General features: G+C 67.2%; 470 protein-coding genes, 6 tRNA genes and 1 pseudogene (2 of these 477 cut by a window edge). 182 read left to right on the forward strand and 295 right to left on the reverse strand.

Features of this window, described 5'->3' with window-relative positions; all coding sequences use genetic code 11:
• Both pdxS and MJO54_RS13365 read right to left on the reverse strand, forming a co-directional pair.
• Nucleotides 1–262, reverse strand: partial view of a pyridoxal 5'-phosphate synthase lyase subunit PdxS gene (gene pdxS / locus MJO54_RS13360; RefSeq protein ID WP_046283662.1) — the start only. 656 nt of this gene lie to the left of the window's left edge; only the first 262 of its 918 coding nucleotides appear in the window; its start codon is at nucleotides 260–262; the stop codon falls past the left edge of the window.
• A 78-nt stretch (nucleotides 263–340) separates the two neighbouring features.
• Complete coding sequence (locus MJO54_RS13365) at nucleotides 341–997, reverse strand: TetR/AcrR family transcriptional regulator (protein ID WP_065152435.1); 657 nt, start codon at nucleotides 995–997, stop codon at nucleotides 341–343.
• A 77-nt stretch (nucleotides 998–1,074) separates the two neighbouring features.
• Between MJO54_RS13365 and MJO54_RS13370 the strand changes: the two genes are divergently transcribed.
• Nucleotides 1,075–1,857, forward strand: a complete 783-nt coding sequence (locus MJO54_RS13370) for a Coq4 family protein (RefSeq protein WP_064891271.1) — start codon at nucleotides 1,075–1,077, stop codon at nucleotides 1,855–1,857.
• Between the two features lie 86 nt (nucleotides 1,858–1,943).
• Here the strand turns inward: MJO54_RS13370 and MJO54_RS13375 are convergent, their stop codons facing one another.
• From MJO54_RS13375 to thrS, 7 genes are all read right to left on the reverse strand, one after another.
• On the reverse strand, nucleotides 1,944–2,957 hold the full coding sequence (locus MJO54_RS13375) for an alcohol dehydrogenase catalytic domain-containing protein (protein ID WP_240175023.1): 1,014 nt from the start codon (nucleotides 2,955–2,957) through the stop codon (nucleotides 1,944–1,946).
• A gap of 61 nt (nucleotides 2,958–3,018) precedes the next feature.
• Nucleotides 3,019–4,068: an NUDIX hydrolase gene (locus MJO54_RS13380; RefSeq protein ID WP_240175024.1), complete on the reverse strand. Its 1,050-nt coding sequence runs from the start codon at nucleotides 4,066–4,068 to the stop codon at nucleotides 3,019–3,021.
• Complete coding sequence (locus MJO54_RS13385; RefSeq protein ID WP_046283657.1) at nucleotides 4,068–5,201, reverse strand: glycosyltransferase family 4 protein; 1,134 nt, start codon at nucleotides 5,199–5,201, stop codon at nucleotides 4,068–4,070. Before MJO54_RS13385 ends, MJO54_RS13380 begins: the two co-directional genes overlap by 1 nt.
• The gene (locus tag MJO54_RS13390) at nucleotides 5,201–6,145 is read right to left on the reverse strand and encodes a phosphatidylinositol mannoside acyltransferase (protein ID WP_064891268.1); all 945 of its coding nucleotides are present in this window, start codon (nucleotides 6,143–6,145) and stop codon (nucleotides 5,201–5,203) included. Before MJO54_RS13390 ends, MJO54_RS13385 begins: the two co-directional genes overlap by 1 nt.
• Nucleotides 6,142–6,825, reverse strand: a complete 684-nt coding sequence (gene pgsA / locus MJO54_RS13395; protein ID WP_240175025.1) for a phosphatidylinositol phosphate synthase — start codon at nucleotides 6,823–6,825, stop codon at nucleotides 6,142–6,144. The genes MJO54_RS13390 and pgsA (MJO54_RS13395) overlap by 4 nt, the downstream gene beginning before the upstream one ends.
• A complete protein-coding gene (locus MJO54_RS13400; RefSeq protein ID WP_046283654.1) occupies nucleotides 6,825–7,394 on the reverse strand; it encodes an ATP adenylyltransferase in 570 nt (189 codons plus the stop codon). The genes pgsA (MJO54_RS13395) and MJO54_RS13400 overlap by 1 nt, the downstream gene beginning before the upstream one ends.
• Complete coding sequence (gene thrS, locus MJO54_RS13405; protein ID WP_046283653.1) at nucleotides 7,391–9,469, reverse strand: threonine--tRNA ligase; 2,079 nt, start codon at nucleotides 9,467–9,469, stop codon at nucleotides 7,391–7,393. Before thrS ends, MJO54_RS13400 begins: the two co-directional genes overlap by 4 nt.
• 130 nt (nucleotides 9,470–9,599) lie before the next feature.
• Between thrS and MJO54_RS13410 the strand changes: the two genes are divergently transcribed.
• Entirely contained in the window at nucleotides 9,600–10,355 is a 756-nt protein-coding gene (locus MJO54_RS13410) for an SseB family protein (RefSeq protein ID WP_046283652.1), read from the forward strand.
• A gap of 5 nt (nucleotides 10,356–10,360) precedes the next feature.
• Here MJO54_RS13410 and MJO54_RS13415 read toward each other — a convergent pair whose 3' ends face one another.
• Entirely contained in the window at nucleotides 10,361–10,975 is a 615-nt protein-coding gene (locus tag MJO54_RS13415; protein ID WP_046283651.1) for a PaaI family thioesterase, read from the reverse strand.
• 64 nt (nucleotides 10,976–11,039) lie between these two features.
• On the opposite strand from MJO54_RS13415, the gene MJO54_RS13420 reads away from it, so the two are divergent.
• Nucleotides 11,040–11,543, forward strand: a complete 504-nt coding sequence (locus tag MJO54_RS13420; RefSeq protein ID WP_065152434.1) for a DUF1990 domain-containing protein — start codon at nucleotides 11,040–11,042, stop codon at nucleotides 11,541–11,543.
• A gap of 4 nt (nucleotides 11,544–11,547) precedes the next feature.
• On the opposite strand, the gene MJO54_RS13425 is transcribed toward MJO54_RS13420, so the two are convergent.
• The 5 genes from MJO54_RS13425 to fdxA all read right to left on the reverse strand — a co-directional run bounded on the left by MJO54_RS13425 (nucleotide 11,548) and on the right by fdxA (nucleotide 14,369).
• The gene (locus MJO54_RS13425; protein ID WP_065152442.1) at nucleotides 11,548–12,438 is read right to left on the reverse strand and encodes an NAD(P)H-dependent flavin oxidoreductase; all 891 of its coding nucleotides are present in this window, start codon (nucleotides 12,436–12,438) and stop codon (nucleotides 11,548–11,550) included.
• Between the two features lie 65 nt (nucleotides 12,439–12,503).
• Nucleotides 12,504–12,842, reverse strand: coding sequence for a cupin domain-containing protein (locus MJO54_RS13430; RefSeq protein ID WP_046283649.1), 339 nt, complete (start codon nucleotides 12,840–12,842; stop codon nucleotides 12,504–12,506).
• A gap of 29 nt (nucleotides 12,843–12,871) precedes the next feature.
• Nucleotides 12,872–13,297 carry a hypothetical protein gene (locus MJO54_RS13435; RefSeq protein WP_065152433.1) on the reverse strand — a complete coding sequence of 142 codons (426 nt, stop codon included), beginning with the start codon at nucleotides 13,295–13,297 and terminating at the stop codon, nucleotides 12,872–12,874.
• Nucleotides 13,294–14,028 carry a helix-turn-helix transcriptional regulator gene (locus MJO54_RS13440; RefSeq protein ID WP_046283647.1) on the reverse strand — a complete coding sequence of 245 codons (735 nt, stop codon included), beginning with the start codon at nucleotides 14,026–14,028 and terminating at the stop codon, nucleotides 13,294–13,296. The genes MJO54_RS13435 and MJO54_RS13440 overlap by 4 nt, the downstream gene beginning before the upstream one ends.
• A complete protein-coding gene (fdxA, locus tag MJO54_RS13445) occupies nucleotides 14,025–14,369 on the reverse strand; it encodes a ferredoxin (protein ID WP_046283646.1) in 345 nt (114 codons plus the stop codon). Before fdxA ends, MJO54_RS13440 begins: the two co-directional genes overlap by 4 nt.
• 232 nt (nucleotides 14,370–14,601) lie before the next feature.
• Here fdxA and MJO54_RS13450 point away from each other — a divergent pair, with 232 nt between their 5' ends.
• Nucleotides 14,602–15,408 carry an enoyl-CoA hydratase/isomerase family protein gene (locus MJO54_RS13450; RefSeq protein ID WP_046283672.1) on the forward strand — a complete coding sequence of 269 codons (807 nt, stop codon included), beginning with the start codon at nucleotides 14,602–14,604 and terminating at the stop codon, nucleotides 15,406–15,408.
• Nucleotides 15,409–15,431: 23 nt separating this feature from the next.
• Here MJO54_RS13450 and MJO54_RS13455 read toward each other — a convergent pair whose 3' ends face one another.
• Nucleotides 15,432–17,099, reverse strand: a complete 1,668-nt coding sequence (locus tag MJO54_RS13455; RefSeq protein WP_105295792.1) for an acyl-CoA synthetase — start codon at nucleotides 17,097–17,099, stop codon at nucleotides 15,432–15,434.
• Between the two features lie 112 nt (nucleotides 17,100–17,211).
• On the opposite strand from MJO54_RS13455, the gene MJO54_RS13460 reads away from it, so the two are divergent.
• Both MJO54_RS13460 and MJO54_RS13465 read left to right on the forward strand, forming a co-directional pair.
• Nucleotides 17,212–17,868: a DedA family protein gene (locus MJO54_RS13460; RefSeq protein WP_046283671.1), complete on the forward strand. Its 657-nt coding sequence runs from the start codon at nucleotides 17,212–17,214 to the stop codon at nucleotides 17,866–17,868.
• Between the two features lie 108 nt (nucleotides 17,869–17,976).
• Complete coding sequence (locus MJO54_RS13465) at nucleotides 17,977–18,597, forward strand: hypothetical protein (protein WP_046283644.1); 621 nt, start codon at nucleotides 17,977–17,979, stop codon at nucleotides 18,595–18,597.
• A 23-nt stretch (nucleotides 18,598–18,620) separates the two neighbouring features.
• Here MJO54_RS13465 and MJO54_RS13470 read toward each other — a convergent pair whose 3' ends face one another.
• Nucleotides 18,621–20,123: a carotenoid oxygenase family protein gene (locus tag MJO54_RS13470; protein WP_105295793.1), complete on the reverse strand. Its 1,503-nt coding sequence runs from the start codon at nucleotides 20,121–20,123 to the stop codon at nucleotides 18,621–18,623.
• Nucleotides 20,124–20,244: 121 nt separating this feature from the next.
• On the opposite strand from MJO54_RS13470, the gene MJO54_RS13475 reads away from it, so the two are divergent.
• Entirely contained in the window at nucleotides 20,245–20,805 is a 561-nt protein-coding gene (locus MJO54_RS13475) for a TetR/AcrR family transcriptional regulator (protein WP_105295801.1), read from the forward strand.
• A 27-nt stretch (nucleotides 20,806–20,832) separates the two neighbouring features.
• Nucleotides 20,833–21,714: a metal-dependent hydrolase gene (locus tag MJO54_RS13480; protein ID WP_105295794.1), complete on the forward strand. Its 882-nt coding sequence runs from the start codon at nucleotides 20,833–20,835 to the stop codon at nucleotides 21,712–21,714.
• A gap of 18 nt (nucleotides 21,715–21,732) precedes the next feature.
• Here MJO54_RS13480 and MJO54_RS13485 read toward each other — a convergent pair whose 3' ends face one another.
• The 12 genes from MJO54_RS13485 to MJO54_RS13540 all read right to left on the reverse strand — a co-directional run bounded on the left by MJO54_RS13485 (nucleotide 21,733) and on the right by MJO54_RS13540 (nucleotide 32,101).
• Entirely contained in the window at nucleotides 21,733–22,146 is a 414-nt protein-coding gene (locus MJO54_RS13485) for a hypothetical protein (protein ID WP_065152430.1), read from the reverse strand.
• Nucleotides 22,147–22,185: 39 nt separating this feature from the next.
• Nucleotides 22,186–25,092 (reverse strand): AAA family ATPase, encoded by a 2,907-nt coding sequence (locus MJO54_RS13490; protein ID WP_259602740.1) that lies wholly within the window; start codon nucleotides 25,090–25,092, stop codon nucleotides 22,186–22,188.
• Nucleotides 25,093–25,301: 209 nt separating this feature from the next.
• Nucleotides 25,302–25,949 (reverse strand): hypothetical protein, encoded by a 648-nt coding sequence (locus MJO54_RS13495; RefSeq protein ID WP_240175027.1) that lies wholly within the window; start codon nucleotides 25,947–25,949, stop codon nucleotides 25,302–25,304.
• A 65-nt stretch (nucleotides 25,950–26,014) separates the two neighbouring features.
• The gene (locus MJO54_RS13500; protein ID WP_240175028.1) at nucleotides 26,015–26,452 is read right to left on the reverse strand and encodes a hypothetical protein; all 438 of its coding nucleotides are present in this window, start codon (nucleotides 26,450–26,452) and stop codon (nucleotides 26,015–26,017) included.
• Nucleotides 26,449–26,859, reverse strand: a complete 411-nt coding sequence (locus MJO54_RS13505; RefSeq protein WP_240175029.1) for a hypothetical protein — start codon at nucleotides 26,857–26,859, stop codon at nucleotides 26,449–26,451. The genes MJO54_RS13500 and MJO54_RS13505 overlap by 4 nt, the downstream gene beginning before the upstream one ends.
• A gap of 25 nt (nucleotides 26,860–26,884) precedes the next feature.
• Entirely contained in the window at nucleotides 26,885–27,019 is a 135-nt protein-coding gene (locus MJO54_RS13510; RefSeq protein ID WP_259602741.1) for a hypothetical protein, read from the reverse strand.
• Between the two features lie 357 nt (nucleotides 27,020–27,376).
• On the reverse strand, nucleotides 27,377–27,760 hold the full coding sequence (locus MJO54_RS13515; protein ID WP_240175030.1) for a hypothetical protein: 384 nt from the start codon (nucleotides 27,758–27,760) through the stop codon (nucleotides 27,377–27,379).
• Entirely contained in the window at nucleotides 27,761–28,189 is a 429-nt protein-coding gene (locus MJO54_RS13520) for a hypothetical protein (protein ID WP_240175031.1), read from the reverse strand.
• 196 nt (nucleotides 28,190–28,385) lie between these two features.
• Entirely contained in the window at nucleotides 28,386–28,727 is a 342-nt protein-coding gene (locus tag MJO54_RS13525; protein WP_240175032.1) for a hypothetical protein, read from the reverse strand.
• A gap of 9 nt (nucleotides 28,728–28,736) precedes the next feature.
• A complete protein-coding gene (locus tag MJO54_RS13530; RefSeq protein ID WP_240175033.1) occupies nucleotides 28,737–30,698 on the reverse strand; it encodes a helicase HerA domain-containing protein in 1,962 nt (653 codons plus the stop codon).
• A 2-nt stretch (nucleotides 30,699–30,700) separates the two neighbouring features.
• Complete coding sequence (locus MJO54_RS13535; protein ID WP_240175034.1) at nucleotides 30,701–31,654, reverse strand: hypothetical protein; 954 nt, start codon at nucleotides 31,652–31,654, stop codon at nucleotides 30,701–30,703.
• Between the two features lie 177 nt (nucleotides 31,655–31,831).
• Nucleotides 31,832–32,101 carry a hypothetical protein gene (locus tag MJO54_RS13540; protein WP_259602742.1) on the reverse strand — a complete coding sequence of 90 codons (270 nt, stop codon included), beginning with the start codon at nucleotides 32,099–32,101 and terminating at the stop codon, nucleotides 31,832–31,834.
• Nucleotides 32,102–32,107: 6 nt separating this feature from the next.
• On the opposite strand from MJO54_RS13540, the gene MJO54_RS23765 reads away from it, so the two are divergent.
• The 7 genes from MJO54_RS23765 to MJO54_RS13570 all read left to right on the forward strand — a co-directional run bounded on the left by MJO54_RS23765 (nucleotide 32,108) and on the right by MJO54_RS13570 (nucleotide 37,723).
• The gene (locus tag MJO54_RS23765) at nucleotides 32,108–32,236 is read left to right on the forward strand and encodes a helix-turn-helix domain-containing protein (protein WP_350355702.1); all 129 of its coding nucleotides are present in this window, start codon (nucleotides 32,108–32,110) and stop codon (nucleotides 32,234–32,236) included.
• Complete coding sequence (locus MJO54_RS13545) at nucleotides 32,233–32,466, forward strand: hypothetical protein (protein WP_240175036.1); 234 nt, start codon at nucleotides 32,233–32,235, stop codon at nucleotides 32,464–32,466. The genes MJO54_RS23765 and MJO54_RS13545 overlap by 4 nt, the downstream gene beginning before the upstream one ends.
• A complete protein-coding gene (locus MJO54_RS13550; protein ID WP_240175037.1) occupies nucleotides 32,463–33,083 on the forward strand; it encodes a hypothetical protein in 621 nt (206 codons plus the stop codon). Before MJO54_RS13545 ends, MJO54_RS13550 begins: the two co-directional genes overlap by 4 nt.
• Nucleotides 33,080–33,877 (forward strand): DUF2637 domain-containing protein, encoded by a 798-nt coding sequence (locus tag MJO54_RS13555; protein WP_240175038.1) that lies wholly within the window; start codon nucleotides 33,080–33,082, stop codon nucleotides 33,875–33,877. Before MJO54_RS13550 ends, MJO54_RS13555 begins: the two co-directional genes overlap by 4 nt.
• Before the next feature lie 451 nt (nucleotides 33,878–34,328).
• Entirely contained in the window at nucleotides 34,329–34,544 is a 216-nt protein-coding gene (locus tag MJO54_RS13560) for a helix-turn-helix domain-containing protein (protein ID WP_240175039.1), read from the forward strand.
• A gap of 207 nt (nucleotides 34,545–34,751) precedes the next feature.
• Nucleotides 34,752–34,898, forward strand: a complete 147-nt coding sequence (locus MJO54_RS13565; RefSeq protein ID WP_259602743.1) for a hypothetical protein — start codon at nucleotides 34,752–34,754, stop codon at nucleotides 34,896–34,898.
• Entirely contained in the window at nucleotides 34,895–37,723 is a 2,829-nt protein-coding gene (locus MJO54_RS13570; RefSeq protein WP_240175040.1) for a DUF3987 domain-containing protein, read from the forward strand. The genes MJO54_RS13565 and MJO54_RS13570 overlap by 4 nt, the downstream gene beginning before the upstream one ends.
• 536 nt (nucleotides 37,724–38,259) lie before the next feature.
• Here the strand turns inward: MJO54_RS13570 and MJO54_RS13575 are convergent.
• The 3 genes from MJO54_RS13575 to MJO54_RS13585 form a co-directional block, all read right to left on the reverse strand.
• On the reverse strand, nucleotides 38,260–38,838 hold the full coding sequence (locus MJO54_RS13575; protein ID WP_240175041.1) for a hypothetical protein: 579 nt from the start codon (nucleotides 38,836–38,838) through the stop codon (nucleotides 38,260–38,262).
• Entirely contained in the window at nucleotides 38,828–39,004 is a 177-nt protein-coding gene (locus tag MJO54_RS13580; RefSeq protein ID WP_240175042.1) for a hypothetical protein, read from the reverse strand. The genes MJO54_RS13575 and MJO54_RS13580 overlap by 11 nt, the downstream gene beginning before the upstream one ends.
• A gap of 115 nt (nucleotides 39,005–39,119) precedes the next feature.
• Entirely contained in the window at nucleotides 39,120–39,686 is a 567-nt protein-coding gene (locus MJO54_RS13585; RefSeq protein ID WP_240175043.1) for a hypothetical protein, read from the reverse strand.
• A 303-nt stretch (nucleotides 39,687–39,989) separates the two neighbouring features.
• Here MJO54_RS13585 and MJO54_RS13590 point away from each other — a divergent pair, with 303 nt between their 5' ends.
• Together MJO54_RS13590 and MJO54_RS13595 are read left to right on the forward strand one after the other, a co-directional pair.
• Nucleotides 39,990–40,535, forward strand: coding sequence for a hypothetical protein (locus MJO54_RS13590; RefSeq protein ID WP_240175044.1), 546 nt, complete (start codon nucleotides 39,990–39,992; stop codon nucleotides 40,533–40,535).
• Between the two features lie 52 nt (nucleotides 40,536–40,587).
• Nucleotides 40,588–41,208, forward strand: coding sequence for a hypothetical protein (locus MJO54_RS13595; RefSeq protein ID WP_240175045.1), 621 nt, complete (start codon nucleotides 40,588–40,590; stop codon nucleotides 41,206–41,208).
• On the opposite strand, the gene MJO54_RS13600 is transcribed toward MJO54_RS13595, so the two are convergent.
• The 7 genes from MJO54_RS13600 to leuA all read right to left on the reverse strand — a co-directional run bounded on the left by MJO54_RS13600 (nucleotide 41,205) and on the right by leuA (nucleotide 49,161).
• Complete coding sequence (locus tag MJO54_RS13600) at nucleotides 41,205–41,792, reverse strand: hypothetical protein (RefSeq protein ID WP_240175046.1); 588 nt, start codon at nucleotides 41,790–41,792, stop codon at nucleotides 41,205–41,207. The genes MJO54_RS13595 and MJO54_RS13600 overlap by 4 nt on opposite strands.
• A gap of 80 nt (nucleotides 41,793–41,872) precedes the next feature.
• Entirely contained in the window at nucleotides 41,873–42,625 is a 753-nt protein-coding gene (locus MJO54_RS13605) for an abortive infection family protein (RefSeq protein ID WP_240175047.1), read from the reverse strand.
• A complete protein-coding gene (locus MJO54_RS13610) occupies nucleotides 42,622–43,587 on the reverse strand; it encodes a hypothetical protein (RefSeq protein WP_240175048.1) in 966 nt (321 codons plus the stop codon). The genes MJO54_RS13605 and MJO54_RS13610 overlap by 4 nt, the downstream gene beginning before the upstream one ends.
• A 114-nt stretch (nucleotides 43,588–43,701) precedes the next feature.
• Complete coding sequence (locus tag MJO54_RS13615) at nucleotides 43,702–44,865, reverse strand: hypothetical protein (RefSeq protein ID WP_240175049.1); 1,164 nt, start codon at nucleotides 44,863–44,865, stop codon at nucleotides 43,702–43,704.
• Nucleotides 44,862–45,350, reverse strand: a complete 489-nt coding sequence (locus MJO54_RS13620) for a DUF4365 domain-containing protein (protein WP_240175050.1) — start codon at nucleotides 45,348–45,350, stop codon at nucleotides 44,862–44,864. Before MJO54_RS13620 ends, MJO54_RS13615 begins: the two co-directional genes overlap by 4 nt.
• A gap of 28 nt (nucleotides 45,351–45,378) precedes the next feature.
• Complete coding sequence (locus MJO54_RS13625; RefSeq protein WP_240175051.1) at nucleotides 45,379–47,124, reverse strand: DNA methyltransferase; 1,746 nt, start codon at nucleotides 47,122–47,124, stop codon at nucleotides 45,379–45,381.
• Nucleotides 47,125–47,337: 213 nt separating this feature from the next.
• Entirely contained in the window at nucleotides 47,338–49,161 is a 1,824-nt protein-coding gene (gene leuA / locus MJO54_RS13630; RefSeq protein WP_240175052.1) for a 2-isopropylmalate synthase, read from the reverse strand.
• Nucleotides 49,162–49,326: 165 nt separating this feature from the next.
• Here leuA and MJO54_RS13635 point away from each other — a divergent pair, with 165 nt between their 5' ends.
• From MJO54_RS13635 to MJO54_RS13650, 4 genes are read left to right on the forward strand one after another with little or no spacing between them, the layout of a single operon-like run.
• Nucleotides 49,327–49,593 carry a hypothetical protein gene (locus tag MJO54_RS13635; RefSeq protein ID WP_240175053.1) on the forward strand — a complete coding sequence of 89 codons (267 nt, stop codon included), beginning with the start codon at nucleotides 49,327–49,329 and terminating at the stop codon, nucleotides 49,591–49,593.
• Nucleotides 49,594–49,619: 26 nt separating this feature from the next.
• Complete coding sequence (locus tag MJO54_RS13640) at nucleotides 49,620–50,720, forward strand: UDP-N-acetylmuramate dehydrogenase (RefSeq protein ID WP_240175054.1); 1,101 nt, start codon at nucleotides 49,620–49,622, stop codon at nucleotides 50,718–50,720.
• Nucleotides 50,721–50,730: 10 nt separating this feature from the next.
• Nucleotides 50,731–51,651 (forward strand): helix-turn-helix domain-containing protein, encoded by a 921-nt coding sequence (locus MJO54_RS13645; protein WP_240175055.1) that lies wholly within the window; start codon nucleotides 50,731–50,733, stop codon nucleotides 51,649–51,651.
• Between the two features lie 25 nt (nucleotides 51,652–51,676).
• On the forward strand, nucleotides 51,677–51,937 hold the full coding sequence (locus MJO54_RS13650; protein ID WP_240175056.1) for a hypothetical protein: 261 nt from the start codon (nucleotides 51,677–51,679) through the stop codon (nucleotides 51,935–51,937).
• A gap of 131 nt (nucleotides 51,938–52,068) precedes the next feature.
• On the opposite strand, the gene MJO54_RS13655 is transcribed toward MJO54_RS13650, so the two are convergent.
• The 3 genes from MJO54_RS13655 to MJO54_RS13665 form a co-directional block, all read right to left on the reverse strand.
• Entirely contained in the window at nucleotides 52,069–52,530 is a 462-nt protein-coding gene (locus MJO54_RS13655) for a hypothetical protein (protein WP_240175057.1), read from the reverse strand.
• A gap of 121 nt (nucleotides 52,531–52,651) precedes the next feature.
• Entirely contained in the window at nucleotides 52,652–53,128 is a 477-nt protein-coding gene (locus MJO54_RS13660; RefSeq protein WP_240175058.1) for a hypothetical protein, read from the reverse strand.
• Nucleotides 53,125–53,697, reverse strand: a complete 573-nt coding sequence (locus MJO54_RS13665) for a recombinase family protein (RefSeq protein ID WP_240175059.1) — start codon at nucleotides 53,695–53,697, stop codon at nucleotides 53,125–53,127. Before MJO54_RS13665 ends, MJO54_RS13660 begins: the two co-directional genes overlap by 4 nt.
• Nucleotides 53,698–54,022: 325 nt before the next feature.
• On the opposite strand from MJO54_RS13665, the gene MJO54_RS13670 reads away from it, so the two are divergent.
• Nucleotides 54,023–54,925, forward strand: coding sequence for a DUF3800 domain-containing protein (locus tag MJO54_RS13670; protein WP_240175060.1), 903 nt, complete (start codon nucleotides 54,023–54,025; stop codon nucleotides 54,923–54,925).
• A 23-nt stretch (nucleotides 54,926–54,948) separates the two neighbouring features.
• Here MJO54_RS13670 and MJO54_RS13675 read toward each other — a convergent pair whose 3' ends face one another.
• The 3 genes from MJO54_RS13675 to MJO54_RS13685 all read right to left on the reverse strand — a co-directional run bounded on the left by MJO54_RS13675 (nucleotide 54,949) and on the right by MJO54_RS13685 (nucleotide 57,080).
• Entirely contained in the window at nucleotides 54,949–55,413 is a 465-nt protein-coding gene (locus MJO54_RS13675) for a hypothetical protein (protein WP_240175061.1), read from the reverse strand.
• Nucleotides 55,414–55,496: 83 nt separating this feature from the next.
• Nucleotides 55,497–56,738 carry a C40 family peptidase gene (locus MJO54_RS13680; RefSeq protein ID WP_240175062.1) on the reverse strand — a complete coding sequence of 414 codons (1,242 nt, stop codon included), beginning with the start codon at nucleotides 56,736–56,738 and terminating at the stop codon, nucleotides 55,497–55,499.
• Nucleotides 56,739–56,741: 3 nt separating this feature from the next.
• Nucleotides 56,742–57,080, reverse strand: a complete 339-nt coding sequence (locus tag MJO54_RS13685; protein WP_240175063.1) for a WXG100 family type VII secretion target — start codon at nucleotides 57,078–57,080, stop codon at nucleotides 56,742–56,744.
• A gap of 495 nt (nucleotides 57,081–57,575) precedes the next feature.
• Here MJO54_RS13685 and MJO54_RS13690 point away from each other — a divergent pair, with 495 nt between their 5' ends.
• From MJO54_RS13690 to MJO54_RS13700, 3 genes are all read left to right on the forward strand, one after another.
• On the forward strand, nucleotides 57,576–57,788 hold the full coding sequence (locus MJO54_RS13690) for a hypothetical protein (RefSeq protein WP_240175064.1): 213 nt from the start codon (nucleotides 57,576–57,578) through the stop codon (nucleotides 57,786–57,788).
• Between the two features lie 70 nt (nucleotides 57,789–57,858).
• The gene (locus MJO54_RS13695) at nucleotides 57,859–58,032 is read left to right on the forward strand and encodes a hypothetical protein (RefSeq protein ID WP_240175065.1); all 174 of its coding nucleotides are present in this window, start codon (nucleotides 57,859–57,861) and stop codon (nucleotides 58,030–58,032) included.
• Between the two features lie 172 nt (nucleotides 58,033–58,204).
• The gene (locus MJO54_RS13700) at nucleotides 58,205–58,477 is read left to right on the forward strand and encodes a hypothetical protein (RefSeq protein WP_240175066.1); all 273 of its coding nucleotides are present in this window, start codon (nucleotides 58,205–58,207) and stop codon (nucleotides 58,475–58,477) included.
• Between the two features lie 32 nt (nucleotides 58,478–58,509).
• Here the strand turns inward: MJO54_RS13700 and MJO54_RS13705 are convergent, their stop codons facing one another.
• Nucleotides 58,510–59,004, reverse strand: coding sequence for a GIY-YIG nuclease family protein (locus MJO54_RS13705; RefSeq protein ID WP_240175067.1), 495 nt, complete (start codon nucleotides 59,002–59,004; stop codon nucleotides 58,510–58,512).
• A gap of 124 nt (nucleotides 59,005–59,128) precedes the next feature.
• On the opposite strand from MJO54_RS13705, the gene MJO54_RS13710 reads away from it, so the two are divergent.
• Nucleotides 59,129–59,464, forward strand: coding sequence for a hypothetical protein (locus MJO54_RS13710; RefSeq protein ID WP_240175068.1), 336 nt, complete (start codon nucleotides 59,129–59,131; stop codon nucleotides 59,462–59,464).
• Here MJO54_RS13710 and MJO54_RS13715 read toward each other — a convergent pair.
• The 8 genes from MJO54_RS13715 to MJO54_RS13750 all read right to left on the reverse strand — a co-directional run bounded on the left by MJO54_RS13715 (nucleotide 59,461) and on the right by MJO54_RS13750 (nucleotide 65,294).
• On the reverse strand, nucleotides 59,461–60,519 hold the full coding sequence (locus tag MJO54_RS13715) for a hypothetical protein (RefSeq protein WP_240175069.1): 1,059 nt from the start codon (nucleotides 60,517–60,519) through the stop codon (nucleotides 59,461–59,463). The two genes, MJO54_RS13710 and MJO54_RS13715, sit on opposite strands and share 4 nt — an antisense overlap.
• Nucleotides 60,520–60,750: 231 nt before the next feature.
• The gene (locus tag MJO54_RS13720; protein WP_240175070.1) at nucleotides 60,751–61,602 is read right to left on the reverse strand and encodes a chymotrypsin family serine protease; all 852 of its coding nucleotides are present in this window, start codon (nucleotides 61,600–61,602) and stop codon (nucleotides 60,751–60,753) included.
• A gap of 17 nt (nucleotides 61,603–61,619) precedes the next feature.
• The gene (locus MJO54_RS13725) at nucleotides 61,620–61,964 is read right to left on the reverse strand and encodes a hypothetical protein (protein ID WP_240175071.1); all 345 of its coding nucleotides are present in this window, start codon (nucleotides 61,962–61,964) and stop codon (nucleotides 61,620–61,622) included.
• Between the two features lies 1 nt (nucleotide 61,965).
• Nucleotides 61,966–62,262, reverse strand: a complete 297-nt coding sequence (locus tag MJO54_RS13730; RefSeq protein WP_240175072.1) for a hypothetical protein — start codon at nucleotides 62,260–62,262, stop codon at nucleotides 61,966–61,968.
• A 20-nt stretch (nucleotides 62,263–62,282) separates the two neighbouring features.
• Nucleotides 62,283–62,606, reverse strand: a complete 324-nt coding sequence (locus MJO54_RS13735; RefSeq protein WP_240175073.1) for a hypothetical protein — start codon at nucleotides 62,604–62,606, stop codon at nucleotides 62,283–62,285.
• Nucleotides 62,606–62,986: a hypothetical protein gene (locus MJO54_RS13740; RefSeq protein WP_240175074.1), complete on the reverse strand. Its 381-nt coding sequence runs from the start codon at nucleotides 62,984–62,986 to the stop codon at nucleotides 62,606–62,608. The genes MJO54_RS13735 and MJO54_RS13740 overlap by 1 nt, the downstream gene beginning before the upstream one ends.
• On the reverse strand, nucleotides 62,986–65,094 hold the full coding sequence (locus MJO54_RS13745) for a hypothetical protein (protein WP_240175075.1): 2,109 nt from the start codon (nucleotides 65,092–65,094) through the stop codon (nucleotides 62,986–62,988). The genes MJO54_RS13740 and MJO54_RS13745 overlap by 1 nt, the downstream gene beginning before the upstream one ends.
• On the reverse strand, nucleotides 65,091–65,294 hold the full coding sequence (locus MJO54_RS13750; protein WP_240175076.1) for a helix-turn-helix domain-containing protein: 204 nt from the start codon (nucleotides 65,292–65,294) through the stop codon (nucleotides 65,091–65,093). The genes MJO54_RS13745 and MJO54_RS13750 overlap by 4 nt, the downstream gene beginning before the upstream one ends.
• 300 nt (nucleotides 65,295–65,594) lie before the next feature.
• Here MJO54_RS13750 and MJO54_RS13755 point away from each other — a divergent pair, with 300 nt between their 5' ends.
• The 4 genes from MJO54_RS13755 (at nucleotide 65,595) to MJO54_RS13770 (ending at nucleotide 67,637) form a co-directional block, all read left to right on the forward strand.
• Nucleotides 65,595–65,798, forward strand: a complete 204-nt coding sequence (locus MJO54_RS13755) for a hypothetical protein (RefSeq protein ID WP_240175077.1) — start codon at nucleotides 65,595–65,597, stop codon at nucleotides 65,796–65,798.
• A gap of 99 nt (nucleotides 65,799–65,897) precedes the next feature.
• On the forward strand, nucleotides 65,898–66,437 hold the full coding sequence (locus MJO54_RS13760) for a hypothetical protein (protein ID WP_240175078.1): 540 nt from the start codon (nucleotides 65,898–65,900) through the stop codon (nucleotides 66,435–66,437).
• The gene (locus MJO54_RS13765) at nucleotides 66,434–66,862 is read left to right on the forward strand and encodes a hypothetical protein (RefSeq protein ID WP_240175079.1); all 429 of its coding nucleotides are present in this window, start codon (nucleotides 66,434–66,436) and stop codon (nucleotides 66,860–66,862) included. Before MJO54_RS13760 ends, MJO54_RS13765 begins: the two co-directional genes overlap by 4 nt.
• A gap of 64 nt (nucleotides 66,863–66,926) precedes the next feature.
• Nucleotides 66,927–67,637 (forward strand): hypothetical protein, encoded by a 711-nt coding sequence (locus MJO54_RS13770; RefSeq protein ID WP_240175080.1) that lies wholly within the window; start codon nucleotides 66,927–66,929, stop codon nucleotides 67,635–67,637.
• Between the two features lie 32 nt (nucleotides 67,638–67,669).
• Here MJO54_RS13770 and MJO54_RS13775 read toward each other — a convergent pair whose 3' ends face one another.
• The gene (locus tag MJO54_RS13775) at nucleotides 67,670–67,945 is read right to left on the reverse strand and encodes a helix-turn-helix domain-containing protein (RefSeq protein WP_240175081.1); all 276 of its coding nucleotides are present in this window, start codon (nucleotides 67,943–67,945) and stop codon (nucleotides 67,670–67,672) included.
• Between the two features lie 180 nt (nucleotides 67,946–68,125).
• Here MJO54_RS13775 and MJO54_RS13780 point away from each other — a divergent pair, with 180 nt between their 5' ends.
• Nucleotides 68,126–69,265, forward strand: coding sequence for a tyrosine-type recombinase/integrase (locus MJO54_RS13780; RefSeq protein WP_434085445.1), 1,140 nt, complete (start codon nucleotides 68,126–68,128; stop codon nucleotides 69,263–69,265).
• Nucleotides 69,266–69,456: 191 nt separating this feature from the next.
• On the opposite strand, the gene MJO54_RS13785 is transcribed toward MJO54_RS13780, so the two are convergent.
• A tRNA-Val gene (locus tag MJO54_RS13785) sits at nucleotides 69,457–69,528 on the reverse strand.
• A 158-nt stretch (nucleotides 69,529–69,686) separates the two neighbouring features.
• Here MJO54_RS13785 and MJO54_RS13790 point away from each other — a divergent pair.
• From MJO54_RS13790 to MJO54_RS13830, 9 genes are all read left to right on the forward strand, one after another.
• A tRNA-Gly gene (locus tag MJO54_RS13790) sits at nucleotides 69,687–69,759 on the forward strand.
• A 30-nt stretch (nucleotides 69,760–69,789) separates the two neighbouring features.
• Nucleotides 69,790–69,860: transfer RNA gene (locus tag MJO54_RS13795), tRNA-Cys, on the forward strand.
• A 17-nt stretch (nucleotides 69,861–69,877) separates the two neighbouring features.
• Nucleotides 69,878–69,952, forward strand: a tRNA-Val gene (locus tag MJO54_RS13800).
• A gap of 118 nt (nucleotides 69,953–70,070) precedes the next feature.
• Nucleotides 70,071–70,466, forward strand: coding sequence for a hypothetical protein (locus tag MJO54_RS13805; protein ID WP_240175083.1), 396 nt, complete (start codon nucleotides 70,071–70,073; stop codon nucleotides 70,464–70,466).
• Nucleotides 70,463–70,732, forward strand: coding sequence for a hypothetical protein (locus MJO54_RS13810; RefSeq protein WP_240175084.1), 270 nt, complete (start codon nucleotides 70,463–70,465; stop codon nucleotides 70,730–70,732). The genes MJO54_RS13805 and MJO54_RS13810 overlap by 4 nt, the downstream gene beginning before the upstream one ends.
• Nucleotides 70,729–70,929: a hypothetical protein gene (locus MJO54_RS13815; RefSeq protein ID WP_240175085.1), complete on the forward strand. Its 201-nt coding sequence runs from the start codon at nucleotides 70,729–70,731 to the stop codon at nucleotides 70,927–70,929. The genes MJO54_RS13810 and MJO54_RS13815 overlap by 4 nt, the downstream gene beginning before the upstream one ends.
• A gap of 347 nt (nucleotides 70,930–71,276) precedes the next feature.
• Nucleotides 71,277–71,666 (forward strand): helix-turn-helix domain-containing protein, encoded by a 390-nt coding sequence (locus MJO54_RS13820; protein ID WP_240175983.1) that lies wholly within the window; start codon nucleotides 71,277–71,279, stop codon nucleotides 71,664–71,666.
• Between the two features lie 22 nt (nucleotides 71,667–71,688).
• The gene (locus tag MJO54_RS13825) at nucleotides 71,689–71,958 is read left to right on the forward strand and encodes a ribbon-helix-helix domain-containing protein (protein ID WP_240175086.1); all 270 of its coding nucleotides are present in this window, start codon (nucleotides 71,689–71,691) and stop codon (nucleotides 71,956–71,958) included.
• A gap of 98 nt (nucleotides 71,959–72,056) precedes the next feature.
• Nucleotides 72,057–72,341, forward strand: coding sequence for a type II toxin-antitoxin system prevent-host-death family antitoxin (locus MJO54_RS13830; protein WP_240175087.1), 285 nt, complete (start codon nucleotides 72,057–72,059; stop codon nucleotides 72,339–72,341).
• On the opposite strand, the gene MJO54_RS13835 is transcribed toward MJO54_RS13830, so the two are convergent.
• From MJO54_RS13835 to MJO54_RS13875, 10 genes are all read right to left on the reverse strand, one after another.
• The gene (locus MJO54_RS13835) at nucleotides 72,310–77,001 is read right to left on the reverse strand and encodes a phage tail protein (RefSeq protein WP_240175088.1); all 4,692 of its coding nucleotides are present in this window, start codon (nucleotides 76,999–77,001) and stop codon (nucleotides 72,310–72,312) included. The genes MJO54_RS13830 and MJO54_RS13835 overlap by 32 nt on opposite strands.
• Nucleotides 77,002–77,333: 332 nt before the next feature.
• Entirely contained in the window at nucleotides 77,334–77,672 is a 339-nt protein-coding gene (locus MJO54_RS13840) for a hypothetical protein (RefSeq protein ID WP_240175089.1), read from the reverse strand.
• 495 nt (nucleotides 77,673–78,167) lie between these two features.
• Nucleotides 78,168–79,079: a hypothetical protein gene (locus MJO54_RS13845; protein WP_240175090.1), complete on the reverse strand. Its 912-nt coding sequence runs from the start codon at nucleotides 79,077–79,079 to the stop codon at nucleotides 78,168–78,170.
• A 138-nt stretch (nucleotides 79,080–79,217) separates the two neighbouring features.
• Nucleotides 79,218–79,577, reverse strand: coding sequence for a hypothetical protein (locus MJO54_RS13850; protein WP_240175091.1), 360 nt, complete (start codon nucleotides 79,575–79,577; stop codon nucleotides 79,218–79,220).
• Nucleotides 79,574–79,990 (reverse strand): hypothetical protein, encoded by a 417-nt coding sequence (locus MJO54_RS13855; RefSeq protein ID WP_240175092.1) that lies wholly within the window; start codon nucleotides 79,988–79,990, stop codon nucleotides 79,574–79,576. The genes MJO54_RS13850 and MJO54_RS13855 overlap by 4 nt, the downstream gene beginning before the upstream one ends.
• The gene (locus MJO54_RS13860) at nucleotides 79,987–80,460 is read right to left on the reverse strand and encodes a hypothetical protein (RefSeq protein WP_240175093.1); all 474 of its coding nucleotides are present in this window, start codon (nucleotides 80,458–80,460) and stop codon (nucleotides 79,987–79,989) included. The genes MJO54_RS13855 and MJO54_RS13860 overlap by 4 nt, the downstream gene beginning before the upstream one ends.
• Nucleotides 80,453–81,643: an AAA family ATPase gene (locus tag MJO54_RS13865; protein ID WP_240175094.1), complete on the reverse strand. Its 1,191-nt coding sequence runs from the start codon at nucleotides 81,641–81,643 to the stop codon at nucleotides 80,453–80,455. Before MJO54_RS13865 ends, MJO54_RS13860 begins: the two co-directional genes overlap by 8 nt.
• Nucleotides 81,640–81,834, reverse strand: coding sequence for a DUF6011 domain-containing protein (locus MJO54_RS23770; protein ID WP_350355690.1), 195 nt, complete (start codon nucleotides 81,832–81,834; stop codon nucleotides 81,640–81,642). The genes MJO54_RS13865 and MJO54_RS23770 overlap by 4 nt, the downstream gene beginning before the upstream one ends.
• 419 nt (nucleotides 81,835–82,253) lie before the next feature.
• A complete protein-coding gene (locus MJO54_RS13870; RefSeq protein ID WP_240175984.1) occupies nucleotides 82,254–82,448 on the reverse strand; it encodes a helix-turn-helix transcriptional regulator in 195 nt (64 codons plus the stop codon).
• 270 nt (nucleotides 82,449–82,718) lie between these two features.
• A complete protein-coding gene (locus MJO54_RS13875) occupies nucleotides 82,719–83,846 on the reverse strand; it encodes a tyrosine-type recombinase/integrase (protein ID WP_240175095.1) in 1,128 nt (375 codons plus the stop codon).
• A gap of 488 nt (nucleotides 83,847–84,334) precedes the next feature.
• Here MJO54_RS13875 and MJO54_RS13880 point away from each other — a divergent pair, with 488 nt between their 5' ends.
• The 3 genes from MJO54_RS13880 (at nucleotide 84,335) to MJO54_RS13890 (ending at nucleotide 86,343) form a co-directional block, all read left to right on the forward strand.
• Nucleotides 84,335–84,922 carry a DUF4352 domain-containing protein gene (locus tag MJO54_RS13880; protein WP_240175096.1) on the forward strand — a complete coding sequence of 196 codons (588 nt, stop codon included), beginning with the start codon at nucleotides 84,335–84,337 and terminating at the stop codon, nucleotides 84,920–84,922.
• Nucleotides 84,923–84,962: 40 nt separating this feature from the next.
• A complete protein-coding gene (locus MJO54_RS13885) occupies nucleotides 84,963–85,709 on the forward strand; it encodes a Clp protease N-terminal domain-containing protein (protein WP_240175097.1) in 747 nt (248 codons plus the stop codon).
• 97 nt (nucleotides 85,710–85,806) lie between these two features.
• Entirely contained in the window at nucleotides 85,807–86,343 is a 537-nt protein-coding gene (locus MJO54_RS13890; RefSeq protein WP_064891277.1) for a hypothetical protein, read from the forward strand.
• A 150-nt stretch (nucleotides 86,344–86,493) separates the two neighbouring features.
• Here MJO54_RS13890 and zapE read toward each other — a convergent pair whose 3' ends face one another.
• Nucleotides 86,494–87,585 carry a cell division protein ZapE gene (gene zapE, locus MJO54_RS13895; protein WP_046283638.1) on the reverse strand — a complete coding sequence of 364 codons (1,092 nt, stop codon included), beginning with the start codon at nucleotides 87,583–87,585 and terminating at the stop codon, nucleotides 86,494–86,496.
• On the opposite strand from zapE, the gene MJO54_RS13900 reads away from it, so the two are divergent.
• From MJO54_RS13900 to msrB, 4 genes are all read left to right on the forward strand, one after another.
• Nucleotides 87,584–88,366 carry a pyrimidine reductase family protein gene (locus MJO54_RS13900; RefSeq protein ID WP_064891248.1) on the forward strand — a complete coding sequence of 261 codons (783 nt, stop codon included), beginning with the start codon at nucleotides 87,584–87,586 and terminating at the stop codon, nucleotides 88,364–88,366. The genes zapE and MJO54_RS13900 overlap by 2 nt on opposite strands.
• Before the next feature lie 10 nt (nucleotides 88,367–88,376).
• Nucleotides 88,377–89,960, forward strand: coding sequence for an alpha/beta hydrolase (locus MJO54_RS13905; RefSeq protein WP_240175098.1), 1,584 nt, complete (start codon nucleotides 88,377–88,379; stop codon nucleotides 89,958–89,960).
• Between the two features lie 69 nt (nucleotides 89,961–90,029).
• Entirely contained in the window at nucleotides 90,030–91,304 is a 1,275-nt protein-coding gene (gene aftC / locus MJO54_RS13910) for an arabinofuranan 3-O-arabinosyltransferase (protein WP_065152440.1), read from the forward strand.
• Nucleotides 91,301–91,711 (forward strand): peptide-methionine (R)-S-oxide reductase MsrB, encoded by a 411-nt coding sequence (gene msrB, locus MJO54_RS13915; RefSeq protein WP_046283636.1) that lies wholly within the window; start codon nucleotides 91,301–91,303, stop codon nucleotides 91,709–91,711. Before aftC ends, msrB begins: the two co-directional genes overlap by 4 nt.
• Before the next feature lie 91 nt (nucleotides 91,712–91,802).
• Here the strand turns inward: msrB and hemQ are convergent, their stop codons facing one another.
• The 3 genes from hemQ to hemE are packed head-to-tail and all read right to left on the reverse strand — an operon-like array spanning nucleotide 91,803 to nucleotide 94,947.
• Complete coding sequence (hemQ, locus tag MJO54_RS13920) at nucleotides 91,803–92,504, reverse strand: hydrogen peroxide-dependent heme synthase (RefSeq protein ID WP_046283635.1); 702 nt, start codon at nucleotides 92,502–92,504, stop codon at nucleotides 91,803–91,805.
• Between the two features lie 35 nt (nucleotides 92,505–92,539).
• Nucleotides 92,540–93,904, reverse strand: a complete 1,365-nt coding sequence (locus MJO54_RS13925) for a protoporphyrinogen oxidase (RefSeq protein ID WP_105295798.1) — start codon at nucleotides 93,902–93,904, stop codon at nucleotides 92,540–92,542.
• Entirely contained in the window at nucleotides 93,898–94,947 is a 1,050-nt protein-coding gene (gene hemE, locus MJO54_RS13930; protein WP_240175099.1) for a uroporphyrinogen decarboxylase, read from the reverse strand. Before hemE ends, MJO54_RS13925 begins: the two co-directional genes overlap by 7 nt.
• A 295-nt stretch (nucleotides 94,948–95,242) precedes the next feature.
• Between hemE and MJO54_RS13935 the strand changes: the two are divergent.
• From MJO54_RS13935 to MJO54_RS13945, 3 genes and pseudogenes are all read left to right on the forward strand, one after another.
• Nucleotides 95,243–95,877: pseudogene (locus tag MJO54_RS13935) on the forward strand (DUF3000 domain-containing protein).
• A gap of 1 nt (nucleotide 95,878) precedes the next feature.
• The gene (locus tag MJO54_RS13940; protein WP_065152423.1) at nucleotides 95,879–97,132 is read left to right on the forward strand and encodes a ribonuclease D; all 1,254 of its coding nucleotides are present in this window, start codon (nucleotides 95,879–95,881) and stop codon (nucleotides 97,130–97,132) included.
• Nucleotides 97,133–97,291: 159 nt separating this feature from the next.
• Complete coding sequence (locus tag MJO54_RS13945) at nucleotides 97,292–97,708, forward strand: PACE efflux transporter (RefSeq protein WP_046283630.1); 417 nt, start codon at nucleotides 97,292–97,294, stop codon at nucleotides 97,706–97,708.
• Here the strand turns inward: MJO54_RS13945 and dxs are convergent.
• Nucleotides 97,705–99,618, reverse strand: a complete 1,914-nt coding sequence (dxs, locus tag MJO54_RS13950; RefSeq protein ID WP_064891244.1) for a 1-deoxy-D-xylulose-5-phosphate synthase — start codon at nucleotides 99,616–99,618, stop codon at nucleotides 97,705–97,707. The genes MJO54_RS13945 and dxs overlap by 4 nt on opposite strands.
• Nucleotides 99,619–99,665: 47 nt before the next feature.
• On the opposite strand from dxs, the gene MJO54_RS13955 reads away from it, so the two are divergent.
• Complete coding sequence (locus MJO54_RS13955; protein ID WP_046286875.1) at nucleotides 99,666–100,109, forward strand: CBS domain-containing protein; 444 nt, start codon at nucleotides 99,666–99,668, stop codon at nucleotides 100,107–100,109.
• A gap of 7 nt (nucleotides 100,110–100,116) precedes the next feature.
• Nucleotides 100,117–101,406 (forward strand): ArsB/NhaD family transporter, encoded by a 1,290-nt coding sequence (locus MJO54_RS13960; protein WP_046286876.1) that lies wholly within the window; start codon nucleotides 100,117–100,119, stop codon nucleotides 101,404–101,406.
• 21 nt (nucleotides 101,407–101,427) lie between these two features.
• On the opposite strand, the gene MJO54_RS13965 is transcribed toward MJO54_RS13960, so the two are convergent.
• The 3 genes from MJO54_RS13965 to MJO54_RS13975 are packed head-to-tail and all read right to left on the reverse strand — an operon-like array spanning nucleotide 101,428 to nucleotide 103,747.
• Nucleotides 101,428–102,171 (reverse strand): Rv2686c family ABC transporter permease subunit, encoded by a 744-nt coding sequence (locus tag MJO54_RS13965; RefSeq protein WP_082977526.1) that lies wholly within the window; start codon nucleotides 102,169–102,171, stop codon nucleotides 101,428–101,430.
• Nucleotides 102,168–102,866, reverse strand: coding sequence for a fluoroquinolone export ABC transporter permease subunit (locus MJO54_RS13970; RefSeq protein WP_046286877.1), 699 nt, complete (start codon nucleotides 102,864–102,866; stop codon nucleotides 102,168–102,170). Before MJO54_RS13970 ends, MJO54_RS13965 begins: the two co-directional genes overlap by 4 nt.
• Nucleotides 102,863–103,747: an ABC transporter ATP-binding protein gene (locus MJO54_RS13975; RefSeq protein ID WP_240175100.1), complete on the reverse strand. Its 885-nt coding sequence runs from the start codon at nucleotides 103,745–103,747 to the stop codon at nucleotides 102,863–102,865. The genes MJO54_RS13970 and MJO54_RS13975 overlap by 4 nt, the downstream gene beginning before the upstream one ends.
• 50 nt (nucleotides 103,748–103,797) lie before the next feature.
• Here MJO54_RS13975 and MJO54_RS13980 point away from each other — a divergent pair, with 50 nt between their 5' ends.
• On the forward strand, nucleotides 103,798–104,250 hold the full coding sequence (locus MJO54_RS13980) for a GbsR/MarR family transcriptional regulator (protein WP_259602744.1): 453 nt from the start codon (nucleotides 103,798–103,800) through the stop codon (nucleotides 104,248–104,250).
• Here the strand turns inward: MJO54_RS13980 and MJO54_RS13985 are convergent.
• Together MJO54_RS13985 and MJO54_RS13990 are read right to left on the reverse strand one after the other, a co-directional pair.
• The gene (locus MJO54_RS13985; protein ID WP_240175101.1) at nucleotides 104,239–105,414 is read right to left on the reverse strand and encodes a class I SAM-dependent RNA methyltransferase; all 1,176 of its coding nucleotides are present in this window, start codon (nucleotides 105,412–105,414) and stop codon (nucleotides 104,239–104,241) included. The genes MJO54_RS13980 and MJO54_RS13985 overlap by 12 nt on opposite strands.
• Nucleotides 105,411–107,408 carry an APC family permease gene (locus tag MJO54_RS13990; protein ID WP_046285825.1) on the reverse strand — a complete coding sequence of 666 codons (1,998 nt, stop codon included), beginning with the start codon at nucleotides 107,406–107,408 and terminating at the stop codon, nucleotides 105,411–105,413. The genes MJO54_RS13985 and MJO54_RS13990 overlap by 4 nt, the downstream gene beginning before the upstream one ends.
• Nucleotides 107,409–107,522: 114 nt before the next feature.
• On the opposite strand from MJO54_RS13990, the gene MJO54_RS13995 reads away from it, so the two are divergent.
• Both MJO54_RS13995 and MJO54_RS14000 read left to right on the forward strand, forming a co-directional pair.
• The gene (locus MJO54_RS13995) at nucleotides 107,523–108,194 is read left to right on the forward strand and encodes a potassium channel family protein (RefSeq protein WP_024441570.1); all 672 of its coding nucleotides are present in this window, start codon (nucleotides 107,523–107,525) and stop codon (nucleotides 108,192–108,194) included.
• Entirely contained in the window at nucleotides 108,191–108,853 is a 663-nt protein-coding gene (locus MJO54_RS14000; protein ID WP_046285826.1) for a potassium channel family protein, read from the forward strand. The genes MJO54_RS13995 and MJO54_RS14000 overlap by 4 nt, the downstream gene beginning before the upstream one ends.
• On the opposite strand, the gene MJO54_RS14005 is transcribed toward MJO54_RS14000, so the two are convergent.
• On the reverse strand, nucleotides 108,839–109,513 hold the full coding sequence (locus MJO54_RS14005; protein ID WP_046285827.1) for a DUF3159 domain-containing protein: 675 nt from the start codon (nucleotides 109,511–109,513) through the stop codon (nucleotides 108,839–108,841). The genes MJO54_RS14000 and MJO54_RS14005 overlap by 15 nt on opposite strands.
• A 28-nt stretch (nucleotides 109,514–109,541) precedes the next feature.
• Nucleotides 109,542–109,913, reverse strand: coding sequence for an OB-fold nucleic acid binding domain-containing protein (locus MJO54_RS14010; RefSeq protein ID WP_024441567.1), 372 nt, complete (start codon nucleotides 109,911–109,913; stop codon nucleotides 109,542–109,544).
• Between the two features lie 111 nt (nucleotides 109,914–110,024).
• Between MJO54_RS14010 and MJO54_RS14015 the strand changes: the two genes are divergently transcribed.
• On the forward strand, nucleotides 110,025–110,726 hold the full coding sequence (locus MJO54_RS14015; RefSeq protein ID WP_240175102.1) for an alpha/beta fold hydrolase: 702 nt from the start codon (nucleotides 110,025–110,027) through the stop codon (nucleotides 110,724–110,726).
• Between the two features lie 181 nt (nucleotides 110,727–110,907).
• Here MJO54_RS14015 and MJO54_RS14020 read toward each other — a convergent pair whose 3' ends face one another.
• Nucleotides 110,908–111,720 (reverse strand): DUF3710 domain-containing protein, encoded by an 813-nt coding sequence (locus MJO54_RS14020; RefSeq protein WP_046285829.1) that lies wholly within the window; start codon nucleotides 111,718–111,720, stop codon nucleotides 110,908–110,910.
• Nucleotides 111,721–111,759: 39 nt separating this feature from the next.
• Nucleotides 111,760–112,224 (reverse strand): dUTP diphosphatase, encoded by a 465-nt coding sequence (dut, locus tag MJO54_RS14025; protein ID WP_046285830.1) that lies wholly within the window; start codon nucleotides 112,222–112,224, stop codon nucleotides 111,760–111,762.
• A 25-nt stretch (nucleotides 112,225–112,249) separates the two neighbouring features.
• Between dut and MJO54_RS14030 the strand changes: the two genes are divergently transcribed.
• A complete protein-coding gene (locus MJO54_RS14030; protein WP_046285831.1) occupies nucleotides 112,250–112,735 on the forward strand; it encodes a DUF3093 domain-containing protein in 486 nt (161 codons plus the stop codon).
• Nucleotides 112,736–112,861: 126 nt separating this feature from the next.
• On the opposite strand, the gene MJO54_RS14035 is transcribed toward MJO54_RS14030, so the two are convergent.
• Nucleotides 112,862–113,164, reverse strand: a complete 303-nt coding sequence (locus MJO54_RS14035; protein WP_013829371.1) for a DUF4193 domain-containing protein — start codon at nucleotides 113,162–113,164, stop codon at nucleotides 112,862–112,864.
• A 170-nt stretch (nucleotides 113,165–113,334) separates the two neighbouring features.
• On the opposite strand from MJO54_RS14035, the gene cei reads away from it, so the two are divergent.
• The 5 genes from cei to MJO54_RS14060 all read left to right on the forward strand — a co-directional run bounded on the left by cei (nucleotide 113,335) and on the right by MJO54_RS14060 (nucleotide 117,900).
• The gene (cei, locus tag MJO54_RS14040) at nucleotides 113,335–113,985 is read left to right on the forward strand and encodes an envelope integrity protein Cei (RefSeq protein WP_240175103.1); all 651 of its coding nucleotides are present in this window, start codon (nucleotides 113,335–113,337) and stop codon (nucleotides 113,983–113,985) included.
• Between the two features lie 26 nt (nucleotides 113,986–114,011).
• Nucleotides 114,012–114,824, forward strand: coding sequence for a polyphosphate--glucose phosphotransferase (gene ppgK / locus MJO54_RS14045; protein ID WP_046285833.1), 813 nt, complete (start codon nucleotides 114,012–114,014; stop codon nucleotides 114,822–114,824).
• Between the two features lie 186 nt (nucleotides 114,825–115,010).
• On the forward strand, nucleotides 115,011–116,486 hold the full coding sequence (locus MJO54_RS14050; protein WP_046285840.1) for an RNA polymerase sigma factor: 1,476 nt from the start codon (nucleotides 115,011–115,013) through the stop codon (nucleotides 116,484–116,486).
• Nucleotides 116,487–116,497: 11 nt separating this feature from the next.
• Entirely contained in the window at nucleotides 116,498–117,574 is a 1,077-nt protein-coding gene (locus MJO54_RS14055; RefSeq protein ID WP_105294928.1) for a methyltransferase, read from the forward strand.
• Nucleotides 117,575–117,612: 38 nt separating this feature from the next.
• A complete protein-coding gene (locus tag MJO54_RS14060) occupies nucleotides 117,613–117,900 on the forward strand; it encodes a hypothetical protein (RefSeq protein WP_046285835.1) in 288 nt (95 codons plus the stop codon).
• On the opposite strand, the gene MJO54_RS14065 is transcribed toward MJO54_RS14060, so the two are convergent.
• Entirely contained in the window at nucleotides 117,851–118,216 is a 366-nt protein-coding gene (locus MJO54_RS14065; protein WP_046285836.1) for a DUF952 domain-containing protein, read from the reverse strand. The genes MJO54_RS14060 and MJO54_RS14065 overlap by 50 nt on opposite strands.
• Nucleotides 118,217–118,335: 119 nt before the next feature.
• On the opposite strand from MJO54_RS14065, the gene MJO54_RS14070 reads away from it, so the two are divergent.
• Together MJO54_RS14070 and MJO54_RS14075 are read left to right on the forward strand one after the other, a co-directional pair.
• Nucleotides 118,336–118,530, forward strand: coding sequence for a DUF7455 domain-containing protein (locus MJO54_RS14070; protein WP_046285837.1), 195 nt, complete (start codon nucleotides 118,336–118,338; stop codon nucleotides 118,528–118,530).
• A gap of 74 nt (nucleotides 118,531–118,604) precedes the next feature.
• Entirely contained in the window at nucleotides 118,605–119,561 is a 957-nt protein-coding gene (locus tag MJO54_RS14075) for a YihY/virulence factor BrkB family protein (RefSeq protein WP_046285838.1), read from the forward strand.
• On the opposite strand, the gene MJO54_RS14080 is transcribed toward MJO54_RS14075, so the two are convergent.
• Nucleotides 119,548–119,787: a DUF3039 domain-containing protein gene (locus MJO54_RS14080; RefSeq protein ID WP_036458716.1), complete on the reverse strand. Its 240-nt coding sequence runs from the start codon at nucleotides 119,785–119,787 to the stop codon at nucleotides 119,548–119,550. The two genes, MJO54_RS14075 and MJO54_RS14080, sit on opposite strands and share 14 nt — an antisense overlap.
• Before the next feature lie 65 nt (nucleotides 119,788–119,852).
• On the opposite strand from MJO54_RS14080, the gene MJO54_RS14085 reads away from it, so the two are divergent.
• The 3 genes from MJO54_RS14085 (at nucleotide 119,853) to MJO54_RS14095 (ending at nucleotide 122,215) form a co-directional block, all read left to right on the forward strand.
• Nucleotides 119,853–120,278 (forward strand): DUF3099 domain-containing protein, encoded by a 426-nt coding sequence (locus tag MJO54_RS14085; RefSeq protein ID WP_046285839.1) that lies wholly within the window; start codon nucleotides 119,853–119,855, stop codon nucleotides 120,276–120,278.
• Between the two features lie 128 nt (nucleotides 120,279–120,406).
• On the forward strand, nucleotides 120,407–121,372 hold the full coding sequence (locus MJO54_RS14090; RefSeq protein WP_036458705.1) for a sigma-70 family RNA polymerase sigma factor: 966 nt from the start codon (nucleotides 120,407–120,409) through the stop codon (nucleotides 121,370–121,372).
• Between the two features lie 150 nt (nucleotides 121,373–121,522).
• Nucleotides 121,523–122,215, forward strand: a complete 693-nt coding sequence (locus MJO54_RS14095) for an iron-dependent transcriptional repressor DtxR (RefSeq protein WP_065152416.1) — start codon at nucleotides 121,523–121,525, stop codon at nucleotides 122,213–122,215.
• A gap of 80 nt (nucleotides 122,216–122,295) precedes the next feature.
• Here the strand turns inward: MJO54_RS14095 and MJO54_RS14100 are convergent, their stop codons facing one another.
• On the reverse strand, nucleotides 122,296–123,351 hold the full coding sequence (locus MJO54_RS14100; RefSeq protein WP_046285674.1) for a DUF4192 domain-containing protein: 1,056 nt from the start codon (nucleotides 123,349–123,351) through the stop codon (nucleotides 122,296–122,298).
• Between the two features lie 141 nt (nucleotides 123,352–123,492).
• Here MJO54_RS14100 and sthA point away from each other — a divergent pair, with 141 nt between their 5' ends.
• Both sthA and MJO54_RS14110 read left to right on the forward strand, forming a co-directional pair.
• Nucleotides 123,493–124,908 carry a Si-specific NAD(P)(+) transhydrogenase gene (gene sthA, locus MJO54_RS14105; RefSeq protein ID WP_046285675.1) on the forward strand — a complete coding sequence of 472 codons (1,416 nt, stop codon included), beginning with the start codon at nucleotides 123,493–123,495 and terminating at the stop codon, nucleotides 124,906–124,908.
• Between the two features lie 173 nt (nucleotides 124,909–125,081).
• Nucleotides 125,082–126,059, forward strand: a complete 978-nt coding sequence (locus tag MJO54_RS14110; protein WP_046285685.1) for a proteasome assembly chaperone family protein — start codon at nucleotides 125,082–125,084, stop codon at nucleotides 126,057–126,059.
• A gap of 8 nt (nucleotides 126,060–126,067) precedes the next feature.
• On the opposite strand, the gene MJO54_RS14115 is transcribed toward MJO54_RS14110, so the two are convergent.
• The 3 genes from MJO54_RS14115 to MJO54_RS14125 form a co-directional block, all read right to left on the reverse strand.
• Nucleotides 126,068–126,553: a peroxynitrite isomerase gene (locus MJO54_RS14115; protein WP_046285676.1), complete on the reverse strand. Its 486-nt coding sequence runs from the start codon at nucleotides 126,551–126,553 to the stop codon at nucleotides 126,068–126,070.
• A gap of 35 nt (nucleotides 126,554–126,588) precedes the next feature.
• Complete coding sequence (gene nrdR / locus MJO54_RS14120) at nucleotides 126,589–127,053, reverse strand: transcriptional regulator NrdR (protein ID WP_046285677.1); 465 nt, start codon at nucleotides 127,051–127,053, stop codon at nucleotides 126,589–126,591.
• A gap of 145 nt (nucleotides 127,054–127,198) precedes the next feature.
• Nucleotides 127,199–127,699 carry a LysM peptidoglycan-binding domain-containing protein gene (locus MJO54_RS14125; protein WP_105294927.1) on the reverse strand — a complete coding sequence of 167 codons (501 nt, stop codon included), beginning with the start codon at nucleotides 127,697–127,699 and terminating at the stop codon, nucleotides 127,199–127,201.
• Between the two features lie 213 nt (nucleotides 127,700–127,912).
• Here MJO54_RS14125 and lexA point away from each other — a divergent pair, with 213 nt between their 5' ends.
• Nucleotides 127,913–128,599 (forward strand): transcriptional repressor LexA, encoded by a 687-nt coding sequence (lexA, locus tag MJO54_RS14130; RefSeq protein ID WP_046285678.1) that lies wholly within the window; start codon nucleotides 127,913–127,915, stop codon nucleotides 128,597–128,599.
• 2 nt (nucleotides 128,600–128,601) lie between these two features.
• On the forward strand, nucleotides 128,602–129,054 hold the full coding sequence (locus MJO54_RS14135) for a nuclear transport factor 2 family protein (protein ID WP_065152414.1): 453 nt from the start codon (nucleotides 128,602–128,604) through the stop codon (nucleotides 129,052–129,054).
• On the opposite strand, the gene MJO54_RS14140 is transcribed toward MJO54_RS14135, so the two are convergent.
• The 9 genes from MJO54_RS14140 to MJO54_RS14180 all read right to left on the reverse strand — a co-directional run bounded on the left by MJO54_RS14140 (nucleotide 129,055) and on the right by MJO54_RS14180 (nucleotide 139,873).
• The gene (locus tag MJO54_RS14140; protein ID WP_234821511.1) at nucleotides 129,055–131,052 is read right to left on the reverse strand and encodes an LGFP repeat-containing protein; all 1,998 of its coding nucleotides are present in this window, start codon (nucleotides 131,050–131,052) and stop codon (nucleotides 129,055–129,057) included.
• A 238-nt stretch (nucleotides 131,053–131,290) separates the two neighbouring features.
• Nucleotides 131,291–132,451, reverse strand: a complete 1,161-nt coding sequence (locus tag MJO54_RS14145) for an acyl-CoA dehydrogenase family protein (protein WP_046285680.1) — start codon at nucleotides 132,449–132,451, stop codon at nucleotides 131,291–131,293.
• A gap of 81 nt (nucleotides 132,452–132,532) precedes the next feature.
• Nucleotides 132,533–133,903, reverse strand: a complete 1,371-nt coding sequence (locus MJO54_RS14150) for a DEAD/DEAH box helicase (protein ID WP_240175104.1) — start codon at nucleotides 133,901–133,903, stop codon at nucleotides 132,533–132,535.
• Between the two features lie 212 nt (nucleotides 133,904–134,115).
• Nucleotides 134,116–135,537, reverse strand: coding sequence for a GTPase HflX (gene hflX, locus MJO54_RS14155; protein ID WP_064888312.1), 1,422 nt, complete (start codon nucleotides 135,535–135,537; stop codon nucleotides 134,116–134,118).
• A complete protein-coding gene (gene dapF / locus MJO54_RS14160; RefSeq protein WP_046285689.1) occupies nucleotides 135,534–136,412 on the reverse strand; it encodes a diaminopimelate epimerase in 879 nt (292 codons plus the stop codon). The genes hflX and dapF overlap by 4 nt, the downstream gene beginning before the upstream one ends.
• Nucleotides 136,413–136,416: 4 nt before the next feature.
• Nucleotides 136,417–137,322: a tRNA (adenosine(37)-N6)-dimethylallyltransferase MiaA gene (gene miaA, locus MJO54_RS14165; RefSeq protein ID WP_046285682.1), complete on the reverse strand. Its 906-nt coding sequence runs from the start codon at nucleotides 137,320–137,322 to the stop codon at nucleotides 136,417–136,419.
• On the reverse strand, nucleotides 137,319–137,987 hold the full coding sequence (locus tag MJO54_RS14170) for a class III extradiol ring-cleavage dioxygenase family protein (RefSeq protein WP_046285690.1): 669 nt from the start codon (nucleotides 137,985–137,987) through the stop codon (nucleotides 137,319–137,321). Before MJO54_RS14170 ends, miaA begins: the two co-directional genes overlap by 4 nt.
• Nucleotides 137,988–137,997: 10 nt before the next feature.
• Nucleotides 137,998–138,915, reverse strand: a complete 918-nt coding sequence (locus tag MJO54_RS14175) for a DMT family transporter (RefSeq protein ID WP_046285683.1) — start codon at nucleotides 138,913–138,915, stop codon at nucleotides 137,998–138,000.
• A 76-nt stretch (nucleotides 138,916–138,991) separates the two neighbouring features.
• Nucleotides 138,992–139,873 (reverse strand): DMT family transporter, encoded by an 882-nt coding sequence (locus tag MJO54_RS14180; protein WP_105295286.1) that lies wholly within the window; start codon nucleotides 139,871–139,873, stop codon nucleotides 138,992–138,994.
• A 473-nt stretch (nucleotides 139,874–140,346) separates the two neighbouring features.
• On the opposite strand from MJO54_RS14180, the gene MJO54_RS14185 reads away from it, so the two are divergent.
• From MJO54_RS14185 to MJO54_RS14195, 3 genes are all read left to right on the forward strand, one after another.
• A complete protein-coding gene (locus MJO54_RS14185; RefSeq protein ID WP_105295285.1) occupies nucleotides 140,347–141,690 on the forward strand; it encodes a DUF349 domain-containing protein in 1,344 nt (447 codons plus the stop codon).
• Between the two features lie 80 nt (nucleotides 141,691–141,770).
• Entirely contained in the window at nucleotides 141,771–142,226 is a 456-nt protein-coding gene (locus tag MJO54_RS14190) for an SRPBCC family protein (RefSeq protein ID WP_046283543.1), read from the forward strand.
• Nucleotides 142,223–142,936 carry a phosphodiesterase gene (locus MJO54_RS14195; RefSeq protein WP_105295284.1) on the forward strand — a complete coding sequence of 238 codons (714 nt, stop codon included), beginning with the start codon at nucleotides 142,223–142,225 and terminating at the stop codon, nucleotides 142,934–142,936. Before MJO54_RS14190 ends, MJO54_RS14195 begins: the two co-directional genes overlap by 4 nt.
• Here MJO54_RS14195 and MJO54_RS14200 read toward each other — a convergent pair.
• Nucleotides 142,902–143,498, reverse strand: coding sequence for an Rv2732c family membrane protein (locus tag MJO54_RS14200; RefSeq protein ID WP_046283545.1), 597 nt, complete (start codon nucleotides 143,496–143,498; stop codon nucleotides 142,902–142,904). The two genes, MJO54_RS14195 and MJO54_RS14200, sit on opposite strands and share 35 nt — an antisense overlap.
• The gene (gene miaB, locus MJO54_RS14205) at nucleotides 143,495–144,934 is read right to left on the reverse strand and encodes a tRNA (N6-isopentenyl adenosine(37)-C2)-methylthiotransferase MiaB (RefSeq protein WP_046283580.1); all 1,440 of its coding nucleotides are present in this window, start codon (nucleotides 144,932–144,934) and stop codon (nucleotides 143,495–143,497) included. The genes MJO54_RS14200 and miaB overlap by 4 nt, the downstream gene beginning before the upstream one ends.
• Before the next feature lie 116 nt (nucleotides 144,935–145,050).
• Between miaB and MJO54_RS14210 the strand changes: the two genes are divergently transcribed.
• The 6 genes from MJO54_RS14210 (at nucleotide 145,051) to MJO54_RS14235 (ending at nucleotide 148,872) form a co-directional block, all read left to right on the forward strand.
• Nucleotides 145,051–145,809, forward strand: coding sequence for an amino acid ABC transporter ATP-binding protein (locus MJO54_RS14210; RefSeq protein WP_046283546.1), 759 nt, complete (start codon nucleotides 145,051–145,053; stop codon nucleotides 145,807–145,809).
• Nucleotides 145,809–146,630, forward strand: a complete 822-nt coding sequence (locus MJO54_RS14215) for a glutamate ABC transporter substrate-binding protein (protein WP_105295282.1) — start codon at nucleotides 145,809–145,811, stop codon at nucleotides 146,628–146,630. The genes MJO54_RS14210 and MJO54_RS14215 overlap by 1 nt, the downstream gene beginning before the upstream one ends.
• Nucleotides 146,627–147,304 (forward strand): amino acid ABC transporter permease, encoded by a 678-nt coding sequence (locus MJO54_RS14220; RefSeq protein WP_105295281.1) that lies wholly within the window; start codon nucleotides 146,627–146,629, stop codon nucleotides 147,302–147,304. Before MJO54_RS14215 ends, MJO54_RS14220 begins: the two co-directional genes overlap by 4 nt.
• Complete coding sequence (locus MJO54_RS14225; protein WP_046283549.1) at nucleotides 147,301–148,185, forward strand: amino acid ABC transporter permease; 885 nt, start codon at nucleotides 147,301–147,303, stop codon at nucleotides 148,183–148,185. Before MJO54_RS14220 ends, MJO54_RS14225 begins: the two co-directional genes overlap by 4 nt.
• A 63-nt stretch (nucleotides 148,186–148,248) precedes the next feature.
• Nucleotides 148,249–148,479: an Rv1893 family protein gene (locus MJO54_RS14230; protein ID WP_046283550.1), complete on the forward strand. Its 231-nt coding sequence runs from the start codon at nucleotides 148,249–148,251 to the stop codon at nucleotides 148,477–148,479.
• A gap of 66 nt (nucleotides 148,480–148,545) precedes the next feature.
• On the forward strand, nucleotides 148,546–148,872 hold the full coding sequence (locus tag MJO54_RS14235) for a hypothetical protein (RefSeq protein WP_105295280.1): 327 nt from the start codon (nucleotides 148,546–148,548) through the stop codon (nucleotides 148,870–148,872).
• A 39-nt stretch (nucleotides 148,873–148,911) separates the two neighbouring features.
• On the opposite strand, the gene recX is transcribed toward MJO54_RS14235, so the two are convergent.
• From recX to MJO54_RS14250, 3 genes are all read right to left on the reverse strand, one after another.
• Complete coding sequence (gene recX / locus MJO54_RS14240; RefSeq protein WP_046283552.1) at nucleotides 148,912–149,445, reverse strand: recombination regulator RecX; 534 nt, start codon at nucleotides 149,443–149,445, stop codon at nucleotides 148,912–148,914.
• A complete protein-coding gene (gene recA, locus MJO54_RS14245) occupies nucleotides 149,417–150,469 on the reverse strand; it encodes a recombinase RecA (protein ID WP_174549742.1) in 1,053 nt (350 codons plus the stop codon). Before recA ends, recX begins: the two co-directional genes overlap by 29 nt.
• Nucleotides 150,470–150,665: 196 nt before the next feature.
• Complete coding sequence (locus MJO54_RS14250; RefSeq protein ID WP_105295279.1) at nucleotides 150,666–151,892, reverse strand: oxygenase MpaB family protein; 1,227 nt, start codon at nucleotides 151,890–151,892, stop codon at nucleotides 150,666–150,668.
• Between the two features lie 71 nt (nucleotides 151,893–151,963).
• On the opposite strand from MJO54_RS14250, the gene MJO54_RS14255 reads away from it, so the two are divergent.
• Complete coding sequence (locus MJO54_RS14255; protein WP_046283554.1) at nucleotides 151,964–152,614, forward strand: TetR/AcrR family transcriptional regulator; 651 nt, start codon at nucleotides 151,964–151,966, stop codon at nucleotides 152,612–152,614.
• Here the strand turns inward: MJO54_RS14255 and MJO54_RS14260 are convergent.
• The gene (locus MJO54_RS14260; RefSeq protein WP_046283555.1) at nucleotides 152,605–152,799 is read right to left on the reverse strand and encodes a DUF3046 domain-containing protein; all 195 of its coding nucleotides are present in this window, start codon (nucleotides 152,797–152,799) and stop codon (nucleotides 152,605–152,607) included. The genes MJO54_RS14255 and MJO54_RS14260 overlap by 10 nt on opposite strands.
• Before the next feature lie 9 nt (nucleotides 152,800–152,808).
• Nucleotides 152,809–153,981 carry a glycosyltransferase gene (locus tag MJO54_RS14265; RefSeq protein WP_105295289.1) on the reverse strand — a complete coding sequence of 391 codons (1,173 nt, stop codon included), beginning with the start codon at nucleotides 153,979–153,981 and terminating at the stop codon, nucleotides 152,809–152,811.
• Between the two features lie 42 nt (nucleotides 153,982–154,023).
• Between MJO54_RS14265 and MJO54_RS14270 the strand changes: the two genes are divergently transcribed.
• On the forward strand, nucleotides 154,024–154,470 hold the full coding sequence (locus MJO54_RS14270) for a limonene-1,2-epoxide hydrolase family protein (RefSeq protein WP_046283582.1): 447 nt from the start codon (nucleotides 154,024–154,026) through the stop codon (nucleotides 154,468–154,470).
• Between the two features lie 10 nt (nucleotides 154,471–154,480).
• Entirely contained in the window at nucleotides 154,481–154,903 is a 423-nt protein-coding gene (locus tag MJO54_RS14275) for a DUF5313 domain-containing protein (RefSeq protein WP_046283556.1), read from the forward strand.
• On the opposite strand, the gene pspM is transcribed toward MJO54_RS14275, so the two are convergent.
• From pspM to pgsA (MJO54_RS14295), 4 genes are all read right to left on the reverse strand, one after another.
• Nucleotides 154,900–155,736, reverse strand: a complete 837-nt coding sequence (pspM, locus tag MJO54_RS14280; protein WP_046283557.1) for a phage shock envelope stress response protein PspM — start codon at nucleotides 155,734–155,736, stop codon at nucleotides 154,900–154,902. The genes MJO54_RS14275 and pspM overlap by 4 nt on opposite strands.
• A 4-nt stretch (nucleotides 155,737–155,740) precedes the next feature.
• On the reverse strand, nucleotides 155,741–156,565 hold the full coding sequence (gene pspA, locus MJO54_RS14285; RefSeq protein ID WP_046283558.1) for a phage shock protein PspA: 825 nt from the start codon (nucleotides 156,563–156,565) through the stop codon (nucleotides 155,741–155,743).
• A 106-nt stretch (nucleotides 156,566–156,671) separates the two neighbouring features.
• A complete protein-coding gene (clgR, locus tag MJO54_RS14290) occupies nucleotides 156,672–157,022 on the reverse strand; it encodes a transcriptional regulator ClgR (protein WP_046283559.1) in 351 nt (116 codons plus the stop codon).
• Nucleotides 157,023–157,268: 246 nt separating this feature from the next.
• Nucleotides 157,269–157,865 (reverse strand): CDP-diacylglycerol--glycerol-3-phosphate 3-phosphatidyltransferase, encoded by a 597-nt coding sequence (gene pgsA, locus MJO54_RS14295; protein ID WP_046283560.1) that lies wholly within the window; start codon nucleotides 157,863–157,865, stop codon nucleotides 157,269–157,271.
• Nucleotides 157,866–157,895: 30 nt separating this feature from the next.
• On the opposite strand from pgsA (MJO54_RS14295), the gene MJO54_RS14300 reads away from it, so the two are divergent.
• Entirely contained in the window at nucleotides 157,896–158,444 is a 549-nt protein-coding gene (locus tag MJO54_RS14300) for an amino-acid N-acetyltransferase (protein WP_046283561.1), read from the forward strand.
• A 5-nt stretch (nucleotides 158,445–158,449) separates the two neighbouring features.
• Here the strand turns inward: MJO54_RS14300 and MJO54_RS14305 are convergent, their stop codons facing one another.
• Nucleotides 158,450–158,959, reverse strand: coding sequence for a DUF421 domain-containing protein (locus MJO54_RS14305; RefSeq protein WP_046283562.1), 510 nt, complete (start codon nucleotides 158,957–158,959; stop codon nucleotides 158,450–158,452).
• A gap of 172 nt (nucleotides 158,960–159,131) precedes the next feature.
• Here MJO54_RS14305 and MJO54_RS14310 point away from each other — a divergent pair, with 172 nt between their 5' ends.
• Nucleotides 159,132–160,481 carry a wax ester/triacylglycerol synthase family O-acyltransferase gene (locus tag MJO54_RS14310; protein ID WP_234821518.1) on the forward strand — a complete coding sequence of 450 codons (1,350 nt, stop codon included), beginning with the start codon at nucleotides 159,132–159,134 and terminating at the stop codon, nucleotides 160,479–160,481.
• A gap of 12 nt (nucleotides 160,482–160,493) precedes the next feature.
• Here the strand turns inward: MJO54_RS14310 and MJO54_RS14315 are convergent, their stop codons facing one another.
• Entirely contained in the window at nucleotides 160,494–163,088 is a 2,595-nt protein-coding gene (locus MJO54_RS14315; RefSeq protein WP_082108136.1) for a DNA translocase FtsK, read from the reverse strand.
• Between the two features lie 134 nt (nucleotides 163,089–163,222).
• Between MJO54_RS14315 and MJO54_RS14320 the strand changes: the two genes are divergently transcribed.
• From MJO54_RS14320 to MJO54_RS14330, 3 genes are read left to right on the forward strand one after another with little or no spacing between them, the layout of a single operon-like run.
• Nucleotides 163,223–163,549 carry a putative quinol monooxygenase gene (locus MJO54_RS14320; protein WP_105294993.1) on the forward strand — a complete coding sequence of 109 codons (327 nt, stop codon included), beginning with the start codon at nucleotides 163,223–163,225 and terminating at the stop codon, nucleotides 163,547–163,549.
• A complete protein-coding gene (locus MJO54_RS14325; protein ID WP_064889042.1) occupies nucleotides 163,546–164,379 on the forward strand; it encodes a mycofactocin-coupled SDR family oxidoreductase in 834 nt (277 codons plus the stop codon). Before MJO54_RS14320 ends, MJO54_RS14325 begins: the two co-directional genes overlap by 4 nt.
• Before the next feature lie 4 nt (nucleotides 164,380–164,383).
• Nucleotides 164,384–165,262 carry an SAM-dependent methyltransferase gene (locus tag MJO54_RS14330; protein WP_105294994.1) on the forward strand — a complete coding sequence of 293 codons (879 nt, stop codon included), beginning with the start codon at nucleotides 164,384–164,386 and terminating at the stop codon, nucleotides 165,260–165,262.
• Nucleotides 165,263–165,272: 10 nt separating this feature from the next.
• Here the strand turns inward: MJO54_RS14330 and MJO54_RS14335 are convergent, their stop codons facing one another.
• The 5 genes from MJO54_RS14335 to MJO54_RS14355 are packed head-to-tail and all read right to left on the reverse strand — an operon-like array spanning nucleotide 165,273 to nucleotide 170,386.
• Nucleotides 165,273–166,949 (reverse strand): ribonuclease J, encoded by a 1,677-nt coding sequence (locus MJO54_RS14335; RefSeq protein ID WP_105295001.1) that lies wholly within the window; start codon nucleotides 166,947–166,949, stop codon nucleotides 165,273–165,275.
• 7 nt (nucleotides 166,950–166,956) lie between these two features.
• Nucleotides 166,957–167,859, reverse strand: coding sequence for a 4-hydroxy-tetrahydrodipicolinate synthase (gene dapA, locus MJO54_RS14340; protein ID WP_046283566.1), 903 nt, complete (start codon nucleotides 167,857–167,859; stop codon nucleotides 166,957–166,959).
• A gap of 31 nt (nucleotides 167,860–167,890) precedes the next feature.
• Nucleotides 167,891–168,643 (reverse strand): FAD-dependent thymidylate synthase, encoded by a 753-nt coding sequence (thyX, locus tag MJO54_RS14345; protein ID WP_046283586.1) that lies wholly within the window; start codon nucleotides 168,641–168,643, stop codon nucleotides 167,891–167,893.
• A 31-nt stretch (nucleotides 168,644–168,674) separates the two neighbouring features.
• Entirely contained in the window at nucleotides 168,675–169,724 is a 1,050-nt protein-coding gene (locus tag MJO54_RS14350) for a polyprenyl synthetase family protein (protein WP_064889058.1), read from the reverse strand.
• A complete protein-coding gene (locus tag MJO54_RS14355; RefSeq protein WP_105294995.1) occupies nucleotides 169,721–170,386 on the reverse strand; it encodes a hypothetical protein in 666 nt (221 codons plus the stop codon). Before MJO54_RS14355 ends, MJO54_RS14350 begins: the two co-directional genes overlap by 4 nt.
• A gap of 132 nt (nucleotides 170,387–170,518) precedes the next feature.
• Between MJO54_RS14355 and MJO54_RS14360 the strand changes: the two genes are divergently transcribed.
• The 4 genes from MJO54_RS14360 to MJO54_RS14375 are packed head-to-tail and all read left to right on the forward strand — an operon-like array spanning nucleotide 170,519 to nucleotide 177,661.
• The gene (locus tag MJO54_RS14360) at nucleotides 170,519–171,901 is read left to right on the forward strand and encodes a hypothetical protein (protein WP_133164983.1); all 1,383 of its coding nucleotides are present in this window, start codon (nucleotides 170,519–170,521) and stop codon (nucleotides 171,899–171,901) included.
• Entirely contained in the window at nucleotides 171,898–172,407 is a 510-nt protein-coding gene (locus MJO54_RS14365; protein ID WP_065152399.1) for a hypothetical protein, read from the forward strand. Before MJO54_RS14360 ends, MJO54_RS14365 begins: the two co-directional genes overlap by 4 nt.
• 2 nt (nucleotides 172,408–172,409) lie before the next feature.
• Nucleotides 172,410–175,586 carry an ATP-binding protein gene (locus MJO54_RS14370; RefSeq protein ID WP_240175105.1) on the forward strand — a complete coding sequence of 1,059 codons (3,177 nt, stop codon included), beginning with the start codon at nucleotides 172,410–172,412 and terminating at the stop codon, nucleotides 175,584–175,586.
• Complete coding sequence (locus MJO54_RS14375) at nucleotides 175,583–177,661, forward strand: FAD-dependent oxidoreductase (protein ID WP_259602745.1); 2,079 nt, start codon at nucleotides 175,583–175,585, stop codon at nucleotides 177,659–177,661. The genes MJO54_RS14370 and MJO54_RS14375 overlap by 4 nt, the downstream gene beginning before the upstream one ends.
• A gap of 3 nt (nucleotides 177,662–177,664) precedes the next feature.
• Here the strand turns inward: MJO54_RS14375 and MJO54_RS14380 are convergent, their stop codons facing one another.
• A complete protein-coding gene (locus MJO54_RS14380; protein WP_046283573.1) occupies nucleotides 177,665–178,363 on the reverse strand; it encodes a sensor domain-containing protein in 699 nt (232 codons plus the stop codon).
• A gap of 223 nt (nucleotides 178,364–178,586) precedes the next feature.
• Here MJO54_RS14380 and MJO54_RS14385 point away from each other — a divergent pair, with 223 nt between their 5' ends.
• Nucleotides 178,587–179,312: a DoxX family protein gene (locus MJO54_RS14385; RefSeq protein ID WP_240175106.1), complete on the forward strand. Its 726-nt coding sequence runs from the start codon at nucleotides 178,587–178,589 to the stop codon at nucleotides 179,310–179,312.
• 4 nt (nucleotides 179,313–179,316) lie between these two features.
• On the opposite strand, the gene MJO54_RS14390 is transcribed toward MJO54_RS14385, so the two are convergent.
• The 3 genes from MJO54_RS14390 to MJO54_RS14400 are packed head-to-tail and all read right to left on the reverse strand — an operon-like array spanning nucleotide 179,317 to nucleotide 181,825.
• Nucleotides 179,317–180,546 carry a winged helix-turn-helix domain-containing protein gene (locus tag MJO54_RS14390; protein ID WP_240175107.1) on the reverse strand — a complete coding sequence of 410 codons (1,230 nt, stop codon included), beginning with the start codon at nucleotides 180,544–180,546 and terminating at the stop codon, nucleotides 179,317–179,319.
• Nucleotides 180,546–181,028 (reverse strand): dihydrofolate reductase, encoded by a 483-nt coding sequence (locus tag MJO54_RS14395; RefSeq protein WP_240175108.1) that lies wholly within the window; start codon nucleotides 181,026–181,028, stop codon nucleotides 180,546–180,548. Before MJO54_RS14395 ends, MJO54_RS14390 begins: the two co-directional genes overlap by 1 nt.
• Nucleotides 181,025–181,825 (reverse strand): thymidylate synthase, encoded by an 801-nt coding sequence (locus tag MJO54_RS14400; RefSeq protein ID WP_046283587.1) that lies wholly within the window; start codon nucleotides 181,823–181,825, stop codon nucleotides 181,025–181,027. Before MJO54_RS14400 ends, MJO54_RS14395 begins: the two co-directional genes overlap by 4 nt.
• Before the next feature lie 43 nt (nucleotides 181,826–181,868).
• Here MJO54_RS14400 and MJO54_RS14405 point away from each other — a divergent pair, with 43 nt between their 5' ends.
• Nucleotides 181,869–182,612, forward strand: coding sequence for an alpha/beta fold hydrolase (locus MJO54_RS14405; protein ID WP_064889048.1), 744 nt, complete (start codon nucleotides 181,869–181,871; stop codon nucleotides 182,610–182,612).
• Here MJO54_RS14405 and MJO54_RS14410 read toward each other — a convergent pair.
• Genes MJO54_RS14410 through MJO54_RS14455 form a run of 10 tightly spaced genes read right to left on the reverse strand, consistent with a single transcriptional unit; the run spans nucleotide 182,609 to nucleotide 192,308 of the window.
• The gene (locus MJO54_RS14410) at nucleotides 182,609–183,979 is read right to left on the reverse strand and encodes an MFS transporter (RefSeq protein WP_240175109.1); all 1,371 of its coding nucleotides are present in this window, start codon (nucleotides 183,977–183,979) and stop codon (nucleotides 182,609–182,611) included. The two genes, MJO54_RS14405 and MJO54_RS14410, sit on opposite strands and share 4 nt — an antisense overlap.
• Before the next feature lies 1 nt (nucleotide 183,980).
• A complete protein-coding gene (locus MJO54_RS14415) occupies nucleotides 183,981–185,009 on the reverse strand; it encodes a phosphotransferase family protein (RefSeq protein WP_233428589.1) in 1,029 nt (342 codons plus the stop codon).
• The gene (locus MJO54_RS14420) at nucleotides 185,002–185,787 is read right to left on the reverse strand and encodes an SDR family oxidoreductase (RefSeq protein WP_064889050.1); all 786 of its coding nucleotides are present in this window, start codon (nucleotides 185,785–185,787) and stop codon (nucleotides 185,002–185,004) included. The genes MJO54_RS14415 and MJO54_RS14420 overlap by 8 nt, the downstream gene beginning before the upstream one ends.
• The gene (locus MJO54_RS14425; protein ID WP_240175110.1) at nucleotides 185,784–187,004 is read right to left on the reverse strand and encodes an acyl-CoA dehydrogenase family protein; all 1,221 of its coding nucleotides are present in this window, start codon (nucleotides 187,002–187,004) and stop codon (nucleotides 185,784–185,786) included. The genes MJO54_RS14420 and MJO54_RS14425 overlap by 4 nt, the downstream gene beginning before the upstream one ends.
• Before the next feature lie 13 nt (nucleotides 187,005–187,017).
• Complete coding sequence (locus MJO54_RS14430) at nucleotides 187,018–187,839, reverse strand: SDR family oxidoreductase (protein ID WP_064889051.1); 822 nt, start codon at nucleotides 187,837–187,839, stop codon at nucleotides 187,018–187,020.
• 50 nt (nucleotides 187,840–187,889) lie between these two features.
• Nucleotides 187,890–188,546, reverse strand: coding sequence for a TetR/AcrR family transcriptional regulator (locus MJO54_RS14435; protein ID WP_064889052.1), 657 nt, complete (start codon nucleotides 188,544–188,546; stop codon nucleotides 187,890–187,892).
• Nucleotides 188,547–188,555: 9 nt separating this feature from the next.
• Nucleotides 188,556–189,803: a DNA recombination protein RmuC gene (locus MJO54_RS14440; RefSeq protein ID WP_240175111.1), complete on the reverse strand. Its 1,248-nt coding sequence runs from the start codon at nucleotides 189,801–189,803 to the stop codon at nucleotides 188,556–188,558.
• Between the two features lie 37 nt (nucleotides 189,804–189,840).
• Nucleotides 189,841–191,373 (reverse strand): class I adenylate-forming enzyme family protein, encoded by a 1,533-nt coding sequence (locus MJO54_RS14445; RefSeq protein WP_240175112.1) that lies wholly within the window; start codon nucleotides 191,371–191,373, stop codon nucleotides 189,841–189,843.
• A gap of 10 nt (nucleotides 191,374–191,383) precedes the next feature.
• Nucleotides 191,384–191,833, reverse strand: a complete 450-nt coding sequence (locus MJO54_RS14450) for a hypothetical protein (protein ID WP_240175113.1) — start codon at nucleotides 191,831–191,833, stop codon at nucleotides 191,384–191,386.
• Nucleotides 191,834–191,879: 46 nt separating this feature from the next.
• A complete protein-coding gene (locus MJO54_RS14455; protein ID WP_240175114.1) occupies nucleotides 191,880–192,308 on the reverse strand; it encodes a VOC family protein in 429 nt (142 codons plus the stop codon).
• A gap of 58 nt (nucleotides 192,309–192,366) precedes the next feature.
• Between MJO54_RS14455 and MJO54_RS14460 the strand changes: the two genes are divergently transcribed.
• Nucleotides 192,367–193,842 (forward strand): HNH endonuclease signature motif containing protein, encoded by a 1,476-nt coding sequence (locus tag MJO54_RS14460; protein ID WP_240175115.1) that lies wholly within the window; start codon nucleotides 192,367–192,369, stop codon nucleotides 193,840–193,842.
• A gap of 13 nt (nucleotides 193,843–193,855) precedes the next feature.
• Here MJO54_RS14460 and MJO54_RS14465 read toward each other — a convergent pair whose 3' ends face one another.
• A complete protein-coding gene (locus MJO54_RS14465) occupies nucleotides 193,856–194,077 on the reverse strand; it encodes a hypothetical protein (protein WP_064888606.1) in 222 nt (73 codons plus the stop codon).
• Between the two features lie 123 nt (nucleotides 194,078–194,200).
• Here MJO54_RS14465 and MJO54_RS14470 point away from each other — a divergent pair, with 123 nt between their 5' ends.
• The gene (locus MJO54_RS14470) at nucleotides 194,201–194,506 is read left to right on the forward strand and encodes a CDGP domain-containing protein (RefSeq protein ID WP_046286169.1); all 306 of its coding nucleotides are present in this window, start codon (nucleotides 194,201–194,203) and stop codon (nucleotides 194,504–194,506) included.
• A gap of 6 nt (nucleotides 194,507–194,512) precedes the next feature.
• Here MJO54_RS14470 and MJO54_RS14475 read toward each other — a convergent pair whose 3' ends face one another.
• The 7 genes from MJO54_RS14475 to MJO54_RS14505 are packed head-to-tail and all read right to left on the reverse strand — an operon-like array spanning nucleotide 194,513 to nucleotide 200,200.
• Nucleotides 194,513–194,914 carry a flavodoxin family protein gene (locus MJO54_RS14475; protein WP_192830638.1) on the reverse strand — a complete coding sequence of 134 codons (402 nt, stop codon included), beginning with the start codon at nucleotides 194,912–194,914 and terminating at the stop codon, nucleotides 194,513–194,515.
• Nucleotides 194,915–194,964: 50 nt separating this feature from the next.
• Nucleotides 194,965–195,426, reverse strand: coding sequence for a tetratricopeptide repeat protein (locus MJO54_RS14480; RefSeq protein WP_396879172.1), 462 nt, complete (start codon nucleotides 195,424–195,426; stop codon nucleotides 194,965–194,967).
• 5 nt (nucleotides 195,427–195,431) lie between these two features.
• Entirely contained in the window at nucleotides 195,432–196,169 is a 738-nt protein-coding gene (gene dapB / locus MJO54_RS14485; protein WP_046286167.1) for a 4-hydroxy-tetrahydrodipicolinate reductase, read from the reverse strand.
• Between the two features lie 14 nt (nucleotides 196,170–196,183).
• Nucleotides 196,184–197,188 (reverse strand): alpha/beta hydrolase, encoded by a 1,005-nt coding sequence (locus MJO54_RS14490; protein WP_240175116.1) that lies wholly within the window; start codon nucleotides 197,186–197,188, stop codon nucleotides 196,184–196,186.
• Nucleotides 197,189–197,221: 33 nt separating this feature from the next.
• Nucleotides 197,222–198,307 (reverse strand): PDR/VanB family oxidoreductase, encoded by a 1,086-nt coding sequence (locus tag MJO54_RS14495; RefSeq protein ID WP_065153171.1) that lies wholly within the window; start codon nucleotides 198,305–198,307, stop codon nucleotides 197,222–197,224.
• A gap of 1 nt (nucleotide 198,308) precedes the next feature.
• Nucleotides 198,309–199,256: an alpha/beta fold hydrolase gene (locus MJO54_RS14500; protein WP_046286164.1), complete on the reverse strand. Its 948-nt coding sequence runs from the start codon at nucleotides 199,254–199,256 to the stop codon at nucleotides 198,309–198,311.
• Nucleotides 199,257–199,291: 35 nt separating this feature from the next.
• Entirely contained in the window at nucleotides 199,292–200,200 is a 909-nt protein-coding gene (locus MJO54_RS14505; RefSeq protein WP_046286163.1) for a metal-dependent hydrolase, read from the reverse strand.
• A gap of 357 nt (nucleotides 200,201–200,557) precedes the next feature.
• On the opposite strand from MJO54_RS14505, the gene MJO54_RS14510 reads away from it, so the two are divergent.
• A complete protein-coding gene (locus tag MJO54_RS14510) occupies nucleotides 200,558–200,857 on the forward strand; it encodes a PE family protein (protein ID WP_046286162.1) in 300 nt (99 codons plus the stop codon).
• Nucleotides 200,858–200,873: 16 nt separating this feature from the next.
• A complete protein-coding gene (locus MJO54_RS14515; protein ID WP_082108400.1) occupies nucleotides 200,874–202,040 on the forward strand; it encodes a PPE family protein in 1,167 nt (388 codons plus the stop codon).
• A 33-nt stretch (nucleotides 202,041–202,073) separates the two neighbouring features.
• On the opposite strand, the gene MJO54_RS14520 is transcribed toward MJO54_RS14515, so the two are convergent.
• The 5 genes from MJO54_RS14520 to MJO54_RS14540 form a co-directional block, all read right to left on the reverse strand.
• On the reverse strand, nucleotides 202,074–203,099 hold the full coding sequence (locus MJO54_RS14520; protein WP_046286161.1) for a nitronate monooxygenase: 1,026 nt from the start codon (nucleotides 203,097–203,099) through the stop codon (nucleotides 202,074–202,076).
• 15 nt (nucleotides 203,100–203,114) lie between these two features.
• A complete protein-coding gene (locus MJO54_RS14525; protein WP_046286160.1) occupies nucleotides 203,115–204,437 on the reverse strand; it encodes a M16 family metallopeptidase in 1,323 nt (440 codons plus the stop codon).
• Nucleotides 204,415–206,685 (reverse strand): polyribonucleotide nucleotidyltransferase, encoded by a 2,271-nt coding sequence (locus MJO54_RS14530; protein WP_064888613.1) that lies wholly within the window; start codon nucleotides 206,683–206,685, stop codon nucleotides 204,415–204,417. Before MJO54_RS14530 ends, MJO54_RS14525 begins: the two co-directional genes overlap by 23 nt.
• A gap of 306 nt (nucleotides 206,686–206,991) precedes the next feature.
• On the reverse strand, nucleotides 206,992–207,261 hold the full coding sequence (rpsO, locus tag MJO54_RS14535; RefSeq protein WP_046189295.1) for a 30S ribosomal protein S15: 270 nt from the start codon (nucleotides 207,259–207,261) through the stop codon (nucleotides 206,992–206,994).
• 127 nt (nucleotides 207,262–207,388) lie between these two features.
• On the reverse strand, nucleotides 207,389–208,366 hold the full coding sequence (locus MJO54_RS14540; protein ID WP_046284703.1) for a bifunctional riboflavin kinase/FAD synthetase: 978 nt from the start codon (nucleotides 208,364–208,366) through the stop codon (nucleotides 207,389–207,391).
• Between the two features lie 24 nt (nucleotides 208,367–208,390).
• On the opposite strand from MJO54_RS14540, the gene mntR reads away from it, so the two are divergent.
• Nucleotides 208,391–209,080 (forward strand): manganese-binding transcriptional regulator MntR, encoded by a 690-nt coding sequence (gene mntR / locus MJO54_RS14545; RefSeq protein ID WP_046284704.1) that lies wholly within the window; start codon nucleotides 208,391–208,393, stop codon nucleotides 209,078–209,080.
• Between the two features lie 3 nt (nucleotides 209,081–209,083).
• Here mntR and MJO54_RS14550 read toward each other — a convergent pair whose 3' ends face one another.
• Together MJO54_RS14550 and MJO54_RS14555 are read right to left on the reverse strand one after the other, a co-directional pair.
• On the reverse strand, nucleotides 209,084–209,968 hold the full coding sequence (locus MJO54_RS14550; RefSeq protein ID WP_240175117.1) for a metal-dependent hydrolase: 885 nt from the start codon (nucleotides 209,966–209,968) through the stop codon (nucleotides 209,084–209,086).
• 80 nt (nucleotides 209,969–210,048) lie between these two features.
• Nucleotides 210,049–211,086, reverse strand: coding sequence for an AraC family transcriptional regulator (locus MJO54_RS14555; protein ID WP_240175118.1), 1,038 nt, complete (start codon nucleotides 211,084–211,086; stop codon nucleotides 210,049–210,051).
• Nucleotides 211,087–211,142: 56 nt separating this feature from the next.
• On the opposite strand from MJO54_RS14555, the gene MJO54_RS14560 reads away from it, so the two are divergent.
• On the forward strand, nucleotides 211,143–211,574 hold the full coding sequence (locus tag MJO54_RS14560) for a type II toxin-antitoxin system Rv0910 family toxin (protein WP_046284728.1): 432 nt from the start codon (nucleotides 211,143–211,145) through the stop codon (nucleotides 211,572–211,574).
• A 37-nt stretch (nucleotides 211,575–211,611) separates the two neighbouring features.
• On the opposite strand, the gene MJO54_RS14565 is transcribed toward MJO54_RS14560, so the two are convergent.
• The 10 genes from MJO54_RS14565 to pptH form a co-directional block, all read right to left on the reverse strand.
• A complete protein-coding gene (locus MJO54_RS14565) occupies nucleotides 211,612–212,865 on the reverse strand; it encodes an acyl-CoA dehydrogenase family protein (protein ID WP_046284705.1) in 1,254 nt (417 codons plus the stop codon).
• Nucleotides 212,866–212,915: 50 nt separating this feature from the next.
• Nucleotides 212,916–213,782 carry an SDR family oxidoreductase gene (locus tag MJO54_RS14570; protein WP_165797891.1) on the reverse strand — a complete coding sequence of 289 codons (867 nt, stop codon included), beginning with the start codon at nucleotides 213,780–213,782 and terminating at the stop codon, nucleotides 212,916–212,918.
• An 18-nt stretch (nucleotides 213,783–213,800) separates the two neighbouring features.
• Nucleotides 213,801–214,667: a MaoC/PaaZ C-terminal domain-containing protein gene (locus MJO54_RS14575; protein ID WP_240175119.1), complete on the reverse strand. Its 867-nt coding sequence runs from the start codon at nucleotides 214,665–214,667 to the stop codon at nucleotides 213,801–213,803.
• An 11-nt stretch (nucleotides 214,668–214,678) separates the two neighbouring features.
• Nucleotides 214,679–215,131 carry a type II toxin-antitoxin system Rv0910 family toxin gene (locus tag MJO54_RS14580; RefSeq protein ID WP_240175120.1) on the reverse strand — a complete coding sequence of 151 codons (453 nt, stop codon included), beginning with the start codon at nucleotides 215,129–215,131 and terminating at the stop codon, nucleotides 214,679–214,681.
• Nucleotides 215,132–215,158: 27 nt separating this feature from the next.
• Entirely contained in the window at nucleotides 215,159–216,364 is a 1,206-nt protein-coding gene (locus MJO54_RS14585; protein ID WP_240175121.1) for a lipid-transfer protein, read from the reverse strand.
• 116 nt (nucleotides 216,365–216,480) lie between these two features.
• Complete coding sequence (locus MJO54_RS14590; RefSeq protein ID WP_240175122.1) at nucleotides 216,481–217,116, reverse strand: TetR/AcrR family transcriptional regulator; 636 nt, start codon at nucleotides 217,114–217,116, stop codon at nucleotides 216,481–216,483.
• 105 nt (nucleotides 217,117–217,221) lie between these two features.
• Entirely contained in the window at nucleotides 217,222–218,199 is a 978-nt protein-coding gene (locus MJO54_RS14595; protein WP_240175123.1) for a DUF2804 domain-containing protein, read from the reverse strand.
• 7 nt (nucleotides 218,200–218,206) lie between these two features.
• Nucleotides 218,207–219,097, reverse strand: coding sequence for a tRNA pseudouridine(55) synthase TruB (truB, locus tag MJO54_RS14600; protein WP_065153163.1), 891 nt, complete (start codon nucleotides 219,095–219,097; stop codon nucleotides 218,207–218,209).
• Nucleotides 219,094–219,765 (reverse strand): 4'-phosphopantetheinyl transferase PptT, encoded by a 672-nt coding sequence (gene pptT / locus MJO54_RS14605; protein ID WP_046284713.1) that lies wholly within the window; start codon nucleotides 219,763–219,765, stop codon nucleotides 219,094–219,096. Before pptT ends, truB begins: the two co-directional genes overlap by 4 nt.
• Entirely contained in the window at nucleotides 219,762–220,727 is a 966-nt protein-coding gene (gene pptH, locus MJO54_RS14610) for an ACP phosphodiesterase PptH (RefSeq protein ID WP_064888621.1), read from the reverse strand. Before pptH ends, pptT begins: the two co-directional genes overlap by 4 nt.
• A gap of 444 nt (nucleotides 220,728–221,171) precedes the next feature.
• Here pptH and MJO54_RS14615 point away from each other — a divergent pair, with 444 nt between their 5' ends.
• Both MJO54_RS14615 and MJO54_RS14620 read left to right on the forward strand, forming a co-directional pair.
• Entirely contained in the window at nucleotides 221,172–221,756 is a 585-nt protein-coding gene (locus MJO54_RS14615; RefSeq protein ID WP_046284715.1) for a DUF3558 domain-containing protein, read from the forward strand.
• Between the two features lie 4 nt (nucleotides 221,757–221,760).
• Nucleotides 221,761–223,389 carry a CocE/NonD family hydrolase gene (locus MJO54_RS14620; protein ID WP_240175124.1) on the forward strand — a complete coding sequence of 543 codons (1,629 nt, stop codon included), beginning with the start codon at nucleotides 221,761–221,763 and terminating at the stop codon, nucleotides 223,387–223,389.
• On the opposite strand, the gene MJO54_RS14625 is transcribed toward MJO54_RS14620, so the two are convergent.
• Nucleotides 223,360–224,097 carry a DUF5642 family protein gene (locus MJO54_RS14625; RefSeq protein ID WP_240175125.1) on the reverse strand — a complete coding sequence of 246 codons (738 nt, stop codon included), beginning with the start codon at nucleotides 224,095–224,097 and terminating at the stop codon, nucleotides 223,360–223,362. The two genes, MJO54_RS14620 and MJO54_RS14625, sit on opposite strands and share 30 nt — an antisense overlap.
• Before the next feature lie 14 nt (nucleotides 224,098–224,111).
• On the reverse strand, nucleotides 224,112–224,435 hold the full coding sequence (locus tag MJO54_RS14630) for a hypothetical protein (protein WP_240175126.1): 324 nt from the start codon (nucleotides 224,433–224,435) through the stop codon (nucleotides 224,112–224,114).
• Nucleotides 224,436–225,049: 614 nt separating this feature from the next.
• Here MJO54_RS14630 and MJO54_RS14635 point away from each other — a divergent pair.
• On the forward strand, nucleotides 225,050–225,358 hold the full coding sequence (locus MJO54_RS14635; RefSeq protein WP_046284730.1) for a hypothetical protein: 309 nt from the start codon (nucleotides 225,050–225,052) through the stop codon (nucleotides 225,356–225,358).
• 20 nt (nucleotides 225,359–225,378) lie between these two features.
• Here the strand turns inward: MJO54_RS14635 and MJO54_RS14640 are convergent, their stop codons facing one another.
• Nucleotides 225,379–225,930, reverse strand: a complete 552-nt coding sequence (locus MJO54_RS14640) for a DUF1802 family protein (RefSeq protein WP_046284718.1) — start codon at nucleotides 225,928–225,930, stop codon at nucleotides 225,379–225,381.
• Between the two features lie 33 nt (nucleotides 225,931–225,963).
• Here MJO54_RS14640 and MJO54_RS14645 point away from each other — a divergent pair, with 33 nt between their 5' ends.
• The gene (locus tag MJO54_RS14645; protein ID WP_240175127.1) at nucleotides 225,964–226,719 is read left to right on the forward strand and encodes an enoyl-CoA hydratase; all 756 of its coding nucleotides are present in this window, start codon (nucleotides 225,964–225,966) and stop codon (nucleotides 226,717–226,719) included.
• Nucleotides 226,720–226,779: 60 nt separating this feature from the next.
• On the opposite strand, the gene MJO54_RS14650 is transcribed toward MJO54_RS14645, so the two are convergent.
• Nucleotides 226,780–228,504 (reverse strand): hypothetical protein, encoded by a 1,725-nt coding sequence (locus tag MJO54_RS14650; RefSeq protein WP_165607696.1) that lies wholly within the window; start codon nucleotides 228,502–228,504, stop codon nucleotides 226,780–226,782.
• A gap of 214 nt (nucleotides 228,505–228,718) precedes the next feature.
• On the opposite strand from MJO54_RS14650, the gene MJO54_RS14655 reads away from it, so the two are divergent.
• On the forward strand, nucleotides 228,719–229,105 hold the full coding sequence (locus tag MJO54_RS14655) for a hypothetical protein (protein WP_240175128.1): 387 nt from the start codon (nucleotides 228,719–228,721) through the stop codon (nucleotides 229,103–229,105).
• A gap of 10 nt (nucleotides 229,106–229,115) precedes the next feature.
• Here MJO54_RS14655 and MJO54_RS14660 read toward each other — a convergent pair whose 3' ends face one another.
• From MJO54_RS14660 to rimP, 8 genes are all read right to left on the reverse strand, one after another.
• The gene (locus MJO54_RS14660) at nucleotides 229,116–229,676 is read right to left on the reverse strand and encodes a sugar O-acetyltransferase (protein WP_109403043.1); all 561 of its coding nucleotides are present in this window, start codon (nucleotides 229,674–229,676) and stop codon (nucleotides 229,116–229,118) included.
• Between the two features lie 11 nt (nucleotides 229,677–229,687).
• The gene (locus tag MJO54_RS14665) at nucleotides 229,688–231,004 is read right to left on the reverse strand and encodes an MATE family efflux transporter (RefSeq protein WP_240175129.1); all 1,317 of its coding nucleotides are present in this window, start codon (nucleotides 231,002–231,004) and stop codon (nucleotides 229,688–229,690) included.
• Complete coding sequence (locus tag MJO54_RS14670; protein WP_434085409.1) at nucleotides 230,997–231,989, reverse strand: DHH family phosphoesterase; 993 nt, start codon at nucleotides 231,987–231,989, stop codon at nucleotides 230,997–230,999. The genes MJO54_RS14665 and MJO54_RS14670 overlap by 8 nt, the downstream gene beginning before the upstream one ends.
• Nucleotides 231,970–232,449, reverse strand: a complete 480-nt coding sequence (rbfA, locus tag MJO54_RS14675; RefSeq protein WP_064888629.1) for a 30S ribosome-binding factor RbfA — start codon at nucleotides 232,447–232,449, stop codon at nucleotides 231,970–231,972. The genes MJO54_RS14670 and rbfA overlap by 20 nt, the downstream gene beginning before the upstream one ends.
• The gene (infB, locus tag MJO54_RS14680; protein WP_065153160.1) at nucleotides 232,449–235,235 is read right to left on the reverse strand and encodes a translation initiation factor IF-2; all 2,787 of its coding nucleotides are present in this window, start codon (nucleotides 235,233–235,235) and stop codon (nucleotides 232,449–232,451) included. Before infB ends, rbfA begins: the two co-directional genes overlap by 1 nt.
• 66 nt (nucleotides 235,236–235,301) lie before the next feature.
• Nucleotides 235,302–235,592, reverse strand: a complete 291-nt coding sequence (locus tag MJO54_RS14685) for a YlxR family protein (RefSeq protein WP_316252213.1) — start codon at nucleotides 235,590–235,592, stop codon at nucleotides 235,302–235,304.
• 262 nt (nucleotides 235,593–235,854) lie between these two features.
• The gene (gene nusA / locus MJO54_RS14690) at nucleotides 235,855–236,898 is read right to left on the reverse strand and encodes a transcription termination factor NusA (protein ID WP_046285935.1); all 1,044 of its coding nucleotides are present in this window, start codon (nucleotides 236,896–236,898) and stop codon (nucleotides 235,855–235,857) included.
• Nucleotides 236,899–236,944: 46 nt separating this feature from the next.
• Nucleotides 236,945–237,478, reverse strand: a complete 534-nt coding sequence (gene rimP / locus MJO54_RS14695) for a ribosome maturation factor RimP (protein ID WP_240175131.1) — start codon at nucleotides 237,476–237,478, stop codon at nucleotides 236,945–236,947.
• 228 nt (nucleotides 237,479–237,706) lie between these two features.
• Between rimP and MJO54_RS14700 the strand changes: the two genes are divergently transcribed.
• Genes MJO54_RS14700 through MJO54_RS14710 form a run of 3 tightly spaced genes read left to right on the forward strand, consistent with a single transcriptional unit; the run spans nucleotide 237,707 to nucleotide 238,994 of the window.
• Nucleotides 237,707–238,180: a hypothetical protein gene (locus tag MJO54_RS14700; RefSeq protein WP_434085446.1), complete on the forward strand. Its 474-nt coding sequence runs from the start codon at nucleotides 237,707–237,709 to the stop codon at nucleotides 238,178–238,180.
• Nucleotides 238,177–238,635 (forward strand): ferritin-like domain-containing protein, encoded by a 459-nt coding sequence (locus MJO54_RS14705; RefSeq protein WP_240175133.1) that lies wholly within the window; start codon nucleotides 238,177–238,179, stop codon nucleotides 238,633–238,635. Before MJO54_RS14700 ends, MJO54_RS14705 begins: the two co-directional genes overlap by 4 nt.
• A gap of 38 nt (nucleotides 238,636–238,673) precedes the next feature.
• Nucleotides 238,674–238,994 carry a DUF732 domain-containing protein gene (locus MJO54_RS14710; protein ID WP_064888631.1) on the forward strand — a complete coding sequence of 107 codons (321 nt, stop codon included), beginning with the start codon at nucleotides 238,674–238,676 and terminating at the stop codon, nucleotides 238,992–238,994.
• A 13-nt stretch (nucleotides 238,995–239,007) separates the two neighbouring features.
• Here the strand turns inward: MJO54_RS14710 and MJO54_RS14715 are convergent, their stop codons facing one another.
• The 5 genes from MJO54_RS14715 to mqo all read right to left on the reverse strand — a co-directional run bounded on the left by MJO54_RS14715 (nucleotide 239,008) and on the right by mqo (nucleotide 246,764).
• A complete protein-coding gene (locus tag MJO54_RS14715) occupies nucleotides 239,008–240,762 on the reverse strand; it encodes a proline--tRNA ligase (RefSeq protein ID WP_065153159.1) in 1,755 nt (584 codons plus the stop codon).
• Between the two features lie 52 nt (nucleotides 240,763–240,814).
• On the reverse strand, nucleotides 240,815–242,308 hold the full coding sequence (locus tag MJO54_RS14720) for an MFS transporter (protein WP_240175134.1): 1,494 nt from the start codon (nucleotides 242,306–242,308) through the stop codon (nucleotides 240,815–240,817).
• Between the two features lie 52 nt (nucleotides 242,309–242,360).
• Nucleotides 242,361–243,764: an MFS transporter gene (locus tag MJO54_RS14725; protein WP_396879175.1), complete on the reverse strand. Its 1,404-nt coding sequence runs from the start codon at nucleotides 243,762–243,764 to the stop codon at nucleotides 242,361–242,363.
• Nucleotides 243,765–243,968: 204 nt separating this feature from the next.
• Nucleotides 243,969–245,186, reverse strand: a complete 1,218-nt coding sequence (gene cobA, locus MJO54_RS14730) for a uroporphyrinogen-III C-methyltransferase (protein ID WP_064888634.1) — start codon at nucleotides 245,184–245,186, stop codon at nucleotides 243,969–243,971.
• A 132-nt stretch (nucleotides 245,187–245,318) separates the two neighbouring features.
• On the reverse strand, nucleotides 245,319–246,764 hold the full coding sequence (mqo, locus tag MJO54_RS14735; RefSeq protein ID WP_240175986.1) for a malate dehydrogenase (quinone): 1,446 nt from the start codon (nucleotides 246,762–246,764) through the stop codon (nucleotides 245,319–245,321).
• A 228-nt stretch (nucleotides 246,765–246,992) separates the two neighbouring features.
• On the opposite strand from mqo, the gene mtr reads away from it, so the two are divergent.
• Together mtr and MJO54_RS14750 are read left to right on the forward strand one after the other, a co-directional pair.
• Nucleotides 246,993–248,372: a mycothione reductase gene (mtr, locus tag MJO54_RS14745; protein WP_240175135.1), complete on the forward strand. Its 1,380-nt coding sequence runs from the start codon at nucleotides 246,993–246,995 to the stop codon at nucleotides 248,370–248,372.
• Nucleotides 248,373–248,383: 11 nt separating this feature from the next.
• Nucleotides 248,384–250,180 (forward strand): acyl-CoA dehydrogenase family protein, encoded by a 1,797-nt coding sequence (locus MJO54_RS14750; protein ID WP_046285937.1) that lies wholly within the window; start codon nucleotides 248,384–248,386, stop codon nucleotides 250,178–250,180.
• A 4-nt stretch (nucleotides 250,181–250,184) separates the two neighbouring features.
• Here MJO54_RS14750 and MJO54_RS14755 read toward each other — a convergent pair whose 3' ends face one another.
• The gene (locus MJO54_RS14755) at nucleotides 250,185–250,751 is read right to left on the reverse strand and encodes a TetR/AcrR family transcriptional regulator C-terminal domain-containing protein (RefSeq protein ID WP_240175136.1); all 567 of its coding nucleotides are present in this window, start codon (nucleotides 250,749–250,751) and stop codon (nucleotides 250,185–250,187) included.
• A 115-nt stretch (nucleotides 250,752–250,866) separates the two neighbouring features.
• On the opposite strand from MJO54_RS14755, the gene MJO54_RS14760 reads away from it, so the two are divergent.
• Complete coding sequence (locus MJO54_RS14760) at nucleotides 250,867–251,595, forward strand: class I SAM-dependent methyltransferase (RefSeq protein WP_105295567.1); 729 nt, start codon at nucleotides 250,867–250,869, stop codon at nucleotides 251,593–251,595.
• A 96-nt stretch (nucleotides 251,596–251,691) separates the two neighbouring features.
• On the forward strand, nucleotides 251,692–253,068 hold the full coding sequence (locus tag MJO54_RS14765; protein ID WP_240175137.1) for an HNH endonuclease signature motif containing protein: 1,377 nt from the start codon (nucleotides 251,692–251,694) through the stop codon (nucleotides 253,066–253,068).
• A gap of 20 nt (nucleotides 253,069–253,088) precedes the next feature.
• On the opposite strand, the gene MJO54_RS14770 is transcribed toward MJO54_RS14765, so the two are convergent.
• From MJO54_RS14770 to MJO54_RS14840, 15 genes are all read right to left on the reverse strand, one after another.
• Nucleotides 253,089–253,865, reverse strand: a complete 777-nt coding sequence (locus MJO54_RS14770) for a 3-oxoacyl-ACP reductase (RefSeq protein ID WP_046287003.1) — start codon at nucleotides 253,863–253,865, stop codon at nucleotides 253,089–253,091.
• On the reverse strand, nucleotides 253,862–255,226 hold the full coding sequence (locus tag MJO54_RS14775; RefSeq protein WP_065152495.1) for an aldehyde dehydrogenase family protein: 1,365 nt from the start codon (nucleotides 255,224–255,226) through the stop codon (nucleotides 253,862–253,864). The genes MJO54_RS14770 and MJO54_RS14775 overlap by 4 nt, the downstream gene beginning before the upstream one ends.
• A gap of 49 nt (nucleotides 255,227–255,275) precedes the next feature.
• On the reverse strand, nucleotides 255,276–256,196 hold the full coding sequence (locus tag MJO54_RS14780; RefSeq protein WP_396878791.1) for a gamma-glutamyl-gamma-aminobutyrate hydrolase family protein: 921 nt from the start codon (nucleotides 256,194–256,196) through the stop codon (nucleotides 255,276–255,278).
• 97 nt (nucleotides 256,197–256,293) lie between these two features.
• A complete protein-coding gene (locus tag MJO54_RS14785; RefSeq protein WP_046284455.1) occupies nucleotides 256,294–257,658 on the reverse strand; it encodes a glutamine synthetase family protein in 1,365 nt (454 codons plus the stop codon).
• A 64-nt stretch (nucleotides 257,659–257,722) separates the two neighbouring features.
• Entirely contained in the window at nucleotides 257,723–259,465 is a 1,743-nt protein-coding gene (locus MJO54_RS14790) for an AMP-binding protein (protein WP_046284454.1), read from the reverse strand.
• Between the two features lie 91 nt (nucleotides 259,466–259,556).
• Nucleotides 259,557–260,120 carry an alpha/beta fold hydrolase gene (locus tag MJO54_RS14795; RefSeq protein WP_046284457.1) on the reverse strand — a complete coding sequence of 188 codons (564 nt, stop codon included), beginning with the start codon at nucleotides 260,118–260,120 and terminating at the stop codon, nucleotides 259,557–259,559.
• A gap of 81 nt (nucleotides 260,121–260,201) precedes the next feature.
• Nucleotides 260,202–261,059 (reverse strand): type I methionyl aminopeptidase, encoded by an 858-nt coding sequence (gene map / locus MJO54_RS14800; RefSeq protein ID WP_065152493.1) that lies wholly within the window; start codon nucleotides 261,057–261,059, stop codon nucleotides 260,202–260,204.
• A gap of 77 nt (nucleotides 261,060–261,136) precedes the next feature.
• Complete coding sequence (locus MJO54_RS14805) at nucleotides 261,137–261,721, reverse strand: DUF1707 SHOCT-like domain-containing protein (RefSeq protein WP_046284452.1); 585 nt, start codon at nucleotides 261,719–261,721, stop codon at nucleotides 261,137–261,139.
• Nucleotides 261,722–261,740: 19 nt separating this feature from the next.
• Nucleotides 261,741–263,561, reverse strand: a complete 1,821-nt coding sequence (locus MJO54_RS14810) for a penicillin-binding transpeptidase domain-containing protein (RefSeq protein ID WP_046284451.1) — start codon at nucleotides 263,559–263,561, stop codon at nucleotides 261,741–261,743.
• Between the two features lie 177 nt (nucleotides 263,562–263,738).
• A complete protein-coding gene (locus MJO54_RS14815; protein ID WP_046284450.1) occupies nucleotides 263,739–264,590 on the reverse strand; it encodes a GNAT family N-acetyltransferase in 852 nt (283 codons plus the stop codon).
• Nucleotides 264,591–264,645: 55 nt separating this feature from the next.
• Nucleotides 264,646–265,797 carry a flavodoxin-dependent (E)-4-hydroxy-3-methylbut-2-enyl-diphosphate synthase gene (ispG, locus tag MJO54_RS14820; RefSeq protein ID WP_046284449.1) on the reverse strand — a complete coding sequence of 384 codons (1,152 nt, stop codon included), beginning with the start codon at nucleotides 265,795–265,797 and terminating at the stop codon, nucleotides 264,646–264,648.
• Nucleotides 265,798–265,810: 13 nt separating this feature from the next.
• Nucleotides 265,811–267,028, reverse strand: a complete 1,218-nt coding sequence (locus MJO54_RS14825; protein WP_046284448.1) for a M50 family metallopeptidase — start codon at nucleotides 267,026–267,028, stop codon at nucleotides 265,811–265,813.
• The gene (dxr, locus tag MJO54_RS14830; protein ID WP_064889466.1) at nucleotides 267,025–268,221 is read right to left on the reverse strand and encodes a 1-deoxy-D-xylulose-5-phosphate reductoisomerase; all 1,197 of its coding nucleotides are present in this window, start codon (nucleotides 268,219–268,221) and stop codon (nucleotides 267,025–267,027) included. The genes MJO54_RS14825 and dxr overlap by 4 nt, the downstream gene beginning before the upstream one ends.
• A complete protein-coding gene (locus tag MJO54_RS14835; protein ID WP_064889465.1) occupies nucleotides 268,205–268,600 on the reverse strand; it encodes a VOC family protein in 396 nt (131 codons plus the stop codon). Before MJO54_RS14835 ends, dxr begins: the two co-directional genes overlap by 17 nt.
• A complete protein-coding gene (locus MJO54_RS14840) occupies nucleotides 268,554–269,393 on the reverse strand; it encodes a helix-turn-helix domain-containing protein (RefSeq protein WP_046284456.1) in 840 nt (279 codons plus the stop codon). Before MJO54_RS14840 ends, MJO54_RS14835 begins: the two co-directional genes overlap by 47 nt.
• A gap of 250 nt (nucleotides 269,394–269,643) precedes the next feature.
• On the opposite strand from MJO54_RS14840, the gene MJO54_RS14845 reads away from it, so the two are divergent.
• From MJO54_RS14845 to MJO54_RS14860, 4 genes are all read left to right on the forward strand, one after another.
• Nucleotides 269,644–270,729, forward strand: coding sequence for an oxygenase MpaB family protein (locus MJO54_RS14845; RefSeq protein WP_064889464.1), 1,086 nt, complete (start codon nucleotides 269,644–269,646; stop codon nucleotides 270,727–270,729).
• Nucleotides 270,726–270,962, forward strand: a complete 237-nt coding sequence (locus MJO54_RS14850) for a hypothetical protein (RefSeq protein WP_046284444.1) — start codon at nucleotides 270,726–270,728, stop codon at nucleotides 270,960–270,962. The genes MJO54_RS14845 and MJO54_RS14850 overlap by 4 nt, the downstream gene beginning before the upstream one ends.
• Nucleotides 270,963–270,966: 4 nt before the next feature.
• On the forward strand, nucleotides 270,967–271,581 hold the full coding sequence (locus tag MJO54_RS14855) for a TetR/AcrR family transcriptional regulator (RefSeq protein ID WP_065152492.1): 615 nt from the start codon (nucleotides 270,967–270,969) through the stop codon (nucleotides 271,579–271,581).
• Between the two features lie 97 nt (nucleotides 271,582–271,678).
• A complete protein-coding gene (locus MJO54_RS14860) occupies nucleotides 271,679–271,933 on the forward strand; it encodes a DUF2631 domain-containing protein (protein ID WP_046284442.1) in 255 nt (84 codons plus the stop codon).
• Between the two features lie 97 nt (nucleotides 271,934–272,030).
• On the opposite strand, the gene rlmN is transcribed toward MJO54_RS14860, so the two are convergent.
• From rlmN to pyrH, 4 genes are all read right to left on the reverse strand, one after another.
• Nucleotides 272,031–273,125: a dual-specificity RNA methyltransferase RlmN gene (gene rlmN / locus MJO54_RS14865; protein WP_046284441.1), complete on the reverse strand. Its 1,095-nt coding sequence runs from the start codon at nucleotides 273,123–273,125 to the stop codon at nucleotides 272,031–272,033.
• Between the two features lie 24 nt (nucleotides 273,126–273,149).
• Nucleotides 273,150–274,016, reverse strand: coding sequence for a phosphatidate cytidylyltransferase (locus MJO54_RS14870; RefSeq protein ID WP_046284440.1), 867 nt, complete (start codon nucleotides 274,014–274,016; stop codon nucleotides 273,150–273,152).
• 22 nt (nucleotides 274,017–274,038) lie between these two features.
• The gene (frr, locus tag MJO54_RS14875) at nucleotides 274,039–274,596 is read right to left on the reverse strand and encodes a ribosome recycling factor (RefSeq protein WP_046284439.1); all 558 of its coding nucleotides are present in this window, start codon (nucleotides 274,594–274,596) and stop codon (nucleotides 274,039–274,041) included.
• Between the two features lie 70 nt (nucleotides 274,597–274,666).
• Nucleotides 274,667–275,416, reverse strand: coding sequence for a UMP kinase (pyrH, locus tag MJO54_RS14880; protein ID WP_046284438.1), 750 nt, complete (start codon nucleotides 275,414–275,416; stop codon nucleotides 274,667–274,669).
• 165 nt (nucleotides 275,417–275,581) lie between these two features.
• Here pyrH and MJO54_RS14885 point away from each other — a divergent pair, with 165 nt between their 5' ends.
• Genes MJO54_RS14885 through MJO54_RS14920 form a run of 8 tightly spaced genes read left to right on the forward strand, consistent with a single transcriptional unit; the run spans nucleotide 275,582 to nucleotide 283,366 of the window.
• Entirely contained in the window at nucleotides 275,582–275,923 is a 342-nt protein-coding gene (locus MJO54_RS14885) for an ArsR/SmtB family transcription factor (protein ID WP_046284437.1), read from the forward strand.
• A complete protein-coding gene (locus MJO54_RS14890; protein ID WP_046284436.1) occupies nucleotides 275,920–276,399 on the forward strand; it encodes an NADH-quinone oxidoreductase subunit B family protein in 480 nt (159 codons plus the stop codon). The genes MJO54_RS14885 and MJO54_RS14890 overlap by 4 nt, the downstream gene beginning before the upstream one ends.
• Nucleotides 276,396–278,351 (forward strand): proton-conducting transporter transmembrane domain-containing protein, encoded by a 1,956-nt coding sequence (locus MJO54_RS14895; protein WP_082977536.1) that lies wholly within the window; start codon nucleotides 276,396–276,398, stop codon nucleotides 278,349–278,351. The genes MJO54_RS14890 and MJO54_RS14895 overlap by 4 nt, the downstream gene beginning before the upstream one ends.
• A 5-nt stretch (nucleotides 278,352–278,356) precedes the next feature.
• Entirely contained in the window at nucleotides 278,357–279,310 is a 954-nt protein-coding gene (locus tag MJO54_RS14900; RefSeq protein ID WP_109403122.1) for a respiratory chain complex I subunit 1 family protein, read from the forward strand.
• Nucleotides 279,307–279,963 carry a hypothetical protein gene (locus MJO54_RS14905; RefSeq protein ID WP_046284433.1) on the forward strand — a complete coding sequence of 219 codons (657 nt, stop codon included), beginning with the start codon at nucleotides 279,307–279,309 and terminating at the stop codon, nucleotides 279,961–279,963. The genes MJO54_RS14900 and MJO54_RS14905 overlap by 4 nt, the downstream gene beginning before the upstream one ends.
• The gene (locus MJO54_RS14910) at nucleotides 279,963–281,429 is read left to right on the forward strand and encodes a proton-conducting transporter transmembrane domain-containing protein (RefSeq protein ID WP_240175139.1); all 1,467 of its coding nucleotides are present in this window, start codon (nucleotides 279,963–279,965) and stop codon (nucleotides 281,427–281,429) included. Before MJO54_RS14905 ends, MJO54_RS14910 begins: the two co-directional genes overlap by 1 nt.
• Nucleotides 281,429–282,907, forward strand: coding sequence for a hydrogenase large subunit (locus MJO54_RS14915; RefSeq protein ID WP_065152490.1), 1,479 nt, complete (start codon nucleotides 281,429–281,431; stop codon nucleotides 282,905–282,907). Before MJO54_RS14910 ends, MJO54_RS14915 begins: the two co-directional genes overlap by 1 nt.
• A gap of 39 nt (nucleotides 282,908–282,946) precedes the next feature.
• Nucleotides 282,947–283,366: a MarR family winged helix-turn-helix transcriptional regulator gene (locus MJO54_RS14920; protein ID WP_046284430.1), complete on the forward strand. Its 420-nt coding sequence runs from the start codon at nucleotides 282,947–282,949 to the stop codon at nucleotides 283,364–283,366.
• Here MJO54_RS14920 and MJO54_RS14925 read toward each other — a convergent pair whose 3' ends face one another.
• From MJO54_RS14925 to rpsB, 3 genes are all read right to left on the reverse strand, one after another.
• Nucleotides 283,367–284,794 (reverse strand): amidase, encoded by a 1,428-nt coding sequence (locus MJO54_RS14925; protein WP_065152489.1) that lies wholly within the window; start codon nucleotides 284,792–284,794, stop codon nucleotides 283,367–283,369.
• A gap of 105 nt (nucleotides 284,795–284,899) precedes the next feature.
• Entirely contained in the window at nucleotides 284,900–285,715 is an 816-nt protein-coding gene (gene tsf / locus MJO54_RS14930) for a translation elongation factor Ts (RefSeq protein ID WP_065152488.1), read from the reverse strand.
• 15 nt (nucleotides 285,716–285,730) lie between these two features.
• A complete protein-coding gene (gene rpsB / locus MJO54_RS14935; RefSeq protein WP_046284427.1) occupies nucleotides 285,731–286,567 on the reverse strand; it encodes a 30S ribosomal protein S2 in 837 nt (278 codons plus the stop codon).
• Between the two features lie 291 nt (nucleotides 286,568–286,858).
• Here rpsB and MJO54_RS14940 point away from each other — a divergent pair, with 291 nt between their 5' ends.
• Entirely contained in the window at nucleotides 286,859–287,389 is a 531-nt protein-coding gene (locus MJO54_RS14940; protein WP_105295535.1) for a M23 family metallopeptidase, read from the forward strand.
• Here the strand turns inward: MJO54_RS14940 and MJO54_RS14945 are convergent.
• From MJO54_RS14945 to MJO54_RS15015, 15 genes are all read right to left on the reverse strand, one after another.
• Nucleotides 287,352–288,221 carry an alpha/beta fold hydrolase gene (locus MJO54_RS14945; RefSeq protein ID WP_240175140.1) on the reverse strand — a complete coding sequence of 290 codons (870 nt, stop codon included), beginning with the start codon at nucleotides 288,219–288,221 and terminating at the stop codon, nucleotides 287,352–287,354. The two genes, MJO54_RS14940 and MJO54_RS14945, sit on opposite strands and share 38 nt — an antisense overlap.
• Before the next feature lie 2 nt (nucleotides 288,222–288,223).
• A complete protein-coding gene (locus MJO54_RS14950) occupies nucleotides 288,224–289,123 on the reverse strand; it encodes a tyrosine recombinase XerC (protein ID WP_065152487.1) in 900 nt (299 codons plus the stop codon).
• A gap of 34 nt (nucleotides 289,124–289,157) precedes the next feature.
• On the reverse strand, nucleotides 289,158–290,318 hold the full coding sequence (locus tag MJO54_RS14955; RefSeq protein ID WP_046284423.1) for an alpha-hydroxy-acid oxidizing protein: 1,161 nt from the start codon (nucleotides 290,316–290,318) through the stop codon (nucleotides 289,158–289,160).
• A gap of 4 nt (nucleotides 290,319–290,322) precedes the next feature.
• Nucleotides 290,323–291,180 (reverse strand): siderophore-interacting protein, encoded by an 858-nt coding sequence (locus tag MJO54_RS14960; RefSeq protein WP_064889457.1) that lies wholly within the window; start codon nucleotides 291,178–291,180, stop codon nucleotides 290,323–290,325.
• Nucleotides 291,181–291,220: 40 nt separating this feature from the next.
• On the reverse strand, nucleotides 291,221–292,360 hold the full coding sequence (dprA, locus tag MJO54_RS14965) for a DNA-processing protein DprA (RefSeq protein ID WP_046286390.1): 1,140 nt from the start codon (nucleotides 292,358–292,360) through the stop codon (nucleotides 291,221–291,223).
• On the reverse strand, nucleotides 292,357–293,868 hold the full coding sequence (locus MJO54_RS14970; RefSeq protein WP_046286389.1) for a YifB family Mg chelatase-like AAA ATPase: 1,512 nt from the start codon (nucleotides 293,866–293,868) through the stop codon (nucleotides 292,357–292,359). The genes dprA and MJO54_RS14970 overlap by 4 nt, the downstream gene beginning before the upstream one ends.
• Entirely contained in the window at nucleotides 293,869–294,237 is a 369-nt protein-coding gene (locus MJO54_RS14975) for a YraN family protein (protein WP_046286388.1), read from the reverse strand.
• Between the two features lie 122 nt (nucleotides 294,238–294,359).
• Nucleotides 294,360–296,081 (reverse strand): aa3-type cytochrome oxidase subunit I, encoded by a 1,722-nt coding sequence (ctaD, locus tag MJO54_RS14980; protein ID WP_240175141.1) that lies wholly within the window; start codon nucleotides 296,079–296,081, stop codon nucleotides 294,360–294,362.
• Between the two features lie 129 nt (nucleotides 296,082–296,210).
• Entirely contained in the window at nucleotides 296,211–296,876 is a 666-nt protein-coding gene (locus MJO54_RS14985) for a GNAT family N-acetyltransferase (RefSeq protein WP_046286386.1), read from the reverse strand.
• Between the two features lie 56 nt (nucleotides 296,877–296,932).
• Nucleotides 296,933–298,444, reverse strand: a complete 1,512-nt coding sequence (locus MJO54_RS14990; RefSeq protein WP_240175142.1) for an acyl-CoA synthetase — start codon at nucleotides 298,442–298,444, stop codon at nucleotides 296,933–296,935.
• Nucleotides 298,441–299,820: a WS/DGAT/MGAT family O-acyltransferase gene (locus tag MJO54_RS14995; protein ID WP_109403121.1), complete on the reverse strand. Its 1,380-nt coding sequence runs from the start codon at nucleotides 299,818–299,820 to the stop codon at nucleotides 298,441–298,443. Before MJO54_RS14995 ends, MJO54_RS14990 begins: the two co-directional genes overlap by 4 nt.
• 5 nt (nucleotides 299,821–299,825) lie before the next feature.
• Nucleotides 299,826–301,238: a WS/DGAT/MGAT family O-acyltransferase gene (locus MJO54_RS15000; protein WP_064889452.1), complete on the reverse strand. Its 1,413-nt coding sequence runs from the start codon at nucleotides 301,236–301,238 to the stop codon at nucleotides 299,826–299,828.
• Entirely contained in the window at nucleotides 301,238–302,458 is a 1,221-nt protein-coding gene (locus tag MJO54_RS15005; protein ID WP_064889451.1) for an alpha/beta hydrolase, read from the reverse strand. Before MJO54_RS15005 ends, MJO54_RS15000 begins: the two co-directional genes overlap by 1 nt.
• A 25-nt stretch (nucleotides 302,459–302,483) precedes the next feature.
• Nucleotides 302,484–303,638, reverse strand: a complete 1,155-nt coding sequence (locus MJO54_RS15010; RefSeq protein WP_240175143.1) for an acyl-CoA dehydrogenase — start codon at nucleotides 303,636–303,638, stop codon at nucleotides 302,484–302,486.
• On the reverse strand, nucleotides 303,635–304,579 hold the full coding sequence (locus MJO54_RS15015) for an SDR family NAD(P)-dependent oxidoreductase (RefSeq protein ID WP_240175144.1): 945 nt from the start codon (nucleotides 304,577–304,579) through the stop codon (nucleotides 303,635–303,637). The genes MJO54_RS15010 and MJO54_RS15015 overlap by 4 nt, the downstream gene beginning before the upstream one ends.
• Before the next feature lie 94 nt (nucleotides 304,580–304,673).
• Between MJO54_RS15015 and MJO54_RS15020 the strand changes: the two genes are divergently transcribed.
• On the forward strand, nucleotides 304,674–305,681 hold the full coding sequence (locus tag MJO54_RS15020) for an AraC family transcriptional regulator (RefSeq protein WP_046286908.1): 1,008 nt from the start codon (nucleotides 304,674–304,676) through the stop codon (nucleotides 305,679–305,681).
• A gap of 12 nt (nucleotides 305,682–305,693) precedes the next feature.
• Here the strand turns inward: MJO54_RS15020 and MJO54_RS15025 are convergent, their stop codons facing one another.
• The 4 genes from MJO54_RS15025 to rplS form a co-directional block, all read right to left on the reverse strand.
• Nucleotides 305,694–305,999, reverse strand: a complete 306-nt coding sequence (locus MJO54_RS15025; RefSeq protein ID WP_012393608.1) for a DUF2469 domain-containing protein — start codon at nucleotides 305,997–305,999, stop codon at nucleotides 305,694–305,696.
• Nucleotides 305,996–306,718, reverse strand: a complete 723-nt coding sequence (locus tag MJO54_RS15030; protein ID WP_082108475.1) for a ribonuclease HII — start codon at nucleotides 306,716–306,718, stop codon at nucleotides 305,996–305,998. Before MJO54_RS15030 ends, MJO54_RS15025 begins: the two co-directional genes overlap by 4 nt.
• A gap of 2 nt (nucleotides 306,719–306,720) precedes the next feature.
• Nucleotides 306,721–307,548 carry a signal peptidase I gene (gene lepB / locus MJO54_RS15035; protein WP_046286905.1) on the reverse strand — a complete coding sequence of 276 codons (828 nt, stop codon included), beginning with the start codon at nucleotides 307,546–307,548 and terminating at the stop codon, nucleotides 306,721–306,723.
• 67 nt (nucleotides 307,549–307,615) lie between these two features.
• Nucleotides 307,616–307,957: a 50S ribosomal protein L19 gene (gene rplS, locus MJO54_RS15040; protein ID WP_024443224.1), complete on the reverse strand. Its 342-nt coding sequence runs from the start codon at nucleotides 307,955–307,957 to the stop codon at nucleotides 307,616–307,618.
• Nucleotides 307,958–308,375: 418 nt separating this feature from the next.
• On the opposite strand from rplS, the gene MJO54_RS15045 reads away from it, so the two are divergent.
• Nucleotides 308,376–309,251 carry a serine hydrolase gene (locus MJO54_RS15045; protein WP_233428770.1) on the forward strand — a complete coding sequence of 292 codons (876 nt, stop codon included), beginning with the start codon at nucleotides 308,376–308,378 and terminating at the stop codon, nucleotides 309,249–309,251.
• 124 nt (nucleotides 309,252–309,375) lie between these two features.
• Here the strand turns inward: MJO54_RS15045 and trmD are convergent, their stop codons facing one another.
• The 5 genes from trmD to MJO54_RS15070 form a co-directional block, all read right to left on the reverse strand.
• Nucleotides 309,376–310,071: a tRNA (guanosine(37)-N1)-methyltransferase TrmD gene (gene trmD, locus MJO54_RS15050; protein ID WP_046286229.1), complete on the reverse strand. Its 696-nt coding sequence runs from the start codon at nucleotides 310,069–310,071 to the stop codon at nucleotides 309,376–309,378.
• 8 nt (nucleotides 310,072–310,079) lie between these two features.
• Nucleotides 310,080–310,601 (reverse strand): ribosome maturation factor RimM, encoded by a 522-nt coding sequence (rimM, locus tag MJO54_RS15055; protein ID WP_046286228.1) that lies wholly within the window; start codon nucleotides 310,599–310,601, stop codon nucleotides 310,080–310,082.
• A gap of 11 nt (nucleotides 310,602–310,612) precedes the next feature.
• Nucleotides 310,613–310,855, reverse strand: a complete 243-nt coding sequence (locus tag MJO54_RS15060) for an RNA-binding protein (protein WP_019736217.1) — start codon at nucleotides 310,853–310,855, stop codon at nucleotides 310,613–310,615.
• Between the two features lie 8 nt (nucleotides 310,856–310,863).
• Nucleotides 310,864–311,343, reverse strand: coding sequence for a 30S ribosomal protein S16 (gene rpsP, locus MJO54_RS15065; RefSeq protein WP_046286227.1), 480 nt, complete (start codon nucleotides 311,341–311,343; stop codon nucleotides 310,864–310,866).
• Between the two features lie 169 nt (nucleotides 311,344–311,512).
• Nucleotides 311,513–311,932 (reverse strand): nuclear transport factor 2 family protein, encoded by a 420-nt coding sequence (locus tag MJO54_RS15070; RefSeq protein WP_046286226.1) that lies wholly within the window; start codon nucleotides 311,930–311,932, stop codon nucleotides 311,513–311,515.
• Nucleotides 311,933–311,979: 47 nt separating this feature from the next.
• Here MJO54_RS15070 and MJO54_RS15075 point away from each other — a divergent pair, with 47 nt between their 5' ends.
• On the forward strand, nucleotides 311,980–312,849 hold the full coding sequence (locus MJO54_RS15075; protein WP_046286225.1) for a D-alanyl-D-alanine carboxypeptidase family protein: 870 nt from the start codon (nucleotides 311,980–311,982) through the stop codon (nucleotides 312,847–312,849).
• 84 nt (nucleotides 312,850–312,933) lie between these two features.
• On the opposite strand, the gene MJO54_RS15080 is transcribed toward MJO54_RS15075, so the two are convergent.
• Together MJO54_RS15080 and ffh are read right to left on the reverse strand one after the other, a co-directional pair.
• Complete coding sequence (locus tag MJO54_RS15080) at nucleotides 312,934–314,001, reverse strand: amidohydrolase family protein (RefSeq protein ID WP_046286224.1); 1,068 nt, start codon at nucleotides 313,999–314,001, stop codon at nucleotides 312,934–312,936.
• 1 nt (nucleotide 314,002) lies between these two features.
• Nucleotides 314,003–315,562 carry a signal recognition particle protein gene (ffh, locus tag MJO54_RS15085; protein ID WP_065153467.1) on the reverse strand — a complete coding sequence of 520 codons (1,560 nt, stop codon included), beginning with the start codon at nucleotides 315,560–315,562 and terminating at the stop codon, nucleotides 314,003–314,005.
• Nucleotides 315,563–315,901: 339 nt separating this feature from the next.
• Here ffh and MJO54_RS15090 point away from each other — a divergent pair, with 339 nt between their 5' ends.
• On the forward strand, nucleotides 315,902–316,720 hold the full coding sequence (locus tag MJO54_RS15090; protein ID WP_046286222.1) for a PE family protein: 819 nt from the start codon (nucleotides 315,902–315,904) through the stop codon (nucleotides 316,718–316,720).
• Between the two features lie 35 nt (nucleotides 316,721–316,755).
• Nucleotides 316,756–317,940, forward strand: coding sequence for a PPE family protein (locus tag MJO54_RS15095; protein WP_105295878.1), 1,185 nt, complete (start codon nucleotides 316,756–316,758; stop codon nucleotides 317,938–317,940).
• A 744-nt stretch (nucleotides 317,941–318,684) separates the two neighbouring features.
• Here MJO54_RS15095 and MJO54_RS15100 read toward each other — a convergent pair.
• From MJO54_RS15100 to MJO54_RS15120, 5 genes are all read right to left on the reverse strand, one after another.
• The gene (locus MJO54_RS15100) at nucleotides 318,685–319,497 is read right to left on the reverse strand and encodes a [protein-PII] uridylyltransferase family protein (RefSeq protein WP_434085410.1); all 813 of its coding nucleotides are present in this window, start codon (nucleotides 319,495–319,497) and stop codon (nucleotides 318,685–318,687) included.
• Nucleotides 319,498–319,675: 178 nt separating this feature from the next.
• Nucleotides 319,676–320,014 (reverse strand): P-II family nitrogen regulator, encoded by a 339-nt coding sequence (locus tag MJO54_RS15105; RefSeq protein WP_046286220.1) that lies wholly within the window; start codon nucleotides 320,012–320,014, stop codon nucleotides 319,676–319,678.
• Nucleotides 319,920–321,401, reverse strand: a complete 1,482-nt coding sequence (locus tag MJO54_RS15110) for an ammonium transporter (RefSeq protein WP_065153465.1) — start codon at nucleotides 321,399–321,401, stop codon at nucleotides 319,920–319,922. Before MJO54_RS15110 ends, MJO54_RS15105 begins: the two co-directional genes overlap by 95 nt.
• A gap of 220 nt (nucleotides 321,402–321,621) precedes the next feature.
• Complete coding sequence (locus MJO54_RS15115) at nucleotides 321,622–323,100, reverse strand: hypothetical protein (protein WP_131810472.1); 1,479 nt, start codon at nucleotides 323,098–323,100, stop codon at nucleotides 321,622–321,624.
• 106 nt (nucleotides 323,101–323,206) lie between these two features.
• Complete coding sequence (locus MJO54_RS15120; protein ID WP_234783402.1) at nucleotides 323,207–324,556, reverse strand: PE-PPE domain-containing protein; 1,350 nt, start codon at nucleotides 324,554–324,556, stop codon at nucleotides 323,207–323,209.
• Nucleotides 324,557–324,759: 203 nt separating this feature from the next.
• On the opposite strand from MJO54_RS15120, the gene MJO54_RS15125 reads away from it, so the two are divergent.
• On the forward strand, nucleotides 324,760–325,536 hold the full coding sequence (locus MJO54_RS15125; protein WP_046286919.1) for an SDR family NAD(P)-dependent oxidoreductase: 777 nt from the start codon (nucleotides 324,760–324,762) through the stop codon (nucleotides 325,534–325,536).
• A 74-nt stretch (nucleotides 325,537–325,610) separates the two neighbouring features.
• On the opposite strand, the gene MJO54_RS15130 is transcribed toward MJO54_RS15125, so the two are convergent.
• Genes MJO54_RS15130 through MJO54_RS15145 form a run of 4 tightly spaced genes read right to left on the reverse strand, consistent with a single transcriptional unit; the run spans nucleotide 325,611 to nucleotide 327,880 of the window.
• Entirely contained in the window at nucleotides 325,611–326,018 is a 408-nt protein-coding gene (locus MJO54_RS15130) for a DUF4267 domain-containing protein (protein ID WP_046286914.1), read from the reverse strand.
• Between the two features lie 36 nt (nucleotides 326,019–326,054).
• Entirely contained in the window at nucleotides 326,055–326,774 is a 720-nt protein-coding gene (locus tag MJO54_RS15135; RefSeq protein ID WP_046286920.1) for an NUDIX hydrolase, read from the reverse strand.
• Between the two features lie 56 nt (nucleotides 326,775–326,830).
• A complete protein-coding gene (locus tag MJO54_RS15140; protein WP_046286915.1) occupies nucleotides 326,831–327,199 on the reverse strand; it encodes a SpoIIAA family protein in 369 nt (122 codons plus the stop codon).
• A 51-nt stretch (nucleotides 327,200–327,250) separates the two neighbouring features.
• The gene (locus MJO54_RS15145) at nucleotides 327,251–327,880 is read right to left on the reverse strand and encodes a GntR family transcriptional regulator (protein WP_046286916.1); all 630 of its coding nucleotides are present in this window, start codon (nucleotides 327,878–327,880) and stop codon (nucleotides 327,251–327,253) included.
• 137 nt (nucleotides 327,881–328,017) lie between these two features.
• Between MJO54_RS15145 and MJO54_RS15150 the strand changes: the two genes are divergently transcribed.
• Nucleotides 328,018–329,061: a class I SAM-dependent methyltransferase gene (locus MJO54_RS15150; RefSeq protein WP_064890533.1), complete on the forward strand. Its 1,044-nt coding sequence runs from the start codon at nucleotides 328,018–328,020 to the stop codon at nucleotides 329,059–329,061.
• A 10-nt stretch (nucleotides 329,062–329,071) separates the two neighbouring features.
• Here the strand turns inward: MJO54_RS15150 and MJO54_RS15155 are convergent, their stop codons facing one another.
• From MJO54_RS15155 to MJO54_RS15185, 6 genes are all read right to left on the reverse strand, one after another.
• The gene (locus tag MJO54_RS15155) at nucleotides 329,072–330,043 is read right to left on the reverse strand and encodes a glycoside hydrolase family 6 protein (RefSeq protein WP_046286897.1); all 972 of its coding nucleotides are present in this window, start codon (nucleotides 330,041–330,043) and stop codon (nucleotides 329,072–329,074) included.
• 63 nt (nucleotides 330,044–330,106) lie between these two features.
• Nucleotides 330,107–331,378, reverse strand: a complete 1,272-nt coding sequence (ftsY, locus tag MJO54_RS15160; RefSeq protein WP_234821649.1) for a signal recognition particle-docking protein FtsY — start codon at nucleotides 331,376–331,378, stop codon at nucleotides 330,107–330,109.
• A 57-nt stretch (nucleotides 331,379–331,435) separates the two neighbouring features.
• Nucleotides 331,436–335,026 carry a chromosome segregation protein SMC gene (gene smc, locus MJO54_RS15165; RefSeq protein WP_240175146.1) on the reverse strand — a complete coding sequence of 1,197 codons (3,591 nt, stop codon included), beginning with the start codon at nucleotides 335,024–335,026 and terminating at the stop codon, nucleotides 331,436–331,438.
• 19 nt (nucleotides 335,027–335,045) lie between these two features.
• Complete coding sequence (locus tag MJO54_RS15170) at nucleotides 335,046–335,327, reverse strand: acylphosphatase (protein ID WP_046284808.1); 282 nt, start codon at nucleotides 335,325–335,327, stop codon at nucleotides 335,046–335,048.
• Nucleotides 335,314–335,730 carry an OsmC family protein gene (locus MJO54_RS15175; RefSeq protein ID WP_046284807.1) on the reverse strand — a complete coding sequence of 139 codons (417 nt, stop codon included), beginning with the start codon at nucleotides 335,728–335,730 and terminating at the stop codon, nucleotides 335,314–335,316. The genes MJO54_RS15170 and MJO54_RS15175 overlap by 14 nt, the downstream gene beginning before the upstream one ends.
• 204 nt (nucleotides 335,731–335,934) lie before the next feature.
• Nucleotides 335,935–336,327 (reverse strand): nuclear transport factor 2 family protein, encoded by a 393-nt coding sequence (locus MJO54_RS15185; protein ID WP_046284806.1) that lies wholly within the window; start codon nucleotides 336,325–336,327, stop codon nucleotides 335,935–335,937.
• Nucleotides 336,328–336,610: 283 nt separating this feature from the next.
• On the opposite strand from MJO54_RS15185, the gene MJO54_RS15190 reads away from it, so the two are divergent.
• The 3 genes from MJO54_RS15190 to MJO54_RS15200 all read left to right on the forward strand — a co-directional run bounded on the left by MJO54_RS15190 (nucleotide 336,611) and on the right by MJO54_RS15200 (nucleotide 339,238).
• Entirely contained in the window at nucleotides 336,611–337,714 is a 1,104-nt protein-coding gene (locus MJO54_RS15190) for a helix-turn-helix transcriptional regulator (RefSeq protein ID WP_046284813.1), read from the forward strand.
• Between the two features lie 87 nt (nucleotides 337,715–337,801).
• A complete protein-coding gene (locus MJO54_RS15195; protein ID WP_046284805.1) occupies nucleotides 337,802–338,431 on the forward strand; it encodes a DJ-1/PfpI family protein in 630 nt (209 codons plus the stop codon).
• A 33-nt stretch (nucleotides 338,432–338,464) separates the two neighbouring features.
• Entirely contained in the window at nucleotides 338,465–339,238 is a 774-nt protein-coding gene (locus MJO54_RS15200; protein WP_064890543.1) for a PIG-L deacetylase family protein, read from the forward strand.
• Between the two features lie 20 nt (nucleotides 339,239–339,258).
• On the opposite strand, the gene mutM is transcribed toward MJO54_RS15200, so the two are convergent.
• Genes mutM through sepIVA form a run of 4 tightly spaced genes read right to left on the reverse strand, consistent with a single transcriptional unit; the run spans nucleotide 339,259 to nucleotide 342,217 of the window.
• On the reverse strand, nucleotides 339,259–340,104 hold the full coding sequence (gene mutM / locus MJO54_RS15205) for a DNA-formamidopyrimidine glycosylase (protein ID WP_065153457.1): 846 nt from the start codon (nucleotides 340,102–340,104) through the stop codon (nucleotides 339,259–339,261).
• 2 nt (nucleotides 340,105–340,106) lie between these two features.
• The gene (gene rnc / locus MJO54_RS15210) at nucleotides 340,107–340,835 is read right to left on the reverse strand and encodes a ribonuclease III (protein WP_046284802.1); all 729 of its coding nucleotides are present in this window, start codon (nucleotides 340,833–340,835) and stop codon (nucleotides 340,107–340,109) included.
• Complete coding sequence (locus MJO54_RS15215; protein ID WP_082108286.1) at nucleotides 340,832–341,440, reverse strand: YceD family protein; 609 nt, start codon at nucleotides 341,438–341,440, stop codon at nucleotides 340,832–340,834. Before MJO54_RS15215 ends, rnc begins: the two co-directional genes overlap by 4 nt.
• Before the next feature lie 39 nt (nucleotides 341,441–341,479).
• Entirely contained in the window at nucleotides 341,480–342,217 is a 738-nt protein-coding gene (sepIVA, locus tag MJO54_RS15220; protein ID WP_046284800.1) for a cell division protein SepIVA, read from the reverse strand.
• A 144-nt stretch (nucleotides 342,218–342,361) separates the two neighbouring features.
• Here sepIVA and purU point away from each other — a divergent pair, with 144 nt between their 5' ends.
• Entirely contained in the window at nucleotides 342,362–343,303 is a 942-nt protein-coding gene (gene purU / locus MJO54_RS15225; RefSeq protein WP_233428767.1) for a formyltetrahydrofolate deformylase, read from the forward strand.
• Nucleotides 343,304–343,343: 40 nt separating this feature from the next.
• Complete coding sequence (locus MJO54_RS15230; protein ID WP_046284811.1) at nucleotides 343,344–343,898, forward strand: DUF4334 domain-containing protein; 555 nt, start codon at nucleotides 343,344–343,346, stop codon at nucleotides 343,896–343,898.
• Here the strand turns inward: MJO54_RS15230 and MJO54_RS15235 are convergent.
• From MJO54_RS15235 to MJO54_RS15245, 3 genes are read right to left on the reverse strand one after another with little or no spacing between them, the layout of a single operon-like run.
• Nucleotides 343,895–345,880: a 5-oxoprolinase/urea amidolyase family protein gene (locus tag MJO54_RS15235; protein WP_105295269.1), complete on the reverse strand. Its 1,986-nt coding sequence runs from the start codon at nucleotides 345,878–345,880 to the stop codon at nucleotides 343,895–343,897. The two genes, MJO54_RS15230 and MJO54_RS15235, sit on opposite strands and share 4 nt — an antisense overlap.
• Complete coding sequence (locus MJO54_RS15240; RefSeq protein WP_046284798.1) at nucleotides 345,877–346,503, reverse strand: urea amidolyase associated protein UAAP2; 627 nt, start codon at nucleotides 346,501–346,503, stop codon at nucleotides 345,877–345,879. Before MJO54_RS15240 ends, MJO54_RS15235 begins: the two co-directional genes overlap by 4 nt.
• Complete coding sequence (locus tag MJO54_RS15245) at nucleotides 346,500–347,258, reverse strand: DUF1989 domain-containing protein (protein WP_046284797.1); 759 nt, start codon at nucleotides 347,256–347,258, stop codon at nucleotides 346,500–346,502. Before MJO54_RS15245 ends, MJO54_RS15240 begins: the two co-directional genes overlap by 4 nt.
• 112 nt (nucleotides 347,259–347,370) lie before the next feature.
• Here MJO54_RS15245 and MJO54_RS15250 point away from each other — a divergent pair, with 112 nt between their 5' ends.
• Nucleotides 347,371–347,997 carry a TetR/AcrR family transcriptional regulator gene (locus tag MJO54_RS15250; RefSeq protein WP_275451976.1) on the forward strand — a complete coding sequence of 209 codons (627 nt, stop codon included), beginning with the start codon at nucleotides 347,371–347,373 and terminating at the stop codon, nucleotides 347,995–347,997.
• 11 nt (nucleotides 347,998–348,008) lie between these two features.
• Here MJO54_RS15250 and coaD read toward each other — a convergent pair whose 3' ends face one another.
• The 6 genes from coaD to MJO54_RS15280 form a co-directional block, all read right to left on the reverse strand.
• Complete coding sequence (coaD, locus tag MJO54_RS15255) at nucleotides 348,009–348,488, reverse strand: pantetheine-phosphate adenylyltransferase (RefSeq protein ID WP_046284795.1); 480 nt, start codon at nucleotides 348,486–348,488, stop codon at nucleotides 348,009–348,011.
• A 78-nt stretch (nucleotides 348,489–348,566) separates the two neighbouring features.
• On the reverse strand, nucleotides 348,567–349,121 hold the full coding sequence (rsmD, locus tag MJO54_RS15260) for a 16S rRNA (guanine(966)-N(2))-methyltransferase RsmD (RefSeq protein ID WP_082108285.1): 555 nt from the start codon (nucleotides 349,119–349,121) through the stop codon (nucleotides 348,567–348,569).
• Nucleotides 349,118–352,501, reverse strand: a complete 3,384-nt coding sequence (locus MJO54_RS15265) for a pyruvate carboxylase (protein WP_105295270.1) — start codon at nucleotides 352,499–352,501, stop codon at nucleotides 349,118–349,120. The genes rsmD and MJO54_RS15265 overlap by 4 nt, the downstream gene beginning before the upstream one ends.
• A gap of 9 nt (nucleotides 352,502–352,510) precedes the next feature.
• Nucleotides 352,511–353,116 (reverse strand): vitamin K epoxide reductase family protein, encoded by a 606-nt coding sequence (locus MJO54_RS15270; RefSeq protein WP_233428774.1) that lies wholly within the window; start codon nucleotides 353,114–353,116, stop codon nucleotides 352,511–352,513.
• Nucleotides 353,117–353,118: 2 nt separating this feature from the next.
• Complete coding sequence (locus MJO54_RS15275; protein WP_046284791.1) at nucleotides 353,119–353,874, reverse strand: DsbA family protein; 756 nt, start codon at nucleotides 353,872–353,874, stop codon at nucleotides 353,119–353,121.
• Between the two features lie 65 nt (nucleotides 353,875–353,939).
• Nucleotides 353,940–355,043, reverse strand: a complete 1,104-nt coding sequence (locus MJO54_RS15280) for an alpha/beta hydrolase (protein WP_046284790.1) — start codon at nucleotides 355,041–355,043, stop codon at nucleotides 353,940–353,942.
• On the opposite strand from MJO54_RS15280, the gene MJO54_RS15285 reads away from it, so the two are divergent.
• Nucleotides 355,042–355,887 (forward strand): aldo/keto reductase, encoded by an 846-nt coding sequence (locus tag MJO54_RS15285; RefSeq protein ID WP_046284789.1) that lies wholly within the window; start codon nucleotides 355,042–355,044, stop codon nucleotides 355,885–355,887. The two genes, MJO54_RS15280 and MJO54_RS15285, sit on opposite strands and share 2 nt — an antisense overlap.
• A gap of 1 nt (nucleotide 355,888) precedes the next feature.
• Nucleotides 355,889–356,728 carry an aldo/keto reductase gene (locus tag MJO54_RS15290; RefSeq protein ID WP_046284788.1) on the forward strand — a complete coding sequence of 280 codons (840 nt, stop codon included), beginning with the start codon at nucleotides 355,889–355,891 and terminating at the stop codon, nucleotides 356,726–356,728.
• 24 nt (nucleotides 356,729–356,752) lie between these two features.
• Here the strand turns inward: MJO54_RS15290 and MJO54_RS15295 are convergent, their stop codons facing one another.
• The 4 genes from MJO54_RS15295 to MJO54_RS15310 are packed head-to-tail and all read right to left on the reverse strand — an operon-like array spanning nucleotide 356,753 to nucleotide 361,957.
• Complete coding sequence (locus MJO54_RS15295; protein WP_046284787.1) at nucleotides 356,753–357,349, reverse strand: GNAT family N-acetyltransferase; 597 nt, start codon at nucleotides 357,347–357,349, stop codon at nucleotides 356,753–356,755.
• 8 nt (nucleotides 357,350–357,357) lie between these two features.
• Nucleotides 357,358–358,071 (reverse strand): HNH endonuclease family protein, encoded by a 714-nt coding sequence (locus MJO54_RS15300; RefSeq protein ID WP_046284786.1) that lies wholly within the window; start codon nucleotides 358,069–358,071, stop codon nucleotides 357,358–357,360.
• Complete coding sequence (gene recG, locus MJO54_RS15305) at nucleotides 358,068–360,296, reverse strand: ATP-dependent DNA helicase RecG (RefSeq protein WP_105295271.1); 2,229 nt, start codon at nucleotides 360,294–360,296, stop codon at nucleotides 358,068–358,070. The genes MJO54_RS15300 and recG overlap by 4 nt, the downstream gene beginning before the upstream one ends.
• A gap of 2 nt (nucleotides 360,297–360,298) precedes the next feature.
• On the reverse strand, nucleotides 360,299–361,957 hold the full coding sequence (locus MJO54_RS15310) for a fatty acid kinase ATP-binding subunit FakA (protein ID WP_046284810.1): 1,659 nt from the start codon (nucleotides 361,955–361,957) through the stop codon (nucleotides 360,299–360,301).
• Between the two features lie 193 nt (nucleotides 361,958–362,150).
• On the opposite strand from MJO54_RS15310, the gene rpmB reads away from it, so the two are divergent.
• The gene (gene rpmB / locus MJO54_RS15315) at nucleotides 362,151–362,342 is read left to right on the forward strand and encodes a 50S ribosomal protein L28 (protein WP_024443272.1); all 192 of its coding nucleotides are present in this window, start codon (nucleotides 362,151–362,153) and stop codon (nucleotides 362,340–362,342) included.
• A 71-nt stretch (nucleotides 362,343–362,413) separates the two neighbouring features.
• Here rpmB and MJO54_RS15320 read toward each other — a convergent pair whose 3' ends face one another.
• A complete protein-coding gene (locus tag MJO54_RS15320) occupies nucleotides 362,414–363,094 on the reverse strand; it encodes a uracil-DNA glycosylase (RefSeq protein WP_105295272.1) in 681 nt (226 codons plus the stop codon).
• Nucleotides 363,095–363,100: 6 nt separating this feature from the next.
• Complete coding sequence (locus MJO54_RS15325; protein WP_275564461.1) at nucleotides 363,101–364,078, reverse strand: thiamine-phosphate kinase; 978 nt, start codon at nucleotides 364,076–364,078, stop codon at nucleotides 363,101–363,103.
• A gap of 39 nt (nucleotides 364,079–364,117) precedes the next feature.
• Between MJO54_RS15325 and MJO54_RS15330 the strand changes: the two genes are divergently transcribed.
• On the forward strand, nucleotides 364,118–364,660 hold the full coding sequence (locus MJO54_RS15330) for a DUF3515 domain-containing protein (protein WP_052741375.1): 543 nt from the start codon (nucleotides 364,118–364,120) through the stop codon (nucleotides 364,658–364,660).
• A gap of 84 nt (nucleotides 364,661–364,744) precedes the next feature.
• Here MJO54_RS15330 and MJO54_RS15335 read toward each other — a convergent pair whose 3' ends face one another.
• Nucleotides 364,745–365,857 carry a D-alanine--D-alanine ligase family protein gene (locus MJO54_RS15335; protein WP_046286932.1) on the reverse strand — a complete coding sequence of 371 codons (1,113 nt, stop codon included), beginning with the start codon at nucleotides 365,855–365,857 and terminating at the stop codon, nucleotides 364,745–364,747.
• A gap of 35 nt (nucleotides 365,858–365,892) precedes the next feature.
• Nucleotides 365,893–366,921 carry an NAD(P)H-dependent glycerol-3-phosphate dehydrogenase gene (locus MJO54_RS15340; RefSeq protein WP_046286931.1) on the reverse strand — a complete coding sequence of 343 codons (1,029 nt, stop codon included), beginning with the start codon at nucleotides 366,919–366,921 and terminating at the stop codon, nucleotides 365,893–365,895.
• A 241-nt stretch (nucleotides 366,922–367,162) separates the two neighbouring features.
• On the opposite strand from MJO54_RS15340, the gene cofC reads away from it, so the two are divergent.
• Genes cofC through mutT1 form a run of 3 tightly spaced genes read left to right on the forward strand, consistent with a single transcriptional unit; the run spans nucleotide 367,163 to nucleotide 371,022 of the window.
• The gene (gene cofC / locus MJO54_RS15350) at nucleotides 367,163–367,843 is read left to right on the forward strand and encodes a 2-phospho-L-lactate guanylyltransferase (RefSeq protein WP_064890566.1); all 681 of its coding nucleotides are present in this window, start codon (nucleotides 367,163–367,165) and stop codon (nucleotides 367,841–367,843) included.
• A complete protein-coding gene (locus MJO54_RS15355; RefSeq protein ID WP_105295274.1) occupies nucleotides 367,833–370,040 on the forward strand; it encodes an RNA degradosome polyphosphate kinase in 2,208 nt (735 codons plus the stop codon). The genes cofC and MJO54_RS15355 overlap by 11 nt, the downstream gene beginning before the upstream one ends.
• Before the next feature lie 49 nt (nucleotides 370,041–370,089).
• Entirely contained in the window at nucleotides 370,090–371,022 is a 933-nt protein-coding gene (mutT1, locus tag MJO54_RS15360) for an 8-oxo-(d)GTP phosphatase MutT1 (protein WP_046286964.1), read from the forward strand.
• Between the two features lie 49 nt (nucleotides 371,023–371,071).
• Here the strand turns inward: mutT1 and MJO54_RS15365 are convergent, their stop codons facing one another.
• The 3 genes from MJO54_RS15365 to leuC all read right to left on the reverse strand — a co-directional run bounded on the left by MJO54_RS15365 (nucleotide 371,072) and on the right by leuC (nucleotide 374,006).
• Nucleotides 371,072–371,764, reverse strand: a complete 693-nt coding sequence (locus tag MJO54_RS15365; RefSeq protein ID WP_064890568.1) for an HU family DNA-binding protein — start codon at nucleotides 371,762–371,764, stop codon at nucleotides 371,072–371,074.
• A 188-nt stretch (nucleotides 371,765–371,952) separates the two neighbouring features.
• Nucleotides 371,953–372,549, reverse strand: coding sequence for a 3-isopropylmalate dehydratase small subunit (gene leuD, locus MJO54_RS15370; RefSeq protein ID WP_046286784.1), 597 nt, complete (start codon nucleotides 372,547–372,549; stop codon nucleotides 371,953–371,955).
• A gap of 38 nt (nucleotides 372,550–372,587) precedes the next feature.
• Nucleotides 372,588–374,006 (reverse strand): 3-isopropylmalate dehydratase large subunit, encoded by a 1,419-nt coding sequence (gene leuC, locus MJO54_RS15375; protein ID WP_105295277.1) that lies wholly within the window; start codon nucleotides 374,004–374,006, stop codon nucleotides 372,588–372,590.
• Between the two features lie 55 nt (nucleotides 374,007–374,061).
• On the opposite strand from leuC, the gene MJO54_RS15380 reads away from it, so the two are divergent.
• The 3 genes from MJO54_RS15380 to MJO54_RS15390 all read left to right on the forward strand — a co-directional run bounded on the left by MJO54_RS15380 (nucleotide 374,062) and on the right by MJO54_RS15390 (nucleotide 376,644).
• Nucleotides 374,062–374,763: an IclR family transcriptional regulator gene (locus MJO54_RS15380; protein WP_105295275.1), complete on the forward strand. Its 702-nt coding sequence runs from the start codon at nucleotides 374,062–374,064 to the stop codon at nucleotides 374,761–374,763.
• Between the two features lie 41 nt (nucleotides 374,764–374,804).
• On the forward strand, nucleotides 374,805–375,305 hold the full coding sequence (locus MJO54_RS15385) for a pyridoxamine 5'-phosphate oxidase family protein (protein ID WP_046286782.1): 501 nt from the start codon (nucleotides 374,805–374,807) through the stop codon (nucleotides 375,303–375,305).
• Between the two features lie 148 nt (nucleotides 375,306–375,453).
• Nucleotides 375,454–376,644, forward strand: coding sequence for an IS481 family transposase (locus tag MJO54_RS15390; RefSeq protein WP_240175147.1), 1,191 nt, complete (start codon nucleotides 375,454–375,456; stop codon nucleotides 376,642–376,644).
• A 42-nt stretch (nucleotides 376,645–376,686) separates the two neighbouring features.
• Here MJO54_RS15390 and MJO54_RS15395 read toward each other — a convergent pair.
• From MJO54_RS15395 to MJO54_RS15410, 4 genes are all read right to left on the reverse strand, one after another.
• Nucleotides 376,687–376,759 (reverse strand) — tRNA-Glu (locus tag MJO54_RS15395).
• Between the two features lie 73 nt (nucleotides 376,760–376,832).
• Nucleotides 376,833–376,904: transfer RNA gene (locus MJO54_RS15400), tRNA-Gln, on the reverse strand.
• A gap of 110 nt (nucleotides 376,905–377,014) precedes the next feature.
• Complete coding sequence (gene gltX, locus MJO54_RS15405) at nucleotides 377,015–378,487, reverse strand: glutamate--tRNA ligase (protein ID WP_046286781.1); 1,473 nt, start codon at nucleotides 378,485–378,487, stop codon at nucleotides 377,015–377,017.
• Nucleotides 378,484–379,272, reverse strand: coding sequence for a fumarylacetoacetate hydrolase family protein (locus MJO54_RS15410; RefSeq protein ID WP_046286780.1), 789 nt, complete (start codon nucleotides 379,270–379,272; stop codon nucleotides 378,484–378,486). The genes gltX and MJO54_RS15410 overlap by 4 nt, the downstream gene beginning before the upstream one ends.
• 321 nt (nucleotides 379,273–379,593) lie before the next feature.
• On the opposite strand from MJO54_RS15410, the gene MJO54_RS15415 reads away from it, so the two are divergent.
• The 6 genes from MJO54_RS15415 (at nucleotide 379,594) to MJO54_RS15440 (ending at nucleotide 384,674) form a co-directional block, all read left to right on the forward strand.
• Nucleotides 379,594–380,850: an MFS transporter gene (locus MJO54_RS15415; RefSeq protein ID WP_046284670.1), complete on the forward strand. Its 1,257-nt coding sequence runs from the start codon at nucleotides 379,594–379,596 to the stop codon at nucleotides 380,848–380,850.
• A 26-nt stretch (nucleotides 380,851–380,876) separates the two neighbouring features.
• Nucleotides 380,877–381,386, forward strand: coding sequence for a diaminobutyrate acetyltransferase (gene ectA, locus MJO54_RS15420; RefSeq protein WP_046284671.1), 510 nt, complete (start codon nucleotides 380,877–380,879; stop codon nucleotides 381,384–381,386).
• A 188-nt stretch (nucleotides 381,387–381,574) separates the two neighbouring features.
• Nucleotides 381,575–382,852, forward strand: coding sequence for a diaminobutyrate--2-oxoglutarate transaminase (gene ectB / locus MJO54_RS15425; RefSeq protein WP_046284672.1), 1,278 nt, complete (start codon nucleotides 381,575–381,577; stop codon nucleotides 382,850–382,852).
• The gene (locus tag MJO54_RS15430; protein ID WP_046284673.1) at nucleotides 382,849–383,256 is read left to right on the forward strand and encodes an ectoine synthase; all 408 of its coding nucleotides are present in this window, start codon (nucleotides 382,849–382,851) and stop codon (nucleotides 383,254–383,256) included. Before ectB ends, MJO54_RS15430 begins: the two co-directional genes overlap by 4 nt.
• 8 nt (nucleotides 383,257–383,264) lie before the next feature.
• Nucleotides 383,265–384,155 (forward strand): ectoine hydroxylase, encoded by an 891-nt coding sequence (gene thpD / locus MJO54_RS15435; RefSeq protein WP_046284696.1) that lies wholly within the window; start codon nucleotides 383,265–383,267, stop codon nucleotides 384,153–384,155.
• A 27-nt stretch (nucleotides 384,156–384,182) separates the two neighbouring features.
• Entirely contained in the window at nucleotides 384,183–384,674 is a 492-nt protein-coding gene (locus tag MJO54_RS15440; protein ID WP_046284674.1) for a DUF3830 family protein, read from the forward strand.
• Nucleotides 384,675–384,693: 19 nt separating this feature from the next.
• Here MJO54_RS15440 and MJO54_RS15445 read toward each other — a convergent pair whose 3' ends face one another.
• Both MJO54_RS15445 and MJO54_RS15450 read right to left on the reverse strand, forming a co-directional pair.
• Nucleotides 384,694–386,064 carry an amidase gene (locus tag MJO54_RS15445; protein ID WP_046284697.1) on the reverse strand — a complete coding sequence of 457 codons (1,371 nt, stop codon included), beginning with the start codon at nucleotides 386,062–386,064 and terminating at the stop codon, nucleotides 384,694–384,696.
• Nucleotides 386,065–386,074: 10 nt separating this feature from the next.
• The gene (locus tag MJO54_RS15450; RefSeq protein WP_046284675.1) at nucleotides 386,075–387,043 is read right to left on the reverse strand and encodes a D-2-hydroxyacid dehydrogenase; all 969 of its coding nucleotides are present in this window, start codon (nucleotides 387,041–387,043) and stop codon (nucleotides 386,075–386,077) included.
• Between the two features lie 81 nt (nucleotides 387,044–387,124).
• Here MJO54_RS15450 and MJO54_RS15455 point away from each other — a divergent pair, with 81 nt between their 5' ends.
• The 3 genes from MJO54_RS15455 to MJO54_RS15465 are packed head-to-tail and all read left to right on the forward strand — an operon-like array spanning nucleotide 387,125 to nucleotide 389,300.
• Nucleotides 387,125–387,892 (forward strand): maleate cis-trans isomerase family protein, encoded by a 768-nt coding sequence (locus MJO54_RS15455; RefSeq protein ID WP_046284698.1) that lies wholly within the window; start codon nucleotides 387,125–387,127, stop codon nucleotides 387,890–387,892.
• On the forward strand, nucleotides 387,889–388,611 hold the full coding sequence (locus tag MJO54_RS15460; protein WP_046284676.1) for a maleate cis-trans isomerase family protein: 723 nt from the start codon (nucleotides 387,889–387,891) through the stop codon (nucleotides 388,609–388,611). The genes MJO54_RS15455 and MJO54_RS15460 overlap by 4 nt, the downstream gene beginning before the upstream one ends.
• Nucleotides 388,608–389,300 (forward strand): GntR family transcriptional regulator, encoded by a 693-nt coding sequence (locus MJO54_RS15465; protein ID WP_046284677.1) that lies wholly within the window; start codon nucleotides 388,608–388,610, stop codon nucleotides 389,298–389,300. Before MJO54_RS15460 ends, MJO54_RS15465 begins: the two co-directional genes overlap by 4 nt.
• A gap of 3 nt (nucleotides 389,301–389,303) precedes the next feature.
• Here the strand turns inward: MJO54_RS15465 and MJO54_RS15470 are convergent, their stop codons facing one another.
• Nucleotides 389,304–390,110, reverse strand: a complete 807-nt coding sequence (locus MJO54_RS15470; protein ID WP_046284678.1) for an IclR family transcriptional regulator — start codon at nucleotides 390,108–390,110, stop codon at nucleotides 389,304–389,306.
• A gap of 118 nt (nucleotides 390,111–390,228) precedes the next feature.
• On the opposite strand from MJO54_RS15470, the gene MJO54_RS15475 reads away from it, so the two are divergent.
• From MJO54_RS15475 to MJO54_RS15525, 11 genes are read left to right on the forward strand one after another with little or no spacing between them, the layout of a single operon-like run.
• Nucleotides 390,229–391,668 carry an aromatic ring-hydroxylating dioxygenase subunit alpha gene (locus MJO54_RS15475; RefSeq protein ID WP_046284679.1) on the forward strand — a complete coding sequence of 480 codons (1,440 nt, stop codon included), beginning with the start codon at nucleotides 390,229–390,231 and terminating at the stop codon, nucleotides 391,666–391,668.
• Nucleotides 391,665–392,291 carry a 3-phenylpropionate/cinnamic acid dioxygenase subunit beta gene (locus tag MJO54_RS15480; protein WP_082108276.1) on the forward strand — a complete coding sequence of 209 codons (627 nt, stop codon included), beginning with the start codon at nucleotides 391,665–391,667 and terminating at the stop codon, nucleotides 392,289–392,291. The genes MJO54_RS15475 and MJO54_RS15480 overlap by 4 nt, the downstream gene beginning before the upstream one ends.
• Before the next feature lie 17 nt (nucleotides 392,292–392,308).
• Nucleotides 392,309–392,548, forward strand: a complete 240-nt coding sequence (locus MJO54_RS15485) for a hypothetical protein (RefSeq protein WP_046284700.1) — start codon at nucleotides 392,309–392,311, stop codon at nucleotides 392,546–392,548.
• Nucleotides 392,545–393,345, forward strand: coding sequence for a 3-(cis-5,6-dihydroxycyclohexa-1,3-dien-1-yl)propanoate dehydrogenase (gene hcaB / locus MJO54_RS15490; RefSeq protein ID WP_046284680.1), 801 nt, complete (start codon nucleotides 392,545–392,547; stop codon nucleotides 393,343–393,345). Before MJO54_RS15485 ends, hcaB begins: the two co-directional genes overlap by 4 nt.
• Entirely contained in the window at nucleotides 393,342–394,070 is a 729-nt protein-coding gene (gene phtC, locus MJO54_RS15495) for a 3,4-dihydroxyphthalate decarboxylase (protein ID WP_046284681.1), read from the forward strand. Before hcaB ends, phtC begins: the two co-directional genes overlap by 4 nt.
• Complete coding sequence (gene pcaH, locus MJO54_RS15500) at nucleotides 394,067–394,816, forward strand: protocatechuate 3,4-dioxygenase subunit beta (protein WP_046284682.1); 750 nt, start codon at nucleotides 394,067–394,069, stop codon at nucleotides 394,814–394,816. Before phtC ends, pcaH begins: the two co-directional genes overlap by 4 nt.
• Nucleotides 394,809–395,357: a protocatechuate 3,4-dioxygenase subunit alpha gene (gene pcaG / locus MJO54_RS15505; protein WP_046284683.1), complete on the forward strand. Its 549-nt coding sequence runs from the start codon at nucleotides 394,809–394,811 to the stop codon at nucleotides 395,355–395,357. The genes pcaH and pcaG overlap by 8 nt, the downstream gene beginning before the upstream one ends.
• Nucleotides 395,354–396,553 (forward strand): 3-carboxy-cis,cis-muconate cycloisomerase, encoded by a 1,200-nt coding sequence (gene pcaB / locus MJO54_RS15510; protein ID WP_046284684.1) that lies wholly within the window; start codon nucleotides 395,354–395,356, stop codon nucleotides 396,551–396,553. The genes pcaG and pcaB overlap by 4 nt, the downstream gene beginning before the upstream one ends.
• Entirely contained in the window at nucleotides 396,550–397,707 is a 1,158-nt protein-coding gene (pcaDC, locus tag MJO54_RS15515; protein ID WP_046284685.1) for a bifunctional 3-oxoadipate enol-lactonase/4-carboxymuconolactone decarboxylase PcaDC, read from the forward strand. The genes pcaB and pcaDC overlap by 4 nt, the downstream gene beginning before the upstream one ends.
• Nucleotides 397,704–398,372 (forward strand): 3-oxoacid CoA-transferase subunit A, encoded by a 669-nt coding sequence (locus tag MJO54_RS15520; protein WP_046284686.1) that lies wholly within the window; start codon nucleotides 397,704–397,706, stop codon nucleotides 398,370–398,372. The genes pcaDC and MJO54_RS15520 overlap by 4 nt, the downstream gene beginning before the upstream one ends.
• On the forward strand, nucleotides 398,369–399,043 hold the full coding sequence (locus MJO54_RS15525) for a 3-oxoacid CoA-transferase subunit B (RefSeq protein ID WP_046284687.1): 675 nt from the start codon (nucleotides 398,369–398,371) through the stop codon (nucleotides 399,041–399,043). The genes MJO54_RS15520 and MJO54_RS15525 overlap by 4 nt, the downstream gene beginning before the upstream one ends.
• A gap of 61 nt (nucleotides 399,044–399,104) precedes the next feature.
• On the opposite strand, the gene MJO54_RS15530 is transcribed toward MJO54_RS15525, so the two are convergent.
• A complete protein-coding gene (locus tag MJO54_RS15530) occupies nucleotides 399,105–400,121 on the reverse strand; it encodes a 3-isopropylmalate dehydrogenase (protein WP_046284688.1) in 1,017 nt (338 codons plus the stop codon).
• Nucleotides 400,118–401,704 (reverse strand): phosphoglycerate dehydrogenase, encoded by a 1,587-nt coding sequence (gene serA, locus MJO54_RS15535; RefSeq protein ID WP_046284689.1) that lies wholly within the window; start codon nucleotides 401,702–401,704, stop codon nucleotides 400,118–400,120. The genes MJO54_RS15530 and serA overlap by 4 nt, the downstream gene beginning before the upstream one ends.
• Before the next feature lie 272 nt (nucleotides 401,705–401,976).
• Here serA and MJO54_RS15540 point away from each other — a divergent pair, with 272 nt between their 5' ends.
• From MJO54_RS15540 to MJO54_RS15550, 3 genes are all read left to right on the forward strand, one after another.
• Nucleotides 401,977–402,447 (forward strand): DUF4262 domain-containing protein, encoded by a 471-nt coding sequence (locus tag MJO54_RS15540; protein WP_046284690.1) that lies wholly within the window; start codon nucleotides 401,977–401,979, stop codon nucleotides 402,445–402,447.
• Nucleotides 402,448–402,473: 26 nt separating this feature from the next.
• Nucleotides 402,474–403,907, forward strand: coding sequence for a phytoene desaturase family protein (locus MJO54_RS15545; RefSeq protein ID WP_105295276.1), 1,434 nt, complete (start codon nucleotides 402,474–402,476; stop codon nucleotides 403,905–403,907).
• Between the two features lie 181 nt (nucleotides 403,908–404,088).
• Complete coding sequence (locus tag MJO54_RS15550; RefSeq protein WP_131810412.1) at nucleotides 404,089–404,709, forward strand: hypothetical protein; 621 nt, start codon at nucleotides 404,089–404,091, stop codon at nucleotides 404,707–404,709.
• A gap of 117 nt (nucleotides 404,710–404,826) precedes the next feature.
• On the opposite strand, the gene ilvC is transcribed toward MJO54_RS15550, so the two are convergent.
• The 5 genes from ilvC to MJO54_RS15575 form a co-directional block, all read right to left on the reverse strand.
• Nucleotides 404,827–405,828 carry a ketol-acid reductoisomerase gene (gene ilvC / locus MJO54_RS15555; RefSeq protein WP_192830591.1) on the reverse strand — a complete coding sequence of 334 codons (1,002 nt, stop codon included), beginning with the start codon at nucleotides 405,826–405,828 and terminating at the stop codon, nucleotides 404,827–404,829.
• A gap of 54 nt (nucleotides 405,829–405,882) precedes the next feature.
• Nucleotides 405,883–406,395 carry an acetolactate synthase small subunit gene (gene ilvN / locus MJO54_RS15560; RefSeq protein ID WP_046284693.1) on the reverse strand — a complete coding sequence of 171 codons (513 nt, stop codon included), beginning with the start codon at nucleotides 406,393–406,395 and terminating at the stop codon, nucleotides 405,883–405,885.
• Nucleotides 406,395–408,281, reverse strand: a complete 1,887-nt coding sequence (locus tag MJO54_RS15565; RefSeq protein ID WP_046284694.1) for an acetolactate synthase large subunit — start codon at nucleotides 408,279–408,281, stop codon at nucleotides 406,395–406,397. Before MJO54_RS15565 ends, ilvN begins: the two co-directional genes overlap by 1 nt.
• Nucleotides 408,282–408,482: 201 nt before the next feature.
• Nucleotides 408,483–409,337, reverse strand: coding sequence for a metal-dependent hydrolase (locus MJO54_RS15570; RefSeq protein ID WP_064889124.1), 855 nt, complete (start codon nucleotides 409,335–409,337; stop codon nucleotides 408,483–408,485).
• Entirely contained in the window at nucleotides 409,334–409,984 is a 651-nt protein-coding gene (locus MJO54_RS15575; protein WP_064889123.1) for a TetR/AcrR family transcriptional regulator, read from the reverse strand. The genes MJO54_RS15570 and MJO54_RS15575 overlap by 4 nt, the downstream gene beginning before the upstream one ends.
• Nucleotides 409,985–410,141: 157 nt before the next feature.
• Here MJO54_RS15575 and MJO54_RS15580 point away from each other — a divergent pair, with 157 nt between their 5' ends.
• Entirely contained in the window at nucleotides 410,142–410,480 is a 339-nt protein-coding gene (locus MJO54_RS15580) for a PH domain-containing protein (protein WP_064889137.1), read from the forward strand.
• Between the two features lie 33 nt (nucleotides 410,481–410,513).
• Here the strand turns inward: MJO54_RS15580 and MJO54_RS15585 are convergent, their stop codons facing one another.
• On the reverse strand, nucleotides 410,514–411,329 hold the full coding sequence (locus MJO54_RS15585) for a DoxX family membrane protein (RefSeq protein WP_046286967.1): 816 nt from the start codon (nucleotides 411,327–411,329) through the stop codon (nucleotides 410,514–410,516).
• A 133-nt stretch (nucleotides 411,330–411,462) separates the two neighbouring features.
• On the opposite strand from MJO54_RS15585, the gene MJO54_RS15590 reads away from it, so the two are divergent.
• Complete coding sequence (locus MJO54_RS15590) at nucleotides 411,463–412,584, forward strand: PQQ-dependent sugar dehydrogenase (RefSeq protein WP_024443383.1); 1,122 nt, start codon at nucleotides 411,463–411,465, stop codon at nucleotides 412,582–412,584.
• A 337-nt stretch (nucleotides 412,585–412,921) separates the two neighbouring features.
• Entirely contained in the window at nucleotides 412,922–413,956 is a 1,035-nt protein-coding gene (gene gjpA / locus MJO54_RS15595) for an outer membrane porin GjpA (RefSeq protein WP_052741379.1), read from the forward strand.
• A gap of 65 nt (nucleotides 413,957–414,021) precedes the next feature.
• On the opposite strand, the gene MJO54_RS15600 is transcribed toward gjpA, so the two are convergent.
• Nucleotides 414,022–415,221: an IS30 family transposase gene (locus MJO54_RS15600; protein ID WP_165604537.1), complete on the reverse strand. Its 1,200-nt coding sequence runs from the start codon at nucleotides 415,219–415,221 to the stop codon at nucleotides 414,022–414,024.
• 447 nt (nucleotides 415,222–415,668) lie between these two features.
• Entirely contained in the window at nucleotides 415,669–417,333 is a 1,665-nt protein-coding gene (locus MJO54_RS15605; protein WP_105295695.1) for a TIGR03767 family metallophosphoesterase, read from the reverse strand.
• 640 nt (nucleotides 417,334–417,973) lie between these two features.
• Between MJO54_RS15605 and MJO54_RS23835 the strand changes: the two genes are divergently transcribed.
• Complete coding sequence (locus MJO54_RS23835) at nucleotides 417,974–418,687, forward strand: hypothetical protein (RefSeq protein ID WP_205843462.1); 714 nt, start codon at nucleotides 417,974–417,976, stop codon at nucleotides 418,685–418,687.
• Between the two features lie 123 nt (nucleotides 418,688–418,810).
• Here MJO54_RS23835 and MJO54_RS15615 read toward each other — a convergent pair whose 3' ends face one another.
• Entirely contained in the window at nucleotides 418,811–419,554 is a 744-nt protein-coding gene (locus tag MJO54_RS15615) for a TetR/AcrR family transcriptional regulator (protein ID WP_046189997.1), read from the reverse strand.
• A 209-nt stretch (nucleotides 419,555–419,763) separates the two neighbouring features.
• Between MJO54_RS15615 and MJO54_RS15620 the strand changes: the two genes are divergently transcribed.
• From MJO54_RS15620 to MJO54_RS15630, 3 genes are all read left to right on the forward strand, one after another.
• Nucleotides 419,764–420,198 carry a DUF6188 family protein gene (locus tag MJO54_RS15620; RefSeq protein WP_046189984.1) on the forward strand — a complete coding sequence of 145 codons (435 nt, stop codon included), beginning with the start codon at nucleotides 419,764–419,766 and terminating at the stop codon, nucleotides 420,196–420,198.
• A 110-nt stretch (nucleotides 420,199–420,308) separates the two neighbouring features.
• On the forward strand, nucleotides 420,309–423,482 hold the full coding sequence (locus MJO54_RS15625; RefSeq protein WP_188108924.1) for an MMPL/RND family transporter: 3,174 nt from the start codon (nucleotides 420,309–420,311) through the stop codon (nucleotides 423,480–423,482).
• A 265-nt stretch (nucleotides 423,483–423,747) separates the two neighbouring features.
• Nucleotides 423,748–424,338 (forward strand): hypothetical protein, encoded by a 591-nt coding sequence (locus tag MJO54_RS15630; protein ID WP_105295693.1) that lies wholly within the window; start codon nucleotides 423,748–423,750, stop codon nucleotides 424,336–424,338.
• Nucleotides 424,339–424,745: 407 nt separating this feature from the next.
• Here MJO54_RS15630 and gatB read toward each other — a convergent pair whose 3' ends face one another.
• Both gatB and tenA read right to left on the reverse strand, forming a co-directional pair.
• On the reverse strand, nucleotides 424,746–426,251 hold the full coding sequence (gene gatB, locus MJO54_RS15635) for an Asp-tRNA(Asn)/Glu-tRNA(Gln) amidotransferase subunit GatB (protein WP_046286730.1): 1,506 nt from the start codon (nucleotides 426,249–426,251) through the stop codon (nucleotides 424,746–424,748).
• Nucleotides 426,252–426,288: 37 nt separating this feature from the next.
• Nucleotides 426,289–426,957 carry a thiaminase II gene (tenA, locus tag MJO54_RS15640; protein ID WP_105295692.1) on the reverse strand — a complete coding sequence of 223 codons (669 nt, stop codon included), beginning with the start codon at nucleotides 426,955–426,957 and terminating at the stop codon, nucleotides 426,289–426,291.
• A 37-nt stretch (nucleotides 426,958–426,994) separates the two neighbouring features.
• Between tenA and MJO54_RS15645 the strand changes: the two genes are divergently transcribed.
• On the forward strand, nucleotides 426,995–427,381 hold the full coding sequence (locus MJO54_RS15645; RefSeq protein WP_046286732.1) for a DUF2237 family protein: 387 nt from the start codon (nucleotides 426,995–426,997) through the stop codon (nucleotides 427,379–427,381).
• Nucleotides 427,382–427,404: 23 nt separating this feature from the next.
• Here MJO54_RS15645 and MJO54_RS15650 read toward each other — a convergent pair whose 3' ends face one another.
• The 4 genes from MJO54_RS15650 to gatC all read right to left on the reverse strand — a co-directional run bounded on the left by MJO54_RS15650 (nucleotide 427,405) and on the right by gatC (nucleotide 430,726).
• The gene (locus MJO54_RS15650; protein ID WP_233428806.1) at nucleotides 427,405–427,716 is read right to left on the reverse strand and encodes a hypothetical protein; all 312 of its coding nucleotides are present in this window, start codon (nucleotides 427,714–427,716) and stop codon (nucleotides 427,405–427,407) included.
• Between the two features lie 100 nt (nucleotides 427,717–427,816).
• Nucleotides 427,817–428,848, reverse strand: coding sequence for an ATP-dependent 6-phosphofructokinase (locus MJO54_RS15655; protein ID WP_105295691.1), 1,032 nt, complete (start codon nucleotides 428,846–428,848; stop codon nucleotides 427,817–427,819).
• Nucleotides 428,849–428,948: 100 nt separating this feature from the next.
• Nucleotides 428,949–430,430, reverse strand: a complete 1,482-nt coding sequence (gene gatA, locus MJO54_RS15660; protein WP_046286735.1) for an Asp-tRNA(Asn)/Glu-tRNA(Gln) amidotransferase subunit GatA — start codon at nucleotides 430,428–430,430, stop codon at nucleotides 428,949–428,951.
• Entirely contained in the window at nucleotides 430,427–430,726 is a 300-nt protein-coding gene (gene gatC, locus MJO54_RS15665) for an Asp-tRNA(Asn)/Glu-tRNA(Gln) amidotransferase subunit GatC (RefSeq protein WP_046286736.1), read from the reverse strand. The genes gatA and gatC overlap by 4 nt, the downstream gene beginning before the upstream one ends.
• 380 nt (nucleotides 430,727–431,106) lie before the next feature.
• Here gatC and MJO54_RS15670 point away from each other — a divergent pair, with 380 nt between their 5' ends.
• A complete protein-coding gene (locus MJO54_RS15670; RefSeq protein WP_064890058.1) occupies nucleotides 431,107–431,772 on the forward strand; it encodes an ACT domain-containing protein in 666 nt (221 codons plus the stop codon).
• Here the strand turns inward: MJO54_RS15670 and ligA are convergent.
• Complete coding sequence (gene ligA / locus MJO54_RS15675; protein ID WP_046286076.1) at nucleotides 431,769–433,883, reverse strand: NAD-dependent DNA ligase LigA; 2,115 nt, start codon at nucleotides 433,881–433,883, stop codon at nucleotides 431,769–431,771. The two genes, MJO54_RS15670 and ligA, sit on opposite strands and share 4 nt — an antisense overlap.
• Nucleotides 433,884–433,918: 35 nt before the next feature.
• Between ligA and MJO54_RS15680 the strand changes: the two genes are divergently transcribed.
• A complete protein-coding gene (locus MJO54_RS15680) occupies nucleotides 433,919–434,314 on the forward strand; it encodes an MmcQ/YjbR family DNA-binding protein (protein WP_046286075.1) in 396 nt (131 codons plus the stop codon).
• On the opposite strand, the gene MJO54_RS15685 is transcribed toward MJO54_RS15680, so the two are convergent.
• From MJO54_RS15685 to MJO54_RS15695, 3 genes are all read right to left on the reverse strand, one after another.
• Complete coding sequence (locus tag MJO54_RS15685; protein ID WP_240175148.1) at nucleotides 434,311–434,634, reverse strand: ArsR/SmtB family transcription factor; 324 nt, start codon at nucleotides 434,632–434,634, stop codon at nucleotides 434,311–434,313. The two genes, MJO54_RS15680 and MJO54_RS15685, sit on opposite strands and share 4 nt — an antisense overlap.
• On the reverse strand, nucleotides 434,631–435,116 hold the full coding sequence (locus MJO54_RS15690) for an SRPBCC family protein (protein WP_240175149.1): 486 nt from the start codon (nucleotides 435,114–435,116) through the stop codon (nucleotides 434,631–434,633). The genes MJO54_RS15685 and MJO54_RS15690 overlap by 4 nt, the downstream gene beginning before the upstream one ends.
• A 66-nt stretch (nucleotides 435,117–435,182) precedes the next feature.
• Nucleotides 435,183–436,196 (reverse strand): uroporphyrinogen decarboxylase/cobalamine-independent methonine synthase family protein, encoded by a 1,014-nt coding sequence (locus tag MJO54_RS15695; RefSeq protein ID WP_240175150.1) that lies wholly within the window; start codon nucleotides 436,194–436,196, stop codon nucleotides 435,183–435,185.
• A 52-nt stretch (nucleotides 436,197–436,248) separates the two neighbouring features.
• On the opposite strand from MJO54_RS15695, the gene MJO54_RS15700 reads away from it, so the two are divergent.
• Nucleotides 436,249–436,881, forward strand: coding sequence for a sensor domain-containing protein (locus tag MJO54_RS15700; protein ID WP_240175151.1), 633 nt, complete (start codon nucleotides 436,249–436,251; stop codon nucleotides 436,879–436,881).
• A gap of 90 nt (nucleotides 436,882–436,971) precedes the next feature.
• Here the strand turns inward: MJO54_RS15700 and mnmA are convergent, their stop codons facing one another.
• The 9 genes from mnmA to MJO54_RS15745 all read right to left on the reverse strand — a co-directional run.
• Nucleotides 436,972–438,048: a tRNA 2-thiouridine(34) synthase MnmA gene (gene mnmA, locus MJO54_RS15705; protein WP_240175152.1), complete on the reverse strand. Its 1,077-nt coding sequence runs from the start codon at nucleotides 438,046–438,048 to the stop codon at nucleotides 436,972–436,974.
• Entirely contained in the window at nucleotides 438,045–439,229 is a 1,185-nt protein-coding gene (locus MJO54_RS15710) for a cysteine desulfurase family protein (protein WP_046286079.1), read from the reverse strand. The genes mnmA and MJO54_RS15710 overlap by 4 nt, the downstream gene beginning before the upstream one ends.
• 62 nt (nucleotides 439,230–439,291) lie before the next feature.
• Nucleotides 439,292–440,110, reverse strand: coding sequence for a lysophospholipid acyltransferase family protein (locus MJO54_RS15715; RefSeq protein WP_240175153.1), 819 nt, complete (start codon nucleotides 440,108–440,110; stop codon nucleotides 439,292–439,294).
• Entirely contained in the window at nucleotides 440,107–440,982 is an 876-nt protein-coding gene (locus MJO54_RS15720) for a GNAT family N-acetyltransferase (RefSeq protein WP_240175154.1), read from the reverse strand. The genes MJO54_RS15715 and MJO54_RS15720 overlap by 4 nt, the downstream gene beginning before the upstream one ends.
• A gap of 192 nt (nucleotides 440,983–441,174) precedes the next feature.
• On the reverse strand, nucleotides 441,175–441,906 hold the full coding sequence (locus tag MJO54_RS15725) for an SDR family NAD(P)-dependent oxidoreductase (protein ID WP_064890046.1): 732 nt from the start codon (nucleotides 441,904–441,906) through the stop codon (nucleotides 441,175–441,177).
• Entirely contained in the window at nucleotides 441,903–442,646 is a 744-nt protein-coding gene (locus MJO54_RS15730; protein ID WP_046286067.1) for an SDR family oxidoreductase, read from the reverse strand. Before MJO54_RS15730 ends, MJO54_RS15725 begins: the two co-directional genes overlap by 4 nt.
• Nucleotides 442,647–442,768: 122 nt before the next feature.
• Nucleotides 442,769–445,516, reverse strand: coding sequence for an ATP-binding protein (locus MJO54_RS15735; protein ID WP_240175987.1), 2,748 nt, complete (start codon nucleotides 445,514–445,516; stop codon nucleotides 442,769–442,771).
• Nucleotides 445,517–445,562: 46 nt separating this feature from the next.
• Nucleotides 445,563–446,519, reverse strand: coding sequence for an electron transfer flavoprotein subunit alpha/FixB family protein (locus tag MJO54_RS15740; RefSeq protein ID WP_046286924.1), 957 nt, complete (start codon nucleotides 446,517–446,519; stop codon nucleotides 445,563–445,565).
• Nucleotides 446,520–446,557: 38 nt separating this feature from the next.
• Nucleotides 446,558–446,566: the 3' end of an electron transfer flavoprotein subunit beta/FixA family protein gene (locus tag MJO54_RS15745; RefSeq protein WP_046286923.1), read on the reverse strand. Its footprint extends 783 nt past the window's final position; 9 of the gene's 792 nt are visible here — the last part of the coding sequence; its start codon lies beyond the right edge, outside the window; its stop codon occupies nucleotides 446,558–446,560.

A 446,566-nucleotide genomic window follows, 5' to 3' on the forward strand; every position in this document is an offset into this window, starting at 1 on the left:
GGATGGTGACCGCGGCGATGATGCCCTCGATCATGTCCGGGTCGCTCATCCGCGAAACCCCGCCCTGGGCACGGATGTCGGCGGGCACCCGCTCCAGTGCCATCACCGCGACGGCGCCGGCGGCCTCAGCGATGCGGGCCTGGTCGGGGGTGACGACGTCCATGATGACGCCGCCCTTGAGCATCTCGGCCATGCCGCGCTTTACTCGCGCAGTACCCGTTTGTCCGTCGGGTGCCGATCCGTTCTGCGCCGCGCTGTCCACTGAATGCTTCTCCTTGCTGGCCTGCGATACCCGCTCAGTGTAGTGGGCCGACGTCAGCCGTTTTCCCGCTCATTACCGCTACACCGTGAACACCGGCCCCGCCGGCGGCGGATCGGCGAGCAGCGCGGGCAATACGAACACCCGCACATACCGGCGGACCTGGTCGGCATCCTGAACACCGGGGATGAGATCCAGCAACAGGCCGAGTGCGGTCGAGAGCACGAACCGGGCCGCGTCGCGCGAGCGCAGACCGGGCCGCAGCCGCGCGGCGGCTTGGCGGAATCCCAGCTCGTAGAGCCCGGCTAGCAATTCGCCCAGCGTCGCCGACCGCGCGATCAACGCGGCGACATTGCCCTCGTCGGTGTGCTCGGAAATAACCCGGAGCAGTGGATCCTGGCCGACTTCGGTGGCCACGATGACCAGGGACTCTGTCACCAGCGTGCCGGGGTCCGTCGCTGGGTGCAGCCGGGCAGTGATCTCGGCGATCTTGCGTCCGGCCACCCGCACCACCAATGCGTCCAGCAGTTCATCACGGGTGGCGAAGTGGCGGTAGATCACCGCGCGGGTGTAGCCGGCTTCCCGTGCGATCACCTGCATCGTCGAAGCGCGGTAGCCGCGACGGGCGAAGGAGCGCTCTGCGGCGTCCAGCAGCAGCTCTCGGGCGTGCTCGGGAGGGTTGCCACCGCCGGGCGGTCGACCCCGCCGACGCACTGTCACGTCTCGCCCGATCGTCATATATGGACATTCCTACGCATATGTCTATTATTAACCTCACTGCATCCCCCGCGCGTTTCCGACGAAAGGCTCGTCGCATGACGGCAACGGTTATCGGCGTTCCCGAGCAACGAGACTGGCGGGCCGTGTTCGGCTCCTGGCGTCTGCTGGCCAATCCGGGCCGCAACGGCGGAGCCGCGTTCGACCTGATCGTCGGGCTGGCAGCTCCGATCCTGGCCCGCAGCTATCACCAGCTACGGTCCCATCCCAACGGCCGGCGCCTGTTCGCCGAGAAGCCGGATCTGTTGGCGCTGCTGGGCGACGACGACTATCTGGCCTCGTTGCCGGCGGGCACGCTCGGCCACGCCTACCGGTCGTTTCTGCGCACCAATCGCTTGGATGCCGGGGTGTTCGACGTGGACACCGTGATCCGGCCGATCGCCGAGCGTCGCGGCTGGGACGACGACTTCTTCTACATGATGCGACGCGGCACCGCCCTGCACGACATGTTCCACACCCTGGGCGGCTATGGCCCGGACATGGGCGGAGAGTTCGGCAATCTGGGTTTTCACTGCGGCCAGATGGAGCCGTCCGGAGCCCTGAAGACGCTGACGCTTGGGCTGCTCGGACCCATCATCCCGGCCTCGCCGCGGCGCAAGATCCGGTACTTCCGTGAGGCGGTCCGACGCGGCCAGCGCGCCGACAATCTGATGGCAGCCCCCTACGAGGAGTTGCTGGACCAGCCGATCACCGAGGTGCGGGAAGCGTTGGGCGTCATGCCGACACGCAGCGCGCACCCGGGCGGCCACATGTTCATCGGCTGGATGCCGCCGGGCATGAAACCGCCGACCCGCTGGGATTACGACGCAGAGATTCCTTGAGCGAGACTCCTTGAGCGCGAGCAGACGCGAAAGCGCCCAAAAACACGCAAATTAAGGGACTTTCACGTCTGCTCGCCGGGGAGTAGTCAGATGGTCAAGACCATCCGGTAGCGCGCCCGCCCCTCGGCCATGGCGGCGTAGGCCTCGGCGGCCTGGGCCAGCGGACGCTCCTCGACATGGGCCCGAACCCCGGACAGCACCGCGAAGGCCATGGTCTCCTCGATATCGCGGGCGGTGCCCGACGGGTGGCCGGTGACGCTGAGCCCGGGGGTGATCAGCTGTACGGGGGCGATCGGCAGTGGCTCGCCGGTGACCCCGATGATCACCAGTTCCCCGCGCGGCGCCAGCCCGCCGAGAGTGTCGGCCATCGCTCGCGAATTGGCCGCCGTGGCCAGCACCACCGACGCACCGCCCAGCGCGGCCATCGCCGCAGCGACGTCGCCGGCGGTCGAGTCGATGTAGTGGTGGGCACCGAGCGCAAGCGCGTCGGCTTTCTTGGCTGCTCCACGTGCGATCGCGATGGTCTCGAAGCCCATCGCCCGGGCGAACTGCACGCCCAGGTGCCCCAAACCACCCAGGCCGAGCACCGCGACCCGGTCCCCCGGACGTGCCCGGGTAGACCGCAGCGCGTGGTAGGTGGTGACACCGGCGCAGCCCATGGGCGCGGCCTCGACGAAGGACAGCCCGTCGGGGATTCGGGCCAACGCGTTGGCCGGAACCGTCACCGATTCGGCGTAACCTCCCGGGTAGTGCCAGCTGGGCACCGAGGCGTTGACGCAGTGAATGAAATCGCCTTTGCGGCAAGGAATGCAGTGGCTGCAGTGTCCGCCGAACCAGCCGACCGCGACCCGTTCGCCGAGCTGCCAATCCGTCACGCCCGACCCCAACTCGACGATCGTGCCGGCGATCTCGTGGCCCAGGGTCAACGGCCAGGTCATGGCGGGAAAGCCGCCGCTGACGAAGACATGGTCAGTGCCGCAGACGCCGCAGGCTGCGACGGCGATACGAACCTGGCCGGGGCCCGGCGGCGAGGTGTCGACATCGACCAGAGTCAGCGGCGCGTCGACAGCCGCTACGTGAACGGCCCGATGTGTTGGCATGGCGGCTCCCTGGGTAGCGAGGATGATTCGCCCGAGGCGTGTTCAGCCTAAGCCGCGCACGTCAGGAAATCCGGCGAAGACTCCCATCGGCTCCGGCGCCGCCGTCGGCCGAGCGAGCCGCCTCAGCCAGACGATCGCCCAGTTGTAGCGGGTAGACCTTCTGGCCGCCGGCGGCCAGCGCCGCGATCTCCGCGGCATCGCACCAGCGATGGCCGTGCAGGTAGCGCTGTTCCAGCCCGGTCCGGCCGGCCCCGGATGGCTCGAACCGCGCAGTGCGGTAGGCGAAGAAGAACTCCTGGCTGTCGAGGCGCTCGCCGTTGAACTCGAACACGGCGTCGCGGCGCCAGATCGGCCCGACCAGCTCACCGGGTTCGACCCGCAGACCGGTCTCCTCGGCCAGTTCGCGGGCCGCCGCCTCGGCGAGCGGCTCGTCGGGCAACACCTGCCCGCCGACGGTGAACCACCACCGTGGCGCCGGCTTGGCCGCATCATCAGGCAGAGCCGGATCGTGACCGCACAGCAACAGCACCGATCCGCCTTCATCGAGCAGCACCACCCGCGCCGAGACGCGCGGATCCAGCACGCTGCGACCCCCATGGGCGACCACGTCTGCCCGCTCCACGATCTCGAAATACGTTGGCATCGGCGCTGTTCCACCCAGGTGCAGAACTCGGACCAAGGGCCGTTCACGCAGTGCCACCGTGTCACGGACCGCGTCGTTGTGGAACCGGCGGGCCAACAGCACGCGCGCTTCGGCGTCTGCCAACTCGGCGACCATCACATGCGGCAACGACTGGGCGTCGACCATCGCCAGCTCCGCCGACAGCGCGTTCTCCGCGGCCTCCCGCGCGTGGCGTGGCGCCCGCTCGGCGACATCGGCCACGGCAGCCAGTCGCCGACCGGCCACCTGGTCCCCGTAGGCGTCGATCGCGACGGCCCGGGCCACCACCGCGCGGCGCGCCAGCGCCCCGTCCAATGCCTGCCAGGACATGTCGCAGCGCACATGCAGCCGGTTAAGCCGGTTGGCGGTCTGGTATGCCCAGGCCACCGCGGCGGCCAGTACCGCCACCGCGACCAGCACCAGTACGGTCGCCACGATGGTCAGCTCCATCAGTCGCCCACCGTCACCTTGCTGCCGACCCCGGCGACCGTCTCGTAGACCCGGATGATCTGATCGGCGACCACCGGCCAGTCGAAGCGGCGCACCGCCTCGGCCCCGGCCGCCACATACGACGCCCGCAGCGCATCATCGTCGAGCACTTCGATCAAGGCGGCGGCCAGTGCGTCGGAGTCGTCGACCGGAACCAGCCGGCCCGCTTCGCCGTCGCCCAGCACCCGGCGAAAGGCGTCCAGGTCGCTGGCGACCACCGCAGTCCCGGCGGCCATCGCCTCGGCCAGCACGATCCCGAAGCTCTCCCCGCCGGTGTTGGGAGCGCAGTACACATCGGCGCTGCGCAGGGCTGAGGCCTTCTCTGCGTCGTCAACCTGACCCAAGAAGCGCAGGTGGCTCGCCAATTTTCCTGCGCTGCGGCGCAATTCGTCCTCATCGCCTCGCCCGACGATCAACACCTGCACGTCGGCGTGTCGCTCGACCAGCGCCGGCAGTGCCCCCAGCAGCACCGCCATCCCCTTGCGTGGTTCGTCGTAGCGGCCCAGAAACAAGACCGTACGGCTCGTGCGCCCCGCTCGCGGATAACCCGGCAGGGGCTGCGCCGTGGCGAACGCAGCCACGTCGACCCCGTTGGGGATCTCCACTGCGTCAGAGCCCAGGGCCTCCATCTGCCAACGCCGGGCCAGGTCGGAAACCGCGATGCGGCCGATGATCTTCTCGTGCATCGGCCGCAGCAGGCCCTGGACCACACTCAGCGTCAGCGATTTGGTCGTCGAGGTGTGAAAGGTCGCCACGATCGGGCCCTCGGCCACATTCAGCGCCAGCATCGACAGGCTGGGGGCGTTCGGCTCGTGCAAATGCAGCACATCGAAGTCGCCCTTGGCCAACCACTTCTTGACTTTCCGGTGCGCCGCGGGGCTGAACTGCAGCCGGGCCACCGAGCCGTTGTAGGGGATCGCGACGGCCTTGCCGGCCGACACCACGTAGTCGGGCAGCACGACATCCGGTGACGCCGGTGCCAGCACGCTGACGTGATGTCCGCGAGCGCGCAGCACCTCCGCCAGCTGCAGCACATGAGCCTGCACCCCGCCCGGTACATCGAACGAGTAGGGGCAGACCATGCCGATCCGCATCAGGTCTCCCCCAAGCGCGCCCGTCGCGATTCGGGAAGGTCGGCGATCCACTGCGGCTGCATCATGTGCCAGTCCTGCGGGTACTCCGCGATGCCCGCGGCGAACTTGTCGGCCAGCGCCTGGGTGATCAGGCCGACATCGCCGCTGCTGCAATCCAGCGGGGCTTGGATGTCGATGCCCCAGCCGGCACCGTCGAACCAGCAGTGCACCGGTAGCAGCGGTGCGCCGGTCTCGATCGCGAGTCTCGCCGATCCGGCGGGCATCCGCGTGACGTCGCCGAAGAAGTCGACCGCCACCCCGTTGCGGGTCAGGTCACGGTCAGCCATCAGGCACACCAGCCCGTTGCCGGTGAGGCGCTCGGCGAGGACCTCGAACGGCGGCCGGGCGCCACCGGACAACGGCAGCACCTCGAATCCCAGGCTCTCCCGGAATGCGAGGAACCGCCGGTAGAGCGATTCGGGTTTGAGCCGCTCGGCGACTGTGGTGAATCCGCCGTGGGTCTGGGCCAGCCATACCCCGGCCATGTCCCAATTGCCGCTGTGCGGCAACGCCAGCACCGCCCCGCGGCCGGCCGCCAACGCCGCGGTGACGTGGTCGCGACCCCGCACCGTTTCGTGCAGCTGCGCTGCCAGCGCCGCGTGGTCCATGGTGGGCAGGCGAAACGCCTCGCGCCAGTACCGGGCATAGGACGCCAGTGAGGCTCGCATCAGCTCCGCCGGCACTTCCTGTGGCGCCACCCCGACGACACGGGCCAGGTTCCTGCGCAGCTGCTCGGGTCCCCCACCGCGCGAGGCGAACAGGGCGCCTGCGTCGAACGCGTTGCGGGCGACGAATTCCGGCATCGCGCGCACCAGCATCCAGCCCGCCGCGAATCCGGCGTCGGTGGCCCAGGCATCCAGCTGACTGAGCCCGGGAACTCGCAGGCCGCTCGGGATGAATGTCACGGTCCCGTGGTTTCCTCACCGTCGGAGCCGTCGGGGCCGTCGGACCCCTGCGGCAACGGCTCCACTGCACCCGGCGAGGTCCGGACGGTGTGCAGCCGCTGAGCGCAGGTGATCAGGCTGGCCACCGCCAGCAACCACATCGCCACCGGCAACGCCCACGGCAGCGGGAAGACCGGCAGGCCGGACAATCCGGCACCCACCAACACGATGATCAGCCGTTCGGGCCGCTCGATGTAGCCGCCGTCGCCGCGCAGTCCGCTGGCCGCCGCGCGGGCCTTGATATAGGAGATCACCTGCGAGGTGACCAGGCAGATCAGGGTGGCCACCACCAGCGGCGGGTCGTCCAGACCGAACGCCGCCCACCAGGCCAGCCCGCAGAACACCGCGCCGTCACTGATCCGGTCGCAGGTCGCATCCAGGACGGCGCCGAACGCGCTACCGCCGCCGCTTTGCCGCGCCATGGCCCCATCGACCATGTCGAAATGCACGAAGAACCAGACGATCAGGGTGCCGGCGAACAGCTGACCTGTCGGGAACAGTGTCAGCGCCGCCAGCACCGCGCCGGCAGTGCCGATCATCGTGACGATGTCGGCGGTGAGTCCGGCTCGCAACAGCACGCGCGCCACTGGCGTGGTGATGCCGGCGAACGTCGCCCGCGACAGGAACGGCAATCTGCTCATTACTGTTTGGCCCACTCGTCGGCGAGCAGCCGGCGGGTGTCGCGCAGCAGTTGCGGGATCACTTTGGAGCCGCCGACGATCGTGATGAAGTTCGCGTCACCGCCCCAGCGCGGCACCACGTGTACGTGCAGGTGCTCGGCGAGCGACCCGCCGGCCGACTCGCCGAGGTTCATCCCGACATTGAATCCGTGTGGGCGTGACACGGCCTTGATGACGCGGATCGCCTTCTGGATGAACGCCATCAGCTCGCTGCCCTCGTCGTCGGTGAGGTCTTCGAACTCCGAGAACCGCCGGTAAGGCACCACCATCAGATGGCCCGGGTTGTACGGGTAGAGATTGAGCACCGCATACACGTGCTCACCGCGCGCCACCACCAGCCCGTCCTCATCGGAGAGCGTGGGGATGTCGGTGAACGGCTGGGTGGATCGCGCCGACCCGGAATCGTCGCGCTTCAGCGGCGCCTCGGCCAGATAGGTCATCCGATACGGCGTCCACAGTCGCTCCAGCCGGTCGGGATCACCGGCGCCGGTGTCGACGATCGCCTCCTCGCCGGCCTGGTCGCTGCTCACTGCGCCTCACTCGCTTCGGGACCCGACTCGAGGCCCGCCTTGACCGTCTCCGCGGTCGGCACCGTGTTGGCGCGTGCAGCGATCCAGCCGGTGATGGCCGCTACCGCCTCGTCGCGCGGCACCCCGTTGATCTGCGTGCGATCGGCGAACCGGAAGCTCACCGCGCCCGCCTCGACATCGCGGTCGCCGGCCAGCAGCATGAACGGCACCTTCTGGTTGGTGTGGTTGACGATCTTCTTGGGCATCCGGTCGTCGCTGGCGTCGACCTCGACCCGCACTCCGTGGCGGCGCAGTTGCGCGGCGAGGTCGTCCAGGTAGGCAACGTGCTGGTCGGCGACCGGGATGCCGACCACCTGGACCGGCGCCAGCCAAGCCGGGAAGGCACCGGCGTAGTGCTCGGTCAGGACACCGAAGAAGCGCTCGATCGAACCGAACAACGCCCGGTGGATGAGCACGGGTCGCTGGCGAGTCCCGTCAGAGGCGGTGTACTCCAACTCGAAGCGGTCGGGCATGTTGAAGTCGAGCTGGATGGTCGACATCTGCCAGCTGCGACCGAGCGCGTCTTTGACCTGCACCGAGATCTTCGGTCCGTAGAAGGCGGCACCGCCCGGGTCAGGCACCAGGGTCAGCCCGGACTCCTCGGCGACCTCGCGCAGCGTGGCGGTCGCCTCCTCCCACACCTCGTCGGAGCCGACGTACTTCTCCGGGTCCTTGGTGGACAGCTCCAGGAAGTAGTCGTCCAGACCGTAGTCGGCAAGTAGGTCCAACACGAAGCGCAGCAACGAGGTCAGCTCGTCACGCATGCTCTCGCGGGTGCAGTAGATGTGCGCGTCGTCCTGAGTCATCCCGCGCACCCGGGTCAGACCGTGCACCACGCCGGAACGCTCGTAGCGGTAGACGCTGCCGAACTCGAAGAGCCGCAACGGAAGTTCCCGGTAGGAGCGCCCACGCGACCGGAAGATCAGGTGGTGCATCGGGCAGTTCATCGGCTTGAGGTAGTAGTCCTGGCCCGGCTTACGCAGTGCGCCGTCCTCGGCGAACTCCGCGTCGATGTGCATCGCCGGGTACATGCCCTCCCGGTACCACTCCAGGTGTCCGGAGGTTTCGTAGAGTTCGGACTTTGTGATGTGAGGGGTGTTGACGAACTGGTAGCCGGCCTCGATGTGCTTGCGCCTCGAGTACTCCTCCAGCTCGCGGCGAATGATTCCACCCTTGGGGTGGAAAACCGGTAGCCCCGAACCGATTTCGTCGGGGAAGCTGAACAGGTCCAGCTCGACCCCGAGCTTGCGGTGATCGCGGCGCAGCGCCTCCTCGATCAGTTCGAGGTGACTGTCCAGTGCCTCCTGCGATTCCCATGCGGTGCCGTAGACGCGCTGCAGGCTGGCATTGTTCTGGTCACCGCGCCAGTAGGCGGCCGAGGACCGGGTGAGCTTGAACGCCGGGATGAACCGGGTGGTCGGGATGTGCGGGCCGCGACACAGGTCACCCCAAACCCGTTCCCGGGTACGGGGATTCAGGTTGTCGTAGGCGGTGAGTTCGTCGCCGCCGACTTCCATGATGTCGCTGTCACCAGACTTGTCGTCGACCAGCTCGAGCTTGTAGGGCTCGCCGGCCAGCTCGGCGCGAGCGGCGTCCTTGGACTCATAGACGCGCCGCGAGAACAGCTGCCCGTCCTTGATGATGGCGCGCATCCGCTTCTCCAGCTTGGCCAGATCCTCGGGGGTGAACGCCTCGGGCACGTCGAAGTCGTAGTAGAAGCCGTCGGTGATCGGCGGGCCGATACCGAGTTTGGCGGCCGGAAACAGGTCTTGGACCGCCTGGGCCAGCACGTGGGCGCACGAGTGCCGGATCACGCTGCGGCCGTCGTCGGTGTCGGCGGCCACCGGGGTCACCTCGGCGTCGACCTCGGGAGTCCAACTCAGGTCGCGCAGTCGGCCCTCGGCGTCGCGCACCACCACAATCGCGTTGGGGGCTCCCCGGTCGGGCAGGCCCGCCGCGCGCACCGCCGCGGCCGCGGTTGTCCCGGCAGCCACCCGGATCGGGCTTGCCGGGGCGGGGATGGCGGGCGCGGTCATGGGCTGGTCTCCAGTGGGGCTGTCGGGCGGTCGAACGGGTCGCGACCATGCTATCGGGGCGGTCTGCGGCCAGCGGTCCTGGCCGTTACGACCCGCCAGGATCTCATCTGCGGGACTAGCGTCGACGGTTATGCAACTCGTCGACAATGCCGTCGTACGGCAAGCGGTCGCCGAGTTCGCTGCCGCACCCGGGCAACGTCGTTCGCTCGACGTGCTGCGCGCCTGCATGTGGGGGGAACTGCTTTTCGACATCACCGGGTCCGACGCGTTCCCCGGCGACCAGCCGTTCCGGCAGGGCTCGACTCTGCAGATCCGCGGTGGAACCGGACCTGACCATCGCCCGGCGCTGTTCGCGTTCACCAGGCAGTCGGAGATCAACCGCCTCCATCCGCCCGGCACCAACGTCCAATCGCTGGTCACGCCGGCCATCGGCGCGCTCGAGCAGGCCCAGCGGCACGGCGACTCCTGGCTGTACCTGGATCCGGCCGGTCCGACGTGTGCCCTCTCGGCGGCCGAGATCGATTTCGCCCTGCGCAATCCGCGAAATGAGCCGCTCAAGGTGGCGCTCGCCGCCCTGGCCGCGGGCCGAACTCAGCGCGGCGAGGTGCTAGAGCTGCTCCGCGCCGACGGACCGCTGCTGGTCGGCGCCGACGAGTCGGGCCCGGACGGGCCGGTGATGCGGGTGATCCGACACGCCGATGGCTCGGCGACTCTCCTGGGTTTCACCAGCGCGCCCGAGGTGCTGGCATTCACCCCATCCGACGCGGCCGCGTCGATGAACACCGCGGAGGTGTTGGAGATGATTCGTCAGCGGGGCTTCCGGGGGCTGATCATCGATCCCTGCGGCCCCTCGGTCTCTTTCGCGGCGACCGAACTATTCGACTGAACGCCTCATGGTTGGCCGGGTTTGAGCACCACGAACAACGCCTCGCCGTCGGTCAGTACGGTGTCGCCGTCGCACAGTCTGGTCTCGACGAAGATCTTGCGACCCTCCGTCCGGCTGATCCACGCCTCAACCTGCAGTTCTTTGTCGATCGGGACGATCTGGCGGTAGTTGAGGTGCAGGTAGGCCGTGCGTTGATAGGGCCCTCCGGTCAGCAGCCAGGACGCAGTTCCCAGCACCGAGTCGAACAGCAGCCCGATGGCCCCGCCGTGCGCCGCGCCGTTGCGTCCCAGGTGGAATCGCCGGAACCGCGCCCAGCCGCGCAACCGCCCGTCGTCGTCCTTCTTGAGCTTCATCGGCACTGCCAGCAGGTTGCCGCGCATCGGCAGGTCCAGCCGTCGCCCGGATGGTGAGGACCATTCGTCGGTGTCGAACGGGGCCAGTAGCGCGCACACCTCCTCCAGAGTGTCGGCGGCGCGGCTGATCACCTCGGCGGGGGCGTCGGCGGCGCGGGCGTGGTCCTGCAGGGCGCGCACGTTCTCCAGGAACCGGCCATAGTCCGGCCCGCCCTTGTCGGTGGGTTCGGGCGGGTTGAAGCCGCCGCCGGCGTGTGGGGCACTCACCCCCCTATTTAACGTTCCGGCAATTGGGGTGCCGGCAGCGCTCCCGCGATGGCATGGTGGGGCCGTGGACTTGAGCACGCTGCGTGGGTTGCCGCTCACCTACCCCGAAGTGGGCGCTACCGCCGCAACGCTGCCCGCCGGGTATCACCACCTCGACCTGACCGCGCCGATCGGTACGGGGCGCCGGCGTTTCGAGGAGGCCGGCGCCGCCGTGCTGCGCTGGGGCATGCTGCGCGGCGCTGGGCTGGGTGTGCGGGTGCACGCCGACAGCGACGTCGCCACGGTGGACGCGGTGGCGCGAGTACGGCTGGGCGTGCTGAGCGCGCCGTGCCGGGTGGTCTACGTGGTGAACGAGCCCGACCGGCGCGGCTTCGCCTACGGCACGCTGGCCGGGCATCCGGAATCCGGTGAGGAACTGTTCGCGGTGCGCTACGACCCGACCGATGAGACGGTGTACGCGCAGGTGCGGGCGTTCTCCCGGCCCGCCACCTGGTGGATCAAGGCAGCCGGTCCGATCGGGCGGTTGGCGCAGCGCACGATCGCCAAACGCTATCTGCGGGCGGTGTGAAAGATCAGCTCCAGCGCGCCAGCAGCCGCTGCGCCCCCGTGCACAACTCGTCGAGGACCACGGCCACTGGGCGGCTGTCGGTGAGCATGCCCACGCCCTGACCCGCATCGACCGGGGCGATGCGCTGATCGTCGGCGGCAATCGCGGCGGCCAGTTCCGCGCCCGCCTCGCGGTCGCCGGCCAGGTCATCCTCGCGGCCGATCCAGCGGCCGGTGAACTCGTTGCGCAGCACGCGTGACGGGAACCGCGCCGGCCAGTCCAGCCGCTGCCCCACGTCGAAGACACGGGTGGTGATCGTGTCGGTGCCGGCTGCCGCGATCAGGGTGCGACGGGCAGCCTCGCCGGTCAGGGCCTCCGGGCACGCCGAGAAGACCGTGCCCAGCCACGCCCCCGCCGCACCGGCAGCCAATACGGCAGCCAGGCTGCGCGGCCCGGCGATCCCGCCCGCGGCCAGCACCGGAACCTCGACGGTGTCCAGGACCGCGTCGAGCAGCGGCAGGGTGGCCAGCCGGATCTCCCCGTGGCCGCCGCCCTCGGCTCCGCGCGCCACCAGCAGGTCCAGCCCAGCGTCCTGGGCACGTCGGGCACTGTCGGCGTCATAGACCTGTGTGGCAGCCAGGACCCCGGCCGCGTGGGCGCGCTGCACCCAGGACAGATCGGCTCCGAAGCTGACCGAGAGCAGCGTCGGGCGGGCAGCCAGTGCGGCATCCAGCAGGTCCGGCTGATCGCGGATCACCCAGTCCACCAAACCGATCCCGAACCGCGGTGCGGCTCCGAGCGCGGCCAACTCGGTGGCCAGCGACGCCGCCGTGGCGGTGCTGCCCATCCCGATCATGCCCAGCCCGCCGGCCGCGCTGACGGCGGCGGCCAACCGGCCACCGGCCACCCCGCCCATCGGGGCATTGAGGATGGGCAACCGCAGACCGGCCCCCTGCGACCAGGGTGTGCTCAGCGGCACGCTCAGTGCGAGGCGCTCTTGGCGACGGTCAGCAGCACCACGGAGTCTTCCAGCGACTCCAGCGCGTGGCGGGTGCGCGGCAGCGTGACCAGGTCGCCTGCCGACCCCTCCCAGCTGTCGTCGCCGGCCGTCAGCCGCACCCGGCCGCGCAGCACCTGCAGGGTCGATTCCCCCGGGCTGTCGTGCTCGGCCAGCGACTGGCCGGCCTGCAGTGCGACCAGGGTTTGGCGCAGGTGATGCACCGAACCGCCGTAGACGGTGTGGGCCGCCCGACCGCTGTGATGCTGGGTGGCCTCGGCGAGCTTCTCGTCGGCCAGCACATTAAGCGAGGTCGATTCCATCGATACTCCTTCACACTCGGTGGGACGGTTCAGCGAGACAACAGCAGGATGCCCAGCGGCACCAGCGCGGCGACCTTGACCAGCTCCAGCGCGACATAGGCGTAGTGCGCCCGCGAGCGGGGCGCTTCCAGCCCGGACAGCACCTGGTCGGCGCGTCGGCCCAGGGCCGGACGCACCGCGAGCACCTGAGCCGCCAGCATCGCCAAGGCGATCGCATAGGTGACAGCGATGCCGACCGTCGGCCGCTCGATCGCGAAGGTGACGGCGATAACCGCGGCCAGCAGGAACTCGGCGGAGTTGAGGGCCCGAAAGACCAACCGGCCGATGCCGAGGCAGATCGGGATGGTCGCGTTGGGCGCCCGAAACTTCAGCGGCGCCTCCATGAACGAAATCGCGGTCACCATCCCCAGCCAGACGAATGTCGCAGCGATCGCAACCGAGGCGCCGGCACTCACCCGGTGGTCCCTTCCACACGCACCGCGGCGGGGGGCGAGGGGTCGATCGGGGATCCGTTCAGGGTGGCCGACTTCAAGTGCGCCACGCACAGATCCGGCTTGGCGAACGGATCAAGTCGGTCGACGGTCATCGGCGCGTCCCATGCCTCCAGGGCTCCCTGCATCAGTCCCAGGTGGATGGGACAGACCACTTGGGTGGAGGTTTCGGCGAGCTCCAGGAACGGGCAGTGCCGCAGCCCCAGTTGCTCGTCTCCGGTGGCATCGGGTTGCAGGCGTTCGGGTTCGAAACCCAGCTCATCGAGCATCTCGAGCAGATGGCCGGTGGATTCCTCGGCGTCGACGGGCCCGGACGGTTGGTGCAGCGGCCGCAGCCGATGCCCCCACGCCCGGCCGGCGGCCAATGCCTTGCCGCTGGGGTCGGCGTCGGCGGCCAGCCCGATGGTGAGGATCTCGGCGAGCAATCGGAACCGGCGGGTTCCGCCCCGGTCCATCTGCCGGATGGCCCGAAACATCAGCGCCGGTCGTCCGCGTCCCTTGTGATCGGGTTCGGTGTGCTCGACGCGGCCTTCTTCAACCAGGGTGTCCAGGTGAAAACGCACCGTGTTGGGGTGCACCCCCAGCTCATCGGCGATCTGGGCGATGCTCAGCGGCTCGTCGGCGGCCTGTACCAGCCGCAGAACGTCGAGGCGACGTCCTCCAGGTGGTACAGGCGGCTTGGCGATGTCGGTCACTCCCCCTGGGGAGGAAAGCTGGCCACCAGCGGAGTGTCGATGCCGAGGGGGCCGATCTTGGCGGCGCCGCCGGGTGAGCCGAGTGCCTCATCGCGTCCGGGCAGGGCCTCGGCGAAGAACGCCGCATTGTCGGCCTGGTGCGGTTGGAGCTCCTCCGGGAGGTCATCTTCGTAGTAGATGGCCTCGACCGGGCACACCGGCTCGCAGGCTCCGCAGTCCACACACTCATCCGGGTGGATGTAAAGGGCTCGTCCGCCTTCGTAGATGCAGTCAACCGGGCACTCCTCCACGCAGGCCCGGTCCATCACGTCAACGCACGGCTTCCCGATCACATATGCCATGGGCAGAGAGTTTACACAAGGGATTTTGTAGAAACTAGAAAGGCAAACCTAAATCTGGGGGGCCGAATCCGGCACCGCAGCGCTCCCCGGCAGCGGTCGCCCCGCCGGCGGTAGAACCATTGCGCTCGTTGATGATTCACGCAAATCGACAGCTGGCGACGTGGCGGTTCCCCGAGCACGACAGCGCGAGGCCGCAGTGCCGCGGCGCGGGGCGGTCGAGTAGAAACGAATGATGACTGACGCCGCCCGTTACCGTGCCTCCGCCGACTTCCCGAGTCTTCGGTTCGAGCCCGGCGACAATGGCGTGCTGGAGCTGGTGCTCGACGCGCCGGGACTGAACTCGGTGGGCCCGCAGATGCACCGCGATCTCGCCGACGTGTGGCCGGTGATCGACCGCGACGACGACGTGCGCGCGGTGCTGGTGCGCGGTGCGGGCAAGGCCTTCTCCGCAGGCGGCAGCTTTGAGCTGATCGAGAAGATCGTCGGTGATCACGCCGGACGGATGCAGGTGCTGCGCGAGGCCCGCGATCTGGTGCTGAACATGGTCAACTTCTCCAAGCCGGTGATCTCGGCGATCAATGGGCCTGCCGTCGGCGCAGGCCTGGTGGTGGCGCTGCTCTCGGACATCTCGGTGGCCGGGCGCACCGCTCGGTTGATCGACGGCCACACCAAGCTCGGGGTTGCCGCCGGGGACCACGCGGCGATCTGTTGGCCGCTGCTGGTGGGCATGGCCAAGGCCAAGTACTACCTGCTGACCTGCGAGACGCTGCACGGCGAGGAAGCCGAGCGGATCGGTCTGGTCTCCAAGTGCGTCGATGACGACGAGGTGCTGGCCACCGCGACGCGCATCGCCGACGACCTGGCGCACGGCGCCCAAGACGCGATCCGCTTCACCAAGCACAGCCTCAACTATTGGTATCGGCAATTCGCGCCGGCCTTCGAGACCGCGTTGGGGCTGGAGTTTCTCGGGTTCTCCGGTCCCGACGTGCACGAGGGCCTGGCCGCGATCCGGGAGAAGCGCAAGCCGCAGTTCGGCTGAGCGAGCCGCCGCTCAGACCCCGCTCAAACCCGTTGTGCGGCGAGCGCCTGTTCTTTGGCCCAGCGATAGTCGGCCTTGCCAGACGGCGAGCGCTGCACCTGGGCGCAGAACACCACGTCCTTGGGCAGCTTGTAGCGCGCGATGTAGTTGGCGGCCTCGGCGACGATGTCCTGGGCACCGGCGTCGGCGCCCTGCGCCAACTGGACCACCGCGACAACCTCGTTGCCCCAGCGCTCGCTGGGCCGGCCCACCACCACAACGTCGTAGACGGCGGGATGATGAGCGATCGCGGCTTCGACCTCCTCGGCGAAGATCTTCTCGCCGCCGGAATTGATCGTCACCGAGTCGCGGCCCAGCAGCTCGATGCCGCCGTCGATGTCCCAACGAGCCCGGTCACCGGGGACCGAATGCCGGATGCCCTCAATGACCGGGAAGGTCCGCGCGGATTTCTCCGGGTCGCCGAGGTAGCCCAGCGGCACATATCCCTGCTGTGCCAGCCAGCCGATTTCGTCGTCGCCGGGCTGCAGGATGCGGGTCATGTCCGCACTGACCACGACCGCGCCCGGGTTCGGGGTGAAGCGGCCGGTGGAGGCCTGAGCTCGACTGGTGGTCTGTCCCATCTGCGCACCGGTCTCCGAGGAACCGCCGGCATCGAGGATCGACAGCTGCGGGAGCGAATCCAAGATCCGTTGCTTGATCGGAACGGTGAGCGGCGCGCCGCCGCTGGCCAGCACGAACAGTCCCGACAGCGCAGCTGCCAGCGTGGCGCCGCCGGCCTCCAGTGCGTCGGCCAGCGGGCGTGCGAAGGCATCGCCGACGATCGAAAGCGATATGACCCGCTCTTTGGCCGCCAGCTCCCAGGTCCCGACCGGGTCGAAGCGGTCGGTGGTCGCCGACATCACGAACGGCCGCCCGCCCAGCAACGTGATGAAGGCGGCCCACTGGGCTGCGCCGTGCATCAACGGCGCCACCGTCATCGAGCCGGCGGCCGCCGCCGTTCGGGCGCGTTCGACGATCTCCTCCAACGTGGTGGGCACGGCGCCGGTGCCGAACTCACGGCCGCCCATCGCGTTGATGAAGATGTCGTGCTGGCGCCACAACACGCCCTTGGGCATGCCGGTGGTGCCGCCGGTGTAGAGCAGGTACAGGTCGTCCGGGGACAGCGCCAGGCCCAACGGTTCGGCCGAGGTGGCGCCCAGCAGCTCCTCGTAGCGGACCGCACCGGGCAGCGGCGCATTGCCGGAGTCGTCGTCGACATGGATCAGCGGCATCTCGGGCAGCCGGTCACCGGCCTGCTGCAGCGCTTCGGCCAGCGTGGGCGCATACCGGGCGTGGTACATGATCGCCTCGGCGGAGGCGTTGGTCAGCAGGTAGACCAGTTCGTCGGCGACGTAGCGGTAGTTGACGTTGAACGGCGCGACCCGGGCGTTGTAGGCGCCGAGCATGCCTTCCAGATATTCGTTGCCATTGGCCAGGTACAGCGCGAGGTGGCTCTGGCCGGACTCATCGGGAGCCAGCTCGGACCGCTCGCGGCGCGCACCCAGGCCGCGCTCGTGCAGTGCCCGCGCCAGCCGCTGGGACCGGTCCTCAATCTGCTGATAGCTGAATCGCCGGTCGCCGAAGACGATGCAGTCCCGGTCGCCGATGGCCGCCGCCACTGCCGAGAACACTTGGGCGAGGTTGAATTCCACTGCCGCTCCTCGATTCGATCGCAACGCCTGGGCAACGCTACTAGGTGACGCATGACCAGCCGCCGACGGTCATGACGGGCTTTCCTGAGCAACGTCAGGCATGCTTGGCCGCATGTCGGTGGATGTCCTGCTGTATTCGATCCCGCCCGTCCTGGTCTATCTGCTCGTCGGCGCGGTGATCGGGATAGAGAGCCTGGGCGTCCCGTTGCCGGGCGAGCTCATGCTGGTCGGCGCGGCGCTGTTGTCATCGCGGCACGAGTTGGCGGTCGACCCGATCGGCGTTGCGGTGGCGGCAGTGATCGGCGCGGTGATCGGCGACTCGATCGGCTATTCGATCGGCCGCCGATTCGGTATGCCGCTCTTCGACCGCCTGGGCCGTCGATTTCCGAATCACTTCGGTCCCGGCCACGTCGCCTTCGCCGAACGGTCCTTCGGCCGTTGGGGCGCCAGCGCGGTGTTCTTCGGTCGATTCGTGGCGCTGCTGCGCATCCTGGCCGGCCCGCTGGCTGGGGCCTTGAAGATGCATTACCCGCACTTTCTGATCGCGAACGTGACGGGCGCGATTTTCTGGGCCGGTGGGACCACTGCCCTGGTGTATTACGCCGGCGTCGCGGCCGAACACTGGCTGTCCCGGTTCTCCTGGGTGGCGCTGCTGATCGCGCTGCTCGGCGGTCTGATCGCCGCCCTCGCGCTGAAGGGCCGCGTCGGCGCCAAGATAGCGGAACTAGACGCCCAACATCGAGCCCAGCGGGACCCCGTCACTGAATAGCCAGCGAATTGGGGGGCGAATAAGGGTTGTCCCCGCACGGCAGCCGGAGCATGGTGGAAGGGACCGGCGGCGCCGCCGCGGCGTCGCCCCGTCCAACCGGAGGCCGACATGTTCGCGCGCGCTACCTCGATACACGCCCATCCGTCCTTTCTCGATGAGGGGATCACCCACGTCCGCGGCGTGGTGATGCCAGCCCTGGCCGACACCGATGGCTGCGCAGGAATGTCGATGCTGGTCGACCGCGACGCCGGCCGGTGCATCATCACCTCGTCCTGGCTGGATGAGGACACCATGCGCGCGAGTGAGGCGAGTGCCGAACACTTGCGCGATCGCGCCACCGAGATCTTCCACGCCACCGCCGAGGTGAGCCGCTGGGAGATCGCTGCGGTTCGCCGTGATCACCGGTCTCGGCGGCACGCCGGTGTACGCGTCACCTGGCTGCGGACCGACCCGGCGGGCTGCGAGCGGATGATCGACACCTACAAGCTGGCGCTGATGCCTGAGCTGGAAGATCTCCACGGTTTCTGCAGCACCACTTTGCTGGTGGATCGGCATTCGGGACGCGCGGTGTCGTCGGTCAGCTTCGACGACCGAGCGGCACTGGTGGCCAGCCGCGGCGGCGAGCAGGCGATCTGGGCCCGGGCCGTCAACGACGCCGGTGCAGAAGTGCTCGAAGTCGCAGAGTTCGATTTGGCGATCGCCCATCTGAACGTGCCCGAGATGGCCTGAAGCCGCCGGAGCGCTCCCCCGGTCTAGCCGGGGCTGAAGTTGCCGTGAAACCCCTGCGGAATGTGGTGGGTCAGCTGGGCAGCGGCAACCGGGCCGCGGTGCAGATCACGCGCATCAAAGATCACTAGTCGTGACGTGTGCTGCGCGGCCTGGTATTCCACGGTGAGCAGCCAACCGTCGTCCTCGCCGGCGGCGTGGGGCCGCGGCGCGAAGACCGGCTCGCAGAAGCTGTTCCCGGGTCCCTGGGCGGTGTAGCTGGTCTCGGTGTGGTCGATCAGGTCGAGCTTGGTGATCGAGTCGTAGAACGATCCCAGGTGCCTGCGGCTACTGACGTAGGCGTATCGGTGCGGCCGCCCCTCGTAGCTACCGTGGTGGCGAGGAAACTCGCACGGTGTGTCGCTCAACGGCTCACGGGTGACACGGCCCGATGCGGTGATGCGGAATCGGGAGAACTCCGACCGCGCATCCTCCAGGGTGCTGGTGTGAAACCGTGCGATGCGCTCCAGCAGCCGCCCGTCGGCGTAAGTGATGGCATCGACGACCACATCGCTGCCGTCGTCATAGGCGTTGCTCAGATGGAACTGGAGCACGGCGTCGCACTCCACCCGGCGGATCTCACCGCCGTCGCGCGGGACCAGGATGAACGCACTGCCACGGTCGGGCCGATAGTGCATGGCATCGCCAAGCGGCTTGAGCCCCAGGGCGATCGGCACCGCGTCCGGAATGATCGGTGACACGAGGAACACCAGGTAACGCTCGGTGAGCGCGAAGTCGTGCACCATGGCGACGTAGGGCAGCCCCGCGGAGCGGAAGTGCGCCAAACGGCCACGCGCATCGGTGCGGTAGATGCGCAGGTGTGGCCGCGGGATGAATTCGACTCCGAAGTTGAACATCTCCCCGCTGCGGGGGCAGAAGCTCGGGTGCGCCGAGTAGGAACCCATCCAACGGAGGCGCCCGCCGAATCGGCGAACCCCCCGCGTTTCCAGGGTGACGGGGTCGATCTCGTGCGGCGGGCCGCCCTCCCACAGTGCGTACAGGTGCCCGGCATGCTCAACAATGTTGGTGTTGGCCAGGTTTGGCGGAATTCGTCCGATGTTGGTCCGCCAACCGCCGGCCGCGGCAGTGCCTAGGTGTCGTGTTCCGGTTTTGCCGAGGTAGTGGCGTGTGCGGACGTAGCGGTTGCGGTAGTGCACGTGGCCGTCGCGGATGGTGAAGGCCGAGACCATGCCGTCGCCGTCGAAGAGGTGGTGCAGCGGTCGCCCGGTGTGGTCCTCCCACCGGCCGGGGCCGTTGCGGTAGAGCGTCCCGGTCAAGTCGGCGGGCAGTGATCCCTCGATCTGCGCGACGCCGTAGTCGTGTTCGACCGGCTGCGGTTCGCTCACTCCCAGACTGCGGTAGTCGGCGTCGGCAAGGCCGGCAAGGCGTGCAGTCGCGCAGTGCCGTTCGCCGGGCCGCAACGACTCCAGGTAGCTGTCCAGGCCAGGATGCGCGGTGGTGGCGACGTTCGGCGGCGGACTGAAGGTCACGGGAACTCCTCACACAGCGGCGCTCATCAAAAACCCGGACTGAGACTGTTTTGCAGATTAGTCTCAGTTTGGATGCCGGTCAATGCACCGCGCCGGGGCGGGCCTGCGGTACAAATACCGGGTGGCCGCGACACGCTCGTCACAGATCCTGGTCCAGACCACGCTGCAGCTGATCGCTGAGAGCGGCGTCGATTCCCTGACCATCAGCCAGGTAGCCGCACGCGCCGGGGTGTCGCGGGCGACGGCCTATCGGGAGTTCGGCGACAAGGACAAGCTGCTCTCAGCGGTTGCCGCCCGCGAAGTTCAGCAGATGGTGGCCGAGACCATGTCCGGCGTTGACCCCACGGCCGATCTGGCCACGAATGTTCCAGCCGTCGTACTGGCCGCGCTGACGTACCTGCGTCAGCACGCCGCGTTTCGCTATGTCCGCGAACACGAACCGCACTGGTTGCTACAAGCCGTGCTCACCATCTCGCAGCAACGGATGAATCTGGTCCAGGTGGTGGCGGCCACCGTGGCGCCGATCATCGCGCCATCCGAGGCCAAACTGTGGCTGCCGGCCACCGAGGCCGCAGAGATCGTGGTTCGCACGGTGCTCTCGCACGCGCTCGTCGAGCAGAGTTCGCTGACCGACCGCCAGGTGGCCGAGGCGGTCCTGCGGGCGATCAGGCACGCGGGCTGACCCGCGAAACTGGCTACGCTCTGGCTCATGACACGCCAACGGCCACCGCGCTCGGCCGCGAGTTATCCGAAGACTCGGCGGATCCGTTTCCGTTTCGGCGACGGCTTCGACAACAACGATGGCTACGGCAAGTACTTCGCCGACGACGATATGGTGCTCAGCCACTTCCTGGCCGGATTGTCCGGTGGTTTTCCGGCGGGCGAGGAATCCTTCATTCGCTCGGTGCGCCGCGTTGCCGATCGCGTCACCGACCCGGTGCTGAGAAAGCAGGTGGCGGGGTTCATCGGCCAAGAGTCCACCCATGGCCAGGAGCACCGCCGGCTCAACGCCGTGCTCGCAGACAAGGGCTATCCGATCCGCTGGCAGGACTCGGATACCGTGCACCGCTGGCGAATCCGCGCCGAGGAACGCACCCCGGCCATGGTGCACCTAGCCCAGACCGCGGCACTGGAGCACTACACCGCAGTCCTGGCCGAGCGCATCCTCTCCACCGACGAGATTCAGGCCATACCGGGGACGCCCGAGGTGTGGAATCTGCTGAACTGGCATGCGGTGGAAGAACTTGAGCACAAGTCGGTGGCCTTTGACCTCTATCGCGCCGTCGGCGGCTCCGAGGCGGTCCGGATCATGGCGATGGCGGTGGTGATCGCCGCCACGGTTCCGCTCATCGCCCTCGGGTTGGTCGTCTCGCTGGCCCGTGACCCTGCGGCACGACGGCAACCGTGGCGGGCGTTGCGGGGAATCGCCGCGCTGTACCGCGGGCCATTCTTCCGCGGATTTCTGCGCGACGCGGCGGTGTACCTACGCCCGGGTTTCCACCCTGACGATGTGGATACCGTTGCCTTGCTTGACCATTGGCGCTCGCGTTTGTTCGGCACCGACGGCGCCCTCAACGACCATCTGCGCTGAACGCCGTTGCGCCAGAGGTCATCCGTAGTAGGCGAAGCTACACGTGGGGCGCGCTTCGGTTTTGAACGCCGCCAGCATGCCGTCCATGGTGATCGTGCAGCTGAGCGTCGCATCCCCGGCGTCGGCGGTCACCGAAGTCTCGACCTCGTCGTAGACCGGGTAGTTCTTCTCCCACGGCAGCGTCACGTTCGACTCGGTCTGCTGCGGGCCGCCGTTGATCCGATAGCTGATGCTGACCGGCCCGTCGGCAGACCCGAGGACCTTCATGGTCGCCGTGCCGACCGGAGATCCGGCCGGGGCCCGTCTGACCTGCTGAACGGCCGAAAACGCCGCCTGAGCGGTCACCGGCGAGCCGGTGGCGACCACGGCGCACAAGCCGAGCACCGTGGCGGCGATACGCAAAGACCTCAGAACCCCAGTCGGCATGGCCATCGTGGCAGCCTACGTCGGGACCCGAGCTCGATGTGGCGATCACGTCACATCGTTGGCATCAAGCGCCGCGGCCAGTCTGACCCGGGTGCGGATGCCGAGCTTGCGGTACACACTCGACAGCGTGCTCTCGATGGTCTTTTCGGCCAGAAACAGTTCGACGGCGATCTCGCGATTGGACATGCCGCGAGCCGCGAGAACGGCGGTGCGCCTTTCGGCGGGAGTCAGTCGCCGGCCATCGCCGCGGGTGCCACTCAGCCGAGTCAACTCCCGCCGTGCCCGCTCCGCCCACAGTGGCGTACCGAGCGCCTCGAAAGTGCTCAGCGCGGCGGCCAGGCTCGTGGTCGCGCTCCCCCGTTGACGCCGGCGACGTTGCAGCTGGCCCAACAGGAGTTGCGTACGCGCTTGCTCGAAAGGCATTGGGAGCCGCTGGTGGTGCGCCATCGCGCGCTCCAAGGCACGAAGTGCGGCGGCGAGGTCGCCACGAGCGGCTAGCACCGTGGCGCGCCCACGGGCTCCGACCGCCATCATCCAGGGTCGGTCACGGTCAGCGCCGTGCGTCTCGAGCGCATCGACGAGTGCTTCGGCCTCCTCGAGCTGATCGAGCGCACTGAGCGCTTCGATGGCATCAGGAAGATGCTCCCCACCCTCGATCTCCAGCTCGTGTGGGGGATCGAATTCGTCCAGCAGTGGCCGCAGCACGGCCAGCGCGGCAGCGTAGTCACCGAGCGATACCTCCAGGAAGGCAAGCACTCTGGACGGCTCCTTGACCTGCCGCCGCGCGCCCACCGCACGGGCCGCCGCTATCGCGGCACGGGCGTCGGCGCGTGCGTCGGTGGCGCGCCCGTGAAATGCCGCAACGGAGGCTCGCTTGGTCCATGCCGTGGCGCAGGAAAGCCGCCCGCCGAGTTGTTCGGCACGCTGCACAGCCGTGTGCGCGGCCCGGCCCGCCTGCTCGTATCGGCCCGCCCAGATCGCTACCGCCGCAATACGATTGTCCACCCAGACCAGATCGACTTCGCTGCCGTCGACGGTCATGTCGTGGCGAACCGCGTGAATCTGGGTGTCAGCGGTCTCAAGGTCGCCGATGTACGCCGAGATCACCGCTTGCACGGCTCGAGCACGCAGAAACGTGGTGGCACCGCCGCGAGGGTCCTCGAGTTGCACGGCCAGCTGCAGCGCACCACGGTCGACGCCGCCGCCCCAAATGAACGACGCTGTCACCCAAATAGCCAAGGCCTGACTGCGCAGACCGGGCGCGTCGAGTTCCTCGGCCAGCGCCGCCGCGCGCTGAGCATGCTCGATCGTCGCGCTCATCCGGTCAGCGATCGCCAGGGCGAGTGACAGCCGCAACAAGCACACCAGCCTGAGCGTCGGGACGTCAGCAGCCTCATCGGCAGCCGCCGACAGCGCTTCGATGGCGCCAGGCAAGTCGTCGTCATAGGCCTTCACCGCGCCCAGGTGCGCCAATGCCAGGGCACGCAATGCCCCGGGTGGCTGATCGGCGAGTACGCACTGCAGATGCACACGCGCCGGCGCTATCGACCCCGAGCGAAAGTGCAGTTCCGCGGAGCGAATTCGTCGCTGCGGGCTGTCCCCGCCGCGGTCCAGGGCCAAGTCGATCAGCTCGGCAGCGGCGGCCAGCGCACCGCGCGCCGCCAGAGCGTCGGCCGCCGCGTCCAGCTCAGCCAGAGTGGCTGCGTCGCTCGTCGACGCCGCCAAGGCCAGGTGACGCGCCCGTAAGGTGCGGTCCGCGACGACGCCGGCCAAGGCTCGGTGCGTGGCGCGACGGCGCTTCGCAGAAGCGCTGGCGGCCACGCCATTGGCGTACAGCGGGTGGGCGAATCGGACGCGGTGACCATCCAGGGTGGCCACGCCGAGCTTCTCGCAGGCTTCGATCGACTCCACCACACGTTGGGATGACAGCGTGGTGGCCCGGCTGAGCTCCTCGGTGGTCGGTGATGCAGAGCAGGCCGCGGCCAGCAGGACCGCAAACGCGTCATCGCCCAGACTTTGCACGCGACTGCTCACCAACGCGGCCAAACTGTCAGGCAGATCGGCCGCAGCGCCGGGTGCATCCAGCTCGGCCCGGGCCAACTCAAGTGCGAACATCGGATTGCCGCCCGAGATGCGATGCACCCGGTTGAGCGCCGGGCGGGGCAACGTACGGCCCCAGCGTGCGGCGATGAGGTCGTGCACGCCCTCCACGCTCAACGGGCCCATCCGAACCCGAGTGGCGATCGCGGGATTGCGAAAGGTCAGCCACTGCGCCAAATCGGCGAGATTGGACTGAGCGACGCGGACGGTGACAAGAAGCCCAACATTTTTCGAAAGACGCCGGGCGGTAAAGCCGAGCACCGCTCGACTGGACGGGTCAAGCCACTGCGCGTCGTCGACTGCCAGCAACACCGGCGATCTCGCACTGAGGCGCTCGACAGCCGCACCGAACGCCGCGGCGACGGCCCGTTCGTCGAGGTCCGGCCCAGCCGGGGCCAGTTGGTCTCGCGCCCGGTCCAGCGCACGGCGCTGCGGGCCGGGCAGTTCCCCCAGTACCGCGTGGTCGATCGCGTTGAGCAGGTCAGCGACCGCAGCGAAGGCATAATCGACTTCTGCCGCAGCCCCATGCGCCGACAGCACCAAGAATCCTTGAGCGCAAGCCATGTCCGCGGCGCTCAGCATCAACGTGGTCTTGCCGATGCCGGCTTCGCCCTCGATCACCAACGCCGCGGGCCCCGGCCGAGCGCGGGCCAGCAAATCCGACACAGCCCGCACCTCCGTGCGGGGCACCGTCGTTGACACGGTCTCATCCTCGCACTGCCGGGCAGTCCTGCTGGCCCCAAAAACGAGAAAAGCCACCTGCTTCCAGGTGGCTTTCTTGTGGTCCCGGCTGGGATCGAACCAGCGACCTTCCGCGTGTGAGGCGATCGGTACGGCGTTTCCCCAGAACATGCACGTTCGCCGGAGTCGCTCGACCTGCGGAAACGGTGTGGGTCGAGCAGGGTCGATCGCCGCTTATGTGTCACCTCTGTGTCATGTTGTGTCACTTTTCGAGATCGCTGACCGTCAGCCACCCCGTCCGGCGCGGCCCCGCACAACGAAACCGGCCCCGCACCTGGGTGAGGTGCAGGGCCGGTTGGGCGGTGGGGTGACGGTGGGGGTCACCGGGGCTTGTTACCGCAGACGCTGGAGCGCGACACCGACGGTGCCGTCTCCGGCACCGCTACGCCACCGGCCGGTACCGGCAACGGGATGGTGAAACCCGAGCAACGATCGGTGTCGAGGCGGATCGTGTCACCGACCCGGTAAGCGAAGAGATCACCGCCGATGATCGCCCGCTCCCACCGCATTGGCCGGTCCGTCACTGTCGGCGCCGGCGGGCCGCCCGGCAGCCGTTCGTTCGACGACGGCGCGTCGCAGGACCAGTACCGCGTGTCCAGTGTCAGGCCCACTTCGGTGACGGCGTCGGGCACGCCTACAACGGTGCCGGCGGGCAGCCGCAACATCACGCTGCAGCCAATCTCAGGTCGCGGGCTGAGGAAGGCAAACGCCTCCCCGCGCTCCTCCGCTTCGGCAGCGACCTCGCGATCCACTCCAGCGGGTAACGTGTCCACCTCGACGACGTGCCGCTGGCGGCGCTCCTCGTGACGCTCACCCGCTGCGTAGCCGGCCTCGTACTCGGCGGCGTACGCAGCGTCTTGCCGCGTGGCCTCAGCGACCCCGCTCGCGCGCCCCAATTCGAAGCTGTGGTCCTGCGCCCAGGCGACCGTCAGGCCGACCGCGGTCGCAGCCACCAGCACCCACACCATCCGCACCCACCGTGGTGCCTTCGCAAGTGCACGTCCGGGCGCCCGAAAAATACGTCGTAGCCGCTTCACCGTCCTCCTCCAGTCGGCAGCTTCTCGCTGGAGCCACCGTCACGGTCCGGCGGCAGCACCAGCTTGCCGCCGGTGCCGGGCCGCGGCATACATCCCCAGCCCATCCCGGATCCTTCGGTGATGTCGGTGTCCTGCTCCAGGATCTGAGGCACCTTCGCCAGCGCGACGGAGATCTCCGCGATCCTCCACGCCGTGCCGTCAGGCAGGCCGATCCAGGCGTGGCAAATCGGCTGATCAACCTCCTCGTACGGCGCCCTCCACACCACCGGGCGTCCGGACTCGGCGGCGATCCTCAGAGCGACCGGAGTCGACTCCGAGAACACGGCGCGCTCCGGCTCCGGACCGGAGACGGTTCCGAGCCCGAAACCGATCCCGCCGGCGACGGCGGCCGCGGCTGCGACCACCGCCCCTTTGACCCAGCCGCGGGCGTTCATGCCGCACCACCGAATCCGTCGTCAGCGGCGTAGCCGTAGCTGGTGTCAGCGGCGGGCTCGTCTGCTGGCTCCGGCGCGGGCTCGGTGACGGGCTCGGATTCGGCCGCCGGTGCCAGACCGAGCGACTGTTCCAACTGCGCCACATCGTGCAGCGCGACCAGCGCTGCCTTCGCGCTCTTCGTCGACGCCACCGCGGCCCGCGCAGCCGTGACCCAGGCACCGTCCACCAGCGCCTGAACGCGCTGGCCGATGCTGCCGGTTTGGCCTGCGTCGATCTCATTGACCAGCTGCTGGCACTGCTCGGCAAGTGGCACTGGAAGATTGCCGTCCCGCACAGCCCGTTCGAGGAACCGCGCGGCGCGGTCGGCGCTGAGGCGGATCGGCTTCGAAACTGTCTTGGTTGTCATGTGCTTTCTCCTTCTGGAAGTTGGGTTACTTGTCGCTGTTTCGGTTGGCGTATTCGCCGACCGGCGTGGCCACCATCGTGGCCAGGTCGAGGACCACCGTCTGTGCGTGGCGGGGACGATCCGCCTGCGCGGCGTCGCGGTCCGGGTCGGGGTCAGTCATCGTGCTTCTCCTTGCGGATTGAGGGTCTGATTCGGGTCGTGATTCGGGGTGTAGGTCGAGCAGCTCACGGTTCCGGCATCACCCCCTGCGCTATTTCGATCAGCACCGGATAGGCGAATCCCGCGGAGTTCGAAATTGCGAGATCGCACCGTGTAGGTAGGGCTGTAGCGGTGCTTGTATCGCCGGCTGTATCGCGGGTTTTATGGCTCCTAGATCCGACGAACCGCCGGAAAAGCCGGTTCTGGTCCCAAAAACGGCCTCTCACGGCCATGCAGGCGGTCCGGTCGCCGCCGGCGGACCAGACGCTGTATCGCGCCGGCCGTATCGGTCGGGTTATCGCGTGTGATCCGAAATAGCTCATTGCTCGATCACCCACTGCCCGGCCACATCCCGGCTCAGCGCCTGTCCCAGCAGCTGCGCGTCGGTGCCCACCAGCTGCGCGCTCAAGGTGCTCGGGGCGATGCCCATCAGTGCCGCGATTTCGCCGATCGGACCGCCACTGAGAACAGCCAGACCGAGCAGTCGGCGCTCGACCGTGGACATCGATTCCCGCGCGGAACGGAGCGCAACCACGGCGGCAGCAACAGCGTCCCAACGTGTCTCGCCGACAGCAGATTGCGCGATCATGTTGAGCGGCTGCAGCGCCTGCGCGTACGTGGTGACAAGGGTCCGCGCCACGGCCGGGACCGTCTCCGAGGCATACGAGACGTTGCTCGGTGTCGGGCTCGGGCGGCGTCCCATTTACAGCTCCTCGATCACGGTTGAACGCGGCGCCGACGGGGCGATGAAATACCCGCCGTCAGAGGATTTTTTAATGTCAGAGCGCCCGGCTGTTGCTATGCGGCGCGACTCCGAGAAGGCGCTGATTCGGGCAGCGATCGTCTGGGTGCGCGTGCGCATAACGGCGCCCAGAGCATGGGCTGACACGCCGCCCAGCCGGAGGCTCGCGTAGACCTTCGCCAGCGCCGCGTCGACCACATCCTCACCGCTGCGGTACGCGCGCAGAGCGTCCAGCACCTTCAGCGGGTCGCTCTCTCGCTGAGCGATCCACCGGAGGGCTTCCAGCCGGGCCTGCTCAGCCCGCACCAGCTCGGCTGCCGCCTCCCGCACAAACTGCCGGCTGGCGGCCGAACTCTTCCGATCCCGGGCGTGGATGATGCGCGGAGTCATCGGACCGCCCCTGTCCCAGTCGCACATTCACTGATCCGTGAGGCACATTCACTGGTCCGCGACGCACATTCCGTTGTCCCACAATCATTTGCACTGTCCGACGGGGTCACGTAGTCGGCGAAGATGAGGTCCGCGTGCTCACATTCCGAGGCCGGGCGGGGGCATACGCCCAGGTCAAGCCCCCGAGTCAGTGTCTTCACCGCTGCTCACCCCGCTCCGCGGCCGCAGTTCCGGCCAGTCGCCGGCCGAGAGTCTCGCGGCGCACGCCGGCAGCTGCGGCTGCTGCGGAGACGGATGCCCCGCCCAGCACCGCTACTCCCAACAGCTCCAGCAGGGCCTGCTCGATCGCTGCCTGACCGGAACGGAAACGGCTGACCGCGGCCAGAACTTCGTGGTAAGTCGCGTGGTCTGCTTCTGAGATCTGCTGCAGCGCAGAGACTGCGGCGACCAGCGCTTCGCCGACGGCTGCTGCCGCTTTCGGCGCTTGCGTTCGCGCACGGAAAACGTCGTCATGGGTGGGGTTGGGGATACGTGACATCAGGGACTCCTAGTCGTATGAGCTGAGGTGTTGGTGGGCGGTGGACAGCGGTTTCGACCCCGGCTTGTAGTGCTCACTAGTGGGGTCAAACACCACAGTTCCGAGGTCGCGGATCCCGTCCGGACCGTCGAGGTAAACCACTGGCAAAGAGTCGGAGCTGGGATCGGTTGCAGGGGTCCAGGTCTGCCACGTTCCGTCACCACCATCTGCGCCGGGAAGCGGAAACCGCCAAGCGAAACGGCGCAGTTTGGGGGCTTGCGCCACCGCTGCGTCGAACGCATCTGCATCCCTACCGGGCAGGTTGTAGAACCCCTGGAACAGCTGAACTTCACCGGTCTCGACATCGGCGGCGATCCCGCGTCCCTTCATCGCCTTGGTGATGGTTCCGCCGAGGATTCGGACCGCGTCCCCGGCCGCCCCGGCTGGGAACAGCGACTGGCGGTTGATCTCGCTCGGGGGGCCAAGAATGACCAGGGTCGAAGTGTTTACCTTCCAGTCACCGGCGAAGCCACTGACGTACGCGAACTGGCCCGCTGTGAGCACGAATACCCGCAGCTCGCGGGCCTGCGAGCAGAGGTAGGACAGGTTCGCAACGGCGGCCTGGGCGGCGTCTTTCACCGCCTTTGGCCGCGACGATTGGCTACGGTCGTGGATCCACGCCGGTGCCTCGTCGAACACCAAAAGCAAAGGAGTAGGACGGTACTCCACACCCCTCTGCGTCAGCCGCTCAGCCAGCGCCTGACGGCGCTCCAGTTCATCCCGGGCGTAGCGGATTGCGCGATGCAAGACTGCGTCGTTTCCGCCGCTGGCGGCGTTGTAGCTGACCACTCCGCGCAGACCCGCCAGTGCCAACTTGCGGAAGTCTTTGCCGTTCTTCGCATCCGCTAGAACCACTTCGGCTCCCTGCAGAACAGCCGCTTTGACAATGCTGCTCAGCAGCACGGTCTTGCCGGCACCGGTCCCTCCGAAGATTCCCATGTGCGGCGCCTGATCTTGATTGACCAGGATTGGACTGCCGTCATCGCGCACACCCAGAGGGAGCACGAAATCAGGTGCTGCAGCATGACGTTCCGCTTGCGTTCGAGGGCGGGTAAACCAGCTTGCCTTCAACGGGTTGACCTTCGGGAACTCCCGCACCAGCGACTTCTGATTCAGGTGGATAACCGGGTTCAGCCCGTCAATGGTGACGGTCAGTTCGGGCATCCCGAGGGCCTGTCGCAGTCCCGATTCCGCCGCCTGCACCTGCTTCGGGAGCATGCCCGGCGGGAGGGTCAGCGTGGCGCTTCCGCCGCGCTCATCGGAGCCGAACACACACTGCGGGTACTGCAGCGCACGGTCGGCTTTCTGCACCAGACCGACCAGATCCCAGACCCCGCGACGGTAGTCACCACCGAGGTAGAACGCCTTCGTCTTCGGCGATTCGCGCCACCCGAAAGTCGGGTCTTCGACGTTCCTTCGGGCCAGGGTGAAGGTACCTCCGGCACCGCTGAGGCGGGTGTACCGGCCGAGATTCCCTCTCCGCTCGGCCATTTCAATCAGCCGCTGCGCGATCGTCCCGGCTGCTGATGGGTTCTCGCAGCAGACGGTGACGAAGACCGCGTCTTTGACCGCTGTCGCGCTCACTCGGAAGGTTCCGAGGCCATCCAGGCCGCACGCAGTGACCGTTTCCCGATCCGCGACCAGCCGCATCCAGGCGTCGACGGCGTACGCGGTGCCGCTCAGCACCTCCGGCATCTCCACGCTTCCCCGCACCGGCTGAGCAGCTTGAATTGCAGGTAGCAGCTGAACGTATTCAGCGGCTGCAGCTTCCAGCCGGCGTTCCGATTCCTCGGCGGCAGCCGTGTCGATCACCGGCTCCGATGGCGCCTCCGTACGCGGCTCTGTCGCCGGTTCAGGCACGGGTTCGGGTGCGGGTCGACCCGCTCCACCGCCGAACTTCAGGCCCGCGAACGGGTTATCTGGCTCGGACACGATCAGCTCCAGTTCGGGTCGACGGGCAGGTCGGCATCAGCGGCCGGTGCAGCGGGCTTGCTGTTCGTCACGGTGAGGGTCAGAGTGCCGCCGGCAATGTCGCGGCCGACCTCTCCCGCACGCACTTTGAGGGCGCGGACCAGCGCGGGCAAAGCCTTCCGAAGGGTCTCTTCGGTGACGCTCGCGTGCGTCACCTGCAGCGTGATGACGGCGTCGCCGGCGTCAGTGGCCGTCACTCCGGTGACCTGCACCCACGACTCCCACCGCTGTCCGCCCTCGACGGGCACTGTCGTGGCCCAACCGAGATCACGGGCCACGCGGTCCACGGCGTACCACGCCGGCCCGATCGTGCCGTCTATGCTGGTCACAGCAGCGAGAGCAGAGCCGATCGGAGGCTTCCAGCCGCCCGTCTCCTCCTCGGCCAGGTACAGCAATCGAGCCTGCTCCAGCGTCAGATGCGGCTCGGGGACCGGCACCACCACCGGTGCTGGAGGCGCCGGCAAATCCACGCCGTAACCGCGCCATTCGGCATACGGATCTGGTGCCGCAATCGGGTTCTGAGCAGCCTGCTGCTGGTCGCGCCGCCACTGCTGCTCGGCAATCTGGTAACCGCCCATCGCCTCTTCAGCGGAGTCGCTGCTCTTGAAGCTAGCGGCCATCCAGATCCCGGCCGGGATGGCTACCAGCAGTGCGATTCCGCCGCCGGCCAGGCCCCACGCAAGCATGACCGCCGACGCTGCGAAGAGCGTCGCCGCGTACGACCGCCCCTGCTCATCTTCGGCGACGATCCGTCCCGCTGCGGGGCCTGCCGGGTCACGGCCGGCAGGCGCGGAGTCGCCACCGCCGACACTCAGAATCAGGCCGTAGATGAAGAAGAACGCCGCCGAGAGAAGCTGCCAACGGTCCCAGATCGTGGTGGTGTTGGCGGGGTCGCCGAGTGCGGTGAGTGCGCTCATTTGTCACGTCCTTTGGGGATATTGCCCTTTCGATGCTGCCCAGGCTAGCCTTCGGAATGCGGCCGGTCCGGTGTGGAATGTGGTGCAGGACAGTCAGTTTGGTTGTTTTCGTGTCGCACAGTGGCGCGGGATGGCGCAAGGTGGCGCAGCTTGGCGCGTGGCGTCACGTGACGCAGATCACAGAAATAGGTGGTGTTTGAGCGACTGCGTCGCGCCAATCGCGCCGCAGTCGGCGCGCAGCGGCGCAGTGTGGCGCAATTGTCGCAACCGCGTGAAACCATCACGCACAGAGCGAAAGAGGTCGATATGGCGATAGACGATCGTGCCGGCGCGGCACCAGAACCCGCCGATCGCGCGGAGCGACGAGCCGCCGCCCGGGGCGCGGATCTGCCCCAGCTGCGGTGGCTCAGCACCGCTGACATTGCGGCGCGAACCGGCCAGGGCCACCGCACAATCCAGCGGTGGATTGCCGAAGGGCGGCTGCCCGCGATCCGCCCCGGCGGGCGCAATTATCGGGTTCTGGAGAGCGACCTGAACGCGTTCATCGACGGCAGCCGGGTGACCGTCGGCGGCGCTGCATGAGCACCGACGTAGCTGAAATCCGCAAGGCAGCACGTGAACTGGCAGCCGAGCAGGGCTTCGGTGAGGGCGCTGTCATCGCGGCTGGCGAGGCTGCGCGTCTACGGCTGCTGGGTGAGCCGATGCACCCGGCGCGGCGAGAGCTGTACGCGGCATACGGCACAGCTCGTTGGCTGAATGAGCACTGGTCAGCGATCCTCGAACGTGCCGGAATCGCAGAGGATCCGCGATGAGCGACTACGAGATCCTCTCCTCCCCCGGCGTAGCGCAGGCCGATTCGGAAGCCGTCGGTGAAGCCGTTCAGACGTGGCTCACCGGCCGCGGCTGGACCGGGCCGGCGGTCAGCTACTGCGCTGGATATGCGCGTGCGCGGACCCGCGCAGCGCGCGGTACCGGGTCACGGTTGGCCGTGGTTCTGGAGCTGGCACGGGAGGAACCGACGTACCTTTCCGCAGACAATCAGGAGCATCTGAACGCGCAGGTAAACGACCATCTGACGGAAGTTTCAGCCCCTGCGATAGCTGCGCATCGGGTCCGGATCGCGCAGCTGGCAAGGCGCGCAGCGGTGGAGATGCTGCTGGTGCAGGAGCCGGAAGTGGGAGTGGCGCCGCTGGTTTGGGTGAGTGTCGCGGCGGAGGCGATGACGCTCGGTTGCAGCGCCAGTGAAGTGGCGATCGGGGATCCCGCAGCTGCGGCAGCACGGCGTGAAGTCGCGTGGTTCGTGACCAATCAGGGCGGGTGGAGCGAGGCCGACTACGGCGCGTGGCTGACCGAGGGGAAGCGGTATCGGGAGCTGGTGACGCGGGTGGAAATGATGCTGGTAGTGGAGAAGATCGGAGAAGCGGAATGAGCATGCGCAGGTGGCGGTACACCCTGGCAGTGGCGGTCGCGGCGTCAGTCGCCGGCAACGTGCGATACGCCTGGCTGACTGGGTCGGCCGAACTTGCGGCGGAGGCCGGTGCAGTCGCAGCTGCGGCCCCGCTGTTCCTGTTCTTCGTCACGCACAACCTCGCCGCCGAACCCGCTGGGATTACACGGGGTTGGCGCCAGAAGGCAGCACTGGCAGGAGCGTGGGCGATCACCGCTGCTGCGTTCGCCGCGTCGTACCAGCAGTTGCACGCCTACGTGCAGGTGCTGGGCCTGTCCAGCGCGTCGGCGTGGCTGACACCGTTGATCGTTGACGTCACCATCGCAGTCGCATCGGTGAAGGTGCTGGACCCCGCGTCCGTCGCTCCGGCCAGGGTGGCCACCGGCGACCATGCAGCAGCCACCAGCGACCATGCGGTGGCCGCCTCCCCGGCCGCCCCGGTCGCTGACCCGGCCACTGACCCTCCCGCTGCGGGTCACTCTGGCGCTGGCTTGCACCTGGTCGCCGGCCAGGGCGATCGGCACCTGACCAGCGCCGACCATGCAGCGGCCGGGGTGGACGGCATGCCCGCCGCCAGCCCCGACGCCCACCTGGGACGGGCAGAGGAGCTGGTGGCGGCCGGGGTGGTGAAGGCTCCGGTGCCCGCGGTCGCCACAGCACTGGCCGGGCTGGCCGACGGCGGCAGTCACCGGGCGGTGGCGGCGGCCACCGGGCTGCATCGGACTTCGATCGCTCGGCTGGCGACGGCCGCCGAGGAGGTGATGACGGCCGGGTGACGGCCCAGCGACGACCGGGTGACCGGTCGCTGGTCGGTGAGGGTGACGGCCCCTGACGCTTCTGCGTCGGGGCCGTTGCCGTTGTGGGAAAACATCAGACGCGCCACGCGGACAGAACGATTGACTATGATTTTTCCGGTTCGCGGCGAAATGGGCACGAAACCCGTGCTGACCTGCGGAGACGCTGCGACTGCGACGATCACGCTTGTCTCTGTTTTAGGGATTATGTTGTGTAGCAACCTGATTCACGGCGCGCCTCAGTAGCCGCGACTGTCCGCCTATGGCATGATCTGACCAGAACGACCGGCGAGGCACACGCCGGGTACGCCCCTCAAGGCGTACGGCCACAGCAGCAGGCTCTCAACCGCTGGCCCCGATCCCGCCCGGTGTGCCGGGGCGCTGTGCGATCGGGATTGCTACCAGCACCGAATTTGAGCTGCTGGAGCCTCCCATGACTACCACCTTCCCCACCGCCGTGGCGCCTCTCATCGTGCCGGAAATCGGCGGCGTACCAGTCCAAACCGTTGGCACTATGACCGCTGCTGCGATGGCCGGAGTAAGTGAGCGGACCATTCGCCGCTGGATCGCGGATGGCCTTCTCCCGGCGCGGAAACGCCCCACCGGCAAGCTGGCGATCCGCGTCGCGGACCTCGAAAAAGTGACTTAGAAACACGAAACCCCGGCGGTTCAGGCCGGGGCTCGCTGGAAGAAGAGAAACCAATTCTCGTCCACTGGAAGGACACTCATGACTATACCTGAACTTCACCGCGACCTCGCCGATGCGACTTACTACGCTCGCCTCCGGCGTGTCTGTTCCGGTCGCTCTAAAGGGCGGTGCGTCGACCGACTGCGTGACGCAATCGGCTGTAAACCCGTGCTTCTCGCACCGTGGGAAGTGACCGCTCTGACCGCGATCGATGAAGCCGCAGCCCGTGGCGAGCTGCCGGATCCAACCCTCTACGACCGCCGAACCGCGCGCGTCCTGCGCGAGTGGATCACCGCAGAGGCGGTGTCAGAATGAGCACCGAACACCGGGACCTTCTCGCCCGCATGACGGGCCTCGGCTCGCACCTGGTTGCCCTGGCCAGCACTGCTAAACGTCCCGTCAGCGACGGTTGGCCGCTGGCTCGGGCGCTGTCGGTCGAAGACGCCGAAACACACCTCGACCGCGGCGGGAACGTCGGCGTCAACCTCGCCGCTTCCGCCATGATCTGTCTTGATGCCGAGAATTTTGCCGCCACTGCTGCCGTTACCGGTGCCGGTTTCATCCATACCGTGATTCCGGCGAAGGCCCAGACGGAGCACGCCATCGATCCCGCGAAGGACAAGAGGGGCGGAACCCATACCTGGCTGCGGGTGCCCGACGGGATCGACCCGTGGGAGCTACGTTCCGACCGCACCGGGATCACCCTCCCCAACGGCGGCACGATCGACGTGCTGGCCGGCCACCGACAGGCTGTCGCCCCTCCGTCGCAGCTGGCTGAGGCGCCCGGCTACATGTACCAGCCGGCGCTCGGCGGGCCACTGGATCCCTCCTCCGGCGTTACCGACATCGCCATCGCGCCGATGTGGCTGTTCGACCCGCAGGTACCCGGCTGCCCGCCGGAGCTGGCTCCGCTCAACGGGGTTCTGGCGCCGAAGACGGCCTACGACCAGGTTGAGGCCGACGCCAAGAGCCAGGAACTGACCGACCAGATCGACGAAATCCCTTGGGAAACCTGGATTGCGGGTGACCGGCGGCTGCAGGAGACCGGGCAGCTCGACACCTGCGGCTGCGAGATCTACCACTGGCATACCTCCGAGAACGGCAAGAGCGTCACGCTGCACGACGGCTGCGACAAGGGCTACGGAGCCCACGTTTGGTCCGGCACCATGATCGGCGAACTCGGCCTCAACAACGATCACCTGTCGCGGCTCAACTTCGCCGCTCTGTTGCGAGGAGTGAAGCCGCGCGACGCCGCGGCGTCGGTGGGGATCCAACTCGGCGGGGGCAACGGCGAGGACTTGGCGCCGGTGCGGCCGGAACACTTCGAAGAGTCCGCTCGGGAAGCGCTGCAGCGCGGTGACGAGCGCGCGGCTGCGATGTACCGCAAGGCCGCCGCTGTGCTGCGCGGGCGTATGCCAGCCGACATCGACGCAGGCGAGATTGGGGAGAATTCACGCATCGCTGGCGGTGTGCCGACGCCACCGCAGCGGCCGAGCTTCACGTACGTGAAAGGCGGCGGTGAAGGTGGTGACGCACCCCGGCCGCCGGTGGCGGCAGTACCGCCGATCTTCACGGTCCTGACCTCGGCTCCGGTGGATGACGGCGACGACCCGGCGCCGCCGCCGATGCTGCTCGCAGGCGATCCGGGACCATTCCCGGTCTACGCCCTGCCGCCGGTGCTGCGAGAGCACTGCGCGTGGGTGATGGAGGCCAAAGCGGTTCCGGCCGCCATGGTGGCACCGATGTACCTACCCCTGTTGAGCGCAGCGTGCGGCCGCGCGATCATCGTTCCGCGGACGGGATGGACCGAGTTCGGGCCGATCTGGATCTGCGTTGTCGCGCCGCCGAGCTCGCGTAAATCACCGGTATTGAATGAGGTCAAAGCCCCTCTGCTCTCCGCTCAGCGCATCCTGCGCGACCGCACCGAGCGGGTCAGGATGGCCGCTGAAGCCCGCGCAGAGGCCACCGGCGAATCGCTGGAAGAGGCACGGGCGGAATACTCGAAGGCATGCAAAGAGCATCTTGAGTCGCTGCCGGCAGGGATGATCGCCGTCGCCGAACCGGAGCATATCCAGCAACTGCGTGATCGGATGGAGCAGCTACGTCAACTGGCGAACGCGGCGGCGGCAGAGGTACCGCCGAACGTCAAATTGTCGTTCGATGACGCCACGGACGCTGCGCTTGAGGAGCACCTGAAGCGCACCGGCGGCTACGCGTTCATGCTCGCGCCGGAAGGGTCACGGTGGTTCGATGCGCTTCTCGACCCGCGGAACTCTGCCACCACCAGCGGCGCGTACTTGGACCTATACGACGGCGGCACGAAACGCAGCGAACGGATCGGCCGCGGCGACACCGAGGTAGATAACTGCTATCTACCCATGCTGGTGATCATTCAGCCGGATCCACTGATTGCAGCGCTGAAGCCGGACCGGGATGGGCGCCGGCGGCTGATCGGCGACGGCACGGCGGCGCGGATGGGCATGTCGATCGTGCATTACGTCCAGCCCGACGACTTCGACCACCCCATCCCCGATGGCACCGGGCCGATCAACCGCTACGACGCGGCTGTGGAGAGGGAATTCCTGCGTTCCTACGGCCGCACGGAGCCGCTTCGGTTCGAACTCGACGCTGAGGCCCGGAAAGCGTTCGGCACGATCTATGACCGCATCGAGCGCATAAAGGTTGACGCTAACGCCCTTCGCGATGGCGGCGGGATGGCTGAGGCGTGGGGCAAGGCCGCGGGTCGGGCGTTGCGGATCGCGCGGGTGTTCACGCAGATTCAGATGACCGATGCGGAGCTCGCTACTCCTGGTCCGAAGCTCATCACGGCGGAGACGATCACGAACGCATGGGCGATCGCCGAGTGGCTCTTGGCCAGCGCCGCTCACGGCATGGGCGGAGCCACTCCAGCCAGTCCCGAACAGGTCCACGCGCGCTGCTTGACCTGGCTGCGGAAGCGTCTGGTGAAGGCGGGCGCCGCTGGGGTGGAGTTTCGCAAATTGCACGACAACGCGAGGCACCGGCCGCGGCTGCGGGCAGCGATCGACGAACTCGTCGCCGCTGGTGAGGTCACGGTGTCAGCCGGTCCGATCAGCAGCGCCACCGTCACCGCTACAACGACGCTGCAGCGCAGCGCTTGATCACGGCGTCAGATACCCCCGCTGAGAGCTTCTCGGCAGGGGTATCTGCTTGGGTACTCGTGGGTACATGGGTACAAATGGGTACTTTCATGGGTACATGCGTAATACGGGTTGTTTCCGCAGGTCAGAAGGTGTTTTCACAGCCGATGGGTACATGGGTACATCGATCTCGACGTACCCATGATGGGTACGGGGTGCGTAGAGACACCACAAATCGAACACATGTTCCAATATTCTCTGTTTCGGACCCTCCAGGCAGTGATTTTCAGAAATTCAGCACCGGATGTACCCATGTACCCATTTCAGCATCGCTGCAGGTCAGGGTCAGTCTCTGCAATGTACCCACGAAAGTACCCATTTGTACCCATGTACCCACCCGCCCCGCTGGCCCACCCAGCCGTGATCGCCACAAACGCCCCAGTCGGGACCGACACCCGACGGAACCCGCTGGCAGCAGCGCCTGGGTCAGGCTGCGGATGGTGCGGATGGAAGCTGCGGTGGAACTGAACAGTGACGTCGACGGTCGGTCATGCCTCTTAACCGCCGAAAGCCATGCATCCAAGCTCGTTGATAACCCTTCCGCCTACTTCAGCCAGTACCGCCAGACCCGCGAAAACCACGGCCAGCACCTGCGACCACAGCGCCCGGTCGCACAGCTTCACGCGGTCCTCATTCGATTTGCGGATCGCAAAAAGCTCGCGCGCATTCAGGCGCGCAACCGCATACAAGCTGTCCACCTCATGGTTGCGCCAGTACCTCTCTGTCATGAACTCCGCGATCGTGTCATTCGAGGTAACCGCGACGTGCCAGCGACCCGACTGTGCAAACGCGCCCAGAATCACCGCGGTGACAGCAGCGACAAGGCCAAGGCAGGCAAAGCCCGTGGTCAGCAGATTCACGTCCAACCCGAGGCCCGCGCCGAGAGCGAACGCCGCAAACGAAACACTGACAGTGAGGACCGCCAAGGTCGTCTTCACAATCGTCTCAGCGCGCGCGATCAGGCAGTCCTTCCACCGGTACTCGGTGGAAAGCTGGTCGTTGATGTGGTCGAAATAGACCTGCGGGGCGTCCGTCGCGCGGCTCCTCCCCTCGACATCGTTCGGGTTATTTCCCATCGCCGCGCTTGTCCCGGGTCTCCACTTCACGTTTGCGCTCTTCCATGCGTGTCACGTAGTCGGTTATTCCAAAGTCAATACGGGCCGGAAGCGGCCGCTGATCTGACTGAGTAGTCGATTCAGTGACAGGTGCAGGATCCTCGTTCTTCTCTTTATCGCTGCTCATACCGAACTCTCCTCAGCAGTTGATCCGATGATGACTTTTCCAGAAAATTTCACCTCGCTGCGCATTTCCATTCTGCAAATCGCAAATTTTGCGACTGACGGGACCTGCGCCGTGCTCAGTCAAGCTCCTTCTGCCCGGGTATCCCGCACTCCACCGGCCTCGACTTCGCGAAATCGATAGTGACCGACCGGTGGAGTGCCCACCCGCGCGTCCACCCTCGACCGGGAAGCCTTGGCCAGGTCGCCGTGACTGTCGGCTTCTCCTCCGACGCGTCGTTATGCATGACAACGTGCACGGTGACGGACTCACCAGCTGGGATAGCCGCGACGGTGTTGCTCCACACCGCGTGGCTGGCTTCCACCGGCTGCCCGAGCTGCGGAAGCTCCGCAGAGTCTCCTACCCACACTCGCGGCCGGCAGCGCTCACCGGTCAGCTTGATGTCGTGCGCGGTGCCATCGCCGTGGTTGGTCAGGAGCACCCATTTCAGCGGCTGCCATGTGATGGCAGTGTTGTCTGCCCTGTTCTCGCGCGTCAGCCTCTCCGCATCCTCCACGAGCAACGGTGACGGCGACAGCCGCAGGTCCGGACGCGGCCCCACAATGAACCTGTTCACGAGCACCGTCACAACCGCACCCGCCGCACCAGAGGTCAGGATGGTGGCCCACGTGGGCAACTGAGACATGCCGGGAGCCTATCGACGCGCTGCGACACCCTGGTCGAATCATCTGCGTGTCGCACCGCCCTCGCCGCGCGGCCGAGGCGCTGCTGCATGGCCGACTGCCCGGGCCTGCACCCGACGCCGACGCCTGAGGCCGGCCCGGCCCGGTAGCTGCGCCGGACCCGCTACCGTTGGCGCCCCTCCCCGGCGTTGCCGGAGCCTTTCCGGCCCGACCCTGTCACCCCTTCTCGTTACCCTCCGCGCCGTGACGATGACCATGCCCCCAGCAGTGCAACCCACCGCCACCGCCGCGTTCGGAAGCCGGACATGATCCCGGCGGCATATCCGGGTGAATCCGGCGGATCGCGGGCGATGACAATGCTCACCCATGCGCTGCCGTGGATGTTGGCCGTGGGCCTGGTGCTACGGATCGGTTCGTGGTTCGGCTTGCTGACGTCGATGGACCTAGCCGCCGCCGTGGTGATCCTGGCTTGCAGTTTCGCGACGCTGCTTCATCAGCGGTCATCGCATCTGTGCATGCGGTGCATGGCCGAGGTCCCCACGGACGCGCCGGTGCAAGCGCAGCGCCGCAAGAGATTCCTATGGTTCTCGCACCTGATGACCACCGGCAGCGGGTTGAGATGGTTGTTGGTGCCCGCCGTCGTGATCGGGCTTATCGGCAGCCACGTCGGAAGCCCGGCGATACAGCATCTGGCCCGGATTCCACTGGACGCCATCCTCTTCGCCACGCTGTACAGCACCTGGTTGCACCACCGGCTGCGTCCGTGGTGTCCGTACTGCCGCGGCTGGGACGAAGGGGGCGATTCTGAACCGTCGCCGGACCCTTGGGAATTCAAGACGAGAACCGGGTAGCGGTGCGCTTCGCCGCCGTGCCTCTGTCGTACCCCGCTGTAATTATTCGCCCGTGTTGTTGCCCATCGCCCGCAGCGCCTACGCGCACGACGTCGACCTATGGGTCGCCGGCGGCGATCAGACGGCGTTCACGTCAGCGTTGGCCATGCACGAGACCGATTCGTGGGCTGGTCGGCACACGGGTGACGTCGACGAATCCGTGGCAACCTTCGACGAGCAGGAGTGGTGGATCGCCCGCCTTCTCGCCCGCCAGGGGCACAACGTGATCGCTCTTCCGACGCGGCACCTCGCCGGTCTGCGCTCACCCGACGCCGCTGTCAGCGGTCTGCTGACCGAGTTCAAGACCTACACCGGCGCGAACCCGCGGCAACTCCTGTCCCGGGTGTCGAAGGCATGGCCGCAGGCCGATCGCGTGGTGGTCGGTGTCGACGCAGCTTGGGATCTGCCGCTGATGCGTAGCGTGTTTCATGCGGCCATCAAGTCGGCCCGACACCGCGGAATGCGCGCCGTGATGTTCATCGGCGACGGTTTCCAGCTCGAATGGGGCGACTGGAACGGGCGCCTCCTGTCGTCCGCTGCGGCTGAGCTGAGCATCCCCGCTGCGGCGGAAGGTGCTGGCTACAGCGGACCCGACGCCGCGCGGTGCCTGGGGCAGGCTGCGGGTGGCAGCTAAGGCAAGTCGATTCGCTGCGTCCAAGCTTCACCGCTGTGGTCGGATGTTGGGTGCCAATTCACCGTCACCGAACGGTCCGCCGTCTGCATGGCTACGAACAGGCCCAGCCTTACGGTCTGGTTCCCGTCGACCACGTCAAAGCTGTTGTCTCCCCCACCTCCCGGGATGAACACGTCGCGGGGCCGGACTGTGGGCTCGCCGGTAACGACCACCGCATATTTGCGAGTGTTGGTGAGGTTGGTCAGCCGGAAATCCATCGCATTACCGACGCGGTCGATCCGCCACGGGCTCCGCTCCTGCGCCTCAGCTGCGTCTTGAAGGAGCACGTTGTGCGCCTCCTGCGCAGTTGCCAACCGCTCAGCAGCATCAGCTGACCGACCCGCCGCGGCGGCCGCGTCCTCAGCGGCCTTGGTGGCTCGGGATTCAGCTGCCTGCGCAGCAGCCTTCGCGGTCTCCGAGCGACGAGACGAACGCCACGACTGGACTCCGAAAAATGCGGCTACGAGAACCGCCAGCCAAGCCGGGACGACGTCGCCCCAATGCTGCGACAGCCAGTCGAGGAATGAATGAACCCAGCACGGCACGAACAGCAGGCTAACTGCCGACGGTCCTTCCGCCGCGGCTTTCGCGATGGTGTCGCCGCATGGGCCACGGCTAAAGCCGCCTACCCTCTCCCGCCGAGCTTTGCATCGAGGAAAGCGAAGATCGTTCGCGCGGCGTTGATCGCCAGGCCCGCCTCGGGTTCGTCGAGCAAATCCTCGTTCGGATGTGCGACGCTCGCGTTGTTTCGGATCGGGTTGAGGGAGTCGAGGACGGTGGCCATCGCCCCGAGCACTCGTGAGATGTCCTCGGCACGCGGTCCGCTTGCCTCTAGAGCGGGGTGATTCTGCCGCAGCAGCTTGAGCGCCCTGGTCAACGTTGTCTCGCGGTCGACATCGGTACCCTTTGCCTGGCACAGGGCCAGCACGTGACCGTGCAATGCGGTGTGGATCCGATCAACCGCACTCGTCGCGCCGTTGCTACGGATCAGTTGGTCGGCGTCAGCGAGTGCACGCGCAACGACGTCTCTGGTGTGCGCGGGGACGTCCAAAGCGACCGCCGGCGCACTCTCTAGTCGGGCGATCCACCCTTCAAGTTCCGGGCGGAGCTCGGAGCGGCTCGGGTGGTCAGGGTCGTCACCGAATCGCTCGGTCAGACCTCGCAGAATCTTCGCCTGGTCCCGCGCCGACCGCGTCGACAGGATTTCGATAAAGCGCTCCCGTGTTGTCCCGACATACGTTTCCGGATCGACGTCAAGGTCGCAATACTCGGGGTAGAACTCCGCATGCGTCCGATAGGTGAAATCGCCCAGGTAGCCACCGCTCACGCCGATGAAGCGATTGACGACCTTCATCACCTCCTGCTGCGTGAGGCTCACCCCGGCTCGCCTGAGGACTGCGAATCTGAACCTCCGTCACCGTCTTCCGACTCCTCCTCAGCGGCAGGAGGGTCTCCGATCGGCTCCGCCGCATCCCACCATTCCTCCACGATCGCGCGGACCTGATCGGCGACCTGACCCGAGAGCGGCGCCAGGGTCGTGGGCTTCCGTCCTACCCCGTTCAGTGAGCAGCCGAGGGTGTAGACATTGGTCTCCCCGACGATGTACCGGTCATGCAACAGCTTGGGATCGGCGACCCGCATCTGGATGTTGAGGTCGGGCGAAGCCAGGCACACTCGCCACGCGACTAGGTCGCCTTCCTTCGCCGGTCGCCGCATGATCACGCGGCTTGTTCTCGTGAACTGAGCTAGGACAAGCAAGTGGTCCAGCTTCAGATACGGGTCGACGATCATGCATTCACCCACCTCCGCGATGGTGCCGACCAGGCTCCCCCATGCCAGCGGGTCATCGCCGCCCAGGACGGTGATCTCCGCCGTGGTGGTGAGGTCTGCATCTGCGCGCAGCAATGCGCTGCCCAACTCAGTTAGCAGCAGACCAGCGCCAGTAGCCGAGCACTTGACCCAGCGGAACCGCAGCATCTGCTCGACTAGTGTCTCGTCCGGTTCCCGTTCCTCGATCACGCGCGCTTCGCCCGACCAGGGACTGACCAAGCCGGCGATCTGCTTCATCAATGGACTCATAGCATCGGCAATCTGGCGACGGGCCATCTCGGTCATCGCCTCGCTCAGTTCGAATTTCATCGTCCCAGCGATCGCATTGGCGACCTCTGAGGAGAACGGCAGCGACGGCTTTTCTACGCGGCGCCTCGTCACCTTGCCTGGCTTGAGGTCAGGTCGTTGAACCCACTCGCTCACCTCATCGCGCGTCGGCGAATAGCCGCCGTGGTTGGCCGCTTGTACGAACGTCAGAAGCCTCCGCTGGGCCTCGGTGAGGACGGTCATGCGACGGAGCCTATCGACGGTGCGCGACACATTTCCGCTACAGCCGATGAGCAATCGCGGCGTCGTAGCCCGCAGGTACGGTGCGGCTGAGGACGCGGCCGCGGTGCGGGCAGATCAACTGTCGCATTCCGTCTGACTCGGAAGGTGGACGAGCGCCGCGACGTTGGCCTTTGGTATGTGAAGACCGTGGCTGCCACGCTGCACCGCCCCCTGAAGCTGGATCGTTGTCCCGTCACGCATCCACTGTGTGACCTCTGCTATCGGGGTCGCCGTCACAGCTTCGATGCGGCAGATTCGACCTCCGCGGACAGTGCGGATGGCGAATGCGGTCGTGCGCTCTTCTGGTTCGTGGGACAGGCGAACCACCGGACCGGTGAACACCTCCACCCGTGGCACCTTGCCCGAGCGGAGCTCCACGCTGGCCCGACGAATCTTGTCTTTCGCTTCGGACGGGATCACAACTGTTTCTCGGACGTCCCGCGGCGCCGGCTGCGCCTGCGCCCACCGAAATGTAGTGTCCAGCCGAGAAACCGAGCTGTGGTCGAGTACCCGTGCTACGGCATCGACGAACTCGGCTGTCACCCCCTGCGATACCAGCCGCAAGAGTGCGTCGCCCTTCGGCAGCCGCTCCTGCTCAACGATTTCTTCATGCACTGCAGCCATTGCTTGCGCGAATGTCCGCGTCATGCGGCGCTCCAACGACTCGACTGTCGCTGCACTCTCCCAACCCGAGATGGGATCTTGACCTGCATCCGCCTTAGCCTTCTCATCTTCGGTCGGTTCGGCGTCTCCCACGCGCACCTCGACCGGGATGATGTACGACCCCTTGATCGTGTGCCCCATCCGCACGGTGTCCGCAACCCGATCGCCGATGACGGAGTATCCGCCCTTGATCACCGGGCGCAGCCGCAACGCCGCGGAAGCGGCTGAACGGAACATCAGGCGGGCCGACTCCGTCATGGTGGCACCAGCGTTAAGCGGGATCGTGTCTACGATGATCTCGTCGTTCGCAGCTCGCATGTAGGTGACGTCAATGCTCCAAAACTGGAGTTCCCTGCGGATGTCGAGGGCCTCACGCCCGTGCGCATCGGCGAGCCGGCTGACGAGGCCGTCTTGCGCTTGCTCGTCGACGTCAAGATTCCGGACAACTCCGACCTCGCGGCCCCGCGCCTTGTTCAGCCACAACCACCCGCCACGCCCTTCCGACACCTGATGCCAGCCGTTGGCGGCCAACCAGGCGTTCGTGTCATCAAGGCGCACAATGCCGTTTTCGCTCATGCTGCACCTCCCGCGAAGACATCGTTCAAGTGGGTCTCCCAGGTCGTAAGCGTCGACGCTTGGAAGCGTTGATTCTTCGGCAGGACGATGGATTTGGTGTGCGCTTTCGGGTCGAACCTCTCCCAGTACGCATGAGTCCGGTGCACCGTCTGCCCGTCACCCTGCTCGATCCACTCATCTTGTCCCGGGGGTACGACAACCAGCATCACGTAGACCGGAACCATCTTCGCTGACCAGCTGTCGACCCAGTGCTGTTTAAGCGGAATCCGGTAATCCCCCTTGCGCGTCCCCTTCGGGGAAGACGTGCACTTCAGCTGGACTAGCACCGAGGCGGCAGTCAGATCCACGGTCGTGTCGACAGCCCAGCAGTCCTCGTCTTGTCGGCCCTCCTGCAGCGTATGCCCCGACTGCGAGCAGATCGCCGAGAGGTACGCCTGGCTGTAGCGGGATTTCGCGCCGTCCAGGCCGAGTCCCAGCCGGCTCATTCGGATCGCCCCGGCAGCGCCGCAGTGGTCACCACAGGCTGTCCATCTCGGCGGCGACCTTTTGTCTCTTCGCCTCGATGTACGGCTTATACATGGTCGGCAACTTCGGGCGTCTGCCCTGCATCAGATCCTTGATCGTTACGTGTTGCAGCACAGGAAAAACCTCACCGTTGGCCGGATGTTTCCAGACACCGCCGTGGTTGATCGCGTCCGTGACACCCTTCGTGGGCGGAGCCAGCGTGATGAAGATTCCGAGTTGCGCGCCCTGCGCTTTCACGGTCCCAGCTAGGTCCCGGACCATGCCCGGGTTGATCGTCTTACCTCCTTTGACGGACACCAGGACCTTTCCGACTTCACCGCGGCCGAGGATGAACCGACCGACGCCGTCGACACCCTTGTCACCGACCTGCTTCTGGTTGGGCTGCGCGGCAACTAGTGACACGGCCCATCGCTCGAACTCGAAGGCGTCTTTGGTGAACATGGCGTGCGCAGCGGCGTAGTCCTGTGGGATTCCAGCAGTGACGAACGTCTGGGTGATGTCGTTGCCGTAGGTGTGCTGCAGCCGCTTGATGATCAGGTCCACCGAGATGTAGGTGATGTCGATACCAATCCATCGCCGACCGAGCTTCTGCGCCGCGTCGATCGTGGTGCCGCAGCCGCAGAACGGGTCGAGCACCACACCCTCTTCGGGACACGAAGACTTGAGGATTCGCTCCAGCAGACCCATCGGCTTCTGTGTGGGGTAGCCGAGCCGCTCCGGCGATGTCGGGCCGAGGTAAGCCACGTCGGAGTCGATGCTGTCGGCGGTGCCGGCGAGAACACCGGAGGTTCCGGGTTGATAGGCCCAGATGTCGCCCATCGGCGAGCCGCCTTCATCGTCGAGATAGCGCACCGGTTCAGGCCAGGCGCGGCCGGGAATGATCTCAATCAAGCCCTTCTGGTAAGCGGCTTCGAGCTTGTCCAAAACACCAAGCTGCTGTTCGTCGTCGGAGAGTTGCTCGTCGACGTAGCCCGGGATCGCCCAATGCCGGTTCTTCGACGTAGGGTCCACGCCACGCCATGGCATCCCCGACTCGCCTTCGCGGATGCCGGACCCGGTGAGGATGTTGCCGCCGGAGGTGAACTTCCACTGCCCGTCGGGTTGCTGGGTATACCGGGACTTGACGTGCTCCACGGTGTACGGCGTTTTCTGGGGGTTGAAGTAGAAGCCAGCCGTGCCTTGAGCCTTCGTGTAGAACAGGATCACGTCGTGGATCGGACCAAACTTGCGGCCAGGTGAATGCGCTCCCGTGCGACGCCAGATGATCTCGTTCTTGAACGACCGAACATCGAAAATTCCGTCGAGCAGAACCTTCAGGTAGTGGCTCATGGTCGGGTCGCAGTGCAAGTACAGCGAGCCGGTCGGTTTCAGCACACGGTGTAGCTCCACCAGCCGGGGCGCCATGTTCACCAGATACGCCATCGCGTCGTTTTCACCCAGCATCGTGCGGAAAGCGGTAAGTACATCGGCGACACTGCCGGCCGCCGTGGTGACAAATGCGTTGAACTCTGTCTCCGTGTCCGGGGTCCAATGCCACGTGTCCTCGAACGCCTCGATCTGCGCCGCGGCGTCGACCTCTCCGTGCTTGTTGAAGATCACCGAGTAATTGCGGTTCGAATTGAACGGCGGGTCCAGGTATACGAGGTCTACCGACTCGTCTGCGACGTACTTGCGCAGGACGTGGAGGTTGTCGCCGAAGTACAGCTGGTTCTTGTCCGCGTCTCCTGAGGCCACTCAAGCAGGGTAGACATGACCCGCGACGGTCCCCTGGCAACTCGCCGTCTTACCCGCCACACCACCAGTCCCCGCGGCTTCCGTTTCTAAGGGCCGGTTTCAGTAGGCGGCATCGACGCACGGCGACGCGTCGGCGTCGGCGTCATCCGCTGTAGTAAGTGGGCGGCATCGGGCATCGACCCGTTCAGCAGCTTCCCTACTCGCCCCGCCACCTCACCGCCCCGCCGCCCGGTTCACCGCGGAGACGACCGCCCGCAGCGACGCGGTGGTGATCGACGGTGCGATCCCCACGCCCCACACGGTCCGCTCGCCCACGGACGCCTCCACGTACGCCGCGGCCTGGGCTTCCTCGCCGGCACTCATCGCGTGCTCGGAGTAGTCCAGCACATGAACATGTACACCGACCTGGCACAGGGCATCGACGAACGCGGCCAGCGGGCCGTTGCCGGCCCCGGTGATCTCGGTCTCCACGCCGTCGACCTTCACCACGGCCTCGATGCGGTCGGCGCCGTCGTCGGTCTCGGCGGCCAGCAGCTTCTGGTGCATGCGCTCCAGCGGACGGATCGGGTTCAGGTACTCGTCGGCGAAGGCGTCCCACATCTCCTTCGGCGTGACCTCGCCGCCCTCCCCGTCGGTCAGCTGCTGGATCACACGGGAGAATTCGATCTGCAGCCGGCGCGGCAGCACCAGGCCGTGGTCGGTCTTCATCACATACGCCACGCCGCCCTTGCCGGACTGCGAGTTGACCCGGATCACCGCTTCGTAGGTACGGCCCACGTCGCGGGGGTCGATCGGCAGGTAGGGCACCTGCCAGAGCATGTCGTCGACGTCGGAGTCGGCGGCGTCGGCGTCGACCTTCATCTGGTCCAGGCCCTTGTTGATGGCGTCCTGGTGGCTTCCGGAGAACGCGGTGTAGACCAGGTCGCCGCCGTAGGGGTGACGCTCGGGCACGTTCAGCTGGTTGCAGTACTCGACGGTGCGGCGGATCTCGTCGATGTTGGAGAAGTCGATCTGCGGATCCACGCCACGCGAGAACAGGTTCAGCCCCAGCGTCACCAGGCAGACGTTGCCGGTGCGCTCGCCGTTGCCGAACAGGCAGCCCTCGATCCGGTCCGCCCCGGCCGCATAGCCCAGCTCCGCGGCGGCCACCGCGGTCCCGCGGTCGTTGTGCGGGTGCAGGCTCAGGATCACCGAGTCGCGACGCTTCAGGTTGCGGCTCATCCACTCGATCGAGTCGGCGTAGACGTTCGGTGTCGCCATCTCCACCGTCGCCGGCAGGTTGAAGATGATCGGGTTGTCCGGCGTCGGCTCGATGACATCGCCCACCGCGTCGCACACCGCCTTGGCGTAGGCCAGTTCGGTTCCGGTGTAGGACTCCGGCGAATACTGGTAACGCCAGCGGGTGCCGGGGTGCTTTGCCGCCTCGGACAGGCACTTTCGAGCTGCGTTGACGGCGATCTCCTGCACGGCGTCCTTGTCCGCGCGGAACACCACCCGGCGCTGCAGCACCGACGTCGAGCTGTAGAAGTGCACGATCACGCTCTTCGCGCCGGCGCACGCCTCGAAGGTGCGCTCGATCAGCGCATCCCGGCACTGCGTCATCACCTGCAGCGTCACGTCATCCGGCACCGCACCCTCGGTGATGATCTCGCGGACGAAGTCGAAGTCGGTCTGGCTCGCGGCGGGGAAGCCGACCTCGATCTCCTTGTAGCCCATCGCCACCAGCAGGTCGAACATCCGCCGCTTGCGGGCCGGACCCATGGGGTCGATCAGCGCCTGATTGCCGTCGCGCAGATCCACCGCACACCACAGCGGAGCGCGGTCGATGACACGGTCAGGCCAGGTGCGGTCGGGCAGCGTGATGTTCTCGACCTCGTCGGCGAAGCTGCGGTACCGGTGGACCGGCATTGCCGAGCCGCGCTGCGGGTTCCAGGTGGGCTGGCCGGGGTTGGGAGGCCCCGCGGGTGTGGTGATGGTGCGGGTGGACGTGAAGGCGTCCGAGGAAACGGAATCCGAGGTGGAAGAGAAAGTGGTCATGATGCGTGCTCCGGGTCTGTAAAAGGAATTCAGACCGGCGCGTCGTCGAAACCCGCGACGGGAAGCCGGTCCTGGTCAGACCCCGTCGCGGCGTTCGAGAAGGAGCACCCGCTGCATGGCGGCCACAGTAGCTCCCCTGTCGGCTCCCTGGCGCAGAATCGAACCGTGACCCCCACCCCCGCCCTCGTCGACACCATCCGAAACCTGGTCGCCGACGCCGCCTCCCCCGCCGAGCTGGCGGATTTCGACGCGGAGCTGTCCGCCGCCGGCACCGATATGCAAGCGGTGCTGGCCCGGTGGGCGGGCAGAGCGGCACTGCTGGCGGATCCGCTGACGCCGGCCGAGAAGGAGCAGCTGGAACGGTTCCGGCGGACCGGCGACGTCCGGGGGTTTTTGACCCGTGACGGTGACGGGCTGTGGATCCGGCTGTGACGGTAAGCGGCGGTAGCGTCGGCGGCATGCGCCGCGACCCAGCCGAGAGGACATCCACCGCTCCTACCTTCTCCACGCTGGCCACGATCGCCACCGGTGGTCGCATCGCCAGGTACCTCGCGATCACCTCGACGGACGTGCTGATCGACGCGGTGCGCGACGCCGACGCTGCGGGCCAGCCGATGCTGATCCTGGGCGGCGGCTCGAACCTGGTTGTCGCCGATGACGGGTTCGCCGGCACGGTCATCCATGTGCGCACCCGCGGTGTCGACGTCGACGGTGACCTGGTCACCGTGGAGGCCGGCGAGGAATGGGACGAGTTCGTGGCGGCCATGCTCGCCGCCGGCCGCGGGGGGCTTGTGCCGCTGTCCGGCATTCCCGGCACGGTCGGCGCCACCCCGATCCAGAACGTCGGCGCCTACGGGGCCACCACTGCGCAGTTCTTGACCGCGGTCACCGTTTACGACCGCGATGAGCGGCGCGTGCGCACGATCGTCGCTGCTGATTGCGCGTTCGGCAACCGCACCTCAATCTTCAAGCGCAACAGCCGCTTCGTCGTACTGCAGGTGACGTTCCGGCTCCCGGCCACCGACACCGTCACGGTGGCGTACGAAGGTCTGGCACAACAGCTGGATGTCGCGGTCGACACCGTGGTGCCGGCGGCCACCGTGCGCGAGGCGGTGCTGGATCTGCGGCGGTCTAAAGGGATGGTCATCGACCCGACGGATCCCGATACCCGCAGTGTCGGCTCCTTCTTCGTCAATCCGGTGCTGCCGGAGGTTCCCGCCGCCGCGGCCGGCGTCCCGGCCTACCCGGATGCGGCCGGGGTGAAACTGTCCGCGGCGTGGTTGATCGAGCAGGCCGGGTTCGCTCGCGGCTATGGTGCGGACTTCGGTTCCGGCCGGGTCCGGTTGTCCGGCAAACACACCCTGGCGATCACCAACCGCGCAGACGCCACCACCGCGGAGGTCATGGCCTTCGCCAGCCACATCCGCGACGGTGTGTGGGAGCGGTTCGGGGTGGAACTGCGGCCGGAGTGCGACTTCGTCGGGTGCGCACTGGAGCGGACACAGCTGCCGGTCGCCGCCGACCTCCGGAACGCTCTCGCTGTCACTCCCCCGGCGTAGCGTCGCAGCCATGACCACGCCGTTCACCGCTGAGGAACTGGTCACCGTGCACCGCCGCGCCGTCGAGCAGCTGGCCCGCACCGATCAGCGGCGGGCAGCGGCTGCGGCCGCTGAGGCAGGCAAGTCGCCGGCGCAGATCGCCGAGCAGCTCGGCGTCGACGAGCCGGCTGTCGAGCGCCTGCTGCGCGACGCGGCGTTCCTCGGCGTCGAGGTGACGCCGGAGGAGATGATCACCCGCGTGTGGCTCACCGGCTCACCGCGGGAGCAGCTGATCCAGGCGCTGATCGAGTTCCCGCACACGGCCGACGAGTTCGCACCGTACCCATTCGACGGGATGAAGCGGGGCAGTTGGTCCGACGTGGAGTACGGCTACCGCCTCGGCCGATTGACCGAATCCGAGTTCAACCGGATCAAGGCCGCCGTCGATCCGCCTCGACCGGACGACTCCTACCTCGTGCACCTCGTCCTCGACGGCGCCGCGAAGCGTCTGACGGCCGCGCTGACCCGCCGTGACGGACCGGATGCGGCAGCTGCCGTCTGCACGATCCGCGACCGGGTCCGCACTGCCAGCCAGACCAGCATCGCCGCGCAGAAGGCGCTGACGAAAGAACTGGCGGCGGAGCTGGCAGCGGAACGTCCGCCGCCACCGATCCGCCGGTTCTTGAACCGGCTCGACGTGTTGGCTGAAGCGGTTCGCGAAGGCCGCGAGAAGCTGAAACTGTCGCAGGCCCAGCTGGCACACAAAGCAGGTGTCGAGCAGCAGTTCGTCGCCGACGTGGAGGCGGGCCGACGCTGCGCGGCGACGGAACTGGAGCAGCTGCTTGACGTGCTGGAGACACTGGGGATCCACGCGACGGCGCTGCCGGCGCCGCGGGTGACGCGGACATTCGCGGACGTTGACCTGGACGACTACCTGCGCCGGCACAGGTGACCGCCCCACCGCCGAAGGACTCACCGTGAACCTGCTCCGCCACCGTCACGCCCGCCGGCTGACCGCTTGGGTGGCGGAAGCTCTGCAGCAGACGCCGCTGCCGGCCGGTGTGACGGTGCAGGTCAGGGGCCGTCACATCGCGGTGGTCGACGCTGCTGGCGCGACGGCTGTGGGTGGCTTCGTCTACACCCGCGGCGACGTCGAGACGCTGCTCACGATCGCCCGCGACGCGCTGGCTCACCGGCCGCGGACGGTGCGGGACGTGGAACTGCCGCCGACCCTTTAATCCGCCCGCGCGGGGCGCGGCTGCACCTGGCCCCGCTCAATCTGCTGATCTGCGATCTGCAGCAGCGCCAGCAGCTCGGGGGTCGGCTCCACCACGGGCACATCTGCGGTCACAGCCTCACGGGCCGCTGGTCATCGGGACCGGGGTGAATAGATGACCTTGAAGCATCTGGACGCGTCGACTTCGAAATCAGCCGATGCGTCAGGTGGAGTGCCGATCTTGACGATGGACGGCACGGTGGCGGGCGGAGCCACTGAAGGACCGTGCATCTGAATCTCTTTGTCCGACCGTGGATCCAGAGCGGCCAGGTGCTTCCGCTCCCACTCCTGCCGGTCAATGGCGGCAAGGGCACGCTGGCGAGCGGCAGCCATCTCCTCTGGGCTACCGTAGCAATGCGGCCCTTCGCGCAGCAGCTCGCTTTCGGTGTAGTCGCCAGCAGTCGGCTGAGGCGGCTTTTGAAAAGTCAGCCACAGCCCGATCACTACCCAGCCGATGACCAACGCGATTACGACCGCCCATAGTTCTCGTTCGAGCAAGTTGATCTTGGAACGCAGTTTGGCGACTTCAGTTTCGGCATTGTCATCGCGGTTCATCTAAACCCCTGTGCGTGAGAAGCGAGCGACACCGTGTCGCCTGTCAATCGCCATGGTGGCGCAACCTCCCCGCAGAGGCTGGCGGCAACACTCCAGGTGCCCGGGTATCTGCCCGGTTTGGTCAGAAATGGGTTGAATTCGATTCGCTGACAGCTCCCGCCGCCGCCCAGTCGAGCTCCGCAGTCGCGGCTGCGACCACCGCGCCGTGCGGGTCCAGTTCCAGGAACAGAACGCCGGTCCGCCCGCCGCCGTCGACCGCCATCACCGAACACCGGCCGCCGCCGCGGAGCGCTGCCGCCGCGGACGGGGTTGCGTCATCCAGCACGGTGAACACGCTGCCGCCGAACCTGATCCGGCTGCCTACCAGCCCCGCGGACGGGGCGGCCGGCGCCGACCGCAGCGGTGTGAGCCCGACGAACCAGCCGGCGCTGAACCCCATCACGGCGGCGACCCCGAGGCACGCCATGGCGATGAAGGCGACGGTGCTGTTGCCGGTGAAGTGGGAGATCCCGGCGGCGATCCCGCCAGCCCCGGCGATCACGGCGGCTTTCTCGGCACGGGTCAGCTCGGCGGCTTCGGTGGATTCGGTGGTGGTCATGAGTTTCCTTTCTTCGCAGCTTGGTAGTTGTAGACCGTCGCTCGTGACACCCCGAACTCGGCGGCCAACGCCGTCGCCGCCTCACCACCGGCCAACCGCCGCGCGACTTCAGCGGCTTGGTCGTCGGATAGTGCTGGCTTGCGGCCCTTGTAGACGCCCTTCGCCTTCGCGATCGCGATGCCCTCGCGCTGGCGCTCCAGGATCATCGACCGCTCAAATTCCGCCACCGCGCCGAGCATCGACAGCAGCAGCGTGCTCATCGGCGAGTCGTCTCCGGCGAACGTCAAGTTCTCCTTGGCGAACTGGACCCGGACACCGCGACCGGTGAGCTCGCGGACGATGCGGCGGAGATCTTCCAGATTGCGGGCAAGCCTGTCCATCGAGTGCACGACGAGGGTGTCGCCGTCGCGCACGTATTCGAGGGCGGCGGCGAGCTGCGGCCGATTGGTGTCTTTGCCACTGGCCTTATCGGTGAACACTTTGTCGAGCGCTAAGCCGTCGAGCTGACGCTCGGTGTTCTGGTCGAGGGTGGAAACGCGGACGTAGCCGACGGTCTGCCCGTTGCCCATCGCCACTCTCCTCTAACTAGGATCTTAGAAGATGATAGACACTCGTCTAACAATGCGTCAACCACCCTTGTTAGACAACATCACCCCAGGTCGCGCGTCTGCCACATCCGTCTAACACGGGTACACCCGTGCTAGACAGTCAAAGCGAGTCCGGTCGTGGCCCCCGACCCAGATCAGACTTGCCGCCGTGCACTTGATCGCCTACCCTCCCAATCAGTAGCTAGGGATGAAATAGTTCCCCGAGCGCTAATTCGAGAACCCCGCACCTGAAGAGGTGCGGGGTTCTACGCTTTCCGCGGCCAGTCAAGCTGAGATACTGACGTCCATGCTGCTCGCCTACATCGATGAGATCGGGGAGACAGGAGCGTTCGTCTCCCACGATCATCCGAGGTTCAGGACGAGTCCTGCATTTGGCTATGCCGGCTTTGTCATCCCTGCCGCTAACGCACGTCGTTTCGGTGCGGCCTTCACCGCGAACAAGCGGACTATGTTCAAGACCGAGATCGGCGACAGCGACCCATCGTGTTTCGAGCGAAAAGGCGCGGAAATCTTTCGGCCCGGGACATTGAAGCAGTTCCCTCACCAGGTTCGAGTGTTCAACAGCCTCGTTTCGCAGCTGCGCAGTCTTGATGGCGCACTGTTCTACTACGCAGATGAGAAGCCGCTCGGGACACCGAAACAGACCAATCTCGATACCGATGCGCGTGAGACAGCGGCGATGCGAGAAGCGCTGAATCGGCTCGCCCGGCATGCGCAGCGCAAGAGCGATACGAACATCCTCGTGATGATCGATCAGATCAACGAGAAGACCCGCATCGAGCGCCTGCAGCAGATGTACGGGCACATACTCGGCCGCGCATCCGACTATCAAGAGATGAAGTTGATCGTCGAACCACCGATGCACGTCGACAGCAAGCTGAGCGGCAACATCCAGTTCGCGGACTGGGTAGCGGCCTGCGTGACGCGGGCGATCGACTACCAGCTGATCGCCGCCTCGCGATATCTCTGGATCACCGACGACTCCGCCCTGAGCTCACTGCGGGGAGCCTTTACCTATGAGTCGAAGCTCCGCTTCTGGCACCGATCACTTGAGGACTTGCACCGCTCAGAGATCTTCAAGCGCCACCGGCCGGTGCACCCAGCTGCGAACGGACACCTCCTCGGCGAAGGACATTTCGACTATTTCCGTCGGATCAAAGCCGCTGCGGAGCGCGCACGGCGGCGATAGCCGCACGCACTTGATCCCCGCCGTCAGCTATTCACGGCTCCGCAGCCCGGCACCACGTGATCATCGCTGATGCTGTGCAGGTACCAGGTGTTGTCGACGTTGACCAGGCCGAGGGTGGCTTCTGATGCTCCCGGGGCACGCTGGGTGTCGGCGATGTTTTCGTACCACCAGTGGGTGTAGGTGTAGCAGACATTGAGCACGGCAGCGTGGTCGTGCGCTGACTGGACCTGCGCGTGGGCGACGGTCATCCCGTCGTTGCCGTGGGTGGTGCGAGCCTGCGGGTCGTACTCCCCCTGCCGGCCTAGTTGCCGTGCTGCGCTGCGGAGATCGGTGTAGGCAGCGCCGGTGTCCCCGGACCGGAGATTGGGGTCGATAACGGCGCGAAACTGCTCGGCGCCGGGACTCGATTGGGAGGGCTGCAGGTTGTACAAACTCACGGCCGGCCAGATGTCGTTGGTCAGACGGTTGATGATCTGTTGCTCGTTCACGCTGGGATCTGCTTTCGCTGGTTCGTTGGGAGAACTGCACGCCAAGACGGCGACGAAAGGAATGGCGAGCGCCACTGCAAGTCTCATGATGGCAACCTCAGGATGTTCGTATTTCCACGTCCAGTGCCGACCGAACCCACGCTTACCGGTGCACCTGACTCGGGAGCATGGATCATAAAGCCGTTGCCGACGTAGATGCCGGTGTGATGAGTTCCTGTTCCCGGGTATTCGCCCGATCCCCCGAAGACAAGTACGTCGCCGGCCTGCGCTTGAGCGGCGGCTTGACCGCTGCTCAGACCACCCCCGCCGTCCGGGTGGATGAAGGTTGAGTTGGTATCGATCGCGTTGGTGCCCATGCCCGTGTCGAAGCCGGCGCCCTGCTGCACCGAGTAGCGGACCAGGCCGCCGCAGTCGTAGCCAATGCGGTTCGTATCTCCGTATGCGTCAGCGTCGCCGCCGTCGGGAACACCGCGTGTGGGGCCGTCGACCGACTGGTTGCCGCCCCAGGCGTAGGTGGTGTTCTGCTGGCTCGCCGCGTGAGCCAGGGCGTCGATCGCCGGATCACCAGTCGGTGTGCGCGGGTCCGGCAGCGGGTCGCCCGGGTTGAAGTTCGCCAGTCGATCACGCCACTCCTGCGCCGATAATCCGGACAGCAGCGGTGAGGGGTGCAGGTTGTCGGCGAGATGGCGGCTCACGTCGGGCGAGGCGTTGTCACGCGTTCCGACAGTCGGCGAGGGAACTTGACCGTTCTTGGCCGGCAGCGGAAGCTGATCCGCCGGGGTCTCCTTGCCCTGCCCCTCGTCTTTCGGCATCGGCGGGCCGTAGATCGGGCGGCCGTCGGGGGTGAGTTTGGTGTCACCGACCACGGCGCGGATCGCGGTGGCCAGGTCGCGGTCGGTCTGGTCGGCCTCGCTCATGAGCTTCGTCAGCCGGCGCTGCAGGGCGTCGAAGGCGTCGCGGTTGCGTTCGGTGACCTGCCCGCTGAGTTGCCCGGTCGGGCTGATCGACCAGTTGTTGCTGGCCGCCGCAGATTTGATGGCGCCCCACTCGCTCTTGCACGCCGCGACCTCAGCTCGCGCGTAGGAGAACGCGTTGGCGATCGCGGTCGCCTCGACCTGCTGGTCGGTGATGTCGACGCGGTGCTTGCCGAGCTCTTGGCGGAAGGCGTCGCCGCCCTTGCCTTCCCAGTCTTTGAGCCCGTTGCCCGCCGCATCCAGTGTCGCGCCGAAGTCAGCTTTGCGCGCGGAGCGTTCCGTGGCGATCTCGAACACCGTGTCCAGGGTTCCCAGATTCCATTTCTCGATGCCGTCGGTGGTGATCGTCATCGGCTATTGCGCGCTGGGCGCCCGGGGAACCAGCACGGTGAATCGGTGGGCGTGCTGCTCTTCCATCTCCATGTAGAGCCGGCCGCCCTCGGACATCGCCGCGGAGAACGCGCTGATCCGCCCATGCAGCCGCGCGTCGGTCGTCTCCCAGTGCGCACCGAGCTCAGCTAGGGCTTCCGCGGAGCTCCCGGCCCAAGCCGCGACGCATTCGCCGACGTAGCCGGCGTGACGAGCGGCGAAGGTGCGCGACACCTCGGTGGCGTTGGCCACGTGGGTGGCGTGGCTGTCCAGCAGCGCCGGGCGAACCGCGAGTTTCGCGGGATCGATCGGGACTGAAGCCATGCCCAGAAAGTTAACAGCGCTTCTCGGCTGCCGCTAGTCACCTGCGGTCGACGAATCGGCATCGACCGGGGGACGCGCCCGCCGAGAAACGGTCAGCAACGGTCGGCAGCACATGGCAATCTGTCCATGGGTCGCGCGGGTAGTCGATCGATCGAAGGGCGCCATGGTGAGAAAGCGGCAGGCGAAGGGCAAGTGCCAAGTCTGCTACCAGCTCTTTCCCCTAAAACCTAAGGGCCAGACTATTCCCTGGCACAGGGTGGGCATCACTGGCGAGGGGTGCCCGGGCGTGGGCCGACCCCCAGTGCAAAAGCCCCAGAACGCCAAGAAGCCCCTACCTGACAGTCGTGACGATTTTGAAATCAGAATTACGGCACTCGGCCATCCGGGGACGGGTAAACGGCGGTAGGTTCCGCACCGCGCTCATCCCGCCCGCAGCCCACTTCCCCACCCGCGCTCCGCACCTGCTCCCCCGCCGACATCGTGCACGATCCCGGCATGGACGCACCGACCCGCGCGCAGATCCACCGCTTCGTCGTCACGCCACTGGCCCCGGCCGGTGCCACCGGTGAGCAGCTCGACGCCGCGACAGACGCGCTCCTGGAGCGGGCGCCGTTGGCGACGTGGTCGTGCGACGGCCATTGGTACAGCACCGATGAGGTGACGTTTGAGGAACTGCAGCGGATCGTGAACGAAGTGGTGGGCGGCTGATCACGCCTCCGCCGGCCGGTACCCCGGCCCGTACTCCAGCTTGTCACCAGTCGGTGACAGGATCACCGCCGTGCCCACCAACGCGATCGATTCCCTGCTCGCCGACGCCGTGACCGGCGCCGCCCACCCCGCCGTCGCCGAGGTGATCACCGATCCGTCCGGCCGCCCCGACGCCTGGACCAGGCTGACGGTGAAATTCGCCGACGGATCGGCCTGCTACATCAGCGCTGAGACCGTCCGATGACCCGCGACGGTCAGCCGGTACACCAGTGGTCCAAGCATCGAGGACCTAGAGATTGCGGTGGACGGCCAGCGCTACCGGCTGCGTGTTGTGCGGACGGCGGCGCCGACCCGCGCCAGCGGCTGACCGCGCCGCAGCACGCAGGGTGTCGGTGCGGCGGCGCAGACTGCGGAGCATGAAGCTGATCCACCACTGCGAAATCTGCCGCCGCGAAGAGATCCTCACGCCGGACGAGGCCTTCCAGCTTGGCTGGGATTACCCGCCACGAATGGGCGCGTTCGGCGTGATTTCACCGCGGACCTGCGGCAATTGCCTGATGAAAGACACCGTCTGGGCCGCGTTAATGATGCAGGGGAAGGCACCTGACCAGCTGACCGACCGGCAGCTGGCGACGATCGCCCGCATCCAGGCGGAGCCGGCGTCGATCACGGTCCCGAGCGAGAACTAATCTGCGTCTCGACCGTTCGTGAAAGCGCAGCGTCACTGTCGCCGGGCGGTACGGGCTGCGTCAGCGCAGCGCTTGCGCGCGGCTTTGATCATCAGCGCGTCCGGATTTTTCCAATGCGTGAGGTTCAGCGGCGGCCCGGCCATTGCGACCAGTTCGCGCTCAAGCGGTTTGGGATCCGCCGCGGGATGCACGGCCACGTCAAGGTGTCGGCGCATCCAGGCGCTGAGCCTTTCTTCGCCGGTCTCGTCGAACCGATAGTTGCGGTAGTTGGTTTCGCTGGTGCCGGCGCTTCTCGGTTCAGGTTGGAGACCAAGCTCATCGATCAGCAGCGCGCCCAGTGATCGACGCAGCGTGGAGAATCCGCTGCCGCCCGCACGGAAATGGGTTTCGAACTCCCGCTGAGCGAGATTCGACGACAGTCCGATGTAAAGACACTCTCCGGATCCGCACTGGAGCCCAGGAAGGGCACCGTCACGGATGAAGAACGCATACACGCCGGATGCTGCTGGGGCATCGAGCAGGTCCAAGCGAGATCGACGGTCCGACAACTGCGCTAGCACCAGTGTTGCGTCCATTCACTGAACCTAAACGAGGTGCACCCTGCCCGCGCCCCAGACGCGATCTGTCGGTCTCCCTGCGCAGACTGCAGGCATGAAGTGGATCCCTGAAACCGACACCATGGAACTCACGGCGCGCAACATCACCGCGCTTACAGACAAACTCTCGGATCCGCTCAGCGCCAGGACCCTGATCAGCCCTGACCCGCATCGCATCCCCGTGACAGCCGTCGAATCCGCCGGCGCGGCCGAGGCAGTCGCGACGCCCGGCACCGTCTTTCTCACCCGGGCGCAGCTGCAGACGCTGGCCACCGAGGGGGCGACGGTGCGGGTCGGCGGTGTGCGGGTCCGCGCGGTGGCAGACGCTGAGCACTACCGCGATCGGGCGGCGGGTGAGGTGTACATGCCGAGCAGCGGTGAGCGACGCTAGCTGGCTTTTGACTCCGGCGGTTCATCGCCTCTCAGGATCGTCCCGCCGGGGACGATTCCGTCGTCGTATGGCTCCGCCGCCTGCACGATCCGCGGCGCCTCACGGCCGGCACCTTTGCCGGCACCACCCATGCCTCCGCCCATCGGCGCCATCGGTGCGCCCATGCCCCCAGGCGCGGCCGCGGTGCCGGCGGCCTGCGCGGGCGCGGTGGAGGGCATGCCACCGGACAGGTTGACCTGCGGCGATGGGCGGCCGGTGACGTTGGTGCCCGTGACCAGGTCTTTCACGCTGTAGCCGGGGTTCGTGGCCCGCGGCGACAGCACCCCCACCGGGCTCGCGCCAGCACCGGCAGCACCGATGGCGCCGGCCAGGCCGGTGGGGGTGCTGTCGCCGCTGTCACGGCGTTTGTCAGCGGCCTTCGGTGTCGGTGTTCCGGTGGGGGCACCGCCAGCTGCTGCCTGCGGGTGCTGGCCCTGCTGCTGTTGGGGCTGGGCCTGGGGCTGTTGCTGACCCTGCGGGACCTGCGGCATCGTCGGCATCTCCGATTTCGACAGGTCGGTTCGGGGAGCTGTGCCGGCAGGGGTGGACGGCGCGGCACCAGCCGGAGTGCGTGGGGCAGCGGGGGTTCCGGGTGCGGGGGTGGATGGTGCCGAAAATGCTGGGGGCTTGAGGGATCCGATGCTGTTGGAGATTCCAGGCAAGCGAGGCCGCGTGCCATCGATCTTGCTATGACTGTTCGCCTGCCGCTGCTGCTCAACTTTGGTGGTCAATGTCGCCATGCCCGTCACGAAGGCCTCATCCGCTTCGGCGCGTTGCGCCCTCAACGTATTCGCGTACTGCAGCGCCGCTTTCGCCGCTGCCGCTGTAGATGCCTTTTGAGCGGGGGTTCCCAGTTCTTCCGCAGCTTGCATCGCACGTAGGGCTTGAGCCTTAGCGGCATCGGCAGCGTCGATGTCCGCGTCTTTGGGGGCCGAACCCTCCCAATGGGCTGCCAACTGTGCGGCTTCGTTCCCGGCTGCGCCGACCGCATAAGCCACCGCGGTCGTGCGGCCCACCTCCTGCCCACCCTGGTGAAGCGAGTCGACAGCGCGTGTGAGGCCGTCGCTGTCCCCCTCGGCTGCAATACCGTTCGCGCCGGATTGAAGGCCGCCCTCCACACCGCCGGTGCTCGTACCGACCTGACGCGCTTGTCCAACGTTTCGTACAGCGGTGAAGTCAGGATCCTGGAACTCGCTCATGCCCCTATTGTTCCAGCGGAACGCCCCGCAGCGGGTGTCCGGCGCGACTTATCGGGCGGTAATCGCCTCAGCGCCAAGGCGGTCCAGGGCTGGGGCTAGATACGTGGCAGTCGATGCCAGCCTGTGATCGTCGCTGCTGGCCATGATCCCTATCAACCACGCAGATCCATCGGCATCGACGACGAACGCTGCGGCACCGGAATCCCCGCCCTTAGCGGTGCGCGCGAAATGCACACCACCCGGATCTGTCGCGCTCAGCAGGGGTCCACACGCAATTCCCGTCACAGCTCCGTAGAAGCAGATCGGCGTCTTCATCGGAAGATCGCGCACCTCAGATGCCATCAACGTTCCAGCTACAGGCCAAGTTCCAGCAAGAATCGATGCGCGGGCTCCTGTCGGCGTCCAAATCACAGCCGAATCGTCTGCATAACCGGTGGCGGGATCAGGTATCCCATCGCTGTCGGCCGCATCGACAGCCACACCGAGGTCGTGTGCCGGCATACCATCAGGCCCGGTGAGCTGCTGAGGCCCGGTGGCATTCATCGCGCAGTGGCCTGCAGTCAGGAACCCCTGTCGGTCACCGGCGGTGATAGCAGGGCCAACTGTGCATCCAACGGTGCGTCCGTCGACAGTGTCGTGCGTGATAGTCGCTCCGGGACGGGGTGAGGAACTGTACTGGGTGCCCACCAGTGAATCGCGCGGCATCGACACGCCCTGACCGGTGACATCGACCCACACCCGCTGATCCGCAACCGGAGCAACATCTTCCAGGGCCGCGGCCTTCAGCTCGCTCGACGGCCGCGCCTCTCCCGCGACCGTCGCGCTGCAGCCAGCGGACAGCGCGGTTACCGCCGCTGCTGCGAGAGCGGCGGCAACAGAGACTGCCGCACGACTGATCATCTGTACATCATCCCACGTCAGCCAGCAGGCGTAGCCGAGATGTTTGCCGCCCTGGCATTTTGGATCGCTTCGAGACCGCCGTTCCAGGTACGCATGTCAAGCGTTGTCGACCGCAGATGTGCGTGCGCCGCATCTGCTGCATCGGCCGCCTCGGTCATCGCTCCGCTCACCGCCGTGAGGAACTCGGCGATCGCTCCAGCAACCGAGCCGGTCGCCCCAGCTGCACCGGCGGCGGCCTCCTCCCCGTGCCGTCGAGCCTCCGCAGCAGCGTCGGGCAGCGGTGCGTACGCCGCTTCGATGTCAGACAGTTTCCGATTGAACCGGCCGAAGTCCTTGACTTCGACTTTCTTCTCGCCGGTCATGTCAGCCCTCCTCCCCCGCCAGTTCCTCGGTCGGCAACGCCCACTCGTCGGGCAACGACTTACCCGGAACGAACGAGAGGTCGAATTCCACCAGCTCAACCAGATATTTGTGCAGCGCCGCGGCCAGCCGCTCGACGTGCTCCGCGGCTGCCTGGATCGTCTGCGCCCCGCCGGATGCGGCCACGGCGGCATTCGCTGCTCGCAGCCCGACGATCGCTTCCCACAGCTCGGCGGGTTTCGTACGTTGATCGCCGACGCCGATCTCCGGCGCCACCGCTGCTATTTGCTCCGCGCTCACTTTCTTTCTCATTCTCTCGGTTAGACGTTCTGAACTTCCTGCGCGCCAGTGCTATCGATGTCCTGCATCCCGTTCACCAGCATTTCCAACTCCGCGAGCACCGCCTGCACCGCAGCGGCAGCAGCATCTACATGCGTCCCGCACCCTTCGATGCAGTTGCCCAACGCCGTCAGCGTCGTCCCGTAGACCGGGGCGGCGCCGTCCTCTCCCGCGGCCGCCTCGGCGGTCGCAGCAGCGACCTTGCTCCCGGCATCGCGCCTAGCCGGGATCTGCTGCGCCAACCCATTGAGCTGGGCCAGCACGCCCCTAAACCCCTCCCAGCTATGCACTTCGATGTCACCCATCAGTTCCCTTTCTCCATCTCGGCTTGGGCGTCGACCACGATCGCGTTGACCATGGTCACGAACCCCGGTCCGGGGGTGTAGGTGCGGGCCACAGCGTCGTAAACCTCTCCTCGCTCGACGAGGATGCGGCCTGTCGTGGCCTGCGGCATCCGCTTCACCGGCGCCCGCAGCGCCCGCAGATATTTCTCCATGTCCGTCATCACCGCCGCCAACTTTTGAGCCACTACCTGCTTTTGAGCCAGCGGCGACGGCTGCCGTGGCGGGAGCTCCAGCTGCACCACCGTGCCTTGCCCGGCGCAAGCCAGGGCACTGCCGACCGCGTGCATAAATATCTGGTCATCGCGGGTTGCACCCGTGATCGGTGGAATCTTCTGAGCCATCACTTCACCACCTTCGCGTCCATCGCCGACGGTGCCGCCGACGGAACGGATTCCTTCAACCCGGTGTCAGTGGCGCCGGCGTTCGCCGGCCCGCCGCCGTTACCTTGCGCCGGCACACCCGGCGTCCCAGCGGACGTCACGCCGCTCGGGCTGGCATCGGCCGGCACCCCTGTCTGCGCGGTGCCGCCCGGCACCGGGTAGGACACGCTGGCGGGCGCCTGCCCGGAGACAGGACCAGTCGCAGCGCCGCCCTGCGCTGGATCTAACAAGTGGAAATAGCCTGCGCGCGAGCCCATGTCGCGCGGTAGCTGATCCGCCGAGACCACGGTGTACGCCTCGGTGTCGTAGAACTGGCCGTCGCCGAGCAGCAGATACCTGTGGTCGCCCGCCACCAGGATGTCTCCCGGCTTGGCATCTGACGGCGCCACCTGCTGGCCTGGGTCCTGTCCGGGTGTCGGCGGCACCAGCCCGGCCTGCGCAGCTGCGTCGGCCAGGCTCAGCGGGTGCGCCGGGTCAGCCGCGGCCAAGAGCTGCGCCAACTTTGCGGTTCGTGGGTCGGGGAATACCGACTTGTGGCCCTTGACGTCTACCTCGGTGTTCGGCTTCAGCTCCGCAGCAGCGGGTTTCGCGCCGGACTTGCCAGCAGCGGCGGGGCCGGTGGCATCCGCGGCGCCAGGAATCGGAGCGGCGGCCTTCTGCTGCACCGCGTCACCGCCGCTGAGTTTCGCTTTCTTCTCCGCCTTCTCGTCGTCGTCGACGAGCTTCTTACGATCTCCGTCGTCGACGAGCTTCTTGCCCTGCGGGGCGAGCGGGGACCCGCCACCCATCGGTGCGCCACCACCGTGGCCGAGCGGGGACCCGCCGCCCATCGGGGCGCCGCCCATGTGGGGAACGGTCGGCATCTGCGGCATCGCCTGCTTTCCCAGCTGCGACAGCAGCCTGTCGATGTCGCTTTGCTTCTCCGGCGTCTTGGCGGCTGGCGGCGCAGCAGGTGCGGCGGGAACCGTCGGCATCGCCGGCTTCGGCATCGGCACCGCGACTGGTTTGCGATTGCCGACCAACGCCGCCCCGCCCGGCGCCAGAGGCGGTACGGGACTGTGGCTGAACAGCTGCGAGAGCTTCTCGTTCGAGGCCTTCATCGTGGTGGTCACCTGCTTCATCGCCGACTCCAGACTGGTGGCCGCGCCAGGGTCGGTCACGGATCCGCCGGCCAGCTGCCGGCGGATGTTGCCGTTCGTTTTCGTGACCGCTTCGTACCCGTGCTCGGCGGCGTCCGACGCGGCTTTCAATTCCGCCATGATCTTCTCGGTCTGAGACGGCAACTTCGCCATCGCGGCGAAGTGGCTCTGCAGCTGACTGCGAGCGCGCAGCATGTAGGGTTCACCGCTGCCCTGCAGCTGGCGGTCCAGCTGCGCAAACGTGTCGGCGATGCCCTTCAGCCAGGCATCCGTCGCGGCTTTGACCTCAGCCGTGTCCAACCTCAGCGGATCCGGCGGGGTCTGGCCCCAGACGGTGCCGCTGGGGCCATCCTTGAAAGCGAAGACCTTCTTGTTGGCGTCGGCCAGGGCCGTGTCCGCGACCTTCGCAACCTCAGCGGCGGCAGCGGGCAGCATAAAAGTTTTCACGCCATCCGGTGGCTCCCACTCACCGCAGGTGGAGCTAGAACCGCCGTGGGTGGCATCCCAGGCGGTGCCGGCGGCCATCCCGACCCAGCCGATCGGCCCAGGGATGGTCCCGACGAGGTTGAGGGCGCCGCCGACGATGTTTCCGCGCTCAAAGTCCTTCACCGCCAGGCTTCCCGCGGCCACGCTGCCCACCACGGGCAGCGCCCGCATGCCGAATTTTGCTGCGGCACTGCCTAACAGAACCGGCGCTTTCTTCGAAGCGGCATCTGCCAGTTTGCCGCTGACCTGCCATTGGCTCTTGTACAGGCCCGGCACCTTTTTCACCCAGTCCGGCGCGGTGTACGGCGGCGGCGGCTTCGTGGCCGTGGCCTTCGCAGCACCGGCGGCGCCATTCACCCCGCCCTTGCCGCCGGCATCCTTCGGCAGCGGAACCTCTTCGGCGTCGATGATCCGCTCAGAATCGACATGCCTCGGCCCGCTCACCGTCCGACTCCTGCCTCGGCGAACTCGCCGGCGAACTCGAAGCTGTAACGCCTCACCGTGCTCGTGCTGATTCCCAACTCCGCCGCAATTTCGTCGATCGGCTCGCCAGCCTGTACGCGGCGGGCCACCGCCCGACGCCCATCGGTGTCGGGGATCCGATACGCGAAGAACCTGCCTGGGATACCTCGCTGCTTCTCCATGCGCACGGTGTAGCACCGATTTCCATGCGGCGTGGCACGCGGCGCGGTTTCGAAACACCCCCCTCCGCGGCGCCACTGTGACCAGCATCACAGTGCAAGTTTCGGACGGCATCCCCGCCCTGCACCGCGCCCGGCAACCGCGCCGGCATCGGCACCCGATTCGCCGCCCCGCCACGGCGGGCGCACCCGGCACGGCATCCGGCACGGACAGCACCCGTTGCCGGATCGGTGCCACGCCGCGTGGCACGGGGGCGTTGACCGTGCTTGCGGCGCAACAGATTCGGGCGCATCCTCAGCGGCATGACTGCAACTGCTGAGTACATGGAAATCAGAGACCGGATCGAGACCGTGGCGGCATTGGCAACAGCAGCGGTAAGAGGGGTCGAGGTGCTCGACCTCGACGACGCGGATTCGCTGTCAGATGAGGTGAAGACCGCGGCTGCCGACGCCGTGTGGAGCGGCCTCTGCGCCGGCATCCAGTCACTGGATCGGCTCGACCGCTGACCCACCCCCACCGAGCAGCCCCGGCCGCAGTTGAAAGCGGCTGGGGCTGTTGCGGTGAATGCAGCTGCGAGTGTCGGTGGCGGCGGGGAGGATGAGCAGGTGAGCGAATTCTCTTGTAGCTGCCCGGAGCCTGAGCTGCTTCCCGGCGACCGCTTCCCTTTCATCACCGTCGACGGGCTGCATGCGCTGACCGACACCGAGCACTGGCCGCCAACGCGGCCGGTGATGATCCGCATCGGCACTGGCGCACCGCGGCTTGCGTACGTGGCCAGCCAGATCGAAACGGTCGAGTTGCACGGCTCCCCGCAGCGCGTCTTGCTGATCTCCGACACCGATCCCGCCCTCGTCTCCGGCGACCTGCCCGATCAGCCGCCAACGACGGTCGGCGAACTCATCGCAGCACTGCAGGAAATGGGCCCTGATCGCCCCGTGGTGACCCGGGCGCCACATGGAGGGTACGGAACGGTGCGGATCGGCACAGCGACGCTCCAGGAGCGGCGTGGGCACCCGCGCGGTGAAGGGATCTATGTGTCGGCCGGAACCAGGGTCGTCGATACGCCGGTCGGCTCGCCGGTCGAAGCGGTGACTTTGTCTTGGGAGGACGATCAGGCGATCGCGGCGCGGGAGGAGACGCGGTGAGTGACAACGCCAAACACCGCATCGTTGATACCGCCGACATCGCGGGCAAGCTGATCTGGTTCCGCTGCCTCATCCCGGGCGACGAAAGCGGGGAAAGCGAGTACTCCACCGAGATCCCCACCGGCCCCGTGAAGACCGTAGGTGAGCTGTTGGAAAGGCTGCAGTACATCCCGCCGGAGACACCGCTGCTCACCAGCGGCTACGAAGGCGGCCTGACCACCGCTGGGCTGAGCCTCATCGAGGTCCAGCAGCTCGACCGCCACGGCGATCAGGAATGGCTGGGTGATCTCGACACCGTGGCTGAAGCGCAGCGGCAGGCGGCGCTGTCCCCCGGCGACTTCGAATTGGCGATCGCCAGCCTGCAGCCGCCGACGCTGGTGGGTCAGCCGTTTTTCGCTGTGCATCTGTACCGCCCGGGGCGGTGATGGTCGGCGCCGGCTGTTCTGCCCTAGTCGTGGAGCTATCTGTTACGGCTGACAGGCTCAGTGAATGACCAATGCCGACCAACCGATTGTGGAGCTCTCAGGTATCCGCGTTCATCCAGCTGACTCCACCGGAAACAACCTCATTGAGTTCCAGGGGGTTCCTGAGACAACAAAGGCAGTCCGCGTTCCCGAGGACCTCGCGAAGCGCCTTACTGACCTGGCGCTCCACCGAATTGACCTGTCGGCGGCGTGGGAGTTCCTCGACGAGTTGGATCGCCACCGTCCTGCAACATCCGACGCACCGCCGACGTCCACGGCCACGGCCATCTGGCATTCGGCGCTCAACACGGCGATGAAGTGTTTCTTGTCCAGCAATGCCCGCCAGAAACTAAGCCCGGACAGTATCTTCGGCGGTACCGGACCCGAACGCGAGACGTTCGATTGGCTTCGGCACCTTCGCAACAAGAACATCGCGCACGACGACAATGACTGGATGCAGGCCCACCCGATCGCATTTATCGCGCAACTCGGATGCGAGCCGAAGGTCATCGACGTTCGTTGCGCGGTCCTGCAGATGGCTACTACGTGTGACGAAAACACCGCGAAACTTCGAATGGTGATAGACCGCTCGCTGGTCTGGATCAACGCCGAATACGACCTAGAACACCACGCCGTAATCGGTGCACTGCAGTCACGCGATCATCAGTCGCTGCTTGCGCTCCCGGAGTTCAGCGGTGCGTGGCCGAACAACGAGAGTATTGGGCGCACACGCTGACGCATCGACTGTTGGCCTGAAGGGCAACGCGGTTACACCGCCCGCAAACGCGAATCGGCGCCGTCACCGCCGCTGGCTAGGAACCGCTGCACTTCGGTGAGTGAGATCAGCCGCCGCCGACCGACTTTCACTCCAGCCAGCTTCCCGTCGCGCAACAGCCCGTAAACCAGCGACCGTGATACCCGCATCGCCGACGCCGCTTCATCCACCGTCAGCATGACTGGCAGGTCCGCGGCGGGCGGCGTGGCCGGTGCCTGCGATGCGCGCAGCAGCTGCGCCAGCGCGGCGGCCAAGGCGTCGGTGTCCATGCGGCTACGGTCGCCGTCGCCGGGACCCGGGTCCAGCGAGAACGCGCGACACGCCGAAGTACGGCGTGTTTCACGCACTTCCCCGCCCAGCTGTCGCCTGCGGGTGACACGCTGATGCACGTGGCGCGCATCCCCGATTACGTGACTGTGCTGGACCTGCCCAGCGGGCGGCGCTATGAGGTGCGCGTCGAGACCACCGGCGCTGATGGCAAACGCAAGCAGTCGCGTCGCCGGTTCCGCAACCTCAAGCAAGCGGTGGACTACCACTCCGGCATCACCGCCGACCGCAGTCGCGGCACGCACGTTGCGCCCGCCGACTTGACGGTGCAGCAGGCCGTCGAGGTGTGGCTCGACGGCCAGCGAATCCGGCCGAAAACGATGAGCGCCTACATCACCGCGCTCCGTCCCGTAGTCGACCACCTCGGCGACCGGACTGTGCAGAGCATCACCAAAGCCGACATCGAGGCGGTGGTGAAGGCGCTACAGGCCGGGAAATCGCCGCTGGGCACGTGGCGTGGCGCGACGAAGCTGACCAAGGGCAGGAAGAAGATTCGCGCCGCCTGGTCAGCGAACAGCGTCAACCCGATGCTCGCCCGGCTCCGATCGATCTTCGAAGACCTTGTGAATCAGGGAATCTTGGTCCGGAACGTCGCCGCCTTGGTCAAGCCGATCCCCACAAAACGTCCAGCCCTGAACACGCTCTCCGCCGAGCAGGTGAAGCAGCTGCTGGAGGCCACCGCTGACGACCCGTTCTGGATCGCGTGGGAGCTCGCCTGCTACGGACTGCGGCGGGGCGAGATTCTGGCACTCGACTGGCCCGCGGTGAACTTCAAAACAAACACGCTCGGCATCACAGCCGCCAGGCTCGCCACCGAAGGCGGATCCAGCACCGGCTCTCCGAAGACGGAGAGCAGCATCCGCACCCTCCCCATGCCTCCCGACCTCGCTGCGGCGCTACGTCGTGAACGCACCCGGCAGAAGGCGCTGCGACTGCAGCTCGGGTCAGCTTGGCCGGGCAGCGGAATGGTGGTGGTCGACGGCGTCGGTTCTCCCCCGCACCCCGACACGGTGACGCACGCGTGGCGTGACGCTCTGGCCGGCGCAAAACTCCCCCACGTTCGACTGCACGACGCGCGGCATAGCTGCGCGACCCTGATGCACCTGAACGGAGTTCCGGCGGCCGTGATCGCGGCCTGGCTCGGCCACACCGATGCCCGGTTCACCTTGTCCGTCTATGCGCACTCGAATGACGACGCTCTGGCGTCTGCCGCGACCACCATCGGCGGCATCGTCTCCGGCCGCGGCAACACCGCGAAATAGCCACCGCCTGAACGGAAGGGTGCCACGAACCGTGTCACCTCCGCTGCAGGTGGATAACCACCCGACCGATCAAGCTGGCCAGCTCCGGCTCAGATGGATTACAAAGCTGATGTGTCACATTGTGTCAACTTTCGACACGTGGCATGCGCCCAGAAACGAGAAAAACCACCCGTCACCAGGTGGCTTTCTTGTGGTCCCGGCTGGGATCGAACCAGCGACCTTCCGCGTGTGAGGCGGACGCTCTCCCCCTGAGCTACGAGACCGGATGAACGAGGACGAACACTAGCACGCCGGACCCGCTAAGTATCAATGCGCAGGCCGCCTTTCAGGCGAATCGCCGTGCTGACATGCGGAGTTGTGCTGTCTCACATGTCTCCGCTAATGTTCTGCAGGCACCGGGCGACGATCTCGCCCGAGGCACGCGGATGTAGCGCAGTTGGTAGCGCATCACCTTGCCAAGGTGAGGGTCGCGGGTTCGAATCCCGTCATCCGCTCGAGGGTGTCAAGTGGCATCAACCCCTTGCGGTGGAGTGGCCGAGTGGTGAGGCAACGGCCTGCAAAGCCGTGCACACGGGTTCGATTCCCGTCTCCACCTCCGTCCCAAGGCTCTAAGCGCGGTTAGCTCAGCGGGAGAGCGCTTCCCTGACACGGAAGAGGTCGCTGGTTCAATCCCAGTACCGCGCACCAGGATCGACGCAGGTCGGAAGATGGTTCCGGCCTCGCAATCGCCCGACATGGGCTACACGTGGGTTAACGGGTTCTGATCGGTATGGCTGGCTCCGAGAATCGGAGGAACCCCCACGCCATGACCACCACCGCCACCATCACCTCTGAAGCGGGATTCGAAAGCTTGTCAGACGGCAGTGCCACGCTGCCGGCCATGACGAACACACAGATCGCCGACACTGACCCAATCCAGACTCCAGCGGGTGCGATCCGCGTCGACGGCTGGGATATGGGTAGCCGAGGGTTCTACGGCGCCACCTCGGTGACCATCGCCGCGTCAGGTTGGTTGAACAACGACGTGTGCATCTACACGGGCGGCGTACAGCACGACGACGGCACCTGCACCGAGTGGGTGATCATGGCCGGCGAGGTCCACCCGGACATGCCTCTCAACGCGGCTCAGGCAAGGCAGATCGGCGAAGCGCTGATTGCGGCAGCCGACGAGCTGGACGCGATTGCCGAGGCCGCGAAGTGACGCTCGCGACAGTTCCGCAGCTACCTGTGGGAGCCACCTCCGCCAGCCCCTTCGATCCCGAAGATGGCAAACGAATGGTCCTTGCAGATCTCGGCTGCGGGGTCGTGCTGTACGCCGAGGAAGAACGCGACGGGCGGCTGACTAGCATCGGCGCCCTGTTGGATCAGCACGACAGCGAAAGCGGCTATTCGGCTGCACAGCTCCGTGCACTGATTCCCGCCCTCGCACGCGCGGCCGAGCTCGCCGACCAGTGGGCGAGACAGTGACCACCACGGAAGCCGACGTGTTCGACTTCATCCACCGCGAACTCGATTCGGTACCGCCAGAGACCTGGACAGAGGATGAGGCGTGGCAGGTTCTGGCGGTGCTGGTCGACATCAGGCGCGCACGCAACGCGCTAGCGCGGCCTTGCGTTCCTGCCGGCGAGATAGTCGACCTGGACGGCCCACCCGAGAGGAACTGACATGGCCACCTACACCTGCCCCCGCTGCGGTTACGAATCGCACTGCTCGCACGGAACCTGGTACGACCGCCATCCCGCGGCCGCCGCCGCGCTGGGGATGTTCTCGGTGATGTTCGGCTTCGCGGTCGTCGTCGGGCACCCGTGGCTGCTGCTCGTCGCGGCGCTCGGTGCCGCGGCGTACGTCGTCGATCGTGAGCACCGGCGGCGACGAGCGCTGGCCGCTCGAGCAGACTGGGAGCATCGGGCGCTCATGGGGGCGTCGGCACCGAAACTGCCGGAGTTATCACGGGTGACCGTGAAAAGGGTGCCGGACGTCGTTCGGCGGTCGAGAATGGGTGTCCGTGGCGATGGACACCCCCGGACACCCGGCGGCGGATCCGGTTCAGCTGCACGTCGCGGGCACGACGCCGATCACTGGTCGATCACCGAGCCGATCCGGAGGACCATTGAAGACTTACAGCCTGGCCGAGGTCGCGGCGCTGGTCCTTCCGGAGGAGTGGTCCGACGGTGAACGCTGGCTCGCGCGCCGGCTGAACCGCGGCGAGATACGCGGATACCGGGTCGGGCGCACCTGGCGGATGACCGAAGGCCACGTGCAAGAGTTCATCGAATCCTGCAGCAATACCCTGCGCGCAACGACAGAGCCGGCGGCCGAACCCGTGCGCCCGGTATCGGTGATCAATGGCCTGTCGCCGCGCGGCCGGGCGCGGGTCCGGCGATCGGACGCGGACACTTAAATGCGAGAGGCAGGAGTGAACCATGGGCAAGCGACTTGAACAGGCGCTCGCCGAGGCCGACGACATCGAACGCGCCGAAGCTGACGCCGACCCGAACGCTCCGATTCCTGCTCACGTCAAGGTGAGCCGGCCAGGCCGGGCCCGCAGCAAGGTGCTGCAGGTGCGCCTTAACCCCGACGAGTTCGACGCGCTCGAAGAGATCGCCGAGCGGCGTGGGCTGCCGGTGTCGACTGTTGCGCGTGAGCAGTTGCTCCGGCTGATCGCAGCGGACGAGGCCGCGCAGCCGAGATGAACCCCCCTTTGACCTGTGGATTTAGCAGTCCAGCGGTATGGTGGGCACCGCAGGTTGAGCGCGATTCGCGAAGGTGCTCACCTCAGAGAGGTATACCGATGACCGACCGCCGCGTGCCCATCGCCGAGGCCCGGGCGCGCCTGTCGGCGGTGATCAAGTCGGCCGCCGACGGTGACATCATCCTCATGAGTCACGGTCGGCCCGCCGCGGTGCTGATGTCGCCCGAGCACTACCGCTCGCTGCTGGATGAGCTTGATGACCTGCAGGACCGCTTGGGGGTGCTCGAAAGCCGAGACGCGCCAGCGGTGCCGTTCGATCAGGCGATGGCCGAGCTGGGCATTACTGACGAGGTCAGAAGTTCACCGCCGCGACAGCGCCGTTAAGCGATCCCGAATTGATCATCCACATCGACTCATTCATCATTTCGCCCGGCGACTGGCCCGGGCCCGCGTAGATGGTGAGCTGTCCAACGCCCGGCGTGACCGTGTTGACGGAAGGCTTGTCGTAGAAGCGCATCCACGTCGGAACGTCGCCCGTCCGCTTGTCCAGGGGGTTCTGCTCGCTGTAGCTCGACATCGTGTCGTTGTTGGTGTTGAGCAGGAAGCGGATATCACCCATCAGGTCGCCCTGGCCGAATCCGACCAGACTGCTCATGAAGCGGCCGACGTAGGAACCGACGATGTGATAGATCTGTATGCCCAGCGTGATCGCCTGGTTGACGCCCTGGATCGCGCCCGACACGATCGACGCGATCTCGGAGACGCCGCGCGCCGCCTCGCCGACCTGACCGCCGAACTCCTCTGGCGCCATGCTCGCGAAGTCGCCGACGGTGTTGGCGACATCGGCGACGGTGGTGGCGATGTTCGAGGCGAACGTGAGCCACTTCTGGGAGTTCTCAATGATCTTGACGACGTCTTCGCCGTTGCGCAGGCCATAGACCAGGCGATCGGCGGTATCCTGCGTCGCCCCAATCGCATCGACGCCTGACTTGATGTTGGCGAATACGTCGTTGACGATCTTGCCGATATTGCCGGCGCCCTGCTGGATCTGCTGCAGCGGGTTCTGCTGCGTGAAGCCATGCTCCTGCGAGATCGAGTTCTGCACCCGGGTCAGCGCCGCGATCTGGTCGGCGTTGCCATTCTCGTCCGTGGCCTTCAGCTGGGCGATGTTGCGCGAGATGTCGTTCAGGGTCGATCCGACCACTTCATCGGACGCACCGGGCGCCTGGGCGGCCGCAATCCGGTTTGCCAGCTCGGGGTCGCTGATGCCGTTCGGGTAGTTGGCCAGCATCGGGTTCTGGGCGCCGAGCGGGTACTGGCCGCGGTTGCCTGACCCGGGCGACGTTGTGCCGTAGCCGAAGTTGGGCAGTCCGCCAGGAGGCAAGGGCACGCCGGCCGGGATGACGAACAGGCCGGTTCCCGTCATCTGATTGTCAAATCCGGTGAACGCGTGAACGTGATCTTCGTGGCGAGTGGTAGGCCCGTTGCCAGTGCCGGCGATCGGCGTGTAGGACCGAGCTTGCTCCCCGGCGTTCTGGATCGTGTCATTCCAAATCGACCAGCTCAGGCCGAAAGCCTTCGCGTTGTCCTGCACGAACTTGTTGATCCGGTTTCCGAGCTCGACACCCTCGGGTGTCTGCTTGCCGATCACGTCGGTCATGATGTCCAGCGCGCCACCCGAGCTGTGCTCATGTGAACCCGAGTCGTTCGCGCGGTACCCGCCGATCGTCAGGCCGCGGGCGCGCAGCTCGTCACCGAATACCGCAGTGACGGCGTTGTCGAGCAATTTGGCGTTCGGGGTGAGCTTGTCGCGATTCTGCGCCATGCCGGCCGGAAGCTTGCGGGCATCGATCAGACCCCTGGGCGCCCCGACGTCGAACTGCGGCACTACGACGGTGTTCGGGAGCACGTTCGGCAGCGCGCGCGTCGGCATTGGGATATTGCCCGGGCCGGGGGTGGTGTCGGTCGGCGTCGGGAGGCCGATGATGGGCGGCGTTGCGCCGGGGAGCACGTCAGCCCACGGCGGGGCCTGTCCTGCGGATTGCATCGCCGCGACAACGCGCTGCACGTAATCCGCCGGCTGGGCGTTGCCCTGCCAGTCGCTCGACAAACCGGCCTGCCCAACGACCTTGGCGATCCATTGGGCCAACTCCAGATCAGTGCCTCCCGCAGGGAAGGCTCCCGCGACGCTCTCTCGATCCTTGAACTGCTTAAGCAACGCGTCGACATGCGACTGCAGATCGGATGCGCCGCCGAGCTGCGCATCGGTGAAACCGAGAGTTGGATTGCCCGACGGGTTGTTGCCCTCGACCTGACTGAAGCCCTGAATGAGCCGAATCTGCTCTGGGCTAACTCCCCGCCGCTTCAGTTCATCCACCAGCCCGGAGTCCGTGCCGGGGATCGACCGTGGCAAGTTCCCTGCGCCCGGCCCGAGAAGGTCTGCCCATGGGTCGCTCTTGCCGATGCCGGTGCTCTTCCGGCGCGCCAGCTCCTCGTCGGAGATGGTCTTGTGCCAGACGGGGGTTACCAGGTCGCCACGGAAGCCGAGCAATCCCATAGCCAGGCTTGAGAATTGGCTAGCGAGGTCGCTCAGGCCCTGGCCGATGTCCCCGAACTGGCCGAAGCTCTTGGCAAAGCCCTTGAGGCCGCGGTTCTCGTCGAACTGGTGGTTGAGGTAGGCGCTCAGGATGGAGTTGTCGGCGCCGGCGATGCGGTCGGGCAGCAGCGCGCCGCCCAGGGCGCTCGCGCCGCCTGCCGCCGGTGCGCCGGCGAATGCCCCTGCAGCTCCCGACATCACCGACGCCGCCGCGCCCGAGACCGATCCGGCGGCCGCGGTCATGCCCGCGGCCATGTCGGTGATCATCTTGCGGCCGACAGTCCCGGTGTAGCCGTCGCCGGAGAACGGGCCCTTCTTGGCCGGCGAGTGCTGGAAGAAGTCGGAGATCCCGTGCATGATGCGCTTGGTCTGGTCAATAACGGCGCTGAGTCCAGTCGCGTCCATAAGGCCCTGCTTGAGGCCTTCGAGCAGCGCCTTGCCGCCATCCTCGCCGAGGCGCTTCAGCCCAGGCTTGACCGCGTCGCCGAGCTTAGTCAGCAAGCTGGTGAAGAAGTCCGTGATGCCGGTGCTGCCGTTGATCAGGCCGGTGATCACCGTGACGAAATCGCGGACGAATCCAATGATGATCGGCCAGTAAGGCTGCGTGGAGATCAGGAAGTCCGTGATCGAACCGAACAGCTTCGGCAACTGCGGACCAACGGAATTCACCAGCTCCAGGAACGCCTGGGTGAGCGGCTGCAGTTGCGGCAGCAGCGCAACGAACGAATCCGACATCCCCTTAAAGAGCTGCGGCAACTGCGGGCCGACCGACGCCATCAGTTGTGAGAACGCCGACGACAGCCCGATCAGGAACTGGTTGAGCGCCGGCGCCATGCCGGTAATGGCCGGCTCCAACTGGCCCATCGTCGCCGCGAAGGTGTTGAAGAACGTCTGCCAGCCCGGCGCGATCGCAATGCCCAGCTGGGTGAACGCGGTTGCCAGCGACACCAAGCCTTCCAGGATCGGCTGTAGCATCGGCGTGAACGCGTCAGTCGCCTCGCGCAGCACAGTGAAGAAGTCGATGAGCTTGCTCTGACCCTGCTCCGACTGCGTCCAGCCGTTGAGCTGCGCGGTGATCTTGTCCAGCCAGCCCAGCAGTCCCCCGCCGCCGAACCGATCGGCGATATCCATGATGTGGTTGAACGCGGCGCCGACCGAATAGACGATGTTGATCAGGTGGCTGATTCCGTCGATGCCCGACTGAATCCAGCGCTGCAAGGAGCCGGACTGCGCGGCCTTGTCGATGACGTCGGAGAAGAATCCGAGCATCTGCGAGATGCGGCCGCCGATCTGCTCAAAGAAGCTCGACCCGATGACGGTCAACTGCGTGAAGATCTTCAGTAGCGGGGCCATGGCCGGCGCCATCGCCTGCAGTCCCTTGGAGATGTTCTCGATGAACAGCTGGAAGCCCTGCATGATCTGCGGTTGCATCAGCAGGCCGGCGAATTGGTGCGCCATCTGCCCGTACACGCCGGCCACTTGCGACATACCCTTGCCGAGGGCGGGCATCCACGTCTGGATCAACGGCTGAATGTCGTTGATGACCTGCTTGAAGAATGAGTCCTGAATCGCCGCGGCGCCCAGCTTGAACTGGTTGCGGAACTGCGCGATCTGCAGCATGGCCTGGCCCGCGACCGGCCCCATGTTCTTGATGTCCTCAAGGAACTTCTTCGGGTCGTCGGCCATCATGTCTTTGAGCGCGTCCCCGACGCCGTGGAACGCGATCTTCAGGGTGCCCATCGAGAATCCAACGCCGGCGGCCGCGGCCGGCAGTAGGGCAAGGGCGCCGGTCAGCTGACGTACAGCGCCGGCCACCTGGGTCACACCCATCAGCCCGGCCGCGCCACCCAACCCCGCCAGGCCGCCGAGTGACGCGCCACCCAGCGCAAGTCCGCTGATCTTGCCGACGCTCATCTCAAAACTGGCGATGTGCTTGACGGCATTGCGCAAGTGCTGGTTGGTCTTTGCGGCGGCCTCACCGACGCCATCGAGGCCGAACTTGAACTTCTCGAGGGCGAGCGCGCCGGCCCGTGCCTCGGGGCCGAAGAAGCTCGCGGCGAGGGTTAGGCCGCGCAAAGCCTCGTGAAGCCGCTCTGCGGAATCGCCCGCAGCATCGGCGCCCTCGGCGAATCTGCCCATGTCGTCACGGGACTGGCGATGCGAATGGTGCAGGCGGACATGCGCCCGGTCCACGTCGTCGATGCGGCGCTCGTAGTGCTCTGCCGAATCGCCGGTGCGGTCGAACTCGCGTTCGGTGTCACGCAGGCTGCGTTGGGTTTTCGTCAGCGACGAGTCGAGGTTCTCTGAGGATGCCGCAGTGCGATCGAGATCGCGCGCAGCCTTCTGCGCGCCCGAGCTGTTGTACTCGATCTCGATCTTGCCGTGGGCGCGGCCGAGGCTGTAATCAGTCAACGGAGGACCTCCCTGATGCCGCGGTGCCTGAGTCACCCAGCTCGTCAACGGCACGGCCGGGATAGGCGAATCGGGCTGTGGAAGGCCGCACCGTGTCATCGACCTCAACGACGACGGCGGCGACGTCCGGCCGTGTCCATGGCAGTCCCCACTTGGACGCCGGCAGCGGCACCACAACGGGCCTGCCCTGCTCCAGCGCATCAAGCAGGCGCCGCGATCGCCGAAATTTCTCCGCAGGCTCCTCACCGCGGCAAGCCGCCGGTGTGTACCGCCAACGCGGGTCGTGGCGTCGGCACGCCTCGCGTTCGTCGTCCAACAACGACGCGTACAGGCCCGGTGCGCGAAACCCGCGTACCCCGCCGAGAGCCCTAATTCGCGGCATTGCGCGCCCACCTCGTATTCGCGGCACGCTGGGCCTTCACTGATGTCAGCGACGGGGCCGCCGGCAGGTCCGTGTGCACCCGCCTCAGCATCCGGTCCACCGCCGTCTCCAGCAGACGAATCTCGCCCGCCAGCTTTACCCGGATCTTGTCGTCGTCGGTGGCACGGTAGCTGCCATAGAGGTCAGCTCTCCGGTCGATGGCGGCAGCGATCATCTCCAAAGTGGCCAGCTCGACCGCCGACCATTCCAGCGGCTGATCGGGCGGCAACCCCATCGCGTCCGACTTCTGGGCCAGCTCGGTGTTGAGCGCCTGGAGCAGCGCCATCGCGTCCGGCCCATGGGCATGCGGCCCGTGCTTGAAACCGGCAGCCGATCGCGACCGTGCCGTTTCTGTAACGCCCTGAGCGTTACGGTTGTCACATCGGCGGCCGCGGTGCGCGCGCTGCCTGCAGGCAGCGGAACAGTATTGAGCCCGCGCACGACCGATGAACTTGTCGCCGCAGGTCACGCACGTTCGCTTAGCACCAGTCATGACCACCATCCCGGCGCCGGGAAACTGGCTGGTCGGGGTGAAAATGGCCCCAAAACGGGGGTTGCATCCGTAATGCGAACCCTACGAAAATGCGTGCGCAGACAATGAGACACAGAACGCTCAGGCTGTGACTGCTGGGGCGGGAGGGGCTACCCCCCATACCCCGCGTAGCGCAGGCGGCGGCCGGCGCAGGTACAAGCTGGGGGCCGTGAGTTGTCCCCGTCGTGGCAAGTCCTTGCCCTGATGCAGACCAAGGGTTGGGTTTGACGCCATGGCCGCCGCCTAGTCTCATCCGAGCGGTACCCCCAGAAATCTCCCTCTCGACTTCGGTGTGCGGTTCAGCAGCGGCCCGGGCTGATTTGACGGCTTCGGGTTCGGATTGCGTCGCCGGCGGCGCTCCTCATGCAGCTCAGCCAGCTGTTTACGGGTTGGAATCCACGGTTGCGCTTCGGAAGTCACGAGCCACGCCAATAGCTCGACTGGATCGGTCGGCCACGGCTCGTAGCGATGCGGCTGGCCGTCGAGACGCGTCACGCGCTTCGTACCTTGGCCAGGGTTGCGCCAATCGGGCCACAGCTCGTCGATGTTGCGTAGGTAGGCGGTGCTGGCGGGGGCTTCTCTTCCTCCCCAGGAACCAGCGCTGCGCCAAGCCTGGGACGCGCATTGCGTCATCACGAGCTCCTGCCCCGCGCGCAAGAGCTCGTAGTCACCGCTGAGCTTCGTCAGGGCTTTCCAGGCTGGCGCGACATCGGCCTCGATCGCCTGCCCTGCCGTGCGTACGGGGCCGAGCTTGTCAACGATCCGAGCCGCGTCTGCGAGCTGATTCTCAAGTTCGCAATTGAGGGCCGCGAGAACGTCGTCGATCTTGGTGACGATGATAGTTTCGGCCCGCATCTGTGCTTCATGCATCAGATCTCGCAACGTCGTCTGGCGCTGCTCACGGCGTGCCAACTCTGCGCTGCGACGAAGACGGGCGTCGATCCACTCCTCCTCGACCTTGCCGGTCAGAAACGGATCAAGTTCGACAGGGCACTCTGCTACAGGTGGCAGGGTGTTCAACACCGCCGCCTGCGCGGTGTCAACGAGGGCCATGGCATCCAGCCAGCCGTCGAGTTGCTCAACTGCAGCCTGCACAAAGCGATTCGAATTGACGTCGTGGACTGTCAGCCGCGACGCGAGTAGCACCTCGGACGACAACATCAGCGAGCTCCGTTCCGCTGCTCAGCCCTTCGTCGGGCTTCTGCACGACCGCCATCGCCCGACGCCGCGGGCTGCCGTACGCGGGCGACGAGCGCGTTCCAGTCGCCGTCGTCGAGGTCGGCGAGTTGCTGCTCGACCTCATTCCCGAGATCCGCCATCTGCGAGCCCTTCTCTGTACTGGTCGACCTTCGACTTGCTGAAAATCCAGCGGCCGGTGATCATCTCGCCGTCGAGGTCCGCGGCCAGGCGTTGCACCTTTCGGGTGCTCCATCCGAGAACTGCCGCGGCTTCAGCGACGCCGATCAGATCCTGATGCTTTGATTGTCTTCCGTCACTTGCTGATTCGTGTCGCGTGCGCGACATACGCACCTCAGCATCGAGGCGGTTGAAGAGCGCCCGAACGGGTGGCGGCACCTCATGGTTGTGCAGCTCGCGGCCACGAATCACGGCGGCCACGCAGAAGTACGCGGCGCGGATGTCGGTGGCGTTGAGTATCATCCGCCCTCCGTGTGGCAGACCGCATCCAAAACCCCGGGCGCCGAGACGATCACCGACCAGGCCGACCCGCTCGGAAACCGGAAGTGGTCCACCGCCGCGTGGGGCTGATTCTCGTGATGCGCGGGGTCTGGGTGCCACACGTGCCGGTGATACGTCGGCGGTTCCAAGTCTGCGATTGACGTGACGCGACGGCCGTCAGAGTAGGCCTCATGGTCGAGTCCTGCAGGGGAGAAAGGAACGGCCGACTGCTGCAGGATGTGACGCACGTGCTGGACGAGATGCCGCAGTTCCGTCAGCTCGGCCAAACCGGATTCGGCCGCGATGGCATCCAGTCGAGCGGCCACCGCTTGTAGACGGTCATCGCTCGCCGCGGCCATGTACAGCAGATAGTCACGCGGATCTGGTGCGTTCATGATTTCTGTCCCTTGATGATTCGGAATTGCCGGCGCGGAACTGCTTCAGCGAAGCCCTGTTCGGCCAGCAGTTCGGACACCATGTCGACGGGGCATGTGCCCAGGTATCCGCCGCCGAGGTAGGCGGGTCGCCAGTCTGTGTCGACGTAGTGCTGACGTTGCGCGGGGAGATCGGCGACTTCGCAGGCGATGACGACGGGATGCTCGTCATAGAGATAGCCATACTCGTCGACGATCTCCCCGTCACCGTCAGCCCACGACTCCACGATCTCAGTGACCGAATTGTCCTCGTAGAGCACGCCAGGGCACTTGTCGATTGCGTACACGTCGACGCTAAGAATCGGGTCGTACGTCCAGATGCGGACGTTCACCCATCCTGGCGGCAGGGATTCAATACCGGCGGGGCGCCACATGTGGGGTGCCGGCCTCCGGTAGATGATCGGGTACAGGGGCGGCGTTTCATCAGTCATGGACGTTGCCTTTCGCCCCGGATGGCTGGTTCTGCGTGTCTGTTTCACCTGTTACGAGCGTTACGGATTGCCCGTTTTCGCTGGCCCGCCTAGGTTCCGGTGGCGTAACAGTTGCTGTGGTGTTGGAAGGTGTTACGCCGGCGGCCGATTCACCACCTTCATTTCCGCAGTTCGCAGGGGGCGTAACAGTCGTAACGGTCGTAACACTGGTGTACGCACCAACACCCACCTTGCTGATACGGTCCGCCTTGGCCAGCCGGTTGAGGTAGACCCGTGCCTGGTCGTTGTCGAGGCCGAGGGCTTCCGCCACGTCGGCAGCGGTGGTGTGGTTGGCCGGCGCACGCCTGTTGACGACAGCGACGACTTCCATTGCACGTTCGCCGTACCGCTTGCTGTCGCGACGCTTCTGCGCTTCCGCAGCAGCCTCGGACAGCTCATTTCCGGCCAGCCGCCACATGCCCTCGGTAACCGTGAATGCATACTCCCCTTCAGGTGCGTCACGGCCGGTGACTTGCAGGGTGGCCTCGGTGCTGTTGCGCTGACGCCGTAACACCAGCACGTAGTCCGCGGCACCGGCCAGCCCGAGCGTGCCCGACAGGTCATCCACGAAGTCATCTGAGGATGCCTTTCGGGTGTGGTGCACACCGAGCAGTGCACTGCCCGGGAACGCATCAACGATGTTTTTGAGCGAAACACCCGCTTGATAGTCCGCAAGATACGCATCGTCGCCGCGGTTACGCTGCTGCCGCGCACGCCCCAGGGTGTCGAGAATGACCAAGCCGCGAGGGTGGCTCACCAGCCATGCGCTGATCGTCGGAATCAGCAGCCGCGGCCCAACCTTGGTCAGGATATGCAGCCGATGCGGCGGGATCCCGTCGCCCCAGACTGCCTGAATGCGACCCTGGAGCCTCCGTGGTGAATCTTCCAGTGCGAGTAGTAGAACGTCACGCTGCTCTACTGACACCTTGCCGAATGCGCTGCCGCCTGCGGCGATCGCCAAAGCTACACACAAAGTCCACCAGGACTTACCAAGCTTCGGCGGGCCGGCCACGATGCCAAAACCCTCAGTGATGAGGCCGTGTACGAACTGCACCAGCTCGGCAAATTCCTGATGGTGTAGCTCAGCGGCGGTGATCACTTCGGCTAATAGTGAATCCGCTTCCTGGGTCTCGGGCGCAGTCACACGATCACCCCTATGCGAGAGCGACAAACGGGGCCACGTCGGTGGATGACACTCAGTTCGGCCGTGAGGGGCCGCCGGCAGTCCAGGCACCGACAGGTGGTCGCCTCAGCAGTGTTTAGGTCTTGGTCGCATTTCAGATGCAACCCTTCGACACCGGCGGCCAGCACGGCGGCGGCGATTGAGGTCGTCATGCGATCACCCCGCCGCACTCACGGTGCAGACGCTCAGCAAGAGCACGCTCTGCGCCACCGCGACGCCACCAGGCCCGCCGGACTTCCAGCGGAACCAGCGGAGTCTGGCCGCGGTCGAGGAGGTATTCAGCAGCGGACCGGAAGCTGTCAAGCAACTGGTCCGGCAACGGCGGTTCAGTGCAGCGGCACACGAGTGGGTCGCGGCAGCCGCAGTCAAGCGGCACGGACCGATCGGCAGCGTCGCGGCGGCGGTGGTGCTGCGAACGCATATCCATCGCCGCTGCCGGCGGCGCGCACTGCACCCAACCCGGGCGATTTCGGCTAGACTCAGATTCAGCGGAAGTGGTTGCGGGAACTCGGTCCTTGGCGGGGGCCGAGTTTTCTGTTTCCGGCGGACCTCCCGTCTGCGGAGTGCTCATTCAGGCACCACCGCCGAACGGCTGCATCAAGGCGTCGATTTCATTCAGGTCAACCCGAATGAACCGCTTGCCGCCGCGATAGCCGGTCAGTCGGCCGTCGGAGATCATCTGGCGGATCGTGCGATCGGTGACGCCGATATAGTCGGCGGCTTCGCGCAGGGTTACGTAACGACGTTGAACGGCATTGGTACTCAAAGGAATCAACTCCGCAGGGCGCGCCTGAGAAGCCGACCGCTGGAATTGATAGCAAAGCGCGAACAAGTCCAGCAGAAGCCTCAGCAGGCTTTCCGGCGCTCAGTCCCCATATCGGCGACCGCCTGCCATTGGGCAGGCCCTGGACTCCTCGGTCTCCCCGAGTCCCCACACTGTCAGGTCCTCGTTTAGAGCAAGCTAATTAGACCATGATTCCGCATGGAGTAGAAGCAAGCGCAAGCAAAAGGCTTCGTCGTGTCGCATCTTCTCCCGCTACCCGTTCTCGGCGAGCTTGCTTAGCAGCGCAGCGATCTCGCGCCCGCGCTGCTTCGACGCGTGCTGATACCTCATGGCCGCCGCCGGTGTGCTGTGGCCTAGTCGGTCCATCAGCTCGGCCAGTGTGGCCCCGGTCGCCGCCGCCAGAACCGCGCCGGAGTGCCGCAAATCGTGGAAGCGCAGATCAGGACGCCCGGCCGCAGCACGTGCCTGGTAGTACCAACGGTTCATGGTGCCTGGCGCTAGGTGCCCGCCGTTGATCGCAGGGAATAGCAGCGAATCCTGTCCTGAATCAACGTATTTCGACAGGTGATCCTCAATAGCTGGGAGCAGATGCGGAGGTATTGACACGTCGCGGATACCAGCATTGGACTTCGGCGTGGTGACCTTGAATTTGCCGCCGTCAACCCGCACGACGCCGCGCTCTATCCGAACAATCTCGTCGTCGAGATCGACATCCCTACGGCGCAGTTCGGCCAGCTCGCCGTACCGCAACGCACACCAGGCCCCGAGCAGAATCATCAGCCGGTAAGCCTCGGGCATGCTGGCGGTGATCGTCTCCAGCTGCGGCAGCGTTGCCGGCCGAATCTTGTGGACACGGTGGGCGGTTCCGGCTCCTCGAATGACGCACGGGTTGGTATTGATCTTGCCGTCGGATGCGGCAGTGCCCATGATCGTTCGCATCAGCCCGTAGGCATGGGCGCGCAGCGTCGGCGTGCCCGTTCCCATCGCCGTATGCCACGCGCGTACGTCATCAGGCGTAATAGACGTCAACGGCAGTGCGCCGAACGTCGGCAGCAGGTGGTTGGTCAACAGCTTGTTGTAGTGCTGCTCGGTTCGCTCCTTCAGGTCACGCTGCTGCAGCCATGTCTCGGCATATCCGCCGAATGTGACCGGGTTGCGCGTGGGCGCCTGCGCGTCAGGTGGCTCCCATGCCCTTCGGATGATCTCGGCTTGTCGCAGCGCCAACCAACCGCGGGCATCCTGCTTGGTCAGAAACAGCGTCGGCGCGGTGTAGCGCCGACCATCGGGGCCCCGGTAGCGCGCGCGGTGGCGTCCACTAGGGAGGGTTTCCACAGTGCCGAACGTGCCAGGTGCGCGCTTCTTGCGTGTCGTTGCCGCCATGTCGTCATCTCCCCCGCGGTGAATGGCTGAGCAGTAGCGTGGGCCAGCGTGGGCCAAACTTGGGCTAACAAAACTGTAGTCACTTCTGCTTGCTTCTGCTTGCTTCTGGCGGTACTGTCCGAGGTTAGCGCAGGTAAATCGCCGAATGCGCTGGTCAAGTAAACAGAGTCAGCAAACTGATTGGACTGGTTCAATCCCAGTACCGCGCACCAGACTCGACATTGCGAAAACCCCTGCCGCCACCGCGTGACGACGGGGGTTTTTCCGTCTCTGAGTATTAGGCCTTCTTCGCCTTGAGCGCCTTGCCGACGAAGACGCGACTGATGGACCCCCCATTGGGCTGCGCCGACCGACAGCCGTAACGAAGATCACACCTTAAGGCGCATTTGCCGAATCGCGCCCAATTCCCGAGTCGGACCGAGGGTCACCAGCCGGTAAGCACCACAATCGTTAACAATGCACGAAGGGGAATTACGAAAGGTGGCCCAATGAATCGACCCATCGTCGCGCTGTCGGTGTTCGCCTTGACTGTCGCCATGTCCGCGGCATGTTCAAGCCACACCGACTCGACGAGCGCGCCACCCGCGGCCGACACCTCTAACGGAGCCAGCCCGGCCACCCCGAAACCCGCCGGGCACACCGGCGACACCCTGAACCTCACCCGAGCCGACGGCAGCACTGTCACCGTCACCTTGGACAAGGTGATCAACCCCGCGACCGTCACGCCCGGCGCCAGCGACCCGGGCATCACCTATATCGCTACGCAGTTCACGATCGCGAACCCAGGCACCGCGGCCATGAACGGCGACATCAACACCAACGTCTGGGCTTTCGGTTCCGACGGGCAGCGCTACGCGCCGAACCTCAAAGATGTCGGCGAGTGCACGAACTTCGACGCCGGCATGTTCCACATCGCCCCGGGCGAGTCCGCGACCGGCTGCGTGGTGTTCGCCCTGCCGGCCGGGGTCAGCCCGGCGAAAGTCAGGTATGCCCCGTCGTCCGGGTTCGCCGATGGCTTCGGGGAATGGCTATTTCCCTCCCCCAGCCGCGCCACACCGCCCCCCAGCGTCAACTAACGGTTGACGATCACCATGCCGTCAACCTAGAGTTGACGGCATGGCTGATCCCACCCCGCTCACGCAGTCCATCCGCCTGGACGACCTGATCAACGCCATCACCGGCGTGCACGATAACCCCCTGGAACAGTTGACCGATGCCGTCTTGGCCGCCGAGCACCTCGGCGAGGTCGCCGACCATCTGATCGGGCACTTCGTCGACCAGGCGCGCCGATCGGGAGCGTCGTGGACCGATATCGGCAAGTGCATGGGCGTCACCAAGCAGGCGGCGCAGAAGAAGTTCGTTCCGCGCCCTGAGTCCGCCACGCTCGATCCCGAGCAGGGCTTCGCCCGGTTCACCCCGCGGGCGCGCAGTGCCGTGGTGGCGGCCCAGAACGCCGCGCACCGGGCACGCAACGCCGAGATCACCCCCGATCACCTGGTCCTGGGACTGCTGCACGATCCCGGCGCGCTGGCCACCGCGTTGCTCACCGCGCAGCAGGTCGACCCGGAAGCCGTTGTTGCCGCCGTCGCCCTTGAGCCCGGCGACGCCGAGCCGCCCGCCCTGATCCCGTTCAACGGCCCGGCACGCAAAGCGCTGGAGTTGACCTTCCGCACCGCACTTCGACTCGGCCACAACTACATCGGCACCGAGCACCTGCTGCTGGCGTTGCTGGAAGCCGAGGACGGCAGCGGCCCTCTGCATCGCGCCGGAGTCGACCGGCAGCGCGCCGAAACCGATCTGGCTCGCGCGCTGGAGGCGATCACCGAGAAGCTGGCTGCCCCCGATTCAGAAACCACGAACTGATCGCCGAAACCAACCATCTGCGGACGTGGCGGGCCAAGGCGGCTGCACCCGCGATGCCGATGTGCCATCATGCCCAGAAGCAAACGAAGAGGACATGATGCATCGCTGGATTCTGGCCCTGGTCACTTCCGTCGTCACCGCGTTGGCAGCTTTGGTAGCGCCGGCCGCTGGAAACGCCACGCCGACCACCACCCCGGAAGCGCCGATCGGTCGCCTCGGCGACACGCTGCGCATCTCCTACCACGATGAGGCATTCGGGCCGATCGTCGCCGACGTCACCGTGCACGACGTGGTGCCCAGCGAGATCCCCCCGGGCTGGGGCGCCAACGGCACGCCGCGCTGGCGAAACCAGGGCGGTCCGTGGCGGGCGAACGTAACCGTCCACCCGATCTCGGTGCCCAACCCCTACATCATGGCGGCCTCGGTCACCTTCGACGGTGTCACGCCCGGCGGCGACGCCTACGTGTCCAAGCACACCGACGACCCGACCACCCTGGACGCGGTGCTCACCAACGCTCCGGCGGGCTCCACCGTCGACGGTGGCGTCTACTGGGATGTCTACCGCGGCTTGGTAACCCACGTGGTGATGCTGTCGCGCAACACCGGCCTGCGTCTGGCGCAGTGGAATCTCTGAGCCAACCCCCAGGTTGATGCGGCGGTCCAGCTTCGGCTCTCCTTCGTCGAGCCTCGCTAACCCCCGGGTTTGATGCGGCGGTCCAGCTTCGGCTCTCCTTCGTCGAGCCTCGCTAACCCCCGGGTTTGATGCGGCGGTCCAGCTTCGGCTCTAACCCCCGCTGCTGAGCGCGAGCAGTCGCGAGGTGGCCCGCAGGTACTTCTTGCGATAACCACCGGCCAGCATCTCGGCGCTGAAGATCTGGTCGAGTTTGGCGCCGGAAGCCACCACCGGAATGCCGGCGTCATACAGGCGATCGGTGAGGGCGACCAATCGCAGCGCCACATTCTGGTCGTCGATCGGGTGCGCGCCGGTGAGAAACACCGCGGTGACGCCCTCGATCAGGGTCAGGTAGCGCGACGGGTGCATAGTGGCCAGGTGGACACACAGCCCGTCGAAGTCGTCCAATGTCGCTCCGGGCCGCGCCGCTGCGCGCTGCGTGACCTGTTGAGCTGAGGGCGGTTCGGGCGCCGGTGGCAGGTCCCGGTGCCGATAGTCGGGGCCGTCAACGCGCACCGGGGTGAAAATGCTTGCCAGCGCACTGATCTCACGTAGAAAGTCCTGCACAGCGAAGCGGCCTTCGCCGAGCTGCTCGGGCAGCGTGTTCGATGTCGCGGCGATAGAGACCCCACGCGCCACCAATTCGGACAACAGCCGCGACACCAAGGTGGTGTTGCCCGGATCGTCGAGTTCGAATTCGTCGATGCACACCACGGTGTAGCCGCCGAGCAGCTCGATGCACTCGGTGAAGCCGAACACCCCGGCCAACTGGGTCAGCTCCATGAACGTCGCGAACGCCGTGCCAGGCGCCTGGGCAGCGCCAAGGCTGCTGCCGGTGTCGGTGATCGTGTGGTAGATCGAGGCCAGCAGGTGCGTCTTGCCGACACCGAAACCGCCGTCGAGGTAGATGCCCACGCCCGGCAACACCTCGCGCTTGCCCAGCAGCTTGCGCCGCCCGGCACGCCGGGTCAGCGCCTGCGCGCAGAACGCGGTGCACGCCGTCACGGCGGCCGCCTGGCTGGGTTGCGCCGGGTCTGGTCGGTAGCTGGCGAAGCTGGCGCCGGCGAACGTCGGGGGCGGCTTGAGCTGCGCGATCAACCGTTCCGGCGACACCGCCGGATGCCGGTCTACCAGGTGGTCGATCGACTCAGCGGCTGGATTGGGCACGCACGAACTGTAGTCACATGGTGCAATCGAGGCCATGTCCGACCTCAGCGCAGACCCGGGATTCACCCTGCTGGGCTCCACGGCGCCCATCGACGACGGCGAACTGGGCCGGTTGTACGCCTACCCCGAAACCGATATTCCGCGCGTGTGGGTGCGGGCCAATTTCATCGGGAGCATCGACGGTGGCGCCACGGTGGCCGGCACCTCCGGCGGGTTGGCCGGGTCCGGCGATCGGTCCCTGTTCATGCTGCTGCGAGCGCTGGCCGACATCGTGCTGGTGGGTGCGGGCACGGTCCGAGTCGAGAATTACGGCGGAGCGCGGCTCGGGGTTGCGCAACGCCAGGGCCGCCGCGACCGCGGACAGTCCGAACTGCCCCGGTTGGCGATCGTGACCCAGTCCGGGCAACTGGACCGCGACCTGCGGGTCTTCAACGACACGGAGCTGGCGCCGCTGGTGTTGACCTGCTCCGCGGTCGCCGACGACACCCGGCGGCGACTGGCCGGGTACGCCGAAGTGCTGGACTGCTCGGGCGATGACCCCGGGCGGGTCGACGAGGCCGTGGTGCTGGCCGCGTTGGCGCAGCGCGAACAGTTCCGGGTCCTCACCGAAGGCGGACCGACCTTGCTGGGATCGTTCATCGAGCGCGAGCTGCTCGACGAGCTCTGCCTGACCATGGCCCCCTATCTGGTCGGTGGCCTGGCCCGCCGCATCGCCACCGGTCCGGGCGAGCTGACGACGCCGATGCGCTGTGCGCATCTGCTCGCCGACGAATCCGGCTACCTCTACGGCCGCTACGTCAAAAGCGCGCGCCTATAAGGTGACAGGCATGACCAGCTATTCGAGGTTCGCCCGGGTCGCGGTGGTGACGGCTGCCGCCGTACTGGCCGGGTCCGCGCCCCTGCTGGCCGGTTGCGCGCCCGGACTGGCCGCCGACCCGCGTTTCGCAACCAACTCCGGCGCAGGCCCCCAGGGGCAACCAGAGTCCACCGCGGACAAGGCTGGACCGCCCGCGATCGAGGTGCCCAAAAACGACCTGCCGTGGCATGACTGCACCGCCCGGGTCTTCGGCGACGCGGCGCTGCCCGCCACGCCCGGGGTGCGGCTGGACTGCGCCAGCTACGACGCCGACGTCGACCCCCTCGGCGGCGGCTCCGGGGCGATCAGCATCGGGGTGGTGCGTGCCCGGTCCGTGCAGACCCCCGGCGATGCCGGCCCCGTGGTGTTCACCACCGGCTGGGATCTGCCGTCGTCGCTGCAGCTGCCGATCTGGCTGGCACGGGCCGGCGCGGACGTGCTCAAGAGCCACCCGATCGTCGCCGTCGACCGGCGCGGCACCGGGATGTCGACTCCGGTGGACTGCCGCGATCGCAGCCAGCGCGACGAAATGTGGAACCAGGCGCAATTCGCCACCGGCGACGACCCCGTGGCCAGCCTGGGCACGGTCACGATGGAAGCCACCACCGACTGCACCGACTCCATCTCGCCGGGCGAGTCCTCCTACGACAACACCCATGCCGCCACCGATCTCGAACGGCTGCGCAGCATCTGGGACATCCCCGCGCTGTCGCTGATCGGTATCGGCAATGGCGCTCAGATCGCCCTGGCCTACGCCGGCTCTCACCCGGGGAAGGTGGCCCGGTTGGCACTGGACTCCCCCATTCCGCTCGGAGCCGCCGCCGAATCCGCCGCCGAGGAACGAGTGAAGGGCCAGCAGGCGGCCTTTGAGGCGTTCGCCGCGCAGTGCGTCGCGGTGAGCTGCGCGCTGGGCCCGGACCCGAAGGGCGCTGTCAACGCGGTGCTGGACGCCGCTCGCTCCGGGCATGGTCCGGGCGGCGCCTCGGTGGCCGCGGTGACCAACGCGATCGTCACGGCCCTGGGCTATCCCACCGGCGATCGCGTCAACACCACCAACGAGTTGGCCAGGGCGCTGGCCTCGGCCAACTCCGGCGACGCCAATCTGTTGAACAACCTGATCAACAGGGCCCAAGGCACCACCGGCAGTGACGGCCGCTTCGTCAACTCATGCGCCGACGCGCTCAATCGGCCTACGCCAGACCGGGTCCGGGAGCTGGTGGTCGCCTGGGGCAAGGAATACCCGCAGTTCGGCACGGTCGGCGCGCTGGACATGGCGCAATGCCTGAGCTGGCCCAGCAGCAGCACCCCGGACCTGCCGAAGGAACTCAAGATCGATGTCCTGCTGCTGGGAGTGCAAAACGATCCGATTGTCGGGGAGGAGGGCGTGGCGGCTACCGCCGCGGCCGTCATCAACGCCGGGTCGGCCAGCAAGCGGGTGATGTGGCAGGGCATCGGGCATGGCGCCGCGGTCTATTCGTCGTGCACGTTGCCGCCGCTGATCGGCTACCTCGACAGCGGCAAGTTGCCCGACACCGACGTCTACTGCCCGGCCTGACCCAGCCTGATCCGGACTCCTAGGACCGGTCCGGGGTACGGTTCGCTGGTGACGGCAGCCGACTCCTTGATGCACCGGGCGGGCACCGCCCTACAGGCCGCGTTCCGGCCCCCCACGTCCCCGCCGAGCACCGCGACCGTACTGCGTTCGGTGCTGTGGCCGGTGGCCATCATGTCGTTGATCCATCGCGCCATCGTGCTGCCGCTCAACGGCAACATCACCGATGACTTCAAACCGGTCTACCGGGCGGTGCTGAACTTCCGGCACGGCCTGGACATTTACAACGAGCACTTCGACTACGTCGATCCGCACTACCTGTACTCCCCCGGCGGCACCCTGCTGATGTCGCCGTTCGGATATCTGCCGGAGACCCTGTCGCGGTACACGTTCATCGCGACCAACACGATCGCGATCGTGCTCGCCGCTTACCTGCTGCTGCGGATGTTCGGATTCGGGCTGAGCTCGGTCGCGGCGCCGGCCCTGTTGGCGGCGATGTTCCTCACCGAAAGCGTGAGCAGCACACTGGTGTTCACCAACATCAACGGTGTGATTCTGCTGGCCGAGGTGTTGTTCTTGCGCTGGCTGCTCGACGGCCGGGCGAGCCGCCAGTGGTGGGCCGGTGTCGCCATCGGCTTGACCATTGTGGTCAAGCCGGTGCTGATACCGCTGCTGCTGCTGCCGCTGCTGAGCCGGCAGTGGCGGCCGTTCGTCGGAGCGATCGCGGTGCCCGTGCTGTTCAACGTGGTGGCGTTCCCGCTGGCCAGCGATCCGAACAGCTACTTCACCCACACGGTGCCGTACATCATGGGCACCCGCGACTACTTCAACTCCTCGATCCTGGGCAACGGCGTGTTCTTCGGGCTGCCCGCGGGCCTCATCCTGTTCATGCGGGTGCTGTTCACCGTGTTGGCTGCCGTCAGCCTGTGGCTGCTCTACCGCTACTACCGCACCCGCGACCCCCGGTTCTGGATGCTGACCTCCTCCGGCGTGCTGCTGACGACGTCGTTCTTGGTGCTGTCGCTGGGCCAGGGCTACTACTCGATCGTGCTGTTCCCGTTCCTGATGACCGTGGTGCTGCCGAACTCGGTGCTGCGCAACTGGCCGGCGTGGCTGGGGATCTACGGGTTCATGACCCTGGACAAGTGGCTGATCTTCCGGTGGATGAACATCGGGCGGCCACTGGACTACCTCAAGATCACCTACGGTTGGTCGCTGCTGCTGATCGTGATCTGCACGGTGCTGTGCTATCGCTACCTGGATGCCAAGGAGCAGGGCCGCCTGGACGACGGGATCGATCCGGCCTGGCTGACGGCCGAGCCGAAGCGGATTAACGTGGACGCATGACCTCTCCCAAGGTGTCGCTCACCGACGACGAGTGGCGCGCGAAACTGACCCCCGAAGAGTTCGCGGTGCTGCGCCGCGCCGGTACCGAGCCGCCGAACACCGGCGAATACACCGACACCACCACCGAAGGTGTCTACGAGTGCCGGGCGTGCGGTGCCGAGTTGTTCCGCAGCGCAGAGAAATTCCACTCTCACTGCGGTTGGCCGTCGTTCTTCGACCCGGCCGACTCCGACGCGGTGATACTGCGCTCGGATGACTCGCTGGGGATGCGGCGCACCGAGGTGCTGTGCGCGTCCTGCCATAGCCATTTGGGCCACGTATTCACCGGCGAGGGCTACCCCACCCCCACCGACCAGCGCTACTGCATAAACTCGATTTGTCTGCGGCTGGTGCCGGCGTCGTCCTGAGCGCCGCGCCTGGGGCCACCTCCCGCTTGCGGGAGAGAGTTACCGAGGTCCCATTCGCAGTTCCCCACGCTCACTACGGCCTCGACGACCGCTACGGCAGCGACGCCACTAACTGCTCCACCTCGACCCGGGGGCCGGTGAAGAACGGGGTTTCCTCCCGAGCGTGCAAGCGCGCCTCGGTGTTGCGCAGGTCGCGCATCAGGTCGACGATCCGGTCGAGTTCGGGCGCCTCGAACGCCAGGATCCACTCGTAGTCGCCGAGCGCGAACGCGGGCACGGTGTTGGCCCGCACATCCTTGTACTCCCGGGCCGCCATGCCGTGCTCGGCCAGCATCCTGCGACGGTCCTCTTCGGGCAGGACGTACCACTCGAGCGACCGCACGAAGGGATACACGCAGACGTAGGCGCCTGCCGGTTCACCGGCGATGAACGCCGGAACATGACTGCGATTGAACTCGGCCGGCCGGTGCAATGCCACGCTGCTCCACACCGGCTCGCAGGCCCGGCCCAGTGCGGTGCGACGGAAACCGGCGTAGGTGGCCTGCAGGTCTTCGATGCGCTCGGCGTGGGTCCAGATCATGAAGTCGGCGTCGGCGCGCAGGCCGGCGACGTCGTACACCCCGCGGACCACCACGCCCCGCTCTTCCTGCTGCTTCAAGAAGGTGGCGACCTGGTCGGCGATCTCCTCTCGGGTCTGCGAACCCGCGTCGAGTCCACCCGGATTCACCGAGAACACCGAGAACATCACGTAGCGGAGAGTGGAGTTCAACTTGTCGTAGTCGAGGTGCGCCATGGCCCATATGCTGCCACGATGCGCTGTGAAGTTCGCTAGGGCGCCGGGGTGGCGCTGATCACGGCCGCCACAGCCCGGTCGGCCGCGGCGATGCAGGCCGGCACTCCGATGCCGTCGAGATAGTTTCCGGCGACCGCCACCGTCGGTGGCAGCGCCGCGCGCAGCCCGGTGACCAGGGCGGCGTGACCGGACCGATATTGCGGCATCGCCGCAGGCCAGCGCTGCACGCGCACGTCGATGGGGTCCACCGAGAGACCGAAGACGGCCTCCAGGTCCTGCACCGACCACGCCACCAGCTCCGCGTCGGCGGCGCTGGTACGGGGGTCGCCGAACCGACCGAACGACAACCGCAACACCTCGACCCGGCCGCCGTACCCCCGGTCGCCCCATTTCCGCGACGTCAGGGTGATCGCCTTGGCGTGCAGCCGTTCCCCGGTGGCAACCAGTACCCCGGAGTTGTTCGGGAAGGCCGCGCCGGCGGGAACCGCCATCGCCACCACCACCGAGGATGCGTTGCCGATCCGGCTGGCCGCTGCCGCGGCACGCGGGGCGAACCCGGTGGCCAGCCGGGCCAGCACGGGGGCGGGCACCGCGACCACTACCCGGTCGGCGCGATGATGGCCGCCACTGGCGTCTCGTAACAGCCATCCGTCGCCGGCCGGGTCGATCTGGGTCACCGCCGACTGCACCCAGCGCAGCCGGGCGCTGCGCACCAGTGCGTTGACCAGCACCTGATACCCGCCGGTGATCGCGCCGAACACCGGCACGCCGGTGGTGGTGGGCAGTGCCCGCCGCACGGCCTCGGTCAGGCTGGACGCACCCTCATCGAGCACGGTGGCCAACCCTGGGACCGCCGAGCGCAGGCCGACGGTTGCCGCCGAACCCGCGTACACCCCGCCGATCAGCGGATCCACCGAGCAGGCGACCACTTGGTCCCCGAAACGGTCGGCTACCAGTGCCCCCAGCGCCGGATCGCTGCCCGGTTCGAACGCCAACGGGCGGCTGGGTTCGCCGGCGATCCGGGCGAGGGTTTCGTTGTCGACCAGCCCGGCCATCGACTCCGGTGAGGACGGAATCCCGCTGAGGGTGTCCGGCGGCAGCCGATGCAGCAGCCGGCGGCTGTAGAGCAACGGCCGCACTCCGGTGGTACCGCGCTGCCGGTCGGCCAAACCCAGCTCGGCCAACAGGGCCGGGACCTCGGGCCGCCGGGCGATGAACGCCTCAGCACCCACGTCCACCCCGATCCCGCCCAGGGTCTCGGTCCGCAACAACCCGCCGAGCCGATCGGCCGGATCGAAGATGGTGATGTCGACTGCGTCGCCGAGTGTCGCCCGCAGGCGGTGGGCGGCGGCCAGACCGGAGATTCCGCCCCCGACGACGCAGTACGACGTGGTCACAATGAATGAACCAGCGATACCAGGTCGGTCAGCACCCCGGGGTCGGTCTCCGGCAGTACGCCGTGTCCGAGGTTAAAAACGTGCCCCGACGCTCCGGCGGCAACAGCGGCACGGCCATCGGCGACGACGGCCTTGGCGGCACGCTCCACGGCCGGCCACCCCGCCAGCAGCACCGCCGGGTCCAGGTTGCCCTGCAAGGCCCGTCCGGCGCCCACCCGGGCGGCGGCGTCGGTCAGTGAGGTACGCCAGTCCACCCCGACGACCGTGGCCCCGGTAGCCGCCATCTCACCCAACAGCTCGCCGGTCTGCACGCCGAAGTGCGTCATCGGCACGTCCCGGTCGGCGAGCGTGGCGAACACCCGGGCGCTGTGCGGTGCCACGAAACACCGGTAGTCGGCCAGGCACAGCGTTCCGGCCCAGGAGTCGAACAACTGAATGGCGTCCACGCCGTGGTCGAGTTGCACCGTCAGAAATGCGATGGTCAGGTCGGTAAGCCGCGTCATCAACTCATGCCAGGTGTCCGGATCGGCCAGCATCATCGCCTTGGTGCGGGCGTGGGTCCGGCTGGGCCCGCCCTCGACCAGGTAGGAGGCCATGGTGAACGGCGCGCCGGCGAAGCCGATCAGCGGCACCGTTCCGAGTGCGTCCACCAGCAGCGATACCGCCGCCGCGACGGCCGTCACCTGCTGCGGGTCCAACGGCCGCAGGGCAGCGACATCACTCGCGCTGCGCACCGGGTCGGCGATCACCGGCCCGACATCGGGGACGATGTCCAGATCCACCCCGGCGCCACGCAGCGGCACCACGATGTCGGAGAACAGGATCGCCGCGTCGACATCATGTCGGCGCACCGGCTGCAGCGTGATCTCGCAGACCAGTTCGGGATCAAAACAGGCCGCCAGCATGCTGTGCTGTGCGCGCAGCTCACGGTATTCCGGCAGGGATCGACCGGCCTGGCGCATGAACCAGACCGGCATCCGGTTGGGTTGCCGGCCGGCAGCGGCGGCCAGGTACGGGGAATCAGGCAGTTCACGACGGGCACTCATCGAGCTCAATGCTGCCACGCCGGGTTGCCGCAGGCCGAACCGTGCCGTTTCCTGCGGCGGTCCCGGCTTCCCCTCGCCTCCGTCGCCCCTCCGGGCCACCTCCGCCGAGCCTCGCCGAACCCTGCCGTTTCCTGCGGCGGTCCCGGCTTCCCCTCGCCTCCGCCGCCCCTCCGGGCCACCTCCGCCGAGCCTCGCCGAACCGCCCTATTCGGCGCGCCTGTCTGCGCCGACCGGCGCCGGGGGTTAGCGTGAGAATCGGTGACCCGCGTCGCGGCGGTGCGCAACAGAACCTTGTGTGCCGGCCGCTGGCGACGTGGCGCACAGCAAATCAGTTAAGGAGCGGCACCAGTGACATCAGCCGAGCCTGCCCCCTTTCGGGAAGCGGTGGCAACGATGCACGCCGCAACCGTGCGGTCGGAAATCGAATTGGGCCCGATCCGGCCACCACAGCGCCTGGCGCCCTACAGCTACGCGCTGGGCGCCGAGGTTAAGCATCCCGAAACCGACTTCATCCCCGAAGACTCCGACGGCGATGCCTTCGGCCGGTTGATCCTGCTGTATGACCCCGACGGCACCGACGCCTGGGACGGCACCATGCGGATGGTGGCCTTCATTCAGGCCGACCTGGACCCGCACGAGGCGATCGACCCGCTGCTGCCCGAGGTCGCCTGGAGTTGGCTCGTCGACGCGCTGGGCGCTCGCACCGAACACGTCACCGCATTGGGTGGGACCGTCACGGCCACCACGTCAGTTCGGTACGGCGACATCTCCGGCCCGCCGCGGGGTCACCAGTTGGAGCTGCGCGCGTCGTGGACCGCGACCACCCCGGAGCTGGGCACACATGTCCAGGCCTTCTGTGAGGTGCTGGAACACGCCGCGGGCCTACCGCCGGTCGGGATCACCGATCTGAGCTCGCGAACCCGCGTCTGAGATGTCCGAGCAGACCACCGAACCGGCCGTCACCGAAGAGCCCGAGCCGACACCGCTGCCGCACCCTGCCGATGGGGTGCCGGAGGTATCGGTCACCCGCACCCAGATCGGTGCCGCCGCAGACCTGCTGGCAGGCGGTCACGGACCGTTCGCCGTGGATGCCGAGCGGGCGTCGGGCTTCCGCTACTCCAACCGTGCCTACCTCATCCAGATCCGTCGAGCGGGTGCCGGGACGGTGCTGATCGATCCGGTCGGCGCCGGCGAGGATCCGGCTGCCCTGCTGCGCCCAGTCGCCGAAGTACTCGACGACGACGAGTGGATTCTGCACGCCGCCGACCAGGACCTGGCCTGCCTGGCCGAGGTCGGCATGTGGCCCAAGGCGCTGTACGACACCGAACTGGCCGGGCGGCTGGCCGGCTTCGACAGGGTCAACCTGGCCGCGATGGTGCAGCGACTGTTGGGACTGGGTCTTGCCAAGGGACACGGCGCCGCTGACTGGTCAAAGCGACCGCTGCCTGCCGATTGGCTCAACTATGCGGCACTCGACGTCGAGGTGCTCATCGAACTGCGCCAGGCGGTCGCTGAAGTGCTGGCCGAGCAGGGCAAAACCGATTGGGCGGCACAGGAGTTCAATCACGTCCGGGTGACCGACTTCACCACCACGACGCGCCGGGACCGCTGGCGGCGTACGTCGGGCATTCACAAGGTGCGCGATCGACGCGGCCTGGCCGCCGTCCGAGAGCTCTGGACGGTCCGCGACCAGATCGCCGCGCGCCGGGACATCGCGCCCGGACGCGTCCTGCCCGACTCGGCGATCATCGCTGCGGCCGTCGCCAACCCCACCACCGTCGCAGAGCTGCTCGCCCTACCGGTCTTCGGCGGACCCAAACAACGTCGCAGCGCGTCGACCTGGTTGGCAGCGCTGGCCGCAGCACGCGACAACCCCGAGCCGCTGGAAGCCGGCGAATCCGCCAGCGGGCCGCCGCCGCCATCGCGCTGGGCACGGCGCAAGCCCGAGGCCGCCGCACGACTGGAGGCCGCCCGCGCCGCGCTGGGCGCAGTATCCGAGCTGGTGCACGTGCCGACCGAGAACCTGATCACCCCGGAGCTGGTGCGCAGGCTGTGCTGGGATTGGAAACCTGCGGCATCGGACGCAGCGGTGGCGATCGAGGAGTTCTTGGTCGCCGGCGGCGCACGCCCCTGGCAGCGTGAGCTGACGGTGCCGGTGCTGGCGCAGGCTCTCGGCCGCGCCTAGTCAGCCTAGGTCCGCGGCAGCAGGGTGCTCGGCACGGCTGTTGCTAGACTGTCTAGGGAGCAGCCGTATTCAGTGTTCGGCCAGTGCTTCTCACGTCACGCTAACCGTGGACGCGAACCGTCAAGGACTTCCCATGGTTGATTTTTCTGGGAGGACCTCGTGTCGCCAGCTTTTCGTCGCATCATCTACGTCATCAGCTACGAGCTTGTCGCCGTTGCGCTGACCACTGTCGGACTGACCGTGCTGGGGTTCGGCGGCGGCAGTTCAGGGGCCGTGGCAGTCGCAGCATCAACAGTCGCGGTGATCTGGAACTACGTCTGGACCACCGTGTTCGAGGCATGGGAGCGCCGGCAGGACTCCACAACCCGCACGGTGGGCCGCCGGATCGTGCACGCGATCGGCTTCGAAGGTGGCCTGGTGGTGCTGCTGTTGCCGATCGTGGCCGCGCTGTTGAAGGTGTCGCTCGCACAGGCCTTCGGTCTCGAGATCGGCCTGCTGGCGTTCTTCCTGGTCTACACGTTCGTGTTCGCGTGGGTGTTCGACGCGGTGTGGCCGCCGATCTCCGACGTGAACTAGTCCAGCCGCTCGCTGACCTCGTCGACGCAGTTGGCGGCGCCCATCGCCGCCACCCAACCGGTGATCTGGCGGGCCACGTCCTGGGCGGTCAGGCCGACCTCGGCCAGCAGCTCGCCGCGCGAGGCGTGGTCGTAGAAACGCTGCGGCAGAGCGACGTCGCGGCAGGGCAGGTCGATCTCGGCACTGCGCAGCGCAGCCGACACAGCCCAGCCGATACCCCCGGCCACGCCGTTGTCCTCGCAGGTGACCACCAGCTTGTGCGCGCGGGCCATCTCGATGAGTACCGCTGGCACCGGAAGCACCCAACGCGGGTCGATCACCGTCACCCCGATGCCCTGGTTGTGCAGCCGGTCGGCCACGGCCAATGCCATGGGCGCGAACGCGCCGACCGCGACCAGCAGGACGTCTTGGGGCAACCCGTCGGCCGGGACCGCCAGCACGTCCACCCCAGCTCGCCGCTCGATGGCGGGAATGTCTTCGCCCACATCCCCTTTGGGGAATCGCAATGCGGTGGGCCCGTCGTGGATGTCGAGCGCTTCGCCGAGCTCTTCGCGCAGCCGGATGCCGTCGCGAGGTGCCGCCACCCGGATTCCGGGCACGATCCCCAGCACCGACAGATCCCACATGCCGTTGTGACTGGCGCCGTCGGGTCCGGTGATCCCGGACCGGTCCAGCACCAGCGTCACCGGCAGCTTGTGCAGCGCGACGTCCATCACGAGCTGATCGAAGGCGCGGTTGAGGAACGTCGAATACACCGCCACCACCGGGTGCAGACCACCCATCGCCAGGCCGGCCGCGGACGTCATCGCGTGTTGCTCGGCGATTCCCACGTCGAACATCCGATCCGGAAAACGCTGTCCGAACGGCGCGAGCCCCGTGGGGCCCGGCATCGCGGCGGTGATGGCGACGACATCGCGGCGCTTGGTGCCGTACTCGATGAGCGCGTCGGAGAACACCGCCGTCCAGCCGCGCCCGGCGGTTTCGGTTGCGTTGCCGGTCAGCGGATCGATCACCCCGCAGGCGTGCATCTGCTCGGCCTCGTCGTTCTCGGCCGGGCCGTAGCCCTTGCCCTTTTGGGTGACCACGTGCACGATCACCGGCCCGCCGAAGCCCCGTGCGCGGCGCAGCGCGGATTCCACCGCAGCCTCGTCATGACCGTCGATCGGGCCCAGGTATTTCAGGCCGAGGTCGGTGAAGAGCGCCTGCGGTGCCAGCGCATCTTTGAGCCCCGCCTTAAAGCTGTGGATCACCTGGTAGCCGAGTTCCCCGACGACCGGCACCCCGCGGATCGCGGTGCGGCCCCGCTCCAGCAGGCGCTCGTAGGCCGGCTGCAGCCGCAGTGCAGCCAGGTGGTCGGCGAAGCCACCGATGGTGGGCGCGTAGCTGCGGCCGTTGTCGTTGACCACGACCACCACCGGGCGGTTACCCGCCGCGATGTTGTTGAGCGCCTCCCAGCACATCCCGCCGGTCAGGGCGCCGTCACCGACGACGGCCACCACGTGCCGGTTGCGGTGCCCGGTGAGCTCGAAGGCTTTGGCCAGGCCGTCGGCGTAGGACAGCGCCGAGCTGGCGTGGCTGGACTCCACCCAGTCGTGCTCGCTCTCGGCGCGCGACGGGTAACCCGACAGCCCGCCCTTCTTGCGCAGGGTGTCGAAGTCGCGGCTGCGCCCGGTCAGCATCTTGTGCACGTAGGCCTGATGTCCGGTGTCGAAGATGATCGGGTCGTGTGGGGAATCGAACACCCGGTGCAGCGCCAAGGTCAGCTCCACCACACCCAGGTTGGGGCCCAGATGCCCGCCGGTCGCGGCGACCTTGTGGATCAGGAACTCGCGGATTTCCGCCGCCAGATCGGTCAGCTGAGCCTGCGAGAGGTGCTGCAGATCGGCGGGGCCGCGGATCCCTTCAAGCATCCGGCCAGTTTACGCATGGCCGCGGGCACCCACCGTATCGTCATCGTGTGCAGGCCGAACAGATCGCCGAAGAATTCCCGGTGGTGACTATCGACTCCGACGCACTGGCCGCCGCGAGATTATTGGCGGAACACCGGTTGCCCGGCATCGTCGTCACCGACGCGGCCGGCAAGCCGTACGCGGTGCTGCCGGCCTCCCAGGTGGTGCGCTTCATCGTGCCGGGCTACGTCCAGGACGACCCATCGCTGGCGGGCGTACTGAGCGAGACCGTGGCGGACCGCTCGGCCGAGAAGCTTCGCGGCAAAACGGTCCGCGACGTGCTGCCCGAACACCTACGAGACGTGCCGGCCGCCGACGCCGACGCCACCGTGATCGAAGTGGCCGCCATGATGGCCCGCCTGCACAGCCCCTTGATTGCCGTCGTCAAGGACGGTGAACTGCACGGGGTCATCACCGCGTCGCGGTTGCTTGCCGCGGCGCTGAGAGTCTGACCCGCTGATGGCCTTCATTGCGGTCGCGGTGTTTCTGACCGCATACGCGTTCATCGCCGCCGATCGCGTCAACAAAACAGTTGTAGCGCTGGCCGGCGCGGCGGCAGTCGTCATCCTGCCGGTCATATCGTCCGATGACATCTTCTATTCCCGCGCGACCGGTATCGACTGGGACGTCATCTTCCTGCTGCTGGGCATGATGATCATCGTCAGCGTGCTGCGCCAGACCGGCGTCTTCGAGTACATCGCCATTTGGGCCGCCAAGCGCGCCAAGGGTTCCCCGCTGCGGATCATGATCCTGCTGGTGCTGGTGACCGCGGTGGCCTCAGCGTTGCTGGACAACGTCACCACCGTGCTGCTGATCGCCCCGGTCACGCTGCTGGTCTGTGACCGTCTGGACATCAGCGCCGCACCGTTTCTGATGGCCGAGGTGTTCGCATCCAACATCGGCGGCGCCGCAACCCTGGTCGGTGATCCACCCAACATCATCATCGCCAGCCGAGGAGGATTGTCGTTCAATTCCTTCCTGCTGAACCTGGCGCCTATCGTCGCGATCGTCATCGCCGCGTTCATCCTCATGTTGCCCCGCCTGTTTCCCGGGTCGTTCGCCGTCGACGCCGAGCGAGTCGCCGACGTGATGGCACTGGAGGAGGGTGAAGCAATCCGCGATCGCGGCCTGCTGATCAAGTGCGGACTGGTGCTCGCCGCGGTGTTCGCCGCATTCATCGGGCATTCGGCGCTACACCTCGAGCCATCGGTGGTCGCCCTGCTCGGTGCGGGGATCTTGATCCTCACCTCCGGTCTGGAGCGCCCGGAGTATCTGTCCGGGGTCGAATGGGAAACGCTGTTGTTCTTCGCCGGACTCTTCGTGATGGTCGGCGCCCTGGTGGATACCGGTGTGATCGCCGCCCTCGCCAAAGCTGCCACCGCGGTTACCGACGGCAATGCGCTGTTGACCACAATGGGCATCTTGGGGGTGTCCGCTCCGGTGTCCGGGATCATCGACAACATCCCCTACGTGGCAACCATGACGCCGATCGTGGCCGAGCTGAGCACCACCCTGCCCACCAACGTGCACCCCGACGCGCTGTGGTGGGCGCTGGCACTGGGTGCTGACTTCGGTGGCAACCTGACCGCCGTCGGAGCCAGCGCCAACGTGGTGATGCTCGGAATCGCCCGCCGGTCAGACAATCCCATCTCATTCTGGGAATTCACCCGCAAGGGCATTGTGGTCACCGCCGTCTCGGTCACGCTGACGGCGGTGTATCTGTGGTTGCGCTACTTCGTATTTGGCTGACGTTCAACCCACGCATTGCCCTCAGGTGTTCTTGGCGACGAAGCGGCGATACAGCGGCATCGCGACCGCCAGGTTGTAGACGACCCCGCCGACCAGATACGGCCACCACACCCCGTGGTCACCGGCCACCCAGAATGCCTTGACCGCCCAGTACGGCGGCAACACCCCGAACGCCAGATTCCAGCTCGAGTCGATGAACCACGGCAGGCACGGCAACCCGGCGATCAGCATGCCCAGGCCGCGCAAAGCGGCCAGGCCCTGAATCTTGTTGCTGGCCATGGCCAGAATCAACAGCAGCGTCACCACCGCGGTCAGGCCGGCCAGCAGCCCGATCGGGATCAGCGACGGCAGCAGGCCCGGTTGCAGAATCCCGCTGAACGACAGGGTGGCAATCACGTAAGCGGTCGTCACCACCATCACGGTGGCCACCCGGTAGCCGAAGAACACCGACAGCCGAACCGGGGTGACTCGCAGCGCGGTCAGCGTGCCGGCGTCGACTTCGTCGAGCACCAGAAACGCGGCCAGGCCACCGGTGATGATGATGGATGTCAGCAACAGAAATGCGGTGAGCACCAACGGGTAGTAGGGCACCAGGTCGAACGCGTAGCGCTCGGCGAGCATGGCGGTGACCCGCGGCGTCAGCACCGCTACCCCGGTGGTCCAGATCACCGGCGCCAGCACGATCATCACCAGCAGCGGGTCGCGATAGGTGCCACGCAGATCATTGCGGCCGAACGCGGCCACTGCGCGCCAGCCCACCATCATGACCGCTCGATGATGTAGTGGGCGAACAGTTTCCGGCCCGCCAAGTACAACCCGGCGATACACAGTGTGGGATAGATCAGCGCGTACGCGATCTGCCATGGCGCCAGGGTGAGCTGATCGAATGCGGCGCCGAACAGCAGCAGCGGCCCCTGACTCGGAATCAGGTAGCACAGCGGCGACGGCCACACCCCGGAGTAGTGCAGCATCGGCAGTGACATCACCGCCAGTGGGATCGTCGCGGTCAGGAACCAGTCACTGATCGACGCGAACGGCAGGGATGTGGTGAATCCGACCAGCAGCATCACCAGAGTCGCCAGCAGCACCCCCGTCAGCAATGGAATCGGGTGGTAGCCGACGCGATCCACGCCGGCCACCACCACAGCCACCGCCAGTGAGATCCCGGCCAGCGGAGTGAGTTTCGCCGTCAGGTACTCGCCGAATCGCAGCGGTGTGGCGACGATCGCCGACAGGGTTCGATCCTGCTTGTCGAAGAACACCGTGCCGGCGATGAAGAAGAAACCGATGATGGCCGTATCGCCCATCAGCACATACGGTTCGGCGGCCGTGCGCAGACGCGCCGGCATCGGCAACAGCACAGCCAGCCAGATCAGACCCGAGAACACCGCGGCGTGCAGAAACTTCTGCCGGACCTGCAGCATCAGCTCCAGACGTAGCGCGGCCACCAGCCGGCTCATGTCAGCTGCCTGCCGGTGACCTCGACGAAAACGTCATCGAGGCTGGCCTCGCGGCTGTGGATCGTCTCGATCTGTCGTTCGCGCAGCACCGCGTGAAACCCCGGGTCGTCGGCCAGGGTGTCCATGGCGAAGTCCGCGTTCGCCAGGCCACCCTGCTCGGAACGGTAGGTCACCCGGACCACGCGCTGGCTGCGGGCGATCTTCAGCTCGGCGGGCTTGTCCAGCGCGACGATTCGGCCGTCAACGACGAACGCCACCCGGTCGCACAGCTCGTCGGCGGTCTCCATGTCGTGCGTGGTCAGGAAAACGGTGCGGCCGCGCGCCTTGAGATCGCGCACCATGTCTTTGACCTTGTTGGCATTGACCGGGTCCAGACCGGACGTGGGCTCGTCGAGAAAGATCAGCTCCGGATCGTGGATCAGCGATCGGATGAAGGTCAGCCGCATCTGCATGCCCTTGGAGTAGTCACCCACCCGGGTGTCGGCGTATTCGGTCAGGCCGACGGCGTCCAGCAGGACCATCGGGTCGACGGTCCTGCCGGCGTACAGCGATGCGAAGAACTGCAGGTTCTCCAGTCCGGTGAGCTTCTGGTAGTGGTTGGGCAATTCGAAGGACACCCCGATGCGCTGGTAGTAGTCGGGCCCCCAGGCGACCGGGTCGCGGCCCCAGACCTGGGCCTGGCCGCCGTGGCCGCGCAGCAGGCCGATGAGCAGCTTCTGGGTCGTGGACTTGCCGGCGCCGCTGGGACCCAGGAACCCGAAGATCTCGCCGCGGTCGACCGAGAAGTCCATGCCGCGAACGGCGGGCTGCTCGGCCTTCGGATAGGTGTAGGTGAGTCCGCGCACCCGGATCACTTCGGTCGCATCGCCGTCGATCAACACCCGCACGAGTATACTGACATTTCAGAAATTACTGAACATTAGGAGCTTCGGTGGCAGATGATGTCGATATCGCCGAACAACTCGCGCTGACGTTGACCGGTCTCGGACTGCAGCGCATGACCGCCCGGGTCCTGGCCACCTTGCTGTTCACCGAACAGTCGACGATGACGATGGGCGAGCTGGCCGAGAAGCTGCGGGCCAGTGCGGGCGCGATCTCCGGGGCGATGAAGATGCTCACCGCGGTCGGGTTGGCCGAGCGGGTTCCGGTTCCGGCCAGCCGCCGCGAGCATTATCGACTGCGCGACGATGCATGGGCGGTGTTGTTCACCAACCAGAATGTGACGATCTCAGCGATGCAGGACGCCGCGGCAGCCGGGATCGCGGCCATCGGCGCCGACCATCCGGCCCACCATCGGCTCACCCAGATGCGGGACTTCTACACGTTTCTGCTCGCCGAGATACCTGCGCTGCTGGACCGCTGGCGCGAGCGGTCAGCGAGTTAGCAGCGCGACGCACTCCACGTGGTGGGTCAGCGGGAACGCGTCGAATACGCGGATCTGCTCCACGGCATATCCCTGGGCACGGTACAAACCGATGTCGCGGGCGAAAGACGCTGCCTCGCAACCGATGTGCACAATGCGTGGTACACCTGCGGCGGCCAGCGCCTCGATCACCTCCCGCCCGGCGCCGGCGCGCGGCGGGTCCAGCACCGCCACGTCGGCGCCGGAGGGCGCATCGCTCAACACGCGCCGCACCGAATCGGTGCGCACCGATACCTGCGGCAGGTCGGCCAGCGCAGCGCGCGCGGCCCCGGTCGCGGCCCGCGACGTGTCGGCACTGATCACCCGGCCCGACTCCCCCACTGTCTCCGCCAGCGCCGCTGCGAAGATCCCGGCCCCGCCGTAAAGATCCCAGGCGGTCATCCCGGTGTCGGCCTGCGCCCACTGGCCGACCAGCGCGCTGTAGAGCGCGGCCGCCCGGCGATGCGCCTGCCAGAACGACGTGACCGGTATCTGCCAACGCCGCCGGCCCACCCACTGGGTGGCGTGATAGTCACCCTCCATGACCTGCGGGCGGTGATCGCGCCCGGTGCTCACCACATGCCGGACACCGTCGTCGTCGGCCACCACGTGCAGGTGATCGCCGGGCCGCCAGGACTGTTCGGCCAGTCCCTTGATCATTCCGGCCGGCAGCTGCCCGCACTGCAGGTCGGTGACCAGCTCATCACTGTGATACCGGTGGAATCCGGCGCGGCCGTCGGAACCGACGTCCAAGCGGACTCGGGTGCGCCAACCGGTTGGGGCGTCGTCTCCGACCGGTTCGGCGGCACCCTCCCACTCGTGGCCGCCGAGCCTTGCCAGCTGATTGGACACCACCGCACCCTTGAGCTCGCGCGCCAGGGCCGGATCGGCGAACGCCAGGTCGCAGCAACCGGCGCCGTCGACCCCGGCGATCGGGCAGAGCGATGGCACCCGGCCGGCCGCTGGTTCGAGCACCTCAACACATTCACCGTGCCAATACGAGCCCCGCTCGGCGGTGATCCGCACTCGTACCTGCTCACCTGGCAGCGCATAGCGCACGAAAACGACCCTCCCGTCGTGGCGCGCCACACAGCTGCCGCCGTTCGCCGGTGCCCCGGTCGTCAAGACCAATTCCTGGTCGATCACTCTAAAAAGCCTCTCCGGGTGTCGCCGGGAGCATGGTGCGGCTCCAAGACTTTGCGCCGCTCCGAGGAGTTCAGCTGCCAGGGCACCGAGGTGACCATGACCTGCGGCATGAACAACAGCCGGGTCTTGAGCCGCAGCGCGCTCTGGTTGTGGAGCAACTGCTCCCACCAGTGACCCACCACGTATTCGGGGATGTAGACGGTCACCACGGTGCGCGGCGACTCCTTGCTGATGCGTTTGACGTAATCGAGCACCGGTCGAGTGACCTCGCGGTACGGGGATGCAATCACCTTGAGCGGGACGGTGATATCGCTATCCTCCCACTCGCGCACCAGGGCGCGGGTTTCGGTGTCATCGACGTTGACCGTGATCGCCTCCAGGGCGTCAGGGCGTGTCGCTCGCGCGTAGGCCAGCGCGCGGCGGGTCGGCAGATGCAGCTTGGACACCAGCACCAGGGCATGGTTGCGACTGGGCAGCACCGCCTGGTCATCCAGCGCGGCCGACTGCTCGGCCAACTCCTGGCTGACGGTGTCGTAATGCCGGCGGATCATCTTCATCAACACGAACAGCACCGACATCGCGACGATCGCAATCCACGCGCCGGCCACGAACTTGGTGGCGATCACCACGATCAACACCGCTCCGGTAGCCACGAATCCGATGGTGTTGACGACCCGGGAACGCATCATCTTGACCCGCGCTGCACGGTCGGTTTCGTTACGCAGCAACCGGTTCCAGTGCCGCACCATGCCGATCTGACTCAGTGTGAAGGAAACGAACACCCCAACGATGTAGAGCTGGATCAGCGCCGTCACCTCCGCGCCGAACGCCACGATGAAGGCGATGGCCACCACCGCGAGGAACACGATGCCGTTGGAGAACGCCAGCCGGTCGCCGCGGGTGTGCAGCTGGCGCGGCAGGTAGCGGTCCTGCGCCAAGATCGAACCCAGCACCGGGAAACCGTTGAACGCGGTGTTGGCGGCGAGCGCCAGGATCAGCGCCGTCACTCCGGCAATGATCCACAGACCGGGCGGAAAACCCCGGAACACCGTCTCGGCCAGCTGAGCCAGCAGGGTCTTCTGGTCGTAGTCCGCCGGCGCCCCGATGAGCTGTTCATGCGGGCGAGCGGCGATCTTCACCCCGGTCTCGCGGGCCAGCACGATGATGCCCATCATCAGTGTCACCGCGATCACACCCAGCATCAGCAGCGTGGTGGCCGCGTTGCGCGACTTCGGTTTGCGGAAGGCCGGCACCCCGTTGCTGATCGCCTCCACCCCGGTCAGCGCCGCACATCCCGACGAGAACGATTTCGCCACCAGGAACACCAGGGCCACCCCGACCATCTCGCCCTGGGTGGAGTGGATTTTGAACTCGGCCGACTCGGCCTGCAATGGATTGCCCATCACAAAGATCTGGAACAGCCCCCACCCCAGCATGGCGAAGACCCCGATCATGAACGCATAGGTCGGGATGGCGAACGCGGTGCCCGATTCTCGGATGCCCCGCAGATTGGCCGCCGCCACCACGATCACAGTCCCGACCGCGAACGCCACCTTGTGGTCGGCGATGAACGGTATCGCCGAGCCGATATTGGCGATCCCCGATGAGATCGAGACCGCAACCGTCAGAACGTAATCCACCATCAACGCGCTGGCCACGGTCAGGCCCGCGGTGGCACCCAGGTTGGTGGTGACCACCTCGTAGTCGCCGCCGCCGGAAGGATAGGCGTGCACATTCTGGCGGTAAGAGGCCACCACCGTGATGAACACGAAGGCGACGGCCAGGCCCACCCACAGCGTCATCCGATAGGCCGCCAGACCCGCCACCGACAACACCAGAAAGACTTCTTCGGGTCCGTAGGCAACCGACGACAGCGCGTCGGACGCGAATACCGGCAGGGCGATGCGCTTGGGCAGCAGCGTGTGGCTTAGCCGATCGCTGCGAAAGGGCCGGCCTAGAACCAGGCGCCGCGCAGCGGTGGAAATCTTCGACACGAGAGCCAAGGGTAAGCCAGGCGGGCACTGGCGGTAGCGTTCACCGAATACAGGCACTATCGCAGTCGATAACCAGCCGAAAGTCGGCCCAGAGGGCCTGAAAGGACACAGCACGTGCGGGTAGTTGTGATGGGTTGCGGCCGGGTGGGAGCCTCGCTCGCCGACGGGCTGTCCCGGATCGGCCACGAGGTCGCCATCATCGACCGAGACAGCACCGCGTTCAACCGGCTCAGCCCGGAGTTCAACGGCGAACGAGTGCTCGGTATGGGCTTCGACCGCGACGTCCTGCTGCGAGCCGGCATCGAGGAAGCCGCCGCGTTCGCCGCGGTGTCCTCCGGCGATAACTCCAACATCATCGCGGCCCGGCTGGCCCGGGAGACGTTCGGCGTCTCGCGGGTGGTCGCCCGTATCTATGACGCCAAGCGGGCCGCGGTCTACGAGCGCCTGGGCATCCCGACCATCGCCACCGTGCCGTGGACCACCGATCGGCTGCTCGACGCGCTGACCCGGGAAAGCGAGACCACCAAGTGGCGTGACCCCACCGGCACCGTCGCCGTCGCCGAGGTCGTCCTGCACGAGGACTGGATCGGTCGCCCCGTCACCGACCTGGAAGCCGCCACCAACGCCCGAGTGGCGTTCTTGATCCGATTCGGAACCGGCATCCTGCCCGAGCCCAAGACGGTGATTCAGGCCAGCGACCAGGTGTACATCGTGGCGGTGTCGGGCCGGGTCGCCGAAGCGATCGCCATCGCCGCGTTGCCGCCCAGCGAGGACCTGGACAAATGAAAGTAGTCGTAGCCGGCGCCGGCGCGGTCGGACGATCGATTGCGCGCGAGCTGCTCGACAGCGATCACCAGGTGACATTGATCGAGCGCAACCCCGATCACGTCGACACCGAGGACATCGCCGACGCGCAGTGGCACCTCGGCGACGCCTGCGAGCTCAGTCTGCTGGAGTCGGTGCACCTGGAGTCCTTCGATGTGGTGATCGCCGCGACCGGCGACGACAAAGCCAACGTGGTGCTGTCCTTGCTCGCCAAGACCGAGTTCGCGGTACCGCGGGTGGTGGCCCGCGTCAACGATCCCCGCAACGAGTGGCTGTTCACCGACGCCTGGGGCGTGGACGTCGCAGTGTCCACGCCGCGCATGCTGGCCTCGCTGGTCGAGGAGGCCGTCGCGGTCGGAGACCTGGTGCGGCTCATGGAGTTCCGCAAGGGGCAGGCCAACCTGCTGGAGATCACGCTGCCCGACGACACCCCGTGGGGTGGCAAGCCGGTGCGCAAACTGGCACTACCGCGTGACGCCGCGCTGGTGACGATCCTGCGCGGGACACGGGTGATCGTGCCGCAGGACGACGAGCCGCTCGAGGGCGGCGACGAGCTGCTCTTCGTCGCATCCAGCGGCGTCGAGACCGAACTGCGCGCGCTGCTGCTACCGGCCCACTGAGCGCGGTTCGGGCTCGGCCTCACCCGCGGTGGGCCGCTCATCCAGCGCGCGCTGCACGTATTTGACCGCCAGGTAGGTGACCACCGCCGCCACCGCGGTCAGCGGCCAACCCATGGCGATGCGCGTCACGCCCAGCCAGCCGGTCTGATCGGCGTTGTAGAGCAGTCGCTGGACCACGAAGCGGGAGCCGAACACCAGCGCCCAGGTCAGCGTCGCAAGATCGTAGGCGTAGACCGCCGACCGCAGCTCACGCCAGGTCTGGGGCTGGCCGCTGGCCCACGACCAGATGTAGCCGACAACCGGGCGGCGGATCACCATCGATGCGGCAAACACCACCGCCCACACCAGCGACGTCCAGATTCCGAGCAGGAAATAGCCCTTGGAGTCACCCATCAGATACGCGATCAGGGCGCAGACGGCGACCCCGAAGAAGCCGGAGATGGCCGGTTGACTGGACTGCTTGCGGATCAGGCGCCACACCAGCACCGCCGCCGCCACGCCCAACGCCGATAGGACCGCGACGCGCAGTCCAAAGAGATTGGAGGCCGGCACGAACACCACGATCGGCAGCGAGGAGTAGATGACTCCGGCCAACCCGCCGATCTGCTCCAGGAGCCGCTGCGGCCCCTGAGCGCCCTCGACGCTGTATTCCTCGCTCATCGCTGCACCGGCCCGGAGGGAGGCGCGATCACTGCTGGATTTCGTAGTGGGGGTTGTAGATGGCCTTGCAGCCGCTTTCGAGTTTGCCCAGCCGGCCGTGCACCCGCAGGGTGCGGCCGGAGTCGATGCCGGGGATGCGTCGCTGCCCCAGCCATACCAGCGTCACCGTGTCGGTGCCGTCGAAGAGCTCGGCGCGGACGCCGCCCACGCAGCCCTTGGCGTTGGCTTCGACGCTGCGCAGTACCCCGACCATGGTGACCTCTTGGCCGCGTTGGCAGTCGATCGCGCGCTGCGCGCCGGTGTTGAGCGCCTCATCGGACAACTCTTCGACGTCACGCAGCTCGGGATCTTCCGTCAATCGCCGAGTCAGCCGGCGCAGGTACCCTTTCGGAGCAGCCATTGCCCTCTCCCTCAATCGTGTGCGCACGCTACGGTAGACCTGTTGAATATCTAATGCCACATGACCTGCCTACGGGGTGGCTGACAACACCCAACATGATCAAGAGGTGGCATGTTTCTGCGCGGCGTGACGGCCGTCCTGCTGCCGGGGACCGGATCCGACGACGACTACATTCGCCGGGCCTTCTGCGCTCCGTTGCAGCAGGTGGGTGCCGAATTGGTCACTCATCGCCCGCAGCCCGGCCGCCTCATCGAGGGCTATCTGGAGGCGCTGGAGGCGGCGGCCATCCGGTCCGGCCCGATCCTCGCCGGCGGGGTCTCGATCGGCGCGGCGGTGGCCACGGCGTGGGCACTGCGCCATCCCGAGCGAGTGGTCGGAGTGCTGGCCGCGCTGCCGGCCTGGACCGGCTCCCCTGATGACGCCCCGGCAGCCCACGCCGCGCGCTACAGCGCCGGGCAGTTGCGCAAGGACGGTCTGGCAGCGGTCGTGGCCCAGATGCGGGCATCGAGCCCGACCTGGCTCGGCGACGAGCTGACCCGGTCGTGGACCGCGCAGTGGCCGCAGCTGCCCGACGCCCTGGAAGAGGCGGCGGCCTATGTTGCGCCGACAGAGGCCGAGCTGGCGACTCTGACCGTGCCGATGGGCGTGACCGCGGCCGTCGACGACGCGGTTCATCCACTGCAGACGGCCACCGAATGGGCCGCCACCGCCCCGCGCGCGGCGCTGTGCACCGTCACCCTGGACCAGATCGGCGCCGACCCGACCGCCTTGGGCACCGCCTGCGTGAACGCGTTGAGGATCGCTGCGGGCTAACTGCCTCTAGCGGCTAACCGCCGGGCTTAACTCGGCGGTCCAGCTTCGCCTCTCCTGCGTCGAGGCTCGCTAACCGCCGGGGTAATTCGGCGATCCAGCTTCGCCTCTCCTGCGTCGAGGCTCGCTAACCGCCCGGGCTTAACTCGGCGGTCCAGCTTCGCCTCTCCTGCGTCGAGGCTCGCTAACCGCCGGTGATAGTGCGCAACTGCTGCATCGCGGATCCCTCCACGCTGCGGCGTGCGGCCGGCGCGGGCGGTACGTCGCCGCCTCCACCGAACATGGCGGACTGCTGCAGCGCGGCCGCCTGCTGGGCTGCGGCCTGCTCGGCCGCTGCCTGCTGCGCCGCTGCCTGCTGCGCCGCGGCAGCGCGTAACTGCTCGGCCATCGGCTCGGGCAGCCGCACCGGCAACGGGGTGCGCACCGGCAGTGGAGTGTCGCCGCGCCGGACGACCGTGTCCGCCAGCGCCTCTCGCGCCTGCTGGGCGAGCACGTCCATGGTCTCTGGCCGGCCGTTGATCACGCAGCGCACCATCCAGCGGTAACCGTCGACACCGATGAACCGCACGGCGCCGGTCGCCGAACCGAGCACCTCCCGGCCCCACGGCCCATCGACGATGCTGACCATCGCGTTGTCCCTGCGCAGCGCCTCGGCCAGCTCACCGGCCACCTCGCGCCACAGACCCGGGGACTTGGGCGCCGCGTAGGCAGCGATGTTGAACCGGCCGTTGGGCGTCACCAGCCACACCGCACTGGGGACGCCCGCCTCGCTCAGCTCGACCTGGACCTGAGCACCCGCGGGCATCGGCACCAGCACCGAACCCAGGTCGAGTCGGGCCGTCGTCGCCGCTGCCGGGTCGTCGAAATCTTCGATGTCGAAGGGGCCCTCCAGCTCCTCCGAATCGGATACGAACTCGTCCGCTGCTCCGGAGGCTTCCGGCCCGGCGCTCGTCGGCTCGTCCGCCTCGCCCTTGCCTTTACCCCTACCGAATGCCATCACAGCCGCCCATCTTCATCGCTTCGTCGTCGCAAGCCATCACAGGCTCGCGTGCCCACCGGAGGACCCGTGTCCACCGGAACCACGGGTCGTCGGTTCCAGCCCGGCCTCGTCGAACGAGGTCACCTCGATCAGTTCCGGAAGCTCGACCCGCTGCACCAGCAGCTGGGCGATCCGGTCGCCGCGGTGGATCACGATCGGCGTCGCCGGGTCCAGGTTGATCAACGAGACCTTTATCTCACCACGATAGCCCGCGTCGACGGTGCCGGGACTGTTGACGATCGAAAGACCTACCCGCGCAGCCAAACCCGACCGGGGGTGGATGAGACCGACCATGCCGAAGGGAATTGCCACCGCGATCCCGGTAGGTACCAGGGCACGTTGACCTGGACCCAACTCGACATCGACCGCGCTGTAGAGGTCGACGCCGGCATCGCCGGCGTGAGCACGGCTCGGCAGTGGAAGATCCGGATCCAGGCGAACAACCGCAAGACTGGGTGACACGAGGCGCAAGACTACTCTTAGCCGGATGTCGGGATCGCGCCTGAACCATCGGGCATCGCAAACAGTGCGCTACAGCGAACAGCTGTGGGTGCCGTGGTGGTGGTGGCCACTGGGGTTCTTGGGTAACGGCCTGATGGCCTACGAAGTCCGCTTGGGCCTGCGCACTCTGCCCGGCTGGCTGCCGTTCGCGGTGTTCTTCGCGATCACCGTCGGCGCCCTGCTGTGGCTGGGACGCATCAAGGTGCGAGTCGTCGAAAGCGGCGGGGAAACGCAGCTGTGGGCCGGCGACGCGCACCTGCCCGCAACGGCGATCGCACGCTGCGCCGAGGTCCCGCGATCGGCCAAGTCTGCAGCGCTAGGCCGTCAGCTCGATCCGGCGGCATATGTCGTCCACCGTGGCTGGGTGGGGCCCATGGTCTTGGTCGTGCTCGACGATCCCGACGACCCGACACCGTACTGGCTGGTCAGCTGCCGCAATCCGCAGCGGGTACTGGCGGCGTTGCAGGCCTAGCGACGTATCCCCAGCGCGACCGAGTCGGCCACTGGGGACACGTCGTTTCTACGGTGTGGGCCCACCCCCTTGCGGGGAACGGGCCGTCGCCATCGGACTAAGCAGGATTGAGCGGGACGGGCCCGGTCAGGCCGCGCAGTCGGTGCAGATCATCACACCGTTCTTCTCGCTGGCCAGACGGCTGCGGTGCTGAACCAGGAAACAGCTCGAGCAGGTGAACTCGTCGGCCTGCTTCGGCACGACACGCACCGACAGCTCTTCACCGGACAGGTCGGCGCCCGGCAGCTCGAACGACTCGGCCGATTCGGACTCGTCGACGTCGACCACAGCGGACTGCGCCTCGTTACGCCGCGCCTTGAGTTCCTCCAACGAATCCTCGGAAACGTCGTCGGTCTCGGTGCGCCGCGGGGCGTCGTAATCGGTAGCCATGGTCTTCTCCCCTCAAGTCCCCTCGAAACCCTGCGCGAGCTTTGTACCAGCGTCGAACGCATCCACCAAATGATTCGTGCCCGGAACGCCGCCAGATCAACTGTGATTTACGTCACATTACATTCCTGACCACGGTGATCGTCGGTGCGAGCGCCCTCTAGAGTGCGTACGTGGTCGCGCAAATCACTACCGGTTCCGAGTTCGACAAACACGGTCGGCCGTTCCGGCGACGCAACAACCGACCGGCCGCCTACGCCTTGGCCGCTCTGGCATTACTGACCGCCGTGGCATGGGGCGTAGCACTCACCCGGCCGGCCGACGTCCATGAAGTCGCGGTGTGCAATGCCCCGCCGGCGCCGACCGAGCCCGCCCAGCCGCGGCTGGGCACTCAGGTGCCGCGTGCCGCGATGATCAGCACCACCCCGGCCAAACTGGCCGACATCAAAGCCCGCGTCCTCAACGCCAGCGGCCGAGCCGGACAGGCCGCCGATGTCGCCGACGCACTGCGCGACGACGGCTTCGCGCAGCCGACCGCCGCCAACGACCCCATCTACGCCGAGGACCGGCTGGACTGCCAGGGCCAGATCCGCTTCGGCCCGGCGGGCCAAGCCGCGGCGGCAGCACTGTGGTTGGTGGCGCCGTGCACGGAACTGTTCCGCGACGACCGCCCCGACGACTCGGTGGATCTGGCGGTCGGCAGCGACTTCGTCAGCCTCTCCCACAGCGATGACATCGAGGCCGCGCTGGCCGGACTGCGTCCAGACGCCACCGGATTGCCCGACCCCGCACTGCTGACCAAGATTCATTCCGGCACCTGCTGACGACCGATCGCCGAAGAGGAGATCCGATGACCGGCACCGACCCTGTCCCCTCCCCGATCGAGGACCGTCCGATCGCCGGTGCACGGCGGCAGCGACGGGGCTTCGGCGTCGACGTGGGCGGCAGCGGCATCAAGGGCGGCGTCGTCGATCTGGACACCGGCGCGCTGATCGGTGAGCGGTTCAAGCTGCCCACGCCCAGCCCCGCCACACCGGTCTTGGTCGCCCAGACCGTCGCCGCGGTGGTCCGGGACTTCGGATGGACCGGCCCACTGGGGGTCACCTATCCAGGCGTGGTGGTCAACGGTGTTGTGCAGACTGCCGCCAACGTCGACAAGTCCTGGATCGGGCTGAACGCGCAGGAGACGATCGCCGCCGAACTCGACGGCCAGGAGATCGTCATCCTCAACGACGCCGACGCCGCCGGGCTGGCCGAGGAGCGGTTCGGCGCAGGCAAGAACAACAGCGGCGTGGTCGTGTTGCTCACCTTCGGAACCGGGATCGGCTCGGCGGTGATCCACAACGGAAAGCTGCTGCCCAACACCGAACTCGGGCATATCGAGGTGGGCGGCAAAGAAGCCGAACACCGGGCCGCCGCGTCGGTCAAGGAGCGCAAAAACTGGTCCATGGAGAAATGGGCCAAGCAGGTGACCATGGTGCTGATGGCGATCGAGGACGCGCTCTGCCCGGACCTGATCATCGTCGGGGGCGGAATCAGCCGTAAAGCCGACCGGTGGGTGCCACTGCTGGGCAACCGGACCCCGGTGGTCGCCGCGACACTGCAGAACACCGCGGGGATTGTCGGGGCCGCGATGGCGTCATCGGCCGACGTGACCCGCTGAATAACGCCCGCTCGGCGATTACCGCCTCACCCTGTCGTTACAATGGTCGACGGCGGCCGCCTAACCGATAGCGGCGACTATCCCAGTTGATCACCAACTGAAATAGAGCCGACATTCGACATACCCGACACTTTCGGTTGCGCACGACGCTGCAACCCGAAAGTCAGTCCGACCGAAGGGGTGGACGTGGCAGCGAGCAAGGCACAGCCGGCGACTGAGGAGCCCAAGAAGGGCAGTGCCGCCAAGGCACCCGCCAAAGCCGCCGTGAAGTCGCCTGCGAAGGCTCCCGCCAAGCGGACCGCGGCCAAGGCCACCAAGGCAGCGCCCGCCAAGAAGGCCACCAAGTCCACGGCGCGTGGCGCCGCCGCAGACGGCGCAGCCAAGCCCGCGGCCCGGTCGACCCGGGGCCCGGCGAAGAAGGCCGCCAAGGCCACCAAGGCCGGCGCGAAGAACACCGACGCCGACTTGGCACCCGAGGATCTCGACACCGATGTAGAGCTGGACGGCGAGCCCGGTGACGAGGACATCGACGACGCCGACGTGGCCATCGACGATCTCGAGGATGGCGACGGCGACGACGCCGCACCGGGTCCCGCCGCCGTCGCCGCCGGTAGTGCGGGCGACGAAGAAGACGACGAGATCGCCGAGCCCAGCGAGAAGGACAAGGCGTCCGGCGACTTCGTCTGGGACGAAGAGGAATCCGAGGCGCTGCGGCAGGCCCGTAAGGACGCCGAACTCACCGCCTCGGCCGACTCGGTGCGGGCCTACCTCAAGCAGATCGGCAAGGTCGCGCTGCTCAACGCCGAAGAGGAAGTCGAGCTGGCCAAGCGGATCGAGGCCGGTCTGTTCGCCACCCAGAAGATGGCCGAGCACACCGAAAAGGGCGAGAAGCTCGCGGTCGCCTACCGGCGTGACATGGCGTGGATCTGTCGCGACGGCGACCGCGCCAAGAACCACCTGCTCGAGGCCAACCTGCGACTGGTGGTGTCGCTGGCCAAGCGTTACACCGGCCGCGGGATGGCGTTCCTGGACCTGATCCAGGAGGGCAACCTCGGCCTGATCCGCGCCGTGGAGAAGTTCGACTACACCAAGGGCTACAAGTTCTCCACCTACGCCACCTGGTGGATCCGCCAGGCCATCACCCGCGCCATGGCCGACCAGGCACGCACCATCCGTATCCCGGTGCACATGGTCGAGGTGATCAACAAGCTCGGCCGCATCCAGCGTGAGCTGCTGCAGGACCTGGGTCGCGAGCCCACCCCCGAGGAACTGGCCCGGGAGATGGACATCACCCCGGAGAAGGTGCTGGAGATCCAGCAGTACGCCCGCGAGCCCATCTCGCTGGACCAGACCATCGGCGACGAGGGCGACTCCCAGCTCGGCGACTTCATCGAGGACAGTGAAGCCGTCGTAGCCGTCGATGCCGTGTCGTTCACCTTGCTGCAAGACCAGCTGCAGTCGGTGCTCGAGACGCTCTCCGAGCGTGAGGCCGGCGTGGTGCGGCTGCGGTTCGGCCTCACCGACGGCCAGCCGCGCACCCTCGACGAGATCGGCCAGGTCTACGGCGTCACCCGCGAACGCATTCGTCAGATCGAGTCGAAGACGATGTCGAAACTCCGGCACCCCAGCCGGTCCCAAGTCCTGCGCGACTACCTCGACTAGCGCGCAGCGATATGGCCAGAACTCCCCCGGCGGCGGTACTCAGTGCCATCAACGCGTTTCGCGGTGGCCTGCAGTGGCTGCGCCAGGCCACCGTCCCCGCCCCCGTGGCCATCATGGAGCTCGGGTTCGGCGGCTGGCTCACCCAGGCGCTCAGTGCCGCGGTGCGCTTGGGAATCGCCGACGCGCTCAGTGCCGGTCCGCTGACCGCCGACGAGGTCGCCAACCGAGTGGGCACCGACCCGCGCGCCACCTATCGGCTCATGCGCGCCCTCGCCAGCCACTCGGTGCTCAAGTTGCGCCGCGATGGCCGCTTCGCCTTGACCCGTACCGGACGAGCACTGGTCTCCGACAACCCGGCCGGCGTCGGCCCGATGCTCGCGTTCATCGGCCACCCGGCGCACCGGGAACACTGGTCGAACCTGGAGCACTCCGTACGGACGGGTGAAACCGCCGTCAGCAAGGTTCGCGGAATGTCGTTCTTTTCCTACACCGACACCAACCCTGAGCTGGCGCGGGTCTTCAACGATGCCATGACCGGCGCTTCCGCTATGGCAATCGAAAGCGCTGTTCCCGCATATGATTTCAGCGCCAGTAAGCTGATCGTGGATGTGGGCGGCGGCCACGGCGCACTACTGGCCGCGGTGCTGCGTCAGACGCCGGATGCTCGCGGCGTGCTGTTCGACCTGCCGCAGGTGGTCGCTGGCGCGGGCGCGACGGTGGCGGACGTAGCGTCACGCTGTGATCTGCACGGTGGGTCCTTCTTCGAGTCAGTCCCCGCCGGCGGCGACACCTATCTACTCAAGACCGTCATCCACGACTGGGACGACGAGCAGTCGTTGGCGATTCTGCGCAATGTCCGGGCCGCCATCGCGCCCGGCGGCAAGGTGCTGCTGTTCGAAATGGTGTTGCCCGAGGGCGCGCCTGCCCACCTCGGGCTGGTTCTCGACCTGGAGATGCTGGTTGCCGCCGGTGGACAGGAACGCACGCGGCGCGAGTACTCCGAGTTGCTGTCCCAGACGGGATTCGAGTTGCAGCGCGTGATTCCGACCACCAGCCCCCTGGCGATCATCGAGGCCCGAGCGGTCTAGGGCGCCGACGTCTTCGCCGCGGCGTAGGATCGCCCAGCATGCCGACCGATGACGCGTCGCAGGTGACTTTCGCCGCGTTGTTGAAGCGTGCCGCCACCCACGGCCATCGGGTGCCGCCCGAGGCCGATCTGAATCCTGCTGTGTGCGACGCGATCAACGCGGTCGCCGCCGCCTGGCCACGAGTGCCCGCGATTTTGATCAACAAGGCGCAAACCGCGTTCGCTCGTAGCGAACTCACCCGGGCGTCGGCAGCCAAGCCGACGACCCCGTTCAACCTCAATCGGCCGGAGCGAACACACCGTCCGGGCCCGGCCGATAATCACTGACACCGATCACCGCCTCAACGGGCAACGGCCCGTACAGGTGCGGGAACAGCATGGCCGCCGGATCGCTCGGTACGCCCGGCTCCCAGCGCACCGGCGCGCCGACCCTAGCCGGATCCACCTGCAGCAACACCAGATCCGTGCAGCCCCGATACAGCCGGTTCGCGGGCAGGTGCACCTGTTGCGGGGTTGACATGTGCACGAATCCCACGGTGTCCAACGACTCCGGACGCAGCTCCCCGGACGCCTGCGCGCGCGCCCAGTCGCCGGCACTGCACAGGTGCACCAGCGCGTCGGACGGGATCGGCGATCGTGTCATGGCACCGATCCTGCCGCACCGGCTGCCGGGGTGAGACACGACACAGCCGAACGGGGGAACAACGCCGAACGCGCAAGCGTCTGACACACTTGAGAACAACCGCGAGAACGGAGGAGCCCATGAACGCGACTCTGACCAGTCCTGAACTCACTCGGGCTGATCGATGCGACCGGTGCGGAGCCGCCGCACGGGTACGAGCCACGCTGCCCTCCGGTGCCGAACTTCTTTTCTGCCAGCACCACGCCAACGAGCACGAAGCCAAGCTGATCGAGCTGGCCGCCGTGATTCAGGTCAGCGCGGCGACTGAGGCGTAACCGGAGCCGGCACGCAACACGCCCGTCTGCGCGATTGTGCAATAGCAGCACCCGTCAGGAATGCTGGGCTGGTCATGACTGACCAGATCCCCAAACCTTCCCGTCATCACCTGCTCCGCATTGCACGTCGCACGCTGGTCAAGAGCTGGGACGATTCGATCTTCGCCGAATCGGCACAGGCGGGATTCTGGTCGGTGTTGTCCCTGCCGCCGTTGCTGCTGGGGATGCTGGGAAGCCTGTCCTACGTGGCGCCGCTGTTCGGGCCGGACACGCTGGCCACCATCCAGGACCGGCTGATCGGCATGGCCAGCAGCTTCTTCTCGAAGAACGTCGTGGTGGAGATCATCGAGCCGACCGTGCGGGACATCGTGGCCAATGCCCGCGGCGAGGTGGTCTCGCTGGGATTCGTGATCTCGTTGTGGGCCGGCTCCTCGGCGATCTCGGCGTTCGTCGACTCGGTGGTCGAGGCGCACGATCAGACTCCGCTGCGGCATCCGGTGCGGCAACGCTTCTTCGCGTTGGGTCTCTACGTCGCGATGTTGGTGATCGCGGTGGCCACCGCGCCGTTGGCCGCACTCGGGCCGCACGCGGTCGCCGAGCACCTCCCGGCCCGGTGGACCGACGTGCTGCGGTTCGGCTATTACCCAGCCTTGGTGCTGGGCCTACTACTGGCGGTGACGGTGCTCTACCGGGTGTCGCTGCCCAAACCCCTACCCTCACATCGGCTGGTGTTCGGCGCACTGCTGGCCACCACGGTGTTCGTCGTGGCGACGATGGGCCTGCGGATCTACCTGCGCTACATCACCAGCACCGGCTACACCTACGGGGCGTTGGCGACGCCGATCGCCTTCCTGCTGTTCGCGTTCCTGCTGGGCTTCGCCATCATGCTGGGCGCAGAGCTGAACGCCGCGGTCCAAGAGGAGTGGCCCGCGCAGGCCACTCACCTGCACCAGCTGCGTAGGTGGGTGGTGTCACGGGCCGGCCAGCCGGCCCAGACCCGCAATGACACCGAGCCGGTCAAGCCTGCTTGAGAGTGGCGTAGATCTTCTTGCAGTCCGGGCAGACCGGGGAGCCCGGCTTGGCCGACTTGGTCACCGGAAAGACCTCGCCGCACAGCGCCACCACGTGGGTTCCCATGACCGCGCTCTCGGCGATCTTGTCCTTCTTGACGTAATGGAAGTATTTCGGGGTGTCGCCGTCGGTCCCGTCATCGACGCGTTCCTCGGAATCGGTGCGCTCGAGGGTGTCGGTCTGTATGCCCATCTCCCCATTGTGCCCAGAACTGGAGTTGATCCAAAACCCCTGGTGCCACCGAATCGCTCGTGTGGGACAGTGGAGTAATGAAGCACGGCCCCGAGCTGGGTTTCGACGACGACGGCCGACCGGTCCTGATCACCGCGGCTGCCCCGTCCTTCGAGCAGCAGCACCGCGAACGGGTACGCAAGTACCTGACCTTGATGGCGTTCCGGGTGCCTGCCCTGATCCTGGCCGCGATCGCCTACGGAATATGGCACAACGGCCTGATCTCCGTGCTGATTCTGGTGGCGTCGATCCCGCTTCCGTGGATGGCTGTACTTATTGCCAACGATCGGCCTCCCCGGACCGCGGAGGAGCCCCGCCGCTATGAGGCGGCACCCACTCACACTCCGCTGTTCCCCACCGGCACCCGTCCGGCCCTGGAGCGGCCGAAGCGCCCGGAATCGGGCGGCAGTACCGCCGGCGAAGCGCCGTACGGTACCGGTTCTTAGCACATTCTCAAAGTCATTGCCGTATTTCCGCACGTCAAGTGGTGTGGAAAAGCGATCGGCCGGGAACTCTGCACGCATGTCGGGCGTTGACACGTGTGACAGCAGAAGCCGATCAACGGGAGGCCGCAATGGCAAAGGCAGATGCCACCACCAGTCGGATCGACGGCGATCTGGACGCGCAGAGCCCAGCCGCAGATCTAGTGCGGGTGTACCTCAACGGGATCGGCAAGACAGCGTTGCTCAATGCCGCCGATGAGGTAGAGCTTGCCAAACGGATCGAGGCCGGACTGTACGCCCAGCACCTGCTCGACACCCGCAAGCGTTTCGGCGAGAAGCGCAAGCGCGAGCTCGCCGCGGTGGTACGAGACGGCGAAGCCGCCCGCCGGCACCTGCTGGAAGCCAACCTGCGCCTGGTGGTCTCACTGGCCAAGCGCTACACCGGCCGGGGCATGCCACTTCTGGACCTGATCCAGGAAGGCAACTTGGGGTTGATCCGCGCCATGGAGAAGTTCGACTACGCAAAGGGTTTCAAGTTCTCCACCTATGCGACCTGGTGGATCCGCCAGGCCATCACCCGCGGGATGGCGGATCAGAGCCGCACCATCCGGCTGCCGGTCCACTTGGTGGAGCAGGTCAACAAGCTGGCCCGGATCAAGCGGGAAATGCACCAGCAGCTGGGCCGCGAGGCCACTGATGAGGAGCTCGCCGCCGAGTCCGGCATCCCAGCGGAGAAGATCAACGACCTGCTCGAGCACAGCCGCGACCCGGTCAGCCTCGATATGCCGGTCGGCTCCGACGAGGAGGCTCCGCTGGGCGACTTCATCGAGGACTCCGAGGCGATGTCGGCGGAGAACGCGGTGATCTCCGAGCTGCTGCACACCGACATCCGCAGTGTGCTGGCCACCCTCGACGAACGCGAGCACCAGGTGATCCGGCTGCGGTTCGGCCTCGACGACGGCCAGCCCCGCACGCTGGACCAGATCGGCAAGCTGTTCGGGCTGTCGCGCGAGCGGGTCCGCCAGATCGAGCGCGAGGTGATGGCCAAGCTGCGCCACGGCGAGCGCGCCGACCGCCTGCGCTCATACGCCAGCTGACAGCGGGCTCGGGCCCGCCTGTCCCCCGCTCCGGCGGGCCGCCGATCTCGGTGGCCCGCCGGACGTGGTTTGTCGCCGAAGCGCCGAACGTCGCTCGCTAACCGTCTCCTTGGCTGCCGAAGTAGACTCGGCTGCGACGGAAGGTGCCGAATGAATGACCTGGTTGATACCACCGAGATGTACCTCAGGACGATCTACGACCTTGAGGAAGAGGGTGTCACCCCGCTGCGTGCGCGGATAGCCGAGCGACTGGAGCAAAGTGGTCCGACCGTCAGCCAGACGGTGTCCCGGATGGAGCGCGACGGCTTGCTCAAAGTGGCCGGCGACCGTCACCTCGAACTGACCGAGAAGGGCCGCACCCTGGCTGTGTCGGTGATGCGCAAGCACCGGCTGGCTGAACGCCTGCTCGTCGACATCATCGGGCTGCCGCTGGAAGAGGTGCATGCCGAGGCTTGTCGCTGGGAACACGTGATGAGCGAGGACGTCGAGCGACGCCTGGTTCAGGTCCTCGACAACCCGACCACCTCGCCGTTCGGCAACCCCATCCCCGGCCTGCCGGACCTCGGCTTCGGAGCGGACGCCGCCGGTTGGGATTCCGACCTGGTGCGACTGACCGAGTTGCCGGCCGGTTCCCCGGTGGCCGTGGTGGTGCGCCAGCTCACCGAGCATGTCCAGGGCGACATCGACCTGATCACTCGGCTCAAGGAGGCCGGTGTGGTGCCCAACGCCAGGGTGACCGTGCAGGCCGATGGCGACGACGGCGTGACCATCGTGATCCCCGGCCACACCGACGTCAGCCTGCCCTACGAGATGGCGCATGCCGTGAAGGTGCAGAAGGTCTGAGCGCCCCGCGAGCCAGCTGGGGCTCATGCGGCGGTCCCGGCTTCGCCTCTCCTCCGTCGAACCTCGCTGGACCGCCGGCCTCAGCCGGCTTGCTGACCGAAGCCCTGCCGCTGCGGCAGCTGCACCCCGATCTGCTGGGCCAGCCGGTAACCGGTGTCCGCCAGTCCGCGGATGCGTTCGGGCCGCAGACCGGACTGCAAAGCGGTGTCGAGCAGGCCCGCCATCCGATGCGCGGGCTTGCCACGCAGAGCGGCTTCCAGTGATACCCCGGCCAGCGGGCCATCGCCACGCGCGTAGGCGCTGAACGCCAGCAGGACCAAGGCCTCGGCCCGCCACGGCTCGGGCAAGACCCGGGCCAACGCTGACCAAAGCCGCTCGGCTTCATCTGCGCGCTCGCCGATTGCCAACGCACACAGGGTGTCCCGGACAAGGACGTCGGTGAGCGGGCACCCGAGCCGGGCCAACTCCGCAACGGTGGGCTCCCGGCCCCCCGCCAGCGCTACGACGGCAGCCAGCACCTGCTCAACGTCGCGGCGAGCCCGATCCCGGGCATCGCCCTCCCCCACCGCCCACTGCGCCGCACAGTCGTCGATCGCCGCGGCCACCGCCGCACAGCGGGCCGCGTCATCTGGGGTGATGACCGCCTGCAGATCGGCTCGCCGGGCGTACAGCCGCCTACCCTCCAGCACCGCGGCGGCTGCCAGCGGCGACGCCTCCGGGTCGTCGACCGGGCCTCCGACGCCGCACCCGTCGACGCAGTGCCACCGCCCACCGTGGGCCACCTGGTCCACGACGTGCGCGCCGAGCAGCACGATGTCGTGGCCCGACAACTCCTCGCCCAGCGCGGTGATCAGCCGGCGGTGCTGGTCGTTACAGACCGGGCAGCGCGCCCCCGCAGCGTCGACGATGACCGCGATGGCTGCGGCCGGGGCAGCGGCCGCGGCCACGTCGGCGAGCCGGCCCACGGTGTCAACGAGTGCGTCGGACAGATCGACCCGCAGCACCGAGCCCAGTTCGCCCCCGTCGAGCGCCACCAGGATCAGGGATCTCTCGGGCACGAAGCCCAAGATGGCAGGCAGCGCAGCGATGAGGGCTCCGGGCCGATTCAGCGTGAATTCCGGTTGCTTGGTTGTCATGGGAACAACGGTGACGACCGTCACCGTCATCGAGGGCGCACCGGCTCCGCGCAGGCCCTCGCTTTGTGGATAGACCCGCAACTGTGCATCGATGCGCCTTCGAGATGCAGGACAAGCCGAAAGCGCGTAAGTGTCTGTGTCATGGATTCAAAGAGGGAATACGACGTCATCGTGATCGGTTCGGGCCCAGGCGGACAGAAGGCCGCCATCGCGTCGGCCAAACTCGGCAAATCTGTCGCCTTGGTCGAACGCGGTCGCATGATCGGTGGGGTCTGTGTCAACACCGGCACCATTCCGTCGAAGACCCTGCGCGAGGCCGTGATCTATCTGACCGGGATGAATCAGCGCGACCTGTACGGCGCCAGCTACCGGGTGAAGGACAAGATCACCCCCACCGATCTGCTCGCACGCACCCAGCATGTGATCAGCAGAGAAGTGGAGGTGGTGCGTAGTCAACTGATGCGCAACCGAGTCGACTTGTTGGTCGGCCACGGACGTTTCATCGACCCCCACACAATCCTCATCGAGGGACAGAACGGCAACGAAACGACAACCGTCACAGCCGACTACGTCGTCATCGCTACCGGAACCAAACCGGTCCGCCCCGCCGGCGTCACATTCGATGAGGAGCGCGTCCTCGACTCCGACGGGATCCTCGACCTGCGATTCATCCCGGCCTCGATGGTGGTCGTCGGCGCCGGTGTGATCGGCATCGAGTACGCCTCGATGTTCGCCGCGCTGGGCACCCGGGTGACGGTGGTGGAGAAACGAGACTCGATGCTGGAGTTCTGCGACCCGGAGGTCGTCGAAGCCCTGCGTTTTCACCTGCGCGACCTGGCCGTCACCTTCCGGTTCGGCGAAGAGGTGACCGCTGTCGACGTCAGCTCCAGCGGCACCGTCACCACGTTGGCCAGCGGCAAGCGGATCCCCGCCGAGACGGTGATGTATTCGGCCGGCCGCCAAGGCCACACCGCCCACCTCGACTTGGCCAAGGCCGGCCTGGCCACCGACGAGCGGGGCCGCATCGTCGTCGACGATATGTTCCAGACCTCGGTCGAGCACATCTATGCCGTCGGTGATGTGATCGGTTTCCCGGCCCTGGCGGCGACGTCGATGGAACAGGGCCGACTGGCCGCCTATCACGCGTTCGGCGAGCCGACCGATGGGATCACTGACCTGCAGCCGATCGGGATCTATTCGATCCCGGAGGTCTCCTATGTGGGGGCGACCGAATTGGAACTGACCCGCAGCGCGATCCCCTACGAGGTAGGGGTGGCCCGGTATCGGGAGCTGGCCCGCGGCCAGATCGCCGGGGACTCCTACGGCATGCTCAAGCTGCTGGTATCCACCACCGACCTGACGCTGCTCGGCGTGCACATCTTCGGCACCAACGCGACCGAGATGGTGCACATCGGCCAGGCCGTCATGGGATGCGGCGGCACGGTGGAATACCTGGTGGACGCGGTGTTCAACTACCCGACGTTCTCCGAGGCATACAAGAACGCCGCATTGGACGTGATGAATAAAATGCGGGCCCTACAGCAATTCCGCAGCTGAGGCGCCGCCGGAGACATTTTCCTCGCTCAGCGAACGCCACGGCGCCGCGGAATTCCGACCGTGCCCCCGTACGTTGTGCAGCACATGCGCGCACCGTTTTCGGCGTGCGGCCCCGGTGGGGGAAAATGGACGGTGCGATCCATTGCGATCTGCACAACGAGGAGGCGAAGGCGATGGCCGACTACCCGGACAACGGTCCCGACCGGGACCGGCACTATCAGGTCGAGCAGAGCGGCATGTACGAGCTGGAGGTGCCGGCGCCGCAGCTGATGTCGGCGGACGGCGAGGGACCGGTCCTGATCCACGCCCTGGAGGGCTTCTCCGACGCCGGCCACGCGATCCGGCTGGCCGCCAAGCACCTCAAGAGCAAGCTGGACAGTGAGTTGGTGGCGTCGTTCGCGATCGATGACCTGCTCGACTACCGCTCACGGCGGCCGCTGATGACGTTCAAATCCGACCATTTCACCCACTACACCGAACCCGAGCTGAGCCTGCACGCGTTGCGGGACACTGCGGGCACGCCGTTTCTGCTGTTGGCGGGCATGGAGCCCGACCTGAAGTGGGAGCGGTTCATCACCGCGGTGCGACTGTTGGCCGAGCAGCTCGGGGTGCGCCGGACCATCGGCTTGGGCACCATCCCGATGGCGGTCCCCCACACCCGGCCGGTGACGCTGACCGCACATTCCAACAATCGCGACCTGATCAGCGAATTCACCCCGTGGATCACCGAGGTTCAGGTTCCCGGCAGCGCGTCCAACCTGCTGGAGTACCGGATGGCTCAGCACGGCCATGAGGTCGTCGGCTTCACGGTGCATGTGCCGCATTACGTGGCCCAGACCGACTACCCCGAGGCTGCCGAGGCGCTGCTGAAGCAGGCCGCCCAGACCGGCGCGCTGGAGCTGCCGCTGAGCGACCTCCGTGACTCCGCGGCCGAGATCCGGGCCAAGATCGACCAGCAGGTCGAAGCGAGCGCCGAAGTGGCCCAAGTGGTGACGGCCCTGGAACGCCAGTACGACGCATTCATCACCGCCCAGGAGAATCGCTCGCTGCTGTCCCGCGACGAGGAGCTGCCCAGCGCCGACGAGCTCGGTGCCGAGTTCGAGCGATTCCTGGCACAGGAAGCGAAGAAGAACCTCGACGGCGACGACTGAGATCCGGGCTACCCGGTTCGACGAAGCGTGGCGGTGAGGTGGTTCTGGGCGGGTTGGCCGACTGCGCCCATGTCCAGCGTGTAGGACAACTCATCGCCGTCGAGGCGATAACGGCGGCTCAGGACGGTCACTTCCTTGGCCGTCGGTGCCAGCCCGATCGTCGGTGCGGACATCTGCAGGTCCACGCCGTTGGCGGTGACCGTGTAGCTGCCTACCTCGATTTCGGTGATGCCACTGGGGTGCGCCAGCACCCACTCGATCTGCCCAGGCTGCGGCACCCGCAGGTAGCCGGTCTCGGCATGCAGGGGCAGGCCCTCGGCGGGCGACTTGGTCTTCTGGCCGTACACCAGGAACGGCTTGCCGACGTGTGAGAACACCACCTCTTCGAGGTAGTCGAATGACGCGATCGTGGGATACACCCCGGATCCCCGGCCTGACCAGGTGCCCAACAGTGGGGCCAGCTCCACAAGGTTCGGATGCAACTCGGGTGCCATGCCGCCAGAGTAGTGCGCGGTGACGCCCGCACGGCTCAACTGGTGCTGGGCATCTCGCGGTGTTCGCGCAGGGCCTCGATCTCCCGCTCGAAGTCGGCGGCCGACGAAAAGGACCGGTACACCGAGGCGAATCGCAAGTAGGCCACCTCGTCAAGCTCGCGCAGCGGGCCCAGGATCGCCAGCCCCACCTCGTGGCTGGGAATCTCCGGCGAACCTGCCGCTCGCACAGCGTCTTCCACCTGCTGAGCCAGCAGATTCAGCGCATCGTCATCGACCTGGCGGCCCTGGCAGGCCCGGCGCACGCCGCGCATGACCTTCTCCCGGCTGAACGGCTCGGTGACGCCGCTGCGTTTGACCACGGCCAACACTGCGGTCTCCACCGTGGAGAAACGGCGCCCGCATTCCGGGCAGGACCGACGGCGGCGAATCGCCTGGCCTTCATCGGCTTCGCGGGAATCCACCACCCGGGAGTCTGGATGGCGACAAAACGGGCAGTGCATTGCCGCTCCTTCGCCGTGCCGGGAACCCGCACCCTCAGACAACTGGGACACCGCGGGCCATTGGGACAACTGCGAGCGTACCTGCGCGGGTTGTCGGCGGCGCTGCGCAGTGGCCGCAAGCGGCGGCCGAACCGACACGGCGACCTCAGCCCAGCGGGGCGATCAGCGTCTGGCCGGCGTCCAGGGCCACCGACTCCAGGCTGTTGAGCTCGCGGATGCGCTCGATGACCTGTCCGGCCGGCGCGTCCGGTGCGACGCGGGCCGCCAGGTGCGCCAAGCTCTCGCCGCTCTGGACACGCACCACGCCGAGCTGGTCGGGCACCGCGGAGGCACCGCCGGCTGCTGCCGCGCCGAACTGAGCGATCAGTCCGAGCCACACGGTGATCCCGGCGGCGACCAGAGCCAGCACGACGGTGGTCGCCGGAGTGATGGCCTTGACGGGCTTCGGCCGGTGCGGCGCACGGGACATCAGCACCCCGGAACCGCGGTGCCGCAGCGCAGCGCCGCCCGGCCGCGGCCGGACCAGCCGCGCCGGCTGAGTGCGGATCGGGTAAGCCCGCCCTGAGGTCCGCGGACCGCGATGCAGCTGGACCCGCTCGTTGCGGTCCGGCTCGAACGTCGGGGCGATCGTCTCGATGAGCATCATGTGCGGTTCTCCCTCACTCGGCGTCGGCGACCCTGTTCGCTCGACTGTTCGAATACTAATCGATTGTATGTTCGATGTCCGAACACGTGATCGAATCGTTGTCGAAAACATTAGCGAAGGGGTCCGACAAGTCGCCGGCGCTTTCGAACGCCCGCGCGACACACCTCGAACACATGTTTGATTAATCGCAGCTATGCGACTAGATTCGCCTCCATGAGTGACAGCAGCAGTAACCCGGCTGGTCCGGACTCAGCGCTGACCGCCAGGCAGCGCACGATCCTGAACGTCATCCGCGCTTCGGTGAACGAGCGGGGTTACCCGCCGAGCATCCGCGAGATCGGCGACGCCGTCGGGCTGACCTCGACCTCCTCGGTTGCTCACCAGCTGCGTACGCTCGAACGCAAGGGCTATCTGCGCCGTGACCCCAACCGTCCCCGCGCGGTCGACGTCCGTGGCCAGGACGACATCACCGGCGCCGTCGAGGCCGCGCAACGCACCGAGTTCGCCGGTTCGGATGCGCTTCCCGAGCCCGCTTTCATTCCGGTTCTGGGCCGGATTGCGGCCGGCGGACCGATCTTGGCCGAGGAAGCCGTCGAGGATGTCTTCCCGCTCCCCCGCGAGCTGGTCGGTGAAGGCGAGCTGTTCTTGCTCAAGGTGGTCGGCGAATCGATGGTGGACGCCGCGATCTGCGACGGCGACTGGGTTGTGGTGCGCCAGCAGAACGTCGCCGACAACGGCGACATCGTGGCCGCCATGATCGATGGCGAGGCGACCGTCAAGACGTTCAAACGCACCGGCGGTCAGGTTTGGCTGATGCCGCACAACCCCATTTTCGATCCCATACCCGGCAACGATGCGGTGGTGCTGGGCAAGGTCGTCACCGTCATCCGCAAGGTCTGATCATGTTCGCGCCGTGCCCACCGTTCGATACGGAGTCGGCGCGACACAAGGTGCAGGCCGCCGAGGACGCCTGGAACACCCGGGATCCCGCACGGGTGGCGCTGGCCTACACCGAGGACTCGGTGTGGCGTAATCGGGACGAATTCCTCACCGGGCGCGCGGAAATCGAAGCATTTCTGCGACGCAAGTGGGCGGCCGAACGCGATTACGCGCTACGCAAAGAGCTGTGGTGCTACCAGGACAACCGAATCGCGGTGCGCTATCAGTACGAATGCTGCGACAAGGACGGCCAGTGGTGGCGCAGCTACGGCAACGAGCTGTGGGAGTTCGCCGCCGACGGCCGAATGAGCCGCCGCGAGTCCAGCATCAACGACATCCCGATCACCGCGGCGCAGCGGCGCCTCTTCGGCCCGCGCCCGCAGGGCGAACGCGACCTGCCGCTGCCGCTGCGGTGATCAGCCGGCCCTGGTGAAACCGTTGAGCCGCGCCGCATCCTCGGTGGCGAACCAGATCTCGGCGAGAGTGTCGTCATACAGCGCGTTCTGCGGGGTGTAGTAGAGCCCCGAGCCGATGTTCGCCTTGATTGGGTAGCCGTTCGGCTGCTGGTACGGGTCGTCCAGCGGCAGGTGCATCACCGGGTGCACCGATTCGTCGATGCCGAAGTTGCGCGGTTCGCCGCCACCTCCGAAGGTGCGGGTGTCCGTGCCACCGCCGAACCTGCGGGGTTCTGCGACAGCGCCGAACCCGCGTGGGTCCGCCCCGGTACCGCCGTGCCCCACGGCATGCCGGCCGGTGCCGAACTCTTCTTCGGTCACCACCCGGGTGGGGGCGGTGTCGGTGTCGTCATCGTCGTCGACCTCCGCCTCGCTCTCGTGCTCGCCGTAGTGCAGCCACGGCGCATCCGGAATCGAAGAGACGGGCAGTTCAGGCTCGGACGCGTACGGCGAAGTGGAGGCGCCGTAGCGACTCGGCAGCCGGACGGTGCCCTCATTCTCGCGGTGATCTTCGCGGTGGTCGTGGTGGGCCCACTGCTCGTCATCGTCGTCGTAGTCGTCGGCGACCGGGGCCGGCACGGCCACCGGTGAACCCGGCAGCACAGCGGCCGGCCGACGCCGCTGCCACCACATCGCAGCCCCGGCGAGGGCGCCCAGCACCGCCAGCACCACAACCGGGATCAGCACCCACATCCAGTTCCAGTGTGTTTCCTTGGCTGCGCCAGTCGCTGTCGACTTGCTGCCGTCGGGCAGGTTCGTCCCGGGAATCTGCAGGCCCGACAACGCTTGCGCCAACTCGGCGGGTTCGCTGCTGTAGGTGTTGCTCGCCTGATTCCAGGCGATCGATCCGCCGGTGAACTTCTGCGACACCACGTCACCTTCGACGGTCTGATCACCCACCGGGGCGCCCAGCTTTCCGGAAGCCCCGTCGAGCTTGTCCCAGGCCGACTTCATCGCCCCGCGCACCACGAAGGCGCCGTTGTCGGGGCTGAAGAAGATCACCGGCTCGTCGTCGGCGGCGAACGAATTGAACTTGCTGCCCGAGATCGCTCCGTCAACCGTGCCGGTGATCGGGAAACCCAGGTCGCTACCGGCCGGGCCGCCCAGCGAGTCGTACTTGGCCAGCACGTCGCCTAGAACCGCATTGGCTCCGGTCACCGGGCTGAAAAAGACCTTGCCGTGGGCGAAGTCCTGTCCCACGCCGCCGGCGTCGCCGACGGCGTATTGGTCGCCCTGCTTGGCCCCCAGGGCCCCGGCGGGTCCGCCGGCGCTGCGCCAGGCCTGATCGATGGCCGCGGTAGCGTCGACCTGGGCCTGCACGTCGGCCAGCTGCGCCGCCAGCTCCGGTGGAACCGTGGTGAACGTCCTGGTCGCACTGTCAAAGGACAGCGTCCCGGCGCTGAACTTCTGGGTGACGACAGCGCCGTCGTAGCTCTCGTCCTCGACCGGGACCCCGAGCGCTCCGGTGGAGCTGCCCAGCTTGTCCCAGCCGGCGTTGATGGGCCCGCGCACCACATGAGCGCCGTGCTCAGGCGTCCAGAAGATCACCGGGTTGTCGGCGCCGGACAGGATGGCCACCCGGCTGTCGGGGACCAGCCCAGGAACCTCGTCACTGCTGGGGAAGCCGAGGCCGTTGTCAGCCGCACCGCCCAGTGCCTCGTACTTGTCCAGGATCGCGCCGTAGAGCGCCTTAGCGCCGGTCTCCGGGGTGAAGAAGATGGTGCCGCCGGCGAAGTCCTGGGCGAATCCGACACCGGCCGGGTGCACGTCCCCCTTGGGGGCACCCAGCGGCGATCCGTCGCCGCCAGCCGCCTGCCATGCCGCCGTGATGGCGTCGTGGGCATCGCTGTCGGGCGTCGCCGCAGCGGTCTGCACCGACAAGAGCACGGTGACCGTCGCCGCCAGGCCGAGCGCCATGCGCACCGCCGTCTTGCCGAACCGATCTTTCCGACTAGTCACCAGCCCTCCCAGGCATCTTTATCGACGTTATCGACGCAAATGTTTCCGGCATAGACTTTCCCGCAATCGGCCCGAGTTTCGAAGCCAAGTCATCGATATTGCGGAAACAGATACCCAGCCGATGCGGAAATGATGCAGAAGCCCCTGCCCTCAACGGAACGAGGGGCGCTACCAAACATGCAGGTAGCGCCCCTGGCAGCGCCCCGCTAGGGCGCCAGATCGTTCCCGATTGCCTCGGCTAGACGCCGAGGCTGCGGCCGATGATCTCTTTCATGATCTCGGTCGTGCCGCCGTAAATGGTCTGAACGCGGGCATCCAGATAAGCCCGCGCGACCGGGTATTCGCGCATGTAGCCGTATCCACCGTGCAGCTGCAGGCAGCGATCGATCAGGTGCACCTGCTTCTCGGTCGAGTACCACTTGGCCATCGCGGCTTGCTCGACGGTCAGCTTCTTGTCCAGGTGCAGCTTCACGAACTCGTCGACCATCATCCGCACCACGGTGGCCTCGGTGGCCAGCTCGGCCAGCAGGAACCGGCTGTTCTGGAAACTGCCGATCGGCTTGCCGAACGCCTTGCGCTCCTTGGTGTACTGGATCGTCTGCTCCAGTACCGCCTCCATCGCCCCGGCGGCCATGATCGCGATCGAGATCCGCTCCTGCGGCAGGTTCTGCATCAGATAGATGAAGCCCTTGCCCTCCTCGCCGAGCAGGTTCTCCACCGGGACGTGCACGTCGGTGAAGGACAGCTCGGCGGTGTCCTGGGCGTCCAAACCGATCTTGTCCAGGTGGCGGCCGCGCTCGAAGCCCTCCATCCCGCGCTCCACGACCAGCAGCGAGAAGCCCTGCGCGCCCTTGTCCGGGTCGGTCTGGGCGACGACGATCACCAGGTCGGAGTGGATGCCGTTGGTGATGAACGTCTTGGAACCGTTGAGCACATAGTGGTCACCTTGACGGACCGCGCGGGTCTTGATGCCCTGCAGGTCGCTGCCGGTACCCGGCTCGGTCATGGCGATCGCGGTGATCAGCTCACCGGTGCAGAACTTCGGCAGCCAGCGCTGCTTCTGCTCCTCGTTGCACAGCTCCAGCAGATACGGCGCGCAGACGTCGTTGTGCAGGCTGAAACCCAACCCGCTGTAGCGGCCCGCGGTGACTTCCTCGGTGATGATCGTGTTGTACCGGAAGTCCGGGTTGCCGCCGCCGCCGTACTCCTCGGGCACCGCCATGCCCAAGAAACCCTGTTTGCCGGCCTCCAGCCACACCGAGCGGTCGACGATCTTGGCCTTCTCCCACTCCTCCTGGTAAGGCGCGGCGTGGCGGTCCAGGAAGGCGCGGAACGACTCCCGGAACAGCTCGTGTTCGGCCTCGAACAGGGTTCGCTGGTACTTGATTGCGGCACTCATTGCCTGACCTCCGGTCGACTGATCTTTCCGACGAGAATAGACCAACCGGATGGTTGGGCGACGCGGTGGTGGGTGTCGGCGTTAGCGCGCGACCCCACCCTGTCGACGCGATGCGGCACCGCCCCGCTGCCGGCGCCTGCCATCGGCCTGCGGAGCCGGCTGCGCAGCGCCGCCGCCGCCACGACGGCGCCGCGGGCGGCCGGACTGGCCCGGCGAAGTCTGGCCCGGCGATGTCTTGGCGCGTGCCGGCGGGGCGGCCTTGGGGGCCACCGGGGCGGGCGCCCGCAGCGGCGCCACCTCCCCCACCAACTCGAGCACCAACGCGGAATCGGCGGCCACCTGCTGTGGCGCGACGCTGATTCCCGCGCGACGCAGCAGCACCTGGGTCTCTCTGCGCTGCTCGGGCAGGACGACGGTGACGACGTCGCCGGCGCTGCCGGCGCGTGCCGTACGCCCGGAACGGTGCAGATAAGCCTTGTGCTCGGCGGGCGGGTCCACGTGGACCACCAGCTCTACCTCATCGACGTGGACGCCGCGGGCGGCGATGTCGGTGGCCACCAGAACCCGAACGTCTCCGCCGGCGAACGCCGCGAGATTGCGCTCGCGGGCGGGCTGGGAAAGGTTGCCGTGCAGATCGACCGACGGCACACCTGACTCGGTGAGCTGACGGGCCAATTTCCGGGCCTGATGTTTCGTCCGCAAGAACAGGATTCGCCGCCCAGTGCCCGACGCGAGCAGCTGCACGAGGTCCTTCTTGTCCTGCAGCCCGGAGACGTGGAACACGTGATGGGTCATCGCCGGAGGCGGCGCGTCGAGTTCATCGACGGAGTGCGACACCGGATTGCGCAGGAAACGCCGAACCAGCTTGTCGACTCCATTATCCAGTGTTGCCGAAAACAGCAGTCGCTGACCGGTTTCGGCGGTCGCGGCCAGAATGCGGGTGACTCCGGGCAGGAAGCCGAGGTCGGCCATGTGGTCGGCTTCGTCCAGCACGCTGACGCGTACCGCGTCCAGCGTGATCAGCCGCTGCTTCATCAGGTCCTCGAGCCGGCCCGGGCAGGCCACCACGATGTCGGCGCCTGCGTTGAGTGCGGCCACCTGACGGTTCTGCGACACGCCGCCGAAGATGGTGGTCACCTTCAACCCACTGGCGGCCGCCAACGGTTCCAGCGTCGCGGCGATCTGGGTGGCCAGCTCCCGGGTGGGTGCCAGCACCAGGCCGGTCGGCCGGGCCGGGCGCCGCTTCTCGCCGGCCAGCCGAACCACCAGCGGCAGCGAGAAGGCCAGCGTCTTGCCGCTGCCGGTCTTGCCCCGGCCGAGCACATCACGGCCGGCCAGACTGTCCGGCAGGGTCGCGACCTGAATCGGGAAGGGAGCAGCAATACCGCGGTCGGCGAGCACACTGACAAGTGCAGCGGGCACGCCTAGTTCGGCGAATGAATTGGTGGTCATGACATGCCTTTCCGGCATCGGCTGTGCCACAGCGGCCGTCAAGGCGGACCGATCTGTCTGCAACACAGAGTTGGCGAGATTGCCTGTTGGCAATAGCGATCGCCGCGAGAAGAGCTTCACACGCCAGCTGAATCGGCATCAGGGGCCGGACGACGGTGAGTAAGCGTTCCACGACGCGTGAGCACCAGCCTATCGCACCGGTGCGGCAATGCCTAAAATGCGGCGAACTCCCGCAGACTGGCTGCCAATGCCGCGGGAACCCGCGCGCGGATGCGGGTTCCGCCCTCGCCGTGCTCGGCCTGCTGCACCCGACCGTGCTCATGCACTCGCGCCACCAAATCGCCACGACCGTAAGGGATGACGACATCGACCGCGGTGTCGACCGGCGCCACCAACTGCGCCATCCGTTGGCGCAGCGCGTCGATGCCCTCACCGGTGTGCGCCGAGACGAACACCGCTTCGGGCAAGGCGCGTCGCAACTGGGCCAACGCGAGATCGCCAGCGGCGTCAATCTTGTTGACCACCAACAGTTCCGGAGCACGCTGACCACCCGGGCCAGAATCGTGTTCGGTGATGACCTCCGAGATCACCTCACGCACCGCGCTGATCTGCGCCAGTGGCGCCGGATCGGATCCGTCGACCACATGCACCAGCAGATCGGCGTCGGCGACTTCCTCCAGCGTGGAACGGAACGCCTCCACCAATTGGGTGGGCAGATGCCGCACGAAACCGACTGTGTCGGTCAACACAAAAGGGCGGTCATCATCGAATTGCCCACGGCGCGTGGTGGGTTCCAATGTGGCGAACAGCGCATCCTGAACCAGGACTCCCGCGCCGGTCAGCGCGTTGAGCAAGCTGGATTTGCCGGCGTTGGTGTAGCCGACGATCGCCACCGAAGGGACGTCACTGTGCCGACGGCGGCTGCGCTGGGTGTCACGCACCTGCTTCATCGCCTTGATCTCGCGGCGCAGCTTGGACATCCGTTCCCGGATCCGGCGCCGGTCGGTCTCAATCTTGGTCTCACCGGGACCGCGGGTTCCCACCCCACCGCCGGCGCCGCCGGCCCGCCCACCGGCCTGCCGTGACATCGACTCACCCCAGCCGCGCAGCCGCGGCAGCATGTACTGCATCTGCGCGAGCGCCACCTGCGCCTTGCCTTCGGCGCTGGTGGCGTGCTGGGCGAAGATGTCGAGGATCAGCGCGGTGCGGTCAATCACCTTGACCTTGACCGCCTTTTCCAGCGCGTTCAACTGCGCCGGGGACAACTCGCCATCGCAGATGACGGTGTCGGCGCCGGTCGCCAGCACCATCTCCCGCAACTCTTGGGCCTTGCCCGAACCGATGTAGGTGGACGGATCGGGCCGGTCACGACGTTGGATCAGACCCTCGAGCACTTCCGAGCCGGCGGTTTCGGCCAGCGCCGCAAGTTCCACCATGCTGGCGTCGGCCTCGGCCGAAGTGCCCTCGGTCCATACCCCGACCAGCACCACCCGTTCCAAGCGCAGTTGGCGGTATTCGACCTCGGAGATGTCGGCGAGTTCGGTGGAGAGCCCGGCAACACGGCGCAGCGCTGCGCGGTCGTCGAGGTTCAGCTCACCGGTGCTGGGCTGCGGCCTCGAATCGGGATAGCTCACTGCGCCGCCCACCACCGAGGTGCGATGTCGCCACGGGCCACCAGTTCCGACGGGCCGCGCAGGTAACTGCCGGCCTCGGTGACGGTGACGCTGACCTGTCCGCCGGGGATGTCGACGCGCAGCGTGCCGGTCGAAGCGCCGGTGTGCGCCAGGGCCGCCACGACGGCGGCCACCGTGCCGGTGCCGCATGAGCGGGTCTCACCGACACCGCGCTCATGCACCCGCATCGCGACCGCGCCGTCACGCGGAGCGGTCAGAATCTCCACGTTCACCCCGTTCGGGAACTGGGCGGTGTCGAACGTCACTGGCGCACCGACATCAAGGGCGGCCAGATCGGCCTCGGACAGTCCCGCATCCACACAGGCCAGGTGTGGGTTGCCCACGTCGACGCCCAGGCCCGCGAAGCGCCGCCCCCCGACCAGTGCCTCGAATGCCGGTCCGGAGCTCCCGAGCAGGTTCGGCTTGCCCATGTCGACGGTGACCTCGGCGTGCACGTCGTCAGCGTGGTGCACGATCACCGGTCGCGGCCCGGCCAGTGAGCCGACGACGAATTCGTCGGCCGATTCCAGGCCCGCGGCGCGCAGATAGTGCGCGAATACCCGGACTCCGTTGCCGCACATCTCGGCCACCGAGCCATCGGCGTTGCGGTAGTCCATGAACCAGTCGCCGGGCGCGACTCCCTCGGGCAGCTGGTCGAGCACCCCGGCGCTCGCCGCCGCACCGGCGGTGGTCACCCGCAACAGACCGTCGGCGCCCAGGCCGCGGCGGCGGTCGCACAGCGCGGCCACCGCGGCCGGGGTCAACTCCAGTGCCGCGTCCAGGTCCGGCAGCAACACGAAGTCGTTCTGGGTGCCGTGGCCCTTGGCGAAAAGCATGTGCTCAGGATACGTGCCGCACCGCGGCCAGTGCCGCGTCGAGCAGACCGCCGCCGGCAGCATCGAGCCATTGGGTGCGATGATCGCGACGGAACCAGGATCGCTGCCGACGCACGTAGCGGCGGGTTCCGATGAACGTCGGTTCCTGGGCGCCGGCACCGTCGCCTCCGGCATCGAGCTCGGCGATCACCTGGGCGTAGCCCAGCGCTCTGGCGGCGGTGACCCCGTCCCGCAGCCCCGCCTGAAGCAGTCCCTGAACTTCGGCGACCAGCCCCTGGGCAAACATCGTGTCGGTGCGGACGGCCAGTCGCTCATCGAGAATGGCTGTGTCGCAGTCTAATCCGAGGATCACCGTGTCCCAGCGCGGCGCTCCGATGGTGGGCGCAGACGCGGCGAACGGTTGCCCGGTCAGTTCCACCACTTCCAGGGCCCGCACGATCCGCCTGCCGTCGCTGGGCAGGATCGCCGCGGCGGCGGCAGGGTCGGCGCCGGCCAGTTCGGCATGCATGGCGGCCACCCCGACCTCAGCCAGCCGCTGCTCATAGCGGGCCCGCACCGCTGGATCGGTGGCCGGGAACGACCAGTCGTCGAGCAGGGCCTGCAGGTAGAGCATCGAGCCGCCCACGATGATCGGCACCGCGCCGCGGTCCATGATCGCCTCGACGTCCGCCGCAGCGGCCTGCTGATAGCGGGCCACCGTCGCGGTCTGGACGACATCGAGCACGTCGAGTTGGTGATGCGGAATGCCGCCACGCTCCCCCGGGGGCAGTTTGGCGGTGCCAATGTCCATGCCGCGGTAGAGCTGCATGGCGTCGGCGTTCACGATCTCGCCGCCCAGCCGTGCGGCCAGGTCCAGCGCCAGTTGTGATTTGCCCGTCCCGGTGGGCCCGACGACCGCGATCGGCCTCACGGCTGCCAGACCCCCACGAAGTAGCCGACTCCATACGGTGCGTCGCGGTAGAGCTCGGTGACCTCGCGCGGTGCGGTCCCAACCAGCCCGGCCAGAGCCGCGAACCCCGCCCGGCCGATGACCCGCGGCGGCAATCCGGTCAGTGCGGCGACATCGCCGCCGGCCAGCGCATCGTCGAGGACGCGCTGGCACTCGACGTCGTCCGGCTGGTATCCGCCTGGGGCGGTCGGGCTCAAGGTGTTGGCGCCGTCGGCCACCAGCAACACCCCGGTGAGCTCGCCGCCTTCGTCGATCGCGGCGCGCACGCGCCTGCCGGTGGCCAGCGCCGCGTCCGGGTCGGCGCAGCAGTGCACCACCACCTCGGCATCGGGTGCGACCTGACCGCGCACCCAGCCGGCGACCAACGCGGTCAACGGCAGATCGACGGGTTGCTGGGCGTCCCGTGACAGCCGCACCGCGACATCGGCGCCGAATCCGGCGAAGGTGCCGGTGCTCTCGGTCCCGTACACCGCATCCGGCCCGGCCCCGAGGACCACCCAGCGCGCCGGCAGCGCCCGGGCCGCGGTCAGCGCGGCGGCCCGCAATTCGGCGGCTTCGGCGGCGGTGCCGGCCAGCTCGGGCACCAGCACCGGCGCCGACGGCATGATCGCTATCGGTCCCAGCACGGCACCCAAGCTAGCTGGTGGTTGGCGCCGCCACCGGCTCGGCCAGGTCCGCGCCGGCATCGGCGACGATGGTGGCGGCCTCGCCGCGGGCCAGTGCCGCCGTGGCGATCACGATCAGCACCACCCCGATGATCACCGCGACGTCCTCTGTCCCGCCGGCCTGGATGGTCTCGTTGAGCAGCAGTACGCCCAGCGCACTGGCCACCAGCGGTTTGGCCACGGTCATCGTCGGCATGGAGGCGGTCAGCGCACCCGCGCGAAACGCCGACTGCTGAAAGATCATCCCGGCCAGCGTCGCCACCAGCCACGGCGCCAGGGCGGGTGCCCGCAGCACCGCGCCGATGCCGTCGGCTTTGAGCACCTCGACCAGAACCTTCGTCAGCAAGGCGAATACCGCCAGCGAGGTACCGGCCACCACCGCCAGCAGCACCGCCGCCGCGGGTCGGCCCTTGTAGATCCGGGCGGCCAGCACGCAGCCCACCAGCACCGCCGCCAGCACCGCCGACACGATGATCCAGGTGGCCGCCGGCGCGTGTTGTTTACCTTCGGTCGGATCCCCCACCACGACCACCACTGCCAGCGCCGCAGCCAACAGGATGGCCCACATCCACTCCCAGTTGGTCACCCGGCGATGAGTCAGCCAGGCATACATCGGCAGCGCGAACAGCAGCGCGGTCACCTGCAAGCCGGTCACCAGCATCACCGAGCCGACCGCGAGCGCCACCGCCTGCAGGGCGTAGTTGGCCACCGCCGCTGCACCGCCGCCCCACCAGCGCGGGTCGCGCAACGACAGCCAGAACAGCTCCAGGTGGCCAACCTGCTGGTCAGTGATCTCCTGGGCCGACCGCTGCCGGATCACGTCGCCGATCGCGGACGCCAATGCGGCGCACAGCGCGAGCAACGCCGCGAGGAAATTCCCTGTCGACATGGCCCCCTCCTCAATCGGGCAACGATACCCGTTGTTCACCTTCTGGCCCGGGAGCGAGGCCATCGGCGGCGCTCAGTCAGGCCACCGCAACGGCCGGCTCGCCCGCGGTGGCCGCCTGATCCCGCGACAGCGCCGCGACCGCGGCGACCAGCGTCGCCACCGCCAGCACCAGGGTGAACGCCGCATCGCGACCGGGGTTGAGCACCTCGCCGAGCAGGACCATGCCCAGCGTCGCGGCCACGATGGGCTCGAGCACCGTGATCGTGGGCAACGAGGCCGTCAGGGCGCCAGCCCTAAATGACGACTGCTGATATACCGCGCCGGTGAGCGCGACCGCTGCCCAGGCGTACAGCTCCGGTGCGGTGAACATTGCGCGCGGACCGTGGCCGATCAGATCGACCATGCCCTTGGTCAACACCGCGAAAATGCCCCACGAAATCGCGGACACCGCAGCCAGCAACACGGCCGCCGCCGGCCGACCCGCGTAGGCTCGCGCCCCGACCAGACACAGCAACACCGTCGGCGCCAGCACCGCGACCACCCAGACCCAGGCCTCCAGCGAGGCCCTCGCCTGCCCGGCGGTGGGATGGCCGACGGTGATGATGATGGTCTCGGCGGCAACCAGCAACGCCGACCACAACCACACCGAACGCCGCAGCCGATGACCGGATTGGCGGGCCCCCAGCGGCAAGGCGAACAGCAGTGACGTGACCAGCAACGACTCCACCAGCAGCACCGACCCGAGGCCCAGCGCCACGGCCTGCAGGCTCAAAGCCACCAGGCCCGACGCCGTGCCCACCCACCACTGCCGGTCAGTCAACAGCCGGGCGAACAGTGCGGCGGCCCCGATCCCCTGGTCACCGAACCGGTGGGCACTGCGCTGCTGAATCACGTCGCTGATCGCGCCGAACAGCGCCGCACCGAGCGCAAACAGCACGGCGATGGTCTCTTTCGCCAATGCCGGCCTCCTACAGGTCTGCGGATGCCGCGGGGAACTCCAGTGGCGATCGGACAGGCTACCGCCCGGGTCACCAGCCGGCCCCAGCTTCGCCTCTCCTCCGTCGAACCTCGCTGAACCGCCCGGCCCAACGGCGGCCCCAGCTTCGCCTCTCCTCCGTCGAACCTCGCTGAACCGCCCGGCCCAACGGCGGCCCCAGCTTCGCCTCTCCTCCGTCGAACCTCGCTGAACCGCCCGGGTCACCAGCCGGCCCCAGCTTCGCCTCTCCTCCGTCGAACCTCGCTGAACCGCCCGGCCCAACGGCGGCCCCAGCTTCGCCTCTCCTCCGTCGAACCTCGCTGAACCGCCGAGTTGGCGGCACAGCGTGGCGGGTAACTGCTTGAATACTCTTGAATGCTTCTAGGCAGATCGAAGGCGCCGCGGCGCGCGGCAGATGCGCGGGTTATCCCGCGAAGGGTTAGGTGACGACAGCGATGACCACTGACAGCGGTTCGTCCGCCCCCACCCCACGGCCGGGGCCCCGTCCCGGTCCCAGGCCTGGTGCCCACGTGGGGCCCAAGCCGGGTGCCCGGCCTGCCCCGGCCATTATCGGGCCGCCATCCGGTGACCCGCACCGCTTCGGGCGGGTCGACGACGACGGCACGGTGTGGCTGGTCACGCCTACCGGTGAGCGACAGATCGGCTCCTGGCAGGCCGGTGACCGCGAGGCCGCGTTCGCCCATTTCGGCCGCCGCTACGACGACCTGAGCACCGAGGTGACCCTGCTCGAGGAGCGGTTGTCGTCCGGCAGCGGCGACGCCCGCAAGATCAAGGCATCCGCGGCAGCGCTGGCCGAGCAGTTACCGACGGCCAGCGTCCTCGGGGACATCGAGGCGCTGGCGGCGCGGATCGCGGCGGTCACCGAGCATGCCGATAGCGTCGCCGCAGCCGGCCGTGCGCAGCGCGATGAGCATCGGGCGGCCGCCACCGCACGCAAGGAGGCGCTGGCCGCCGAAGCCGAGGAGTTGGCCGCGACTTCGACGCAGTGGAAGGCCACCGGAGACCGGCTGCGCGCCATTCTCGACGAATGGCGCACCATCACCGGCCTGGACCGCAAGGTCGACGACGCGTTGTGGAAGCGCTACGCCGCGGCCCGCGACGGCTTCAACCGACGGCGCGGCTCGCACTTCGCCGACCTCGACCGCGGGCGAGCCGGGGCGCGCGAGGAGAAGGAACGGCTGTGCAAGCGGGCCGAGGAGCTGTCTGGGTCCACCGACTGGGCATCCACCAGTGCCACGTTCCGTCAGCTGTTGGCCACCTGGAAGACAACTGGGCGGGCCTCCAAGGAAGTCGATGAGGCGTTGTGGCAGCGGTTCAAGGCCGCCCAGGACACGTTCTTCTCCGCCCGGAATGCCGCGAACGCCGAACGCGACGCCGAGCTGGAGGCCAATGCCACCGCCAAGGAGGCCTTGCTGGTCGAGGCGGAGCGGATCGACCCGACCAACCAGAACGCCGCGCGCGCCGCGCTGCGCTCAATCGTCAACAAATGGGATGCCCTGGGCAAGGCGCCCCGAGAGCGTTCCGCGGAGTTGGAACGGCGACTGCGGGCGGTGGAGAAGAAGGTGCGCGACGCCGGTGCCGCCGCCGAGGCGGCCGTGGTGGATCCCGAAGCCGAAGCCCGGGCCGCCCAGTTCCGCACTCGCGCCGAACAGTTCGAACGTCAGGCACTGAAGGCCCAGGCCGCGGGTCGGGACAAGGAGGCCGCCGAGGCCACCGCCAACGCCGAGCAGTGGCGGCAATGGGCCCAGGCCGCCGAACAGGCGCTCAACCGGCGCTGACGTCCGGCCGATGTTTGAGCATCGGCACTGCCGGGCTACCACCCCCAGTGAGGCAACAACCAACTCACTGGAGGTGACCCATGAGCAATATCACCGCGGCACTCGACGTCAAGCGCCCGATCCGGACGGTCTACAACCAATGGACCCAGTTCGAGTCTTTCCCGAAGTTCATGGAGGGCGTCGAACAGGTGCAGCAACGCGACGCCACCCACCTGCACTGGAAGATCAAGGTGGGCCCGGCGTCGCGTGAGTTCGACGCGACCATCACCGAGCAACACCCGGAAGAACGGGTGGCGTGGCGTTCCGACAGCGGCCCGCACCACGGCGGTGTGGTCACCTTCCACAAGATCGACGATGGCACCACCCGAGTGACCACCCAGATGGACATCGACCCCGACGGTGTTCTGGAAAACGTCGCCGACAAGCTCAACATCCTCGACCACCGGGTCCATGCGGATCTCAAGCGGTTCAAGGACTTCATCGAGAACCAGCCCGCCGAAACCGGTGCCTGGCGAGGAGACGTACCGCGACGATGATCGACCCGACCGGGTGGGTGTTTCGCTGGGGTGCCGCGCTGCGCCATCGCCGGTTCTTCCACCCCGACGGTGTGCTGACGACGGGCTTTCTCGAACGAGACGCACCGGCAGACGAGGGTCTGCCGGTGCCGTCAGCCACCGTGGTTGCCCGTATCTCCAAGGCCACCGGCACCCCTGGCCGGCTGCCCGACGCCGTTGGGCTGGCGCTACAGATACCGACGTCGCAGGCCGACCACAGCTGCTGGGACATCTTGCTGGTCTCGGCGGGTTCCGGGGTGATCGGTCGGGCACTGGGCGTCCGGCCCGTGGTGTCGTGGTCGGGCCTGCAGATGACCACGCTGATGCCGCTGCACTACCGAGAGCGGCTGTGGTGGCTGCGGGCTCGGCTGACGACGCCAATCGGTGGCTACGGATTGGCGCTCAACAGCATCCGCAAGCAGCTCCACGGCGGCCAGATCCGTTTCGAACTCGCCCAGGCCAGCGGCGCAGGCGAATTTCGCCCGCTGGCCCACCTGGTTCTGCATGACCATGAAGCGACCGACGAGGCGGGCCACGACGTTTCGTTCGACCCGATCGTGCACACCGCACCGGGGGTCCAACTGCGTCCCGGATGGCTCGCCGAGCTGCGAGCCCACGCCTATCGCGGAAGCCGGAAAGGCCGCGCCGCGACCGGGCCTACTCGCCCGCTGGCGGGTCCTCGGGACGGCTGAGATCGTCCAACAGGTTTCGTGACTGCAGCTGCGCAGTGCTCTGCCGGCGCTCAGCCTCAGCGGCTAGCTGTACGGCGGTGCGTGACCACACCACGCGGGCCCAGTGAAAGGTCAGCACGATCAGCGTGATCCACCCCAGGATCAGCCCGATGCCCGGGCCCGGGTCGCCCAGCACCGCAGTCTGCCGAGACCACACTGCTAAGAGTCCAACGGCGGCGGCCACCGCCGAGCCTGCCAGTGCCGCCCAGGCCACCGTCCACCGCCGAGTCACCAAGGCCAGCAGCGAGAACCCCACCCCGAATACCAACGCCAGCCACATGAACAGCTGTGACGGCAGCGTCACCAGGGCCTCGTTGGTGCCCTCGCCGGGGAACAGGACATCCCAGCCGCGGACGGAACCGGTGTGCGGCAACAGGAACGACCCGAGCAGCACAAAGACGCAGATCGCGACGACCAGCCCCCGGCCGCCGGGGTCGATTTCCCCGGCAACGCGCCGCTCGGCGGCCTCGATGTCGGCGCGGTAGGCCTCGAAGTTGTGCTGGTTGTCCCCGCTGGCGCTCATCGCGTCACCCCCGGCATCTTCGGCATGCCCAGTCCGACACCGGGCGCTGGTTCGGCATGGCTGTCACCGGCCCTGGTACGCCGGTGGCTCAGCAGCGCGCCGTCGGCCAGCAGGTGGTGCGGCGCTGCACCGGTGACCGTCGTGGTCACCACGTCACCGGGGCGCACCTGCGCGGTCCCGGGAGCGAAGTGCACCAGCCGGCCATCGCGCGCTCGGCCGCTCATCCGCGCCGTCTGGGCGTCCTTGCGGCCCTCCCCGACTGCCACCAGCAGTTCGACGGTGCGCCCGATCTGGGCCTTGTTCTCGTCCCAGGAGATTTGTTCCTGCAGCTCGATCAGCCGGTCGTAGCGTTGCTGGACAACCTCTTTGGGCAGTTGATCGGGAAGTTCGGCGGCCGGTGTCCCGGGCCGCTTGGAGTACTGGAAGGTGAATGCGGCGGAGAATCTCGCGGCCGCCACTACCTCAAGGGTCTCGTCGAAGTCCTGCTCGGTCTCCCCGGGGAACCCGACGATCAGGTCGGTGGTGATGGCTGCGTCTGGAATGGCGGCCCGAACCCGGTCAAGGATGCCCAGATAGCGCTCGGAGCGGTAGGAGCGACGCATCGCCCGCAGAACCCTGTCCGAACCGGACTGCAGCGGCATGTGCAGCGTGGGACACACGTTGGGGGTCTGCGCCATCGCCTCGATGACGTCGTCGGTGAATTCGGCCGGATGCGGTGAGGTGAAGCGGACCCGCTCCAGACCGTCGACGTCCCCGCAGGCCCGCAGCAGCGACGCGAATGCACCGCGGTCGCGCGGCAGTTCCGGGTCGGCGAAGGAGACACCGTAGGCGTTGACGTTCTGGCCCAGCAGGGTCACCTCGAGAACGCCTTCGGCGGCCAGCGCCCGCACCTCGGCGAGGATGTCCTCAGGGCTGCGGTCCACTTCGCGGCCACGCAACGACGGCACGATGCAGAAGGTGCAGCTGTTGTTACAGCCGACGGAGATGGACACCCAGGCCGAATAGGCCGAGTCCCGCGCGGCGGGCAGCGACGACGGGAACTCGCGCAGCGATTCGACGATCTCCACCTGGGCGCTGCGGTTGTGCCGGGCACGCTCCAACAGCGCCGGCAACGATCCCAGGTTGTGAGTGCCGAAGACGACATCTACCCAGGGCGCGCGGCTCAGCACGCTGTCTTTGTCCTTTTGCGCCAGGCAGCCGCCGACGGCGATCTGCATGTCGGGGTTGCTGCGCTTGTTGGGGGCCAGGTGGCTCAGGTTGCCGTAGAGCTTGTTGTCGGCGTTCTCCCGAACCGCGCAGGTGTTGAACACCACCAGGTCGGCGTCGGCGTCGTCGGGTGCCCGCCGGTAACCGGCCTGCTCGAGCATGCCGGCAATGCGTTCGGAGTCGTGAACATTCATCTGACAGCCGTAGGTACGCACCTCGTAGGTGCGCATCTGTTCGGAAATCACCGGCAAACTCACCCGGTCTATGGTACGGCGGCTGAGTCCATCGGAGTGACCAGGCCGATAGCGGCGCCCGCGCGAAGCCTTCCTGGGTAGGGTCAGATCCCATGACCAGCGGCGGGCCGGATCTGGTGCCGATGATCGCCATCCACCACGTCAACAAGTACTTCGGTGGCCTGCATGTGCTCAAAGACGTAAACCTCGAGGTCGCTCGCGGCGAGGTGGTGGCGATCCTGGGCCCGTCGGGCTCGGGTAAGTCCACCCTGTGCCGCACCATCAACCGGCTTGAAGTCATCGACTCCGGTGCGATAGCCGTCGACGGCCAGCCGCTGCCGGCCGAAGGCGCGGCGCTGGCCCGGCTGCGGGCCCAGGTCGGCATGGTGTTCCAGTCGTTCAACCTGTTTCCACACAAGACCATCCTGGACAACGTCACACTGGCACCGATGAAGGTGCACAAGATGCCCCGAACGCAGGCGCAGCGCCAGGCGATGGCACTGCTGGAGCGGGTCGGCGTGGCCGATCAGGCCCACAAACATCCCGCACAATTGTCCGGCGGTCAGCAGCAGCGGGTGGCGATCGCTCGGTCCCTGGCGATGAACCCGAAGGTGATGCTGTTCGACGAGCCGACCAGTGCCTTGGACCCGGAGATGATCAGCGAGGTACTCGATGTGATGACCACGCTGGCCGACGACGGGATGACCATGGTGGTGGTCACCCACGAGATGGGCTTCGCCCGCCGCGCCGCCGACCGGGTGGTGTTCATGGCCGACGGCGCCATCGTCGAGGAATCCGCTCCCGCAGATTTCTTCGGGGCGCCGAAATCTGCACGGGCCCAGGACTTTCTCGCGAAGGTCCTCGACCACTGATGCGAACGGCGCGAACCCTGCAGGTGCTGGCGCGGTCCTGGGCGGTCCTGGCGGCGGCGTTCGCAATGACTGCGCTCTGCACGGCGTGTAGCGCTCACGACAGCGGCAAGATCACGATCGGTGTCAAGTTCGACCAACCCGGCTTGAGCGTCAAGAAGCCCGACGGCACGCTCGGCGGATTCGATGTCGACGTGGCCCGCTATGTGGCGGCCCGGCTGGGCTACGGGCCCGACCGCATCGCCTGGATCGAGGCCCCGTCCGGTCAGCGCGAGATGCTGCTGCGCAACGGCCAGGTCGATTACCTGGTGGCCACCTATTCGATCACCGACTCCCGGCGCCAGAAGGTGGATTTCGCCGGACCCTACCTGCTGACCGGGCAGTCGCTGTTGGTCCGCGCCGACAACACCGACATCACCGGCACCGCTTCGCTGCAGCGACACAAGAAGCTGTGTTCGGTCTCGGGCTCCACTCCAGCCCAACGGATCAAGGACCGCTATCCGGGCGTGCAACTGCAGCGCTACGACACCTATTCGGCGTGTGTGGAGGCGCTGCGCAACGGTGCGATCGACGCGGTGACCACCGACGACGTCATTCTGGCCGGCTACTCCGCCCAGAACCCCGGCGCCTTCAAACTGGTCGGCGAACGATTCTCGCAAGAGCTCTACGGAATAGGTGTGCGAAAGGGCAACGACGGCTTGCGCCAGCGGATCAACGACGCCCTCGAGGAGATGGAACGCGACGGATCGTGGCGAGCCGCGTTCGTGGACAACTTCGGTCCCGCGGGGTTCGCGGTGCCCGAACCGCCGCCGATCGAACGATGATGTTCGCCGAGTACCGGGGCCAGATCCTCCAATCCTTCACCGTCACCGTCGAGTTGGCAGTGTTGTCCGGCATACTCGCGCTGATCTGGGGCACCGGGCTGGCCGCGATGCGGCTGGCCCCGGTGCCGGTGCTGCGTTGGCTCGGCGGTGGCTATGTCCATCTGGTGCGCAACACCCCGCTGACGCTGCTGCTGTTGCTGTGCTCGTTCGGCCTGGCCCAGACGCTGGGAGTCTCGCTGACCGATCCACAGTCGCCAACGTCGGTCGACGACAGCAACTTTCGTCTTGCCGTATTGGGCTTGAGTGTGTACACAGCGTCGTTCGTCTGCGAGGCGGTGCGCTCAGGAGTCAACACCGTGGGCATCGGCCAGGCCGAGGCCGCTCGCTCGCTGGGACTGAGCTTCACCCAGAATCTTCGGATCATCTTGCTTCCCCAGGCTTTTCGGGCCGTGATCATTCCGCTGGGCTCGGTGCTGATCGCACTGACGAAAAACACCACCTTGGCCTCAGCGATCGGAGTCGCCGAAGCGGCGCTGCTGATGAAGTCGATGACCGAGAACACCGCGGCGCTGCTCGGGGTGGGCGCGGTGTTCGCCGCAGGCTTCGTTGTGCTTACTCTGCCGCTGGGTTTGTTCTTCGGATATCTGGACCGGCGCTGGGCGGTGTCGCGATGAGGTCCGCGCCGCGTGCGACCGTGCTGTTCGACACCCCTGGGCCCCGGGCCCGCGCCCGCTACCACGCAATGTCAGTGGCGACGGTGTTGGTTGCCGGACTGCTGGGATGGGTGATCTATTCGCGACTGTCGGCCAAGGGCCAGCTCACCGCGGAAAAGTGGACACCGTTTCTGACCGCGGATCTGTGGCGCACCTACGTGCTGCCCGGTGTGATGGGCACGTTGACCGCGGCAGCTTGGTCCATCGGACTCGCGCTGATTCTGGGGGTATCGCTCGGGGTCGGCCGGCTGTCGCAGATCAAGCCGGTGCGCTGGAGTTGCGCGGTGACCGTGGAGTTCTTCCGGGCGATTCCGGTGCTGATCATGATGATCTTCGCCTATTTCATCTACGGGCTACTCAACGTCTTCCCGCCGCAACAGATCGCGCTGGCCGGAGTGGTCACCGGGCTGACCCTCTACAACGGGGCCGTGATCGCCGAGATCGTGCGGGCGGGCGTAAAAGCCCTGCCCGGCGGGCAATCCGAGGCGGCTGCCGCGTTGGGGCTGGGCTGGGGCTCCTCAATGCGGCTGGTCCTGCTTCCGCAGGCGGTCACTGCGATGCTGCCGGTGCTGGTGTCACAACTGGTGGTGGTGCTCAAGGACACCGCAATCGGCTACCAGATCACGTTCGTGGAGATGGTGCGCCAAGGCACCGTCGTCGGGTCCCAGTACAGCAACTACCTTCCCGCACTGCTCGTGATCGCGGCGCTGATGATCACCGGAAATCTGGTGCTCTCGGCCGGGGCAATCAGACTGGAGCGGCGTCTGCGTCGGGCCCGCCACTCCCCCTTGGGGGCCGCCACAATTGAGCCGGAGGGCACCCCGGGCACCCGGGTCGTTTAGGGACTGCGCGCACGGTGTCCGCCGTCTAGAGTCGGACTCGACAGCTAACGACAGGAGACTCGGATGGCCATCACCCCCAAGGACGCATTCAACGCTGCACGCGACATCGCCGCACATGCCGTCGAGAAGGCCTCGGACATCGTCGAGGACGCCGGCGACATCATTCGCGGAGACATCTCCGGCGGCGTCAGCGCCATCGTCCAGGATTCCATCGAGATCGCCACTCACGCCGTCGAACGGACCAAGGAAGTCTTCACCAGCACGGACGAGGTCGAGGATTCCGAAGAGGTCTGAGCCTGGTCTGAGCTGGTTGCCCCTGTCCCGGTGGCCGGTTCGCCAACCGAGATAGGGGCAACCAGTATGACGAACCGTGGCGGTAGCTCGGCTGATACAACCAGTTGCGAGCAGTGGCCACACATCACCCGGCAGGATGTCTACAACATCCAGATGGCCCTGCTACGCAACCACGGCTACGGCGCCCGTCGGGTGGATGCCGGTCCGGACAAGGACCCGATGATTCACGTGGTCGACAACGCCGACCGAACGGTACTCGCCATGAGGGTCTCCCCCGACGGGCTCAACTGGGTGCTCTGCGCCGACGGCGGGAAGCCTTTCGTTCTGCCACTCGCCGTCAGATGTGCTGACCTCGCGGACCGCGTTGTCGCAGAGGCGCGGAAGCCGCAGTAGCGGCGACTCCGATCCGTCAGGGTCGGGGCAGACGATCCCTCACACCCGCCGACGTTCTCGTTCGGCGGCCAATTCGGTGCTGACCACGTCATAGGCCATCGACGGGTTGTAGCCGCGCCGGGCGAGCATCGCCACCAGCCGACGGGTGACCTTCACGTCGTCGTCGCCGAGCGTCTCCCGGCGCAGCTTCGCGTGTACCAGCTGTTCGGCGCGGTCGCGCTCGGCGGCGGCGTCGATACCCTCCAGCGCTCCGGCGATCACGTCCTCGTCGACACCTTTGGTGCGCAACTCGGCGGCCAGCGCCTTGCGTCCCTTGCCCGCGTGTTCGCGTCGGGATCGCACCCACTGTTCAGCGAAGTCGGTGTCGTCGATCAATCCGGCGGTGGCCAGTCGGTCCAGCACCCGGTCACTGACGTCGTCGGGGTAGCCGCGTTTGGCCAACTGGCCGGCGAGCTCGGCGCGGGTGCGGGCCCGGGCGGTGAGCAGGCGAAGGCACACTGTCTTCGCCTGCTCCTCGCGTTTGGGCTCTGCTGCCTCGACCGACTCAGAAGTCGACGGGGGCGGGCAGAACATCATCGGCCAGCTCATCGGTCAGCACGGCGCCGATACCGAGCTTCTCCTTGATCTTCTTCTCGATCTCGTTGGCCACGTCGACGTTGGTCAGCAGGTAGTTGCGGGCGTTCTCCTTGCCCTGCCCCAGCTGTTCGCCGTCGTAGGTGAACCAGGAACCGGACTTGCGGATGAAGCCCTGGTCCACGCCCATGTCGATCAGCGAACCCTCACGGCTGATGCCCCGGCCGTAGAGGATGTCGAACTCGGCCTGCTTGAACGGCGGCGACACTTTGTTCTTGACCACCTTGACCCGGGTGCGGTTGCCGACCGCGTCGGTGCCGTCCTTGAGGGTCTCGATCCGCCGAACGTCCAGGCGTACCGAGGCGTAGAACTTCAAAGCCTTTCCACCCGTGGTGGTTTCGGGGCTGCCGAACATCACCCCGATCTTCTCCCGCAGCTGGTTGATGAAGATGGCGGTGGTACCCGAATTGTTCAGCGCGCCGGTCATCTTCCGCAGCGCCTGGCTCATCAGCCGGGCTTGCAGGCCGACGTGACTGTCTCCCATCTCGCCCTCGATCTCCGCGCGCGGCACCAGGGCTGCCACCGAGTCGATGACCAGGATGTCCAGCGCGCCGGAGCGGATCAGCGTGTCGGCGATCTCCAACGCCTGCTCCCCGGTGTCGGGCTGGGACACCAGCAGCGAATCGGTGTCCACGCCAAGCTTCTTGGCGTATTCGGGGTCCAGTGCGTGCTCGGCGTCGATGAACGCCGCGATCCCCCCGGCGGCCTGAGCGTTGGCCACCGCGTGCAGCGCCACGGTGGTCTTACCGGAGGACTCGGGGCCGTAGATCTCGACGACCCGACCCCGGGGCAGGCCGCCGATGCCCAGCGCCACATCCAGGGCGATCGAGCCGGTCGGGATGACCGAGATCGGCTGACGCACCTCGTCCCCGAGGCGCATCACCGAGCCCTTGCCGAAGTTCTTGTCGATCTGGGCCATTGCCAGTTCGAGTGCTTTTTCGCGATCGGGCGCTTGCGCCATGATGCCTCTCCTGTGGTTCGGTAGTTCGGTGACCGGTTCTCGGTCGGTTGGCCGTGACGCTAGCGACGGGGTCTGACAGACCCGTCAGGCCGAACGAACTGCCTCCACAGTAGGCGAACGAATGTTCGAATCAAGTCCGACACGCGGCGTGTCGGCGTGTCGGACTTTGACACGCTGCTGGATCCACGGCGACGACCCGCTAAGCCACCGCCATGACGTGCGCGGACGCCCCGATCGTGGCGTCGCCGGCACCCATCATGGTGCGCATGAACGCCTCTTGCTCGCGCCGCCCGCGCCGCGCCGCGCGCTCCAGGCCACCGGGCAGGGCAAGGGCCGCCGCACTGCGGACCAGGTTCACCGGCATCCGCAGCAGCGGGTACCAGGGCAGTACGAAGACCGGCAGGCCCAGCTTTCGCATCGTGCGCGGCCCGAGAAAGCTGCTGGTCAGCGAGAGATGCTGGGCGCGTGCGATACGGCGCCGCACACCGGACATGGCAGTGAACTGCCATTCCAGCGGATCATCGGCCATCGGAGCGGCCAACTGCTTGGTGGTCTCGTCGGGCGCCGAAAGCGCGCCGAGGGTCTGATAGAGGATGCGAATGCCGTCCCGGAAGCTGCCCGGCAGCCAGTCGTCGCGGACCCCCATCAGCCAGCCGACATAGCGGGTCAGGTGCGCGATGTCCTCCAGTTCGGCCGGAGACATCACGATGCCCAGCGCCAGCCCGCCGGCCGGTGGGGCGATCAGTGCTCCCACCAGGGTGGCGGCCATGTCGGTCTGATTGACCGGCAGACCCCATTCGTCGCCGCGCCAGTCCGGCAGCGCGGCCACATGCCGGCGAACGTACTCATGGATCAGCCGGACCCGGATGGTGGCCTGATAGCCGACGCCGAGTGGCTCCAGTCCCCCTTCGGCGCTGACGTCCAGCGCCCACTGCAGGGTCTCGGCGAAGCGCTTGTTCGAGCCCTTTTCCAGCACACCGGTGCGCAACAGCGTCTTGTTGAACGAGGAGAACTGATAGCCGCCGAGGAACGACACGTCCCGAGCGATGTAGGTGCCATCGGCACCGCCACGGCGCAGCGCTCGCTGGCCGCGCCGCACCCGAGCCAGGTCAACCCAGTCCGGGATCGGCTCGAACTCGCCGAAGAACTCCCGCAGCGGCGCAGGCGCTTCCGGCACGCTGGCCAGGCCGTGGGCCAAGATCTGTTCGAAGATCGGCCGCGTCTCGGCGGCTCCGGTATTCGACATCCACTCGACCAGTCGCTGCATCGGCTCGTCGCCGACCGTCAGGTCTTCGCCGATCTGGCGCCACCGCTCGGGCGTGGGTTTGGCGATCGCCAACACCGTCGCCAGCGCTCGAATGCTGACCGGAACGGCGCCCGGTCCAGCCGGGTGACGAGCGGGGACGGTCAGTGCGGGCGCGTCCATCGGGCCACCTCCAGCGACAATTTGGATAACGTACGTATTCCGAATCTACGGTCGCTAGTAGGGTGATGTCAATGAAACGCCCTGAGGTGGTGCGTGATTACGGCGGAATCAGCGCGGTGGACCGCCGCGCCGAGCGCCGTAGCAAGTTGCTGGCCGCCGGCCGCCAGATCTGGGGCGAATCGGGCATCGGCGAGGTCACCGTCCGCGGCGTCTGTACGGCTGCCGGCCTCACCCCGCGCTATTTCTACGAGCAGTTTCCCAACCGCGACGCGCTGTTCTTCGCGGTCTCCGACGACGTCCGCGACCAGCTGCTCGAAGCGATGGTCACCGCCGGCATCGGCGATCCCGGCACGCTGTCGGACAAGCTCCGATCCGCGCTGACCGCGTTTCTCGACCTGATCGCCGCCGACCCCTGCATCCACCGCATCGCCACCAGCGACCTCTCGGCGATTCCCGGACTCAACGAGCACCGCGCAGGCATTCTCGACCTGATCACCGACGCGGTCGTCGAACATGCCCCGGGCGTTCTCGACGGTCAGGACCTCGCGCCCGAAGAACTACGCCGCGGCGCGCTGTTCATCGTCGGCGGGGTCAACCAGATCATCGAAACTTGGCTCGCCAATCCGGTCGAGAGCACCACCGAACTGGCCGCGATCTGCTCAGACCTTTCCGTCGCCCTGGTGCGCAGCATCGTGGCGCGCAGCGATCAGCCTCACCACTGATCGCGCGGCACGTCGAAGTCCGAGCACAGCGCCCACCACACGTCACGCGGCTCCACACCGTCCTCGATGGCCTGCGCCGCGGTCCGCCCACCCACCGCGGCCAGCACGTGGTCTGCCAGCACCGAGGCGCCATAAGCGGCACCGAAACGCATCGCGACCCGTTCGTGGAATTCGGTCAGGCGCACCCACCCAACCTACCCAGTGCCGGACAGCGCCTCGTGGCACACCCGTACCGGATCGGCGACGCCGGAGGCGGTGCCGGCGGCCCGCCGCGCCGCATCGCGATAGCTCGGCGACGCCAATACGGCGCCCACCGCGTCGGCCAATGCCGGCCCGCTCAACGGCCGGATCAGTCGCCCACTGCCTTGGCGCACCACGCGATTGGCGATCTCCCACTGATCGCCACCGCCGGGCACCACCACCAATGGCACCCCGCCCAGCAGTGTCTTGGCCACCATGCCGTGTCCGCCGCCGCAGACCACCACGTCGGCGTGCGTCAACAGTTCGTCCTGGCGCCCCAACCCGGCGACGGCCCACGCCGGCAGCTCCAGGGGCGCACCGCCCAGCCGCGACACCGCCAGCCGGGCACCGTCGGGCAGTCCGGCCCCGGGCACCAGATGCTCCAGGGCAAGCTCGGCCAGACCGGCGGCTCCGGTGGCGGCGGTCGACGGTGCCACCACCACCAGCGGGCCCGAGCCCGGCGGTACGGCCAGCACCTGCTCGGTCGGCTCAAAGTGCAGCGGCCCGACGACGACGGCCTCGGCGGGCCAGTCCGGCCGCGGCACCTCGAGTGCGGGCAGCGTGGCGATCAGGCGCCGCAGCGGCCCGGGATCGTCGGCCGGCAGACCGATCCCTACCCGCGCTTCGGCGCGCTGGCGCAGGCCGCCGCGTACCGACCGTGCGCTCAGCGAGCGCATCACCGCGTCCCGCAGCCGGCCGCGTACCCCGGTACCCGGCGCCAGCCCACTGCCGATCGGCGGCAGTCCCGTCGACGGCAGGTACAGCGGGTGCGGACTGAGTTCGACCCACTCGATGCCGAGCAGCTCGGCGGCCATTCCCCCACAGGCCGTGATGACGTCGGAGACCACCAGATCCGGCGCCAGAGCCCGCAACTGATCACGGTTCTCCACCGCCATCCGCGCCGCGCGGTGGTGCAGCTTGGCCCCGTCGTCGGCGTCGTCGTCGGCGGCGGTGGGATCGAGTCCCAGCAGCTCCGCGGCGTCCACGCCGGCGGCACGCGCGGTGTCGAGCCACTGCACCCCGGTCAGCAGCGTCGGGGTGTCTCCGGCCGCCGCGAAGCGCTTGCACAAGGCGATCGCCGGGAACGCGTGACCGGGGTCTGGGCCGGCAACCACTACGACTCGCATCGGCCTACCGTGCCACAGCCCCACAGGCTTAGGGTGGCAGGCATGACCGAACTGACTGGCCAGCCGAGTGCTGTCGAGGCCGCCGCCAACATCCGCACCGTAGAGACCTTCCTCGACGCCCTGCGCGACGAGGACCTCGACACCGCGGCGGCGGCACTCGCCGAGGACGTGGTGTATCAGAACGTCGGCCTGCCTACCATCTACGGCCGCAGTGCCACCATCGGGGTGTTTGGGCGGATGGCCGGCCGGGCAGGCTTCGATGTGAAGATCCACCGCATCGCCGCCGAGGGCTCGTCGGTCCTGACCGAGCGCACCGACGCGCTGACGCTGGGGCCGTTGCGGCTGCAGTTCTGGGTGTGCGGAGTCTTCGAGGTGCACAACGGCCGTATCACGTTGTGGCGCGACTACTTCGACTTCCTGGACATGTTCAAGGCGACGCTGCGGGCGGTGGCGGCCACCGTGTTCCCGGCGCTGCGCCCGACGTTCTAGGGTCAGCTCTGTGCGTCAAAGTCCCAAGCCTCAGCGCCCAAGCCCGATCCAATACCTCCGGTACTGCTACGGACGCCCGCTGCCCCCAGAACTGCTGGACTGGGTCCGCAACGACCTGGCCGGCCCGGGTGCCACCGTCCGGATGATCCTGCGTGCCGCCGTGCCGACGACGCTGATCCTGATCCCGTTCTGGCTGTTCCCGACGGACTTCATGACGCGGTTCAGCATGACGTTTCCGATCTGGTTCATGGTGATCCTGTTCGCCCACGCGCTCAACAAGGTGTGGCGCACCCACATGCTCCGGATGCACGGCCTGAACCCGGAGCTCGCCAACGCACGTAAACGCGAGCGCGACGCCCACATTCACCGGTCCTACGAGGAACGCTACGGTCCGCGGCCGGAATCGGTCGATCAGCGCAGCGACGACATCTAGACGACCCGGGGCAACTCGGCCAGTTCGTCGAATGCCTGCGCCCAGCCCAGCATCCGGTCGGTGGCGCCGACCAGCTCCTCGCGGTAGCGCCGCTGCGACATCGGGGAATTCGTCGGATCGCCGGCCGATGTCATCGAGCCGTCATTGGCTGAGGCCACCAGTTGCGCTGCGGCGGTGACCATCTCGTTGTACTGGCGAACACCGGCACTGAGTTGCGCGGTGAACGCGTTGATCGTCGGCACCAGGTACTGACGTGACTGGGCGCTGTGCTGCACGGCGCGCTCCATGGACACCACCTCAGCCGCGGTGGCCGCCATGGTGGACGCGGCGCGGTTGACCGCGGCCGTCAGTTCGGCAATCTCATCGGCGGGCAACAGCCGGCCCCGCTCGAGCACGCCGAGCAGCGAGACCATGCCCCGCTCGGAGGCGCCCAGCGCGTACATCGCCGGCCGTGCCGCCGATCCGGGCGGCGGCAGGCGCCGCCCCGCGGCGGGGCGCGCGGCGGGCAGTGGCGCCGCGCGCAGCCAGCGATAGCGCAGCAGCAACAGCGTCGCCGGGGCGGCCGCGCCCGCGGCCACCAGTCCGGTGATCAGCAGCACCCATACCGGCGTCGACCACGACGCCAGCACGGCCGTCACCAAGGTCCAGAATCCGCATGTGGCAGTGAAGAACAGGCCCAGCCGCAGCGCCCACCGGCGCTTGCGCAGCATCCTGGCCCTCGGGTCGGCGATCGCACCCAGCTTGTCGGCAAGCAGGTCGGCAGCCTCACTGGCTCGGTCCACAGCACGCTGCAGCAGTGGGTGCCGTGCGCTGCTTCCCAGTGTCGCGGCCACCTGACTACCGTCCCAGCGGGTTCTCGGGGGTGGGGTTGGCGCCAGACTGCGGGGTTGCCGGGGTGGCCTGGCCGGATGCGGTGGCAGAACCGCCCGCGGGCAGCGACTCGCCCCGCATGGACGCCCGGATCTGCTCCAGCCGGGAGTGGCCGGCCATCTGCACACCGGCCTGCTCGACCTCGAGCATCCGGCCCTGCACCGAACCCTGCGCCAACTCGGCGGCCCCGATCGCATTGGCGTAGCGCCGTTCGATCTTGTCGCGCACTTCGTCGAGACTGGGAGTGGTTCCGGGGGCGGCGATCTCGCTCATCGAGCGCAGCGACGCGCTGACCTGCTCCTGCATCTTGGCCTGCTCAAGCTGGCTGAGCAGCTTGGTGCGCTCGGCGATCTTCTGCTGCAACACCATGGCGTTCTGCTCGACGGCCTTCTTGGCCTGCATCGCCGCCGACAGCGCCTGGTCGTGCAGCGCCTTGAGGTCTTCCACGCTCTGTTCGGCGGTGACCAGCTGAGCCGCGAATGCCTCCGCGGCATTGTTGTACTCGGTGGCCTTCGCGCCGTCCCCGGCGGACGTGGCCTGGTCAGCCAGGGTCAGGGCCTGGCGAACGTTGACTTGAAGCTTCTCGATGTCGGCCAGTTGGCGGTTGAGGCGCATCTCCAACTGCCGCTGGTTACCGATCACCTGCGCGGCCTGCTGGGTCAGGGCCTGGTGCTGACGCTGCGCCTCTTCGATCGCCTGCTGGATCTGCACCTTGGGATCGGCGTGCTCGTCGATCTTCGAGTTGAACAGCGCCATCAAGTACTTCCACGCCTTGACGAACGGGTTGGCCATCAGTCAGCTCCGTCTGCTTGTTTTCCAGTGTTGTCGCTCTACCGCCGGTACCGGTGATCAATTTATCGGGTCGGCGGTTATCGGGTGAGTGTTCAGCCCGGGCGCGTCACGCCGAGGCTACCGATGCCAGCGTCCGAATCGGCGGGATGACGACCTTGGTGCCGGCGTCGATGCGGGTCACTGCGCCGCCGCGGGCGTTGCGCACTGCCAGTTCGGCCCGCTCGGCCTGCTCCAGCCGGGTTCCGGCGTCGAAGAGCACCGTCGACAACGGGATCCGCAGCGCCGCGCAGATCGCGTTGAGCAGCTCACTGGACGCTTCCTTGCGGCCCCGCTCGACCTCGGAGAGGTAGCCGAGGCTCACCCGCGCCGCGTCCGACACCTCACGCAGCGTCCGGCCCTGGGCGGTCCGAGCTTGACGCAGCACCTCGCCGACCGACTCCCGCAGCAATGTCGTCATCTGCACTCCCCCTCACGGGTCAACCTTGGAAAACCGACAGTCATCAAGTCAACGCGCGCGACTCCCGAAAGGGTTCCCGGATTCGACAGATTCATGCGGCGGTCCCAGCTTCGCCTCTCCTCCGTCGAGCCTCGCTGAACCGACAGATTCATGCGGCGGTCCCAGCTTCGCCTCTCCTCCGTCGAGCCTCGCTGAACCGCCGGGCTCATGCGCCGGTCCCAGAGCCCCACCGTCGGGCTCGTCGGGTCAGCTCCTGACTGGCCCGCCGCGCAGGTCGGTCACCGCCGAAACGACATAGTCCAGGCCGGTCAGTACCGTCAGGACCACCGCCGCGGTCATCACCGTCCAGGCCGTCACCAGCCAGGGGCCTGCCAGCGGCAAGATGAGCAGCCCGATACCGACGGCCTGCACCAGGGTCTTGAGTTTGCCGCCGCGGCTGGCCGGGATCACGCCGCGGTGCAGCACTGCGAACCTGAGCAGGGTGATACCGATCTCGCGAACGAGGATCAGCACCGTCACCCACCACCACAGGTCGCCCAGCATCGACAGACCGATCAGCGCCGCGCCGATCAGCGCCTTATCGGCAATCGGGTCGGCCAGCGTGCCGAACTCAGTCACCATGCCGTAATTGCGCGCCAGGGTGCCGTCCAGCCGATCGGTGATGATGGCAATGGCAAAGATGACGAACGCCGCAATGCGGGTCTTCGGATCGTGGCCGTTCTCGGCGAACAGTGCCAGCAAAAAGACCGGGACCAGCCCCATCCGCATCACGGTCAACGCGTTCGCAAGATTGACCACCGGGACATGCGTCACCGCTGGACCGGTTTTTGGCTGACCCGACACGGGGTCAGAATATCTGTTGCCCAGCCCGAAATGAGAAACCGATACTGTGCAGCTGTGAATCTTGCGGCGGATCGACCCGCGGGACGGCCCGTGGTCCGGCGTGCGCGCACCTCCGACGTCCCGGCAATCAAGCAGCTGGTGGACGTCTATGCCGGCAAGATCCTGCTGGAAAAGAACCTGGTGACGCTGTATGAGGCGGTTCAGGAATTCTGGGTCGCCGAGGACGCCGATCAGCACGTGGTGGGCTGCGGCGCCCTGCATGTGTTGTGGTCGGACCTCGGCGAGGTACGCACCATCGCGGTGGACCCCACCCTGACCGGTCGCGGTATCGGACACGCGATCGTCGACCGTCTGCTGCAGGTCGCCCGCGAGCTGCAGTTGCAGCGACTGTTCGTGCTGACCTTCGAAACCGAGTTCTTCGCCCGGCACGGCTTCACCGAGATCGACGGCACGCCGGTGACCGCCGAGGTATTCGCGGAGATGCAACGCTCCTACGACGTCGGTGTGGCCGAATTCCTGGACCTGAGCTACGTCAAGCCAAACACCCTGGGCAACACCCGGATGTTGCTGATTCTCTAATCTCCCTAATCGATGACCAGATCGCGTTCCCGGCGCGTGGCGCCGATGAGAAAGCTGAACTGCCCGTCGGATTCCATCCGGCCCTCACGGACTACCGATAGGTCAGCGATTCCCTGTTTGCGGGCCTGCTCGCGGACCTGTTCCTCGGTGATCATCTCTTTGCGCATGTTGGCGTAGAGGAATGCACCGTCGTAGATCACCAAGAGCGGTCCCGGCCGCAGCAGCCTCGCCACCGAAGGCCAGCGGTGCGCCATCCAGTTCAGCAGGTATGACCAGCCGATGATCACCCCGACGAGCAGGATGCCGTCGCTGATCGATCGGTAGCCGCCGGCCATCCCGTTCTGCGCCGCGTCGGCGATCAACACCACGACAATGAGGTCGGTGATGCCGTTGGTGCCCGCCTCGCGTTTCAATACCACCCGAAGCAACGCGTAAATCGCGATGTAGATGACGGTTCCACGGATGAAGATCTCCGAGGGCGGGGTATCGAAAGCGAAAAGTCGTGCCCAATCCACGTGGCGAGATTACGCGCCCTCGCGTCCTTGGAAAACTGTCGGTGTCCGGTCCGTGTCCGGTCCGTGTCTGGTGCGTGTCACGACGTCCCGAACCCGAGGACTTCCGGCCCTGCCGCGCGCCGCCAGGACACGAGATAGTGGTACTGACAGTTGCAGACAACTGGAGGTAGCCGTGGCCGAGCACCTGACCCCCCTGAACGCCGGCTTTCTGGGCGTCGAGGATTCCGACCACAACGTCAGCATGGCCACCGGGACGCTGGCCGTCCTCGACGGTCCGGTTCCCGACCATGCCTCGCTACAGGCAACGCTGGCCGAACGCCTGCGCGGGTGCCCGCGGTTCGGGCAGCGGCTGGTACGCCATGCCTTGGATCTGAGCGCGCCCGAATGGGTGGACGACCCCCACTTCGACCTCGCCCATCACATCGGCCGGGTCGCGGCGCCCTCCCCCGGCGGAGACGCCGAACTGCACGCGGTGGTTGCCGACGTGATGTCCTGGCGGTTGGACCGCAACCGTCCGCTGTGGGAGATCTGGGTGATCAGCGGGCTCAGCGGTGACCGGTGGGCCCTGCTGATGAAGGTGCACCACTGCATCGCCGACGGCACTGCGGCCGCACACATGCTGACCGGCTTGTCCGACAACGGATTCGCCCATTTGGCAGCCCACGCCGCCGCAGCGACGACGCCACAGGGACGCCCGGTGCTGGACCTCAACCCGGTGCATTGGATGTACAACCTGCGTGGCGTCGTGGAGTTCGCGACCAGCTTGCTGCAACAGAGTGCGTCGTCGCTGAACGGTCCGATCACCAGCCGCCGTCGCTACAGCGCGGCACGTGTTCGGATCGACGACATCGAGCAGGTCTGTCGAGTCTTCGACGTGACCGTCAACGATGTGGTGTTGGCGGCCCTGACCGAGAGCTACCGCGACTTCATGATCCGTCGCGGCCAAGTGCCCCAACCCGATTCGCTCCGCACTCTGGTGCCGGTATCGAGCACCTCCCGGAACGGGCCGGGCAACCTCGACAGCAGGGTTTCATTGCTGTTGCCGCGTCTGCCGATCGAGGAGTCAAACCCGGTGAAGCGGTTGCTGGCCGTGCGCTCGCGCCTGGCGCAGGCCAAAGCCGGCGGGCAGCGCCACGCCGGACGCGCGGTCATGTCGGCCGCGGGCCTGCTGCCCGTCGCGTGGTCGGCCTGGGCGGCGCGGTTGCTCGGACAGGTCCACCAGCGCGGCGTGGTGGCGTTGGCGACCAACGTCCCCGGCCCGTCGGAGCCGTTGCAGATCATGGGTTGCGATGTGATCGCGGTGCTGCCGGTGCCGCCGATCGCGATGCAGCTTCGCACAGGTGTGGCGGTCCTGAGCTACGCCGGGGAACTGTTCGTCGGGGTACTGGCCGACTTCGAGTTCGCTGCGGTCGACGAACTGACCCGCGGGTTGGAGGCCGCGGTGGCCCGGCTGGTGGCACGCAGCAAGCGACGCAAACCGTTGCGCGACTGGCATGGTCTGGCCCTGGTGCACAGCGCGTGACCACGTCGGTACCTAGAACTCGTCGTCGTCGCCGTCGTCGTCGGGGGCGCTACCGCCACGGATCAGCATCAGCGTCGCGGCAAGCTCATCGGGTTTGACCAGCACCTGCCGGGCCTTGGAGCCCTCGGAGGGGCCGACGATGTCGCGGGTCTCCATCAGGTCCATCAACCGGCCGGCCTTGGCGAAGCCGACCCGCAGCTTGCGCTGCAGCATCGAGGTGGAACCGAATTGGCTGGACACCACCAGTTCGACGGCCTGCAGGAAGACGTCCATGTCGTCGCCGATGTCGGGGTCGACGTCAGCACGGTCCCCACTGGCCTTCACGGCGGTGACGCCCTCGGTGTACTCGGGTTCGGCCTGGTCCTTACAGGCGCTGACGACGGCCTGGATCTCCTCGTCGGAGATGAACGCGCCCTGCAGCCGGATCGGCTTGTTGGCGCCCATCGGCAGGAACAACCCGTCGCCCATGCCGATCAGCTTCTCGGCGCCCGGCTGGTCCAGGATGACCCGGGAATCGGTCAGCGACGACGTGGCGAACGCCAACCGGGACGGCACGTTGGTCTTGATCAGACCGGTGACGACGTCCACCGATGGCCGCTGGGTGGCCAGCACCAGGTGGATGCCGGCGGCGCGGGCCTTCTGGGTGATCCGCACGATCGCGTCCTCGACGTCGCGCGGCGCGGTCATCATCAGGTCGGCGAGCTCGTCGACGACCGCGAGGATGTAGGGGTAGGGCCGGTAGACCCGTTCGCTGCCCAGTGGCGTGGTGATCTCCCCGGAGCGGACCTTGTCGTTGAAGTCGTTGATGTGGCGCACCCGCGACGACTTCATGTCCTGGTAGCGCTGCTCCATCTCCTCCACCAGCCAGGCCAGCGCTGCGGCGGCCTTCTTGGGTTCGGTGATGATCGGGGTGATCAGATGCGGAATACCTTCGTAGGGCGTGAGTTCCACCATCTTCGGGTCGATCAGGATCATCCTGACCTCTTCGGGGGTGGCGCGCGCCAACAGTGACACCAGCATCGAGTTGACGAAGCTGGACTTGCCCGAGCCGGTGGAACCGGCCACCAGCAGGTGCGGCATCTTGGCCAGGTTGGCGCAGATGAAGTCGCCTTCGATGTCCTTGCCCAGTCCGATCACCAGCGGGTGGTGGTCGCCGCGGGTGGACGGCGCGGTCAGCACGTCGGCCAGTCGCACCAGTTCGCGGTCGGTGTTGGGCACCTCGATACCGACGGCGGACTTGCCCGGGATCGGGGCGAGCATCCGCACACTCTCGGTGGCCACCGCGTAGGCGATGTTGCGTTGCAGGGCGGTGATCTTCTCGACCTTCACGCCGGGTCCCAGCTCCACCTCGTAGCGGGTGACGGTGGGACCGCGGGTGCACCCGGTGACCGCGGCGTCCACCTTGAACTGCTCCAGCACCGAGGTGATCGCGTCGGCCATCTGGTCGTTGGCGGCGGTGCGCATCTTCGGCGGGTCCCCGGCGACCAGCAGGCTCAGCGCGGGCAGCGTGTAGGGGCCCTCTACCACCCGGTCGAGGACGACGGTTTTGTCGGCGGGTTTGGCCGCCTTGGGTTCCTTCGGGGGCTTGCGGCGCACCGTTTTGACCGGGGGCGGCGGCGCGGCGGGCTCTTCATCGAGCGGGTAGTTGTCCAGCGGTGTGCGCGACTGCCAGTCCGGGGTGTCGTCGACTCCGGTGTCGGAATCGAGGGCGCCGAACCGGCTGGTTCCGCCCGCCTGGGTGCCGATGCCGGTGTCGTAGGCGGCGTCGTCATCGTCGCCATCGGCACCGTCGAAGTCTTGGTCGTAGTCCTGGTCGTCGTAGTCGTCGTAATCGTCGTAGTAGTCGTCATCGTCGTAGTCGCCGCGGAACATCGTGCGCAAGGTCTCGGGTGCCTCACGCAGGGTTGTCCCGGTCAGCAACAACACGCCGAACAGCACACCGATGCACAACAACGGCGCGGCGATCCACGCCGTAAGTCCGTCGGCGAGCGGGCCGCCGATCGCGAAGCCCACAAAGCCGGCGCCATGCAGACGGCCGTCGGGGCTCTGCGGCGAGCCCGACCACAGGTGCCACAGGCCCAGGATCGGCAGCCCGATCATGGTCGATCCGAGGATCAGCCGAGGCCGGTTCTCCGGGTCGGGTTCGGTGCGCATCAGCAGCACGGCGCCGGCGGCGGCCAGCAGCGGAAGTAGCACCACCGCTCCGCCGATCACGGTGCGCAGACCGGTGTCGATCCACGCCCCGACCGGCCGGGCGGCGTCCAGCCAGCAGCTGGCAGCGGTTACCACGGCAAATCCCAGCAGTGCCAGGGCGATGCCGTCGCGGCGATGGCCGGGATCGATGTCGTGGGCGCGCCCCACCGAGCGCGCCGCGCTACCGGCTCCCTTGGCGACCATCAGCCAGGTGGCACGGGCGAGGCGTCCGCAGGCCATCCCGAGCGCCACCGGACCCGAATGCTGCTTGGCGGCGCGGCGCGGCTTGGCTGCCGGGCGGGACCGAGCGGCCCGCGAACCGCCCTTGGATGCGGCCTTGGAACCGGCTTTTGCCCTGGTCGTTCGGGTACCGGAACGCGCGGGAGCCCTACTAGCAGCGGTCTTACTAGCCATATCGGCAAGCCTAGTCGCAATTACCCCATCTGCACCATAAGCCACACTGGCCCCGACGGATCGGTTCACCGTGCATCTGGCCGGAGGCTGGGTATGGTGACCGTGAATCCCCCCATCAGCCAAGGAGCCGCAATATGCCCGTGGTCTCGCCAGTAGTGGTCGTCGCCACCTTCACCGCCAAGCCGGAATCGGTCGAGGCCGTCCGCGAGATCTGCACCAAGGCGGTGGCACAGGTGCACGAGGAGCCGGGCTGCCAGCTGTACTCCCTGCACGAAGCCGACGGTGCCTTTGTGTTCATCGAGCAGTGGGCCGACGCTGACGCGTTGAAGGCCCACTCGACGGCACCTGCGGTCGGTGAGCTGTTCGGCAACCTCACCGAGCACCTGGCCGGCGCACCCGACATCAAGATGCTGCAACCAGTTCCGGCTGGCGACGCGGGCAAAGGCCAGTTGCGTCCGTGACAGCGCATCCGTCGAGCGGCAGTCTGCAGGGCAAGGTCGCGCTGATCACCGGCGCGGCCCGCGGCCAGGGCCGCGCCCATGCCCTGCGGCTGGCCGCCGACGGAGCCGACATCATCGCTGTCGACTTGTGCGAGCAGATCGCCAGCGTGCCCTATCCGCTGGCGGACGCCGAGGACTTGGCGGCCACGGTCAAGCTGGTCGAAGACACCGGTGCGCGCATCGTGGCCCGGCAGGCCGATGTGCGTGACCAGGTGGCGTTGGGCGCCGCACTGCAAGCCGGCCTCGACGAGCTGGGCCGGGTGGACATCGTGGTGGCCAACGCCGGTATCGCCCCGATGGCCGCGGCCGATGGCTGGCACGACGTCATCGACGTCAATCTGACCGGCGTCTACCACACCATCGAGGCCGCGATTCCGACGATGATCGGCCAAGGCGACGGCGGGTCGATCGTGCTGATCAGTTCGGCCGCAGGCCTGGCCGGCATCGGCAGCCACGATGCCGGGGCCATCGGTTACACCGCGGCCAAGCACGGGCTGGTCGGACTGATGCGGGTCTACGCGAACCTGCTGGCGCAGCACAGTATTCGGGTGAACTCGGTGCACCCGGCCGGTGTCGACACCCCGATGATCAACAACGACTACGTCCGGGGTTGGCTGGCCGAGCTCACCGCCGCGACAGGTACGCCACCGGACATGGGCAATGCGCTGCCGGTACAAGTGCTGGAACCGGAGGACATCGCCAATGCGGTGGCCTGGCTGGTGTCCGATGCGGCCCGCTACATCACCGGCATCACCTTGCCCGTCGACGCCGGGTTCATCAACAAGAGGTAGCGCGTTGGCACGCAACCCGGTAGCTCAGACGGCCTACGGCCCGATGGTGCTGGCAGCCATCGAGCACCATGAGCCGCCCGGACAACGCCTGGTCGACGATGACCTGGCGGTACCGTTCTTACCGGCCGGCATGCGCTGGCTGGTGGCGGCGTTGCGGCCCGCGCCGCTGCGCCGGTGGCTCATCGCCGCGATGGACCGCTCCGGGCCGGGTCTGTGGGTCAACCTGGCCTGCCGCAAGCGTTTCATCGCCGACCGCGTCGACGAGGCGATCGGCGAGCACGTCGCGAGAATCCAGGCCGTGGTGATCCTCGGCGCCGGCCTGGACACCCTCGCCTACCGACTCGCCCGGCGAACCCCCATTCCGGTGTTCGAGGTGGATCAGCCGATCAACATCGCCCGCAAGTCCGCCACCGTGCGCCGGGTGTTGGGTGGACCGCCACTGTCGGTTCGGCTGGTGGCGCTGGACTTCGAGCGTGACGATGTGCTGACCACGCTGGTCGAGCACGGTTATCGCACCGCGTTCCGCACATTCTTCGTCGCCGAAGGCGTGACCCAGTACCTGACCGAGAGCGCCGTCCGCCGCACCCTTGAGGGGCTGCGCCCGGCGGCATCGGGTAGCCGGTTGGTGTTCACCTACGTCCGGCGTGACTTCATCGACGGTACGAACCTGTACGGCTCGCCGACGTTGTACCGCAGGGTAGTCAACAAGCTGTGGCATTTCGGCCTGCAGCCAGACGAAGTGGCAGATTTTCTTGCCGAATACGGCTGGCGCCTGATCGAGCAGGCCGGACCCGAACAGTTCCTCCAGCGCTATGTCGAGCCCACCGGCCGACATCTGGGCGCGAGCGACCTGGAGTGGTCGGTGTACGCCGAAAAGCTCTGAGCCGGCCGGCTCAGACCTCGATCACCGTCGGCACGATCATCGGCTGACGCCGGTAAACCTCGCCCACCCATTTGCCCACCGTGCGGCGCACCGCTTGCGCGATCCGGACCGGATCGGTGACCTGCTCTGCGGCAAGGGATTCCAGCTCCGCCTCGACCTTGCGAGCCGCCGGCTCCAGGGCTTTGGGGTCTTCGGAGAAGCCTCGCGAGTGCAGGTGCGGCGGGGCCACCGGCTTGCCGGTCCCACGACGCACCACCACCGTGACCGCGACGAATCCGCTGGACAGGATCAACCGTTCCCCCAGCGTCGCATCGCCGACATCGCCGTCGACGAGCCCGTCGACGAACATCTTGCCGGTCGGCACCGCCCCTGCGATGCGGGCCTGCCCGGCGACCAGATCCACACTGACCCCGTTCTCGGCCAACAGGATCGATTCCTCCGGCACCCCGGTACGGACGGCCAGCGCGGCGTTAGCGCGCATCATCCGCCAGGTGCCGTGTACCGGCATCACGTTGCGGGGCCGAATTCCGTTGTAGAGGAACAGCAGTTCGCCGGAGTAGGCGTGCCCGGAAACATGAACGCGCGCCTGGGCATTGGTGACCACCCGGGCACCGATCTTGGCCAGTGCGTCCATCACGCCGTAGACGGCTTCCTCGTTGCCGGGAATCAGCGACGACGACAGCACCACCAGATCGCCGGCGGTCAGCGTGATGGACCGGTGCTCGCCGCGCGACATCCGCGACAGCGCCGACAGCGGTTCGCCCTGAGTACCGGTGGTGACCAGCACCACCTTCTCCGGCGGCATCATCTCAGCGGCGCCGATGTCGACCAGGTCCGAGTCCGCCACCCGCAGGAAGCCCAGGTCCTTGGCAATGCCCATGTTGCGGACCATCGAGCGGCCGACGAACGCGACCCGCCGGCCCAGTGCGACCGCGGCGTCGACGATCTGCTGGACCCGATCCACGTTCGAGGCGAAGCAGGCCACGATCACCCGGCCCTCGGCGCCACGGATCAGCCGGTGCAGGGTGGGACCGACTTCGCTCTCGCTCGGGCCGACACCGGGAATCTCGGCATTGGTCGAGTCGCACAGGAACAGGTCCACACCCTTGTCGCCCAGGCGTGACATCCCGGGCAGGTCGGTGGGCCGCCCGTCCGGGGGCAGTTGGTCGAGCTTGATATCGCCGGTGTGCAGCACGGTGCCCGCGCCGGTGTGCACCGCGATCGCCAGCGCATCCGGGATCGAGTGATTCACCGCGAAGTACTCGCATTCGAACACCCCGTGAGTGCTGCGCTGACCTTCGGCCACCTGGACGAAGATCGGCTTGATGCGGTGTTCACGGCACTTGGCGGCCACCAGGGCCAAGGTGAACTTCGAACCGACCACCGGAATGTCGGCCCGCAGTTTGAGCAGGAACGGGATGGCGCCGATGTGGTCCTCGTGGGCGTGGGTCAGCACCAGCGCCTCGACGTCGTCGAGCCGGTCTTGGATGTGCCGGATGTCCGGCAGGATCAGGTCGACGCCGGGCTCGTCGTGGCCCGGGAACAGCACCCCGCAGTCGATGATCAGCAGCCGACCGAGGTGCTCGAAAACGGTCATGTTGCGGCCGATTTCGCTGATACCGCCGAGCGCGGTGACGCGCAGCCCGCCTTCGGTCAGCGGACCCGGCGGACAGAGATCTTCAGTCACCCGCACCTCACCCGAGAACGGACGCCGCGCGCATGTCGATGGCGAGTTCGTCGACCTCGGCAGCGGTTGCCGGCACCATCGGCAACCGGGGGTCGCCGGCCTCGAAACCCTGCAGTCGCAGGCCGGCCTTGACGAAGGTCACCCCGCCGACGCGCCCCATCGCGTTGGACAGCGAGGCGATCGAGACGTTGATCTTGCGGGCGGTCTCGACGTCGCCGGCCTCGAAGGCAGCCAGCATGTCGCGCAACTGACCGGCCGCGAAGTGCGAGATCACGCTGACGAATCCGGTGGCGCCCATGGCCAGCCAGGGCAGGTTGAGGGCGTCATCGCCGGAGTAGTAGGCCAATCCGGTCTCGGCCATGATCTGCGCTCCGGCGTGCAGGTCCCCCTTGGCGTCCTTGATCGCGACGATGTTGGGGTGTTCGGCCAATTCGAAGATAGTGTCCGGCGCGATCGGCACCACCGAACGGGCCGGGATGTCGTAGAGCATCACCGGTAGCGCGCTGGCGTCGGCGACGGCGGTGAAGTGCGCCAACAGGCCGGCCTGCGACGGACGCGAGTAGTACGGCGTCACCACCAGCAGGCCGTGCGCGCCGACCCCGGCGCAAGCCTCGGCCAGGCGCACGCTGTGCTCGGTGTCGTTGCTGCCGGCGCCGGCGATGATGCGGGCCCGGTCACCGACCGCCTCGACCACCGCACGCAGCAGCGTGAGCTTCTCGTAGTCCGCGGTGGTCGGCGACTCGCCAGTGGTGCCCGAGATCACCAAACCATCGCAACCGGCGTCGATGAGGCGATTGGCCAGGCGCACGGCGGCGTCGGTGTCCACCGAGCCGTCCGCGCCGAAGGGGGTCACCATGGCGGTCAGCACGGTGCCGAACTGCGCCTTGGCGTCGAATCCGCTGCTGCTCACGGCCCCAAGATTACCTGGCCCCCGGAGTTGCTCAGACCTCGGTGGCGAGCGGACTGGTCGCGACTTCGGTGCCGTCGGCCAGCGTGCTGATCTGGAAGTCCCCGAACGCCGCGGGAGCCACGTCGGTGAGCTGCCGCAGGCACTCGACCGCCAGCCGGCGAATCTCGACATCGGCGTGCTCACTGGCCCGCATCGCGATGAAGTGCCGCCATGCCCGGTAATTGCCCGTCACCACGATCCGGGTCTCGGTGGCGTTGGGTAGCACGGCACGAGCGGCTTGGCGGGCCTGCTTGCGCCGCAGCACCGCATTGGGCTGGTCTGCGAATTTGGCTTCTAGCCGGGCCAGCAGCTCAACGTAGGCGGCGCGACTGGCATCTGCGGCGTCGGTCAGGATCTGCTGCAGTTCCGGGTCGTCCTCCATCCCGGGCGGCACCACGACCCGTGAGTCCGGTTCGGGCACGTAACGCTGGGACAGCTGGGAGAACGAGAAGTGCCGGTGCCGGATGAGCTCGTGGGTGGCCGACCGGGAGATGCCGGTGATGTAGAAGGTCACCGAGGCGTGCTCCAGCACCGAGAAGTGCCCGACGTCGATGATGTGCTTCAGGTAGGTGGCGTTGGTCGCGGTGCGCGGGTTGGGTTTCGACCAGCTCTGGTAGCAGGCCCGTCCGGCGAACTCCACCAATGCCGACCCGCCGTCGGCGTCGGTGCTCCACGGCACGTCCGGCGGCGGACTGAACTCGGTCTTGGCAATCAGTTGCACGCGCAGCGGCGCCGTCTCGGCCACGGCACTCACCTTAAGGCGTGCTCGGCCGGTCTCAGCGCCACCGCGCCCACACGTAGGGCACCAGCGCCCGCAGGAACTCCAGATCCGGGCCGGGGCGGGCGTCGGCGAACGCCCACTCGAAGTACTCCTGGGCCGCCAGCAGAATGCCCTCGGCGTATTGGCGGGTGAACGCGATGCTGCCGTAGTCGTCCATCAGGTTGCGCACCTGCTGCACCAGCGCCGCCGAGCGCTGCGGTCGACTGCGGCGCAGGTAGTCCGCCAGCAGGTCTCGGTCGGGCGCCCGCGCCACGGACAACAAGTGGACCAGCGGCAGCGTTCGCTTCCCTTCGTAGAGATCACCCAGGATCTCCTTGCCGTAGATCCGTTCGTCGCCGACCAGGTTCAGCAGGTCATCCCGGATCTGAAACGCGGCGCCGAAATGAAAGCCGAATCGCACCAGCGGCCCCAGTTCGGCGGTGCCATGCGATCCCACCATCGCCCCCACCCGCAGCGGATGGATGGTGGTGTACCAGCAGGTCTTGTGCAGGATCAGGTTCAGGTAGTCCTCTGGCCGCAGGTCCTCGACGTTGTCGGCCTGCCAGCCCACCTCGATCGCCTGCCCCTCCAGCGTCCGCAGCGCCATGGTGTCGAACTCGGCCCACACCAATTCAGCCAGATCCCGGTCCAGCTGCCGGGTCGCCCGCCGCAGGACCTGGCCGGCGACCAATGCCAACGCATCGCCGGCGTTGATCGCCGTCGCCATGCCGTACATGGCACCCAAAGTCGGTCTGCCCCGGCGCATTTCACTGCCATCCGCGATGTCGTCGTGTACCAGGAAGGCGTTATGCAGCAACTCGATCGCCACGGCGATACCCAGTAACGCGTCGGTGTCCGCGCCGAAGGCCCGGCCGGCCGCCAGGCACAGTGCGGGCCGCAGTGCCTTGCCGGGCCGCTGGGGGTACGCCCGCAGGGGTGCGTACAGCCACTTGGCGGGCTCACCGTCGGGCAGCGCGTCGAGCATCGAGCGGCGGACGATCCTGGCGACCTCGCTCAAGCGCTCATCGACCGCGACCACCGATTCGCGGTCGGCGATGTCGGTCACGGTTCGGACGCCGCGACGGTGAGCACCACCGGCAGCCACAGGTCGGGATAGCCGACCGCCAGGACGGTGCCGCGATAAGTGCCCGGGCAGACCTGGGGGCCGACATCGACGGTGATCTGCACGCCGCGGCTGGACCGACGCGGCATCGGAGCCGCGGCGGGCTCGACCCGCACGGCGTCAGCCTGGATCACCTGGCCGCCATGACCGAACAGTTCGCTGCAGCGCAGCCGGACCTCCGCACGGTCGGCGCTCTCCCGGTTGTGCAACCACACCTCGCCGGTGGCCGAGCCGGAGCCGGTTATGCACAGCGCCAAGGCGTCCTTGGACGCCGGATTGTTGACGTCCAGCGCGACGGACCCGCCCTCGCCGGGCGGCCGCGTCGGCAGCGACCGAAGCAGGAACTGTCCGGCCGTCGACCACCAGGCTCGCGTCAGCTGTTCCCATTCCGACAGCCCGGTTGGATCGGCACCGTTGCCGCCGTTGACCGGGCTGCGATCGGGCGAGATCTCGGCCGCTTGGGCGAAACGATCGATGATTCGGCGAGCCGCTCGGAAGCCTTCGGCCTGGATGGCACTGAGGGCGCGCGCATTCGCCGCGGGATCGAAAATTGACGCCCACGGTAAATCGTCGATAGTGCCGTCGCCGAACGTTTTGTCAGCCACCGATTCCCTCCTTAAGGAAATCAGCCTTACTCTGCCAAAAAATACGCTTTGCCAAGCTTGCCGATAAACGACCCGAACGCCGTATACTACCTGCTTATTCGGGAGATCGGAGGCCCAATGGTGGCGACCGATATGGCAACTGCGTCTCAATCTCTGTTGGCGCTTTACGGCGCGCTCGATCAAGCGGTCACCAACACCGGAAACCCGGAAATCGACGCCGTCGTCGAGCGTTATCTTCCGGGCAGCACCGGGGTGAATGCCGGGTGGTACGAAGAATTGCTCGGGTTCCTGGCCAGTCTGGATCACCGAGAGGTGGGTGCGCCCGCAGTTCCCGATCTGGGCCTGGCGTTGACGATCCTGCAAACCGGAGACGGATCTGCGACAGACGCACAGTCACAGCCGCTGACCGCGGTGCAGATGTCGCGCTTGGTCTTCGCGATCGGGGCCCTGAGCCACCTGCCGCAGTACTACCCGCCCGACCGATGGGATGAACAGTTCGCCGCGACCCTGACCGGCGTTGGTGCCGCGCACGGTAGCGATCTGCTCAGCCTGCTACGACGCGCCTTCCACGAGCGCTCCGACTGGCCGGACGTCATGCACATCGCTGTCAGTGCGGGCTTGATCCGCACCGATGTCGCCGCGGTGCCGCTGTGCCAAGCCAAACCCAAGATCGTCCGCGGCCGACTGTGCGTTGTGTACAACACCCAATTCACTAGCACCGCAGTGTCACTCGATGAGTTGAAGAACGTCGTCGACCCACTCAACTGGCATCACTGCCTGCCGTTCTTCTGCTACATGCAGGGCTGGCCAGCCCGCCCGGATGGTTGGAGCCGGGTACTTGAACATTGCAGCACCACCTGTCCGATCGCCGGGACACCGCAGCTGGTGACCCCGCTGAAGTACTGGAAGAGTGCCGGCGTCGAGGGCCAGCCATCGGAGCCGACCGCGTGCGTGGATTTCGCACTCGACGACGATCCGGCAACGGGTGAGCACGGCGACGGCCGGATGGTGATCGACGAGGGCTTCATCAGGATGACCGCAACCGACGGTGATTCGGCCAGCCCCGGCGTGCGGGTGCGCACCAGAAAGGTCGCCGGCTTCCGGGACCTCGGTTGGGTTCCGGCGGCGATCTTCGGCTGCGTGATGGGATACGGCGATCAGGGCGTGGAGCTGTTGCTCGGTGGTGTGGCCAAGCGCGCCCAAGCCGGCGGAAAGGGCTGGACGGATTGGGAGCCGTCGGCGCCGGACCAGATCGCCGGGGTCGCGGCGGCCCGGACTTCGCCGGGAACGAGTGACGACACCGCCCAGCACGCCGTGAAGCTGGCCGTCGAGATGGCCAACCAGTGCATTGATGACATGTCCGGCAGGAGCGCGGCCCTGGCCGCCAAGTGGGCTACCGGTGCGATGCCCCTCGAAGAATCGCTAACCTTCGCCACCGACCTGGCGGCCCGGCTTGCCCGCGACCCCTGGCGTTATCTGGAGCGCCTGCGCGCCGACCTAGGAGGCGGAAGATGACCGACGCCGCCAACTGGATCACCCAGTACGCCACTGCCTCACGGCGCCTGGTGAACGAGACGGGTGAGCTCATGCAGCAGGTCGACCACCAGATCCGCAACGGCACGTACGGTTCCGAACACGTCGCCAAGACGGCCAACCAGCTTCTCAACCTGGGGATAGCCGCAAGCCTCGATTGGTCTCAGGCACTGTTCTCGTTCTGGAGCCCGCCGTCAACCGATGCGGTGGAACTCTCCGAGTTCATCGAAGTCGAACCCGACAGCGACTACGAGCGAGTGCTGTCGGTCGCCGAAACCTTCCGCCGGCTTGGTGCTGAATCCGATGTGATCGGCGCGCAGTCACTGGTGTTCGTGCCGGGGATCTTGCGTGTCCACGCGGCCCGTTTCCGAATCGGTGTCAAAGGGCAGAACTATTACAGCGGCACGTATCGGGGCAGCGTCCAGCTCACCAGTGTGCGGGACGGGGTTTCGCGGCGCCACGAGATGGACGTCACCGTCGACCTGTGACCATGTCCGAGCCCCCGAACACGATCGACGAATTGCTTGATCACGCAGTGCAAGCAATCAACACCGGCGACCGTATGACCGCCAGTGCGCTGGCCGAGCAGGTGCTCACCATCGACGGGGACAATCAAGACGCCGAAGACCTGCTCGCCTCACCGGCGGTAGGCGGTGACGTACTTCGGCGGATGACAATACTTTTCGCCGATGTCGTGGATTCGACGGCGCTGTCCACCCGGATCGAGCCGGAAACCTACCGCACAGTGATCGGCCGCTACCGCCAGCAGGTCAACGCTGTTATCGACCGCTACGAGGGCCACGTATCCTCCACCAAGGGTGACGGGCTGCTCGCGGTGTTCGGACATCCCAAAGCGCACGAGAACGACGTGCGGCGCGCGGTGCAGGCCGGTCTGGACATCACCCGGGACGTGGCCGCGCTCAGCGAGCGAGTGCGATCGCGGTTCGGCTTCGACATCTCGGTCCGGGTGGGCGTGCACCGAGGTCTGGTCTATCTCGACGTAGCCCAAGACGACGTTTACGGGCTGGGCGCCAATCTGGCCGCCCGGGTCGCCGGTTTGGCTCCGCCGGGTTGCGTCGTGGTGTCCGCGGCGATCGCACCGCTGGTGGCCGGGCACTTCGAGCTCGATGCTCAGGCAGCCCAACCGGTCAAAGGCATCGACGAGCCGGTCGAACATTATCGCGTTATCGAGGAGCGCATCGGCCGGACTCGCACCCCGCTGCGTCCTCTGGTCGGCCGCGACCTCGAACTGGCACGCCTGCAGGATGCCTGGAATCAGGCCAAACAAGGCACGCTGACCGTTCCCGGGGTCTGCTTCAGTGGTGAGGCCGGCATGGGCAAGAGCCGGTTGGCTACCGCCGCAGCGGATCTGGCCGAGCAGGCCGGCAGACCGGCCCTCGCCCTGATCGGATCACCGTTTCAGGCCGACGCAGGTCTCTACCCGATCCGCGCCTTGCTGGAGCAACGGTGCGGGATCGAGCGGACCACCGCCCCGGCCGCCCGGATGCGACTACTCGAAGATGAGTTGCAGGCGCGGGGTTTTGAGCCGGCTGCCGCCGTCCCGCTATTGGCGCCGGTGTTGGGCATCGCGGCCGAGCACGGTTATCAACCAGTGCAGGCCGAGGGCACCAAGCTCTACCAGCAGATCATCGAGGCCATCGTCGGGTACCTGCATGCCTGTGCCGGTTCGGGTCCGGCGGTGGTACTGGCCGAGGACCTGCAGTGGTTCGATGCGTCGACACTCGACGTCATCGCGGCGCTACTCGGGGCCAACACCGGCAGGCTGCTCGTGGTTCTCACCGCGCGCGAGACGCGCCCGCTTCCCACCATAGCGGCGCACATCGAGGTGTTCGACCTCGCTCCGTTGACCCCGCAAGAGACCGACCAGCTGATCGCTACGTTGGATCCGGCATTGTCCGGTGACGAGCGGGCCGAGGTGAAGCGCCGCTGCGACGGTGTACCGCTATACATCGAGGAAGTGGTTGCCAAGTTCCACGAGCAGCCCACCGACGCAGCCGGGTGGGCGCGGGCGCCCGACGCGCTCTACGAGCCGCTGTTCTCACGGCTTCGGGCCAGCGACACCACCATTCAGGTCGTCGAGGCCGCCGCCACCATCGGCCGCGAATTTGACCGCGCCATCCTGGCCAGTGTCGTCGAGATGACCGAGACCGGCCTCGACGAAGCCATCCAGGCCTTGGCGGGCGCGCGCGTCTTCCTCCCGGCGGCCAAGGACCGCTGGCGCTTTCGTCACGAGTTGCTCCGTGAAGTCGCCTACGAGCTGCCACCTCCCAGCGTGCGCCGCACCCTGCACGGCCGGGCCGCTGACGCGATCGTCGCCACGTCGGACAACCCCGACTGGCACCTGGTGGCGCTGCACTATGAACACGCGCAACGCTTTGACGCAGCTGCCGACGCCCACCGACGGGCAGCATCCGATGCCCGGCTTCGAGGCGCCATCAACGAGGCCCGCGCTAACCTGACCCGCGCCATCAGCCAGATCGAACGGGCGACACCCGCCCCGGTCCGTGACGGATGCGAGACCAACCTTCGCCTGGAACGTGCGTTTCTCACCACGGCGGTGAACGGACCCCTGTATCCCGAGGTCTCTGCAGATCTCGAGCGTTGCCTGCAGCTTGCCAACACCAGCCTGCGCGAGGAGGACCGTTCGGCAACCCTGGCCACCCTCTGGGCCTACTACCTGACGCGAGGCGACCTCCGCCGATGCCTGCAACTCGCCAAGTCGAGCCGATTGGCCGGACAGAGCTGGTTTCGGTCCGCGTACGGCACCGCCGCATTGTTCGGCGGAGATTTCAACAACGCACGCTCGGCTCTGGAACTGGTCGCAGGCGTGCTCGCCGCCACCAACATCGACTATGAATCGGTGTATTACATCCCCTGTGACCCGATCACCTCGGTGCATACACATCTGGCGCTGACCCGCTTCGTCCAGGGTGATCTCGCCGGCGCCGAAGACCAGCTGGCTGCGACGGTGCGTCGGGTGGCCCGTCTCGGTTTCCCGCAGGGCCCTTTCAGCCTTGGCTACCAACGGTTCTACCAGATCTGGATGGCCATCGAGACCGGGCAACTGGACCTCGCCACCGACATCGCCGACGAATCCGCGGTGCAGGTGGAGCGTCATGGCTTCGAGTACGCGGCGATGTTGGTAGCCATCCAACGGGCCACCATCCGCGCCGTGTCGGCGCTATCTGTCTGCGGAGGCCATCCGGGCGCGTTACAGCCTCACATCGACGCAATGTCAAGGATCGTCGAACAATTCGGCGAAACCGAATGGAACATCTTCGCCAGCTTCTACCACGCGGTCCTCGCGCGGCTGTTGATCGCCGCGGGCCGGACACAACCGGCACGCGAAAGCCTCACCGCGGCGCTGCAAGCGGCTGACGACACCGGCGTGAACTTCTACCGCGCGGAGCTGTTTCGGTTACGCGCGCAGACTCTCGACGATGCCGATGCGCACGAGGCTGACCTGTGCGAGGCAATCTCGACGGCGCGTGCGCAGGGCGCGACGATCTTCGAATTACGTGCCGCGATGGACGACGTCGAAATGCGCGGCGAAACCGCAACTGGAGCACTGCAAGACGCGATCAACCGGCTTCCGGTCGACAGTGCCTGGCCGGAGCTCAGCCGGGCGCGGGCGCTGATCAGGTGAGCCGAACCGGAGGCGGCGTCGCCATCCTGGGCGGCGGCATGGCCGGATTGAGCGCCGCGTGGCGGCTGAGTGAACCCGGTTGGCGTGACCGCTTCGACTCCATCACCGTCTACCAGCGCGGCTGGCGACTTGGCGGCAAGGCCGCGTCCAGCCGAGGCCCGCACGGACGTGTGGAGGAGCACGGACTGCATGTTTGGCTGGGCTGCTACCAGAACGCCTTCCGGCTGCTTCGCGAGTGTTACGCCGAACTCGACCGGGCCACAACCGATCCGATGGCGCCGTTGGCCACCTGGGACCAGGCGTTGATTCCGGCGGACAACGTCGGGGTCGCCGATAAGTTCGGCGACGACTGGCTGACCTGGCTGGCCACCTTCACCGCCAACGACGGTCTGCCTGGCGAGCCGGGCAGTACCGGGCGCGAGATGACGGTGATCGAGTTCACCCGCCGGGCAGTCCAACTGGTATGTGACTTCGCCCAGTCGCAGCGCGCGACCGCATCGACCGGATTAACGTTGTCCACCTCCCCCGATCCGCCGCGGAACGCGAGATTGAGCGAGACGATCGTTGACGCCGCCCTCGCTGTCGTGGCCGTACTGGCCGAACCTCGGGCGACGCATCTCACGGTTCCCCAACTGATCGACGATGCCCTGCTGGCCGTGCGAGCGGCACTCGACTACGACCATCGGCCCGACCACAGGCGTTACTGGCTCCTGCTGTCGATGATGACCGCCGTGATCCGCGGCGTCCTGGCCGACAATCTGGTCACCGACCCCCGGGGTTTCCGGTCGATCAACGACGAAGACTTCATCGCCTGGCTGCTGCGGCACGGGGCACATCCCGACGTCGGTGATTTCGCGCTGGTCCGGGGCCTGTACGACCTTGTCTTCGGCTATGCGGACGCGGATCCGCAGCGGCCGGCGTTCGGGGCGGGTCTCGCCGTCCTCATGACCGGTTCGGCGCTCTTCAGTCACCAGGGCGCGATCTTCTGGAAGATGACCGCCGGGATGGGCGATGTCGTCATAGCTCCGCTGTATCAGGCGTTGCGGCAACGCGGTGTCGAGTTCGAGTTCTTCCACCGCCTCGATGCGCTGCACCTCGACGACCGGCGGCAGGCGGTCGATGCGGTCACGCTGGCCCGGCAGGTGTGCCTCGCAGACGACCGCACCCACTATGAGCCGCTGACCACGGTGCGCGGACTGCCGGTGTTTCCCAGCAGCCCGCTGACCGACCAACTGTCCGCACCCGATCAGATCCCAACCGGCGGTTGGCATGCGCTGGAAACGCATTGGTCGGACCACACCGACGTCGAGCCCCGGGTGCTGCGCCGCGGCGTCGACTTCGAACACGTCGTCCTGGCCGTATCCCTGGGCATGCTGTCGGAGGTCGCCGCAGAACTGATCCAAGACCGGCCGGAGTGGGGGCGAATGACCGCGCAGGTGCGCACCGTCGCCACCCAGGCCTTCCAGATCTGGTTGCGCCCGGACGAACCGACCCTGGGCTGGCACGATCCAGGCGTGACGCTCAGTGCCTACGTCCCCCCATTCGAGACGTGGGCCTCCATGCCACAGACGCTGTGGGCCGAGGACTGGCCCGAACACGACCGCCCCGGCACAGTGGCCTACTTCTGCGGCACCCTGGACGCGGCATGGCCCACCGACGAGTCCGGCCCCGGTTATCTGCACCGCCATCAGCAGCGGGTACGGCGGCAGGCCGTCGACCACCTCGACCATCACCTGTATCGGTTCTTTCCCAACGCCGTCAGCGAAGCGGGGTTCGACTGGCACCTGCTCAGTGGAGTCAACGGCGAACGCGGCGGTGCGGCGCTGAACACCCAACACGTCAGCGTCAACGTCGATCCCTCCGACCGGTACGTGCAGTCCATTCCCGGCACCGACCGTTACCGACTGCGCGCCGACGAAAGCGGTTACGACAACCTGGTTCTGGCCGGCGATTGGACCGATTCAGGAATCAACGCCGGGTGTATCGAGGCGGCTGTCATGTCAGGGCTGCAGGCCGCGAACGCCGTCGCGGGTCGCCACCGCTTTCACCGCATCGGCGGTTGGTATCTGCCCTGAATGTCAGCCGTTGGGCACTTTCGCAGCGATCTGACCAGCGATGACCACCGCGGTGTCCTTGGGATCCGCACTGCAGGTGTTGACGTCGATCACGACGTTGTTGGCCACGGTCAGCGCCCGCCCGCAGGCCCAGCTCACGTCGTTGCCCGCATTTTCTTGGGTCGCGACGGTACTCAGCATGCCGTCGACGTTGACGATCGGACCGGCGGTCCAGATGGTGCCGCTCTGCAGATGGCTGTACTCGTGGCAGGCCGGCCATTGCCGGGCGGCAGTGGCGAAGAACGCGGCGGCCTGCTTGGCCGACGGGAACGCGACGACGGCCTGTTCGGCGAAGTGCTCGAAATCGTCGCCCTCGCTGAGCGCCTGTTCGCGCACGCCGGAGTAGCCGCTGCCGGCGTATACCGGCTCCTGAGCCGCGCCGTCGATGGCCAGACACTCTTGAGGTTGCATGGTGGCGCTGTCGTCCGAGAGGGCGAAGTGGGTGCGGGTGACGGCCATATCGGTCGCCTCCATGATCGAGTTGACCTGCTCGGGGGCGAGTAACAGAGCGCGCAGACCGTCCTCGGCGATAGGCGCGGCCGTCATGGTGGTGGCGGGCACCGTCGAGGTGGGGTTCGGCAGGACCTTGAGTTCGTGACTCCCACAGCCGGCAGACACCGCAGCGCCCGCGGCAACAAGCACCCATGCAGCAGAAACCCGCATACGATCACCCCGACATCCCCGACCCGGATCGGTACGCCAGTCATCAGCGCTGCCGATCAGCTCCCGGTCGCCACCCTAGCGCCGTCCGGGAAGCTTCGCCGGTGGCGCCGGTTCGTTGGCTCTCGACGTTTACGCCGTAAGCCCCGACGGGTATGCCGCACCAAGGCCGCTGCGCAGGAGCCACGCGAGCGCGCCAGTGATCCCACCAGCGATAGGGGGCCCAGTGTTGCTACGGAAGATCGCGCGTCCACTGCTCGCGGCAGCGTTTATCGGTCAAGGCGTGGAGGCCCTGCGCCGGCCGCAGCAAGCCGGGCAGGCGGCCCGTCCAGCGCTCGACGGACTCAAGCAGTTGCCCGGCGAGATAGCGGCCAAGGTGCCGTCCGACGTCGAAGCATTCGCCAAGGCCAACGCGCTGGCGCAGGTCGGCGGCGGCGTCTTGCTGGCAACCGGCAAGCTGCCACGCATTTCCGCCGCAGTACTGGCGTGCACGGTCATCCCGGGCAGCGCCGGAGCGCACATGTTCTGGACGGAGCCCGACCCGCAACGCAGGGCTGAACAACGCAAAGCGTTCTTGACCGACGTCAGCCTGATCGGCGGGTTGATGATCGCGGCCGCCGACACCGGGGGAAGACCTTCACTGGGCTGGCGGGCCCGGCGCGCGTATCGTCGAGCAGCCGACGCCTTGCCCACCACCTCCGGCGACGCCGCGCTGGAGACGGTCGGCGAAAAGGTCAGCGCGGGCTTGCAGGCCGGCGTGGAACACGGTCGCGAACTCGCCGAGCTGGTGGGCGAAAAGGCCGGACCGTTACTGGAGTCGGCCGGCGAACGGGGAGCTCAGCTCGCGGAAGTCGCCGCCGACCGCGGAACCGAACTGGCGCAGGCGGCCCGCGAAGGCGCGACCACACTCGCGGACAGCGCCCGCCGCCGTATTCGCTCGCACCACTGGTAGGCCGTCACGCGGGGCCGGCTAGCACCCGCCGGCGCAGCTCGGCCACCAGATCCCCGCGCTCCCCTATTCTGACCCGACTCAATCCGAGCCAGGACGCCATCGACCACAGTTCGGTGGCCAGTGCCTGCGCCACCCGTTCGCGCGACTGTCCCACTTCGGCGAACGCCCCGACGACGTGCAGTGCACCCTGTTGCCGATCGGCCTTGAGGTCCACCCGGCCGACCAGTTGCCCGTCCAGCAGGAATGGCCACACGTAGTAGCCGTACTGGCGTTTCGGCGCCGGGGTATAGATCTCGATGCGATAAAAGAAGTCGAACAACCGCTGCACCCGCGGCCGGAAGAAGATCAGCGGATCGAACGGGCACAGCAATGCGGTGCCGCGATCGGTTCGCGGAATCGACTGCCCGGCACGCAGATAGGCCGGGGCATCCCAGCCGTCGACGGCGACCGGTTCCAAGTCGCCGGCGGCAACCAACTTCGCGATCGCCGGTTTGACCTGGGCGGCCGACAGCCGGAAGTAGTCCCGCAGGTCGGCCTCGGTGGCAACACCCAGGGCGCCGGCGGCGCGGCGGACCAGCTCGCGGATCGCCTCGTCGTCATCGACCTCGACAGCCAGCACCTGTGGTGGCAGCACGTTCTCGACCAGGTCGTAATGCCGGGCGAACCCGACCCGGGTGGCCGTGGTCAGCACCCCCGAGGCGAACAGCGCCTCGGCCACCCATTTGGTGTCACTGCGGTTCCACCATGTTCCTTTGCCGCGCTTGGGCCCGGCGGCCAGATATGACTCGATCTGCCCGGCGGTGGCCGGCCCGAGCTCAGCGACGGCGGCGGCGATGTCGTCGGCCAGCCGGGGATTGGGTGCAACGTTGCCCCACCGACCGTGGGAATACTGCCGCATTCGCCAGCGCAACAGCGGCCAGTCCTCGACGGCCATCAGCGCCGCCTCGTGCGCCCAGTACTCGACCAACAACCGCGGCGAGCGGGCGCTGTGGCTCCACGCGGCTCGATCCAGCACGGTGCGGTCATAGGGCCCGAGCCGGCTGAACACCGGCGCGTAGTGGGCGCGGACCGCCACCGACACCGAATCGAGCTGCAGTACTTGGATGCGGGAGATCAGCCGTTTCAGGTGCGCCCTGGTGACTGCGGCAGAGGGTTTGGGATCCGTGAATCCCTGTGCGGCAACGGCGATCCGGCGCGCCTGCAAAGCCGTGAGTCCAGCGCCGGACACAGCCATCAACGACGGTAGCTGTGGAACCGGTACCGCAGGCCGCTGTCGCTGGACAACCACGGCCCCGACGTGCCATGCCATGACTCGTCCAGTACCGGCGCCACGGCGTCCGCGTCCTGTCGCGGCAGGTCGACGTCGACCTCGGTCACTTCGCACCGGGTGGCCAGCGGCAGCGCCAGCGTATAGATCTGACCGCCGCCGATCACCCAGGTTTCGGCATTCGTCAAGGCAGCGTCGAGCGTGGCAACCACCTCGGCACCCGCGGCCTGGTAGTCCGGGTCGCGAGTCACCACCAGGTTGGTGCGCCCCGGCAGCGGCCGCACGCTGGCCGGCAGGGATTCCCAGGTCAGCCGGCCCATCACCACCCGGTGGCCCAGGGTGAGTTTCTTGAAGTGGGCTTGGTCTTCCGGCAGCCGCCACGGAATCCCGCCGGCACGCCCGATAACACCGCTGGTGGACTGCGCCCAGATCAGAGCAAGCGAGCTCATACCGCGACGGGCGCCTTGATCGCCGGGTGCGGGTCGTAGCCGCGGATCTCGACGTCCTCGTAGGTGTAGTCGAAGATCGAGTCACGCGGCGCCAGAACCAATTGCGGATACGGGCGCGGATCGCGACTCAGTTGTTCGGTGACCTGATCGACGTGATTGTCATAGATGTGGCAGTCGCCGCCGGTCCAGATGAACTCCCCGACGCCCAGCCCAGCCTGCGCGGCCATCATGTGGGTCAGCAGCGCATAGCTGGCGATGTTGAATGGCACGCCGAGGAACAGGTCGGCACTGCGCTGATAGAGCTGGCAGGACAGCTTGCCGTCGGCGACATAGAACTGGAACAGCGCGTGACAGGGGGCCAGCGCCATCTCGCCGATCTCGCCGACGTTCCATGCCGAGACGATGATCCGGCGCGAATCCGGGTCGGTGCGCAGCAAGTGCAGCGCAGCAGAGATCTGATCTACGTGCTCACCCGCCGGCGTCGGCCACGACCGCCACTGCACTCCGTAGACCGGACCGAGATCTCCTGTCTCAGAAGCCCATTCATCCCAGATCGTGACACCGTGTTCGTTGAGCCAAGCGATGTTGGAGTCACCGCGCAGAAACCACAGCAGCTCGTAGATCACCGACTTGAGGTGCACCTTCTTGGTGGTGATCAGCGGGAATCCGGCGGCCAGGTCATAGCGCAACTGGTGGCCGAACAGGCTGCGGGTGCCGGTGCCGGTACGGTCCGCCTTCGGGGTTCCCTCGGCCAAAACCAGCCGCAACAGGTCCTCGTAGGGCGTGGGAATCGGCACGCCGCCCAGCTTACGACGCGGATAGCGGAGTACAACGGAGGCCATGCCCACGATCACCGACACCATCACCACGCCCGACGGGGACTGCCCCGTTCGCCTGTTCACTCCGGAGGGCTCCGGGCCCTGGCCCGGCGTGGTCATGTATCCCGACGCCGGCGGAGTCCGGGCGGCCTTCGACGAGATGGCCGCTGAACTGGCCGGCTACGGCTACGCCGTGCTGCTTCCCGATGTGTACTACCGGCACCCCGGCTGGGCGCCGTTCGATATGGCGACGGTGTTCGCAGACGCCAAGGAGCGCGGCCGGTTGTTCTCGATGATCGGCGACGTGACCCCGGACCGGATGACCACTGACGCGCGGGCGTTCTTCGACTATCTGGCCGGCCGGCCCGAAGTCCGTGGAGAGAAGTTCGGCGTGTGCGGCTACTGCATGGGTGGACGTACGTCGGTCGTCGTCGCCGGACGCGTGCCCGACCGGGTGGCGGCGGCGGCGTCGTTCCACGGCGGCGGTCTGGTCACCGACTCCGCGGACAGCCCCCACCTGCTGGCCGATCAGATGACGGCCGCCGTCTATGTGGCCGGCGCCGAGAACGACGCGTCGTTCACGAAGGCGCACGCCGCAACCCTGGACGAGGCGCTCAGCGCCGCGGGCGTCGCACACACCGTCGAGTTCTATCCGGCCGCGCACGGTTTCGCGGTGCCCGACAACGCGCCCTATGACGCCGACGCCGCAGCCCGGCACTGGGCGGCGATGCGCGACGTGTTCGGCGGCACACTCCAAGCCGGTTAGACGTCCACGAGTTCGGCGTCCTTGGTCTCCTGCATCGCCAGCAGCGCCATGAAGGAGCACGCGGCCGCAATGGACAGATAGCCGCCCACCCAGGCGACGCCGTAGCTGGTGGCCAGCCAGGTGGTGATGAACGGCGCCACCGCCGCCCCGAGAATGCTCGCCGCGTTGTAGGCGACACCCGAACCGGTGTAGCGGACATTGGTCGGGAACAGCTCAGGTAGCACCGCACTCATCGGCCCGAACGCCAAGCCCATCAAGGTCATCCCGATGATCAGGAAAGCCAGCGTCACGCCGACGGAGGCAGTCGGCTTCAGGAATACGCCGAAGGTGGTTCCGTACACCATGATTCCGGCGGTGAAGAACAATAGCAGCGGGCGTCGGCCGAAGTGGTCGGCGAGCCTGCCGACGATCGGCAGCACCGCCACGAAGAACAGCACGGCAATCAATTGCAGTCCGAGGAATTCGGCGTAGCCGTAGCCCAGCCCGACGCCCTCGGGCGGACGCTTCGCCGTGCCGTAGCTCAGGCTCCAGGTCGTCACGGTGTAGAAGAGCGTGTAGGGCACCACCATCACCAGCGTGCCGATGACCAGCCGGCGCCAGCTGCCCCGCAATAGCGCCGCGATCGGGGCGTTCACCGGCGCACGGGCGGCCTTCGCCTGGGCGAAGACCGGGGTTTCGGTAAGGCGCAGCCGGACATACAGTCCGACGGCCACCATCACGGCACTCAGCAGGAACGGAATGCGCCAGCCCCAGGTGAGAAATGGCCCGGTCCCGTCCGCGCCGGCAGTGGACTGTCCCAACCACGTGAACAGGATCAGGAAGATCGTGGTGGCCAGCAGGTAGCCCAGGGGCGCACCCAGTTGCGGCCAGATTCCCGCCGTCGCCCGGCGGCCCGGTTTGGCGGTTTCGGTGGCCAGCAGCGCAGCACCGCTCCATTCGCCGCCGAGCGCCAAGCCCTGGCAGAACCGCAGGGCGGCCAGCAGCACCGGGGCGAGCAGACCGATGTGGTGGTAGGTGGGCAGCACGCCGATCAGGAACGTGGCGACACCCATGAGCAGCAGGGAGGCCACCAGGGTGGATTTGCGGCCCAGCCGATCACCGAAGTGGCCGAACAGGATCGACCCCACGGGTCGGGCCACGAAAGCCAGGCCGAAGGTCGCCAACGAGGCCAGCAGCGCCGCAGTGGGATTGCCCTTCGGGAAGAACAGATGCGGGAAGACGGTGACCGCGGCGGCCGCATAGACGTAGAAGTCATAGAACTCGATCGTGGTCCCGACCATTGCCGCCACCGCGATCCTGCGACGCGGGACACCGCCGACAAGGTCGGCCCCGCCGGCGGCGACGCCGGCGCGATACGACGTGCTCATCTCAGATCCCCGCCTCGTCGGCGACCTCACGCGCCTTGTCCACCAAGGCGTCGATCCACGCGGTGATCGGGGTGCCGGCGGCGGCCTTGTTCGCCGGGTTATCCAGCACCCGCCGCACGATGCCCTCGGCGATGATGGCGACCTTCCACAGCCCGAGCGCATGCCAGTACTGCAGTGTCGCCGCGTCGCGCCCGGTCTCTTCCAGATAGACCCGGGCCAGCTCTGCCCGGTCCGGGAAGCCCTCCAGGGTGCTGATGACGAATTCCCCGGCGATGTGCTCTTCGCCGACCTGCGGCCAGTACGCCAGCAGGCTGCCCATGTCGGCCAACGGGTCGCCGAGCGTGGACAACTCCCAATCCAGCACCGCGATCACGTCGCCACTGTCGGGTGAGGTGATCACGTTGCGTAGGTGAAAGTCCCCGTGCACCAGGGTCAACTCCTGCTGTGGCGGGACGGCGGCAGTCAGGCGCTGAGTCAGGTCATCGAGTGCGGGCAGTTCTCGCGTCTTGGACTTCTCCCACTGCCCGGCCCAGCGTTTGAGCTGACGCTCGGCATACGGCTTGTGGCTGGCCAGATCACCGAGACCCACCGCGGTGATGTCGACCGCGTGAATCTTTGCCAGGGTCTTGGGCATCGACAGGCCGATCCGCCTGCGTCGCTCGGGAGACAGGGACTGCGCCACCGACATCCGGTCCGCCACCACCCCATCGACGAACTCCATCAGCAGCAGCGGCGTGCCTTCTGGATCTCGAGTCAGTCCGTACACCCGCGGGGTGGGGACGTCGGTGTCACCCAGCGCCGCAAGAATCCGCGCTTCCCGGGCCACATCATGGGCCGAGGCGAGCAGTTTTCCCAGCGGCGGTCGGCGCAGCACCCAACTGTGACCGGCGTCGTCGGACACCCGGTAAGTCAGGTTGGACTGTCCGATTCCGATCCGTTCGAAGCTCAGCGGCCCGCTCGCCGGCAGGCCCAGTTCGGTGATCCAGGCTGTCGCAGCCGCCGGGTCGATCCCCAGTGGCTCGTCAGCCACCGAGACCTCCCCGGAATCCGGTTGCGTCACCCAGGATCTGGCCACCATCCATGACCAGAGTCTGCCCGGTGATCCAGCTCGCCGCATCAGATGCCAGGAACAACACCGCGTCGGCCACGTCCACCGGTTCACCGATCCGGCCCAGCGGGATCGCGCCCGACAGGCCCTGCTCGTGTTCCTTCCACAGCACCTCGGCCAGCTTGGTGCGCACCACGCCCGGACAGATCGCGTTGACCCGGATGCCCGGAGACAGTTCCAGCGCAAGCTGTTTGGTGACGTGGATCAACGCGGCCTTGGTGGCGTTGTAGAGGCCCATCAGCGGCGCGAAACTCATCCCGCCGATCGAGGCCGTGTTCACCACCACACCGCTGTGCCCGTCTCGTTCCCCCAGCCCGGCCTTTACCGCGCAGGACGTCCACAGCAGCGGCCCCCACAGGTTGATGTCGAAGATCTTGGCGAACCGGGCGTGGTCCTGGTCGATCAGGGGCCCGAACGCCGGATTGGTGCCGGCGTTGTTGACCAGGATGTCGATGCTGCCGAACCGTTCCAGGGTGGCGTCGACACAGCGTTGGGCGGCGTCGTCGTCGGCGACGTGGGCGGCCACGCCCAGTGCGTTGCCGTTGACCTGGGCCGCCGCCGCGTCGGCACTCTCCTGGTCGCGTGAGGTCAGGACCACGTTGGCGCCTGCTTCGGCCAGCCGTTGCCCGATCGCCAGCCCGATCCCTCGCGACCCGCCGGTGATGATCGCGGTGCGCCCCGCGAAATCTTGTGTCGTCATCGGGCGTCCTCGCGGTACTTGCGCAGCTCCTGGCGGGCGATGGCACGCTTGTGCACCTCGTCGGGGCCGTCGGCGAGCCGCAGGGTGCGCAGGTGGGCCCAGAAGCCGGCCAGCGGGAAGTCCTCGGTTACTCCGCCGGCGCCGTGCACCTGGATGGCCCGGTCGACGATCTTGAGTGCGATGTTGGGCGCTGCGACCTTAATCGCCGCGATCTCGACCTGCGCCGCCTTGTTGCCGACGGTGTCCATCAAGTACGCGGTCTTGAGCGTCAGCAGCCGGATCATCTCGATGTCGATGCGCGCCTCGGCGATCCAGTCGCGGATGTTGGCGTTGTCTGAGACCGGCCGGCCGAAGGCGATCCGGGACTGTGCCCGCTTGCACAGCAGCTCCAGGGCCCGCTCGGCCATGCCGATGGCCCGCATGCAGTGATGGATGCGGCCGGGGCCGAGCCGGGCCTGGGCGATCGCAAACCCCTCACCCTCGCCCTTGAGCACGTCCTTGGCCGGTACCCGGACGTCCTTGAAGTCGATCTCGGCGTGGCCCTCGCGGTCCTGGTAACCGAAGACCGGCAGCCCGCGCATGACGGTGACGCCCGGGGCGTCAATGGGGACCACCATCATCGACTGCTGCCGGTGGGTGGCGGTGTTCGGGTCGGTCTTGCCCATCACGATCATCACCTTGCAGTTCTGGTGCAAGGCGTTGGAGGCGAACCACTTCCGGCCGTTCAGCACATAGCCGTCACCGTCGCGCACCATCGACAGCTGGACGTTGGTGGCATCCGAGCTGGCCACCTGCGGTTCGGTCATCGCGAAGGCCGACCGAATGGTGCCTTCCAGCAGTGGTTTGAGGTATTTCTCCTTGTGTTCGTCACTGCCGAACAGCGTGAACACCTCCATGTTGCCGGTGTCGGGGGCGTTACAGTTGGTCGCTTCCGGAGCCAGATGCGGAACGCGGCCCATGATCTCGGCCAGCGGCGCGTATTCGAGGTTGGTCAGGCCGGGCCCCCATTCCGGATGGGGATGAAACAGGTTCCACAGGCCGCGTTTACGCGCCTCTGCCTTGAGCTCCTCCAGGACCGGGGGCTGAAAGTGCGGGTTGCCGGATTCGGCCATCTGCGTCTCGTACACAGCCTCGGCCGGATAGACGCACTCGTCCATGAATTCCAGCAGATCGGTCTGGTATTTCTTTGCGCGATCGGATATTTCAAACAGGGACATACAGGCTCCTCACCTAGGACACTTCGGAGTCGAGCAGGCCGCGCTGATAGCGGCGCATGCCGCGCAGCCAGCGGTCGTAGTCGCCTGCCTTGTGCCGGAACATCTCCAGCACCACCGGGTGCGGCAGGATCAGGAATCGCTCGTCATCGATGGCGGCGAGCACCTCGGCGGCGACGTCGGCGGGCTCCAGCACCGCACCGGCGGTGGTGACCGCGCGGGTGGCCAGATCGCCCAGCGGGTCGCCGGATTGTTCACCGGCATAGAGCAACTTGGTGTTAACGCCCATCGGGCACAGGCAGCTGACCCGCACGCCCTGATCGCCGTAGGTGATGTTGAGCCATTCGGCGAATCCCACGGCCGCGTGCTTGGTGACCGAGTAGGTGGCAGCGCCGAGTTGGGTGAGCAGTCCGGCGGCGGATGCGGTGGAGACGAAATATCCTTCGCCGCGCCGCACCCAGTCGGGGATCAGCAGCTGCGCGGCGCGGATGTGCGAGCGCAGATTGACGTCGATGGCCTGGTCCCAGTCGGCTTCGCCGGGCAAGCCGGGGGCGCCGGTGATCCCGGCGTTGGCGAAGTAGAAGTCGACGGGGCCGTAGCGCTCCTGAGCCAACGCGATCAGTTCTCGGATGGTCTCGGTGTCCGAGACGTCGCCGCCGCGACCGACCGCGGCGCCGGCATGCACGGCGTTGATCTGATCGGCGACCGCCGCCGCGGCGTCCGCGTCGAGGTCGGCCACCACCACTTTGGCTCCCGCCTCCGCCAGCGCCGCGGCCAGCGCTCCACCGATGCCTCCACCGCCACCGGTGACGATCGCGACCCGCTCGGCAACCTTCATCAGCAACGTCCCCGTTCTTCAGTGCGCAATGACATTAGTTGAATCCGATCTCATGTTCGATTATTGACAGTGCGGAATTGCAGGGCGTTCGCCCACAACCGGGTGACCGTGGCGACCAGAGTCTCGAAGTCGGCGCCTGAGCCGTGCTCGGCCTCCTCGCCGACGAAGGTGCCGTAGGCGAGCCTGCTGACCATTCCCGACAGCGCCCGCGACGCCAGCAGCGGATCGACGTCGGCGCCGGCGATCCCCCGCGCCTGCAGATCGGCGATGCCGGCAGCATTGCGCTGCACAAACGCGTCGGCTCGTCGCGCACGGAAGGCGCGGAACTTCGGGTCGATCTGGGCCACCTGTTCGAGCAGCCCCATCAACTGGGCATTGCGCCGATACGCCTCCAAGTAGGCGCGATTGCTCGCCTCCAGCACCGCATACGGGTCGTCGGAGTCGCTCACCCGCCCCATGCCCGGGTGCATCATGTCCTGCTGGGCCTGTTCGAGAACCGCGGCGAAGATCTCCTCTTTGTTCGCGAAGTAGGTATAGAACGACCCGGTCGCACACCCGGCGGCCTTGGTGATGTCGGTCAGCTTGGCGTCGAGGTAACCATCGCGCTCGAAGACCTTGCGAGCCGCGGCAACCAGGCCCGCCCGCGTGCGCGCCCCGCGCACCGTCGCCGGCAACTGGCGGGCCGGGGCGGCCCGGACGGCATCCATCCGGGCAGCCTAACTGAATTCGATGTCAACTTCACTGACTTCTTCGGCGCCGGCGCCGAGTTCGCCGAGCATTGCTTCGGCCTCAGATTCGGGCAGCGATTCCACCCCGCGCAGCTTGCGTTCGATGGCGCGGGTGCGGACGCCGGCGGTGTCGATGGTGTTGCGGGCGGTGTCGAGTTGCTTGCGGGTCTTCTCCAGCACCGCCGCGAACTTTCCGAACTCGGTCTTGACCGCCCCAAGCACCTGCCAGACCTCGCTGCTGCGCTGTTCGATCGCGAGAGTGCGAAAACCCATGCGCAGGCTGTTGAGCAGCGCGGCCAGCGTGGTCGGGCCGGCCAGGGTGACGTTGTACTTGGCCTGAATCTGCTCGAACAACCCGGGTTGGCGCAGCACCTCGGCGTACAGACTCTCGGTGGCCAGGAACAGGATCGCGAAGTCTGTGGTGTGCGGCGGTTCGAGGTACTTGTCGTGGATATCGCAGGCCTCGGCTTCGATCCGACGGATCAGCGCCTGGCGCGCGGCGGCCTCCCCGACGCTGTCGGCGTGTTCCTGCGCGTCGAGCAGGCGCTCGAAGTCCTCACGCGGGAATTTGGCGTCGATCGGCAGCAGCACCTCGCGGGCGCCGGTGGCGCCGGGCAAGCGGACCGCGAATTCGACCCGGGCGTTGGAACCCGGCACCGTGATGACGTTGGTGGCGTACTGCTCGGGCGTCAGCGTCTCGGCCAGCAAGGCGGCCAACTGGGTCTCGCCGAAGATGCCACGGGTTTTGACGTTGGTCAGCACCCGCTTGAGATCACCCACCCCGGTGGCCAGCGTCTGCATTTCACCCAGGCCGCGCTGCACGGCTTCCAGGCGCTCGGAGATCTGCGTGAACGATTGCGCCAGGCGGGTTTCCAGGGTGGCCTGCAGCTTTTCATCCACCGTAGCGCGCATCTTCTCCAGTTGCGCGGTGTTCTCGGTCTGCAGGCTACGCAGCTGCCGATCCAGCGTGGCTCCAAGTTTGTCCTGGGCGCCCTGCAGGGTCGATCCGAAGCGGTGCAGGGTCAGCTGCCACTGGTGAAACGCCTGGGCGAGTTCGGCCCTCCCGGCATGCTGCTCTTCGCGCAGGGTTCGCTCCACGCGTTCACTGTCGCCGCGCAGCGCGGCGAGCTGCGCAGGCGAGATCGCCCCGCCGGCGGGGCGCACGAGCACCAGCACCTGGAGGATCACCGCCAGCAGCGCCAGTGAGGTGAGGAGGATCAGCAGTGCTGTGTCCATGCCGGCAAGGTAACGCGCCGCACCGACAACTCCGGAGTTACCGCAGCGGCGCGCCCCACCGCACCTGTTCGCGCAGCTGCGCCTTGAGCAGTTTGCCGCTGGCGGTGCGTGGCAGCGCCTCGGTCACCACGGTGATGTACTGCGGCACCTTGAAGTCCGCCAATTGGCCGCGGCAGTACTCCAGAACCGCGGCCAGGTCGATCTTGCGCTGGTCGCCGAGCAGTACCGCGCCGACCTTCTCCCCCATCACCTCGTCGGGCACTGCGAGCACACACGCGTCGGCCACCCCGGGAGCCGACAGCAGCGCGGCTTCCACCTCGACGCTGGAGACGTTCTCGCCGCCGCGGTTGATGATGTCCTTGAGCCGATCGATGATGTGGACCCGGCCGGCGTCGTCGACACGCACCACATCGCCGGTGTGCAGCCAGCCGTCGATGATCGTGGCGGCGGTCGCCTCGGGCCGGTTCCAGTAGCCCCGCATCACATTCGCGCCACGCACCACCAGCTCGCCGGTGCCCGGATCGTCACCGAGTGGAACCACACCGAGGTCTCCCGACGGCACGGCGTAGCCGACCGAGTCCGCGTGCGCCACCGCATCGGAGTCCGGGAGCACCGTCATGAGCGAGGCGGTCTCGGTCATGCCGTAGCCGTTGAACACCGTTGCCGCACCGAACGCCTCGCGCAGTGAGCGCACCAGCGCAGGTGCCGTCGGCGCACCGCCGTAGCCGACCCACCGCACCCCGCTCACGTCGACCGCGGCGAAGGCCGGATCCCGCAGCAGCAGCGAATAGATCGCCGGCACCGTCACCATCGATGAGATTCGTTGCGCGGGAAGCGTTGCGATCAGCTCGGGCAGGTTCAGCGACGGCATGATGATCGCCGTGCCGCCGGCGTAGGCGGCGACCAGCAGTTGGGAGTTGCAGCCGGTCACGTGGAACAGCGGGACCGAGATCAGCGTGCGATATTCCTCGCCCAATTCCCGGGTCCGGCCCAAGGTGCGCATCATGTTCTCGGCGTTGGTCACAAACGCCTCGTGGGTGGTGGGCACCCCTTTGGGGCTGCCGGTGGTGCCCGAGGTATAAAACAGCGCGGCGGTGTCGGCTGCTTCGAGGCCATCCACCACATACGGTTGGCCATCGGGCAGCGCGGTACCGGGCGCCAGGTCCACCCGAACGCCGGCGTCGGCCAGCACGAAGTCGACTTCCGGTGCGGCCGAACGGGTATTGACAGCAACCGGTATTCCACCGGCCATCAGCGTGCCCCAGAACCCCAGCACCCAGTCCAGTCCCGCCGGGTAGCGCAATGCGACCCGGTCACCGCGCGCCAGACCGTCGGCCCGCAGCCCGCCGGCCACCCGTGCGGCCCGCTGCCACAGCTGCCGGTAGGTCAGACGGTCGCTTCCGAGTTCCACCACGGCTTCACTGTCGGGCCGCTGCTCGACCTGCTCGGCCAACACATCGAGCAGCGTCGCCGGCAGATGCTCATAGTGCGCAACGCCGTCACGGTCGCGGATCACCCCGGCTGCTGAAAAAGGGTTGTGGTGCCGTGCTATTTCGGCGACGTGTGTCATGAGCAGCCCGTCATCGCCGGCGTCGCAGGCTGTGCGTCACCACCCGGAACGTCCCGCGCAGCGCGTAGACCGCGGACACGATGCACGCGAGGATCAGCACGGTGAACATCGGCAGCCAATTGCCCCGGTCATGGTTGATGTGCCACCAGACATAGGTGAACAGCACCGAGGAGACGAAGAAGACCACATCGCGCCAGTTGCCCTTATAGGACAGCGCCGCCTCGCGCAGCGCTCTGGTGCGATCGGAGGCCGCGACCAAGTCGTCGATGCGCTCGTCGATGGTGCGCTGCAGATCCGCTCGCCGCTGCGTCTGCTCGGCGGGCAGCCGATCGATCAGGTCGAGGTCCTGTTTGATCAGCGCGCGGACATCCGGGCCTTTGAGCTGCCCGGCCGCCGCCGTCAGCAGGGCTCCGCCGAAGATGGGTGCCGCGCCCAGCGCCGCACTCAGCAGTGAGGGCATCGTGGTGGGTGTTCCTTTCCCGTTACTTCCCGGCCACCCTACGACGTCAGCCGAGATTTACCGTGCCATCGGGCGCGATCCGCCAGCCGGGGTTGTGGGCGATCTCCCAGATCAGTCCGTTGGGGTCTTGGACGTGGGCGTGGAACACGCCACCGAATTGGCCGGGTTGCGGCGCCTTGATCACGACGCCGCCCGCGGCGGCCATGGCGTCGGCCAGCGCGACGACGGCGTCGGGGCTGCCGACGTTGTGCGCCATGGTGACCCCGGAGACCCGGGAATGATCGCCGGGCAGCGCCAGGTCCTGATTGAACTTGTCGGCGTCAAAGAACCCCAGTACCTGGCCCGGCGCCGTCTGATAGAAGACGATCTCGCCCTCGACATCCAGCAGGGGCTGCCAGCCCAGCGCGCCGTAGAAGTTCCTGGTCGCGCCCAGATCGGTGGCTGCGACGGTGACGAAGTGCACCTGTTGCTCCATGCGGCCGAGCCTAGAACGGCGCAGCATTGTGTCAGACCCCCTCGCTAGAATCGCACGTATGTTTGAATTGGACGGGCTGGAGCCGGAGTCGTTGGCAGAGGCCGACGACAAGGCCCTGGTGACGGCCATCTCGGAGTGGGCCCGGGTGGAGGCCGCCGCCGCTGCGCGCCGCCTGGCCGCGATCGGCGAATTGGTGGCACGGCGTACCCGCGGGGTCGATGCGGTGAACCGGTCGCGGTGGTCATGTGACTACTGGGATGCCGCAGCGTCCGAGGTCGGCGCTGCCGAGCAGATCAGCCACGGGATGGCGTCGTCGCAGATGTATCTGGCCACGGCGCTGCGGGAACGGCTGCCGAAGGTGGCCGCACTGTTTCTCGAGGGGGTGATCAGCAGCCGGCTGGTCACCACGATCGTCTGGCGCACCACGTTGATCACCAACCCGTACCTGCTGAACGCCGTCGACACCGAGCTCGCCTCGATCGCCACCGGTCTGGGGCCCCTGTCGGCGGCGAAGACCGCGGCGGCCATCGACGCCCTGATCGACCGGTACGACCCCGAAGCCGTCCGGCGCCAAGAGCGCGACGCCCGCGGCCGCGAAATTGTCGTCGACACCCGCAACAGCGAAAACGGCACCACCGGGCTGTGGGGCCGGCTGTTTGCCACCGATGCCACCGCGCTCGACCGGCGCCTGACCCAGTTGGCCCATACCGTCTGCGACGACGATCCCCGCACGCTCGCCCAACGACGCGCCGACGCACTCGGGGCCCTGGCCACCGGCGCCGACACCCTGGCTTGCGCCTGCGGCAACTCCGAATGTCCTGCCGCCGGTGCAGACTCCCGCGCGACGAACGTCACCGTCTACGTTCTCGCCGAACAAGCCGCCCTGAACACCTCGACCGATTCGCGTTTCGGCGACGGCGAAGGACCACCGGCTCCGACATCCCAGACGCGTCCAGCAGCCTCCGGGCACATCATCGGCGGGGGCACCGTACACCCCCAGCTACTGGCGCACCTGGTCAACCGGGGCGCCACCGTCAAACCCCTCCGGCACCCGTCTGATCTGCCCGCTGAGCCGCAGTACCGTCCCTCACGTGCGCTGGCCGCCTTCATTCGCGCCCGCGACCTCACCTGCCGTTTCCCGGGCTGCGACCGGCCTGCTACCTACTGCGACATTGACCACGCCGTGGCCCACCCGCGTGGGGCCACCCACCCAGCCAACCTGCGCTGCCTTTGCCGAAAACACCACTTACTCAAGACATTTTGGACCGGCGCCCGCGGCTGGAGCGATATCCAGTATCCGGACGGCACGGTGGAATGGACCAGCCCCACCGGCCACAGCTACACCACCCGGCCTGGCAGCACACTGCTATTCCCCGCCCTGTGCCGAGCCACCGCCGCACCAGCGGTAACACCGGCACCACCGACATCGACGGCCGATCGCGGTCTGATGATGCCTGCGCGCAAGTGCACCCGAATACAAGACCGCGCCCACCGCATCAACAGCGAACGCGCTCTCAACAAGGCACCACCCTGACGAGGGTGGGCAGCTAGCTCTTGAAGGGCAGGATCTTGTTGAGCTGGTCGAGTTGCTTACGCAGGTCGTGGATCAGCGCGGTGCCCCTCGCGGTCTGGGCCACGGCGTAGATGCCGTCCTGTTGTTGTGCCAGCTCCGCGATGTTCTCGTAGGCGACGCGCGCCGACTCCAGCGTGCGCGCAAGCAGGTCCGTGGTGGACTCCGTCGTGGACGCGGTGTCTTTTGCATGGGTCACGGCATCGCAGCCTATCGCCTCACGATAGGAACTGCGAGAGAACCGCGGGCATAATCTGCGACAAACATCGGCCGCGTCCGGCATAGTCACTCGACAGCACGACGCGATGAGGAGGGGTCGACCGTGAAGCGCTACCTCACCGGGGGCCTGACCACCGCGCTGGCGGCTACCGGGCTGGCGGCCGGGTGGCTGATCGCTTCGGCGCCGGCGGCCCAGGCGGGCTGTCAGGACAACCCGCTGCTGTTCTTCTCCACCGCCCAGAAGTGCGATGGTCCGATTCAGCCCGACGGCAGCTGGCAGCGCTGCGTCATCTACTACTACGAGCCGCCGAAATCACCGCCGTCGCAGCAGGACTGCCATTCGATGGGGCCCGGCCGGGATTACCCGCTGCACTCGTTCTACATGCCGGAAACCCACATCGATCCCTAGCGCGGTTCAGTCCATGAGCTGCGCGGCCACCGTCGCGCCGAGCTCCCAGCACGCTTCCAGGTCAGACTTGCCCGGCTTGCCCGACACCACCACGTAGTCGGCCGCTTTGACCCATCCCAGCCCCGTCGTGATGGAGTCGACGGCCCGTTCGGCGCCCTCGGTTCCCTCGTTGCCGTGCAGGTAGAGGCCGAACGGCCGGCCGCGGGTCGAATCCAGGATCGGGTAGTAGCAGACGTCGAAGGCGTGCTTGAGCGCGCCGCTGATATAGCCGAGGTTGGCCGGGCTGCCCAGCAGGTAGCCGTCGGCGGCCAGCATGTCGGACGGCGACACCTCCAGCGCGGCGCGGCGCACCACCTCGACGCCCTCGATCTGCGGGTCCGTCGCCCCCGACAGCACCGCCTCGAACATGGCCTGGCAGAACGGCGAGGGTGTGTGGTGCACCACCAGCAGCGTCTTACTCACTGCTGCGCCTGCAGCGCGACCGCGGTCTTCATCGCCTCCCGCGCGCGACGACGGTCCCCGGCGAACTCGTAGGCCCGAGCCAGCCGATACCAGCGCCGCCAGTTGTCCGGGTCGGCATCGAGTTCGGCACGAACCGTGTGGAACAGGGCATCGGCGGCGTCGCGTTCGAACCGTCCAGAAGGCCGTCGCGGCAAGGCGCTGGCATCGAGTTCCATGCCGTCCTCGGCGATCAGCCGCGACAGGCGCTGGTGGGCGAATCCGTCGCGCAGGGTGGCGATCATCGCCCACAGTCCGAGGAACGGCATGATCAGCAGCGCGAGCCCCATCCCGATCGCCGCCACCGAACCGGAGGTGATCAGCAGCACCGCTATGCGGCCCAGAAACGCCAGATACATCAGCAGCGCCAGGCACATGAAGGCGATGAGAACCTTCACCCGCGTGGCCGGCGACACCTTCATCACGGCTACTTCAGGTCGAGGAGGGGTTCGATGCCGATCGTGAGCCCGGGGAATTCGGCAACCCGGCGCACCGCAAGCAGCACCCCGGGAACGAATGAGGTCCGGTCGATGCTGTCGTGGCGGATGGTCAGCGTCTCCCCCATGGTCCCGAACAGCACCTCTTGGTGGGCGACCAGCCCGGCCAGCCGGATCGAATGCACCGGCACCCCATCCACGTCCGCGCCGCGGGCTCCGGGCAGACCGGTGCTGGTGGCATCGGGGTTGGGCGGCAGTCCCTTTCGCGCTTCGGCGATCAGCGCGGCGGTACGGGCGGCCGTGCCCGACGGCGCATCGGCCTTCTGCGGGTGGTGCAGCTCGATAACTTCTACCGATTCGAAGTACTTTGCGGCCTGGGTCGCGAAATGCATCGACAGCACCGCACCGATGGCGAAGTTGGGCGCGATCAGCACCGCCGAACCGGGCTTGGCCTCGATCCACGAACGCACCTGGTCCAGGCGCTCCTGGGTGAACCCGGTGGTGCCCACGACCGCATGGATCCCGTTGTCGATCAAGAACTTCAGGTTGTCCATCACGACGGCGGGGTGGGTGAAGTCGATCACCACCTCGGTGCCGCTGTCGGTCAGCAGGCTCAGTTCGTCACCGGCGTCGACCTCGGCGGACAGGGTCAGATCTTCCGCGGCTTGCACTGCCGCAACCATCGTCGCGCCGACTTTGCCCTTGGCGCCCAATACTGCTACCCGCATAGCTGCCACCCTACTTACGACACTTCCCGGCGAGTCTCGCCGGGCCGGTCGGCATCCCCCAGGCGTTCGGCGACGAAACGGACCATCAGGTCAAACGCCGCCCGGCTGTCCGGCAGAAAGGGGAACAGTGCCGGGAACGCGTGCACCTGGTGGTCCCACAGTTCGAGCCGGCTGGACCGGCCGTGATCCAGCAGCGCGGCGTGCAGCCGTTCGTTGTCGCAGCGCAGGATCTCCGACTCGGCCGCGATCAGCAGTGCCGGCGGCATGCTCTCCAGCCGGCCGTTGATCGGCGACAGGTCGTGACGCATCGGCGGCGACGGGCACACATGCTCGACGAGGTCCGGCAGCGCGTCCGCGATGCCGAAGGCGTCGGTGCCCATGTTCGAGTGAGTACTACGGGCCGTTCCCTCGAGCTCCAGCAACGCGGAGATCCCGATGACTCCGGCGGGTGCGCGCAACCCTTCCTGCTGGGCGCGCAGCGCGGTGGCGAACGTGAGAAAACCCCCTGCGGAGTCGCCGGCGATCACCGTCTTGGCCGGGTCGGCCCCCTGCTCGAGCAGCCAGCGGTAGGCACCGACGCAGTCTTCCACCGAGCCGTCCACGCTCACGTCAGGGAACTGCCGATAGTCGACGTGCACGACCGGCAGCCGGGTGCGCCGGGCCAAGGTCGCTACGACGTGCAGGTGGGTGTCGAGACCGCCGGTGAAGAACCCCCCGCCGTGAAAGTACAAGATGGCGCCATCGCTCAGCGGGGCGATGCAATCTGCCCTGCGAACGATCTCGACGGGAACCCCCGTCGCGAGATCGCGGGTGAAGCGGATCCGGAAATACGGTCGCAGCCGTTGCAGGCGGGCGACGGTGTTGGTGCGGCGGCCCAACTGCGCCAACATTCCGGGCATGGCCTCGGGGCCGCCACGGCGGCTGATCCACCGCACCATCCGCGGCATTACCGCCGCGAACACGGCGTAGATGATTCTGGCCCGCAAACTTCCACGATGTATCTCAGCAACACCAGACATCCGAGCATCCTATCTGCACCGATACGGCTCGGCTCAGGCGTCGATGACGATGCGCCCCTCGTTGGCCCGCGAAACGCAGACCAGCATCTCGTCGCCGCCCTCCGCGGTGCGTCCACGCCGGTCGACGTCCCCCGAGACCACCTTGACCTTGCAGGTGCCGCAGAATCCCTGCCGGCACGAGTATGCGGTTGTCGAATCGGCGTCGAGCATCACGTCCAGCGCCGAGCGGTCCGCGGGGATCGCCAGTACCCGCCGCGATCGGGCGAGCTCCAGCTCGAACGGCGCCCCGTCGACCACCGGCGGCGGGCTGAACCGCTCATAGTGCAGCGGAGCTTTGCTATTCGAGGCGTGTTGGTCACGGCTGACACGCACCGCTTCGAGCATCGCGCTGGGGCCGCACACGTACACCGCGGTGCGCGGCCCGGCACCGGCCAACAGCTCCTCGGTGCCCGCGAAACGGCCGTGCTCGTCGTCGGCCCACACCGTGACCCGCTCGGGATCGGTGGCCAGCACCTCGTCGAGCAACGGCATGTCAGCCCGGCTGCGGCCGGCATAGACAGCGCGCCAATCGATTCCGCGCTGGGTGGCCTCGCGCAGCATCGGCAGCATCGGGGTCACGCCGATTCCGCCGATCACGAACAGCACTTCGCTCTCACCGGTGCCCAGATGGAACGCGTTGCGGGGACCTTCGAACAGCAACGTGTCGCCCTCGGCGTAGGCCTGGTGCATCTCGACCGAGCCGCCACCCCCGTCGTCGAGCCGACGTACCGCGATGCGGTACTCGGTGCGACGTCCCGGCACACCGCACAGCGAGTACTGCCTGCGGCGACCCGAGGGCAGCTGCACGTCGATGTGACCGCCTGGCGTCCAGGACGGCAACAGTCCGCCATCGGGGTCCGCGAGGGTTAGCGCCACCACGTCGCTGGTCAGCATCTCCCGCTTGGTGACGACGGCCGCGATCGTGCGTGACACCGGAACCACTCGCGACGGCTTCCACCGCGAAAGCGCTGCCATTCCACCGAATACGGTGATCGCGCCCCAGAGCGCGTTGAACAGCCGGTCATGCTTTCGCCGGCCGTACAGGTCGGCGGGGCGCGACTTCCAGATCTGCGCTGTCATGTCAGGCGTGCCGAATGTCATTGCCCGACGCCCCGGCACCGCCGGCCACGCTGTGCTGCACCCACTCGTCGGTGAGCCGGGCGATAACCTCGGGGCGATCGGTCACCACCCAGTGGCCGCCGTCGATGTCGAGCACCCGGTGGTTGGCCGGGATGGATCCGGTGTAGCGCTGCAGGGCCGGGCTGACGAAGACATCCAAGCGAGGCGCGAGCACCTGCACCGCGACATCGGTGGCCGGCAGCGGCCGCGACGGCTTCAGAAACGGCCCCGGCATGTTCGCGCGGTAGAGGTTGAGCCCGTTGACGTAGTCGTTCTCACCCCGGGGCATGGCCGTCTGCGGGTTGCCGGAGCGACCGATGCGGTCAAGCCAGCCCAGCACTCGGACGCCCAGCCCGGACCGGAAGGCCGCCTCGGGAACCCGCGGGGTCAGGAACAGCCAGATGTAACTCGACTCCAGCAGCTGCCTGACGACATCGCCGAGCGTCCGCAGATTGCGCGCCGACCGCAGGAATCGGCCGGCGTAATCCAGGTGAGGGCCCGAAATCGAGGTGTAGGAAACGACTTTGGCCGCCACGTCGGGGTCGGTGATGGCGGCCCAGCCCTGGATCGAACCCCAGTCGTGCCCGAGAAGGTGAACCTTGTCCAGCCCCAGCCGGCCCAGGTGCTCGAGCACCGCGGCGACGTCGGCGATCAGGTGCGGGAAACGGTAGCCGGACCTCTCCGCCGGCGCCGAGGACGCCCCCGCACCGCGTACGTCGTAGGCGACGACGTTGTAGCGGCCCGGGTTTCGCTCGATGAGCTCACGAGCCACCCCGTCCCAGACATGGTGGTTGTCCGGGTAGCCGTGGATCGCCAGGATGGTCGCCCGTTGCGGGTCCAGGTCCGTGTACGCATGCACGGCGAGGGCCACACCGTCGGCCGACGTCACTGTGGTGGTGGTAGGGGTCATTGACTGCACTCCTCGTTGGTTGACCAAAGTTCGGGTCAGTGCGTGGCGCGGGCAGCGGGCGACACGGCCAGGTAGTTGACCGCCTTCTCCACCCCGCCGAGTTGCGACGGGTGGAAGCCCGGGCGGTAGTAGGAGGCAATAGCGGGCAGGAATTCGAACGGTGAGGGCACCAGCCCGCGGCGCGCCGCGATGAACCAGTCCCGCCAGCGCGGCTTGGTTCCGGCCGGCAATTGCGGGTCCACCTTGTACATGAACCGCAGTCCGCGCACCCACAACAGCAGCATCAGGGGCGTGACGGCCAACTGGGTGCGGACCTGCCGGAAGAAACCGGCCCGCAGGTGCTTCATGACGTCGAATGCGACAGCCTTGTGCTCGACCTCTTCGGCACCATGCCAGCGCAACATGTCCAGCATCGCCGGGTGGGTGCCGACCTCGTCCAGCGCGGGGCTCTCCAGCACCCACTCCCCGAGTATCGCTGTGTAGTGCTCGACGGCGGACACCAAAGCCACCCGCTCGAGCAGCCAGCGCTGCTGGCGGCGCTCACTCCAGGTCGGCCGGTCACCGAGCAGCTTGTCGAACAGCCACTTGATCTGGCTGGTGAACGGTGACATGTCGACGCCGCGAGCCGCCAGGTGGTCGACAACTCCGGTGTGCGCCTGGGAGTGGGTGGCCTCCTGACCGATGAATCCCTGAACGTCGAGCCGCAGCTGGTCGTCCTTGATCAGCGGTAGTGCCTGCTTGAACACCTCGACGAAGAACTCCTCGCCGGCCGGCAGCAATAGATGCAGAACATTGCAGAAGTGGGTGACAAAGGGCTCGCCGGGAACGTAATGCACCGGCAGATCCGACCAGTCGAACCCGACGTCACGGGCCTGCAGGACGATGCGCTCGTGATCGAGTGACCCGTCGTGCGGACCGGCGGCGCTGTCATCCACCTTGAGCATGACGAACCTCCCACCGGGTTTACAAAACCCCATTAATTGTCTTCGCAATGGACAGATAGCCCGATAGGGTACAACGATACCACCGGTACCGCCTAAATTGGATTGTGACCGTCACCACTCCCCGTCGGGCTCGCCGACCGCGGCGCCGCAGTGCGCAGCGCCCCCAAAACGGCCAATTCCGCACCGTTGTGTAAACGTTGTGCGGCGAACGTTAAGAGGCTGTTAACCAGCTTGGATACCGGCAGGGCTGTCAGGAAATCTGGAGGATGTTCCCAGCAAAGATGTCGAGCAACCAGGGTCCGACTCCGCAAGAAGCCGGCCCTTTTTGTTGCCGCCGTAAATTTCAAGGAGAGGCCTTTGTCGTTCGTCAACGCACATCCCGAGACCCTGACCACCGCTGCCGACAGCCTGTCGAGCACTGGCTTTGCGCTCGCTTCCCAAAACGAGGCCGCGCACATCGTGACCACCGGAGTGGTCCCCCCGTCCGCCGACGAAGTGTCGGCCATACTTGCCGCCCGATTCGCCGTTCAGGCGCAGCTGTACCACCAGGTCAGCACCCAGGCGAGTGCCATTCACGAGATGTTCGTCGCCACCCTCAACGCCAGTGCGAACACATACGCGGCCGCCGAGGCTGCCAACGTGATCGCGGCCGGATAAGAGAGGAGGCACAGCAATGGATTTCGCAGCACTACCACCGGAGGTCAACTCCGGACGCATGTACGCCGGCCCTGGTGCAGGGTCGCTGTTGGCCGCCTCTGCCGCCTGGGATGAGCTGGCTGTCGACCTTCATTCCGCGGCGGCGAGCTACCGCGCGGTCGTCCAAGAGCTGACCAGTGGCCCGTGGTTGGGCGTGTCATCAACGAAGATGGCGGCGGCGGCCGCACCGTATGCCACCTGGCTCACCGCCACGGCCGAGCAGGCGGAACTGACCGGCACTCAGGCCAAGGCCGCAGCCACCGCCCATTCGAGCGCATTCGCCATGACCGTTCCACCGCCCTTGATCGCTGCCAACCGGGCACAGTTGGCCACGCTGGTCGCAACGAACTTCTTCGGGCAGAACGCCCCGGCCATCGCGGCCACCGAAGCCCAATACTTCGAGATGTGGGCCCAGGACGCAGCCGCGATGTACTCCTACAGTGTTGCCGCGCAGGCCGCTGCACAGATGGTGCCCTTCACCACGCCGCCGCAGACGGCCAACCCCGGCGGCATAGCAGCGCAGCAGGCTGCGACCGCCGAGGTGACTGCGGCCGCAGCCGGCCAGGCTGCCACCAACCTGGCGATGGAGACGTTGCCGGGTGCGCTGGCGGGCGCAGCCGAAGCGGGGTCGCTCAACCTTCCGCCCATCTTCGGCGACCTGGCGACGTTGGGTGCGGCTCCGGTGTCAACCATGATGAGCACCGCCATCATTGCCGCGTTCATACCCGAATACCTCATTGCCGGAGCGGCGCTCCCGTCGCCGTTCGGCCTGGAGGCGGCGGCGCCCGCTGCCATCGCGGCGGGTCTGCCATTGGGCCTGACGCCGACGCTGGGAAGTGCCGGCCTGGCTTCGGCGACATCGGCAGCATCGGCCGGGGTTGGCAATGCGGCCTCGGTCAGCGGCTTGTCGGTGCCGAAGGCATGGGCCACCGCAGCCCCGGAAATGCGCTTGGCCGCCGCCGAATTCGCGGCGCCCGCGCTGGCCACCGCAGGCACGCCGATGATGGGTGGCTCGCCGCTGCTGTGCGCTCCGCCGCTGATGGGAATGGGTCCGCGGGGCAGCGCTGCGGTGCGGGCCAAAGACGACCAGAACGAAGAGGCCAAGCGAAAGGCCGCCAAGGGGCGACGGTCGTCTATGTGGTGAGTCGGCTCCGGCCGCCGACGATCCCCACCGGGGTCACCCCGACGCCAGGTCGGCGATGATGTCGGCGGCTGGCGCCGACCGGGCGGCCCGGTAGGCGGTCCCGGCCCACAGGCTCGTCCCGTGCGGGTCGTCCAGGGCCACGGCCGCCGCCCGGATCGGGGTGGTCATGTGATTGATCTCCGGGTATCCCACCGGAGCCACGTCCTCGAAGGCGCGGGTGAAGTCGTTCTCCAGGCCGCGTGCGTAGCGGCCGGAGAACGCACACGTCACTGTGGTGTTGGTGAATTCCGGATTGGTCAGTGCCGCACGGTGTGTCGGATTGGTCCCGGCCTCGTGGGCCAGCAGCAGCGCGGTACCGACCTGAGCCGCGACCACGCCACCGCCGAGCACACCGGCCACGTCGGCCGCGGTGCCGAGCCCACCCGCCGCTACCAACGGGACATGGCCGTGGGCGTGGGCGATCTCCGCCAGCACATGCTCCAGCGAGTCGGTGCCCGGGTGAACGTCCGGTGCAAAAGTGCCCCGATGTCCGCCCGCCTTGGGGCCCTGAACCACCAGCGCCTCGGCGCCGTGTCCGAGGGCGACTCCGGCTTCGTAGGCCGACGTCACCGTGACCACCGTCAGGATGCGCAACGCCCGCAGCGTCTCCATCTCGTCGGGCGACGGCGTCCCGAAGGTAAACGACACCACCGTGGGCCGCAGATCGGCGATCGCCTCGAGCTTCTCCGGCCAGCAGTCGTCGTCGCCGAAGCGGGGCCGGCCTAGCTCAACGCCGTAATGCTCGGCCAGCGGATCCAGGAGATCGGCGTATTCGTCGAGCAACACCACATCAGCGCCGCTGGGTTGGGGCACAAACAGATTGACACCGATGGGTCCGCTGGTCGCCGCGCGGGCGGCGGTGATCTCGTCGGCCAGCTGTTGGGCGGTGCGATAACCCCCGGCTATGAACCCCAGCCCGCCGGCCTCCGACACCGCGGCCGCCAGAGCCGGTGTGCTGGGACCGCCGGCCATCGGCGCGCCGATCAATGGGACTGTGAGTTCGGAGAAGCTGAACGCCATTCCCCTAGCCTGCCATCAACCGACAAGCGCCCGCAGACGGGTTGGCAGCGCCCCTTTCGAGCGGTACGGACCTAGAACCGCGACGCCATAGGGCTGGCGCAACAGCTGGCGGGCCACGGCGTTGACCTCGTCGACGGTGACCGCGGACAGTTCCCGCAGGGTGCGTGCGATGGGCCGATGCCGGCCGTAGTTCAACTCGGTACGGCCCAGCCGGTTCATCCGGGAACCGGAATCCTCCAGGCCCAGCACCAATCCCCCGCGCAACGATCCCTTGGCGATTCGACACTCGTCGGCGGTGATCCCGTCGCGCGCCACCGATTGGAGTACCTCGGCGGTCACGGCTGCCACCTCGGCGAACCGGTCCGGCTGGCATGCGGTGTACACCGACAGTGCGCCGGCGTCGGCGAAGGTGTCCACCGACGAGTAGATCGAGTAGGCCAGGCCACGGGTTTCCCGAACCTGTTGGAACAGCCGGGAACTCAGACCACCGCCCAGAGCGGTGTTGAGCACCGCCAGCGCCTGACGATGTTGCCAATAGCGTCCGGGTGCACGTACCCCCAGAGACATGTGCGTCTGATCGGCGTCGCGGTTGACCACGGTCAGCCCGGGCTTGCCCGGCACCCGGGCAGTGCCGCGCCGCGGCTCGGCGGGCTTCTCGCCTCGAATCAGGCGATGCCCGAAGTGTTCTCGCACCAGCGCCACCACCGTGTCATGGTCGATGTTGCCGGCAACGGCGACCACCATCCGCTCCGGGGTGTAGCGGCGCTGGTGGAACGACCGCAGCTGTGCGCGAGTCATCGACGACACCGACTCGACGTTGCCGATCACCGGCCGGCCGATCGGGTGATCGCCGAACAGCGTCGACAAGAACACATCGCCCAGCGCGTCCTCGGGATCGTCATCGCGCATCGCGAGTTCTTCCAGTACCACGTCGCGTTCGAGGTCGACGTCGGCAGCCGCGCAGGATCCGTTGAGTACCACATCGCTCACCAGCGCGACGGCCAGCTCCAGATCGGTGTCGAGCACATGGGCGTAATAGCAGGTGTGCTCTTTGCCGGTGAAGGCGTTGAGCTCACCACCGACCGCATCCATCGCCTGAGCTATACCGGCCGCCGTGCGGGTCGGGGTCGCCTTGAACAGCAGGTGCTCCAGGAAGTGCGCCGCCCCGGCGACCGTGGCGCCCTCGTCGCGCGATCCGACGCCGACCCAGACGCCCACCGACGCCGAACGAACCGCAGGCAGGTACTCAGTGACTACCCGCAGTCCGCCCGGCAGGGTGGTGCGTCGCAGTGTGGCGCGCGGTGGCGCCCCGATGTCAGCTTTCGGCAGTCGCGGCATCGGCAGACTCAGCGGACCCCTGTGCTGAGTCGGTCGACTCGGCCGAGTCCTCTACGGGAACCAGCGAGATCTTGCCGCGGTTGTCGATGTCGGCGATCTCCACGCGCAGCTTGTCGCCGACCTTCACCACGTCTTCGACCTTGGCGACCCGCTTGCCCTTGCCGAGCTTGGAGATGTGCACCAAGCCGTCCCGGCCCGGCAGCAGCGACACGAAGGCGCCGAAGTCGGTGGTCTTGACCACGGTGCCCAGGAACCGCTCGCCGATCTTCGGCAGCTGCGGGTTGGCGATCGCGTTGATCTTGTCGATCGCGGCCTGCGCCGACGGACCATCGGTGGCGCCGACGAACACGGTGCCGTCGTCCTCGATCGAGATCTGAGCGCCGGTCTCCTCGGTGATCGAGTTGATCATCTTGCCCTTGGGCCCGATAACCTCGCCGATCTTGTCCACCGGAACCTTGATGGTGGTGACCCGCGGCGCGTACGGGCTCATCTCGTCGGGGGCGTCGATGGCCTCGGCCATCACCTCGAGGATGGTCAGACGGGCGTCCTTGGCCTGCGCAAGAGCACCCGCGAGCACCTGCGACGGAATGCCGTCGAGCTTGGTGTCGAGCTGCAGCGCGGTGACGAAGTCCTTGGTGCCGGCGACCTTGAAGTCCATGTCTCCGAACGCGTCCTCGGCACCCAGGATGTCGGTGAGCGCGACGAAGCGGCGCTCGGTCTTGCCGTCAACTTCTACGTCATCGGAGACCAGGCCCATCGCGATACCGGCGACCGGAGCCTTCAGCGGCACACCGGCGTTGAGCAGCGCCAGCGTGGACGCACAGACCGAACCCATCGAGGTGGATCCGTTGGAGCCCAGCGCTTCCGACACCTGCCGGATGGCGTAGGGGAACTCCTCGACGCTGGGCAGCACCGGAACCAGGGCCCGCTCGGCCAGGGCGCCGTGGCCGATCTCGCGACGCTTGGGCGAACCGACCCGGCCGGTCTCACCGGTCGAGTACGGCGGGAAGTTGTAGTGGTGCATGTAGCGCTTGGACGTCTCCGGCCCCAGCGAGTCGATCTGCTGCGCCATCTTCATCATGTCCAGCGTGGTCACGCCCATGATCTGGGTCTCGCCACGCTCGAACAGCGCGCTGCCGTGCGCCCGCGGGATCACCGCGACCTCGGCCGACAGCGCCCGGATGTCGGTGATGCCACGGCCGTCGATGCGGAAGTGGTCGGTCAGGATGCGCTGACGCACCAGCTTCTTGGTCAGGCTGCGGTAGGCCGCGCTGATCTCCTTCTCGCGACCCTCGTAGGTCCCAGAAGATCCAGTGAGGCGCTCCAGTACTTCAGCCTTGATCTCGTCGGTGCGCTCGTCACGCTCGGCCTTGCCGGCGATGGTCAGTGCCTTCGCCAGCTCGTCGGTCGCGATGGAGGCCACCGAGTAGTAGACGTCGTCACCGTAGGGCGGGAACAGCGGGTAGTCGGCGGTCGGACGAGCGGCCGCGTCGGCCAGCTCCTGCTGGGCCTTGCACAGCGCCGCGATGAACGGCTTGGCCGCCTCCAGGCCCTCGGCCACCACGGTCTCGGTCGGCGCCTGCGCCCCGGCCTCGATCAGCTCGATGACGTTCTCGGTGGCCTCGGCCTCGACCATCATGATCGCGACGTCACCATCTTCGAGGGTGCGTCCGGCCAGCACCATATCGAACGCCGCGCGCTCGAGCTGCTCGACGGTGGGGAACGCCACCCAGGTGCCGTCGATCAGAGCCACCCGCGCGGCACCGACGGGGCCAGAGAACGGCAGGCCGGCGAGCTGGGTGGAGGCCGACGCGGCATTGATCGCCACCACGTCGTACAGGTCGTTCGGGTTCAGGCTCAGCACCGTCACCACGACCTGGACCTCGTTGCGCAGGCCGTCGACGAACGACGGGCGCAGCGGGCGGTCGGTGAGGCGGCAGGTCAGGATCGCGTCGGTGGACGGCCGACCCTCGCGGCGGAAGAACGAGCCGGGGATACGCCCGGCGGCGTACATCCGCTCCTCGACGTCGACGGTGAGCGGGAAGAAGTCGAAGTGGTCCTTGGGAGCCTTGCTGGCGGTGGTCGCCGACAGCAGCATGGTCTCGTCGTCGAGGTAGGCGACCACGCTGCCGGCGGCCTGCTGGGCCAGCCGGCCGGTCTCGAAGCGGATGGTGCGCTTGCCGAAGCTGCCGTTGTCGATGACAGCGGTGGTCTCGAATACGCCTTCTTCAATTTCAATTGCAGACATAAAAGCCCGTACGGCCTTTCCTGGTTTGTTCAGCTGTTTCGCAACGTCGGACGTGCGTCAGCGATGGACCTAGATGCGGCTACGGTCGTCGATCGAAGCGGCCGGATCTTTTCAGACGTGCTTTCAGACCCGGCTGCCACTACCGAAGACCGCCCGACTCAGGTCTGGCTGATCGCAGGAACGTGTCCCGTCGTGACGTGCCGGAGTGGCACACGCGGATGCGGGGGCCACACCGATGCCCGGGCCTGGGCGGCCCGGGACGGCATCACTCTACACGGAGGCGGCTGACGCCGGCCCGGATCGTCGTCAGCGACGCAGGCCGAGACGCTCGATCAGCGAGCGGTAGCGCGCCACGTCGGTCGCGGTCAGGTACTTGAGCAGACGACGCCGGCGGCCGACCAGCAGCAGCAGGCCGCGCCGGGAGTGGTGGTCGTGCTTGTGCTTCTTGAGGTGCTCGGTGAGGTCGACGATCCGCTTGGTCAGCAGGGCGACCTGAGCTTCGGGCGAGCCGGTGTCCGTCTCGTGCAGGCCGTAGTTGGCCAGGATCTCTTTTTTCTGCTCGACGGTCAGCGCCACGACAAATCTCCATCAATCGGTCCCGCGAATATCAAGTCGGCGGCCACCGCGGACTGCAGCACGCCGAGGGAGGAGTCTAGCAGCGCCTGGGCGGCTGAACCCAATCCAGGACCGACAGTGCGGACGGTCAATCTCCGGTGAGCAGGCCGCGGGTCTTCTCGACGTCGGTGTTCATCACCGCCACCAGGTCCGCCACCGAGTCGAACTTCTCCTGGCCTCGGATCCGGCTGACGAAGTCGACGGCGACCCGCTGCCCATAGAGGTCGGCGGTTTCGTCGATCACGAACGCCTCCACGGTGCGGGCCCGCCCGGAGAACGTCGGGTTGGTGCCCACCGACACCGCGGCGCGGCAGCGTTGACCGGCGACGACGGTGCCGGGCACCTGGCCGTGCCCCAACACGGTGAACCATGCCGCGTACACCCCGTCGGCCGGAATCGCCGCGAAGGCCGACGGCGCCACGTTGGCGGTTGGGAAGCCCAGACCGCGTCCACGGCCGTCGCCGCGCACCACCAGTCCTTCGACTCGGTGCGGCCGGCCCAGCGCCTCGGCTGCCGCCAACACATCGCCGGCGTCCACACAGGACCGGATGTAGGTCGAGGAGAAGGTGACCGATTGGGCGGCGTCGGCGCGCTCGGCCACCAGCGACACCGATTCGACCCCGAAGCCGAACTGCTCGCCCGCGCGGCGCAGGGTCTCGACGTTGCCGGCCGCCTTACGGCCGAAGGTGAAGTTCTCCCCCACCACCACTTCCACCACGTGCAGGTGCTCGACCAGCAGCTGGTGGATGTAGCGGTCCGGGGTGAGCTTCATGAACTCGGGCGTGAACGGGATCACCAGGAACACGTCGATGCCGAACTGCTCGACCAGCTCGGCGCGGCGCGCCAGTGTGGTCAGCTGCGCCGGATGGTTGCCCGGATAGACGACCTCCATCGGATGCGGATCGAAGGTCATCAGCACCGTCGGTACGCCGCGCGCCTTGCCGGCCTTCACCGCATGGGTGATCAGTTCCGCATGTCCTCGATGCACACCGTCGAACACGCCGATGGTGAGCACGCACCTGCCCCAGTCTGTGGGGATCTCATCCTGCCCCCGCCACCGCTGCACCAGGACAGCCTAAACTGTCCCGTTGTGAGCCCTTGGGAGCAGTCGGATGGGCTGAGTAGCGTGGCCCAGGACTATCTGAAAGTCATCTGGACCGCCCAGGAATGGTCACCCGACAAGGTCAGCACAAAGATGCTGGCGGAGAAGATCGGTGTGTCCGCCAGCACCGCCTCGGAGTCGATCCGCAAACTCGCCGACGCGGGCCTGGTCGATCACGAGAAGTACGGTGCGGTGAGTCTGACCGAGGACGGGCGGCGGGCCGCGCTGGCGATGGTGCGCCGGCACCGCCTGATCGAGACGTTCCTGGTGTGCGAACTGGGCTACGGGTGGGACGAGGTGCACGACGAGGCCGAGGTGCTCGAGCACGCTATGTCCGATCTGATGATCTCGCGTATCGACGCCAAGCTGGGGTTCCCGCAGCGCGATCCGCACGGCGACCCGATTCCGGCCGCCGACGGACAGGTGCCGACTCCTCCGGCGCGTCAACTGTGGGAATGCGCCGACGGCGAGACCGGAACGGTGGCCCGCATCTCCGACGACGACCCGGAGATGCTGCGCTATTTCGCCCAGGTGGGCATCAGCCTGGATGCCCGAGTGCGGGTGCTGACCCGCCGGGAGTTCGCCGGGATCATCTCGGTGGGCGTCGAGGGATCCGATGGCGAGCAGATCACGATCGATCTGGGAAGTCCTGCAGCCCAGGCGATCTGGGTGGTCTGACCGCTACTTCACGTGGTCGGCCAACTGCCCTTCGGTTCCGAAGAGTTCTTGCTGCCAGCGCGCGACGAGTTCGGTGGTGTCGATCTGATCGGGGTGAAAGTCCTGCCTCTTGAACGGCCGCATGTCGGAGTAGAAGCCCTTCCACATCGGGTTACGCAGCATCTGCACCGTCTCCTTGAGGATCCGCAACGGTTGACGGCGGCCCTCGACATCCGTGGTGGCGATCGAGAGCCAGGAGAAGAACACCAGAATCGGGATTCCGCAGTTCTGCGCGAAACGCATCCAACGGATGCGCGTCGACTCCGGAACACCGACCGCGCGGTAGACGTCGAACGCGACCGACTTGTGCTCCAGCTCTTCGAGCGCATGCCAGTTCAGCAGATTGCGGATCTCGGGGTCATACATCATCGCCTGGACCGCCGGGCGTTTGAGGATGTTCTCCGCCCACACCGCGGTGAAATGCTCTGCGGCTACCGTGAATCCGAGGAAGAAGTGGCGAAGACGCGGCAGCCGGGCCGGGCTGGGGTACTGCTTGTCGAGGAACTTCTCCATGCGCTCGGTGCTCTGCAGTAGGTATTCGAACCATGCGGTCGGATACCCCATGGCGGCGAGTTGCTCATTGAGCTCACGATGCTGCAGGCCGTGCGTTTTCTCCTGGCCGATGAATCCGGCCACGCGCTTCTTCAGTTCGGGGTCGGCGAGCTGGTCGGAGTAGCGGCGCACCGAGCGCACAAAGATGTCTTCGCCCGGCGGGAAGATCGCCGACAAGATGGCCACCAGATGGCTGAACACGATGCTGCCGTCGGCGAAATACCGGTTGCCGTCGGGCTGTTCACCGAATCCGAAATTCAGTCGTCGCACGGCGGGGTAAGTCATCACGTTCGTCATATCAACGACGCTAGGTCCGCCGACCGGGCGAGCGGAATGAGCGGGCCGGACAAGGATTTGATGTTTTCGGACAGCCGCTGTCAGGGCCTGCGGCCCCGGTGTTTACTGGGCGGGCTACCGGTCCACCGAAAAAAGGCACGACTGAAGGCGGCCGTCTCCGAATATCCCAATTGACAGGCCGTTTCCTCCACGGTGAGGCCCGATTCGAGCATGGCTACGGCCAGGGTCACCCGCACCTCGTCTACCAAGGCGCGGTAGCTGGTGTGTTCGGCCATCAGGCGGCGATGCAGAGTGCGTTCGGTGATGCAGAGTTCGTCGGCGATCACCGCCATCGACGGCAACACGCCCGGCTCCCGGACCAGACGGGAACGCACCTGTGCGGCAATTCCGCGACGCCGACGACGCGTTTGCAAGAGCTCTTCGCACTCCTTCGCACACGCCTCGGCCGCAGCAGTATCGGCCGCCGGCATCGGAAGCGTCAGCAGGTCGCACGGCAGGGTGATCGCGCTGCGCGTCGCGTACACGTCGAGTTCAACTGTCACCCCGGGGAACTCGAGACGTCCTGCGGGAAAGTCGATGCCGGGCAGTTCGACCTTGATCGGAGTGTCAGAGCTCAGCTGACCGATCAACAACGGCACCATGCTGGTCAGCGCGAACAGATCCCGTTCCATCATGAAACCGCGAACGTCAGCGGGCACGGCGCTGTCGTCGAACACGAGAACGGCGCCATCGGGGGTATCGTGGCGACTCAGCCGTAGAAACGTCGACGACAACGTCGCGTACCGACAGGCCAGGTTGACCGCATCGCCCAATGTCGGGCTCGCCAACAGCGCATAGCCGAGCACGCCGGTGTTGGCGAAGTTGTACTGCAGACCGACGTCGCGCGCGAACTCATGTGGATCGCGTACGCGGCCAAGGATGTTTCGCAGGATCGCCAGCTCCTGGCGTGCTTGAACCTCGGTCGCGCTGTCCTCGATGTCGGCGGGTGTGACACCGGTATCTGCTAGGCAATCCGCCGCATCGATGCCATGCAGGCGGGCGGCCTCCAGAAGATGCCGACAAGTCGCCACCGGCCGCGGAATGTCCCAATCCGCCTGCGCGGCACCGCCGATCGACACATGTCCGAATGTATCAAAATTGTGTCGGCAGGTGCCGTCCGCTCTACGATCTGCAGATGGCAAAGCTTGAGCTCTCTCGTGAACTGTCGCTGCCTCCCGACGAGGCCTGGGCCCACGCGTCGAATCTGGCCGAGTTGGGCGACTGGCTGTCCCTGCACCAGGGGTGGCGCTGCGAGATCCCGGCCGAGCTCACCGCCGGAACCACGTTGGTCGGGGTGGCGGGAGCCAAGGGCATGCGAAACCGGGTCACCTGGACGGTCCGCAAATTCAACCCACCCGCACTGCTGGAACTGACCGGCGACGGCGTGGGCGGCACCAAGTACGCACTGACCTTGGCGATCAGCCCCGCCGCAATGGGATCGAAGTTCGTCCTGCGGATGGACTTGGGCGGGCGGCCGCTGTTCGGGCCGATCGGGGCGGCCGCCGCCCGCGCCGTCAAGGGTGACATCGAGGGATCGATCAAGCGATTCGAGCAGCTCTACAGCTGAGACTCCGGCCGGCGTATCAGAGCAGCCGAAGCAGCGCTCAGCCGCTGAGCAATCCCTTGGCGATGTGGGTGACCTGGACTTCGTTGCTGCCGGCATAGATCATCAGCGATTTGGCGTCGCGCGCCAGCTGCTCCACCCGGTACTCGGTCATGTAGCCGTTGCCGCCGAACAATTGCACCGCCTCCATCGCGACCTCGGTGGCCGCCTCCGAGGAGTACAGCTTGATCGCCGACGCCTCGGCCAGCGTTGGGATCTTGCCGCGCTTGGCCTTCTCCAGCGTCTGGAACACCATGTTCTGCACGTTGATCCGGGCCACCTCCATCTTGGCCAGCTTGAGTTGGATCAGCTGGAACTGCCCAATGTTCTGGCCCCACAGGGTGCGGCTCTTGGCGTAGTCGACGCAGAGCCGATGGCACTCGTTGATGATTCCCAGCGCCAGGGCGGCCACCCCGACCCGTTCGGCGACGAAGTTGGCCCGGGCACTGTCACGCCCGTCCCCGCCGGTGTGCTGTTCGGTCTCGCCCAGCAGCCGGTCGCGCCCCAAGCGCACGTCGTCGAAGAACAACTCACCGGTCGGCGAGGAGTGCATGCCCATCTTCTTGAACGGCTTGCCCTGGGTCAGGCCCGGCATACCGGCGTCGAGGACGAAGGTGAGCACCTTGCGGGTGCGCGGATCGGCGCCGTCCTGTTCGTCCAGCTTGGCGTAGACGATGAGAGTGTCAGCGTAGGGACCGTTGGTGATGAACGTCTTCTGGCCGTTGAGGATGTAGTCGTCACCGTCACGCCGGACATAAGTCTTCATCCCGCCGAACGCGTCGGAGCCCGCATCCGGCTCGGTGATCGCCCAGGCGGCGATCTTTTCCAAGGTGACCAGCTCGGGCAACCAACGCTCCTGCTGCGCCAGGGTGCCGCGCGACATGATCGTCGCGGCTCCCAGGCCGAGGCTGACGCCGACCGCGGCGACCAATCCCAAGCTGACGCCGGCGAGTTCGCTGACGAGGATCAACCCCATCGAGGCCTGCGCACCCAGATCGCCGAAACCGCCCTCGGACGAACCGGCAGGCTTGCTCGCGCCTTCGGAGGTCTGTCGCGCGTGCGCCTTTTCCAGTCGGCTCTTGATGGCTTCGGCCGCCATCACATCGATCCCGAAGTCGGCGAACAGCTTCCGCAGGATCGGATACGGCGGCAGTTCGCCGCTCTCCAGCGCATCGAGGTTCGGCCGGACCTCCCGGTCGATGAATTCCCGGACGCTTTGCCGGACCAATTCGTCGGTATCGGACCATTCGATCATCTTCTACTCCGTCTCCTCAGCATCACTTCGTTCTGCATCGTCGCCGGTGGCTATGGCAACCTCGCCGCGATGTCGTCGATCTGCCAGATACCGTCGGTCTCAATGGTGTCGGTGTCGTGCCAGCCGGACAGCCGCGAGATGGCACCACCCTGCACCGCATACACCGCGCCGGTGATCGGACATTTCTCGGTGGCCAGATAGGCCACCAGCGGCGAGATGTTGGCCGGGCTGAACAGGTCCAACTCTCCGTCCTCCGGCTCGGCCATCAGTGCGCCCATGCCGGGAGTCGCCAGCGTGAGTCGTGTGCGGGCGATGGGGGCGATGGCGTTGACCCGCACCCCATAGCGGTCCAGCTCCTCGGCGGCAATCAGGGTCAATGCGGCGATCCCGGCCTTGGCCGCGCCGTAGTTCGCCTGACCGGCGTTGGGCAGCGTGACCCCGGACCCCGAGGCGGTGTTGATCACCGCGGCGTTGGGCTGCTCCCCTGCCTTGGACTGCGACTTCCAATACGCCGCGGCGTGGTGCAGCATCGCGAAGTGCCCCTTGAGATGTACCGCGACCACGGCATCCCACTGCGCCTCTTCCATGCCGGGGATGAAGGCGTCCCGCAGGATTCCGGCGTTGTTGACCAACACATCCAACCGGCCGAACTCGTCGATGGCCTGCTGGACAAGGCTTTTCGCGCACGACCAATCGGAGACGCTGTCGGTGTTGGCCACCGCGCGCCCGCCGGCGGCCACGATCTGATCGACGACCTGCTGCGCGGTGGTGCTGTCGGAGCCCTCGCCGGCGTTGCTTCCACCCAGGTCGTTGACCACCACCGCAGCCCCTTCGGCCGCGAACAGCAGGGCGTGTTCGCGCCCGATACCGCGTCCGGCGCCGGTGATCACCGCGACCCGGCCATCCAATACACCCATGTATGACTCCTTGATGTCTTAGTCGGCGATGACGGCCAAGCCGTCCGTGATCGCCATTTCACCGGCGCCTACGCGCGCAGTCTCGAATGCGTACGTCGTGGCGCCGTCGCCGCGACCGCTGGTCCAGATCCGGGTCTCCAGGTCGTCGCCGGGCAGCACCATCTTGGAGAACCGCACCGCCAATCGCCGTAGCCGGCTGACATCTGAGCCGGCCACCTCGGTGAGCACCGCCCAAGACGTGAACGCCATGGTGCACAGGCCGTGCGCGATGATCCCTGGCAGTCCGGCGTCGCGGGCGACTTCCTCGTCCAGGTGGATCGGCATCGGATCACCCGCGGCCGGCCCGTAGCGGAACGTCTGGTCGTGGTCGACGTGTTGGACGACCTTGGCCACCGGCGCCTGCTCGCGCAGTGCGTCGTCGAACTTGTGTCCGGGGCTGAGCTCGCCGATTCTTTTGCCCGCATTGTGTCCGCGGAAGAAGCAGGTCACGTACTGCTCGTTGACCAGTTCGCCTTCCTCGGTGCGGCATTCGAGCAGAATCGCCGCGCGGGTGCCCTTCTCCAGTCCTTCGTAGCCGATCATCTTGCCGCGGGAGACCAGCTTGTCTCCCGGTCGGATGGGCCGGTGGAACCAGAAATCCTGCTCGCCGTGTACCACCCGCGGGATCAGCTCGACCGGTGCCACCTCCACGGCTGGGACCAGTAGTGACTCGAACACCGGCACAATCCCAAACACCGGCGGCGCGAGGTCGCCACTGCGGTGCGCGGCGATCGGGTCGTTGGTCGCCTCGGCGTACTCGACGATCCGTTCCCGGGTGACGTCGAAGTGGTCCTCGTCGCTCCACTTGTCCAGCCCGGCGTCGTCGAATGCCAGATCGTCGTCCATCTCAGGCCGCCTCAGACCGCCGACGCGGCCAGCGCCTCGAGCTGGGCGAGGGTTTTGTCGAGTTGCTTGGCGCCGTCCTTCTCGACCGCCTTGCCCAGCGCACCCTTGATCAGCGCGCCCTCGAAGTCGCCGGCCACGCTGAATTGGGAACCGTCACCGTCGGGCGTGACCGTGAAGTCGAAGCGGCACTTCACCCCCGCCATGCCGGTGCCCGACAGCGTCAGACTGCGTGGGTACCCGTCCTTATCAATGACCTTCTCGACGGTCCATTCGATCTTGTTCGCCATCCCGAGCATGACGATCTTGGCCGTCAACGTCGAACCCGGCGCCAAGGCCGCAGGCGGCTCGGTGAGCCACTTTTCGTGGATGGTGAACCACTTGTCCCAGCTGGACAGGTCGCTGATGGTGTCCCACAACGCGTTCGGGCTGACGGCAAGGCTTTTGGTGGCTTCGATGTGTCCCATGGGATGTTCTCCTCGGTTGTCGATGGTTTAGCGCTCGGCGCGCTGGTAGGCGGTGACCACGGCGGCGCCGCCGAGGCCGATGTTGTGTTGCAGCGCGGCGGTGACACCGGTGACCTGACGCTTGTCGGCGTCACCACGGAGCTGCCAGGTCAGTTCGGAGCACTGCGCCAGGCCGGTGGCCCCCAGCGGGTGTCCCTTCGAGATCAGGCCGCCGGACGGGTTGACGACCCAGCGACCGCCGTAGGTGGTGTCGCCGTCGTCGATCAGCCTGGGCGCGTCACCCTCGGCGCAGAGCCCCAGCGCTTCGTAGAGCAGCAGCTCGTTGGCGGAGAAGCAGTCGTGCAGTTCGATCACCTGGAAGTCTTCCGGCCCCAGGCCGGACTGCTGGTAGACACGTTGCGCGGCTTGCACATTCATGTCGTAGCCGATCAAGTTCTTGGCGGAGCCGTCGAAGGTGGAGCCGAAGTCGGTGGTCATCGCCTGCCCGACGATTTCGACAGCCCGCCCGGACAGGCCGTGCTTGTCGACGAACGCCTCGCTGGCCAGGATCGCCGCCCCGGAGCCGTCCGAGGTCGGCGAGCACTGGAGCTTGGTGAGCGGGTCGTAGATCATCCGCGAGCCCAGGATGTCGTCGAGGCTGTATTCGTCCTGGAACTGGGCGTAGGGGTTGTTGACCGAATGCTTGTGGTTCTTGTAGCCGATCTTGGCGAAATGCTCGGCGGTGGAGCCGTGTTGCTTGATGTGCTCGCGGCCGGCGGCGCCGAACATCCACGGCGCCACCGGGAACAACACCTCAGAAATCTCGGCCAGCGCGAGCACATGCTTTTCCATCGGCTGGGCGCGGTCGTCGTAGGTAGACCCCAGCGAGCCGGGCTTCATCTTCTCGAAGCCCAGCGCGATGGTGCAGTCGGCCAGCCCGCCCCGGATCGCCTGTGCAGCAAGGTAGAGCGCGGTCGAGCCGGTGGAACAGTTGTTGTTGACGTTGACGACCGGGATCCCGGTCAAGCCCAACTCGTACAGCGCTCGCTGCCCGGAAGTGGACTCGCCGTAGACATAGCCGACGTAGCCCTGTTCCACCTCGCGGTAGTCGATCCCGGCATCGGCCAGCGCCTTGGTGCCGGATTCCCGGGCCATGTCGGGGTAGTCCCAGGCCGATCCGTCGTCGTTCTGTCGTCGGCCCGGCTTCTCGAACTTCGTCATCCCGACGCCGATCACATACACCTTGTTCGCCATGGTTTCCTTTCGCCTCCGACCAGTGACTGGAAACATACAGGCCTGATTGCATCTATACAAGGGTGCGCAGAGAGGCGCCAGAGCACGACAGTGCGGTGTGTTGTCGACCTGCGAAATCAGTCGGATTGCGGCAAGACGCCGGCCGCCACCTGACGCAGGTGCACGCAGGCCCGCTCCCAACGCCGGCGGGCGCGCTGGGGATCATCGTCGACGAAATTCGACACCAGGATGCCGCGCAGCACATCCATCGCGGTGTAGACGACGTTGCGGATCTCCTTCTGCGCCGGATGCCCGGGCATCAACTGGGCGATCGCGGCAACCAGGGTCCCGTTGACGACACCCTCGACTCGCTCGATGTGTTGCGCCAGGACCCGGTCGGTGCGGGCGGCGACCCAAAGTTCCACGGTGGCAATGAACATCGGCCCCTGGTGGGCTTCCCAGAGGAAATCCAGGGCGGTTGCCACCGGGTCCGGAATGGATCGGACCTGACCGAGCTCCCGAATGGCGGCCTGGGTGCGCTGCTGGGCCAGATGTTCGATGGCGGCGACGACGAGGTCTTCTTTCGACCGGAAGTGATGGATCTGGGCGCCCCGGGTGACGCCGGCCAGTTCGGCGATACGCGGCGTGGTGGTGCCGGAGTAGCCGTAGGTCACCAGGCTTTCGATGGTGGCGTCGAGCAGGCGGGTGCGCATCGCGGCGCTGCGCTCGGCCTGGGTGCGTCGCACCGCGGGTGCACTACTGCTCGCAGCCATCCCTCCACCTCCACCGGTTTCCAACCACAACTCGCGCGTCAGCATAACTTCGCCGGGACACGTTTACATACGTTCTCGTTGGCATGTAACTATCCCAGGTAGTGCTCACCAGAGCATGTGCACCTGTTCGGCCCAGCCGAGCAGACTGCCCACGACCACACTCGCGCCATCGTCGGTGCGGATCCGCCCGTCGTAGTGCCCGAAGCACTGATGGGTCCCCGGCAACGGTGACCGGTGATGGAACGGGGTGAACGTCAGCTCCACCTGGTCGGAGTCGGGGGTGCGGATCGTCCACGGCCCGCTGTATTCCGGGTAGTGCCAGTCCAGTTCGGCGCCGATCTTGCTCAGTCGGCCGTCGACGCAGAGCGCGTTCTCGGTGCTGGGGGTGCCGACCGTCCACTTGCCGCCCAGCTGCAGGCCCACCGTGTGGCCGTCGGTGTGTCCGGAGGCCGCCCCCCAGTTCCACACGGTGTTGGCCGGCCAGCGCCCGCGGCCGTGGTCGAGCACACCCCACCCACCGGCGAAGTCGTAGGTGTCGCCACCGATCCGCACAACACCCGACGCCGGCCGCGCGGTGTGCTTGGCGGTGTACTGGAACCGCCGCTCGCTCCACGGCACCACGACCGCCAGCGTCTCGTGTCCGGTTGGCAGCGCGACAAACAGGTCGCCGGTCATCGGGCCGGCAGAGGTCTTGCAGGAGAACCGGATCCGGGTTCCTTCGTGCTCGGCGGCGAGGTCGATCGCGACCAGGCCACGAGCCGAGGCCGGTCCGTCGCCGAGGCTCGAAGGCAGCGTTATCCCCCACCCGCCCGGGTGCAGACAGCTGCGGCTCACCTCACGCCCGGAATAGTCCAGGAAGAAGACGTTGCTCACCCCCAGGTAGTCGAGGTCGGCGACGGTGATCGCGATCAGGTGGGTGGGCGTTGTCACACACCAGTACTCCCACCGCTTGGTGCGGCCCCAGCCACGCAGGTTGCAGCGGTGCAGCGGTGTCCGGGTCCATCCGACGGCGGCTGGGTTCAGCAATCCGGACGCATCGCACAGTTCTACCGGCTCGGTGATCTCGCGTTCCGCGGTGGCCATCGGCGGACTATAGCGTCGCCGGCCGGATGACGACCACTGATTTGGTCCGCCTTCCCGAGTCCTCCAGCAGTGCGATCACCTGGCCGTCGGCGTCGGTTGCCGCGTAGATCCCGTCGATGCCTACCGGGGCCAACGGCCGGCCGTGGCTGACGTCGACTGCCTCGTCGACGCTCAGGTCCCGGCGCGGAAAAGTCTGCAGGCACGCCTCATCCAGGCTGTAGCTCAGCCGTGGGCTCTCCCCCAGTTCGTCGAGGGTGCGGGCCTGATCCAGCCCGAAGCTGCCGGCCCGGGTGCGCCGCAGCGCGGTCAGGTGTCCGCCCACCCCCAGCTCGTTGCCCACGTCTCGGGCCAGCGCCCGGATGTAGGTTCCCGCCGAGCAGTCCACCTCGACGTCCAGATCGACGAACGGCTCGTCGCGCCGCACCGCCAACAGCTCGAAGCGCTCGATACGCACCGGCCGGGCTGGCAGTTCGACGGCGTGACCTTCGCGGGCCAACTGATAGGACCGCTTGCCGGCGACCTTGATGGCGCTGACCGCCGAGGGCACCTGCGCGATATCGCCGCGCAGTCCGGCGATCGCCGCGGCGATCTGATCGTCGGTGATGTGCGTCGCCGAAGTCGTCTCCAGCACCTCGCCTTCGGCATCCTCGGTCGAGGTGGTCTGCCCCAACCGGATGGAGGCGGCGTAAGACTTCTGCGACGCGGTCAACAACCCCAGAATCTTGGTAGCCCGTTCGATGCCGATCACCAGCACCCCGGTGGCCATCGGGTCCAAGGTGCCGGCGTGGCCGACCTTACGAGTCCCGAAGAACCTGCGACACCGGGAAACGACGTCGTGGCTGGTCATTCCGGCGGGCTTGTCGACGATCACCAGGCCGGCCGGCGGGGGCGTGCTCACAGCACGATCGCCGTCAGCACCAGGCCGCCCGCCACCGACCAGCGTCCGCGCAGCTCTGTCAGCGGAGGTCCGGACAGCGCCGCGGGATCGATCAGGATGCGAGAGACGAACGCACCGGACGTTTCGTCAGTAAGAGTGAAAGTGATGTGGGCGTCCTCGAAGCCCAACCACCGCCTGGTCAGCGGGAACCACACCTTGTAGGTGGCTTCTTTGGCGCAGAACAGAATTCGGTCCCAATGCCTGTCTTGCGGCAGTGCTGCGAGTTCGTCACGTTCGACAGGCAGGCTGACCGCCTTGAGAACGCCGTCGGGCAGCACGTCGTGCGGTTCGGCGTCGATACCCACCGATCGCACGTCGCCACTGCGACCCACCACCGCACCGCGGAAGCCCGCGCAATGCGTCAGACTGCCGACAACGCCGGCGGGCCACGTGGGCTCGCCCTTGTCCCCCTTGAGAATCGGGACCGGCGGGTGCCCCAGCTCTTCCAACGCCAGCCGAGCGCAGTAGCGTGCCGTGATGAATTCGTTGCGGCGCTTGGCAACCGAACGGGCAACCAGCGGCTCTTCCTCGGGCAGCGGAGCCAGCCCGGGCGGATCGTCGTAGCGTTCGGCCCAGGCCAGCGAACCCGTCGGCGCTCCTTCAAGCACCTTGTCCAGCAGCTTGCTCATCGCGCCTGCCGCTGACGTAGCCGTTCGGCGAACTTCGCACTGGCCTCGCGCATCTCGTCGGTGATGGCGAAGTGGCCGCCGAACTCGTTGAGGTAGCCGGGCGGGTAGTGCGGCTCGGGCAGGATCTGGCGCAGCCACCGGTGCGGCTGACGGCGGCGCCATTCCCGCGGGTAGCCCACCGAGACCTCTTCGAAGCGCACGCCGTCGTAGTAGGTGGTGCGCGGGATGTGCAGGTGGCCGTAGACCGAACAGGTCGCGTTGTAGCGCGTATGCCAGTCGGCGGTTTCGACGGTGCCGCACCACAGCGAGAACTCCGGATAAAACAGTGCGTCGCAGGGCTGGCGCACCATCGGGAAATGGTTGACCAGCACGGTCGGGGTCATCCAGTCGAGGTCTTCGAGCCGCTTACGGGTGGCCACCACCCGGTCGCGACACCATGCGTCGCGGGTGCCGTAGGGCTCGGGCGACAGCAGGAACTCATCGGTGGCGACCACGTTGTTCTGCCGCGCAATGGCCAGACCCTCGGCCTTGCTCGTCGCTCCGGCCGGCAGGAACGTGTAGTCGTAGAGCAGGAACATCGGCGCGATGGTGGCGGGTCCACCCTGCTCGGTCCAGACCGGAAAGGGGTGCTCGGGGGTGATGACGCCCATCTGGTCGCACATGTCGACCAGATAGTCGTAGCGGGAACGGCCGAATATCTGCATCGGGTCCTTGTTGGTGGTCCACAGCTCGTGGTTTCCGGGGACCCAGATCACCTTCGCGAACCGCTTGCGCAGCAGATCCAGCGCCCAACGAATCTCGTCGGTGCGCTCCGCAACATCCCCGGCGACGATCAGCCAGTCGTCACCGGTGACCGGATGCAGCGCCTCGGTGATCGGCTTGTTGCCCAGGTGGCCGGTGTGCAAGTCAGAGATCGCCCACAGAGTTGGGCCATCTGCGGCCCTGCGCTCGTGGGTGGTCACGGGGATTCAGCGTAGCGGCGATCGCGAGAGCGGCGGAGCCGGGCGAAGCGGGTCGCCGCCATTTAGCCGAGCGGCGATCGCGAGAGCGGCGGAGCCGGGCGAAGCGGGTCGCCGCCATTTAGCCGAGCGGCGATCGCGAGAGCGGCGGAGCCGGGCGAAGCGGGTCGCCGCCATTTAGCCGAGCGGCGATCGCGAGAGCGGCGGAGCCGGGCGAAGCGGGTCGCCGCCATTTAGCCGAGCGGCGATCGCGAGAGCGGCGGAGCCGGGCGAAGCGGGTCGCCGCCACCAGCACCGCGGCGATCGCGAGAGCGGCCGGGCGAAGCGGGTCGCCGCCATCGGCACAGTGGGCATACAGAATTAGAACGTGTTCTCGCCTTCGGGGCAGTGGGCGGCGCCACAACTTGTACACTCCCGGCAGAACACCGGGCGGAAGCGAGGAGTGTCATGCTCACCAAACTGCGTCTTATCACCGCGCTGGGGGCGCTGGTGATGGCCGTCGTGATGGTCTGGCAACAGACACCTCCGAACGACGACGTCGCCGGCGGGCCCGGGGTACAGCTGCGCTCCACGGCGATTCCGCTGGCACCCCCGACGTCCTCGAGTAAAGCGGTCAATCTGACCAACCCGCGGCCCTTCGACGCCTGCGAGGACATTCCCTATGACGTCATCGCACAGTTGGGGTTGGCGTTCACGCCGCCCAAGCCGGTCGAGGGCGTGCGCTGCGAATTCGACGCCGGCAACTACCAGATGGCCGTTGAGACGTTTGTGTGGCGCAGCTACGACGAGTCGATTCCGGCCGACGCGATCGAGATGGACATCAACGGGCACCGGGCGGCGCAGTTCTGGGTGATGAAGCCCACCGAGTGGAACAACCGGTGGTGGTTCTCCTGCATGGTGGCGTTCAAGACCAGCTACGGGTTGATCCAGCAGTCGCTGTACTACTCGCCGGTGTACTCCAACCCGGACGTGGACTGCCCCACCGAGAACCTGATGCGCGCCCACCAGCTGGCCCCGCACTACAAGTACTGATCGCGTGGCCGCCACCAGCTCGCCGCGTCTGGCCGATGTTGTGGTGAACCGGGCGCTGCGGCGGCTGCCGCCGCCCACCACCGGCTACACCGTGCGTCGGGAGCAGGTCCCGATGCGCGACGGGGTCCAGCTGCGTGCCGACCACTACCAGCCGACCGGCGACGTGGCCGGCACCCTGCTGGTGCGCTGCCCTTACGGCCGCAAATTCCCATTCTCGCTGGTGTTCGCCCGGATGTACGCCGCCCGCGGCTACCGGGTGATTCTGCAGAGTGTGCGCGGCACCTTCGGCTCTGCCGGCGTGTTCGAGCCGATGGTCAACGAGGCCGCCGACGGCGCCGACACGGTGGCCTGGATGCGTACCCAGCCGTGGTTCACCGGGTCGTTCGGCACCATCGGGTTGTCGTATCTGGGCTTCACGCAGTGGGCGTTGCTGTCCGCCCCTCCGCCCGAGCTGAGTGCGGCGGTCATCACCGTCGGGCCGCACGATCTGTACCAGTCGACCTGGGGTGTGGGGTCATTCGCGTTGAACGACTTTTTGGGCTGGAGCCACATGATGGCCCACCAGGAGGCCCGTCCGCGGATCCGTGCCGGGCTGCAGCAGCTGACTGCGCAACGCCGGGTCAAACGCGCCGCGGCCGCACTGCCGCTGGGCTCGGCCGGCCGGGCCCTACTGGGCGGCGGCTCGCCCTGGTACGAGTCCTGGGTCGAGCACCCTGATCGCGATGACCCGTTCTGGGACAGGATGCGTTACCCGGTGGCGCTGGAGCAGACCCAGGTGCCGGTGCTGCTGCTCAGTGGCTGGCAAGACCTGTTCTTGGATCAAGCGCTGGCCCAGTTCCGGACGTTGCGCGACCGAGGAGCCGAGGTGGCGCTGACCGTCGGCCCGTGGACCCACACCGAGATGCTGACCAAGGGACTGCGCACCGTCACGGCGGAATCCCTGGACTGGTTAGGCACTCACCTGGCCGGCGCCGAGCGGCCGTCGCGGACCAGCCCGGTGCGCGTCTGCGTCACCGGCTGCGGGGGCTGGCGTGAGTTTCCGGATTGGCCGCCCGAGCCGACGGACCGAAGCTGGTGGTTGCAGCCCGGCGGGCGCCTGGGCGACTCCCCCGTGGCCGACGGTACGACAGACTCGGCGAGCTTTCACTACGACCCGGCCGACCCCACGCCCACGGTGGGCGGTCGGCTGCTTGCCCCCGGTGGCGGTTATCAGCGCGACGACGTATTGGCGCGCCGTCGCGACGTGCTGACCTTCACCGGGCAGCCGCTGACCGAGGATGTCGACGTGCTCGGCAGCCCGGTGGTGGAACTGGCGCATTCCAGTGACAACCCAAACGTCGACGTGTTCGTCAGGGTCAGCGAGGTGGACTCCCGCGGACGCTCACGCAATGTCAGCGATGGCTATCGTCGGCTCAACCAGTCCTCCGGGGCGGTCCGTATCGACCTCGACCAGATCGCCCACCGATTCGCGGTCGGCTCCCGCATCCGGCTGCTGATCGCCGGCGGCTGTCATCCCCGGTTCGCACGCAACCTGGGCACCGACGAACCCGCGATCAGCGGCGCCGCTCAGCGACCGGCTACGCACACCGTCCAGCTGGCCGGCTCACGATTGCTGCTGCCCGCGGACCGCTGAAACGGCCTTGATCAGCAGGTCTGACATCAGTCTTTGCGGGTCCAGCTGCGCATCCGCACTGCCCATGACGACGACCGACGTTCGATCGTCGAGCGCCGCCGTGTACAGGTAGTCGGGATCCTCCTCGGGGCCCTCGACGCTCAGCTTCACCCCGGTCGTGGTGACGCCGGCGATGGCAGGGGCCGGGATACGCTCCACGGTCCCGGTCGCCTCCGGCGAACCGGCCAGCGAGATCCGATCACAACCCGCCGGTTCAGCCTCAACCGCAACGGGATTGGGTGATCGCAAAGCGACAACGTACATGTTGCCCTGATCTCCCTGCCCGATCACGCCGGCAGCTTCGGTGCCGACCGTCGGATCGACATTCGGCGGGATGACCACCGACCTGCACTGCGACGGATCCACCTGGGCGTCGGTGAACGCCGCTACCGCGGACCCGTCGATGTCGGACTGCCCCAGCGTCTTAGCTGGGTGCGCCTGCGCCGTGAAGCCTTGCGGAAAGTCGTCGGCGACGGCGCCGACTCGTGAGATGTCGTAGGGTGCCGGGCTGGGCTCGGCGGCGGGATTCTGGGACGCAACCGGACTCGCCGCGGGAGCGACTTCGGTGCTCGCGCCGCACCCGGCGAGGGTTGCCCCTACGCCGAGTGCGGCCGCAAGTACCAGTCCGGGTTTGACGCTAAGCCGCCTACCGCGGTCTAAACGTGGCATGACCGAAGCCCCGATCACCACCACCACCACCAGCGATGCCACAGGTGATGGTGGCGCCACCAGTGGTGGCCCCACCACTGCGGCATTGGTGCCATACGTAGGTCGGTGGCGAACACGGTGTCCGCCGGTGCGCGGTCGATACCGAGGCGGTTTCCTACCCCGGTCGGAAGGCCGACCTGGTTCCCGGCCACCTGGACGGTGGCAGGCGGTGGTGCCGCAACCTCCCCCGGGGAGGCCTGCGCCGGTCCCGCGGGGCCGACCAAAAGCTCGCCGGCGATTGTGCCGGCACTGATCGCTCCGGCTGCCACGCGTCGGCACGAATTCCGCGAAATCAACATGATTTCCTCTCCCTCGTCAAGATTCCCGAAATTATCTTGATATTCGCAGAGTAGCACCGGCGAAGGCCGCTGAACAACTGTCGGATTGACAATTTTTTTGCGCTCCGCATTTTTCATGCCGAACGCGCTACGCCTATCTCAGCACCACCTATCATCGCTGGTCAATAGCCATCTACTGATCTACTGAACCACTGATCTACGGATATCCGTATTTAATGTAATCATGACCGATCTACCGTATCTAACATTTCTCTAATCCTGCATTGATAATGCGGCAAACAATTGCCATCGACTGAATTTGCGCGAGTCCGATCTGGCAGCGGGCTGCAAGCGCGGCAACGTGCTGGCCGACGCCAAGGCCAGTCTGTGAAACCCGCAGCGGACGGCTGTACCGAAACGGGCTCATCGCCAATATCACCGGCTCGGGCATCGCCGTCGTCGCGCAGTGGTCCGGCGCACTCGCTGGCCAGCTGCGCAACGCCATCGCTGAAGCGAAGGCCCACTGAATTGCCACCGCGGAGCGCAGGCCACGACGGATGCCGGTCGCGACGGTTGACGGGTTACGCTGGCCTGAGTACCAGGGTGAGGTTCCACCGCAACCGAAGGTCTACACAATGAGCACTGCCAGCGATTCCCTCAATAACCGCGGTATCGGCGCCCCGGCCACCGGCTGGGCATCGACTCGCGACACGGGGATGAAGCCGACTGAGCCAATCCCGCTGCGTCAGACTCGAACCCGCCGCACGGTCGATCTCTCGCCGGCCCAACATCGCGGGCTCGACCTCTGGCAACGCGACGCCGCCGACCGGGTGGGATGTGCTCGCATTACCGGGCAGGAAGTCATGACGGCGCTGATCGACCAACTGCTCGCCGACCCGGAACTCTCGGCACAGATCATTCGGACCCTGCGGTCGCGGCGGTAGACCAGACCTCGTCGAGTTCTTCAGCCGACGGTGTCGCGGACCCGGGCGGTCACCGACTCGAGCTGTTCGGCGGTGAACACCGGGGCACCCAACTCCGGGTCGGCGATCGGTAGCTGCACCCAGCTGGCGCAGCCGGCATACTCGGGGCTGCGCGGCAGCCGCATCGGTGTCGCCAGCGGGAACACCTGGATCACCAGCGCCGTCAACCGATGTTTGGGCCGGAAATCCAGCCGATCGGCGCGCACCGATTCAGCGGTCCAGATGTGTAAGTCCGCAATGTCCTCCAGCGCCTCGGGCCGCTCGACGGGCAGCGTCGCAACGACTTTCGCAGCGGCTCGAACCACAATGTACTCAGCGGTGGAATCAGCGGCGGCCGGCGCGAGCAGATCGCGATGTTCGGGACGGACCCGCTCGGCGTGGCTGTGTACCGATGTCGGGAACAGCAGGAACTCGTCGGCGCTGACATCGAAGCGCTTCTCGTGAATGCCGCCTTTGCGCAGCAGGATTCGTTGCCGGCCGGCCAGCAGCGCAGCAACGACAGCGCTCCACTCCTTCAACGCCACACCGTGCATTCCGCCCAGCGTAGCCGGGGCTACGGTGAACCGGTGAGCGACGACATTCTGCTGGTTAAGACACAGGACCGCATCCGCACCCTTACCCTCAACCGCCCGCAGGCCCGCAATGCGCTGTCCGGCGCGTTGCGTGCGGCCATCTTCAGCGCGCTGGCCGATGCTGACACCGACACGGACGTCGACGTGCTGATCCTGACGGGTACCGATCCGGTGTTCTGCGCCGGGTTGGACCTCAAGGAGTTCGGCGAATCCACTGGACTGACAGACATTTCCCCACAGTGGCCAACGATGACCAAGCCGGTGATCGGTGCTATCAACGGTGCGGCAGTCACCGGCGGGCTGGAGTTGGCGCTGTACTGCGACGTCCTGATCGCCTCGGAGCAGGCCCGATTCGCCGACACCCACGCCCGCGTCGGATTGCTGCCATCGTGGGGACTCAGTGTCCGACTCCCCCAGAAGGTCGGCGTTGGCTTGGCCCGCCGAATGAGCCTGACCGGCGATTACCTGTCGGCGGCCGACGCGCTGCGGGCCGGGCTGGTCACCGAGGTGGTTCCCCACGTCGAGCTGCTGCCCGCGGCGCTGCGGGTGGCGGCGTCGATCGTCGGCAACAACCAGGCCGCGGTGCGTGCGCTGCTGGCCTCCTACCACCGCATCGACGAGTCGCAGACCGCCACCGGGCTGTGGATGGAGGCGATGGCAGCCAAGCAGTGGTTGCAGACCGTCACCGGAGCCGACGTCGCCGCCAACCGGGCGGCCGTGCTGGAGCGTGGCCGAGCCCAGGTGCAGTGACGAAACACGTCCCGGACGGCGCTTGCGCACCGCCCGGGACGTGTTTGTTGAGGCGAACTGCTAGAAGTCGAGCCCCAGGAAGGCAGCGCCCGGGTCCATCAAGGCCGAGGCGTCGAAGCCACCGAACAACCCGCTCAGGTCGAAGTCGCCGAACGGGGTGACGAACGTGTCGGTGATGGTGCTGTCAGCGCCGTCCAGCCCGGGAATGGCGGAGTAGACGTTGGCGAAACCGCCGCCGAGGTTCAAAACGCTGTACACCGAGCCGATCTCGGGCAGGTCCGCTGCGTCGCCGTCACCGGGCGTCACACCGTCGATGACAAACTCGGTGGTGGTCAGGCCCAACAACTGGGTGACGGTCTCCTGCGCATGCGCGGTGCCGAGCAGCTCGGTGCCGTCGTAGATGTTGAAGTCCTGCGACGTGATCGGGAGCGGGAAGTAGGTGCCCCCAAGGTCGACACCCGGGGTGCCGCCGCCGATGTTGAGGAACGGCAGCGCACCGACGGTCTGAAAGACCGGCGTGAACCCCGAGGCGGCGTCGGCTCCGGACCCGGTGAACGGGTCGAAAGTGGTGCCGCCGATGGTGAAGGCGTCCTCACCCACGGCACCGTTGCTCAGGGCACCGAATGCGGCTCCCGGGTCCATCGAGATCCCGGTGGCCATGCCGCTGAACAACCAGCTCAGGTCCATGCTGCCGAACGGGGTCACGAACGTGTCGGTGACGGTGCCGTCCTCGCCCGGGGTGGCGACGTAAACGTTCGCGAAACCGCCGCCGAAGTTGAACGCGTCGTAGATCGTCCCCGCGGCCGGCAGGCCGTCGCCGGTGTCCGAGCCGTCGGTGACGACGAGCTGGGTGTTGGTCATGCCCAACAGGTTGGTCACGTCCACCGCGGTGTTGATGGTGCCGATCTGAGTGGCGTCGTCGCCGGTACCGCTGTAAACGTGAAAGTCCTGGGAGGCCAGCCCATTGCCTTGGTGGCTCGGGTCACCCAACGATGCTCCGCCGATCGCCAACAGCGGCGCCGCGCCGCCGAGCGCAATGATCGGCGCAAAACCCTCCACCGCAGAGTCGCCCGCGCCGGTGAATGGGTCCAGCGTGAGGCCACCGATGGCGAAGGCGTCCTCGCCACCTCCCGACGCCCCAGCCTGCAGTGCGGCGAACGCGTCGCCCGGCTGCAGCGGGTCCGCCGCATTGAAGCCGGCGAACATCGAGCTCAGGTCCATGCTGCCCCAGGGCGTCACGAAGGTATCGGTGACTGTGCCGTCCTCACCGGGGGTGGCCACGTAGACGTTCGCAAAGCCACCGCCGAAGTTGAAGACGTCATAGACCGAACCCGTGACCGGCAGATCCGCCGCCGAACCACCGGATGCGGCGGTGACATCGGTGATGGTGAACTGCGTGTTGGACAGACCCGCCAGATTGGTCACGACCACGCTGGAATTGACGCTGCCCAGGCTGGTGCCGTCGGCACCGTACACCTCGAAATTCTGGGGAGCGGTGGGCAGCAGACCACCAGGGCTGCCGCCGCCCAAGGTCAGCAGAGGCGCGGAGCCGGTGAGCGGGTGAACCAGGGAGAACCCCTCCGCACCGGTGGCCTCGTTGAAGGGATCAAACGTGTAGCCGCCGATCGTGAAGGCGTCCGCACCGGTGGCACTCGGCGCGACGACATCGTCACCCGGGGCCGCTACGGCGACCGCCGCCTGCAAGAACGCCGCAGTAAGCAGCCCACCCCCGGTGGCCAGACCTGCGGCGATCAGTCGGTAATGCATCATTGTGCGCTTCCCCATCTCCGTCGATTTCCCAAGCCAATGGGTTACACCGCCAGTGCCAGGCGTGTGCAACTGGTAACAACGCGCAGAACGCTACCCGCGAGTAACCTAAATGTATAGATAGGCTGTGTAGGATTTTCCTGTCAATAAGCTGGACAAATGGAACGCCGCCGGGCGCTCGGGCACGGTTACCCTGAGACAGCAAACCGGACGGACCCAGGTGGACTCAGCCGTGACACAGAACTATCCGCCCCATCTCCCGTGGCCCTACGGCAACGTCGCGCCGCCGCGTCGGCGACCCGGCGAGGTCATCGCCGCAACGCTGCTGGCGGTGCTGCTGCTCCTGACGTGCGGGCTGGGTTTGATCTATTCAATGTTCGCCGGGATGGCGACCGACGTGTGCTCCAGTAGCCATCGTTGCGACTACAACCTGATCAACGGGGCATACCTGGTGGCCTGGGGCGGCATTGGCGCAGCCGTGCTCACCACCCTGGCGGGCATGGGCGTCGCCGCACGCCGAGGCAGCCGCATGGTCGTTTGGCCGGCAGTGGGCTGGCTGACCTTCGTGGTCACCTACGTGGCCGGCGGCTTCCTGTTGAACGCCGGAGTGAGCGGCTGAGACTCGTCGGCTAGCCGATCGGCCGGAGGATCCGGCACGGATTTCCGGCCGCGAGCACGCCGGCCGGCAAATCGCGGGTCACCACGCTGCCGGCCCCCACCACCGTGTCGGCTCCGATCGTCACGCCGGGGCACACGATCACCCCAGCCGCCAGCCACACGTTGTCGCCAAGGGTGATCGGAGCGGCCGATTCCCAGCCGGCCCGCCGTGCATCGACGTCATCGACGGGATGCAGCGCCGTCAGTAGCTGGGCGCGCGGTCCGATCGACACATGGTCCCCGATGGTGATGGGCGCGCAGTCCAGAAAGACCGCGTCGTAATTGATGAAACAGTTGGCGCCGATACTGATGTATATCCCGTAGTCACAAGAGAATCGGGGCAAAAGCTCTGAGTTCGCCCCGAAGGATCCGAGCAGTTCGCCCAGCAGCTCACGGCGGGTGTCATCGTCGTCTGGACCGGTGGCGTTGAACGCCGCCACCACTTGCTGACATGCCCGCCGGCCGGCGACCAGGTCCGGGTCGTCGGGCCGATACAGCGCCCCGTGCAGCATCCGCTCTCGCTGACCGCTCACGCCAGCCGATCCTACGGCCGTCCGGCTCGCACCCAGTGCCCAGACAATGCCCGCCACCCGACGAACAGCAATCGCAGCACCAGGGAAGCGGTCAGTCCCGACCAGATTCCGGCCAGCCCCCAGCCGAAGGCCAACGACAGCCACACCAGGGGCAGGAAACCGACCAGCGCGCTTATCACCGTGGCAGTACGCATGAACGCCGTGTCACCCGCTCCCAGCAAGACACCGTCGAGAGCGAAAACAATTCCGGCAATGGGCAATTGGGCTACCAGAAACCACCACGGCACCCCGATCGCGGCCAGCACCGCATCATCGTTGGTGAACAATCCCGACAGGAGGCGCGCACCGAGTGCCAAGACCCCTGCCAGCACGAGCGCGGCGGCCGCGGAGAACACCGTGACCCGGCCGGCCACCGCCTTGGCGTGTCGGACGTCGGAAGCACCCAGCGCCGCACCCACTAACGCCTGCGCGGCGATCGCCAGCGAATCGAGTGCCAAGGCCAGGAAGTTGAACAGCTGCAAAACGATCTGATGAGCAGCCAACGCCGCGGCCCCGAATCGCGCCGCGACCGCGGCGGCCGAGACGAAGCTGGCCTGAAATGCCAGCGAGCGTGCGATCAGATCGCGCCCCATGACCAGTTGCGCCCGCAGCACGCCGCCATCGAGCTTGCACGACACCGGTTCGCAGCGCAGTGCACGCAGGAACAACAGCGCGGCAAGCCACTGGCCCACACAGTTGGCCACCGCCGAGCCGGCCAGACCCCAGCGCGGCATGCCCAGCCCGCCGAAGACCAGCAGCGGGCACAACAACGCCGAAAGCGCGAAGCCCGCAACCACATAGCGTGGCGGCCGCGCCGTGTCCTGCACCCCGCGCAGCCATCCGTTGCCTGCCAGCGACACCAGAATTGCCGGTGCACCAAAAATGGCGATCCGCAGCCACGACCACGCGGCCTGCGCGATGCTCTCACTTCCGGCGATGGCCGAGACCAGGGGCTCCCCCACCACCTGCACCACCAGCACGACGAGCAATCCCAGGCCAAGAGCCAGCCAGGTGGCCTGTACCCCCTCGGCGACCGCGGCGGAGCGATCGCCGGCACCGAAGTGCCGCGACGATCGCGCCGTCGTTCCATAGGACAGGAAGGTGGCCTGCGAGGCGACCAGACTCAGCACCATCCCGCCGATCGCCAGACCGGCCAGGCCCAGGGCGCCGAGCCGGCCGACCACCGCGGTGTCGAACAACAGGTACAGCGGTTCGGCGGCCAACACCACCAGCGCCGGCAGGGCCAGCGCTGCGATGCGCTTGGTCCCGGCTCCGGAATCGTCAGCCAAGGCCGGCAACCAGCGCGGCAACCACGTCCGCTGCCGTGCCGGTGACCGTGTATCCGGCGGCCAGCCGATGCCCGCCGCCGCCGAACGCCACCGCCACGGCGCTCAAGTCCACCGCCGACTTGGCACGCATCGACACCGCCCAGCATCCCGGCGCGGTCTCCTTGAACACCGCCGCCACCTCGGCCTGCGCGGTGGTGCGCACGATGTCGACGATGCTCTCCACCTCCTCGGGCCGCGCCGCAGTCCACTCGGCATGGTCGACCACCGCGTAGACCAGCCCGAGCCCACCCGCCGCATCCGGCAGCAGGCGCGCGCCCGCCAGCACCCGCGACAGCATCGTCAGCCAACCGAACGGGTGGGTGTCCATGACGGCCCGGGCGACCGCTGCATTGTCGACTCCGGCTTCCACCAGCCGCGCTGCCAGCCGATGCGCGCGGGGACTGGCCCACCGGAACGACCCGGTGTCGGTGGCCAGCCCCGCATACAGGCAGTGCGCTACGTCCGCATCGATCGCCTCACCCCAGGCGTCGATCAGTTCAGCCACCATCATCGTGGTCGAATCCGCTGACGCGTCAACGTAATTGGCAGTGCCGAAAAACTGATTCGACGCATGATGGTCGATCACCAGCAGCTCGCGTCCGAATGCCAGCTGCCCCAGCTCCCCGAGCCGATCCGGGCTGGAGACGTCGACGGTCACCACCAGGTCGACGTCGCGACGCATCACGTCGGCACCGACCAGCAATTCGCCGCCCGGCAACGACTGCAGCGACTGCGGCAACACCGCCGGCCGGGCGAAACTGACTTCGACCGCCTTGCCGCGCCGTCGCAGAACCGAGGCCAGCGCCAGCCCCGCACCGATGGTGTCGGCGTCGGGGTGCACATGGCAGATCACCGCCAGCGTGCTCGCGCCCGCCAGCAGTTCCACGGCCCCGGCGGCGTCGACCCGCCGGCCCGTGGGCAGCGGGTCAGTCGCCCGACTGGTCACCGTCACCGCTGTCGTCGGCGCCCGCTTGTCCAGGCGCCTCGCGATACGGGTTGGCATCCCCGACCGGTTTCTTGCCCTCCCGTATCCGGGCCAGGTCGGCGTCGGCGGCTTGTGCTGCGGCCAGCAATTCCGACATCCGATGGGCGGCGTCGGGCACGGTGTCCCGCACGAACGTCAGGGTCGGAGTGAACCGCACCCCAGTGCCTGCACCCACCTTGGACCGCAGCACCCCCTTGGCGCCCTCCAGCGCGGCAGCGGCACCGCCGTAGTTGGGGTCGTCGTCCAGGGATCGGCCCAGCACCGTGTAGTACAGGGTCGCGTCGTGCAGGTCAGCGGTCACCTTCGCGTCGGTGATCGTCACGCCGGCCAGCCGCGGATCCTTGATCTCATACTCGATCGCCGAGGCGACAATCGTGGAGATCCGCTTGGCCAGCCGGCGTGCGCGTGCCGGATCAGCCACTACGTCCGAGCCTTCTCGACGAGCTCGTAGGCCTGGATGATGTCGCCTTCCTTGATGTCGTTGTAGGTCAGCGTCAGACCACACTCGTAGCCGTCGCGGACCTCGGTGACATCGTCCTTCTCCCGCCGCAGCGAGGAGATCGTGACGGTCTCGGCGATGACCACGTTGTCGCGCAGCAACCGCGCCTTGGCGTTGCGGCGGATGAGGCCGGAGGTGACCAGGCAGCCCGCGATGTTGCCCACCTTGGAGGAGCGGAACATGGCGCGAATCTCGGCACGCCCCAGCTCCTTCTCCTCGTAGATCGGCTTGAGCATGCCCTTGAGCGCGCTCTCGATCTCTTCGATGGCCTGGTAGATGACCGAGTAGTACCGGATCTCCACACCCTCGCGATTGGCCAGCTCGGTGGCCTTGCCCTCCGCACGCACGTTGAACCCGATGATGATCGCGTCCGACGCCGATGCCAGGTTGACGTTGGTCTCGGTGATGCCACCGACACCGCGGTCGATCACCCGCAGCTGCACCTCGTCGTCGATCTGGATTCCCATCAAGGCCTCTTCCAGCGCCTCGACGGTACCGGCGTTGTCGCCCTTGAGGATCAGGTTCAGCTGGCTGGTTTCCTTCAGCGCCGAGTCCAGGTCCTCCAGCGAGATCCGCTTGCGCGAGCGCGCCGCCAGCGCATTGCGCTTCCGCGCGCTGCGCTTGTCGGCGATCTGGCGAGCAATGCGGTCCTCGTCGACCACCAGCAGGTTGTCGCCGGCGCCCGGCACCGAGGTGAACCCGATGACCTGGACGGGCCGCGACGGCAGCGCCTCTTCCACGTCGTCGCCGTGCTCGTCGACCATGCGCCGCACCCGGCCGTAGGCATCGCCGGCGACGATCGAGTCGCCGACCCGCAGCGTGCCGCGCTGGATCAGCACGGTGGCCACCGGACCGCGGCCGCGGTCCAGGTGAGCCTCGATCGCCACACCCTGGGCTTCCATGTCGGGGTTGGCCCGCAGGTCTAGGGCGGCGTCGGCGGTCAGCAGCACCGCCTCTTCCAGGGCCGCGATGTTGGTGCCGTTCTTCGCGGAGATGTCGACGAACATGGTGTCGCCACCGAAGTCCTCGGCAACCAGGCCGTATTCGGTGAGCTGCCCGCGGATCTTGGCCGGGTCGGCACCTTCCTTGTCGATCTTGTTGACCGCCACCACGATCGGCACGTCGGCGGCCTGGGCGTGGTTGATCGCCTCCACCGTCTGGGGCATCACACCGTCATCGGCGGCCACCACCAAGATCGCGATGTCGGTGGCCTTGGCACCACGGGCACGCATGGCGGTGAACGCCTCGTGACCCGGGGTGTCGATGAACGTGATCAGACGCTCGGAGCCGTCGAAGTCGACCGACACCTGGTAGGCGCCGATGTGCTGGGTGATGCCGCCGGCCTCGCCCTCGCGGACGTTGGCCTTGCGGATGGTGTCGAGCAGTCGGGTCTTGCCGTGGTCGACGTGACCCATGACGGTCACCACCGGCGGCCGGCTCTGCAGGTCTTCCTCGTCTCCTGAATCTTCTCCGTAGGAGAGGTCGAAAGACTCCAGCAGCTCGCGGTCCTCGTCCTCAGGCGAGACGACCTGCACCACGAAGTTCATCTCGCTGCCGAGCAGCTCCAGCGTCTCGTCGCCCACCGACTGGGTGGCGGTGACCATCTCACCGAGGTTGAACAGCGCCTGCACCAGGGCAGCCGGGTTCGCGTCGATCTTCTCGGCGAAGTCGCTCAGCGATGCGCCGCGGGCCAGCCGGATGGTCTCGCCGTTGCCGTGCGGCAACCGCACACCACCGACCACCGGGGCCTGCATGTTCTCGTACTCGGCGCGTTTCGCCCGCTTCGACTTGCGTCCGCGCTTGGGTGCACCGCCGGGACGACCGAAGGCACCGGCCGCACCACCGCGCTGGCCGGGACGACCGCCGCCGCCACCACCGCCGGGACGACCCCGAAAACCTCCGGCGCCGGCGCCTGCGGGACCGCCGCCACCGGGACCGCCGGCACCGCCGCCGCGGTAGTTACCGCCCGGACCGCCGCCGGGACCGCCCGGACGGCCGCCGGGGGCACCGGGTCGGCCACCGCCACCGGGACGAGGCGGACCGCCGGGACGTGCCGGGCGCCCCTGCGCGCCGAAGTTGCTGGAGCGTCCGGGCATGTTGCCCGGTGTCGCGCCGCCGCCGGGGCGCGGCATGCCGGGCCGGGGCGCTCCGCCTGGGCGGGGCGCCTGCGGGTGCGGACGCGGGATGGCGCGTTCGACCGGCTGTGCCGAGGAGAACGGGTTGTTGCCGACGCGCGGGGTGCGGGCGCCGGGCTTGGGACCCGGTGCCGCCGGCCGGGGGCCGGGAGCGGGCGGAGCCGCCGGGGACGGCGCTGCAGCTGCCGGCGGCGGGGTCGCGGCCGCGGGCGCTGCCGGAGCCGCCGGAGCTGCGGGAGCCGCCGGGGCCGCCGGCTTTGCGGCGGGAGCCGCGGGCTTTGCGGCCGCACCGTCAGCCGCAGGGGCCGGCGCCGGTGCCGGTGCCGGCTTCGCCGGTCCCGGGGTCGCCGCCGGGGCCGGAGCGGCCTTGGCGGGCGCCGGGGCCGCGGGCGCTTCGGCCTTCGGCGCGGGCTTGCCGCCGCCGAAGGACTCGCGCAGCCGCCGCGCGACGGGGGCTTCCACAGTTGAGGATGCCGACTTGACGAATTCGCCCTGCTCGCTCAGGCGGGCGAGAACTTCCTTGCTGGTGACACCGAGTTCCTTGGCCAACTCGTGTACGCGGGCCTTTGCCACTACATCTCCTGTCTATGAGGCGACAGCGGTGGTGGGCCGCGCCTCGGGTTTAGCTATGACGCATGGTCATCGGGACTTCACGGTGTGCTCATGTTCTTCGCTACCTGTTCTGTTGCCCGGGGCGGTGAGCCGATCTTCGAATCCTTCGAAGTACTCCTCCACCCCGGATACATCCGGGGAACCGCTGATCCGCAGCGCGCGCACGAATGCCCGTCTCCGAATCGCCGCGTGCAGGCATTCCGATGCGGGATGCAACCACGCACCCCGCCCCGGTTGGTTGCCCGCGCGGTCAATGATCACGGCGCCGTTGCCGCTCTCCGTTGACACCGCGACCACCCGAAGCAATTCGACGGTCAACGCACGTTTCCGGCATCCGACACACGTGCGCACCGGTCCATCTGGGGAACGGTGCGTCCGCGAGGCGGTTGTCGAAGTCTCGCGCTGGATCACGGCTCAGTCTACCCATACAACGGCGATGACCCGAACCACCCGAATCCGAACCCGGCGGTTCAGCGAGGCTCGACGCAGGAGAGCCGAAGCTGGAACCGCCGCATGAACCCGGCAGTGCACTACTGGCCCGCTGGTCGCGTCCCGCTCAGTGCCCTTGGTCGCGTTCCGCTCATGCTTCGTGCGCCACGCCCTGACCGGCCTCACGCTCGGCGCCATTGGCGCCGGGCTCCGGGACATCGCTGCGGATATCGATGCGCCAGCCGGTCAGCCGGGCCGCCAGCCGGGCGTTCTGGCCTTCCTTGCCGATGGCCAAGGACAGCTGGAAGTCCGGCACCACCACGCGCGCGGCCCGGGCAGCCTGGTCGATCACGGTCACCGACATCACCTTGGCGGGTGAGAGCGCGTTGCCGACGAAGCGCGCCGGGTCCTCGTCGTAGTCGATGATGTCGATCTTCTCGCCGGCCAGTTCGCTCATCACGTTGCGCACCCGCTGGCCCATCGGGCCGATGCAGGCGCCCTTGGCGTTGAGCCCGGGAACCTGCGAGGCCACCGCGATCTTGGATCGGTGGCCGGCCTCGCGGGCGACCGCGACGATCTCCACCGACCCATCCGCGATCTCGGGGACCTCCAAGGCGAACAGCTTGCGCACCAGGTTCGGGTGGGTACGCGACAGCTCGATCCGCGGTTCGCGCAGGCCCCGAGTCACACCGATCACGTAGCAGCGCAGTCGGTCGCCGTGGTCGTAGGCCTCACCGGGCGCCTGCTCGGCGGGCCGGATGACGCCGTCGAAGCCCTTGGCCTCGGTTCCGAGTCGCACCACGATGACGCCGCGCGCATTCTCCCGGGCGTCACGCTGGACGACCCCGGCAACGATGTCGCCCTCCCGCGCCGAGAACTCGCCGTAGGCCTTCTCGTTCTCGGCATCCCGCAGCCGCTGCAGGATCACCTGACGGGCCGTGGTCGCCGCGATACGCCCGAAGCCCTCGGGCGTGTCGTCGTATTCGCTGATCACGTTGCCGTCGTCGTCGATCTCGCGAGCCAGCACCCGCACCACGCCGGTCTTGCGGTCGACATCGATCACCGCGTCGGCCTGATGGCCTTCGGTGTGTCGGTACGCGGTGAGCAACGCCGATTTGATCGTGTCCACGACCACGTCAACCGAGATGCCCTTGTCTGCCTCGATCGCATGCAGCGCGGCCATGTCGATGTTCATTGGCGCCACTCCTCTCCGTCGCTACGTCCCACATCGCCGGCGCAGTTCATACTCCGGCCTCCGTTCCCGCCCCGGGGGCCTTGATGCCCGCCAACTCCAACTCACGTTCGCTCGGCGGCGAGAATTCGACTTGCACCACCGCTCGAGTGATTTCGCTCAGTGGCAGCCGGCGACGGTTCCAGTCCCGCCCGGCACGCACCACCAGGGTCAGGATGTCGTCATCGACGACGCCCACTCGACCGGTCAGACCCGACCCGTCGGACAACGTCAGGTCAACTTTGCGACCGTGCGCACGCCGAAAATGCTTCGCGGAGGTCAGCGGCCGGCCCACGCCGGGCGAGCTGACCTCGAGCACGTATTGGCTGTCGAATTCCAGGGTGTCGAGCAATTCCGACGCCGAGCGGGCCAACGCCGCGGCCGTGTCCAGGTCCAATGGGGTGTCGCCGTCGGCGACCACGGTGATTCGCGGCAGCGGGTCCTGATCGTCGACGACGACGTCTTCGATCTCGAATCCGGCGCGGGTGAACTCAGCATCGAGCAGCTCGATCACCTGTGTCTGGGAAGGTAGCCCGGTGGCCACGGCGAGCTCCTCATCTTGAGTTGTTCAGTCGGCGCGTTCCCACGCGCCAGGCGCGGCCGGGAACCAATTATCAACGATACGCCGTGGGAAACACAGCCACAGCAAACCCGCAAAAGCGCCCGTCAGCGTACCTTGGCCCGCTCGCGGCCACGTCGTGTCCCTGCCGCACAGTCGCAATGGCAGGATGTCAGGGTGCCCGGCCCCCTGTCCGCCATCGACCGACGGCGCATGCTCACCGGTGCCGGCATGCTTGCCCTGTTGGCGGTTGCGGCGCCGGCCTGCAGCTCGGCTCCAACGGCGCCCGTCGTCGACGACCTGGAGGCACAACGACAGCTGGCACTGCGCGACAGTGAGCTGGCCACCGCAGCCGCCACGGCACTGACCGACCCGGAGTCCAAGGCGCTGGCCGCTGCACTGGATCAGGTGTCGCAGGAGCGAACCGACCATGCCCGAGCGCTGGCAGCCGAGATCGCCCGCGCCGCCGGAAAGACGCCGGCGGACGAGATCGAAACCACCACACCCAGCGCTGAGCCGGATGCGCCCGCTCCGAGCGTCTCGCAGGTGGTCAATGCGTTGCGGGCCGCCGCCGACAGCGCCGGGAAGCTGGCGGTGGCCTCGTCGGGTTACCGGGCCGGGCTGCTGGCCTCCATCGCCGCGGCCTGCACGGCCTCCTATGCAGTTGCCCTGGTGACGCAGGCATGACATCTCCCGTACCCCGCCCGGCGTCGGGCCCCGACACGGCCCTGATCGATGCCCTTGCCACCGAATACGGAGCCGTCTACGGCTACGGGCTGGTATCGGCGTACTCGCTGCCGGAATACAACGATCTGGTGGTCACCACCATCCGTCAGCACCGCGAGCGCCGGGACCGCACCATCGCGATCCTGACCGGCCGCTCGGTTGCCGTCCCGCCCGCCGCGGCCGGATATCAGGTGCCAATGCCGGTGACCACCTCCAACGATGCCCTGCGGCTGGCGGTCCGGATGGAGAACGACACCGCGGCGGCCTGGCGCGCAGTCGTCGAACAGGCCAGCGATGCCGCCGACCGGGAATTCGCGGCGACCGCGCTCGGCCAGAGCGCCGTGCTGGCCGCGCACTGGAACCGCGCGCTGGGCAATTGGCCGATCACCCAGGCCTTCCCTGGCGGCCAGGATTGAGCGAGACTGAGCACGATCCAGCGAAGGGAGCAGCGGTGATGTCGGTGCGCAAGCGTGGTGTCCTGATCGCGACGGCAATCGCAGCGGGGGCGATGCTGGGAGCGGCGCCGGCCATCGCCTGGCCGATCCCCTACACCGCCGAGGACATCAGGTATCTCGACGCGACCCGCGGCAACTTCCCCGGTGACGACGATCAGCTCCTGCTGGCCGGAAAGCAGGTGTGCCGGCAGCTCTACACCGGCCAGTCCGCGGGCGCGGTGACCGACCAGGTCGCCGCACAATACGGGGCCAGCCCGGAGCAGGCCGCGACCGTGGTCCGCGCGGCGCGCAACACCATGTGCACCCAGGCACCGGGCTAAATCAGCCTGGGGCTTACCGGTTCTCGGCGCGGACCGCGTCCAGGATCTGCCCGGCCAACTCCGCACCGACGGCCAGCTCGCGGGTCTCCCCGGAGAAGCGGTCGCGCAGTTCGACAACGCCGTCGGCCCAGCCGCGCCCCAGCACGACGATCCACGGCACCCCGAGCAACTCGGAGTCTTTGAACTTCACCCCCGGGGAGGCCTTCCGGTCGTCGAACAGCACCTCCAGACCAAGCCGGTCCAGTTCAGCGGCCAGCTCGGTCGCGCCCGCGCGTGCGGCGTCGTCCTTGTTGGCGACCACCACGTGGACGTCGAACGGGGCGACCTGCGAGGGCCAGCGCAGGCCCAGCTCGTCGTGCTGCTGCTCGGCGATGACAGCCACCAGCCGGGAGACGCCGACGCCGTAGGAACCCATGGTGAGCCGCACCGGACGACCATCCTCGCCGAGCACGTCGACCGCAAACGCATCGGTGTACTTGCGGCCGAGCTGGAAGATGTGGGCGATCTCGATGCCCCGGGCGCTGACCAGCGGGCCGGCCCCATCCGGTGACGGGTCCCCGTCGCGGACCTCGGCGGCCTCAATCGTGCCGTCGGCGTGGAAGTCACGCCCGGCGACCAGCCCCACGACGTGCTTGCCGGGGGCGTCGGCGCCGGTGATCCAGCTGGTGCCGTCCACCACACGCGGGTCGACCAGGTAACGCACCCCGTTGTCCTGCAGCGCCTTCGGACCGATGTAGCCCTTCACCAGGAACGGGTGTTTGGCGAAATCGCCGTCGCCGAGCAAGGCGTACTCGGCGGGTTCGAGCGCCGCGCCGAGCCGCTTCTCGTCGATCTCGCGGTCGCCGGGGACCCCGATGCCCAGCAACTCCCACTCACCGTCGGGCTGGCGGACCTTGAGCAGCACGTTCTTCAGGGTGTCGGCGGCGGTGACCGTACGGTCCAACGCGCCGTTGGCCCAGTCCACCAGGGTGGCGATCGTCGGGGTGTCGCCGGTGTCGTGAACCTGCGGCTCGGCCAAGCCGTCGACCGGTTGCGGCTCGGGACGGGCTGTGGTCACCGCTTCGACGTTGGCGGCATAGCCGGACTCGAGGCAGCGCACGAAGGTGTCTTCACCGACCGCGCTCTCGGCGAGGAATTCCTCGGAAGCCGATCCGCCCATGGCGCCCGACACCGCGGAGACGATCACATACCGCACACCGAGCCGGTCGAAGATCTTCTGATAGGCCACCCGGTGCGCGTCGTAGGCGGTGGCCAGACCGGCGTCGTCGACGTCGAAGGAATAGGAGTCCTTCATGACGAATTCGCGGCCGCGAAGGATGCCGGCCCGCGGCCGCGCCTCATCGCGGTACTTGGTCTGGATCTGATACAGCACCACCGGGAAGTCCTTGTAGGAGTTGTACTCCCCCTTGACTGTCAGGGTGAACAGTTCCTCGTGGGTGGGACCCAGCAGGTAGTCGTTGTCGCGGCGGTCCTTGAGCCGGAACAGGCTGTCGCCGTACTCGGTCCAGCGGTTGGTGGTCTCGTAGGGTGCGCGCGGCAGCAGCGCCGGGAACAGGATCTCCTGGCCGCCGATGGCGTTCATCTCCTCGCGGACCACTCGCTCGATGTTGCGCAACACTCGCAGACCGAGCGGCAGCCAGCTGTACAGACCGGGTGCGATCGGCCGGATGTAGCCGGCCCGGATCAGCAGCTTGTGGCTGGGGACTTCGGCATCGGCGGGGTCGTCGCGCAGGGTGCGAAGGAACAATTCGGACATCCGGGTGATCACAGCCGGAGAGCCTATCTTCAGCCGAGAGGAGGCGCGGACTTGCCCGGCACCCCTACAGCTCCCCCGCCTCCACGGCCTCGCGGGTGTGCTGGGCCCGGGCGATCTGGTCGGCCGAGAACCTGATGAACAGCGCCGCCGCACCCACCAACACGGCGATCGCGGCAACCCACAGCAGCGAATAGGTGTAGCCGTGGCCGAGCGCATCCAGCTCGCTGTCGGTCATGTTCTTCACCGGGCCGGTGGTGCCGCCCAGGTACAGCGTTCGGGAGGTCTGCACGGCCTGGACGATCACCAGCACCACCGGGCCGCCCAAGTTGTAGACCATCAAGGTGACCGCCGACACCGGGCCGATCTCGCGCGGGCCGACGTCGGCGACCGCGCACAGCGGCAGCACCACCGAGATCACGCCGATGCCGAAGCCACCGACCACGAACAGCATCACCAGATCGGGGATGTACGGCACGCTGCGGTCCAGCGTCGACCCGAACAGCATGGCGGCCCAGACCAGGCTGCCGGCCCCGATGATGAGCCAGCGCGGCGCGATCAGCGCCGCGGCCCAGCTGGTCACCAGGTTGCCGACGCCCATGGCCACCGCAAACGGGATGAAGCAGACCCCGGCGCGCAGGGCCGAGTAGCCCAGCACGTCCTGAACCAGTAGCCCGATCATCACACTCACCGTGAGCATCACCCCGCCGGCCATGAAGTACGCCACGAAGGTGGCGACCCGGCTGGGGTTGTCGAACACCGCGGCCGGTACCAGCGGGTTGGCGGCGTTGCGTTCGACAAACAGGAAAGCCAGCAGGAACAGCGCCGCCGCGACCCCGGCGCCGATCACCCACGGGCTTGCCCAGCCGTGGGGCGGGCCCTGGGTGAACACCAGCACCGCAGCGGTGCACCCGCCGGTGGCCAGCAGCGCCCCGGTGAGGTCGAGGCGGAGCCGTTCGGTGTTGGTCTCGGTCAGCCGCGTCACGGCGATGGCCACGATGGCGATCCCGATGGGGATGTTGATCAGAAACGCCAGCCGCCACGAGATGACGGTGAGGGCGCCGCCGAGCACCAGGCCCATGACCGAGCCGATGCCCTGCATGGCGGCCGACACCGCCATCGCTTGGTTCCGGGCCCGGCCGGCCGCGTAGGTGGTCGCGATGAGCGCCAGGCCGGTCGGTGCGGCAACTGCGGCGCCAATGCCCTGGACCGCCCGGGCGGCGATCAAGGTGGCGGAGTCGGTGGCCACGCCGCAGACCAGCGAGGCGATCGTGAACAACCCGACCCCGGAGACGAACGCCCGCTTCTGTCCGATGGCGTCGCCCACCCGGCCGCCGAGGAGCAACAGGCCGCCGAAGGTCAGTACGTAGGCGGTGATGACCCAGCTCTTGGCGGCGTCGGACAGATCAAGGTCGGCCTGCATCCGCGGCAACGCCACTATGACGATGGTGCCGTCCAGCGTCGACATCAGTTGCATGCCGGTGATCGCCACTATGGCGATGCCGAGCACGTTGGACGACAACGACCGGCCGGCCGACTGGGATTCCCCCGGCGCGGCCATAGCAGGTGAGCTTAGCTACCGACGCCCCCTTCAGCGTGGCGTCCGGGCGAAGTCACATGGCGCCGAAAGCGTCCTGCACATCTTGGGCGTGCGCGACCTGCTTGGCGGTGTAACCGATCAGCAGGGAGATCCCGCCGACCAGAACCGCCACCGCGGCAATCCACAGCAGGCCGTAGGTGTAGGCGGAATCCAACGCGGCGATCTGCGCGGGGTTCATGGTCTTGACCGGCATGTTGGTGCCGCCGAGGTACAGCGTGCGCGAGGTGATGACGGCCTGGACGACCGCCAGCACGATCGGCCCGCCCAGGTTCTGCAGCATCAGTGCGATCGCCGAAGTCGGGCCGATCTGGTCGAAGCCCACGCCGGCGATCGCCGACAGGGTCAGCGGCACCACGATCACGCCGATCCCGAGCCCACCGAGCACGATCAACGTGACGAAGTTCGGGAAGTACGGAAGGTTCCGGTTGATCGTCGAGCCGTAGATCATCGCGCCCAGCAACACGACGCCACCGGCGATCACCAGCACCCGGGGCGGGAACCGCCGCACCAGTTGGGAGGACAGACCCAGTCCGACGCCCAGCCCGATCACGAACGGGATGAATCCCACGCCGGCACGCAGGGCCGAGTAGCCCATCAGATCCTGAACGTACAGACCGATGGTCACGGTCAAGGTGAACAGCACGCCGCCGGCGAGGAAGATCGCCGCGAAGGTCAGCAGCCGGTTGCGGTCCTTGAACAGGCTGAACGGCACCACCGGATTCTCGGCGGTGCGCTCCACCACGGCGAATGCCAGCATCGCCACGACGGCGACCACCCCGGAACCGATGGTGATGACCGAGATCCAGCCCTTCTCCGGGCCAATCGTGAAGGCGAACACCGCCGCCGTGCAGCCCAGAGTCGCCAGCAGCGCGCCGGCGGCATCCAGCTTCATCCGCTCCCGGTGGGTCTCGGTCAGCGCGGTGCGGGCCAGGTAGATCATCAGCAGGCCGATTGGCACGTTGATCCCGAACGCCAGCCGCCAAGACACTTCAGTCAGCGCGCCGCCGACCACTAGGCCCATCACCGATCCGACGGCGGTCATGGCGCCGAATATCGCGGTGGCGGCATTGCGGGCCGGCCCCTTGGGGAAGGTGGTGGCAATCAGCGCCAGCGCCGTCGGTGAGGCGATGGCCGAACCGACACCCTGCAGGAGCCGCGCGATCACCAGTGTGGGGGCATCCCAGGCCACGGCACACAGGACAGACGCGATCGTGAACAGTCCGACCCCGCTGATGAAGGTGCGCTTGCGGCCGATGGTGTCGCCGAGTCGGCCGCCGAGCAGCATCAGGCCGCCGAAGGTCAGCACGTAGGCACTGATCACCCAGCCACGACCGGCGTCGGATAGCCCCAGGTCGTCCTGGATCTTAGGAAGCGCGACGATCGCGACAGTGCTGTCCATGGTGGCCAGCAGCTGCATGCCACCGATGGCGATCACCGCGTAGATAAAGCGACGAGAAGGCAGCCAGGACGACACATACTTGCTGGTCCAACTCACGAGATCGGAGCCGGCACGTCCGCGGGGAACCGCCCCGGCATCACCTTCGGACCACTGCGCGCTCGCCCGCCCTGCATCATCGAGTGCAGTCATAACGGGCTACCCTACAGTAATATTAAGAGCTGTTTAAACCCCGAAACCCGCGACGGCCCCGATAATCACGATCGCGGGAGGTCGAATGCCCTCCGCGCGGATCTTCTCGGGCGCGTCGGCCAGGGTCGCTCGCAACGTGTGCTGGGCCGGTGTGGTGCCGTGCTGCACCACCAGAACCGGCGTATCCGCAGGTCGCCCGCCTTTTTGTAGCACCGCGCTGAATTGCTCGATGCGTTCGACGGCCATCAGCAGCACGATGGTTCCGCGCATCGCGGCCAAGGCGTCCCAATTCACTAACGATTCGGGATCGTCGGGGGCAACATGCCCGCTGACCACCACAAACTCGTGGTTCACGGCCCGATGGGTGACCGGCACGCCAGCCAGGGCCGGGACCGCTATGGCACTGGTCACACCCGGCACAACCGTCACCGGAATCCCGGCGTCGGCACAGGCCAGCACCTCTTCATAGCCGCGGGCGAACACGAATGGGTCGCCGCCCTTGAGGCGCACCACGAACTTGCCGGCCTTGGCACGTTCGATCATCAGCGCGTTGATCGCGTCCTGCGCCATTGCCCGCCCGTAGGGGATCTTGGCGGCGTCGATGACTTCGACGGTCGGGGGCAGTTCGGCGAGCAGCTCGGGCGGCGCGAGCCGGTCGGCCACCACGACGTCGGCGTGCGAGAGCATGCGACGGCCGCGCACCGTGATCAGTTCTGGATCGCCCGGTCCGCCGCCCACCAGCGCCACACCGCCGCGCACCACGTCGGGGGTCGTCTCCACGTCCACGGTGATGGTGCCGTTCTGCAGGGCCTCCCGAATCGCCGAGCGGATCGCCGCCGACCGGTTGTGCTCGCCGCCGGCCAGCACGCCCACCGACAATCCGGAGTAACCGAAGGTGGCCGGGGTGACCGCGGATCCCGCGACGGCCAGATCGGCGCGCACACAGAAGATCTGGCGACGGTCGGCCTCAGCCACGATGGCGGCGTTGACCTCCGGGTCGTTGGTCGCCGCGATCGCGTACCAGGCATCGGCCAGGTCCCCGTCGCGGTAGGTGCGCGAGACCAGCGTGATGCCGGGCTTACGCTCCCCCAGCGCTTCGACCGCAGGCGTGGCGCTCGGCGCGATCACCAGCACTTGCGCGCCGCTGTCCACCAACAGCGGAAGACGTCGCTGCGCGACGCTTCCCGCGCCCACGACAACAACTTTGCGGCCGGCCAGCCGTAAACCGGCCAGGTAGGGGTTCTCGGTCACCCGATAACTCTAGTGGCGACCGCGAGCGCGGCGAAGCCGGGCGCTGCGGGTCGCCACCACCAAACCCGCGGCGACCACGAGCGCGGCGAAGCCGGGCGCTGCGGGTCGCCACCATCAAACCCGCGGCGACCGTCAGTTGAGCTGAAGCGTGCGGCTCCCCCACTCCCACACCTGCTCGAACAACGCAGGCTCTTCGGACAGTCGCGTACCCAGCGAGGGCACCATCTCTTTGAGCGTCGGCAGCCAGTCGGCGAACCTGCCGGCGAAACAGCGCGCCAGCACCTCCAGCATGGCCGGCACGGCGGTCGAGGCCCCGGGCGAGGCGCCGAGCAGTCCCGCGATGCTGCCGTCGCCGGCGCTGACGATCGTGGTGTTGAAATCGAGCTGTCCGTCGCGAATCACCTGCACCCGTTGGCCGGCCCGGATCTCGTGCCAGTCCGCGCGATCCGCACCCGGCAGGAACTCCCGCAGTGCCTCGACCCGGGTGCCGTGGGTTCTCCGCAGTTGGCCGAGCAGGTACCCGACCAGTTCACGCTCTCGGATCCCGGCGCCCAGCAGCGACCTGACGTTGTCGAAGCGGACCGATCGGGGCAGATCCGAGGCCCGACCGTGCTTGAGAAACTTTGGCGACCACCCGGCGAACGGTCCGAACAGCAGCCATGACGCACCGTTGACCATCCGGGCATCCAGGTGCGGGGCGGTCGTCGACGGCGCGCCCGGCACCGGGGCGCCGTACACCTTGGCGCGGTGTGCGGCGGTGAGCTCGGCGGCCCCGCAGCGCAGAAACACCCCGCCGATCGGGAAGCCACCGAAGCCTCGTGTTTCGGGAATCCCCGCGCGCTGCAGCAGTCCCAGGGTCGCTCCCCCGGCGCCGACGAAGACGAATTTAGCGTTGAGCCTTCGGGTTTCGCCGGTGCGACGGTTGGCCAGAACCAATGTCCAGCTGGCGTCGGACTCCCGGCGCAGCGAGCGCACCTCGTGGCCGAAGTGCACGGCGGTGCCGTGGCGCACCCCGTAGCCGATCAGCTGGCTCGTCAGCGCGCCGAAGTCCACGTCGGTGCCGTGCGGAGCCCAGTCCAGGGCCACCGGCACGTCGGGGTTCCTCCCGGTGGCCATCGCGGGAAGGCGCGCGGCGAACTCGCCGAAGTCGGTGATGAAGTCGGTGCCGGCGAACAACGGGTTGTCGGCTAGCGCATGATGGCGCCGCCGCAGGTAATCCACGGCTTCGGCGCCGTGTACGAAGCTGACGTGCGGGATCGGGTATACGAAGTCACGCGGATCCTCCAGCAGGCCGTTCTCGACGGCATAGGCCCAGAACTGCCGGGTCACCTGGAACTGCTCGTTGACCCGCACCGCTTTGGCGGTGTCGATCGAGCCGTCGGGCCGCTGCGGTGTGTAGAACAGCTCGCACAGCCCAGCGTGGCCAGTGCCGGCGTTGTTCCACGGATCACTGCTTTCGCAGGCGGCGGAATCCAACCGTTCGATGACGGTGATCGCGGTTTCCGGTTCCAGCCGGCGCAGCATCGCCCCCAAGGTGGCGCTCATGATGCCCGCGCCGATCAGCACTACGTCGGTCATCTCGGTCTGAGCCGATGCGGGCACGCCATCAGCGTATCCAGGTTGGCGGTGACCCGCTGCGCCCGGCTTCGCCGCGCTTGCGATCACCTCATCCAGAACGGCGGTCACCCGCTGCGCCCGGCTTCGCCGCGCTTGCGATCACCTCATCCAGAACGGCGGTGACCCGCTGCGCCCGGCTTCGCCGCGCTTGCGATCACCGCGGCCCCGCGCACCGTTTAGGCTGACGCAATGGAGAGCTACGACCTGGCGATCATCGGAACCGGTTCGGGCAACAGCATTCTCGACGAGCGCTACGCCGACAAGCGGGTGGCGATCTGTGAAGAGGGCACTTTCGGCGGCACCTGCCTCAATGTGGGCTGCATCCCGACGAAGATGTTCGTCTACGCCGCCGAGGTCGCCAAGACGGTGGCCGAGGCGTCGCGCTACGGGATTGACGCCCGCATCGACGGTGTGCGCTGGGACGAGATCGTCTCACGGGTGTTCGGGCGGATCGACCCGATCGCCGCCGGCGGCGAGCAGTATCGCCGCAGCCTGCCGAACGTCGACGTCTACGGCGTGCACACCCGATTCGGCCCGGTCGGCTCCGACGGCCGCTACCTGCTGCTCACCGCGGGAGGTGAACAATTCAGCGCCGAGCAGGTAGTGATCGCCGCCGGGTCGCGCTCGGCGATCCCGCCCGCCATCGCCGACAGCGGGGCGCGCTACTACACCAGCGACGACATCATGCGCATCGCCGAGCTGCCCGAGCATCTGGTGATCGTGGGCGGGGGCTTCATCGCCGCCGAGTTCGCCCACGTGTTCTCCGCCTTGGGTGTCCGGGTCACGGTGGTGATCCGGGGCTCGACCTTGCTGCGGCACTGCGACGAGACCGTTGCAGAACGGTTCACCCGGATCGCCGCGGCCAAGTGGGAGCTGCGCACGCACTGCAACGTGGTCGCAGCTCGCAACGCTGGGAACGGCGTCGTCGTGGAGCTCGACGACGGCTCGGTGCTGCAGGCCGACGCGATGCTGGTAGCCACCGGGCGGGTGCCCAACGGCGACCTGTTGGACGCCGAGCAGGCCGGTGTCACCATCGCCGGCGGGCGAGTAAGCGTCGACAAATACCAACGAACTTCGGCGCGCGGAGTTTTCGCGCTCGGCGATGTGTCTTCACCGTATGAGCTCAAGCATGTCGCCAATCATGAAGCCAGGGTGGTGCAACACAATCTGCTGTGCGACTGGGACGACGTGGACTCGATGCGGATCACCGACCACCGCTACGTGCCGGCCGCGGTATTCACCGATCCGCAGATCGCTGCGGTCGGCTTGACCGAAACACAGGCGCTGGCAAAGGGTCTCGATATTTCGGTGAAGATCCAGGACTACGGTGACGTCGCCTACGGCTGGGCCATGGAAGACAGCACCGGATTTGCCAAGCTCATCGCCGAACGCGGTACCGGGCGGCTGCTGGGCGCGCACATCATGGGCTACCAGGCGTCCTCGATCATCCAGCCGCTGATCCAGGCGATGAGTTTCGGTCTCACCGCGCAAGAGATGGCCCGCGGTCAATACTGGATCCACCCGGCACTGCCCGAGGTCGTCGAGAACGCACTGCTTGGGCTGGAGTGAAAGGACCGCAGATGAAGTCCACCCTGCTGTCGCGACAAGACCTCGACTTCCTGCTGTTCGACTGGCTGCGCGTCGACGAACTGACCGGACGGGACCGGTTCTGCGAGCACTCTCGGGAGACTTTCTCCGACACGCTGGATCTGTGTGAACAGCTGGCGAGCCGTTATTTCGCCCCACACAACAAGAAGAGCGACGCCCACGAGCCCACCTTCGACGGGACGAAAGTCACCATCATCGATGAGGTCAAGGAGGCACTGGCGGCCTGCGCAGATGCTGAGCTGATCGGCATGGCCATGGACTACAGCCTCGGTGGGGCGCAATTGCCGGCAACGGTGGCTCAGGCCGGCTTCGCCTGGTTATTCGCCGCCAACGTCAGCACCGCCGGCTACCCGATGCTGACCATGGCCAACGCAAACCTGCTCGCCAAGTTCGGCAGCGAAGAACAGATCACCGCCTTCGTCAAACCCATGATCGCCGGCCGCTTCTTCGGGACGATGTGCCTCTCGGAGACGCAGGCGGGATCATCGCTGGCCGACATCACCACCCGGGCAAACCGGTGCGCCGACGGCACCTTCCGGTTGTTCGGGTCCAAAATGTGGATCTCCGGTGGCGAACACGAACTGACCGAGAACATCGTCCATCTGGTGCTGGCCAAGATCCCCGACGGTCCGGCCGGCACCAAGGGGATCTCGCTGTTCATCGTGCCGAAGTATCTGGTGAACCCCGACGGCACGTTGGGTGAACGCAACGACGTCGTGCTGGCCGGTCTCAACCACAAGATGGGCTATCGCGGAATCACCAACACCGTGCTCAACTTCGGGGAGGGCGTCCACCAGCCCGGCGGCGAACCGGGTGCGATCGGCTACCTGGTGGGCGACGAGCATCGCGGCTTGACCTACATGTTCCACATGATGAACGAAGCCCGCCTGGGTGTGGGGATGGGTGCGATAGCGCTCGGCTACACCGGCTATCTGAAGTCACTGGAGTACGCCCGCAGCCGGCCGCAGGGCCGCCCGGCGACGGCGAAAGACCCTGCCGCACCGCAGGTTGCGATCATCGAGCACGCGGACGTCAAGCGGATGCTGCTGGCGCAGAAGTCCTATGTCGAGGGGGCGCTCGCGTTGGCGCTGTACTGCGCGCGCCTCGTCGACGTTCAGAACACCGCTGGATCAGACGACGAACGCGAGCACGCCACCGCCTTGCTCGACATCCTCACCCCGATCGCCAAAAGCTGGCCGTCGCAGTGGTGCCTGGCCGCCAACGATCTGGCGATCCAGGTGCACGGCGGCTACGGCTACACCCGCGAGTACGACGTGGAACAGCACTACCGGGATAACCGGCTCAACCCGATTCACGAGGGCACCCACGGCATCCAGAGTCTGGACCTGTTGGGCCGCAAGGTGGTGCAGCGCAACGGGGCGAGCCTGGCCGCACTACACGGCGCGATGAGCGAGTGCACCGGGGCCGCGCATCGAGCCGGCGGCGAACTGGCCGATATGGCAGCGCGACTCGACGCAGTGGTCCAGCGGTTGGTGGCGGTCACCGCGGGCATGTTCGCCGCCGGTGACATCGATGCCGCCCTGGCCAACAGTGCGATCTATCTGGAGGCCTTCGGCCATGTGGTGATCGCCTGGATCTGGCTGGAGCAGTTGTTGGCCGCCGGGGGTCGCGCTGGGGACTTCTTTGACGGCAAACGTCAGGCGGCCCGGTACTTCTTCCGCTACGAGCTGCCGAAGACCGGCCCGCAGCTCGACCTGTTGGAGAGCCTGGACCGTACGACCTTGGAGATGCGCCCGGAGTGGTTCTGACGCCCTATCCGAGGGATCCCAGAATCTGATCGATGCCGAATCTGAAGCGGGCCTCGTAGTCAGCCGAGAGGAAATCGTCCAGCACCGCATGCAGACTGGGGAATTCCGCCTCGTCGACGACATCCTGCAGACTGCCCGGCAGAGCATCGGGCGCCCGCTGCTCCTCCTGGACCAGGCCCAGAGTGAAGTAGAAGAGGTTCCAAGCGGTCCAAGCCGCCTGCTTGGACGCAGCCCCTCCGGTCAACAACACTTCGATCAGCCGGTCGCTGAAGGCCAAGGTCGACGGCAGCACCGGGAACGTTCCGGCGACGACAAGCGCACCATCACGGTGGCCCAGCATCGCCTGACGCAACCCGACTAGCAACTGGGTCGCCCGCTGCCGCCAGTCACCGCGCAACGGGTCCACCTCAACCTCGGCGACAATGGCGTCCGCCATCAGCTCGAGTAGTCGCCCCTTGGCGCCGATGTGCCACATCACGGTGTTCATGCTGACGCTGAGTTCCGTTGCTATTGCGCGGGTAGAGAGCTTCGCGATCCCATGACGATCGAGAACGTCGAACGCAGCACGCACGACGTCCTCCACACCAAGGCCGACCCGTGCTCGCCCAACAGCTTGATTCTTGGTCACTGACCAAGTATACAAGTGAAGTCACCCCTTCTTGGTCAGCGATAGAGAGGAATGGCCCATGCAGGCCGACCCGACCTTTGACTTGATGTACCGCGGCGAGCAGACGATCGCCGGGACGGTCCCGTGGGACATCGGCGGCCCGCAGCCTGCGGTGCAAGAACTCGTCGCCCATGGCGCCCTGCGCGGCGAAGTCCTGGATCCAGGAACCGGCCCCGGCCACCACGCGATCTACTTTGCCGCTCAGGGATATTCGGCCACCGGCATCGACGCGTCGCCAGCGGCAATCGAGCACGCCCGACACAACGCGCAGCGCGCCGGAGTGAACGTGGATTTTCAGGTCGCCGACGCGACACGCCTGGCCGACTTCGAGGACCGGTTCGGCACTGTCGTCGACAGCGCCTTTTATCACGTCTTCGCCCATGACGAGCGAATGCAGGCGCGCTACATCCAGGCATTGCATCTTGCTACCGCTCCCGGCGCGCGACTGTTCATGTTCGAACTCGGGCGCCACAATCTCAACGGCTTGAAGTTCGACGGGCTACCGGCGAACAACTTCAGCCGACTGCTCGACACCAACGGCTGGCGCCTGGACTACTTGGGCACCTCCACATACGTCGGCACCTTCGGCCCACGGGCGTTGGATTTTCTTTCGCAGATGGATTCCAACGACGGCGTCGCACCGCAGATGAAAACCCTGCCTGGCCAACTGGCGGTGTTGCAGCCGGAACTCGAGAACCACCGACTCCATCTGCCAATGTGGTCGGTGGCGGCAACGAGGCTGGACTGAACAGGCGCCGAAAGTCACCATATTCACTTGCTTCACAGCAGTTTTGGCTGTCGATACTCTCTGCGAGCTGTCGGACCCCGGAGCTACTATTAGCACATGCGTTCGAACAATCGCGATGAGGTCGTCGAAGTCTTCGACACACTTTCCGCCGATCTGGACCGGGCGCTGGAACTGGACTTCGACGCACTGACGCCGCGGGAATGCCTGGCCCTGCTGCGGCGCTGCGAACGGCTGCGACGGCGGCTACCCGCAGTAGAACACCCCCTGGTCAATCGGCTAGCCGCCACCGACCCCGCCGAACTCGGCGGCAAACCGCGCTGGGTTCTGGCGGACGAGCTGCACATCGCCCGCGGCGAAGCCGCCCGTCGCATCAGCGATGCCGCGGAGCTGGGGCCGCGCCACACGTTGACCGGTGAACCGTTGGAACCGGTATTGCCGGAAGTGGCGGCAGCGCAGCGGGAGGGGCGAGTCGGAGCCGCCCACATCGGCGTGATTCGCTCGTTCTTCCACTACTTGCCCGACAGCATTGATGCGGGCACCCTGACCCAGGCCGAGCACCAGCTGGCCGAGTTGGCCGGGCAGTGCCGCCCCGACGAACTGGCCAAACTGGCCCAACGCCTCGCCGACTACCTGCACCCCGACGGCAACTACAGCGACGACCAGCGCGCCAAACACCGTGGTGTGGTGCTGGGACCCCAAGGCCGCGACGGTATGACCCCCATCAAAGGATTCCTCGATCCCCAAGCCCGCGCCACGTGGGACGCGGTGCTCGCCCGCTGGGCCGCCCCCGGCATGTGCAACCCGGCCGATGCCACCCCATGCTCCAGTGGCACGCCCTCACAGGCGGCAATCGACGCCGACACCCGCAGTGCCGCACAACGCAACCACGACGCCCTCACCGCCATGGGCCGCGCCCTGCTCGCCTCCGGAAAATTAGGCCAGCACAACGGGTTACCGGCCACCATCATCGTCTCAACCACCCTGACCGACCTGGAAGCCGGCACCGGCAAAGCCCACACCGGCGGCGGCACCTGGCTCCCCATGCGCGACGTCATCGCCATGGCCAGCCACGCCCACCACTACCTGCGGATCTACGACGGCGCCAAAGAACTGGCCCTGTTTCACACCAAACGGCTCGCCTCGCCGGGGCAGCGAATCGTGCTCTACGCCAAGGAACGCGGGTGCAGCCACCCCAACTGCCCGGTCGCCGGCTATTACTGCGAGGTCCACCATGACGACGACTACGCGACAACCAAGCGCACCGACGTCACCGACCTGACCCTGCGCTGCGGTCCCCACCATGAACTCATGACCTCAGGCGGCTGGAAAACGCGCAAACGCCACGACGGCACCACCCAAACCCTGCCGCCGCCACACCTAGACCACGGTCAACCTCGGGTCAACCATTACCATCACCCCGAAAAACTGCTGGGCGACAACGGTTCTGACGATGAGGATGACGACGGACCCTAGCTGGCCGCCGGCCAGACCGCCTACAGCGGCGTGACGTACGCCGAGCTGATCCCGCCGTCCACCAAGAATGTCGAGCCGGTGATGAACGAAGCGTCATCGCTGGCCAGGAACGCGACCGCGGCCGCGATCTCCTCCGGCTCGGCGAACCGGCCCACCGGCACGTGCACCAGCCGGCGCGCGGCGCGCTCCGGGTCGGCGGCGAACAGCTCTTGCAACAGCGGGGTGTTCACCGGGCCGGGGCACAGCGCGTTGACCCGGATGCCCTGCCGGGCGTACTGCACCCCGAGCTCACGTGACATGGCTAGCACGCCGCCCTTGGAAGCGGTGTAGGAGATCTGCGAGGTGGCCGAGCCCATCACCGCGACAAACGATGCGGTGTTGATGATCGATCCCCGCCCGGCGGGCGCCATGTGTCGCAGCGCCGCCCGGCAGCACAGGTACACCGACTTGAGGTTGACGTCCTGAACCCGTTGCCAGGCCGGCAGTTCGGTGGTTTCGATCAGGTCATCGTCGGGTGGCGAGATACCGGCGTTGTTGAAGGCGATGTCCACCGAGCCGAACGTCTGGGCCGCGGTGTCGAACAGCGCATCGACCTGATCCTGATCGGAGACGTCGACCTGAACGAACAGGCCGTCGAGCTCGTCGGCGACCGCGGTACCCGCAGCCTGGTCGAGGTCACCGACCACGATCTGGGCGCCCTCGGCACGCATCCGCCGCGCGGATGCCAAGCCGATTCCGCCACCGGCGCCGGTCACCACGGCCACCCGTCCGGCCAGGCGTTGGGTCAGGTCGGTCACTGCGTCTCCTTCACTGCGATGAATACGTTCTTGGTCTCGGTGAACGCCAGCGGGGCATCCGCGCCCAACTCCCGGCCCAACCCCGACTGCTTGAAGCCCCCGAAGGGAGTGGTGAAGCGCACCGAGGAGTGCGAATTCACCGACAGGTTCCCGGCTTCCACCGCCCGCGAGACGCGCAGCGCCCGGGACAGGTCGTTGGTCCAGATCGAGCCCGACAACCCGTAGACGGTGTTGTTGGCCATGGTGATGGCGTCGGCCTCGTCGTCGAACGGCAGCACCGTCACCACCGGGCCGAAGATCTCCTCGGTGACGCACCGGTCGGTGGCCGCCGGAGTCAGGACCGTGGGCGGGAACCAGAAACCGGGGCCGGTGGGCGCCTGACCGCGGAAGGCGACCGGCGCGTCGTCGGGCACGTAGGAGGCCACCTTCTCCCAGTGCGGGCGCGACACCAGCGGGCCCATCTCGGTGTCGCGGGATGTCGGGTCGCCGACGACGACCCCAGCCACCGCGGGCTCCAGCAACTCCATGAAGCGGTCGTAGACGCTGCGCTGCACCAGGATCCGGCTACGTGCGCAGCAGTCCTGCCCGGCGTTGTCGAACACGCCGTAAGGCGCCGTCGCCGCCGCCTGCTCCAAGTCGCAGTCGGCGAAGACGATGTTGGCGCTCTTGCCGCCGAGTTCCAACGTGACCCGTTTGACCCCGGCCGCCCCGGCCTGCAGTACCCGGGTACCGGTGGTGGTGGAACCGGTGAACACGATCTTGGCGACGTCCGGGTGGGTGACCAGGCGCTCCCCCACCTCCGCGCCACGGCCGGGCAGCACCTGCAGCAGATCGGGGTCCAGCCCCGACTCCGCGGCCAGTTCGGCCAAGCGCAGCGTGGTCAGCGGCGTCCATTCGGCAGGCTTGATCAACACCGCATTCCCAGCGGCCAGCGCCGGCGCGAAACCCCACGCGGCGATCGGCATCGGGAAATTCCACGGGGTGATGATGCCGACCACGCCGAGCGGCTCGTGGAAGGTGACGTCGAGCCCGCCGGCAACCGGTATCTGCTTGCCGGACAACCGTTCCGGGCTGGCCGCATAGAACTGCAGCACGTCACGGACATGCCCGGCTTCCCATTCGGCAGCGGACACCGGATGACCGGAGTTGGTGACCTCGAGCGCGGCCAGCTCGTCGATGTGGGTGCCGACGATCGCGGCGAAGTCCCGCAGTGCGGCAGCCCGCTCGGCCGGGGCGCGTTTGGCCCACCGCTTCTGGGCAGCCTGCGCCCGGCGCACCGCGTCGTCGACGGCGGCTGCTTCGACATGGTCGACGGTAGCGAAGACCGCCCCGGTGGCCGGGTTGATCAGTTCGGTACTGATGTCTCGGCTCCTTGCTCGTTCGTTCCTCGCTCGCCGTCGCCTTCGTGACTCATTCGCTCACCCGTGCCGCCGCGTACTTGCCCGCTTCGGCAACGATCGCGGCGAACAGCCGCAGATCGTCCGGAGATTCCTCGGGATGCCACTGAACCGCGAGCACGAAGTCCTCCCCGGGAAGCTCGATCGCCTCGATGACCCCGTCGTCATCGCGCGCACTGACCACAAGTTTCGCACCCACCTCAGCGATCGCCTGATGGTGGTAACACTGCGCCTGGCAGCTCTCGCCGAGAAGCTCGGCCGCCCGGGTGCCGGCCACGGTGTGCACCGGCATCGGGGTGAAAACACCGTTGCCCGCCCGGTGGCCGCTGTTACCGATGACGTCGGGCAGGTGCTGGTGCAGCGTTCCACCGAGCGCCACGTTGAGCACTTGGGCGCCACGACAGATCCCCAGCACCGGCATGCCGCGCCGCATCGCCTCGGCCAACAGGGCGAATTCCCATGCGTCCCGGGTGGTGTCGGGCCGATCGGTCTCGTCGTGCGGCGTCTGGCCGTAGCCAGACGGGTCGAGGTCGCGCCCGCCGGTGATCACCAGCGCGTTGACACCGTTGAGCACGCACGCGGCGATGTCGGGCGTCACCGGCTGCGGCGGCAGCAGTACCGCGATCCCGCCGGCGGCGGTGATGCCCTGGATGTATTGGGCGGGCAGTAGGCCCGCGCGCGCATCCCACACTCCGAACTTCGCTCGGTCCAGATAGGTCGTCAGTCCGACCACCGGCCGGCTGAGTTCATGCGCCGGTTCCAGCTTCGCCTCTCCTGCGTCGAGCCTCGCTGAACCGCCGGGTCCATGCGGCGGTCCCAGCTTCGCCTCTCCTGCGTCGAGCCTCGCTGAACCGCCGGGTTCATGCGGCGGTCCCAGCTTCGCCTCTCCTCCGTCGAACCTCGCTGAACCGCCGGGTCCATGCGGCGGTCCCAGCTTCGCCTCTCCTGCGTCGAGCCTCGCTGAACCGCCGGGTCCATGCGGCGGTCCCAGCTTCGCCTCTCCTGCGTCGAGCCTCGCTGAACCGCCGGGCTCAGAAGCGTTCAAAACCCCGAACCCTCTCCCAGTCGGTCACCGCGGTGTTGAATGCGTCCAGTTCGACTCGGGCGCTGTGCAGATAATGCTCGACGACCTCATCACCGAATGCCTTGCGCGCAACCGCCGATTCGGCGAACAGCTCCATGGCTCCGCCCAGCGTCGTGGGCAGCCGCGGCAGCCCGGCCCGGTAGGCGTCACCGTCGACCGGCTCGGGCAGCGAAATATCGTTGTCGATGCCGTGCAGCCCCGCCGCGATCAGCGCCGCCACCGCCAGATACGGGTTCACATCGCCGCCGGGCACCCGGCACTCCACCCGCATCGAGTCGCCGCTACCGAGAACTCGCAGCGCACAGGTGCGATTGTCCAGGCCCCAGGCAATCGCGGTGGGCGCGAAGCTGCCCCCGACGAATCGCTTGTAGGAGTTGATGTTCGGCGCGTAGCACAGGGTCAGCTCGGGCAGCGTGGTCAGCACTCCGGCCAGGAAGGCGCGGAACAACGCCGACATGCCGTGCGGGGCGGCTGGATCTGCGAACACCGCAGCGCCCTCGGTGCTGCGCAGCGACAAGTGGACGTGGCAGCTGTTGCCTTCGCGTTGGTCGAACTTCGCCATGAACGTCAGGCTCTTGCCGTGCTGGTCGGCGATCTCCTTGGCGCCACTCTTGTAGACGCTGTGGTTGTCGCAGGTCCTCAGCGCCTCCTCGTAGCGGAAGGTGATCTCCTGCTGACCGGTGTTGCACTCCCCTTTGACACCCTCGCAGCGCAGGCCCGCGCCAGTCATCCCCCGTCGGATGTCGCGCAGCAGCGGCTCCAGCCGGGTGCCCGCGACCAGACCGTAGTCGGCGTTGTAGTCCGTTCCCGGCGTCAGGCCGCGATATCCGCCGGCCCACGCCTGCCGGTAGCTGTCCTCGAAGACCAGGAATTCCAATTCCGTTGCGGCGTAGGCAACCAGCCCGCGCTCGGTCAGTCGGGCGATTTGGGCGGCCAGAATCTGGCGGGGTGCCACCGCGACCGGGCCGCCGTCCGGCCAGTGTGCGTCGGCCAGCACGTGGGCGGTGCCGGGAAGCCACGGAATGCGCCGCAGCGTCGTGAAGTCCGGTTTGAGCACCAGGTCGCCATAGCCAGTCCCCCAGTCGGCAATCGAGTAGCCGGGGACGGTGTTCATCTCCACGTCGACGGCCAGCAGGTAGCTGCAGGCCTCCACGCCGTGTCCGGCGACCTCGGCAAGAAAGTGCTCAGCGGCCACCCGCTTACCGACCAGCCGGCCCTGCATGTCGGCGAATGCCACCACGACGGTGTCGATCTCGCCGGAGGCGACCAGTAATTGCAGCTCAGTCTGGGAGAGCATCGCGGGCCGGGTCATTGTGCTCCTTCGCCGACGACGGTCTTCCCTGACATTTGAGTGCTGTCAGGCTACCCGCCCGCGGTCAGTCGACGGGCTCCAGCCGACGAAATTGGGCCGTGCGATAGCAGTCGGCGCAGGTGGAGCGACGGATCTTCCCGCTGGTGGTGATCGGCAGCGACCCGGGAGCCACCAGCACGAGGTCAGCGACCCGGACCCCGTGGGATCGGGAAACCGATGCCGCCACATCCTTTTTCAGGGCCGCAATCCGCGCCAATTGTTCTTCCACGGTGTTGCCGCGGTTCTTGAGCTCGGCGATGACCACCAGCTGCTCACCGCCCTCACCACTGACCGGCACCGCTGCGACGCGGCCGCCGGTGAGCTCCTGCACGGTGGCCTCGATGTCGTCGGGATAGTGATTTCGGCCGTCGACGATCAACAGGTCTTTGATGCGACCGACCACCAGCATCTCGCCCTCGTAGATGACGCCGAGGTCCCCGGTGCGCAACCACGGCCCCACCGGTGTCCCGGCGGACGGGGATTCGAGGTGCCCGCCGAAGGTGCGCTCGGTGGCCTCCGCGTTGTGCCAGTAGCCGCTGGCGACGTTGGGCCCGTGCACCCAGATCTCACCGACGCACCCGTCTGGGCTCTCGGTGTGGGTCTCGGGGTCGACGATCCGCACCGTGCACGCCCGCGGGGCACCGATACTAACCAGCTCCGCCCCGCCCGGACCTGCCTGTGCGGTGCCGCCGACCAGGTTCTCGTAGTCCAGCCGAATCATCACCGGGCGGTTCGCGCGCGGCGCCGAGGCGACGTAGACCATTGCCTCTGCCAGGCCGTATGACGGTGACAACGCGTTAGCGGGCAGGCCGAAGCGGGCGAAGCGGTCGGTGAAGCGGCGAATCGTCGCGGCATGGATGCGCTCGCTGCCGCTCAAGATGGTGTGCACTCTGCTCAAGTCGAGGCCGGCCATGTCCTCGTCGGTCGTCCGGCGCGCCGCCAGCTCGAACGCGAAGTTCGGTCCGGCGGTGAACGTGCAGGAATTGATGGCCAGCTGCTGGATCCATCGTGATGGCTTCTGCAGGAACGCGATCGGGCTCATCACCACCGAATGGCGACCCAGCAAGACGGCTCCCATCACGCCCAACAGCAGGCCCATGTCGTGGTAGAAGGGCAGCCAGGACACCAGCGTGGTGTCCGGCGGCGGCGCTCCCCCATCCTCGCCGAAGTAGTCCGCTTTCACCTGCTCCATGTTGGCGAAAACATTGCGGTGCGAGACCACGACGCCCCTCGGCGAGCCGGTCGAACCGGAGGTGTATTGCAGCAACGCCGTTTTCGTCGGCAGCGCCCCGGTTCCTTGCCAGGACACGGAGGCGTCGAGATCGATCAGATCCACCTCGATGATCTCCGGTGCACTACCCCCGACCGCGGCGACGCACCCGTGGATGTCGCCGGCGACTGCCGATGTGGTGAGCACCGCGGCCGGTGCGCAGTCCTTCAGCGCCGCGGTGACTCGTTCGTCGTGGCTGCCGAAGGCCGGCACCGGCAACGGCACCACGATGCAACCGGCCTCCATCGCACCGAAGAACCCGGCGATGTACTCCAGGCCTTGCGGCGCGAGCAGCGCAACGCGGTCGCCCGGCGCCGCGACCGCGGCCACCTCCGCGGCGACGGCCTCGGTGCGCCCCAGAATTTGCGCCCACGTCAGGGTATCGGCGTACCCGGCCGGATCCACCTCGTAGTCGATGTAGGTGAACGCCGGCCGATCAGGCCACTGCTCGGCTCGTTCACGCAGCAACGCCGGTATTGATTGCCCCCATGACCGCATTCTGTATCCCCCCAGATACGTATTTCATTATTTTCGGCCGACGCGCCCTCGATCGCCGGCTACGCCGGAACCTACTCTCCCCAGCTACGTATTACCAGGTACTGGCGCGCAACACGATCTCCATGGCGAACTGTGCGGTGAACTCACTCGCACTGCGCCGCCCGGGCAGCATCACCAACCGGTGTTCGCCGTAGACGAACCGTTGGCTGGCGTTGGCAACCGACGCCGTCGCTCGGGAACTGACCAGCACGGTGGTGTTGATCTCCACCGGAGGGCAGCGCTCGTCGCGGATCGCGCCGCTCAGATCCGGCGCGCGCGGATGTCCCCGGTCGAGCGCGACCAGCCCGGTGAAGCGGTCTGGGCGCGTCGCGGCAAGCTCCCAGGCGTTGTCGGCACCGGTCCGATCACCCACCAGCACGCCACACTGCACGCCTAGCGAATCGAGGATGCCGATCACCGACTTAGGTGTCAGACGCGCGTCTGCGCCGATCACGATGGTGCGCAGCGAGGCGGTATGCAGTCGCTGGCAGACCGCGTCGTACGCGGTGAGGGGATGCTGGGCCGCGGCGAGCACGACCACGACAGGCCCGTTTTGCGGGCCTGCTACATCGACCGGAATCGGGAACCCGTCGATGGTCATCATCGTGCCCGGCATCTGCGCCACGCTACAGCCCCTGCGACGGCACGGGGCGATTTTGGCGGCCCCCTTAGCGGCTCAACAGATAACGGCCGAAAGTCACGGCAGCGTCAATATCTCGGCGCCATCGTCCGTTACGACCAGGGTGTGTTCGAACTGGGCGCTCCACTGCCCGTCGCTGGTGACCACCGTCCAGTCGTCGTCCCAGATGTCGTAGTCCAGGCTGCCGAGGTTGATCATCGGTTCGATGGTGAAAGTCATCCCCGGCTCGATGATGGTGTCGACCTCTGGCTGGTCGTAGTGCAGGATCACCAGCCCGTTGTGGAAGGTCGGGCCGATGCCGTGACCGGTGAAGTCACGGACCACGTTGTAGCCGAACCGGTTCGCGTAGGACTCGATGACCCGGCCGATCACCGACAGCGCGCGGCCAGGTTTGACTGCCTTGATAGCGCGCATGGTGGCCTCGTAGGTGCGCTCGACCAGCAGCCGATGTTCCTGCGAGACGTCCCCAGCCAGGAATGTGGCGTTGGTGTCGCCGTGTACGCCGTCGATGTACGCGGTGACGTCGATGTTGACGATGTCGCCGTCGGCGATCACCGTCGAGTCCGGGATGCCGTGACAGATGACTTCGTTGAGCGACGTGCAGCACGACTTGGGAAAGCCCTTGTAGCCCAACGTCGAAGGATAGGCGCCGTGGTCGACCATGAACTCGTGAGCGATGCGATCCAGCTCATCGGTGGTCACGCCGGGCGCGACGGCCTTACCCGCCTCGGCAAGTGCGCCCGCCGCAATCCGGCTCGCCACCCGCATCTTCTCGATCACCTCGGGCGTCTGCACCCACGGCTCGGAGCCCTCGGCAGCCGTGGCGCGGCCGACGTATTCCGGACGCGGGATCAAGCGGGGCACCGGCAGCGTCGGAGACAGCACGCCGGGAGAAAGCGGGGCACGAACTGGCATTACGCCAGCCTAGCGGTGATCGCAAGGCCGGCGGAGCCGGGCGAAGCGGGTCACCGCCATCGACACCGCGGAGCTGGTCAGCGCCGCCAGCGGAGCTTGCGCCGAGGTCCCCTGATGTCCACCGAGCCGCACACCACGCGGCCGGTCAGCACCAGGTGCGGAGCTCCTTCGGCGGGCGGGTCGGTGCGGCGATCGCGGGCGCTGCCGCCGTAGACCTCGACATCGTCGATCGAGGCGCTGGCACCGTCAGGCAGGCGGATGTCGACCGAGCCGAATCGCATGTCGAGCTCAATCACGACGACCGGCCCAGCGAACCGGGCCTTGGTGAGGTCGAGGTCAACCGAGCCCAGGCGCCGCACCAACGCCAGTCTGGTCGGCACGATCCATTCCCCGTGGCGTTTGAGCGACCCGGCCCAGCCACGCAGCTCAACCCGGTCGGCTGCCGAGGTGACGATGGCGCGCGGGCCGGGCAGGTCACCGATCAGGGTGTCGAGGTCCGAGCGCATGCGTGCCTGCGACACCTGCGCCGCGCGCTCCTCGAACTCCCCGATGTCGATCAGTCCGAGGGAGACGGCGTTGTGCAGGCGGCGCAGTGTGCCGTTGCGGTCCGCATCCGAGATACGCAAGGCCAGGTCGGCCATGTCGTCGCTGAGACCCGTCATGGGTTCTCAATTTACGCCGCTACAGCAGGAAGTTGTCCGGCAGCGAGTCGAACATCACCTTGGTCATCCGGACCGCGTACTGCGAGCTGCCACCGCCGACGATCAGCGACGCGAAAGCCATGTCACCCCGGTATCCGGCAAACCAGGAGTGCGAGCCCCCTGCGAATTCAGCCTCCCCGGTCTTGCCGTAGACCGGGCCGCAGCCGGCGATGTCGCGTGCGGTGCCGTCGGTCACCACCAACCGCATCATCTCGCGCAGGCCGTCGAGCATCTCCGCGCTCACCGGGGCCGCCACCGGACCGTTGACCGCCGTCGGCCGGCCTTCGATCAAGCGGGGTACCGGTGTGCGTCCCGCGGCGACCGTCGCCGCAGCCAACGCGACGCCGAAGGGGCTGGCCAGTACCTTGCCCTGACCGAAGCCGTCCTCGGTGCGTTCGGCCAGGTCGACTGTCGGCGGAACGGAGCCGGTGACCGTGGTGATCCCGTCAACCAGGTAGTCCACCCCGATCCCGTAGCGACTGGCCGCCTGCGACAGCGCCCGCGGCGGCATCCGGCTGGCCAGCTCTGCGAAGGTGGTGTTGCACGAATTGGCGAAGGCCCGCGACATCGAAACCAGGCCCAGGTCGAATCCGCCGTAGTTGGGGATGGTGCGCTGGCCGATGTCGAGTTCACCGGGACAACCCACCATCGAGTTCGGCGTCGCCATGTCGCGTTCGATGGCCGCGCCCGCGGTGACCATCTTGAACGTCGATCCGGGGGGATACAGACCGCTGGTCGCGACCAGGCCGTCTGCATCGGCAGCTGCATTCTGCGCAACGGCGAGCAGTTCGCCGGTCGACGGCTTGATCACCACCAGCATCGCCTTGTCGCCGCGGGTGTTGACGGCGTTCTGGGCGGCGCGCTGGACCGCTCGGTCCAAGCTGATGGTCAACGAGGGTGCCGGTGCTGGTTCGACCTCGTGCAGGACCGCGACGTCGACGCCGTTCTGGTTCTCGCTGACGACACGCCAGCCCGCGGCACCTTCGAGTTGGGTCCCGACCGCCTTTTTGACTTCGCTGATGAGCATCGGCGCGAAGTGGTCGTCAGTGGGCAGCAGGTCGGGGCGCGGGGTGACCACGACTCCCGGAAGGGAGCCGATAGCGGGTTCGACACGGTCGTGATCGGACTTGCGCAAGGTGATCAGGTCGAGCGGAGACCTCGAGGAACTGGCCTGTTCGGCCAGCCGCTGCGGATCGCCCAGTGCCTCGTCGAAGGGCCGCAAGGTGTCGACCACGGCCCGCGCGGTACGCATCAGGTTCCGTCCGGCCCGGGTGGCGTCCAACATGTAGTGGTAGACGTAGCCCGGCACCAACACATCGGTGCCGCCCACCTCGTTCACCGCGGCGCGGCGCGGCGGGTCGGCCCGTAGCGCGAAGGTCTGGTGCTCGCCCAGTTTGGGGTGCAGGCCGGTGGCCGTCCAGCGCACCGTCCAGTGGCCTTCGTTTCGGACCATCTTGAGCTGGCCGTCGTAGGCCCAGGTCCGGTTCTTCGGCAGCTTCCAGGTATAGCGGTAGGCCACGGTGCCGGTGTCGTCGTTATAGCGGGCGCTGAGCAGCTGGGCGTCCAGGTGTTCGGCCTGTAGGCCCGCCCAGGCGGCGTTGAGTGCGCTGCGCGCCGCAGACGGGTCGTCGCTGAGCTCGGCGGCCGTTGCGGTGTCGCCGGTGGCCAGGGCCGCGAAGAACCGCTCGGCGACGGGCCCTGGACCGTCCGGGCGGGGCGTGCAGGCCGCCATGCCGGCTGCGGTCAGCAACACGGTGACCAGGCCCGTGACGCGTGTGACGAATGAGCTTGCAGTTGTCATTGGGGCTGATGTTACGAAATAGAAACGGTCGCCAGGCGGAGGCGCACCGAGACAGGGGGCACTCCCCCGCAAGCGGGGGGACCCCCACCCGCTTGCGGGGGAGGGTTGGCGTGTTCGCTACTCGAACTTTTCCGCGCCAACCGCAGTTTCGGCGAAGAGCACGAAGAGATTCGGAGATCAGTCGAGCAACACGGTCGCGAAGGTGCCGACCTGGGTGAAACCCACCCGCTCATAGGTGGACCGCGCCACCTCGTTGAAGTCGTTGACGTAAAGGCTGGCGATGCGCCCGGTGCCGACGATGACCCCGGCCAGCATCGCGGTGCCGCCGGCGCCCAGCCCGCGGCCGCGTCGGTCCGGGTGCACCCAGACGCCCTGGATCTGCCCCACTGCCGGCGACTGGGAACCCACCTCGGCCTTGAACACGACCTCACCCCGCTCGAAGCGTGCCCAGGCCCGGCCCGACGCGATCAGGTTCGCCACCCGACGGCGATAGGCGCGGCCGCCGTCACCGGCCCGAGGATCGACACCGACCTCACCGATGAACATGTCGACGGCGGCCACCAGATACGCATCGAGTTCGTCGGGACGCACCTGGCGCACTTCGGCATCCATCGGGCAGGCGGGCATGGCGTGCAGCGCCATCAGTGGTTGACTCTCCCGCACGTCACGAGCCGGGCCCCAGGAATCGGCGAGACGCTGCCACATCGGCAACACCAATTCGGCCCGGCCCACCAACGACGAACAGCGCCGGATCGCACCGACCGCCTTGTCGGCGAACGCGGTGAGGTCGGCCGGGGCACCGCGCAACGGGATCAGGTTCGCGCCTGCGTAACACAGGGATTCGTCCACGCCGCCGCGCGTCCACAATTCCCCGCCGATCGACCGGGGGTCGACACCGTGATCGGCAACCCGCGCGGCGACCATGCAGGAACCGATCGGATCCTCTTCGAGCACCCGCCAGACCGCGGCGGCGTCACGCGCTACGGACACCCGTCGCTGGTCGAGACGGAACTCGGGCGGAGCCGACATAGTGACTCTTTCTGGCGAACTCAACTGCCGCGCGCCTATGGCGATCCGGCTGGGATCAGCTTACGGCGACGGTGGGCGAACCGCCGGGAGATCCATCCTCCATCTCGGCGGCCAGGCGCATGGCCTCCTCGATCAGGGTCTCCACGATCTGCGCCTCGGGAACGGTCTTGATCACCTCGCCCTTGACGAAGATCTGGCCCTTGCCGTTGCCGGACGCCACACCCAGATCCGCTTCGCGCGCCTCACCGGGGCCGTTGACCACGCAACCCATCACCGCGACCCGCAGTGGGACGTCGATCCCCTCCAGCCCGGCGGTGACCTCGTTGGCCAACCGGTAGACGTCCACCTGAGCCCGCCCACACGACGGGCACGACACGATCTCCAGACCGCGGGGCCGCAGGTTCAACGACTCCAGAATCTGGTTGCCGACCTTGACTTCTTCCACCGGCGGCGCCGACAGCGACACCCGGATGGTGTCACCGATGCCGCGCGACAACAGCGCGCCGAACGCCACGGCGGATTTGATGGTGCCCTGGAAAGCCGGGCCGGCCTCGGTGACGCCCAGGTGCAGCGGGTAGTCGCAGCGCTCGGCCAGCAGCTCGTAGGCGGCCACCATCACCACCGGGTCGTTGTGCTTGACGCTGATCTTGATGTCGCCGAAGCCGTGTTCCTCGAACAGCGACGCTTCCCACAGCGCGGACTCCACCAAGGCTTCGGGGGTGGCTTTGCCGTACTTGGCCAAGAACCGCTGATCCAACGAACCGGCGTTGACGCCGATGCGGATCGGGATGCCGGCGGCACCGGCGGCCTTGGCCACCTCGCCGACCCGACCGTCGAACTCCTTGATGTTGCCCGGGTTCACCCGGACCGCGGCACAGCCGGCGTCGATCGCGGCGAAGATGTACTTGGGCTGGAAGTGGATGTCGGCAATCACCGGGATCTGACTGTGCTGGGCGATCTCGGCCAGCGCGTCGGCGTCCTCTTGGCGGGGGCAGGCCACCCGCACGATGTCGCAACCCGAGGCGGTCAACTCCGCGATCTGTTGCAAGGTCGCGTTGACGTCGTGGGTCTTGGTGGTGCACATCGACTGCACCGCGATCGGATGGTCGCTACCCACCCCGACCCCGCCGACCTTCAGTTGGCGGGTCTTACGACGTGGCGCCAGTGTGGGCGGAGGGGCTGCCGGCATGCCTAGGCCGACGCTCATGAGGGGGCTCCTATCAAAACAGCCTGATCGGATTGACCAAGTCGGCGGTCACGGTGAGCAGCATGTAACCGACCACCACCACCAAGACTACGTAAGTGGCCGGCATCAGCTTGAGATAGTTCACCGGTGCTGCCGCGACCTTCCCGCGGGCCGACCTGAGCATGTTGCGAAGCTTTTCGAACAGCGCGATCGCGATGTGTCCGCCGTCGAACGGCAGCAACGGCACCAAGTTCAGCACACCCAAGATGAAGTTCAGCTGCGCGAGGAAGAACCAGAACGCCACCCACAGTCCATGATCGACGGTGTCGCCGCCGATGATCGAGGCGCCCACCACACTGATCGGGGTTTCGGGGTCACGCTGCCCGTGCGGATTGCCGATGGCGTGCACCAGTGCGCCGACCTTGGAGGGGATGTTGGCCAGCGACTTGCCCAGCAGGACCGAGAGGTCCCCGCTGAAGCCGAAGGTGGCCGGAACCGCGGTGACCGGGTTGTACTGGGTCGGTCCGAATTGGGCCGCGGCCACGCCGATCGCGCCGACGGTGCTGGGGACGGCCTCGCGGTCGGGGCCGTCGGCGATCCAGCGCTGGGTGGGAGCTACGTCGACGTACTTGGTGAGGGTGGCGCCGTCGCGCTCGACGACGATCGGCGTGGTGCCGTGCTGTTTGCGCACGGCCGTGGCCATCTCCTCGAAGGTCGATACCGGCGTGTCACCGACCTTGACCACCACGTCACCGGACTCGATGCCGGCCAGCGCCGCCGGGCCGGGGCCCGAGCAGGTGCCCAGTTCACCCTTGACGACTTCGGGTGCCACACAGGCGGTTTCGCCGATGACAGCGGTGGTGGGGGCGTGCAGGTTGGGCAGGCCCCAGATCACCGCGATGGCGTAGACCAGCACTAGGCCGATGATGAAGTTCATGGCGGGGCCGGCGGCCAGCACTGCCACCCGCTTCCAGGTCTTCTGCTTGTACATGGCGCGGTCGACCTCGTCGGGCGCCAGCTCCTCCACGGCGGTCATGCCGGCGATGTCGCAGAAGCCGCCGGCCGGGATCGCCTTGAGGCCGTATTCGGTCTCGCCGCGGCGCGTCGACCACAGCGTGGTTCCGAAGCCGACGAAGTAGCGGCGCACCTTCATGCCGGTGGCGCGCGCCACCCACATGTGGCCGCATTCATGCAGCGCCACCGAAACCAGGATGGCCAGCGCGAACAGCGCGATGCCGACCGCGAACATCATCGGGTGATTCCGACCTTTCTCGTAGCTATCGCCTCGACGGCGCGAGCCGCTCGTTCCTTGGCCCAGCGCTGCGCATCGAGTACCTCATCCACGGTAGCGGGTTGCGCGGCCCACTGGTCGGCGGCGCCCAGCACCTCGGCGATGGTGGCCACGATCGCCGGGAAACTGATCCGGCCCGCCAGGAAGGCCTCTGCTGCCTCCTCGTTAGCGGCGTTGTAGACCGCGGTCATGCAGCCACCGGTCTGCCCGGCGTGGCGGGCCAGCTGCACCGCCGGGAACACGGTGTCGTCGAGCGGTTCAAACTCCCAGGTGGAGGCGGTGGAGAAGTCACAGGCCGCCGCCGCACCGGGGACCCGCGCCGGCCAGCCCAGGGCCAGCGCGATCGGTAGGCGCATGTCCGGCGGGCTGGCTTGGGCGATGGTCGATCCGTCGGTGAAGGTGACCATGGAATGCACGATCGATTGCGGGTGTACGACGACGTCGATGCGGTCGTAGGGAACGCCGAACAGCAGGTGGGTTTCGATGAGCTCGAGTCCCTTGTTCACCAGCGAGGCCGAGTTCAGGGTGTTCATCGGCCCCATCGACCAGGTCGGATGCGCCCCAGCCTGCTCGGGTGTGACGTGCTCCAGCTCGGCGGCGCTCCAGCCTCGGAACGGTCCGCCCGAAGCGGTGAGCACCAGCCTGGCGACCTCGTCGGAGGTGCCGCCCCGAAGGCACTGGGCCAGCGCGGAGTGCTCGGAGTCCACCGGCACGATCTGACCCGGTTCGGCGGCCGCCAGGACCAGCGGACCGCCGGCGATCAGCGATTCCTTGTTGGCCAGGGCCAGCCGTGCACCGGTCTCCAGCGCGGCGAGGGTAGGCCGTAGTCCGAGCGCGCCGACCAGGGCGTTGAGCACCACGTCGGCCTCGGTGTCATACACCAGCCGAGTCACGGCGTCGGGGCCGCGATAGGCGGCCTCGAGCGCCTCGCCGACCTGCGTGTCGGCGACGGCGATATTGGCGACCCCGGTCTCGGCGCGCTGGTCGGCCAGCAGCTGCGGGTTACCGCCTCCGGCGGCCAGCCCGACGATCTCGAAACGGTCCGGGTTCGCCGCTACGACCTGCAACGCCTGGGTTCCGATCGAGCCGGTGGAGCCCAACAGCAGAACTTTGATCCGGCGGCCCGTGCTCACCCACCTATTGTGCTCCCGCATAGTTGCCGAAGCTCCACAGGTTGCCTTCCGGGTCGCGGACGGCGAACTCACGGGCGCCGTAGTCGGTGTCGGTCAGCGGTCGGATCACCTCGGCCCGGCGCTCTAGGACCCGCTGGTATAGGCCGTCGGGGTCGGTGGTGACGACGAAACCACCGGCGGTGCCGGGTTCACGGCACCAGTCATTACCGGGCTTGTGGCTGCCGAGCATGATGCCGCCGACGCCCTCTGGCCAGCGCAGTTCGGCATGGGCGATGGTGTCGCCGTCATCGCCGTGGCGGGCAGTGACGACGAAGCCGAAGGTGTCGACGTAGTAGTCGATGAGTTTGTGCGCGTCATGCGCTTGCAGGGTCAACCAGACGGTCGGATTCTGATGCGTCATGGCTCCACTCTGACCGCGGGGCGTGTCCGCCGTCTTGAATGTTTTGGAACTCCTCGGCCAGCCATGCCGCCGGCGAGACCCCGGCGTAGCGTACGAATTCGCGAGTCAGATGAGCCTGATCGGCGTATCCGGCAGCAACCGCCACACCTGCCAGGTCGACCTGCTGATGCCGGCGAGCATCATCGGCCATCCGGGCGGTCGCGTACTCGAAACGCATCAGCATGGCCACGGCTTTCGGAGGGTGGCCGACCTCGCGATGAAACAGCGTGGTCAGATGCCGCTGGCTCACCCCAATCTGCTCGGCAATGCCTGCGATTGGCGCCCTCCCCCGGCTGCGTCCCAGCAGCTGCCAGGCGTAGGCCACCTCGGGTCGCACAGTGGTGTCGTGTCGGCGGCGGCCCTCGACGAGATAGTTCGCCAGCAACGCAAACGCGGCCGGCCAGGACCGGGTTTCGGCGATCCGCTCATGCAGCAGCGCCGAGCCGCGGCCCAGGACGGGCATCGCGTTGAAGTCGGAAACGCTCAACTCGGCTGCGGGCACGCCGAAGACCGCGCGTGAGGCCAGCGGGTGTAGGGCCACCTGCACGCCCGCTTGACCGCGACGCTGGCGCACGTGACTCGCCTGCACGTGCAGTCCGCCGAGGATGACCGGATTCGGCGCGGCCGTCGGTAGCGCCTCGGCTGTTTCGGCGGCTTCCACTCCCTCGTCGAGGCTGACGATGAACGTCAACGTCGACGACGGCATCCCGCGGTGCACGGTGTCCGGCACATCGAGTGCGCGGTAACCCACCATCGACGTCACGCCGGGCGCGGTGCGGGGCGGGGCCACGGCGAAATCCCAGAGCTGTGGCGCTTGATCGGCATCAGCGGCCATGCGCCCACGGTATCCCCGAAATCTGACCCTTGACCGCCCATCACCGCCGATGCAGAATCCTACACAGTGTAGGAATTCGAGCGAGCCAGGAAATCGAGAACGAGCCAGGAAATCGAGAACGAGCCAGAAAATCGAGAACGAGCCAGAAAATTGGCGAAAGGCAGACGAAATGAGCACTCTGCGCACGTGGCTGTCCCTGCCCGACGCCGAGCCGGCCGAGGATTACGGATTCTTCGGCCCCGACTCGGCGACCTGGAAGGTCTGGAGCTACCCGACATCACTATCGATCGGATTCCAGCGCGCCGTTGTCATCGAAGAACTCGACCCCGCGCTGGTCGCCTCCGTCGATGCCACCCAGGCGATCTATGACCGGCCGCGGACCCGCTACGACCGCACCCTGCGCTACTTCGCGATGGTGGCCTTCGGCGAGAGCCGCACCACTGCAGAAGCAGCCGACATGCTGGTCCGGATCCACTCCAAAGCCATCGGCGTCGACCCGGTCACCGGCGCGCACTATGACGCCAACGACCCGGCCTCTCAGATGTGGATCCACCTCACCGCCTGGCACTCGATCCTGTACGCCTACGAGAAGTACGGACCCGGACCGCTTTCGTCGGACGAAGAGGCGTCCTACTGGGCCGACTGCGCCAAAGCAGCCGAACTGCAGACCCTCGACCCGGCCGATGTACCGCGCACCCGGGAAGGCGTCGCGGCCTACTTCGACCAGATGCGCCCGCAGCTGATCAACTCCGCCATCGCCCGGCGCGCGATGGCGCACCTGCTGCACGCCGAGGTGATCCTGCCGCAGTCGCTGCCGAAGCTGCTGTGGCCGGGCGCGCTGGTCGTTACCGCGTTCCTGCGCCGCGGCACCCTGGCGACCATGCCCCGCTGGATGCGCAAGCTCGGCGGCTTGAAAGCCACCGACACCTCTCGGGTGCTCGACGCACTGATCGTGCCGCCGCTGAGCGCCGCGTTCACGCTGCTGAGCCTGAGTCCCCGCGTGCAGTTGATGCTGCTGCGGCTGATCTCACCGATGACGCTTCCGATCGGCACCCGGGTGCTGCGTGCGATCCGGCCGGTGAACCCGGTCACCACGACTCCGCGGGAAGCCCAGAAACGCTACGGCTACGCCGTACCGGCGCAGGCCCATCTGGAATTCCGAGCCAAGCAGTCGCATCGGGTCTTCGGCGAAGGCCTGGCGCCCAGCGACGAGGGGCTCATCGAGTCCCAGCCGATCCTGGGGAGCATCCGATGAACCTTGGGAGCGTGGCGCGCCTGCTGGACCGTCAGCTCAGCATCCGCCAGCTGTTCTACCTCGCAGTAATGGGCTCGGTGCTGCTCAGCGCCTACCTGGTGATCGGCGTGTACTGGGCCGGCAGCCACTACCAGCACCTGCATGAGGTGCGCGGACTCGACAAGGTGTTCTCGGTTCTCGGGGAGATCGTGGCCTGGCCGGTGCTGATCTTCGCCGACATCCAATTACGCTGAGCCGGTGCCGGAACCAGCCGCGAACCGGTCCCGCGCCGAGCATCTCGGGCCCGAACGACGTCGGCCGCAGGTGCTCGACGCCGCCCTGCAGATCGCTGCCGAGCACGGAGTCGCCGGGGTAACCATGAAGGCGATCGCCGAGCGGATCGGTGTCACCCGTCCGGTGGTGTACGCCTGCTACGACGGCCGGGGCGAGGTGCTGGCCGCGCTGCTCGACCGCGAGACCGAGCTGATGCTGACCAGCCTGCTCGGAGCTCTGCCACCGCAGCGAGCCAGCAGCGTCGAAGACCGGTTCATCGCCGGGTTCCGCGCGTTCCTGTCCGCCGTGCGTGAACGGCCGGCATCATGGCGGATCATCTTCAGCGCCGACCAGGATCCGGTCCTGGCGGCTGCCGTAGTCTCGGGCCGGGCCCGGCTCACCGAGCGGGTCGCCACCGTGATGCAGCCACTGGTGGAACACCGAGCCCCGACCACCCACACCCTGGCCGCGCTCACCGAAGTGTTCCTGGCGATCTGCGAAGCCGCGGCACGGATGCTGCTCGACGGCGACCAGCAATGGACGCCCGAGAGCCTGGCCGCGATCGTCGGCCCGGCCGCCTACCGGACGTTCGAGATCTAGGCGCCCGAAGCGCGACCCAACGGGTCGCCGCCCTGCGGTGCACTGACCGGCCGTATGCCAGAATGATGCGAACCTGCTGCGAACCTAAGGAGTCGAAGTGGCCAGTACCGAGGTGGAGCGCCACACCGGGGTTGACCCTGTCGAGGTGCCGTCTGCGGCGTGGGGTTGGAGCGCCATCAACTACCGCACCTGGCACATCGTCGGCTTCGGCATCGTCGGTTTCCTGCTGCTCATGCTGCGCGGCAACCACATCGGCCACGTCGAGGACTACTTCCTGCTCGGATTCGCGGCGCTGACGCTGTTCGTGGTGGTGCGCGACATCGTTCTCCGCAACCGCGGCCGGCTGCGCTAGCCGAGCCCCGTACTGAGCGCCGAAACCGACGTTTCGCAGGCGAAGTTCGAGACGAAGCCTGCAAAACGTCGGTTTCGATGAAGTAAGGGACGTAGGACTAGTCGCGTTCAGCCGCCAACTGGCCGCACGCCGCAGCGATTTCGCGGCCGCGGGTGTCGCGGACCGTGCATTCCACGCCTTGGGCCCGGACGCGCCGGACGAATTCCCGCTCCACCGGCTTGGGGCTGGCGTCCCATTCGCTTCCCGGCGTGGGATTGAGCGGAATCAGGTTGACGTGCACCAGCGGCCCCAGCGCCTTGTGCAGCTTTTTGCCCAAAAGATCTGCCCGCCAGGGCTGATCGTTGACGTCGCGGATCAATGCGTATTCCACTGAGACCCGCCGGCCGGTGACGTCGGCGTAGTAGCGGGCGGCGTCGAGGGCTTCGGAGACCTTCCACCGGTTGTTGACCGGAACGAGCGTGTCGCGCAGTTCGTCATCGGGGGTGTGCAGCGACAGCGCGAGTGTCACCCCGAGGCGCTCGTCGGCGAGCTTGCGGATCGCCGGGGCCAGTCCCACCGTGGACACCGTCACCGATCGCGCCGAGATACCGAAGCCGTTGGGCGCCGGCTCGATGATGCGCCGTACCGCGGCCACCACCCGGGCGTAGTTGGCCAGCGGCTCCCCCATCCCCATGAACACGATGTTGGAGAGCCTGCCGTGGTCCCGGTCGCGGAGTTCGACCGACGCCGCCCGCACCTGCTCGAGAATCTCGGCGGTGGACAGATTGCGGGTGAGACCGGCCTGCCCGGTCGCACAGAACGGGCACGCCATGCCGCAGCCGGCCTGCGAGGAGATGCACACGGTGTTGCGGCGCGGATAGCGCATCAGCACCGATTCGAACTTGGTGTTGTCGTGGGCGCGCCACAGCGTCTTGCGGGTCTCACCGGCATCGCATTCGATCTCGCTGGACGCGGTCAGCAGCGTGGGGAACAGCGCATCGGCCACCGAGGAGCGCACCGCGGCGGGCAGGTCGGTCATCTGCTGCGGATCGGCGATCAGCCGGCCGTAGTACTGGTTCGCCAGCTGTTTGGCGCGAAATGCCGGCAACCCCAGCTCGGCGACCGCGGCCACCACGCCTTCGGCGTCGAGGTCGGCCAGATGCCGCGGCGGCAGTGCCCGCCGCGGTGCGGTGAACACCAGCTGTTGCGTCATGATCCGTTCCAGTATGCCGGTGACTCAGGGCAGGACGGTCAGCACGATCCAGGTCACCACGGCCGAGGGCAGCAGCGCGTCGAGCCGGTCCATGAGCCCGCCGTGTCCGGGCAGCAGCCGTCCCATGTCTTTGATGCCCAGATCGCGTTTGACCTGCGATTCGATTAGGTCGCCGAAGACTCCGGTGAACACCAGCAGCAGCCCCAGCGGCAGCCCCACCCACCACGGCCGGTCGAGGAACACCGTCACCGCGAACACGGCCGCGCCAACGCCGAGCACCAGTGATCCGCCGAGACCCTCCCAGGACTTCTTCGGGCTGATCGCCGGCGCCATCGGGTGCTTACCGAACAGCACACCGACGGCGTAGCCGCCGATGTCGGAGAAGACCACCGGGAACAACAGGCACAACACCCGACCGGGGCCGTCATCGCGGAAGACCAGCAGCGCCGCGAAGCTCATGCATAGCGGCACCCACACCGCGATCAGGATCGTCGCCGACATGTCTCGCAGATAGTTGACCGGGGCGTGGTCCAGCCCCCGGCCCACCAGCCGCCAGATCATGACGATCACCACAGTCGCCCCGAAGGCACCCAGCACTCCGCGGGCGCCGAACGGCAGCGACAGCCACAGCATCGCCTGGCCGCCGAGTGCCAGCGGGATGAACGGCACGTCGTAGCCGACTTCACGCAGCCGCCGGGTGATCTCATGGGTGGCAACCGGAGCGGCCACCGCCAGGATCAGCACCCAGAAGCGCGGGGCGAACAACAGCGTGTAGACCAGCGTCCCGCCCAGCACTGCGCCCACGGCGATAGCCGCGGGAAGGTTGCGTCCAGCTCGCGATTGTTTCGGTTGTGAATCCGCGGCGTCTACGCCGGTGTCTTGGTCTGCCACGGTTGTGCCTGCTGAACGGCCGTTAGACCTCCAGCAGCTCGCCTTCTTTGTGCTTGACCAGTTCGTCGATCTGGGTCACGTATTGCTGGGTGGACTTGTCCAGGTCCTTCTCCGCCCGACCGACCTCGTCCTCGCCGGCGTCGCCGTCTTTGCGGATACGGTGCAGTTCTTCCATCGCCTTGCGGCGGATGTTGCGCACCGAGACCTTGGCGTCCTCCCCCTTGGCCTTGGCCTGCTTGACCAGCTCTTTGCGTCGTTCCTCGGTGAGCTGCGGCACCGACACCCGAATCAGCGAACCGTCGTTGCTGGGGTTCAAGCCGAGGTCGGAGTTGCGGATCGCGGTCTCGATGGGCCCCAACTGCGATGCCTCGTAGGGCTTGATCACGACAAGTCGCGCCTCGGGCACATTGATGCTGCACAGCTGGGTGATCGGGGTGATCGACCCGTAGTAGTCGATGACGATCCGGGAGAACATGCCCGGGTTGGCCCGGCCGGTGCGGATGGTCGAAAGGTCGTCACGGGCCACCGACACGGCCTTCTCCATTTTCTCTTCGGCATCGAAGAGAGCCTCGTCGATCATGTGCCCCGCTCCTCGTTATCGCTTTCGCTGTAGCGCCGTTGCCGCCGGTGGTCACCCGCACCGCGCCCATTCAGCTGGTGACTAGTGTCCCGATCTTCTCACCCGCGACCGCCCGCGCGATATTTCCATCGGTCAACAGGTTGAACACCAGGATCGGCATGCCATTGTCCATGCACAGACTGAACGCGGTGGCATCGGCCACCTTCAGGCCCCGCTCGATGACCTCGCGATGGGTGATCGAGGTGAGCAGTTCGGCGTCCGGGTCGACGCGAGGGTCCGCGGTGAAGATGCCGTCGACCGCCTTGGCCATCAGCACCACCTGGGCGCCGATCTCCAGCGCGCGCTGAGCCGCCGTGGTGTCGGTGGAGAAATACGGCAGTCCCATGCCGGCGCCGAAGATCACTACCCGGCCCTTCTCCAGATGCCGCTGCGCCCGCAGCGGGATGTAGGGCTCAGCGACCTGCCCCATGGTGATGGCGGTCTGCACCCGGGTGTCGATACCTTCTTTTTCCAGGAAGTCCTGCAGCGCAAGGCTGTTCATCACGGTACCGAGCATGCCCATGTAGTCCGAGCGCATCCGTTCCATGCCGCGCTGCTGCAACTGGGCGCCACGGAAGAAGTTGCCGCCGCCGATCACCACGGCCACCTGCACGCCGTCGCGGACCACTTCGGCGATTTGGCGGGCCACCTGGGCGACCACATCGGGATCGAGCCCTACCTGCCCGCCGCCGAACATCTCCCCCCCGAGCTTGAGCAATACCCGGGAAAAAGGGGGGCGGCCGGCCGGCCGGTCTCCGTCGGTACTCGTCGGCTCCGTCATCAGGCTCCTCCGGGCTGCGCGCATATGACAGCGCCATCGCGGCAATCGTCCGCGACGGCATTGTCATCCTGCCCTACCGGAACGGTCAAACAGAGCCCGGGGTGGCGACGCCGCCCTCAACCGTCTCAACATATGAAGATATTTTCAATTGATGCTTTCACTGCTATGGTCTGCGCTGTGCCGAACTCGCTCCATCAGGTGAAAGCCGAGTTCTTCAAGACCCTCGGGCACCCCGCCCGGATCCGGATCCTGGAGCTGCTCTCCGAACGCGACCACACCGTCGGCGAGTTGCTCCCCGAGATCGGCCTCGAGGCATCGAACCTGTCCCAACAACTGGGTGTCTTGCGTCGTGCGGGCGTGGTGACAGCGGCCAAGGACGGCAATGCGGTGGTCTACTCGATCGCCTCGCCGGTGATCGCCGAACTGCTCGCCGTGGCGCGCAAGGCGCTGGCCGGATTGCTCAACGAACAAGTGGCCATCCTCGATGACCTGCGAGCCGGGCAATGAGCTGGCTCACCAGAATCCGTGCCCTGGGCCGTGTCACCGAGCCTGCCGGCGCCCGTCCACCGACCGCCACCGAACCGCCGGGAGGCGTGACGGGCTCGCTGCAGATCCGCCACGTCGACGCCGGATCGTGCAATGGCTGCGAGATCGAGATCGCCGGGGCTTTCAGCCCGGTGTACGACGCCGAGCGATTCGGCGCCCGGCTCGTCGCCTCCCCGCGTCACGCCGACGCCCTGCTGGTCACCGGCGTGGTCACCCGCAACATGGCCGAGCCGCTGCGCAACACCCTGGAGGCCACCCCGCAGCCTCGCAAAGTCATCGCGTGCGGGGACTGTGCCCTCAACCGCGGGGTGTTCGCGCAGTCGTACGCAACGGTGGGGGCCGTCGGCGAGGTGGTTCCGGTCGATGTCGAGATCCCCGGCTGCCCACCGACCCCCGAGCAGATCCTCGACGCGCTGCGGTCGGTGACCGGCCGGTGAGCACGCTGACGGTTTCGACCCCCGACACATCGCACCACCAAGCGCTTCCAGCGGCCCTCAGCGGTATCGCCACGACCGGTATCGGTGCCGCCGGAGTCGGCATCGGCCTGGCCGGCGTGTTCGGCACCGTGCCCGCGATTCGCATCGACTGGCTGGTGCCGCTGCTGGGTGTACAGCTGCGCATCGATCCGCTCGGCGGGTTCTTCATGGCGCTGACCGGTGCGGTGGCCGTGGCCGCTGGCCTGTACTGGATCGGCTATGCACGCCACGAGCGCTACGGTGCGGTCCCACTGCTGACGCTGCCGCTGTTCGTCGCCACGTTGCTGACGGTTCCGGCGGCAGGCTCGGTAACGACGTTCCTGCTTGCATGGGAACTGATGGCGCTGGCGTCGCTGGTGTTGGTGCTCACCGATCAACAGCGCAGCGAGGTGCGTTCGGCCGCATTGATCTACGCGGTGATGACCCAGTTGGGCTTCGTTTCGCTGCTGTTGGGCATGGTGGTGCTGGCAGCCCACGTCGGCGACGACTTCGCCGCCATGGGCGTGCTGCCCGACCGCGTGCGCGACATGGTGTTCGTGTTGACCCTGATCGGCTTCGGTTCCAAAGCCGGACTCATGCCCCTGCACGCGTGGCTGCCCAGGGCGCACCCGGAAGCCCCCAGCCCGGTCTCGGCGTTGCTCAGCGCCGCCATGGTCAACCTCGGCATCTACGGGATCATCCGTGTTGACATGCAGCTGCTCGGTCCCGGCCCACGGTGGTGGGGTCTGACGCTGCTGATCGCCGGAGGCGCATCGGCGCTCTACGGAGTGTTACAGGCGTCGGTGGCGACCGACCTCAAACGGCTGCTTGCGTATTCGACGACGGAGAACATCGGGCTGATCACCCTGGCCCTGGGTGCGGCGACGTTGTTGTCGGGCGCGGGATCGCGCGATGCCGCGGCCGTTGCAGGGGTCGCGGCGCTGCTGCATCTGCTCGCCCACAGTGCGTTCAAGAGCCTCGGATTCCTGGCCGCCGGATCGGTACTGGCCGCCACCGGCTTGCGCGACCTGGATCGACTCGGCGGGCTGGCCCGCCGAATGCCCGGTACCACAGCGTTGTTCGGCGTGGCCGCGCTCGGCGCCGCCGGCCTGCCGTTGGGGGCGGGTTTCATCAGCGAATGGCTGTTGATCCAGTCGCTGATGCATGCCCGAGCCGACCATGACGTCACGATCACCCTGGTGACACCACTGGCCGTGGGTGCGATCGCACTGACCGCCGGCCTGGGGGTGGCCGCCATGGTCAAGGCGTTCGGTATCGGGTTCCTGGCCCGCCCACGCTCGGATGCCGCAGCGGCGGCCCGGGAAGCGCCCACCACCATGCTCACCGGGATGACCCTGGCCGCACTCGCCTGCCTGGTGCTGGCCGTCGCACCGGCCGCCGTCGGCCCGCTGTTGCACCGGGTGCTCGACATCCTGCCCGTGTCGGGGGCAGCCCCGCAGATCGGAACCTACCTGCGCATTCCCGGGCTAGACGCGTCCATGTCCCCCGGCCTGCTGACCGCCGTTCTGGCCGTCGCGGTCGTGGTGGTGCTGATCGGTTCCCGCTGGCGGGCACGTGTGCGCCCCAGCACTGCCACGGTGCCGCTGTGGGCCTGCGGCGCAGACGATCTGAGCCCGCGCATGCAATACACCGCGACGTCGTTCGCCCAACCGCTACAGCAGGTCTTCGACGATGTGTTACACGCCGACACCGCAGTCGAAGTGACCCGCCAAGCTCCGTCGAGCTACTACGTGGACCGGATCGCCTACCGGGCGCGGGTGGCCGACGTCGTCGAAGACCGCTGGTATGCCCCGCTGCTGCGGGGTGTCGCCGGCGCCGCGCAGCTGGTGCGCCGCGCCCACACCGGCAGCGTGCACCTCTACCTGGCCTACGGTGCGGTGGGAGTGCTGATCGCCATGTTGGTGGCGCGATGACCGCACTGACATACCTGGCGGGTTTCGTGCAGGTCGCCGGCGTCATCGCAGGCGCCCCATTGGTCATCGGCCTGATGCGCCAGGTCCGAGCCCGCGCCGAGGGCCGCACCGGGGCCGGAATCTGGCAACCGTGGCGTGACATCCGCAAACTGCTGGGCAAGCAGAACCTCAAACCGCTCGGCACCACCTGGGTGTTCGCCGCGGCGCCGGCCGCGTTGGCCGCCACCACGCTGGTCATCGTCGCCACCGCGCCCCTGGTGGCGACCGGCTCGCCGCTGGACCCGGTCGCCGACCTGATTACCGTTGTGGGCCTGCTGTTCCTGGGCACAGTGGCCCTGACCTTGGCCGGCATCGACACCGCAACGGCCTTCGGCGGCATGGGCGCCAGCCGTGAGATCACCATCGCGGCGCTGGTGGAACCGACCATCCTGGTGGCGGTGTTCGCCCTGTCGATTCCCGCGAACTCGGCAAATCTGGGCGCCATCGTCGGCAACACCAACGCGCATCCGGGCCAAGTGATCTCGCTGGCGAGCGCGCTGGCGTTCGTCGCGCTGGTCATCGTGATCGTCGCCGAGACCGGCCGGCTGCCGGTGGACAACCCGTCCACCCACCTGGAGCTGACCATGGTGCACGAGGCCATGGTGCTCGAATATGCCGGCCCCAAGCTGGCCATGGTCGAATGGGCCAGCGGCATGCGGCTGACGGTGTTGCTGGCGCTGCTGGCAAACCTGTTCTTTCCGTGGGGCATCGCGGGCGCGGACCCCAGCGCGCTCGAGGTGATCGTCGGCGCCGGCGCGATCGCGCTCAAAGTGGCGGTGTTGGCCGCAATCATGGCCACCGTGGAGGTCTTCCTCGCCAAGCTGCGGCTGTTTCGGGTGCCAGAACTACTCGCTGGGTCCTTCGTGCTGGCGCTGCTGGCCGTGACGGCGGCGAACTTCTTCACGGGAGCGGCGGGATGACCTACGTCAACATGCTGGACCTGGCTGCCGGCGGTGTCCTGCTGGCCGCGGTACTGGCGGTATGGCACCGCGACCTGTCGGTGGTGGTGCGTCGGTTGCTCGTCGCCCAAGGCGTGGCGCTGGCCGCCATCCCGGTGATTCGCGGTGTACACGAGCATGATCGAGCCCTGCTGTTGGTCGGCCTCGGCGTGCTGGCGGTCCGCGCGGTATTGCTGCCGTGGCTGCTACAGCGGGCGCTGGGCGCCGAACGCCAAGAACGCCGTGAGTCCGCTCCCCTGGTCAGCACGACCGCCTCCCTGCTGATGGTCACCGCACTGGTGGTCGCGGCGTTCACCATCGCCCAACCGGTGGTCGCGCTGGCTCCCAGTACCTCGACCAACGCCGCCCCGGCGGCCATCGCAACGGTGCTGATCGCGCTGTTCATCATGGCGACCCGCCGCCACGCCATCTCACAGACGGTCGGCTTGCTGATGCTGGACAACGGAATCGCTGCGACCGCGTTCCTGCTGACCGCCGGCGTCCCGCTGATCGTCGAACTCGGCGCTTCCCTGGATGTGCTGTTCGTGCTGATCGTGCTCGGAGTGCTGACCGGACAGCTGCGCAACGCCTTCGGCGGGGTGGACCTGGACCTGTTGCGGGAGCTCCGCGACTGATGACACTTCTGATTGCGCTTCCACTGCTGGCACCGGTGTTGGCAGCACTGTGCTCGGCGATGCTCGGCTGGCGCCGGTTCGGTTCCGCCGTCACGGTGATGTCTGCGCTGACCATCTTGGGATGCGGTGTCGCCTTGGCCGTACGGATCGGCGACGGGACCCAACTGGCGCTGAATGGCCTGTTGCGGGCCGATGCACTGTCGGTGACGATGCTGATTGTCATCGGTGTCGTCGGCAGCCTGGCCACCTGGGCGAGCATCGGCTACGTCGACGCCGAGTTGGCTTGTGGACACACCGATGAACGCGGCGCACGGTTGTACGGCATCCTGACTCCGGCGTTCTTGGCAGCGATGGCTCTTGCGGTGTCGGCCAACAACATCGGCGTGGTGTGGATCGCGGTGGAAGCCACCACGGTAGTCACCGCGTTTCTGGTCGGGCACCGCCGCAGCCGGGCCGCCCTGGAGGCCACCTGGAAATACGTCATGGTGTGTTCGGTGGGCATCACAATCGCGTTCCTGGGCACCGTGTTACTGCATTTCGCCGCGCTGCATGCCGGAGCGGGCGCTGAGGACGCGCTGGACCTCGACGTGCTGGCCGCCCATGCCAGTGGGCTCGACCCGGCGGTGACCCGTTTGGCGGGCGCGCTGCTGTTGATCGGCTACGGAGCCAAGATGGGCTTGGCACCGTTTCACACCTGGCTCGCCGATGCGCACAGTCAAGCCCCGGCTCCTGTTTCGGCGTTGATGAGCGGGGTGCTGCTGTCCGTCGCGTTCTCGGTGCTGATCCGGATCAAGCCGATCATCGATGCCGCGGTGGGTCCGGCGTTTCTGCGGACGGCACTGCTGGCCGCCGGTTTGGTGACACTGCTGATCGCTGCGCTGCTGCTCACCATCACGACCGATCTCAAACGGATGCTGGCCTATTCATCGATGGAGACGATGGGCCTGATCGCCGTCGCCGCGGCGGCGGGCACCCAGCTGGCGATCACCGCGCTGCTGCTGCACGTCCTTGCTCACGGTGTCGGCAAGACGGTGCTGTTCCTCGCCGGCGGGCAGTTGCAGGCCGCCCACGGCACCACCGCGATCGGCGAGATCTCTGCGGTGTTCGGGAGGTCACGGTTGGTCGGTGGCGCGTTCGCCGCCGGGATGGTGGTCCTGCTCGGTTTGCCGCCGTTTGCCATGTTCGCCAGCGAGGTGGCGATCGCGATCTCGCTGGCCGACGCGCGTCTGGCGTGGGCCCTCGGTCTGGCACTGGTGGCGCTGGTGGTGGCGTTCGCCGCCCTGCTGCGCAATTCCGGCCGGCTGCTGCTGGGCACCCCGGACGCCGGTACCCCGCCGATCCGGGTACCGGTAACGGTTGCGGGCGCGCTGGTGATCGGGGTGCTGCTCTCGTTCGCCCTAGGAGTGACCGCCGGCCCGCTGACCGACTTGTTCGAGGCCGCCGCAAGCCAACTCGGAGTCCGCTGATGGAGCCGATCACCAGCACCCAGCCGGTCACCGGCGATGAGTTGATCGATGCGGCCACGGCTCTGCTGGCCGACGGGTTCCGGCTGGCACTGATGGCCGCTCACGATGACGGCGACACCCTGCGGGTGGTGTACCTGTTCCTCGCCGGCCGCCCGGATCGCCGCAGGGAGCTGACCCTGACGGTTCCGGCGGACGCCCCGGCGATCCCCTCGCTGGCCCGGCTGTCTTTTCAGGCCGGCCGATTCGAGCGCGAGATGCTCGATCTGTACGGCATCACCCCGGTCGATCATCCGCAGCCGCGCCGCCTGGTACGGCACGCGCATTGGCCAGAGGATTGGCATCCGATGCGCAACGATGCCGGGCCGCCCGGCGACTTCGTTGCGGCGGACCACTTTCCCTTCCTGACCGTGGACGGCGCCGGGGTCTACGAGATCCCCGTCGGCCCGGTACACGCCGGTCTGATCGAGCCGGGTCATTTCCGGTTCTCGGTGGTCGGCGAATCGGTGTTGCGACTCAAGGCGCGACTGTGGTTCGTCCACCGCGGGGTCGAGCGACTCTTTCAAGGCCGGCCCGCCCTCGCGGCGGTGGACCTGGCCGAACGGGTCAGCGGCGACACGTCTGCCGGTCACGCGCTCGCACACAGCCTGGCCGTCGAGGACGCTCTCGGTGTCCAGCTGCCCGATCCGGTGCACCGGCTGCGCGCACTGCTCGTCGAGCTCGAGCGCCTCTACAACCATGCCGCCGATCTGGGTGCCCTGGCCAACGATGTGGGATTCGGCTTGGCCAACGCACACGCCCAGCGCGTCCGCGAACTGGCGCTGCGCATCAACGCGGAAGTGACCGGACACCGACTGTTGCGCGGGGCGATCAGCCCCGGAGGTGTCGTGCTGCAAGCACTTCCGGACCCGGACCGGCTACAAGAGCTGGCTGATGACACCGCCGAGATCGCCGAGCTGACGTTGGGCAACTCGGTGATCTATGACCGGTTCGCCGGCACCTCGATATTGCACCGCGACGACGCCGTCGCCATGGGTGCGCTGGGCTACGTGGCTCGGGCCAGCGGGATTGTCACCGACGCCCGCCTCGACCACCCGACCACCGAGCTACCGGTGACCGAGGTAACGGCGAGCACCGGGGATGTACTGGCCCGCTACACCGTTCGCCGCGACGAGTTCGCGGCCTCGGTGACCCTGTGCCGCAACCTGATCGACAGTCACGACGGCCCGCTCGATTTCCGGGCGCCCATTCCGGCGGCGACGGGCCCGCGTAGCGGGATCGGCATCGTCGAGGGCTGGCGCGGCAGCATCGTGCACCGGGTGGAGATCGGAGCCGACGCCATCATCGGCCGCGCCAAGATCGTGGATCCGTCCTGGTTCAACTGGCCGGCGCTGCCGGTATCGATGACCGACACCATTGTCCCGGACTTCCCGCTGACGAATAAGAGCTTCAATCTGTCCTACGCGGGAAACGATCTATAGCGTCTCAGCGCAGAGACCCTGTATGTCAGGATATTTGACATGGATGACGTGGACGTTGCTCCGCTGGGCTACCTGCTGTACCGGGTCAGCTCGGCGCTGCGCCCCCAGGTGACCGCGGTACTCGGGCCGCTGGGGCTGGCGTTGCCCGAATTCGTCTGCATGCGGGCGCTGTCGTTGCGTCCCGGGCTGTCCAGCGCCGAACTGGCCCGGCACACCGGCGTCACCCCGCAAGCCATGAACACCGTGCTGCACCGGTTGGAGAACCGCGGCGCGGTCAGCCGCCCGGAGTCGGTGCCGTCCGGGCGCGCGCTGCCGGCGAACTTGACCGAGGCCGGCCGGGATCTACTGAAGCAGGCCGAAGATGCCGTACGCGTCGCCGACGGTCGGGTGCTGGCTGCGCTGAGCGCGGCCGAGCAGCACCGGCTGCGGCAGATGTTGGAGCGAATCGGCGTCGAGTGACTACGCCCCGCTCGCGATCGTGCGCCAGGGTTTGGCGGCCTCCAGTTCGTAGGCCAATTCCAGCAGCCGGGCGTCCTGCCCGATGGGGGCACTGAACATCATGCCCACCGGCAATCCGGCCGTAGATTCGGCCAACGGCAGCGAGATCGCCGGTTCACCGGTGGCATTCTGCAACGGCGTGAATGCCACCCAGTCCATCAGCCGGTCGATGATCTGCTCATAGCTGGCCGTGGGGTCCAGGTGTCCCACCCGCGGCGTCTCGTGTGCCAGCGTCGGAGTGAGCACGACGTCATAGTCGCCGTACAACCGTGAGGTGTGCCGCCGCCGCACGGACGCCAGGCGGGCGACAGCCAGCGGTAGCCGGTAGAGGTGGCGGGTGGCATGGCGATCCAACCCGAGTGTCAGGTTGTCCAGCCGGGTGCGATCGAAGGTGGGGCCGAACATGCGTCGTCCACCCCTGACCAATGCCGTCGCCAAAAACGCCCAGTAGAGCAGGAAGTCATCGGCGAAGTGCGCCGGCACCGGTGGCCGGTCGAGATACTCGACGCGGTGCCCCAGCTCCTCGAGCAACGCCGCCGTCTTCAACGTCAGTTCGCGGATCTCTGCCGACGTCTCGCGCGCGATCGACTGGGTGATCACCGCCACCCGCAGGCGCTGAGCACCCGGTGCCCGGATGTCACCGATCGGCGGCAGTTTGGTGTTGCGCGAGATCCGTTCGGCCTCCGCGTAAAAGGCGGCGGTGTCGCGCACCGAGCGGGTCACCACCCCGTTGAAGACGATCCGCACCGGCATGGCACGCAAGTCCTTGTCCAACGGCAGTCGGCCGCGCGACGGCTTGAGCCCGACCAGTCCGTTGCAGGCCGCGGGAATGCGAATGGACCCGCCGCCGTCGTTGGCGTGCGCGATCGGGACCACCCCGGCAGCGACGAAAGCCGCCGAGCCCGACGACGACGCCGCCGCGGTGTAGTCGGTGTTCCACGGGTTGCGTACCGCGCCGATCCGCGGATGCTCGGCCGAAGCGCTGAAGCCGAACTCGCTCAATTGGGTCTTGCCCAGCGGAATCAGCCCGGTGCTGCGATAGAGCTTGGCGAAGGCCCCGTCGGCCGCGGCCGGGTGGGGTTGCCAGGCATCGGTGCCCTGCATGGTCGGCATCCCGGCGACGTCGACGTTGTCTTTGATAAATGTCGGAACGCCTTGGAAGAAGCCCGAATGTCCGGTGCCGACGCTGCTCTGGCGGGCGTTCGCCCGCGCGCGGTCGAACGCCCGGTAGGCCAGCGCGTTCAGCTGCGGATTGACCGCTTCGGTGCGGGCGATCGCGGCATCGACCAACTCGGCGGGCGACACTTCGCCCGATCGCAGGCGTTCAACCAGGCCGACCGTGTCCGAGTGACCGAGCGCGTCGTCGCCAAAGGCGTGCACAAGTTGCATGCCGGTGACCTTATCCGACGGACCACGTGAGTCCGTGACGCCCAAACGAAAATCACCGCCAGGCCCGAGTCACGGGCACTGGCGGTGATTTTCGTACGAAGGGGGCTAGGACTGTCCGACCTCGAACCGCGCGAAACGGGTCACGGTCACGCCGGCCTCCTCGAGCAGCGCCTTGACGCTCTTCTTCGAGTCGGAAACCGACGACTGCTCCAGCAGCACCACGTCCTTGAAGAAGCCGGTGACCCGGCCTTCGACGATCTTGGGCAGGGCAGCCTCGGGCTTGCCCTCCTCCTTGGCCGTCTCTTCGGCGATGCGACGCTCGTTGGCCACCAGGTCGGCGGGAACGTCGTCGCGGCTCAGGTACTTGGCCTTGAGCGCGGCGATCTGCAGTGCCACCGCGTGGGCCGCGTTGGTGTCCGAACCGGTGTACTCGACCAGCACACCCACCGCCGGCGGCAGGTCGGAGGCCCGCTTGTGCAGGTAGGTCTCCACGGTGCCGTCGAAGTAGGCGACCCGGCGCAGTTCGAGCTTCTCGCCGATCTTGGCCGACAGCGCCTCGATGGCCTCACCGACGGTGCGGTCACCGACCTTGGCGCTCTTGAGCTCCTCGACATCGGAGGTCTTGGCCGCCGCGGCGGCGGTGACGACCTCTTCTGCGAGGGCCTTGAACTCGTCGTTCTTGGCGACGAAGTCGGTCTCGGAGTTCAGCTCGATGAGGGCGCCGCCCTTGGCAGCGACCAGACCTTCGGCGGTGGCACGCTCGGCGCGCTTGCCGACGTCCTTGGCGCCCTTGATGCGCAGCACCTCGACGGCCTTGTCGAAGTCGCCGTCACTCTCGGCCAGCGCGTTCTTGCAGTCCATCATGCCTGAGCCGGTGAGCTCCCGAAGCCGCTTAACGTCGGCAGCGGTGTAGTTCGCCACTGTGGTGTGCCTTTCCTACGATGCGTCGGTGGTGGTTTCGGTGCCGGCAGCTGCGGCGTCGGCGTCAGGCGCCGCGGTGGTGGCGCCCGCCAGCAGCTCCTGCTCCCATTCGGCCAGCGGCTCAACCGCTTCGGCCGCAGCCTTGCCCTCGCCGTTGCCCTGACCTGCGCGGGCCTGCAGCCCCTCGGCCACCGCGGAGGCGATGACCTTGGTCAGCAGCGCTGCCGAGCGGATCGCGTCGTCATTGCCCGGGATCGGGTAGTCGACCAGGTCGGGGTCGCAGTTGGTGTCCAGGATCGCGATGACCGGGATACCCAGCTTGCGCGCCTCGCCAACGGCGATGTGCTCCTTGTTGGTGTCGACGACCCAGACAGCCGACGGCACCTTGGCCATGTCGCGGATACCGCCGAGGCTGCGCTCCAGCTTGTTCTTCTCGCGGGTCAGCATCAAGATTTCCTTCTTGGTGCGTCCCTCGAAGCCGCCGGTCTGCTCCATGGCCTCGAGTTCCTTGAGGCGCTGCAGACGCTTGTGCACGGTGGAGAAGTTGGTGAGCATGCCGCCCAGCCAGCGCTGGTTGACGTACGGCATCCCGACCCGGGTGGCCTCAGCCGCGACCGACTCCTGCGCCTGCTTCTTGGTGCCGACGAACATGATGGACCCGCCGTGCGCGACGGTCTCCTTCACGAACTCGTACGCCTTGTCGATGAACGTCAGCGTCTGCTGCAAGTCGATGATGTAGATGCCGTTGCGGTCGGTGAAGATGAACCGCTTCATCTTGGGATTCCAACGACGGGTCTGATGCCCGAAGTGGGCGCCGCTGTCCAGCAGCTGTTTCATGGTTACGACAGCCATGAGTCCATGATTCCTTTTTTGTCGGTTGTCGCCCGGCGTCGGGTGAGGCCGGGCCCTGGTGCCTGCTGAAATGCCGGACCCCTGTTGGGGACCACCCGACATCCGGTTGTGGCGCAGACACGCGAAGTCAGCCCGCATAAGCGAACTGCGCAAATGAGTTTACACGGTTCGAGCGGGTGGTTTAGCAAGCCTCGAGGAACGAGAGGCGAAGCTGGAACCACCCCATGAACCAGGTGCTTTGTCCACAGCGGTGACTGGCCCGTTTCGGGGCCGCCGAGGTGAACTGGCCAGATGCGATGCGCGGCGTTGTTACTGGTCGGAGGCCTTCTGCTGGCCGCGCCGGCGCATGGCGACACGGTTCGGCTGGAGTGGCCGCTGCGGCCGCGCCCGGCGGTGGTGCGGCCCTTCGACGCCCCGCGCCCGGATTGGCAGCGCGGCCACCGCGGTGTGGACCTGGCCGGGGAACCGGGCCAGCCGGTGTATGCCGCCGGTGCGGGCACGGTGGTGTTCGCTGGACGTTCGGGTGGGCAGCCGGTGGTGTCACTGGCCCACCCCGGCGGTTTGCGCACCAGCTACCAGCCGGTGTCGGCGGCAGTCCGCATCGGTCAGCTGGTGGCCGCGGGATCGGTGATCGGCACCTTGGAGCCCGGCCATCCGGGCTGCGCGGCTTGCCTGCACTGGGGCGCGATGTGGGGCCCGGCGTCGCGAGCCGACTACCTCGATCCGTTGGGGTTGCTTGCCTCGACGCCGATCCGACTCAAGCCGGTAGCTGGCGTGAGCGCCGCTACGGCGGGGGCAGTCGACGCAGGAAGTCCAGCATAGCGGCGGTCACGACATCAGGCTGATCTCGTTGGACCCAATGTCCGGCACCGGCAACGACTTTCAGCTCCGCGTGCGGGATCAGCGCGGCGGCCGCTCGTGCGCGGGCGATAGGCACGCCGGCGTCCCGGTCACCGTGGATGATCAGCGTCGGGCACGGCAACGATGCCAGCTGCGCCGTGTAGTCGGTTTTCAGCCGGTTCCAGAGCATCTCGTCGTGCTGCCATTGTTCGAAGGCGGCGAACCCGGGGTGCCGTGCGGCGGAGATGATTTCTGCGATCAGCTCGGGGTTTCGTTGGGCTGGATCACGGATCAGCGATTTGAGGCTCCACGTCAGTGCGGCGCGGTTCGTGGCCATCCAGCGGGTGGCGAGATCCAGCGCGCCGGTGCGCTGCATCGCCCACGCCAGCAGGTGTCGGCCGCCGGCCAGCCGCGGCATCAGCCCGTAGCTGTCCAACAGCATTGCCCCGGTGACCCGTTCGGGCCGGTCCAGCACGTGCCCGATAGTCAGTGCCCCGCCCAGCGACAACCCACCGATGGCGTAGTGATCCAGTCCGAGCTCGTCGATGAGCTCCCCCACGTAGGCAACCAGCCGCTGCTGGGTCACCCGCCAGGTGGGCAGCGGGCTCTTGCCGCAACCCGGGTGATCGGGAGCGATGACACGGAAGCCGCCGGCAGCCAGGCGCGGTCCGACCTCTCCCCAAGACAACTCGGCGCTGTCCGTGCCTCCCCCGTGCAGCAGCACCACGGTCCCGGCCGCCCAGGAGGCGGGATTATCGGGACCAAAGTCAAGATAGGAGATCGTTCCCGACGGCAGTTCGAGTGTTGACCGCACCGTCACGCCCGCGGGTGGGCCTGATCGTGCACGGCACGCAACCGGGCGACGGTGACATGGGTGTAGAGCTGTGTGGTGGCCAGGCTGGAGTGACCGAGTAGTTCCTGCACGATCCGCAGGTCTGCCCCGCCCTCCAACAGATGCGTGGCCGCGGTGTGGCGCAGCCCGTGCGGCCCCATATCCGGTGCTCCCCCGACCGCGGCGACGGTCTGATGCACCACGGTGCGGGCCTGCCGCGGGTCCAGGCGCCCGCCGCGGGCGCCGAGCAGCAGTGCCGGGCCGGACTCCAGCGTCGCCAGCGACGGGCGCCCCCGGCTGAGCCACGCCTGCAGCGCGTCGGCAGCGGGCTCCCCGAACGGCACCGTGCGTTGCTTGTTGCCCTTGCCCACCACCCGCAGCACCCGTCGTGAACTGTCGACGTCGTCGATGTCGAGTCCGCACAGTTCGCTGACGCGCACGGCGGTGGCGTAAAGCAACTCGGCGATCAGTCTGTCCCGCAACGCCAGCGGATCGTTCTGCTGCGCCCCGGATTTGGCAGCAACCATCGCGTCGTGCGCCTGGTCTCGGCGCAGCACCGCCGGCAGCGTCCGGCGCGCCTTCGGCAGTTGCAGGCGGGCACCGGGATCCGATGCCAGCAGCCCACGCCGCGCCGCCCAAGCGGTAAAGGTCTTGACCGTCGATGTGCGGCGTGCCAGGGTGCTGCGCGCGGCGCCGGCGCCGGCCTGCGCGGCCAGCCAGCTGCGCAACAACGGAAGACTCAGCTCTCCGATACCGGTGTGCCCCTGATCGGCAAGGAATCCGAACAGCGAGCGCAGATCACCGAGGTAGGCGCGCCGGGTGTGGTCGGAACGGCCCCGCTCCAAAGCGAGGTACTCGTCGAACTCGTCGAGAATCGCGTCCACGTCGACCACGGTCTCAGACGGCGGCCGGGGGCGCTCAGGTGACGCGCCGCAGCGTTTCCGGGGTGAGATCAAGCCGTGACGGATAGCCGTCCACGGCCATGATCAGATCGGCTTCGGCCAGCAGCGAGCGCAGCACGTGCACGATCCCGGCGGTTCCGCCTAAAGCCAGGCCGTAGGCATACGGCCGGCCGATACCCACCGCTGTGGCGCCCAGCGCAAGAGCCTTGATGATGTCGGCCCCGGTGCGAATGCCCGAGTCGAAGAGCACCGGCATCCCGTCGGCGGCCGCCACCACGCCGGGCAGGCAGTCCAGGGCCGGCAGTCCGCCGTTGGCCTGGCGACCGCCGTGCGTGGAGCAGTAGATGCCGTCGACCCCGCCGTCTCGGGCGCGCCGCACGTCGTCGGGGTGACAGATGCCCTTGACGATCAACGGCAGGTCGGTCAATGACCGCAGCCACGGCAGATCATCCCAGGTCAGCGGATTGCCGAAGGTCTGGATCCAGGACAGGATCGCGGCTTGCGGATTCTCCTCTGGCGGCTGGGCCAGGCCCGCCCTGAACACCGGGTCCGACCAGTAGTTGGACAAGCAGTGCCCACGCAGCTGCGGGAAGTTCGACGTGGACAGGTCCCGGGGACGCCAGCCCGGAACCCAGGTGTCGAGGGTGACGACGATCGCCTTGTAACCGGCCGCCTCCGCGCGATGCACCAGGCTGGCGGCCAGCTCCCGATCTTTAGGCGTATACAGCTGGAAAAACCCTGGCGTGTCACCGAATTCGGCAGCGACGTCCTCGAGCGGGTCGGCGGTGAGGGTGGACACCATCATCGGAACGCCGGTGGCCGCCGCAGCCCGGGCGCTGGCCAAGTCGCCGTGACCGTCCTGGGCGCAGATGCCGATGACACCGATCGGCGCCATGAAGACCGGCGAGGGCAACCGCAATCCGAACATCTCGATCGACAAGTCGCGCTCGGCGGCACCGACGAACATCCTCGGTATGAGCCCCCACCCGTCGAAGGCGGTGACGTTGGCCCGTTGGGTGCGCTCGTCGCCGGCACCGCCGGCCACGTACGACCACACCGAGGGGGAAAGCGCCGCAGCGGCTTTGGCCTCCAGCTCGGTGTAGGTCATCGGAAGCGCGGGTACCACACCGGCCAAGCCCTGCAGGTAGATCTCGAACTGGTAGTCCCCGAATGCCATGGCTTTAGCCCGTCTGTTCTTCGGCTGATTCTTTAGCGGCGAGTTCCTTCTTCCACTGCCGGAAAGTCTCTTCGGTGCGCCCGCGCCGCCAGTACCCCGAGATCGACGCCCACTTGGCGTCGACGCCGCGCTCCTTGCGGACATAGGGCCGCAGATTGTGCATGACGGCCTGGGCCTCGCCGTGGATGAACACCTGAACCTGGCCTGGCAGCCACGCAGCGGTGGTGACCGCCTCGATCAGCGGCGCGTTGTCCCCGGCCCGCTCCTGCCCCACCAGGTCCGCACGCCCCCCTCGGTGCAGCCAGCTCAGCTCGATTCCGTCTGGCGCCTTCAGCGCGATCTCGTCTTCGGGCCCGGCGACTTCGATGAATGCCCTGCCCACTGCGTCGTCCGGTAGTGCCTCGAGCGCGGCAGCGATCGCCGGTAACGCGCTCTCGTCACCGGCCAGCAGGTGCCAGTCGGCGTCGGGGTCCGGCGCGTAAGCACCGGCGGGCCCCATCAAGTAGACCGGATCTCCGGGTTCAGCGCCGGCCGCCCAGGGGCCGACAACGCCGTGGTCACCGTGCACGGAGACGTCGATGGCGATCTCCCGGGCGAGCGGATCGGCGCGGCGCACAGTCAGGGTGCGGACCACCGGACGCTGCTCGTCGGGTAGATCCGCGAAGCTGTCCAGCGTCAGCGGCTGCGGGAGCGCCGCGACATCGACGTCATAGCGCACAAAGATCACCTTGACGTACGAATCGGTGAAATCGATGGGCTTGAACGTGTCGAAACCCTTGCCGCCCAACACCACTCGAATCATGTGCGCCGAAGCCTGCTCGGTCCGGACAACTTCGAAGGTGTGAACCGGTCGTCCCGCCACGCTGTCTCCCCTCTTCGCCCTGCCCAGCCGACTATACGAGCTACCGATTCGGGCGAGCTATCCCCCAGCATCCGTCGCGTCGCGCCGCCAGGCCGGCGACCTCCAGCATCGCCAGCGGCCCGAACACCCGTGCCGGCGCCAGCCCGGAGGCCACCGCGATCTGATCGACGGTGACCGTGCCACGCCTGGGCAGCGCTTCGTAGACCTGACGTTCGGCGGCGCTGAGCCCGTCCAGCGGTGTGGCCGGCCGCGGCGGATCGTCTGCCAGTTCCCCGACCCGACCCACCAGTTCGATCACTTCCTCGACTCGGGTCACCAACTCGGCGCCGCCGCGCAGCAGCACGTGACAGCCGGCCGAGGACGCGCTCGTGACCGGACCGGGGACCGCCGCCACCGGCCGGCCCAGCAACCGGGCCCATGCGGCGGTGTTGGCCGCTCCGCTGCGCAGTCCCGCCTCCACCACCACCGTGACCCCTGCCAGCGCCGCCACCAACCGGTTGCGGGTCAGGAACCGATAGCGGGCCGGGCGTACCCCCGGCGGATACTCGGTGACCAGCAGGCCGCTGGCGCCGATGCGATGCAGCAGCGCGGAATGGCCTGCCGGGTAGGCGTTGTCGATGCCCCCGGCCAGTACCGCCACGGTGGTGCCGTCTGCGGCCAGTGCCGCACGGTGCGCCGCGCCGTCGATTCCGTAGGCGCCGCCGGAGACCACCGCCACGTCGCGTTCGGCCAGTCCGGCGGCCAGATCCGCCGCGACCAGCTCGCCGTAGGCGGTTGCTGCGCGGGTTCCGACGATCGCGGTGGCCCGCTCGGCGATCTCGTCGAGGCGCGCCGGCCCCACCGCCCAGAGCACGAGCGGCGGCCGGCAATCTGGTTTGTCTACGGCGTCGGCGCCCCCGAAGCCGGCGAAGGCCAACACCGGCCACTCGTCGTCGTCGGGCGTGAGCAGGCGGCCTCCGCGGCGGTCGAGGATCTCCAGATCATCAGCAGCGACATCGATCTCGCGTCGAGCCTCGGTGTGGCGAGCCAGCTCGGGACCGACTGCACCACACCGAATCCGTTCCGCCGCCTCTACCGGGCCGACCCGATCGACCAGTGCCGCCAGCTCCGGGCGCGGAGGCTCGGCAACCCGGGACAGGTAGGCCCAGGCCCGCTTCGCGGTGGTGGCTGTGGTGCTCATCGGGCCGCACCGGCTTGGCGGAAGCTCAAGGCAGCGGAGACCTCGTCTAGTCCCGGTGACGTCCGCCCGGCCAGATCGCTGAGGGTCCACGCGACCCGCAGAGTCCGGTTTGCGCCCCGGATCGAGAGCAGACCGCGGTCCAGCGCAGTGCGCAGCGGACCCATCGCCACGGTACTGAGCCGGAACTTGCGGCGCAGCAACGCCCCGCTGACCTCGGCATTGGTGTGGAACCCGTGCGGTTCCCACCGGTGTGCTGCGGCGGCGCGGGCCTGCGCGACCCGGCTGCGCACCGCGGCAGTCGACTCCCCGTCCACCGCCGAGAACGCACCCGCGCGCACCGGATGCATCTCCACTCGCAAGTCCACCCTGTCCAGCAGCGGACCGGACAGCCGGCCCAGGTAACGCCGCTTCTCCAATGATTTACAGGTGCAGTCCCGGGGATCGGCCGGGGCGCACGGACACGGGTTGGCCGCCATGACCAGCTGGAAGCGGGCCGGGTAGCAGGCCACCCCGTCGCGTCGGGCCAGCCGGATCTCCCCATCTTCCAGCGGTGTACGCAGCGCCTCCAGCGCGCTGACCCGGATCTCGGCGCACTCGTCGAGGAACAGCACGCCTCGGTGAGCGCGGCTCACCGCGCCGGGCCGCGCCATCCCGGAGCCGCCGCCGACCAGCGCCGCGACACTCGAGCTGTGATGCGGCGCGATGAAGGGCGGCTGGGTGATCAGCGGCGCGCTGCCCGACAGCAGACCCGCGACCGAGTGGATGGCGGTGACCTCCAGCGATTCGCTTTCGGTGAGCGGCGGCAACAGCCCGGGAAGGCGTTGGGCCAGCATGGTTTTACCGATTCCCGGCGGGCCGGTCAGCATCAGATGATGGGAGCCGGCCGCCGCCACCTCGACGGCGAACCGCGCCTGTGCCTGACCGACCACCTCGGCCAGGTCCGCGACCGGCTCGGTCGCCGGGGCCACGGTCGTGATCCGGCCCTGCAGCCGTGCGGCCCCCTCCAACCAGCCGTGCAACTGGCCCAGCGTCGCCACCCCGTACACGTCGATGCCGTCCACCAGGCTGGCTTCGGCAAGGTTGTCCACGGGAACTACCGCGGCAGCCCAGCCGTCGTTCTTGGCGGCCAACACCGCGGGCAGTACCCCGTGGACCGGCCGCACCCGCCCGTCGAGTGCAAGTTCGCCGAGCAGCACCGTCTTCTCCAGCCGGGACCACGGCGCTTTGCGGTCAGCGGAGAGCACCGCAGCGGCCAGCGCGATGTCATAGACCGAGCCCATCTTCGGCAGCGTCGCCGGCGACAGCGCCAGGGTCAGCCGGGCCGCGGGCCAACGCTGCCCACTGTTGGTGATCGCCGCGCGTACGCGATCCCGCGACTCCTGGAGTGCGGCGTCGGGCAGCCCGACCAGGTGTACCCCGGGAAGCCCCGAGGTGATGTCAGCCTCGATCTCCACGATCAAGCCGTCGAGGCCGCGTACCGCCACCGAGAACGCCCGCCCCAGCGACATTCAGCTCACCCCCTGTAGGTGCGTGATCTCCGGGGTTCGGCTACGGCCGATCCGCACCCTGATCACGTCGAGACGTACCTGGTCCCAGTGCGCCTGCTGGCCCACAAGCCAGGTAGCGGCCAGCCGGCGCAACCTGCGCACCTTCTCGGGTGGCACCGCGTACGCCAGCCCCCCGAAACCCTCACCGCTGCGGGTCTTCACCTCGACGAACACCACCGTGCGCGCCGCCAGGTCCGCGGCAATCACATCCAGTTCGCCGTAACGGCAGCGCCAGTTGCGGGCCAGAATGGCCCATCCCTGTCCGATCAGATGATCGACGGCCAGTTGTTCTCCGAGCGCTCCCAGCTCGGTACGAGACATGGTTGTCATACCGGTCAGCGTCGGTCGACACACCGACATCGTCGAGCCGAGAAGTTCCGAAACCTGCTGCCGGGCAGCCAGTTATCCCCAGTCCAGCATTCATCCACAGCTGCAGATGGCAGCGGTCCGGCTCACTCGCCGCGACGGGGCACCCGTCGGTGCTGCCCCACGTGGGCTTCGGCGTGCAAACGTTCGGTCATGTGGGGATAGTGCAGTTCGAAGGCTGGACGGTTCGAGCGGATGCGGGGCAGTTCGGTGAAGTTGTGCCGTGGCGGTGGGCAGCTGGTGGCCCATTCCAATGAGTTGCCGTGGCCCCACGGGTCGTCAACGGTGACCGGCTCGCCGTAGCGGTAGCTTCGGAAAACGTTCCAGATGAACGGGAGCATGGAGACGCCCAAGACGAATGCGCCGACCGTCGCCACGATGTTCAGCGGCTGGAAGCCGTCGGTGGCCAGGTAGTCGGCGTAGCGCCGCGGCATCCCGGCCGCCCCGAGCCAATGCTGCACCAAAAATGTGGTGTGAAAGCCGATCAGCGTCAGCCAGAAGTGGAGCTTGCCCAACCGCTCGTCGAGCAGTCGGCCGGTCATCTTCGGAAACCACAGATAGATACCCGCGAAGGTGGCGAACACGATGGTGCCGAACAACACGTAGTGGAAGTGGGCGACCACGAAGTACGTGTCGTGGACGTGGAAATCCAGTGAGGGGCTGGCCAGCATGACACCGGTCAGGCCGCCGAGCAGGAAGGTCACCAGAAAGCCGATCGAGAACAGCATCGGCGTCTCAAAGGTCAGCTGCCCTCTCCACATCGTGCCGATCCAATTGACGTACTTGATGCCGGTCGGCACCGCGATCAGAAACGACATCAACGAGAAGAAGGGCAGCAGCACTGCCCCGGTCGCGAACATGTGGTGCGCCCAGACCGAGGCGGACAGAAAGACGATGGCCCACGACGCGTAGATCAACGTGGTGTAGCCGAACAGTGGTTTGCGACTGAAGATGGGAAGTACTTCGCCGATGATGCCCCAGAACGGTAGCGCCACGATGTAGACCTCGGGGTGCCCGAAGAACCAGAACAGGTGTTGCCACAGGATCGGCCCACCGTTGGCCGGGTCATAGACGTGGGCGCCCAGGTGGCGCTCGGCGGCCAGGCCGAACAAGGCGGCGGTCAGGACCGGGAAGGCCAAGAAGATCAATACGCTGGTTGCCACGATGTTCCAGGTGAAATTCGACATTCGGAACATCGTCATGCCGGGTGCGCGCAGGCAGACCACCGTGGTGACCATGTTGACTGCGGCCAAGATGGTTCCGAGCCCCGACACGATGAGACCTACGATCCACAGGTCAGCGCCGGGGCCCGGTGAATGGACGCTGTCGCTGAGTGGTGTGTAGCCCGTCCAGCCGAATTCCGCTGCGCCGCCGGGGGTGATGAATCCCGACAGGACCAGAAGACCACCGAACAGGAACAGCCAGTACGAGAGTGCGTTGAGGCGCGGGAAGGCGACGTCGGGGGCACCGATCTGCAGCGGCAATACCAGGTTGGCGAAACCGAAGGCGATCGGCGTGGCATACAGCAGCAGCATGATCGTGCCGTGGATGGTGAACAGCTGGTTGTACTGCTCATTGGACAGAAACTGCAGGCCCGGTGCAGCCAGTTCGGCGCGCATCAGCAACGCCATCAGTCCCGCGGTCAGGAAGAAGCCGAAGGCCGTCACCACGTACATCTGGCCGATCACCTTGTGGTCGGTGGTGGCCAGCAGCTCGACAATCGCCTCGCCGCGGGGCCTACGGCGCGGCGGAAATGGTCGGGGTGCGACAACCTCGGTGGGGGCCGCGCCGACCTCGCCGATGACCATTGCTCTCCCGTCACCACGCACGACAGCGATCAGCTGTGTGGCCGGGATACCCGTCGGCGGCGAGCCGAAAACCCGGGACCTATGACCGGCGCCGGCAGAACAACGCCTTCCGGGGCGAGGATCCGCTGTTTAGCCGGCGTGCGCACCCGGTGCGCGAACGATCAACGGCACCCCGGGGAAATAGGCCGCCATCTCGGCGCGGGCACGGCGCAACGCGGCGGTGCCATAGCCCTTCTTGCGGTGTTCGGGATGAATCCAGATCCGCACGTTGACCTCGCCGTGGTTGAGGTCGCCGAAGACCATCCCGACCTTCTGCCCGCCGTCGATCGCGACGAACAGCGCAGCATCCTCGTCTTCGACGCGTGCCAGCGCCGAGCGGATCTCGTCACCGATGTCGCCGGCCGGTCGCCCGGTCCCGTCGGCGCTGGCGCCGACATCCGTGGTCCGGTCCGCCAAAATGTCGCGGTCCTGCTCACCGGAGAACACCCGCAGCGCCAAGGTCTCACCGGAACTGGCCGGCCGGTCACCGAGGGTGAACGTCAGCTCGTTGTTCAGGTCGTTGAGCTCGTCGGCGATCTTGTCTCGCGACTCTTTGGTGAGCTGATCCAGCGACATTCCGATCACCGCTTCGCAGCCCAGCGGCGAGACGCCCAGCAGATCCGCGATCGCCTGCACGGCCGACGCGCGGTCGTTGGAATCGACGATCACGTCGAGCACCTCGTGGCGGCGTTCCATGGCCTTGAGCAGGGCATTTGTGATTTCACGGCGGGAGACGGCACGGTCGACAGCGGTCATAGGTGTCAGCCTAGACCGAAGTGAGCGCCGACGCGGGGGTGTTCATTTGCGGCGCGTCAGCCCACGAATTGTTGCCGCAGGATCCGCTTGAGAATCTTGCCGGTCGGGTTGCGTGGAATGGCGTCGGCGAAGATCACCTTCTTCGGCACCTTGTAGCGCGCGAGCTTGGTTCCGCACTCGGCGATGATGTGTTGTTCGCTGAGTTCGCTGTTATCGGCGACGACGATGGCGCAGGCAATCTCCCCCCACTTCTCGTCGGGCAGGCCGATGACGGCCACCTCGCTGACGCCGGGGATGCCGATCACCACGTTCTCGATCTCCGCCGGGTAGATGTTCTCGCCGCCGGAGATGATCATGTCCTTGAGGCGATCCTTGATGTACAGGTAGCCCTCCTCGTCGATCTCGCCGATGTCACCGGTTCGGAACCAGCCGTCGTCGAAGGCGCCGCGGGTGGCACCCGGGAGGTTCCAGTACTCCTTGAGCAGGAAATCGGCCTTAATCACGACTTCGCCTTCGCCGCGCTGGCTGATCACGCCATCGTCTAGACGTACCCGGACGTCGGCGAACATGCAGGCGCGTCCGGCGGAACCCACCTTGCGCAACGCGTCGTCGCCAAGCAGCAGGGTGCCGCCGCCGCACGATTCGGTGAGCGCATAACCCTGCACGACCTGCATGTTCTTGGCGGCATACAGCTTGATCAGCGGCTCGGGCATGGGCGCGCCGCCGGTGATGAAGAAGCGGAAGTCGGGAGCGTCGAGCTCGTCGAACCCGGGAACTTGACGCATGAAGTTCAGGATCGCCGGGACCGCTCCCCCGATGGTCACCCGCTCCTGCACGATCAGCGTCCACACCGTCGTCGGATCGAACTGTGGCATCGAGATCAGGGTGATCCCGCGCATGGCGCAGAAGATGACCGTCGTCAGCGCCGCCACGTGGAACATTGGCAGCGGAAGCAGCACCCGGTCACCGGCGCGCACATCGACGGTGAGCGACCACGACGTTGCCGCCGAATGCACGGAATCATGCGTGTGGACAACGCCTTTCGGACTCCCCGTGGTTCCCGAGGTGTACATGATGAACAGGTTGTCCTGGTCGCCGCACTCGATGTCGGGTTCCTTCGCATCCACGGCTGCGAGGCGTTCTTCCAGCGAGCCGGCACCGCCCGTCACCGGCAGCCAGTCGGTGACGGTGCAGGGATGGGTGGTGCCCGCCCGCACCGCATCGGCTACTGCCGCGAACTCGGCACCGTAGATCAGCGCCTTGCTGCCGCTGTTGGATGCGATGAACTCCAGTTCCGGTGCGGCGAGGCGGGTGTTGAGCGGTACGACGACGATTCCGATCTTGGCCGCGCCGTAGAACAGGCCGCAGAACTCGACGCTGTTGGGCATCAGCAGCGCCACCCGGTCGCCCTTGCTGAGCCCCAGCGAGATAAGCACGGCGGCACAGCGATTGGCCAACTCATTGAGCTGCGTGTAGTTCAGCCGCACCGCTGACGACGGCTCGACGTAGGCCTCTAGGCCGGGGCTGACGACGGCACGTTGTGCGAGCATGGCGCCGATGTTCTTCATGGAGTCCTCCGTGTCGTGGCCTGCAGTCGCTGGAATGACTGGTCCATCAGCCGGGCCAGTCGCAAGGGTTCGTCTACGGCCTCCGGGGCGGCGCCGATGGCGATGCGGACGGTGTCGTTGACGCTGGCGAAGGTGACGTTGAGTCCGGCGCCGGGCGGCAGGATCGGCAGGCCCAGGAACGCGACCAGTGGCGCACCGGCCAGGTAGAGCTGCTCGGCGGGGCCCTTCATGTTCGAGATCACCACGTTGGCGCTGGGCGCGTTTCCCAACCCGGGCAGGGAGTCTGACACCGCCATGCTGCCGGCCAGCAGCAGCGCGTAGACCTGACGCGAGCTCGTCTGCATGCGACGTCCCTTGTCCTTGGCCTTCTTCGTGGCGCCGTTGATCTGGCGCAGCCGCTCACCGATGTCCGCTCCGGGCGCGCCCATCGAGATCAGTTCGGCGCTCACCTGATTGCCTCCCGCCCCGCCCGATTCATCGCGCAGCGACATGGGCATGAAGGCAACCAGCGGTCGGTCGGTGGGCGCCCCGCGCTCGCCGAGATAGGTGTGCAGGGCATCGTCGATGACCGTCATGACAACGTCGTTGATGGAGGTGTTGGTTGCCGCGGCCACCGCCTTGACGTCGGCGAGCGGCAGCCCGGTGTCGGCGTAGGAACGCGCAGCCGATTTAGCGGTGTTGTTGAACAACGTTCGTTGCGCGGTGAACGGCACCGACGCCATGCGCGGTTTCAGGTGCAGTGCCTGCACGCCGAATTCGACGATGTCGGCTCCGATGCCGATCATGTCTGCGGGCAGCTTGGTCAGTCCCCGCAGCTGCCCCTGCAGCCGCTGGGTCTGGGAAACCCTAGGACGCCGGCGACGCACCTCGGCACCGCCCTCGGGCGCCATCCACGGGGCCGCCAGTCGCTCGTCATCGGGCGAGTCGCTCATGAAGTTGCGCATCACTCGCAGCCCGCCTTCGCCGTCGATGAGGGCGTGGTGCACCTTGATCATGACAGCGAGACAGTCGTTTTCGAGGCCGTCGATTATGTAGCACTCCCACAGCGGCCGGCTGCGGTCGAGCAGCCCGCTGTTGAGCGTGGAAACCAGCTCATAGAACTGCGTCATAGTGCCGGGCGCCGGCAGGTCGACCTGGCGGACGTGGTCGGCCATGTCCGGCTCGACGGTCTGCCACGCCGCAATACCGGTGCCGGCCCAGGCGAGTTTGTGGGTGAAGGGCTTGACCGCCCGGCTACGCCGATAAGCGTCGAACAGCCGGGCCCCGAAGGTCGACTCCTGCCCCTGCGGTTTCTTGAAGATCGTCATGGCGGCCATGTGAAGTGGCCGATTTGGGTTCTCCAACAACAGAAAGGTCAGGTCGGTCGGGCTAATCATTCCGCTCATTGGGCAATCTCATTCGTTTCAGTAGCAGCAAGCAGGGCGTTGAGCTCATCGACGAAGTGGCCGAAGAGTTCCCAGCCGTCGCCGAGGACTTCCCGGTCCGCCAGCATGCAGATGTTGGCCCGCCCGCAGTAACTCCACATCGTGACGTTGAGGCCGGTACCATCGGCGAGTTGCCCGGTGGAGAACCAATTGTCGAGCTTCCAGTTGTCCAGGTAGAGCGCGTCTTTGGGCCCGGGGACGTTGGACAGCACCAGGTTGCCGAAAAGGCCGAAGCTGCCTCCCCGGCGGTGGATCGCCTTGCGGATGAGCGTGATGCCCCAGGGTGGGACGACTTGTAACAACGCGCTGATGTCGGCCCCAGCCTCCTTGACCGCCTTGATGTGCTCTTTCATCTCGAGATTGGACTCGCGGCTGGCCGCAAGTCGCTGCAGCGGATCGGCGATATCACTGCGGATCCAGCAGAAGTCCTGGGTGGCGAAGTTGCCCCGGCCCTCCATCCCGGTGGGCCGCTCACCGGCGAATGGGGTGGCGCCGATCAGGGGATGCTCATCGGGGTCGTAGTCCGCGCCGATGAGGAGACGACGAACCGCACCGGCCACGCAGCTGCTGAAGACGTCGTTGATGGTGACATCCAGGGCCTTGCTGACGGTGACGAAACTGTCCAATGGGAGGCTGTCGCAGACGAAGGTCCGCCCGGCGCTGAGATTGACGTTCAGCGGTGTCTGCCTCATCATTCCGGCCGCCGGCGGTGGCGGCGCTCCGGTCGATTTGCGCTTGCGTTCCAACATGACCCGCTGCCACAGCCCGGCGGCCACCTTCGGCAGGTTGGCGATGGCGACTTCGGGAAAATCGCGGACCGCCCAACCGAGGCGGCGCAGCCACGACGGCAGCGGCGGTGGGTCGTAGGGCGGCGGCTCATCGGATTTGACACCCGGCTGCGGCTGGTAGAAGCGCTGCATCAGCCAGGACGCACCGACGCCGTCGACGTAGGCGTGGTGCACCAGCATCACGCAGGCGACCTTGCCGTCGGCGAGTCCTTCGACGACCCACATCATCCACAGCGGTCTGCTGCGGTCGAGTTGATAGGCGTAGATGTCGGCCATGAACTCGCACAGGCTCTTGTGGTCGGCCGGTGGTGGGCAGGCAACACGGCGAATGTGGTACTTCAGCTGGAAGTCTGGATCCTCAACCCAGTAGGGATGGTTGAGGCCCAGTGGCGAGTCGAGGTACTTCCACCGCAAGATCGGCATCAGGTGCAACCGGCGCGCCGCCTCGGTGCAGAACTTGTCGAAGGACCAGCCTTCGGGGTCGGTGGACGGGTCGATAATCGCCACCTTGAACGTATGCATATACGCCTTGGGTGTCTCCATGCCGAGCATGAATGCGTCGACCCCGTTGAGCCTCTCCATTATCGCCTCCGCGCCGTCTGGTCGCCGTGCTTTCCGGTTCCGGATCGCTTGCGACCCAACCGATACGACCGATGAGCCTCATCGAGGAAGATCCCGATCGCCGTCACGGCCGCCGGGGTGCGGGCACCGTCGGTCACGTCGAACCCGTGGTGAGCACCGGGCAGCTCCAGATACCCGACGGGCGCTTGCGACGTCGCACGCAGCCTGTCCGCGAAGGCGGCCGCCTGAGCGACCGGGATGATGGTGTCGGCGGTGCCATGCACCATCAGGAACGGCGGCGCATGCGGCCCGGTCCGCGCGATCGGCGAGGCCGCCCGGAACAGCTCGCGGTGCCGGTCGTGGCGCTTGCGTACTACGACCCGCTCAATGAAGTCCATGAACCGGCGCCGCTCCGCAGTCGACCGGTCTTCCCAGTCGTAGCGCCCATAGATGCCCACCACCGCATCCACCGACGTATCGGCGTGGGCCGGAAGATCCGCTTCCAGGCTGCGGTCGCCGGCGGTCAGACCGACCAGGGCGGCCAGGTGGCCGCCGGCCGAGGCGCCCGCAATGGCCACGAAATCGCTGTCGCCGCCGAAGGTGTCGGCGTTGGCCCGCGCCCAGGCAACCGCGGTCTTGACATCGCTGAGGTGGCGCGGCCAGCGATTACGCGGCGACACGCGGTAATTGATCGACAGGCACACCCAGCCTCGCTCGGCGAGGTGACTCAGCAGCGCATCGCCCTGCAGCGCGCGGCGGCCGTGCACCCAACCGCCGCCCGGCACGAAGATCAGCACCGGCGCCGACGTGGCGAGCGGGCCGGGCCGGCGCCAGAAGTCGAGCACCTGTTCCGGAGAGTCCCCGTAGCGCACCGATTCCCGCCACAGGTACCGACGCCGGTTCCGGCGGTAGCTCAACACCGGTGGCAGCCGGCCGGGCCGCGGCCAGTCGATGTCGAGCCGCGCGGCCGGCACGATGTCGCGCAGGGCATCCGCGCACACCTGCGCCGTGGTCGGGCTGGGCTGCTCGTCATGCGTACTTTGGCGTGGCACGAACATTCCTTTGATCGCCGCGGAGGCGATACCGGGAGCGCGTCCCCCGACCCACAGGCCCGCTGCGACCAGGGTGCCGAACGGCGTGAGGCGCTTGCCGAGGACGGGCACGGCGGCCAGTGACTCGCTCAGTGCCATGAGGTAGTCGACCGGCCCGGTCCGCGGCTCGACATCCACGTCTGGTTCCATCTTGCGCCTCCTGTGTTCGTCCGCGTCAGCGCAGGAGGTGTCGGCTCATGACGACGCGCTGGATCTGGTTGGTGCCCTCATAGATCTGGGTGATCTTGGCGTCACGCATCATCCGCTCCACCGGGAAGTCCGTGGTGTAGCCCGCCCCACCGAACAACTGCACCGCATCGGTAGTGACCTCCATGGCCACATCCGAGGCAAAACACTTACTGGCCGCCGAGATGAAACCCAACCCGGTCTCACCACGCTCGGCCCGCGCCGCCGCCGAATACACCATCAACCGGGCCGCCTCGAGCTTCATCGCCATATCGGCCAACATGAACTGCACACCCTGAAACGTGCTGATGTTCTTACCGAACTGCTTACGATCCTTGGTGTACTCGATCGCCGCATCCAACGCACCCTGGGCAATACCGACCGCCTGCGCACCAATCGTCGGACGCGTGTGATCCAACGTCCGCAACGCCGTCTTGAACCCCGTCCCGGGCTCACCGATGATCCGATCCCCCGGAATACGGCAGTTCTCGAAATACAACTCCGTTGTCGGCGAACCCTTGATACCGAGCTTGTGCTCCTTGGGCCCGATCGAAAAACCCTCATCGTCGATGTGGACCATGAACGCCGAAATGCCGTTGGCATCCAGATCCGGATCGGTCACCGCCATCACCGTGTACCAACTCGACTTACCACCATTGGTGATCCAGCACTTGGAGCCATTGAGGATCCAGTCATCCCCATCAGCCTTGGCCCGAGTCCGCATCGCCGCAGCGTCACTGCCGGCCTCACGCTCACTCAACGCATACGAAGCCATCACCTCACCGGCAGCCAGCCCCGGCAGCACCTGTTGTTTGAGCTCCTCCGAACCCGACAAGATCAAACCCATCGTGCCCAGCTTGTTCACCGCCGGAATCAACGACGACGACGCACACACCCGCGCGACCTCTTCGATCACAATGCACGCCGCCACCGAATCAGCACCCTGACCGCCGTACTCCTCCGGGACATGCACCGCGTTAAAACCCGACGCGTTCAACGCCGCCAACGCCTCTTCGGGGAACCGAGCCTGCTCATCAACATCCTTGGCGTACGGAGCGATCTCCTTCTCCGCCAACGCCCGAATCGCCGCCCGCAACTCATCATGCTCCTCGGGCAACTTGAACAGATCAAACGAGGGATTCATCGGGTGCTACCTGCCTTCGCCCACGGGAAGAAGCGGCCTGCCGCGGCTGCGGTGAGCCGTTGATATCCCGGTCCGATGACCCGCACGAGTACGTCGAGGGCGTGCGCCTCCCACCCGATCAATACCCGGGCACGGCCGGCGCGGACACCGTCGAGAATGGTTCGTGCAGCCATCTCCGGGGAATGCAGCAGGAGGTAGCGGTCATAGAACTCGGCCAGCGTCTGGGCGTCTTCGCCGTCGCAGACGGTCGCGTTGCGGGCGACCCCGGTCTTGATGCCGCCCGGGTGTACACACGTCACCTTGACCGGATGACCGTTGATCAGCATCTCTTGACGCAGTGCCTCGGTGAAGCCGCGAACAGCGAATTTAGCGGCGTTGTAAGCACTTTGACCCGGCACTGCGATCAGCCCGAACAGGCTGGAGACATTGATGATGTGCCCGTCTCCGGATGCGATGAGGTGCGGCAGAAAGGCTTTGGTGCCGTTGACGACACCCCAGAAGTCGACGTCCATGACGCGCTCGATGTCCTTGAACGACGCCTTCTCGACGTCGCCGTTGTAGGCGATTCCGGCGTTGTTGTAGACCTGATGCACCTCGCCGAAGTGATCGGCCACCTCGTCGGCGTACGCGAGCACCTCCGCGCGTTCGACCACATTGAGCTGGTCGGCCTTCACCTGCGCTCCCAGCGCCTGCGCCTCGCGCACGGTGTCGGCGAGCCCATCGGCGTCGATGTCGGACAGCGCGAGCTTGGCACCGTGGGCGGCGAGGTTGAGCGCCAACGCTTTACCGATCCCGGAACCCGCACCGGTGATGACCACGACCTTGTCTACGAATCGGGTGTCGGGCTCGACTGGGTGGCGGCCGCGCAGTCCGGCCAGGGCGATGACGAACCCGGAAGATCCCAGTCCTAGCGCCCAACGGGGTAAGCGTTGCGAAATCATGCCCCGATCTTGTCGACCGCTAGTGGCTTCGGTCTTGACATTTCCCGACGTTTTTTTATCATTTTCCGACAACCGAGTGGAGGCGGTGAGCGAGATGTCGTCGGGCAGTTTCATCCGCGCCCCGGCCGCGTCGGGTTACACCGAGCTGGTCCGCGAACTCGGCGGCGACCCGGCGGCATTCCTGACCCGCTTTCATATCCCGGCAGAGGTGGAACAGCAGGAGGACGCGTTCGTCCCGGTCGACGCCTTTGCCCGGATGCTGGAGGCCACCGCCGATGAGCTTCGCTGCCCGGAGTTCGGCCTTCGCCTCGCCCACCTGCAGGGGCTGCATATCCTTGGGCCGATCGCGGTGATCGCGCGCAACGCCCAGACCGTGGCCAGCGGCCTGGGTGCGATCTCGCGGTTTCTGTATATCCACTCCCCCGCTTTGGAACTGACCGATAGGCGAACGCCACGGGGCGTCGCGTTCACCTACGAGGTGACCGAGCGAGGAATCCCCTACCCGCTGCAGTCCTATGAGCTCAGCATGGGCATCGCCGTACGTATCCTGCAGTTGCTCGGCGGCCCAGGTGCACGGCCGGAATCGGTCTCGTTCATCCACCGACAGCAAGCCTCCGACAGCGCGTACCGCGAGGCGCTGGGGTGCCCGGTGCGCTTCGAGCAGAGCTGGTGCGGGTTCGAGCTACCCACGCACCTGGCGGAACGGCGCATCGAGAACGCCGATCCCCACACCAGTCGCATTGCCACCCAGTACCTGGAATCGACCTACCTGCCGAAGACCTCGCCACTGGCGGCACGCGTGGCGGAGCTGGCCCGCCGACTGTTGCCCACCGGGCAGTGCAGCATCGACGTCATCGCCGCCGAGCTGGCGCTGCATCCCCGGACCCTGCAAAGGCGACTGGCGACCGAAGGAGTCAGCGGCCGAGACATCATCGACGAGCAGCGTCGCATCCAGGCGATGCGGTACTTCGCCGAGCCCGGGTTACCGGTACGGCAGATCGTGGTCCTGCTCGGCTATACCGAACAAAGCGCACTGAACCGATCGTGTCGCCGGTGGTTCTCAAAGACTCCGCGCGAGTGTCAGGTCAGTGGGTGCAGCTAGGCGCCTGTGGCGCTACTCCGGAAGCCGCAGCTCCGGCTTCTCGACCTCTTCGATGTTGACGTCTTTGAAGGTGACCACCCGCACCTGCTTGACGAAGCGGGCCGGGCGGTACATGTCCCACACCCAGGCATCGGCCAGCCGAAGCTCGAAATAGACCTCGCCGTCGGCGTTGCGGGGCACCATCTCGACGCTGTTGGCCAGGTAGAAGCGCCGTTCGGTCTCCACCACGTAACTGAACTGCCCCACGATGTCTTTGTATTCGCGGTACAGCGAGAGTTCCATCTCGGTTTCGTACTTCTCGAGATCTTCGGCACTCATCTGCTCAGCCGTCCTTCTGCTCGGTTCGTCGACCCCATTGTCCCCGCAACCGGGGCGGCCGCGGCAGCCATAGCCATGTTGCGCACGTTGATGAACGAGAAGCGATGTTGGCTGCACGGTCCTAACGCAGCCAGGGCCGCGGTGTGCGCCGCGGTGGAGTAGCCCTTGTGTACCGCGAAGCCATAACCGGGGTGGTCGGCGTCCAGGGTCGCCATGTAGCGGTCCCGACTGACCTTGGCCAGCACGCTCGCCGCGGCAATGCACGCCGCCGCCCCGTCGCCGCCGATCACCGGAAGCGAGGGCATCGGCAGCCCCGGGACCCGGAACCCGTCGGAGAGCACATAGCCCGGCCGCAGCGGCAGGCCCGCCACCGCGCGCCGCATACCCTCGATGTTGGCCACGTGCACGCCGCGCGCGTCAACGTCGGCGGGCTCGATGAACACCACGTGGTAGGCCAGCGCATACCGGCAGATCAGCGGGAACAGTTGCTCGCGGATCTTCTCGGTGAGTTTCTTGGAATCGTCCAGCGCAGCCAGGGCCGCGGGTTTGCCCGGCCCGAGCACACAGGCGGCCACCACCAGCGGACCGGCGCAGGCCCCGCGGCCGACCTCGTCGACCCCGGCGACCGGGCCGAGCCCACTGCGGTACAGCGCCGACTCCAGAGTGCGCAGCCCCGGTGAACGACGAATCACCGTGCGCGGCGGCCAGGCCGGAGCCATCGCTACGGGCCCTGCTCGGCCATCTTCTGGGGGTTTACCGATTTTACCGGCCCCCAGCGCGACGGCGGCCAGGCGATGAACCTGGTCTTTCCGATCACGTTGGCCACCGGCACGGTGCCGGCGTCCAGATCTTCTCCAGTGCACAGGATCCGGCGCTGCAGGTCGGGTTGGACCTGCACCGAGTCGCAGTGCGCCCGCGAGTCCGACGAGTGGGTGCGGTTGTCACCCATCACCCACAGCCGCCCCTGCGGCACGGTCACCGGACCGAACTCGTTGCCGAGGCAAGGATAGACCAACGGGTCGACCATCAGGGTGGCCGGGTTCAGGTAGGGCTCGTGGAGCAGCTTGCCGTCGACGGTCAGGCCGGTGTCGTTACGGCACTGAACCGTCTGACCGCCAACCGCGATGACGCGCTTGACCAAGTCGTTCTCGTCGGGCGGGACGAACCCGATGAACGACAAGGCGTTTTGCACCCAGCGCACCGGGGTGTTCGTCGACCGGATCGACTTGTAGCCGACGTTCCACGACGGGGGGCCTCGGAAGACCACGACGTCACCGGGCTGAGGTGTGCCGAAACGGTAGGTGACCTTGTCCACCATGATGCGGTCGCCGACGCAGCCGTGGCAGCCGTGCAACGTCGGCTCCATCGACTCCGACGGGATGAGGTACGGACGTGCCACGAACGTCAGCATCAGGTAGTACAACACCAGCGCGATCGTGATCAGCACGACCGACTCGCGCAGCGTGCTGTGCTTGCCGTCCTCGGGCACCTCGGCAGCCTCAGCCGCGTCGGGGGAACTTTCGGGTGATGAGCCCGTGGTTTCGGTCACGAGATCAGGGTAATGACCGCGTCAGCGGCACCGGAGACCGATCGGAAAAAGCCCGGCGCGGGCAAGATCAGCGCTTTTCCTTGATCTTGGCCTTCTTGCCACGCAGCTCACGCAGGTAGTACAGCTTGGCGCGCCGGACGTCACCGCGGACCACGACGTCGATGTGGTCGACGTTGGGCGAGTGGACCGGGAAGGTCCGCTCCACGCCGACGCCGTAGCTCTCCTTGCGGACGGTGAACGTCTCACGCACGCCGCCACCCTGCCGACGGATGACCACACCCTTGAACACCTGGATGCGCTCCTTGGAGCCCTCGATCACCTTCACGTGCACGTTGACCGTGTCGCCGGGGGCGAAGGCCGGGATGTCGTCGCGCAGCGACGCCTTGTCGACGATGTCCAGCGTGTTCATTGCGGAAACACTTCCTCGCGGGTCGCGGCTTCGGACCGGCCGACACGCGTTGTGGGCATGCAGACGGTTACCGAGCCGATGGGTTCGGGCATGTTGTCGCACTGTGCGGTGACCGGGACGCCAGGACTCCGCTGCAGCATCAACCGCAGGCGACAACTGCTCAATTGTGCCAGACGCAGCGCAACCAGTGAAATCGCGCAAATCGCCGCTGGTCGTTCCACGCCGAACCCCGCCGCCGTGATAGTCCTGGAGGCAACCGAACTGCGCGATCTGCATGCCCACGCGGTAACCTATCCGGCGGGCCGATGGCAGCAGTTGTGGCGAGCCCGTGAACCCCATGTCGGTGCGATTACGCGCCCGATACCTGTTGAGGAGGCCACCCGCCGTGCGGCCATCGATGCTTCTGTTGACCGTCGTTATGGTGATTTCCACGGTGGTGTTCGGCTGCGACGAGAAGGTCTATGGCGCCGACGCGGTGCGGCCGACGCCCTACCACGCACCCGAAGTGACACCGGTGGCCACGGCGATCGAAGCCCCCCGGGCACCTGCGATTCAGCCGGCCGCGGTGGTCGATGGTCTCTCGGCGCGCATGCAGGAAGCCACCGACGATGCCGCCAAGGTCGGCGCCAACATCTCGGTGGCGGTGCTGGACCGGATCTCACACCAGCTGATCACCAACGGCAACACCCGGCCGATCGCCACTGCGTCGGTAGTCAAGCTGTTCATCGCCGACGACCTGCTGTTCCGCAAGCCCGAAGGCGGCCTGTCGGCTGACGACCGGGCTGCTCTCGATTCCATGCTGCGTGCGTCCGACGACGGAGCGGCCGAGACGTTCTGGAACCAGAACGGCGGCAACGCGATCATCACCCGGGTGGCCGGCCGCTATGGCCTAGCCAGCACCTCACCGCCGTCGAACGGTGCCTGGTGGAACACCATCAGCACCGCACCGGACCTGGCGCGTTACTACGACATGCTGCTCAACGGTTCCGGCGGTCTGCCGCCGGCGCAGGCGAACATCATCATCAACGACCTCGCGCAGTCCACCCCGAGCGGCCTCGACGGCTACCCGCAGCGCTTCGGGATCCCGGAAGGCTTGTACGACGAGCCGGTGGCAGTGAAGCAGGGCTGGATGTGCTGCATCGGCAACAACTGGATGCACCTGTCGACCGGCGTGGTCGGGGCGGATCGTCGCTACATCGTGGTGATCGAGTCGCTGCAGCCCAGCGATGACGCCACGGCGCGCACCACCATCACCGAAGCCGTGAAGACCATCTTCCCCGGCGGCCGGATCTAGGCGAGCGAAGCGGGTCGCCTTAAAGACCCAGGCGATCGCAAGCGCGGCGGAGCCGGGCGAAGCGGGTCGCCTTAAAGACCCAGGCGATCGCAAGCGAGGCGGAGCCGGGCGAAGCGGGTCGCCGTTAGGGCTCGGGATCCAGCAGATCCGGGCGGCGTTCGCGGGTCCGCGCTAGGGCGGCCTCGTGACGCCAGGCATTGATCCGGGCGTGGTCACCGGAGAGCAGCACGGCGGGCACGTCCAGGCCGCGCCAGCTCGGCGGACGGGTGTAGCTCGGCCCCTCCAGCAGCCCGTCGCGGTCCGGGGAATGCGAATCGTCGCGTTGGGAGGCCGGATTGCCGAGCACACCGGGCATGAGCCGCAGCACCGCCTCCAACATCACCAGGACTGCAGGTTCCCCGCCGGCCAGCACATAGTCACCGATTGACACCTCTTCGACCCGCATCCGCCGAGCGGCGTCGTCGGCGACCCGCTGATCGATGCCCTCGTAACGGCCGCAAGCGAACACCAGATGCTCTTCGTGGCTCCAGCGCTGCGCGGTGGCCTGGTCGAACAGCGTTCCCGCCGGGGTCGGGACGATGAGAACCGTCTGCTCCGAACAGATTTCGTCCAGCGCTTCACCCCAGACCGGCGCCTTCATCACCATTCCGGGGCCGCCCCCGTAGGGCGAGTCGTCCACCGATCGATGCACATCGTGAGTCCAGCGCCGCAAGTCGTGAACCTCGAACGCGACCATCCCGGATTCGATCGCCTTGCCGGGCAGTGACTGACGGATCGGGGCCAGGTAGTCGGGGAAGATCGTGACGACATCGATTCGCATGCCGCGCTTTACCCGTCCAGCTCCAGCAGCCCGTCGGGCGGTTCGATCACCACGGTGCCCTCTGCCAGCGACACCGACGGCACGAACGCAGCGATGAACGGCACCAACAATTCCCGGCCGTCGGTCCGCTTGATCGCCAGCAGTTCACCGGCAGCAGTGTGCAGCACCTCGGTCACGGAGCCGATCTCCTCCCCCGCCACAGTGCGCACCTGCAGACCCTCGAGTTGATGGTCGTAGTAGGTGTCCGGCTCGGTGATCGGCGGCAACTCCGTGGAGTCGACGACGAAAACGCTGCCACGGACCGCGTCGGCGCCGTCACGGTCGACGATCCCGGCCAACCGCACCAACAGGCGTGCCCCGTGAGGGCGCGCCGCCTCGACGACGTAGTCGCGTTGCGGCGCACCGGACTTACGGGCGTGCAGCGTTGCACCCGGCGCAAACCGAAGTTCGGGATCGTCGGTACGGACATCGACGACGAGTTCGCCGCTGATGCCGTGGGCTTTGACCACACGCCCGACCGTCAGCTCCATGAGCCGGCCGACTACCGGTCGGTGTCCACCACGTCCACGCGGATGCCACGTCCACCGATACCGGCAACGAGGGTGCGCAACGCAGTGGCGGTGCGACCGCCGCGACCGATTACCTTGCCCAGGTCGTCGGGGTGCACGTGCACCTCGACGGTGCGGCCACGGCGGTTGGTCACCATGTCGACTCGTACGTCATCCGGGTTGTCGACGATGCCGCGCACCAAGTGCTCGACGGCGTCTGCCACCACGGCACTCATGGCCGCGGTCAGCTCTCGCTGGCCGACTCGGCGGCCTCAGCAGCGGGCGCCTCGGCGGCAGCGTCAGCCTTGTCGGCTGCCTGCTCAGTCTTTTTTGCCGGCGCCTTCTTCTTCTTGGCGGTGGTGGCCTCGGTGGTCGGGCCGCCCTCGGCCTCGGCCAGCGCGGCGTTGAACAGCTCCAGCTTGCTCGGCTTGGCCGGCTTGACCTTCAGGCGGCCCTCGGCACCGGGCAGGCCCTTGAACTTCTGCCAGTCCCCGGTGATCTTCAGCAGCTTGAGCACCGGCTCGGTGGGCTGAGCACCGACCGACAGCCAGTACTGGGCGCGCTCCGAGTCGATCTCGATCAGGCTCGGCTCTTCCTTCGGGTGGTAGCGACCGATGACCTCGATGGCGCGGCCGTCCCGGCGGGAGCGCGCGTCGGCAATCGCGATGCGGTACTGCGGATTGCGGATCTTACCGAGGCGGGTGAGCTTGATCTTGACAGCCATGAATAACTCCTGCGATATCACGCTGCAATTCAGCGATGCGGGCGGGATTGCCCACATCCGGTTTTGCCTCGCGTGGTTGTGTCACCCGCGCGGAGCCCCAACTAGGGTCACGTCGCACGGCGGACAGCCGCCCATTGTGCCAGAAGCAGGCCGGTCAGCAGAAATCGCCTCAGGGCATCTTCTGGAAGCACTTGGTCTCGGAGCGCCGGCTCATCCGCCACCCGTCGGCGGTGCGGATGAACTCGTCGTCGTACCACAGCCCCACCAGCATCATGGGGTCGTTCTCCCCGCTGAAGACCATCGGGTTGAAGCAGAAGGTGCGCGCGGTGGCGCTGTCGCCGTCGACACGGATCGCCGGTAGGCCCAGCATGTGGGAGTAGTTGGCGAAATTGGGCAGTACTTCGGCCAGCCAAGCCTTCACCTCAGGGAAGCGCCCGTCGATACCGCCCAAGGCGCGGTAGTCGATGTAGGCATCGGAGGTGAACACCGCGTCCAGACCGTCGAAGTTTCGGGTGTCGATCGCGGTCGAGTAGTCGACCAGCAGCTGCTGGATCTCCCAACGGTCTGAAATTTCTTGTTGGCTCAGCATTCCTCGATTGAACACTGCAGCGGTAAGGGGCGGTAGGCTAGGCCGCCATGCGGAAAATCTTGGCCGCAATCGCGGCTCTCGCAACCGTGTTCGCCTCTCCCGCCGTGACTGCCCACGCCGACGCTGCGCAGCCTCTCGGCTCGCCGCCGGTGCCGGTTGGCCCAGCCCCGAACTGGCTGATCGCCGACCTGGATTCCGGGCAGGTGCTCGCCGAGCAGAACGGCTACGCCGTGACGCCGCCGGCCAGCACGATCAAGGTTCTGCTGGCGCTGGTGGTGCTCGACGAGCTGAATCTCGACGACACCATGGTGGCTACCCCGGCCGACACCCACGTGGAGTGCAACTGTGTCGGGGTCAAGGCCGACCACAGCTACACGACACGGCAGCTGCTGGAGGGCCTGCTGCTGGTTTCAGGCAACGACGCCGCCAACGCACTGGCAGACATGCTCGGTGGGCCTGAGGCGGCGGTGGCGAAGATGAACGCCAAGGCCGCTGCGGTCGGGGCGACCGATACCCACGCCAGTACTCCGTCCGGGCTGGACGGCCCCGGCGGCCCGGGCGCGAGTACCCCGCACGACCTGGCCGCCATCTTCCGGGCGGCGATGGCCAACCCGGTGTTCGCCGAGATCACCGCACAGCCGGCGGCGACGTTCCCCACCGATGCCGGGGAGCGACCGATCGTGAACATGAACGAGCTGCTGGCCCGTTATCCGGGGGCGTTCGGCGGCAAGACCGGTTTCACCGACGCCGCCCGCAAGACCTATGTCGGCGGAGCGGCCCGCGACGGCCGGCGACTGGTGGTCGCCATGATGTACGGGCTCATCCATGAAGGCGGCCCGACCTACTGGGACCAGGCGGCCGCCCTACTGGATTGGGGTTTCGCGCAGGGGCCGATGTCCAGCGTCGGCAGCCTCTAGCGCTCCCCCACCGCATGCTGACTCTGCGGACACCAGGCAAAAGTGCGAGTAACCCGCCTGGTGGACGCAGAATCAACGGGCGCGTTAGTACACCCGGCCGCGCAGCATCACCAGATCGGGACTCCCGAGCACCTCGGGGCCGCGTCGCGGATCGTCGGCGAAACAGACCAGGTCGGCCGGCGCGCCCTGCTCCAGCACCGGTGCCCCCAGCCAGCGGCGGGCATCCCAGCAGGCCGCGCCCAGTGCCTCGGTGCGGCTGAGACCAACCCCGGACAGGGCGTCGATTTCGTCGGCGATGCGGCCGTGGGCCACCATGCCGCCGGCATCGGTGCCGGCGTAGATCGGCACGCCGGCTTCCCGCACCGCACCGATCCGCGATCGGCAGGTGGCGTGCAGCGCGCGCATGTGCGCGGCGTAGGTCGGGTACTTGGCCGCCGAATCGGCGATCCCCGGGAAGTTGTCGATGTTGATCAGCGTGGGCACCAGGGCCGTGCCGTTGGCCAGCATCAGCTCGATGATGTCGTCGGTGATCCCGGTGCCGTGCTCGATGCAGTCGATGCCGGCGTTGATCAGGCCGGGAAGTGCGTCCTCGCCGAAGACGTGCGCGGTTACCCGCGCGCCGTTGGCGTGCGCGGCGTCGATGGCCGACTTCAACACGTCGTCGGACCACAGCGGCGCAAGGTCGCCGATACCCCGGTCAATCCAGTCCCCCACCAGCTTCACCCAGCCATCACCGCGAACCGCTTGCGCGGCAACGGCTTCCGGCAGTTGCGCCTCGTCGTCGACGTTGATCGGCAGCCCGGGAATGTAGCGCTTGGTCCGGGCGAGATGCTGCCCGGCGCGGATGATGCGCGGCAGGTCGGCACGGTCGTCGAATGCGCGGGTGTCGACCGGTGAACCCGCGTCACGGATCAGCAGAACACCGGCACGACGTTCGGTCTCGGCCTGGCGCAGCGCCTCGTCGACGTCGATCGGGCCGGCGGGCCCGATCCCGACGTGACAGTGCGCGTCGACCAGGCCCGGGATGATCCAGCCGTCGGAGAAGACGGTCTTCGCGCCGCCGACCGGCTCGAGGCTGATCGCGCCGTCGACGATCCAGTACTCGACAGGCTGTTCGTCGGGCAGCCCGCGGCCGGAAACGTGGAGCGCCAAATTACTTCTGGCCCGGGAAGTTCAGCTTGGACAGGTCGAAGTCGGCCAGCCCGGGGGGCAGTTCGTTGAGGCCTTCGGGCATCTGCGACAGGTCGGGGAAGCCGGCGGGCATGCCGGGGCCGCCGGGACCGAACAGGCCCCGCATCTTCGGCGGGGTCGGGCCGCGGCCCTTGCCTTTCTTGCCGGCCTTACCCTTCGCCTTGCGGTTGGAGCTCTTGCGGCCCAGCCCCGGAAGGCCCAGGCCGCCCATCATCGACGACATCATCTTGCGGGCCTCGAAGAACCGGTCGACGAGCTGGTTGACCTCCGAGACGCTGACCCCCGAGCCGTTGGCGATGCGCAGCCGCCGGGAGGCGTTGATGATCTTCGGGTCAGCCCGCTCGGCCGGCGTCATGCCGCGGATGATGGCCTGCAGGCGGTCCAGCTGGCTGTCGTCGACGGCGGCCAGCGCGTCCTTCATCTGGCCGGCTCCGGGCAGCATGCCCAGCAGGTTGCCGATCGGGCCCATCTTGCGGATCGCCAGCATCTGCTCGAGGAAATCCTCCAGCGTGAGCTCGCCGGAGCCGATCTTGGCTGCTGCTTCTTCGGCCTTGCGGGCGTCGAAGACCTGCTCGGCCTGTTCGATGAGGCTGAGCACGTCGCCCATGCCCAGGATGCGGCTGGCCATCCGGTCGGGGTGGAAGACGTCGAAGTCTTCTAGTTTCTCGCCGGTGGACGCGAACAGGATGGGCGCGCCGGTGACTTCCCGCACCGACAATGCCGCTCCACCGCGAGCGTCGCCGTCGAGCTTGGTGAGGACGACCCCGGTGAAGCCCACGCCTTCGCGGAACGCATCGGCGGTAGTTACCGCGTCCTGGCCGATCATGGCGTCCAGGACGAACAACACCTCATCGGGCTGCACCGCATCGCGGATGGCGGCGGCCTGGGCCATCATCTCCTCGTCGATGCCCAGGCGCCCCGCGGTGTCGACGACCACGACGTCGAAGTGCTTGGCCTTGGCTTCGGCCAGGCCGGCTGCGGCCACGGCGACCGGGTCGCCCGGCGCACCGGTGTCACCGGCGACCGAGGTCCCCGGGTGCGGGGCGAACACCGTGACCCCGGCGCGCTCCCCGACCACCTGCAGCTGGTTGACCGCTCCGGGGCGTTGCAGATCGCAGGCGACCAGCAGCGGAGTGTGCCCCTGGCCGCGCAGCCAGGTGGCCAGTTTGCCGGCGAGCGTGGTCTTGCCCGCACCCTGCAGACCGGCCAGCATGATGACCGTCGGCGGGGTCTTGGCGAACGTCAGCTGCCGGGTCTGACCGCCGAGGATGCCGATGAGCTCCTCGTTGACGATTTTGACGACCTGCTGGGCCGGGTTGAGCGCACCAGAGACCTCGGCCCCCTTGGCACGGTCCTTGATCCGGCCGATGAACGCGCGCACCACGGGCAGCGACACGTCGGCTTCCAGCAGGGCCAGCCGGATCTCGCGGGCGGTGGCGTCGATATCGGCGTCGGTGAGACGGCCCTTGCTGCGCAGCCCCTGCAGGGCCCCGGTCAACCGGTCGGAGAGGGATTCAAACACGCCGCCAGCCTATATCTGGTCGGGTCGCGGGCGGGCGGGCCGAGGCGACATGGGGTGAGCCGAGCGGACAGCGGGCAGCTAACGCCTCCGATATCCGCGGCGCGCTAATTGTAACCGCGGCGTTAGATAAATTGCACAGTTAATGCCGCAATTCCCATCCGTTAAACGGCTGTTTCCGAGCTTTCACAACCCGCCTATTTCCGTTAAGGATTAGCGCCCAACCGCTAAGAAAACGTTACCGAACTACTTAATCCCTCCGGCTACTGCAATGCTTCACAGCATCAATGACCAGCCCGTCGGACCATCACATTCTGGCCCGGCTTCCTGCGAGGAGGATGTATGTCATTTGTGAAAACACTCCCCGAATCAATGACCCACGCCGCGGGTCAACTCGCAGGTATCGGCGAAGCGCTCTCCGCCGAGAGCGGCGCTGTGGCGATCCCGACCACCGTCATCGCGCCGGCCGGCACGGACCCGGTCTCTGCCCTGCAGGCCGCCCTGTTCGCGACCTACGGGAACCTCTACCAGTCGATCAGCGAGCAGGCAGCAACCGTTCACCAGCAGCTGGTGCAGGTCCTCGGGCAGAACGCCGGGGCCTACGGCACGGCCGAGGCGACCAACCAGGCGACCTCGTCGATGGACTCGGGGCTCCAGTGGTTCCTGACCAACATCCTCGGTGTGCCGACCAGCGGCAGTGGTTCCCTGCTCTCGGGCAACCTCGCCAACATCGAAAACATCGGGATGGGCAACTGGGCTTCGGCCGGCTCGGCACTGCTCGGCTTGGCCGGTGGTGGCCTGCTGGACTTCCCCGAAGAGATCGCCGCCGAAGGTGCCGCCGGGCTCATGGGCTACGAAGCGCCCGCGGCAATGGCCGGCGTCGGCGCGATGCCGGTGGCGGCCGGGATGGCGCAGGCCACCACGGTCGGCGCCTTGTCTGCGCCGCCCAGCTGGGGGACCGAGCCGGTGGCGGCCGCGACCGCTGCACCAGCGCGTTTGGCGGCTGCGACCAGCATGGCTACGCCGCACTCCATGCCCGGGATGGCGGCCGTGCCGGCAGCCATGGCGGCGGCCGGAGCCGGCGATCGCGGCGTCGGGAAGTTCGGCGCCCCGCGGTATGGCGTCAAGCACACCGTCATGCCCAAGCCGACCGCCGTCTAGCCACCCGCCCCACCAACGAGAAGGGGAACACAGATATGTCTTTCGATTTCGGAGCACTCCCCCCGGAGATCGTCTCTGCATGGATGTACAGCGGAGCCGGTTCCGGACCGCTGATGTCGGCCGCCTCGGCGTGGGGCAGCCTGGCCGCCGAGCTGGAGGCGTCGGCCACATCAGCCCAGCTGGTGCTCTCCGAGCTGGTCGGCGCAGACTGGACGGGGCCGGCCTCAGCAGCCATGACCAGCGCCGTCACGCCGTACCTCACGTGGTTGAACAGCACCTCGACGGCCGCCTACCAGGCCAGTTCGCAGGCCATGGCCTCGGCAGGAGCATTCGAGGCCGCCCGCGCGGCGGTGGTGTCTCCCGCGATCATCGCCGCAAACCGGGCCCAGCTGGCGGCATTGGTTGCGTCGAACTTCTTGGGGGTGAACACCCCGGCGATCCTGGCCACCGAAGCCCACTACATGGAGATGTGGGCGCAGGACACCATGGCCATGTTCGGCTACAGCACCGCGTCGTCCAGCGCTGCTGCGCTCACCCCGATGACCCCCGCGCCTCAGACCACCAACCCGGTCGGTGCGGCGGTCGCCACCGCCGGCAGTGCTACTGGTGGGCTCCAGCAGGAGCTGACTCAATCGCTTGCCTCGCTACAGGGTGCACTGCAGGGGCTCCTCTCGCCCTTCGTGGCAGCCGACGGATCGCTCGGGCCAATCGGAAACGCGGTCGACCTGTTTCTCGGAACACCGCTGTTCGCCAATGCCATCAACGGCGGCGTGAACACCGCGGCCTGGTTCACCGCCACCGCCATTCCGACGGCGGTATCACTCGGCCACACGCTGGCCCTGGCAGGCCCGGCCAGCCTGGCGTCCGATGTCACCGGCGTCGACGGCCTCGCGGCCGGGCTGGGTTCTGGGGTCTTGGCGGGTATGACCCAGCCCGTGGGGGCAGTAGCTGCCGCCGGGACACCGGTCTTGGCGGGTCTGGGTCAGGCATCCACGATGGGCGGGATGTCGGTCCCGGCCAACTGGTCGGCCACGGCAGGCACTCAGCTCGCCGCGTCGACAGGTTCGGGCTGGACGGTTGCCGCCGAAGAGACCGCCGGCATGCACGCCGTACCGGCCGGAATGGCTCCGATGGGCGCTGGCGGACGTGGTGGCCTCGGTTCCGGCGGCCCACGCTACGGCTTCCGGCCTACGGTGATGCCAAAACAGGTGCTGGTGTGAAGCCGGGTGCGCCCTCTTGGTCGCTGGCGATGGCGGGAGCCCCGTCGAGCCGCGCCTCCGGAGGGCGCACCGCGTGCTTCCGCCGGTCCCCGGGGCAGGTGCGGCCCCGGATGCAGCCGCAGTTGAGGCCGATGATGCAGGCCTGAGGGCTGACGGGGGTCACCCCCGGTAGGGGGCCCACACCACTCACAGGGACAGGCGCTGCCTGCGCGATACCGGCCGCTCCGGCTCCGGTGAACCCGACTACCAAGGCTGCGCCTGCTGTACTCAACAAGGCGGCCGTCATCCTGCCGAAGCGTCTCATCGCAATCCCTATGTTTCGTCCGTGTTTCACCCCCTTCACACAAACTAGTTACCGTTTCTGGCATCCGTCTGAAACTTCCTGGCATCTAACTGAGTCTCTGCAGCTCGCAGCCCCGGCCCAGGCGGACGATCTCGCGGGCAGGCCGTGACTTCGGGCCTTACGACACCGACGCCAAAAGCCGCCCGGGGATATCGGCGCGACCCCGCCCCATATATTTCCTGGCGGCCTAAATCGGCGGAAATCAATTCCGATCGACTGGCAGAAATTGACTCTTCGCTGCCCCAGCCAGGACCCGACCAAGGTTGCAGACCGCGCATCTCGAACGTGAATCATGCTAGAAAAGGGATGTTCCCGCCATAGCGGAGTTGCTGATAACTATGGAGACAAGGGAATTCCGGCTACACCGCGAGCAGCCAGCAAATCATCTAATTCGGCGGCTCTCATGCCCCCAAAGCCGACATCCTGCCCCTCGGCGACACTTTGACGGGGCCCAGTACGGCGTCGACACGCCGGCTGATCGTGCGTGCCGCCTCGAAGATCCTAGCCGCCAGCTCGTACCTGTCGCCGAATTCCAACGCGGCACTGACCTCGTCGGCGTACTGGGGCGACAGCAGATCGTGGGCGCGCCCGCCCGCCCGGTGCAGTTCGGTACGGACGTCCAGCACCGTGCGATAGGCACCGCGCAACGAACTCCCGCTGCCATCCGGCCGATGCCTGGTCCAACCGCCGGAGACATGGGCCACTGTCAGCGCATCGAGCAGTTGAACGTCGCGCAGGCCACCTCGGCCACATTTGAGATCTGGTTCGGCGCTACCCACTATCTCCCCGCTGCGCTGCCACCGGGCGTGTGTCACATCGACGAGTTCGGCGTAACGGGTGCCGATCTTGTGGCGCCACTGCTGTCGGACGCCGGCGATCAGGCGTGTCGACAGCAGCTCATCGCCGGCGATATGGCGCGCGTCCAGCATGGCCAGGGCGGCGAGGATATCGGCGTCTGCGACCCGCAGCGCCTGCGGAACGGTGCGCACGCTGTGATCGAGACGAACATTGGCGTCCCACAAGGGATACCAGAGCAGTTCCGCTGTCCGCCGCACCGTATCGGCAGGCATGCCGTCGTGCACCAGCAGGAGATCCAAGTCCGAGTGCGGAAGCAACTCGCCGCGGCCCAGCGAACCGGTAGCAACCACCGCGAAACCACTTCCGGCCACGACCCCGATCTCGCTCGCCTTGGCAACCAGCCACGACTCGTGCACCTGGCGCCACATTTGCCGCAGTGCGACCGAATCCCATTGCGTTGACGTGGCGCACCGCAGAGCCGCTCGGACAGCGGCCAGGTCGGTTGCGGAGCAGCCACTCCGACGCTGCTCAGGGCTCGTAGTTGGACCCCCGCGGTTCATGGCGCTCTACATCGACTCGGCTCGCACTACCGACTCATACCGCGTCGGGGCCACGTTCGCCCGTGCGCACCCGGACCACGGACTCCACCGCGCTGACCCACACCTTGCCGTCGCCGATCTTGCCGGTATGCGCCGCCCGCACGATGACATCGACGATCTTGTCCACCGCGAAGTCATCGACCAGCACCTCGACCCGCACCTTCGGCACGAAGTCGATCGAGTACTCAGCACCCCGATAGACCTCGGTGTGCCCTTTCTGCCGGCCGTATCCCTGGACATCACTGACCGTCATTCCCAGAATGCCGGCCTCCTCCAAGCCAGTCTTGATGTCCTCCAACGTAAACGGCTTGACGATCGCGGTGATCAGCTTCATCTTCTCTCCTGTCTTCAGCCGAGTAAGCAAGAACAGCACTGCCGGTATTGGTACTCACGAGGTCGTAACCGCTTTGGACGTGCTCGGCCTCATCGATGCCCGAGGCTTCATCCTCCGCGTCCAGTCGCAGCCCGATGGTGTATTTGAGGATCAAGGCCACGATCGCGGTCCCAACCGCCGAGTACACCAAGACACTGGACGCGCCGATGGCCTGGAGCCACAGTTGATCGAAACCCCCGCCGTAGAACAAGCCCGGCGACACGTCGGACACACCGTCGATCGCAGCGGTGGTGGGCGCCGCGACCAGACCCACCAACAGGGTTCCGACGAGTCCTCCGACCAGGTGCACCCCGACGACATCGAGCGAATCATCAAAGCCGAAACGGTATTTCAGACCCACCGCCAGCGCGCACGCCACGCCGGCCACCGCACCCACGACCAGCGCGCCGACAACATCGACTGACGCACACGCCGGCGTGATCGCGACCAGCCCGGCCACGATGCCCGACGCTGCACCCAATGAGGTGGCGTGGCCGTCGCGGATCCGCTCGGCCAGCAGCCAGCCCAGCATCGCGGCCGCTGTCGCGACCGTCGTGGTGATGAAGGTTGAGCCCGCAACACCGTTGGCGCTCACCGCCGATCCGGCGTTGAATCCGTACCACCCGAACCACAGCAGGCCGGCCCCAAGCATCACCAACGGCAGATTGTGCGGCCGCATCGGAAGGGCCGGCCATCCTTGGCGCTTGCCGAGGATGAGCGCCAGCACCAGAGCTGCGACGCCCGCATTGATATGGACCGCGGTGCCGCCCGCGAAGTCGATCGCGTGGAGCTTGTTGGCGATCCAACCGCCGTGCGGGGCGGTGCCGCCATCGAATGCAAACACCCAGTGGGCAACCGGGAAATACACGACACTTACCCACAGGGCCGAGAACAACAGCCAACTGCCGAACTTCATCCGATCGGCCACCGCTCCGGAGATCAACGCGACCGTGATGATCGCGAACATCATCTGGAATCCCACGAAAACGGTCGCCGGCACCGTGCCGACCAACGGTATCTCGACCGCAGGCGTACCGCTGGCCGGATCGGCGGCAACCGCGTTGACCCCGATCAGGCCCTTCAATCCCCAATAATCAGTTGGGTTTCCCGCGACGTTGCCGACATCATCGCCGAACGCGAGCGAGAAACCGTAGAGCACCCAGAGCACGGTCACCACACCCATGGCACTGATGCTCATCATGATCATGTTCAAGACACTCTTGACCCGAACCATACCGCCGTAGAAAAACGCCAAGCCTGGTGTCATCAAAAGCACCAGGGCCGCGCTGATCAGCATCCAAGCAGTGTCGCCGGTGTCGGGCACCCCCATCGTCGGGAATTGATCCATGCACCAAACCTCCTCCGCCGCGACCGGTTGCCATATGAACCAGGCTGGTCATAACCATGCGCAACAGTTGTTTCGGCGGATGCGCCGCTCCGTTGCAGATGTGTGTCCAGCTGCTCACAGCGGTGAGCCAGGAAAAGGGCAGGAAGGGGCCCGCCTGTGCCTTCGGGCGCAGAGAATTGCGCGCCGTGACTGACCTTCGCAGCCCGGCTACGCGCCTGGGCTAGGGACGTGCGCCGGGCGCGCCCCCGGCGCCCCCGGCACCTCCGGTGCCGTCGACGTTGGACTCGCCGGGCTTACCCACGCCACCGGCAATACCTCCGGTGGAACCACCGTCACCGCCGTCGCCGCCGTCGCCGCCGGCGCCCAAAGAACCGTTGCCACCGGCGCCACCGTTACCGCCGCGCCCCCCGGAGCTACCGGTCTGATCGGCTGCGGCGCCGCCGTTTCCGCCGTCACCGCCGTTGGCGCCGACCCGGCCGCTGCCACCGGCACCACCGGCGCCACCGGCACCGCCGTTCCCACCGGTCGTCCCGACGCCGCCGGCCCCGCCCGCGCCGCCGTTGCCACCGTGCCCCCCGGTACCGAACGGGTTGGTCAGGCCTACGCCGCCCGCACCACCGGCGCCACCGTCGCCGTCGTCACCGGCCTGCCCGACCGCGCCTATCCATCCGACGCCGGTGCCGGCAGCACCGCCTCGCCCGCCGTCGCCGCCATCACCGCCGTTGCCACCGTTGGGCTGGCTTGCGGTGCCGACTCCGCCGGCCGCGCCCACGCCGCCGACGCCACCTGCGCCGCCGTTGCCGCTAAAGCCCAAGAGCCACCCGGCGTTACCGCCCATGCCGCCGTTACCGCCGGCACCACCGTTCAGTGCGGTCACATCGGGGCCGTTGACGCCGGCCCAGCCGGAGCCACCGCGCCCACCGGTTCCGCCGAATCCCCAACCGGCCAGTGAGTCGCCACCTGCACCGCCAGTCCCCCCCGCGTGCGTCACCAACGACGTGCCGTCGAAGGTGTCGTGGAAACCCGTACCGCCCTGGCCGCCGACACCACCGTCGCCGAACCACATTCCGCCGGTACCGCCCTGGCCGCCCGCGCCGGCCTCGATCACCACGCCACCCGCACCGACGTAGGCGGCGGCGCCCTGACCGCCCGCGCCACCGTTGCCGAACAATCCGGCGTCGCCGCCGTCACCGCCCACGCCGCCGTTCACTCCGGCGACGCCGGCCGCACCGTCGCCGCCGTCGCCGAACAGGAACCCGCCATCGCCGAGGTCTCCCAGACCGAGCCAACCGAACAACGAGTTGTTGACACCCTTGAAGCCATCAATGCCGTCGCCGATCAGGTCCCGGCCGAACATCAACACCACGGGCGTGTTGATCAGGTCGATAAGCAGCTGGTTTCCGGCGTTGTGCAGGAAGCTTTCCAGGGCGTCGTGGATCGGGAGATAGAAGCCATCCTGATACAACTGAGCCCAGTCACCCGGTGCGAACGGGTCGAAGTCGGCGACGCCCAGGCCGCCCGGGTCGGAGCTGGCGATGCCGATGTCGGTCAGGTCGAAGCCGGCCGGGGTGAGGTCGGCCGTGTCGAACCAGGTTCCAGGGTCGAAGAAGTCGAAATCCGCCTGGGCGGACGGCACAGTCGCCATGGGCGCCAGGGCGAGCGTCAATGCCGCCGCGGCACCGCCTATCGCGCGACTCATCCGACCACTTGCGCTACGACCCAAGTGCCCGGCACTACGGCGAAGACGACGATTCATTGCGATTGACCTTTCTACGACAAACCCGTGTTGACGGGCCAAAGCTGACTTAGGCGGCGGAAATCGTCTCGAGGCCGAGGAATTCACCGATCCAGGACAGATCGGGATTCCCGTCAACAAGCGACCCGAGTGAGTTCAGGAAATCCGGCGAGTCCCCCGGGTCGGTCGCCATCGCCGAACCACCGAACAGCCCACCGAACAGCGGGGTGGGGTTCTGGATATCGAAAAAGACGCGCTGCGCTGCGTTCCACAGCGTCGAGAAGGGTTCCTGCTCCATAAACGAGCCCCACACGTAGTTCGCCGGGTCCTGCAGGTCACGAAATGCTGCCTGGACACCTTCCGACCAGGCGGCACTCAGAGCGGTGTTGACCTCGGCCCAGCTGATGTTGCTGGGCAACAGGTCGAAACTGAAGGTCGTGAGCTCGTTTGCAGGCCCCTGGTTCCAGCCTTCGGTCAAGCTGCCGTAGCCAAGGTTCACCAGGATGCGCATGCTCGGTTCCAAAAGGTCGGCCAGGGGGTTGCCCCAGACGGGATTCACCCGTAGCAGATCCAGAAGCGGCAGCGAGTCAGAGGGGATCACATAGTAATTGGTGAGACCGTCCCCGGTGGTTTCCAACTGAATTGCGTTGGCGATGTCGTCATCACTGACACCGAAATATCCGTCGTGCAGCAAGAACATGCCGACGACGGCATTAAGCGACGAAATCAGGTTCAGCGGATAACGGGGAAAGTCGGCGTAACCGTCATATTCCATCGTATAGACATCGGTGGTGAAGTAGTCCGGCGTCGGATGCCCGAGCGTCATCCCGTTCCAGAAAGTGAGGTCCCCGCCCCAGAAGTTCAGCAGCTGGAGCAGTCCGCCGTTCGGGTTCGCGGAATTCCCGACGAGCACGAAATGGACATCCTCCGGCGCTACACCCTGGTGCTCGAGTTGTTCCATCGTCATCGAAGACATTGCCGAACTCTGCGAGTAGCCGAACACATACACCGGGTTGTCGGCGTTCACCTCCCCGGTGGCGATCTCCTTGTTGATCGCCTCAGCGAGGATCTGTGCGCCCTGGACCATCGAGATGTTGCCCGGAAAGTACAGCTGGGGGGTGAACAGCGATTGCGCGGTTCCGGTAAAGCCATGCGACTGCAAGTACAGCAGGTTGGCGGCATTGACGTAGCCATCCGATGGAAGAGGAATACCACTGCCCCCCATGACGAACGCGATGTCACCCCCAGTCAGCGCGACGTCCTGCGACACCGCAGCCGACGACCGGGCAGACAGCGGCGGCGCGACAAGCCCCGCCATACCCGCGAAGACGACGAGAACGCCTACGACAGCGAGAACTACGCGACCACGGCGGAGCGAACGCCCCCCCAGCGGACCGGTCATCGCGACGACACCAGCCATGGAAACCCCTTGAAATGCCCTTCAACGCACCGCAGAACGCGGAACCCCACCCGAACTTAGATCACCCACAACAGTTTTAGTCAGTAGTTCTGTGGAAAACCAGCCAGATTGACATAACTGTCGTTATTGGGACGTGATAAAAAATCGGCCTTTCAGCTTCCCCGAATCGCAGCGCGGAACACCGTCCAAGTAAAGTGTCCTTCGTGGATATTAATGGAGCAAGCGCGATCGTCACCGGTGGCGCATCAGGAATCGGCGCGGCCACTGCCCGCCAGCTGGCCGACCGGGGCGCACGGGTGGTAGTCGCCGACCTGCAGGCGGACAAGGGTGAGGCGCTGGCCCACGAGATCGGCGGCGTGTTCGTGTCCGTCGACGTGACCAGCACCGAGCAGATCATCGACGCGGTCAACACCGCGACGGACCTGGGCCCGCTGCGTGCGCTGGTGAACTCGGCCGGTATCGGCTGGGCTCAGCGCACCATCGGCAAGGACGGCGAGTTCGAGTCGGCGCACAACCTGGACGTGTACAAAAAGGTGCTCGCCATCAACCTGGTAGGCACCTTCGACTGCATCCGGATCGCGGCCACCGCGATGAGCCGCAACGAGCTGACCGACACCGGCGAGCGCGGCGCAATCGTGAACATGACCAGTGTTGCCGCCTTCGACGGCCAGATCGGGCAGGCCGCCTACTCGTCGTCCAAGGGCGGTGTGGTGGGCCTGACCCTGCCGGTGGCACGCGACCTGTCGGCGGCGGGCATCCGCGTCAACACCGTGGCCCCCGGCCTCATCGACACCCCGATCTACGGCGAGGGCGAGGCCTCGGAGGCATTCAAAGCCAAGCTCGGTGAGTCCGTGCTGTTCCCGCACCGGCTCGGCAAGCCCGAAGAGCTGGCCTCGATGGTGGTGGAGCTGCTCACCAACTCCTACATGAATGCCGAAGTCGTGCGCGTGGACGGTGGCATCCGGATGCCACCGAAGTAGTTCTCGCACCCAACGTTGAGATTGCGTCCAGGGTCGCGGATAACGCCGCGAGATATACCGCCCTGGGCGCAATCTCAACGAACGACGGTCTCAACGTCGAGGGGCATACCGGTAGCGCGGCGGCGGGTGGCACCCCAGAGCCCGACCCCGATGCCGACGACCGCCCCACCGAGACCGACGATCTGCTGTCCACGCTTGAGATCGGCGTGCACGCTGATTCCGCCCAGCAGGTCGGCCGCGTCGGCACCACCGGACGCGAGGAACCAGCCGCGCGTGTCGCGACCGCGCAACGCCGCGTTCACGAGCAGACCGCCGATCAGGGCGTCGCGGTAACCCATCGAACGCAGCAGCAGGCGCGCGGAAGGCCCAGGATCGTCCGGCTCTCCCCACAGCCGATTCGCCCGAAGCGGGTCGACCAGAAACGAGATACCGGACGCCAACCGGATACACCCCGCGACCAGTGCGGCACGGTCTTTGATCATGGAGCGCAGCCTAGGGCCCGACGCCGGCGACCGAACCTATTTCCAGGCGAATACCGGTTGCTCCAACTCGTCGACCCGGTCCCCCCGGCCCTCCAGGCACAACCACCGCAGTTGCAGCAGCACCGCCCCGGTCGGCGCGTGGATGAGGTCATTGCCCAACGGGATCTGCACAACCGGCCGTGGGCTCTGAGGAATGCTGACGAAGCGCGGCGAATCATCGCGTTGCAGCTGATGTAGCCCAACGCGGTAGACCGCCACCACCTCGTCCGGTGCGGGACGGAGATCGAGCCGGCCCCCGCCCCAGATCACCACCGGCGTGATGACGTATCCGGAGCGAGTCGGATAGTCGTCGAGTACGCCGAGCACGGCCGAGTCGGACAACCGGACGCCGACCTCCTCGTCCAGCTCACGCAGGGCCGCGTCGACCGCGGTTTCGCCGGGGTCCAGGCGGCCACCGGGCAGCGCCCACTGAGCGGCATGCGAGGTGAGCCGAGAGGCCCTGCGGCACAAGAGGAAGGCAGCTCCCCCGGACACATCGACCATGCGGCCGTCAAGACCAGCCTCCGGCATGGGCCGACCGGCGATCCAGTCGTCCACGGGCGCGGGATCGACCCGGTCCTCGGCGACTTCGGAGTCCACGATCACCACCGCGACGGCCGCGTGCCGCTTCGACGGGTCGGTCACGGCGCGCCGGTCGTGCCCCGCCAGATGTGCCCGGATGCGTTCCCGCAGCGTCTCGTCATAGCTGATCGTCACCGTTTGACCATAGGCGGCTCGGCGGGAACGATCTCGGCACCCGACCCCCGGGTCGGTCAGCCGGCGGCCCACTCCTTGGCACGTTCGACGTCATCGAGGCCGAACACCGCGAGCTCGCCGGGAATCATCCATTCCAGCGCGTGCAGAACATGGGCAACCCAGTCCTTGTCCGACACCACCGCGATGCGTTTGAACGCCGAGTGATGCGGCAGTACGGCGCCCAGGCCGAGCTTGATGTCCTCCGTCAGCCCACCCGGCCCAAAGCCCTCATAGTCGGAGTCGATGACCTCGACGATGCGGACGTCGCCGCCCTGCAGAAGCTCGTGCAGCGACGGCTTGATCTCCCGGAGTTCGTCACCGCGAAGGTGCCCCGACACACGAATTCCGGTCACTCCCTGCGGCATGTCCGGCAGTAGCTCGATCATGGGAATGCTCCCTTCCGGCCAATGCCGTCACTCTAACCCCGCCAAGGGTGACTATTCGAAGTCGTTGCCGTGCGACTGGTGTTCGCGAAGCCGGGTTGAGAAGGCCGTCCAATCGCCGGCCTCGGCATCCTTGAGCAGACTGCGATGTTCGGCCAGCACTAGGTCTGGCTGCCCGCGGACCGTCGAGTTGCGCACGATCGAGAGGTGCTGGCGATCTTGCAGTCGGTCGTAGAACGCCAGCATCGTGGCGTTGTCGGCGAGCTCTACAAATGCGCGATGAAACTGCATGGCCAGCGCCGCAAAGCCGGGATAGTCCCGCCGGTGTAGCGCCTGCTCCTGCCCGTCGAGGTTTTCCTGCAGACGCGCACTCAGAAGCTGTCGAGCCTCAAGGCTACCCAGTTGCACCCCGGCGCATTCGAAGGCATGTCGCACCTGGTCGGACTGGCGGATCTCATCGACGGTCAATTCGCGTACCAGCGCACCGCGTTTGGGGTAGATCCGCACCAGCCCTTCATCTTGCAGACGCCCCAGCGCGGCGCGGACCGGGGTACGGCTCATCGACATCGATGCCGCCAGCGTTGACTCGCTGAGCATGTCCCCGGCGGGGAACTCACCGCTGAGGATGCCCGCACGAATCAGGGCGTGAGCACGTTGCGCGGAATTGACCGTCGCGTCGCCCATGGGTTCCTCCTGATCGGCGGGACGTCTTTAGGATACCGCTAGTATCCTAGTTGGTGACATCTGGCGCAGCGGATTCAAGGAGTGTCGTGACAACACCGGCGAACGAGCATCAGCCGACGGAATCGAGTGCGCAAGCAATGGCATTCGCTGAGCGTGTCACCGAGGCGCTGGACGCCGCCAGCCTCGCACTGCTCCTGAGCCTCGGACATCAAAGCGGCCTGTTCGATGCCCTGGCCACCCTGCCGGAACCGGCAACCAGCACCGAGATCGCCGGCCACACCGGCCTCAACGAGCGCTACGTTCGCGAGTGGTTGGGGGGCACGACTGTGGCCGGCGTTGTGGATTATGACCCCACCACCAAGACATATCGCTTGCCGCAGCACCATGCCGCGGTGCTGACCCGCGCGGCCGGGGCCGCCAACCTGGCACGCGTCGCGCAGTACATCGCGCTGATGGGCGAGGTCGAGCAGAAGGTGCTGGGCTGCTTCCAGCGTGGCGGCGGGCTTCCCTACAGCGACTATCCCCGGTTCCACGCGGTGATGGCGGAGCGAAGCGGCGAAGTCTTCGACACGGCGCTAGTCGATGTCGTCGTCCCCCTCGTCGAGGGATTGTCGCAACGACTCCATGACGGTGCGGCGGTGGCTGATTTCGGCTGCGGCAGTGGCCACGCCGTCAACGTGATGGCCCAGGCGTTCCACAACAGCCGGTTCACCGGCATTGACTTCTCGTCCGAGGGCATCGAACGGGCGACTCGCGAGGCGGCTCAGCGGGGACTGGCGAACGCCACCTTCGAGAGCCACGATCTGACGACGTTCGACCGAGCTTCGGCCTACGACCTTGTCACCGCATTCGACGCCATTCACGATCAGGCGCAGCCGGCACGGGTGTTGGAGAACATCTATCGATCCCTGCGGCCGGGGGGCGTCTTCTTGATGGCGGATTCGAAGTCGTCAAGCAGGCTGGAAGACAACATCGGCGTTCCCATGAACACCTACCGCTACACGGTCTCCCTGATGCACTGCATGCCCGTGTCGTTGGCCCTCAACGGCGCCGGCCTGGGCACCATGTGGGGCCGCCAACTCGCGATATCGATGCTGACCGACGCCGGTTTCACCGACGTGGAGTGCGCCGAGATCGACGAGGATCCATCGAACTACTACTACATCGCGACCAAAGGCTAGGCCTACCCGATCAGCCCGCGTTGCGTGCCAGGTTGATGGCGTACTCGCTGACGAAGTGCCCCGCGGCGGGTTCACCCGAGCCGCAGCTGCCGTCGGACTCCCCGACCCGCTTAACCCACAGGTAGGCGTCGGCGTGCTGGCCGGCGGTGTTGGCGGTCGGCGGCGTGCCCAGGGCCCGCCCGCTGGGGTTGCACCAGCCGTAGGGGTCGCCCTCCGCGGGACCGGCGCCGTTGCGCGACGTGTCGATCACGTAGTGCGCGCCACCGGTCATGCCCGAGATCTCTTCGCCGTAGCCGATTTCCTCTTCGGTGGTGAAGTAGTTCGTGCTGTTCAGGGCGAAGCCTCGAGCACGCCCGACGCCGGCCTGGTTGAGCCGGTTGGCCATCTCCCCTGCGCTCACCCAACGTGAGTGCCCGGCGTCGACGTAGACCGCCGTGGCCGGGTTGCGTCCCAACGTGTCGACGGCGTAGCTGATCAGGTCGAAGCGCTCCTGACGTTGGTCACCGGAGAGGCAGTCGGCCATCGCGAGCGCGTCGGGCTCGAGGACGATCGCGGCCGGGTTGCCGCCGATCCCGTCGGCGACGCTGTCAATCCAGGCGCGGTAGGACGCGCCCGAGGAGAATCCGCCCGCGGCGTAGCTGCCGCAATCACGGTGCGGGATGGCGTAGAGCACCAGCACCGGCATAGCACCGGCCGCCGCGGCAGCGCCGGTGTGCCGGGCCACCGTCGAGCCGACGGATCCCACTCCGAACGCCTGATCCAGCCAGTACGCCTGCGGGGTGTTGGCCACCCGCGCCAGCTCGGCGCTGTCCGGCTGCGCGTTAGCGGCGTGCATCGCCTTGGAGATGGGATCGACATAGAAGGGCATGCCGCCCAGCGGGTTGTCGCCGTCGGCCTGGGCGGGGGCCGCGCCGGCCAGGGCCGCAACGGCAAGGAGGGGGGTGAGGCAGCGCGCGACCGCGCCAAAGGCTGAGGGGATCACAGGCAAAAATTACCTTATGGCCGACCCGAGGTCACAAGACGGTCACGGTCGAGGCCGGAGCTCTCAGCCGAGCAGCGCGTCGACGAAGGCGCCCGGCTCGAACGGGGCCAGATCGTCGGGCCCCTCCCCGAGGCCCACCAGCTTGACCGGCACCCCCAGCTCCTGCTGCACCCGGAACACGATCCCACCTTTGGCGGTTCCATCCAGCTTGGTCAGCACCACCCCGGTGATGTCGACGACGTCGGCGAACACCCGGGCCTGGGCCAGGCCGTTCTGCCCGATGGTGGCGTCGAGGACCAGCAGCACCTCGTCCACAGCGGCACGGCGCTCCACCACCCGCTTAACCTTGCCGAGCTCATCCATCAGACCGGTCTTGGTGTGCAGCCGTCCCGCGGTGTCGATGACCACGACGTCGACACCGTCGGCTACACCCTTGTCGACGGCGTCGAACGCCACCGAGGCGGGATCGGCGCCCTCGGCGCCGCGCACCACCTCGGCGCCCACCCGCGCCGCCCAGGTCTGCAGCTGGTCGGCCGCGGCGGCCCGGAACGTGTCGGCCGCCCCCAACACCACACGACGGCCGTCGGCCACCAGCACCCGGGCCAGTTTGCCAACCGTGGTGGTCTTGCCGGTGCCGTTGACGCCGACCACCAGCAGCACCGACGGGTGATCGTCGTGCGGCAGGGCCCGAATGGAACGCTCCAAACCGGGCTGCAGCTCGCCGATGAGCACGTCGCGCAGCACCGCGCGAGCCTCGGCCTCGGTGCGCACCTGGCCGCCGGCCAGCCGTCCGCGCAACTGATTCACCACCGATTCGGTGACCACCGGGCCCAGATCGGCCACCAGCAGGGTGTCCTCGACGTCCTGCCAGGAGTCGTCGTCGAGGTCTCCGCCGCCCAGCAGCCCGAGCATGCCGCGGCCCAACGCGTTCTGCGACTTGGCCAACCGACCGCGCAGCCGCTCCATCCGGCCTTCGACCGGCTCGATGTCCGGCTCGACGGTCTCTGGCGCCGGCGCTGCCTGAGGTTCGGAAGGGACTTCAGGCGGCGCCTCGGGCAGTTCTATGTCGGTGATGGTGCGCCGGGGCGCGTCACGCGGAACGGTTGCGTCGTCGCCGATGACGGGCGCCGGGTCATGCGGCTGCGCGGTGTCGGTGCGGCTGAAGGTGATGCCCGAGGAGGCGGTGTAGCCGCCGGAACGGTCCAGACTCTCGCGTTGCGGCGCGGACAGGCTGATACGGCCTCGCCGATGCCGCACCAGTCCCCAGACCAGGGCACCGACCAGGATTAGCGCGACAACGACCGCCGCGGCGATCAGCAGAGTTTGAGACGACACGACCGTCATTGTGGCAGCAGGGACTTAGGCGGGGTTCAACGCCGGGCTAGTGCGAGTTCACGCCGGGCTGGAAACGAGCTCTTCGCCCCGGATGCGTTGGGAGATCACCGCAGTGATCCCGTCGCCCTGCATGGTCACCCCGTACAGCGCGTCGGCGACTTCCATCGTCGGCTTCTGATGGGTGATGACGATGAGCTGCGAGCGGGCCCGCAGCATCTCGAACAGCGCCAGCAGCCGGCGCAGGTTGGTGTCGTCGAGCGCGGCCTCGACCTCATCCATGATGTAGAACGGCGACGGGCGGGCCCGGAAGATCGCGACCAGCATGGCGATCGCCGTCAGCGACTTCTCCCCGCCGGACAGCAGCGACAGCCGCTTGACCTTCTTGCCGGGCGGTCGGGCTTCGACGTCGACGCCGGTCGTCAGCATGTCGCTGGGGTCGGTCAGCAGCAGGCGGCCTTCTCCGCCGGGGAACAGCGCCGCGAACACCTCGGTGAACTCGCGCTCCACGTCGGCGTAGGCGTCGGTGAAGACCTGCAGGATGCGCGCGTCGACCTCGGAGACCACGTCGAGGAGGTCCTTGCGGGCCGCCTTGACGTCCTCGAGCTGCGTCGACAAGAAGTTGTAGCGCTCCTCGAGCGCCGCGAACTCCTCGAGTGCCAACGGGTTGACCCGCCCCAGTTCGGCCAGCTCGCGTTCGGCGCGCTTGGCCCGCCGCTCCTGGGTGGCGCGGTCGAAGGGCATCGGGGCGGGAGCCATCACCAGTTCGCCGCGGTCGCGGGCCTGCTCGTACTCGGCCATCTCCAGTTCGGTCGGCGGCAGCGCGACGTCCGGGCCATACTCGGCGATCAGGTCTGCCGAGCTCATGCCGAATTGTTCGAGCACGGTCTGCTCGAGTTGTTCGATGCGCAACGCGGCTTGCGCCTTGGCGACTTCATCGCGGTGCAGTGATTCGGTGAGCGCGGTGAGCCGAGTACTCAGGGAGTTCACCTCGTCCCGGACGGCGACCATCGCCGCGGCCCGCTGCTGACGTTCGCTGGCCAGCCCGTCACGGATCCGTGCCGCCGCGATCACCACATGTTGCAGGCGCTGGGCCAGCGCACTGCCGGCATCGGCGACCGCTGCCGCCGTCGTCGCCGCGCGTGCGCGTGCGGCGCGGGCCTGCTCGGCGCGAACCCGCGCCTCGCGTTCGGCTGCGGCCGCCCGGCGCAGCGAGTCCGCCTTGCCACGTACCGCATTGGCGCGTTCCTCGGCGGTACGCACCGCCAGCCTGGCCTCTACCTCGACGCCGCGCGCCGCCTCGGCTGCGGCTGCGATCTGCTGGCGATCCACCGGTTCGACGGTGGCAGTCGGCTGATCCTCTTCGGCGTTGCGCAGCCGGGTCTCCAGCTCGCCCAGCTCGGTGACGGTCTGCGCCCGGCCGGCCTCGAGCTCTTCACGCTCACGCAGCCGCCGCCGCCACTCGGTCTCGGCGGCGCGCGCCTCTTGCCCCAGCCGGCCCAACTGCTCGTGGGTCGCGGCGATGGCGGCATCGGACTCGTTGAGCGCGGCGAGTGCCTGCTCGGTGGCGTCCCGGCGTGCGGACTGCTCGGCAAGCGCTCCGGCGAGGGCCGCACCGAGTTCGCCGGCCTGTGTTTCGGCGGCGGTCAGTTCGGCGCGAGCCTTGTCGATCTCGCTGTTGATCTCCAGGGTGGACGGCTTGCGATCCGATCCGCCGCTGACCCAGCCCGCACCGACCAGGTCACCGTCTAACGTCACCGCGCGCACCCCGGGGCGTGCGGCCACCAGGTCCAGCGCCCTGGGCAAGTCGTCGACCACCGCCACCGCCGACAGCATGGCCGTCATCGCGCCGCGCAACTTCTCGGGTGCCTCGATCAGCTCCACTGCCCACAGCGCTCCGTCCGGCAGTGCCGCACGCTGTTCGGCGGCAGGCAGCGGCCAGTCCCCCAGCACGATCGCGGCCCGGCCACCGTCGGCGGTCTTGAGCGCGTGCAGCGCCGAGCGAGCCGCGCCGGCGTTCTCCGCGGCCAGCGCATCGGCTGCGGACCCGAGCACCGCGGCCAACGCCGCCTCGTACCCCGAGCGCACCTTGACCAGCTTTGCGATCGACCCGAAGAGCCCGGAGCCACTGTGGTTCGCGGCGAGCCAGGCGGCGCCGTCGCGGCGTTCCAGACCCATCGACAACGCTTCGATACGAGCGTGCAACGAAGCGACCTGGCGCTCGGCGGCGCGCTCGGCGGCCTGCAGTTCGGCGACGCGCTCCTCTGCCAGCTGCAACGTGGCCACGGTCCGCTCGTGGTGCTCGTCCAGACCGACCTCGCCCTGATCGAGCTCGGAGACCCGGCCCTGAACCGTCTCGAACTCTGCCTGGGCGGCCTGGGCCCGCCCGGCGGCCTCCTCGATGCGCGTCGACAGCTGCCCGACGTGCGTGTCGATCGACTCGACCCGCGCCCGAATCGTCTCCACCTGACCGGTCAGCCGGGCCAGGCCCTCACGCCGGTCAGCTTCGGCACGGACCGCAGCCAGATGCGCCTTCTCCGCCTCGGTACTGCGGCGCTCCCGTTCGGCCAGCTCGGCGCGGGCCGCCTCCAGCCGGATACCGGCCTCGGCCAGTTCGGCCAAAAGTTGCTGCTCGGCCGCGGCCACCTGCTCGGCTTCGGCCTCCAGCGCGTCCGGGTCGACGCCGGCGGTGGTGATCGGCTCGTCGTCGAGATGCTGTGCGCGTTCGCTGGCGATGCGCACCGTGGCGCTGACCCGCTCGGCCAGCGCGGACAGCGAGAACCAGGTCTGCTGAGCGCCCTCGGCACGCTGGGTCAAGCTGGCGACCGCGGACTCGTGGGCGGTCAGTTCGTCGGCAGCCACCGAGAGGCGCTCGGTGATCTGGTCGTGTTCGCGGCGCAGCGTCGCCTCGGCGTCGGTGGTTCCGGCGAACTCGGCCTGCCGCGACACCAGGTCGTCGGCCGTCAGCCGCAGTTTGGCGTCGCGCAGGTCGGCTTGGATGGTGGCCGCTCTCCGGGCGACTTCGGCCTGACGGCCCAGCGGTTTGAGCTGGCGGCGCAGTTCGGTGGTCAGGTCGGTCAGGCGGGCCAGGTTGGCCGCCATCGCGTCCAGTTTGCGGACCGCCTTCTCCTTGCGCTTGCGGTGCTTGAGCACCCCGGCGGCCTCTTCGATGAAGGCCCGGCGGTCCTCGGGCCGTGACTCCAGGATCTGCGCCAGCCTGCCCTGGCCGACGATGACGTGCATCTCACGACCGATGCCGGAGTCGCTGAGCAGCTCCTGGACGTCCATCAACCGGCAGCTCGCGCCGTTGATCTCGTACTCGCTGGCTCCGTCGCGGAACATCCGCCGGGTGATCGAGACCTCGGCGTACTCGATCGGCAGGGCGTTGTCGGAGTTGTCGATGGTGACGGTGACCTCGGCGCGACCGAGCGGGGCCCGCGAGGAGGTGCCGGCGAAGATGACGTCTTCCATCTTGCCGCCGCGCAGGGTCTTGGCGCTGTGCTCCCCCATCACCCAGGCCAGTGCATCGACCACGTTGGATTTGCCCGAACCATTCGGCCCGACCACCGCGGTGATACCCGGTTCGAAGCGCAGAGTCGTCGGCGCGGCGAAGGACTTGAAGCCCTTCAGCGTCAAACTCTTGAGATGCACGGGAGGTGAGACTACCGGGCTAGCGTTCGATGAATCCGTCGATCGGGTCTCCGACGTCCGTCCAGTCGGCGACGACGGTGTCGACCCGGCCCGGCGTGGTGCCGCCCTGCAGCAGTTCCAGCAGGCGTTGGCAGTTCGCCCGGGGGCCCTGGGCGACGACGTGTACGCGGCCGCCTGGCCGGTTGGCGGCGTAGCCCGTCAGGCCCAGCTCCAGTGCCCGCGAACGCGTCCACCACCGAAATCCCACCCCCTGGACGTGACCGTGCACCCAAGCGGACAGGCGGACGTCAGACCCGGTCACCGGAGTCGACCTCGAAGCGCACTTCGGTACCGGATTTCAGTGTGCGTCCCACCGTGCAGACCTGATCGATCGCCCGGTGTACGACGGTCAGAAGGCGATCCCGGTCCCCGTCATCCAGGCCCGACAGGTCCAGCTTCAGGACCTCTTCCAGCAGCGGATAGCGCTCCTGTTCTCGATCGGCGGGCCCGGAGACCTCAATGATGGCCTGGTAGTCGTCGCCGAGCCGGCGGGCCAGCGGGGCGTCACTGGACATTCCGCTGCACGCGGCCAACGCGATCTTCAGCAGCTCCCCGGGTGTGAAGACGCCGGCGACGTCTTCGCTGCCGACCAGCACCTGTGCGCCCCGCGAACTGCGTCCCGTGTAGCGGCGGGTCCCGGTGCGTTCCACCCATAATTCCGTCATGGGGACATCTTGGCAGCCGTTGCCGTGACGACATCGAACATGCGCGGGGCATGCGGAGCAGCGGCAGCTGGGCCGATGGCGGTGACCCGCTGCGCCCGGCTCCGCCGCGCTTGCGATCCCCGCGAGGCCGATGGCGGTGACCCGCTGCGCCCGGCTCCGCCGCGCTTGCGATCCCCGCGAGGCCGATGGCGGTGACCCGCTGGGTCAGTCGGCGACCGCTGCCGCAGGCTTCCTGCCGTACTGACGCTCCATCATGGCCGTGTCGCCGTACACCTGCACCCGCACTGTCTTGCCGTTACGCAGGGTGTACACCTCGGCACTGTGCCCGCGTTCGCCTCCGATCGCCGCTTCGCTGAGTACGACGACGGTCTCACCGTCGGCCAGGAAGCGCTTCGGCGTGATCGTCGGTGACTTCTGCCCCAACTGCATCAGGAATTCCATGAGCTCCGCTTTTCCGCGATAGGTTCCACTGATCGCACTGTCACCGGGCTGCACCCATTCGATGTCCTCATCGAAGAGCGCCATCAGAGATTCGGTGTCACCGGAGGCGAACGATTGGTAGCCGTTTCGCACCAGCGTGATGTTCTGCTCAGACATCTGTCGGGTCCTTTCGGTCGGTATCCTCTTGCGCCCGGCCCGCTTTCACGCTTCCGAGCCGGAACATGATTGCGACATGACCGTCGCTTCCTCACGACTGCGGCGGTTCGGGGTTACGACCGGCAGGGCCCCCATAAGGCAAGCACCGTCGCATCAAAATTGCCTCATCCCAATGGACGAGATCCGCGTAAACTTTTGCGAGATGAAGACAGGCGTCTTCACATCTTCTTGCAACGGGGGGCAAGCCGAATGTCCAGGCCTACAAATGGATTCAGAGCCGGCGATGAGCGCCATCGATGAATTCTCACAACTGATCGCTCGTATTTACTCCGCGGCTCTGGTGCCCGAAGAATGGGATGCCGCCATGGCCGCCATCGCCGACGCCTTCACGGCCCATGCCGCATCGCTGGTGGTCTCCGACAGCGTCTCGCGCACGCTCAAGCACGCGCAGATGCCGATGTCAGCGGCTCAGGCCTACGCGGCACATTACGAACGGCTGGATCACGTTCTCTACGCGGTCGAGACCGGGCCCGAAGGTGTGGTCCGGACCGGCGCTGAACTCATGTGGCCTTACCAGAATTGTGAATTCCAGATCGACTGGGCTCGCCCAAATGGACTGCACGACGGACTATTCGTTCGACTCACCTCCGGAACGACGATGACGAGCCTGGCCATCGCGAATGCGCGGCAACCGGAGCGGTTCGACAGTCCCGAACATCTCGCGTTGATGCACCGTCTCATTCCGCATTTGCAACAGGCGTTGCGCATCCAGGATCGCCTCGAAGATCTCGATCGCCGCAATGCTGATCTCGCGGAGGCAAGCGAAGCCGTCAATCACGGAATCGTCATCGTCGAAGGACGGCGGTACGTCTACGCCAACCGAGCCGCGGAACGCATTCTGGCCGCCGACGACGGCTTGCGGATCGAACGAGGCTGCATCACAGCGGAATCGTCACATGCCGACACCGAGTTGGGTCACAGCATCGCCCGGTTGTCCAAGTCCGACAGTCAGGACATCTGGGGCGGATCGTTCCTGTGCGCACGACCCTCGGGGCGACGTCCTTACATCATTCACGTTCTGCCGGTCGAAGCGAACTCCTTTGCGGCGCAGCATCATGGACGGGCCATGGTGATCATCGTCGACCCCGAACGACAGCCGGAACCCCCGGCGATATTGCTGCGACGCCTGTACGGGCTGACGAACGCCGAGGCACAGGTCGCGCTCTTGGTGATGCGGGGCGAGGGGCTGACTCCGATCGCCGAGGAACTGTCGGTGTCGCTGACCACCGTGAAGACTCACCTCCGGCACATTTTCGACAAGACCGGCATCCATCGCCAGGCCGAACTCGTTCGGCTGCTGATTCTGCTCGATCCCATGCGCGGCTGAGGTGACGGAATCTGCGCGTTCGGTGTCGGAGGACTATTGTCGGGCTTGCCCCGCAACACCATTCGCCGGACAGCCGAGGGGACATCCGTGCAGGTAGCGATCCCGCTCTTCCCGCGGTTCACCGCATTGGACGCCATCGGGCCATACGAGGTGCTGCAGCGGATCCCGGACGTCGAAGTGATTTTCGTCGGGCACCGCCGTGGTGAGGTGCGCGCCGACAACGGGATGCTCGGGGTCCTCTGCGATGTCCGCTTCGACGAGCTGACCGCACCGGATGTCCTGGTCGTCCCCGGTGGCGTCGGGACACGAACATTGCTCGACGACGCGGAGTTGCTCGACTGGGTGCGCAAGGCCCACACCCACACCAGGTTCACCGCCTCGGTGTGTACCGGCTCCCTGCTGTTGGCCGCTGCGGGGCTCTTGGACGGGTTGACCGCGACCACCCATTGGAGCGCCGTCGAGCTGCTAGAACACTTGGGCGCCCGCTACGTGGAGCAACGCGTGGTCGAGCACCTGTCGCAGCGGATAGTCACTTCGGCGGGGGTCTCCAGCGGCATCGACATGGCGCTGCGGCTGGTCGAGCTGCTGACGGACACCGACACAGCCTGCGCCATACAGCTGCTGATCGAGTACGACCCACAGCCGCCGTTCGATAGCGGATCACTGACCAAGGCCGGCGAGGATGTTCGACGGCGCGCCGCGCAGCTGCGACGCTGACATTGCCGGCCACCGCGGGCATACTGGGCTCTTATGGCGACGGTGGTCGCGTTCCACGCACATCCCGATGACGAGGCGATTCTGACCGGGGGAACTCTGGCGCGGGCGGCCGCCGAGGGGCATCGTGTCGTCGTGGTGGTGGCAACCGATGGGCGCGTCAATGACGGCGACGGCGATCGGCTGGCCGAATTACGCGCCAGCGCAACGGCCCTCCGCGCCCACCGGGTCGAATGTCTGGGCTACGCCGACAGCGGCTTCGGGGCGGAGTTCTATCCGGATCCGCCAGGGCGGGTCAGGTTCGCCCGCGCTGACGTCGAGGAGGCGGCGCAGCGACTGGCGACCATCCTGCGTGACGAAGACGCGGATCTGCTCCTGAGTTATCAGCCCAACGGCGGCTACGGCCACCGTGATCACGTGCGGGTTCATCATGTCGGTAAGCGGGCCGCACAGATCGCCGCCACGCCGCGTGTACTCGAGGCGACGATGCCCCGGGAGATGCTGACCCGAGTCGAGCATGGCGCGCGTTTACTGCACCTGCCGGCCCCTTACGGGCGTGAGGTGGTACGCACCGCCTATGCACCGGCATCGAGTATCACGCACCGGATCAACGTGTTTCGGTTTGCCCAGCAGAAGCGAGATGCCTTCGCCGCGCATCGCTCTCAGATCGGCGCCAGCGCGGCCGCGGCACGTCTGTTCGCGGTGCTGATGCGGCTTCCTCCACAAGTAGCCGGCCTGATGTTCGGCCGGGAGTGGTTCGTCGACCCGAATCTGCCGCCAGGCAGGGTGCACCGCAATATCTTTGAGTGACCTCGATCCCATTCCCCGCGTCAGCGTTGGCAATTCGGGCAGAAGTACGAGGATCGGTTCATGAACTTCGCCCGGCGGATCGGCGTCCCGCAACGCCGGCACGGCTCGTCTTCACGGCCGTAGGCATCCAGTGACCGGCTGAAGTAGCCGGATTCACCGTTGACGTTGACGTAGAGCGAGTCGAACGAGGTTCCCCCGGCGGCCAGCGCGTCGTTCATCACCTCTGCCGCGGCAGCCAGCAGTGCCCGCAGCCGCGGCCGCGTCAGCCGGTCGGCCGTTCGGGTGCCGCGAATCCCGGCCCGCCACAGTGCTTCGTCGGCGTAGATGTTGCCGATACCCGACACCACCGTCTGGTCGAGAAGTTGACGTTTGATCTCGGAGTGCTTGCGTCGCAGCACTTCGACTACCGATTCGGCATCAAAGCGCGGGTCTAGCGGGTCGCGGGCGAGGTGGGCGACCGGTACCGGCAGCACACTGCCGTCCACAGCGACCAGATCGGTGAGCTGCCACCCGCCGAAGGTGCGCTGGTCGACGAAGCTGATCTTCGTCCCGTCATCGAGTACGGCGGCGATCCGCAAGTGCCTGGTGTCGGGCAGCTCCCCCAGCAGCATCTGACCGCTCATCCCCAGGTGCACCACCAGGGCCTCGTCGGCCGCGGCCCCGCTCAGCAGCAGCCACAGGTATTTGCCCCGCCGGTCGGTGCCGGTGATTCGGGCACCCAGCAGCCGCGCGGTCAGATCGGCGGGGCCCGCGTCGTGGCGGCGCACCGCCCGCGGATGGTGCACCCGCACCCCGGTGATCGTGCGCCCGACCAGGTGCTCGTTCAGGCCACGCCGAACCACCTCGACCTCGGGAAGTTCGGGCATTCTCAGGCCTTCGGTGCGTCGTTCACCGCGGCCGGGGCGTCTGGGGAGTCCAGCGCCTGCCAGGCTGCGGCCGCGGCCTTCTGCTCGGCTTCTTTCTTGGTCCGGCCGACGCCGGTGCCGTACGCGGTGCCCGATATGACGGCGGTCGCGGTGAACTCGCGGTCGTGGTCGGGTCCGGTGGAGGTGACCTGATAGGACGGCACACCCAGCCCGCGGGCGGCCGTCAGTTCCTGCAGGCTGGTCTTCCAGTCCAGGCCGGCTCCCAGCGTTGCCGCGGTGTCGAGCAGCGGACCGAACAAGCGCAGGATCACCTCCCGGGCGGTGTCGATCCCGTGCTGGAGGTAGACCGCCCCCAGCAGGGACTCCATCCCGTCGGCCAAGATGCTGGATTTGTCGGCGCCGCCGGTGTTTTCCTCGCCGCGGCCAAGCAACAGATGAGCCCCCAGGCCATCCTCTGTCAGGCCCCGCGCCACGTCGGCCAAGGCAGAGGTGTTGACCACGCTGGAGCGCAGCTTGGCCAGATCTCCCTCGGGCCTGTCCGGGTGGCGGTGGAACAGCTCGTCGGTAATGGTCAGTCCCAGCACGGCATCGCCCAGAAACTCCAGGCGCTCATTGGTGGGCAGGCCGCCGTGCTCATAGGCGTAACTGCGATGCGTGACAGCCAGCGTGAGCAGGTCGTCGGTGAGATCCACGCCGAGGGCATCCAGCACGGCTTGCCGGGGACGGCTCACCGCTCACCGTCGTCGCTCGGCCCGGCGTCGTCCTGCGGTTCCAGCATTCCCGCCAATTTCGCCCAGCGCGGATCGATCTTGTCGTGGTGATGGCCGGGCTCGGCGGTGGACAGCACCACCCCGCAGTCCGGGCACAGTCCGGGGCAGTCCGGGTCACACAACGGGGACAACGGCAGAGCCAGGCCGACCGCGTCGACGATGGCCTGTTCGAGGTCCACCGCGTCGTCGACGACCCGGCCCATCTCGTCGTCTTCGGTGGTGGCATCGGTGGTGCTGTCGGGGTAGGCGAACAGCTCCGTCAACTCCACCTCGATGTCGCCGGTCAGCGGTTGCAGGCACCGCGCGCATTCGCCCGCGGTGCGCGCCGAGACCACGCCACTGACCAGAACGCCTTCGGAGACCGACTCCACCCGCAGATCCAGATCGACTGCGCCATCCGCCGGAATCGCCACCAACTCCAGTCCGATGCGGGTGGGGCTGATCCGCTGCTCACGCAGCGGCATCAACGCACCGGGGCGCCGCCCCAACCGGGCGACATTGACCACGAAAGGCGCAGGCAGCTGTCGTCGCGCTGCCTTCATACCTGCGCCGGGGTGTCTCGCCATGCCGCGATTCTACGCAGCGCGTTACTCGGCGTTCTCGGGTCAGCGAGTCGCGTAGTCGTGAGTGCCCGCAGCGGTACGCAGTTGGTGTCGACCGCGGTTGATCGAACGCAGCGTGCCGTTGAGGAAGTCCTCGAATTCGGCCAGCTTGGCGTCGACGTAGATGTCGCATTCGCCGCGCATCCGGTCGGCCTCGGCGTGAGCCGAGTCGATCAGCCGGGTGGATTCGGCACGCGCCGAGGTCACCACCTCGTTCTGCGAAACCAGCCGCTGCTGTTCCTTGATGCCCTCCTGCACGGCCTTCTCGTAAGCGGCGTTGCCGTTCTCGACCAGCCGGTCGCATTCCGCCTGGGCGCGGCTGGTGGCGGTCTCGAATTCGCGCTTGGCGGTTGCGCTGAGGCGGGCTGCTTCCTCGCGGGCTTCGCCGAGCATCCGCTCGCTGTGTCCGCGGGCCTCGGCCACCATCCGGTCAGCCTGCCCCTTGGCGTCGGCCAGCAACCGATCGGCCTCGGCGCGCGCATGGGCGACCAGCGAGTCTGCTTCGGCGGTGGCCGAGCTGACCATCGATTCCGCGTGCTCCTTGGCCTCGTTGAGGACCGAGTCGCGGGCGTCAAGGACGTCTTGGGCGTCGTCCAGCTCACCGGGAATGGCGTCACGGATGTCGTCGATCAGTTCCAGGACGTCACCGCGGGGTACCACGCAGCCTGCCGTCATCGGCACGCCACGGGCCTCTTCGACAATGGAGCCCAGTTCGTCAAGGGCTTCGAACACTCGGTACACGGCAGCACCCTCCAGGCATAGTTGTTGTTACTAGTGTGCCCTGTGTTACGCGTGTGACTGTGTTAGTCGCCCGGTGTGTCGGATTCTGGCTCCCTCCCCCGGTAGCCTGACCCGTTGAATGTCGGCGATCGGCGAAGGGCGGCCATGACGAACGGTTCTGGGGGCCACGGGGGCACCGCGACACCAGGGCAGGCTCAACAGGGCTATCCGCAACAGTCCGGCGCGCCGGCGACCACCGATATCGGTCGACTGCTGCTGAGCTGCCGAGACAGCCACGGGATCATCGCCGCGGTGAGCGCCTTTCTGGCCGAGGCCGGCGCAAACATCATCTCGCTGGATCAGCACTCGACCGCACCCGAAGACGGGACCTTTGTGCAGCGGGCGATCTTTCACCTACCCGGTTTGCCGGCGGCCCTCGACGGGCTCCAGGAACGCTTCGGCGCCACGGTGGCCCAGCAGTTCTCGATGGACTATCGGTTCACCGAGGCCGCCAAGCCCAAGCGGGTGGCGATCCTGGCATCCAAGACCGACCATTGCCTGCTGGACCTGTTGTGGCGCAACCGCCGCGGCGAGCTGGAGATGAACGTGGCGATGGTGATCTCCAACCACCCGGACCTCGCCGAGCAGGTACGCCCGTTCGGGGTGCCGTTCTTCCACATCCCCGCCACCCGCGACAATCGTACCGAGGCTGAGCAGCGGCAGCTGCAGTTGCTCTGCGGCAACGTGGATCTGGTGGTATTGGCCCGCTACATGCAGATCATCACCGGCGACTTCATCGAGGCGGTGGGCTGTCCGCTGATCAACATCCACCATTCCTTCCTGCCGGCGTTCATCGGCGCAGCGCCTTATCAGCGAGCGCGGGAACGCGGCGTGAAACTGATCGGCGCCACCGCGCACTACGTCACCGAGGTGCTCGACGAGGGTCCGATCATCGAACAGGACGTCGTGCGGGTGGACCACACCCACAGCGTCACCGATCTGGTGCGGTTGGGCGCCGACGTGGAGCGGGCGGTGCTGTCGCGGGCGGTGCAATGGCACTGTCAGGACCGGGTGATCCGGGTGGGCAACGAGACGGTGGTGCTCTAAGCGGCTCCGCGGTTGACACCTGTCAAGTACGGTGTTGCTCATGGCTGTCCAGGACTTGTTTTCGAACGTGCCGACGACCACCGCCGAGGCCTGTGAGATCTTCGACGCCGCCGAGGCGGTCGACCCCGATTTCATGGTCGGCACCTGGCATGGTTCCGAGCTGCCGACCGGCCACCCGCTCGACGGGTTGTTGGCGGCCACCGGCTGGTGGGGCAAGCAGTTCGTCGATGCCGAGACGGTCCATCCGCTGTTGTTCCCCACCCGTGACGGGGACGCACTGTGGGCGTTCAACCCGGTGCTGGCGTTCAGCGTTCTGGGACTGGCCACGAAGCTGCCGGCGCTGAAAAACCGGTCATTCCTTGGGCAGATCAACGCGTTGCAACCACTGCTGCGGACCCGTTCGCCCCGGGCGCGGCTGCGCATCACCAGATACCGCGGAGTCGACAGCGCCACGATGGTCTATGACCAGGCGCCGGTCAACGATGTCTTCCGCCGGCTCTCTGAAGATGCGGTGATCGGCGCGATGGACCTGCGGGGCTCGTCCCGGCCTTACTTCTTCGTGTTGTGCCGCGACGATTCGCTCAAACTGGCCTAACCGCGGGCGATTTCGCCGGCCTCGTGCCACGCATTGCGCTCCGCGGTGAACGCGGCTACCTGTTGGTCGCGGAATCCTGCGATGCTCTCAGCGTTGTCGGCCAGGAATCGGCGGTAGGCCGGCAGTGAGAACTCGCCGTCGGTGATGTCGACTCGGCCGCACCCGGCCGCCATGTCGGCACGCAACTCCAGGAGCTCCTCGGCCTGCACCGGATAGAAGCAGATGCGGTCGAAGTAGCGCAGCAGCCAAGGGGTTTCGGGATCGAACAGTCCGGCGGTGGCGTGCCGGTGGTTCCACACCTGGGTGGTGCGCCCGACGAACTGGTAGCCGCCAGGCCCCTCGATGCCATAGATGCACAGGTAGGCGCCGCCGATCCCGACGGCGTTCTCCGGGGTCCAGGTGCGGGCTGGGTTGTATTTGGTGGTCACCAGCCGGTGTCTGGGATCCAGCGGGGTGGCCACCGGCGCGCCAAGGTAGATATCGCCCAGGCCGAGCACCAGGTACTGCGCGCAGAACACGATGTCGTACACCTGCGCGATGTCGTCGAGTCCGTTGATCCGCCGGATGAACTCGATATTGGACGGGCACCACGGCGCGTCGGGCCGCACGCCGTACATGTAGCGGCGGATGGCCTCGTGGGTGCCGGGGTCGTCCCAACTGAGCGGCAGCCGCACCGAGCGGCTCGGCACCACCAGTTCATCGCAGGGCGGCAGCGCATCGTCGATGGCGGCCACTTCGTCGATCACCTCGGCGCACGAGAACTGCTCGGGGTCGAACTGGATCTGCAGCGATCGCACACCCGGCGTCAGCTCGGCCAATCCGGGCAGCCCCCGTTCACGGATCTGGTCGTAGAGCACCTGTACCCGCGCCCGCAGCGCCAAATCCAGTGTCATCGGCCCGTATTCGAGCAGAACGCCGCTGTCACCGGCGCGCCGCAGGGTAACGGCCGTCCCGTCGCGGCCGGTGTAGCGCTGCAGCACTCCGTCATCGCCGTCGCCGGAGCGGGAGACTACGACAGGCAGCGCCGCGCGCCGTTGCACACCCAGCGCTGCCGTCGGTAGGGCGTGGTCGGCACGGATCGGCACCAACCGCACGGTGTCGCCGGGCGACAGCTGGCCCAGTTTCCACCGGTCGCCGCGTACCACCGTCACTGGGCAGACGAATCCGCCCAGGCTGGGCCCGTCGGGACCGAGCAGGATCGGGGTGTCGCCGGTGAAGTCCAACGCACCGATGCTGTAGGCGGTGTCGTGAATGTTGGACGGATGCAGGCCGGCATCGCCGCCGTCGGGGCGAGCCCACCGTGGTTTCGGCCCGACGAGCCGCACGCCGGTGCGGTCGGAGTTGAAGTGCACGGTGTAGTCGGTGGTGGTCAGGGTGGTCATGTCGGCGCGGGTCATGAACTCCGGCGCCGCATGCGGACCTTCGGTCACCGCGAGCTCCCAATGCCGCCCGATGCTGGGCTGGATCTGACTGGGGGCGCGGGCGAGGGTCGGCGGGGCGCCGTCGCGGCCGACGGCGCTAAGGCGATCCGATTCGCGCAGCGCCCGGCCGTGGTGTCCGCCGAACACACCTTGGGTGAAGGTTGCTGCACTGCCCAGGAATTCCGGCGCGGCGATGCCTCCCTCGATCAGGACGTAGCAGCGCATTCCCGGACCTGCAATGACGCCGATCTCGAGCAGTCCACCGGCGGGTATCCGAACCGACTGCCATTGCGCAACCGGGGCACCGTCCAGCCTGACGGGCACCGCAGCGCCGGTGACGCACACCCAGGCTGGGTCCGAAAAGCGCAGGGCAGGACCCGCCTTGGTGCATTCCAAGCCGGCCGCACCCTCGCGATTGCCCAGTACCTGATTGCCGATTCGAAACGACAGGTCGTCCATCGGCCCGGACGGCGGCACCCCGACATGCCAGTAGCCGACGCGCCCGGGCCAGTCCTGCACCGTGGTGAACATGCCCGGCGAGACCACCTCGATGCCGATCATGTTCGGCTGATCACCATCCGCACCGGTGTCGGGTCAAAACCGTTGCACGGGTTGTTGATCTGCGGGCAGTTCGACACCAGTACCAGGGTGTCGATCTCCGCGCGAAGGGTCAGGCTCTTGCCCGGGGCCGAGAGGCCGTCGACGATGCCCAGCGTGCCGTCGGCTTCGACGGGGACGTTCATGAACCAGTTGATGTTGGAGACGATGTCGCGTTTACCCAGGCCCCACCGGGCCCCCTCGGCGAGGAAGTTCTCCACGCAGGCGTGCTGGTGGGCGGTGTGGTGCCCGTAGCGCAGGGTGTTGGATTCCTGCGAGCAGGCTCCGGCGATGGTGTCGTGGTTGCCGACCTCGTCGGCGACGACGGTCATCAGGGCGGTGCCGTCGGCGCTGCGCAACACCGAGCCGGTGCTCAAGAAGATATTGCGCGCAGCGGCAACGGTGGCCTGGGCGCTGTACCGGCGGGTGTGGTCACCGGCGTCGTAGAGCAGGCAGTCCACCGCCTGGTTTCCGTGCAGATCGATGATCTGCAGCAGATCTCCAGCGCGCACCACTGCCGACCAGGGCGCCCGGGCCGCCACCACCTCGTCGGAGACGATGCGCGGGGCCTGAGAGGGGCTGGTCATGAGCACTCCCCCGTTCCGGCGGCCCAGGCCGCCTCGGTGTTCTGCACCGCTCGTAGGTATTCCGGGTCCTGGTCGGCTAGGTCAGCCAACTGCTCGCCGGCCCGCCAGGCAACTACGTCCAATGGCGTTGCAGGCGGGTGGGGATCCAGCGGGTGCGCGGCATTGGCAACCACCAGCACCACCGGAAGGTGGATCAGCAGGTCCGTCGCCGCGCCGGGCCCCGCGGACCCGGTGAATGCCAGTGCCCCGCTGACCGGATCGACGCGAACCCCGCGGAACAATGACACCGACGGCGCCACATCTCGAATGCCCATGCCGTGCTTGATCGCGCCCAACAGCAGCAGTTGTCGGCCGATGGCGTCCGGGCCGCAGAGCATGTCGTGGTGTCCCGAGGAGTCGGCGACGACGGTGGCCAGCACCCGGCCCTGATCGGACAGCAGCGGATGGCCGGCACCAAGGTAGGCCTGCCACGGGACCTTCATCGTGTCGGCGACGTTGAGCCGTTCCCAAGGCGCGTCGGCGCGGTACAGCAACAGATGCGCGCACGCGCCGCCCTCGATATCGATCAGTCGGAGCCGGCTGCCGCGGGCCAGCACCTTGGTGGCGTAACCGTTCGCCGGGATCGACTCGGACCAGATCAGCGTCGCCGTGTCGACGCCGTCCGGAGCCGCCGGGATGCGCATCGACGCGTGCTGCGCCTGAGCGCGCGCGTGCAGGCGTGCGCCGTCGGTGGAATCGGTGCGTGGGTTTTCCATGACCAGGAAGCTAGCACATTTTCTATCAACTGATAGTTTTTAGCGCGCCGGGGCCTCAGCGCGTGATAGGCAGTAGGGCGTGCAGACCGATCGACGAGGACGTCCGCGGCTGGTGGCTTCCAGCAGGCCGGGGCGCAGCGCGCGCGACGAGATCCTCGACGCCGCGGCGGAGCTGTTCACCACCGTCGGCTACGCCGCCACCTCGACCCGGCGCATCGCCGAGAGCGTCGGGATTCGGCAGGCCTCGCTGTATCACCACTTCGCCGCCAAAGACGACATCCTCGATGCCCTGCTGGCCGACACCGTCGATCCCTCCGTGCAGCTGGCCTCCGAGCTGCTGGCCGAGGGCGGGCCCAGCGCTCCCCGGTTGCACGCGCTCGTCGTCGCCGATACCGCGCAATTGTGCGGCGGTGCCTGGAATTTGGGCACTCTTTATCTGCTTCCCGAACTTCGCCTCGAGCGCTTCGCCGCCTTCCGCCGGCGCCGTGCCGAGTTGCGCAGTCACTATCAAGAGCTGTCGCGCGCGGTGATCGCCGAGCACGATGGTCCCGCGGATGCCGACGATCTGTCGTTCCGGTTGGTGGAGACGGTGATCAACCGCCGCTCCGACGACGGCTGCTGTCCGCCGGATTATCCGTGGACCATTGCCGAAGCGGCACTACGGATATTGGGCTGCACCAGAGGTTTCACCGCGATGCGCGCCTCGACTGACCACCGCTTGGGGTGGCAGCCCCAGTAGGCGGCGCCTGCTCAGCGCGCGGCCAGCTTGGCAGCCAGCCTGCGGTTCACTGGTTCGGGCAGTAGGTCGGAGACATCACCGCCCATCGACGCCACTTCCTTTGCCAGCGACGACGATACGAACGAATACCGCGGTGTGGTCGCCACGAAAAACGTGTCGACACCGGCGATGTGCTTGTTCATCTGAGCCATCTGCAGCTCGTACTCGAAGTCGGTGCCGGTGCGCAGGCCCTTGACGATCGCGGTCAGCCCGCGCTGCCGGACGAAATCGACCACCAAGCCCTGACCCGACTCCGCGCGCACATTGGGCAGATGCGCGGTGGCTTCGGCGATCATCTCGAGGCGCTCGTCCAGGCTGAACATGCCCTTTTTCGACGGATTGACCAGTACGGCGGCCACCACCTCGTCGAACTGGGCGGCCGCGCGCTCCAGGATGTCGACATGTCCCAACGTCACAGGGTCGAAGGAACCGGGGCATACCGCACCACTCATAGTGCTCGACGCTAGCAGCAGGGCTGACTTAATTGCGGCGACCCGCTGCGCCCGGCTTCGCCGCGCTTGCGATCGCCGCTACTCGAGCTCCGCCAGCTCCAGGCGGGTGTCGCCGTACCGGCGATCAGGCCACGCCTCCCAGCCGTCCGGCCAACACACCGCGGGACTCGACGACGGCCGTTCGATCACCACAACGGTGCCCGGACCCACCCAACCGCCGGCGGTCAACAACCCCGGCAGCGCGTCAATGGCGGCGGCATCGACCTCGTAGGGCGGATCGGCCAGCACCAGATCCACCGGAGTCTCAGTCCCCCCGGCCAGCACCGCGGCCACCGTGCCGCGGCGCAGCACAGCACCGGCCAGCCCCAGTGCGGCGATATTGGCGGCCAGCACCTCGGCGGCACGGCGGTCCGATTCGACGAACAGTGCCGATCCGGCACCGCGAGACAGCGCCTCCAAGCCGAGCGCCCCCGACCCCGCGTAGAGGTCCAACACCGACATCCCGGTCAGGTCCATCCGGGAGTCGAGCATATTGAACAGCGCCTCGCGCACCCGATCTGTGGTTGGCCGGGTGCCGCGCGGCGGCACGGCGAGGCGTCGCCCACCGGCCGCGCCCCCGACAATGCGAGTCAGCTCAGCACCACCAACAGGTCTCCGCCTTCGACCTGCGCGGTCCCGGAAACGGCCACCCGCGCGACGGTGCCGTCGGCCGGCGCGGTGATGGCCGCCTCCATCTTCATCGCCTCGATGGTGGCCAGGGTCTGTCCGGCGGTGACCTGCTCTCCTTCGGCCACCCCGATGGTGACCACGCCGGCAAACGGTGCCGCGACATGGCCCGGCTTGGTGCGGTCGGCCTTCTCGGCAACCGGCACCTCGCTGGCGATACTGCGATCACGCACCTCGACCGGCCGCAGTTGACCGTTGATGATGCACATCACGGTCCGCATGCCGCGTTCATCCGGCTCGGAGATGGCCTCGAGCCCGATCAGCAGCTCCACCCCGCGCTCCAGCTTGACCCGATGCTCCTCGCCCTGACGCAGGCCGTAGAAGAACTGGTTGGCCGACAGCCGTGAGATGTCGCCGTAGAGCTCCCGATGCGACTCGAATTCCTTTGTGGGACCGGGGAACAGCAGGCGGTTGAGGCGGGCCTGGCGTTGCGGTCCAGACTTGGCCAACACCGCCTCGTCGTCGGCCGAGAGTTGCTGCATCTCCCGTGCCGGGCCGCGACCCTGTAGCGCCTTGGTCCGCAACGGCTCCGGCCAGCCACCGGCCGGGTCGCCCAGCTCACCGCGCAGGAAGCCGATCACCGAGTCCGGGATATCGACTCGGGACGGATCAGCGGCGAACTCGTCGGCGCTGACGCCGGCACCGACCAGGGCCAGCGCGAGATCACCGACCACCTTCGAACTCGGGGTCACCTTGATCAGCCGACCGAGCACGGCATCCGCGGCGGCATAGTTGTTCTCGACGTCCTCGAACCGGTCCGCCAACCCCAGCGCCTTGGCCTGCTGGTGCAAGTTGGACAGCTGGCCACCGGGAATCTCATGGCGGTAAACCCGCCCGGTCGGTGCGGCAAGCCCGGATTCGAACGGCGCGTACACCTTTCGCAGCGCCTCCCAGTACGGCTCCAGGTCGCCCACCGCGTCCAGCGAGATCCCGGTGTCGTAGTCGGTCTGGGCCGCCGCGGCGATGATCGAGCTCAGCGCCGGCTGGCTGGTGGTGCCCGCCAGCGGCGCCGCCGCGCCGTCGACGGCATCCGCCCCCGCCTGCCAGGCGGCGACGTAGCTGGCCAGCTGACCGCCCGCGGTGTCGTGGGTGTGTATGTGGATGGGCAGGTCGAAGCGACTGCGCAACGCGCTCACCAATGTGGTTGCCGCGGCGGGACGCAACAGGCCCGCCATGTCCTTGATCGCCAGCACGTGGGCGCCGGCGTTCACGATCTGCTCGGCGAGCCGCAGGTAGTAGTCCAGCGTGTAGAGCGTTTCGCCCGGACTGCTCAGATCCCCGGTGTAACACATGGCGACTTCGGCTACCGCACTCCCGGTTTCGCGCACCGCGTCAATGGCCGGAAGCATCGAGTCGACGTTGTTGAGCGCATCGAAGATCCGGAAGATATCAATACCAGTTGCCGTGGCCTCTTCCACGAACGCCGAAGTCACCAGCTCCGGATACGGGGTATACCCGACCGTGTTGCGTCCGCGCAGCAGCATCTGCAGACAGATGTTGGGCAGCGCCTCGCGCAGCGCGGCCAGCCGCTCCCAGGGGTCTTCCTTCAGAAACCGCAGCGCCACATCGTAAGTCGCGCCACCCCAGCACTCGACCGACAGCAGTTGGGGCATGGTGTGGGCCACGTACGGCGCCACCTTGACCAACCCACTGGTGCGCACCCGGGTGGCCAACAGCGACTGGTGGGCGTCCCGGAACGTGGTGTCGGTGACCCCGACCGCCCGTGAGTCCCGCAGCCAGCGGGCGAACCCCTCTGGCCGCAGCTCGACCAGCCGTTGCTTGGAGCCCGCCGGCGGGGGCACCGACAGATCCAGCTCGGGCAGCTTGTCACGCGGGTACACCGCCGACGGCCGAGTACCGTGCGGGCTGTTGACGGTGACATCCGCCAGGTAGTTCAAGATCTTGGTGCCACGGTCGGCCGAGGAACGCGCGGTCAGCAGCTGCGGGCGCTCGTCGATGAACGAGGTGGTGATGCGCCCGGCGGAGAAGTCCGGGTCATCGAGCACGGCCTGCAGGAACGGAATGTTGGTGGCGACCCCACGGATTCGGAATTCCGCGATCGCCCGGCGCGCGCGCTTCACCGCGGTGGGGAAATCCTTACCGCGACAGGTCAGCTTGACCAGCATCGAATCGAAGTGCGCGCTGATCTCCGCACCGAGGTTGGTGCCGCCATCCAGCCGGATGCCCGCCCCGCCCGGGCTGCGGTAGGCGCTGATCCGTCCGGTGTCGGGCCGGAATCCGTTGGCCGGATCCTCGGTGGTGATCCGGCATTGCAGCGCCGCCCCGTGCAGCGTGATCGATTCCTGCGAGAGACCCAGGTCCGCCAGCGACTCACCGGCGGCGATCCGCAGCTGTGACGACACCAGGTCGACGTCGGTGATCTCCTCGGTAACGGTGTGCTCCACCTGGATGCGCGGGTTCATCTCGATGAACACGTGATGGCCGCGCTCGTCGACCAGGAACTCCACGGTGCCCGCGCAGGTGTAGCCGATGTGACGCGCGAACGCGACGGCATCCGCGCAGATCTTCTCGCGCAGATCCGGATCGAGATTCGGCGCCGGCGCCAACTCCACGACCTTCTGATGCCGGCGCTGCACGCTGCAGTCACGCTCGTAGAGGTGGATCACGTTGCCGTCGTTATCGGCCAGGATCTGCACCTCGATGTGGCGCGGGTTCAGTACCGCCTGCTCGAGGTAGACGTGCGGGTCGCCGAACGCCGAATCCGCTTCCCGACTGGCCGCTTCGACCGCATCGGCCAGCCCGTCGATGTCGGCGACCCGACGCATCCCGCGACCACCGCCACCGGCGACCGCCTTGACGAACAGTGGGAACGTCATGCCTTGGGCTGCGGCGAGCAGTTCGGAGACTGAGGACGAGGGCGCCGACGACGCCAGCACGGGCAGTCCCGCCTCCCGCGCAGCGGCCACCGCGCGAGACTTGTTGCCGGCCAGCGCCAGCACTGCCGCGCTGGGACCGACGAAGGTGATGCCCGCATCCGCACAGGCCTGCGCCAGTTGAGGATTCTCCGAAAGGAAACCGTAGCCGGGGTAGACGGCGTCGGCCCCGCATCGTACTGCGGTGCCGACGATCTCATCGACTGACAGGTACGCGCGTACCGGATGGCCCTCTTCGCCGATCTGGTAGGACTCGTCGGCCTTGAGCCGGTGCAGCGAGTTGCGGTCCTCATACGGGTAGACCGCCACTGTGCCGACCCCGAGTTCGACGGCGGCCCGGAACGCGCGGACAGCGATCTCTCCGCGGTTGGCCACCAGCACTTTGGAGATCACAATCCACCCCTACAGCAGCGTTATCCAGTAATCCTGAAACCGAATAAATATCAACAGGAATAACGCGATAAACCATAACGCAGCGATGGTCCAACGCCATCGGTGCAAAAGCTGCAAATTTTTGCGTATACCACCCTGCTCGGATGCTAGGGCTGCGAATATCACCAGCAGGCACAGGGTGACCGCCCACACCACCATGCAATACGGGCACAGCGCGCCAATCCGGTACAGACTCTGGAAGATCAGCCAGTGCACGAAGCCGGCGCCGGCCAGCGTGCCCACCGTCAACCCAGTCCAATACCACTGCGGCAACGGCACTTTCGCGACCGTCAATACGCCGGTGACGACCACCACGGTGAAGGCGACGATCCCCATCAACGGGTTGGGGAACCCCAGCACGGACGCCTGCGGGGTGACCATCACCGATCCACAGGACAGCACCGGATTGAGGTTGCACGACGGCACGTAGCCGGTGTCCGTGAGCAGCTTGATCTTCTCGACGGTCAGCGTGACGGAGGCGGCCAGTCCGATGACCCCGCCGATCAGCACCGCCCAGGCCCGCGATGCCGCTACCGGCACCGCCTGGGCGGGCGCTTCGACCGCCGGAGCCGTGATGGTCACGACTCCTGAGCCGGCACGGCCATACCGGGCACGTCGCCGACGATCTCGCGGATCTTGGAGACCAGGGCTTCCGGGGTCGAAGGGCGGTAGTCCTCACCATTGATGCGCAACGTGGGGGTGGCGTGAATGCCCCCGGCCGCAGCCATACCGCCGACCATCTTCAGGTACTTGCCGCTGTTGATGCACGCCGGAACCCCGCCGGCAGCGCCGGCTTGGCGGGCCAACTCGATCAGGCGCTTGTTGTCCGGGAATTCCGTGCCGATCTCCGACGGCTGCAGCTGCTCGGTGTAGAGCGCGGTGTGGAACCGGCGGAAGGCGTCGTTGTTCTCGTCGGCGACGCAGTAGGCCGCGGCTCCGGCGCGCGAGGAGTAGTCATCGTTCTGCGGCCGGTCCAGGATCGCCACCATGTGGTAGTCGGCGGCGATCGCCCCGCTGTCGATCAGCCGAGACACCGTCGGGCCGAACGCCCGCTCAAGGTTGCCGCAGGCCGGGCAGAGGAAGTCTTCGTAGAACGTCAGCACGGCCTTGGGCTCGTCGGTCCCCTCCTTGGTGACCAGCTTGCTGGAAGTGACCCGGATCGCCTCGCCTGCGCCGGCGCCCTTCTTGTGACCGTTGGACACCACGATGTAGCCGATGAGCCCCACCGCGAAGACCACCACGATGGCGACGAGGCCGATCTGCATTGCGAGGTTGCGCTTCTGGTCGCCGGCCCTCAAGCCGGAGGCGCCGGGGCGTTTGGGTTTGCTGGCCACAGTCGGTTGGTCCTCGTGTTCGGTGGTCGGTTTGCGGTTCAGCGTACCGGCGTGAGCGCCGGACCTCAGCCGCGGCTGAGGTGCGCGCGCAGCGCCGAGATCAACTCACTGGTCGCGGTCGCGCTGCCGCCCCCCAGCGGAAACAGGTTGATGAAAGCGTGGGTCAACGACGGCATCTGCCGCAGGTCCACCACAACCCCGGCCTTGCGCAGTGCCGCCGCGAACGCTTCGCCCTCGTCGTGCAGCGGGTCGAATCCGGCGACGGCCACCAGTGCCGGCGGCAAGCCGGACAGGTCGCCGGCCAGCAGCGGCGATACCAGCGGGTCGGTCGGGTCCAGCTGTGAGCGGCCGACGTATTGGTCGGTGAACCAGTCGATGTCGTGCTTGGTCAGCAAAAAACCGTCGCCGTAGAGGGTGCGCGAACGGGTCTGGGCGGTGCAGTCGGTGACCGGGTAGATCAGCCACTGCAGAACGGGTGCCGGTCCCCCTTCATCGCGTGCCCGCAGCGCGACCGCGGCGGCCAGGTTGCCACCGGCGCTGTCGCCACCGACCGCGACCCGCCCGGCAATCCCACCGAGCTCCGCGGCGTGGTCATGGGCCCAGCGGAATGCGGCCAGGGCATCGTCGAACGCGGCCGGCGCGGGGTGCTCGGGCGCCAGCCGGTAGTCGACCGACAGCACCGCGATGTCGCCGTCTCGGCAGGTCAGTCGGCAGATCGCGTCGTGGCTGTCCAGGTCCCCGATCACGAACCCGCCACCGTGGTAGAAGACCAGCAACGGCTTGGCGCCACCACCGACCGGGCGGTAGTGCCGAGCGGCGATGTCCCCGGCCGGGCCGGGCAATACGATGTCGCGTACATCGACGTGGATCTCGCCGCCGCCCAGCCCGGCGGACGTCTCGCGCAACTTGGCGCGGGAGGCGACCGCGTCTTCGCCGACGACTAAGCCGTTGACGCCCATCGCGCGCTGCGCGGCCAGCGTCAGCCGCAGGGTGGGGTCCAGGGTCTTGCCGTCGATGGTCACCGCGCGCCCGCCGGTCATGATCCGCTGAACCCCGATCGGCAGCATCGGCGTCACCTTCATACCGACCGTCATCAGGGTGCTCTGCAGCTGTTCGGTCCATCGCGCGCCCCGGCCGGAACCGGAGCCGCCTGGCAGACTTCGTGTCATGGCTGCTGAAGATAACTCACGTTCAGTCACGCTCAACGACGGTAATTCCATCCCCAGCGTCGGTTTCGGGGTTTACAAGATTTCGCCCGCTGAGACCGAGCAGGCGGTGCGTACCGCACTGGAGGCCGGATACCGCCATATCGACACCGCAGCCCTGTACGGCAACGAGCGGGAGGTCGGCCGGGCCGTCGCGGCGTCCGGCCTGCCGCGTGACGAGGTGTATGTGGTCACCAAGGTGTGGAACTCCGACCAGGGCTACGACTCCACGCTGGCAGCATTCGACAAGAGCATGGAGCGACTTCGCCTCGATTTTCTGGACCTGTACCTGATCCACTGGCCGCTGCCGGCCGCGGGCAAATTCGTCGAGACCTTCCGGGCACTGGCCCATCTGCGGGATCAGGGCCGGATCCGGTCGATCGGGGTGAGCAACTTCGCTCCCGAACACCTCAAGATGCTCATCGACGGGACGGGGATCGTGCCCGTCGTCAACCAGGTCGAGTTGCACCCGCGCTTCAGCCAGCCCGAACTGCGCGAGACGCATGCCCGCCTCGGGATTGCCACCGAAGCCTGGGCGCCGCTGGGGCGGGGTTCGCTGCTGGCTCATCCGGTGATTACCGAGGTGGCGCACCGGTGCGGAAAGACACCGGCGCAGGTACTGATTCGGTGGCATATCCAACTGGGTAATATTGTGATTCCGAAATCGGTGCACCCGGAGCGCATCGTCGGCAACTTCGACGTCTTCGACTTCGAACTCGGCACGTCGGAGATGGCCGAGATATCCTCGCTCGACGACGGCGCCCGATTGGGACCCGATCCGCGAACATTCGATTACACAGGTAGGTGAAATGACGTCGGGCACTGCGATCCCCTCGGTCACCCTCAACGACGACCGCACGATGCCGACGCTGGGCATCGGGGTGGCCGAGTTGTCCGAAGCCGAGACCGAGCGCGCGGTCTCGACGGCGCTCGAGCTGGGCTGTCGTTTGATCGACACCGCCAAGGTGTACGGCAATGAGGCCGCGGTGGGCCGGGCTATCGCCGCGTCGGGGATCCCGCGCGAGGAGGTGTTCGTCACCACCAAGCTGGCCAACGCCGACCAGGGCCTGACCGCCGCCATCGAAGCCTGCAAGGCCAGCCTGGAGCGGCTCGGAATGGACTACGTGGACCTGTACCTGGTCCACTGGCCGGCACCGTCGCTGGGCATGTACGTCGACAGCTTCGGCGGACTCATCCAGACCCGGGAGCTGGGACTGGCTCGGTCCATCGGGGTGTGCAACTTCACCGCGAACCACCTCGACGACGTGATCGACCTGGCGTTCGAGACGCCATCGGTCAACCAGATCGAGCTACACCCGCTGCTCAACCAGGCTGAACTGCGCGCCGCCAATGCCGAGCGCGGCATCATCACCCAGGCTTACAGCCCGCTGGCGGTGGGCCGGTTGCTTGACCACCCGACCGTGACGGCGATCGCCGGGGAGTACGGCAAGACCCCGGCACAGGTGCTGATCCGGTGGAGCCTGCAACTGGGCAACGTGGTGATCCCCCGGTCGGCCCAACCCGAGCGGATCGCGGCCAACCTCGACGTGTTCGGCTTCGAGCTGGCCGATGAGCACATGGAGAGCCTGGGCGGCCTCAACGACGGCACCCGGGTGCGGGAAGACCCGCTTACCTACAGCGGTATCTGATCCCCGCCGATCCGCCCACTCGCCTCAGCGCGCTAACACCCGGCGGTTGATCCGCTCCACCAACCGGGCTCGCAGGTGCGGCCACTCCTGCTCGATCACCGAGAAGACGATCGTGTTGCGAAAGGAGCCGTCGCGGCGGCGGGCATGGTTTCGCAGTTCACCCTCCCGGGTGGCGCCGATGGCCCCCACCGCGCGCTGCGAGCGCTCGTTGAGGTTGTCGACGTTGAACTGCACACGGCCCGCACCCAAGGCGCCGAAGCAGTGGTCGAGCAGCAGCAGTTTCGACTCGGAGTTGACCGCCGACCCGCGCACCCGCTGTGCCAGCCAGGTGCTGCCGACCGTCACCCGGCGGTCCACCTCGCTCATGTCGTAGAGGGATGTCGTCCCGACGATCTCGCCGGTACTGACCTCGACCTGAGTCAACACCTGCTGTTCTGACGCCAGCGCCGCAGACACCGACGCTTCGGTGGGCGGCTCGGAGTGCTGCCCGTAGAGGAAGTAACGGGTGCACTCGGTGTCGAAGGCCTGGGCCAGTCCGGCGACGTCGGCGAGCACCGTCGGTCGCAACAGCACATGCGCGCCAGGCAGCGTCGGCGTAGTGCGCCAGTGGTCGATCGTCATCGGCTCCCCTATCCGGTCGGGCAGGTGGCCGCTGCCTCACGCAGCACGTGGGCTGACGGCTGGTCCAGGCGCAGCGCGTAGCCCCGCAGAACCGCAATGTAGGCGATGGCGTACTGGCACGCGAACGATTTATTCGGCGGCATCCACTGCCCAGGACCCGCATCGCCCTTGTCCTGGTTGCCCTGACCGGCGACCGCCAGGAGGTTGGCAGGGTCGTTGGCGAAGCGCAATCGCTGCCGATACGGCCAGCTCGACGCGCCCATGTCCCAGGCGTAGGCCAGCGGCACGATGTGGTCGATCTGCACCGCCTCGCCGATCTTCGGGCCGCGGGTGAAGGCGACGACGGCGTTGGTGTAGGGGTCGTGCAGGGTGCCGGTGGCCACCGCGTTGGGGCAACGCTTGGTCGACACGTGCGTGATGTCCACCAGATCACGGTTGAGGATGTCGTCGCGGGTATCACAGCCGTTGTGCCCGCCCGGCGCGTCGTTGTCGTCGTCCCAGGCGTCGCCGAACACCGAACGGCGGTAGTCGTAGCGGTGGATACGGGCCGGAACCACGGTGATGCCGGCCAGGACATCGACGCCGGCCGCCACCGTGGGCATGCCGGCCTGCGCCGCCAGGGCACGACTGCGATGGCCCACGGCCGACACCGTCTGATAGGCCACGACGACGGCCAGCACCGCAGCCACGGCCAGCCACACCAGGGTTTTACGACTGGTCATGATTTGTCCAGGTAGTCGATATCGGTGAAATGCGCGGCGAGCGTAGCCAATCCGGGATCGTCCGGGTTGGCTTCCCAGGCCCGCATGCAGAATGCGCGGGCCGCCTCGATCACTTCGCCGTGGTCGGCCAGCGACAGCAGTTTGAGGCCGCCTCGCCAACCGGACTGGTTGCGGCCCAACACATCTCCCTCACCACGCTCGGCCAGATCCAGATCGGCCAAGACGAATCCGTCCAAGGTGCCCGCGACGGCCTTCAGGCGCTGCCCCGCCTTGGTCCCAGGACCGCTGGAGGTCACCAGCAGGCAGAGGCTGGCGTGCTCACCGCGGCCGATCCGGCCGCGAAGCTGGTGCAGCTGGCTGATACCGAACCAGTCGGCGTCGGCGATCAGCATGACGGTGGCATTGGGCACGTCGACACCGACCTCGATGACCGTGGTGCAGACCAGCACGTCGACCGCACCGCTGCGGAACGCCGTCATCACCGCGTCCTTCTCGTCCCCGGTCAGCCGCCCGTGCATCAAGCCCAGCCGCAACCCCGACAGCGGCCCGGCACGCAGCTGATCGAATAACCCCACCGCGGTGGCCGAGGTTCGGCCACCCTCATCGGTTGAACCGGGTTTGCTCGGCTCATCGGTCTCGTCGATACGGGGCGCCACCACGTAGGCCTGTCGGCCGGCCGCCACCTCCTCGCGGATCCGCGCCCAAGCCCGATCCAGCCAGGTCGGCGTCTCCTTGACGAAGATCACCGAACTCGCGATCGGCTGGCGGCCGCGGGGCAGCTCTCGCAACGTGGAGGTCTCCAGATCGCCGTATACGGTGAGCGCCACCGTGCGGGGAATCGGAGTGGCGGTCATCACCAGCAGGTGCGGTGTGATGCCGTCGGGGGCTTTGGCGCGCAACCGATCTCGCTGCTCAACACCGAATCGATGTTGTTCGTCGACGACCACCATGCCCAGGTTGTGGAATTCGACCGCGTCGACCAGCAGGGCGTGAGTGCCCACGACGATGCCGGCCCGGCCGCTGGCGATCTCGGCGCGAGCCTGCTTCTTGGCGGCCGCGGACATCGAGCCGGTGAGCAGCGCCACCGCGGTGGCATCGTCGGCCCCGTCCAGCTGACCGCCGAGCGCCAGCGGCCCGAGCATGTCGCGTATCGATCGGGCGTGTTGGGCAGCAAGGACTTCGGTGGGCGCCAACAGGGCGCACTGATAGCCGGCATCAACCAGCTGCAGCATCGCCAGCAGCGCGACGATCGTCTTGCCCGAGCCGACCTCGCCCTGCAGCAGCCGATTCATCGGACGGCTGGCGGCCAGTTCGCCTTCGAACACCCCCAGCACGTCGCGTTGTCCGGCGGTCAGCTCGAACGGCAGCCGCCGCAACAGTTCTGCGACCATCCCGTTGTCGCGGCGCGGTGCCGGTGACCCGGATTCGGATAATTCACCGTTTCGACGCATCGCCAGCGCCCATTGCAGACCGAACGCTTCGTCGACGGCCAGCCGAGCGCGGGCGCGATCGCGTTCGGCGGCATTCTCCGAGAGGTGGATCGCGCGCAGCGCTTCGTCTTCGCCGAGCAGATCCCGTTCGGTGCGCACCGCAGCCGGCAGGGGGTCCGGAACCGGATCGAGGACGTCGAGCACCTGCCGCACGCAGTTGAAGATGTCCCAGCTCTGCAGTTTCGCGGTCGCCGGGTAGATCGGGTAGCAGCTGCGCTCGAAGTCCGCCTGGTTGACCTGCCCGCTGACCTTCTGCGATGCGTCGGCGATGTTGCGCAGCGAACTGCTGCCGAAGTTGCGTTCTTGCGCTGCACCATCGGCTTCCTTGAGCACCAGGAAGTCCGGATGGGTCAGCTGGATCGCACCCCGAAACAGCTTGACCTCACCGGACAGCATCACCCGGGTCCCGGGGGTCAACCGCCAGCGCAGGCCCTTGGGGTTGAAAAACGTCGCGCTGACCTTGTTGCGGCCGCTACCGACGGTGACAGCGAGGTATTTTCCGTTGCGCCGCTGCATGTCTTTGAGCACCGCTGAACTAATGGTGTCGACGATGGTGATGTGGTCGCCTTCGGCGGGGCGGCTGTCCGCCGCGCCGCGCACCCCGGTGCCTTCGACGTAGCTTCGCGGGTAGTGCCGCAACAGGTCTCCGACGGTGCGGATGCCAAAGCATTCGTCGAGTTTGTCGGCGGCATCAGAGCCGACGATGAAATCCAGCCGATCGGCCGAGGTGACCATCGTTACTCGACCCCGATCAGCAGCGCGTCCCCCCGGTGCCCGGTGAAGTAGGTCGCCAGTTCGGTTCCCGGGTGCTGGTCATGCACGTGCCGGGCCAAGACGTCCAGGACATCTTCTTCCAGCCCGTCGATGCCCGCCCCGAACAACACCGTCACCAGTTCACCGCCGGCCGCCAGCAGCAGGTCGATCAGGCCGATCGCCGCGGCGCCGACATTACGGGCCACAATCAGCACCTCGTCACCGGCGATCCCCAGACCGTCACCGGGTCGGCAGGAACCGGCCCAGGTCAACGCCTGTTCGGTGGCGACCCGCACCGATCCAAGCCGGGTGCTGCCGGCAGCCCGGGCCATGGTGTAGCCGTCATCGACCACCGGACGGCCAGGATCGTGGACCGCCAACGCCGACAGCCCCTGCACCATCGAACCGGTCGGCACCGGCACCACGTCGATTCCCCAGCCGATGGCCGCGGTACAGCCCGCCACCAGTTCCTCGGCGGCGACATAGCCGTTGGGCAGCAGCATCACCTGCGCTGCGCCGGTGTCGACGACCGCCCGCAGCAGCTGCTGGGCGGTGACCATCATGACCGGCTCGGCGCTGTGCGGGTCGGGCCGCAGTACGCAGGCACCTTCGGAGTCGAACAGCGCCCCGGCGCCGTCGCCGTCGACCACGGCCAGCACTGCACGCTCCCGAGCCCAGCTGCCCGGTGACGGGCCGGCGGCACCGGCCAGAGCCGAGATCTGGATGCGCCGCGGCCGGCCGAAGGCCAGGCCCGCTTCGACGGCGGCGCCGGCGTCATCGGTGTGCACGTGCACCGAATAGCCGCCGACCACCCCCGAAGTGGCGATGGCCACAGATTCACCGAGCTGATTCAGCCGCTCCCGCAGGGCTTCGGTGTCTTCGGGACTGCACTCGCCAAGCAGGTACATGACCTCGAACTGCGGCGCGGGAGCCTCGGTGCCGGCTTCCGGCGGCCGCGGGCACGGCGCGGGTTGGTAGACCGCCCGCACCGGAGCCTGCCCGGTGATCGTCGATCGCAGCGCGTCGAGCAGCACCAGCAGGCCACGCCCGCCCGCGTCGACCACCCCGGCCTCGGCGAGCACGTCGAGCTGCGCGGTGGTCGCCTCCAGTGCCTGAGCGGCCGCGTCGGTACCGGCCACCAGCGCCGGGCCCAACTCGGCTCCGTCGGCCGCGCACCGTTCGACGGCCGCAGCGGCAGCCTGCAACACCGACACGATGGTGCCCGGGACCTCGCGGCCGCCCATCGAGGTGACCACCAGCTCGACCCCGTGCCGCAGGCCGGCGCCGAGCAGGGCGGAGTCGATGACGCTGACCGCGGTATCAGGGGTGTTGGGGGCCGTCACGTCGGCCAGGCCGCGCAGGATCTGCGACAGGATCACCCCGGAGTTGCCGCGTGCACCGTGCAGCGCCCCGGATGACAGGGCGGCCGCGACCCGGCCCACCTCGCCCGAGGCGGCCTCGGTGTTGGCCTCGGCCAGGGCCGAACGCATGGTGAACAGCATGTTTGTCCCGGTGTCGGAATCGGCGACCGGGAAGACGTTGAGCTGGTTGATCTCGTCGGTGTGGGTGATCAGGTCACCGACGGCGGTGTGCGCCCAGTCCCGCAAGGTCGCCGCATCCAGCCGACGATCGGGGTTGCCCACCTGCACCCACCTTCCTGCCGCCACCTCCGGTGGCCGCAAGCCTAATCACTCCGGGCGACAGCACAGGTCACGTCCGTCCAGCCGGGATGGGGCGTTTTGGTGGTTGCCCCGCCGGGCGGGTATCCTGATCAGGTTGTCGGGCCACCCGCTGAGGTCGTTGGCCCTCAAGCAGACGTTTTGAGGAGTGTCACATATGGCTGCCGTGTGCGATATCTGCGGAAAGGGCCCCGGCTTCGGTAAGTCGGTATCCCACTCGCACCGTCGGACCAGCCGTCGGTGGGACCCGAACATTCAGGTTGTGCACGCCGCGCGTCCCGGCGGCAACAAGCAGCGCCTGAACGCCTGCACCTCGTGCATCAAGGCGGGCAAGGTCGTCCGCGGCTAAGTCCGCTCTTTCTCGCCGAGTGCAGGGACACCCCTGCCTCCTCGGCGATGTGCGCGACCCGCTGAACCGCGCTACTCCAGTCGCCAGTCGATCGGCTCGGCTCCCATCTGCGCCAGCAACTCGTTGGCGCGGCTGAACGGCCGCGATCCGAAGAACCCGCGCGACGCCGACAGTGGTGACGGGTGCGGTGATTCGATCGCGACGCAGCGATCCGACAGCATCGGCTTGAGCGTCCCGGCGTCGCGTCCCCACAGGATCGCCACCATCGGCTGACTGCGTGCCACCAAAGCGCGGATCGCACATTCGGTGACGGCCTCCCAACCCTTGCCGCGATGTGACGCAGGCGTGCCCGGTCGCACGGTGAGCACCCTGTTGAGCAGCAGCACACCCCGTTGCGCCCACGCGGACAGATCGCCGTTGGACGGCTTGGGGTAGCCCAGATCCGCGGTGTATTCGGTGAAGATGTTCTCCAGACTGCGCGGCAGCGGCCGAACATCCGGCGCGACCGAGAAGCTCAGGCCTACCGGGTGGCCGGGCGTCGGGTACGGGTCCTGTCCGACGATCAACACCCTGACGTTGTCGAACGGAAACGTGAAGGCACGCAAGATGTTCTGCCCTTCGGGCAGATAGCCGTGACCGGCCGTCGTCTCCTCGCGCAGAAACTGCCCCAGTGCGGCGACGTGATCGGTTACCGGTGCCAGCGCAGTGGCCCAACCGCTTTCGACAAGTTCAGGAAGTGGACGAGCAGTCATGGTGTCTCAACGTAATGGGGCGCTGGAATCAAACGACTGCCAGCCCGTCTCCCCGTCCCACACCGCTCCGTCGACCAGCACGCCCGCCGGCCCGGGCAGCACCTGTCCGATGGCCCGCCAACCGGGCGGCAACTCTCCGGGAAACGCGGCGACCAGAGCGTGGTCTTCTCCCCCGCCCAGAATCCACGACCACGCGTCGGCGCCGACCGCAGCGGCCGCAGGCGCCAAGGCTCGATAATCGGCCGCCAGCGCCGCCGTGGACACCTCCAATGTCGTCTGCGAGGCGGCGGCCAGGTGCCCCAGATCGGCGATCAGGCCATCGGAGACATCGGTCATCGCCTGGGCGCCGGCGTCGGCGGCCGCGGCGCCCTGCCCGTACGGCGGCTCCGGGACCAGGTGGCGACGCCTGAGCTCTGCGAATTCCGTTGCGTCCAGGCCGTCTGCCCACAGTCGCAGCCCGGCCGCCGAACGGCCCAGCGCTCCAGCCACCGCCAGAGTCGCCCCGGGCCGCGCCCCCGACCGCAGCACCGCGGCCCGGCCGGCCAGATCCCCCAGCACCGTCACCGACACCACCCAGCGGTCGGCCTGCACCAGATCGCCGCCGACCACACCGGCACCCAGGCGCTCCGCCTCGGCCCACATCCCGTCGGCCAGTGCGGCGGCATCAGCGGCAAAGGTGTGCGCCGGAGCACCGAAGCCGACCACGAACGCGGTGGGGCGCGCGCCCATCGCCTCGATATCGGCGGCGTTCTGCGCGATCGCCTTGCGCCCGACCTGCTGCGGGGTCGACCAATCCAGCCGGAAATGGCGGCCTTCGACCAGCATGTCGGTGGAAATCGCCACTCGGCCGTCGGCGCAGCGCACCACCGCTGCATCGTCGCCGGGACCCAGCTGGGTGGTGTCGGGCTGACGTCGCCCGGCCACCAGCCGGTCGATCATGGGAAACTCTCCAAGCTGACCCAGCGTGGGCTCGTTACCGCGCACAGCCTGGAGTGTAGGTGTGATCAGAACGGTAGGCGGGGCTTGACCACTGACAACGACGCGGACGGACCGCCGCGGCTCGCGCTGATCATCGCGCTGGTGGTCGCCGTCGCCGCGGTAGGCGCCGCGCTGACGGTCGCCGCGCAACACCACCCGGACAAGCGGCCGGCCGGACCGGTCCCGGTCGCGACGGTGCCTGCTCCACACGCCGACAGCGAAGACTGCCGTGCCCTGCTCGAGGCGCTACCGGCTCAGCTGGGCGACTACCGGCGTGCCGAGCTCGCCGCACCCGCACCGCAAGGCGCGGCGGCCTGGACCGCCGATGACAGCGAGGCCGTGGTGCTGCGCTGTGGACTGGACCGGCCGGCCGACTTCGTGGTGGGCTCCCCCATCCAGGTGGTCGATCACGTGCAGTGGTTCGAAGTCCGCGAAGGCGACCGCGCCACCTGGTATGTGGTGGACCGGACCGTCTATCTGGCGCTGACGCTGCCGCCGGGATCGGGCCCCACGCCGATCCAGGAGGTGTCGGATCTGATCGCCGACACCGTTGCTGCCGTCCCGATCCGGCCGGGCCCACCGCGTTGATCCTCACGCCGAGCGTGTAACCACCGCGAAATTCGGGCAGATTTTTCGCGCTGAGTGCACATTCGGCGCGCTACCCGAGGCAGCTCAGCGCAGGCCCACGCCGCGAGCCAGGGCGGTGTCGACCATCGTCGCCAGCAGTGTCGGGTAGTCCACGCCGCTGGCCGACCACATCCGCGGGTACATCGAGATCGTGGTGAATCCGGGCATGGTGTTGATCTCGTTGATCACCGGGCCGTCGTCGGTCAGGAAGAAGTCCACCCGGGCCAACCCCTGGCAGTCCAGCGCGGCGAACGCGCGAATCGCCAACTGCTGCACGGCTTCGGTGACATCGTCGTCGATCTTGGCGGGCACGTCGAGTTCGGCTGCGTCGTCGAGGTATTTGGTGGCGAAGTCGTAGAACGAGTCGTCGCGGTCGGCCACGCCGGCCACCCGGATCTCCCCGACCGTGCTGGCGCCCAGCGAGCCGTCGGGGAATTCGAGCACCCCGCATTCGATTTCACGGCCCACTATCGCGGCCTCGACGATGACCTTCGGGTCGTGCCGGCGCGCCTCGGCGATCGCCGCAGGAAGCTCGTCGTATGAGGTCACCCGGCTGACCCCGATCGAGGACCCGCCGCGCGCGGGTTTGACGAAGAGCGGCAGCCCCAGCCGCTCCCGATCGTCGATCGACAGCGTCTCCTGGGCGGGCCGCAGTACCGCGTACGGGCCGATCGGCAGGCCGTCGGCGGCCAGCAGCTTCTTGGTGAACTCCTTGTCCATGCCCGCCGCGCTGGCCAGCACTCCCGCACCCACATAGGGCACACCGGCCAACTCCAGCAGGCCTTGCACGGTGCCGTCCTCGCCGTAGGGTCCGTGCAGCACCGGAAACACTACGTCGACCGACTCCAGCACCTCTGCGGGCCCGGCGGCCGAGAACGCGACCAGTTGACCGGCTCGCTGCGGGTCGGCCGCCAGCGCCAGTTCGGCGCCGGAGTCCGTGCTGACCGCCGGCAGTTGGCGGTCGGTGATCGCCAACGTGTCGGGGTTGCCGTCGGTGAGCACCCACGCCCCCTCCGGGGTGATGCCTACTGCGACGACCTCGAAGCGTTGCGGATCCAGGTTGCGCAGGATGCTGCCCGCCGAGACACAGGAGATGGCGTGCTCGCTGCTGCGGCCACCGAAGACGACGGCCACGCGGGTGCGTTCGTGGGAATTCACACGCCAGAGGGTACCGGCCGACCCGCAGCGGGCGCCTACTCCGGTTTGGTGCGACGTCCCAGCAGCAACGCCACCGCCTCGTTGACCGACGACCCCTTGTGGCAGACCCGGTGCACGGCGTCGGTCAGCGGCATCTCCACGTCGTAGCTCAACGCCAGCGCCAGCACCGACTGACACGACGTCACGCCTTCGACGACATGGCCGTCGGAGGTGCTCAACAACCCCGCCGAGCCGGGCACCGGCGGCATCGCCTCGCCCCGGCCGAGCCGTTCGCCGAACGAGCGGTTGCGCGAGTGCGGGGATGTGCAGGTGGCGACCAGATCGCCCACTCCGGCCAGGCCGGCCAGGGTGGCGCCCTTGGCACCCAGCGCTACTCCCAGTCGAATGATCTCGGCCAGGCCCCGGGTGATGATCGCGGCCGCCGTGTTCTCGCCCAGCCCCACTCCGGCCGCCATCCCGCAGGCCAGGGCGATGACGTTCTTGCAGGCGCCGCCGATCTCGGTGCCGACGACGTCGGAGTTGGTGTACGGCCGGAAGTAGCCCGTGTTGAGCATGCGCTGCAGTGCCACCGCACGGCCGGAGTCGGTGCAGGCGACCACGGTGGCTGCCGGCTGTTCGGCGGCGATCTCCGCGGCCAAGTTGGGACCGGACACCACCGCGACCTGACCGGGATCGAACCCGGTCACCGCCGCGACCACCTGACTCATCCGCATCAGCGTGCCCAGCTCGATGCCCTTGGCGACGCTGACCAGGGTGGCGCTGTCGGTCAGGTGCGGCGTCCATGCTTGGAGATTGGCCCGCATCGTCTGTGCCGGCACGGCCAGCACCACGGTGGTCAAGCCGTCCAGCGCCTCGGCCGGATCACTGGTGGCGCGCACCGCGTCGGGGACCTCGAAGCCTGGCAGATAGTCGGGGTTACGCCGGGTCTCGTTGATCTGCGCGGCGATGTCGGGCCGGCGCGCCCAGAGTCTGACGTCACTGCCGGCATCGGCGAGCACCTTGGCCAGAGCCGTGCCCCACGCGCCCGCGCCCATCACCGCGACCGTTCCCTCGGTGCCGCCCATCGCACACCACCTCCCTCTATAGGCGCCTCACCTTAGCGGTGATCGCGAGCGCGGCGGAGCCGGGCGAAGCGGGTCACCGCCAACAACCCAGCGGTGATCGCGAGCGCGGCGGAGCCGGGCGAAGCGGGTCACCGCCAACAACCCAGCGGTGATCGCGAGCGCGGCGGAGCCGGGCGAAGCGGGTCACCGCCAACAACCCAGCCCGCGGAACACCCAGCCCGACGCTGGCAGGATGTGATGTGTGAACTCCACACCGGCTGAGGTATCCGGCATCGGCCTGATCATTGCCGTCAAGCGGCTCAGCGTGGCCAAGACCAGGCTGGCGCCGGCGTTTCCCGCACCACTGCGCGAAGCCGTGGTGTTGGCCATGCTGGTGGACACCATCAGCGCGGCGTCGGCCGCCCGCGGGCTGGAACACATCACGGTGGTCACCCCCGATGAGGCCGCCGCTGCGGCCGCCGCCGAGCTGGGGGCCGAGGTGTTGGAGGACCCGACACCGGACGGTCACACCGACCCCCTGAACAACGCGCTCGCCGCAGCCGAAGCCTCGGTGGCTGAATCCATGCCGAACATCGTTGTGCTGCAAGGCGATTTGCCCGCTTTGCAATCCTACGAACTCGACGAGGCGATCGCGGCGGCACGGACCCACCGGCGCAGCTTCGTCGCTGACCGGCACGGAATGGGGACTGCGGCGCTCTTCGCGTTCGGCACCGCCCTGGACCCCCGATTCGGCCGGGATTCCTCGCAGCGGCACCGGCAATCAGGAGCGCTGGAACTGACCGGCGCCTGGCCCGGCCTGCGTTGTGACATCGACACACCGGAAGATCTGGCGGTGGCGCGACGGCTCGGCGTCGGCACCGCAACGGCCCGTGCGCTTGCACATGCCAAGTCCGGTGGCAGCAGCCCGCGGGATGAGCAATGATTTCGGAGTGGACGAAATAGAGGGCAGCGAACTCACTGAGACGCGTACCGGCACGACTGACTGGCGTCCACACGACGCCGCTCCGACCGCCCCTCCCGCTGCCACCGAGACTCTTCAGGCCGGCGATAACGACGAACTGCCCGCGGACCGCTACCTCAACCGCGAACTGAGCTGGCTGGACTTCAACGCGCGGGTACTGGCGCTGGCTGCCGACACCTCCTTGCCGCTGTTGGAGCGGGCCAAGTTCCTGGCGATCTTCGCCTCCAATCTCGACGAGTTCTACATGGTCCGAGTCGCCGGCCTCAAACGCCGCGACGAGATGGGCCTGTCGGTGCGCTCGGCCGACGGCCTGACCCCACGTGAGCAACTGCGCCGCATCGGCGAACGGACCCAGCAGATCGCCACCAGCCATGCGCGGGTCTTCCTCGACTCGGTCCGTCCGGCGCTCGCGGCCGAAGGCATCCACGTCGTGACATGGGCGGACCTGCTGCCGGCCGAGCGCGACCAGCTGTCGGTGTACTTCCACGAGCAGGTGTTCCCGGTGCTGACACCGCTGGCGGTGGACCCGGCGCACCCGTTCCCCTTTGTCAGTGGGCTCAGCTTGAACCTGGCCGTGACGGTCAAGCGTCCCGAGGACGGCGGCAGTCATTTCGCGCGGGTCAAGGTCCCCGACAACGTCGACCGTTTCGTCGAACTCGACGCCGGCGCCAGCGGCGGCGACGGCCGTGGCGAGGTCCGCTTCCTGCCGATGGAGGAGCTGATCGCGGCGTTCTTGCCGGTGCTGTTCCCCGGCATGGAGATCGTCGAACATCACGCGTTCCGCATCACCCGCAACGCCGATTTCGAGGTCGAAGAGGACCGCGACGAAGACCTGTTGCAAGCCTTGGAGCGAGAATTGGCGCGGCGCCGCTTCGGGTCGCCGGTGCGCCTCGAGGTCGCCGACGACATGACCGAGCACATGCTGGAGCTGCTGTTGCGGGAGCTCGACGTGGACCCCGGTGACGTCATCGAGGTGCCCGGCCTACTGGACCTGTCATCGCTGTGGCAGGTCTACGGCCAGGACCGGCCCGACCTCAAGGACCGCACCTTCGTCCCGGCCACCCACCCGGCGTTCGCCGAACGGGAAACCCCCAAAAGCATTTTCGCCACCCTGCGGGAAGGCGATGTGCTGGTACATCACCCCTACGACTCATTCGCCACCAGCGTGCAACGGTTCATCGAACAGGCGGCCGCCGACCCGGGCGTGCTGGCGATCAAGCAGACGCTCTACCGCACCTCCGGGGATTCGCCGATCGTCACCGCGCTGATCGACGCCGCCGAAGCCGGCAAGCAGGTGGTCGCACTTGTCGAGATCAAGGCCCGCTTCGACGAGCAGGCCAACATCAAGTGGGCGCGCAAGCTGGAGCAGGCCGGCGTGCACGTGGTGTACGGATTAATCGGACTGAAAACCCACTGCAAGGTCTGCCTCGTCGTGCGCCGCGAGGGCTCCACAATCCGGCGGTATTGCCATATCGGCACCGGCAACTACAACTCCAAGACCGCGCGACTCTACGAAGATGTGGGACTGCTCACCGCCGACCCGGATATCGGCGCCGACCTGACCGACCTGTTCAATTCGTTGACCGGCTATTCGCGGAAAGTCGCCTACCGCAACCTGTTGGTGGCCCCGCACGGTGTCCGCACCGGGATCATCGAACGCATCGAACGTGAGGTCTTGGCGCACCGACGCTCCGGTAACGGGCGGATCCGACTCAAGCTCAACTCACTGGTGGACGAGCAGGTGATCGACGCGCTCTACCGCGCCTCTCGTGCCGGTGTGCAAGTTGAGTTGTTCGTTCGCGGTATCTGCGCACTGCGGCCTGGGGTCGAGGGCTTCTCCGAGAACATCCTTGTCCGATCGATTCTCGGTCGATTCCTGGAGCACTCTCGCATCATCCACTTCCGCGCCATCGACGAATTCTGGATCGGCAGCGCCGACATGATGCACCGCAATCTGGACCGCAGAGTCGAAGTGATGGTTCAGGTGAAGAACCCTCGGCTGACCACGCAATTGGGCGATGTGTTCGACTCCGCAATGGATCCGGCCACCCGCTGCTGGGAGCTCGGGTCCGACGGCCAATGGACGGCGGAACCGCAAGCCGGCGCCACCGTGCGCGATCACCAGGCGTCGTTGATGGACCGACACCGCAATCCCTGACCCCCGGCCCACCGCCCACGAAGCCCGAATTGACCTGCAGGAGTGCAAGGTGCTCGAAACGACAGTGTCGAATGGCTCCGGGACGGTAGACAAGGTCGTCCACGCCGCCGGCGCGGTGCTGTGGCGGAAACGGCGCAATGCCGTTGAGGTGGCGCTCATCCACCGCCCGCGCTACGACGACTGGTCATTGCCCAAGGGCAAGGTCGATCCCGGTGAGACCGAGCCGGTGACAGCCGTGCGGGAGATCCTGGAGGAGACCGGCCAGCATGCACAGCTAGGCCGCCGGCTGGGGGCGGTCCGCTATCCGGTAACCCAGGGCGTCAAGAAGGTCCGGTACTGGGCTGCACAAGCGCAGGGCGGAGACTTCGTGCCCAATCACGAGGTCGACGATCTGGTCTGGCTACCGGTCGATGCCGCGATGAAGGAACTGCAGTACTCCTATGACCGGAAGATGCTGCGGCGGTTCGCCAAGCAGCCCGCCGACACCCAAACGGTGTTGATCGTGCGGCACGGTACCGCCGGGCGTCGATCCCGGTTCTCCGGCGATGACCGCGAGCGGCCGCTGGACAAGAAGGGCCGCGCACAGGCCGAGGCGCTCACCGAGCAGCTCTTGGCCTTCGGCGCGAGCGTGGTGTACGCGGCCGACCGGGTGCGCTGCGAGCAGACGGTGGAGCCACTGGCCGCCGAACTCGGGGTGACCGTGCACAACGAGCCGACGCTGACCGAGGAGTCCTACGCCGCCAATCCAAAGCAGGGCCGCCGCCGGGTGGTGGAGATCGCGAAATTGGGCGGGACACCGGTTATCTGTACCCAAGGCAAGGTGATTCCAGACCTGATCGCCTGGTGGTGTGACCGCGACGGCGTCAGTCCGGACAAGTCCCGCAATCGCAAGGGCAGCACGTGGGTACTGTCACTGGCGGGTGGCCGGCTGATCGCCGCCGACCACATCGGTAGCCCGCTGGCTACCCAAGCACTGGTATGAACGACCGAGCGCCGCGGGGATAATCCCCGCGGCGCTCGGCTATTCGTTGCTACTTGCGACCCTTGCGGGCCGGGGCCTTGGTGGCTTTCTTGGCCGGAGCCTTCTTCGCCACGGCCTTGGTGGCTGCCTTCTTGGCGACAACCTTCTTGGCCGGAGCCTTGGTCGCTGCCTTCTTGGCGACAACCTTCTTGGCCGGAGCCTTGGTCACGGCCTTCTTGGCCGGAGCCTTGGTCGCTGCCTTCTTCGCAACAACCTTCTTGGCCGGAGCCTTGGTCACGGCCTTCTTGGCCGGAGCCTTGGTCGCTGCCTTCTTCGCGGCGACCTTCTTGGCCGGAGCCTTGGCCGCAGTCTTCTTGGCGGCGGCCTTGGTGGCCTTGGTGGCCTTCTTGGCCGGAGCCTTCTTGGCAGGCGCGGCGGTCGCGCCAGCGCCGCGCTTGACGGCCAGACCCTCCGACGGGACACGCTGCGCGCCAGAAACAATCGCCTTGAACTGCGCACCGGGGCGGAATGCGGGGACGGACGTCGGCTTCACCTTGACCGTTTCACCGGTGCGGGGATTGCGGGCGACGCGCGCGGCGCGACGACGACGCTCGAAAACGCCGAACCCGGTGATGGTGACGCTCTCACCCTTGTGGACGGCGCGCACAATGGCATTGACGAAATGCTCGACGGCCTCGGTCGCCGACCGGCGGTCGGTGTCCAATTCCTTTGTGAGCACCTCGATGAGCTCTGCTTTGTTCATCCAATCCCTCCGAAACCAGTGGCCCTACTTGAGCCGACTAGAGCACACGGTAAACCCTGATACCACTGATATCCAAGAGCCACGCGCAATTTCAGACGAGATTATGGGCGAATTCGGCAATCCGGTTACCGCCCTTGGACGCTGACGAGAGCGTCGAAACCACCGGAATTCAGCTCCGGCGCGGGCCCTCAAGAAGCCGGCAGAGTGCGCGGTTTCCAGCTCGGGCGAGCAGCCTCGAATGAGTCGATCTCTTCGAGTTTCCGCAGCGTAAGGCCTATATCGTCCAGCCCTTCCGACAACCGCCAGGCGGTGTAGTCGTCAATCGTGAACGCCACCACCACCGTTCCGGCGGTGATATTCCGATCTTGAAGATTGACAGTGATTTCCAGCCCGGGGCTCTGTTCGATAACTTTCCACAGCAGTTCCACATCATCTTGAGCCACCTGGGCCGCCAGCAGGCCGGCCTTGCCGGCATTGCCGCGGAAGATGTCGGCGAATCGGGAGGAGATCACCACCCGGAACCCGTAGTCGAGCAGCGCCCACACCGCATGTTCCCGCGACGATCCGGTGCCGAAGTCCGGTCCGGCCACCAGCACCGAACCTTGGTCGAAAGGGCTGAGATTCAGCACGAAGGACGGATCGGTGCGCCACGTGGCGAACAGGCCGTCCTCGAATCCCGTCCGGGTGATGCGCTTCAAATAGACCGCGGGAATGATTTGGTCAGTGTCGACATTGGACCGCCGCAGCGGCACTCCGATTCCGGTATGAGTGCGGAAAGCTTCCATGACTAGGCTCCTTTTAATACCGTGGCGGTCAGTTCAAGTCAGTTCAAGTCCTGGGGGGCCGACAGCTTCCCACGGACGGCGGTGGCGGCGGCGACGATCGGAGACACCAAGTGGGTGCGTCCGCCCTTGCCCTGCCGGCCCTCGAAATTGCGGTTGGACGTCGAAGCGGACCGCTGCCCAGGCTCCAGCTGATCGGGGTTCATCCCCAGGCACATTGAGCAGCCGGGCTGCCGCCACTCGGCACCTGCGGCGGTGAAAACCTCCGCGAGGCCTTCGGCTTCGGCCTGATTGCGCACCCGCATCGAACCCGGCACCACCAGCATCCGCACACCGTCGGCGACCTGACGCCCGCGCAGCACATCGGCCACCGCACGCAGGTCCTCGATGCGACCGTTGGTGCACGACCCGACGAACACCGTGTCGACCGCGATCTCGCGCATCGGCGTGCCCGGCTGAAGGTCCATGTACGCCAACGCCTTCTCCGCGGCCCGCCGCTCGGCCTCGTCGTTGATCGCCTCCGGGTCGGGCACGTCGGAGCCCAGCGGGACGCCTTGGCCGGGGTTGGTGCCCCAGGTCACGAACGGGGTCAGCGCATCGGCGTCCAAATGGACCTCGACGTCGAACACCGCACCGGGGTCGGTTCGCAGGCTGCTCCAATAGCCCACGGCGGCATCCCAGTCCGCACCGCTGGGCGCGTGGGGCCGGCCCCGCAGGTACTCATAGGTGGTCTCATCGGGGGCAACCATGCCGGCCCGGGCGCCGGCCTCAATGCTCATGTTGCAGATCGTCATCCGCGCCTCCATCGACAGCGCCTCAATGGCGCTGCCCCGGTATTCGATGACGTAGCCCTGACCGCCGCCGGTGCCGATCTGAGCGATCACCGCCAAGATGATGTCCTTGGCCGTCACGCCGTCGGCGAGTTTCCCGTCGACATTGACCGCCATCGTCTTGAACGGCTTCAGCGGAAGCGTCTGAGTGGCCAGCACGTGTTCGACCTCGGAGGTACCGATACCCATCGCCAGCGCACCGAACGCGCCGTGGGTGGAGGTGTGACTGTCGCCGCAGACCACCGTCGTGCCGGGCTGGGTGAGCCCCAGCTGCGGCCCGATGATGTGCACGATCCCCTGATCGATGTCGCCCATCGGATGCAACCGGATACCGAACTCGGCGCAGTTGTGCCGCAACGTCTCAACCTGAGTACGCGACACCGGGTCGGCGATCGGTTTGTCGATGTCGACCGTCGGCACGTTGTGGTCCTCGGTGGCGATGGTCAGGTCCGGGCGGCGCACCGGACGACCGGCCAGCCGCAGGCCCTCGAAGGCCTGCGGACTGGTGACTTCATGAACCAGGTGCAGATCGATGTAGATGAGGTCGGGCTCGGTCCCGCCGCCGGATACCACGACGTGGTCTGCCCAGACCTTCTCGGCCAGGGTGCGAGGCTGCTCGGTCTTGAACATCACTGCCATCCCCAAATCTGCACGGTCTCATATTTTGAGACGCTAGTATCTGTATATGGGACAGCATAGCGGCATCGGCGTTCTGGACAAAGCGCTGACGGTGCTCCATTCAATCGCCGAATCGCCGTGCGGGCTGGCTGAACTGTGCGACCGCACCGGCCTACCCCGCGCCACCGCGCACCGGCTGGCCGCGGGCCTGGAGACCCACCGGCTGCTCGGGCGTGACAACGAGGGCCGCTGGCAGATCGGACCCGCGGTCAGTGAACTGGCCGCCCGCGCCGACGATCCGCTTCGGGCGGCCGGCGCGACGGTGCTGCCGCGGCTGCGAGAGATCACCGGAGAGAGCGTGCAGCTGTATCGCCGCGAAGGCACCGAAAGAGTCTGCGTTGCGGCGCTGGAACCGCCTGCGGGGCTGCGAGACACGGTTCCGGTTGGCGCCCGGCTGCCGATGACCGCCGGGTCGGGCGCCAAGGTCTTGCTGGCCTACGCCGATGCAGGCGTGCAAGAAGAAGTGCTGGCGGCGGCCAAGTTCACCAGCCGCACCCTCTCGGAGATGCGCCGCCGGGGCTGGGCGCAGAGCGTCGCCGAGCGCGAGCCCGGGGTGGCCAGCGTGTCAGCGCCGGTGCGCGATCACCGCGGCACGGTGGTGGCAGCGATCTCGGTGTCAGGCCCGATCGATCGGATGGGGCGTCGCCCGGGGGCGCGCTGGGCCGCCGACCTGCTCGCGGCGGCCGACGACCTGACAGCCCGGCTGTAACCCGGGCGCGGGGGCCCTGGTCCGCCTGTCAGACTGCAGAGATGGGAACCAAACAGCGCGCACAGATCGTCATGACCGATGCCGAGGTCGCTGACTTCGTCAACACTCACCGCACCGGAACACTGGCCACCATCGGGCCCGACGGCCAGCCCCACCTGACCGCGATGTGGTACGCGGTGCTCGACGGCGAGATCTGGCTCGAAACCAAGGCCAAGTCCCAGAAGGCGGTCAACCTGCGCCGCGATCCGCGGGTCACCTTCCTGCTGGAAGCCGGCCAGACATACGACACCCTGCGCGGGGCCGCTTTCGAGGGCGTCGCCGAGATCGTCGACGACCCCGAGACCATCTTCCGGGTGGGCGTCAGCGTCTGGGAGCGCTACACCGGTCCCTACACCGATGAGATGAAGCCCGGCGTCGACGCGATGATGAACAACCGGGTGGCTGTGCGCATCGTCACACGGCGCACACGCTCCTGGGACCACCGCAAGCTGGGGTTGCCGGCCATGCCGCTGGCTGGCTCCACCGCTCCGAAGGGCGACTGAGACCACTTAGGTCTCGGCCGATACGAAAAGGCCCGCACCGTGATGGTGCGGGCCTTTTTGCGATGTACCCCCGATGGTGTGTGATTCCAGGACATCGGAATAGCGTGTCTCGAGACATCGGAATAGGTGCTGGGCACACCGTCGAGCGGTGTCGAAAGCCCGTCTGGTCATCACCGCCGTCGTCATCGAGGGACGCAGCCAATCCGAGGTCGCCCTCGCATACGGAGTCTCCCAGAGCTGGATTTCCCGTCTCGTTCGCCGTTACGCCCTCGAAGGCGAGTCCGCGTTCGAACCCCGCTCACGCCGACCACACACCAGCCCAGCACGGCTACCCGAGAACACCATCGAACTGATCTGCACCCTGCGAGCGGAACTGGCAGGCAAAGGCCTCGACCACGGACCGGCGACCATCGCCTGGCACCTGCGACACCACCACGGCATCACCGTGGCCCACAGCACCGTGCACCGTCACCTACACGCCGCCGGACTCATCGACCCCCAACCCCACAAACGGCCCAAATCCTCCTACACCCGATTCGCCGCCGAACAGCCCAATGAACGCTGGCAGGCCGACTTCACCCACTGGTGGCTCGCCGACGGCACACACATCGAAATCCTCGACTTCATCGACGACCACGCCCGCTACGCCCTCTCGGTCACCGCCCACCACCGCGTCACCGGCTCCATCGTCCTCACCGAATTCCGCAAAACCGTTGAACACCATGGAATCCCATACTCAACACTGACCGACAACGGCATGGTCTTCACCACCCGCCTGGCCGGCGGCAAAGGCGGCCGCAACGCATTTGAAACCGAACTGCACCGCCTGGGCGTCCAACAGATCAACTCGACCCCCAACCACCCCACCACCTGCGGAAAAGTGGAACGCTTCCACCAAACCCTGAAGAAATGGCTCAAAGCCCAACCGCGGGCCACCACCGTCACCGAGTTGCAAGCCCAACTCGACGCCTTCATCGAGGAATACAACCACCGGCGACCCCACCGCAGCCTGGCCCACCACGCCACCCCAACCGCGGCCTACACCGCCCGTCCCAAAGCCGACCCAGCTAACCGCACCGACACCCACAACCGCGTCCGACACGACCGCGTCGACACCACCGGAGCCCTCTCCCTACGCCTCAACGGCCGGCTACACCACATCGGCGTCGGCCGAACCCACGCCGGCACCCGAGTCCTCATGCTCATCCAGGACCTCGACATCAGAGTCATCAACGCCGCCACCGGCGAACTCATCCGCCAGCTGACCCTCGACCCCACCAGGGACTACCAACCACGCGGAGTCCCACCCGGACCAAAACGGAAAAAGCCCCGAACCTAATGCAGGTTCAGAGCTATTCCGATGTCGTGCGACATCACAATGTACCCCCGATGGGATTCGAACCCACGCTACCGCCGTGAGAGGGCGGCGTCCTAGGCCGCTAGACGACGGGGGCTAGAACATTTCCGGGTTGCCAGCATAGCTCAACCCGTACGGCCCGCCTAATCGCTTGCAGCGGACCGCTTTTGCTGGGGTACCAGGACTCGAACCTAGAATGGCTGAACCAGAATCAGCTGTGTTGCCAATTACACCATACCCCAAGGACCAACAACGTCCCGGCCATTACCGCTGGTCAGAGTGCCGGTGGGGCACTGCTGGCCAGCCGTTCTTGGGCCGACGAGCAGACTACCAAACTTCTAGCGCGAAGTTGTCATCGCGCTTCCCCAACGCCGTCTCGGGCGCTCCGCAGCCGGGTCAAGCTGCGGTTTGAGCCCAACAGTTCCAGCGACTCGAACAGCGGCGGACTGACCAATCCGCCGGAGACCCCGACCCGGATCGGGCCGAACGCCTTGCGCGGTTTGAGCCCCAGATCGTCCAGCAGCGCGGCCTTCAGGGCAGCCTCGATGTTGGCGGTGGTCCACTCCCCCACGCCCTCCAGCGCCGCGATAGCGGCATCCAGCACCGGAGCCGCGTCGGGGCCCAGCTCCTTGGCGGCGGCCCGCGGGTCCAGCTCGTAGTGCGCGTCGTTGAAGAACTTCAGCAGCGGCCATGCATCGCCGAGCACCACGATGCGGGTCTGCACCAGCGCAGCGGCCACCGCGAAGCCGGTGTCGTCCAGGCCGGTGTCATGTCCGTGGGTGTCGAGGAAACTGCGCAACCGTGCGGTGAAGTCGTCCAGCTCGAGCAGCCGGATGTGCTCGGCGTTGAGCGCATCGGCCTTCTTCTGGTCGAACCGGGCCGGGTTGGAGTTGACGTTGATCACATCGAACGCGGCGACCATCTCGTCGAGACTGAACACGTCGCGGTCGTCGGCGATAGACCAGCCCAGCAGTGCCAGATAATTCAACAGCCCCTCGGGGATGAAACCTCGGTCGCGATGCGCGAAAAGGTTCGACTGCGGGTCACGCTTGGACAGCTTCTTGGTGCCCTCACCCAAAACGGTTGGCAGGTGGCCGAATTCCGGGATGCGATCAGCCACGCCGATGCGAATCAACGCCTGATACAGCGCGATCTGGCGCGGCGTGGACGGCAACAGGTCCTCGCCGCGCAGCACGTGAGTGATCTTCATCATGGCGTCATCGACCGGGTTGACCAACGTATACAGCGGGTCCCCGTTGGCACGTGTCAGCGCGAAATCGGGAACAGTGCCCGCCGGAAAGGATGTCTGCCCGCGCACCAGATCCGCCCAACCGAGCTCGGTATCGGGCATCCGCAGCCGCACGACCGGCTTGCGGCCCTCGGCCAGAAAAGTGGCCCGCTGCTCCGCGGTCAGCTCGCGGTCGAAGTTGTCGTAACCCAGCTTGGGGTTGCGGCCGGCGGCAAGGTGGCGGGCCTCGACCTCCTCCGGGGTGGAGAACGCTTCGTAAGCCTCTCCCGCCGCCAGCAGCTGCGCCACCACATCACGGTGGATGTCGGCGCGCTGCGACTGCCGGTACGGGCCGTAGGGGCCGCCCACCTCCGGCCCCTCGTCCCAGTCCAGATGCAGCCAGCGCAGCGCGTCCAGCAGCGCCAAGTAGCTTTCCTCGCTGTCGCGTTCGGCGTCAGTGTCCTCGACCCGGAAGACCATGGTTCCGCCGGTGTGGCGGGCGTACGCCCAGTTGAACAGGGCGGTACGGATCAGCCCGACGTGCGGCGTGCCGGTCGGTGACGGACAGAACCGGACACGAACACCAGATGTGGTCACGAGTTTCCTTTGCGGATAACCGGATTGGACAGGGTGCCAATGCCTTCGATGGATACGGACACGGTGTCACCGTGCTCGATGGGGCCGACACCCTCGGGGGTGCCGGTCAGGAGGATGTCGCCGGGCAGCAGCGTCATCACCGCGGAGATCCACTCCACGATGGCGCCGATGTCGTGCATCATCAGCGAAGTTCTGCTGTCCTGCTTCAACACCCCATTGACCTCGGTGCGAATCGCCAGGTCAGCGGGGTCGACGTCGGTGACGATCCACGGTCCGATCGGGCAGAAGGTGTCGTGGCCTTTAGCCCGGGTCCACTGACCGTCGGACTGTTGCTGGTCACGGGCCGACACGTCGTTGCCGATGGTGTAGCCCAGGATGTTGTCCTTGGCCCGTGCGGCCGGAACGTCCTTGCACGGACGCGAGATAACTACGGCCAGCTCGCCTTCGAAGTGCACCGGGGAAGCATTGGCAGGCAGCTGAATCGGCACGTTGGGCCCGATGATGGCGGTATTGGGCTTGAGGAACATCGTCGGGTTGGCCGGTGGGGCACCGCCCATTTCGGCGATGTGGGCCGCGTAGTTCTTGCCGATACAGACCACCTTGCTGGCCAGGATCGGTGCCAGCAGGCGCACGTCGGCCAGCGGCCAGGACCGGCCGGTGAACTCCGGTGTGCCGAACGGGTGCTCGGCGATCTCGCGGGCGGTCATCTCGTGTGGCCGGTCCGGGTCTCCTTCAATACTGACGAAGGCGACACCGTCCGGGCTGGCAATTCGGCCTAGTCGCATTCGAGCAAGCCTAATGGCGATCACAAGCGCGGCGGAGCCGGGCGCAGTGGGTCGCCATCGACCAACACAAGCCGATCACAAGCGCGGCGGAGCCGGGCGCAGTGGGTCGCCATCAACCAACACAAGCCGATCACAAGCGCGGCGGAGCCGAGCGCAGTGGGTCGCCATCAACCAACACAAGCCGATCACAAGCGCGGCGGAGCCGGGCGCTGGGGGCACTCCCCTACCTACGGTGGGTGCCCACCCGCTTGCGGAGGATGGGTCGCCACCAATCGGCTCAGGTCGCCTACCGGGTAGGTGGGCCTGTGGAAACATGGTCGGATGTCCACCGAGCCGATCGGGAAAGCCGCTCGCTGGTCGGTCGTGGTCGTCGCTCTGATGGCGACGCTGTGTTCATTCGTCTTCATCAACGGCATCGCCTTCGTCATCCCCATGTTGGAGACCAAGAGGGAAACCAACCTGGCAATGGCCGGCCTGCTGGCCTCCATGCCCAGCTTCGGAATGGTGCTGACCCTGTTCGCCTGGGGAGCGCTGTTGGACCGCATCGGCGAGCGGATCGTGTTGAGCGTGGGTTCGGCGTTGACCGCGCTGGCCACGTTCGCGGCGGCATCGATGGAGTCGCTGGTCGGCGTCGGCGCATTCCTGTTTCTCGGAGGTATGGCCGCCGCCAGTGCCAACAGCGCCAGCGGGCGGTTGGTGACCGGCTGGTTCCCGCCTCACCAGCGCGGACTGGTGATGGGTATCCGCCAGACCGCCCAGCCGCTGGGCATCGCGTTGGGGGCCGAGGTGATTCCCGAGCTGGCCGAGCACGGGCTGGCACGGGCGCTGATGTTCCCGGCAACGCTGTGCGCCGTTGCGGCGGTGGCGTGCGCGATCGGTGTCGTCGATCCACCGCGCAGGCCACGATCGGCGGCCTCCGGCACCGAACTGGCCAGCCCCTACAGCGATTCAAAGGTGCTGTGGCGCATCCACTTGTCTTCGGCTCTGTTGATGGTTCCGCAGTGCGTGCTCGCCACATTCATGCTGGTGTGGCTGATCGTGGACACCGACTGGTCGATCGCCGCCGCAGGCGGTCTGGTGACGGTGTCGCAGTTGCTCGGCGCCGCCGGGCGAGTGGCGGCCGGTCGGTGGTCCGACCGGGTGCGCTCGCGGCTGCGGCCGATTCGCAGCCTCGCCGTCGCCGGGGCGCTGGCGATGCTGGCGCTGGGCACCGCCGACTATCTGCACTCCCGTCTCGCCGAAGCGACGATGGTCATCGCAGCGGTTATCACCGTGCTGGACAACGGATTGGCATCGACAGCAGTCGCCGAAATCGCCGGCCCGTACTGGAGCGGGCGCGCGCTGGGCATCCAGAACACCACCCAGCGGCTGACCGCCGGCATCGCTCCCCCGCTCTTCGGTGCGCTGATCGGCGCCGCCGGCTACCCGGTGGCCTTCGCGCTGTGCGGACTGTTCCCCCTGGCCGCCATGCGTTTGGTACCGGTCAGCGCCGAGCCAGAAGGCCGCTCGGTGCTCGAAGCGCTGCGGACCCTCCGAGTGCCGCCCGGGCCGCCGCCCGATACGCCAGCGCAACCCTGAGCCCGCCGGCAAGTACCGTCGAAACGATGACGGATACGGATCATGTCCGGCTTCGGACACCAACTGTGGCGGACGGCCAGGCCCTATGGCAGATGGCGGTCGACAGCGCCACTCTCGACGTCAATTCGCCTTACGCCTACCTGCTTTGGTGCCGCGATTTCGCCTCTACCTCGGTAGTTGCCGAGGTCGACGGAGTCCCGGGCGGCTATGTCACCGGCTATCGGCGTCCCGAGCAGCCACAGACCCTGATGGTCTGGCAGGTGGCAGTCAACGCGGCCCACCGGGGAGCCGGCCTGGCCGGCCGGATGCTCGATCACCTGGCGACTACGCAGGTCACTCAAGGCGTTACCCATCTTGAGACCTCGATCACACCGGACAACGACGCCAGCCGACGGCTCTTCAGCGCCTTCGCCCGCCGATGGGACGCATCACTGGAGTGTTCCGTGCTGTTCGGAGCGGATTTGTTCGCCGAATCTCATCTGGCAGAAGAACTGTTTCGCATCGGACCGCTTCGGGTACACCCACGTCGCCAGTGAGGGCGTGGCAAGGTTGAGATCACAAAATGGTCTCGGTAAGGTCACGAACGCGCAAACGTGAGCCCCGACAGACCTAGGCCGGGGGCATACGAGCGGGGTGGTGGGTCGAGCCGAGATCACCCGCGGCACGAGTTTGATGTCGACCTGTCGTTCCGTTCCGTTGTATGTGACCGACGGACGGAGGAACTATGACGATTTTCGAAACCCTGGAATCCGAAGTACGAAGTTATTGCCGGTCGTGGCCGGTGACGTTCGACCGGGCCAGCGGCTCCCGGATGTGGGATGTCAACGGCAAGGAGTATCTGGACTTCTTTGCCGGCGCCGGAGCGCTCAACTACGGCCACAACCACCCGGATCTGAGGGCGCCGCTGCTCGAATACCTGAGCTCGGATCGAGTGGTGCACAGCCTCGACATGAACACCGTCGCGAAGGCCGAGTTCCTGGAGCGCTTCAACGACGTGATCCTCAAACCTCGCGAGCTCGACTACAAGGTGCAGTTTCCGGGCCCCACTGGGACCAACGCGGTGGAATCGGCTCTGAAACTGGTGCGCAAGGTCACTGGCCGCGAGAGCATCATCAGCTTTACCAACGCATTTCACGGCATGACGCTGGGTTCGCTGAGTGTCACCGGCAACTCGATGAAGCGCGGCGGCGCCGGGATCCCGCTGGTGCACGCCACGCCGATGCCCTATGACAACTACCTCGATGGCGTAGTGCCCGACTTCATCTGGTTCGAGCGCCTGCTCGATGACAGCGGCAGCGGCCTGAATGAGCCGGCGGGGGTGATCGTCGAGACCGTTCAGGGTGAAGGCGGAATCAATGTGGCCCGCCTGGAATGGTTGCGCGGCCTGTCCGATCTGTGCCAGCGCCACAACCTGCTGCTGATCGTCGATGACGTCCAGATGGGCTGCGGGCGCACCGGGCCCTTCTTCAGCTTCGAGGCGGCCGGCATCGTTCCCGACATCGTCTGCTTGTCCAAGTCGATCAGCGGGTACGGGCTTCCGATGGCATTGACGCTGCTCAAGCCCGAACTGGATGTGTGGGAGCCGGGCGAGCACAACGGCACATTCCGCGGCCAGAACCCATCATTCGTGACCGCCGCGGCGGCGCTGAACTTCTGGACCGACAACCGTCTGGAGAAGTCCGTGCTGCGCAAGGGCGAACTGATCGAACAGGCGCTGACCGAAGTGGTGGACCCGATCCCCGGCGTCACCACCCGGGGCCGTGGGCTGATTCGCGGTGTGGCCTTCGAACGCCCCGAGCTGGCAAGCGCGGTATGCCGCGAAGCCTTCGAGCGCGGCCTGCTGTTGGAGACCTCTGGTCCTGAGGGCGAGGTCGTAAAAATGATGCCGCCGTTGGTCATTGACGATGACGACCTGGCCGAAGGTCTGATGATCGCCGCCAAGTCGATCGAAGCCGTCGCCGCCCGCGAACTCACCGCAACCACCTCAGGAGCCAGCCGATGATCGTCCGTACCCTCGCCGAGATCAAGGGCACCGACCGCGACGTCCAGTCCAAGACGTGGAACAGCCAGCGACTGCTGCTGGCCCGCGACGGACAGCGGTTCTCGATGCACGAGACCTGCCTGTACGCCGGAACTGAAACGTCGATGTGGTACGCCAACCACGTTGAGGCGGTGTACTGCGTGGGCGGCGAAGGCGAGCTGATCAACGACGAGACCGGCGAGGTACACCCGCTGCATGACGGCACGCTGTACCTGCTCGACGGTCACGAGCACCACCGGGTCATCGCCCACACCGACCTGCGCATGGTGTGCGTATTCGATCCGCCGGTCACCGGGCAGGAGGTGCACGACGACACCGGCGCGTACCCCCTGCTCACTGAACAACCACAGGAGACGGCATCGTGACTCCTCCTCTGGCCGAAACCCTCACCGACCGCTACCCCACGCGCAACAACGTCACGATCGGTATCGAACCCCGGCACGACCCGGTGGTCTGGACTACCGGGCTCAACGGCGGCCCGTTGAGCCCGGACCGTGTCGCGCAGTTCGACGCCGACGGATTTCTGGCCGTCGACACCCTGGTAGACACCGACGTGGTGGCGGACCTGCGTAACGAACTTGACCGCCTGCGGGCCGACGCCGCGCTGGCCGCAGACGAGCGTTCGATCTGCGAGCGCGACAGCGGCCAGATCCGGTCCATCTTCGAGGTGCACCGGATCAGCCCGGCGTTCGCCGCGCTGGTCGCCGACCCGCGCCTGGTGGGACCGGCCCGTCAACTGCTCGGATCCGATGTCTATGTGCACCAGAGCCGGGTCAACTTCAAGCCGGGGTTCAATGGCCGAGAGTTCTACTGGCACTCCGATTTTGAGACCTGGCATGCCGAAGACGGCATGCCCACCCCGCGCGCGGTCAGCGTCTCGGTGGCCCTCACCGAGAACCTGGACAGCAACGGGTCGCTGATGATCATGCCCGGCTCGCATCGTTGGTTCGTGTCGTGCCCGGGCCAGACCCCGCCGGATCACTACCGCTCGTCGCTCAAGCAGCAGGAGATCGGCACGCCCGACGATGCGAGCCTGACCTGGCTGGCCGATCAACACGGGATTCGTCAGATCACCGGCCCGGCCGGGTCTGCGGTGTTCTTCGACAGCAACTGCATGCACGGCTCGAGCAGCAACATCACGCCGTACGCGCGCTCGAACGTCTTCATTGTCTACAACAGCGTGGACAACGCCCTGGTGGAGCCGTTCGGCGCTGCCGTTCCGCGACCGACATTCATTGCCAGCCGCGTCTTCGATCCGGTCTAGAACCGGCCGGGGAGGAAAGGGACCGCTGTGGCACGTTTCCTGTCCATCACGCTGACCGGACGTGGGGTTTCTTGCCGGGCGCGACTGCTCGACGAGCAGGCGCCCCTTACCTGCGCCGTGGTCTGGGAGGCGTTACCCGTCGCCGGGCAGGCCTTTCACGGCAAGTACGCCCGCAACGAGGTCTACACGCTCTTGCCGCCGTTGGGCACGCCGGGCCGGGAGAACACCACGGTCACGCCGATCCCCGGCGACGTCTGCTTCTTCGACTTCGATGCCGGCGACATCGGCAACCCCGCCTACGGTTATGACAAAGACGGCCAAGCGAATTCACCGCTGGGCGCCACGGACCTAGCGATCTTCTACGGCCGCAACAACTTGCTCATCAACGGCGACGTCGGGTGGGTGCCCGGCAATGTCTTCGCCACAATCGAGGACGGCCTGACCGAGATGGCCGCCGCATGCAACGACTTGTGGATGGCCGGCGCGGTCGGCGAACAGTTGGCCTTCACAAGGGCCTAGCAAAGGCGTGACCGACCGGTCAGGCAAAGACCCGCTCGGCGAACAGACCCGCCGCCAACACCAGATCGTCGCTGTGCCGGGGCCCGATGATCTGCATGCCGATCGGCAGCCCATCCGATGTGGTGCCGATCGGGATGCTCAGCGCCGGCTGTTGAGTCATGTTGAACGGGTATGTGAAAGGCGTCCACTGCGCCCACCACCGCATATCGGATTCGACTGGCACGTCGTGGCCGGCGGTGAAGGCCGCAATCGGAACGGTCGGCGTGATCAGCAGGTTGTGCCGTTCGTGGAAGCGCCCCATGGCCACTCCCAGATCCACACTGACTTGGCGGGCGGCCAGATAGTCGACGCCGGAAACCGCCGTCCCCCGATCCCACATGTCAGCCAGCCCGGGGTCGACCAGCCCGCGGTCGATTTCCCGGCCACGCAGGCTGCCCGCTGCCCCGGTTGCCCACAGCACCTCGAACGCGTCGATCGGATCGGCGAAGCCGGGATCGGCCGCCAGGACGTTCAATCCCGCGTCGGCCAGCGCCTGAACCGCCTCCGCCACCGCGGACTCGACCTGCGGGTCGACGTCGACATATCCCAGAGTCGGCGAGTAGGCGACGTCGAGACCGACCACGTCGCGCCGGACTTCGCCGCGGTAGGTCGTCAAAGTCGCCGGCAATGATGTGGGGTCGCGAAAGTCCGGCAGCGCGATGATGTCCATCAGCACCGCGGCGTCTTCGACGGTCCGGGTTATCGGGCCGGCGTGCGCCAGCGGCCCGAACGGACTGATCGGATACATCGGCACTCGTCCATGAGTGGGTTTGAAGCCGACCACACCACAGAAGCTCGCGGGAATCCGGATACTTCCGCCACCGTCGGTGCCGATAGCCAAGGGCGCCATTCCGGCGGCAACCGCGGCGGCGCTGCCGCCCGAGGAGCCACCCGCGGTGCGACTGGTGTCGGCGGGGTTGCGGGTGATACCGGTGCGCGGGCTGTCGGTGACGCCTTTCCACGCCAGTTCCGGAGTGGTTGTCTTACCGAGCAACACCATGCCGTCGTTGCGGATCTTGTCCACCGCTGGGCTGTCGTCGGGCCATGGCCCCGCCGCGTCGGCGAGCAGCGATCCCCGCAAAGTCGGCCAACCGGCCGTGTGAAAGACGTCTTTGATCGCGATCGGCACCCCGTCGAGCAGGCCCTTGGTGTAGTTGCCGCCCCAGCGGACCTCGGACTTGCGGGCTTCCGACAGCGCAGTCTCTTCGTCGACCAGGCAGAAGGCGTTGACCTCGCCGTCGCGTTCACTGATCGCGGCGAGCGCGGCCGCGGTGGCTTCCACCGGAGAGAGCTCGCCGGAGGTATAGGCGGCAACCAGTTGCAGGGCGGTCAGTTCGGTCGGCTCGGTCATCTCAGCCCCCTCAGCCGGTTCCACTGGATGCGTACCGGATCATCTGCTTATCGACGACGTTGTGCAGTGGCTGCCCAGCGACATACCGCCTGAAGTTTGCGATGAACTGCTGCTGCAACAGGTTCCGCCAACCCCGGATATCACCGCTGTTATGCGGCGTCAGGCTGACGTTGGGCGCACTCCACAGCGGATGATCGGCCGGGAGCGGCTCTGGGTCGACGACATCGAGGGCCGCGCCGGCGATGACGCCGCCCTGCAGCGCCGCCACCAGAGCGCCGGTGTCCACCAGCTCGCCGCGCCCCACGTTGATCAGCCGCGCCGAGGGCCGCATCGCGTCAAGAACGCCGGCATCGACCATGCCCCGGGTCTGCGGTGTCAATGGCGCGGCCAGCACCACATAGTCGGCATCGGTGACTGCGGTGAGCATGTCGGTGGTGATCGAGCCGAAGTCGGGGTCCTCGCGCGCGCGGCGACCCACACCACGTACCGACATGCCCACGGCCCGCAGCAACCGGGAGATGGCCCGGCCCACCGGCCCCGGCCCGACGATCGTGACCGACGCACCGGCGATCGGCTCACTGTCGAAGTGCTCCCACCGGTGGAGACGCTGCGCGTCCCCGGAGCGCCGGAAGTCCTTGGCGAAGGCCAGGATCTGCCCCAGCACATATTCGGCAATGGGTTCCTCGAAGATGCCGCGCGAATTGGTGACCACGACATCGCTGTCGATCAGCCCGTCGAACAGCACGGCGTCCACGCCGATCGCGGCGACTTGTACCCACCGCAACGCCTCGGCGGAAGACCACACCGATTCCAGTGCAGGAGAAGAGAAATCATATAGAAACAGCACGTCGGCGCCGACAATCCCGTCGGCCAGCCGCGACGACGGAACCATGCGCAGCTCCGCGTCTGCGCTAATCGAATCGAGTTGGGCGGGAACCGACTCACCGTGCTGGACGGTCACCACCGGCCGCGCGTCCACATTGACACCGTAAAAACAGATCGTATGATTGTCAACAATCCAGGGCTGGCCTGGGGGTGGAACGTCGGTATGGGGAAACCCATGGATCTGTCCCAGTTTCCGGAGTTACCGGACTTCGACGGGCCGGTCGATCAGCGCGGTGTCGGCATCATCGCGCCGTTCGATCTGGCTATCGAACGCGAACTGTGGCGCTGGATCCCTGCCGAGGTGACGCTGCACCTGGCCCGTACTCACTACGAACCGGTTCCGGTCAGCCGGGCCATGGCCGAGCTGGTGTCTGACACCCACCACCTGCAGGCCGCGACCCGAGACGTGCTGCACGTCGAACCGGAGGTGGTTGCCTATCTGTGCTCGTCGGGCAGCTTCATCCACGGCGTCGAATACGAGAAGACGTTGGTCTCTGCGATCGAAGCCGCCGGCGCCAAGACGGCGGTCACCACGTCGGGAGCACTGGCCGAAGCGATTATCGCGCTGGATATCTCGCGGATCAGCGTGCTGACCCCCTACGACGAGGAGCTGACCGACCTGCTGCGGGTGTTCTTGAATCAGCTCGGGGTGTCCGTGCTGCACTCGGATCACCTGGGGCTGGGCGGGGGGATCTGGAAAGTCAACTACCGCACCGTGGCCGAACGGATCCTGGCTGCGGATCGCCCCGAGTCGCAGGCCATCTTCGTCAGCTGCACCAACCTGCGTACCTACGACATCGTCGCGCCGCTGGAGCAGATGCTGGGCAAACCGATCCTCACGGCCAACCAACTCACGATGTGGGCGTGCCTGGGCCGGATGGAGCTGCCGATGATGGGCCCAGGCCGGTGGCTCCGCGACGTCTTCACCGGAGCCCCGCAATGACCGCCGCGCAACCCACCGTCGGGTTCATCTATCCCGACCACGCCGCCGAGTCCGACTACCCGCGCGCCGCCCGCCTACTGGACATGCACCTGCCCGTGGTGCATATCTACGGCACCGACCTGCATGCCGTACCAGAGCTGATGGATCTCGGCAGCCCTGACAAACTCGCCCGCGGGGCCGCGCTGCTGGCGCCGCAGCGTCCCGCCGCGGTGGTCTGGGCGTGCACATCGGGCAGCTTCGTGTTCGGGCCTACGGGCGCGGCCGAGCAGGTCGAGCAGCTGGCGGCGGAAGCGGGCGCCCCCGCCTCGAGCACCTCGTTCGCGTTCGTGCACGCGCTGGCCGCGCTCGATTGCCACCACGTCGCGGTCGCGGCCAGCTATCCGCGCGATATCGCTGAGCTGTTCGTGAACTTCGTTGCCGCCCACGGCGTCACCGTCGAAACCATGGGCGATGCCGGCATCCCCACCGCCGCACAAGTGGGTCGGCTGACGCCGAGTCAGGTCCGGGAGTTGGCGGTTCGAAATGATTCTCCCCGGGCAGACGCTCTGTTGATTCCCGACACCGCCATGCACACCGTCGATCTGGTCGACGAACTCGAGCAACTGCTCGGCAAGCCGGTACTGACAGCCAATGCGGTGACGGTGTGGGAAGGTTTGCGCATCGCCGGGATAACCCGGCGGACCACCGGGCTGGGCGCATTGTTCGAGGATGGGCGATGACAATCTCACACGATCCCGGGTTCGAACCGCTGAGCCGGGCCTCGACGGCCGAGCTGATCGCCGAACGACTGCGGGAGGCGATCACCCGTGGGCGGCTGTTGCCGGGTCAGCAACTCGGCGAAGCGAGTCTGGCCGCGCAGTTTGCGGTGTCGCGTGGGCCGGTGCGTGAGGCGATGCAGCGGCTGGTGGCCGAGGGGTTGCTGCGCAGCGAACGCAACCGGGGCATCTTCGTCGTCGAGCTCACCGATGACGACGTGCGCGACGTGTATCAGGCCCGCAAGGCCATCGAACGCGCCGCGGTGATCGAAGTGCTCCGCGGTGACCCCCGCGGCGCGGCGGCGCGGTTGCGTGGCCCCGTGGAGGCCCTGCGGGTGGCCGCCGCCCACGGCGACGGCACCGCGGCGGCCGACGCCGACCAGGCGTTCCATGAGGTGCTGGTCGAGTGTGCCGGCAGTCCACGACTGCACCGCGCGATGCGGACCCTGCTTTCGGAGACTCGAATCCTGCTCGGCGAACTTGAAGAGGCCTACCCCGACCTGCGCGAGCAGGTCACCGAACATGTCGTGCTGCGCAAGGCGATCGGTGCCGGCGACGAAGACCTGACGATCCGACTGATCGATGAACACATGGACGATGCGGTACGTCGCCTGTTGGCGCGGCGGGCGCAGCTGCTCTTGGCCCCGTCGTAGCGCCTAGCCGATCTGCGCGCCTATCTCGTTGGCCGCCTCGACCAGCACAGCTGCCACCCCTCGGTACTGCGAACTGCTCAGACGGTGCACGGGCGCTGCGGCATTGAGCGCCAGCAGCACGCCCGGTGCACGCGTGGGAATCGGCACCGCGACCGAGGCGACGCCGTCCTCACTGCCCTCCCGATTCACCGCGTAGCCCTGTTCTCGTATTCGACCGAGCTCACGTTGCAGCTCCGTCCTGGTGGCGACCGAATATGCCGTCACCCGCTGCAGCTCTTCGTCGGGATACAGGCGGGCGATGTCGGCATCAGATAGGCGCGCCAGCAGCGCCTTGCCGGTCGAGGTGCAGTGCGCCGGCATGGTGCGTCCCAGCCGTGAGGCGACCCGCACCGCGGTCTGCCCCTCGGCGGCCGCGATAAAACGAACGCCTGAGCCCTCAAGTACGCCCAGATGCACCGACTCATTGAGACGTTCGCTCAGGCGCAGCAGTACCGGTTTTGCCGCTCCTTCGATATCGGTGCGGTTGAACACCGAAAACGCCACGCTCATCAGCGCCGGCCCGGGGTGATACGCCTTGGACGCCGGATCCTGGCGTACGAATCCCCGATACTGCAGCATCGCCAACAGACGGTGAGCGGTGGAGGATGCGACGCCCAAGTGATTCGCCGCGTCGGTCAAACGGATCTGCGGCTGCTCCCCCAGCAACAGCAGAAGCTTCAGCGCCCTATCCACCGAGCCGATCGGATACTGCGGCACGCCCCGATCCGGGGCCGCTTCGCCGGGTGGCCAAATAGGCTCGTCATTCTGCATAGCAGAGATGCTACTCAGTATTGTTGACCCGCAAACCCTGATCCTGGCAGAGTTTTCCCAACGCCCCAGGGAATTTTTCTGCATACCAGACATTGCTGCTAAGACTGGAGACGCATCGATGAGTGATCACCGGCATGTCCTCGATGAGGTCAGGCGGGGAATGATCCCAGCGCACATCTACAACGACGCCGGGATCTTCGAACTCGAGAAGGAGCGGCTCTTCCGTCGTGCCTGGATGTTCGTGGCGCATGAGTCGGAGATCCCCCAAGACGGCGACTACGTCGTGCGACGCCTGCTCAACGACTCCTTCATCATTGCGCGCGACTCCAAGGGCGACGTGCGGGCCATGTTCAACATGTGCCTGCATCGCGGGATGCAGATCTGCCGCGCCGAGATGGGCAACGCCTCCAATTTCCGCTGCCCCTACCACGGCTGGTCGTATCGCAACGATGGACGCATCACCGGCCTGCCCTTCCACCAAGAGGCCTATGGCGGCGAGGCCGGCTTTTCCAAGCGAGGCCAGACCCTGTTGCCGGCACCGAGCCTCGCCAGCTACAACGGGCTGATCTTCATCAGCCTTGACCCGCAGGCTCCCCCGCTCGAAGAGTTTCTCGGCGACTTCAAGTTCTATCTCGACTTCTACACCAAGCAGAGCCGCAGCGGCCTCGAGGTGCGCGGCCCGCAACGGTGGCGCATCAAAGCGAACTGGAAGATCGGCGTCGAGAACTTCGCCGGGGACATGTATCACACCCCGCATACCCACGCCTCCGTCGTCGACATCGGGCTGTTTCGGGAACCGAAGGCGCAGAAGCGCAAAGACGGTGCGACGTACTGGGCGACCTGCGGCGGCGGTACGACCTACAAGCTGCCGCCCGGCAGTTTCGAGGAACGGATGCGCTACGTCGGCTACCCCGACGAGATGGTGGGGCGAATCAAGGACGTGTGGACTGCCGACCACCAGCGCATGGTCGCCGACGACGGCTTCATGATCTCGGCGGCATCGTGCTTTCCCAACATGAGCCTGGTGCACAACTGGCCGAAGATTCAAGACAGCGAAGATGTGTTGCCGTTCATATCGATTCGTACCTGGCAGCCGATCAGCGAAAACGAAACCGAGGTGTACTCGTGGTTCGCGGTCGACGCGGCCGCCCCCGAACAGTTCAAGAAGGACTCCTACAAGGCCTACCTGATGTGCTTTGGCTCCACGGGCATGTTCGAACAGGATGACGTGGAGAACTGGGTGTCGCTGACCAACACCGCTGCCGGCTCCATGGCCCGTCAACTGTTGCTCAACGGACGGATGGGGCTGCTCGCCGACGACACCCCGGTGGTCAACGCATTGCCACCGGAGCTGTTCCATGGCCCAGGCGCCGCTCAAGTCGGCTACAACGAGAACAATCAGCGGGCGATCCTTCGGATGTGGGCCGATCACCTCCAGATGGCTCCGGTAGCGACGGACACCGCGGCGATGGGAACACAGCGCGACGGAATCACCCCCCTGGTGCAGACCAACGGCACGTCGGCATGCGAGACAGCCTGCGAGGAGGCCCGGGTATGACATCCGCCGAGAAAAGTCAGCGGCCCGGGTTTGCCCGACCGAAAGGTGCCGGCGGACCGTGGGATCTGGCGGTTCTGGGTGACCATGCGCCCACGAAGGTTCGCATCGGTAAGCCCTTGCCGTTCAACGACGCCCGACACCTGCAGGCGCATCAGTTCTTGGTGGACGAGGCGTATCTGCTCGACGCACAGCAGTACACCGAATGGCTCGATACCCTCACCGAGGACATCCATTACTTCATGCCCGTCCGGGTGACCACCGCCTCGGGCGCTGGATTCGACACGTCGCCCGGCATGGCCCATTTCGACGAGAACAAATACTCATTGAACCGGCGCGTCGCACGCTTTGCGACCGAGCACGCCTGGACCGAAGATCCGCCGTCACGGCTGCGTCACCACATCACCAACGTTCGCACCTTTGCCTGCGATGATGACCAGCACCTGATCGTCGAGTCAGCCGAGCTGCTCTTCCGCAGCCGCGGCGACGTGAACGAGGCGGCGTTCGTCTCCTGCGGCCGTGAAGACCTGCTGCGACGCACAGACGACCAATGGAAGTTGGCGCGGCGCACCATCTATGTCGATGAGTCGGTCCTGCGTATGCAGAACCTGGCGGTCTTCCTGTGAGCGCACTCGACGACCTGATGGCCAACGCGGTCGGTGACGCCATAACCATCGCCAACGAGTTCACCGAAGTGACGCTGCACCGGGTCGACACCCGCAACGGGTCGCGGCTGCTGATCACGTCGCCGAAGTCGGGGCAATGGATCAGTCTCGACGCCCTGGAACTTGAAGCATTGACCTGGCAGAACGCCTACACTCTGGCGGCGATGGTCGGCAACATGCATCAACCGCTCCTCTCGGACGACAGTGATCTGCCGTGACGCGATGGCTGGACGGAAAGCGGGCGCTCGTCGTCGGCGCCGGCTCGGGCATCGGCCGAGCAGTCGTCGACGCTTATCTCGACGAGGGGGCCCAGGTCGCGGTGTTGGAACGCGATCGGTCGAAATGCGCTGCGTTGGCAACTGAGTTGCCGGGAGTTCCGGTGACACAGGGCGACGCAACGACCTTTGAGGCAAACGAGCGCGCTGTCGCTGCCGCCGTTGCGGCTTTCGGTGGCCTGGACACGCTGGTCAATTGCGTTGGGATTTTCGACTTCTACAAGGGAATCACCGATATCTCGACCGAAGAGCTGGAGCCGGCGTTCGACGAGATGTTCAAGACCAACGTGCTGAGTCAGCTGCAGTCGGTGAAGGCCGCTATCCCAGCGCTTCAAGCCCAGGAACGGTCGTCGATCGTCCTCACCGAGTCTGCGTCATCGTTCTACCCGGGCCGCGGCGGCGTGCTTTACGTTGCGTCGAAGTTCGCCGTGCGCGGCCTGGTCAGCACTCTCGCCTACGAACTCGCCCCGCGCATCCGGGTCAACGGCGTTGCGCCGGGCGGAACGTTGAACACCGACCTGCGCGGCTTGCAGAACCTGTCGCTCGACCATATCCGGCTGGACGACACCCCCAACCGGGCACGCGATCTCGCGGCACGCACCCCGCTCAATGTGGCTCTCACTCCCCAGGACCACGCCTGGAGCTACGTCTTCTTAGCATCAGACCGGTCCCGCGGTATCACGGCCGGGACTACACATCCCGACGGTGGATTCGGAATGACTACCGGGGGAACCTCTTGACCGCCGATGATCTGGCGCCGCTGCGACTCGAGGTTGCGCAAGCCTGCCGCGTGGCTGCCGCCCGGGGCCTGGTGGACGGCATTCTCGGACACATCAGTGCCCGAGTCGACGAACAACACCTACTCGTGCGGTGCCGCAGCGACTCCGACGACGGCGTGGCGTTCACTTCTCCCGACGACATTCGACTCATCCGCTTTGACGGAACACCGGGCGTGCCAGGGGAACTGGACGGATATCGGGTGCCCAACGAGCTGCCGATCCACGTCGAAACCCTGCTGGCCCATCCCGAACACCGGGCAGTGGCCCACCTGCATCCCCCGGCCGTCGTGGCCGCCGACCTGGCGGGCATCACGATCGAACCCATCTACGGGGCCTTCGACATCCCTGGCGCATGGCTCGCGCGCCGCGGCGTCCCGGTGTACCCACGGGCCGTGCTGATCCGCACCGCGGAACTTGGCAAAGAGATGGTTGCCGCCATGGCCGGCAAGCCGGTGGTGATCTGTCGCGGTCATGGAATCACCAGTGCCGCTGCCACGGTTCGCCAGGCTGTCCTGCAGGCGATCAGCGTGGACCAATTGGCTTCGATCTCAATGCGGGTCCGCTGCGCAGGCGGCACCTGCAAGCCGATCGACGAGGCAGATTGGGCAGACCTGCCCGACCTCGGCCCCGCGTTCACCGCGGACGCCGCCTGGCGCCATGAACTGGCCCGGCTGGAGCAGCGATGACTGGCCAGGCCGAGATCAGCGCCGAAATCGGCGCGATCCAGGCCGATTACCAGCGTGCGGGCCTCGAGGAAAGCCAACCCAGGCTCGACTATCCGCCGTACCGCAGCAGCGTGCTCCGGCATCCCAAGAACGCTCTACTCCTGGCAGACCCAGAGGCCGCCGAACTACAGGCGCCCTGTTTCGGCACAGACGACGTCGCCCTGCTCGACGCCGATCTGACGACTCAGCACGCGGGCACGCCGATCGGTGAGCGCACCGTGGTGACCGGGCGGATCGTCGACGGCAACGGCATGCCGGTGCGCCGGCAACTCGTCGAAATCTGGCAGGCCAACGCCAGCGGGCGATACATCCATCAGGGCGACCAGCATCCCGCACCGTTGGACCCCAATTTCACCGGAGCGGGGCGCTGCCTGACCGACGAAGACGGGTTCTACCGCTTCACGACGATCAAGCCCGGCCCGTACCCCTGGCGCAACCACCACAACGCCTGGCGACCCGCGCACATCCATTTCTCCTTGTTCGGAACTGATTTCACACAACGGATGATCACTCAGATGTACTTTCCGGGCGACCCGCTGTGCCCGTTGGACCCGATCTATCAGTCCATCACCGACCAGAAGGCTCGTGATCGCCTCGTGGCGACCTACGACCACGACACCACCAGACACGAATGGGCCACCGGCTACCGGTGGGACATCGTGCTCACCGGCCCAGCCGCAACGCCGTTCGAGGATCGCAATGACTGAGCTGGCGGCCACTCCCGGGCAGACCATCGGCCCGTTCTTCGGCTATGCGTTGCCGTTCGAACGCGGCAACGAGCTCGTATCCCCTGGCTCGGCCGGCGCTATCGGGCTACACGGCACCGTCACCGACGGCGCCGGGGCGCCCGTTCCCGACGCGCTGCTGGAGATCTGGCAGGCCGATGCGAGCGGCGGCGTGCCAACGTCCAGTTCGCTTCGCCGCGACGGCGACACCTTCAGCGGGTGGGGACGCGCCGCAACAGATGCCAACGGCCACTACAGCTTCACGACGGTGAAACCTGGTGTGCTCCGGCAGTCGACACCATTCATCACCGTCGCCGTGTTTGCCCGGGGCCTGCTGAACCGGTTGTTCACCCGGGCCTATCTGCCCGGCGATCACCTCGATGCAGATCGCTTGCTGAATTCCGTGCCGGCTGAGCGTCGACATACCCTCATCGCGGTGCCCGACGAGGGTGGCTTTCGATTCGACATCAGGCTGCAGGGCACCGACGAGACGGTATTCCTGCGCTATCGGGGGCAACCATGACCGACTTGTTATGGCCCGGCGACCACCGGGCCGGGCCGATCTTCAGCGACGCGGCATACCTGGCTGCGATGCTGCGGGTCGAAAGTGCCTGGCTCGATACGCTTGTCGACGCCGAGATCGCGCCGGTGTCGGCACGGGCCGAGCTGACCGCGGCGGTCTCGGCAGCGGACGTCGAAGCGGTGGCCGTGGCCGCCGAGACGACTGGCAACCCGGTGCCGGGCCTGCTCGAACTACTCCGCGAACGCATCGGTGGCGAACCGGCACGCTGGCTGCACCGCGGCCTGACCAGCCAGGATGTCGTCGACACCGCGCTGATGCTCTGCCTGCGAGACGCATTGGATCGAGTTTGCCACGAGCTCAGCACCCACGTACGCACCCTGGCCGCCCTGGCCGCTACCTACCGTGACAGCCCCATGCTTGCCCGCACCTTGACGCAACCCGCGTTGCCCACCACAGTCGGAATGAAGTTTGCCAACTGGCTGACCGGACTTTTGGACGGCGCCGACTGTGTCGCCGCGCTGCCGCAGCTTCCGGTGCAGGCCGGCGGCGCCGCGGGAACTATGGCCGCTGCCAGCGAGCTAGCCGGGTCGCCTGCCGATGCGGTCACGCTGTCCCGACGGTTGGCCGCAGCCCTTGGTCTTGCTGACGGCCCGCCGTGGCACACCACTCGCTCAGTCATCACCCGCGCCGGCGACGCGTTGGTGACATGTTGCGACGCCTGGTCCCACATCGCCAATGACGTTGCGACGAACAGCAGGCCCGAGGTCGGTGAATTGGCCGAGGGCCGCGGCGGCGGTTCGTCGACGATGCCCCACAAGAACAATCCGGTGTTGTCCGTACTGATCCGCCGTACTGCATTGGTGGCACCGCCGCTGGCTGCCAGCCTGCACGCCGCGTCGGCAGGCAGCATCGACGAGCGTTCCGACGGCGGCTGGCACGCCGAATGGGCGGCCCTGCGGACCTTGTGCCGCTATACCGTCGTAGCTGCCGCCCAGACCACAGATCTGCTGGCCGGACTGGTCATCGACACCGATCGCGCCGCGACGAATCTCGCCGCCGCCGGCGACCTGCTCGGCGAGCAGCGGGCGATGACCGAACTGACCGGGAAAACCACTCGGGGCGACTACACCGGGGCCGCAAGCCATCTCATCGATGCCGTGCTGCAACGCGCGCACCGCCACTTGGAGGCAACATGAGCGTGCCGCGGCTGGTCGGCACCGACTTCGGCGGCCCGCCGAACGCGGACCTGCTCCTGCTCGGGCCATCGCTCGGGACTTCGGCAACGGCCCTGTGGGGCTTAGCCGCTGAACAACTCGCCGAGCGTCTGCGCGTCGTCGCGTGGGACCTTCCCGGCCACGGACGTAGTCCGGCAGCTTCCTTCCGGATGCCAGACCTGGCAGCAGGCGTGCTGTCCTTGGCGGACGAGATCGCGCCGCGCGCGGCGTTCCATTACGCCGGCAATTCGATCGGTGGTGCGGTCGGCTTGCAGTTGCTGCTCGATGCCCCCGAACGGGTGTCGAGTGCCACGCTGCAATGCACTGGCGCCGCCATCGGCCGAGCCGAGGACTGGGCCGCACGCGCGGAAACCGTGCGCACATCGGGCACCGACGCGGTCGTCGAGGCTTCCCTACAACGCTGGTTCGCACCCGGATTCATCGATCGAGCGCCGGGGCTGGTCGCAGCACTGGTGGATGCGCTGCGCGGCACCGACAACGAATCGTATGCCCAAGCCTGCGAGGCACTGGCCGACTTCGATGTCACCGCGCGACTCGGTCAGATCGCTGCACCGGTGTTGGCCATCGCCGGTTCCCATGATGGAGCTACTCCCCCGGAGTTACTGGGGCGCATCGCTTCCGGTGTCCAGCACGGCCGCCTGGTAGTGCTCGACGATGTCGGCCACCTTGCACCCGCAGAGGCGCCCAAGGCGACGGTCAACCTCATTCTCGCCCACCTGATGGTGCGCGATCCGGCCTACACCGCGGGTATGTCGGTGCGCCGACAGGTTCTGGGCAACGAACACGTCGACCGCACGATCGCACGCACCACCGAGTTCACCGCCGACTTTCAGGACCTGATCACCCGATACGCGTGGGGCAACATCTGGGCCCGAGACGGCCTCGACCGACGCAGTCGCTCGATCGTCACCCTGACCGCCCTGGTGGCACGGGGCCACCATGAGGAGCTCGCCATGCATCTGCGCGCGGCGCGCCGCAACGGCCTGTCCAACGACGAGATCAAAGAGGTGCTGTTGCAGACCGCCATCTATTGCGGTGTACCCGACGCCAACACCGCGTTCCGTATCGCCGCGCAGGTGCTGGCCGACCACGACAGCTCAGAGGACCAACGGTGAGCCGTGCCGTGGTCTGTGACACCGCCGCCGAAGCGGTATCCGGAGTCGCCGACGGCGCAACGGTTTTGGTAGGCGGATTCGGCTTGGCCGGCCTGCCCACCGTGCTGATCGATGCGCTGATCGCCCAGGGAGCTCACGATCTGACCATCGTCAGCAACAATGCGGGCACTGCTGACACCGGGCTGGCAGCATTGTTGGCCGCCGGGCGGGTCCGCAAACTGATCTGTTCGTTCCCCCGCCAGTCCGATTCCTATGTATTCGACGGCCTGTATCGCGCCGGCAAGATCGAACTGGAACTGGTACCACAAGGCAACCTCGCCGAACGTATTCGCGCTGCCGGTGCGGGTATCGGAGCGTTCTACTGCCCCACCGGAGTCGGCACGCTGCTCACCGAGGGCAAGGAGATACGGAACATCGACGGACGAGACTACGCGCTGGAATATCCCATCCATGCGGATGTCGCATTGATCCGCGCCTACGTCGGGGATCGCTCGGGAAATCTGGTGTATCGCAAGACCGCCCGCAACTTCGGCCCGGTGATGGCTACCGCTGCGGCGCTGACGGTCGCTGAAGTGTCTCGTGTCGTCGACACCGGCCAGCTCGATCCCGAAGCGATTGTCACGCCGGGTATCTACGTCGACCGGATCCTGGAGACGACCTCGTGACGCGGCCCCCTGCCCTTCCCGTAGAGCATGTTGATCGCGGTCCCCTGACCCGCGACGAACTCGCCGCCGTCATCGCCCGGGACATCCCGGCGGGCTCCTATGTCAATCTCGGCATCGGGCAACCCACACTGGTCGCCGAGCACCTGTCGCCAGACGACGCGGTGGTACTGCACACCGAAAACGGCATGCTAGGCATGGGGCCCGCCGCACGGGGCGACGACGTCGACCCCGACCTCACCAATGCCGGCAAGATTGCGGTGACCGAGACGCCCGGCGCCTCCTACTTCCATCACGCCGACTCCTTCGCGATGATGCGCGGCGGGCACCTCGACGTGTGCGTGCTGGGAGCCTTACAGGTCAGTCAGCACGGTGACCTGGCCAACTGGCATACCGGGGAGCCGGGCGCGATCCCGGCCGTCGGAGGAGCGATGGATTTGGCGATCGGAGCCAAGAAGGTGTTCGTGATGATGGATCTGTTCACCAAGGGCGGTGTCGCCAAACTGGTTCCGTCGTGCACCTACCCGCTGACCGGTCTGCGTTGCGTCAGCAGGGTCTACACCGAGCACGCCATCATCGACATCGAAACGGCTACCGGAACAATCCGGGCACGCGAAACCTTCGGCACCACCGCCGCTGACCTCGCGGCAAGATTGCCCGTCAGTTTCAGCTAGTCCAGCGCGTTATCCACGGTGATGCGGCCCAAGCCAATTGGGCCGCATCACCAGAGCAGCGTCAGAGCAGGCCCAGGATCCGGTCACCGGTGGCGACCGTCGACAACTTCTGCCCACCGCGGGTAGCCAGGTGCTGCTCGACGGCAGCATCGACTCGAGCCGCGGCCTCGTGCTGGCCGATGTGGTTGAGCAGCATGGCCACCGACGTCACCGCCGCGGTCGGGTCGGCAATGCCCTGCCCGGCGATGTCGGGCGCACTGCCGTGCACCGGCTCGAACATCGACGGGTTGGCACCGGTGGCGTCGATGTTGCCGCTGGCCGCCAGCCCGATCCCGCCGCAGACAGCACCCGCGAGGTCGGTGATGATGTCGCCGAACAGGTTGTCGCTGACGATCACGTCGAACCGGCCGGGGTCGGTGACCATGTAGATGGTGGCGGCGTCGACGTGGGTGTAGGCCGTCTCGACGTCGGGGTAGTCCTTGGCGATCTCGGCCACCGTCCGGGTCCACAGCGATCCCGCGTAGGCCAGCACGTTGTTCTTGTGCACCAGAGTCAGGTGCTTACGCCGGGCGCGGGCCTTCTCGAAAGCGAATCGCACCACCCGGGCCACCCCGAACGCGGTGTTGACACTGACCTCGGTGGCCACCTCATGGGGCGTGCCGACGCGCAGTGCCCCGCCGTTGCCGGTGTAAGGGCCCTCGGTTCCTTCGCGCACCACCAGGAAGTCGATCTCCGGCGGATCGGCCAGCGGGCTGGACACGCCCGGGTACAGCCGGCTGGGACGCAGGTTGACGTGGTGGTCGAGGGCGAAGCGGGCGTGCAGCAACAGGCCGCGCTCCAGCACACCCGACGGCACCGACGGGTCACCGATCGCGCCGAGCAGGATCACGTCGTGGCCGCGGATCTCCTCCAGCACCGAGTCCGGCAGGACCTCGCCGGTGGCGTGATAACGCTTGGCGCCCAAGTCGTATTCGGTCTTCTCGGTGCCCGGCAGCACCGCGTCGAGCACCTTGACGGCCTCGGCGATGACCTCCGGGCCGATCCCGTCGCCGGGAATGACAGCAAGCTTGAGGCTCATGACAGGTCTACCTCTTCAATCTTGTTGGCGCCGACCGCAGCAGTGATCGCCGACTGCACGTCGGCGGGCACCTGGCGGTCGACCCGCAGCAGGACGGTCGCCGCAGGGCCTTCGGCGTCCTCGGACAGCTGGGCGGCGTGGATGTTGATGCCCGCCGAACCCAGCAGAGTGCCGATCTTGCCGAGCGCGCCGGGCTGGTCGGAGTAGTTGATGATCAGGTTGACGCCCTGGGCCCGCAGGTCAAAGTGCCGGCCGTTGATCTCGACGATCTTCTCCACCAGCTGGGTGCCGGACAGTGTGCCGGCAACCGTGACGGTGGAGCCGTCGGCGGTGACCGCCTTGAGCTCGACGACGCTGCGGTGGTTGGGGCTTTCGGTGGCGGTGCCGATCTCGGCGTCGACACCGCGCTCTGCGGCCAGGGCCGGCGCGTTGACGAAGGTCACCGGGTCTTCGATGACCGCCGAGAACAGGCCGCGCAACGCCGACAAGCGCAGCACGCCAACGTCTTCGGAGGCCAGCTCGCCACGCACCTGCACCGACAGCGACACCGGCAGCCCGTCGGAGAGCGCTCCCGCCAGCAGGCCGAGCTTGCGCACCAGGTCCAGCCAGGGCGCGACTTCCTCGCTGACCGCGCCTCCGCCGACGTTGACTGCGTCGGGAACGAATTCGCCGGCCAGCGCCAGCTTCACGCTCTTGGCGACGTCGGTGCCGGCCCGGTCCTGGGCCTCGGCGGTCGATGCACCCAGGTGCGGGGTCACCACCACCTGCGGCAGGTCGAACAGCGGCGAGTCGGTGCACGGTTCGGTGGCGAACACGTCCAGGCCGGCGGCCCGGACATGACCGCTGGTGATCGCCTCGGCCAGTGCCGCCTCGTCGATCAACCCGCCGCGGGCCGCGTTGACGATGATCACCCCAGGCTTGGTCTTGGCCAGGTTTTCCTTGCCGATGAGACCCGCGGTCTCGGGGGTCTTGGGCAGGTGCACGGAGATGAAGTCGGCGCGGCCGAGCAACTCGTCGAGGCTGAGCAGCTCGATGCCGAGCTGGGCGGCGCGGGCCGCCGACACGTACGGGTCGTAGGCGACGATGTGGGCGCCGAACGCGGCCAGCCGCTGGGCGACCAGCTGTCCGATGCGTCCCAGGCCGACCACGCCGACGGTGTGGTCGTAGATCTCGGTGCCGGAGAACGACGACCGCTTCCACTGCTTGCCGTGCAGCGAGGCGTCGGCGGCGGGGATCTCGCGGGCGGCGGCGAGCATCAGCGCGATCGCGTGCTCGGCGGCGCTGTGGATGTTCGAGGTCGGGGCGTTGACCACCAGCACACCTCGGGCGGTGGCAGCCTCGACGTCGACGTTGTCCAGGCCGACCCCGGCGCGCGCCACGATCTTGAGCTTGGTGCCGGCCGCGAGGACCTCGGCGTCGACGGTGGTGGCCGAGCGCACCAGCAGCGCGTCGGCTTCCGGTACCGCGGCCAGCAGCTTCTCCCGGTCCGGGCCATCCACCCAGCGAACCTCGACCTGGTCGCCGAGGGCGGCGACGGTGGATTGGGCGAGTTTGTCAGCGATCAAAACCACGGGCAGAGTCACCCGGACAGCCTAGTGGCCGGTCGCAAGTCCGGCGGAGCCGGGCGCTGGGGGCCGGCCACCATCAGCACAGTGCCGGTCGCAAGTCCGGCGGAGCCGGGCGCTGGGGGCACCTCCCGCTTGCGGGGGACGGGCCGGCCACCATCAGCACAGTGCCGGTCGCAAGTCCGGCGGAGCCGGGCGCATTTCACCTACCTGAGTTCGATCTCGCGCATTTCTTGTCGGACCGTCGGCGCACCCTGTGGTCAATTCGACCCGAGGGAAGGGGTGCACATATGTGCTGGAAATGCGATCACCCGGAGAGCACCGTCGAGCAGTGGCTGGATGCCATTCGCGCCACGGTGGACAGACACGGTTGGGCGGTGCAATACGTGGAGAGCGACCGAGCGCCGTTCGCTTACACGGTCGGCTTGCATGAACACGGCCTGCCCGAGCTGCTGGTGACGGGCCTGCCGCCGGAGCCAACGGCCCGGTTGCTCAACGGCGTGGCCCGCTATCTGCTGAGGGGTGGACGACCGCTGCCCGGCGAATGGATCGAGGGACCCGACGGTCAGCTGATCGCCGTAGTGGCGGTGGAGCATCCGGATGCGCACATGAACGTGGCAATCGCGTTCTACGGCCCCAGTGTGCGGGCATTGCAGCTGGTGTGGCCAGATGAGCGCGGCCATCGGCCTTGGTGCCCCGAATTCGACAACGGCGGTGTCCGGCAGCCGGTGCTGGGGGTGCACCCCGATTTGGCCGCATAGCGCGGGTCGCTCCCTACTATCGACGGATGGATGTCACCGTCGTCGGTAGTGGACCCAACGGCCTGGCCGCCGCCGTCATCTGTGCCCGCGCCGGCCTGTCGGTTCAGGTGCTGGAAGCCCAGCCCACGTTCGGCGGCGGCGCGCGCACCGCCGCCGATCCGGAGTTCAGTGACGTCGCCCACGACATCTGTTCAGCGGTGCACCCGCTCGGATTGGCATCGCCGTTCTTCAGCGAGTTCGACCTTGCCGCCCGCGGTGTACAGCTGACGTCGCCGGAGATCTCCTATGGCAATCCGCTAGATCATCGGCCGGCAGCAATCGCCTACCGAGACCTGGACCGCACCTGCGCAGAGTTGGAGGACGGTTCCTCCTGGCGACGGCTGCTCGGCCCACTGGTCTCCGACAGCCAAGCTGTAGTGAGGTTTCTGCTGGGCGACAAGCGGTCCGTCCCGTCCGGGATCGCGACGGTCGCTCGGCTGGGTCTGCGGATGGCCGGGCAGGCCGGCCCGGCCTGGAACGTGACGCTGGCCGGCGACGATGCCCGCGCCCTCTACACCGGGGTGGCCGCGCACACGATCTCGCGACTGCCATCGGTGACCTCGGCCGGCGCGGGCATGATGCTGGCGACGCTTGGCCATACGGTCGGCTGGCCCATTCCGGTCGGCGGCAGCCAGGCGATCACCGATGCACTCATCGCGGACCTGACCGCGCACGGCGGCCAGCTGGCCACCGATAACCCGGTGAGAAAACCGCCCGGCGGTGTGGTGCTGTTCGACACCGCCCCGACCGAGCTGCTGGCGATCTACGGGGACGCGCTCCCGGCCCGCTATGCGAAGGCACTGCGCCGTTACCGGTTCGGCTCTGCGGCCGCCAAGGTCGACTTCGTGCTCTCCGATGAGGTGCCGTGGAGCGATCCACGCCTGGCGCAGGCGCCCACGCTGCATCTCGGGGGCGACCGCCAACAGATGGCCCAGGCCGAAGCAGTGATCGCCGCGGGCCGGCACGCACCGCAGCCGATGATCTTGGCGGCGCTGCCCCATCTGGTCGACCCCTCTCGTATCGACGCCGCCGGACGGCGGCCAATGTGGGCTTATGCCCACGTTCCAGCCGGGTCGACTGTCGACCAGGCCGAGACCGTGACGGCAGGCATCGAGCGTTTCGCCCCCGGCTTCCGCGACATCGTGGTCGCGGTCCGGTCCGTTCCCGCAGCCCAGCTGGCAAACCACAATGCCAACTACGTCGGCGGCGACATCTCCGCTGGAGGCAACAGTGCATGGCGGGCTCTGGCTGGGCCAACGCCGCGGGTAAATCCTTGGGCCACAGCGATACCCGGGGTGTATCTGTGTTCGGCAGCGACGCCGCCAGGCGCCGGTGTGCATGGAATGGCCGGCTACTACGCCGCACGCACCCTGTTGCGGCGCGAGTTCGGGATTGACCGGCTGCCGAGCCTGGCACCCTGACCGGCCGGACACCATACTCGGGCGCCAGCGAAGGCATCAGCTTTGCGGGAGCCTACGGTCCGCACAGATATTTCCCAGTTAATTAGAGACGCACTGCCAGGTTTGGTGTAGCCTCAGCTAACTTGTGTCGGGCGTTACAGAGACGCCGGAGAGTGGCACAAGTCACATTTAAGGAGAAACCGTGCCAACTCTTCTTCGTCCGTTTGCCTTGGCGGGCGCCGCGCTCATCGGCGCCAGCGCCATTGCCGCAACTCCCGTGATCGTCGCCCCGGCCAACCTGCACACGCCGGCCATCGAACTCACTGCTGACGGCGGCGGTGTGCTCGATGGCGCCCTCGGCAACATCGACTTCGCCGGTATCCTCAGCGGCCTTGGCGACTGGCTGAACAACATCGACTTCTCCGCGATCTTCAGCGACCTGTTCGCCAACCTAGACCTGTCCGGCATCTTCGACGATCTGTTCACCAACTTCGACCTGTCGGGGATCTTCAGCGGCCTCACCGACTTCCTGGCTAACTTCGACCTCTCCGGCATCCTCAGCGGCCTCTTCGACAACTTCGACTTGTCGGCCATCTTCGGCGGCCTCGGCGACATCTTCGCCAACTTCGACCTGTCGAGCCTCTTCAGCGGCCTCACCGACCTGCTGACCAACTTCGACCTGTCGAACCTGTTCGACAACTTCGACCTATCGAACCTGTTCGACAGCTTCGACCTGTCGGCCCTGTTCGACGACTTGGACCTGTCCACCTTGTTCTCGGGACTGGACCTGTCCGGCTGGCTCGACGGCTTGCTCGGCCTGTAGGTGCCGCCAACGGCGAGTGGCCCCTTCCTCGGAAGGGGCCACTCGTCGTTGTAAATCTTCTTCGTCGCGTAACCGCTGTGGGCCAACGGCTATCACGCCGCAACCAGCCGCGAACGCTCAGGCGGTTTCGGTGATGGGCCGGTCCACCCAGCTCATCAGGTCGCGCAGCTTCTTGCCGGTGACCTCGATGGGGTGCTCCGCGTTCTCCTTGCGCAGCCCCTCGAGTTCCTTGTTGCCGCCCTCGACGTTGGCCACCAGGCGCTTGACGAAGGTGCCGTCCTGGATGTCGGACAGGATGTCGCGCATCCGCTGCTTGGTGTCGGCATCGATCACTCGCGGACCGGACAGGTAGCCGCCGAACTCCGCGGTGTCGCTCACCGAGTAGTTCATCCGCGCGATGCCGCCCTCGTACATCAGGTCGACGATCAGCTTGAGCTCGTGCAGCACCTCGAAGTAAGCCATCTCCGGGGCGTAGCCCGCCTCGACCATGACCTCGAAGCCGGCCTTGACCAGTTCTTCGGTGCCACCGCACAACACGGCCTGCTCGCCGAACAGGTCGGTCTCGGTCTCTTCCTTGAAGGTGGTCTTGATGACGCCGGCCCGGGTGCCGCCGATGCCCTTGGCGTACGACAAGGCCAGAGCCTCACCCTCGCCGTTAGGGTCCTGCGCGATCGCGATCAGCGAGGGCACGCCCTTGCCGTCGACGAACTGCCGGCGCACCAGGTGGCCCGGACCCTTGGGCGCGACCATCCCGACGGTGATGTCGGCGGCCGGCTTGATCAGGCCGAAGTGGATGTTGAGGCCGTGGCCGAAGAACAGCGCGTTGCCGGCCACCAGGTTCGGCTCGATGTCGTTGGTGAAGATCTCAGCCTGGGCGGTGTCGGGGGCCAGCACCATGATCACGTCCGCCCACTTGGCGACCTCGGCGGGGGTGTCGACCTCGAGGCCCTGCTCAGCGACCTTGGCGCGCGACTTCGACCCTTCCTTGAGACCCACCTTCACCTGCACGCCGGAGTCGCGCAGGCTCAGCGAGTGCGCGTGGCCCTGGCTGCCGTAGCCGATCACGCCGACCTTGCGGCCCTGGATGATCGACAGGTCGGCGTCGTCGTCGTAGAACATCTCAACTGCCACTGTGTTGTTTCCTTACTATCTCTACTGGCTTTTTCTGGGGGACTATTTGGTCGTGCCGATGCCGCGCGGACCGCGAGACAACGATACGAGACCCGATTGGACGATTTCGCGGATGCCGTAAGGCTCCAGCACCCGCAGTAGCGCGTCGAACTTGGCCGGCGTACCGGTGGCCTCGATGATCAACGACTCCGGAGAGACATCGATCACCCTGGCGCGGAACAGGTTCACCGCCTCGACGATCTGTCCGCGCGTACTGGCGTCAGCACGGACTTTGATCAGCGCGATCTCACGGGAGACGGAGTTATCCTCCTCCTGTTCGACGATCTTGATGACGTTGATCAGCTTGTTGAGCTGCTTGGTGATCTGCTCTAGCGGGGTGTCCTCCACCGAGACCACGATCGTCATCCGCGACATGTTCTTGGTCTCGGTGGCGCCGACGGCCAGCGACTCGATGTTGAAGCCGCGGCGGGAGAACAGTGCCGCCACCCGCGCGAGCACACCGGGCTTGTCTTCGACCAGCACCGACAGGGTGTGGGTCTTCCAACCGGTCGCCATCACGCGTGCCCCTCGTTGTTCTCGTCGTCGAACAGCGGCCGGATGCCGCGTGCAGCCTGAATCTCGTCGTTGCTGGTGCCGGCGGCCACCATCGGCCACACCTGCGCATCCGCGCCGACGATGAAGTCGATCACCACCGGCCGGTCCGTGACCGCCCGCGCCTGATTGATCACGTCTTCGACGTCTTCCTCACGCTCACAACGCAATCCGACACAGCCAAGGGCCTCGGCCAGCATCACGAAGTCGGGGATGCGGTGCGAGTGGGTGGCCAGGTCGGTCTGGCTGTAGCGCTCCCCGTAGAACAGGGTCTGCCATTGGCGCACCATGCCCAGGTTGCCGTTGTTGATCAACGCAACCTTGATCGGGACGCCCTCGATAGCGCAGGTGGCCAACTCCTGGTTGGTCATCTGGAAGCAGCCGTCGCCGTCGATTGCCCACACCTCAGCGTCCGGGCGGCCCATCTTGGCGCCCATGGCCGCCGGGATCGAGAAGCCCATGGTGCCCAGGCCCCCGGAGTTCAGCCAGGTGCGCGGCTTCTCGTACTTCACGAACTGCGCGGCCCACATCTGGTGCTGGCCGACGCCGGCAACATAGAGCGCGTCGGGTCCGGCGATGCGGCCCAGCGTCTCGATGACGAACTCCGGCGACAGGCTGCCGTCGCTCTGCGGCCCATAGCTCAGCGGGTAAGTCGAGCGCACCCCGTCGAGGTAGCTCCACCAGTCGGCGAGATCGAGGGAGGCCAGCGTCTTTTCGTGGCGCAGCACCTCGAGCAGCTCGGTGATGACGGCCTTGACGTCACCGACGATCGGGACGTCGGCGTGCCGGTTCTTGCCGATCTCGGCGGGGTCGATATCGGCGTGAATCACCTTGGCGTCCGGGGCGAACGAATCCAGTTGGCCCGTGACCCGGTCGTCGAATCGTGCGCCCAGGGTGATCAGAAGATCCGAGCGCTGCAGCCCGGCCACCGCCGCGACCGTACCGTGCATACCGGGCATGCCCAGGTGCTGACGGTGGCTGTCAGGGAATGCGCCGCGGGCCATCAAGGTGGTGACCACCGGGATGCCGGTCAGCTCGGCCAGCTCGGCCAGTTCCTCGCAGGCATCCCCACGGATCACCCCGCCGCCCACATAAAGCACCGGGCGGCTCGCGGCCGCGATCAGCTTGGCGGCCTCGCGGACCTGCCGGCTGTGCGGCTTGGTGGTGGGCTTGTAACCGGGCAGGTCCAGCCGCGGCGGCCAGGCGAAGGTGCACTGGCCCTGCAGCACATCCTTGGGGATATCGACGAGAACCGCGCCGGGCCGTCCGCTCGCCGCGATGTGGAACGCCTCGGCCAACGCACGCGGGATGTCGTCACCGTTGCGAACCAGAAAGTTGTGCTTGGTGATCGGCATGGTGATGCCGGAGATGTCGGCCTCTTGGAAGGCGTCGGTGCCGATCAGCTGACGGCCGACCTGACCGGTGATCGCGACCACCGGGATGGAGTCCATCTGGGCGTCGGCCAGCGGCGTGACCAAGTTGGTGGCGCCCGGCCCCGAGGTGGCCATGCACACCCCGACCCGTCCGGTGGCGTGCGCGTAGCCGCTGGCCGCGTGCCCGGCGCCCTGCTCGTGGCGGACCAGCACGTGGCGCAGCTTCTTGGAGTCAAAGAGCGGGTCGTAGACCGGCAGCACCGCGCCGCCGGGGATGCCGAAGATCACGTCGACGTCGAGCTCTTCCAGCGACCGGATAACCGATTGGGCACCGGTCATCTGCTCCGGCGGAACCCGCTTGGCGGGTGACTTGGCCTTGCCTGACGCTGCGTCCGAGGCCTTGTCAACGGATTGAGCCCCGTTGGGGGCTTGCGACGGTGCCGACCGCTCCGGCGGTCGCGTGGTGGGTGCGCTCACGGTTTCCTCTTCAATTCCTCTGGTGCTATAGAACTGGTGGCAACAAAAAACCCCCGCCAGCTCAGCTGCTGCACGAGGGTTGCGCGTCGGTGTTGGAAGTTCAGGCAACAACCAACGCGCAGTGGGCTACTACGAGCATGCCGTTGTCCATAGCAGACGACGGTAGCCGCTGGACCGAGCATGCGTCAAATGAGCGAGCACTCAGTTCAGGTGGTCGACCAGCGATCCCTGCTCGCCGAACAGCGCCGCCTCCCAGTGTTCGAGCAGAGCGGTGTTGTCCTGGTCGTCGGGATGGAAGCCCGGCCGCATGTACTCCCCCAGCCGGCGGAAGACCGCGCGGGTCAGGAACGGCGAGTGCCGCAGGGCCGCAAAGCTTCGGACGAGTCGCACCGGGTGATAGGCGGCCCGGTCGGCGAAGAGCGAGATGATGGTGTTCGTCACGACGGCGAGAGGAAAACTGAACCGGATGATCCGCATCGTCCGGATGCGCCGGGTCTCATCACCCCCGACCGCGCGATAGACGTCGAAGGCCACCGAGCGGTGCTCGGATTCCTCGATGGCGTGCCAGAGCAGCATGGACCGCACTTCGGTCGTGCCGAGCAGGGCCTGAGCCCGCTCGTCAGAGAGCAGGGTCTCGGCGAAGACGGCGGTGAAATGTTCGAGTGCGGCCGTAATGGCCAGGCAGGTCAGCGGGGAGAACCGTCGTTCGATGACTTTCTGGCGGCGGTTCACCAGCCGGTCGATCCTGCGAGTCGGATAACCCATCTCGTGCAGGCGCTCATTGAGTGCACGGTGCTCGCGCCCGTGGGTGACCTCCTGGCCGATGAACCCCTTGACCTGATCTTTGAGTTCGGGGTCGGTGATCTGGTCGGCGTAGCGACGCACCGAACGGATGAAGAAGTCCTCGCCCTCCGGGAAGACCGCCGACAGGTGCGCGATCATGTGGCTCATCACCAGGTCACCCTGAACGAAGTGGCGATCCAGCGCGGCCACCGGGTAGTTGAACCGGATGCGACGCGGCTGTACCGCCTGGGGGCGGTTCTCGTTGGCGGTCATGACTCTCTCTCGGGTTGGGGGTCCGCAAAGCCGGTCGCCAGTGGCCGAACCAGCACTTTGAAAGTTTCGAGAATGTCGTTGGTGGCCACCGGTTCGTGGCCCTCTATAGACCGCGACATCGCGAGGCCGTTCATCAGCACGAAAGCCATCTGCAGGCCGATGCGCGACCGTGGGGCGCCGATATCGGCGGGGTCGGCCGGGCCGAGCAGTTGGTCGTAGACCCGCTCGCAGGCTTCCGCGAACTGCCGATCGGTTTCGATGACTGCCGGCGCCAGCTCCCGGTCGGTGCGCGCCGCCACCCACAGCTCGTGCGTTGCAGTGAAGGTCGGACCGGAAAACATCGACCACAGCAGGTCGAAGGCCTCATCGATCTTGTCGGCGGACGGGTCCAGCCCCGCCATCAACACCTCGAACTCTTCGATGCGGCGGTTCAGCGAGAACTCGATGGCGGCGGTCAGCAGGCCGATCTTCGTCGGGAAATGTCCCTGCAGCGCCCCCACCGATACGCCGGCACGGCGGGCTACCTCGGTCGTGGTGGTTCCCTTGAAACCAACCTCTACCAGCGCGTCGAGCGTCGCATTGAGCAACGCATGCCGGGTCTCGGCAGTGCGCTCCGCCTGAGTTCGGCGGGGTTTGGTCGGCGACATGCGTCCATCATTCAATACATAAAATAAGTAGTCAATATTTATTTTTAGCGCGGCGCTGCCTGGCGCCCTGCGGGTCGCACAAGGCCGACGGTGACATCATGCGGGGGTGGCCTCTCCTTCCTCCACTCCCGCGCCTCTGGTGATCCGCATCTCGCCGATGGCCCACTTCGCGGTCGGCTTTCTGGCCCTCGGCCTGCTGATCCCCGTGTTGACCTGGCCGGTCACCGCACCCCTGCTGGCGCTGCCGATCCTGCTCTCGGTGCTGATCGCTCGGTGGCGCACGGTGGCCGACGCTCAGCAGATCACCGTCCGGACCCTGACCAGCAGCCGCTCGATGGGTTGGGATGCCATCGACGGACTGGGATTCACCCGGGGATCGTGGGCACAGGCCCACCTGCGCGACGGCGAGATTGTGCGGTTGCCCGCGGTAAGTTTCGCCACCCTGCCGCTGCTCACCGAGGCCAGCGGCGGGCGGGTGCCCAACCCGTATCGCTGAGTAAGCAGGGCGCGGCGACGCGCCACTGCCGTGCTAACCCAGCGGGTTGGCTCCGTTGAGGAACACCCACATCGCGATACCACCGGCGATTCCGAGCACCAGGGCCGCGATCGATCCGATGAAGGGCCGCCGAGCCCAGCCGCGGTCGCCGTCGAGGCCGTACCGTCCGGGCCCGACCAGCACGATCGCCACCGCCACCACGATCAGCATGACGTGGTACTCGTGGCCGTCGGGCAGGAAGAGGTCAAACCGGCCCTGGTTATGCGACGCGACGCCGGTGAGCACGCCGTTGATGAAGTACGCCAGCGCACCGGCGGCGGCCAGCGGGGTGAACAACCCGAGCACCAGCAGCAGGCCGGCGGCGATCTGCCCGCCCCCTGCCGCGTAGGTCAGGATGTCGGCGTGTTGGTAGCCGGCCGCGGCGATGGAGCTCTTGAAGTCGGCCAGCCCCTGACCGCCCCACCACCCGAACAACTGACGCAGCCCGTGGGCCACCAACAGCACACCGAGGCCCAACCGCAGAACCAGCAGACCGAGGTCCTGGGTGCCGCGCCGGTCCACCGCCCGGAACGGTTCATCGGCGTCGGTGTCGCCGCCGATGGCAACTCCGACGCGGCCGGGGTTGGCCTGCGGCTCGGCGTAGGGCAACGGGTGGTAGCCGGCGCCTACCGGGCGAACACCGGTGGGGTCGTAAGCCGGAATGGCCGCGGTCTCGAAATCACCGGTGTAAGTCGGTGATGGCATGTCGTCCTCCGGATCTACCAGACGTGCCGACTTCGGACGTCCTTTTCCTGCGTCGGCAGTCTCACCCGGCCGACGCCAGTGTGAGCCCTCGCCATGACTGGTCACCCTGTCAGAGTAAGTGCAACCCCGGCGGGATTGGGGATTTGAACGGCTTCGTTAGCGAATCGAATCCGGCCCGGTGCAGCACTGCGGCGGGCGTCGTGGCGAAACCCAACCAGGTGTCCGTAACCTGACGGGCATGCGGATGCGCGGGGTGGTTCACCGGGTGCCTGTCGTACTGTGCGCGGCACTCCTGGTTCTGACGGGCTGCGCACACTTCGATGACGCCCAGTCTCAGCCGTTCACCACCGTGCCGCGGCGCGGGATGGCGCCGCCCACGACTCCCCCGCCGCCGCCACCGCTGCCCGCCAACCCGTTCCCGAAACAGTGCCCGGCACCCGGCGTGATGCAGGGCTGCCTCGAGAGCACCAGCGGCCTGATCATGCATGGCGACAGCAAATCGGCCCTGGTCGCCGAACGGACCACCGGCGCGGTCAAGGAAGTCTCACTGTCCGCCGAGCCCAAGGTGAAAACCGTCATCGGCGTCGACCCGGCCGGTGACGGCGGCCTGATGGACATCGTGCTGTCACCGACCTACACGCAGGACCGGTTGATGTACGCCTACATCAGCACGCCCACCGACAACCGGGTGATCCGCATCGCCGACGGTGACGTCCCGAAGGACATCCTGACCGGAATCCCCAAGGGCGCGACGGGCAATACCGGCGCGCTGATCTTCACCAGTCCGACCACCCTGGTGGTGTTGACCGGCGATGCGGGCAATCCCGCCGCGGCCGCCGATCCCGGTTCGACGGCCGGCAAGGTGCTGCGCATCGAGCAACCCACCACCATCGGCCAAGCCGCGCCCACCACCGCACTGAGCGGGATGGGCGCCGGCGGCGGGTTGTGCATCGACCACGTCGACGGCTCGCTCTACGTCACCGACCGAACGCCGAGCGGCGACCGGTTGCAACGCATCACCAAGGATTCCCGGGTGTCGACCGTGTGGACGTGGCCGGATAAGCCCGGCGTCGCCGGTTGCGCCGCGATGGATGGCATCGTGCTGGTCAACCTGGTCAACACCAAGCAGACGGTGGCCGTGCGACTGGCCGCGGGCACCGGATCGGTCACCAGCGAACCCGAGGTCATGCGCCAGGACACCCACGGCCACGTCTGGGCGGTCAAGATGTCGCCGGACGGCAACGTCTGGGGCGCGACGGTGAATAAGACCGCCGGGGATGCCGAGAAGCTCGATGACGTGGTCTTCCCGCTGTTCCCGTCTGGCGGCGGGTTCCCGCGCGCCAACGACGACAAAGACTAGACGCGCGTCGGGCGCCCTCCGCGCCACCAACTAAGCGCCCGCGAGGCCCCCGCTTCTGTCAGCTTCGCGCTGCCGAGCCATCGGTTCATTCGCGGCCGCAAGGCTCCCAGACACCACTTTGGTCCACTCGCGGCCGCCGCTCTTCCACCGGACGCAACTAAGTTTCTGAGAATTCTCTGTCAATCATTTTTCTCGGATCTAAATAACCCCAGTTCACGCAGGGCGTGCTTGAGGCGACCTTGGCATTTGTTAGCAGTCAGTTCATTTGCACATAAGCTACTTTCAGGTAGCCTTTCGTTGCCGTGGCAGCCGTCACGCTTACGTAACTAGGAGACCAATGCAACACTTTGCCCCCGCTCCGTGGGTCGCAGCAGGCGTCGCGCTCATCGGCGCCGGCGCCGTCGCCGTCACCCCGGTCACCGTTCCGCTGCCCGGTCTGAGCCCTTCCCACTCGGCCGCTGTGGCCCTGACCGCCGACTTCGACCTGTTTGGCGCTTGGCAGGACGTCTTCGCCACCGCCAAGGACAACGCCAGCACGCTGTGGGACCACATGTCCGCGGTGCCGGGCGTGGCCGCCCAGCAGCTGATCGCCGACCTCATGAATGGCACGTCCATCGACCCGCAGGCGGTCCTCGAGGCGATCGTGCAGCCCAACATGGCGACCGACCTGACGATGTCGCCGCTGCTGCTGAGCAACGACGCGCTGCAGGCGCTGGTCACGCTGGTGATGCCCCAGTACATGCCCGAGGACTTCCCGCTCACCACCGACGAGCTCACGCCGATTCTCTCCTTCCTGGCGTCACCGCTCAGCGGGGTGCTGATCGGCGCGCTCGGCCCCTCCATCAGCCCGCTGGTGGCACTGGGCAACAGCGTCAGCGAGATCAGCGCCGCTCTGTCCGGCGACGAGCCGGACTGGACCGCGGCGTTGCAGGGCGTGGCCAACATCCCGGCCAACATGGTCGGCGGGCTCCTCAACGGGGCCACCCTCAACCTGGATGCGCTGCTGCCCAGCCTGACCGAGGCCGGCTTGCTGCCCGCAGACCTGGACGTCACCGCGCTCAGCTACACCTTCGGCGGGCTGCTGTCGCCCGGTGTCACCGGCACCGACGTCGAGGGCTTCATCAAGGAGATCTCTGACGGCAGCTCCCCCGGTATCGGCGGCTCGATCATCAACGGCCTGGGATTGACCACCGGTCTCATGGGCTTCCCGCTGGAGATTGAGGGCCAAGGCGTCGGACTGCTGGGCGCGTGGCAAAGCCTGCAGGAGATCATCGCCATGACGCTCGGCTGGGACGGCGTCGGCAGCCCCTTGGGCGATGAGGCCGACACCGTCGCCTCGCTGGTGAGCGACATCTTCGGCGCCAGCGTGTAAACCCCGTCAATACAGAAGTGGCCCCCTTCACCGGCGGGTTCACATGGTCGTCGCAACACTGCTGGTTAGTTGGCCAGTAGTAGATCACGCAGGCGCTCGGCTGGGGTATCCCAGCCGAGCGTTTTGCGTGGGCGGCTGTTGAGCTCTTGGGCGACGTGTTCGAGGTCTTCGGGTCCGTAGATGCTCAGGTCGGTTCCTTTGGGGAAGTACTGCCGCAGCAGTCCGTTGGTGTTCTCGTTGCTGCCACGCTGCCAGGGGCTGGCCGGATCGCAGAAATAGACGGCCATGTCGGTGGCCATGCTGAACTGCTTGTGCCCGGCCATCTCGGCGCCTTGGTCCCAGGTCAGTGACCCCCGCAGATGTGCCGGCAGGGTGCTCATAGTTGCGATCAGTGCATCGCGCACGGTCTCGGCGTCATGCCCGCCCGGTAGGTGCAGCAGCATCGTGTAGCGCGTCGTTCGCTCGACGAGGGTGCCGATCGCGGTCTGGTTCTTCTCCCCGGTGATCAGATCGCCTTCCCAATGCCCGGGGATCGCACGGTCTTCGACTTCGGCGGGGCGGTCGCTGATCATCACCATCGGGTCGGTGAACCGCTGATAGCGTTCGCCGTCTTTGCGGTGCGGTTTACGTCTCGTTCGTCCGGTCCGAAGTGCTTGCTGCACTTCTCGTTTCAAGCCACCTCGGGCCTGGAAGTAGAGGGCCTGGTAGATCGTTTCGTGGCTCACCCACATGCTCTCGTCGTCGGGATGATCCCGGCGCAGGCGGCGCGAGATCTGCTCCGGTGAGAGCTTGCGCGATAAGCCTTCCTCGACCGCCTCCCGCAGGACCGTGTTCACCACCAGTTTGGACCCCTTGGGCCGCGCCCGGGCCGCCACTGCCACACGATCGGCCTGATACGGCAGGTATCGGCCATCAATGCTGTGTCTGCGGACCTCCCGCGAGACGGTGGAGACGTTCTTGCCGATCCGGTCGGCGATCGCCCGCAGCGAATCCCTCCCGAGCAGGCCCTCGGCGATCGCTACCCGATCCTCGATCGACAGATACCGGCCGTCAATCGCCGGCGGCCCGGTGTCATCGCAGGTCACACTGGTCACAGGCTGTTTGTAGACGGTGCCGTGGTTGTAGTCCACGACCCGGCCATCGGGATAGATCCGCGTGTTGTTGACGTGGCGAATCCCCTGGCGCCAGTCCCGCGCGGTCCGTACGTTCACACCGACCTCACGAGCTGCCTGCGCGGTTGACCAGCCGGCCGCGAGCAGCTCCATGCAACGACGTTTGGCCTCGTCCTTGCCCTTCGGCGGGATCTTCTCGGTGGTGACCAGACCCTCGACGACCAATATTCGACGCGCCACCGAATGCGATACCCGACAGGCTTTTGCCGCCTGATTGATCGAGCCCGTCTTGTCGAATACGGCCACGATGATGTCCCGATCGGCAACCCCACGCTGATCACCACGCTTGCCAGGACCCCGGGCCTGCCCGGCCGGCCGGCCGATGGCCCGCAGAATCGCAAAGCACCGGTCACGGGACAGGCCGACCGCGACCGCAGCCTCCTTAACCGGAACCCCAGCATCGACCAACTTCGCTAGCTGGTCACCGAACCGCGCACAGTCCTCCAAAAACGACATGGTCGCCGCAACCTCTCAATCGAGAGTGTTGCGACGACCATGTGAACCCGCCACCGCGAAGGGGGCCACTTTTGTGTTGCGCGGTCAGTGCAGCGGATGAGCAAGCAGCAACTCGCAGTTGCGATCCGCCACGGCGCCTAGCCGGGCATCCTTGCGGTGCAGATCGTTGTAGGACAGCTCGCGGTACAGGCTGGCCAGACCGGCGGGACTCAGATCGCTGGGGTCCGCGGTGAACGGCGCCTGGGCCTCGACCAGCGGGGTGAACAGACTCAGCGTGCCGTCGTGATTGTCGGTGACTTCGATGATCCTGGCCAGCTGCGGATAGTCGATGTGGCTGGCCGTGTTGATCTCCCAGAAGCTCTGCTTGGGAGTGGGACCCTTGTGCGGGATCATCTCGTTAGTGTGAGTGTGCCCATTCACCCATGCGATCACGTTCGGCCGCTCCAGCAGTGCCGCGACAAGCGATGCGCCCGTATAGAGCTTTTCGCCGGGATGATTCGGATCCGGCAGGCCAACATTCATAGTCCGTGAGGTGTGGTGGCTGAATAGGATCACCAACTGATCCCGGTGCGCGTCGATCTGCTCGAGGACGAACCGCAACTGACTTTCGTTGATCGAGCCGGCCGACAGGCCAAGGTCATTGGTGGTGTTCATCGCCACACCGAGGACACCGGGCGCCACTTGGAAGGTGTACCAGGTAGGCCCATCTGGATCGGTGAAACCATGCCCGACCGGTCCGGGGCCGGTGATGGCTGGCTCGAAGTGCCGACGAACGTACTGGCTCAACGTGAATGGCATGCGTCGCTGATCCACCGTTGCAGGCAAGAAGGGGCCGCCGGACTTGAGCTGCAGCAGGATCGGGACGAGCTGCGAGGGATCGGCGCACAGCGCCTTGGCGATGGCGATCGCCGAGGGATCGCTATGCGGCAGATCGAATTTGATCGGCGAGGTGTACATCCAGTCCAGCAGACCGTTGGGAACGGTGCCCAGCAGCTGCTCGTCGTGGTTGCCCACCACCGAATACCAGGGCATGCGCAGACCCGGGCTGACATGCGCAGAAATCGCAGCGGACAGGAAGCCCGGAATCTGCTGAAATCCCTTGCCCTTGTAGCTGTCCCAATAGGGCGACTCGGCCAGCCAGTAATCCGACGAGCCATGCGCCTGCACGCCCTCATAGCGATCCGGCGCACCGGTGTTGGGGATGATCGACCCTCCCGACATCACCGTCAGAAACCAGTCCAGTTCGATCAGCTCTTTGTTGTCGGTGTTGTCCCCGGTGGAGACCAAGCAATCGAATGGCCGTCCGGTGAACGGCCCGCCGGGAAGCGCGTTGAGCTGCTTCACCAGCGAGACCGCCCCCTGCGTGGTCAGTGTCTCGTGCGGCCGGTAGGCCGACGAGACAAACGGATGGACGAACTCGAATCGGGCCGGACTCTGCGCGTCGGTGAGGTGCAGATCGGTGACCTGGACGAACGCCGTCAACGCGGTGCGGGCCATCTCGCGCGCGGGGCCCGCGGTGGCCAGCTCCTGGCGGATGTACAACGGCCATCCACTGCCGGCGACCAGCGGCCGATAGCCACCCGCTTGGGCCATGCCCGGCGTGCTGACCACATCCAAGGTGGTGCCGGTCGGATTCGACGCCAGCAACGCCGCCGGTTCGGCATGCGCCAAGCGGGAACCCAGGCCTGCGGCAGCGCCGGCGGCCACGGCCAGCCCGGCCTGAAGGAAACTACGACGGGACAGGCTCACTACACCGGCACCGGATTCATCCGCGGTCGCGGCACGATAAAGCGCATGACGCGAAACGCTATGAAATCACCAAGAAAACAGCCACGGGAGTAATGGTTTCGTCTCAGGTTTGTGGCCCGCCCGGCCCCTCCCCGTTTCCAACCGGTGATTAACTACCCGCAAGGTAGACCGAACCGACCGGCCCCGTAGGGCGGTGGCGGGCACTCCTCGGCCACAGGCGGCAAGCAGCGATTCAGGCGGCGTCAGCCTGGCCCTGACGGCTTCCCCATCGCCGCTTCGGCGGAGGGCGCCGCCGGCCCACCGCGGACGCGCATAGGCTCCGACCAGCGCCCCACCGACCGTCCCCCGGCGCAATACTTTGGTCCACTAACCAAGTTCGTCGTTCCATTTCAAGCTACCAAGTTTTTAAGAATTCTCTGTCAATCGCCTGACCGACATCGCGGTACGACGCGGTTGTCCAGGCAAAAGGTGGGACGACCTTGGATTTTGTTAGCGATCAGTTCGCTTGCACCTAACCTACTTTCAAGTAACCTTTCGTTCCCGTGGCAGTCGTCACGCCTACGTAACTAGGAGACCAATGCAACACCGTGCCCCCGCCCCGTGGGTCGCCGCAAGCGTCGCGCTCTTCGGAGCCGGTTCTGTGGCCGCCACGACGGCCGTCGCGCCCCTGCCCGCCCAGCCGGCCCTGCACTCCCATGCGGTGCAGCTGACGGCCAGCTGGGACGACGTCTTGCAGACCGCCGAGGCCAACGCCACCGACATCTGGAACCACTTCTCCGCGGCGCCGTTCGCGGGCCTGCAACAGCAACTGGCCAACCAGATCGGCTACATCCAGGGCCTGGCCGACGGCTCGCTGAGCTTCGCCGACGTCACCAAGGACATTCAAGATCACTTGACTGCCCTGTTCGGCGCACCGGCGACCGAAGACACCGCAGCGGTCCCCGGTGCCCTGTTCGGGCCGTTCCTTCCCGAGGGCGGTGCCACCGACACGCTGTACCAATCGCTGGATGACGTGGTGAAGGCCACCGACGGGCTGCTCGCTGTCCGTTGGCATCTGACGTGGGGCATTGTCACGGCATCTGAGGTATCGGCGTGTCTTTGCCAATCTATCTGGGGTACTGCCCGTAGCCTCGACTCAGTGTGCGCTGCAACGGTGGCGGCATGGCCGCAGGTCACTCGACCTGGCGGACCCGGGCATACCCCCAACCGCCCAGCACACCGTTCCGACACGTCGGACAGCCGATCTCGCCGGCCAAAAGCCGGGACTCGACGCAGGCCAAATCAACCTCTACCGTCACCATCAGTGCCTGCGAGCACTACAGCGCGGCACCCAGCGAGCCGACAAAGACTTTAGCGGGGTGTCGCGCACCCATCAGTTACCTCGTCACACTGATGGTGAACACGAGCCCAAGCAACCGGCAGATCCGGCCGACCGGCCTATCGGCAACCCCAGTGGCGAATCCCCACCCCGTGGTCGTCACCCAGAGAGACGGTCAACATCCGTTCTCGCTTGACCTGAGGCACTGTTTGCTGCCTGACCAGCGGTTGAATTATCGCCGGCCGGTGTGGTTGCGGGTTCCCTGTCCTTGTGTCGGTGGGAGGCGAGGAAGTCGTCGACGATGCGTGTGCAGTCGTGGGCAGTCATGGTGCGCAGGCCGGTCATCCGCGCGAAGGCGAATGGCCCGATGAGTTGGCACAGTACGAGTTCGACGTCGAAGTCGCCGAGTTCAGCGCGGGCTTCGGCGCTTTGCAGTATGGCGTCGAAGGGTTGTCGGTATTGGTCAATGACTCGTGCGCGCAGGGCCCTAGGGGCGTGCTCGGTACTGGCGTGATCGGTGGTTGCGGTGGGGCCCAGGGCGAGCCAGGCCAGCGCGGTGACGTGCAGCGGGGCGTCGTCGAATAAGGCGGCCTGGCGGGTGAGCAGTTCGATGAGCCGTTCGCGCAGCGTTCCACTGGCGGGTGCAGGCGGGGTGACTTGGGGCAGTAGCCGCTCGAAGGTCGCTGCAAGCAGCTGCGACGAGCTGTTGAAATGACGGTAGAGGGTGGTGCGAGCCACCTTGGAGGCTTTGGTGACCGCATCAATGGTGACGGCCTCAACGCCGCCGCTGGTGAGCAGTGCGGCCGCTGCGTCCAGTAGGCGATTGCGAGACCGGATCCGGCGGGGGTCGATGTCGTCATCGTCCTTGCTGTCATCGTGGCCGAACTGCAACCGGCTGCTCACCTCGCTCACCTCGCTGCTTCCGGGTTTTTGGCCGGCGTTGCGCGCTTGGGCCGATTATGGCACCAACGGTAGCCCAGCGAAACGGTTCGTCGCTGGCAGTGCCATCGTGTTCCGGATTGGCTCCGTGACACCCAGTGATTGCTACCGCTAGTAGTGTAGCGCTACCAATAGTACCATTTGTGCATCGCTCGACGGTTGATGGAGGCGCCATGTACACCCAATGGATCCAAGCGTGCACTGTGCAGCGGGTGTCGCTGCGTGGCGGGCTGATGTTGGGCTTCGATGACGGCAATGAGGTGGTCATCTACAGTCCGCTGCTGCTTACGTTGCCCGCTGTCGGTGACTTTCCGATCGAGGCAGTGTTCATCGACCCCGCCCGGGTCGCGACTCATGAGATCCCACTGCTGGACTTCGCCGGCGCGGTGTGCACGCAGGCATGGTGCGGTGATGGCGGTGCGCTGCACCTTGGCTTTTCGAGCGGACACGGCATCGACGTTGACGCCCATCCGGAGGTCACCGCCTGGGAGTTGTACGGCCGGCACCATGGCTACATGGCGTGCCTGCCGCAAGGGCGGGTCCGGGTGGTCCGCTATGACGTCCCCGAGGCCTACGACTCCGAGGTAGATCTCGCCGCACGTCGTTAATGGTTCATTCCGCAATGGCCTACGCCGGGCCGCGCGTGGGGCCCGGAATAGCACCCGTTTCGACCACTGTGGCACTATGAGTAGCGTAGCGATATCGAAAGTTTCGTTTGATGGGGGGTGGGGTGATCGACGGCGATCGGGACTTCTCGGGTACCACAGCGACACTGCCGAAACGGACTGGCGGTTCGGCCCCTGCGGCCGCTTCCAGCGAGTACAGCGTGCGATTGGCCGCCCTGGCCGGGTTCACGGTGCGACACAAGGCGCTGGTGATGGGGGCATGGGTCGGCGTTGCGCTCGTGCTGGCGCTGCTGTTTCCTCAGCTGGAGACGGTGGTGCGGCAGCAGTCGGTAAATCTGCTCCCCGGCGATGTCCCGTCGTTTCAAACGGTGGACCGCATGAGCGCGGCGTTCAGCGAACAGGGTTCCAAAACGATGGTGTTCGTGGCGATGGAAGACCCCGCCGGGTTAACCCCCGCGGTGCGGCAGCACTACGAGCAGCTCGTGGCGCGGCTCAGCGCCAACACCGATCACGTCCTGCTGGTTGAAGACTTGCTGGCCGACCCTGTCACCGCGGCCCACGCGGTCAGCAACGATCACCAAGCTTGGTATCTGCCGGTGGGTGTGGCTGGCACCCTGGGTGACCCCACCGCGGCCGCCTCCGTGCAGGCGGTGCGCGATATCGCCGCTGGGGTGTTCGCCGGCACGTCGACCACAGCGTATGTGACGGGGCCGACGGCGACCTTCAGTGACATGATCGCCTCTGCCGAGCATGACCTGCTGCTGATTTCGATCGCGACTGCCGGCTTGATCGCGCTGATCCTGCTGATCGTGTACCGGTCGGTATTCACCGCGCTGCTGCCGCTGCTGGTGATCGCAGTGAGCCTGGCCGTTGGGCGCGGTGTGCTATCGGTACTGGGCGAGCTGGGCATGCCTGTCTCGCAGTTCACCGTGGCGTTTATGACCGCGATCCTGCTGGGTGCAGGCACCGATTACACCGTATTCTTGATCAGCCGCTATCACGAGCAGCGGCGCACACACGTGCCCGCCGACCAGGCCGTTATCCACGCTACCGCCAGCATCGGTCGGGTGATCCTGGCCTCGGCGGCCACCGTCGCGTTCGCGTTTTTGGCTATGGTGTTCGCCCGCCTGAGTGTGTTCGCCGCGCTCGGCCCTTCGTGTGCGGTCGCAGTGCTGATCGGATTCGCAGCCACCGTCACACTGCTGCCGCCGGTGCTGGCGCTCGCGTCCAAACACGGCATCGGCGAACCCAAATCCGATCGCACCCGCCGGTACTGGAACAGCGTCGCGGTCGCGGTGGTCCGGCGCCCCGGCCGGTTATTGATCACCAGCCTGGTCATATTACTGCCCTTGGCAGGAGTCGCAGCGACAATGAAAATCAGCTACGACGACCGCAAAGGCCAGCCCGCCAGCACCGCGAGCAACCAGGGCTACCAGCTGCTGGACCACCACTTCGGCAAAGATATCGTCATCCCTGAATTCCTGGTGGTGGAAAGCCCCACCGACATGCGCACCGGTAAGGGGCTGGCAGACCTCGACGAAATGGCCTCCCGCATCTCCCAGATCCCCGGCGTCACCAAAGTCTCCGGGATCACCCGGCCCACCGGAGAGCGCCTCGAACAGGCCCGACTCTCGTGGCAGAACGGCCAGATCGGTGACAAGTTGGCTGGCGCCGTCGCCGACGGCAACGAACGCAAGGACGACCTCACCAAGCTCACCGACGGCGCCGACCAACTCGCCAGCGGGCTCGCACAGCTTGACACCACCCTGCGCAGGGCTTTGACACCACTGACCGGGATACTGGCTCAAGCTCAGTCCGCGGGCGCTCAGGCCCAGCAGTTCCGACCGTTGCTCCAACAGCTTTCAGCGACCGCCCCGGCCATCGACCACGCAATCCAATCCGGCCCCGGGCTGCGACCTTTGGCGGAACAAGCCCAAAGCGCCATCACAATCCTCGACCCCCTCGCCGCCGCCCTCAACACCTCCCCGTGGTGCCTCACCACGCCGCAATGCGCCCAGATCCGTGATCAGGTTCAGATTCTGGTGAGCTTGCGCGACAGCGGATTCTTCACCGAGGTCGCCGACCTCGGTGACCACTACAACCCCACCAGCAACGCCACCGTGGCTGGCGCCCTCACCGATGTCCAAAACGCGGTGACCGGCCTGGACAAGGCCTTCGGAGCCCTCGGTGATCCCACTGATCTGGCCGGCAACATAGGTCGACTCCAAGACGGCATCAGTCGACTCGCCTCGGGCGCCCAAGCACTGGCAACCGGCGTGCACACCTTGGCCGACAGCAACATCGAACTGCTGTCCGGGATGAGCCAGATCGCCACCCAACTGCAGAACTCGGCTCGCGCCAGCGCCTCCTCAGACTCTGCCAGCGGCTTCTACCTGCCCGCCAACGTCTTCGAGAACCGCCGATTCGCCGATGTGGCGAAACAATTCCTGTCAGCCGACGGCAAAGCCGCACGCTTCGCCATCGAATCGACACCCGACCCCTACAGTGGCGCAGCAATCCGCCTGGCGCACGAGATCGTCGACGTTGCCAACGCGGCGCGCCCCAACACATCACTGGCAGACGTCACCGTCTCGGTTGCCGGGTTCCCCGCCGTCAACTCCGACATCCAACGGCTGCTGCGGGCGGACTTCGCCCAACTGGCCATCGCCACCCTGCTCATTGTCGGCCTCATCCTCGTGGTGTTGCTGCGCGCCGTGCTGGCCCCGCTGTACCTGCTGGGCACCGTCGTGTTGAACTACCTGGCCTCACTCGGCATCGGCGTCCTGATCTTCCAATGGGGACTCAACTACGAAATCGCCTGGCCGGTGCCGCTGTTGGCATTCATCATCCTGGTAGCAGTCGGCGCCGACTACAACATGCTGCTCGTCTCACGGCTGCGCGAAGAATCCGGACCCAACATCCGCGTCGGCGTACTACGCACCGTCGCCAACACCGGCTCCGTCATCACCTCAGCCGGCCTGATCTTCGCCGCCAGCATGTTCGGCCTCACCACCGGCTCGATCGCCATCATGATCCAGGCCGGCCTCATCATCGGCTGTGGGCTCCTCCTCGACACCTTCCTGGTGCGCACCCTCACCGTCCCCGCCATCGCCACACTGCTGCGCGAAGCCAGCTGGTGGCCCAACGTGCGGCACCGTCATCGCGGCCGACGGACCCGACAAGTTGCTGATCGTAGATCCACTAGCGAATCGGCCAGGCATGGTCAGGATGGTCAGGGCGTACCGGGAAGCGGTGAACGAGGCTGATGGGACCGAGCCGACGGCACGAGCGCGGGCTCGTGTCTCATGCTTCGGGTCCCAGCCGGAGCCAAGCAGTGTTCCTTCTGGCCGACAGCCCGGGCCCGCGCTCGTTCCCCGCCACGAAAGTCCACTTACCCCAGTTCAAATGGCAAACCATCCGCTGCCGATTGTCACTTGATCTGAGGCACCGCAGGTCAGCGTCCCCGACCTGCCTCAGATAGATCGACAACGGACACTCGCCGGCATCATCGATCACAGCACCCTTTTCGGGATGCTCACCGATTCGACCGTCCTGCCGGGCATCGTCGAATCCCTCGGCTTGGACGAGAGTGCGGTGCCGCTGGTAGCGGCAGTGCTGAACTTCGCCGGTTCCTCGCTGAGCGGTGTTTTGATCGGGCAGATCAGCACCATGCTCAGCCCGGTGTTGCAGGTCAACGAGGACCTGGCCAACATCTCCGCGGCGCTAACGGGCGGTGACCCGGACTGGGACGCGGCGTTGCAGCATCTGACCGACATGCCGGCCAACGTCGTCAATGCCTATCTCAACGGTTACGGCGAAGTCGACCTGATGCCGCTCCTGGATCAGCTGGGGATCGCCCTGCCCGCCCTGACGCTGCTCGATTTGCCCACATACATCACCGAGCTGAATCTGAACCTGGGCGGACTGCTCAGCTCTGGTGGCTCGATCTTCGATGTCATCGGCATGGGCGCCGGAACCGACGCGCTGGGCGAACCGATGGACCTTTTCAGCCTGCCGGGCGTCGCGGTCGGCCCGATCGCATCCATGGTGGAGTTCTCCCAGTCCATCGCGATGGCCCTCGGCTGGGACGGCAGCAGCGACATCCTGGGCGGCCTGTTCTAAATCGCTCAACCGGCTAGATCGCTCAACCGCACCGTGTGGCCCCCTCGGGGGTCACACGGTGCGGTTTTGTTTGGACCCGTGCTGGCTTTCACGACCGCTCGACGGTTTGTGCCACACCATCTAGATCGCACCATCGGGTCAGCGCCAATCGATCGGTTCTCACAGAAGTATTACTGACTCCGCCCGGACGCCTTAAATATCGGGCTTACCTTGGGTTTCAACGGGTCGAAAGCAGTGACTCCCGCAGAACGTCACCGCCGCATACTCGCCCGACGAGCGAAAAGGATGAGCACGCAATGTTGATCGACTTTCGGTGGCTGCAGTTCATCTTCGACCACCGCGACCACCAGGGTTCCCGCCACCTGCCGCTGACTCGCCGCGCCACCGCCGGCTGAGGCAGCCGGGTACTACCCGCCGCAGGCGGCCAGTACCAGTTCCCGCACTCGGGCGGCGTCGGCCTGCCCCTTAGTGGCTTTCATAACCGCACCGACAATGGCGCCGGCGGCCTGTACCTTGCCACCCCGGATCTTCTCGGCCACATCAGGATTGGCGGCTAAGGCTTCGTCGATCGCCGCCTGGATCACCGAGTCGTCACGCACCACGACGAGGCCGCGGTCGGCCATCACCTGGGCGGGCTCTCCCTCGCCGGCGAGCACCCCTTCGACCACCTGTCGAGCCAGCTTGTTGGAGAGCTCGCCCGATTCCACCAGCGCCACAACAGCGGCCACCTGCTTGGGTGTGATGGCCAGGGCGTCGAGTTCGACACCGGCCTCGTTGGCCTTCTGTACCAGGAAGTTTCCCCACCAGGCCCGGGCCGCCTCGCTGGATGCGCCGGCCGACACGGTGGCGGCCACCAACTCAACCGCGCCCGCGTTGACCAGATCGCGCATCACCTCGTCGGAGACGCCCCACTGCTCCTGGATCTTCTTGCGGGACAGCCACGGCAGTTCCGGGATGGTCTCCCGCAGCCCTGCCACCAGCTCCGCCGATGGCGCCACCGGCTCCAGATCGGGCTCAGGGAAGTACCGGTAGTCCTCGGCGGTCTCCTTTGCACGGCCCGGGCTGGTGTAACCGGCTTCGTGGAAGTGCCGGGTCTCCTGAATGACGGTGCCGCCTCCGGTCAGCACCGCGCCCTGGCGTCGCATCTCGTAGCTCACCGCCACCTCGACGCTCTTGAGCGAGTTGACGTTCTTGGTCTCGGTTCGGGTGCCGAATTCGGTTGCCCCGGTGGGCTTCAGCGACACGTTGGCGTCGCAGCGCATCGAACCCTGGTCCATCCGCACGTCAGAAACGTCCAACGCCCGCAGCAGATCCCGCAGCGCCGTCACATAAGCCCGAGCGATCTGCGGTGCGCGTTCAGCTGCGCCGGTGATCGGCTTGGTGACGATCTCGATCAGCGGCACGCCGGCCCGGTTGTAGTCGACCAGGGATTCGCTGGCACCTTCGATGCGACCGGTGTCGCTGCCCACATGGGTGAGCTTGCCGGTGTCTTCCTCCATGTGGGCGCGCTCGATGTCCACCCGCCACACCGACCCGTCTTCCAGCGGCACGTCCAGGTAACCGTTGAATGCGATCGGCTCGTCGTACTGGGAGATCTGGTAGTTCTTCGGCTGGTCGGGATAGAAATAGTTCTTGCGGGCAAACCGGCACCAGGAGGCGATGTCGCAGTTGAGCGCCAGCCCGATCCGGATCGCCGATTCGACCGCGGTGGCATTGAGCACCGGCAGCGAACCGGGCAGGCCCAGGCACACCGGACAGACCTGAGTATTCGGCTCGGCGCCGAATGCCGTCGAGCATCCGCAGAACATCTTGGTGGCCGTAGACAGCTCGACGTGCACTTCCAGGCCCAGTACCGGGTCGAAGCGGGCGACGACGTCGTCGTAATCGAGCAGTTCAGCGACAGCAGCGGTCATGGCGCAAAGTCTAGGTGACCCACTCAGCCAGACTTGGTCACACCGGCCAGTCCTCCATCCGGTAGGCGGCGTCGAAGAACATCCATTCATAACGGGCGGCGGTGTGGAAATGCCGGCGCATCAGCTCCCACTCCGCTGCCGGCAGATGTGTACCGATGCGATCGGCGACGGCAAGCACCGCCTCGACCACCGCCTGATACTCCTGTCCCGCGTACGTATCGATCCAGCGCTGGAACAGCGGCTCCGGTGAGCCGTGGCGCTGCAGGTGCTCACCCACCCGGGCGTAGACCCAGTAGCAGGGCAGCACTGCGGCGACGGCCTCGGCGTACGAGCCGGAGCCGGTGACCGCCAGCAGATAGCTGGTGTAGGCCTGAGTCGTCGGGGCGATCGGCAGTGCGGCGGCAGCTTCGACGTCGACCCCCAGATCCGCCAGCAGCCCGGCATGCAGTTCCGCTTCGGCGGTGATCGCCGCGCCTGCGTGCTCGGCGAACATCGTCAGCTCCGACTCGATCGGCGCCTTGGCCGCGCAGATCGCCAGTGCCCGCGCGTAACCGCGCAGGTAGTGCGCGTCCTGTACCAGGTAGTAGCGAAACTGGTTGCGCCCCAAGGTTCCCTTGGTCAGACCGGTGACGAACGGATGCTCGCAGATCTGCCGGTAGATTCCGTCGATATGCGCCCACAGCCGCTCCCGGTTCCGCTCGGTCATACCTCACGGTAGGTGACGCCGCCCTAGACTGTGCCCCATGCCCGACCGCAACGTACTGGGCGGCCCGCTGGAGCCGTGCGGCAGCGACCCGATCACCGGCTTCTACCGCGACGGCTGTTGCTCGTCAGGGCCCGAGGACATCGGACGGCACACGATTTGCGCCGTCGTCACCGGCGAATTCCTGGAACACCAGCGCTCGATCGGCAACGACCTGTCCACGCCGATGCCGGCCTACCGGTTCCCGGGGCTGGTGCCCGGCGATCGCTGGTGCGTCACCGCGCTGAACTGGTTGCGGGCCCACCGCGACGGCTGCGCCGCGCCGGTAGTGCTGGCCGCCACCCATGAACGCACTCTGGAGGTGGTCGCGCTGGAGGTGCTGGCCGACTACGCCGTCGACGTACCCGACGACCCAAGCGACCTGTGACCGAGGATCGCCGAACGCCCTGATTACTGCTGCTGCTGGCGCCGCTTGACGTACAGGACGAATTCCTCGACCAGCAGGCCGTCTTCGGGGCAGTCGGCAATCACTGACCCGGCCAGCAGCCGCCCGGTCTGATCCTCCGGCAGACCACTGGTCGCCAAGATGTGATCGACAGCATGCCTGACCCCCGCCAGGTTCGGCTGTTCGTTGATCAATGCGCAGACGTCGCCACCGTGGTCGGTGACGTAATCGCCGATGAGGTCACCGCTGGCGTGGGCCGGCGTCGACAGCACCAGCCCCATCGGCAGACCGCACAGCACCGCGGCAGATAACGCCATCTTTCCCATACCCCACCCCCAGCCTTCATCCATCAGGCAACACGAAGCACAACCTCACCATTGTGAGGTCATTTCGCGATGTTGTCACGCCACACGCGCGTCAGCCGAAGAACGCCGCCGCATCGTCGTAGCGGCTCTGCGGCACCACTTTGAGCTGTCGGACCGAGTCGGCCAACGCCACCCTGCCGATCTCCTGCCCACGCAGCGACACCATCATTCCGTATTCGCCGGCGTGGGCGGCGTCCGCGGCGTTGACGCCGAAGCGGGTCGCGAGCACGCGATCGTAGGCGGTCGGGGTTCCGCCGCGCTGCACGTGGCCCAGCACCGTGGTGCGGACTTCCTTCTTGACGCGCCTTTCGATTTCGACAGCGAGCTGGGCGGCAACACCGGTGAACCGCTCGTGGCCAAACTCGTCGACGCCGCCAGCGCGTAACTCCATGGAGCCCGCAGCGGGTTTGGCGCCTTCGGCGACGACGCAGATGAAGTGTGACGACCCGTGCTGGAAGCGTTGTTTGACCAGCCGGCACACCTCTTCGACATCGAAGGGTTGCTCGGGGATCAGTGTCATGTGCGCACCGGTGGCCAGGCCGGCGTTGAGCGCAATCCAGCCGGCGTGGCGGCCCATCACCTCGACCAGCATGACCCGCTGGTGAGATTCGGCGGTGGAGTGCAGCCGGTCAATGGCGTCGGTGGCGACCTGCAGGGCGGTGTCGTGGCCGAATGTGACGTCGGTGCAGTCGATGTCGTTGTCGATGGTCTTGGGCACCCCGACCACCGGGACGTTCTCCTGCGACAGCCAGTGCGCCGCAGTCAAGGTGCCCTCACCGCCAATAGGGATAAGCACATCGATGCCGTTGTCGTCGAGGGTCTGCTTCACCTGATCCAGGCCGGCGCGCAGCTTGTCCGGGTTCACCCGGGCGGTCCCGAGCATGGTGCCGCCCTTGGCCAACAGCCGGTCGTTGCGGTCGTCATTGGCCAACTGGACGCGTCGGTTCTCCAACAGACCGCGCCAGCCGTCTTGGAAGCCAACCACCGTGGAGCCATAGCGGGCGTCGCAGGTGCGCACCACCGCCCTGATCACCGCGTTCAATCCGGGACAGTCGCCGCCGCCGGTGAGCACTCCTATCCGCATAGTGCCCATCTTGCCGGGTCGGCTGCGTCTTCACCGGCGAGCAGACGTAAAAGCTCCCAATTCACCGCGTTTCAGGGCGCTTTTGTGTCTGCTCGGCGGACTAAATCGCGCTGGCCAGCTCCCCGCGGGCGGCCTCATAGGCCGCACCCACCCGGTACAGCCGATCATCGGCCAGCGCCGGCGCCATGATCTGCAGGCCGACCGGCAGCCCATCGTCGGCGGAGAGCCCGGACGGCACCGACATGCCGCAGTGTCCGGCCAGGTTCAGCGGCAGGGTGCACAAGTCGAACAGGTACATGGCCAGCGGGTCGTCGACCTTCTCCCCCAACCGGAATGCCGTGGTGGGCGTCGTCGGCGAGATCAGCACGTCCACCGACTTGTACGCCTCGTCGAGGTCGCGCGCGATCAGCGTGCGCACCTTCTGCGCCTGGTTGTAGTAGGCGTCGTAGTAGCCCGCCGACAGCGCGTAGGTGCCGAGCATGATGCGGCGCTTGACTTCTGGGCCGAAGCCGGCCGCGCGGGTCAGCGCCATCACTTCCTCGGCGCTGTGGGTTCCGTCGTCGCCGACCCGCAGCCCGAAACGCATCGCATCGAAGCGGGCCAGGTTGGACGACACCTCCGAGGGCAGGATCAAGTAGTAGGCGCTCAGCGAGTAGTCGAAGTGCGGACAGTCCACCTCGGAGATCTGCGCGCCCAGCGCTTTCAACTGTTCGACGGCGGCGTTGAACGACGCCAGCACACCTGGCTGGTAGCCCTCGCCGCTGTGCAGCTGACGCACTACCCCGATCCGCACCCCCGACAGATCACCGGTAGCCCCGGCGCGTGCGGCGCCCACGACGTCGGGCACCGGTACGTCCAGGGAGGTGGAGTCGCGCGGGTCATACCCGGCGATCACCGAGTGCAGCAGCGCGGTGTCGGCCACCGTGCGTGCGCACGGCCCGCCCTGGTCCAGCGACGACGCGCACGCCACCAATCCGTAGCGGCTCACGGTGCCGTAGGTGGGTTTGACGCCGACGGTCGCGGTCAGCGCGGCCGGCTGGCGAATCGAGCCGCCGGTGTCGGTGCCGATGGCCAGTGGCGCCTGGAATGCGGCCAATGCCGCGGCACTGCCGCCGCCGGAGCCGCCCGGCACGCGCTCGACATCCCACGGGTTGCGGGTCGCACCGTAGGCGGAGTTCTCCGTCGACGAGCCCATGGCGAATTCGTCCATGTTGGTCTTGCCCAGGATCGGGATGCCCGCTGCGCGCAGGCGCGCCGTGACGGTCGCGTCGTAGGGGGCCCGCCAGCCCTCCAGGATCTTCGATCCGCACGTGGTGGGCGCGTCGACGGTGGTGAACACGTCCTTGAGTGCCAACGGGACCCCGGCCAGCGCCGACGGCGCCTCACCGGCGGCAATCGCCTTGTCGGCGGCCTCCGCGGCGGCCAGGGCTTCATCGGCCCCGACGTGCAGGAAAGCTCCGTACCGGTCGTCGGTGGCCGCGATCTGGTCGAGGTGGGCGCGGGTGACCTCGACCGAGGACACCTCGCGGGCGGCGATCTTGGACGCCAAGGTGGCCGCGTCGGATCGGATCAGCTCACTCACTGGCTCTCCCCCAGGATCTGCGGAACCGCGAAGCGGTTCTCGGCGGCGCGCGGCGCGGCGGCCAGCGCCTCGGCCTGGCTCAACCCGGCGACGATCTCGTCCGGCCGGGTGACGTTGACGTCCTTGAGCGGGTTATCGGTCGCCTCGACGCCAGTGACGTCGACTGCCTGAATCGTGCTGACATGGGTCAGGATCGCATCAAGCTGGCCAGCAAAGCCGTCCAACTCGGCGTCGGTCAGCGCCAGCCGGGCCAACCGGGCCAGGTGAGCTACGTCGTCACGAGAGATCTGGGACACGGGTGCAAAGCCTAGCGTCGGTCGCAAGCGCGGCGAAGCCGGGCGCGGCGGGCCGACGCCATCGGATCAGTCGGTCGCAAGCGCGGCGAAGCCGGGCGCGGCGGGCCGACGCCATCGGATCAGTCGGTCGCAAGCGCGGCGAAGCCGGGCGCGGCGGGCCGACGCCATCGGATCAGTCGGTCGCAAGCGCGGCGAAGCCGGGCGCGGCGGGCCGACGCCATCGGATCAGTCGGTCGCAAGCGCGGCGAAGCCGGGCGCGGCGGGCCGACGCCATCGGATCAGTCGGTCGCTCACGTCGAGCGTAAAGCCAGCGTGCGGTAGCGAGCGTGAAGTCAGACTCACTCGCGGCGGGCCAGGACGCGCTGTGGGAAGGTTTGCCCATGCCTTCCTATCTGCTGCGTGTCGAACTCGACGACCGCCCCGGCAGCCTGGGGTCGCTGGCCGTGGGTCTGGGCTCCGTAGGCGCCGACATCCTGTCGCTGGACGTTGTGGAACGTGGCAGCGGTGCGGCCATCGACGATCTGGTGGTCGACCTGCCGCAGGGAGCGATGCCCGATGTGCTGATCACCGCCGCCGAACGGTTGCCCGGGGTTCGGGTGCACAGTGTCCGACCGCACACCGGGCTGCTGGACGCCCACCGTGAACTCGAGCTCATCGACCACGTCGCGGCGGCAGGTGACCGCAGCGCCAAGTTGCAGAAGCTGGCCGACGAAGCGCCGCGGGTGCTGCGAGTCAGCTGGTGCACGGTGGTGCGCAGTGACGGAGACGACGGGACGTTCCGTCGCCTCGCGGGCAGCCCGGGAACCCCAGAGACCGACGTCGGCGCGGTGCCGTGGCTGCCGATCGAGCAGGCGGCTGCCCTGGACAACACCGCCGCCTGGGTGCCGGCGGTATGGCGGGAGATGGATATCGCCCTGGCGGCCGCGCCATTGGGCAACCCGCGCACCGCTGTCGTCCTGGGCCGCACCGGCGGTCCGGCCTTCCTGCCCGCAGAAGTGGTCCGGCTGGGTTATCTGGCCGGGATCGTGGCGACGCTGCTGCGCTAATCCTGCGCGGCAGTACCTTCAGACGCGCCATTTTCGGGGGCTTCCGGTGCCTCCGGACCGTTTTCCAGCAGGGCCCGGAAACCCTCTTCATCCAGAATCGGCACGCCGAGTTCGACGGCCTTGTCGTACTTCGACCCGGGCGCATCGCCGGCCACCACGTAGGCGGTCTTCTTCGACACCGAACCGGCCGCGCGGCCACCGCGGGCGATGATGGCCTCCTTGGCCTCGTCGCGGGAGAAGCCGGTCAGCGAGCCCGTCACCACGATGCTGCACCCCTCCAGTGTGCGTTCGATGCTCGCGTCGCGTTCGTCGGCCATCCGTACCCCGGCGGCCCGCCACTTGTCGACGATCGCGCGATGCCAGTCGACGTCGAACCATTCAGTGACTGCGGCGGCGATGGTGGGCCCGACGCCCTCGACGGCGGCCAACTGTTCGGTGGACGCCGCGGTGATCGCGTCCAGGTTGCCGAATTCGGTGGCCAACGCCCGGGCCGCGGTCGGTCCGACGTGCCGAATCGACAAGGCCACCAGCACCCGCCACAACGGTTGGGATTTGGCCTTGTCCAGATTGGCCAGCAGTTGCCGGCCGTTCTTAGACAGCGCGCCACCCTTGGTGGTGAACAGCTCGGTACGCAGCAGGTCGTCTTCGGTGAGGGTGAACAGGTCACCCTCATCGGTGATGACCCCGGCGCTCAACAGCGCAGTCGCCGCCTCATAGCCCAGAGCTTCGATGTCGAAGGCGCCGCGGCCGGCAACGTGAAACACCCGCTCGCGCAGCTGCGCCGGGCAGGACCGCGAATTGGGACAACGGATGTCGACGTCGGCTTCCTTGGCCGGCGCCAGCAGCGTTCCGCATTCTGGGCAATGGGTCGGCATCACGAACTCGCGCTCGTTGCCGTCGCGCAGATCGACCACGGGCCCGAGTACCTCGGGAATCACGTCGCCGGCCTTGCGGATCACCACGGTGTCGCCGATCAGCACACCCTTGCGCTTGACCTCCGAGGCGTTGTGCAAGGTGGCCAGGCTCACCGTGGAACCGGCGACCTTGACCGGGGTCATGTAGGCGAACGGCGTGACCCGGCCGGTGCGCCCGACGCTGACCCGGATGTCGAGCAGCGTGGTCTGCGCCTCTTCGGGCGGGTATTTGTAGGCCACCGCCCAGCGCGGCACCCGGGAGGTGGCGCCGAGCCGGCGCTGCAGGGCCCGGTCGTCGACTTTGACCACCACGCCGTCGATTTCGTGTTCGACATCGTGTCGATGTTCACCCCAATAGGTGATGCGTTCGGCCACCGCGGCCATGCCCTCGACGCGGGCGGTGTGTGGAGAGACCGGCAGGCCCCAGGCCTGCATCGCGCGGTACGCGGCGTGCAGCGTGTCGGGGGTGAATCCCTCGGCGTAGCCCAGGCCGTGGCAGACCATGCGCAGGTTGCGCCGGGCGGTGATCGCCGGGTTCTTCTGCCGCAGCGAACCGGCCGCGCTGTTGCGGGGGTTGGCGAACGGTGGCTTGCCCTCGGCGACCAGTCCCGCATTGAGGGTTTCGAAGTCCTCCAGCCGGAAGTACACCTCGCCGCGCACCTCGAGCACGGCCGGGACCGGGAATTCGGTGTCGGTGTTGAGGAATTCCGGGATGTCGGCGATGGTGCGCGCGTTCAACGTCACATCCTCACCGACCCGGCCGTCGCCACGGGTGGCCCCGCTGCTCAACCGGCCGTCGCGGTAGACCAGCCCGAGCGCCACACCGTCGACCTTGAGTTCGCACAGATAGGTGGTGTCGCCGCCGATCTCGCCGCTGACCCGGCCCGCCCAGGCGGTCAGTTCGTCGGGCGAGAACACGTCTTCCAGCGACAGCATTCGCTCCAGGTGTTCAGCGGGCGCGAACTCCGTGGTGAAACCGGCGCCGCCCACCAGCTGGGTGGGTGAGTCGGCGGTACGCAACTCCGGGTGCGCCTCCTCCAGCGCGAGCAGCTGGTTGAACAGCTCGTCGAAGTCGCCGTCGGTGATGATCGGCGCGTCTTTGACGTAGTAGCGGAACTGGTGTTCGCGCACCTCTTCAGCCAGATCGTGCCACTGCCGCCGGAGGTCGGGGGGCACGCTGTCGGCCTCTGGACTCACCCACGCAGGTTATCTGCTCTGACTACCCTGGCGGCATGCCGCACCCGATCATGTACCGCGACGACGACCCTGGTCTGGCGGAGCTGCGACGCGTCGCGCTGGGCTTTCCCGAAGCCTTCGAGAAGATCTCCCATGGCCGCCCGGTGTTCTGCGCACCCAAGATGTTCGCGATATACGGCGGTAACAGCAAGGCCACCGGCGCGATGGTGCCTTACCCCCATGCGCTGCTGGTGAAGGTCGATGAGTCCGAGCGACGGGCGCTCGCACAAGACCCGCGATTCTTCTTGCCGATGTATCTGGGCCCGTCCGGCTGGCTGGGACTGGATTTCGATGCAGCTGAGGTGGATTGGGACGAGGTCGGCGAGCTGGTCGACGCCTCGTTTCGGCTGACCGCATCGGCGCGGTTGATCCGATCTCTGGACGGGGACTAATCCTCGCCGTTCTCCACGAACGCCCGCAGCCGCTCAATCGCGGCGTCCCAGCGGCGCGACAGTCCGGTGAGGTAGTCGCTGGCTTCGGCCAGCTGCTGCGGCCGTACTGCCCAGATGCGTTCGCGGCCACGACGACTGCTGGTGACCAGACCCACCGTCTCCAACAGCTGCAGGTGCTTGGTGGCCGCCTGGCGCGTCACCGGAATCGCGTGGGTGAGCTGCGAGGTCGAACACGGCCCGCCTTCGCAGAGGCGCCCGATGATCCGCAGCCGGTTCGGGTCGCCGAGCGCATCGAAAACCGGTGCCTCAATGCTCGTCACGTCCGCTGCAACTCCAGGTATCGGCGCACCAATCTGAGCTGATGCGCCCAGCCGTCGGCGTTGGCCTCGAATGCGGTCGATCGCCGCGACGGCGGCAGCGCGTCGAAACCGCTCTCGACAATGGTGAGCAATACCCCGTCGGGCGTCTCGGCCAAGGTGAACTCCACTAGCGTCATCGGTTCGTCCTCGACGTCGGCGTCGACGGCGAACGGGTGCCAGCGGTAGGCGAACCGCCGCTGCGGTTCGACCGCGACGACGTGCCAGGTTCCCCGGTTCCCGGCATGGGGCTCCTGTAGCCGTGCGACTTCGGCGTCGACGCTGGTCGGGGTGACCGCCCCGGTCACGGCGGTGCCGGCGACGAACGGCCCGTCGAACCGGACGCCGAACCACTGCCCGAACTCCCCCGAGTCGCTGATCGCGCGCCACACCCGCTCCAGCGTCGCGCGCAGCACGACCTGTTTCTCCATACGATCGGCACTCATATGCAACCTCCCGGTTGCCTTTCAGTACAGCAGGCCGACGATCAATGCGCAACCTTTTAGTTGCTTTTAGATCGCCTCGGGGTCGCTGGCCAGCGCCTCGCCCACCTTGCGCACCAGCCCTACCGCGGTGCGCGCCCACGCAGCGCCGGCGCCGGCCATCCCGCAGACCGGGCTGATCCCGACCCGCTCGGCCAGCACCGAGCGGGGGAATCCGATCCGGTCGGTGATCGCCGCGACCGCGGTCGCCAGCTCTTCGACGTCGGGCGTCCGCGCCGGGGCGAGCGCGGGAACCAGCCCCATCACCACGGTGCGACCGGAGTCGACGAAGGCGCCGATCTGGTCGTAATCGCTCGCTTCCAACCCGGTGCAGTCCAACGCCACCGCAGTGATAGCGCTGCGCTGCAACACATTCCACGGAAGTCCCGATGCACAACTGTGCACCAGCACCTCGCCCCCGATGGTGTCGGCGCAGCCGTCGAGCAGCGCAGTGGCCACCGCCTCGTCGATGGCGGCCACCGGGCTCAACGCGGTCACGCCGGCCAGCCGGCCGGTCACCGCGGCGGCCAGGGACGGCTCGTCGAGCTGCACGATCACCGGCGTGTCGAGCCGGCGCGACAGGTCGGCCCGGTGCGACTTGAGGCCCTCGGCCAAAGACGCGGCCAGGTCCCGCACCGCACCAGGGTCAGTGATCGCTCGGTGCCCATTGGCCAGCTCCACCTCCGCGGCCAAGGTCAGTGGACCGGCAGCCTGCACCTTGACCGGGTGGCCGCTACCACGCAGGCCGGCGACTTCCCATGCCTCTTCCAGCGCATCGGCGTCCTCACCGAGCAGGCTCACCGCGCGCCGGCTCACCGCTCCGGGACGCGCCGCCAGCCGGTAGCCGCGCGGCGCGGTGTCGATGGCGATGTCGACCAGCAGCGCGCCGCTGCGACCGATCATGTCGGCACCCACCCCGCGCCCCGGCAGCTCAACCAGGTGGGCCAGGCTGCCGCCCAACTCACCGACCACCACCTCGGCCGCTGCGCGCGCCGAGGTGCCCGGCCACGACCCCAGTCCGGTCCCAGTGGCGAAAGCACTCACCGGGCAACCGTATTGAAGTGACATGACCCCGGGCACGGCGGGCTAGCCTTCGATGGTGAGGATGACGCGGCTGGTGCCGATCTGGGTGGTGGCTGCAGCGGTGGTGGGCTGCACCCGCCTGGTCGATGGGACGGCACTGCCCCCCGCGGCGCTGCCGGCGCCTGCCGGCGTCGTGGATCTCGGCCGGATCATGCTCGGTACCCCCCGGATGCGCGCCATCGTCGGTGCCGACGAGCAGCTGACGGTCATCCCCACCATGGATTCCAGCTCTCCCACGGACATCGACGACCTCGCCGCCACCATCCCGCCGCCGTGCCGCTTCATCTTCGCCGAGACCGCGGTGTTCGGATCTACCGCGACGCGTTTCCACAAGACCACCTACCAGTACCCGCCCAAGGCCGCGCTGGTCTCCGAGGGCGCTGCCATCTACCCCGACACCGCGGCCGCCCATCACGTGCTCGACGTGTTGGTGGCCAGGGTCGCCGAGTGCGCCGACACCTCGGCCGGGCCGGGGCTGGTCAGCGACTGGGATGCCGACGGCGCGTCCCTGCGTACCCACGCCGGGGACTGTGGCCGGGCCTATCAGGTCAAGTCGGTGGTGCTGTTGGAAGTCACCTACTGCGGCTTTTCCGAGTCTGACGCCGATTTGGTGGTGACGAACATGGCTTCGGCGGTGCCCGGGTAGGCGCACTGCCCTGCGCCGAACGTGCATCCAGGGCGAAAAAATCGCCGCCGGATCGTCGCACTCAGTACACGTTCGACGCTAAAGCTGACGCTATGCGCCGGTGGCCGCGATGGTGGCGCTGGCGATCACTTCGTCGCCGTGCGCGTCCGGGCGGTAGCAGGCCAGAGTCTGGCCGCGGGCCACGCCGCGCAGCGGCTCGCGCAGCCGCACCTGCAACATGTCACCGACCAGTTCGGCCACCGCCCCGACCGTCTCACCGTGGGCGCGCACCTGCACCTCACACTCGACTGGGCCGCGCCACGGCTGCCCGGAGGTGAACACCGGCGCCCGCCCGGTCAGTTCCACCACGTTCAAATCGGCGACCGACCCAACGGTGACGGTGCCGGTCGCGGCGTCGATACCGGTCACGTAGCGCGGCTGGCCGTCCGGGCCGGGCCCGGCGATGCCCAGGCCCTTGCGCTGGCCGATGGTGAAACCGTGCACCCCGTCGTGCTGCGCCAGCACCGAGCCGCCGGTGTCCACCACGGCACCGGGCCGTACGCCGATGTGACCGCCGAGGAAGGTTCGGGTGTCGCCGGTCGGGATGAAGCAGATGTCGTGGCTGTCGGGCTTGCTCGCCACCGCCAGGCCGCGTTCGGCGGCTTCGGCGCGGATCTGCGGCTTGGGGGTGTCCCCGATCGGGAACGCCGCGTGCCGCAGCTGCTCGGCGGAGAGCACCGCGAGCACATAGGACTGGTCCTTGTCGGCGTCCACCGCGCGCCGCAGTCGACCGTCGGCGAGCCGGGCATAGTGACCGGTGGCCACCATGTCGAATCCCAGCGCGAGGGCTCGGGCGGCCACCGCGGAGAACTTGATCTTCTCGTTGCACCGCATGCACGGGTTGGGCGTCTCGCCGCGGGCGTAGGACTCGACGAAGTCGTCGATCACCTCGTCCTTGAACTGCTCGGAGAAGTCCCACACGTAGAACGGAATGCCCAGCACGTCGGCGACGCGGCGGGCGTCGTCGGAGTCTTCCCTGGAGCAGCACCCCCGCGAGCCGGTGCGCAGGGTGCCCGGGTTGCGTGACAGTGCCAGATGCACGCCGACCACGTCGTGGCCGGCATCGACCATGCGGGCCGCCGCCACCGAGGAGTCCACTCCGCCGCTCATCGCGGCCACTACCTTCATCGCCCCACTCCCGCAGCCGCCAGCATCGCCTGGCGGGCCCGGTCCACCGCGCCGGGCAACACCGCCAACACAGCGTCGACGTCACCGTCGACGCTGGTGTGCCCCAACGACAGTCGCAACGATCCGCGGGCCGCGACCGGGTCGGCGCCCATCGCGGTCAGCACGTGCGAAGGCTGCGGCACACCGGCGGTGCAGGCAGACCCGGTGGAGCATTCGATGCCGTTGGCGTCCAACAGCATCAGCAGCGAGTCGCCTTCGCAGCCGGCGAAGGTGAAGTGCGCGTTGCCGGGCAGGCGCTGGGTGCGCGACCCGTTGACCCGGGTGTTGTCGATCCGGGCGAGCACGCCGTCGATGAGCCGGTCGCGCAGGCCCGCAACCCGCTCGGCGGTGGCCTCCAACGAGTCCACGGCGACCTGGAGTGCCGCAGCCATACCGACAGATCCGGCGACATCAGGTGTGCCAGAACGGATATCACGCTCTTGTCCCCCGCCGTGCGTGAGCGGAACGCAGGTCACGTCACGACGAATCAGCAGCGCACCGGTGCCGCACGGCCCGCCGAACTTGTGAGCGGTCAGGCTCAGCGCGGACAGTCCGCTGGCACCGAAATCGACCGGCAGCTGCCCGACGGCCTGCACCGCGTCGGAGTGCATCGGCACCCCGAACTGCGCGGCGATCGCGGCCAGTTCAGCGACTGGCAGGACCGTTCCGACTTCATTGTTGGCCCACATCACCGACACCAGGGCGACGTCGTCGGCCCGGCCGCCGTCCAGCTCCTTGCGTAGCGCCTCCGGTGACACCGACCCGTCGGCGTCGGTGGGCAGCCAGGTGATCTCGGCGCCCTCGTGTTCGGCGAGCCAGCCCACCGCATCCAGCACGGCGTGGTGCTCGACCTCGGTGGTGATGATCCGGCGCCGCTGCGCATCTGCGTCACGGCGGGCCCAGTAGATGCCCTTGACGGCCAGGTTGTCGCCGTCGGTGCCGCCGGAGGTGAACACCACCTCCGACGGGCGCGCACCCAGCCGTGCCGCGATGGACTCCCGGGACTCCTCCATCCGGCGGCGCGCGGCCCGGCCGGCGGCGTGCAGCGAGGAGGCGTTTCCGACGGTGCCCAGCACAGCTGTCATCGCCTCGATGGCCTGCGGGTGCATCGGGGTGGTGGCTGCGTGATCCAGATAGACCATGACCTGCCCAGGATAGCGGGCAGCTGCGGCCGCCCCGGCGCTGCGGCGGGCGGCCGCGCTGCTCAACAGGCGATGCGGACGCGTCGGCGTCTCCGGACCCGCCAGCCCGCCGCCGCCTGGCAGCGTGCGGCGAGCTCACGCCGATCCGTTCCCGGCAACTGCAACGCCGCAACGTGCACCTGCGCGATGGTGCGGCGCGCGGTGATCAGCCGACGCATCGAGGCCAGCAGGCTGTCGTCACCGACAAAAGCCGGCACGGTCGACGGCGACCCGTCCGGATGGCGATAGGTGAGCTGCAGGGGCTGCACCGGGCGACCCGCATCCACGGCGGCCTGGAACATCGCCGGATAGAACCGGCCGTGGGCCCGTCCGCACCAAGTGGTGCCCTCCGGGAACGCCACGACCGTGCGACCGGCCCGCAATCGGGCCGCCACCGCGTCGACCACCACCGGCAACCCACGCAGGCTGTCGCGCTCGATGGGGATGATCCGCATCATGCGGGCCAGCGCTCCAACGCCGGGCCAGCTGATCAGATCGGCGCGCGCCACGAACGTGCCCGGCGACACCGCACCGATCACGAACACGTCCAGCCAGGACACGTGCGGGCTGACCACCAACATGCCGCGCAGGTTGCGTACCGGCCCGCCGGTCGTCGTCACCCGCACCCCGAAGCAGCGCAACACCACCCGGCACGCGCCGCGCTGCAACCGGACGCGACCCGGAAGCGGCACCGCCAGCAGTGGCAGCAGCGGCGCCAGCAGCACCACCAGCACCAGCCGCAGCGCCACCACTGCCGGGAACGGCCGCTCGCTACCGCTGCCGACGCATCGTGGCGTGCAGACGGCCCGAGGTGCCCAAGCGTTCACAACCGTTCGGTTCACGCTTGTGCGGTGCTGTCTAGGGCCTGTGAGGCCGCTGGTGCCCCGGCGACCACCGACGCCGCGGACACCGACCGCAGCCGGCGCAGGTAGCGGGTGTCGGCCTCGCTGCGGCGCAACAGGGCCGGGAAGTCGCCCACCCCGAAGGCGGGGTCGTGGGCCGGCTCGCCGCAGACCCGCGCGCCCAGGCGCAGGTAGCCGCGCAGCAGCGGCGGCATGGTGGGGCGAGTCGGTGGCGCGATCTCGTCGAGACCCTTGCCGTCGATCACCACCGGCCGGTACGGAGTCAGCCGGTGCGGGGAGGCGTGGCGGCGCCGCACGAAATCACGTACCCCGCGGATCTGACTACCGGGGGCGCCCTCGCCGCACACCGGCACCGAGACGCAGCCGGTGATGTAGTCGTACTGGTAGCGGTCCAGGTAGGCCAGGATCCCGGCCCACATCAACAGCACAACGGCGCCGTTGCGGTGGCCCGGCCGGACCACCGCGCGGCCCATCTCGACCAGTGACGGCCGCAGCGGATCCAGCGCGGTGACATCGAATTCGATTGCGCTGTAAAGACCTCCGGCGGCAATCGCTCCGGTGGGGGGAAGCATTCGGTAGCAGCCGACCAGCTCACCGGAGTCGTCGTCGCGCACCAGCAGGTGGTCGCAGTATTCGTCGAAACGGTCGGCGTCCAGGCCGGGGCGGCCGGCGCCGGAGTCGGTCAGGCAAAAGCCCGGCTCGGTGCTGAACACCTCGAAGCGCATCCGTTGGGCGGCTTCGATCATGGCGGGGTCGGTGGACAACAGCAGCGAGTAACGGGGGTTGTCGGTCCCGGAAGCGGGAGAATCGGTGGTGGGCTCAGGGGCGATGAGAACAGAACCAGTGCTCACACTCGCCACGCTCGCGCAGCCAGGCAGCGACGAGGCAATCACGGCATGACATGTCGGTGCACGCTTGGTGACGAATTGTGCGTGGCCCGCGCAGTAATGGGCGTTGAGATTGCAGCTGTGGTCGTGAATTCACCACGGCATGCGCAACCCTCAGTGCAATCTCAACGCCCACCGCTGAAACGACGGTACGGCTCAGGCCGCGGCGCCGCCGCCGTCGACGTGCAGCGTCGATCCGGTGATGAAGCTGGACCGCGGCGATGCGAGGAACAACACGGCCTCGGCGATCTCAGTGGCGTGTGCGGTACGCCCGAGCGGAAGCGCCCGCCCCAGTTCGTCATTGACGTCACCCCATTCGGCGACGACTCCCTCGGTGGCGGTCGGTCCCGGCGCAACGCTGTTGACCCGTACCCCGTGTGGGCCGAATTCCGCGGCCCACGTACGAGTCAGCGACTCCAACGCGGCTTTGGAGGCGCTGTAGCTCGACGCTCCGGGAACACCTTTGAAGGCGACCATGCTGGTGACGTTGACGATGCTGCCGCGCCCGCGCCGCAGCATCCCCGGCGCCAAGGCAGCGACCAGGAAATAGGCGCCGCGAACATTGGTGTCGAACGTCGAGGTGAACGAGGCCACATCCTGTTCCACGGTCAGCGCACCGGGGAAGCTGGCGGCGTTGTTCACCACGATATCCACCCCGCCGGGCCCGCATTGGCGCACCAGGGATTGCACAGACTCGAGGTCGGACAGATCCGCGGCCACGAATCGCACCCCGCCACCGAGTTCGGCGACGGCGGCGGCACCACGCTGCTCCGAGCGGCCAGTGATGATCACCTCGGCGCCGTGGCGCGCCAACAGCCGCGCGGATTCGAGCCCGATGCCCGCGGTCCCGCCGGTCACCAGTGCGGTCTGGCCCGCCAGGTCGTTCACTGGCTCGCCTGCCAGTCAGCCAGCCGGGTGGACGCCAGGGTCGCGTCGTCGCCGGTGACCAGGCCGGTGTCGCCGATCTTGGTGCCGAAGTAGACCGCAGCCGGGTCGACGACGATCGGGAGGTTCTCGCCCCGATGGGCCAGCACCAGCGCGGCCAGTTCAGCGAAGGTCAGCTTCTCCGGGCCACCGATGTTGATGATCCCGTCGACCGGCGCGGCCTGAGCGGCGCGAGCCACCTCGGCGGCCACCTCAGCCCCGGCGATGGGCTGGATCAGACCTTCGGGCGCCCGGACCTCGCCGTCGACGGTCAGTGATGCGGTGATGCCGTCGGCGAACTCGTGGAACTGCGTGGCACGCACGATGGTGTAGGGCAACCCGGATTCGGCGATGATGCGCTCCTGGGCGACCTTGGCACGCATGTAGCCGCTGTCGGGCAGGCCGTCGCAGTTCACGATGGACAGCACCACGTAGTGGCCGACGTCCGCGGCTTTGGCCGCGTCCACCTGGTTGGTGGTGGACTTGGTGAAGAAGTCCAGCACCGGGCCGTCGGCGAAGTCGGGTGAGTTGACCACGTCGACGAGCACGTCGGCGCCCGAGAGGGCGTCTGCCAGGCCGTCTCCGGTCAGCACGTCGACACCGGAATTGCGGGCAGCTGCCACGGTCTCGTGGCCGGCGGCGCGCAGCAGCTCGACGACCTTGGTACCGATCTGCCCGCTGGCACCCATCACAGTGATCTTCATCCTCGACACACCCTCTCTTCTCAGCACGATTGCGGTACCTCGACCCTGGCACCGTGCGGTCCGTGGGGGAACCCCGGAAAGTCCGTAGTCCGCTTCTCGGCTGGCGGGGTGTGGGGCCCCGGTCAGCGGCCGACAGCGATGGCGCGCAATTCCCGGCGCGAGCGGATTCCCAGCTTGGCGAAGACCTTGCGCAGGTGCCATTCGACGGTGTGAGCACTGATGAACAGCTGGGCCCCGATCTCGACATTGGTCAGTCCGGCACCGGCCAGCTCGGCGATCTGCTGCTCCTGCGGTGTCATCACGTCACCGCCGGGCGCGGCCTTGCCGCTGACTTTGTCTCCGATCGCCTGCAGTTCGCGGCGACTGCGCTGCGCGAAGGCCTGCGCCCCGAACCCGCTGAACATCTCGTGGGCGGTGCGCAGCTGCCGACGCGCGTCACCGCGCCGCTTCTCCCGGCGAAGCCACTCCCCGTACACCAGGTGTGCCCGCGCCAGGTCCACGGCGATCCGGGTGCGCTCGAGTCGATCGACGGCCTCGACATAGTGGTCCTCGGCGGTGGGGCCATCACACAGCAGTGCTCGCGAGCGGGCCAACACGCCCAGCCCCCAGTCGGTTCCGCTGACGCTGGTACGTTCCTGCAACTGCGCCAGCGCCTCGGCGGCCAAGCTCAGCTCGCCGCCGCGAACCCCGGCCTCCACCAGTTCGGCCAGGTTCCACCCGTAGAGGCCGAGATCCTCGTAGTCCAGCACCCGGCGCAGCGCCTCGCAGGCCGACTGGTAGCGGCCCAAGCCGTTGTAGAGCACCGCGGAGGCGTAGCCGATCAGTGCCACGATGCGGCCCTCGCCGCGGGCGGCACCGCTGCGGGCCGCGGCGTCGATCAACACGGTCGCCGCGGCTTCCTCCCCCGTCCAGGCCGCCAACGCCAGCGCGTGATAGCGCACCGGCGTCTGCCCCGACGCCGCGGTCAGGGCGTCGGCGTCGGCGATCAGCACGCGCGCCGCCGCGAACTCACCGGACTGTACGTGCACGCCGGCCCGGGTCGTCAACGCGACCGGCAGCATGGCCAGCGCACCGGTGTCGGTCGCGACCCGCACGGCGTCACTGGCGATCCGGTACCAGGCCTGGTCGTCCCACACGTCGTGCACGGCGGCTTCGTATCCGATCGGGAACGCCTGCCATGACCAGGTGTTCGGGGTCAGTGCGGCAATCGCGGCACGCAACGGTTCCAGGCCGGCTTGACAACCGGCACTGATGCGGGTGGTCAGGGCAAGCAGTAGCAGGTCGGCCGGACGGTTCGTCCGCACGCCCGCGGCCAGCGCCGCGGCGGTGTGCTGGCGCACCTGCGCTCCGAACGCCCGGCCCGCATACATCGCCGCGCTGACCGCCTCCAACAGGGTCTCTTGCGCCATCACCGCATCAATCGACTCCAAATGACTTGCCGCGCTGAAGAATTGGTGCACTGAGTCAAGGACGGTGGAGGTATGACCGCTGCCGCGGCCACGGGTGAACGCCAACTGTGCGCGCATCCGGGCCAACCGGGCACGCTGCAGCTCGTCGAGCGGCGCCAGCTCGGCGGTGCCCAACAGCGCGGCGGCCGCGTCCATTTCAGCCACCGCCCGCTTGGCTTCGGCGGCATCGAGCGCCCGGACTCCGCGCCGCAGCGGGTCTGGAGTCAACTCGGTGGCACGGGCCAAAAATGCTGCCGCCGCAGCGGTTCCACCGCGCAATGCCGCTCGGTCAGCGGAGCGTTCCAACTCCGCGGCGACCGTTTCGTCGGGGCCGGGAGCCGCGTGGGCGCGATGCCACGCCCGCCGGTCGGGGTCGTGCGCCGGGTCGGTGACCACGCCCAGGGCACGGTGGGCGGCCCGGCGGTCTTCCAGGTTCGCCGCGCGGTAGATCGCCGACCGCACCAGTGGATGGCGGAACCGCACCCGCGCGCCCACCTCGATCAGGCCGGCCTCCTCGGCCGGAGCGATGGCCGCGGACGCCAGGCCCAACTCACCGGCCGCCCGCAGCAACAGCGCCGCATCCCCCACTGGCTCGGCGGCAGCCAGCAACAAGAGCCGTTGGGTGTCGTCGGGCAACGCATGAATCCGGGCCAGGTAATGGCGTTCGATCTGTCCCGCCACCGGTACCACGTCGGGGCGGTAGTAGCCGCCGGCCAACTCGGCCGCGGACAGCCCCCGCGGGAGTTCCAGCAACGCCAGCGGGTTGCCGTGTGTCTCGGCGACGATCCGGTCGGCGACCTGGGGATCGATCCGGTCCGGCAGCGCCGACTCCAGCACAGCGCGCGCGTCGGCGTCAGCCAGGCCGCGCAACATCAGTTTCGGTAGTCCGGTGAGTCCGTCGACGGGTTCCCGCAGTGCGCACACCAATGCGATGGGTTCGGCCCGCAGTCGGCGAGCTACGAACCCCAGTGTCTGAGCCGTAACCTGGTCGAGCCATTGGGCGTCGTCGATCAGGCACAGCACCGGCTGGCGGGCGGCGACCCCGGCAAGCAGGCCCAGCACCGCCAGCCCGACCAGAAATCGGTCGGGTGCCGACCCGCTGCTCATGCCGAACGCGATAGCCAGCGCCTCGCGCTGCGGTTCGGGCAGGAGGTCGATCCCGTCGGCCACAGGTGCGCACAGCTGCTGCAGCCCGGCGAACGCCAGCTCCATGTCGGACTCCACCCCGGCCGCCCGAATCACCTGAAACTCCGGTGCGGATTCGGCCAGGTAGTCCAGCAGGACGGTCTTGCCGATACCGGCCTCGCCGCGCAGCACCAGCACCTGGCTACGGCCATCACGGGCGGCGGCGAGGGTTTCCCGTAGCTGCTCGCACTCGGACTCTCGTCCGGTCAGCCGCCGACCAGACGCAAAGGCCCCCATTTCGAGTCCGAAATGGGGGCTTTCGCGTCTGCTCACGCAGAAGAAATTAACCCTTGCGGGCCTTGATCGCCTCGGTCAGCTGCGGGGCGACCTTGAACAGGTCGCCGACGATGCCGAAGTCGGCGATCTCGAAGATCGGCGCTTCCTCGTCCTTGTTGACCACGACGATGGTCTTGGACGTCTGCATGCCGGCTCGGTGCTGGATCGCACCGGAGATGCCCAGGGCGATGTACAGCTGCGGCGACACCGTCTTGCCGGTCTGGCCGATCTGGAACTGGCCCGGGTAGTAGCCGGAGTCGACCGCGGCACGCGAAGCGCCGACCGCCGCACCGAGCGAGTCGGCCAGCTCCTCGACCACCGAGAAGCTCTCGGCGCTGCCGACACCGCGACCACCGGCCACCACGATGGGCGCCTCGGTGAGCTCCGGGCGGTCACCGGCCACTGCCGGCTGACGCGCAGTGATCTTGGTGGCGTTCTCCGCGGCGGCGGGCACCTCGACGGTGACCTGCTCGCCCGCGCCGGCGGCCGGCGCGGGCTCAACGGCACCCGCACGGACGGTGATGACCGGGAGCTCACCGGTGGGCTCGGCCTCGACGGTGAACGCACCACCAAAGATCGAGTGCACCACCTTGGCGCCCGCCTTGACCTCGACCACGTCGACCAGCAGACCGGAACCGATCCGGGCCGCCAGGCGGCCGGCGACCTCTTTGCCGTCGGCGTTGGCGGCGATCAGCACCGCAGCCGGGGCGGCCGTCTCGGCCAGCCCAGCCAGCACATCGACAGTCGGGGTGACCAGGTAGCCGTCCACCACGTCGGACTCGGCGACGTAGATCTTGGCGGCGCCGGCCTCCTTCAGGCCGTCCACCAGCGGGGCGGCGGTGCCGGGGGCACCGACGACGACCGCGGACGGCTCGCCGAGCTCACGCGCGGCGGTGATCAGTTCGGAGCTGACCTTCTTCAGCGCTCCGTCGGAGTGCTCAACGAGCACAAGTACTTCAGCCATGTCTGTTTTCTTCCGTCTTCGCTAGGTCCGGGGATCGCTTAGATGAG

The sequence above is a fragment of the Mycolicibacter virginiensis genome (assembly GCF_022374935.2).
GTDB lineage: Bacteria > Actinomycetota > Actinomycetes > Mycobacteriales > Mycobacteriaceae > Mycobacterium > Mycobacterium virginiense.

Coding starts and splice junctions, on each gene's coding strand:
- MJO54_RS15200 (WP_064890543.1), top strand. CDS start 338,465: ATGGCGACGGTGGTCGCGTTCCACGCACATCCCGATGACGAGGCGATT.
- MJO54_RS14185 (WP_105295285.1), top strand. CDS start 140,347: ATGACCACTGACAGCGGTTCGTCCGCCCCCACCCCACGGCCGGGGCCC.
- MJO54_RS14455 (WP_240175114.1), bottom strand. CDS start 192,308: ATGGAGCAACAGGTGCACTTCGTCACCGTCGCAGCCACCGATCTGGGC.
- MJO54_RS14885 (WP_046284437.1), top strand. CDS start 275,582: ATGGTCTGCGCTGTGCCGAACTCGCTCCATCAGGTGAAAGCCGAGTTC.
- MJO54_RS13480 (WP_105295794.1), top strand. CDS start 20,833: ATGACACGCCAACGGCCACCGCGCTCGGCCGCGAGTTATCCGAAGACT.
- MJO54_RS14515 (WP_082108400.1), top strand. CDS start 200,874: ATGGATTTCGCAGCACTACCACCGGAGGTCAACTCCGGACGCATGTAC.
- mtr (WP_240175135.1), top strand. CDS start 246,993: ATGGAGAGCTACGACCTGGCGATCATCGGAACCGGTTCGGGCAACAGC.
- pgsA (WP_240175025.1), bottom strand. CDS start 6,825: ATGAGCAGATTGCCGTTCCTGTCGCGGGCGACGTTCGCCGGCATCACC.
- MJO54_RS13690 (WP_240175064.1), top strand. CDS start 57,576: ATGGACGCACCGACCCGCGCGCAGATCCACCGCTTCGTCGTCACGCCA.
- MJO54_RS14475 (WP_192830638.1), bottom strand. CDS start 194,914: ATGTTCGAGGCGGTGCTGTCGGGGGCGACGGACCCGCAGATCGAGGGC.
- MJO54_RS13890 (WP_064891277.1), top strand. CDS start 85,807: ATGCATCGCTGGATTCTGGCCCTGGTCACTTCCGTCGTCACCGCGTTG.
- mutM (WP_065153457.1), bottom strand. CDS start 340,104: ATGCCCGAACTTCCCGAGGTCGAGGTGGTTCGGCGTGGCCTGAACGAG.
- thrS (WP_046283653.1), bottom strand. CDS start 9,469: ATGACCGCGCCCGCCATCCCCGCCCCGGCAAGCCCGATCCGGGTGGCT.
- trmD (WP_046286229.1), bottom strand. CDS start 310,071: ATGCGAATCGATGTCGTCACGATCTTCCCCGACTACCTGGCCCCGATC.
- MJO54_RS15380 (WP_105295275.1), top strand. CDS start 374,062: ATGGGACAGCATAGCGGCATCGGCGTTCTGGACAAAGCGCTGACGGTG.
- MJO54_RS15485 (WP_046284700.1), top strand. CDS start 392,309: ATGGCCAACGCGGTCGGTGACGCCATAACCATCGCCAACGAGTTCACC.
- rplS (WP_024443224.1), bottom strand. CDS start 307,957: ATGAACACGCTGGACATCGTCGACAAGGCGTCGCTGCGCGACGACATC.
- MJO54_RS14145 (WP_046285680.1), bottom strand. CDS start 132,451: ATGAGTGCCGCAATCAAGTACCAGCGAACCCTGTTCGAGGCCGAACAC.
- ctaD (WP_240175141.1), bottom strand. CDS start 296,081: ATGGTCATCGGCGAGGTCGGCGCGGCCCCCACCGAGGTTGTCGCACCC.
- MJO54_RS13725 (WP_240175071.1), bottom strand. CDS start 61,964: ATGACCGGCGAGAAGAAAGTCGAAGTCAAGGACTTCGGCCGGTTCAAT.
- fdxA (WP_046283646.1), bottom strand. CDS start 14,369: ATGGCATATGTGATCGGGAAGCCGTGCGTTGACGTGATGGACCGGGCC.
- recX (WP_046283552.1), bottom strand. CDS start 149,445: ATGTTCTGCCCGCCCCCGTCGACTTCTGAGTCGGTCGAGGCAGCAGAG.
- MJO54_RS15480 (WP_082108276.1), top strand. CDS start 391,665: ATGACATCCGCCGAGAAAAGTCAGCGGCCCGGGTTTGCCCGACCGAAA.
- MJO54_RS14805 (WP_046284452.1), bottom strand. CDS start 261,721: ATGACGGGTCTCAGCGACGACATGGCCGACCTGGCCTTGCGTATCTCG.
- MJO54_RS15280 (WP_046284790.1), bottom strand. CDS start 355,043: ATGACACGAAGTCTGCCAGGCGGCTCCGGTTCCGGCCGGGGCGCGCGA.
- MJO54_RS14590 (WP_240175122.1), bottom strand. CDS start 217,116: ATGGCTGCGAGCAGTAGTGCACCCGCGGTGCGACGCACCCAGGCCGAG.
- MJO54_RS14975 (WP_046286388.1), bottom strand. CDS start 294,237: ATGACAACCATGTCTCGTACCGAGCTGGGAGCGCTCGGAGAACAACTG.
- MJO54_RS14710 (WP_064888631.1), top strand. CDS start 238,674: ATGTCGGTGCGCAAGCGTGGTGTCCTGATCGCGACGGCAATCGCAGCG.
- MJO54_RS13735 (WP_240175073.1), bottom strand. CDS start 62,606: ATGGGTGACATCGAAGTGCATAGCTGGGAGGGGTTTAGGGGCGTGCTG.
- MJO54_RS14060 (WP_046285835.1), top strand. CDS start 117,613: ATGCCGACCGATGACGCGTCGCAGGTGACTTTCGCCGCGTTGTTGAAG.
- MJO54_RS13740 (WP_240175074.1), bottom strand. CDS start 62,986: ATGGCTCAGAAGATTCCACCGATCACGGGTGCAACCCGCGATGACCAG.
- MJO54_RS13860 (WP_240175093.1), bottom strand. CDS start 80,460: ATGACTGATGAAACGCCGCCCCTGTACCCGATCATCTACCGGAGGCCG.
- MJO54_RS13960 (WP_046286876.1), top strand. CDS start 100,117: ATGGCCTTCATTGCGGTCGCGGTGTTTCTGACCGCATACGCGTTCATC.
- MJO54_RS13385 (WP_046283657.1), bottom strand. CDS start 5,201: ATGCGGATCGGCATGGTCTGCCCCTACTCGTTCGATGTACCGGGCGGG.
- MJO54_RS14090 (WP_036458705.1), top strand. CDS start 120,407: ATGGCAAAGGCAGATGCCACCACCAGTCGGATCGACGGCGATCTGGAC.
- MJO54_RS14520 (WP_046286161.1), bottom strand. CDS start 203,099: ATGGCGTTCAGCTTCTCCGAACTCACAGTCCCATTGATCGGCGCGCCG.
- MJO54_RS13665 (WP_240175059.1), bottom strand. CDS start 53,697: ATGGGCAACGGGCAGACCGTCGGCTACGTCCGCGTTTCCACCCTCGAC.
- MJO54_RS15230 (WP_046284811.1), top strand. CDS start 343,344: ATGGCTGTCCAGGACTTGTTTTCGAACGTGCCGACGACCACCGCCGAG.
- pcaDC (WP_046284685.1), top strand. CDS start 396,550: ATGAGCGTGCCGCGGCTGGTCGGCACCGACTTCGGCGGCCCGCCGAAC.
- MJO54_RS14370 (WP_240175105.1), top strand. CDS start 172,410: ATGTCCGAGCCCCCGAACACGATCGACGAATTGCTTGATCACGCAGTG.
- MJO54_RS15540 (WP_046284690.1), top strand. CDS start 401,977: ATGTGCTGGAAATGCGATCACCCGGAGAGCACCGTCGAGCAGTGGCTG.
- MJO54_RS14225 (WP_046283549.1), top strand. CDS start 147,301: ATGAGGTCCGCGCCGCGTGCGACCGTGCTGTTCGACACCCCTGGGCCC.
- MJO54_RS14020 (WP_046285829.1), bottom strand. CDS start 111,720: ATGGCATTCGGTAGGGGTAAAGGCAAGGGCGAGGCGGACGAGCCGACG.
- MJO54_RS14765 (WP_240175137.1), top strand. CDS start 251,692: ATGCGTTCGAACAATCGCGATGAGGTCGTCGAAGTCTTCGACACACTT.
- MJO54_RS15365 (WP_064890568.1), bottom strand. CDS start 371,764: ATGAACAAAGCAGAGCTCATCGAGGTGCTCACAAAGGAATTGGACACC.
- MJO54_RS14005 (WP_046285827.1), bottom strand. CDS start 109,513: ATGAGCGAGGAATACAGCGTCGAGGGCGCTCAGGGGCCGCAGCGGCTC.
- MJO54_RS14585 (WP_240175121.1), bottom strand. CDS start 216,364: ATGGCGAACAAGGTGTATGTGATCGGCGTCGGGATGACGAAGTTCGAG.
- MJO54_RS15575 (WP_064889123.1), bottom strand. CDS start 409,984: ATGTCGCCGACCAAACCCCGCCGAACTCAGGCGGAGCGCACTGCCGAG.
- MJO54_RS15655 (WP_105295691.1), bottom strand. CDS start 428,848: ATGCGGATAGGAGTGCTCACCGGCGGCGGCGACTGTCCCGGATTGAAC.
- MJO54_RS15680 (WP_046286075.1), top strand. CDS start 433,919: ATGCCGCACCCGATCATGTACCGCGACGACGACCCTGGTCTGGCGGAG.
- MJO54_RS15240 (WP_046284798.1), bottom strand. CDS start 346,503: ATGACCAGCCCCTCTCAGGCCCCGCGCATCGTCTCCGACGAGGTGGTG.
- MJO54_RS14095 (WP_065152416.1), top strand. CDS start 121,523: ATGAATGACCTGGTTGATACCACCGAGATGTACCTCAGGACGATCTAC.
- MJO54_RS14100 (WP_046285674.1), bottom strand. CDS start 123,351: ATGACAACCAAGCAACCGGAATTCACGCTGAATCGGCCCGGAGCCCTC.
- MJO54_RS13430 (WP_046283649.1), bottom strand. CDS start 12,842: ATGGAATCGACCTCGCTTAATGTGCTGGCCGACGAGAAGCTCGCCGAG.
- MJO54_RS15340 (WP_046286931.1), bottom strand. CDS start 366,921: ATGGGCGGCACCGAGGGAACGGTCGCGGTGATGGGCGCGGGCGCGTGG.
- MJO54_RS14580 (WP_240175120.1), bottom strand. CDS start 215,131: ATGGGACACATCGAAGCCACCAAAAGCCTTGCCGTCAGCCCGAACGCG.
- miaB (WP_046283580.1), bottom strand. CDS start 144,934: ATGCGCACCTACGAGGTGCGTACCTACGGCTGTCAGATGAATGTTCAC.
- MJO54_RS14125 (WP_105294927.1), bottom strand. CDS start 127,699: ATGATGCTCATCGAGACGATCGCCCCGACGTTCGAGCCGGACCGCAAC.
- MJO54_RS15385 (WP_046286782.1), top strand. CDS start 374,805: ATGGGAACCAAACAGCGCGCACAGATCGTCATGACCGATGCCGAGGTC.
- MJO54_RS14255 (WP_046283554.1), top strand. CDS start 151,964: ATGAAACGCCCTGAGGTGGTGCGTGATTACGGCGGAATCAGCGCGGTG.
- MJO54_RS13610 (WP_240175048.1), bottom strand. CDS start 43,587: ATGACCGTCCTCACCGAGGCCCAGCGGAGGCTTCTGACGTTCGTACAA.
- MJO54_RS14630 (WP_240175126.1), bottom strand. CDS start 224,435: ATGTTGATTTCGCGGAATTCGTGCCGACGCGTGGCAGCCGGAGCGATC.
- MJO54_RS14440 (WP_240175111.1), bottom strand. CDS start 189,803: ATGGACACAGCACTGCTGATCCTCCTCACCTCACTGGCGCTGCTGGCG.
- pptT (WP_046284713.1), bottom strand. CDS start 219,765: ATGAGCAAGCTGCTGGACAAGGTGCTTGAAGGAGCGCCGACGGGTTCG.
- MJO54_RS13510 (WP_259602741.1), bottom strand. CDS start 27,019: ATGACTGACCCCGACCCGGACCGCGACGCCGCGCAGGCGGATCGTCCC.
- MJO54_RS15690 (WP_240175149.1), bottom strand. CDS start 435,116: ATGAGTGCCGATCGTATGGAGAAACAGGTCGTGCTGCGCGCGACGCTG.
- MJO54_RS13380 (WP_240175024.1), bottom strand. CDS start 4,068: ATGGAGCTGACCATCGTGGCGACCGTACTGGTGCTGGTCGCGGTGGCG.
- aftC (WP_065152440.1), top strand. CDS start 90,030: ATGCACCGGGCGGGCACCGCCCTACAGGCCGCGTTCCGGCCCCCCACG.
- dxs (WP_064891244.1), bottom strand. CDS start 99,618: ATGCTTGAAGGGATCCGCGGCCCCGCCGATCTGCAGCACCTCTCGCAG.
- MJO54_RS13755 (WP_240175077.1), top strand. CDS start 65,595: ATGACTGCAACTGCTGAGTACATGGAAATCAGAGACCGGATCGAGACC.
- leuC (WP_105295277.1), bottom strand. CDS start 374,006: ATGTTCAAGACCGAGCAGCCTCGCACCCTGGCCGAGAAGGTCTGGGCA.
- MJO54_RS13855 (WP_240175092.1), bottom strand. CDS start 79,990: ATGAACGCACCAGATCCGCGTGACTATCTGCTGTACATGGCCGCGGCG.
- MJO54_RS15290 (WP_046284788.1), top strand. CDS start 355,889: ATGACGTCGGGCACTGCGATCCCCTCGGTCACCCTCAACGACGACCGC.
- MJO54_RS15025 (WP_012393608.1), bottom strand. CDS start 305,999: ATGAGTGCCGAAGATCTCGAGAAGTACGAAACCGAGATGGAACTCTCG.
- MJO54_RS13940 (WP_065152423.1), top strand. CDS start 95,879: ATGTCCGAGCAGACCACCGAACCGGCCGTCACCGAAGAGCCCGAGCCG.
- MJO54_RS15140 (WP_046286915.1), bottom strand. CDS start 327,199: ATGATCGAGCTACTGCCGGACATGCCGCAGGGAGTGACCGGAATTCGT.
- MJO54_RS13820 (WP_240175983.1), top strand. CDS start 71,277: ATGGACACCCCCGGACACCCGGCGGCGGATCCGGTTCAGCTGCACGTC.
- frr (WP_046284439.1), bottom strand. CDS start 274,596: ATGATCGACGAGGCTCTCTTCGATGCCGAAGAGAAAATGGAGAAGGCC.
- MJO54_RS13970 (WP_046286877.1), bottom strand. CDS start 102,866: ATGAGCCGGCTGGTGGCCGCGCTACGTCTGGAGCTGATGCTGCAGGTC.
- MJO54_RS14705 (WP_240175133.1), top strand. CDS start 238,177: ATGACATCTCCCGTACCCCGCCCGGCGTCGGGCCCCGACACGGCCCTG.
- MJO54_RS15185 (WP_046284806.1), bottom strand. CDS start 336,327: ATGTCTGAGCAGAACATCACGCTGGTGCGAAACGGCTACCAATCGTTC.
- ectB (WP_046284672.1), top strand. CDS start 381,575: ATGACGATTTTCGAAACCCTGGAATCCGAAGTACGAAGTTATTGCCGG.
- MJO54_RS13710 (WP_240175068.1), top strand. CDS start 59,129: ATGAAGTGGATCCCTGAAACCGACACCATGGAACTCACGGCGCGCAAC.
- MJO54_RS15010 (WP_240175143.1), bottom strand. CDS start 303,638: ATGAATCCCTCGTTTGATCTGTTCAAGTTGCCCGAGGAGCATGATGAG.
- MJO54_RS13505 (WP_240175029.1), bottom strand. CDS start 26,859: ATGACAACCAAGACAGTTTCGAAGCCGATCCGCCTCAGCGCCGACCGC.
- MJO54_RS14955 (WP_046284423.1), bottom strand. CDS start 290,318: ATGGCATTCGGGGACTACCAGTTCGAGATCTACCTGCAGGGCTTGGCC.
- MJO54_RS14910 (WP_240175139.1), top strand. CDS start 279,963: ATGACACTTCTGATTGCGCTTCCACTGCTGGCACCGGTGTTGGCAGCA.
- MJO54_RS14790 (WP_046284454.1), bottom strand. CDS start 259,465: ATGCGGTCATGGGGGCAATCAATACCGGCGTTGCTGCGTGAACGAGCC.
- MJO54_RS14640 (WP_046284718.1), bottom strand. CDS start 225,930: ATGCACGGTGTGGCGTTGAAGGAGTGGAGCGCTGTCGTTGCTGCGCTG.
- MJO54_RS14985 (WP_046286386.1), bottom strand. CDS start 296,876: ATGACCGCTGTCGACCGTGCCGTCTCCCGCCGTGAAATCACAAATGCC.
- dprA (WP_046286390.1), bottom strand. CDS start 292,360: ATGAGCACCACAGCCACCACCGCGAAGCGGGCCTGGGCCTACCTGTCC.
- MJO54_RS13850 (WP_240175091.1), bottom strand. CDS start 79,577: ATGATACTCAACGCCACCGACATCCGCGCCGCGTACTTCTGCGTGGCC.
- MJO54_RS13905 (WP_240175098.1), top strand. CDS start 88,377: ATGACCAGCTATTCGAGGTTCGCCCGGGTCGCGGTGGTGACGGCTGCC.
- MJO54_RS15150 (WP_064890533.1), top strand. CDS start 328,018: ATGGCATTCGCTGAGCGTGTCACCGAGGCGCTGGACGCCGCCAGCCTC.
- MJO54_RS15015 (WP_240175144.1), bottom strand. CDS start 304,579: ATGATTTCGCAACGCTTACCCCGTTGGGCGCTAGGACTGGGATCTTCC.
- MJO54_RS14635 (WP_046284730.1), top strand. CDS start 225,050: ATGAGCACTGCCAGCGATTCCCTCAATAACCGCGGTATCGGCGCCCCG.
- ilvN (WP_046284693.1), bottom strand. CDS start 406,395: ATGGCGACCGGTTGGAAGACCCACACCCTGTCGGTGCTGGTCGAAGAC.
- hemQ (WP_046283635.1), bottom strand. CDS start 92,504: ATGGCGCACCTCGACTACGACAAGTTGAACTCCACTCTCCGCTACGTG.
- MJO54_RS13495 (WP_240175027.1), bottom strand. CDS start 25,949: ATGGTGTGGGTGCTGGTGGCTGCGACCGCGGTCGGCCTGACGGTCGCC.
- MJO54_RS13485 (WP_065152430.1), bottom strand. CDS start 22,146: ATGGCCATGCCGACTGGGGTTCTGAGGTCTTTGCGTATCGCCGCCACG.
- MJO54_RS14810 (WP_046284451.1), bottom strand. CDS start 263,561: ATGACAACTGCAAGCTCATTCGTCACACGCGTCACGGGCCTGGTCACC.
- MJO54_RS14925 (WP_065152489.1), bottom strand. CDS start 284,794: ATGCAACTTGTGCACGCCTTTGGCGACGACGCGCTCGGTCACTCGGAC.
- MJO54_RS13830 (WP_240175087.1), top strand. CDS start 72,057: ATGACCGACCGCCGCGTGCCCATCGCCGAGGCCCGGGCGCGCCTGTCG.
- MJO54_RS14505 (WP_046286163.1), bottom strand. CDS start 200,200: ATGCTCAAGGTGGATGACAGCGCCGCCGGTCCGCACGACGGGTCACTC.
- MJO54_RS14760 (WP_105295567.1), top strand. CDS start 250,867: ATGCAGGCCGACCCGACCTTTGACTTGATGTACCGCGGCGAGCAGACG.
- MJO54_RS14550 (WP_240175117.1), bottom strand. CDS start 209,968: ATGACGAACGTGATGACTTACCCCGCCGTGCGACGACTGAATTTCGGA.
- mqo (WP_240175986.1), bottom strand. CDS start 246,764: ATGACCGACGTAGTGCTGATCGGCGCGGGCATCATGAGCGCCACCTTG.
- MJO54_RS13545 (WP_240175036.1), top strand. CDS start 32,233: ATGAGCACCGACGTAGCTGAAATCCGCAAGGCAGCACGTGAACTGGCA.
- MJO54_RS15600 (WP_165604537.1), bottom strand. CDS start 415,221: ATGGAGCTGCTCGCGGCCGGCTGGTCAACCGCGCAGGCAGCTCGTGAG.
- MJO54_RS13685 (WP_240175063.1), bottom strand. CDS start 57,080: ATGGCTTCAGTCCCGATCGATCCCGCGAAACTCGCGGTTCGCCCGGCG.
- MJO54_RS15235 (WP_105295269.1), bottom strand. CDS start 345,880: ATGATCGGCATCGAGGTGGTCTCGCCGGGCATGTTCACCACGGTGCAG.
- MJO54_RS15190 (WP_046284813.1), top strand. CDS start 336,611: ATGAGCGCCATCGATGAATTCTCACAACTGATCGCTCGTATTTACTCC.
- dxr (WP_064889466.1), bottom strand. CDS start 268,221: ATGCGGGAGCACAATAGGTGGGTGAGCACGGGCCGCCGGATCAAAGTT.
- lexA (WP_046285678.1), top strand. CDS start 127,913: ATGAGTGACAGCAGCAGTAACCCGGCTGGTCCGGACTCAGCGCTGACC.
- MJO54_RS14215 (WP_105295282.1), top strand. CDS start 145,809: ATGCGAACGGCGCGAACCCTGCAGGTGCTGGCGCGGTCCTGGGCGGTC.
- MJO54_RS14905 (WP_046284433.1), top strand. CDS start 279,307: ATGACCTACGTCAACATGCTGGACCTGGCTGCCGGCGGTGTCCTGCTG.
- MJO54_RS14210 (WP_046283546.1), top strand. CDS start 145,051: ATGACCAGCGGCGGGCCGGATCTGGTGCCGATGATCGCCATCCACCAC.
- MJO54_RS14850 (WP_046284444.1), top strand. CDS start 270,726: ATGAACCTTGGGAGCGTGGCGCGCCTGCTGGACCGTCAGCTCAGCATC.
- MJO54_RS15735 (WP_240175987.1), bottom strand. CDS start 445,516: ATGGGGGCCTTTGCGTCTGGTCGGCGGCTGACCGGACGAGAGTCCGAG.
- MJO54_RS15530 (WP_046284688.1), bottom strand. CDS start 400,121: ATGAGCCTCAAGCTTGCTGTCATTCCCGGCGACGGGATCGGCCCGGAG.
- MJO54_RS15000 (WP_064889452.1), bottom strand. CDS start 301,238: ATGGAGAGGCTCAACGGGGTCGACGCATTCATGCTCGGCATGGAGACA.
- clgR (WP_046283559.1), bottom strand. CDS start 157,022: ATGACGACATTGCTGCGGGAGTCGGTCGGCGAGGTGCTGCGTCAAGCT.
- MJO54_RS15740 (WP_046286924.1), bottom strand. CDS start 446,519: ATGGCTGAAGTACTTGTGCTCGTTGAGCACTCCGACGGAGCGCTGAAG.
- MJO54_RS14195 (WP_105295284.1), top strand. CDS start 142,223: ATGATCGACCCGACCGGGTGGGTGTTTCGCTGGGGTGCCGCGCTGCGC.
- purU (WP_233428767.1), top strand. CDS start 342,362: ATGACGAACGGTTCTGGGGGCCACGGGGGCACCGCGACACCAGGGCAG.
- MJO54_RS13805 (WP_240175083.1), top strand. CDS start 70,071: ATGACCACCACCGCCACCATCACCTCTGAAGCGGGATTCGAAAGCTTG.
- MJO54_RS13450 (WP_046283672.1), top strand. CDS start 14,602: ATGACTGACGCCGCCCGTTACCGTGCCTCCGCCGACTTCCCGAGTCTT.
- MJO54_RS14725 (WP_396879175.1), bottom strand. CDS start 243,764: ATGCAGCTGCTGGCCACCATGGACAGCACTGTCGCGATCGTCGCGCTT.
- MJO54_RS15430 (WP_046284673.1), top strand. CDS start 382,849: ATGATCGTCCGTACCCTCGCCGAGATCAAGGGCACCGACCGCGACGTC.
- MJO54_RS15670 (WP_064890058.1), top strand. CDS start 431,107: ATGCCTTCCTATCTGCTGCGTGTCGAACTCGACGACCGCCCCGGCAGC.
- MJO54_RS13370 (WP_064891271.1), top strand. CDS start 1,075: ATGACGGCAACGGTTATCGGCGTTCCCGAGCAACGAGACTGGCGGGCC.
- MJO54_RS14445 (WP_240175112.1), bottom strand. CDS start 191,373: ATGACACACGTCGCCGAAATAGCACGGCACCACAACCCTTTTTCAGCA.
- msrB (WP_046283636.1), top strand. CDS start 91,301: ATGACCTCTCCCAAGGTGTCGCTCACCGACGACGAGTGGCGCGCGAAA.
- MJO54_RS15620 (WP_046189984.1), top strand. CDS start 419,764: ATGTACACCCAATGGATCCAAGCGTGCACTGTGCAGCGGGTGTCGCTG.
- MJO54_RS15020 (WP_046286908.1), top strand. CDS start 304,674: ATGTCGTCGGGCAGTTTCATCCGCGCCCCGGCCGCGTCGGGTTACACC.
- MJO54_RS14785 (WP_046284455.1), bottom strand. CDS start 257,658: ATGACCCGGCCCGCGATGCTCTCCCAGACTGAGCTGCAATTACTGGTC.
- MJO54_RS14320 (WP_105294993.1), top strand. CDS start 163,223: ATGCCCGTGGTCTCGCCAGTAGTGGTCGTCGCCACCTTCACCGCCAAG.
- MJO54_RS13655 (WP_240175057.1), bottom strand. CDS start 52,530: ATGAACCGCGATGACAATGCCGAAACTGAAGTCGCCAAACTGCGTTCC.
- MJO54_RS13720 (WP_240175070.1), bottom strand. CDS start 61,602: ATGATCAGTCGTGCGGCAGTCTCTGTTGCCGCCGCTCTCGCAGCAGCG.
- MJO54_RS15645 (WP_046286732.1), top strand. CDS start 426,995: ATGCCCGACCGCAACGTACTGGGCGGCCCGCTGGAGCCGTGCGGCAGC.
- MJO54_RS14525 (WP_046286160.1), bottom strand. CDS start 204,437: ATGCCGCGACTGCCGAAAGCTGACATCGGGGCGCCACCGCGCGCCACA.
- MJO54_RS15355 (WP_105295274.1), top strand. CDS start 367,833: ATGAGCAATGATTTCGGAGTGGACGAAATAGAGGGCAGCGAACTCACT.
- MJO54_RS14010 (WP_024441567.1), bottom strand. CDS start 109,913: ATGGCTGCTCCGAAAGGGTACCTGCGCCGGCTGACTCGGCGATTGACG.
- MJO54_RS15005 (WP_064889451.1), bottom strand. CDS start 302,458: ATGGAACCAGACGTGGATGTCGAGCCGCGGACCGGGCCGGTCGACTAC.
- map (WP_065152493.1), bottom strand. CDS start 261,059: ATGCCAGTTCGTGCCCCGCTTTCTCCCGGCGTGCTGTCTCCGACGCTG.
- MJO54_RS15110 (WP_065153465.1), bottom strand. CDS start 321,401: ATGGATCAATTCCCGACGATGGGGGTGCCCGACACCGGCGACACTGCT.
- MJO54_RS13425 (WP_065152442.1), bottom strand. CDS start 12,438: ATGGGCGGGGTGGCCGGTGGCCGGTTGGCCGCCGCCGTCAGCGCGGCC.
- MJO54_RS13500 (WP_240175028.1), bottom strand. CDS start 26,452: ATGAACGCCCGCGGCTGGGTCAAAGGGGCGGTGGTCGCAGCCGCGGCC.
- MJO54_RS14135 (WP_065152414.1), top strand. CDS start 128,602: ATGTTCGCGCCGTGCCCACCGTTCGATACGGAGTCGGCGCGACACAAG.
- MJO54_RS15590 (WP_024443383.1), top strand. CDS start 411,463: ATGCGGATGCGCGGGGTGGTTCACCGGGTGCCTGTCGTACTGTGCGCG.
- MJO54_RS15700 (WP_240175151.1), top strand. CDS start 436,249: ATGGTGAGGATGACGCGGCTGGTGCCGATCTGGGTGGTGGCTGCAGCG.
- MJO54_RS14420 (WP_064889050.1), bottom strand. CDS start 185,787: ATGACGACACAAGATTTCGCGGGGCGCACCGCGATCATCACCGGCGGG.
- zapE (WP_046283638.1), bottom strand. CDS start 87,585: ATGGCCTCGATTGCACCATGTGACTACAGTTCGTGCGTGCCCAATCCA.
- pcaH (WP_046284682.1), top strand. CDS start 394,067: ATGACTGGCCAGGCCGAGATCAGCGCCGAAATCGGCGCGATCCAGGCC.
- MJO54_RS14825 (WP_046284448.1), bottom strand. CDS start 267,028: ATGATGTTCGCGGTCGGCATCGCGCTGTTCGCGCTGGCCATCCTGGTT.
- pcaB (WP_046284684.1), top strand. CDS start 395,354: ATGACCGACTTGTTATGGCCCGGCGACCACCGGGCCGGGCCGATCTTC.
- leuD (WP_046286784.1), bottom strand. CDS start 372,549: ATGGAAGCTTTCCGCACTCATACCGGAATCGGAGTGCCGCTGCGGCGG.
- MJO54_RS14940 (WP_105295535.1), top strand. CDS start 286,859: ATGCGATGCGCGGCGTTGTTACTGGTCGGAGGCCTTCTGCTGGCCGCG.
- hemE (WP_240175099.1), bottom strand. CDS start 94,947: ATGAGTGCCCGTCGTGAACTGCCTGATTCCCCGTACCTGGCCGCCGCT.
- MJO54_RS13375 (WP_240175023.1), bottom strand. CDS start 2,957: ATGCCAACACATCGGGCCGTTCACGTAGCGGCTGTCGACGCGCCGCTG.
- rpsP (WP_046286227.1), bottom strand. CDS start 311,343: ATGGCTGTCAAGATCAAGCTCACCCGCCTCGGTAAGATCCGCAATCCG.
- MJO54_RS14435 (WP_064889052.1), bottom strand. CDS start 188,546: ATGGATGCCGTCCGGGCCGCCCCGGCCCGCCAGTTGCCGGCGACGGTG.
- MJO54_RS14570 (WP_165797891.1), bottom strand. CDS start 213,782: ATGGGTGTATTGGATGGCCGGGTCGCGGTGATCACCGGCGCCGGACGC.
- MJO54_RS13825 (WP_240175086.1), top strand. CDS start 71,689: ATGGGCAAGCGACTTGAACAGGCGCTCGCCGAGGCCGACGACATCGAA.
- MJO54_RS15045 (WP_233428770.1), top strand. CDS start 308,376: ATGGTGATTTCCACGGTGGTGTTCGGCTGCGACGAGAAGGTCTATGGC.
- MJO54_RS13460 (WP_046283671.1), top strand. CDS start 17,212: ATGTCGGTGGATGTCCTGCTGTATTCGATCCCGCCCGTCCTGGTCTAT.
- MJO54_RS14365 (WP_065152399.1), top strand. CDS start 171,898: ATGACCGACGCCGCCAACTGGATCACCCAGTACGCCACTGCCTCACGG.
- MJO54_RS13590 (WP_240175044.1), top strand. CDS start 39,990: ATGATCCCGGCGGCATATCCGGGTGAATCCGGCGGATCGCGGGCGATG.
- MJO54_RS14490 (WP_240175116.1), bottom strand. CDS start 197,188: ATGTCTGGTGTTGCTGAGATACATCGTGGAAGTTTGCGGGCCAGAATC.
- MJO54_RS14070 (WP_046285837.1), top strand. CDS start 118,336: ATGAACGCGACTCTGACCAGTCCTGAACTCACTCGGGCTGATCGATGC.
- MJO54_RS13700 (WP_240175066.1), top strand. CDS start 58,205: ATGAAGCTGATCCACCACTGCGAAATCTGCCGCCGCGAAGAGATCCTC.
- MJO54_RS14845 (WP_064889464.1), top strand. CDS start 269,644: ATGAGCACTCTGCGCACGTGGCTGTCCCTGCCCGACGCCGAGCCGGCC.
- MJO54_RS13575 (WP_240175041.1), bottom strand. CDS start 38,838: ATGGGAAATAACCCGAACGATGTCGAGGGGAGGAGCCGCGCGACGGAC.
- MJO54_RS14890 (WP_046284436.1), top strand. CDS start 275,920: ATGAGCTGGCTCACCAGAATCCGTGCCCTGGGCCGTGTCACCGAGCCT.
- MJO54_RS15545 (WP_105295276.1), top strand. CDS start 402,474: ATGGATGTCACCGTCGTCGGTAGTGGACCCAACGGCCTGGCCGCCGCC.
- MJO54_RS14390 (WP_240175107.1), bottom strand. CDS start 180,546: ATGGCTGTGTCCGGCGCTGGACTCACGGCTTTGCAGGCGCGCCGGATC.
- MJO54_RS13410 (WP_046283652.1), top strand. CDS start 9,600: ATGCAACTCGTCGACAATGCCGTCGTACGGCAAGCGGTCGCCGAGTTC.
- MJO54_RS14915 (WP_065152490.1), top strand. CDS start 281,429: ATGGAGCCGATCACCAGCACCCAGCCGGTCACCGGCGATGAGTTGATC.
- MJO54_RS14460 (WP_240175115.1), top strand. CDS start 192,367: ATGTTTGAATTGGACGGGCTGGAGCCGGAGTCGTTGGCAGAGGCCGAC.
- MJO54_RS14720 (WP_240175134.1), bottom strand. CDS start 242,308: ATGGCCGCGCCGGGGGAATCCCAGTCGGCCGGCCGGTCGTTGTCGTCC.
- MJO54_RS13490 (WP_259602740.1), bottom strand. CDS start 25,092: ATGTTCTGGGGAAACGCCGTACCGATCGCCTCACACGCGGAAGGTCGC.
- MJO54_RS14410 (WP_240175109.1), bottom strand. CDS start 183,979: ATGAGCACGTCGTATCGCGCCGGCGTCGCCGCCGGCGGGGCCGACCTT.
- MJO54_RS14110 (WP_046285685.1), top strand. CDS start 125,082: ATGGCCGACTACCCGGACAACGGTCCCGACCGGGACCGGCACTATCAG.
- MJO54_RS15060 (WP_019736217.1), bottom strand. CDS start 310,855: ATGAGTGCCGTGGTGGCAGACGCCGTCGAGCACTTGGTGCGCGGCATC.
- dapB (WP_046286167.1), bottom strand. CDS start 196,169: ATGCGGGTAGCAGTATTGGGCGCCAAGGGCAAAGTCGGCGCGACGATG.
- MJO54_RS14750 (WP_046285937.1), top strand. CDS start 248,384: ATGAAGTCCACCCTGCTGTCGCGACAAGACCTCGACTTCCTGCTGTTC.
- MJO54_RS14035 (WP_013829371.1), bottom strand. CDS start 113,164: ATGGCTACCGATTACGACGCCCCGCGGCGCACCGAGACCGACGACGTT.
- MJO54_RS15625 (WP_188108924.1), top strand. CDS start 420,309: ATGGGGGGTGGGGTGATCGACGGCGATCGGGACTTCTCGGGTACCACA.
- MJO54_RS13875 (WP_240175095.1), bottom strand. CDS start 83,846: ATGGCGGCAACGACACGCAAGAAGCGCGCACCTGGCACGTTCGGCACT.
- MJO54_RS14075 (WP_046285838.1), top strand. CDS start 118,605: ATGACTGACCAGATCCCCAAACCTTCCCGTCATCACCTGCTCCGCATT.
- MJO54_RS13770 (WP_240175080.1), top strand. CDS start 66,927: ATGACCAATGCCGACCAACCGATTGTGGAGCTCTCAGGTATCCGCGTT.
- MJO54_RS15105 (WP_046286220.1), bottom strand. CDS start 320,014: ATGAAGCTGATCACCGCGATCGTCAAGCCGTTTACGTTGGAGGACATC.
- MJO54_RS14190 (WP_046283543.1), top strand. CDS start 141,771: ATGAGCAATATCACCGCGGCACTCGACGTCAAGCGCCCGATCCGGACG.
- MJO54_RS14575 (WP_240175119.1), bottom strand. CDS start 214,667: ATGGACGACGATCTGGCATTCGACGACGCCGGGCTGGACAAGTGGAGC.
- MJO54_RS14500 (WP_046286164.1), bottom strand. CDS start 199,256: ATGACCCCTACCACCACCACAGTGACGTCGGCCGACGGTGTGGCCCTC.
- MJO54_RS15115 (WP_131810472.1), bottom strand. CDS start 323,100: ATGAGTCGCGCGATAGGCGGTGCCGCGGCGGCATTGACGCTCGCCCTG.
- MJO54_RS14405 (WP_064889048.1), top strand. CDS start 181,869: ATGCCCACGATCACCGACACCATCACCACGCCCGACGGGGACTGCCCC.
- sthA (WP_046285675.1), top strand. CDS start 123,493: ATGGATTCAAAGAGGGAATACGACGTCATCGTGATCGGTTCGGGCCCA.
- mnmA (WP_240175152.1), bottom strand. CDS start 438,048: ATGAAGGTAGTGGCCGCGATGAGCGGCGGAGTGGACTCCTCGGTGGCG.
- MJO54_RS13750 (WP_240175076.1), bottom strand. CDS start 65,294: ATGGAGAAGCAGCGAGGTATCCCAGGCAGGTTCTTCGCGTATCGGATC.
- MJO54_RS13885 (WP_240175097.1), top strand. CDS start 84,963: ATGGCTGATCCCACCCCGCTCACGCAGTCCATCCGCCTGGACGACCTG.
- MJO54_RS15650 (WP_233428806.1), bottom strand. CDS start 427,716: ATGGCGTTATCTGCCGCGGTGCTGTGCGGTCTGCCGATGGGGCTGGTG.
- MJO54_RS15245 (WP_046284797.1), bottom strand. CDS start 347,258: ATGGAAAACCCACGCACCGATTCCACCGACGGCGCACGCCTGCACGCG.
- MJO54_RS14015 (WP_240175102.1), top strand. CDS start 110,025: ATGTTTCTGCGCGGCGTGACGGCCGTCCTGCTGCCGGGGACCGGATCC.
- MJO54_RS13640 (WP_240175054.1), top strand. CDS start 49,620: ATGCGCCGCGACCCAGCCGAGAGGACATCCACCGCTCCTACCTTCTCC.
- MJO54_RS13585 (WP_240175043.1), bottom strand. CDS start 39,686: ATGTCTCAGTTGCCCACGTGGGCCACCATCCTGACCTCTGGTGCGGCG.
- ilvC (WP_192830591.1), bottom strand. CDS start 405,828: ATGTTCTACGACGACGACGCCGACCTGTCGATCATCCAGGGCCGCAAG.
- MJO54_RS15710 (WP_046286079.1), bottom strand. CDS start 439,229: ATGGTCTATCTGGATCACGCAGCCACCACCCCGATGCACCCGCAGGCC.
- MJO54_RS14920 (WP_046284430.1), top strand. CDS start 282,947: ATGGATGACGTGGACGTTGCTCCGCTGGGCTACCTGCTGTACCGGGTC.
- MJO54_RS14115 (WP_046285676.1), bottom strand. CDS start 126,553: ATGGCACCCGAGTTGCATCCGAACCTTGTGGAGCTGGCCCCACTGTTG.
- MJO54_RS15215 (WP_082108286.1), bottom strand. CDS start 341,440: ATGGCGAGACACCCCGGCGCAGGTATGAAGGCAGCGCGACGACAGCTG.
- MJO54_RS14380 (WP_046283573.1), bottom strand. CDS start 178,363: ATGCGGGTTTCTGCTGCATGGGTGCTTGTTGCCGCGGGCGCTGCGGTG.
- MJO54_RS13620 (WP_240175050.1), bottom strand. CDS start 45,350: ATGAGCCGGCTGGGACTCGGCCTGGACGGCGCGAAATCCCGCTACAGC.
- MJO54_RS14615 (WP_046284715.1), top strand. CDS start 221,172: ATGCTCACCAAACTGCGTCTTATCACCGCGCTGGGGGCGCTGGTGATG.
- MJO54_RS14250 (WP_105295279.1), bottom strand. CDS start 151,892: ATGGACGCGCCCGCACTGACCGTCCCCGCTCGTCACCCGGCTGGACCG.
- MJO54_RS13555 (WP_240175038.1), top strand. CDS start 33,080: ATGAGCATGCGCAGGTGGCGGTACACCCTGGCAGTGGCGGTCGCGGCG.
- MJO54_RS13520 (WP_240175031.1), bottom strand. CDS start 28,189: ATGACTCCGCGCATCATCCACGCCCGGGATCGGAAGAGTTCGGCCGCC.
- rpsB (WP_046284427.1), bottom strand. CDS start 286,567: ATGGCTGTCGTAACCATGAAACAGCTGCTGGACAGCGGCGCCCACTTC.
- MJO54_RS15445 (WP_046284697.1), bottom strand. CDS start 386,064: ATGACCGAGCCGACCGAACTGACCGCCCTGCAACTGGTTGCCGCCTAT.
- MJO54_RS15145 (WP_046286916.1), bottom strand. CDS start 327,880: ATGGGCGACGCGACGGTCAATTCCGCGCAACGTGCTCACGCCCTGATT.
- MJO54_RS13550 (WP_240175037.1), top strand. CDS start 32,463: ATGAGCGACTACGAGATCCTCTCCTCCCCCGGCGTAGCGCAGGCCGAT.
- MJO54_RS13660 (WP_240175058.1), bottom strand. CDS start 53,128: ATGACCACCACCGAATCCACCGAAGCCGCCGAGCTGACCCGTGCCGAG.
- MJO54_RS13900 (WP_064891248.1), top strand. CDS start 87,584: ATGTCCGACCTCAGCGCAGACCCGGGATTCACCCTGCTGGGCTCCACG.
- MJO54_RS14995 (WP_109403121.1), bottom strand. CDS start 299,820: ATGATTAGCCCGACCGACCTGACCTTTCTGTTGTTGGAGAACCCAAAT.
- ispG (WP_046284449.1), bottom strand. CDS start 265,797: ATGAGCGTCGGCCTAGGCATGCCGGCAGCCCCTCCGCCCACACTGGCG.
- pyrH (WP_046284438.1), bottom strand. CDS start 275,416: ATGACGGAGCCGACGAGTACCGACGGAGACCGGCCGGCCGGCCGCCCC.
- pcaG (WP_046284683.1), top strand. CDS start 394,809: ATGACTGAGCTGGCGGCCACTCCCGGGCAGACCATCGGCCCGTTCTTC.
- dapF (WP_046285689.1), bottom strand. CDS start 136,412: ATGCTTTTCGCCAAGGGCCACGGCACCCAGAACGACTTCGTGTTGCTG.
- MJO54_RS14560 (WP_046284728.1), top strand. CDS start 211,143: ATGGCAAAGCTTGAGCTCTCTCGTGAACTGTCGCTGCCTCCCGACGAG.
- ppgK (WP_046285833.1), top strand. CDS start 114,012: ATGACCGGCACCGACCCTGTCCCCTCCCCGATCGAGGACCGTCCGATC.
- MJO54_RS14055 (WP_105294928.1), top strand. CDS start 116,498: ATGGCCAGAACTCCCCCGGCGGCGGTACTCAGTGCCATCAACGCGTTT.
- MJO54_RS14270 (WP_046283582.1), top strand. CDS start 154,024: ATGACCGAACTGACTGGCCAGCCGAGTGCTGTCGAGGCCGCCGCCAAC.
- MJO54_RS14480 (WP_396879172.1), bottom strand. CDS start 195,426: ATGAAGGTGTCGCCGGCCACGCGGGTGAAGGTTCTCATCGCCTTCATG.
- MJO54_RS13365 (WP_065152435.1), bottom strand. CDS start 997: ATGACGATCGGGCGAGACGTGACAGTGCGTCGGCGGGGTCGACCGCCC.
- MJO54_RS14565 (WP_046284705.1), bottom strand. CDS start 212,865: ATGATCGAATGGTCCGATACCGACGAATTGGTCCGGCAAAGCGTCCGG.
- MJO54_RS13845 (WP_240175090.1), bottom strand. CDS start 79,079: ATGTTGTCGTCCGAGGTGCTACTCGCGTCGCGGCTGACAGTCCACGAC.
- MJO54_RS14450 (WP_240175113.1), bottom strand. CDS start 191,833: ATGCCCTCACTGCTGAGTGCGGCGCTGGGCGCGGCACCCATCTTCGGC.
- MJO54_RS14840 (WP_046284456.1), bottom strand. CDS start 269,393: ATGGTGGGTTACCGCGCACTCGATGTGCCGGACACCGTGCACCGCGGG.
- MJO54_RS13965 (WP_082977526.1), bottom strand. CDS start 102,171: ATGATGGTGGGCTGGCGCGCAGTGGCCGCGTTCGGCCGCAATGATCTG.
- MJO54_RS14230 (WP_046283550.1), top strand. CDS start 148,249: ATGGCCATCACCCCCAAGGACGCATTCAACGCTGCACGCGACATCGCC.
- rpmB (WP_024443272.1), top strand. CDS start 362,151: ATGGCTGCCGTGTGCGATATCTGCGGAAAGGGCCCCGGCTTCGGTAAG.
- MJO54_RS14700 (WP_434085446.1), top strand. CDS start 237,707: ATGCTCACCGGTGCCGGCATGCTTGCCCTGTTGGCGGTTGCGGCGCCG.
- MJO54_RS15475 (WP_046284679.1), top strand. CDS start 390,229: ATGAGTGATCACCGGCATGTCCTCGATGAGGTCAGGCGGGGAATGATC.
- leuA (WP_240175052.1), bottom strand. CDS start 49,161: ATGACCACTTTCTCTTCCACCTCGGATTCCGTTTCCTCGGACGCCTTC.
- MJO54_RS14795 (WP_046284457.1), bottom strand. CDS start 260,120: ATGCCGGGCACGATGATGACCATCGACGGGTTCCCGATTCCGGTCGAT.
- MJO54_RS13670 (WP_240175060.1), top strand. CDS start 54,023: ATGCTGCTCGCCTACATCGATGAGATCGGGGAGACAGGAGCGTTCGTC.
- MJO54_RS15295 (WP_046284787.1), bottom strand. CDS start 357,349: ATGACGATCGACCACTGGCGCACTACGCCGACGCTGCCTGGCGCGCAT.
- MJO54_RS13615 (WP_240175049.1), bottom strand. CDS start 44,865: ATGAGCGAAAACGGCATTGTGCGCCTTGATGACACGAACGCCTGGTTG.
- MJO54_RS15300 (WP_046284786.1), bottom strand. CDS start 358,071: ATGACCAGTCGTAAAACCCTGGTGTGGCTGGCCGTGGCTGCGGTGCTG.
- MJO54_RS14650 (WP_165607696.1), bottom strand. CDS start 228,504: ATGGGGAAGCGCACAATGATGCATTACCGACTGATCGCCGCAGGTCTG.
- MJO54_RS14220 (WP_105295281.1), top strand. CDS start 146,627: ATGATGTTCGCCGAGTACCGGGGCCAGATCCTCCAATCCTTCACCGTC.
- MJO54_RS15415 (WP_046284670.1), top strand. CDS start 379,594: ATGTCCACCGAGCCGATCGGGAAAGCCGCTCGCTGGTCGGTCGTGGTC.
- MJO54_RS13680 (WP_240175062.1), bottom strand. CDS start 56,738: ATGACGATCACCACCGACGGCATCGAGAAATGGAATCTGGGAACCCTG.
- nrdR (WP_046285677.1), bottom strand. CDS start 127,053: ATGCACTGCCCGTTTTGTCGCCATCCAGACTCCCGGGTGGTGGATTCC.
- MJO54_RS14360 (WP_133164983.1), top strand. CDS start 170,519: ATGGCAACTGCGTCTCAATCTCTGTTGGCGCTTTACGGCGCGCTCGAT.
- MJO54_RS14495 (WP_065153171.1), bottom strand. CDS start 198,307: ATGACAGCGCAGATCTGGAAGTCGCGCCCCGCCGACCTGTACGGCCGG.
- gatB (WP_046286730.1), bottom strand. CDS start 426,251: ATGACCGCTGCTGTCGCTGAACTGCTCGATTACGACGACGTCGTCGCC.
- MJO54_RS13515 (WP_240175030.1), bottom strand. CDS start 27,760: ATGGGACGCCGCCCGAGCCCGACACCGAGCAACGTCTCGTATGCCTCG.
- MJO54_RS14030 (WP_046285831.1), top strand. CDS start 112,250: ATGTCGGGATCGCGCCTGAACCATCGGGCATCGCAAACAGTGCGCTAC.
- MJO54_RS14175 (WP_046285683.1), bottom strand. CDS start 138,915: ATGTCGACAGGGAATTTCCTCGCGGCGTTGCTCGCGCTGTGCGCCGCA.
- coaD (WP_046284795.1), bottom strand. CDS start 348,488: ATGAGTGGTGCGGTATGCCCCGGTTCCTTCGACCCTGTGACGTTGGGA.
- ectA (WP_046284671.1), top strand. CDS start 380,877: ATGACGGATACGGATCATGTCCGGCTTCGGACACCAACTGTGGCGGAC.
- MJO54_RS15455 (WP_046284698.1), top strand. CDS start 387,125: ATGGATCTGTCCCAGTTTCCGGAGTTACCGGACTTCGACGGGCCGGTC.
- MJO54_RS14235 (WP_105295280.1), top strand. CDS start 148,546: ATGACGAACCGTGGCGGTAGCTCGGCTGATACAACCAGTTGCGAGCAG.
- MJO54_RS15570 (WP_064889124.1), bottom strand. CDS start 409,337: ATGACCGCCAACGAGAACCGCCCCCAGGCGGTACAGCCGCGTCGCATC.
- MJO54_RS15460 (WP_046284676.1), top strand. CDS start 387,889: ATGACCGCCGCGCAACCCACCGTCGGGTTCATCTATCCCGACCACGCC.
- MJO54_RS15030 (WP_082108475.1), bottom strand. CDS start 306,718: ATGGCTCCGGCCTGGCCGCCGCGCACGGTGATTCGTCGTTCACCGGGG.
- MJO54_RS14265 (WP_105295289.1), bottom strand. CDS start 153,981: ATGCGAGTCGTAGTGGTTGCCGGCCCAGACCCCGGTCACGCGTTCCCG.
- MJO54_RS13580 (WP_240175042.1), bottom strand. CDS start 39,004: ATGAGCAGCGATAAAGAGAAGAACGAGGATCCTGCACCTGTCACTGAA.
- MJO54_RS15730 (WP_046286067.1), bottom strand. CDS start 442,646: ATGAAGATCACTGTGATGGGTGCCAGCGGGCAGATCGGTACCAAGGTC.
- MJO54_RS14595 (WP_240175123.1), bottom strand. CDS start 218,199: ATGGCCACCGCGGAACGCGAGATCACCGAGCCGGTAGAACTGTGCGAT.
- MJO54_RS15120 (WP_234783402.1), bottom strand. CDS start 324,556: ATGGCTGGTGTCGTCGCGATGACCGGTCCGCTGGGGGGGCGTTCGCTC.
- MJO54_RS14625 (WP_240175125.1), bottom strand. CDS start 224,097: ATGCCACGTTTAGACCGCGGTAGGCGGCTTAGCGTCAAACCCGGACTG.
- MJO54_RS15090 (WP_046286222.1), top strand. CDS start 315,902: ATGTCATTTGTGAAAACACTCCCCGAATCAATGACCCACGCCGCGGGT.
- MJO54_RS13525 (WP_240175032.1), bottom strand. CDS start 28,727: ATGTCACGTATCCCCAACCCCACCCATGACGACGTTTTCCGTGCGCGA.
- MJO54_RS15465 (WP_046284677.1), top strand. CDS start 388,608: ATGACAATCTCACACGATCCCGGGTTCGAACCGCTGAGCCGGGCCTCG.
- MJO54_RS15075 (WP_046286225.1), top strand. CDS start 311,980: ATGCGGAAAATCTTGGCCGCAATCGCGGCTCTCGCAACCGTGTTCGCC.
- MJO54_RS13645 (WP_240175055.1), top strand. CDS start 50,731: ATGACCACGCCGTTCACCGCTGAGGAACTGGTCACCGTGCACCGCCGC.
- MJO54_RS13560 (WP_240175039.1), top strand. CDS start 34,329: ATGACTACCACCTTCCCCACCGCCGTGGCGCCTCTCATCGTGCCGGAA.
- MJO54_RS13880 (WP_240175096.1), top strand. CDS start 84,335: ATGAATCGACCCATCGTCGCGCTGTCGGTGTTCGCCTTGACTGTCGCC.
- MJO54_RS23770 (WP_350355690.1), bottom strand. CDS start 81,834: ATGACGACCTCAATCGCCGCCGCCGTGCTGGCCGCCGGTGTCGAAGGG.
- MJO54_RS15470 (WP_046284678.1), bottom strand. CDS start 390,110: ATGCAGAATGACGAGCCTATTTGGCCACCCGGCGAAGCGGCCCCGGAT.
- gjpA (WP_052741379.1), top strand. CDS start 412,922: ATGCAACACTTTGCCCCCGCTCCGTGGGTCGCAGCAGGCGTCGCGCTC.
- MJO54_RS14425 (WP_240175110.1), bottom strand. CDS start 187,004: ATGTCCCTGTTTGAAATATCCGATCGCGCAAAGAAATACCAGACCGAT.
- MJO54_RS15285 (WP_046284789.1), top strand. CDS start 355,042: ATGGCTGCTGAAGATAACTCACGTTCAGTCACGCTCAACGACGGTAAT.
- MJO54_RS14990 (WP_240175142.1), bottom strand. CDS start 298,444: ATGAAGAACATCGGCGCCATGCTCGCACAACGTGCCGTCGTCAGCCCC.
- MJO54_RS13570 (WP_240175040.1), top strand. CDS start 34,895: ATGAGCACCGAACACCGGGACCTTCTCGCCCGCATGACGGGCCTCGGC.
- MJO54_RS15070 (WP_046286226.1), bottom strand. CDS start 311,932: ATGCTGAGCCAACAAGAAATTTCAGACCGTTGGGAGATCCAGCAGCTG.
- MJO54_RS14065 (WP_046285836.1), bottom strand. CDS start 118,216: ATGACACGATCGCCGATCCCGTCCGACGCGCTGGTGCACCTGTGCAGT.
- MJO54_RS14150 (WP_240175104.1), bottom strand. CDS start 133,903: ATGACCACCAATTCATTCGCCGAACTAGGCGTGCCCGCTGCACTTGTC.
- MJO54_RS14530 (WP_064888613.1), bottom strand. CDS start 206,685: ATGTCTGCAATTGAAATTGAAGAAGGCGTATTCGAGACCACCGCTGTC.
- MJO54_RS14200 (WP_046283545.1), bottom strand. CDS start 143,498: ATGAGCGCCAGCGGGGACAACCAGCACAACTTCGAGGCCTACCGCGCC.
- tenA (WP_105295692.1), bottom strand. CDS start 426,957: ATGACCGAGCGGAACCGGGAGCGGCTGTGGGCGCATATCGACGGAATC.
- MJO54_RS15130 (WP_046286914.1), bottom strand. CDS start 326,018: ATGATCAAAGACCGTGCCGCACTGGTCGCGGGGTGTATCCGGTTGGCG.
- MJO54_RS13840 (WP_240175089.1), bottom strand. CDS start 77,672: ATGGCGCTGCTCCAGGCGCTCAACACCGAGCTGGCCCAGAAGTCGGAC.
- MJO54_RS13465 (WP_046283644.1), top strand. CDS start 17,977: ATGTTCGCGCGCGCTACCTCGATACACGCCCATCCGTCCTTTCTCGAT.
- MJO54_RS13775 (WP_240175081.1), bottom strand. CDS start 67,945: ATGGACACCGACGCCTTGGCCGCCGCGCTGGCGCAGCTGCTGCGCGCA.
- MJO54_RS15630 (WP_105295693.1), top strand. CDS start 423,748: ATGCTCACCGATTCGACCGTCCTGCCGGGCATCGTCGAATCCCTCGGC.
- rlmN (WP_046284441.1), bottom strand. CDS start 273,125: ATGACGCAACAGCTGGTGTTCACCGCACCGCGGCGGGCACTGCCGCCG.
- MJO54_RS14835 (WP_064889465.1), bottom strand. CDS start 268,600: ATGACGCATCAGAATCCGACCGTCTGGTTGACCCTGCAAGCGCATGAC.
- MJO54_RS14300 (WP_046283561.1), top strand. CDS start 157,896: ATGAGAAACCGATACTGTGCAGCTGTGAATCTTGCGGCGGATCGACCC.
- MJO54_RS15175 (WP_046284807.1), bottom strand. CDS start 335,730: ATGACGGAATTATGGGTGGAACGCACCGGGACCCGCCGCTACACGGGA.
- nusA (WP_046285935.1), bottom strand. CDS start 236,898: ATGAACATCGACATGGCCGCGCTGCATGCGATCGAGGCAGACAAGGGC.
- pspA (WP_046283558.1), bottom strand. CDS start 156,565: ATGGCCAACCCGTTCGTCAAGGCGTGGAAGTACTTGATGGCGCTGTTC.
- MJO54_RS14430 (WP_064889051.1), bottom strand. CDS start 187,839: ATGAAGGTTGCCGAGCGGGTCGCGATCGTCACCGGTGGCGGTGGAGGC.
- MJO54_RS15095 (WP_105295878.1), top strand. CDS start 316,756: ATGTCTTTCGATTTCGGAGCACTCCCCCCGGAGATCGTCTCTGCATGG.
- MJO54_RS14315 (WP_082108136.1), bottom strand. CDS start 163,088: ATGGCTAGTAAGACCGCTGCTAGTAGGGCTCCCGCGCGTTCCGGTACC.
- rimM (WP_046286228.1), bottom strand. CDS start 310,601: ATGGAGCTGACGGTCGGGCGTGTGGTCAAAGCCCACGGCATCAGCGGC.
- MJO54_RS14970 (WP_046286389.1), bottom strand. CDS start 293,868: ATGTCGCTGGGGCGGGCGTTCTCGGTGGCGGTACGCGGCCTCGACGGC.
- MJO54_RS15410 (WP_046286780.1), bottom strand. CDS start 379,272: ATGCGACTAGGCCGAATTGCCAGCCCGGACGGTGTCGCCTTCGTCAGT.
- MJO54_RS14815 (WP_046284450.1), bottom strand. CDS start 264,590: ATGTCGGCTCCGCCCGAGTTCCGTCTCGACCAGCGACGGGTGTCCGTA.
- MJO54_RS14395 (WP_240175108.1), bottom strand. CDS start 181,028: ATGAGCTCGCTTGCTCTGATCTGGGCGCAGTCCACCAGCGGTGTTATC.
- recG (WP_105295271.1), bottom strand. CDS start 360,296: ATGGTCACCTCGGCCGATCGGCTGGATTTCATCGTCGGCTCTGATGCC.
- MJO54_RS15580 (WP_064889137.1), top strand. CDS start 410,142: ATGGCCCACTTCGCGGTCGGCTTTCTGGCCCTCGGCCTGCTGATCCCC.
- MJO54_RS15320 (WP_105295272.1), bottom strand. CDS start 363,094: ATGACTGCTCGTCCACTTCCTGAACTTGTCGAAAGCGGTTGGGCCACT.
- MJO54_RS14000 (WP_046285826.1), top strand. CDS start 108,191: ATGAAAGTAGTCGTAGCCGGCGCCGGCGCGGTCGGACGATCGATTGCG.
- MJO54_RS13535 (WP_240175034.1), bottom strand. CDS start 31,654: ATGAGCGCACTCACCGCACTCGGCGACCCCGCCAACACCACCACGATC.